Source organism: Micromonospora globbae, from assembly GCF_036184225.1.
Taxonomy (GTDB): Bacteria; Actinomycetota; Actinomycetes; order Mycobacteriales; family Micromonosporaceae; genus Micromonospora; species Micromonospora globbae.
This window is the reverse complement of the sequence record NZ_CP108084.1, coordinates 4,644,665-5,100,485: the sequence shown is the minus strand read 5'-3', so window position 1 is coordinate 5,100,485 and position 455,821 is coordinate 4,644,665. Positions and strand designations below refer to the sequence as shown.

Annotated in this window: 426 protein-coding genes, 4 tRNA genes, 16 pseudogenes and 1 riboswitch (2 of these 447 cut by a window edge); of the genes and pseudogenes, 273 read left to right on the top strand and 173 right to left on the bottom strand. The window is 72.8% G+C overall.

What is annotated here, in order from left to right:
* A protein-coding gene (locus OG994_RS22985) for a serine hydrolase (RefSeq protein WP_328850938.1) crosses the window boundary here: on the bottom strand, nt 1–424 show its beginning. The gene continues 515 nt to the left of window position 1, outside the view; only the first 424 of its 939 coding nucleotides appear in the window; it begins with the start codon at nt 422–424; the stop codon falls past the left edge of the window.
* Entirely contained in the window at nt 424–1,407 is a 984-nt protein-coding gene (locus OG994_RS22980; protein WP_120327985.1) for a hypothetical protein, read from the bottom strand. Before OG994_RS22980 ends, OG994_RS22985 begins: the two co-directional genes overlap by 1 nt.
* A gap of 369 nt (nt 1,408–1,776) precedes the next feature.
* Here OG994_RS22980 and paaA point away from each other — a divergent pair, with 369 nt between their 5' ends.
* From paaA to paaE, 5 genes are all read left to right on the top strand, one after another.
* Nucleotides 1,777–2,847: a 1,2-phenylacetyl-CoA epoxidase subunit PaaA gene (paaA, locus tag OG994_RS22975; RefSeq protein WP_328850937.1), complete on the top strand. Its 1,071-nt coding sequence runs from the start codon at nt 1,777–1,779 to the stop codon at nt 2,845–2,847.
* Nucleotides 2,844–3,128 (top strand): 1,2-phenylacetyl-CoA epoxidase subunit PaaB, encoded by a 285-nt coding sequence (gene paaB, locus OG994_RS22970; RefSeq protein WP_120327983.1) that lies wholly within the window; start codon nt 2,844–2,846, stop codon nt 3,126–3,128. Before paaA ends, paaB begins: the two co-directional genes overlap by 4 nt.
* Nucleotides 3,129–3,204: 76 nt before the next feature.
* A complete protein-coding gene (gene paaC, locus OG994_RS22965; RefSeq protein WP_120327982.1) occupies nt 3,205–3,930 on the top strand; it encodes a 1,2-phenylacetyl-CoA epoxidase subunit PaaC in 726 nt (241 codons plus the stop codon).
* Entirely contained in the window at nt 3,924–4,400 is a 477-nt protein-coding gene (gene paaD / locus OG994_RS22960) for a 1,2-phenylacetyl-CoA epoxidase subunit PaaD (RefSeq protein ID WP_120327981.1), read from the top strand. Before paaC ends, paaD begins: the two co-directional genes overlap by 7 nt.
* Nucleotides 4,397–5,506 (top strand): 1,2-phenylacetyl-CoA epoxidase subunit PaaE, encoded by a 1,110-nt coding sequence (gene paaE, locus OG994_RS22955; protein WP_328850936.1) that lies wholly within the window; start codon nt 4,397–4,399, stop codon nt 5,504–5,506. The genes paaD and paaE overlap by 4 nt, the downstream gene beginning before the upstream one ends.
* Before the next feature lie 125 nt (nt 5,507–5,631).
* Here the strand turns inward: paaE and OG994_RS22950 are convergent, their stop codons facing one another.
* Together OG994_RS22950 and OG994_RS22945 are read right to left on the bottom strand one after the other, a co-directional pair.
* Nucleotides 5,632–6,159, bottom strand: coding sequence for a hypothetical protein (locus tag OG994_RS22950; RefSeq protein WP_328850935.1), 528 nt, complete (start codon nt 6,157–6,159; stop codon nt 5,632–5,634).
* 43 nt (nt 6,160–6,202) lie between these two features.
* The gene (locus tag OG994_RS22945; RefSeq protein WP_328850934.1) at nt 6,203–6,598 is read right to left on the bottom strand and encodes a hypothetical protein; all 396 of its coding nucleotides are present in this window, start codon (nt 6,596–6,598) and stop codon (nt 6,203–6,205) included.
* Nucleotides 6,599–6,784: 186 nt separating this feature from the next.
* Between OG994_RS22945 and mqnC the strand changes: the two genes are divergently transcribed.
* From mqnC to OG994_RS22840, 21 genes are all read left to right on the top strand, one after another.
* On the top strand, nt 6,785–7,975 hold the full coding sequence (mqnC, locus tag OG994_RS22940; RefSeq protein ID WP_120327979.1) for a cyclic dehypoxanthinyl futalosine synthase: 1,191 nt from the start codon (nt 6,785–6,787) through the stop codon (nt 7,973–7,975).
* A gap of 244 nt (nt 7,976–8,219) precedes the next feature.
* The gene (locus OG994_RS22935; protein ID WP_328850933.1) at nt 8,220–9,518 is read left to right on the top strand and encodes a COG1361 family protein; all 1,299 of its coding nucleotides are present in this window, start codon (nt 8,220–8,222) and stop codon (nt 9,516–9,518) included.
* A gap of 104 nt (nt 9,519–9,622) precedes the next feature.
* On the top strand, nt 9,623–10,351 hold the full coding sequence (locus OG994_RS22930; protein ID WP_328850932.1) for a demethylmenaquinone methyltransferase: 729 nt from the start codon (nt 9,623–9,625) through the stop codon (nt 10,349–10,351).
* A gap of 182 nt (nt 10,352–10,533) precedes the next feature.
* Entirely contained in the window at nt 10,534–10,758 is a 225-nt protein-coding gene (locus OG994_RS22925) for a hypothetical protein (protein ID WP_120327976.1), read from the top strand.
* A gap of 139 nt (nt 10,759–10,897) precedes the next feature.
* On the top strand, nt 10,898–12,175 hold the full coding sequence (locus OG994_RS22920; RefSeq protein ID WP_328850931.1) for a geranylgeranyl reductase family protein: 1,278 nt from the start codon (nt 10,898–10,900) through the stop codon (nt 12,173–12,175).
* Between the two features lie 135 nt (nt 12,176–12,310).
* The gene (locus tag OG994_RS22915; protein ID WP_120327974.1) at nt 12,311–12,676 is read left to right on the top strand and encodes an NADH-quinone oxidoreductase subunit A; all 366 of its coding nucleotides are present in this window, start codon (nt 12,311–12,313) and stop codon (nt 12,674–12,676) included.
* Between the two features lie 14 nt (nt 12,677–12,690).
* Nucleotides 12,691–13,371 carry a NuoB/complex I 20 kDa subunit family protein gene (locus OG994_RS22910; RefSeq protein WP_328850930.1) on the top strand — a complete coding sequence of 227 codons (681 nt, stop codon included), beginning with the start codon at nt 12,691–12,693 and terminating at the stop codon, nt 13,369–13,371.
* Nucleotides 13,368–14,105, top strand: a complete 738-nt coding sequence (locus tag OG994_RS22905; RefSeq protein ID WP_120327972.1) for an NADH-quinone oxidoreductase subunit C — start codon at nt 13,368–13,370, stop codon at nt 14,103–14,105. Before OG994_RS22910 ends, OG994_RS22905 begins: the two co-directional genes overlap by 4 nt.
* 52 nt (nt 14,106–14,157) lie before the next feature.
* Nucleotides 14,158–15,486, top strand: coding sequence for an NADH-quinone oxidoreductase subunit D (locus tag OG994_RS22900; protein ID WP_120327971.1), 1,329 nt, complete (start codon nt 14,158–14,160; stop codon nt 15,484–15,486).
* A 52-nt stretch (nt 15,487–15,538) separates the two neighbouring features.
* On the top strand, nt 15,539–16,693 hold the full coding sequence (nuoE, locus tag OG994_RS22895) for an NADH-quinone oxidoreductase subunit NuoE (protein ID WP_328850929.1): 1,155 nt from the start codon (nt 15,539–15,541) through the stop codon (nt 16,691–16,693).
* On the top strand, nt 16,690–18,006 hold the full coding sequence (nuoF, locus tag OG994_RS22890) for an NADH-quinone oxidoreductase subunit NuoF (protein WP_120327969.1): 1,317 nt from the start codon (nt 16,690–16,692) through the stop codon (nt 18,004–18,006). Before nuoE ends, nuoF begins: the two co-directional genes overlap by 4 nt.
* Nucleotides 18,007–18,118: 112 nt before the next feature.
* Nucleotides 18,119–20,575, top strand: coding sequence for an NADH-quinone oxidoreductase subunit G (locus tag OG994_RS22885; protein WP_328850928.1), 2,457 nt, complete (start codon nt 18,119–18,121; stop codon nt 20,573–20,575).
* Nucleotides 20,572–21,924, top strand: a complete 1,353-nt coding sequence (gene nuoH / locus OG994_RS22880; protein ID WP_120327967.1) for an NADH-quinone oxidoreductase subunit NuoH — start codon at nt 20,572–20,574, stop codon at nt 21,922–21,924. Before OG994_RS22885 ends, nuoH begins: the two co-directional genes overlap by 4 nt.
* Before the next feature lies 1 nt (nt 21,925).
* On the top strand, nt 21,926–22,561 hold the full coding sequence (gene nuoI / locus OG994_RS22875; protein WP_120327966.1) for an NADH-quinone oxidoreductase subunit NuoI: 636 nt from the start codon (nt 21,926–21,928) through the stop codon (nt 22,559–22,561).
* 2 nt (nt 22,562–22,563) lie between these two features.
* On the top strand, nt 22,564–23,334 hold the full coding sequence (locus OG994_RS22870; protein ID WP_120327965.1) for an NADH-quinone oxidoreductase subunit J: 771 nt from the start codon (nt 22,564–22,566) through the stop codon (nt 23,332–23,334).
* The gene (gene nuoK / locus OG994_RS22865; RefSeq protein ID WP_120327964.1) at nt 23,331–23,630 is read left to right on the top strand and encodes an NADH-quinone oxidoreductase subunit NuoK; all 300 of its coding nucleotides are present in this window, start codon (nt 23,331–23,333) and stop codon (nt 23,628–23,630) included. Before OG994_RS22870 ends, nuoK begins: the two co-directional genes overlap by 4 nt.
* Before the next feature lie 11 nt (nt 23,631–23,641).
* The gene (gene nuoL, locus OG994_RS22860; RefSeq protein ID WP_120327963.1) at nt 23,642–25,600 is read left to right on the top strand and encodes an NADH-quinone oxidoreductase subunit L; all 1,959 of its coding nucleotides are present in this window, start codon (nt 23,642–23,644) and stop codon (nt 25,598–25,600) included.
* 64 nt (nt 25,601–25,664) lie between these two features.
* Nucleotides 25,665–27,197: an NADH-quinone oxidoreductase subunit M gene (locus tag OG994_RS22855; protein ID WP_120327962.1), complete on the top strand. Its 1,533-nt coding sequence runs from the start codon at nt 25,665–25,667 to the stop codon at nt 27,195–27,197.
* Nucleotides 27,194–28,747, top strand: coding sequence for an NADH-quinone oxidoreductase subunit NuoN (gene nuoN / locus OG994_RS22850; protein ID WP_328850927.1), 1,554 nt, complete (start codon nt 27,194–27,196; stop codon nt 28,745–28,747). Before OG994_RS22855 ends, nuoN begins: the two co-directional genes overlap by 4 nt.
* 139 nt (nt 28,748–28,886) lie before the next feature.
* Nucleotides 28,887–29,960, top strand: coding sequence for a polyprenyl synthetase family protein (locus OG994_RS22845; RefSeq protein WP_120327960.1), 1,074 nt, complete (start codon nt 28,887–28,889; stop codon nt 29,958–29,960).
* Nucleotides 29,961–30,052: 92 nt separating this feature from the next.
* Entirely contained in the window at nt 30,053–31,156 is a 1,104-nt protein-coding gene (locus OG994_RS22840; protein ID WP_328850926.1) for an IS30 family transposase, read from the top strand.
* A gap of 111 nt (nt 31,157–31,267) precedes the next feature.
* On the opposite strand, the gene OG994_RS22835 is transcribed toward OG994_RS22840, so the two are convergent.
* Nucleotides 31,268–32,455 (bottom strand): MFS transporter, encoded by a 1,188-nt coding sequence (locus tag OG994_RS22835; protein WP_328850925.1) that lies wholly within the window; start codon nt 32,453–32,455, stop codon nt 31,268–31,270.
* A 154-nt stretch (nt 32,456–32,609) separates the two neighbouring features.
* Here OG994_RS22835 and OG994_RS22830 point away from each other — a divergent pair, with 154 nt between their 5' ends.
* The gene (locus OG994_RS22830) at nt 32,610–33,392 is read left to right on the top strand and encodes an IclR family transcriptional regulator (RefSeq protein ID WP_120327958.1); all 783 of its coding nucleotides are present in this window, start codon (nt 32,610–32,612) and stop codon (nt 33,390–33,392) included.
* A gap of 79 nt (nt 33,393–33,471) precedes the next feature.
* Here the strand turns inward: OG994_RS22830 and OG994_RS22825 are convergent, their stop codons facing one another.
* Nucleotides 33,472–35,601, bottom strand: a complete 2,130-nt coding sequence (locus OG994_RS22825; RefSeq protein WP_120327957.1) for a PhoX family protein — start codon at nt 35,599–35,601, stop codon at nt 33,472–33,474.
* Nucleotides 35,602–35,841: 240 nt separating this feature from the next.
* Between OG994_RS22825 and OG994_RS22820 the strand changes: the two genes are divergently transcribed.
* Both OG994_RS22820 and OG994_RS22815 read left to right on the top strand, forming a co-directional pair.
* Nucleotides 35,842–36,357, top strand: a complete 516-nt coding sequence (locus OG994_RS22820) for a sigma-70 family RNA polymerase sigma factor (RefSeq protein ID WP_120328075.1) — start codon at nt 35,842–35,844, stop codon at nt 36,355–36,357.
* A complete protein-coding gene (locus OG994_RS22815) occupies nt 36,354–37,043 on the top strand; it encodes an anti-sigma factor family protein (RefSeq protein ID WP_328850922.1) in 690 nt (229 codons plus the stop codon). The genes OG994_RS22820 and OG994_RS22815 overlap by 4 nt, the downstream gene beginning before the upstream one ends.
* A gap of 55 nt (nt 37,044–37,098) precedes the next feature.
* On the opposite strand, the gene rarD is transcribed toward OG994_RS22815, so the two are convergent.
* From rarD to eccE, 4 genes are all read right to left on the bottom strand, one after another.
* On the bottom strand, nt 37,099–38,067 hold the full coding sequence (gene rarD, locus OG994_RS22810) for an EamA family transporter RarD (RefSeq protein ID WP_328850921.1): 969 nt from the start codon (nt 38,065–38,067) through the stop codon (nt 37,099–37,101).
* Nucleotides 38,064–38,561, bottom strand: coding sequence for a GNAT family N-acetyltransferase (locus OG994_RS22805; protein WP_328850920.1), 498 nt, complete (start codon nt 38,559–38,561; stop codon nt 38,064–38,066). The genes rarD and OG994_RS22805 overlap by 4 nt, the downstream gene beginning before the upstream one ends.
* Before the next feature lie 235 nt (nt 38,562–38,796).
* Nucleotides 38,797–39,183 carry a phage holin family protein gene (locus OG994_RS22800; protein ID WP_120327954.1) on the bottom strand — a complete coding sequence of 129 codons (387 nt, stop codon included), beginning with the start codon at nt 39,181–39,183 and terminating at the stop codon, nt 38,797–38,799.
* Nucleotides 39,184–39,316: 133 nt separating this feature from the next.
* Nucleotides 39,317–41,215 carry a type VII secretion protein EccE gene (gene eccE, locus OG994_RS22795; protein ID WP_328850919.1) on the bottom strand — a complete coding sequence of 633 codons (1,899 nt, stop codon included), beginning with the start codon at nt 41,213–41,215 and terminating at the stop codon, nt 39,317–39,319.
* A gap of 244 nt (nt 41,216–41,459) precedes the next feature.
* Here eccE and OG994_RS22790 point away from each other — a divergent pair, with 244 nt between their 5' ends.
* From OG994_RS22790 to OG994_RS22780, 3 genes are all read left to right on the top strand, one after another.
* Entirely contained in the window at nt 41,460–41,780 is a 321-nt protein-coding gene (locus tag OG994_RS22790; RefSeq protein WP_120327952.1) for a WXG100 family type VII secretion target, read from the top strand.
* Between the two features lie 24 nt (nt 41,781–41,804).
* Nucleotides 41,805–42,098 (top strand): WXG100 family type VII secretion target, encoded by a 294-nt coding sequence (locus OG994_RS22785; protein WP_120327951.1) that lies wholly within the window; start codon nt 41,805–41,807, stop codon nt 42,096–42,098.
* A gap of 69 nt (nt 42,099–42,167) precedes the next feature.
* Nucleotides 42,168–42,410 (top strand): hypothetical protein, encoded by a 243-nt coding sequence (locus OG994_RS22780; protein ID WP_328850918.1) that lies wholly within the window; start codon nt 42,168–42,170, stop codon nt 42,408–42,410.
* A 115-nt stretch (nt 42,411–42,525) separates the two neighbouring features.
* Here the strand turns inward: OG994_RS22780 and mycP (OG994_RS22775) are convergent, their stop codons facing one another.
* The gene (gene mycP, locus OG994_RS22775) at nt 42,526–43,755 is read right to left on the bottom strand and encodes a type VII secretion-associated serine protease mycosin (RefSeq protein ID WP_328850917.1); all 1,230 of its coding nucleotides are present in this window, start codon (nt 43,753–43,755) and stop codon (nt 42,526–42,528) included.
* 152 nt (nt 43,756–43,907) lie between these two features.
* On the opposite strand from mycP (OG994_RS22775), the gene OG994_RS22770 reads away from it, so the two are divergent.
* Both OG994_RS22770 and OG994_RS22765 read left to right on the top strand, forming a co-directional pair.
* Nucleotides 43,908–46,946 (top strand): SseB family protein, encoded by a 3,039-nt coding sequence (locus tag OG994_RS22770; RefSeq protein WP_328850916.1) that lies wholly within the window; start codon nt 43,908–43,910, stop codon nt 46,944–46,946.
* Nucleotides 46,943–47,308, top strand: coding sequence for a hypothetical protein (locus OG994_RS22765; RefSeq protein WP_120327949.1), 366 nt, complete (start codon nt 46,943–46,945; stop codon nt 47,306–47,308). The genes OG994_RS22770 and OG994_RS22765 overlap by 4 nt, the downstream gene beginning before the upstream one ends.
* Before the next feature lie 9 nt (nt 47,309–47,317).
* On the opposite strand, the gene OG994_RS22760 is transcribed toward OG994_RS22765, so the two are convergent.
* The 5 genes from OG994_RS22760 to acs all read right to left on the bottom strand — a co-directional run bounded on the left by OG994_RS22760 (nt 47,318) and on the right by acs (nt 58,937).
* Nucleotides 47,318–48,250: an alpha/beta fold hydrolase gene (locus OG994_RS22760; RefSeq protein ID WP_120327948.1), complete on the bottom strand. Its 933-nt coding sequence runs from the start codon at nt 48,248–48,250 to the stop codon at nt 47,318–47,320.
* Nucleotides 48,251–48,443: 193 nt separating this feature from the next.
* Nucleotides 48,444–50,849: an immune inhibitor A domain-containing protein gene (locus tag OG994_RS22755; protein WP_120327947.1), complete on the bottom strand. Its 2,406-nt coding sequence runs from the start codon at nt 50,847–50,849 to the stop codon at nt 48,444–48,446.
* A 323-nt stretch (nt 50,850–51,172) separates the two neighbouring features.
* Nucleotides 51,173–53,479 carry an immune inhibitor A domain-containing protein gene (locus tag OG994_RS22750; protein ID WP_328850915.1) on the bottom strand — a complete coding sequence of 769 codons (2,307 nt, stop codon included), beginning with the start codon at nt 53,477–53,479 and terminating at the stop codon, nt 51,173–51,175.
* Between the two features lie 410 nt (nt 53,480–53,889).
* On the bottom strand, nt 53,890–56,685 hold the full coding sequence (locus OG994_RS22745) for an immune inhibitor A domain-containing protein (RefSeq protein WP_120327945.1): 2,796 nt from the start codon (nt 56,683–56,685) through the stop codon (nt 53,890–53,892).
* A gap of 263 nt (nt 56,686–56,948) precedes the next feature.
* Nucleotides 56,949–58,937: an acetate--CoA ligase gene (acs, locus tag OG994_RS22740; RefSeq protein WP_328850914.1), complete on the bottom strand. Its 1,989-nt coding sequence runs from the start codon at nt 58,935–58,937 to the stop codon at nt 56,949–56,951.
* 246 nt (nt 58,938–59,183) lie between these two features.
* On the opposite strand from acs, the gene OG994_RS22735 reads away from it, so the two are divergent.
* The gene (locus OG994_RS22735) at nt 59,184–59,930 is read left to right on the top strand and encodes a Fic family protein (RefSeq protein ID WP_120327943.1); all 747 of its coding nucleotides are present in this window, start codon (nt 59,184–59,186) and stop codon (nt 59,928–59,930) included.
* A 199-nt stretch (nt 59,931–60,129) separates the two neighbouring features.
* Here the strand turns inward: OG994_RS22735 and OG994_RS22730 are convergent, their stop codons facing one another.
* A complete protein-coding gene (locus tag OG994_RS22730) occupies nt 60,130–60,939 on the bottom strand; it encodes an HAD family hydrolase (RefSeq protein ID WP_120327942.1) in 810 nt (269 codons plus the stop codon).
* A gap of 524 nt (nt 60,940–61,463) precedes the next feature.
* Nucleotides 61,464–62,444: a serine hydrolase domain-containing protein gene (locus tag OG994_RS22725; protein WP_328850913.1), complete on the bottom strand. Its 981-nt coding sequence runs from the start codon at nt 62,442–62,444 to the stop codon at nt 61,464–61,466.
* Between the two features lie 211 nt (nt 62,445–62,655).
* Here OG994_RS22725 and ssd point away from each other — a divergent pair, with 211 nt between their 5' ends.
* From ssd to OG994_RS22690, 7 genes and pseudogenes are all read left to right on the top strand, one after another.
* The gene (gene ssd, locus OG994_RS22720; RefSeq protein WP_328850912.1) at nt 62,656–63,756 is read left to right on the top strand and encodes a septum site-determining protein Ssd; all 1,101 of its coding nucleotides are present in this window, start codon (nt 62,656–62,658) and stop codon (nt 63,754–63,756) included.
* Nucleotides 63,753–64,949, top strand: coding sequence for a TadA family conjugal transfer-associated ATPase (locus OG994_RS22715; protein WP_328850911.1), 1,197 nt, complete (start codon nt 63,753–63,755; stop codon nt 64,947–64,949). Before ssd ends, OG994_RS22715 begins: the two co-directional genes overlap by 4 nt.
* 749 nt (nt 64,950–65,698) lie before the next feature.
* Nucleotides 65,699–66,508 (top strand): annotated as a pseudogene (locus tag OG994_RS22710) (type II secretion system F family protein); the annotation flags it as partial.
* 278 nt (nt 66,509–66,786) lie between these two features.
* Nucleotides 66,787–67,386 (top strand): type II secretion system F family protein, encoded by a 600-nt coding sequence (locus OG994_RS22705; protein WP_240032880.1) that lies wholly within the window; start codon nt 66,787–66,789, stop codon nt 67,384–67,386.
* A gap of 26 nt (nt 67,387–67,412) precedes the next feature.
* A complete protein-coding gene (locus tag OG994_RS22700) occupies nt 67,413–67,580 on the top strand; it encodes a DUF4244 domain-containing protein (protein WP_357452539.1) in 168 nt (55 codons plus the stop codon).
* On the top strand, nt 67,577–67,945 hold the full coding sequence (locus OG994_RS22695; RefSeq protein WP_328850910.1) for a TadE family type IV pilus minor pilin: 369 nt from the start codon (nt 67,577–67,579) through the stop codon (nt 67,943–67,945). The genes OG994_RS22700 and OG994_RS22695 overlap by 4 nt, the downstream gene beginning before the upstream one ends.
* A 155-nt stretch (nt 67,946–68,100) precedes the next feature.
* Entirely contained in the window at nt 68,101–68,478 is a 378-nt protein-coding gene (locus tag OG994_RS22690) for an Rv3654c family TadE-like protein (RefSeq protein ID WP_120327936.1), read from the top strand.
* Nucleotides 68,479–68,837: 359 nt separating this feature from the next.
* Here the strand turns inward: OG994_RS22690 and OG994_RS22685 are convergent, their stop codons facing one another.
* On the bottom strand, nt 68,838–69,416 hold the full coding sequence (locus tag OG994_RS22685; protein ID WP_328850909.1) for an LURP-one-related/scramblase family protein: 579 nt from the start codon (nt 69,414–69,416) through the stop codon (nt 68,838–68,840).
* Between the two features lie 212 nt (nt 69,417–69,628).
* Nucleotides 69,629–72,070: a DEAD/DEAH box helicase gene (locus tag OG994_RS22680; RefSeq protein ID WP_407942544.1), complete on the bottom strand. Its 2,442-nt coding sequence runs from the start codon at nt 72,068–72,070 to the stop codon at nt 69,629–69,631.
* 137 nt (nt 72,071–72,207) lie between these two features.
* Here OG994_RS22680 and OG994_RS22675 point away from each other — a divergent pair, with 137 nt between their 5' ends.
* The 6 genes from OG994_RS22675 (at nt 72,208) to topA (ending at nt 80,265) form a co-directional block, all read left to right on the top strand.
* Nucleotides 72,208–72,564, top strand: coding sequence for an STAS domain-containing protein (locus tag OG994_RS22675; RefSeq protein ID WP_120327934.1), 357 nt, complete (start codon nt 72,208–72,210; stop codon nt 72,562–72,564).
* On the top strand, nt 72,561–72,998 hold the full coding sequence (locus OG994_RS22670) for an ATP-binding protein (protein WP_120327933.1): 438 nt from the start codon (nt 72,561–72,563) through the stop codon (nt 72,996–72,998). The genes OG994_RS22675 and OG994_RS22670 overlap by 4 nt, the downstream gene beginning before the upstream one ends.
* A gap of 313 nt (nt 72,999–73,311) precedes the next feature.
* The gene (locus OG994_RS22665) at nt 73,312–75,672 is read left to right on the top strand and encodes a sodium-translocating pyrophosphatase (protein WP_120327932.1); all 2,361 of its coding nucleotides are present in this window, start codon (nt 73,312–73,314) and stop codon (nt 75,670–75,672) included.
* Nucleotides 75,673–75,774: 102 nt separating this feature from the next.
* Nucleotides 75,775–76,317 carry a hypothetical protein gene (locus OG994_RS22660; protein WP_120327931.1) on the top strand — a complete coding sequence of 181 codons (543 nt, stop codon included), beginning with the start codon at nt 75,775–75,777 and terminating at the stop codon, nt 76,315–76,317.
* The gene (locus tag OG994_RS22655; RefSeq protein WP_396843832.1) at nt 76,314–77,024 is read left to right on the top strand and encodes a hypothetical protein; all 711 of its coding nucleotides are present in this window, start codon (nt 76,314–76,316) and stop codon (nt 77,022–77,024) included. The genes OG994_RS22660 and OG994_RS22655 overlap by 4 nt, the downstream gene beginning before the upstream one ends.
* A 415-nt stretch (nt 77,025–77,439) precedes the next feature.
* Nucleotides 77,440–80,265, top strand: coding sequence for a type I DNA topoisomerase (gene topA / locus OG994_RS22650; protein WP_120327929.1), 2,826 nt, complete (start codon nt 77,440–77,442; stop codon nt 80,263–80,265).
* A 122-nt stretch (nt 80,266–80,387) separates the two neighbouring features.
* On the opposite strand, the gene OG994_RS22645 is transcribed toward topA, so the two are convergent.
* The 4 genes from OG994_RS22645 to OG994_RS22630 all read right to left on the bottom strand — a co-directional run bounded on the left by OG994_RS22645 (nt 80,388) and on the right by OG994_RS22630 (nt 85,062).
* Nucleotides 80,388–80,876 carry a GbsR/MarR family transcriptional regulator gene (locus OG994_RS22645; protein WP_120327928.1) on the bottom strand — a complete coding sequence of 163 codons (489 nt, stop codon included), beginning with the start codon at nt 80,874–80,876 and terminating at the stop codon, nt 80,388–80,390.
* A 121-nt stretch (nt 80,877–80,997) separates the two neighbouring features.
* On the bottom strand, nt 80,998–82,629 hold the full coding sequence (locus OG994_RS22640; RefSeq protein WP_328850907.1) for an ABC transporter permease: 1,632 nt from the start codon (nt 82,627–82,629) through the stop codon (nt 80,998–81,000).
* A complete protein-coding gene (locus OG994_RS22635; protein WP_328850906.1) occupies nt 82,626–83,522 on the bottom strand; it encodes an ABC transporter ATP-binding protein in 897 nt (298 codons plus the stop codon). The genes OG994_RS22640 and OG994_RS22635 overlap by 4 nt, the downstream gene beginning before the upstream one ends.
* 223 nt (nt 83,523–83,745) lie before the next feature.
* The gene (locus OG994_RS22630) at nt 83,746–85,062 is read right to left on the bottom strand and encodes a D-arabinono-1,4-lactone oxidase (protein WP_328850905.1); all 1,317 of its coding nucleotides are present in this window, start codon (nt 85,060–85,062) and stop codon (nt 83,746–83,748) included.
* A gap of 224 nt (nt 85,063–85,286) precedes the next feature.
* Here OG994_RS22630 and OG994_RS22625 point away from each other — a divergent pair, with 224 nt between their 5' ends.
* Nucleotides 85,287–85,862 carry a TetR family transcriptional regulator gene (locus OG994_RS22625; RefSeq protein ID WP_120327925.1) on the top strand — a complete coding sequence of 192 codons (576 nt, stop codon included), beginning with the start codon at nt 85,287–85,289 and terminating at the stop codon, nt 85,860–85,862.
* Between the two features lie 296 nt (nt 85,863–86,158).
* Here OG994_RS22625 and OG994_RS22620 read toward each other — a convergent pair whose 3' ends face one another.
* Nucleotides 86,159–87,367 carry an amino acid deaminase/aldolase gene (locus tag OG994_RS22620; RefSeq protein ID WP_328850904.1) on the bottom strand — a complete coding sequence of 403 codons (1,209 nt, stop codon included), beginning with the start codon at nt 87,365–87,367 and terminating at the stop codon, nt 86,159–86,161.
* A 402-nt stretch (nt 87,368–87,769) separates the two neighbouring features.
* Between OG994_RS22620 and tmk the strand changes: the two genes are divergently transcribed.
* The 6 genes and pseudogenes from tmk to OG994_RS22590 all read left to right on the top strand — a co-directional run bounded on the left by tmk (nt 87,770) and on the right by OG994_RS22590 (nt 93,837).
* Nucleotides 87,770–89,833, top strand: coding sequence for a dTMP kinase (gene tmk / locus OG994_RS22615; RefSeq protein WP_240032878.1), 2,064 nt, complete (start codon nt 87,770–87,772; stop codon nt 89,831–89,833).
* A gap of 65 nt (nt 89,834–89,898) precedes the next feature.
* A pseudogene (locus tag OG994_RS22610) lies at nt 89,899–91,089 on the top strand (DNA polymerase III subunit delta'); the annotation flags it as partial.
* Between the two features lie 152 nt (nt 91,090–91,241).
* On the top strand, nt 91,242–91,571 hold the full coding sequence (locus OG994_RS22605; protein WP_328850902.1) for a YbaB/EbfC family nucleoid-associated protein: 330 nt from the start codon (nt 91,242–91,244) through the stop codon (nt 91,569–91,571).
* A 1-nt stretch (nt 91,572) separates the two neighbouring features.
* Complete coding sequence (locus OG994_RS22600; RefSeq protein WP_328850901.1) at nt 91,573–91,878, top strand: hypothetical protein; 306 nt, start codon at nt 91,573–91,575, stop codon at nt 91,876–91,878.
* Nucleotides 91,878–92,564, top strand: a complete 687-nt coding sequence (locus OG994_RS22595; protein ID WP_328850900.1) for a hypothetical protein — start codon at nt 91,878–91,880, stop codon at nt 92,562–92,564. Before OG994_RS22600 ends, OG994_RS22595 begins: the two co-directional genes overlap by 1 nt.
* Nucleotides 92,565–92,997: 433 nt before the next feature.
* Nucleotides 92,998–93,837, top strand: coding sequence for a PSP1 domain-containing protein (locus tag OG994_RS22590; protein WP_328850899.1), 840 nt, complete (start codon nt 92,998–93,000; stop codon nt 93,835–93,837).
* A gap of 165 nt (nt 93,838–94,002) precedes the next feature.
* Here OG994_RS22590 and OG994_RS22585 read toward each other — a convergent pair whose 3' ends face one another.
* Nucleotides 94,003–95,745 carry a metallophosphoesterase family protein gene (locus OG994_RS22585; RefSeq protein ID WP_328850898.1) on the bottom strand — a complete coding sequence of 581 codons (1,743 nt, stop codon included), beginning with the start codon at nt 95,743–95,745 and terminating at the stop codon, nt 94,003–94,005.
* 145 nt (nt 95,746–95,890) lie between these two features.
* Between OG994_RS22585 and OG994_RS22580 the strand changes: the two genes are divergently transcribed.
* Nucleotides 95,891–95,964 (top strand) — tRNA-Thr (locus tag OG994_RS22580).
* 212 nt (nt 95,965–96,176) lie between these two features.
* Here OG994_RS22580 and OG994_RS22575 read toward each other — a convergent pair.
* Nucleotides 96,177–96,767 carry a hypothetical protein gene (locus OG994_RS22575; RefSeq protein WP_328850897.1) on the bottom strand — a complete coding sequence of 197 codons (591 nt, stop codon included), beginning with the start codon at nt 96,765–96,767 and terminating at the stop codon, nt 96,177–96,179.
* Nucleotides 96,768–97,140: 373 nt separating this feature from the next.
* Between OG994_RS22575 and OG994_RS22570 the strand changes: the two genes are divergently transcribed.
* Nucleotides 97,141–97,638 carry a pyridoxamine 5'-phosphate oxidase family protein gene (locus OG994_RS22570; protein WP_328850896.1) on the top strand — a complete coding sequence of 166 codons (498 nt, stop codon included), beginning with the start codon at nt 97,141–97,143 and terminating at the stop codon, nt 97,636–97,638.
* Nucleotides 97,639–97,737: 99 nt separating this feature from the next.
* Here OG994_RS22570 and OG994_RS22565 read toward each other — a convergent pair whose 3' ends face one another.
* The gene (locus OG994_RS22565) at nt 97,738–97,980 is read right to left on the bottom strand and encodes a hypothetical protein (RefSeq protein WP_328850895.1); all 243 of its coding nucleotides are present in this window, start codon (nt 97,978–97,980) and stop codon (nt 97,738–97,740) included.
* A 117-nt stretch (nt 97,981–98,097) separates the two neighbouring features.
* Here OG994_RS22565 and OG994_RS22560 point away from each other — a divergent pair, with 117 nt between their 5' ends.
* Complete coding sequence (locus tag OG994_RS22560; protein ID WP_328850894.1) at nt 98,098–98,799, top strand: hypothetical protein; 702 nt, start codon at nt 98,098–98,100, stop codon at nt 98,797–98,799.
* Nucleotides 98,800–98,869: 70 nt separating this feature from the next.
* Nucleotides 98,870–99,541 (top strand): GNAT family N-acetyltransferase, encoded by a 672-nt coding sequence (locus OG994_RS22555; RefSeq protein ID WP_328850893.1) that lies wholly within the window; start codon nt 98,870–98,872, stop codon nt 99,539–99,541.
* A gap of 76 nt (nt 99,542–99,617) precedes the next feature.
* On the opposite strand, the gene OG994_RS22550 is transcribed toward OG994_RS22555, so the two are convergent.
* The 3 genes from OG994_RS22550 to OG994_RS22540 all read right to left on the bottom strand — a co-directional run bounded on the left by OG994_RS22550 (nt 99,618) and on the right by OG994_RS22540 (nt 102,423).
* On the bottom strand, nt 99,618–100,826 hold the full coding sequence (locus OG994_RS22550) for an MFS transporter (protein WP_328853768.1): 1,209 nt from the start codon (nt 100,824–100,826) through the stop codon (nt 99,618–99,620).
* 112 nt (nt 100,827–100,938) lie between these two features.
* Nucleotides 100,939–101,664 (bottom strand): winged helix-turn-helix domain-containing protein, encoded by a 726-nt coding sequence (locus OG994_RS22545; RefSeq protein ID WP_328850892.1) that lies wholly within the window; start codon nt 101,662–101,664, stop codon nt 100,939–100,941.
* Nucleotides 101,665–101,805: 141 nt separating this feature from the next.
* On the bottom strand, nt 101,806–102,423 hold the full coding sequence (locus OG994_RS22540; RefSeq protein WP_328850891.1) for a pyridoxamine 5'-phosphate oxidase family protein: 618 nt from the start codon (nt 102,421–102,423) through the stop codon (nt 101,806–101,808).
* 180 nt (nt 102,424–102,603) lie between these two features.
* Between OG994_RS22540 and OG994_RS22535 the strand changes: the two genes are divergently transcribed.
* The 3 genes from OG994_RS22535 to OG994_RS22525 are packed head-to-tail and all read left to right on the top strand — an operon-like array spanning nt 102,604 to nt 104,797.
* Nucleotides 102,604–103,110, top strand: a complete 507-nt coding sequence (locus OG994_RS22535; protein ID WP_328850890.1) for a DUF2231 domain-containing protein — start codon at nt 102,604–102,606, stop codon at nt 103,108–103,110.
* A gap of 31 nt (nt 103,111–103,141) precedes the next feature.
* Nucleotides 103,142–103,684 carry an Hsp20/alpha crystallin family protein gene (locus OG994_RS22530; protein WP_120327906.1) on the top strand — a complete coding sequence of 181 codons (543 nt, stop codon included), beginning with the start codon at nt 103,142–103,144 and terminating at the stop codon, nt 103,682–103,684.
* Nucleotides 103,685–103,693: 9 nt separating this feature from the next.
* On the top strand, nt 103,694–104,797 hold the full coding sequence (locus OG994_RS22525; RefSeq protein ID WP_328850889.1) for a glycosyltransferase family 9 protein: 1,104 nt from the start codon (nt 103,694–103,696) through the stop codon (nt 104,795–104,797).
* A gap of 101 nt (nt 104,798–104,898) precedes the next feature.
* Here OG994_RS22525 and OG994_RS22520 read toward each other — a convergent pair whose 3' ends face one another.
* A complete protein-coding gene (locus OG994_RS22520) occupies nt 104,899–105,777 on the bottom strand; it encodes a glycosyltransferase (RefSeq protein ID WP_328850888.1) in 879 nt (292 codons plus the stop codon).
* Complete coding sequence (rfaE2, locus tag OG994_RS22515) at nt 105,774–107,723, bottom strand: D-glycero-beta-D-manno-heptose 1-phosphate adenylyltransferase (RefSeq protein ID WP_328850887.1); 1,950 nt, start codon at nt 107,721–107,723, stop codon at nt 105,774–105,776. Before rfaE2 ends, OG994_RS22520 begins: the two co-directional genes overlap by 4 nt.
* Nucleotides 107,724–107,902: 179 nt before the next feature.
* On the opposite strand from rfaE2, the gene OG994_RS22510 reads away from it, so the two are divergent.
* Nucleotides 107,903–108,451 carry a type 1 glutamine amidotransferase domain-containing protein gene (locus tag OG994_RS22510; protein WP_120327902.1) on the top strand — a complete coding sequence of 183 codons (549 nt, stop codon included), beginning with the start codon at nt 107,903–107,905 and terminating at the stop codon, nt 108,449–108,451.
* A 175-nt stretch (nt 108,452–108,626) separates the two neighbouring features.
* Nucleotides 108,627–110,303 (top strand): MDR family MFS transporter, encoded by a 1,677-nt coding sequence (locus OG994_RS22505; RefSeq protein ID WP_240032862.1) that lies wholly within the window; start codon nt 108,627–108,629, stop codon nt 110,301–110,303.
* 210 nt (nt 110,304–110,513) lie between these two features.
* Here the strand turns inward: OG994_RS22505 and OG994_RS22500 are convergent, their stop codons facing one another.
* Nucleotides 110,514–111,005, bottom strand: a complete 492-nt coding sequence (locus tag OG994_RS22500; RefSeq protein ID WP_120327901.1) for an NUDIX domain-containing protein — start codon at nt 111,003–111,005, stop codon at nt 110,514–110,516.
* Nucleotides 111,006–111,103: 98 nt separating this feature from the next.
* On the opposite strand from OG994_RS22500, the gene OG994_RS22495 reads away from it, so the two are divergent.
* Nucleotides 111,104–112,738, top strand: a complete 1,635-nt coding sequence (locus OG994_RS22495) for a fatty acid--CoA ligase (RefSeq protein ID WP_328853767.1) — start codon at nt 111,104–111,106, stop codon at nt 112,736–112,738.
* 199 nt (nt 112,739–112,937) lie between these two features.
* Here the strand turns inward: OG994_RS22495 and OG994_RS22490 are convergent, their stop codons facing one another.
* From OG994_RS22490 to OG994_RS22460, 7 genes are all read right to left on the bottom strand, one after another.
* Entirely contained in the window at nt 112,938–113,954 is a 1,017-nt protein-coding gene (locus OG994_RS22490; RefSeq protein WP_328850886.1) for an NADPH:quinone reductase, read from the bottom strand.
* Nucleotides 113,955–114,062: 108 nt separating this feature from the next.
* Nucleotides 114,063–115,199 carry a glutathione-independent formaldehyde dehydrogenase gene (locus tag OG994_RS22485; protein WP_328850885.1) on the bottom strand — a complete coding sequence of 379 codons (1,137 nt, stop codon included), beginning with the start codon at nt 115,197–115,199 and terminating at the stop codon, nt 114,063–114,065.
* A 41-nt stretch (nt 115,200–115,240) separates the two neighbouring features.
* Complete coding sequence (locus OG994_RS22480) at nt 115,241–115,894, bottom strand: HAD family hydrolase (protein WP_328850884.1); 654 nt, start codon at nt 115,892–115,894, stop codon at nt 115,241–115,243.
* A gap of 106 nt (nt 115,895–116,000) precedes the next feature.
* The gene (locus OG994_RS22475) at nt 116,001–116,825 is read right to left on the bottom strand and encodes an SCO6745 family protein (protein ID WP_328853766.1); all 825 of its coding nucleotides are present in this window, start codon (nt 116,823–116,825) and stop codon (nt 116,001–116,003) included.
* 182 nt (nt 116,826–117,007) lie between these two features.
* The gene (locus tag OG994_RS22470; RefSeq protein ID WP_120327896.1) at nt 117,008–117,652 is read right to left on the bottom strand and encodes an FKBP-type peptidyl-prolyl cis-trans isomerase; all 645 of its coding nucleotides are present in this window, start codon (nt 117,650–117,652) and stop codon (nt 117,008–117,010) included.
* Between the two features lie 127 nt (nt 117,653–117,779).
* Nucleotides 117,780–118,124 carry a thioredoxin family protein gene (locus OG994_RS22465; RefSeq protein WP_328850883.1) on the bottom strand — a complete coding sequence of 115 codons (345 nt, stop codon included), beginning with the start codon at nt 118,122–118,124 and terminating at the stop codon, nt 117,780–117,782.
* Nucleotides 118,097–118,486: a MerR family transcriptional regulator gene (locus OG994_RS22460; RefSeq protein ID WP_328850882.1), complete on the bottom strand. Its 390-nt coding sequence runs from the start codon at nt 118,484–118,486 to the stop codon at nt 118,097–118,099. The genes OG994_RS22465 and OG994_RS22460 overlap by 28 nt, the downstream gene beginning before the upstream one ends.
* A 120-nt stretch (nt 118,487–118,606) precedes the next feature.
* Here OG994_RS22460 and OG994_RS22455 point away from each other — a divergent pair, with 120 nt between their 5' ends.
* Nucleotides 118,607–118,999: a PPOX class F420-dependent oxidoreductase gene (locus OG994_RS22455; protein WP_120327893.1), complete on the top strand. Its 393-nt coding sequence runs from the start codon at nt 118,607–118,609 to the stop codon at nt 118,997–118,999.
* A 51-nt stretch (nt 119,000–119,050) separates the two neighbouring features.
* On the opposite strand, the gene ku is transcribed toward OG994_RS22455, so the two are convergent.
* Nucleotides 119,051–120,079 (bottom strand): non-homologous end joining protein Ku, encoded by a 1,029-nt coding sequence (ku, locus tag OG994_RS22450; protein WP_120327892.1) that lies wholly within the window; start codon nt 120,077–120,079, stop codon nt 119,051–119,053.
* A gap of 84 nt (nt 120,080–120,163) precedes the next feature.
* Here ku and ligD (OG994_RS22445) point away from each other — a divergent pair, with 84 nt between their 5' ends.
* The 6 genes from ligD (OG994_RS22445) (at nt 120,164) to OG994_RS22420 (ending at nt 125,139) form a co-directional block, all read left to right on the top strand.
* On the top strand, nt 120,164–121,105 hold the full coding sequence (gene ligD, locus OG994_RS22445; RefSeq protein WP_328850881.1) for a non-homologous end-joining DNA ligase: 942 nt from the start codon (nt 120,164–120,166) through the stop codon (nt 121,103–121,105).
* Nucleotides 121,095–122,009: a non-homologous end-joining DNA ligase gene (gene ligD / locus OG994_RS22440; RefSeq protein ID WP_328850880.1), complete on the top strand. Its 915-nt coding sequence runs from the start codon at nt 121,095–121,097 to the stop codon at nt 122,007–122,009. Before ligD (OG994_RS22445) ends, ligD (OG994_RS22440) begins: the two co-directional genes overlap by 11 nt.
* A gap of 71 nt (nt 122,010–122,080) precedes the next feature.
* Nucleotides 122,081–122,950 carry a GNAT family N-acetyltransferase gene (locus tag OG994_RS22435; protein ID WP_328850879.1) on the top strand — a complete coding sequence of 290 codons (870 nt, stop codon included), beginning with the start codon at nt 122,081–122,083 and terminating at the stop codon, nt 122,948–122,950.
* 100 nt (nt 122,951–123,050) lie between these two features.
* Nucleotides 123,051–123,362, top strand: coding sequence for a TetR-like C-terminal domain-containing protein (locus OG994_RS22430; RefSeq protein WP_328850878.1), 312 nt, complete (start codon nt 123,051–123,053; stop codon nt 123,360–123,362).
* Between the two features lie 61 nt (nt 123,363–123,423).
* Nucleotides 123,424–124,179, top strand: a complete 756-nt coding sequence (locus tag OG994_RS22425) for a TIGR03089 family protein (protein WP_120327887.1) — start codon at nt 123,424–123,426, stop codon at nt 124,177–124,179.
* Nucleotides 124,180–124,293: 114 nt separating this feature from the next.
* A complete protein-coding gene (locus tag OG994_RS22420; RefSeq protein ID WP_328850877.1) occupies nt 124,294–125,139 on the top strand; it encodes a patatin-like phospholipase family protein in 846 nt (281 codons plus the stop codon).
* A 75-nt stretch (nt 125,140–125,214) separates the two neighbouring features.
* On the opposite strand, the gene OG994_RS22415 is transcribed toward OG994_RS22420, so the two are convergent.
* Nucleotides 125,215–127,170, bottom strand: coding sequence for a hypothetical protein (locus OG994_RS22415; protein WP_328850876.1), 1,956 nt, complete (start codon nt 127,168–127,170; stop codon nt 125,215–125,217).
* A gap of 341 nt (nt 127,171–127,511) precedes the next feature.
* Here OG994_RS22415 and OG994_RS22410 point away from each other — a divergent pair, with 341 nt between their 5' ends.
* Nucleotides 127,512–128,474, top strand: a complete 963-nt coding sequence (locus tag OG994_RS22410; RefSeq protein ID WP_328850875.1) for a zinc metalloprotease — start codon at nt 127,512–127,514, stop codon at nt 128,472–128,474.
* 89 nt (nt 128,475–128,563) lie between these two features.
* On the opposite strand, the gene OG994_RS22405 is transcribed toward OG994_RS22410, so the two are convergent.
* Together OG994_RS22405 and OG994_RS22400 are read right to left on the bottom strand one after the other, a co-directional pair.
* Nucleotides 128,564–128,830 (bottom strand): hypothetical protein, encoded by a 267-nt coding sequence (locus OG994_RS22405; protein ID WP_120327882.1) that lies wholly within the window; start codon nt 128,828–128,830, stop codon nt 128,564–128,566.
* Complete coding sequence (locus tag OG994_RS22400) at nt 128,827–129,105, bottom strand: DivIVA domain-containing protein (protein WP_120327881.1); 279 nt, start codon at nt 129,103–129,105, stop codon at nt 128,827–128,829. The genes OG994_RS22405 and OG994_RS22400 overlap by 4 nt, the downstream gene beginning before the upstream one ends.
* A 368-nt stretch (nt 129,106–129,473) precedes the next feature.
* Between OG994_RS22400 and OG994_RS22395 the strand changes: the two genes are divergently transcribed.
* Together OG994_RS22395 and OG994_RS22390 are read left to right on the top strand one after the other, a co-directional pair.
* On the top strand, nt 129,474–129,683 hold the full coding sequence (locus tag OG994_RS22395) for a winged helix-turn-helix domain-containing protein (protein ID WP_328850874.1): 210 nt from the start codon (nt 129,474–129,476) through the stop codon (nt 129,681–129,683).
* A gap of 284 nt (nt 129,684–129,967) precedes the next feature.
* Nucleotides 129,968–130,423: a lamin tail domain-containing protein gene (locus tag OG994_RS22390; protein ID WP_328850873.1), complete on the top strand. Its 456-nt coding sequence runs from the start codon at nt 129,968–129,970 to the stop codon at nt 130,421–130,423.
* 88 nt (nt 130,424–130,511) lie between these two features.
* On the opposite strand, the gene OG994_RS22385 is transcribed toward OG994_RS22390, so the two are convergent.
* Nucleotides 130,512–132,191, bottom strand: a complete 1,680-nt coding sequence (locus OG994_RS22385) for a DNA repair helicase XPB (protein WP_328850872.1) — start codon at nt 132,189–132,191, stop codon at nt 130,512–130,514.
* Nucleotides 132,192–132,370: 179 nt separating this feature from the next.
* On the opposite strand from OG994_RS22385, the gene OG994_RS22380 reads away from it, so the two are divergent.
* Both OG994_RS22380 and OG994_RS22375 read left to right on the top strand, forming a co-directional pair.
* Complete coding sequence (locus OG994_RS22380) at nt 132,371–133,261, top strand: L,D-transpeptidase family protein (RefSeq protein WP_328850871.1); 891 nt, start codon at nt 132,371–132,373, stop codon at nt 133,259–133,261.
* Between the two features lie 87 nt (nt 133,262–133,348).
* Nucleotides 133,349–133,579: a hypothetical protein gene (locus OG994_RS22375; protein WP_120327877.1), complete on the top strand. Its 231-nt coding sequence runs from the start codon at nt 133,349–133,351 to the stop codon at nt 133,577–133,579.
* A gap of 112 nt (nt 133,580–133,691) precedes the next feature.
* On the opposite strand, the gene OG994_RS22370 is transcribed toward OG994_RS22375, so the two are convergent.
* Entirely contained in the window at nt 133,692–136,169 is a 2,478-nt protein-coding gene (locus OG994_RS22370) for a helicase-associated domain-containing protein (RefSeq protein ID WP_328850870.1), read from the bottom strand.
* A gap of 77 nt (nt 136,170–136,246) precedes the next feature.
* Between OG994_RS22370 and OG994_RS22365 the strand changes: the two genes are divergently transcribed.
* Together OG994_RS22365 and OG994_RS22360 are read left to right on the top strand one after the other, a co-directional pair.
* On the top strand, nt 136,247–136,870 hold the full coding sequence (locus OG994_RS22365) for an HAD family hydrolase (protein ID WP_120327875.1): 624 nt from the start codon (nt 136,247–136,249) through the stop codon (nt 136,868–136,870).
* 28 nt (nt 136,871–136,898) lie between these two features.
* Nucleotides 136,899–137,285: a cold-shock protein gene (locus OG994_RS22360; RefSeq protein WP_120327874.1), complete on the top strand. Its 387-nt coding sequence runs from the start codon at nt 136,899–136,901 to the stop codon at nt 137,283–137,285.
* On the opposite strand, the gene OG994_RS22355 is transcribed toward OG994_RS22360, so the two are convergent.
* Nucleotides 137,246–138,076 carry a 1,4-dihydroxy-6-naphthoate synthase gene (locus OG994_RS22355; RefSeq protein WP_120327873.1) on the bottom strand — a complete coding sequence of 277 codons (831 nt, stop codon included), beginning with the start codon at nt 138,074–138,076 and terminating at the stop codon, nt 137,246–137,248. The two genes, OG994_RS22360 and OG994_RS22355, sit on opposite strands and share 40 nt — an antisense overlap.
* Before the next feature lie 707 nt (nt 138,077–138,783).
* Here OG994_RS22355 and OG994_RS22350 point away from each other — a divergent pair.
* Nucleotides 138,784–139,623 carry a GNAT family N-acetyltransferase gene (locus tag OG994_RS22350; protein ID WP_328850869.1) on the top strand — a complete coding sequence of 280 codons (840 nt, stop codon included), beginning with the start codon at nt 138,784–138,786 and terminating at the stop codon, nt 139,621–139,623.
* Here the strand turns inward: OG994_RS22350 and OG994_RS22345 are convergent.
* Entirely contained in the window at nt 139,618–140,268 is a 651-nt protein-coding gene (locus OG994_RS22345; RefSeq protein WP_328850868.1) for a futalosine hydrolase, read from the bottom strand. The genes OG994_RS22350 and OG994_RS22345 overlap by 6 nt on opposite strands.
* The gene (locus OG994_RS22340) at nt 140,265–141,881 is read right to left on the bottom strand and encodes an MFS transporter (RefSeq protein ID WP_328850867.1); all 1,617 of its coding nucleotides are present in this window, start codon (nt 141,879–141,881) and stop codon (nt 140,265–140,267) included. Before OG994_RS22340 ends, OG994_RS22345 begins: the two co-directional genes overlap by 4 nt.
* Between OG994_RS22340 and OG994_RS22335 the strand changes: the two genes are divergently transcribed.
* Nucleotides 141,880–142,809, top strand: coding sequence for a DUF3027 domain-containing protein (locus OG994_RS22335; RefSeq protein WP_396843830.1), 930 nt, complete (start codon nt 141,880–141,882; stop codon nt 142,807–142,809). The genes OG994_RS22340 and OG994_RS22335 overlap by 2 nt on opposite strands.
* Nucleotides 142,810–142,815: 6 nt before the next feature.
* Here OG994_RS22335 and OG994_RS22330 read toward each other — a convergent pair whose 3' ends face one another.
* On the bottom strand, nt 142,816–143,022 hold the full coding sequence (locus OG994_RS22330) for a DUF2530 domain-containing protein (RefSeq protein WP_396843829.1): 207 nt from the start codon (nt 143,020–143,022) through the stop codon (nt 142,816–142,818).
* A gap of 133 nt (nt 143,023–143,155) precedes the next feature.
* Between OG994_RS22330 and OG994_RS22325 the strand changes: the two genes are divergently transcribed.
* The 5 genes from OG994_RS22325 to thpR all read left to right on the top strand — a co-directional run bounded on the left by OG994_RS22325 (nt 143,156) and on the right by thpR (nt 147,807).
* On the top strand, nt 143,156–144,628 hold the full coding sequence (locus OG994_RS22325; protein WP_120327868.1) for an NCS2 family permease: 1,473 nt from the start codon (nt 143,156–143,158) through the stop codon (nt 144,626–144,628).
* 116 nt (nt 144,629–144,744) lie between these two features.
* Nucleotides 144,745–145,194 (top strand): MarR family transcriptional regulator, encoded by a 450-nt coding sequence (locus tag OG994_RS22320; protein WP_192902105.1) that lies wholly within the window; start codon nt 144,745–144,747, stop codon nt 145,192–145,194.
* Nucleotides 145,195–145,268: 74 nt separating this feature from the next.
* Nucleotides 145,269–146,552 (top strand): MFS transporter, encoded by a 1,284-nt coding sequence (locus tag OG994_RS22315; protein ID WP_328850866.1) that lies wholly within the window; start codon nt 145,269–145,271, stop codon nt 146,550–146,552.
* Nucleotides 146,553–146,705: 153 nt separating this feature from the next.
* Complete coding sequence (locus tag OG994_RS22310; RefSeq protein ID WP_120327865.1) at nt 146,706–147,215, top strand: hypothetical protein; 510 nt, start codon at nt 146,706–146,708, stop codon at nt 147,213–147,215.
* A 13-nt stretch (nt 147,216–147,228) separates the two neighbouring features.
* On the top strand, nt 147,229–147,807 hold the full coding sequence (gene thpR, locus OG994_RS22305) for an RNA 2',3'-cyclic phosphodiesterase (protein WP_328850865.1): 579 nt from the start codon (nt 147,229–147,231) through the stop codon (nt 147,805–147,807).
* 104 nt (nt 147,808–147,911) lie between these two features.
* Here the strand turns inward: thpR and OG994_RS22300 are convergent, their stop codons facing one another.
* The 4 genes from OG994_RS22300 to OG994_RS22285 all read right to left on the bottom strand — a co-directional run bounded on the left by OG994_RS22300 (nt 147,912) and on the right by OG994_RS22285 (nt 152,849).
* Nucleotides 147,912–148,898 (bottom strand): aldo/keto reductase, encoded by a 987-nt coding sequence (locus tag OG994_RS22300; RefSeq protein ID WP_328850864.1) that lies wholly within the window; start codon nt 148,896–148,898, stop codon nt 147,912–147,914.
* A 210-nt stretch (nt 148,899–149,108) separates the two neighbouring features.
* Entirely contained in the window at nt 149,109–150,185 is a 1,077-nt protein-coding gene (sepH, locus tag OG994_RS22295; RefSeq protein ID WP_120327862.1) for a septation protein SepH, read from the bottom strand.
* A gap of 183 nt (nt 150,186–150,368) precedes the next feature.
* The gene (gene serC, locus OG994_RS22290; protein ID WP_120327861.1) at nt 150,369–151,496 is read right to left on the bottom strand and encodes a phosphoserine transaminase; all 1,128 of its coding nucleotides are present in this window, start codon (nt 151,494–151,496) and stop codon (nt 150,369–150,371) included.
* Between the two features lie 246 nt (nt 151,497–151,742).
* Entirely contained in the window at nt 151,743–152,849 is a 1,107-nt protein-coding gene (locus tag OG994_RS22285) for a citrate synthase 2 (RefSeq protein ID WP_120327860.1), read from the bottom strand.
* Nucleotides 152,850–153,131: 282 nt separating this feature from the next.
* Between OG994_RS22285 and pdxH the strand changes: the two genes are divergently transcribed.
* The 7 genes and pseudogenes from pdxH to OG994_RS22250 all read left to right on the top strand — a co-directional run bounded on the left by pdxH (nt 153,132) and on the right by OG994_RS22250 (nt 159,310).
* Entirely contained in the window at nt 153,132–153,761 is a 630-nt protein-coding gene (gene pdxH, locus OG994_RS22280; protein ID WP_120328064.1) for a pyridoxamine 5'-phosphate oxidase, read from the top strand.
* Nucleotides 153,758–155,035 (top strand): annotated as a pseudogene (locus OG994_RS22275) (MFS transporter); the annotation flags it as partial. The gene pdxH and the pseudogene OG994_RS22275, both read left to right, overlap by 4 nt.
* Before the next feature lie 159 nt (nt 155,036–155,194).
* Nucleotides 155,195–156,124, top strand: coding sequence for an aldose 1-epimerase family protein (locus OG994_RS22270; protein WP_328850863.1), 930 nt, complete (start codon nt 155,195–155,197; stop codon nt 156,122–156,124).
* A 17-nt stretch (nt 156,125–156,141) separates the two neighbouring features.
* Entirely contained in the window at nt 156,142–156,744 is a 603-nt protein-coding gene (locus OG994_RS22265; protein WP_120327857.1) for a nitroreductase family protein, read from the top strand.
* 188 nt (nt 156,745–156,932) lie between these two features.
* The gene (locus tag OG994_RS22260; protein ID WP_091593012.1) at nt 156,933–157,238 is read left to right on the top strand and encodes a type II toxin-antitoxin system VapB family antitoxin; all 306 of its coding nucleotides are present in this window, start codon (nt 156,933–156,935) and stop codon (nt 157,236–157,238) included.
* Between the two features lie 32 nt (nt 157,239–157,270).
* Nucleotides 157,271–158,440, top strand: coding sequence for an acyl-CoA dehydrogenase family protein (locus OG994_RS22255; RefSeq protein WP_328850862.1), 1,170 nt, complete (start codon nt 157,271–157,273; stop codon nt 158,438–158,440).
* A 114-nt stretch (nt 158,441–158,554) separates the two neighbouring features.
* Nucleotides 158,555–159,310, top strand: a complete 756-nt coding sequence (locus tag OG994_RS22250) for a DUF4230 domain-containing protein (protein WP_328850861.1) — start codon at nt 158,555–158,557, stop codon at nt 159,308–159,310.
* Between the two features lie 301 nt (nt 159,311–159,611).
* Here OG994_RS22250 and OG994_RS22245 read toward each other — a convergent pair whose 3' ends face one another.
* Nucleotides 159,612–159,818, bottom strand: a complete 207-nt coding sequence (locus OG994_RS22245) for a PspC domain-containing protein (protein ID WP_120327853.1) — start codon at nt 159,816–159,818, stop codon at nt 159,612–159,614.
* Between the two features lie 433 nt (nt 159,819–160,251).
* Here OG994_RS22245 and OG994_RS22240 point away from each other — a divergent pair, with 433 nt between their 5' ends.
* From OG994_RS22240 to OG994_RS22200, 9 genes are all read left to right on the top strand, one after another.
* On the top strand, nt 160,252–161,622 hold the full coding sequence (locus tag OG994_RS22240; RefSeq protein WP_328850860.1) for an L-serine ammonia-lyase: 1,371 nt from the start codon (nt 160,252–160,254) through the stop codon (nt 161,620–161,622).
* Between the two features lie 69 nt (nt 161,623–161,691).
* A complete protein-coding gene (locus OG994_RS22235; protein WP_328850859.1) occupies nt 161,692–162,519 on the top strand; it encodes an ABC transporter permease in 828 nt (275 codons plus the stop codon).
* Nucleotide 162,520: 1 nt separating this feature from the next.
* The gene (locus OG994_RS22230; protein WP_120327850.1) at nt 162,521–163,267 is read left to right on the top strand and encodes an ABC transporter ATP-binding protein; all 747 of its coding nucleotides are present in this window, start codon (nt 162,521–162,523) and stop codon (nt 163,265–163,267) included.
* On the top strand, nt 163,264–165,237 hold the full coding sequence (locus OG994_RS22225) for a DUF5941 domain-containing protein (protein ID WP_406106956.1): 1,974 nt from the start codon (nt 163,264–163,266) through the stop codon (nt 165,235–165,237). Before OG994_RS22230 ends, OG994_RS22225 begins: the two co-directional genes overlap by 4 nt.
* A 15-nt stretch (nt 165,238–165,252) precedes the next feature.
* Nucleotides 165,253–167,463, top strand: a complete 2,211-nt coding sequence (locus tag OG994_RS22220; protein ID WP_328850858.1) for a bifunctional glycosyltransferase/CDP-glycerol:glycerophosphate glycerophosphotransferase — start codon at nt 165,253–165,255, stop codon at nt 167,461–167,463.
* A 161-nt stretch (nt 167,464–167,624) separates the two neighbouring features.
* Nucleotides 167,625–168,923 carry an ABC transporter ATP-binding protein gene (locus OG994_RS22215; RefSeq protein WP_120327847.1) on the top strand — a complete coding sequence of 433 codons (1,299 nt, stop codon included), beginning with the start codon at nt 167,625–167,627 and terminating at the stop codon, nt 168,921–168,923.
* 62 nt (nt 168,924–168,985) lie between these two features.
* Nucleotides 168,986–169,450: a DUF4442 domain-containing protein gene (locus OG994_RS22210; RefSeq protein WP_120327846.1), complete on the top strand. Its 465-nt coding sequence runs from the start codon at nt 168,986–168,988 to the stop codon at nt 169,448–169,450.
* Nucleotides 169,451–169,534: 84 nt separating this feature from the next.
* Nucleotides 169,535–170,287, top strand: a complete 753-nt coding sequence (locus tag OG994_RS22205) for an HAD family hydrolase (protein WP_328850857.1) — start codon at nt 169,535–169,537, stop codon at nt 170,285–170,287.
* Nucleotides 170,284–172,656, top strand: a complete 2,373-nt coding sequence (locus OG994_RS22200) for a glycoside hydrolase family 65 protein (RefSeq protein WP_328850856.1) — start codon at nt 170,284–170,286, stop codon at nt 172,654–172,656. The genes OG994_RS22205 and OG994_RS22200 overlap by 4 nt, the downstream gene beginning before the upstream one ends.
* A 41-nt stretch (nt 172,657–172,697) precedes the next feature.
* Here the strand turns inward: OG994_RS22200 and OG994_RS22195 are convergent, their stop codons facing one another.
* Nucleotides 172,698–172,895 (bottom strand): hypothetical protein, encoded by a 198-nt coding sequence (locus tag OG994_RS22195; RefSeq protein WP_120327843.1) that lies wholly within the window; start codon nt 172,893–172,895, stop codon nt 172,698–172,700.
* Between the two features lie 168 nt (nt 172,896–173,063).
* Here OG994_RS22195 and OG994_RS22190 point away from each other — a divergent pair, with 168 nt between their 5' ends.
* Nucleotides 173,064–173,717, top strand: a complete 654-nt coding sequence (locus OG994_RS22190) for a dienelactone hydrolase family protein (RefSeq protein WP_328850855.1) — start codon at nt 173,064–173,066, stop codon at nt 173,715–173,717.
* A gap of 243 nt (nt 173,718–173,960) precedes the next feature.
* Complete coding sequence (locus OG994_RS22185) at nt 173,961–174,143, top strand: antitoxin (protein WP_328850854.1); 183 nt, start codon at nt 173,961–173,963, stop codon at nt 174,141–174,143.
* 48 nt (nt 174,144–174,191) lie between these two features.
* Here OG994_RS22185 and OG994_RS22180 read toward each other — a convergent pair whose 3' ends face one another.
* Both OG994_RS22180 and OG994_RS22175 read right to left on the bottom strand, forming a co-directional pair.
* Nucleotides 174,192–174,791 (bottom strand): hemerythrin domain-containing protein, encoded by a 600-nt coding sequence (locus OG994_RS22180; protein ID WP_328850853.1) that lies wholly within the window; start codon nt 174,789–174,791, stop codon nt 174,192–174,194.
* 98 nt (nt 174,792–174,889) lie between these two features.
* On the bottom strand, nt 174,890–175,777 hold the full coding sequence (locus OG994_RS22175; RefSeq protein ID WP_120327839.1) for an aminoglycoside phosphotransferase family protein: 888 nt from the start codon (nt 175,775–175,777) through the stop codon (nt 174,890–174,892).
* A gap of 127 nt (nt 175,778–175,904) precedes the next feature.
* On the opposite strand from OG994_RS22175, the gene OG994_RS22170 reads away from it, so the two are divergent.
* Nucleotides 175,905–177,248 carry an FUSC family protein gene (locus tag OG994_RS22170; RefSeq protein WP_328850852.1) on the top strand — a complete coding sequence of 448 codons (1,344 nt, stop codon included), beginning with the start codon at nt 175,905–175,907 and terminating at the stop codon, nt 177,246–177,248.
* A gap of 10 nt (nt 177,249–177,258) precedes the next feature.
* Here OG994_RS22170 and OG994_RS22165 read toward each other — a convergent pair whose 3' ends face one another.
* The 8 genes from OG994_RS22165 to eccB all read right to left on the bottom strand — a co-directional run bounded on the left by OG994_RS22165 (nt 177,259) and on the right by eccB (nt 184,144).
* Complete coding sequence (locus tag OG994_RS22165; protein WP_328850851.1) at nt 177,259–177,954, bottom strand: C39 family peptidase; 696 nt, start codon at nt 177,952–177,954, stop codon at nt 177,259–177,261.
* 301 nt (nt 177,955–178,255) lie between these two features.
* Nucleotides 178,256–178,639, bottom strand: coding sequence for a pyridoxamine 5'-phosphate oxidase family protein (locus OG994_RS22160; RefSeq protein WP_407942543.1), 384 nt, complete (start codon nt 178,637–178,639; stop codon nt 178,256–178,258).
* Nucleotides 178,640–178,732: 93 nt separating this feature from the next.
* Nucleotides 178,733–179,074 (bottom strand): YkvA family protein, encoded by a 342-nt coding sequence (locus tag OG994_RS22155; RefSeq protein ID WP_120327835.1) that lies wholly within the window; start codon nt 179,072–179,074, stop codon nt 178,733–178,735.
* 129 nt (nt 179,075–179,203) lie between these two features.
* Complete coding sequence (locus tag OG994_RS22150; RefSeq protein ID WP_240032861.1) at nt 179,204–180,007, bottom strand: hypothetical protein; 804 nt, start codon at nt 180,005–180,007, stop codon at nt 179,204–179,206.
* A 300-nt stretch (nt 180,008–180,307) separates the two neighbouring features.
* Nucleotides 180,308–180,679 carry a hypothetical protein gene (locus OG994_RS22145; protein ID WP_328850849.1) on the bottom strand — a complete coding sequence of 124 codons (372 nt, stop codon included), beginning with the start codon at nt 180,677–180,679 and terminating at the stop codon, nt 180,308–180,310.
* Nucleotides 180,680–180,851: 172 nt separating this feature from the next.
* A complete protein-coding gene (locus tag OG994_RS22140) occupies nt 180,852–182,099 on the bottom strand; it encodes a WXG100 family type VII secretion target (RefSeq protein ID WP_328850847.1) in 1,248 nt (415 codons plus the stop codon).
* Nucleotides 182,092–182,460, bottom strand: a complete 369-nt coding sequence (locus OG994_RS22135) for a hypothetical protein (protein ID WP_328850846.1) — start codon at nt 182,458–182,460, stop codon at nt 182,092–182,094. Before OG994_RS22135 ends, OG994_RS22140 begins: the two co-directional genes overlap by 8 nt.
* 103 nt (nt 182,461–182,563) lie before the next feature.
* A complete protein-coding gene (gene eccB, locus OG994_RS22130; RefSeq protein ID WP_328850845.1) occupies nt 182,564–184,144 on the bottom strand; it encodes a type VII secretion protein EccB in 1,581 nt (526 codons plus the stop codon).
* Between the two features lie 161 nt (nt 184,145–184,305).
* Here eccB and OG994_RS22125 point away from each other — a divergent pair, with 161 nt between their 5' ends.
* Entirely contained in the window at nt 184,306–185,493 is a 1,188-nt protein-coding gene (locus OG994_RS22125; RefSeq protein WP_120327830.1) for a type VII secretion protein EccE, read from the top strand.
* On the opposite strand, the gene eccD is transcribed toward OG994_RS22125, so the two are convergent.
* A complete protein-coding gene (eccD, locus tag OG994_RS22120; protein WP_328850844.1) occupies nt 185,477–186,874 on the bottom strand; it encodes a type VII secretion integral membrane protein EccD in 1,398 nt (465 codons plus the stop codon). The two genes, OG994_RS22125 and eccD, sit on opposite strands and share 17 nt — an antisense overlap.
* A 165-nt stretch (nt 186,875–187,039) precedes the next feature.
* On the opposite strand from eccD, the gene eccCa reads away from it, so the two are divergent.
* From eccCa to OG994_RS22105, 3 genes are all read left to right on the top strand, one after another.
* Nucleotides 187,040–190,999: a type VII secretion protein EccCa gene (eccCa, locus tag OG994_RS22115; protein WP_328850843.1), complete on the top strand. Its 3,960-nt coding sequence runs from the start codon at nt 187,040–187,042 to the stop codon at nt 190,997–190,999.
* Between the two features lie 231 nt (nt 191,000–191,230).
* Complete coding sequence (locus tag OG994_RS22110) at nt 191,231–191,539, top strand: WXG100 family type VII secretion target (RefSeq protein WP_328850842.1); 309 nt, start codon at nt 191,231–191,233, stop codon at nt 191,537–191,539.
* 28 nt (nt 191,540–191,567) lie between these two features.
* The gene (locus OG994_RS22105; protein WP_120327826.1) at nt 191,568–191,867 is read left to right on the top strand and encodes a WXG100 family type VII secretion target; all 300 of its coding nucleotides are present in this window, start codon (nt 191,568–191,570) and stop codon (nt 191,865–191,867) included.
* 361 nt (nt 191,868–192,228) lie between these two features.
* Here OG994_RS22105 and mycP (OG994_RS22100) read toward each other — a convergent pair whose 3' ends face one another.
* Nucleotides 192,229–193,476, bottom strand: a complete 1,248-nt coding sequence (gene mycP / locus OG994_RS22100) for a type VII secretion-associated serine protease mycosin (protein ID WP_240032859.1) — start codon at nt 193,474–193,476, stop codon at nt 192,229–192,231.
* A gap of 272 nt (nt 193,477–193,748) precedes the next feature.
* Nucleotides 193,749–194,066: pseudogene (locus tag OG994_RS22095) on the bottom strand (helix-turn-helix transcriptional regulator); the annotation flags it as partial.
* A gap of 283 nt (nt 194,067–194,349) precedes the next feature.
* Here OG994_RS22095 and OG994_RS22090 point away from each other — a divergent pair.
* Nucleotides 194,350–195,069, top strand: a complete 720-nt coding sequence (locus tag OG994_RS22090; RefSeq protein WP_192902104.1) for a carbonic anhydrase — start codon at nt 194,350–194,352, stop codon at nt 195,067–195,069.
* Between the two features lie 138 nt (nt 195,070–195,207).
* Here the strand turns inward: OG994_RS22090 and OG994_RS22085 are convergent, their stop codons facing one another.
* From OG994_RS22085 to OG994_RS22075, 3 genes are all read right to left on the bottom strand, one after another.
* On the bottom strand, nt 195,208–196,224 hold the full coding sequence (locus OG994_RS22085) for a coiled-coil domain-containing protein (protein ID WP_120327825.1): 1,017 nt from the start codon (nt 196,222–196,224) through the stop codon (nt 195,208–195,210).
* 4 nt (nt 196,225–196,228) lie between these two features.
* Nucleotides 196,229–196,359, bottom strand: a riboswitch (cyclic di-AMP (ydaO/yuaA leader).
* A 166-nt stretch (nt 196,360–196,525) separates the two neighbouring features.
* Complete coding sequence (locus OG994_RS22080; RefSeq protein ID WP_328850841.1) at nt 196,526–197,917, bottom strand: YibE/F family protein; 1,392 nt, start codon at nt 197,915–197,917, stop codon at nt 196,526–196,528.
* A 130-nt stretch (nt 197,918–198,047) separates the two neighbouring features.
* Nucleotides 198,048–198,344, bottom strand: coding sequence for a metal-sensitive transcriptional regulator (locus OG994_RS22075; protein WP_120327823.1), 297 nt, complete (start codon nt 198,342–198,344; stop codon nt 198,048–198,050).
* Between the two features lie 148 nt (nt 198,345–198,492).
* On the opposite strand from OG994_RS22075, the gene OG994_RS22070 reads away from it, so the two are divergent.
* The 6 genes from OG994_RS22070 to OG994_RS22045 all read left to right on the top strand — a co-directional run bounded on the left by OG994_RS22070 (nt 198,493) and on the right by OG994_RS22045 (nt 204,712).
* Nucleotides 198,493–198,702, top strand: coding sequence for a heavy-metal-associated domain-containing protein (locus tag OG994_RS22070; RefSeq protein ID WP_120327822.1), 210 nt, complete (start codon nt 198,493–198,495; stop codon nt 198,700–198,702).
* Nucleotides 198,703–198,733: 31 nt separating this feature from the next.
* The gene (locus OG994_RS22065; protein WP_328850840.1) at nt 198,734–199,714 is read left to right on the top strand and encodes a hypothetical protein; all 981 of its coding nucleotides are present in this window, start codon (nt 198,734–198,736) and stop codon (nt 199,712–199,714) included.
* 11 nt (nt 199,715–199,725) lie between these two features.
* The gene (locus OG994_RS22060; protein ID WP_328850839.1) at nt 199,726–201,990 is read left to right on the top strand and encodes a heavy metal translocating P-type ATPase; all 2,265 of its coding nucleotides are present in this window, start codon (nt 199,726–199,728) and stop codon (nt 201,988–201,990) included.
* Between the two features lie 230 nt (nt 201,991–202,220).
* The gene (locus OG994_RS22055; protein WP_328850838.1) at nt 202,221–202,394 is read left to right on the top strand and encodes a CsbD family protein; all 174 of its coding nucleotides are present in this window, start codon (nt 202,221–202,223) and stop codon (nt 202,392–202,394) included.
* A 145-nt stretch (nt 202,395–202,539) separates the two neighbouring features.
* Nucleotides 202,540–203,034, top strand: coding sequence for a hypothetical protein (locus tag OG994_RS22050; protein ID WP_120327818.1), 495 nt, complete (start codon nt 202,540–202,542; stop codon nt 203,032–203,034).
* 124 nt (nt 203,035–203,158) lie between these two features.
* Nucleotides 203,159–204,712 (top strand): alpha/beta hydrolase, encoded by a 1,554-nt coding sequence (locus tag OG994_RS22045; protein WP_328850837.1) that lies wholly within the window; start codon nt 203,159–203,161, stop codon nt 204,710–204,712.
* Between the two features lie 194 nt (nt 204,713–204,906).
* Here OG994_RS22045 and OG994_RS22040 read toward each other — a convergent pair whose 3' ends face one another.
* The 3 genes from OG994_RS22040 to OG994_RS22030 form a co-directional block, all read right to left on the bottom strand.
* Nucleotides 204,907–206,124 carry an RNA polymerase sigma factor gene (locus tag OG994_RS22040; RefSeq protein WP_328853763.1) on the bottom strand — a complete coding sequence of 406 codons (1,218 nt, stop codon included), beginning with the start codon at nt 206,122–206,124 and terminating at the stop codon, nt 204,907–204,909.
* A gap of 38 nt (nt 206,125–206,162) precedes the next feature.
* Nucleotides 206,163–206,519 carry a YciI family protein gene (locus OG994_RS22035; protein WP_328853762.1) on the bottom strand — a complete coding sequence of 119 codons (357 nt, stop codon included), beginning with the start codon at nt 206,517–206,519 and terminating at the stop codon, nt 206,163–206,165.
* 255 nt (nt 206,520–206,774) lie between these two features.
* Nucleotides 206,775–208,019: a DUF2786 domain-containing protein gene (locus tag OG994_RS22030; RefSeq protein WP_328850836.1), complete on the bottom strand. Its 1,245-nt coding sequence runs from the start codon at nt 208,017–208,019 to the stop codon at nt 206,775–206,777.
* Between the two features lie 156 nt (nt 208,020–208,175).
* Here OG994_RS22030 and OG994_RS22025 point away from each other — a divergent pair, with 156 nt between their 5' ends.
* The 3 genes from OG994_RS22025 to OG994_RS22015 are packed head-to-tail and all read left to right on the top strand — an operon-like array spanning nt 208,176 to nt 209,832.
* Nucleotides 208,176–208,619 (top strand): DUF2243 domain-containing protein, encoded by a 444-nt coding sequence (locus OG994_RS22025; RefSeq protein ID WP_120327814.1) that lies wholly within the window; start codon nt 208,176–208,178, stop codon nt 208,617–208,619.
* Between the two features lie 2 nt (nt 208,620–208,621).
* A complete protein-coding gene (locus OG994_RS22020) occupies nt 208,622–209,446 on the top strand; it encodes a cytochrome c oxidase assembly protein (RefSeq protein ID WP_328850835.1) in 825 nt (274 codons plus the stop codon).
* On the top strand, nt 209,443–209,832 hold the full coding sequence (locus OG994_RS22015) for a hypothetical protein (RefSeq protein WP_204985172.1): 390 nt from the start codon (nt 209,443–209,445) through the stop codon (nt 209,830–209,832). The genes OG994_RS22020 and OG994_RS22015 overlap by 4 nt, the downstream gene beginning before the upstream one ends.
* Nucleotides 209,833–209,905: 73 nt before the next feature.
* On the opposite strand, the gene OG994_RS22010 is transcribed toward OG994_RS22015, so the two are convergent.
* The gene (locus OG994_RS22010) at nt 209,906–210,589 is read right to left on the bottom strand and encodes a response regulator (protein ID WP_120327811.1); all 684 of its coding nucleotides are present in this window, start codon (nt 210,587–210,589) and stop codon (nt 209,906–209,908) included.
* On the bottom strand, nt 210,586–212,193 hold the full coding sequence (locus tag OG994_RS22005; protein ID WP_120327810.1) for a sensor histidine kinase: 1,608 nt from the start codon (nt 212,191–212,193) through the stop codon (nt 210,586–210,588). The genes OG994_RS22010 and OG994_RS22005 overlap by 4 nt, the downstream gene beginning before the upstream one ends.
* Before the next feature lie 104 nt (nt 212,194–212,297).
* On the opposite strand from OG994_RS22005, the gene OG994_RS22000 reads away from it, so the two are divergent.
* Complete coding sequence (locus OG994_RS22000; protein ID WP_120327809.1) at nt 212,298–213,692, top strand: cation:dicarboxylate symporter family transporter; 1,395 nt, start codon at nt 212,298–212,300, stop codon at nt 213,690–213,692.
* Nucleotides 213,693–213,884: 192 nt separating this feature from the next.
* Here the strand turns inward: OG994_RS22000 and OG994_RS21995 are convergent, their stop codons facing one another.
* Both OG994_RS21995 and OG994_RS21990 read right to left on the bottom strand, forming a co-directional pair.
* Nucleotides 213,885–215,036, bottom strand: coding sequence for a CaiB/BaiF CoA transferase family protein (locus tag OG994_RS21995; RefSeq protein WP_120327808.1), 1,152 nt, complete (start codon nt 215,034–215,036; stop codon nt 213,885–213,887).
* Nucleotides 215,026–216,174 carry an acyl-CoA dehydrogenase family protein gene (locus OG994_RS21990; protein WP_120327807.1) on the bottom strand — a complete coding sequence of 383 codons (1,149 nt, stop codon included), beginning with the start codon at nt 216,172–216,174 and terminating at the stop codon, nt 215,026–215,028. The genes OG994_RS21995 and OG994_RS21990 overlap by 11 nt, the downstream gene beginning before the upstream one ends.
* Before the next feature lie 158 nt (nt 216,175–216,332).
* On the opposite strand from OG994_RS21990, the gene OG994_RS21985 reads away from it, so the two are divergent.
* Both OG994_RS21985 and OG994_RS21980 read left to right on the top strand, forming a co-directional pair.
* Complete coding sequence (locus OG994_RS21985) at nt 216,333–217,289, top strand: ATP-binding cassette domain-containing protein (RefSeq protein WP_120327806.1); 957 nt, start codon at nt 216,333–216,335, stop codon at nt 217,287–217,289.
* The gene (locus tag OG994_RS21980) at nt 217,286–218,077 is read left to right on the top strand and encodes an ABC transporter permease (RefSeq protein WP_120327805.1); all 792 of its coding nucleotides are present in this window, start codon (nt 217,286–217,288) and stop codon (nt 218,075–218,077) included. The genes OG994_RS21985 and OG994_RS21980 overlap by 4 nt, the downstream gene beginning before the upstream one ends.
* Here the strand turns inward: OG994_RS21980 and OG994_RS21975 are convergent.
* Entirely contained in the window at nt 218,053–221,247 is a 3,195-nt protein-coding gene (locus tag OG994_RS21975) for an ATP-binding protein (RefSeq protein ID WP_328850833.1), read from the bottom strand. The genes OG994_RS21980 and OG994_RS21975 overlap by 25 nt on opposite strands.
* Before the next feature lie 386 nt (nt 221,248–221,633).
* Between OG994_RS21975 and kdpF the strand changes: the two genes are divergently transcribed.
* From kdpF to OG994_RS21940, 7 genes are all read left to right on the top strand, one after another.
* A complete protein-coding gene (kdpF, locus tag OG994_RS21970; protein WP_091344381.1) occupies nt 221,634–221,723 on the top strand; it encodes a K(+)-transporting ATPase subunit F in 90 nt (29 codons plus the stop codon).
* Nucleotides 221,723–223,378, top strand: a complete 1,656-nt coding sequence (gene kdpA, locus OG994_RS21965; RefSeq protein WP_328850832.1) for a potassium-transporting ATPase subunit KdpA — start codon at nt 221,723–221,725, stop codon at nt 223,376–223,378. Before kdpF ends, kdpA begins: the two co-directional genes overlap by 1 nt.
* A 21-nt stretch (nt 223,379–223,399) precedes the next feature.
* Nucleotides 223,400–225,592: a potassium-transporting ATPase subunit KdpB gene (gene kdpB / locus OG994_RS21960; protein WP_328850831.1), complete on the top strand. Its 2,193-nt coding sequence runs from the start codon at nt 223,400–223,402 to the stop codon at nt 225,590–225,592.
* Nucleotides 225,592–226,473 (top strand): potassium-transporting ATPase subunit C, encoded by an 882-nt coding sequence (locus OG994_RS21955; RefSeq protein ID WP_328850830.1) that lies wholly within the window; start codon nt 225,592–225,594, stop codon nt 226,471–226,473. The genes kdpB and OG994_RS21955 overlap by 1 nt, the downstream gene beginning before the upstream one ends.
* Before the next feature lie 79 nt (nt 226,474–226,552).
* Nucleotides 226,553–229,105 carry a sensor histidine kinase KdpD gene (locus OG994_RS21950; protein ID WP_328850829.1) on the top strand — a complete coding sequence of 851 codons (2,553 nt, stop codon included), beginning with the start codon at nt 226,553–226,555 and terminating at the stop codon, nt 229,103–229,105.
* On the top strand, nt 229,102–229,782 hold the full coding sequence (locus tag OG994_RS21945) for a response regulator (protein ID WP_120327797.1): 681 nt from the start codon (nt 229,102–229,104) through the stop codon (nt 229,780–229,782). Before OG994_RS21950 ends, OG994_RS21945 begins: the two co-directional genes overlap by 4 nt.
* Nucleotides 229,783–229,908: 126 nt before the next feature.
* Nucleotides 229,909–230,316 carry a four-helix bundle copper-binding protein gene (locus tag OG994_RS21940; protein WP_328850828.1) on the top strand — a complete coding sequence of 136 codons (408 nt, stop codon included), beginning with the start codon at nt 229,909–229,911 and terminating at the stop codon, nt 230,314–230,316.
* 57 nt (nt 230,317–230,373) lie between these two features.
* Here the strand turns inward: OG994_RS21940 and OG994_RS21935 are convergent, their stop codons facing one another.
* Nucleotides 230,374–230,544 (bottom strand): hypothetical protein, encoded by a 171-nt coding sequence (locus tag OG994_RS21935; RefSeq protein ID WP_328850827.1) that lies wholly within the window; start codon nt 230,542–230,544, stop codon nt 230,374–230,376.
* Between the two features lie 105 nt (nt 230,545–230,649).
* A complete protein-coding gene (locus tag OG994_RS21930) occupies nt 230,650–231,180 on the bottom strand; it encodes a DUF421 domain-containing protein (RefSeq protein ID WP_328850826.1) in 531 nt (176 codons plus the stop codon).
* A 149-nt stretch (nt 231,181–231,329) separates the two neighbouring features.
* Here OG994_RS21930 and OG994_RS21925 point away from each other — a divergent pair, with 149 nt between their 5' ends.
* From OG994_RS21925 to OG994_RS21915, 3 genes are read left to right on the top strand one after another with little or no spacing between them, the layout of a single operon-like run.
* Entirely contained in the window at nt 231,330–231,830 is a 501-nt protein-coding gene (locus tag OG994_RS21925; RefSeq protein WP_120327795.1) for an HPP family protein, read from the top strand.
* A gap of 17 nt (nt 231,831–231,847) precedes the next feature.
* The gene (locus OG994_RS21920) at nt 231,848–234,286 is read left to right on the top strand and encodes a molybdopterin oxidoreductase family protein (protein WP_328850825.1); all 2,439 of its coding nucleotides are present in this window, start codon (nt 231,848–231,850) and stop codon (nt 234,284–234,286) included.
* A gap of 2 nt (nt 234,287–234,288) precedes the next feature.
* Entirely contained in the window at nt 234,289–234,747 is a 459-nt protein-coding gene (locus OG994_RS21915) for a hypothetical protein (RefSeq protein ID WP_120327794.1), read from the top strand.
* Between the two features lie 18 nt (nt 234,748–234,765).
* On the opposite strand, the gene OG994_RS21910 is transcribed toward OG994_RS21915, so the two are convergent.
* Together OG994_RS21910 and OG994_RS21905 are read right to left on the bottom strand one after the other, a co-directional pair.
* A complete protein-coding gene (locus tag OG994_RS21910) occupies nt 234,766–235,719 on the bottom strand; it encodes a sensor histidine kinase (protein ID WP_328850823.1) in 954 nt (317 codons plus the stop codon).
* A gap of 127 nt (nt 235,720–235,846) precedes the next feature.
* Nucleotides 235,847–236,326, bottom strand: a complete 480-nt coding sequence (locus OG994_RS21905; protein ID WP_204985171.1) for a MarR family winged helix-turn-helix transcriptional regulator — start codon at nt 236,324–236,326, stop codon at nt 235,847–235,849.
* 134 nt (nt 236,327–236,460) lie between these two features.
* On the opposite strand from OG994_RS21905, the gene OG994_RS21900 reads away from it, so the two are divergent.
* The gene (locus OG994_RS21900) at nt 236,461–238,749 is read left to right on the top strand and encodes an LLM class flavin-dependent oxidoreductase (RefSeq protein WP_328850822.1); all 2,289 of its coding nucleotides are present in this window, start codon (nt 236,461–236,463) and stop codon (nt 238,747–238,749) included.
* On the top strand, nt 238,746–239,654 hold the full coding sequence (locus OG994_RS21895; protein WP_328850821.1) for an LLM class flavin-dependent oxidoreductase: 909 nt from the start codon (nt 238,746–238,748) through the stop codon (nt 239,652–239,654). Before OG994_RS21900 ends, OG994_RS21895 begins: the two co-directional genes overlap by 4 nt.
* Nucleotides 239,655–239,711: 57 nt before the next feature.
* Here the strand turns inward: OG994_RS21895 and OG994_RS21890 are convergent.
* The 4 genes and pseudogenes from OG994_RS21890 to OG994_RS21875 form a co-directional block, all read right to left on the bottom strand.
* A pseudogene (locus OG994_RS21890) lies at nt 239,712–240,973 on the bottom strand (RNA polymerase sigma factor).
* A gap of 12 nt (nt 240,974–240,985) precedes the next feature.
* Nucleotides 240,986–241,318: a YciI family protein gene (locus OG994_RS21885; protein WP_120327788.1), complete on the bottom strand. Its 333-nt coding sequence runs from the start codon at nt 241,316–241,318 to the stop codon at nt 240,986–240,988.
* Nucleotides 241,319–241,408: 90 nt separating this feature from the next.
* Nucleotides 241,409–244,531, bottom strand: a complete 3,123-nt coding sequence (gene ileS / locus OG994_RS21880; RefSeq protein WP_328850820.1) for an isoleucine--tRNA ligase — start codon at nt 244,529–244,531, stop codon at nt 241,409–241,411.
* Nucleotides 244,532–244,999: 468 nt separating this feature from the next.
* Nucleotides 245,000–246,031: an aldo/keto reductase gene (locus OG994_RS21875; RefSeq protein WP_328850819.1), complete on the bottom strand. Its 1,032-nt coding sequence runs from the start codon at nt 246,029–246,031 to the stop codon at nt 245,000–245,002.
* Between the two features lie 123 nt (nt 246,032–246,154).
* Here OG994_RS21875 and OG994_RS21870 point away from each other — a divergent pair, with 123 nt between their 5' ends.
* The 3 genes from OG994_RS21870 to OG994_RS21860 all read left to right on the top strand — a co-directional run bounded on the left by OG994_RS21870 (nt 246,155) and on the right by OG994_RS21860 (nt 248,438).
* Nucleotides 246,155–246,787 carry a TetR/AcrR family transcriptional regulator gene (locus tag OG994_RS21870; RefSeq protein ID WP_120327785.1) on the top strand — a complete coding sequence of 211 codons (633 nt, stop codon included), beginning with the start codon at nt 246,155–246,157 and terminating at the stop codon, nt 246,785–246,787.
* Nucleotides 246,788–246,962: 175 nt separating this feature from the next.
* The gene (locus tag OG994_RS21865; RefSeq protein WP_192902103.1) at nt 246,963–247,571 is read left to right on the top strand and encodes an ArsR/SmtB family transcription factor; all 609 of its coding nucleotides are present in this window, start codon (nt 246,963–246,965) and stop codon (nt 247,569–247,571) included.
* A 108-nt stretch (nt 247,572–247,679) separates the two neighbouring features.
* Nucleotides 247,680–248,438, top strand: coding sequence for an SRPBCC family protein (locus tag OG994_RS21860; RefSeq protein WP_120327784.1), 759 nt, complete (start codon nt 247,680–247,682; stop codon nt 248,436–248,438).
* 84 nt (nt 248,439–248,522) lie between these two features.
* On the opposite strand, the gene OG994_RS21855 is transcribed toward OG994_RS21860, so the two are convergent.
* Nucleotides 248,523–249,197 (bottom strand): response regulator transcription factor, encoded by a 675-nt coding sequence (locus tag OG994_RS21855; RefSeq protein WP_328850818.1) that lies wholly within the window; start codon nt 249,195–249,197, stop codon nt 248,523–248,525.
* A complete protein-coding gene (locus OG994_RS21850) occupies nt 249,188–250,477 on the bottom strand; it encodes a sensor histidine kinase (RefSeq protein WP_328850817.1) in 1,290 nt (429 codons plus the stop codon). Before OG994_RS21850 ends, OG994_RS21855 begins: the two co-directional genes overlap by 10 nt.
* A gap of 428 nt (nt 250,478–250,905) precedes the next feature.
* Between OG994_RS21850 and OG994_RS21845 the strand changes: the two genes are divergently transcribed.
* Nucleotides 250,906–252,120 (top strand): alpha/beta hydrolase, encoded by a 1,215-nt coding sequence (locus OG994_RS21845; protein ID WP_328850816.1) that lies wholly within the window; start codon nt 250,906–250,908, stop codon nt 252,118–252,120.
* Between the two features lie 150 nt (nt 252,121–252,270).
* Here OG994_RS21845 and OG994_RS21840 read toward each other — a convergent pair whose 3' ends face one another.
* The 3 genes from OG994_RS21840 to OG994_RS21830 all read right to left on the bottom strand — a co-directional run bounded on the left by OG994_RS21840 (nt 252,271) and on the right by OG994_RS21830 (nt 256,040).
* A complete protein-coding gene (locus tag OG994_RS21840) occupies nt 252,271–254,085 on the bottom strand; it encodes a glycoside hydrolase family 15 protein (RefSeq protein WP_328850815.1) in 1,815 nt (604 codons plus the stop codon).
* Nucleotides 254,086–254,172: 87 nt separating this feature from the next.
* Nucleotides 254,173–254,649 (bottom strand): hypothetical protein, encoded by a 477-nt coding sequence (locus OG994_RS21835; protein WP_328850814.1) that lies wholly within the window; start codon nt 254,647–254,649, stop codon nt 254,173–254,175.
* Nucleotides 254,650–255,158: 509 nt separating this feature from the next.
* On the bottom strand, nt 255,159–256,040 hold the full coding sequence (locus tag OG994_RS21830) for an AraC family transcriptional regulator (RefSeq protein WP_328850813.1): 882 nt from the start codon (nt 256,038–256,040) through the stop codon (nt 255,159–255,161).
* Between the two features lie 167 nt (nt 256,041–256,207).
* On the opposite strand from OG994_RS21830, the gene OG994_RS21825 reads away from it, so the two are divergent.
* The 5 genes and pseudogenes from OG994_RS21825 (at nt 256,208) to OG994_RS21805 (ending at nt 259,526) form a co-directional block, all read left to right on the top strand.
* On the top strand, nt 256,208–256,963 hold the full coding sequence (locus tag OG994_RS21825) for a class I SAM-dependent methyltransferase (RefSeq protein ID WP_328850812.1): 756 nt from the start codon (nt 256,208–256,210) through the stop codon (nt 256,961–256,963).
* 418 nt (nt 256,964–257,381) lie between these two features.
* Nucleotides 257,382–257,789, top strand: coding sequence for a hypothetical protein (locus OG994_RS21820; protein ID WP_328850811.1), 408 nt, complete (start codon nt 257,382–257,384; stop codon nt 257,787–257,789).
* Nucleotides 257,790–257,856: 67 nt separating this feature from the next.
* Nucleotides 257,857–258,101, top strand: a pseudogene (locus OG994_RS21815) (ISL3 family transposase); the annotation flags it as partial.
* Nucleotides 258,070–258,390, top strand: coding sequence for an NPCBM/NEW2 domain-containing protein (locus tag OG994_RS21810; protein WP_328850810.1), 321 nt, complete (start codon nt 258,070–258,072; stop codon nt 258,388–258,390). The pseudogene OG994_RS21815 and the gene OG994_RS21810, both read left to right, overlap by 32 nt.
* Nucleotides 258,391–258,839: 449 nt before the next feature.
* Nucleotides 258,840–259,526 (top strand): SDR family NAD(P)-dependent oxidoreductase, encoded by a 687-nt coding sequence (locus OG994_RS21805; RefSeq protein WP_328850809.1) that lies wholly within the window; start codon nt 258,840–258,842, stop codon nt 259,524–259,526.
* Between the two features lie 134 nt (nt 259,527–259,660).
* Here the strand turns inward: OG994_RS21805 and OG994_RS21800 are convergent, their stop codons facing one another.
* From OG994_RS21800 to OG994_RS21790, 3 genes are all read right to left on the bottom strand, one after another.
* Entirely contained in the window at nt 259,661–261,214 is a 1,554-nt protein-coding gene (locus OG994_RS21800; RefSeq protein WP_328850808.1) for a PQQ-dependent sugar dehydrogenase, read from the bottom strand.
* Nucleotides 261,215–261,579: 365 nt separating this feature from the next.
* On the bottom strand, nt 261,580–262,743 hold the full coding sequence (locus OG994_RS21795; protein WP_328850807.1) for an MFS transporter: 1,164 nt from the start codon (nt 262,741–262,743) through the stop codon (nt 261,580–261,582).
* A 61-nt stretch (nt 262,744–262,804) separates the two neighbouring features.
* Complete coding sequence (locus tag OG994_RS21790) at nt 262,805–263,263, bottom strand: RrF2 family transcriptional regulator (RefSeq protein WP_328850806.1); 459 nt, start codon at nt 263,261–263,263, stop codon at nt 262,805–262,807.
* A gap of 12 nt (nt 263,264–263,275) precedes the next feature.
* On the opposite strand from OG994_RS21790, the gene OG994_RS31610 reads away from it, so the two are divergent.
* The gene (locus tag OG994_RS31610; protein WP_407942542.1) at nt 263,276–263,590 is read left to right on the top strand and encodes a DUF2218 domain-containing protein; all 315 of its coding nucleotides are present in this window, start codon (nt 263,276–263,278) and stop codon (nt 263,588–263,590) included.
* A gap of 481 nt (nt 263,591–264,071) precedes the next feature.
* Here OG994_RS31610 and OG994_RS21785 read toward each other — a convergent pair whose 3' ends face one another.
* The 5 genes from OG994_RS21785 to OG994_RS21765 all read right to left on the bottom strand — a co-directional run bounded on the left by OG994_RS21785 (nt 264,072) and on the right by OG994_RS21765 (nt 268,620).
* Complete coding sequence (locus OG994_RS21785; protein WP_328850805.1) at nt 264,072–264,512, bottom strand: PIN-like domain-containing protein; 441 nt, start codon at nt 264,510–264,512, stop codon at nt 264,072–264,074.
* On the bottom strand, nt 264,509–265,180 hold the full coding sequence (locus OG994_RS21780; RefSeq protein ID WP_328850804.1) for a DUF433 domain-containing protein: 672 nt from the start codon (nt 265,178–265,180) through the stop codon (nt 264,509–264,511). Before OG994_RS21780 ends, OG994_RS21785 begins: the two co-directional genes overlap by 4 nt.
* 64 nt (nt 265,181–265,244) lie before the next feature.
* The gene (locus OG994_RS21775) at nt 265,245–265,835 is read right to left on the bottom strand and encodes a DEAD/DEAH box helicase (protein WP_328850803.1); all 591 of its coding nucleotides are present in this window, start codon (nt 265,833–265,835) and stop codon (nt 265,245–265,247) included.
* A gap of 32 nt (nt 265,836–265,867) precedes the next feature.
* On the bottom strand, nt 265,868–266,089 hold the full coding sequence (locus tag OG994_RS21770) for a DEAD/DEAH box helicase family protein (protein WP_328850802.1): 222 nt from the start codon (nt 266,087–266,089) through the stop codon (nt 265,868–265,870).
* 53 nt (nt 266,090–266,142) lie between these two features.
* Nucleotides 266,143–268,620, bottom strand: coding sequence for an ATP-dependent Clp protease ATP-binding subunit (locus OG994_RS21765; RefSeq protein WP_328850801.1), 2,478 nt, complete (start codon nt 268,618–268,620; stop codon nt 266,143–266,145).
* Nucleotides 268,621–269,463: 843 nt separating this feature from the next.
* Between OG994_RS21765 and OG994_RS21760 the strand changes: the two genes are divergently transcribed.
* From OG994_RS21760 to OG994_RS21755, 4 genes and pseudogenes are all read left to right on the top strand, one after another.
* The gene (locus OG994_RS21760) at nt 269,464–269,850 is read left to right on the top strand and encodes a VOC family protein (protein WP_328850800.1); all 387 of its coding nucleotides are present in this window, start codon (nt 269,464–269,466) and stop codon (nt 269,848–269,850) included.
* A gap of 116 nt (nt 269,851–269,966) precedes the next feature.
* On the top strand, nt 269,967–270,161 hold the full coding sequence (locus OG994_RS31605; RefSeq protein WP_363663039.1) for a transposase: 195 nt from the start codon (nt 269,967–269,969) through the stop codon (nt 270,159–270,161).
* Nucleotides 270,110–270,385: pseudogene (locus OG994_RS31600) on the top strand (transposase); the annotation flags it as partial. The gene OG994_RS31605 and the pseudogene OG994_RS31600, both read left to right, overlap by 52 nt.
* Nucleotides 270,386–270,483: 98 nt before the next feature.
* Entirely contained in the window at nt 270,484–270,612 is a 129-nt protein-coding gene (locus tag OG994_RS21755) for a hypothetical protein (RefSeq protein WP_328850799.1), read from the top strand.
* A gap of 303 nt (nt 270,613–270,915) precedes the next feature.
* Here the strand turns inward: OG994_RS21755 and OG994_RS21750 are convergent, their stop codons facing one another.
* A complete protein-coding gene (locus OG994_RS21750) occupies nt 270,916–271,158 on the bottom strand; it encodes a zinc ribbon domain-containing protein (protein ID WP_328850798.1) in 243 nt (80 codons plus the stop codon).
* On the bottom strand, nt 271,155–271,871 hold the full coding sequence (locus OG994_RS21745; protein WP_328850797.1) for a hypothetical protein: 717 nt from the start codon (nt 271,869–271,871) through the stop codon (nt 271,155–271,157). Before OG994_RS21745 ends, OG994_RS21750 begins: the two co-directional genes overlap by 4 nt.
* A 536-nt stretch (nt 271,872–272,407) precedes the next feature.
* On the opposite strand from OG994_RS21745, the gene OG994_RS21740 reads away from it, so the two are divergent.
* Nucleotides 272,408–273,067 (top strand): DUF1345 domain-containing protein, encoded by a 660-nt coding sequence (locus OG994_RS21740; RefSeq protein WP_328850796.1) that lies wholly within the window; start codon nt 272,408–272,410, stop codon nt 273,065–273,067.
* 472 nt (nt 273,068–273,539) lie between these two features.
* Nucleotides 273,540–274,649 carry a mechanosensitive ion channel family protein gene (locus OG994_RS21735; RefSeq protein WP_328850795.1) on the top strand — a complete coding sequence of 370 codons (1,110 nt, stop codon included), beginning with the start codon at nt 273,540–273,542 and terminating at the stop codon, nt 274,647–274,649.
* Here the strand turns inward: OG994_RS21735 and OG994_RS21730 are convergent.
* Nucleotides 274,646–274,821 (bottom strand): annotated as a pseudogene (locus tag OG994_RS21730) (IS5/IS1182 family transposase); the annotation flags it as partial. The gene OG994_RS21735 and the pseudogene OG994_RS21730 sit on opposite strands and share 4 nt — an antisense overlap.
* A 110-nt stretch (nt 274,822–274,931) precedes the next feature.
* Between OG994_RS21730 and OG994_RS21725 the strand changes: the two are divergent.
* Together OG994_RS21725 and OG994_RS21720 are read left to right on the top strand one after the other, a co-directional pair.
* Nucleotides 274,932–275,345 carry a DUF2267 domain-containing protein gene (locus OG994_RS21725; RefSeq protein WP_328850794.1) on the top strand — a complete coding sequence of 138 codons (414 nt, stop codon included), beginning with the start codon at nt 274,932–274,934 and terminating at the stop codon, nt 275,343–275,345.
* Between the two features lie 555 nt (nt 275,346–275,900).
* Nucleotides 275,901–277,331, top strand: coding sequence for a sugar porter family MFS transporter (locus tag OG994_RS21720; protein ID WP_328850793.1), 1,431 nt, complete (start codon nt 275,901–275,903; stop codon nt 277,329–277,331).
* A 257-nt stretch (nt 277,332–277,588) separates the two neighbouring features.
* On the opposite strand, the gene OG994_RS21715 is transcribed toward OG994_RS21720, so the two are convergent.
* On the bottom strand, nt 277,589–277,762 hold the full coding sequence (locus tag OG994_RS21715; RefSeq protein WP_328850792.1) for a hypothetical protein: 174 nt from the start codon (nt 277,760–277,762) through the stop codon (nt 277,589–277,591).
* A 75-nt stretch (nt 277,763–277,837) separates the two neighbouring features.
* Between OG994_RS21715 and OG994_RS21710 the strand changes: the two genes are divergently transcribed.
* The 3 genes from OG994_RS21710 to OG994_RS21700 all read left to right on the top strand — a co-directional run bounded on the left by OG994_RS21710 (nt 277,838) and on the right by OG994_RS21700 (nt 279,556).
* Complete coding sequence (locus OG994_RS21710; RefSeq protein WP_328850791.1) at nt 277,838–278,248, top strand: ATP-binding protein; 411 nt, start codon at nt 277,838–277,840, stop codon at nt 278,246–278,248.
* Nucleotides 278,245–278,574 (top strand): STAS domain-containing protein, encoded by a 330-nt coding sequence (locus OG994_RS21705; protein WP_328850790.1) that lies wholly within the window; start codon nt 278,245–278,247, stop codon nt 278,572–278,574. The genes OG994_RS21710 and OG994_RS21705 overlap by 4 nt, the downstream gene beginning before the upstream one ends.
* Before the next feature lie 67 nt (nt 278,575–278,641).
* Nucleotides 278,642–279,556, top strand: coding sequence for an IS5 family transposase (locus OG994_RS21700; RefSeq protein ID WP_328850789.1), 915 nt, complete (start codon nt 278,642–278,644; stop codon nt 279,554–279,556).
* A gap of 87 nt (nt 279,557–279,643) precedes the next feature.
* Here OG994_RS21700 and OG994_RS21695 read toward each other — a convergent pair whose 3' ends face one another.
* Entirely contained in the window at nt 279,644–280,534 is an 891-nt protein-coding gene (locus OG994_RS21695; RefSeq protein ID WP_328850788.1) for a hypothetical protein, read from the bottom strand.
* Between the two features lie 106 nt (nt 280,535–280,640).
* On the opposite strand from OG994_RS21695, the gene OG994_RS21690 reads away from it, so the two are divergent.
* The 14 genes and pseudogenes from OG994_RS21690 to OG994_RS21630 all read left to right on the top strand — a co-directional run bounded on the left by OG994_RS21690 (nt 280,641) and on the right by OG994_RS21630 (nt 291,467).
* A complete protein-coding gene (locus OG994_RS21690) occupies nt 280,641–280,790 on the top strand; it encodes a hypothetical protein (protein WP_328850787.1) in 150 nt (49 codons plus the stop codon).
* A 73-nt stretch (nt 280,791–280,863) separates the two neighbouring features.
* Complete coding sequence (locus OG994_RS21685; protein WP_328850786.1) at nt 280,864–281,271, top strand: DUF2267 domain-containing protein; 408 nt, start codon at nt 280,864–280,866, stop codon at nt 281,269–281,271.
* Between the two features lie 266 nt (nt 281,272–281,537).
* Entirely contained in the window at nt 281,538–282,614 is a 1,077-nt protein-coding gene (locus tag OG994_RS21680; RefSeq protein ID WP_328853761.1) for a glycosyltransferase family 4 protein, read from the top strand.
* Nucleotides 282,615–282,918: 304 nt separating this feature from the next.
* On the top strand, nt 282,919–283,086 hold the full coding sequence (locus OG994_RS21675) for a hypothetical protein (protein WP_328850785.1): 168 nt from the start codon (nt 282,919–282,921) through the stop codon (nt 283,084–283,086).
* A 212-nt stretch (nt 283,087–283,298) separates the two neighbouring features.
* Nucleotides 283,299–283,538 (top strand): hypothetical protein, encoded by a 240-nt coding sequence (locus tag OG994_RS21670; RefSeq protein ID WP_328850784.1) that lies wholly within the window; start codon nt 283,299–283,301, stop codon nt 283,536–283,538.
* A gap of 196 nt (nt 283,539–283,734) precedes the next feature.
* A pseudogene (locus tag OG994_RS21665) lies at nt 283,735–284,505 on the top strand (cytochrome c oxidase subunit I); the annotation flags it as partial.
* 440 nt (nt 284,506–284,945) lie between these two features.
* Nucleotides 284,946–285,047, top strand: a pseudogene (locus tag OG994_RS31595) (transposase); the annotation flags it as partial.
* Between the two features lie 153 nt (nt 285,048–285,200).
* Nucleotides 285,201–285,350 (top strand): hypothetical protein, encoded by a 150-nt coding sequence (locus tag OG994_RS21660; RefSeq protein WP_328850783.1) that lies wholly within the window; start codon nt 285,201–285,203, stop codon nt 285,348–285,350.
* Nucleotides 285,351–285,769: 419 nt separating this feature from the next.
* Nucleotides 285,770–286,780 (top strand): mechanosensitive ion channel family protein, encoded by a 1,011-nt coding sequence (locus tag OG994_RS21655; RefSeq protein WP_328850782.1) that lies wholly within the window; start codon nt 285,770–285,772, stop codon nt 286,778–286,780.
* A 93-nt stretch (nt 286,781–286,873) separates the two neighbouring features.
* Nucleotides 286,874–288,244, top strand: coding sequence for a cytochrome ubiquinol oxidase subunit I (locus tag OG994_RS21650; RefSeq protein ID WP_328850781.1), 1,371 nt, complete (start codon nt 286,874–286,876; stop codon nt 288,242–288,244).
* Entirely contained in the window at nt 288,241–289,260 is a 1,020-nt protein-coding gene (locus OG994_RS21645; protein WP_328850780.1) for a cytochrome d ubiquinol oxidase subunit II, read from the top strand. Before OG994_RS21650 ends, OG994_RS21645 begins: the two co-directional genes overlap by 4 nt.
* The gene (locus tag OG994_RS21640; protein WP_328850779.1) at nt 289,257–290,027 is read left to right on the top strand and encodes a hypothetical protein; all 771 of its coding nucleotides are present in this window, start codon (nt 289,257–289,259) and stop codon (nt 290,025–290,027) included. Before OG994_RS21645 ends, OG994_RS21640 begins: the two co-directional genes overlap by 4 nt.
* Before the next feature lie 16 nt (nt 290,028–290,043).
* Nucleotides 290,044–290,796 (top strand): hypothetical protein, encoded by a 753-nt coding sequence (locus OG994_RS21635; protein ID WP_328850778.1) that lies wholly within the window; start codon nt 290,044–290,046, stop codon nt 290,794–290,796.
* Nucleotides 290,781–291,467: a hypothetical protein gene (locus OG994_RS21630; protein ID WP_328850777.1), complete on the top strand. Its 687-nt coding sequence runs from the start codon at nt 290,781–290,783 to the stop codon at nt 291,465–291,467. The genes OG994_RS21635 and OG994_RS21630 overlap by 16 nt, the downstream gene beginning before the upstream one ends.
* 293 nt (nt 291,468–291,760) lie before the next feature.
* Here the strand turns inward: OG994_RS21630 and OG994_RS21625 are convergent, their stop codons facing one another.
* Nucleotides 291,761–294,040 (bottom strand): hypothetical protein, encoded by a 2,280-nt coding sequence (locus tag OG994_RS21625; RefSeq protein ID WP_328850776.1) that lies wholly within the window; start codon nt 294,038–294,040, stop codon nt 291,761–291,763.
* 47 nt (nt 294,041–294,087) lie between these two features.
* On the opposite strand from OG994_RS21625, the pseudogene OG994_RS21620 reads away from it, so the two are divergent.
* Nucleotides 294,088–294,675: pseudogene (locus tag OG994_RS21620) on the top strand (IS256 family transposase); the annotation flags it as partial.
* A 41-nt stretch (nt 294,676–294,716) separates the two neighbouring features.
* Here OG994_RS21620 and OG994_RS21615 read toward each other — a convergent pair.
* Nucleotides 294,717–294,839 (bottom strand): annotated as a pseudogene (locus OG994_RS21615) (transposase); the annotation flags it as partial.
* Between the two features lie 180 nt (nt 294,840–295,019).
* On the opposite strand from OG994_RS21615, the gene OG994_RS21610 reads away from it, so the two are divergent.
* A protein-coding gene (locus OG994_RS21610) for an IS5 family transposase (protein ID WP_328853657.1) occupies nt 295,020–295,813 on the top strand; the annotation gives its coding sequence in 2 pieces (ribosomal slippage) (nt 295,020–295,356 and nt 295,356–295,813; 795 coding nt in all).
* Between the two features lie 65 nt (nt 295,814–295,878).
* On the opposite strand, the gene OG994_RS21605 is transcribed toward OG994_RS21610, so the two are convergent.
* Nucleotides 295,879–296,427 (bottom strand): TlpA family protein disulfide reductase, encoded by a 549-nt coding sequence (locus OG994_RS21605; protein WP_328850775.1) that lies wholly within the window; start codon nt 296,425–296,427, stop codon nt 295,879–295,881.
* A gap of 744 nt (nt 296,428–297,171) precedes the next feature.
* Nucleotides 297,172–297,882, bottom strand: a pseudogene (locus tag OG994_RS21600) (IS256 family transposase); the annotation flags it as partial.
* A gap of 81 nt (nt 297,883–297,963) precedes the next feature.
* On the opposite strand from OG994_RS21600, the gene OG994_RS21595 reads away from it, so the two are divergent.
* Nucleotides 297,964–299,526: an ISL3 family transposase gene (locus OG994_RS21595; RefSeq protein ID WP_204985350.1), complete on the top strand. Its 1,563-nt coding sequence runs from the start codon at nt 297,964–297,966 to the stop codon at nt 299,524–299,526.
* A 25-nt stretch (nt 299,527–299,551) separates the two neighbouring features.
* Here OG994_RS21595 and OG994_RS21590 read toward each other — a convergent pair.
* Nucleotides 299,552–300,136, bottom strand: a pseudogene (locus tag OG994_RS21590) (transposase); the annotation flags it as partial.
* Between the two features lie 1,014 nt (nt 300,137–301,150).
* On the opposite strand from OG994_RS21590, the gene OG994_RS21585 reads away from it, so the two are divergent.
* The 3 genes from OG994_RS21585 (at nt 301,151) to OG994_RS21575 (ending at nt 302,270) form a co-directional block, all read left to right on the top strand.
* The gene (locus tag OG994_RS21585) at nt 301,151–301,642 is read left to right on the top strand and encodes a hypothetical protein (protein ID WP_328850774.1); all 492 of its coding nucleotides are present in this window, start codon (nt 301,151–301,153) and stop codon (nt 301,640–301,642) included.
* The gene (locus OG994_RS21580) at nt 301,540–301,968 is read left to right on the top strand and encodes a hypothetical protein (protein WP_328850773.1); all 429 of its coding nucleotides are present in this window, start codon (nt 301,540–301,542) and stop codon (nt 301,966–301,968) included. The genes OG994_RS21585 and OG994_RS21580 overlap by 103 nt, the downstream gene beginning before the upstream one ends.
* 83 nt (nt 301,969–302,051) lie before the next feature.
* Nucleotides 302,052–302,270 carry a hypothetical protein gene (locus OG994_RS21575; protein WP_147427355.1) on the top strand — a complete coding sequence of 73 codons (219 nt, stop codon included), beginning with the start codon at nt 302,052–302,054 and terminating at the stop codon, nt 302,268–302,270.
* 65 nt (nt 302,271–302,335) lie between these two features.
* Here the strand turns inward: OG994_RS21575 and OG994_RS21570 are convergent, their stop codons facing one another.
* On the bottom strand, nt 302,336–302,713 hold the full coding sequence (locus OG994_RS21570) for a DUF4192 family protein (RefSeq protein WP_328850772.1): 378 nt from the start codon (nt 302,711–302,713) through the stop codon (nt 302,336–302,338).
* A 122-nt stretch (nt 302,714–302,835) separates the two neighbouring features.
* Nucleotides 302,836–303,186, bottom strand: a pseudogene (locus OG994_RS21565) (monooxygenase); the annotation flags it as partial.
* Between the two features lie 9 nt (nt 303,187–303,195).
* Between OG994_RS21565 and OG994_RS21560 the strand changes: the two are divergent.
* The 3 genes from OG994_RS21560 (at nt 303,196) to OG994_RS21550 (ending at nt 307,444) form a co-directional block, all read left to right on the top strand.
* On the top strand, nt 303,196–305,703 hold the full coding sequence (locus OG994_RS21560; protein ID WP_328850771.1) for an RNaseH domain-containing protein: 2,508 nt from the start codon (nt 303,196–303,198) through the stop codon (nt 305,701–305,703).
* 263 nt (nt 305,704–305,966) lie between these two features.
* Nucleotides 305,967–306,392: a PadR family transcriptional regulator gene (locus OG994_RS21555; RefSeq protein WP_328850770.1), complete on the top strand. Its 426-nt coding sequence runs from the start codon at nt 305,967–305,969 to the stop codon at nt 306,390–306,392.
* A complete protein-coding gene (locus OG994_RS21550; RefSeq protein ID WP_328850769.1) occupies nt 306,389–307,444 on the top strand; it encodes a GlsB/YeaQ/YmgE family stress response membrane protein in 1,056 nt (351 codons plus the stop codon). Before OG994_RS21555 ends, OG994_RS21550 begins: the two co-directional genes overlap by 4 nt.
* Before the next feature lie 69 nt (nt 307,445–307,513).
* Here OG994_RS21550 and OG994_RS21545 read toward each other — a convergent pair whose 3' ends face one another.
* Entirely contained in the window at nt 307,514–308,113 is a 600-nt protein-coding gene (locus OG994_RS21545) for a hypothetical protein (protein WP_328850768.1), read from the bottom strand.
* Nucleotides 308,114–308,952: 839 nt separating this feature from the next.
* On the opposite strand from OG994_RS21545, the gene OG994_RS21540 reads away from it, so the two are divergent.
* Nucleotides 308,953–309,025: transfer RNA gene (locus OG994_RS21540), tRNA-Arg, on the top strand.
* Between the two features lie 186 nt (nt 309,026–309,211).
* On the opposite strand, the gene OG994_RS21535 is transcribed toward OG994_RS21540, so the two are convergent.
* From OG994_RS21535 to OG994_RS21525, 3 genes are all read right to left on the bottom strand, one after another.
* Nucleotides 309,212–309,604 (bottom strand): hypothetical protein, encoded by a 393-nt coding sequence (locus OG994_RS21535; RefSeq protein ID WP_328850767.1) that lies wholly within the window; start codon nt 309,602–309,604, stop codon nt 309,212–309,214.
* 67 nt (nt 309,605–309,671) lie between these two features.
* Nucleotides 309,672–310,064, bottom strand: coding sequence for a hypothetical protein (locus OG994_RS21530; RefSeq protein WP_328850766.1), 393 nt, complete (start codon nt 310,062–310,064; stop codon nt 309,672–309,674).
* A gap of 726 nt (nt 310,065–310,790) precedes the next feature.
* Nucleotides 310,791–312,053 carry an MFS transporter gene (locus OG994_RS21525; protein WP_328850764.1) on the bottom strand — a complete coding sequence of 421 codons (1,263 nt, stop codon included), beginning with the start codon at nt 312,051–312,053 and terminating at the stop codon, nt 310,791–310,793.
* A gap of 100 nt (nt 312,054–312,153) precedes the next feature.
* On the opposite strand from OG994_RS21525, the gene OG994_RS21520 reads away from it, so the two are divergent.
* Nucleotides 312,154–312,531 (top strand): ArsR/SmtB family transcription factor, encoded by a 378-nt coding sequence (locus OG994_RS21520; protein WP_328850763.1) that lies wholly within the window; start codon nt 312,154–312,156, stop codon nt 312,529–312,531.
* Between the two features lie 34 nt (nt 312,532–312,565).
* On the opposite strand, the gene OG994_RS21515 is transcribed toward OG994_RS21520, so the two are convergent.
* Entirely contained in the window at nt 312,566–313,093 is a 528-nt protein-coding gene (locus tag OG994_RS21515) for a hypothetical protein (RefSeq protein WP_328850762.1), read from the bottom strand.
* A 257-nt stretch (nt 313,094–313,350) separates the two neighbouring features.
* Between OG994_RS21515 and OG994_RS21510 the strand changes: the two genes are divergently transcribed.
* Together OG994_RS21510 and OG994_RS21505 are read left to right on the top strand one after the other, a co-directional pair.
* Nucleotides 313,351–313,674: a hypothetical protein gene (locus OG994_RS21510; RefSeq protein ID WP_328850761.1), complete on the top strand. Its 324-nt coding sequence runs from the start codon at nt 313,351–313,353 to the stop codon at nt 313,672–313,674.
* A 133-nt stretch (nt 313,675–313,807) separates the two neighbouring features.
* Nucleotides 313,808–314,695, top strand: a complete 888-nt coding sequence (locus OG994_RS21505) for an alpha/beta hydrolase (protein ID WP_328850760.1) — start codon at nt 313,808–313,810, stop codon at nt 314,693–314,695.
* Nucleotides 314,696–314,725: 30 nt separating this feature from the next.
* Here OG994_RS21505 and OG994_RS21500 read toward each other — a convergent pair whose 3' ends face one another.
* The gene (locus OG994_RS21500; RefSeq protein ID WP_328850759.1) at nt 314,726–315,076 is read right to left on the bottom strand and encodes a hypothetical protein; all 351 of its coding nucleotides are present in this window, start codon (nt 315,074–315,076) and stop codon (nt 314,726–314,728) included.
* Between the two features lie 139 nt (nt 315,077–315,215).
* Here OG994_RS21500 and OG994_RS21495 point away from each other — a divergent pair, with 139 nt between their 5' ends.
* Nucleotides 315,216–316,532 (top strand): low temperature requirement protein A, encoded by a 1,317-nt coding sequence (locus OG994_RS21495; protein ID WP_328850758.1) that lies wholly within the window; start codon nt 315,216–315,218, stop codon nt 316,530–316,532.
* Nucleotides 316,533–316,658: 126 nt separating this feature from the next.
* Here OG994_RS21495 and OG994_RS21490 read toward each other — a convergent pair whose 3' ends face one another.
* Nucleotides 316,659–317,507, bottom strand: coding sequence for an SDR family oxidoreductase (locus OG994_RS21490; protein WP_120327463.1), 849 nt, complete (start codon nt 317,505–317,507; stop codon nt 316,659–316,661).
* Between the two features lie 158 nt (nt 317,508–317,665).
* Between OG994_RS21490 and OG994_RS21485 the strand changes: the two genes are divergently transcribed.
* Together OG994_RS21485 and OG994_RS21480 are read left to right on the top strand one after the other, a co-directional pair.
* Complete coding sequence (locus OG994_RS21485; protein ID WP_328850757.1) at nt 317,666–317,989, top strand: winged helix-turn-helix transcriptional regulator; 324 nt, start codon at nt 317,666–317,668, stop codon at nt 317,987–317,989.
* 191 nt (nt 317,990–318,180) lie between these two features.
* Nucleotides 318,181–319,062 (top strand): trypsin-like serine protease, encoded by an 882-nt coding sequence (locus OG994_RS21480; protein WP_328850756.1) that lies wholly within the window; start codon nt 318,181–318,183, stop codon nt 319,060–319,062.
* 49 nt (nt 319,063–319,111) lie between these two features.
* On the opposite strand, the gene OG994_RS21475 is transcribed toward OG994_RS21480, so the two are convergent.
* Nucleotides 319,112–319,714, bottom strand: a complete 603-nt coding sequence (locus OG994_RS21475) for an ATP-dependent Clp protease proteolytic subunit (protein WP_120327465.1) — start codon at nt 319,712–319,714, stop codon at nt 319,112–319,114.
* A gap of 135 nt (nt 319,715–319,849) precedes the next feature.
* Nucleotides 319,850–320,332: a helix-turn-helix domain-containing protein gene (locus OG994_RS21470; protein ID WP_120327466.1), complete on the bottom strand. Its 483-nt coding sequence runs from the start codon at nt 320,330–320,332 to the stop codon at nt 319,850–319,852.
* Between the two features lie 44 nt (nt 320,333–320,376).
* Between OG994_RS21470 and OG994_RS21465 the strand changes: the two genes are divergently transcribed.
* Together OG994_RS21465 and OG994_RS21460 are read left to right on the top strand one after the other, a co-directional pair.
* Complete coding sequence (locus OG994_RS21465) at nt 320,377–320,532, top strand: hypothetical protein (protein WP_328850755.1); 156 nt, start codon at nt 320,377–320,379, stop codon at nt 320,530–320,532.
* Nucleotides 320,529–321,542 (top strand): potassium channel family protein, encoded by a 1,014-nt coding sequence (locus OG994_RS21460; RefSeq protein WP_120327467.1) that lies wholly within the window; start codon nt 320,529–320,531, stop codon nt 321,540–321,542. Before OG994_RS21465 ends, OG994_RS21460 begins: the two co-directional genes overlap by 4 nt.
* Before the next feature lie 25 nt (nt 321,543–321,567).
* On the opposite strand, the gene OG994_RS21455 is transcribed toward OG994_RS21460, so the two are convergent.
* Entirely contained in the window at nt 321,568–322,032 is a 465-nt protein-coding gene (locus OG994_RS21455) for a MarR family winged helix-turn-helix transcriptional regulator (RefSeq protein ID WP_120327468.1), read from the bottom strand.
* A gap of 89 nt (nt 322,033–322,121) precedes the next feature.
* On the opposite strand from OG994_RS21455, the gene OG994_RS21450 reads away from it, so the two are divergent.
* Complete coding sequence (locus OG994_RS21450; protein ID WP_328850754.1) at nt 322,122–322,769, top strand: FMN-dependent NADH-azoreductase; 648 nt, start codon at nt 322,122–322,124, stop codon at nt 322,767–322,769.
* Between the two features lie 63 nt (nt 322,770–322,832).
* Here OG994_RS21450 and OG994_RS21445 read toward each other — a convergent pair whose 3' ends face one another.
* The 3 genes from OG994_RS21445 to OG994_RS21435 all read right to left on the bottom strand — a co-directional run bounded on the left by OG994_RS21445 (nt 322,833) and on the right by OG994_RS21435 (nt 327,325).
* Nucleotides 322,833–323,867: a 2-oxoacid:ferredoxin oxidoreductase subunit beta gene (locus tag OG994_RS21445; protein ID WP_328850753.1), complete on the bottom strand. Its 1,035-nt coding sequence runs from the start codon at nt 323,865–323,867 to the stop codon at nt 322,833–322,835.
* Nucleotides 323,860–325,707, bottom strand: coding sequence for a 2-oxoacid:acceptor oxidoreductase subunit alpha (locus tag OG994_RS21440; protein WP_120327472.1), 1,848 nt, complete (start codon nt 325,705–325,707; stop codon nt 323,860–323,862). Before OG994_RS21440 ends, OG994_RS21445 begins: the two co-directional genes overlap by 8 nt.
* Before the next feature lie 211 nt (nt 325,708–325,918).
* Nucleotides 325,919–327,325, bottom strand: coding sequence for a hypothetical protein (locus tag OG994_RS21435; protein ID WP_328850752.1), 1,407 nt, complete (start codon nt 327,323–327,325; stop codon nt 325,919–325,921).
* Nucleotides 327,326–327,464: 139 nt separating this feature from the next.
* Here OG994_RS21435 and ndhC point away from each other — a divergent pair, with 139 nt between their 5' ends.
* A complete protein-coding gene (ndhC, locus tag OG994_RS21430) occupies nt 327,465–327,842 on the top strand; it encodes an NADH-quinone oxidoreductase subunit A (protein WP_120327474.1) in 378 nt (125 codons plus the stop codon).
* A gap of 13 nt (nt 327,843–327,855) precedes the next feature.
* On the opposite strand, the gene folP is transcribed toward ndhC, so the two are convergent.
* The gene (gene folP, locus OG994_RS21425; protein ID WP_120327475.1) at nt 327,856–328,725 is read right to left on the bottom strand and encodes a dihydropteroate synthase; all 870 of its coding nucleotides are present in this window, start codon (nt 328,723–328,725) and stop codon (nt 327,856–327,858) included.
* A 137-nt stretch (nt 328,726–328,862) separates the two neighbouring features.
* Between folP and OG994_RS21420 the strand changes: the two genes are divergently transcribed.
* Together OG994_RS21420 and OG994_RS21415 are read left to right on the top strand one after the other, a co-directional pair.
* Nucleotides 328,863–329,447 (top strand): DivIVA domain-containing protein, encoded by a 585-nt coding sequence (locus OG994_RS21420; protein WP_328850751.1) that lies wholly within the window; start codon nt 328,863–328,865, stop codon nt 329,445–329,447.
* Complete coding sequence (locus OG994_RS21415) at nt 329,444–329,941, top strand: SRPBCC family protein (RefSeq protein WP_120327477.1); 498 nt, start codon at nt 329,444–329,446, stop codon at nt 329,939–329,941. Before OG994_RS21420 ends, OG994_RS21415 begins: the two co-directional genes overlap by 4 nt.
* 67 nt (nt 329,942–330,008) lie before the next feature.
* Here the strand turns inward: OG994_RS21415 and OG994_RS21410 are convergent, their stop codons facing one another.
* On the bottom strand, nt 330,009–330,914 hold the full coding sequence (locus tag OG994_RS21410; RefSeq protein ID WP_328850750.1) for a sterol desaturase family protein: 906 nt from the start codon (nt 330,912–330,914) through the stop codon (nt 330,009–330,011).
* 123 nt (nt 330,915–331,037) lie between these two features.
* Here OG994_RS21410 and OG994_RS21405 point away from each other — a divergent pair, with 123 nt between their 5' ends.
* The gene (locus OG994_RS21405; protein WP_120327750.1) at nt 331,038–331,619 is read left to right on the top strand and encodes a DNA-3-methyladenine glycosylase I; all 582 of its coding nucleotides are present in this window, start codon (nt 331,038–331,040) and stop codon (nt 331,617–331,619) included.
* A 13-nt stretch (nt 331,620–331,632) separates the two neighbouring features.
* Nucleotides 331,633–332,253: a hypothetical protein gene (locus OG994_RS21400; protein WP_120327479.1), complete on the top strand. Its 621-nt coding sequence runs from the start codon at nt 331,633–331,635 to the stop codon at nt 332,251–332,253.
* Nucleotides 332,254–332,287: 34 nt separating this feature from the next.
* Here OG994_RS21400 and OG994_RS21395 read toward each other — a convergent pair whose 3' ends face one another.
* Together OG994_RS21395 and OG994_RS21390 are read right to left on the bottom strand one after the other, a co-directional pair.
* A complete protein-coding gene (locus OG994_RS21395) occupies nt 332,288–333,082 on the bottom strand; it encodes an enoyl-CoA hydratase/isomerase family protein (RefSeq protein ID WP_328850749.1) in 795 nt (264 codons plus the stop codon).
* Between the two features lie 4 nt (nt 333,083–333,086).
* The gene (locus OG994_RS21390) at nt 333,087–333,905 is read right to left on the bottom strand and encodes a PaaX family transcriptional regulator (protein ID WP_120327481.1); all 819 of its coding nucleotides are present in this window, start codon (nt 333,903–333,905) and stop codon (nt 333,087–333,089) included.
* Nucleotides 333,906–334,095: 190 nt separating this feature from the next.
* Here OG994_RS21390 and OG994_RS21385 point away from each other — a divergent pair, with 190 nt between their 5' ends.
* Together OG994_RS21385 and OG994_RS21380 are read left to right on the top strand one after the other, a co-directional pair.
* The gene (locus OG994_RS21385; protein ID WP_007455245.1) at nt 334,096–334,263 is read left to right on the top strand and encodes a DUF3117 domain-containing protein; all 168 of its coding nucleotides are present in this window, start codon (nt 334,096–334,098) and stop codon (nt 334,261–334,263) included.
* A 136-nt stretch (nt 334,264–334,399) separates the two neighbouring features.
* Nucleotides 334,400–335,866, top strand: a complete 1,467-nt coding sequence (locus OG994_RS21380) for a leucyl aminopeptidase family protein (protein WP_328850748.1) — start codon at nt 334,400–334,402, stop codon at nt 335,864–335,866.
* A 48-nt stretch (nt 335,867–335,914) separates the two neighbouring features.
* On the opposite strand, the gene OG994_RS21375 is transcribed toward OG994_RS21380, so the two are convergent.
* A complete protein-coding gene (locus OG994_RS21375; RefSeq protein ID WP_328850747.1) occupies nt 335,915–336,559 on the bottom strand; it encodes an O-methyltransferase in 645 nt (214 codons plus the stop codon).
* Nucleotides 336,560–336,813: 254 nt separating this feature from the next.
* Between OG994_RS21375 and OG994_RS21370 the strand changes: the two genes are divergently transcribed.
* Together OG994_RS21370 and OG994_RS21365 are read left to right on the top strand one after the other, a co-directional pair.
* Nucleotides 336,814–338,115, top strand: coding sequence for a S1C family serine protease (locus tag OG994_RS21370; RefSeq protein WP_192902097.1), 1,302 nt, complete (start codon nt 336,814–336,816; stop codon nt 338,113–338,115).
* A 77-nt stretch (nt 338,116–338,192) separates the two neighbouring features.
* Nucleotides 338,193–338,612, top strand: coding sequence for a Sec-independent protein translocase family protein (locus OG994_RS21365; RefSeq protein ID WP_120327484.1), 420 nt, complete (start codon nt 338,193–338,195; stop codon nt 338,610–338,612).
* Nucleotides 338,613–338,696: 84 nt separating this feature from the next.
* Here OG994_RS21365 and OG994_RS21360 read toward each other — a convergent pair whose 3' ends face one another.
* The 3 genes from OG994_RS21360 to OG994_RS21350 form a co-directional block, all read right to left on the bottom strand.
* Nucleotides 338,697–339,845 carry an Mrp/NBP35 family ATP-binding protein gene (locus OG994_RS21360; protein ID WP_120327485.1) on the bottom strand — a complete coding sequence of 383 codons (1,149 nt, stop codon included), beginning with the start codon at nt 339,843–339,845 and terminating at the stop codon, nt 338,697–338,699.
* A 195-nt stretch (nt 339,846–340,040) separates the two neighbouring features.
* Nucleotides 340,041–340,667 carry a DUF1003 domain-containing protein gene (locus OG994_RS21355; RefSeq protein WP_120327486.1) on the bottom strand — a complete coding sequence of 209 codons (627 nt, stop codon included), beginning with the start codon at nt 340,665–340,667 and terminating at the stop codon, nt 340,041–340,043.
* A complete protein-coding gene (locus tag OG994_RS21350) occupies nt 340,660–341,943 on the bottom strand; it encodes a magnesium transporter MgtE N-terminal domain-containing protein (protein WP_120327752.1) in 1,284 nt (427 codons plus the stop codon). Before OG994_RS21350 ends, OG994_RS21355 begins: the two co-directional genes overlap by 8 nt.
* A 33-nt stretch (nt 341,944–341,976) precedes the next feature.
* Between OG994_RS21350 and OG994_RS21345 the strand changes: the two genes are divergently transcribed.
* Together OG994_RS21345 and OG994_RS21340 are read left to right on the top strand one after the other, a co-directional pair.
* Nucleotides 341,977–342,846, top strand: coding sequence for a PhzF family phenazine biosynthesis protein (locus tag OG994_RS21345; protein WP_328850746.1), 870 nt, complete (start codon nt 341,977–341,979; stop codon nt 342,844–342,846).
* A gap of 51 nt (nt 342,847–342,897) precedes the next feature.
* The gene (locus OG994_RS21340) at nt 342,898–343,410 is read left to right on the top strand and encodes a hypothetical protein (protein ID WP_328850745.1); all 513 of its coding nucleotides are present in this window, start codon (nt 342,898–342,900) and stop codon (nt 343,408–343,410) included.
* A 44-nt stretch (nt 343,411–343,454) separates the two neighbouring features.
* Here the strand turns inward: OG994_RS21340 and OG994_RS21335 are convergent, their stop codons facing one another.
* A complete protein-coding gene (locus OG994_RS21335) occupies nt 343,455–344,168 on the bottom strand; it encodes an HAD family hydrolase (protein ID WP_328850744.1) in 714 nt (237 codons plus the stop codon).
* A 96-nt stretch (nt 344,169–344,264) separates the two neighbouring features.
* Between OG994_RS21335 and OG994_RS21330 the strand changes: the two genes are divergently transcribed.
* Both OG994_RS21330 and OG994_RS21325 read left to right on the top strand, forming a co-directional pair.
* Nucleotides 344,265–345,236, top strand: a complete 972-nt coding sequence (locus OG994_RS21330; RefSeq protein WP_396845501.1) for a DMT family transporter — start codon at nt 344,265–344,267, stop codon at nt 345,234–345,236.
* Nucleotides 345,237–345,330: 94 nt separating this feature from the next.
* Nucleotides 345,331–347,532: an APC family permease gene (locus tag OG994_RS21325; RefSeq protein WP_328850743.1), complete on the top strand. Its 2,202-nt coding sequence runs from the start codon at nt 345,331–345,333 to the stop codon at nt 347,530–347,532.
* Nucleotides 347,533–347,634: 102 nt separating this feature from the next.
* Here the strand turns inward: OG994_RS21325 and OG994_RS21320 are convergent, their stop codons facing one another.
* A complete protein-coding gene (locus OG994_RS21320; RefSeq protein WP_328850742.1) occupies nt 347,635–348,459 on the bottom strand; it encodes an SDR family NAD(P)-dependent oxidoreductase in 825 nt (274 codons plus the stop codon).
* 120 nt (nt 348,460–348,579) lie between these two features.
* Here OG994_RS21320 and OG994_RS21315 point away from each other — a divergent pair, with 120 nt between their 5' ends.
* Entirely contained in the window at nt 348,580–349,536 is a 957-nt protein-coding gene (locus OG994_RS21315; RefSeq protein WP_328850741.1) for an HpcH/HpaI aldolase/citrate lyase family protein, read from the top strand.
* A gap of 50 nt (nt 349,537–349,586) precedes the next feature.
* Here OG994_RS21315 and OG994_RS21310 read toward each other — a convergent pair whose 3' ends face one another.
* Complete coding sequence (locus OG994_RS21310; protein ID WP_120327494.1) at nt 349,587–350,111, bottom strand: DUF4190 domain-containing protein; 525 nt, start codon at nt 350,109–350,111, stop codon at nt 349,587–349,589.
* Nucleotides 350,112–350,229: 118 nt separating this feature from the next.
* Between OG994_RS21310 and OG994_RS21305 the strand changes: the two genes are divergently transcribed.
* A complete protein-coding gene (locus OG994_RS21305) occupies nt 350,230–351,135 on the top strand; it encodes an SDR family NAD(P)-dependent oxidoreductase (RefSeq protein ID WP_120327495.1) in 906 nt (301 codons plus the stop codon).
* 9 nt (nt 351,136–351,144) lie between these two features.
* On the opposite strand, the gene OG994_RS21300 is transcribed toward OG994_RS21305, so the two are convergent.
* Entirely contained in the window at nt 351,145–351,771 is a 627-nt protein-coding gene (locus OG994_RS21300; RefSeq protein WP_240032826.1) for a DUF4190 domain-containing protein, read from the bottom strand.
* A 171-nt stretch (nt 351,772–351,942) separates the two neighbouring features.
* On the opposite strand from OG994_RS21300, the gene OG994_RS21295 reads away from it, so the two are divergent.
* Nucleotides 351,943–353,139, top strand: coding sequence for an acyl-CoA dehydrogenase family protein (locus OG994_RS21295; RefSeq protein WP_120327496.1), 1,197 nt, complete (start codon nt 351,943–351,945; stop codon nt 353,137–353,139).
* Between the two features lie 43 nt (nt 353,140–353,182).
* On the opposite strand, the gene OG994_RS21290 is transcribed toward OG994_RS21295, so the two are convergent.
* The 3 genes from OG994_RS21290 to OG994_RS21280 all read right to left on the bottom strand — a co-directional run bounded on the left by OG994_RS21290 (nt 353,183) and on the right by OG994_RS21280 (nt 355,262).
* The gene (locus OG994_RS21290) at nt 353,183–353,698 is read right to left on the bottom strand and encodes a DinB family protein (RefSeq protein WP_328850740.1); all 516 of its coding nucleotides are present in this window, start codon (nt 353,696–353,698) and stop codon (nt 353,183–353,185) included.
* Nucleotides 353,699–353,740: 42 nt separating this feature from the next.
* Nucleotides 353,741–354,148, bottom strand: coding sequence for a CoA-binding protein (locus tag OG994_RS21285; RefSeq protein WP_120327498.1), 408 nt, complete (start codon nt 354,146–354,148; stop codon nt 353,741–353,743).
* A 70-nt stretch (nt 354,149–354,218) separates the two neighbouring features.
* Nucleotides 354,219–355,262: an Rv2578c family radical SAM protein gene (locus OG994_RS21280; RefSeq protein WP_328850739.1), complete on the bottom strand. Its 1,044-nt coding sequence runs from the start codon at nt 355,260–355,262 to the stop codon at nt 354,219–354,221.
* Nucleotides 355,263–355,364: 102 nt separating this feature from the next.
* On the opposite strand from OG994_RS21280, the gene OG994_RS21275 reads away from it, so the two are divergent.
* Nucleotides 355,365–355,745, top strand: a complete 381-nt coding sequence (locus OG994_RS21275) for a thiol-disulfide oxidoreductase DCC family protein (RefSeq protein ID WP_120327499.1) — start codon at nt 355,365–355,367, stop codon at nt 355,743–355,745.
* A gap of 13 nt (nt 355,746–355,758) precedes the next feature.
* Here OG994_RS21275 and OG994_RS21270 read toward each other — a convergent pair whose 3' ends face one another.
* The 6 genes from OG994_RS21270 to OG994_RS21245 all read right to left on the bottom strand — a co-directional run bounded on the left by OG994_RS21270 (nt 355,759) and on the right by OG994_RS21245 (nt 363,280).
* A complete protein-coding gene (locus OG994_RS21270; protein WP_328850738.1) occupies nt 355,759–356,442 on the bottom strand; it encodes a cellulose binding domain-containing protein in 684 nt (227 codons plus the stop codon).
* Nucleotides 356,443–356,547: 105 nt separating this feature from the next.
* Nucleotides 356,548–356,928 (bottom strand): DUF742 domain-containing protein, encoded by a 381-nt coding sequence (locus tag OG994_RS21265; RefSeq protein WP_328850737.1) that lies wholly within the window; start codon nt 356,926–356,928, stop codon nt 356,548–356,550.
* On the bottom strand, nt 356,906–357,352 hold the full coding sequence (locus OG994_RS21260) for a roadblock/LC7 domain-containing protein (RefSeq protein WP_120327502.1): 447 nt from the start codon (nt 357,350–357,352) through the stop codon (nt 356,906–356,908). The genes OG994_RS21265 and OG994_RS21260 overlap by 23 nt, the downstream gene beginning before the upstream one ends.
* Nucleotides 357,349–359,442, bottom strand: coding sequence for a sensor histidine kinase (locus OG994_RS21255; protein WP_328850736.1), 2,094 nt, complete (start codon nt 359,440–359,442; stop codon nt 357,349–357,351). Before OG994_RS21255 ends, OG994_RS21260 begins: the two co-directional genes overlap by 4 nt.
* On the bottom strand, nt 359,439–362,000 hold the full coding sequence (locus OG994_RS21250; RefSeq protein WP_328850735.1) for a helix-turn-helix transcriptional regulator: 2,562 nt from the start codon (nt 361,998–362,000) through the stop codon (nt 359,439–359,441). Before OG994_RS21250 ends, OG994_RS21255 begins: the two co-directional genes overlap by 4 nt.
* A 5-nt stretch (nt 362,001–362,005) precedes the next feature.
* Complete coding sequence (locus OG994_RS21245) at nt 362,006–363,280, bottom strand: Hsp70 family protein (RefSeq protein ID WP_328850734.1); 1,275 nt, start codon at nt 363,278–363,280, stop codon at nt 362,006–362,008.
* A gap of 288 nt (nt 363,281–363,568) precedes the next feature.
* Here OG994_RS21245 and OG994_RS21240 point away from each other — a divergent pair, with 288 nt between their 5' ends.
* The gene (locus tag OG994_RS21240) at nt 363,569–364,462 is read left to right on the top strand and encodes an IniB N-terminal domain-containing protein (protein WP_120327506.1); all 894 of its coding nucleotides are present in this window, start codon (nt 363,569–363,571) and stop codon (nt 364,460–364,462) included.
* A 109-nt stretch (nt 364,463–364,571) separates the two neighbouring features.
* A complete protein-coding gene (locus tag OG994_RS21235; RefSeq protein ID WP_120327507.1) occupies nt 364,572–366,428 on the top strand; it encodes a dynamin family protein in 1,857 nt (618 codons plus the stop codon).
* A gap of 1,190 nt (nt 366,429–367,618) precedes the next feature.
* Here the strand turns inward: OG994_RS21235 and OG994_RS21225 are convergent.
* The 3 genes from OG994_RS21225 to trxA all read right to left on the bottom strand — a co-directional run bounded on the left by OG994_RS21225 (nt 367,619) and on the right by trxA (nt 369,639).
* The gene (locus tag OG994_RS21225) at nt 367,619–368,713 is read right to left on the bottom strand and encodes an MFS transporter permease (protein ID WP_396844936.1); all 1,095 of its coding nucleotides are present in this window, start codon (nt 368,711–368,713) and stop codon (nt 367,619–367,621) included.
* Nucleotides 368,710–369,150, bottom strand: a complete 441-nt coding sequence (locus OG994_RS21220; protein WP_328850732.1) for a hypothetical protein — start codon at nt 369,148–369,150, stop codon at nt 368,710–368,712. The genes OG994_RS21225 and OG994_RS21220 overlap by 4 nt, the downstream gene beginning before the upstream one ends.
* 126 nt (nt 369,151–369,276) lie before the next feature.
* Entirely contained in the window at nt 369,277–369,639 is a 363-nt protein-coding gene (gene trxA, locus OG994_RS21215; RefSeq protein WP_120327510.1) for a thioredoxin, read from the bottom strand.
* 548 nt (nt 369,640–370,187) lie between these two features.
* Between trxA and OG994_RS21210 the strand changes: the two genes are divergently transcribed.
* The 11 genes from OG994_RS21210 to OG994_RS21160 all read left to right on the top strand — a co-directional run bounded on the left by OG994_RS21210 (nt 370,188) and on the right by OG994_RS21160 (nt 378,897).
* Nucleotides 370,188–370,703, top strand: a complete 516-nt coding sequence (locus tag OG994_RS21210) for a MaoC family dehydratase (RefSeq protein ID WP_120327511.1) — start codon at nt 370,188–370,190, stop codon at nt 370,701–370,703.
* A 103-nt stretch (nt 370,704–370,806) separates the two neighbouring features.
* On the top strand, nt 370,807–371,343 hold the full coding sequence (locus OG994_RS21205; RefSeq protein WP_328850731.1) for a hypothetical protein: 537 nt from the start codon (nt 370,807–370,809) through the stop codon (nt 371,341–371,343).
* Between the two features lie 50 nt (nt 371,344–371,393).
* On the top strand, nt 371,394–372,017 hold the full coding sequence (locus OG994_RS21200) for a TrmH family RNA methyltransferase (protein WP_120327756.1): 624 nt from the start codon (nt 371,394–371,396) through the stop codon (nt 372,015–372,017).
* Nucleotides 372,018–372,223: 206 nt separating this feature from the next.
* Nucleotides 372,224–372,922 (top strand): DUF6758 family protein, encoded by a 699-nt coding sequence (locus tag OG994_RS21195; RefSeq protein WP_328850730.1) that lies wholly within the window; start codon nt 372,224–372,226, stop codon nt 372,920–372,922.
* A 117-nt stretch (nt 372,923–373,039) separates the two neighbouring features.
* A complete protein-coding gene (locus tag OG994_RS21190; RefSeq protein ID WP_192902088.1) occupies nt 373,040–373,198 on the top strand; it encodes a hypothetical protein in 159 nt (52 codons plus the stop codon).
* A gap of 6 nt (nt 373,199–373,204) precedes the next feature.
* Nucleotides 373,205–374,074: a PH domain-containing protein gene (locus OG994_RS21185; protein ID WP_120327513.1), complete on the top strand. Its 870-nt coding sequence runs from the start codon at nt 373,205–373,207 to the stop codon at nt 374,072–374,074.
* A gap of 99 nt (nt 374,075–374,173) precedes the next feature.
* Nucleotides 374,174–375,010: a SigE family RNA polymerase sigma factor gene (locus OG994_RS21180; RefSeq protein ID WP_328850728.1), complete on the top strand. Its 837-nt coding sequence runs from the start codon at nt 374,174–374,176 to the stop codon at nt 375,008–375,010.
* On the top strand, nt 375,007–376,263 hold the full coding sequence (locus OG994_RS21175) for a hypothetical protein (RefSeq protein WP_240032828.1): 1,257 nt from the start codon (nt 375,007–375,009) through the stop codon (nt 376,261–376,263). The genes OG994_RS21180 and OG994_RS21175 overlap by 4 nt, the downstream gene beginning before the upstream one ends.
* A 150-nt stretch (nt 376,264–376,413) precedes the next feature.
* Nucleotides 376,414–377,286, top strand: coding sequence for a PHP domain-containing protein (locus OG994_RS21170; RefSeq protein ID WP_328850727.1), 873 nt, complete (start codon nt 376,414–376,416; stop codon nt 377,284–377,286).
* Nucleotides 377,287–377,326: 40 nt separating this feature from the next.
* Nucleotides 377,327–377,941, top strand: a complete 615-nt coding sequence (locus OG994_RS21165) for a MarC family protein (protein WP_120327516.1) — start codon at nt 377,327–377,329, stop codon at nt 377,939–377,941.
* Between the two features lie 140 nt (nt 377,942–378,081).
* On the top strand, nt 378,082–378,897 hold the full coding sequence (locus OG994_RS21160; protein ID WP_407942541.1) for a RecB family exonuclease: 816 nt from the start codon (nt 378,082–378,084) through the stop codon (nt 378,895–378,897).
* 6 nt (nt 378,898–378,903) lie between these two features.
* Here the strand turns inward: OG994_RS21160 and OG994_RS21155 are convergent, their stop codons facing one another.
* Both OG994_RS21155 and OG994_RS21150 read right to left on the bottom strand, forming a co-directional pair.
* Nucleotides 378,904–379,767, bottom strand: a complete 864-nt coding sequence (locus OG994_RS21155; protein ID WP_328850725.1) for an oxygenase MpaB family protein — start codon at nt 379,765–379,767, stop codon at nt 378,904–378,906.
* Between the two features lie 34 nt (nt 379,768–379,801).
* The gene (locus OG994_RS21150; RefSeq protein ID WP_328850724.1) at nt 379,802–380,230 is read right to left on the bottom strand and encodes a Fur family transcriptional regulator; all 429 of its coding nucleotides are present in this window, start codon (nt 380,228–380,230) and stop codon (nt 379,802–379,804) included.
* Nucleotides 380,231–380,531: 301 nt separating this feature from the next.
* Here OG994_RS21150 and OG994_RS21145 point away from each other — a divergent pair, with 301 nt between their 5' ends.
* On the top strand, nt 380,532–381,014 hold the full coding sequence (locus OG994_RS21145; RefSeq protein ID WP_120327758.1) for a DUF2231 domain-containing protein: 483 nt from the start codon (nt 380,532–380,534) through the stop codon (nt 381,012–381,014).
* Between the two features lie 54 nt (nt 381,015–381,068).
* Here the strand turns inward: OG994_RS21145 and OG994_RS21140 are convergent, their stop codons facing one another.
* Nucleotides 381,069–381,407, bottom strand: coding sequence for a hypothetical protein (locus tag OG994_RS21140; RefSeq protein ID WP_328850723.1), 339 nt, complete (start codon nt 381,405–381,407; stop codon nt 381,069–381,071).
* Nucleotides 381,408–381,604: 197 nt separating this feature from the next.
* Between OG994_RS21140 and OG994_RS21135 the strand changes: the two genes are divergently transcribed.
* Entirely contained in the window at nt 381,605–381,778 is a 174-nt protein-coding gene (locus OG994_RS21135; RefSeq protein ID WP_192902089.1) for a hypothetical protein, read from the top strand.
* A 231-nt stretch (nt 381,779–382,009) separates the two neighbouring features.
* On the opposite strand, the gene OG994_RS21130 is transcribed toward OG994_RS21135, so the two are convergent.
* Nucleotides 382,010–382,357, bottom strand: a complete 348-nt coding sequence (locus tag OG994_RS21130; RefSeq protein ID WP_328850722.1) for a hypothetical protein — start codon at nt 382,355–382,357, stop codon at nt 382,010–382,012.
* Between the two features lie 595 nt (nt 382,358–382,952).
* On the opposite strand from OG994_RS21130, the gene OG994_RS21125 reads away from it, so the two are divergent.
* Entirely contained in the window at nt 382,953–383,126 is a 174-nt protein-coding gene (locus OG994_RS21125; RefSeq protein ID WP_240032854.1) for a hypothetical protein, read from the top strand.
* 62 nt (nt 383,127–383,188) lie between these two features.
* Here OG994_RS21125 and OG994_RS21120 read toward each other — a convergent pair.
* Both OG994_RS21120 and OG994_RS21115 read right to left on the bottom strand, forming a co-directional pair.
* Nucleotides 383,189–383,347, bottom strand: a pseudogene (locus OG994_RS21120) (FmdB family zinc ribbon protein); the annotation flags it as partial.
* An 88-nt stretch (nt 383,348–383,435) separates the two neighbouring features.
* On the bottom strand, nt 383,436–384,068 hold the full coding sequence (locus tag OG994_RS21115; RefSeq protein WP_328850721.1) for a 5-formyltetrahydrofolate cyclo-ligase: 633 nt from the start codon (nt 384,066–384,068) through the stop codon (nt 383,436–383,438).
* Between the two features lie 85 nt (nt 384,069–384,153).
* Between OG994_RS21115 and OG994_RS21110 the strand changes: the two genes are divergently transcribed.
* The 12 genes from OG994_RS21110 to OG994_RS21055 all read left to right on the top strand — a co-directional run bounded on the left by OG994_RS21110 (nt 384,154) and on the right by OG994_RS21055 (nt 395,355).
* The gene (locus tag OG994_RS21110) at nt 384,154–386,580 is read left to right on the top strand and encodes a diguanylate cyclase (protein ID WP_328850720.1); all 2,427 of its coding nucleotides are present in this window, start codon (nt 384,154–384,156) and stop codon (nt 386,578–386,580) included.
* A 9-nt stretch (nt 386,581–386,589) separates the two neighbouring features.
* Complete coding sequence (locus tag OG994_RS21105; protein WP_120327525.1) at nt 386,590–387,546, top strand: UTP--glucose-1-phosphate uridylyltransferase; 957 nt, start codon at nt 386,590–386,592, stop codon at nt 387,544–387,546.
* Nucleotides 387,543–388,826, top strand: coding sequence for a molybdopterin molybdotransferase MoeA (locus OG994_RS21100; protein WP_328850719.1), 1,284 nt, complete (start codon nt 387,543–387,545; stop codon nt 388,824–388,826). The genes OG994_RS21105 and OG994_RS21100 overlap by 4 nt, the downstream gene beginning before the upstream one ends.
* 67 nt (nt 388,827–388,893) lie before the next feature.
* Nucleotides 388,894–389,544, top strand: a complete 651-nt coding sequence (locus tag OG994_RS21095) for a GNAT family N-acetyltransferase (RefSeq protein WP_120327527.1) — start codon at nt 388,894–388,896, stop codon at nt 389,542–389,544.
* Nucleotides 389,545–389,721: 177 nt separating this feature from the next.
* Nucleotides 389,722–390,513: a divisome protein SepX/GlpR gene (gene sepX / locus OG994_RS21090; RefSeq protein WP_328850718.1), complete on the top strand. Its 792-nt coding sequence runs from the start codon at nt 389,722–389,724 to the stop codon at nt 390,511–390,513.
* Between the two features lie 223 nt (nt 390,514–390,736).
* A tRNA-Ala gene (locus OG994_RS21085) sits at nt 390,737–390,810 on the top strand.
* Nucleotides 390,811–390,886: 76 nt separating this feature from the next.
* On the top strand, nt 390,887–391,621 hold the full coding sequence (locus OG994_RS21080) for a VOC family protein (RefSeq protein ID WP_328850717.1): 735 nt from the start codon (nt 390,887–390,889) through the stop codon (nt 391,619–391,621).
* A gap of 240 nt (nt 391,622–391,861) precedes the next feature.
* Nucleotides 391,862–392,269 (top strand): ribonuclease E inhibitor RraB, encoded by a 408-nt coding sequence (locus OG994_RS21075; RefSeq protein WP_120327530.1) that lies wholly within the window; start codon nt 391,862–391,864, stop codon nt 392,267–392,269.
* Between the two features lie 135 nt (nt 392,270–392,404).
* A complete protein-coding gene (locus OG994_RS21070) occupies nt 392,405–393,019 on the top strand; it encodes an RNA polymerase sigma factor (protein WP_328850716.1) in 615 nt (204 codons plus the stop codon).
* Nucleotides 393,012–393,998: a CU044_5270 family protein gene (locus OG994_RS21065; protein WP_328850715.1), complete on the top strand. Its 987-nt coding sequence runs from the start codon at nt 393,012–393,014 to the stop codon at nt 393,996–393,998. Before OG994_RS21070 ends, OG994_RS21065 begins: the two co-directional genes overlap by 8 nt.
* Before the next feature lie 138 nt (nt 393,999–394,136).
* A complete protein-coding gene (locus OG994_RS21060) occupies nt 394,137–394,673 on the top strand; it encodes an NUDIX hydrolase (protein WP_120327533.1) in 537 nt (178 codons plus the stop codon).
* A 58-nt stretch (nt 394,674–394,731) separates the two neighbouring features.
* Entirely contained in the window at nt 394,732–395,355 is a 624-nt protein-coding gene (locus OG994_RS21055) for a GNAT family N-acetyltransferase (RefSeq protein WP_120327534.1), read from the top strand.
* Between the two features lie 49 nt (nt 395,356–395,404).
* Here the strand turns inward: OG994_RS21055 and OG994_RS21050 are convergent, their stop codons facing one another.
* On the bottom strand, nt 395,405–396,898 hold the full coding sequence (locus tag OG994_RS21050) for a DUF4352 domain-containing protein (RefSeq protein ID WP_328850714.1): 1,494 nt from the start codon (nt 396,896–396,898) through the stop codon (nt 395,405–395,407).
* A gap of 119 nt (nt 396,899–397,017) precedes the next feature.
* Complete coding sequence (locus tag OG994_RS21045) at nt 397,018–397,674, bottom strand: 4'-phosphopantetheinyl transferase family protein (protein ID WP_328850713.1); 657 nt, start codon at nt 397,672–397,674, stop codon at nt 397,018–397,020.
* A gap of 279 nt (nt 397,675–397,953) precedes the next feature.
* On the opposite strand from OG994_RS21045, the gene OG994_RS21040 reads away from it, so the two are divergent.
* Complete coding sequence (locus tag OG994_RS21040; RefSeq protein WP_120327535.1) at nt 397,954–398,220, top strand: hypothetical protein; 267 nt, start codon at nt 397,954–397,956, stop codon at nt 398,218–398,220.
* Nucleotides 398,221–398,573: 353 nt separating this feature from the next.
* Here the strand turns inward: OG994_RS21040 and OG994_RS21035 are convergent, their stop codons facing one another.
* The gene (locus tag OG994_RS21035; RefSeq protein WP_328853760.1) at nt 398,574–400,223 is read right to left on the bottom strand and encodes a dolichyl-phosphate-mannose--protein mannosyltransferase; all 1,650 of its coding nucleotides are present in this window, start codon (nt 400,221–400,223) and stop codon (nt 398,574–398,576) included.
* 135 nt (nt 400,224–400,358) lie between these two features.
* On the opposite strand from OG994_RS21035, the gene rsmI reads away from it, so the two are divergent.
* Nucleotides 400,359–401,198, top strand: a complete 840-nt coding sequence (rsmI, locus tag OG994_RS21030; protein ID WP_396844988.1) for a 16S rRNA (cytidine(1402)-2'-O)-methyltransferase — start codon at nt 400,359–400,361, stop codon at nt 401,196–401,198.
* Between the two features lie 32 nt (nt 401,199–401,230).
* Here rsmI and OG994_RS21025 read toward each other — a convergent pair whose 3' ends face one another.
* Nucleotides 401,231–402,265 carry a hypothetical protein gene (locus OG994_RS21025; protein ID WP_407942540.1) on the bottom strand — a complete coding sequence of 345 codons (1,035 nt, stop codon included), beginning with the start codon at nt 402,263–402,265 and terminating at the stop codon, nt 401,231–401,233.
* A 149-nt stretch (nt 402,266–402,414) separates the two neighbouring features.
* On the opposite strand from OG994_RS21025, the gene metG reads away from it, so the two are divergent.
* A complete protein-coding gene (metG, locus tag OG994_RS21020; RefSeq protein WP_328850711.1) occupies nt 402,415–404,217 on the top strand; it encodes a methionine--tRNA ligase in 1,803 nt (600 codons plus the stop codon).
* Between the two features lie 139 nt (nt 404,218–404,356).
* Here metG and OG994_RS21015 read toward each other — a convergent pair whose 3' ends face one another.
* Entirely contained in the window at nt 404,357–405,208 is an 852-nt protein-coding gene (locus OG994_RS21015) for an alpha/beta fold hydrolase (RefSeq protein ID WP_328850710.1), read from the bottom strand.
* A 110-nt stretch (nt 405,209–405,318) separates the two neighbouring features.
* Entirely contained in the window at nt 405,319–406,536 is a 1,218-nt protein-coding gene (locus OG994_RS21010) for a hypothetical protein (RefSeq protein ID WP_328850709.1), read from the bottom strand.
* Nucleotides 406,537–406,623: 87 nt separating this feature from the next.
* Between OG994_RS21010 and OG994_RS21005 the strand changes: the two genes are divergently transcribed.
* The 6 genes from OG994_RS21005 (at nt 406,624) to OG994_RS20980 (ending at nt 412,714) form a co-directional block, all read left to right on the top strand.
* Nucleotides 406,624–407,532, top strand: coding sequence for a TatD family hydrolase (locus OG994_RS21005; RefSeq protein WP_328850708.1), 909 nt, complete (start codon nt 406,624–406,626; stop codon nt 407,530–407,532).
* Nucleotides 407,533–407,596: 64 nt separating this feature from the next.
* Nucleotides 407,597–408,466 carry a 16S rRNA (adenine(1518)-N(6)/adenine(1519)-N(6))-dimethyltransferase RsmA gene (rsmA, locus tag OG994_RS21000; RefSeq protein ID WP_328850707.1) on the top strand — a complete coding sequence of 290 codons (870 nt, stop codon included), beginning with the start codon at nt 407,597–407,599 and terminating at the stop codon, nt 408,464–408,466.
* Between the two features lie 77 nt (nt 408,467–408,543).
* Nucleotides 408,544–409,494: a 4-(cytidine 5'-diphospho)-2-C-methyl-D-erythritol kinase gene (locus OG994_RS20995; protein WP_328850706.1), complete on the top strand. Its 951-nt coding sequence runs from the start codon at nt 408,544–408,546 to the stop codon at nt 409,492–409,494.
* A 112-nt stretch (nt 409,495–409,606) separates the two neighbouring features.
* A complete protein-coding gene (locus OG994_RS20990) occupies nt 409,607–411,412 on the top strand; it encodes an ABC-F family ATP-binding cassette domain-containing protein (protein WP_328850705.1) in 1,806 nt (601 codons plus the stop codon).
* Nucleotides 411,413–411,528: 116 nt separating this feature from the next.
* Nucleotides 411,529–411,981 (top strand): DUF4383 domain-containing protein, encoded by a 453-nt coding sequence (locus tag OG994_RS20985; RefSeq protein ID WP_120327543.1) that lies wholly within the window; start codon nt 411,529–411,531, stop codon nt 411,979–411,981.
* Nucleotides 411,982–412,234: 253 nt separating this feature from the next.
* The gene (locus OG994_RS20980; protein ID WP_120327544.1) at nt 412,235–412,714 is read left to right on the top strand and encodes a DUF4383 domain-containing protein; all 480 of its coding nucleotides are present in this window, start codon (nt 412,235–412,237) and stop codon (nt 412,712–412,714) included.
* A gap of 43 nt (nt 412,715–412,757) precedes the next feature.
* Here OG994_RS20980 and OG994_RS20975 read toward each other — a convergent pair whose 3' ends face one another.
* Together OG994_RS20975 and OG994_RS20970 are read right to left on the bottom strand one after the other, a co-directional pair.
* Complete coding sequence (locus tag OG994_RS20975) at nt 412,758–413,438, bottom strand: TetR/AcrR family transcriptional regulator (protein WP_120327545.1); 681 nt, start codon at nt 413,436–413,438, stop codon at nt 412,758–412,760.
* A gap of 226 nt (nt 413,439–413,664) precedes the next feature.
* Nucleotides 413,665–414,627: an acyl-CoA desaturase gene (locus tag OG994_RS20970; RefSeq protein ID WP_120327546.1), complete on the bottom strand. Its 963-nt coding sequence runs from the start codon at nt 414,625–414,627 to the stop codon at nt 413,665–413,667.
* Nucleotides 414,628–414,758: 131 nt separating this feature from the next.
* On the opposite strand from OG994_RS20970, the gene OG994_RS20965 reads away from it, so the two are divergent.
* The 9 genes from OG994_RS20965 (at nt 414,759) to cysN (ending at nt 423,447) form a co-directional block, all read left to right on the top strand.
* Complete coding sequence (locus OG994_RS20965; protein WP_328850704.1) at nt 414,759–415,628, top strand: helix-turn-helix domain-containing protein; 870 nt, start codon at nt 414,759–414,761, stop codon at nt 415,626–415,628.
* Nucleotides 415,629–415,635: 7 nt separating this feature from the next.
* Nucleotides 415,636–415,707, top strand: a tRNA-Gln gene (locus OG994_RS20960).
* Between the two features lie 60 nt (nt 415,708–415,767).
* On the top strand, nt 415,768–417,342 hold the full coding sequence (gene glmU, locus OG994_RS20955) for a bifunctional UDP-N-acetylglucosamine diphosphorylase/glucosamine-1-phosphate N-acetyltransferase GlmU (protein WP_328850703.1): 1,575 nt from the start codon (nt 415,768–415,770) through the stop codon (nt 417,340–417,342).
* A 57-nt stretch (nt 417,343–417,399) separates the two neighbouring features.
* Complete coding sequence (locus tag OG994_RS20950) at nt 417,400–418,380, top strand: ribose-phosphate diphosphokinase (RefSeq protein ID WP_120327549.1); 981 nt, start codon at nt 417,400–417,402, stop codon at nt 418,378–418,380.
* A gap of 441 nt (nt 418,381–418,821) precedes the next feature.
* The gene (locus OG994_RS20945; protein ID WP_120327550.1) at nt 418,822–419,520 is read left to right on the top strand and encodes a 50S ribosomal protein L25/general stress protein Ctc; all 699 of its coding nucleotides are present in this window, start codon (nt 418,822–418,824) and stop codon (nt 419,518–419,520) included.
* A 95-nt stretch (nt 419,521–419,615) separates the two neighbouring features.
* Entirely contained in the window at nt 419,616–420,206 is a 591-nt protein-coding gene (gene pth, locus OG994_RS20940; RefSeq protein WP_328850702.1) for an aminoacyl-tRNA hydrolase, read from the top strand.
* A 116-nt stretch (nt 420,207–420,322) separates the two neighbouring features.
* Nucleotides 420,323–421,153, top strand: coding sequence for an inositol monophosphatase family protein (locus OG994_RS20935; protein ID WP_328850701.1), 831 nt, complete (start codon nt 420,323–420,325; stop codon nt 421,151–421,153).
* A 75-nt stretch (nt 421,154–421,228) separates the two neighbouring features.
* A complete protein-coding gene (gene cysD / locus OG994_RS20930) occupies nt 421,229–422,137 on the top strand; it encodes a sulfate adenylyltransferase subunit CysD (RefSeq protein WP_120327552.1) in 909 nt (302 codons plus the stop codon).
* Nucleotides 422,137–423,447 (top strand): sulfate adenylyltransferase subunit CysN, encoded by a 1,311-nt coding sequence (cysN, locus tag OG994_RS20925; RefSeq protein WP_120327553.1) that lies wholly within the window; start codon nt 422,137–422,139, stop codon nt 423,445–423,447. The genes cysD and cysN overlap by 1 nt, the downstream gene beginning before the upstream one ends.
* Nucleotides 423,448–423,474: 27 nt before the next feature.
* Here the strand turns inward: cysN and OG994_RS20920 are convergent, their stop codons facing one another.
* From OG994_RS20920 to galE, 3 genes are all read right to left on the bottom strand, one after another.
* The gene (locus OG994_RS20920) at nt 423,475–424,602 is read right to left on the bottom strand and encodes a tetratricopeptide repeat protein (protein WP_328850700.1); all 1,128 of its coding nucleotides are present in this window, start codon (nt 424,600–424,602) and stop codon (nt 423,475–423,477) included.
* Between the two features lie 107 nt (nt 424,603–424,709).
* Complete coding sequence (gene galK / locus OG994_RS20915; RefSeq protein WP_328850699.1) at nt 424,710–425,867, bottom strand: galactokinase; 1,158 nt, start codon at nt 425,865–425,867, stop codon at nt 424,710–424,712.
* Nucleotides 425,864–426,847 (bottom strand): UDP-glucose 4-epimerase GalE, encoded by a 984-nt coding sequence (gene galE, locus OG994_RS20910; protein WP_328850698.1) that lies wholly within the window; start codon nt 426,845–426,847, stop codon nt 425,864–425,866. The genes galK and galE overlap by 4 nt, the downstream gene beginning before the upstream one ends.
* 196 nt (nt 426,848–427,043) lie before the next feature.
* Between galE and OG994_RS20905 the strand changes: the two genes are divergently transcribed.
* The 6 genes from OG994_RS20905 (at nt 427,044) to OG994_RS20880 (ending at nt 431,746) form a co-directional block, all read left to right on the top strand.
* Complete coding sequence (locus tag OG994_RS20905; RefSeq protein ID WP_328850697.1) at nt 427,044–428,069, top strand: hemolysin family protein; 1,026 nt, start codon at nt 427,044–427,046, stop codon at nt 428,067–428,069.
* A gap of 77 nt (nt 428,070–428,146) precedes the next feature.
* Entirely contained in the window at nt 428,147–429,172 is a 1,026-nt protein-coding gene (gene trpS, locus OG994_RS20900; protein WP_120327558.1) for a tryptophan--tRNA ligase, read from the top strand.
* Nucleotides 429,173–429,229: 57 nt separating this feature from the next.
* Nucleotides 429,230–429,781: a 2'-5' RNA ligase family protein gene (locus OG994_RS20895; RefSeq protein ID WP_192902092.1), complete on the top strand. Its 552-nt coding sequence runs from the start codon at nt 429,230–429,232 to the stop codon at nt 429,779–429,781.
* Between the two features lie 70 nt (nt 429,782–429,851).
* Nucleotides 429,852–430,775, top strand: a complete 924-nt coding sequence (locus tag OG994_RS20890; protein ID WP_120327560.1) for a YihY/virulence factor BrkB family protein — start codon at nt 429,852–429,854, stop codon at nt 430,773–430,775.
* Nucleotides 430,772–431,161 carry a GntR family transcriptional regulator gene (locus OG994_RS20885; protein ID WP_240032831.1) on the top strand — a complete coding sequence of 130 codons (390 nt, stop codon included), beginning with the start codon at nt 430,772–430,774 and terminating at the stop codon, nt 431,159–431,161. Before OG994_RS20890 ends, OG994_RS20885 begins: the two co-directional genes overlap by 4 nt.
* 141 nt (nt 431,162–431,302) lie before the next feature.
* Nucleotides 431,303–431,746 carry a hypothetical protein gene (locus tag OG994_RS20880; RefSeq protein WP_120327561.1) on the top strand — a complete coding sequence of 148 codons (444 nt, stop codon included), beginning with the start codon at nt 431,303–431,305 and terminating at the stop codon, nt 431,744–431,746.
* A 146-nt stretch (nt 431,747–431,892) separates the two neighbouring features.
* On the opposite strand, the gene OG994_RS20875 is transcribed toward OG994_RS20880, so the two are convergent.
* Both OG994_RS20875 and OG994_RS20870 read right to left on the bottom strand, forming a co-directional pair.
* Complete coding sequence (locus OG994_RS20875) at nt 431,893–433,527, bottom strand: glycoside hydrolase family 13 protein (RefSeq protein ID WP_328850696.1); 1,635 nt, start codon at nt 433,525–433,527, stop codon at nt 431,893–431,895.
* Between the two features lie 225 nt (nt 433,528–433,752).
* Nucleotides 433,753–434,835 (bottom strand): LacI family DNA-binding transcriptional regulator, encoded by a 1,083-nt coding sequence (locus tag OG994_RS20870; RefSeq protein ID WP_240032832.1) that lies wholly within the window; start codon nt 434,833–434,835, stop codon nt 433,753–433,755.
* Between the two features lie 197 nt (nt 434,836–435,032).
* Between OG994_RS20870 and OG994_RS20865 the strand changes: the two genes are divergently transcribed.
* The 4 genes from OG994_RS20865 to OG994_RS20850 are packed head-to-tail and all read left to right on the top strand — an operon-like array spanning nt 435,033 to nt 440,657.
* Nucleotides 435,033–436,280 (top strand): sugar ABC transporter substrate-binding protein, encoded by a 1,248-nt coding sequence (locus OG994_RS20865; protein ID WP_328850695.1) that lies wholly within the window; start codon nt 435,033–435,035, stop codon nt 436,278–436,280.
* On the top strand, nt 436,280–437,917 hold the full coding sequence (locus tag OG994_RS20860; RefSeq protein WP_328850694.1) for an ABC transporter permease subunit: 1,638 nt from the start codon (nt 436,280–436,282) through the stop codon (nt 437,915–437,917). The genes OG994_RS20865 and OG994_RS20860 overlap by 1 nt, the downstream gene beginning before the upstream one ends.
* Nucleotides 437,914–438,837 carry a sugar ABC transporter permease gene (locus OG994_RS20855; protein WP_120327565.1) on the top strand — a complete coding sequence of 308 codons (924 nt, stop codon included), beginning with the start codon at nt 437,914–437,916 and terminating at the stop codon, nt 438,835–438,837. Before OG994_RS20860 ends, OG994_RS20855 begins: the two co-directional genes overlap by 4 nt.
* Nucleotides 438,838–438,845: 8 nt before the next feature.
* Nucleotides 438,846–440,657, top strand: coding sequence for a glycoside hydrolase family 13 protein (locus OG994_RS20850; RefSeq protein WP_328850693.1), 1,812 nt, complete (start codon nt 438,846–438,848; stop codon nt 440,655–440,657).
* A 25-nt stretch (nt 440,658–440,682) separates the two neighbouring features.
* On the opposite strand, the gene OG994_RS20845 is transcribed toward OG994_RS20850, so the two are convergent.
* Nucleotides 440,683–441,285 (bottom strand): TetR/AcrR family transcriptional regulator, encoded by a 603-nt coding sequence (locus OG994_RS20845; RefSeq protein WP_328850691.1) that lies wholly within the window; start codon nt 441,283–441,285, stop codon nt 440,683–440,685.
* 97 nt (nt 441,286–441,382) lie between these two features.
* On the opposite strand from OG994_RS20845, the gene OG994_RS20840 reads away from it, so the two are divergent.
* The 9 genes from OG994_RS20840 (at nt 441,383) to OG994_RS20800 (ending at nt 451,828) form a co-directional block, all read left to right on the top strand.
* A complete protein-coding gene (locus OG994_RS20840) occupies nt 441,383–442,390 on the top strand; it encodes a hypothetical protein (RefSeq protein ID WP_328850690.1) in 1,008 nt (335 codons plus the stop codon).
* Nucleotides 442,391–442,554: 164 nt separating this feature from the next.
* Entirely contained in the window at nt 442,555–442,896 is a 342-nt protein-coding gene (locus OG994_RS20835; RefSeq protein ID WP_328850689.1) for a hypothetical protein, read from the top strand.
* A gap of 274 nt (nt 442,897–443,170) precedes the next feature.
* On the top strand, nt 443,171–444,238 hold the full coding sequence (locus tag OG994_RS20830; protein ID WP_120327570.1) for a BMP family lipoprotein: 1,068 nt from the start codon (nt 443,171–443,173) through the stop codon (nt 444,236–444,238).
* A 191-nt stretch (nt 444,239–444,429) separates the two neighbouring features.
* Nucleotides 444,430–446,016, top strand: coding sequence for an ABC transporter ATP-binding protein (locus tag OG994_RS20825; protein ID WP_120327571.1), 1,587 nt, complete (start codon nt 444,430–444,432; stop codon nt 446,014–446,016).
* A 76-nt stretch (nt 446,017–446,092) separates the two neighbouring features.
* Complete coding sequence (locus OG994_RS20820) at nt 446,093–447,457, top strand: ABC transporter permease (protein WP_120327572.1); 1,365 nt, start codon at nt 446,093–446,095, stop codon at nt 447,455–447,457.
* A 3-nt stretch (nt 447,458–447,460) separates the two neighbouring features.
* The gene (locus OG994_RS20815) at nt 447,461–448,741 is read left to right on the top strand and encodes an ABC transporter permease (RefSeq protein WP_120327573.1); all 1,281 of its coding nucleotides are present in this window, start codon (nt 447,461–447,463) and stop codon (nt 448,739–448,741) included.
* A gap of 85 nt (nt 448,742–448,826) precedes the next feature.
* On the top strand, nt 448,827–449,531 hold the full coding sequence (locus OG994_RS20810; RefSeq protein WP_120327574.1) for a cytidine deaminase: 705 nt from the start codon (nt 448,827–448,829) through the stop codon (nt 449,529–449,531).
* A gap of 231 nt (nt 449,532–449,762) precedes the next feature.
* Nucleotides 449,763–451,043: a thymidine phosphorylase gene (locus OG994_RS20805; RefSeq protein WP_328850688.1), complete on the top strand. Its 1,281-nt coding sequence runs from the start codon at nt 449,763–449,765 to the stop codon at nt 451,041–451,043.
* A 104-nt stretch (nt 451,044–451,147) separates the two neighbouring features.
* Nucleotides 451,148–451,828 (top strand): DUF4272 domain-containing protein, encoded by a 681-nt coding sequence (locus OG994_RS20800; protein ID WP_120327576.1) that lies wholly within the window; start codon nt 451,148–451,150, stop codon nt 451,826–451,828.
* A 161-nt stretch (nt 451,829–451,989) separates the two neighbouring features.
* Here OG994_RS20800 and OG994_RS20795 read toward each other — a convergent pair whose 3' ends face one another.
* Both OG994_RS20795 and OG994_RS20790 read right to left on the bottom strand, forming a co-directional pair.
* Nucleotides 451,990–452,853 carry a putative RNA methyltransferase gene (locus tag OG994_RS20795; RefSeq protein ID WP_328850687.1) on the bottom strand — a complete coding sequence of 288 codons (864 nt, stop codon included), beginning with the start codon at nt 452,851–452,853 and terminating at the stop codon, nt 451,990–451,992.
* Between the two features lie 235 nt (nt 452,854–453,088).
* Complete coding sequence (locus OG994_RS20790; RefSeq protein WP_120327578.1) at nt 453,089–453,562, bottom strand: MarR family winged helix-turn-helix transcriptional regulator; 474 nt, start codon at nt 453,560–453,562, stop codon at nt 453,089–453,091.
* A gap of 115 nt (nt 453,563–453,677) precedes the next feature.
* On the opposite strand from OG994_RS20790, the gene OG994_RS20785 reads away from it, so the two are divergent.
* The 3 genes from OG994_RS20785 to OG994_RS20775 all read left to right on the top strand — a co-directional run.
* Nucleotides 453,678–454,247, top strand: coding sequence for an NADPH-dependent FMN reductase (locus tag OG994_RS20785; RefSeq protein WP_120327579.1), 570 nt, complete (start codon nt 453,678–453,680; stop codon nt 454,245–454,247).
* The gene (locus tag OG994_RS20780; protein ID WP_120327580.1) at nt 454,244–454,657 is read left to right on the top strand and encodes a PPOX class F420-dependent oxidoreductase; all 414 of its coding nucleotides are present in this window, start codon (nt 454,244–454,246) and stop codon (nt 454,655–454,657) included. Before OG994_RS20785 ends, OG994_RS20780 begins: the two co-directional genes overlap by 4 nt.
* Before the next feature lie 85 nt (nt 454,658–454,742).
* A protein-coding gene (locus tag OG994_RS20775) for an adenosine deaminase (protein WP_120327581.1) crosses the window boundary here: on the top strand, nt 454,743–455,821 show its 5' portion. The gene runs 7 nt beyond the window's last position; 1,079 of the gene's 1,086 nt are visible here — the first part of the coding sequence; its start codon is at nt 454,743–454,745; the stop codon falls past the right edge of the window.

Below are 455,821 nucleotides of genomic sequence, written 5' to 3'. Positions count from 1 at the left end.
GCGTCTGCCCCTTCTCGTCGGCGCGGCGCAGGTAGTCCGCCACGATCCACGACTTGATGAGGGACGCGGTCGTGCTGGTCTCGTCCATGGTGTCCGAACCGATGATCTCGCCGGTGCGGCGGTCCAGCACGGCCCAGCCGTACCAGCCCTCGATGTCGAGGTCGAGATCCCTGGCCTCGAACGGCAGCGGGGCGAGCGAGGGGCTGGGGCTCGGCTGCGCCGACGGGCGCGTGCTGCGGTCACCGGGGGTGCCGGTGGAGCGCGCGGACTGGCCGGTGGGCGAACCCCACCGTGCCGCGGCCTCCGACTGGAACGGGGAACCCGGCAGCAGGCGCAGCGAGACGAGCACCAGTCCGATCAGGATCACCGCGACGGCGATCAGCCGCAGCGGGGAGGCCTCGCCGCCCCGCCGGCCGCCGGCCATCAGAGCTTCCCGACCGGCTGCTGCGGCACCTTGAGCGCGGCGCCGGGCTGCGGGGTCACGAGCTGGCTGGCCACGCTCGCGCAGACCTTCGCGCCGTAGCTGAGGCCGCTCTTCTGCGGGTACCGCATCATCACGGCCAGGCTCCACTTGTCGGTGACCGCGAGGCAGTTGACGTGCCAGTTGCCGTCGTACATGAGGGGGGTCCAGCCGTTCTTGATGCTGACCGGGCCCTGCGCCTTGATCGACGCCGGCAGGCCGTCGACGATCCCCCACTTCCCGCCGCCGTACGTGGCGTGCTGGTCCGACACGCTGCCGCGGACCTTGCTCATCTCGGTGAGCACCCACTTGGTCCAGGTGGGGCCGGCCGCCCTGCCGTCGGCGATGCAGTCACCGAGCCGGACGGCGTCCCGGGGCGACATGCGGGTGAAGCTCCACCAGCCCTCGTACCCCGACACGTTGCCGCGCTTGGTGTCGGTGAGGCCGCAGATGCTGATGGCCCGCTTGATCACCGGGTTCGGCTGGCCGTTCGGGTACACCCTGTAGGAGCCGCCGGTCGCCGCCCACACCTTGTTGGCGGCGGTGTCGTCGCTGTCCCGGATCGCGCGGCTGGCCGCCTTCAGCAGCGCGTCCGACGGCTTCTTGTCGCCGAGTTCGCGCAGGTAGTCGCTGACGATCCAGGCCTTGATCATCGACTCCGTCGAACTGGTCGAGGCCATGTTCTTCGACCCGGAGATCTCGCCGGTCGTGCGGTCCATGAGGGCCCAGGAGAAGAATTCGCCCTTGAAGTTCACCGAGACCGGACCGGCGGCCAGGGTCGGCGGTGGGGGCGGGGTGGGCGCGGGCGCCGCCACGCTGGATCCGCCTCCGGCGCCGCCCTCTCCGCCGTCGTCGCCGGCGAGGCGGGCGTACGCGGCCGGAACGAGCAGGACGCCACCGAGGAGGACCGCGACGACGGCGAGCACCATGGTCACGCGGGAACGCATGAGTGGGTGAGCTCCAGATGTCAGGGCCGGGGGGACCGGCTGTGTTGCCGAAGGGACCGGCTGGCTCGCCCGGGCCGGGAGGGTGCGTGGCCCGTTGGGGACGGCGACTGTCGCAGCCGGCGGTGTGCCGCCGAAAGTCTACGTCCGGAAGTGCGATATGCCAGAGTCCGGCGCCTGGCAAGTTGCCATGAAGACGGGATATCGAACCGTTATGAGGCTTCTGGGGGCATTCATCTTTGTTTCGTGACGCACGTTATACGCCCACTCTTAAGCGTCCGTAAGGATCGGCCGCCGAGGGCGGGTGTCGGACGCCGGTTTCCCTGTTACACCCTCTGGTGTCATCAGCCGCAAGCTGTAACACTTGACCTCATGTATGGCAACGACTTCGGCCCCCCGGAGGAGGCACCCGGCGGCGGCCTGCTCGGTGAGGTCGAGGCGGCCGAAGCCGCCCTGCGGGAGGCGGCGGCCCGCCAGCGCCGCGGCGCACCCGCCTCCGACGACGACCTGGCGGGATACTTCGCCGAGGTCATCGAGGCCGATCAGAAGATCGAGCCACGGGACTGGATGCCGGAGAAGTACCGGAAGACGCTGATCCGGCAGATCGCCCAGCACGCCCACTCCGAGATCATCGGCATGCAGCCGGAGGGGAACTGGATCAGCCGGGCGCCCTCGCTCAAGCGCAAGGCGATCCTGCTCGCCAAGGTCCAGGACGAGGCCGGCCACGGGCTCTACCTCTACGCGGCCGCCGAGACGCTCGGCGTGAGCCGGGACGAACTGGTCGACCTGCTGCTGAACGGCCGGCAGAAGTACAGCTCGATCTTCAACTACCCCACGCTCACCTGGGCCGACGTCGGTGCCATCGGCTGGCTGGTCGACGGCGCGGCGATCGTCAACCAGGTGCCGCTGTGCCGCTGCTCCTACGGGCCGTACGCCCGGGCGATGATCCGCATCTGCAAGGAGGAGTCGTTCCACCAGCGGCAGGGCTACGAGATCCTGCACACGCTGTCGCACGGCACCCCGGCGCAGAAGGCGATGGCCCAGGACGCGGTGAACCGCTGGTGGTACCCGTCGCTGGCCATGTTCGGCCCGCCGGACGGCGAGTCGACGCACTCCGCGCAGTCGATGGCGTGGAAGATCAAGCGCTTCTCCAACGACGAACTGCGCCAGCGCTTCGTCGACATGTGCGTGCAGCAGGCCGAGGTCCTCGGGCTCACCATTCCCGACCCGGACCTGCGTTGGAACGAGGAGCGCCAGGCGTACGACTTCACCCAGCCCGACTACGACGAGCTGATGCGGGTGATCTCCGGGGACGGGCCTTGCAACCGGCAGCGGATGGCGCACCGCCGCCGGGCCCACGCCGAGGGCGCCTGGGTACGGGAGGCCGCGGCGGCGTACGCCGCGAAGCGCGCGGCGGAGAAGAAGGAGAAGGTGGCAGCGTGAGCGATCCGTCGCCTCTGTGGGAGGTCTTCGTGCGGGCGCGGCGCGGGTTGTCGCACACCCACGTCGGCAGCCTCCACGCCCCCGACGCGGAGCTGGCCCTGCGCAACGCCCGGGACCTCTACACCCGCCGGCAGGAGGGCGTGTCCATCTGGGTGGTGCCCGCCGGCGCGATCACCGCGTCCAGCCCGGACGAGAAGGACGCCTTCTTCGACCCCGCCGCCGACAAGGTCTACCGCCACCCCACCTTCTACGAGGTGCCGGACGGGGTGGCGCACCTGTGAGCGAGCGGAGCGAGCGAACCGGCCAGCTCGGCGACGGGGCGCTTCGCGCCGCCGGCGAGCGGAGCGAGGTGACGGCGTGAACGGCCCCTTCGAGTTCACCCTCCGGCTCGGCGACGACGCGCTCATCGCCGCGCAGCGGCTGGCCGAGTGGACCACCCGCGCGCCGGAGATGGAGGAGGACATCGCCCTGGCCAACATCGCCCTCGACCAGCTCGGCGCGGCCCGGCTGCTGCTCACGTACGCGGGCGAGCTGGAGGGCGCCGGCCGGGACGAGGACGCGCTGGCGTTCCTGCGCGACGACCGGGAGTTCCGCAACTGCCTCCTGGTCGAGCTGCCCAACGGGGACTTCGCCGTCACCATGGCGAAGCTGCTGTTCCTCTCCGCGTACCAGCTGCCCCTCTACACCGCGCTGGCCGGCGGCGCCGACGAGCGGCTGGTCGCCATCGGGGCGAAGGCGCGCAAGGAGTCGGCGTACCACCTGGACCACGCCTCGCTCTGGGTGCGGCGGCTCGGCGACGGCACCGAGGAGTCGCACCGGCGGATGCAGGCCGCCGTCGACGAGATCTGGCCGTACACGGCGGAGCTGTTCGCCCCCGACCCGGGCGCGCCGGTCGACCCGTCGACGCTGCGGCCGGAGTTCGAGCGGGTCGTCACCGAGGTGCTGGCCGAGGCGACGCTCACCCGGCCGGAGAGCGGCTGGGCGCCCGCCGGCGGGCGGGACGGCCTGCACACGGAGCACCTGTCGTACCTGCTCGCCGAGATGCAGGTGCTGCACCGGGCCCATCCGGGGGCGAGATGGTGACTGCGAGGGAGGCCGTGGCCGCGGTGGTGGACCCCGAGATCCGGGTGCTCACCATCGACGAGCTGGGCATCCTGCGGTCGGTCGAGGAGGATCCGGCGACCGGCCGGGTGGTGGTCACCATCACACCCACCTACACCGGGTGCCCGGCCATGGACGTGATCCGCGCCGACATCCGGAGGGCGCTCGCCGCGGCCGGCCATCCCGATGCGGAGGTCCGCACGGTCCACCACCCCGCCTGGAGCACCGACTGGATCTCCGACTCGGGTCGCGCCAAGCTGGCCGGCGCGGGCATCGCCCCGCCGGCGCCGGTACGCCCGCGCGGCGTCGTCCCGCTGACCCTCAGCGTGCGGTGCCCGCGCTGCGGCTCCCCGGAGACCGAGCAGCTCAGCCGCTTCGGCTCGACCGCCTGCAAGGCGCTCTGGCGGTGCCGTTCCTGCTCCGAACCCTTCGACCACCTGAAGGCGTTGTGACTGTCACCATCAAGCGGCCGGTCCGTCGCCGGCCGGTCTTCCACCCCCTGCCGGTCGCCGCCGTCGACCGGCTCACCGACGACGCCGTGGCGATCACGTTCGCCGTGCCCGAGGAACTGCGGGAGACCTACGCGTTCCGCGCCGGGCAGCACCTGACCGTACGGCGGGTCACCGAGGACGGCACGGACGTGCGCCGGTCGTACTCCATCTGCTCCACGCCGGACGAGCTGGCCCGCCACGGCCGGCTGCGGATCGGCGTACGGGAGGTGCCCGGCGGCGCCTTCTCCACCTTCGCCTGCGGGTCGCTGCGCGGCGGCGAGACCGTCGAGGTGCTGTCCCCGCTCGGGCACTTCACCACGGCGTTCGACCCCGGTCGGGCCCGCCACTACGGCGCGGTGGCCGCCGGCTCCGGCATCACCCCGGTGCTCGCGCTGGTCGCGACGGCGCTCGCCGTCGAGCCGGAGAGCACCGTCACCCTGGTGTACGGCAACCGGCGGGCGAACACCGTGATGTTCGCCGAGGAGCTGGCCGACCTGAAGGACCGGTATCCGACGCGGCTGCACCTGGTGCACGTGCTCTCCCGCGAGCAGGGCGAGTCGCCGCTGCTCTCCGGCCGGATCGACGCCGACCGGATGGGCCGGCTGCTGGACACCATCGTGCCCGGCGACCGGATCGAGGAGTGGTTCCTCTGCGGCCCGTACGGGATGGTCGTCGACGTCCAGGAGGTGCTCGCCGCGCGGAGTGTGCCGGACTCGGCGGTGCACACCGAGCTGTTCCACGTCGACGCCCCGCCCGAGCCGCCGCGCCGCCCCGCCGAGGAGGCCGGCGCCGGTACGGAGGTGACGATCATGCTCGACGGCCGGTCGTCGAGCCTCACGATGCGCCGCGACGAGCGGGTGCTCGACGCCGCCCTGAAGGTCCGCGGCGAGCTGCCGTACGCCTGCAAGGGCGGGGTGTGCTCGACCTGCAGGGCGAAGGTCGTGGAGGGCGAGGTCACGATGGCCCGCAACTACGCGCTGGAGCCGGACGAGGTGGCCGCCGGGTACGTCCTCACCTGCCAGTCCAGCCCCCTGACGGACAGGCTGGTCGTGGACTACGACGCGTGACGTCGAGAGCGTTGGCGCAGGTTGTGGGCCCTTGTCAGGGCAGGTAAGCTTCAGTCGTCAGGCGCAGTAGCGCCTGAAAGTGGACCCGGCAGCCTTCCGGACGGTGGGCGGGCCGGGTCTCGCGTTTACAGGCGGTATGAATCCGTGACCATCCGATGGACGGCTGCCCGCCAGCGGCCCCGCTTGGCCCAGCACCAAGCCAGTGCGTCGGGGATTGCGAGCAGGCATTCTTCGTGTGCCCGGAGATGATCGTACCGGAGGGTGCCGGATAGCCCCGCTCTCTGAACCTCGTCGAACAGTAGTCTGCGGTCCGCCCTGAGCGTCGATTCGTCTCGCTCGATCACCAACCGGGCAGCGTTGATCTTGGCGGCGTAGGAGACGAGTTCGATCAGGCACGCGTCCCGGGCGGCCTTCATGTTTGAACGGTCGCTCGCGTCGAGGATCACCGCCTGCACACCGATTCCGTTGATTGCGTCGACGATCTGGCGTCGCCTGTCGTCGCGTTCCTTGTGAAAGTGAATCCGGCGCTGGTTCGGCAGGACGAGCCCGCGAATCACCTTGCGGGCTGGCGCGAGATTCGGTGTGGGGACGACGGCGGCGGCGATGAGCAGCCCCCGCTCCTTGGTCTCGTCCACGAAGACGTGCGCACTCATCGTCCGCCTCCCTTCTTCTGCCGGGCCTCCTTGACCTTCTGAATCATGCGTTGGCGATCTCGCGGATGCGCCTCAAGCGCTCCTCGGGGCTGAGTGCCGCGAGATTGCCGGCACCGATACCGTCAAGGACCGCTCGCACGTCGCAGTCGTCGGGTTGAAGAACGGCATCGATCACGCGGGCTCGTGGGCCGCCATCGCGCTGGTAGATCCAAACCGTCTGCCACTGGCGTGGCTCGGTGTTCAACTCGGCGTTCAGCCGCTCCGGCGGGAAGAAGCCGAGCCCTGTCGCTCTCAGCGTTTCCGCGATTTCGGCCAGTACCCAGCGACCGAGCTTCTTGTACCCGAGTTCGTCGCGCAGTTCGCCGAGGGTCGCTTCCGTCAGCCCTCCGTCCTCGCGGCATCGAGCCGCAATGCTGAACGCCGTCTCGTTGTCGCCCATCCCCACTCCACCTGATGTAACCGATCCGTCGATATGATGATTGTGGATTCCCAACAACTTGTCAACGACATGGCGAAGGTTTAATTTCGGATCTTCAAATTGATCTGTGACATCGCCTTCGCGGTGCGTGTCACAGCCGAAGCGCCCGTCTCAGATCGACCCGGTCGGCGGGCGTAGGCTCGGGGCGTGACGGTGAGCCGGGAGATCGACGACATCCTGCAGCGCGGCGCGGACGGCGGGCGGATCACGCCCGAGGAGGCACTGCTCCTCTACACCGACGCGCCCTTCCACGCCCTCGGTGAGGCGGCCGACGCGGTGCGCCGGCGGCGCTACCCGGACAACATCGTCACGTACCTGATCGACCGCAACATCAACTACACGAACGTCTGCGTGACGGCGTGCAAGTTCTGCGCCTTCTACCGTGCCCCGAAGCACAAGGAGGGCTGGACCCACCCGACCGAGGAGATCCTGCGCCGCTGCGGCGAGGCGGTCGAGCTCGGCGCCACCCAGGTGATGCTCCAGGGCGGGCACCACCCGGACTACGGCGTGGAGTACTACGAGGAGCTGTTCTCGGCCGTCAAGCAGGCGTACCCGCAGCTCGCCATCCACTCCATCGGCCCGAGCGAGATCCTGCACATGGCCAAGGTCTCCGGGGTGAGCCTCGACGAGGCGATCGCCCGGATCAAGGCCGCCGGCCTGGACTCGATCGCCGGGGCGGGCGCCGAGATGCTGCCCGAGCGGCCGCGCAAGGCCATCGCCCCGCTGAAGGAGTCCGGCGAGCGGTGGCTGGAGGTCATGGAGCTGGCACACCGCCAGGGCCTGGAGTCGACCGCGACCATGATGATGGGCACCGGCGAGACCAACGCCGAGCGCATCGAGCACCTGCGGATGATCCGCGACGTGCAGGACCGCACCGGCGGCTTCCGGGCGTTCATCCCGTGGACGTACCAGCCGGAGAACAACCACCTCAAGGGGCGTACGCAGGCGACCACGGTGGAGTACCTGCGCCTGATCGCGGTGGCCCGGCTCTTCTTCGAGACGGTGCCGCACCTGCAGGCGTCCTGGCTGACGACCGGAAAGGACGTCGGGCAGCTCGCGCTCCACATGGGCGTCGACGACCTCGGGTCGATCATGCTGGAGGAGAACGTCATCTCGTCGGCCGGCGCCCGGCACCGGTCCAACCTGCACGAGCTGATCGGGATGATCCGGTCCGCGGACCGGATCCCCGCCCAGCGGGACACCCTCTACCACCGGCTGGCCGTCCACTGGACCCCGGAGGACGACCCGACCGACGACCGGGTGGTCTCGCACTTCTCTTCGATCGCCCTGCCGGGTGGTGGCGCCGGAAAGCCGTTGCCGCTGGTCCAGGTCAACTAGCCTGGCCGTACGACGCGACCGGCTCGCCGGGACGGGCGAGTCCTCCATCGGCCCATGAGGGCCGTTCACATAACGCAGGGCGATGCGGGCGGGATGGGTCACCATCCCGCCCGCACCGTCCATCCGGTCCCGTCCGAGTGGATGAATTCGCCTGGCCGCCGCTGGCGTCAAAGATCGACCTTCGATAACGTCCCACGGGTTCGTCACACCATTCCTCCTTCTCATCCCTAACCCCGGGGGACCGATGAGACTCATCCACCGTTCGGCGCTGGCACGCGCCGGCGCCGTGGCTCTGCTCGCCGCCGGCGGCCTGGCGACCGTGGCCGCGCCGGCGCACGCCGCCGACACGCCGGACCTCGCCGTCATTCCCATCAGCACCGAGCTGGCCAAGGGCGTCAAGGAAGCCAAGGCCAAGCCCTTCAAGTTCACCGTCCGGAACGTCGGCACCGTCGACGCGGAGAACGTCAGCTTCCGGGTGAAGACCACCGACCTCAAGCCGAAGCGGGTCGGCTTCGTGGTGCCCGACGGCTGCTTCGTCATCGACGCCGACATGTACCAGTGCAGCCTCGGAACCCTGCCGGCCGGCACCAGCGAGGACGTCGGGGTGCCGCTGTTCAGCACGGGCGGCAGGGGCGACGGCGGCGTGCTCATGGTCGGGGTCGCCACCACCACCCCGGAGCGCGACCTCGGCGACGAGATCGTCGAGGTGCCCGTCCACGTGGGCAAGCCCGGCTACGACCTGACGGCCTGGGTGCAGGACGTGCAGGCCAACGTCGTCGTCGACGGTGCGGTCGCCGACGAGCCCGACCTGAAGCCGGTCCCGCGCGGCGAGACCGTGCCGCTGGACTGGGCGGTCTACAACGACGGCAGCCGCAAGGCCACCGGCATCTTCTACGGCCTGACCCTGCCGGCCGGCGTGAGCTTCGTGCAGAAGCCGGAGGGCTGCCTCGAACAGGAGTTCCTCGGCAAGGCCCAGCTCTTCTGCGAGGACGCCGGGGCCGTGGTCAAGCCGGGCCAGTACTACACGGCGGACGTCCGGGTGAAGGTCGGCGAGGACGTCACCGAGCCGGTGCTCCACGAGGGCGACCTCTTCGCGTACGGCCTGGACGTGGCCGAGGGCGAGCCGCTGGAGGAGCCGCGGGTCGCGACGCAGCGGCAGCGGAAGACCTTCACCGAGGTCGACATGCTGGACAACCACACGACCTTCGAGGCGTTCGTGGACCTCACGGCGCAGCCGAGCCCGTCGGTCACCCCGACCGTCACCCCGACGGTCACGCCCACCGTCACCCCGACGGCGACGCCGACCCCCGGCACCACGACCACGCCGGGCGTCACGCCGAGCGCGACCGTGACCACGACGCCGGGCCCCGGCGGTGGGGGCGGCGGCGACGGTGGCGGCGGCCTGCCGGTGACCGGCGTGCAGGTCGGCCTGATCGGTGGCGTGGGCGCGGCCGTCGTGCTGGCCGGCGCCGTCCTGCTGCTGCTCTCGCGGCGCCGCCGGGTCGTGCTCGTGAACCCCGGCGACGAGGAGTCGACCGACTGAGCGGACACTCACCGACAGGGGCGGGGTGGTGCGTACCACCCCGCCCCTGCGTGTACGCGGACCCACCCGACGGTCACCGTGACGGTGGCTGGCAGAGTGGAGGGGTGAGTCGTACCCCCCAGGGCCAGCGCGCCAGCCTCGACAAGCAGCCGCACGAGGTCGCCGCGATGTTCGACGGCGTGGCGGCGCGCTACGACCTGACGAACACGATCCTCTCCTTCGGCCAGGACCGTTCGTGGCGGCGCGCCACCCGTGCCGCGCTCGGGCTGCGTCCCGGCGAGCGGGTGCTCGACGTGGGTGCCGGCACCGGGGTCTCCACGCAGGAGCTGGCCCAGTCCGGCGCGTACGCGGTCGGCGCGGACCTCTCGCTCGGCATGCTGTACGCCGGCAAGCGCACCCGCCCGAGCGTGCCGCTGCTGGCCGGGGACGCGCTGCGGCTGCCCTTCGCCGACGCCAGCTTCGACGCGGTGACCATCTCGTTCGCGCTGCGCAACGTCGCCGACACCGACGCCGCCCTGCGCGAGTTCGCCCGGGTCACCCGCCCCGGCGGCCGGCTGGTGGTGTGCGAGTTCAGCACCCCGGTCAACCCGGCGTTCCGCACCGTCTACCTGTCGTACCTCATGCGCTCGCTGCCGGCGGTGGCCCGCGCGGTCTCCAGCAACCCCGAGGCGTACGTGTACCTCGCCGAGTCGATCCGGGCCTGGCCCGACCAGGCGGCGCTCGCCGGGCGCATCGGCGCGGCCGGCTGGCGGAAGGTGGCCTGGCGCAACCTCACCGGCGGGATCGTCGCCCTGCACCGGGCCGTCCGCGACGAGGTGCCGGCGGGCCGCTGACCAGGTGCCGATGGCCGCCGGCCGAGGTGCCGGCAGCCCGGTGCCGGCGACCAGGTGCCGGCCGCCAGCGGGGGTGCCGGTAAGGCGTCATAGGGAGGCCCGGTCGGGGCGCACCCGAGCCGCGCCTTCCTCTTTTTCGTGAATATCCGATTTTCGTCCACTTTGCGCGTAAGCTCGCCCCCATGACGGGACCAGAGCCGGCGGACAGGGTGGACGCCACCGACGACGACGCCGCCGAACTCATCGCGCAACTGCGGGAGCTTGCCGGCGCGGACCCGGCCGACGTCCGTCAGGTGGTCGCCGAGGTGCTCGCCGCGCTCGACCGCGCCGCCGGCGGCGCCCTGCGCGAGCACCTGCCCGAGACGATCCGCGTCGACGCGGGGCTGGACGCGCCCAGCCGAGCGTGACACCGAGTGCGTTTTCGCGCATCTCAGGCGTCACATCGGCAACTTAGGCCCCCCTGATAAGACCCGGTTGAGACGTCGGTCATAGACTCCCAGCGTCTGGCTTGTGAAGCATTTCACGAGCACGCGGGAGGAGGCACGGATGACCGCGGTGGAGCATGACGCCGACGTGATCGTCGTCGGTGCCGGGCCCGGTGGGTCGGCGACCGCGTACCACCTCGCCCGCCACGGGGTGCGGGTGCTGCTGCTGGAGAAGACCGAGTTCCCGCGGGAGAAGGTCTGCGGCGACGGGCTGACCCCCCGCGCCGTACGCCAACTCGTGCGGATGGGCGTCGACACCTCGCCCGAGGCGGGCTGGCTGCACAACCGGGGCCTGCGGGTCATCGGGGGCGGCGTCCGGCTGGAGCTGGACTGGCCCGACCTCGCGAGCTTCCCCAACTACGGGCTGGTCCGCACCCGGATGGACTTCGACCAGCTGCTCGCCGAGCGGGCCGTCGCCGCGGGCGCCACGCTGCGCACCAGCGCGAACGTCACCGGCCCGGTGCTCGACGCGGACGGGCGGGTGGTCGGCGTGCAGGCCGAGGTCGGCCCGGAGAAGGCCCCCGCGACGTTCCACGCCCCGCTGGTCGTCGCGGCCGACGGTGTCTCCGGCCGCTTCCCCCTCGCGCTCGGGCTGGCCAAGCGGGAGGACCGGCCGATCGGCGTGGCCGTACGCCGCTACTACCGGTCCCCGGCCAAGCACGACGACAACTACCTCGAGTCCTGGCTGGAGCTGCGCAGCAAGGAGAGCGGGGACAACCTCCTGCCCGGGTACGGCTGGATCTTCGGCCTCGGCGACGGCCGGGTCAACGTCGGCCTCGGTGTGCTGAACTCGTCCTCCGCGTTCGGCAAGACCAACTACCGCCGGCTGCTCACCGACTGGCTCGCCAACACCCCGGCCGACTGGGGCATGACCGACGAGGCGAACGCCGACGGCCCGATCCTCGGTGCCGCGCTGCCGATGGGCTTCAACCGCGTCCCGCACTACACGCGGGGCGTGCTGCTGGTCGGCGACTCCGGCGGCATGGTGAACCCGTTCAACGGCGAGGGCATCGCGTACGCCATGGAGTCCGGCGAACTGGCCGCCGAGGTCGCCGTGCAGGCGCTCGCCCGGCCGGCGGGCGCCGACCGCGAGCGGGCGTTGCAGGTCTACCCGGCCGAGCTGAAGGCCCGGTTCGGGGGCTACTACCGGCTCGGCGGCATCTTCGTGAAGCTGATCGGCCGCCCCGAGATCATGCGGATGGCGACCAAGCACGGGATGCCGCACCCGACGCTGATGCGCTTCGTGCTCAAGCTGCTGGCGAACCTCACCGATCCGCGCGGCGGAGACGCGATGGACCGGGTCATCAACGCGATGACGAAGGTGGCGCCAGCGGTGTGAGGACGGCGGCCGTGACCTGCGAGGGAAGCGGACCGCGAAGGACGGACCCGCCCCCGGCCGAGGACGGTTCGGGGGACGTGAATAGTGTGATTCTCGTCAACCACGAGGGCAGGGAAGGACGAGCAGGAGAAGAAGATGTCGCTCTCGCCTTACGCACCCATCGTCGGGCTGTTCGCCCTCGCCGCGGCGTTCGCGCTGTTCTCCGTGGCCGCCGCCCGCTTCGCCGGTCCCCGGCGCTACAACAAGGCCAAACTCGAGGCGTACGAGTGCGGCATCGAGCCCAGCCCGCAGCCGGTGGGCGGCGGGCGGTTCCCGGTCAAGTTCTACCTGACGGCGATGCTGTTCATCGTCTTCGATATCGAGATCATCTTCCTCTACCCCTGGGCGGTCTCGTTCGACGCCCTGCCGATCTTCGGCTTCGTGGAGATGGTCCTGTTCATCGTCGCGGTCTTCGTCGCGTACGCCTATGTCTGGCGGCGCGGCGGCCTGGACTGGGACTGAGGAAGGAACGTCAGATGGGCATCGAGGAGAAGCTCCCCGCGGGCATCCTGCTCACCTCGGTGGAGAAGCTGGTCAACTGGTCCCGGAAGTCGTCCTTCTGGGGCGCCACGTTCGGCCTGGCCTGCTGCGCCATCGAGATGATGGCGGCCGGCGGCCCCCACTACGACATGGGCCGCTGGGGCATGGAGGTGTTCCGCGCCTCGCCCCGGCAGGCGGACCTGATGATCGTGGCCGGCCGGGTGAGCCAGAAGATGGCACCGGTCCTGCGCCAGATCTACGACCAGATGGCCGAGCCCCGCTGGGTGCTCTCGATGGGCGTCTGCGCCAGCAGCGGCGGCATGTTCAACAACTACGCGATCGTGCAGGGCGTCGACCACATCGTGCCGGTCGACATGTACCTGCCCGGCTGCCCGCCCCGGCCCGAGATGCTCATCGACGCGATCCTCAAGCTCCGCGAGAAGATCATGCACGAGCCGCTCGGCCCGAACGGGCGCAAGATGCTCGAGGCTCGCAAGGAGCGCGGCGACGTTCCGGTCGTCCCCTACGGCTCGATGCCGTCGTCGTACCGCAGTGACAAGGCCCGCCGCGCCGAGTGGACCAAGGCCGTCCGCGAGGGCCGCGAGGAGCAGCTGCGGATCGAGAACTGGATGAAGGCCCAGAACCATGTGCAGCAGTACGGGGGCGTGAGGAAGTGACCGCACCGCAGGACAAGCCGAACGACGGCGGTGTGCCGGTACCGGTGACCCCGGCCGGTGCCAGCAGCGGCGCGCCCGCCGAGCACCCGCCGTCGAGCCCCGCCGGCCGCGGCATGTTCGGCAACCAGGGCTCGGGCGACGTCTCCGGCTACGGAGGGCTCGTCCGCCAGCGCCGGCCGATCGAGGCGGCCTCGCGGCCGTTCGGCGGCTACTTCGACGAGGTGTACGACGCGCTCGAGGAGGCGTACCCGGGCTTCGCCGACGCCATCGAGAAGGTCGTGGTCGACCGCGGCGAGCTGACCCTGCACATCCGCCCGGAGCGGATCGCCGAGGTCTGCCAGGTGATGCGCGACGACCTGGCGCTGCGGTTCGAACTCTGCTCCTCGGTGTCCGGCGTGGACTACCTGGGGGCGGACGAGCGCCGCCTGCACGTCGTCTACCACCTCACCTCGATGACGTACCGCCGCCGGGTCCGGCTGGAGGCCGCGGTCCCCGTCGAGGACCCCCACCTGCCCAGCGTCACCGCGGTCTACCCGACCGCGGACTGGCAGGAGCGCGAGGCGTACGACATGTTCGGCATCGTCTTCGACGGCCACCCCAGCCTGACCCGGATCCTCATGCCGGACGACTGGGAGGGGCACCCGCAGCGCAAGGACTACCCGCTGGGCGGTGTGCCGGTCGAGTACAAGGGCGCCGAGATTCCACCGCCAGACCGCCGGAGGTCGTACCAGTGATCGGTGCGAGGAGTGAGCTTGCGAGCCCCGCAGTCCCGATCGGAGGGCTGAAATGACCACTTCCAACTACGCGACCGAGCGGGAGACCACCGAGGGCAAGGTCTTCACCGTCACCGGTGGGGACTGGGACACGGTCGTCTCCGGCACCGACCCGATCAACGACGAGCGGATCGTCGTCAACATGGGTCCGCAGCACCCGTCCACCCACGGCGTGCTGCGGCTGATCCTGGAGCTGGAGGGCGAGACGGTCCGCGAGGCCCGCTCGGTCATCGGCTACCTGCACACCGGTATCGAGAAGAACCTCGAGTACCGCACCTGGGTCCAGGGCAGCACGTTCGTGACCCGCATGGACTACCTGTCGCCGCTGTTCAACGAGACGGCGTACGCGCTCGCGGTGGAGAAGCTGCTCGGCATCAGCGACGACATCACCGAGCGGGCCAACACGATCCGGGTGCTCATGATGGAGCTCAACCGGATCTCCTCGCACCTGGTCTGGATCGCCACCACCGGCATGGAGCTCGGCGCGATCTCGATCATGCTGTACGGCTTCCGCGAGCGGGAGTACATCCTCGAGATCTTCGAGATCATCACGGGTCTGCGGATGAACCACGCGTACGTCCGCCCCGGCGGCGTGGCACAGGACGTGCCGGAGGACGCGATCATCAAGATCCGCGAGTTCCTCAAGCTGATGCCGAAGCGGCTCAAGGAGTACGAGGACCTCCTCTCCGGCCAGCCCATCTGGATCGAGCGGACGAAGAACGTCGCGGTGCTCGACGTGACCGGCTGCCTGGCGCTGGGCGTCACGGGCCCGGTCCTGCGCTCCGCCGGTCTCGCCTGGGACCTGCGCAAGACCATGCCGTACTGCGGTTACGAGACGTACGAGTTCGACGTCCCGACGCACACCGACGGCGACGTGTGGGGCCGCTACCAGGTCCGGCTCGCCGAGATCCGGGAGTCGCTGAAGATCGTCGAGCAGGCGGTGGACCGGCTGGCCAAGCCCGGCCCGGTGATGGTCGCCGACCGCAAGATCGCCTGGCCGGCGCAGCTCGCCATCGGCATCGACGGCATGGGCAACTCGCTCGAGCACGTCGCGAAGATCATGGGCCAGTCGATGGAGTCGCTCATCCACCACTTCAAGCTGGTCACCGAGGGCTTCCGGGTCCCGCCCGGCCAGGTGTACGTCGCCATCGAGTCGCCCCGCGGCGAGCTGGGCGTCCACGCGGTGTCCGACGGCGGCACCCGGCCGTACCGGGTGCACTACCGGGAACCGAGCTTCGTCAACCTCCAGGCCCTCCCGGCGATCTCCGAGGGCGGCCTGATCGCCGACGTGATCGCCGGCGGCGCCTCCCTGGACCCCGTGATGGGTGGTTGTGACCGGTGAGTGCGAGGAGTGAGCTTGCGAGCCCCGCAGTCGCGAACGGAAGGCGGCTCTGATGACTGTGTTCACTGAAGAGACGCGGGCGCGGGCGCGGGAGATCATCGCCCGGTACCCGGCGGACCGGTCCCGCTCGGCCCTGCTCCCGCTGCTGCACCTCGTGCAGGCCGAGGAGGGGTACGTCTCCCCGGCGGGCGTGGAGTTCTGCGCCGAGGTGCTGGGGCTGAACAAGGCCCAGGTCGGTGCCGTGGCCACCTTCTACACCATGTACAAGCGCCGGCCGACCGGTGACTACCTGGTCAGCGTCTGCACCAACACCATGTGCAACGTGCTGGGCGGCCAGGAGGTCTACGACACCCTCTCCGAGCACCTCGGCGTGGGCCACGACGAGACCACCGCCGACGGGAAGATCACCCTGGAGCACGCGGAGTGCCTGGCCGCCTGCGACTACGGCCCGGTCATGACCGTCAACTACGACTTCTTCGACAACGTCGACCCGCAGACGGCGGTCGGTGTGGTCGACGAGCTGCGCGCCGGTGGCCGGCCGATGCCGACCCGGGGCGCCCGACTCTGCACGCTCAAGGAGATGGCCGTCCAGCTCGCCGGTTTCGCCGACGAGCGGGAGGGCGCGGTGGCCGACGGCGGGCCGGGCGAGCCGAGCCTGCGCGGCCTGCGCCTGGCGCAGCAGCACGGCATCTCGGTGTCGGGCTTCGACCCGAACACGCCGATCCGCAGCAAGGCCGAGGCCGAGAAGGCCGCCGCCGAGGCGAAGGCGCGGGCGGAGGCCGAGAAGGCCAAGGCCGAGGCCGCCGCCCCGGCCGTCCAGGCCAAGGGCGGTGACGGCGCGTCGGCCCCGACCGGGGTCGAGACGGCGACGCCGGAGCAGGCCGCCGGCAGCACCACGCGGGACGTCAAGGCGCCCGACGACACCTCGCCGCAGGTGCGTACGGCCCAGACCCGGCAGCCCGACGCGGCCACGGCCGTGCCGGACGCCCCCGGCACCAAGGTCCCCTCGGACCCGGTGCCGCCGGCGCCCCGCGACGCGCAGGAGGCGGAGGCCGCCGGCGCGGCCGCCAACCCGCCGGCCGGTGACGCCAAGCCCGCCGGCGACGAGGCCGGGGCGCGGGAGCGCAACCTCAAGGAAGCGGAGGCCGGGAAGGGTGCCACGGGCACCGGCCCGGCCGTCGCGAGCGAGACGGGGGGCCAGAAGTGACCACTCCTCGGCCGGAGACGCTGGCGAAGCTCACGCCGGTGCTCACCAAGCGGTGGCTGTCGCCGGACGCCTGGCGGATCGGCACCTACGAGAAGCTGGACGGCTACGCGGCGCTGCGCAAGGCGCTCAAGGCCCACCCGGACGACCTGATCCAGCTGGTGAAGGACTCCGGGCTGCGCGGGCGTGGCGGCGCCGGCTTCCCCACCGGTCTCAAGTGGGGCTTCATCCCGCAGGGCGACGGGAAGCCGCACTACCTCGTCGTCAACGCCGACGAGGGCGAGCCGGGCACCTGCAAGGACCTGCCGCTGATGACGTACGACCCGCACTCGCTGGTCGAGGGCGTCATCATCGCCTCGTACGCGATCCGCGCCAACCGGGCGTACATCTACATCCGGGGCGAGGCCGTGCACGCGGCGCGGCGGCTGCGCAACGCCGTGCAGGAGGCGTACGCCAAGGGTTACCTCGGCCGCAACATCCTCGGCTCGGGCTTCGACCTCGAACTGGTGGTGCACTCGGGCGCCGGGGCGTACATCTGCGGCGAGGAGACGGCGCTGCTCGACTCGCTGGAGGGCTTCCGGGGCCAGCCCCGCCTCCGTCCGCCGTTCCCGGCGACCCACGGCCTGTACGCGAGCCCGACGGTGGTCAACAACGTCGGCACCATCGCGAGCGTGCCCTACATCGTGCTGGGCGGCGCCGAGTGGTGGAAGACCATGGGCACGGAGAAGTCCTCCGGGCCGATGATCTACTCGCTCTCCGGCCGGATCGTGAACCCAGGCCAGTACGAGTGCTCGATGGGCATCACCCTGCGCGAGCTGCTCGAACTGGCCGGCGGGATGCAGCCGGGGCACAACCTGAAGTTCTGGACGCCGGGCGGCTCGTCGACGCCGCTGCTCACGGCCGAGCACCTGGACGTGCCGCTCGACTTCGAGTCCGTGGCGGCGGCCGGCTCGATCCTCGGCACCACGGCCACCCAGATCTTCTCCGACCAGGACTGCCCGGTCTACGCGACGTACCGGTGGCTGGAGTTCTACCACCACGAGTCGTGCGGCAAGTGCACGCCGTGCCGTGAGGGCAACTACTGGATGGTCCGGGTGTACCGGCGGATCCTCTCCGGCCAGGGCACCTACGAGGACCTGGACACCCTGCTCGACACCTGCGACAACATCCTCGGGCGCTCGTTCTGCGGTCTGGGCGACGGCGCGACCAGCTCGGTGACCTCGTCGCTGCAGTACTTCAAGCAGGACTACCTCGACTACATCGAGGGCCGCACCGCTCCGAAGCTGTCGGAGAAGACCCTGGTAGGGGCCCACTGATGAGCGCGAGGAACGAGCTTGCGAGTCCCAGCCGCGAGCGCGAGGAGAGAGCGCAGCGAGCCTCGCAGTCGCGAGCAGACGCAGGCACAGTCGCGAGTGGAAGGCGACTCTGATGACCGACGTAGCCAAGAAGACCGACACGGTCACCCTCACCATCGACGGCGTCGAGGTCACCGCTCCGAAGGGGGCGCTGCTGATCCGGGTCGCCGAGCAGATGGGCATCGCGATCCCGCGGTTCTGCGACCACCCGCTGCTGGCGCCGGCCGGCGCGTGCCGGCAGTGCCTCGTCGAGGTGGAGGGACAGCGCAAGCCCGTCGCCTCCTGCACGCAGACGGTCGCCGACGGCATGGTGGTCCGCACCCAGCTCACCTCCCCGGTCGCCAAGAAGGCGCAGGAGGGTGTGATGGAGCTGCTGCTGCTCAACCACCCGCTCGACTGCCCGATGTGTGACAAGGGCGGCGAGTGCCCGCTGCAGAACCAGGCCATGTCGACCGGGCGCACCGACTCCCGGTTCCACGAGCACAAGCGGGAGTACCCGAAGCCGCTGCCGATCAGCACCCAGGTGCTGCTCGACCGGGAGCGCTGCGTGCTCTGCCAGCGGTGCACCCGGTTCTCCGAGGAGATCGCCGGCGACAAGTTCATCGACCTGATGAACCGGTCGTCCGCCGAGGAGATCAACATCTACCGGGACGACGCGTACGGCGCCGAGGGCGACACCGGCGACGTGCCGTTCAACTCCTACTTCTCCGGCAACACCGTGCAGATCTGCCCGGTCGGCGCGCTGACCGGCGCCCAGTACCGGTTCCGGGCCCGCCCGTTCGACCTGGTCTCCAGCCCGAGCGTGTGCGAGCACTGCTCGGCCGGCTGCGCCCAGCGCACCGACTGGCGGCGGGGCAAGGTGCTGCGCCGCCTTGCCGGCGACGACCCGACGGTGAACGAGGAGTGGAACTGCGACAAGGGGCGGTGGGGCTTCCAGTACACCCGCGCCTTCGACCGCCTCACCACGCCGCTGGTCCGCGACGAGCGCACCGGTGAGCTGCGGGAGGCGTCGTGGAGCGAGGCCCTCGCCGTGGCCGCCGAGGGGCTGCGCGCCGCCCGGGACGCCGGGCAGGGCACGGCGGTGCTCACCGGCGGCCGGCTGACCGTCGAGGACGCCTACGCGTACGCGAAGTTCGCGCGGGTCGCCCTGAACACCAACGACATCGACTTCCGCGCCCGGCCGGTCTCCCGCGAGGAGGCCGACTTCCTGGCCAGCTCGGTCGCCGGCGTCACCGACGTGACGTACGCCGACGTCGAGAAGGCGCCGGCCGTCGTGCTGGTCGGGCTGGAGCCGGAGGAGGAGTGCCCGGTCCTCTTCCTGCGGCTGCGCAAGGCGTACCTGAAGAAGACGCTGACGGTGTACGCGATCGCCCCGTTCGCCACCCGCGGCCTGGAGAAGCTCGGCGCCAAGCTCGCCCGGGTGGTGCCGGGCGAGGAGGCCAGCGTGCTCGCCGAGCACGCCACGGTCGCCGAGGCGCTGAGCGCCGAGGGCGCCATCCTCATCGTCGGCGAGCGGCTCGCCGAGGTGCCGGGTGGTCTGTCCGCCGCCGCCGACGTCGCACGGCGTACGGGCGCGAAGCTGGCCTGGGTGCCGCGGCGCGCCGGTGACCGCGGCGCCGTCGACGCCGGGTGCCTGCCGAACCTGCTCCCCGGCGGGCGGCTCGTCACCGAGCCGGCCGCCCGCGCCGAGCTGGGCGAGGCGTGGGACATCCCGGCCGGCGTGATCCCGAGCCAGGCCGGCCGCGACACCGACGGCATCATCACGGCCGCCGCCAACGGGCAGCTCGGCGCCCTGGTCGTGGCCGGCGTCGACCCGGCCGACCTGGCCGACCCGCGCCTCGCGGAGCAGGCCCTGGACACCGTGCCGTTCCTGGTCAGCCTGGAGCTCCGCAACAGCGCCGTGGCCCGGCGCGCCGACGTGGTGTTCCCGGTCGCACCGGTGGACGAGAAGGCCGGCAGCTTCGTGGACTGGGAGGGGCGCCTGCGCACCTTCGAGGCGGTGCTGCAGACCGGCGCGATGACCGACGCCCGGGTGCTCGACGCGCTCGCCGCCCAGCTCGACGTGCGGCTCGGCACCGGCGACGTGCCGAGCATCCGTCGGGAGCTGGGTTCGCTTCCGCCGACCCGGACGACCCGCCCCGCCGCCCCGGCCGTGGAGCCGGCCGCCGTGCCGCAGCCGGGCGCCGGCGAGGCGGTGCTCGCCACCTGGCACCAGCTCATCGACCTGGGCAGCCTGCTCGACGGCGACGAGCACCTCGCCGGCACCGCCCGCCCGCCGCTGGTCCGGCTGGGCAAGGGCACCGCCGAGGCGCTCGGCGTCGCGGACGGCGACGCGGTCACGGTCGGCACCGACCGGGGCGCGCTGACGCTGCCGGTCGCCATCACCGAGATGCCGGACGGCGTCGTCTGGCTGCCGACCAACTCGCCCGGCGCGACCGTCCGGCGCAGCCTCGGCGCGACCTCCGGCACGGTGGTGCGGATCTCGGCCGCCACGGCGGCCCCTGTCGTGAACGGAGGGGGCGTCCAGTGAGAGCGATCTACCTGGCCCAGGACCCGACCCTGGCCGACTTCGGCCGGGACCCGTGGTGGCTGGTCGTCGGCAAGGTGCTCTTCGCCTTCGTCTTCGCGGTGCTGGCCACCCTGCTCGGTGTGTGGTTCGAGCGGCGCGTGGTCGGCTTCATGCAGGTGCGGCCCGGCCCCAACCAGGTCGGCCCGCTCGGCCTGCTCCAGACGCTGGCCGACGGTCTGAAGATGGCCTTCAAGGAGGACATCCTGCCGCGGGCCGCCGACAAGGTCGTCTACTTCTTCGCGCCGACGATCTCGGTGATCTGCGCGGTCACCGCGCTGTCGGTGGTGCCGTTCGGCCCGATGGTGAGCATCTTCGGCCACTGGACGCCGCTGCAGGTCACCGACGTCTCGGTGGCGGTGCTCGTGCTGCTGGCCTGCTCCTCGATGGGCATCTACGGCATCGTGCTCGGCGGCTGGGCGTCCGGCTCCACGTACCCGCTCCTGGGCGGTCTGCGGTCCACCGCCCAGATGATCTCGTACGAGGTCGCGATGGGGCTCAGCATCGTGGCGGTCTTCATGACGGCCGGCACGATGAGCACCAGCGGGATCGTCGCCGCGCAGGGTGACGCCACCCGGGTCACCGTGTTCGGGACGGAGATCCCGGCGCCCGGCTGGTACGCGATCCTGCTGCTGCCGAGCTTCGTCATCTTCTTCATCGCCATCGTCGGCGAGACGAACCGGGCGCCGTTCGACCTGCCGGAGGCGGAGTCCGAGCTGGTGGCGGGCTTCATGACCGAGTACAGCTCGCTGAAGTTCGCGCTCTTCATGCTCTCCGAGTACGTGTCGATGGTGACCATGTCGGCGGTCACCGTGACGCTGTTCCTCGGTGGCTGGCGGGCGCCGTGGCCGATCACGCTCTGGGAGGGCGCGAACTCCGGCTGGTGGCCGATGCTGTGGTTCTTCGGCAAGGTCATCATGCTCGTCTTCGTGTTCGTCTGGCTGCGCGGCACGCTGCCCCGGCTGCGCTACGACCAGTTCATGCGCTTCGGCTGGAAGGTGCTGCTGCCGATCAACCTGGTCTGGATCCTCGTCCTCAGCGGCCTGCGGTCGATCGAGGACTGGGACACCCGCGGCAAGCTGATCGCCGTCGGGATCCCGGCCGGCCTGCTGCTGCTCGCCACGCTGTTCTGGCCGAGCCGCAAGCCGCAGCCGAGGCCGACCGTTCAGGAGCAGGTCAACAACCGTCCGCACGGCAGCTTCCCGCTGCCGCCGATGGACCTTCAGGTTCCACCGAGCCCGCGCACCAGGCGCGTGGTCGCCGAGCGGGAGCCGGCCAACACCGTTGCCGGCCCGGAGTCCAGGGAGGTGTGACGTGGGCGCGATCACCGGAACGTTCAAGGGCTTCGGGGTCACCTTCTCCCACATGTTCAGGAAGGTGGTCACCACCGACTACCCGTTCAAGCCGCCGGTCTCGGCGCCGCGCTACCACGGGCGGCACATCCTCAACCGGCACCCGGACGGCTTGGAGAAGTGCATCGGGTGCGAGCTGTGCGCCTGGGCCTGCCCGGCCGACGCGATCTACGTGGAGGGTGGCGACAACACCGAGGAGCAGCGCTTCTCGCCGGGTGAGCGGTACGCCAGCGTCTACCAGATCAACTACGCGCGGTGCATCTTCTGCGGGCTCTGCATCGAGGCCTGCCCGACCCGTTCGCTCACCATGAGCAACGAGTACGAGCTGGCCCGGGACAACCGGCAGGACCTGATCTTCACGAAGGAGCAGCTGCTCGCGCCGCTGCTGCCCGGCATGGAGCAGCCGCCGCACCCGATGCGGCTCGGCGACAGCGAGAAGGACTACTACGTCGGCGGGCTCACCAACCCGGGCACGTCGGCCGGTGCGGAGCGCGCGGCGAACAGCCCGGGCCGGTACCAGGTGGAGGAGCACCCCGGTGTGACCTTCCCGGGCGCCGAGCAGCACGCCCAGCGGGCCGCCGCCGGCAAGGGGGAGTGAACATGACCACGCAGACCGTGCTGGCCGCGGCGGGCGGGGTGTCGGGCGGCGAGGAGGTCACCTTCTGGATCCTCGCCCCGCTCGCGCTGATCGGCGCGATCGGGATGGTGGCCGCCCGCAACGCCGTGCACTCGGCGCTCTGGCTGGTGCTGACGATGCTCTGCCTGGGCGTGTTCTACGTCCTGCAGGCCGGGCCGTTCATCGGCATGGTGCAGATCATCGTCTACACCGGCGCGATCATGATGCTCTTCCTGTTCGTGCTGATGCTCGTCGGGCGGGACTCGTCGGACTCGCTGATCGAGACGCTGCGCGGGCAGCGGGCGGCCGCCGTGCTGCTCGGTCTCGGCTTCGCGGGGCTCGTCGGCGGCGGTGTCTACCGGGCGCTGGAGGGCACCACGGCGGTGGGCCTGACCCAGGCCAACGCCGACGGGAACGTGCAGGGCATCGCGCGCCTGCTCTTCACCAAGTACGTCTTCGCCTTCGAGCTCACCTCGGCGCTGCTGATCACGGCCGCGGTGGGTGCCATGGTGCTGGCGCACATCGAGCGGCGCAAGCAGGACAAGATGGACCAGATCGCCACCATGAAGGCCCGCTTCCGGCCCGGCAACTACCCCGGCCCCAAGCCCGGCCCGGGTGTCTTCGCCACCTCCAGCTCGGTGGCGACCCCGGCCCGGTTGCCGGACGGCCGGTTCACCGAGCGGAGCACGCCGGAGATCCTGCCGCTCCGCGAGCTGACCGCGCAGGAGGCCTCGCCGAAGGGTACGGACAAGTGACACCGGACTACTACCTCGTCCTCGCGGCGGTGCTCTTCACCATCGGCGCCGCCGGGGTGCTCATCCGCCGCAACGCGATCGTGCTGTTCATGTGCGTCGAGCTGATGCTCAACGCGGCCAACCTGGCGCTGGTCACCTTCAGCCGGATCAACGGTGACCTCAACGGCCAGATCATGGCGTTCTTCGTGATGGTGGTGGCCGCGGCCGAGGTCGTGGTCGGGCTCGCGATCATCATGGCGATCTTCCGGACCCGGCGCTCGGCGAGCGTCGACGACGCCAACCTGCTCAAGTACTAGAGGGGCCTGCGGTGGGAGAGATTCTGACGAACGCCCCGGCGGAGCCGGCGGGGGCCGTCACCTACGCGACGGCGGACGGTCTGCTCGGCAGCGTCTGGCTGCTGGTGGCGATCCCGCTGGTCAGCGCGGCGATCCTGCTGCTGCTCGGCCGGCGGGCCGACCGCTGGGGGCACTGGCTCGGCGTGGCCGCGATCGGGGCGTCGTTCGTCCTCGGCCTCGCCTCGTTCTTCCAGCTCCGCGGACTGGAGAACAAGTCGGTCGAGCTGAGCCTGTGGGACTTCATCGCGGTCGGCGGGCTCCGGGTGGACTTCGGCCTGCTCTTCGATCCGCTGTCCGCGGTCTTCGTCCTGCTGATCACCGGGGTGGGTTTCCTGATCCACCTCTACGCGGTCGAGTACATGGCGCACGACGCCGGTCGCCGGCGGTTCTTCGGGTACTTCAACCTGTTCGTCGCCGCCATGCTGCTGCTGGTGCTCGGCAACAACTACGTGATGCTGTACGTCGGCTGGGAGGGCGTCGGTCTCGCGTCGTACCTGCTCATCTCCTTCTGGTACGAGCGGCCGAGCGCGGCCACCGCCGGCAAGAAGGCGTTCCTGATGAACCGGGTCGGTGACGCCGGCCTCGCCATCGCGATCTTCATCATGTTCGCCACCCTCGGCACGACCCAGTACGACGAGGTCTTCTCCGGCGTCGGCGCACTGGCCGGCGGCACCGTACTGGTGCTCGGCCTGCTCCTGCTGCTCGGCGCGACCGGCAAGTCCGGCCAGTTCCCGCTCCAGGCGTGGCTGCCGGACGCCATGGAGGGCCCGACCCCGGTCTCCGCGCTCATCCACGCGGCGACCATGGTCACCGCCGGCGTCTACCTCATCGCCCGGTCCAACCCGATCTTCTCGGCCAACACGACCCTCCAGCTCGTGGTGGTCAGCGTCGGTGCGCTCACGCTGCTGATCGGCTGCATCATCGGCGCGGCCAAGGACGACATCAAGCGGGTGCTGGCCTGGTCGACGGTGAGCCAGATCGGCTACATGTTCCTCGGCGTCGGCCTCGGCGGCGGGGCGTACGCCCTGGCGATCGTGCACCTGCTGGCGCACGGCTTCTTCAAGGCCAACATGTTCCTCGGCGCCGGCTCCGTCATGCACGGCATGAAGGACCAGGTGGACATCCGCCGCTTCGGCGGGCTGTCGAAGCACATGAAGATCACCTGGATCACGTTCATGATGGGCTGGCTCGCCATCATCGGCATGTTCCCGTTCTCCGGCTACTTCTCGAAGGAGCCGATCATCGCGGCCGCGTTCGCGCGGGAGGACTGGACGGCCTGGCTCTTCGGCGGGGCGGCGCTGCTCGGCGCCGGGCTCACCGCGTTCTACATGACCCGGCTCTTCGTGCTCACCTTCCACGGGCCGGCGCGGTGGACCGAGGACATCGACCACCCGCACGAGTCGCCGAAGCTGATGACGATCCCGCTGATCCTGCTGGCGATCGGTTCGGTCGGGGCGGGCTTCCTGCTGTCCACCTCGGTGCCGGACTGGCTGACGGCGACCGCGGGGCTCGGCGGCGAGCACGGGGAGCACGAGTCGGTGCTGCCGCACGCCCTCATCACCACGCTGTCGCTCCTGGTGACCGTCCTCGGCGCGGGGCTCGCCTGGTTCCTGTTCCGCAACGGCACGGCCACGGCGCCGCAGCCGGCCGGTGTGGTGGTCACCGCCGCCCGCCGCAACCTCTACACCGACGCCTTCAACGAGGCGGTCTTCGAGAAGCCGGGCATCTTCCTCACCCGGGCCCTGGTCTACCTCGACAACCGGGGCATCGACGGGCTGGTCAACGGCCTCGCCGCGGGTGTGGGCGGCGGCTCCGGCCGGCTCCGGCGGCTGCAGACCGGCTTCGTCCGGTCGTACGCGACCTCGATCCTGACCGGCGCGCTGCTCGTGGTGGCGGCGTTCCTGGCCGTACAGGCGGGGTGGCTGGCGTGATCGACCTCTTCCCGGCCGCCCCCGCCGGCGGACCACGCAGTGACGACGGAGGTAAGGCCGCATAATGTCCAACTTCCCGTTCCTCTCGGTGCTGACCGTGGCGCCGCTGGTGGGCGCCCTCGTGGTGGCCCTCCTGCCGCGGCGCCGCCCGGAGCTGGCCAAGCAGGTGGCCTTCGTCTGGTCGCTGCTCGTGCTGGTGCTCTCGGTGCTGATGTGGATCACCTTCAAGGTCGGGGGTGACCGCTTCCAGTTCCGCGAGTCGTACCCGTGGATCCCGAACTGGGGCGTCCACTTCACCTTCGCGGCCGACGGCATCGCGCTGGTCATGCTGATGCTGATCGCGGTGCTGGTGCCGCTGGTGATCCTGGCGTCGTGGCACGACGCCGAGTCGTCGAAGCGCTCCGTGCCGATCTACTTCGCGCTGCTGCTCGTCCTCGAGTGCACGATGATCGGCGTCTTCGCGGCCGCCGACGTCTTCCTGTTCTACGTGTTCTTCGAGGTCATGCTGGTGCCGATGTACTTCCTCATCGGCAGCTACGGCGGCCACCAGCGCCAGTACGCGGCCGTGAAGTTCTTCCTCTACTCGCTGGTCGGCGGCCTGTTCATGCTCGCCGCGGTGATCGGCCTGTGGGTGGTCGGCGGGAAGACGTTCGACTGGCAGGCGCTGTCGCAGGTGGACATCTCCACCGGCACCGAGCGCTGGCTGTTCCTGGGCTTCTTCGTCGCGTTCGCGATCAAGGCGCCGTTCTTCCCGTTCCACACCTGGCTGCCGGACGCCGGTGGCGCGGCCCCGGCCGGCGCGGCGGCCCTGCTGGTCGGTGTGCTCGACAAGGTCGGCACGTTCGGCATCCTCCGCTACTGCCTGCCGCTCTTCCCGGACGCCGCCAAGTGGTTCGCCCCGTGGGCGCTCGCGCTCGCGCTGATCGGCATCATCTACGCGGCGCTCCTGGCCGTGGGACAGAACGACCTCAAGCGGCTGGTGTCCTACACCTCGATCGCGCACTTCGGCTTCATCGGGGTGGGCATCTTCGCCTTCACCACCCAGGCCGGCACGGGCGCGGTGCTGTACATGGTCAACCACGGTCTCGCGACCGGCCTGCTCTTCCTCGTGGTGGGCATGCTGATCGCGCGCCGCGGCTCGGCCCTCATCAGCGACTTCGGCGGCGCCGGCAAGCTGGTCCCGGTGCTGGCCGGCGTGCTCTTCTTCGCCGGTCTCGCCTCGCTCGCGCTGCCCGGCACGGCGCCGTTCATCTCCGAGTTCCTGGTGCTGATCGGCGCGTTCACCGTGAACAAGCCGGTCGCCGTGATCGCCACCCTGGGCATCATCCTGGCCGCCGCGTACGTCCTGTGGATGGTGCAGCGCACCACCCAGGGCACCCTCAACCCGGCGCTGACCGAGGTCGACGGGATGCGCCGTGACCTCAACCTGCGCGAGAAGGTCGTGGTCGCGCCACTGATCGCGCTGATCGTGCTGCTCGGCTTCTACCCGAAGCCGGTCACCGATGTGATCAACCCCGCCGTCCAGGCGACCATGGACGACATCGGCCGGACCGACCCCGCCCCGTCGGTGGGCACCGTCCAGGAGGCTTCAAAGTGACCGAACTGAAGCTGCCGTCGATCGACTACGCGGCGCTCGCCCCAATCCTGATCATGTTGGGTGCCGCGCTGGTCGGCATCCTGGTCGAGGCGTTCGTACCGCGGCACCGGCGGCACCTGGTGCAGCTGTCGCTGGCGCTGCTCGCGGTGCTCGCCGCGCTGACCATGGTGGTGCTCAACGCCGACGACCGGCTGCTCACCGCCGGCACGGCCATCGCCGTGGACGGGCCGACGCTGTTCCTCCAGGGCGGCATCCTCGTCCTCGCCGCCATGGCGCTGCTGCTGATCGGTGAGCGCGTCGTGGAGCGGGGCGGCGCGTTCGTGGCGCACGCGGCGATCACCGCCGAGTCCGTCGAGGACCGCCGGCAGGCCGAGAGCGCCAGCGGGGCCACCGAGGTGTACCCGCTCACCACGTTCGCCATCGGCGGCATGCTGATCTTCGTGGCGGCGAACGACCTGCTGACCATGTTCATCGCGCTCGAGGTCTTCTCGCTGCCGCTCTACCTGCTCTGCGCGCTGGCCCGCCGCCGGCGGCTGCTCAGCCAGGAGGCGGCGCTGAAGTACTTCATGCTCGGCGCGTACGCCTCCGCCTTCTTCCTGTTCGGTGTGGCCCTGATCTACGGCTTCACGGCCGGTACGCCGGGCCGTTCGGCCGGGGTCGACTTCGCCACGATCAACGCGGCGGTGAGCGACTCGCCGTCCAGCCGGGTGCTGCTCTTCGCCGGTATGGCGCTGCTCGCCATCGGCCTGCTGTTCAAGGCGGCCGCGGCGCCGTTCCACGTCTGGACGCCGGACGTGTACCAGGGTGCGCCCACCCCGGTCACCGGGTTCATGGCGGCCTGCACGAAGGTCGCCGCGTTCGGCGCCCTGCTCCGGGTCTTCCACGTCGCCTTCGCCGGCGCCAGTTGGGACTTCACGCCGGTGCTCGGCGTGGTGGCGGTGCTCACCATGCTGGTCGGCGCGGTGCTCGCGGTGACCCAGACCGACATCAAGCGGCTGCTGGCGTACTCGTCGATCGCCAACGCCGGCTACCTCCTGGTCGGGGTGCTCGCCCCGTCGAAGGACGGCCTCTCCGGCACGATGTTCTACCTCGTGGCGTACGGCTTCTCGGTGCTGGCCGCGTTCGCCGTGGTGACACTGGTCCGCGACGGCGACGGGGAGGCCACCCACCTGTCCCGCTGGGCCGGGCTGGGCCGGCGGTCGCCGTTCTACGCCAGCCTGTTCACGTTCATCCTGCTGGCGTTCGCCGGTATCCCGCTGACCAGCGGCTTCACGAGCAAGTTCGCGGTCTTCGGGCCGGCGCTGGCCGAGGGACGGGCGTGGCTGGTGGTCGCCGGTGTGCTGACCAGCATGGTGCTGGCCTTCCCGTACCTGCGGGTCGTGGTGATGATGTGGCTCTCCGAGCCGGGCGACTCCACCCCGACCGTCGCGGTGCCGGGCGGGCTCACCTCGGCCGCGCTCATGATCGGGGTGGTGGCCACCCTGGTCCTCGGCGTCGCCCCGGCCCCGCTGCTCGACCTCGCGACCGGCGCCGCCGAATTCGTCAGATGACGCTCGCCGTGACAGGGGGCCGGTACGCGGTGGCGTACCGGCCCCCGTCGTATGCGCCGGCTCCGACCCGGCCGTCGTGCCGGTCGCGGGCACGCATCCCCCGTCCGTGCTGCTCGAACGCGTGTGGCATGGTTGAGGCGTGGTGAATCCGGCAGGCGAGGGTACAGGTGCCACCGGCTCCGGCGGCCGTCGGAGCCGGCAGGGTGCGGGTCAGTTTGGGGCGCTCGGCCTCTATCTCGCCGATCCACGCCTCGAGGAGTCCGTGCTGTCCGTGCTGGACGACGTCGAGACGGAACTGCGCGCCAGCGTGGCGAGCGCCGACCCGTTCGTCACGGAGGCCGCCCGGCACCTCGTCGAGGCCGGCGGCAAGCGGTTCCGGCCCCTCCTGGTGGCCCTCGGCGCCCAGTTCGGTGACCCGACCGCGCCGCAGGTTGTCCCAGCCGCGGTCGTGATGGAGCTCACCCACCTGGCGACGCTCTACCACGACGACGTGATGGACGAGGCGGCCGTCCGCCGGGGCGCCCCCAGCGCCAACTCGCGGTGGACCAACTCGGTAGCGATCCTCGTGGGCGACTACCTCTTCGCCCGGGCCGCGGACATCGCCGCCGACCTCGGCACCGAGGCCGTACGCCTGCAGGCGCGCACGTTCTCCCGGCTGGTGCACGGTCAGATCGCCGAGACCGTCGGCCCGCGTCCCGGTGAGGACCCGGTGGCCCACTACCTGCAGGTGATCGCCGGGAAGACGGGCTCCCTGATCGCCACGTCGGCGCGCTTCGGCGGCATGTTCGGCGGTGCGACACCGGAGCACATCGAGGCGCTGGCCGGCTACGGCGAGACGGTCGGCGTCGCCTTCCAGCTCTCCGACGACCTGCTCGACATCGCCTCCGAGTCGGTCCAGTCGGGCAAGACGCCGGGCACGGACCTGCGCGAGGGCGTGCCCACGCTGCCGGTGCTGTACGCGCGGGCGGGCGACGACTCCGACGCCGCGTCCGTACGGCTGCGGGAGATCCTCGCCGCGGGCGCGGTCACCGACGACGACCTGCACGCCGAGGCGCTCGGCCTGCTGCGGGAGAGCCCGGCCCTGAAGCGGGCCCGCGAGACGGTTCGCAGCTACGCCGAGGACGCCCGGGCCAAGCTCGCGCCGCTGCCCGACAGCCCGGCCCGCCGGGCGCTCGAGTCCCTCTGCGACTTCGTGGCCGACCGCACCAGCTGACCACCGCCCGCCCCGGCGCGCCCGCCCCGGCAGGCTCACCCCGGTGATCATGAGGTTGACGGGGGATTCGGAGAGGTGGTTTCTAGGCTTCAGTGCAACTGATCTTGGTTGGGTTGGGGGTGCTGGTGGCGAGGCCGGGTGTGTTGACGTTCGGGCATCGGCAGGTGTTGGAGCATCTGTGGGGTTCAGGGCGGACGATTACGCAGATCGCGGGCGTGTTGGGGGTGCCGGTGTGCACGGTGTCGCGGGAGGTTGCCCGTTATCACAGTGCGCGGCATGGGACGAAGAACCCGCTCGGGCGGTCGTTGCCGCCGGGGCGGGCTCGGGCGTCGTATCGGTGGGGGTATCAGGCGCAGTGGGCGCAGCGGCGGGCGGACGCGGCCAGGCGTCGGCCGAAGACGTCGAAGCTCGGTGTGGGTGTGCGGCTGCGGCAGGTGGTGGCGGGGAAACTGGCTCGTAGGTGGTCTCCGAAGCAGATCGCCGCGTGGTTGCGGGCCACGTTCGCCGACCGGCCGGAGTTGCAGGTGTCCCACGAGACGATCTACCAGGCGATCTACGTGCAGTCGCGGGGGAACCTGCGGGTCGAGTTGACCCGGCAGGTGGCCCTGCGGTCGGGGCGTACCCAGCGGCGCCCGCAGTCACGTGCCGCGGGCGCGGCCGGCAGCCGACGGCCCTGGATCGGGGACCTGCACATCAGCGCCCGACCGGCCGAGGCCGCGGACCGGGCGGTGCCGGGGCACTGGGAAGGTGACCTGGTCATCGGCAAAGCCGGCGGCTCGGCGATCGTGACCCTGGTGGAACGGGCCACCCGGTATGTGATGCTCGGCGCCCTGCCCCACGGCCGCGACAGCGAAGCCGTCATCGGCGTCCTCACCGCCCTGGCCACCCGGATGCCGGCGCACCTACGCCGCTCGCTGGCCTGGGACCAAGGCGTGGAAATGGCCACCCACCCGGTGTTCACCGTCGCCACCGGCTGCCCGGTCTACTTCTGTGACCCGCACAGCCCCTGGCAACGCGGCACCAACGAAAACACCAACGGGCTGCTACGCCAGTACTTCCCCAAAGGCAGCTACGACTTCCGCACCATCGACCAGACCGGCCTGGACGAGATCGCCCACGAACTGAACACCCGACCCCGCCAAACGCTGGGCTGGGCCACCCCAGCCCAGCGACTAGCCGAACTCATCACGCCCTAACAATTGCACTCACCACTTGACGCCACCAGATCGTTCCGCCCGCCAACCTCATGATCGACGCGGGTCAGCGGGTCAGCGGGTCAGGGTCGCGCGGGTCGGGGGCGGGGCGGGTTAGGGATTGGGGCGGGTCAGGAGGCGGCTGCCGGTCAGCATGAGTGCGGCGGCCAGCAGCATCGACACCGCCGCGGTGCCCCACATGGCCGGGTAGCCGGCGCGGGCGGCGACCGCGCCGAGCCCGAGCGGGCCGAGGCAGCCGCCGGCGTACACCCCGGTCTGGGTGATCGACGTGGCGGCGGCCGGTGCCTGCGGGTGCAGCCGGACCACCGCGAAGTTCATGAGCCCCGGCCAGGCCCAGCCGAGGCCGAAGCCGAGCACGACGCCGGCCACCAGCGGCAGGGGGCCGGCCACGGCGAGCAGCCCGAGCCCGGCCGCGCCGACCAGCAGCATGCCGGCGATGACGGCCACGTGCCCGCCGGAGCGGCGGTCGGCGAGCCATCCGGAGCCGACCCGCGCCGCCACGCAGACGGCGCTGCCCAGCGTCAACGTCAGTCCGGCCAGCCCCGGTGCGAGGCCGCGTGCCGCGGCGGAGTCGACCACGAAGGTGCCCAGTGCGTTGGCGGCCCCCGCGGCCAGCGTGGCGGCCACGCCGACGACCACCAGGGCGCCGGTGCCCCGGCCGGCCCTCGTGCCGCCGGACCGCCGCGCCGCACCGGCCTCCCGGGCGGGCACGGCCAGCAGGGCGGTCAGCGCGGCCGCCGCCGCCGCGACGAACGCCCAGCGCCACCCGGCGGTGAGGGCGATGGTCGGTACGGCGGCACCCGCGAGCAGGGTGGAGACCGGGATGGCCGCCTGCTTGACACCGAACGAGAGCCCCTGCCGGTGCGGCGGGACGTGCCGGGCGAGGGCGGCGTTGCTGGCGAGCTGGCCGAGCGCGTTGGCGGTGCCGCTGACAGCGAGCAGGCCGAGCAGGACGGGGAAGGAGCGGGCCAGCGTGGCGATGGCCAGCAGGCAGACGGCCGAGAGCAGGATGCCGGCGCGGGCGACCACCGCCGGGCCGTACCGCTCGGCGAGAGCACCGGACGGCACCGAGGCGAGCGCGCCCACCCCGAAGTAGACGGACACGGCGAGGCCGAGGCCGGCGGGGGAGAAGTGCAGGTCGTCACCGAGTTGGACGGCGAGGCCCCCGACCAGGAAGACGGGCAGGACGCAGGCGATCGTGACGGCGATGGCGCTGGCGCTGGCGCGTACCGGTCGGGTGGGCGTCGGGTCGGCGAGGGGGGTGGCGGCGATCTCGGTCATCGTCAGGCAAACCTACGCCAGCCCTCGCGGGACCACGGATCGTGTCCGTCGGAGTACGGGGCGTCGATGAGGATCTGGCATCCTCGAACCGAACAGTCGTTCCGCAGGAGCGCGGAATTTCATATGGTGTAAGTCCCCGGCGGCGGAGGTGGTTGTGCGCGACCCCTTGGCGGAACCTTCGGATCTGATCCGCAGCGTCTCCCGCGCGCTACGAGTGCTCGAGTCGGTCGGTCGTGCCCCCAAGGGCCTGACCGTCAAGCAGATCGCCCGGCGGTGTGAGCTGACCGTCGCCACGACCTACCACCTTGTCCGGACCCTGGCGTACGAGGGCTACGTGATCCGGCGCGAGGACGGCACCTACATCGTGGGGTTGGAGGTCGCCGACCGGTACCGGGAACTCGTGGCCGCCTTCCGCGGGCCGCCCGCGGTCGGGGAGACGCTGCGCCGGGCCGCCACGGAGACCGGCTACAGCCACTACCTGGGACGGTTCGTCGGCGGGCAGGTGGCGATCACCGCGATGGCCGAGGGGCCGCGGTCACCGTACCTGGAGGACCTGGTCCCCGGCTTCGACGAGGGGGCGCACGCCACCGCGCTCGGCAAGGCGCTGCTCGCCACACTGACGGCCGAGCAGCGCTTCCGCTATCTGCGCGAGTACGGCATGCGGCCGTTCACCACCGCCACGCTCACCACCGCCGAGGCATTCGAGGCCGACCTGGCCGCCGGCGAGCGGCGCGGCATGCAGCTGGAGCTGGGGCAGTTCCGCCAGGGCGTGGCGTGCGCCGCCGTGCTCGTGAGTCCCGACAAGGACATGGAACGCCGCGCCGTGCTCGCGTGCGCGCTGCCGGCGAGCGAGATGATGACCTCCGCCCGGGTGGTCCGCGCCAAACTGCTCACCGCGGCCCGGGCGGTCGCCGACAGCATCGCCGCCGAGCACTGACCGGCGTACGCCACGGGGCCCTCTCCCCGGCTGGGAGAGGGCCCCGAGGGGCGGTCCGCTGCCGGACCGCCGGAGAAGGTCAGCTGCCCACCGGGCGGCCGTCGAGACGCCAGGTGACGACCACGCCGGGCTTGGCGAAGTCGCCGTCGGGCCAGGTGGAGGCGGGCTTCTCGACCGAGGCGCCGGTGATCTCACCCGGGTGCTGGACCGCCACGAAGACCGACCGGTTGTCCTCGGTGATGAACGGGCCGCAGGTCTCCGCACCGAGCGGCACCGTGAGGAACTGCTTCAGGTGACCCCGCTCCGGCCCTTCGAGGGCGGTGGCGAAGAGGCCGTCGTTGCTGCCCAACGCGTTGCCGTCGGTGGAGATCCAGAGGTTGCCGGTGGCGTCGAAGGCGACGTTGTCCGGGCAGGAGATCGGCGAGACCCTGGTCTTGTCGTACCCGGCGAAGTACGTCGACGGGTCGCTCGGGTCGCCGCAGACGATCGGCAGCGACCAGGCGAACGTCTCGGCGCTGTTGTCGCCCCGGTCCTCGACGAGTTCGAGGATCTGCCCGTGCTTGTTGGCGTTGCGCGGGTTGGCCTCGTCCGCCTTCGGGTTGCTGCCGACGCCCCGGTTGGTGTTGTTGGTGAGCGCCACGTACACCTTGCCGGTGAGCCTGCTCGGCTCGACGTCCTCGGGACGGTCCATCTTGGTCGCGCCGACCTTGTCGCCGGCGAGCCGGGTGAAGGTGAGCACGTCAGCGGCGGTCATCCCGTCGACGTACGAGCGGTTGCCGCTCACCAGCCTGATCCAGCGACCCCGGCCGTTGAACGCCCCGTCGGAGGGGAGCGTGCCGGAGCCGTCGATCTCCCCGGCGCTGTTGCCCTCCAGCTTCGCGACGTAGAGCGTGCCGGACTCCAGCAGCGTGAGGTTGTGCCGGCGGGCCACCGCCGAGTCGCCCGGCATGAACTTCTTGTCCGAGACGAACTTGTAGAGGTAGTCGAACCGCTCGTCGTCACCCATGTACGCCACCGCGTGACCGCTCTTCGCGATGATCACGTTGGCGCCCTCGTGCTTGAACCGGCCCAGCGCGGTGTGCTTGCGGGGGCGGCTCTCCGGGTCGAACGGGTCGATCTCGACGACCCACCCGAAGCGGTGCGCCTCGTTCGGGTGCCGGGCCAGGTCGAAGCGCTCGTCGGCGCGGTCCCACTTCCGGCTGCCGCTCGGGTAGCGGGTGGTGGTCGGGATCCCGTAGCGCTCCAGCTTCGGCTTGAGCTCGGCCGGCGCGCCGTCGCCGCCGACGAAGTACTGGTTGAAGTTCTCCTCGCCGGAGAGCACCGTGCCCCACGGGGTCACGCCGCCGGCGCAGTTGTTGAGCGTGCCGACGACCGTGCGGCCCTTGGGGTCGGCCGCCGTACGCAGCCAGGCCGAGCCCGCCGCCGGGCCGGTGAGGTCGAAGGTCGTGCCCAGCGCGGTGACCCGCCGGTTGTACGGCCGGCGGCCCTTGCCGACCGGGCGCCACTGCCCGGTCTCGTCGACGCGTTCCAACTCCACGACGGACATGCCGTGCGCGGCCATCGCCACGCGGATCTGCTCCACCGAGAGGTTGTCCAGGCCCGGGAAGCCGGGGAACATCAGGTCCTCGTTGGTGTACTCGTGGTTGACCACGAGCAGCGCCCGCCGGCCGTGCTTGTCGAGCGGCAGCACACCGACGAAGTCGTTGTTGTAGCCGAACTGCTTCGCCTGCGCCGCGGCGGTCTGCCGGTGGAGGTCGAACTCGGGCGCGCCGGGCACCACCTCGTCACCCCACTTGATGACGACGGCGTGGTCGTACCCGTTCGGCACCACGAGCGTGTCGAGCTTGTTCGGCGGGATCGGCGTGAAGGTCAGCGCGCCGTTGCCGACCCCACCGCCCGGGCGGCCGGCGCGGGCGGGGGCCGCCGTACCAGCGGTCGCCGCGCCGGCGGCCGCCGCGGGGGCCGCGCCGGCCAGCGCGCCGGCCGCCGCGCCGCCGAAGCCGAGCACCAGCGCGCCGACGGCGCCGGCCCGGACGACGCCGCGCCGGGAGACCTCGGCGTTCACGACGTCGCCGAAGTACGCGTTGTCCGATGTGTTCGGCACGGGGTGGTCGCAGGCGTTGCCACAGCGGTAGAGACAGGTCATGGCGTCACGGCTGCCGTGGCGGGTGCTGCCCAGCAGTGGGAGCAGCCGGGGGCGGTCAGTCATGGGGAGCCTCCTGACGAGGGGTCATGGTGGTGTGCGGGGCCCGACGTTGTGGGCGTACCGGCGGGACGCTAGGAGGGCGTGATGAGCGACCGTCGGCGTGAACGTGAACCGGGCGTGAACACCTCGCCGGGACGGCCGGTGGCGCAGCCGTGCTGACCTCGGACTGAACCGATCGCGGTGGCCGCGCGTATTCCCGGGCGAACGCACCGTCGGACTCGCGCCGGAAGCGAGGAGACCGCCATCAGCGACCACGACGCCGACCTGCTCCGCGCGCTGCACGACGAGCACGCGGAGGCGCTGTACGCCCACGCCCTGCGGCTGGTCAACGGCGACCGGCAGCGCGCCGAGGACCTGGTGCAGGAGACGCTGCTGCGCGCCTGGCGGCACCCCGAGTCGCTCGACCCGCGGCGTGGCTCCGTCCGCGCCTGGCTCTTCACCACGGCACGGAACCTGGCGATCGACGCGTGGCGGCGGCGGGCCACCCGCGTCGGTGAGGTCTACACCGACGAACTGCCCGAGCCGCCGGAGGTCGTGGACGAGGCCGAACGCGCCGTGGAGGCGTGGACCGTCGCCGAGGCGTTGAACCGGCTCAGCCCGACCCACCGTGAGGTGCTCGTCGAGTGCTTCTACCAGGGCCGGTCGGTGGCCGAGGCGGCCTCCCGGTTGGGCGTGCCGCCGGGCACGGTGAAGTCCCGGACGCACTACGCGCTGCGCTCACTACGGTTGGTCCTGGCGGAGATGGGGGTGACGGGATGACCCGGTGCGAGTTCGCGCACGACGACGGCGCGTACGTGCTGGGAGCGCTCGCCCCCGCCGAGCGGGCCGCGTACGAGCGGCACCTGGCCGGGTGCGCGGAGTGCCGCGAGGCGGTCGCCGAGATCGCCGTGCTGCCCGGGTTGCTCGGCCGGCTCGACCCGGCCGGGCTGGAGCAGTTCCTCGTGCCCACGTCGGGTCCGTCGCTGCCGGCGCTGCTCGACGAGGCCCGCGAACGGCGACGCCGCGAGCGGGCCGCCAACCGCCGGCGGTACGCGTTGACGGCGCTCGCCGCGGCGGGGCTGGCCCTGGTGGCGGGCGTCGGTGCGGCCGTCGTGGCGCCCCGGGAGACCGCCCCGCCCGCCGAGCAGGTGCGGATGGTTGCCATGCAGCCGGTGGCCGGCACCGTGCCGGTGCACGCCGAGGTGGGGTTGACCGGCACCGGTTGGGGCACCGAGGTGACCATGCACTGCGGGTACGAGCGTCGCGCCGGCTACGCCAGGGCGTACACCTTCCGGCTGGTGGCGCACGGCCCGGACGGCGCCACGGAGCAGGTCGGGTCCTGGCTGGCCGCGCCCGGCGACGACGTGCGGTTCACCGGCGTCACGCGGTTCACCGGTGCCGAACTGGTCCGCCTGGAGCTGCTGCGCGCCGACGGCACCCCGGTCCTGAGCTACGACGTCCGCTGAGCCCCCCGGCGCCACAACCCTCCGCGATCTTGCAGTTCCGGCCCCTGATACGGGGCTATTGCCCGGTTTGCCGGGGCAGGAAGTGCAAGATCGCGCGCGGGAGGGGGGCGGGCTCAGGGACCGCGGCTGCCAGCCGGGAGGCGGCGCGGGCCCGACGGGTCTGGCGCAGCGCGTCGACGGTGAAGACGATCAGCGCGAGCCAGACCAGCGCGAAACCGGCCAGGCGGGCCGGCGGCATCGGCTCGTGGAAGATCAGCACGCCGCAGCCGAGCTGGAGGATCGGGGCGAGGTACTGGAGCATGCCGAGGCCGGTCAGCGGCAACCGGTTGGCGGCACCCGCGAAGAGCAGCAGCGGAACGGCCGTGGCCGCGCCGGCCAGCACCAGCAGCGCGGTGTGCCCGGCGGAGACGTGCCCGAAGGCGGCGTCGCCGCTCGCGGCGAGCCAGCCGAGGTAGCCGAGCGCGGGGAGCGCCAGGACCGCCGACTCGACGAAGAGCCCCTCCGCCGCGGGCAGGCCGAGCCGCTTCTTCACGAGGCCGTAACCGCCGAAGCTGAGCGCGAGGGTGAGCGCGAGGTAGGGCACGTGCCCGTAGTCGACGGTCAGCACCGCCACGGCCAGGCCGCCGACGCCCAGCGCCACCCACTGCGCCGGGCGGAGCCGTTCACGCAGCACGGTCACGCCGAGCAGGACGACCACGAGCGGGTTGATGAAGTAGCCGAGCGCCGTCTCCACGACCCGGTCGGAGTTGACGCCGTAGATGTAGGTGCCCCAGTTCACGGCGATGAGGGCCGCCGCGGCGCCGATCCCCGCGAGGGCGCGGGGCCGCCGCGCGAGCGCCCGCAGGAAACCGATGTTGCGCTGGGCGGCGAGCAGCAGCGCCACGAAGGCCACCGACCACACGATGCGGTGGGCCAGGATCTCCAGCGGCCCGGCGGGTCGCAGCAGCTTGAGGTAGATCGGGAAGAAACCCCAGAGCAGGTACGCGCCGAAGCCGTAGAGGTATCCCAGACGCTGCGGTGTCACGCCTCCACCGTAAGGGGTGACCCGCCGTTTGACTCATGTCCGGTGACGGGCGTCACCTGACTGTCGCGCCCGTCGTACTCCATCCAGCGCTCCGGGTGCACCGGCGTGAAACCGACCTTCGCGTACACGCCGTGCGCGTCGTTCGTGGCCAGCACGATGCGCCGTACGCCCAGGTCGGCCAGGTGGTCCCGGACCGCACCGGCCAGCCAGGTGCCGAGGCCGCGCCCACGCTCGGCCCGGTCGACGTAGACGTCACACAGCCACGCGAACGTCGCCCGGTCGGTGACCACCCGGGCGACGGCGACCTGCCGGCCGTCACCGGGCCGGTAGACGCCGAACGGAATCGACCCGGCGAAGGCCCGCTCCACCGTGTCCCGGTCGCGCCCCATCGCCCAGTACGCGTCGGCGCTGAGCCACTGGTGTACCCGGGCCAGGTCGAGCCGGTCGGGATCGGTGCTGAGCAGGTAACCGTCGTCACGGGTCAGGGTGAACATCCCGAGACGGTAACCCCGCCGGCCGGTCACCGCGGGGGCCAATTCCCGCAGTCTGGTCGTCGCGGCGCGGAGCGCGCGTTCCGGCTCGCGCGGTCCGCCGTCGCCCATCGCTCCGCTGCCCCTCGGTCGGCGGGGGCCGGGTGGCGCTCGACCAGGCCGGGGTGTGGCGCTGTCCCTTCGGTTGCGGCGGGGTGTGCCGCTGTCACTCGGCCCGGGTGGAATGCGCTTGTGCCGGTCAGTCGCGGTCGAGGACGGCGCCGAGGATCCAGGTCACGACGCTGACGAGGAGCGCGCCGAGCACCGCCTCCGGCCAGAAGCCGTCCACGTGGAACGGCAGCCCGGCCTCGCCGGCGATCCAGCTCGTGAGCAGGAAGAGCAGGCCGTTGACGACCAGCGCGATGAGGCCGAGGGTCAACAGGTAGAAGCCGCAGCCGACGGTCTTGATGATCGGCTGGAGCACCGCGTTGACCACGCCGAAGATCGCCGCCACCAGGATCAGGGTGGTGACCGTCCCGGCGACGGAGTCCGCGTCCAGGGTGATGCCGGGAATGAGCAGGGTCGCCAACCAAAAGGCGAGCGCCGTGGTGGCCAGCCGGATCAGAAGGCCCTTCAGAAAACCCATGGCGGGGATCGTGCCATGCGGCGACCACCGGCGGAACCCGTGAAGATCCGTCGAGCGCGGTCGGTGGGCGGCCGACAACGCGCCGTGCGGCCGGCGGCCGGGCGATCGGTGGATGCATGGGCGGCGGCCGGCATCACGGCTGACAGCCCGGAGCGGGTGCGGCTTCCCCGGAAACCGGGAGGGTGGGCGCCAACGGGAACCGGCGGGACGGGTGACCGACGAGATGCGCCTCGACCGGGGTGAGCGAGAGCCGCGCCCACCGAAGCGCCCTACGGTTGACGACCGCCACCATGTCGTCCCGGATCCGGGTCAGCATCTGCGCCGAGTCGCCGAGCCCGAGCGCGGTGCCGGCCAGCGCGGCCTCGCCGGGGTGCAGGGGTTGCAGCACGGCCAGGTCGGCGCGGCCCAGGGCGTCCACGTCGGACGGAGTGAGCTCGTCGCGTACCACGAGCGTCGACCCCCACGGTCGTTCCGGTTCGGCGCCGGCCGGCACCGGGCCCGCGTCGAGCACCACGAGCAGCGGAGCCAGCGGGGTGCCCGCCCCGGTGGGGACCGGCCGGCCGGGTGGCAGCAGCGGGATGGCCCCGGTCGGCGTGCCGACGCCACGCACGAACGGCTCCCACACCCGTGGCCGCGCGGTCCGCACCACCACGCGGGCGCCGAGCGCCAGCGCCCGCAGCACCACGAGCTGCGCGACGCGTACGCCGCCGACCACCACCACCCGCGTGCCCTCGGGGCGGAACAGTCGGACGGTCAGCGCGGCGCCGTGCCGGTTGGTGCCGATCATCAGCCCGGCCGCGCCCAGCGTCAGGTCCAGTGCGTCCGGCGCCGGCCCGGAGCCGACCGGCGGCCCGCCCAGCGCCAGCGGCAGTGTGCCGGCCAACCCGTGCGCGTGCGCGCCGTCCCACCGGCGGGCGTGCCCGCCGAGCGCCGTGACGAGCCGGTCCAGCTCCTGCGCAGCGATCGACAGCGCGTGGCGAGACCCGGCCGCGAGGCGTACGGCAAGCGTCTCGCCGCCGGCCGCCGGGCCGGCGTGGAGCGACACGGTCGTGGCGGCGGCCGGCAGGGCCAGCAGCCGGGCCACGAGCCGCCCGGGCCGGTCGTCGGGCACGTCGGGCCACCGCTCCAGCCCGAAGGTGGCCTGGTGCAGCTCGCCGGTGCGCACGACCGTCCACTCCTCACGGACAGGTCCGCCCTCGTGATGGGCCAGTTCGGTGAGCAACCGCAGTGCGGAGGTGACGCCGAGCGGACGTGCGTCGAGCGGCCGCAGCCGCCGCACGATCCGGCGGACGGCACCCGCGAGGGCCTGGCGCAGCTCCTCCGGCGACCATCCGTCGACCCGCAACGCGCGCACCGCGAGGACGGCCCGCTCCCGGCCGGGCAACCGCCCGTCGGTCAACTGCCGGTAGGACGTGCCGGCCGCACCGCCCACGGCGGGTGCGGGCAGCGCCGTGACCACGAGCTGGATCCGGATCGGCGGCGCGTCCGCCGGGGCGGACGGCAGGAGCGCCGAGGGCGCCGGGAGCGGCCGGTGCCCGTCGCCGAGCAGGTCGCCCGAATCACCGAGTTCCAGCAGGGCCACGAGGCCCGTCGCGTCGTCCAGCACGGCGGCGGGCGCGCCGGCCAGCTCCGCGGGACGGACGGCGGCACCCGGGTCGACCAGGTCGAGCAGGGCGGCCGGTGGGGCCTGCGCGGGCAGGGCCCGGCGTCGGGTCAGGTAACCGAGCCCGGTCGTCGCCCACTCGAAGAGCCAGCGGCCCCGGACCGGCAGCCAGGCCAGCGCCAGCAGCAGCGCGGCTGCCGACGTGGCGCCCGCCAGCAGCCCGGGCCCCCGGCCGAGGGCGGCCACCGGCAGCGCCAGCGCCACCTGCGCGGCGGCGATCTGACCCGCCCGGACACGCGCGGACCGGCGGACCGCGATCCGCGGCGACGGCGTACGACCGGTGCGTTGGGCGGCCACCGGCGGACCGGAGACCGGGGCCGCATCGCGGCGCGCGGCGGGGCGGGAGTCGACGATGCCGCCCGCCGTCATCACGCCTCCCCGACGATCACCGACCGCTACGTTGCTGACGCACATCGTAGGGGAGGGCCCGCGTCCGCGTTGTCCACAGGGGATCGGAGTGGGGTAGCAGAACAGCAACCGGACGGCTACCGTCAGCCACGAGTTCCGCTGAGCCCCGCGCCCACCGTGCCCGACATCCCGGGCGCGAGCGGCGCGTCCCCGGAGCGGGCGCGCCGATGGCCAGCCACGACCGAGATGCGAGGTGAGGTCCGGAGTGTCGCAGACCCAGGCGGAAGCCGCGGTGATGCAGCAGACCGCCGCGAAGTTCGAGCAGGTGGACCAGTCCCTGCAGTCGATGCTCAGCAGCCTGATGGCCGAGCTGGAGGTGTTGCAGCAGGCCTGGCGTGGCGCCGGTGGGCGGTCGTTCGAGCAGGTGAAGCAGCAGTGGGCGCAGGACCAGGCGGCGTTGCAGCGGGCCCTGCGGGAGACCGCGGGCGCGATCCGCACGGCCGGGCGGCAGTACGACGCCTCCGACACCGAGGCGGCCGGCCGGGTCGCCGGCGCCAACCGCGGCGGCATCCAGCTGCCGCTCTGACCGATCCAGGGGAGGGATCCGCAGGTGGACAACGGCGTACTGGTCGTCAACTTCGCCGCGCTGCAACAGGCCAGCGCGGACATCCAGAAGGCACTCAACACGCTCGACTCGCAGCTCGGCCAACTGGAGCGCGACGCCGCGCCGCTGGTGGCCAGCTGGACGGGTGACGCCCGGCAGGCGTACGAGCAGCGGCAGGCACGGTGGCGCGCGGCCTCGCAGGACCTGCAGGCCATGTTGCGTGACATCAAGATCGCGGTCGACGAATCGGCCTCCGACTACCTCGACACCGAGAAGAGGAACGTCGGCCTGTTCCAGTGACGGCGACGCCGCCCGGCGCCGCACCGGAGCGGGGCGCCCGATCGGCACCCGCTCCGGCGGCACCGGCTGGTGCGGCGCCCGCTCGGTGGCGGCGCCGGCTGGTGCGGCGTCCGCTCGGTGGCGGTGCCGGCTGGTGCGGCGCCCGCTCGGTGGCAGCACCGGCTGGTGCGGCGCCTGCTCGGTGGCGGCGCCGGCTGGTGCGGCGCGCTCGGTGGCAGCACCGGCGCGTCGATGGTGGAGCCGGTCGTCTCCGGCCGGCTCCACCCCTGCGGGACCGGCATGCCGGATCACCCGGCCTGCCGGGCAGCGTGAGTCGCACGGCCGGTGCCGCCGTGGGCGTACTGCCCCACGGGAGCGGCGCTCAGGCCCGGCCGGCTGCCCCACGGGAGCGGCGCTCAGGCCGCCGGTTGCCCCACGGGAACGGCGTTCAGGCCGGGTCAGCCGGGCGCCAGCGCCGGCGCGTGCCGCGGGGCAGCACGAGGGCGAGCAGCACGACCGCGGCGGCCACCGCGCCGACGGCCGCCGCCACGACCAGCGCCCGGTCCCGGGCGGCTGCCCGGCGGGCCTGCTGGGCCCGCCGCGCCGGGTCGACCCGCTCGTCGGCCAACGCCGCCACCGGACGTGCGCGGACGGGCGCGCCGCCGGGAGTCTCCGTGACGGCCCGGTAGGGGTTGAGCACGCCGGCGCCGTACCCGCCGTCGGGTGCCGGATCGGTGGTCGCGACGATCCGCTCCGCCACCTGGGCGGCGGTCAGGTCGGGGTGGTACGCGCGCAGCAGGGCCGCGGTGGCGGCGACGAACGGCGCCGCGTAGCTGGTCCCCTCGGCGCGGCGGTGCCCGTGGCCGGGTGCCGCCATGAGCACCTCGCTGCCCGGGGCGACGAGATCGACGTACGGGCCGGTCTGCGAGAACGAGGCGCGCGACCCGTCCGGGGCGATGGCGCCGACGCCGAGCACCCCGTCGTACGCGGCCGGGTACGGCGTGGGGTCGCCCGCTTCGTGCAGGTTGCCAGCGGCGGCCACCACCACGACGTCGCGCGCGTGGGCGTACGCGACGGCGGACCGGACGGCCGGACTGTCCACGTAGAGCACGACGGAGAGGTTCAGCACGTCGGCACCGTGATCCACCGCCCACCGGATCGCCCGGGCGAACTCGGCGGCGCTGACCGTACGCCCCGACTCCCGTCCGTCCACCACCTGCTGCTCACTCACGCGTACCGGCAGGATCCGGGCGCCCGGCGCCAACCCGCGGAACGCGACGCCCGGCCGCGAGGTCGCGGCGATGATGCTCGCCACGCCCGTGCCGTGACCGGCGCAGTCCCGGGTGCCGTCGCCGCCCGCGTCGAGCAGGTCCGTGCCGTCGAGCACCCGGCCGTCGAGCTGCGGATGCTCCCGGTCCACCCCGGAGTCCACCACCGCCACGGTCACGCCGGTGCCCGTCGTCAGGGAGGCGAGCCGCTCGGGGGCGTACCGCTGCTGCGGCCACGGGAGGGCCGCGACGGGCCGGACGGCGGCCGGCGGAGTCGGGCAGCCGGGCGCCGCCCGGAGGGCCGCGACCGTCGGCGGAGCGGCCTGCCGGGCCGCTGCGGTGGCCGGTGCGCCGGTGATCAGGGTGGCCGTCAGAGCTGCCGCAGCGGGCCACACCAACGCCCGGGACATCGACCGCCTCCGTATCGTGTCGGCTCCGCGACGGGATGTTATCGCCTCTCGTGCGCGGCGGCGCACCGCCGACGGCCTGCCATTGTGATCTTGTTACTACCTTGTAGGTTGTAGGCGATGCCTGTGGCCTGTTCTCGGGAGGAGAGGTGGCCGTGACCGAATGGGAGCCGGCCACGGAGGTCGAGGCGGCGATGCGGGACGCGCTGCGCGCCCACGACCAGGAACGATACTTCCGGATCCTGGCCCGGACGGATCTCCTCCTCCCGGTGGCACAGCCGACGGCCGGTCAGGCGCCGACCGGATGGGGCACCTGGACCAGCGGCGGTCGCACGCACGTGCTCGCGTTCACCTCCGCCACCGCGTTGCGGGCGTGCCTCGGCGAGAGCGCCGGTGGTCACCGCCGCACCCCGTACGCGGATCTCGCCGCCGGATGGCCCAACCCGGAATGGTGGCTGGCCGTGAACCCCGGCCTGCCCATCGAGGGTTACCTGCCGGCCTGGTACGTCGCCCAGCTCTCCCGGGGCGACGTACGGCTGCCCGGTCGTACCCTCGGTGCCCGTGCCCGCCTGGAGCGGGTGGAGTCGCTGGCCCGGGCCCGGGCCGCGGCCACCGGTCGGGACACGTCCCCGTCGCCGGTCACGGGTCCGGGCGCCGCGCCGTCACCCGATGCCGGCGCCGTCGGCCTGCCGGGTCGGACGTCGTTCCGGGGTGCCGCGCCGACCGCCGGGCTGCCGCTCGTCGAGACGGCCGGGCCCGCGTCCCGGGTACCGTCCCCCGCACCCGCACCCGCGGCGCTCCCGCGCCGGTCGGGCGACGCGCCTCCGGCCGCCTGGCGGCCGTCCGGCGCCGATCCGGCCCCGACGACCGGTGGGGAGCGACCCACCCCGCCACCGCCGTTCCTCGCCCCCGGCGGCCGACCCGGCCCGGATCCGGGACGACCGCTTGCGACGCGGCCGGGCGCGGTCGAGGCGGCGGGCGGCAACGGCACGAGGGCGGGCGGCCCCGCCGAGCCGCCGCGCCGCTCCTTCTTCGAGCCCGCCTCCGGGCGGCGGTCGGCGTCCCGGGATCCGGCCGACCGGGCGGCGCCGCCGTCCCGGTTCGGCCGTAGCGACCAGCCGTTCCCTCGCCGTGGCCCGGTCGACGGGCCGAAGGACGCGGAGGCCACCCAGGCCTTCTTCACCCCGGCCCGGCAGCCGACGCCCGCTCCCCGGCCGTCCTCCGGCGGTGGGCGGGCGGGGGACAGTGCCGAGGCGACCCAGCCCCTGCGCTACCGGCGGCCCGACCCACAGGCCGACGAGCCCACGCGGGCCTTCGGCCTGTCCGTGCCGCCTCCGCCACCAGGCCGCCGCCCCGGCACCGACCTGGGCGGCGAGCCGACCCAGCCGCTGCCGCCGCGTCCCCGGGTGGAGCCCGATCCGGGCCCCGTCGAGGAACTGCCGCCATCCGCCGCGGAGCCGGTGTCCGGCCCACCGGCCCCCCGCCGCGGCTTCACGCCCATCGTCATCGAGGGCACGATCGTGGAGTCCCGGGATCTCGACCCGCCGGGAGCCGGCGGGCCGGGGACCGCCGCCTCCGCCGGCCCGTCGACGGCCGGCCCCGGTGGGCGTACGGAGGGCGCCGACCCGTGGACCGCCGCCCCCCGAGCCCGCTCCGGCGAGGCCGACTTCTGGTCACCGTCCCGCCCGACCTCCCCGGCCGGGGCCGGCACGACCGCAACGTCGGCGGGTGGTACGACCGCAACGTCGGCGGGTGGCGCAATGTGGACGGCCGGCGCGTCGGGCGACGTCTCCGCGACGCGTGCCGGCTTGCCCGGGTCCGAGGACGCGACGGTCAACCTGGGCGTGCCGGCGGGGAGCACCGCGACCACCACCACGAGTCCCGCTCGCGCCGGAAACGACGAGCGTCCGTCCCCCGTCCCCGCGCCGGGTGGTTCGGCCGCCGGAGCGGCCCGCGACACGTCGGTGGCCGAGTCCCGAGCCGCCACGACCGACGACTCCGCCACCTCGGCGTCCGGCCCGACGGCCGGCGGCCCGACCACGGGAACGTCCGCCGGCGCGGCGGGAACCCCGGACCCGGCCGCGGACGCCGGAACGTCGCACCCGGCCGCCGGCGGCGCACCGGGGACGTCGGACCCGGCCGCCGCCGGAACTCCGGGGACGAGCCCCACCGCGGGTACGAGCCCCACCGGTTCCGCCGCCCCCGACCGCGCCGGACAGCCGGCCGTCGAGTTCCAGCCGGCGAACGCCGTCGAGGAGGACCTGCTGGCCGCGGCGGGCGCCGGCAGCACGGACACCTTCCTCTCCACGCTGCTGCTGGCGCGGGTGCTGCTGCCGGTGGCCGCCGGGTCGGCCCCCGGCAGCCGTCCCGGCGACCCGGGCTTCGTGTGGCGTACGGAGGAACTGGACGGCGAGACCTTCGTGGTGGTCTACACCTCCGCGGAGCGGATGGCCGACCACGTCGACGGCGGGGTGGAGACCGTCCAGGTCAAGTTCGTGCAGCTCATCCGCCGCTGGCCGGACGAGGCGTGGTCGTTCGCCGTCAACCCGGGCACGCCGGTCGGCGCGAAGCTGCCCGGCGAGCAGATCATCGGCTTGGCCAACTGGGCCGCCGAGGTCGGCCTGGGTGACGACACGGAGTCCGAGGACGCGGCGGCCGTCACCGAACCGGTCGAGCGGCCCCGGTCGACGCCGAAGCCCGCCGACCCGTCCCGGCCGGTGCTCATGCAGAAGGCGGTGGCGCCCAGTCAGGTGGCGTACTACCTGGAGCGGGGCTACGACCGGGTCTCCGGTTTCGTGCACCGGGCCCCCGAGGTCGCCCACCTGAACACCCCGGCCAAGCTGTACGACGCGCTGGGGCTGGGCTACCCGGACTCGCCCTTCTCCCGGGACGCCGAGGAGATCTACGTGCTGCGCTGGCCGGCGTACCGCCCGAGCCTCTACCGCATCCCCTACGGCGGGCAGACCGAGGCCGCCATGCGGGCCATGGAGGGTTGGGTCATCGAGCGCCCGCCGTTCCGCGGCAACGGCTTCGCGCCCGGGGAGAGCAGCGACGTCGTGGCGGAGTTCAAGGTGGACAGCGCCCGCCTCCCGCACGGCGCCCAGCTCTGGCGCATCGGAGCGGACGGCACCGAGCGGGTCGTGGCCGTCCTCGACAGCGACGCGCTGCGCTGGCGGGAGGTGGAGGCGCAGTGATCCGCGACGGTTACGTGGCCCGCTGGCGTGGCCGGGAGTACCAGGCCAGCCCGGACGGGGACGACGTCCGCCTCTACCAGCCGGATCCGGGCGAGGGCTTCGAGGAGGTGCGCCCCGGCCGGTACGTGCGGGTGCTGCCGATGGCCGAGGTCGAGGATCTGGCGTACGTGCGGACCACCTGCACCTGGCAGGGGCAGCCGTTCATCGTGCTGGGCGAGCACGACGGCTGGCTGCGGGTGGAGTACACCGGTGGGCGGTGGCCGGTCGCCCAGGCCATGCGGCTCGAGGTCTTCGACTTCGGCGTCTACCAGGGCTGGGCGCCCGCCGCCGAGGTCACCGACCTGCGCGAACAGCGGATCTGAGCGCGGCGGTCAGGACTTCGTCCAGCGCAGGACCTCGCCGAGCACCACGTCGGGGGCCTCGACGTGGGGGAAGTGCCCCACCCCGTCGAGCAGACGCCACTCGTACGGCGCGATGACGTACCGGCCGGACCCCTGGGCGGTACGCGGCAGCGAGGCGACGTCGGCGGCGCCGTGCAGTTGCAGGGTCGGGGTCACGAGCGGCTTCTGCATGAGCTTCACGAAGCGGTAGCCGTGCAGGCGCAGCACCGACCGGAACGCCCAGCGGTAGCCCTCCAGCGCGCAGAAGGCGGCCTGGGGGATCCGCATGGCCTCCCGGCACCGCTCCGCGTACGCGGCGAAGCCGGCGCTGGCCACCCACTCCGGGCCGCCCCAGCGGCGCAGCAGTTCCTCGACGACCGCCCCGCCGTCGCGGGTCAGCACGTGCTCGTACCGGGGGAGCTGGAACTTCAGCGCCGGTGTGGACGCCGCGAACTGGCCGCGCGGGTCGGCGAAGATGGCGGCGCGCAGCCGCAGCGGGTGCGGCGCGCCGAGCACCACGAGCCGGCGTACGAGCTGTGGGTGGAACGAGGCGGCCGTCCAGGCGATCAGGCCGCCGGCCCCCGTGCCGACCAGGGTGGCGGAGCGCTCGCCGAGGGCGCGGATCAGGCCGGCGACGTCGGCCGCGAGGGTGTAACCGTCGTACCCTCGGGGCGGCTTGTCGCTGGCGCCGTACCCGCGCAGGTCCATGGCGACCGCCCGGAAGCCGGCGTCGGCCACGGCCGGAAGCAGGTCGTGCCACGCCCACCAGTGCTCGGGGAAGCCGTGCAGGAAGAGGACCATCGGCCCGGTGCCGGCCTCGACCACGTGGAACCGGCTGCCGTTGGCGCCGACGAACCGGTGTGTCCAGGGCCCTTCGGTGAGGACGCAGGACTCGTCGACGGGCCCGCCGTACTGGTCGGTCATGTGTCTCAGACTAGGGCCCCGACTCGATCAGCGGTCGGGGCCGTCCGGCCGAGGGGCGGTCGGGGCCGCCGACAGTCGGGGCTGTCCGGTAGCCGGGGCTGTCCGCTGGCGGGGCCCCGGCCAGCGGTTCCGCCGCCCGGAACGGCAACGGCGCCCGAGGGGAACCCCCGGGCGCCGTCGCCGTGTCACCGGATCAGGAGATGCGGATCTTCATCGAGGTGCCGTCCTGCTCCAGCACCCTGATCTTGACACCGACCGCGGGGAGCTTGACGCCGTGGTTCGGCAGCTCCTCGTAGAAGTACTTCTTGGTGTCGTCGAACAGCGGCTGGGCGTCCTGGCCCCGGATGTACTGCGGCTGGCTGTTCAGGTGCAGGGTGAACGAGTCGGCCTTCTTCAGGCTGAACGGCGCGTCGTACACCTGGACCCGGGCCCGCCACGGCTGACCGGTGAGGTTGTAGATCGGGCGCGGGTGCGCGTCGATGTACATGTTGCGGCCCTCACCGGGGTGCGCGGCCGTGTTGTTGTCCGGCCAGCGGGTGTTCCAGTACGAGATGAGCAGGCCTTCCTGGTACGCGTAGTGGTCCACCCAGTCCGGGCGGGTGTTCGTGTAACCGAAGAAGTACGGCCCGGTCTTCAGGTACTTGTCGTACGAGACGTACGACCGGTTGCCCGCGATGTAGTAGTTGTCGAACAGGCGGGTGTAGGTGGCACCCACGGCCTGCCAGCCCTGCAGGGTCCAGCCCGCGTCGGCGGTCTCGGCGCCGTCGGTGAACACGGTCTGGCCGTCGGCCGTCACCGTGATCGCGTCACCGAAGAAGCCACCCTCGGCCACGCCGCCGTCGGTGACGTAGTGCAGGCGGACCTGCGCCACCTTGCCGGCGATCGAGTCCAGCGGGATGTTGATGTCGGCCCAGGCGCCGTTGCTGCTGCCGTCGAGGGCCGGGCGGCCGGCGCCGTCGACGCCGATCGGCTGGCCGTTGACGGTGCCGTCGAGGTCGGTCCAGGTCTGGCCGCCGTCGGTGGACGCCTCGAAGTAGAGGTAGTCGTACCCCTCCTCGATGGCGTACTTGCCCTTGAGCGACAGGCTGGCCGTCGACTTCCCGGTCAGATCGAACGTCCTCGTCATGCTGTTGTTGAGGTCGTCGTCATTGCCGGAGAAGTACTGCTTCGACCCCTCGAACGGTTGGCCGTAGTTGAAGGTGTACTCCCGTTGGGGCAGCACCACCACCACGGCCTGCGCCTTCTTCGAGTTGTACTCCTGCGGGCCGAGGTCGAGCGTGCGCTTCTGCCCCGCCACGACGACCTCGTAGTCGAGCCAGCCGAGCTGGAGCTTGTTCCACGCACCCAGGTCGCCGCCGCGCTCGCCGATGCCGGCGTCGTTCTTGGCGCCGAGCCGGCTCTGGGCCATCAGGGTCCAGTGCTCGTTGTTGTTGTCCGCCGAGCCGTAGTCGTCCGGCAGGCCGAGGTCGTGGCCGTACTCGTGGTAGAAGACGCTGCGGCCGCCGTTCTCCGGCTGGATCGTGTAGTCGCGGACCCAGAGACCGGTGTTGCCGATCTGGGTGCCACCGATCGGGAAGTTCGGCGGGCCGACGGGCGAGCTGTTGAACGCCGACCAGCGGTGGCTCCAGATGGCGTCCTCACCCTGGTGCGGGTCGCCGTCGGCCTGGTCGCCGCCGGAGTGGACGATCTGGAAGTGGTCGATGTAGCCGTCCGGCTCGTTGAAGTCGCCGTCGCCGTCGTAGTCGAACCGGTCCCAGGTGTCGTACGACTTCAGGTCCGCGGCGATCTGCGCGTCGGTGCGGCCCTTCGCCTTCTGGTCGGCGTACCAGACGTTGATGGCGTCCCGGATCAGCGCCCACGTGTTCGAGCAGACGTTGTCCGAGCAGACCGCCGGGTCGCCGGTCGGGTCGTCGTCGGACTTCGGGTCGTCGGACCGACCGTAGCGGGCCTCGTTGTAGGGGACCTTCACCCAGTCGGTGACCATGCCGTCGACGCTGTAGCGGCCCGAGGACTGCGCCTCGTAGTACTGCTTCAGCGACTCGTCACCCGGGTTGGTGCCGAAGTACAGCTGCCGGAAGTGCTCCGGGCTGAAGTCCGGCTGCCACACCGTGGAGTTGTCCACCGCCCGGTTGGGCTGGGGGATCTGGTTGTGCAGCGGCCCGTCGAAGGTCGTCGGCCCGGCGATGTCCGGGTTCATGTCCTTGTCCGGGTAGGACGGGTGACGCTGGTTGCCGAACTCCGCCAGGATCACGAAGATCTTGTCGGTGCGCTCGCGCTTGAGCTCGACGTACTGGTCCTTCTTCTTCTTGCCGCTGGCGAACGTGCGGGCGTTGGTGCCCGTGCCGTTCGTCTCACCGACCTTGACGACCGTGCTGCCGTTCCGCTCGACCGGCTTGCTGCGGCCGCTCAGGACGTCGGAAAGGCCCTGCTGGCGCAGTTCGCGGCGCTTGTCCTCGAGCTTGTCGGGGAGTTCGTCCGAAACTGCCTGCGGTTCGGCGGTGGTTGGAGCTGCTGCCGGCAGATTGGGCTGGGGCGCCGCCGAGGCGGACGGGCCGAAGACGAGGCCTGTCGCCGTCAGTGAGAGCCCGAGCAGACCCACTGCGACTTTGCGCACGTGGTACCTCCGGTGATGAAGGAACCGGCCCTTCGGGGATATGGACCGGTGAAGATCGACCCCACGGGTGGGATCAATGGTGAACATAGACACTGGTGTGACTCGTGGGAAGATGCGCGGGTCGATTTGTTGCAGGATTTTGTTGGCGACGTCGCTCTGCGTCACATCCCGGAGGTGTCGGCGCGCAGCGTGAGCAGCGGATCCGTCCCAGGGCGCACGTGCACTGACAAATTTCGATCACTTTGGTCGAGGCGTACGAAAAGGGGCCGGTGGCGTCTCCGCCACCGGCCCCGGGATCTGCCGACGGATCAGTTCTTGATCCGCACGACCATCTCGTCGGTCGGGTTGGTGCCCTGCTTGACGATCTCGATTCGGGTGCCGCTGCCGGCCACCTTCACCGAGTTCCACGGGTTGCCGCCGGTCCAGTACTTGGCCGCCCCGTTGTCGCTGAACACCGGGTTCGGCGCGAGCTCCGGAACCGTGACCGCCACGCCGTTGAGGCGGAAGGTCTGGGCCGGCTTGGCGTACAGGCTGAACGTGGCGTCGTACGTGCTGCGCCGGTTCGTGATGGTGCCCTGGCCACCAACGTTGATCTTGTCCGGGCGGACGTCGACCGGAAGGTTGAAGCCGTAGCCCGGGTGCTGCGAGGTGTTGTTGTCGCCGTAGGCGTAGTTCACGTACCAGACCAGCATGCCGGGCTGGTTCGCGAACCGGTCCACGAAGTCCGGCCGGGTGTTGCCGTAGCCGAAGTTGTACCCACCGGTCCGCAGCGCGTCGTCGTACCCGAAGTAGGTCCGGTTCTCCGCGATGTAGAAGCGGGGGTACTCGTCGGTCACCGTGCCGCCCATCCGGGTGAAGCCCCGGGCGGTCCACTCGGCGGCCAGCGTCTCGGCGTCGTCGGTCCAGGCGACGGTGCCGTCGCGGACCAGCGAGATGTCGTCCAGGAACGGGCCGGCGAGGTGCACGCCGCCGTCGGTCTGGTAGCGGTAGCGGAACTGGACGACCTGACCGGCGTACGCGGAGAGGTCGTAGTTCAGGTCCACCCAGCTGCCGCTGGACGAGCCGTCCACACCGGTCTCACCGGCGTCGATGAGCGGGCTGCTCAGCGGCGCCCAGCTGGCGCCGTTGTCGGTCGACACCTCCGCGTAGAGGTAGTCGTAGTCCTCCTCGATGTCGTACCACGCCTTGGCGTTGATCGAGGCGGACGCGGCGCCGGTCAGGTCGAGCTGCCGGGTCAGCGTGTTGTTGAGGTCGTCGGCGCTGCCGCCCCACCACTCGTACGACCCGCCGTACGGCGTGTTGTAGCTGGTGCTCTGGGTCTGCGGGGGCAGGTTGACGACGACCGCCTGGGCCTTCGGCCCGTCGCTGTCGCCGGCCGGGCCGAGGGTCACCTGGGTGGTGCCCGAGCCGTACTCCACCGTCGAGTGGTTCAGCCAGCCGAGGAAGAGCTTCGACCAGGGGTCCATGTAGCCGGGGGTCGAGCCGATGTCGTCGACGCCGTGGCTCAGCCAGGAACCGGACGCCATCAGGCTCCAGAAGCCGACGCCGTTGTCGCCGCCGGCGGTGTCGTACAGGTCCGGCAGGCCGAGGTCGTGGCCGTACTCGTGGGCGAACACGCCCAGGCCGCCGTTCTCCGGCTCCGTGGTGTAGTCGCGGATCCAGAGCCCGGTGTCGCCGATCTGCACGCCGCCGGCCTTGTTGTACGACGGGCCGGCGGTGCCGGCCAGGTTCGGGAACGCGGCCCAGCGGTGCGACCAGATGGCGTCCTCGCCCTGGGTGCCGCCACCGGCCTCCTCGCCCTCACCGGCGTGCACGGCCTGGAAGTGGTCGATGTAGCCGTCGGGCTCGTTGAAGTCGCCGTCGCCGTCGAAGTCGTACCGGTCCCAGACGTCGAACTGCGCCAGGTACTCCTTGATCTGCGCGGAGGTCTTGCCCGCGGCGACCTGCGAGTCGTACCAGGCGGTGGCACTGTCCTTGATGAAGTTCCAGTAGCCGTCGCTCTCGGGGATGTTGTTCGAGCCGTACCGGGCCTCGTTGAACGGCACGGTGACCCAGTCGGTGACGTCGCCGCCGACGGTGTAGCGGCCGCCGGACTGCTTCAGGTAGAAGTCCCGCATCGACTCGTCGTCACCGTAGAACATGTCGACGTAGTGCTCGCGGTGGAAGTCGGGTCGCCACAGCGTGCTGTTGTCGTCGGTGGCGCTGCCGTCCCAGTCGCGGTCGGGCTCGGGGATCTGGTTGACCACGGGGCCGGGGGCGCCGCCGGTGCGCGGGTCGATCTGGTCGCCGAAGTTCACCAGCATCGTGAAGATCGGGTCCGTCTTCGGGGGCTGCTGGTACTCGACGAAGACGTCGTCCTTGACCTGGATGACCTTCGAGCCGTTGCGCGTCTGGAGCTTGGCCTTGCCGGAGAGCAGGTCGGCGATGGCCTGCTTCCGGATCTCCCGCTGCTGATCCGCCTTTGGATCGGGGAGGTTGTCCCTGCCGTGCTTGGCCTTGTCGGAACTGGGGGTCGGGCCCGCCGCCGGGGCGCCGGAGGCCGGCGTCGCCACGACTCCCGCCGCCAGCAGCGCGGCCGTGGCGGTGGCCAGGCCGGCTGTGACTCGTCTCCTCAAAGGGTCCCTCCTTTGTGGATCTGTTACATGACAGGGTGCTCGAACGCAGCGACTGTCATGAGAAGCGTCACTCACCCTTACAGAGGAGCAAGCGCTTGTCACGGGTCAATTGCCGGCGTCGGTTCGCCGTTTTGCCTACTTATGGACGGGAAATTCAGGGCAAAGCAACCGTAGCCCGGGGCAACGGTAAACGTTACGTTTAGGTCACGGACACGAAGCGTGACGATGGTTATGGGGTGCCCAAGAGTGGAGCGCTGGGGCTCGCGAAAACGTCACGCTGAACGCCGACCGAGGGCGCCGGGCGTACGAGACGGGTGACGTGATCCTACGGATCGCCGTCCCCCGCGCGACGGCGAGCGGCCCGCCCGGAGCACACGCTCCGGACGGGCCGCACGGGATTGGCCGGTCGGTCAGTTCCGCGCCGGGGTCACCTGGATCATGGCGTACGAGTTGTCCCTCGCCGCCTTCTTGACGGTGAGCGAGACGCCGAAGTTGACGCCCTGGTCACCCGGGTTGCCCGTGCCCAGCACGATGGCCCCGCCACCGAGCGTCACGCCGTAGAACTCCGGCGCCGGCGTGCCGTCCGGGTGGGTCACCCGGGTGGTGTACGGCGCGTTGTTCCGCGACGGCAGCACGACCGACGCGTCGACGTCACGGGCGTACGCCGCGCCGTCCCGGATCTCGATGCCCGGGTACCAGCCCTTGGCGTCCGTGAACGTCTTCACCGGCGCCTGCGGCCCGAACTTGGTGCAGTACTCGCTGTACGGCTCGCCCGCGGCCTCCAGGCACTCCTGGAAGGGGTAGGTCGGGTTCAGCGAGAACGCCGCGTTCGACGACTGCGGACGGCTCGGCAGGTTGTCCTGCACCGACGGGTCCTTCTCGGCCGCCGTGCCGCGACGACGCAGCGGGTCGAAGTGCGAGTCGACGATCAGCAGACCACCCTTCGCGCCGTAGCTCGGCAGAGCGGTGAGCTGCCCGGTGACCGCGTTCGAGTCGCCGAGCGTGGTGTCCCGGTACCAGACCAGCATGCCCGGGGCGTTGTACGCGATCCGGTCGACCTTCCACGCGTCGCGCGAGTAGACCGTGTCGTAGGCGTACTTCAGGCCCTTGTCGAAGCCGTCGAAGTTGCGCCACTCCGCCAGGTAGTAGTGGGCCTGGACCTCCGTGCCGCTGGTGATCCGCCAGCCCGTGCCGCTGGTGTCGACGAAGGTGCCGCCGGTCGCCGTCCAGCCGTTGGCGCCGCTCTCCACGTCGTCGCTCCACGTGGTGGCGCCGCCGCCGGTCACCGAGAAGTCGTCGGCGAACCAGCCCCGCTCGACGAACGCCTCGTCGGTCGCCTGACGCAGCCGCAGCTGGACGGTCGTCCCCGCGTACGGCGACAGGTCGACGTAGTCGTGGCGCCAGCCGTCGGTGGTGCCGGTCAGGCCGTACTTCTTGCCGCCGAAGTCGTGCATGCGGCCGTTCGGGTCCTGGTAGTTGTCATCGGTGCTGACCAGGTTGCCGGCCTCGTCGTACACCTTCAGCTCGGTCCAGGAGGTGCCGCCGTCCGTCGAGACCTCGACGAAGCCGTAGTCCCAGTCCTGCTCGATGACGTAGTTGTTCCACATCCAGAACTTCGCGTCCGCGGCCGCCGGCACGTCGACCGAACGGGTCAGCTTGACGTCGGCCCAGTCCTGGTCGTTGCCGCCGTGCCACATGTTGGACCCGCTGTGCGGCGTGGCCAGCGTGATGACCTTGTCCGGCAGGTCGACCTTGATGCCGTCCTCCGTGCCGCGCGGCGTACGCGAGGTCTGCCCGACCTTCACCGTGCGCGACTTCGAGCCGGGGGCGATGGTGAGCGGGTCGGCCCAGCCGAGGACCCACTTGTCCCACAGACCCATGTGGGTCGGCAGCGCCTGGAAGATCTCACCGGAGTGCGACCCGGACGCCATCAGGTCCCAGAAGTCCACGTCGGAGTCGGCCGCGCCGGACGTGTCGTAGAGGTCCGGCAGACCGAGGTCGTGGCCGAACTCGTGGGCGAACACACCGACGCCGGCGTCCTCCGGCTGGACGATGTAGTTCGACACCTGGAGGTTGGTGCCCGGGATGCGGTAGCCGCCCGTCACCGTCGAGGAGTGCGCCCAGACGGCGTACACGCCCTGCGCGCCACCGCCGCTCGACTTGCCCTTGCCGGCGTGCACCAGCACCAGGTGGTCGATCACGCCGTCCGGCTCGAAGACGTTGCCGTCACCGTCCCGGTCGCCCTGGTCCTCGATGTCGTAGTCGGCCCACGGGAAGTCCGGGTCCATGGCGGCCAGGGCGTCGATCGCGTCGGTGGCCAGCCGGCCCACGCCGGCCGGGTTCTCCGGGTGGCCGTTCATCGACTGCTCACGGCCGGCGACCCAGTTGCCGTTCTCGTCCTGGAAGCAGCGGTTCGCGGCGTACCAGGCCTCCGAGTGCGGCACGGTGATCCAGGGGCTGGCCTGCCCGTCGACCGTGTACGCGCCCTTGGACATCTCCAGGTACATGTTGTGCATCGTGCGACCGGAGATGTCGATGCCGGGCCGGCCGTCGGGGCCCCGCAGGTCCTTGCGCACCCGCTCGGTGATGCCCCGCTTCGTGTAGAGCATCTTGTCGTAGTGCTGCGGCGAGAAGTCCGGCACCCACATGGAGTTGTTGTCCTTGTGGGGCAGGCTCGCCGGGTTCGGGATGTTGTTGTGCTTCGGGCCGTTCTGCACGGTGCCCGGGACGCAGGTACGGTCCTCGAACACCGTCCTCGGCACCATGACGTTGGTGAAGTCGTCGTTGGCCTGGTCGTTGAACTCGACCAGCAGCGTCAGCAGCTTCGCCGTCTGGGTGGACGGGGCCCGCTTGATGTTCCGCGGGTTCTTCCCGGTCTTGATCGACTTGGCCTCGATCCGGGCGAGCTCCCGCGCGGCCAGCGGGTTGCCGCGGGCGTGCTTACGGTCGAACTCGCGAAGGTCGTCGAACTTCGGGACGTACACGCCGTCCTTGCCCTTGACCTCGCGGCCGGCCGTGTCCGGCTGCACCTCCGGTTCGGCGTAGTTGATGTAGTGCTCGTCGGCTCCGATCACCGCCAGGGGGGCGGCCGAGGTCGTCTCGGCCGCCGCGCTGCCCGCCACGGTCAGTGACGTGGCAGCGAGGGCGATGGCGGGTAGCGCGACGAGTAGGCGCCGGCGCGACCCGGACTGCGGTTGTCTGTTCATGCCGCTCCGTTTCTCGGGCATGGGAGGCAGGACTGCCGGCCGTCCCGTCGAAGTGACATCCGTCGAAACGACGCGGCCTGCGTGAACCTAAAGCACGAGGGGACCGCAGCGACAGGGGTCGAAGCCTGCCTGTGTCCGTTCAGCTTCTCGCGGTTCCCCCGACCGACCGATGTGACACCGCGTACCGGGTGTGGTTGCGGACCGTAAGACACGACGGAGGGTGGCGGCCCACCGGACCGCCACCCTCCACGGTGTACGACTCGTCAGTCCTCGTCGGACTTGCCGCCGCCCATGCCGGCGGAGATCAGCTCCATGACCGAGGAGTCCTGGAGGGTGGTGACGTCCCCCAGCGACCGGTGCTCGGCCACGTCCCGCAGCAGCCGGCGCATGATCTTGCCGGAGCGGGTCTTCGGCAGCTCGGGCACCAGCATGATCTGCCGCGGCTTGGCGATCGGGCCGAGCGTCTTCGCCACGTGGTTGCGCAGGTCGGCGATGAGCTGCTCGCCCGCCTCGCCGCCGGTCTCCGCGCTGCCGCGCGGGATGGCGAACGCCACGATGGCCTGCCCGGTGGTCGGGTCGGTGGCGCCGACCACCGCCGCCTCGGCCACCGACGGGTGGCTGACGAGGGCCGACTCGACCTCCGTGGTGGAGATGTTGTGCCCGGACACCAGCATCACGTCGTCCACCCGGCCGAGCAGCCAGATGTGCCCGTCGTCGTCCTTCTTCGCGCCGTCACCGGCGAAGTAGACCCAGTCGCCGCCGCTGTTGGCGCCCGCGCCGAACCGCGACCAGTACGTCTCGAGGAAGCGGTTGTCGTCTCCCCAGACCGTCCGCAGCATCGACGGCCACGGCTCCTTGAGCACCAGGTACCCGCCGCCGCCGTTCGGCACCGACGCGCCCTGGTCGTCCACCACGTCGGCGACGATCCCCGGCAGCGGCGTCATGGCGCTGCCCGGCTTCGCCTCGGTCACGCCCGGCAGCGGGGAGATCATGATGGCGCCCGTCTCGGTCTGCCACCAGGTGTCCACGACGGGCAGCTCACCCCGGCCGATGTGCTGGCGGTACCAGATCCACGCCTCCGGGTTGATCGGCTCCCCGACACTGCCGAGCAGCCGCAGCGAGGAGAGGTCGTACCCGGCCGGGATGTCCTCGCCCCACTTCATCATCGTGCGGATCAGCGTCGGCGCCGTGTAGAGGATCGTCACCTTGTACCTGTCGACGATCTCCCACAGCCGGCCCTTGTGCGGCGTGTCCGGGGTGCCCTCGTACATCACCTGGGTGGCGCCGTTGGAGAGCGGCCCGTACACGATGTAGGAGTGGCCGGTGACCCAGCCGATGTCCGCCGTGCACCAGTAGACGTCCGTCTCCGGCTTCAGGTCGAAGACCGCGTGCGTCGTGTACGACGTCTGCGTGAGGTAGCCGCCGGTCGTGTGCAGGATGCCCTTCGGCCGGGCGGTGGTGCCGCTGGTGTAGAGGATGAACAGCGGGTGCTCGGCGTCGAACGGCTGCGCGGTGTGCTCGGGCGAGGCCGTCTCGACCGTCTCGTGCCACCAGTGGTCCTTCTCCGACCAGGCGACGTCCTCCCCGGTGCGGCGGACCACCAGCACGTGCTCCACCGACGGGCACTTCGCCACCGCCTCGTCGACGGTCGGCTTCAGCGCCGACGGCTTGCCCCGCCGGAAGCCGCCGTCCGCGGTGATGACCACCTTCGCGGAGGCGTCCTGGATCCGGTTGGTCAGCGCGTCGGCCGAGAAGCCGCCGAAGACCACGCTGTGCGTGGCGCCGATCCGGGCGCACGCGAGCATCGCGACCGCGGCCTCCGGGATCATCGGCAGGTAGATGGCCACCCGGTCGCCGGCGGTGACGCCCAGGTCGGTCAGCGCGTTCGCCGCCTGGCAGGTCAGCCTGTGCAGATCCGCGTACGTGAACGTCCGCGTGTCGCCCGGCTCGCCCTCCCAGTGGATCGCCACCTTGTCACCGCGGCCGGCCTCCACGTGCCGGTCCAGGCAGTTGTACGCGACGTTGAGCTGGCCGCCGACGAACCACTTCGCGAACGGCGCGTTCGACCAGTCGAGCACCTGGTCCCACTGCTTCGCCCAGGTCAGCCGCCCGGCCTGCCGCTCCCAGAAGGCCAGCCGGTCGGCCGCCGCCTCGTCGTACGCGTCGGCCTTCACGTTGGCGTTCGCGGCGAGTTCGGCCGGTGGCGGGAACTGGCGCGTCTCGTTCAGCAAGTTGGCCAATGCCTCGCTCATCCGTACTCCTCGTCGCTCGGGTGACCTGCGTCTCGTCTGGGGGAGAGGTTAGTCCGGCCGCCCAACGGTGGCGACCGCCGGCCGCCCGCACCGCGCTCAACGGCCGCCGCGCCGCGCCCAGTTGCACGTGGGGCCCCTGTCGACCGATCGTCGACCCCTCGTCCTGACGCGCCTCGCCCGGTGGCCCGGGCGATATTCGCGGCCGGTTGGTCACTGGGCCGCAGGGCGGGTCGCTAGCGTGGCGGGGTGACCACCGATCCGCTCGCCCCGCTGCTCGACCTCGCCGACATCGCGCCCGCCGTACGCCAGGCGCGGGACCGGTTCGACGAGGCGCTGCGGCACCGCGCGCTGCGCCGGCACGGCGGCCAGGTCGCGGCCGAGGTCAGCCTCCGGTCCGCGGTGGCGAGCGCCGCGCTCGAGGGGTACGCGCACGAGCGCGAGGCGGTCCGGGCGGGCACCGTCACCGATCCGGTGCTCCAGGGCGCGCTGCGGGTGGCCGGGGCGCTGCCCGGGCTCGCCGAACTGTGGCCGAAGGCGCCCCGGCAGGTGCTGGCCCGGCTGCACGTGCTGGCCGCCCGTGACGTCGTACCCGAGCCGGAGCTGGGGCGGCCGGTGCCCGAGCCGGTGGTCGGCGCCCGCCTCGACGGCCTCGCCGCCCTCGTGGCCGGCGGCACGAAGGTCTCCCCGCTGGTGCTCGCGGCCGTCGTGCACGGGGAACTGCTGGCGCTCCGGCCGTTCGCCGGCCCGTCCGGCGTGGTGGCCCGCGGCGCGGCGCGGCTCGTGCTCCTGTCCACCGGCACCGACCCGCGCGGCCTGCTCGCCGTCGACGTCGGCCACCATGAGCGGGAACCGGAGTACGTCGGGTCGGCCGGCGCCTTCGCCACCGGCACACCGGACGGTCTCCGCTCCTGGCTGCGGCACTACATGACGGCCGTCGAGGTGGGCGCCGACCAGCTCACCCGCATCGGCGACGAGGTGCTCGCCGCCTCCTGACGCCGAGGCTCGCCCGCGGCTTCTGGTGCGGCGGGCGAGCGTCCGGCTGGCGGACGCGGTCCGGGACCGGCTGTCGCCGTGCGGCTGGCTGGCGCGGTCCGGGGCTGGCGCTGTCCGGCTGGCGGGGCGCGGTGCGGGGCTGGCGCTCTCCGGCTGGCCCCGGGGGCAGGACGGTGGGGTTCGCCCGCGGTCGCCCCGGTCAGGCCGTCGTGGTGGAGGCGGACCGGGTGCGGCGGTGTCGGCCGTACCAGGCGATGCCGATGGCCACCCCGACACCGACGCTGAGCGCGGCCGCCGCCATCGGCACGGCCGGGCGCTCGCGCAGCCGCCGGCCCAGCGGGATCGGGTGGCGGAACTCCAGCACCGGCCAGGCGTTCTCGGTGGCCAGCTTGCGGAGCTGACGGTCCGGGTTCACTGCGGTCGGGTGGCCGACGCACTCCAGGAGCGGGCGGTCGGTGTACGAGTCGGAGTAGGCGTACGAGTCGGCCAGGTCGTAGCCGCGCTCGGCGGCCAGCCGGGTGACCGCCTCGACCTTGCTCGGGCCCGCCGCGTAGAACTCGACCTCGCCGCTGTACCGGCCGTCCTCCACCGCCATCCGGGTCGCGATCACGTCGGTGACCCCGAGCAGTTCGCCGATCGGGCGCACCATCTCCTCGCCGGAGGCGGAGACGAGCACGACGTCCCGGCCCGCCGCCTGGTGCTCCTCGATGAGGGCGGCGGCCTCCGCGTACACGTACGGGTTGATCAGCTCGTGCAGCGTCTCCGCGACGATCTGGCGGACCTGCTCGACCTGCCAGCCCTTACAGAGCGTGGCCAGGTAGTCCCGTGTGCGGGCCATGGTCTGCTCGTCGGTGCCGCCCAGCCGGAACATCAGCTGCGCGTACGCCGACTTGACCACGTCACGGCGTGTGATCAGCCCGTCCCGGTAGAACGGGCGACCGAACGCCAGGGCGCTCGACTTCGCGATGACGGTCTTGTCCAGATCGAAAAAAGCGGCACCTTGGCCCACGGCGCGAAAGTCTAGCCGGATGGTCTATGGTCGGCGGGTGCCCGGGGTCCGTTGATCTCCAGATGGGTGGATCGACGCGGTCGGCTCCGCGCACAGTGATCGCGATCACACTCTGCGGAAACAAATTCGCAGGGAGTGGAGTGAACAGCACTCGACGTAACAGGTCCGCTCAGGCAGACTTGTGCGCACGACGAGTACTCATATCTCGGACAGCAGCAGGCCCTCGGCGGTTGCACCCCCCGTAACCGCTGAGTTGGTTCGGCTCGACCCCCCCGGAGCCGAACCTCCCGACGACCCCCGTCTCCCCCCGACGGGGGTCGTCCCTTTCCGCCCAGACCGCTCCGCCGCAGGTCACCGTAGCCCGGAACTCGTCGCGGTGCCCGCTCCTGGCGCGAGCAGCGGCCGGGGCTCTTCGTATAACGATTGAGCCTCGTTGACGGTCGCCCATGACCGCCACCATGATCGAGATACCGTCGGACGGCCGGACTCGGTGGGGGCACGGCCGGCCGCGTGTGAGCCCCGTCTCAGGCCGCGAAGCGGTCGATGGCTGTCGCGAGGTCGTCCCCGGTCAGGGGCCGTTGCAGTTCGCTGAGGATCCCTGCCGCGGCGGGAAGCGCGTGCTGCTGGTTGGTGAGGACGACGCTCACGTGGTCCGTGTCGGGGACGAGCAGCATCGCGGCCCGGTATCCCGGCAGGCGTCCGTTGAGGTACATCTGGCCCGAGGGGCCGAGCGCCCAGCCGAGGCCGTACGTCATGGGGTCGTCGGGCCTCGTGCGCGGCCGGCGGACCTCCTCGAGGAGGGCCTTGTCGCCGAGCAGTCCCTCCCCGAGCGTCAGGAGGTCGGAGACACACGACCACAAGCCTCCGCTGGGGCGGCGCGAGCGCGGGTAGTCGGCTGCTGGAAGCTCGGTCGGACCGTCCCATCCGGTGATCGGGTCACCCGGCGCGTCGAAACCCGTTCGGTCGAGGTTCCACGGTTCGAGCAGCGTCTTCTTCAGTGCCGTCTCGTACCGCGCGCCGTCGAGAGCCGCGAGGAGAGCGCCGGCCAGGAAGTAGTTGCCGTTGTAGTAGGACCAGCGGGCCCCGGGCTCCCGGTCGTTCCCGGCGCGCACCACGAGCCGGGCCGCCTCGTCGACCGCGTGGTCCCCACCCAGACCGGCCACGGCCGTCGCGTCCACGGACTCGCGCAGCCCCGAGACCTGCCCGAGGATCTGTTCGACGGTGAGACTCGCGTCGGCCCGCCAGTCGGGCGCGAGATGGGGAAGGAGTTCGACGGCGGGGGTGCTCAGTGGGACGCCGTGCCCCCGCAGTGCCAGCACGAGCGCGGCCGAGGTGAAGGTCTTCGTCAACGACGCGATCCGGAAGCACGAATCCGAGGTCGCCCGGACCGTCCCGCGAGTGGCCACACGTCGTGTCCCCGCGACGGACAGCCCCGCTACCACGGCCGGGACGCCGTGAAGATCAGCCCGCGTGTCGAGCACGTCCTGAAGACTCACGGCAGGCATCTTTCCAGCGCAGACCGCGGCGATCCACCTGGCGGGGCGCCGCCGCCGGGGGTCTCGCCGGTATCGCTGCCATAGCAGATCGACCGCCGCGGCGGGCGTTGTCCACAGCCGGCGGAGTTGTCCACAGATCATGTCGGCGGGACGGCCGGCGGCGTGCATCGCGAGCAGGGTCTGGCTCAGCACCTTCGAGCCCTGACCGCTGGAGGCCGCGATGCCACCCCGTACGTCTGCCCCGTCACCCGGCCGGCGACCGCTCGTCGTCACCGGCGACGGTGACCTCCTCGATGACCTGCTCCGGCTCGCCGCCGCCGGCGGCACCGAGGTGGAGCTCGCTTCCGACCCGGCGGCCGCCCGCACCCGCTGGCTGCCCGCGCCGCTCGTCCTGGTCGGCGTCGACCAGGCCCAACCCTGCCTGCGGGCACGGCTGCCGCACCGGCCCCGACTCGTGCTGGTCGGCCAGACCGGGCAGCTCGATCCCGGCTGGCAGATCGCCGAGCTGATCGGCGCCGAGCACGTGGCCATCCTGCCCGCGGCCGAGCCGTGGCTGGTCGACCGCTTCGCGGAGCACGGCACCGACCGCCCGGTGGCGGCCGCCCGGATCGTCGCCGTGATCGGCGGCCGGGGCGGCGCGGGGGCGAGCATCCTGGCCGGCGGGCTCGCGGTCACCGCGGCCCGTGCCCGGCTGCGCACCCTGCTCGTGGACGCCGACCCGCTCGGCGGCGGGCTCGACCTCGTCCTCGGCTGGGAGCAGATGGACGGTTTCCGCTGGCCGGCGCTCACGGGCGCCGACGGCCGGGTGGACGCACCCGCACTCGTCCGGTCCCTGCCCCGCGAGGGTGACCTCGTACTCCTCTCCTGGGACCGGGGCGACCTGCTCCCGCTCCCGGCCCCCGCGATGGCGGCCACCCTGGACGCCGCACGGCGGGGCCGGGACTTCGTGGCGGTCGACCTGCCCCGACAGCTCGACGACGCCGCCGTCGTCGCGCTCCAGGCCGCCGACCGGGCGTACGTGGTCGTGCCCGCGGAGCTGCGCGCCACCGCCGCGGCGGCGCGGGTGGCGGCGTCCGCGGCACCGCACTGCGCCGACCTCTCGGTCATCGTCCGCGGGCCGGCGCCCGGACGGCTCCGCGCGGACGAGGTGGCGCGTGCGCTGAATCTGCCGCTGGCCGGCACGCTCCGGCCGGAGCCGGCGATCACCCGGGGTCTCGAGCGGGGCGAGGCCCCCACGGCCACCGGTCGCGGTCCGCTGGCCACCCTGTGCCAGCGGATCGTCGCCGAGCTGACGGGCACGGCCACGGCGGGTGCGGCATGACCGGGCCGCGGGACGACGGTCTCTCCGCGCGGGTGCGGCAGCGGATCGCGGCCACGGCGGCACCGGTCACACCGGCCGCGATCGTCTCGGCCGTACGCGCCGAGTCCACCGCCGCGATCCTCGGCGACACCACCGTGCTCCGGATGGCCGACCAGGTCCGTGACGACCTGGTCGGCGCCGGCCCGCTCGCCCCCTTGCTGGCCGATCCGCGGGTGACGGACGTGCTGGTCAACGGCACGCGCGTCTGGGTCGACCGCGGCGAGGGCCTGCACCAGGTGGCGGTGCCGGTGGGGTCGGTCGACGACGTACGGCGGTTGGCGCAGCGGCTGACGGCGAGCGCCGGGCGGCGGCTCGACGACGCTTCCCCGTACGCCGACGCGCGGCTCGCCGACGGCACACGGCTGCACGCCGTGCTGCCGCCCGTGGCGACCGACGGACCGTACCTGTCGCTGCGGACGTTCCGCCAACGACCGTTCACGCTGGACGAACTGGTCCGGCAGGGCACGGTGCCCCGTCCGGTCGCATCCCTGCTCGCCGCCGTCGTGGCCGCCCGGCTCGCGTACCTGGTCACCGGCGGTACGGGGTCAGGCAAGACGACCCTGCTCAACACGCTGCTCGGCCTGGTGCCGGCGACCGAGCGCATCGTGCTCGTGGAGGACGCCGCCGAGCTGCAACCGACCCACCCGCACGTGGTGGGGCTCCAGGCGCGGACGGCCAACGTCGAGGGGTCGGGCGTGGTCGGGCTGTCGGACCTGGTCCGACAGGCGCTGCGGATGCGACCGGACCGCCTGGTCGTCGGGGAGTGCCGCGGCGGGGAGGTCGTGGACCTCCTCGCCGCGCTGAACACCGGCCACGACGGCGGCGCGGGGACCCTGCACGCGAACACGCCGTCCGACGTACCGGCGCGCCTGGAGGCGTTGGGGATGCTCGGCGGCCTGCCGCGCGCCGCGTTGCACGCCCAGGTGGCCGCCGCGCTCCAGGTGCTCCTGCAGGTACGCCGGAGCGACCGCGGCCGGGTGCTGGAATCGGTCTGTCTGCTGCTGCCCGAAGGGCCGGACCGGCTCGTGACCGTGGTGCCCGCCTGGACACGCGGGCCGGGGCCCGGCCCGGCGGCCCCGACGCTCGCCACCCTCCTGCGTGAGCGGGGCGTGCCGGTGCCACCGATCCTCCACGGATCGGCGGGTCCGGCATGAGCACCGTGGTGTGGTCCGCCGCGGCGGTGCTGCTCGCGGCGGCTGTGCTCGTCGCCGGGCCGCTGCGCGGCGCTCGGGCGCGACGCCGCGCGGTGGCGGGTGCGGCGGGTGGTGCCCGTCGGGCGGCCGAGGATCCCCTGGTCGGCTGGATCGCCGAGTTGGGGCGGACGCTCGACGGCCCGCGCGGTCCGCTGTCCGGGCGGGATGCCGGTGAGTCGCCCTTCGGCCGGGACGCCAGTGGGTCGTCGTCGGGCCGCGACATCGGTGCGCACTCGGGGCGCGGTCCCGGCGGGTCGTCGTCGGGCCGGGATGTCGGTGTGCCGTCGGGGAGGGATCGCGGCGGGTCGTTGTCCGGCCGGGACCGCGGCAGGCCGTCGGGCCGGGATCCCGATGCCTCGTCGTCGGGACGGGACGCCAACGCGGCGTTGATGTCCGGCCGGCACCGTGGTGGGGCTCCGGTGATCGGGGCACCGGCGGTGAGCGAGCGGACCGAGGTCCACTCGACACGAGTCACGACCGCGCCGGCCGGAGCGCCGCCGGCCCCGGGGAGCGCACTCCCGGCGCCGGCGGCCGCACCGCCGCTGGCAGCGCCTCCGGGTCGAGCGGTGTCCATCCCGGATCCCCGGGCGGCCGTCCCCGGCGGAGGCACCGGTTCCCGAGCCGCACACGTCACCCGGCCGGGGACGCCGTACCCGTCTCACCGCCGGCCGGGGCCCGGTCGTCCCTCCGGTGCGGCCCGACCACCGGGGCGCCGGGACAGTCGGGGTCCGGCGGGGCTGGGCGGTATGCCGTCGGCCGGTGCGGCCGTCGGCCGCCGATGGCCTCTCGCCGCGCCCCAGGCAGGAGCCCGCACCCGGTGGGCGAACCTCGTGGTCCGTGCACCGCGACGTGCCCTGATCCTCGCGGCTCTGGCCGGCGCCGGGGCGGGCGGCCTGCTCGCCGGGCCGGTCGCCGCCGTCGCTCTCGCGGCGTACGGCGCGATCGGCGTCCGCGCGGCGATCGGTTGGCAGACGACCCGGCGGGCCGAGCAGACCCGGCGGCAGCGGCTGGACGCCCTGTGCGGCCTCGCCGCTGATCTGCGCGCGGGGTTGCCGGCGACCATGCTGACCGACCTCATGACGTCCGCCGGACCGGCGCCCCTGAGAACGTCGGCCGGGGCGGACGCGCCACCGACGGGACCGGGCGGCGCGATGACCGAGCCGCAGGAGGACGGCACATCCGACCGGCTCGACCGGCTCGCGTCGGCCGCCGTACGCCTCGCCGACCGCACCGGCGCACCCCTCGCCGATCTCCTGGAGCGGATCGAGGCCGATGCCCGGTCGACCGACCGTGGGCTCGCCGCCGCGGCGGCCCAGGCGGCCGGCGCGCGAGCCACCGCCTGGCTGCTGGCCGCCCTGCCGCTGGGCGGCATCGGGCTCGGCTACGGCATCGGAGTGGACCCGGTGCAGGTGCTCCTGCACACCCCGGTCGGCGCGATGTGCACGGTGCTGGCGGTCGCCCTCCAAGCGGCAGGGCTGTTCTGGGCCGAACGGCTCGGTGCGCCGGGGCGGGCCGCCTGATGTCGCGGGCGACGCTGGCCGCGGGCTGTCTGGTGGCGGCGGCACTCGTGGTCGGCGCGACGGGGCGGCGCCCGCTGCGCCGCCTGCGCGCCCTGGGGGACGGCAGCGGGCGCGGCACGTCCCGTGGCGGGTTCGGTGGCGGCGGTCCGGGGCGATCCGGCGGTGCGGCATCCGCCGGTACCACGGCCGCTGCGGCCGGCCCGCTGTCCAGCGCGGCGGTCCCGGCGGGCGACGGCCACCCGTGGGGCGACGACGCCTCGGCCGGCCGGGGGACGTCCCTGTGGCGGCCGGACCGGATCCGACTCGCCGCGGCGCTGGGCGGGCTTGCGGTGGCCGTGATCGTGGGCGGCTGGCTCGGCCTGCTCGGCGCGGTGCCCGGTGCGGTGCTGCTCGATCGGCTGCTCCGGCGGATCGAGTCGCCCGCGGTCCGCGCCCGGCGGCTCCAGGAGGCGGCCGACCTGCCGCTCGCCGCCGACCTGCTGGCCGCGGCCATGCGGGCGGGCGCACCGGTGGACCGCTCGGTGCTGGCCGTCGCCGAGGCGCTCGACGGCCCGCTCGCCGTCCGGCTCGGGCGGGTCGGCCGCACGCTGCAACTCGGTGGCGGCCCGGAGGAGGCGTGGTCGGCGCTCGACGGCGTACCGGGGGCGGAGCGGCTGGCCTCGGCCGCGTACCGGTCGTCGAACAGCGGTGCCGCACTGGCCGGTGCGTTCACCAGGCTCGCCGACGACCTGCGGGCGGACCGGGCCACCGCGGCCGAGGCGTCGGCCCGCCGGGCTGGCGTCCTCATCGTCCTGCCGCTGGGGCTCTGCTTCCTGCCGGCCTTCATTCTCGCCGGCCTCGTGCCGGTGATCGTCGCCGTCCTCGGCGACGTGCTGTGACACCCATCGAGAAAGGGGTACGTGACGTGCGCAAACTGCTCGCCCGCCTGCACGGGGACGCCGGGATGAACACGGCCGAGTACGCCGTCGGCACGCTCGCGGCGGTCGCCTTCGCGGGCATTCTGCTGAAGGTGCTGACGTCCGGGAACGTCCAGTCCGCGCTGACCGCCGTCATCGACCGGGCGCTCAAGTGATCAGGCGCCGGCTGGCCGGCCGCGACCGCGGCTCGTTCACGGCCGAGCTGGCGGCCGGCCTGCCGGCGCTGCTGCTGCTCCTGCTCGCCGGACTGACCGCGGTCGACGCCGTCAGCACCCGGGCGACCTGCCTGCACGCGGCGCGGGAGGCGGCGTTGGCGGCCTCCCGGGGCGAGGACGGTCCGTCCGCCGGAGCCCGCGCCGCCCCGCCGGGCGCCGACGTCACCGTCGCTGTGGGCGGCGAGCGGGTGCAGGTGACGGTACGGGCGCCCGTCCGGGCGCTCGGCACCCGGCTTCCCCGGATCACCGTGGTGGCCACGGCGGTCGCCGCCGTCGAGCCCGGCGTCCCCGGCGAGCCGTCGTGAGCGGTCTGCGGTGCCGGCGAGCCGTCGTGAGCGGTCTGCGGTGCCGGCGCGTCGCCGTGGAGCCGGGTGACGTGGTCGGACACGGGCGCCGACCCTGGCGGTGGGCCGGTGTAATGCCGGGCGAGGTGGCCGCACGCAGGGGGCGCCACGAGCCCATGGCGTTGCGGTCGGCGCCGACCGTCCGGGACGGTCCCGACCGGGGCGGCGCCACCGTGTGCCTGCTCGCCGTCGGGTTGGTGTTCGTGGTGGTCGGGGTGTTCGGCGCGACGGTCGGCGCCGCCCGGATGGCGCGGCAGCAGGCGGCGGTGGCCGCGGACCTCGGGGCACTAGCCGGCGCGGCGAGGACGCTCGATGGTGAACCGGTCGCCTGCGCGACGGCGACCGACCTCGCGGCGCGCAACGGAGGGCGGCTGGTGGCGTGCCGGCTCGACGGGCTCGACGTGGTGGTCACCGCCGAGGTCGCGGTCAGCCCGCTCCCGGGCCTGACCCGTGTCGCGACGGCCACCGCCCGGGCGGGCCCGGTGCGCGGCTGACGGAGGGCCGGTCGCCAACGGTCCGCTGCCGCCGTCCGGCACCCTCGGAACGCCGGTTGTTCCGACCGGCCGTGGGTGCTGGTCGCCGCTTCGACCCACCGGGCCAGCACCGGCCATCCCGACCGGCCGGGCAGTACAGCCCATTCCGACCGGCCGGGCAGTACCGGCCGTTCTGACCCGCTGGGCGCTGCCGGCCAATCCTTCGCGCGGCGGGCGCACCGGCCGTCGGCACCGCCGGTGACCCCGGCGCGGCCGGTGAGCCGACGCCACCAGCCCGGCGCTGACCGAGGCCGGTTGCCCACGCAACGGGCGGACGCGGGCCGGGACGCCGGATCGTCGTCGGCGTCCCGGCCGGCGGCTCAGCGGGCCTGGAGGGCGTCCAGCGCCACGGCCATCGCGATGACGAGCCGGCGGTCGATCTGCGGGTGCTGGATCTCGACGACGTACCGGTCGCGCAGGCCCCACTTCTTCACCACCGAGAAGACGGGCTGGCCGCCCGCGGTGAAGTCGAAGTGGTACGGCAGCCAGGAGAGCGAGTCGACGAACCGCCGCAGCAACGCCACGGGCAGGCTGCGCTCCCGACCGGTGATCTGCGGCAGGCCGGCCTGCTCGACGTGCCAGGTGGAACGGAGCAGGGACTGGGCGAAGTCCTTGCGGAACAGGCCGATCGGGTTGCCGGCGGCGTCGGTCACGTCGTACGTGGCCCCGAGGTCGAGGACCTGACGGGCCCGGAAGCCGAGGACCGGCTGCTGCTTGGTGTCGTCGGTGTAGAGGGTCACCTGCTCCTTGAAGGCGAGGCGCTTCTGCTGCGCGAAGGCCAGCAGTTCACCCTCGGTGCCGTCGGGCGCCACCGCGTGGACCTCGTACTGGTTGACCATCAGCCGCACCCGCTGGCGGATGTGGAACCGCTGCTGGGCCTGCAACATGTCGAGCTGCATCGTGTTCTCCTCCGTAAACGTCGCCGGAGTGTTGCACATCACGCTCGTCCCCGCCTGCCCACCCGTTCACCCGATCCGCCCCCTTGTGGACGGCGATGACATCAAGCGCCCCGGGAGCGACGTGTTCGTACCAGGGCCTGCCGGTCCCGCGCAGACACCGGCGCCAGGAACACAGGGCGCCAGAGGGCAGCCCGCGCACGGGGCGCGGGCAGTCAGGACGGCAGGTTGGCCAGCACCACGTCCAGCACCCGGATCGCGTCCGCCTTCGACAGCGGGTTGTTGCCGTTGCCGCACTTCGGCGACTGCACGCAGGACGGGCAGCCGGCCTCGCACGCGCACTCGGCGATCGCGTCCCGGGTCGCCCGCAGCCAGGTGGCCGCCGTGCCGTACGCGCGCTCGGCGAAGCCCGCCCCGCCCGGGTGTCCGTCGTAGACGAACACGGTCGGCGCCTCGGTGTCCGGGTGCACGGCGGTGGAGAGCCCGCCGATGTCCCAGCGGTCGCAGGTGGCGATCAGCGGCAGCAGCCCGATCGCCGCGTGCTCGGCGGCGTGCAGCGCCCCCGGCACGTCGGCCGGCTCGACACCGGCCGCCGCCAGCGACTCCGGCGACAGGGTGAACCAGACGGCGACCGTGCGCAGTTCCCGGGCCGGCAGGTCCAGCGGGCGGGTGTCGATCACCTCGCCGGACGCGATCCGCCGCCGCTGGTAGGAGACCACCTGGCTCGTGACGTCCACCTCGCCGAGGAACATCCCGACCGGCCCGGCGTCGACGTACGAGCGCACCGACACCACGGAGACGTCGGTGACGTCCCGGGCGTGCGTGGTCCAGTCCGGCTCCTCGGCGTGCACCAGCGCGCACCCGTCGGCCAGGTCCAGCTCGTCGACCACGTACGACACACCCTGGTGCAGGTAGACGGCGCCGGGGTGGAGCAGGAAGTGCGACGAGCCACCGTCGACCGTGCCGAGCAGCCGGCCGGTGGACGCCTCCACCACGCACACCGGCGCGCCGCCCTCGCCCCGCAGGTCCACCTCGGGCCGTTCCCGGTGCCGCCAGTACCAGCCGGTGGGCCGTCGCCGCAGCGCGCCGGCCGCCACCAGGTCGTCGACGGCCTCCTTCGCCCCGTCGCCGAAGAGCGCCAGGTCGGCGGGGGTGAGCGGCGCCTCGGCCGCGGCGCACGCCAGTTGGGGCGCGAGGACGTACGGGTTGGCCGGGTCGAGCACGGTGGCCTCGACCGGCCGCCCGAAGACCGCCTCGGGATGGTGCACGAGGTAGGTGTCGAGCGGGTCGTCCCGGGCCACCAGGACGGCCAGCGCCTCCTGCCCGGAGCGGCCCGCCCGGCCGGCCTGCTGCCACAGCGAGGCCCGGGTGCCGGGGTAGCCGCAGATCAGCACCGCGTCCAGCCCCACCAGGTCGACGCCCAGCTCCAGTGCGTTGGTCGAGGCCAGCCCGAGCAGGTCCCCGTCCAGCAGCGCCCGTTCCAGTTCGCGCCGCTCCTCACGCAGGTAGCCGGCGCGGTAGGCGGCCACCCGGTCGCCGAGCCCGGGCACCGCCTCGTCCAGCGCGCGCCGGGCGTTCGCGGCCACCACCTCGGCGCCCTTGCGGGACCGGACGAACGCGAGCGTGCGTACGCCCGCGGCGACTGTGTCGGCGAGCAGGTCCGAGGTCTCCCGCAGCGCGGACCGGCGGACCGGCGCGAGGTCGGCGGTCTCGGCCGAGGTGTCGGCCGAGGGGAGCAGCGGCGGCTCCCACAGCGCGAAGGTGACACCACCCCGGGGGGAGGTGTCCTCGGTCACGGCGGCCACCGGCAGCCCGGTGAGCCGTCCGGCCGACGTGGCCGGGTCGCCCGAGGTGGCGGAGGCCAGCACGAAGACGGGTGTGTCGCGCGAGCCGGCGGGCGAGGAGGCGCGGCCCGCGGATCCGCTGAGTCTGCGGAGCCGGCGCAGCACGTGGGCGACGTGCGAGCCGAACACGCCCCGGTAGGTGTGGCACTCGTCGACCACCACGTACGCGAGCCGGCGCAGGAAGCCCGACCACTGGGCGTGCCCGGGCAGGATGCCGTGGTGCAGCATGTCCGGGTTGGTCAGCACGAACCGGGAGTGCCGACGGATCCACTCCCGCTCGGCGCGCGGGGTGTCCCCGTCGTAGCAGGCGGGGCGTACGCCCTCCAGCTCCAGCTCGGCGACGGCGCGCAACTGGTCGGCGGCGAGCGCCTTCGTGGGCGCCACGTAGAGCACGGTGGCCCGCGGGTCGGCGAGCAGGGTCGCGAGCGCGGGCAGCTGGTACGCGAGGGACTTGCCGGACGCGGTGCCGGTGGCCACCACCACGTGCTGGCCGTCGTACGCCAGGCTGGCCGCCTCGGCCTGGTGCCGCCACGGCGCGACCACCCCGCGCCGGGCGAACGCCGCGCGCAGCTCCTCGGGGACCCATTCCGGCCACGGCACCGGCAGCCCCGCCCGGGCGGGCACCCGCTCGACGTGGGTGACCGGGTCGGCGTCGGCGCGGGCGCGCAGCCGGGCCAGCAGGTCGGCGGGCGAGTGCCCGGGGCCGGCCGGCAGGTGGGCGGGAACGGCGCCGGCGGATACGGTGGCGGCGGACGACGGTTCCAGGTCGTGGCGCGGCGCCAGGCGCGCCGGTCCGGGGCCGTCGTAAGTCACGTACTGCACTCTCGCACTGGTGTTCGGAGATGAAAAGCCGGGGCCCGGGGTATGGGGGCTGCGCCGGTGACCACTGCGTCGTTCGGCGGTAGTGGTTAGATGCCGAGGAGAGTTTACGGCTCTTGCGAGGAGGACCGATGGAGCTGTCGCTGGCGACCCGCGCCGTGGGGGAGCACACGGTGCTCGAGGTCGGCGGTGAGGTGGACGTCTACACCGCACCCCGGTTGCGCGAGCGGCTCCTCGAACTGATCGACGGTGGCGCCCGGCACGTGGTGGTGGATCTCGGCCGGGTCGACTTCCTCGACTCGACCGGGCTCGGTGTGCTGGTCGGCGCGTTGAAGCGGCTGCGCTCGGCGGGCGGCTCGTTCGCCCTGGTCTGCGACAAGGAGCCACTGCTCAAGATCTTCCGGATCACCGCGCTCGACCAGGTGTTCCCGCTGCATCCCACGGTCGACGCGGCGGTCGGCGCGGACCCGGCCGGTGCCGGCGCGTGATGGCGACGGTCAAGCTCTCCTTCTCCCCGGCGCCGGTGCACGTGCGTACCGCGCGCCTGGTCGGCGTCGCGGTCGCTCGGCGGGCCGGGGTCCGCGAGGACCTGCTCGACGAGGTACGCCTGGCGATCGGCGAGGCGTGCACCCGGGCCGTCGCCCTGCACCGCCAGTACGGGTTGTCCGACCCGGTGCTCGTGGAGATGTCCGACGCGGGCCAGTACACCGTCCGGGTCGTCGACCGGGCCCCCGTCGAGGCGAGCGTCGGCCTCGCCGCCCTTCCCCCCGACGAGCTGGCCAACGAGTCGCTCACGGACGAGGCGCTCACCACCGGGGTGGGCTTCGCGCTCCTCGCCGGGTTCGTGGAGGACCTCCAGGTCCGCCCCGTCGACGAGGGCATCGGCACCGAGGTGCGGATGGTCTGGCCGGTCGGCCGCTGACTCCTGGATCCACACAGGCCGCGTTCCCGCTGGAACGCGGCCTTTTGGCATGGACCCGTTCCTATATCAGATTTTCCCTCATAACACAGCGACGAAGATCATCGAGGTGGGGTGCACCCTCGGTGTGACCTCGGACACTGCGGAGGGCTACAGTACCCGGGTTGTCAGCAAGTGATCCATCCCGCAGCCAGCGGGGACGGGTGTTCATCGCTGGTCCGCTGGGGTGGGCTCGGCGGGCGCTTGCGAGTCCGCATCCAGGCGCCGGCCGGTGCGTCTCCACCGGCCGGGGCGTGTTCGGTACAGGAGGACACAGATGTCCGAGACCTTGGCCGCCGAGGGCGGCGGGCTTTCCCTTACCGGAGCCAATGTCACGTACGTCGTCATCGCCGCGGTGATCGCGCTGGTGGCGCTCGTCTTCGCCGCCGCCCTGACCAGGGCGGTCCTGGCGGCCGGCAAGGGCACCACCAACATGCAGGAGATCTCCGGGGCCGTCCAGGAGGGCGCCTCGGCCTACCTGCTCCGGCAGTTCCGCACCCTGGCGATCTTCGTCGTCATCGCCGTGGTACTGCTCTTCCTGCTCCCGGTGCACGACACCGACGGCAGCGAGACCGCCGTGAAGATCGGCCGGTCGGCGTTCTTCGTGGTGGGCGCGCTGTTCAGCGCGTTCATCGGCGGCGCCGGCATGTGGCTGGCGACCCGGGCCAACCTGCGGGTGGCGGCCGCCGCCCGCGAGCGGGAGGGTGGCCGGGAGTCGGCCATGAAGATCGCCTTCCGTACGGGCGGCGTGGTCGGCTTCCTCACCGTCGGCCTCGGCCTCTTCGGCGCGGCGCTGGTCGTGCTGATGTTCCGCGGCGACGCCCCCACCGTGCTGGAGGGCTTCGGCTTCGGCGCCGCGCTGCTGGCCATGTTCATGCGGGTCGGCGGCGGCATCTTCACGAAGGCGGCCGACGTCGGCGCCGACCTGGTCGGCAAGGTCGAGCAGGGCATCCCCGAGGACGACCCCCGCAACGCCGCCACCATCGCCGACAACGTGGGCGACAACGTCGGTGACTGCGCCGGCATGGCGGCCGACCTCTTCGAGTCGTACGCCGTGACCCTGGTCGCCGCGCTGATCCTCGGCCGGGCCGCGTTCGGCGAGGAGGGCCTCGTCTTCCCGCTGATCGTCTCCGGCATCGGCGCGGTCATCGCGATCCTCGGCGTCTTCATCACCCGGCTGCGGGCCAGCGACCGTTCCGGCCTGACCGCCATCAACCGGGCCTTCTACGCCTCGGCGCTGGTCTCCGCGGTGCTGGTGGCCATCGCCACGTACGCGTACCTGCCGGCGAGCTTCGCCGAGCTGGAGGGCGGGCTGATGGGCGTCAGCGAGAACCCGCGCGTGGTGGCGATCGGCGCCGTGGTCATCGGCATCGTGCTGGCCGCCGCGATCCAGGCGCTGACCGGCTACTTCACCGAGACCAACCGGCGCCCGGTGCAGGACATCGGCAAGAGCTCGCAGACCGGTCCGGCCACGGTCATCCTCGCCGGCATCAGCGTCGGTCTCGAGTCGGCCGTCTACTCGGCGCTGCTGATCGGCGCCGGCGTGTTCGGCGCGTTCCTGCTGGGCGGCAGCTCCATCACGCTCTCGCTCTTCGCGGTCGCGCTGGCCGGCACGGGTCTGCTCACCACGGTCGGCGTGATCGTCGCCATGGACACGTTCGGCCCGATCTCCGACAACGCCCAGGGCGTGGCCGAGATGTCCGGCGACATCGACGAGCACGGCGCGCGCACGCTCACCGAGCTGGACGCGGTGGGCAACACCACCAAGGCGATCACCAAGGGCATCGCGATCGCCACGGCGGTCCTCGCCGCGACGGCGCTGTTCGGGTCGTACACCGACACGCTGCGCACGGCGTACGCGGACGCGGGCGTCGGCGACGTCGGCACCGAGATCCTGAACTCGCTCAACGTGGCCAACCCGCGGAACCTCGTCGGCCTGATCGTCGGCGCGGCGGTGGTCTTCCTCTTCTCCGGGCTGGCCATCAACGCGGTCTCCCGTTCGGCGGGCGCCGTGGTGATGGAGGTCCGGCGGCAGTTCCGCGAGCTGCCCGGCATCATGGACCGCACCCAGCGGCCCGAGTACGGCAAGGTCGTGGACATCTGCACCCGGGACGCGCAGCGCGAGCTGATGACCCCCGGCCTGCTGGCCATCATGGCGCCGATCGCGGTCGGCTTCGGCCTCGGCCCGGGCGCGCTCGCCGCGTACCTGGCCGGCGCGATCGGGGCCGGCACCCTGATGGCCGTGTTCCTCGCCAACTCCGGTGGCGCCTGGGACAACGCCAAGAAGCTGGTCGAGGACGGCGCGTACGGCGGCAAGGGCTCCGAGTCGCACGCCGCGACCGTCATCGGCGACACCGTCGGCGACCCGTTCAAGGACACCGCCGGCCCGGCGATCAACCCGCTGATCAAGGTGATGAACCTGGTCTCGCTGCTGATCGCGCCGGCCGTGGTGGCGTGGAGCGTGGGCACCGACAAGAACACCGGCCTGCGGGTCACCATCGCGGTGGTGGCCGCGCTGGTCGTCGTCGCGGCCGTGGTGTTCAGCAAGCGCAAGGGCGTGGCGATGTCCGACTCGGACGCCGGCGACGGCACCGGCTCGGGCAGCGCCGACCAGCGGCCGGAGACCGTTCCGGCCTGACCCGTACCGCACCGGGGCCCCGGCTGGCGTCCGTCGCCGGCCGGGGCCTCCGCGCAAACCTGAGCGGTGCCGGCGTCCGGTGAAGGTCGTACGCTGCAACGCATGCGTACGTGCCGGGCGACTGCCGTCGGAAAGCTCACGGTGGTCCTGGCCACGCTCACCCTGGTCGTCGCCGGCTGTGGCGGCGGGCCCAGTCCCCGTGCCTGGGCGGCCTCGGTCTGCTCGGCGCTCGCACCGTGGCGGTCGGAGATCAGCAGGCTGACCAGCAGCACCGACCAGCAGATGACCGCGCAGACCACTCCCGCGCAGGCCAAGGAGAACCTGGTGCGTCTCTTCGAGGGCGCCGAGCAGGCCAGCGAGACGGCCCGGCGCAAGGTCGAGGAGGCCGGAGTGCCGGAGACCGAGCACGGCGAGGAGATCTCGGCGGGTTTCCGCAGCACGCTGGCGAAGATGCGCGACGCGTACGGTCGCGCGGGCGACGCCATCGACGGGCTGGACACCGGCGAGCCCACCGAGTTCTACGACGGTGTCCGGGCCGCCGTGGAGGCGCTGAACAAGGAGTACGACGCCAGCGGGCTGGACACCAGCCGGCTCAACTCGGAGGAGCTGAAACGGGCCTTCGACGAGGTGCCGGAGTGCCACTGAACGGGCTCGACGGACCGTCGGGGGCGGACCCGCTCCCGGCGCTCTTCCCGGTGCCCGACACCGCCCCGCCGGACGTCGTGACGCGATCCGCCCGGGGACCGGCCGCCGCCGTCCGCGCGGAGGAGCCGGAGGAGGCCGGACGGCAACTCGTCTTCTTCGGCGCCGAGACGGCCGACCCGTCCGTGGCCGATCTCGCGGGGCTGCTCGCCGGCCCCGCCGAGGTGGTCCGCATGGGCGGCACGGCGCGGCTCTCGGTCGTGGTGGACGCCGCCTGGCGGGTGCACGTCCTCGTGTCCGAGCTGGGTCAGCGGGGGCTGTCGGCGACCTGGGAGCCCACCGACGACGAGCGGCACGCGGTGCGCACGTCGTACACCCGGACGTTGAAGCCCCTCGCGGTGGCCTGGCTGGACGGGGTGGCCAAGCGGCCGCCGGCCGGCTTCCACCTCACCGGCCGGCGGCTGCGGCTCTGGCTGGCCGCCGCTGGGGTCGCCGAGCCGCCCGGGTTCCTGCTGCGGCTCGGTGCCGCCGATCACCACTGCTGGGAGCCGGTCGGCCGGGCGCTGGCCGCGGTCGGCCTCGCCGGTGACCTCGTCGGACCGGACGCCGGCGGGCCGGCGTACCGGATCACCGGGCGCCGCCGGCTGCGCCGGCTCGCCGAGCTGGTGGGCGACCGCCCGGCCGCCGCGCCACCGCCGGCCTGGCCGTGACGCGCCCGGCCGCCGGCCTGGCCGTGACGCGCCCGGCGGACCGCCGGCCTGGCCGTGACGCGCCCGACCGGCGCGGCAGGCGGGCCCGACACCGACGGCTGCCCTGGCGGTGACCCGGGGAAACCTGCTGTCCGGTCGCGGACATCGGGCGGGACGATACCGGCGGAAAACGGGCAGTCGGGACCTCGGCCGAGGGTCCGCCATCATCACAGTGGCCCGCTCGGGGGCCTACCCACGGTGTACGGTGGCGCCGTCCGGCAGATCCACCCCTGCCGGGGCGGTTTGCCGCCCGCGAAACCCGAAACGCGGACGGCGCGTTACGTTGGACATCCGGGCCGCCGGGGTCCGGGCGGGTCGAACACGGCCGGAAACGGGTACCGAGCGGTCACGAGCAGGAGTGAGGTCAGGGAGAGACGTGCCGAGCAACGCGGGAACCACCCGTCTGGTCATCGTCGAGTCACCGGCGAAGGCCAAGACGATCTCGGGCTACCTGGGCCCGGGGTACGTCGTGGAGGCGAGCTTCGGCCACGTCCGGGACCTTCCGCGCAACGCCGCCGACGTACCGGCCAAGTACAAGGGTGAGCCGTGGGCGCGGCTCGGGGTGGACGTCGACAACGGCTTCCACGCCCTCTACGTGGTCTCTCCGGACCGGAAGCAGCAGATCAGCAAGCTGAGCAAGCTCGCCAAGGAGGTCGACGAGATCCTCCTGGCGACGGACGAGGACCGCGAGGGCGAGGCCATCGCCTGGCACCTCGTGGAGACGCTCAAGCCCAAGGTGCCGGTCAAGCGGATGGTCTTCCACGAGATCACCAAGCCGGCCATCCAGGCGGCCGTGGCCAACCCGCGCGAGATCGACCGCGACCTGGTCGACGCGCAGGAGGCACGGCGCATCCTCGACCGGCTGTACGGCTACGAGGTCTCCCCGGTGCTGTGGAAGAAGGTCATGCCGAAGCTCTCGGCGGGCCGGGTGCAGTCGGTGGCGACCCGGATCGTCGTCGAGCGGGAGCGCCAGCGGATGGCCTTCCGCACCGCCGAGTACTGGGACATCCTCGCCACGCTGGCCGTCCAGAACGCCGGCGAGGGCCCGCGTACCTTCAACGCCACCCTGATCGCCCTGAACGGCGACCGGATCGCCACCGGCAAGGACTTCGAGCCGACCACCGGCCGGGTGCGGCCCGGCGCCGGTGTGGTGCACCTGGACGAGAGCGGCGCCCGGGGGCTGGCCGCCCGCCTGGACGGCCGTCCCTTCACCGTCACGCGCGTCGAGGAGAAGCCCTACCGCCGTCGCCCGTACGCGCCGTTCATCACCTCCACGCTCCAGCAGGAGGCGGCCCGCAAGCTGCGGTTCTCGTCGCAGCAGACGATGCGCACGGCGCAGCGGCTCTACGAGAACGGCTACATCACCTACATGCGTACCGACTCGGTGAACCTGTCGGAGACCGCCATCGCGGCGGCCCGCCGGCAGATCGTCGAGCTGTACGGCGAGCGCAGCGTGCCGCCGGAGCCGCGCCGCTACACCGGCAAGGTGAAGAACGCGCAGGAGGCGCACGAGGCGATCCGCCCGGCGGGGGACAACTTCCGTACCCCCGGTGACGTGGCCAAGGAGCTGTCGGCCGAGGAGTTCAAGCTCTACGAGCTGATCTGGCGGCGCACCATCGCCTCGCAGATGACCGACGCGGTGGGCTCCAGCGTGTCGGTGCGCATCCGTGCGCTCTCCTCCACGGGCGAGGAGGTCGACTTCGGCGCCACCGGCAAGACGATCACCGACCCGGGCTTCCTGCGGGCGTACGTCGAGTCGAGCGACGACGAGAACGCCGAGGCCGAGGACGCCGAGCGGCGGCTGCCCACGCTCGTGAAGGACCAGCCGCTGACCGCCGAGGAGCTGGCCGCGCAGGGGCACCACACCCAGCCGCCGGCCCGCTACACCGAGGCGTCGCTGGTCAAGGCGCTGGAGGAGCTGGGCATCGGCCGCCCGTCGACGTACGCGTCGATCATGCAGACCATCCAGGACCGCGGCTACGTCTTCAAGCGCGGCCAGGCGATGATCCCGTCCTTCCTGGCGTTCGCCGTGATCGGGCTGATGGAGCGGCACTACCCGCGCCTCATCGACTACGACTTCACGGCCAGCATGGAGAACGAGCTGGACGAGATCGCCGGCGGCGACCACGCGGCCGTCGACTTCCTCACCTCCTTCTACTTCGGCAGCACGAACGGCACCGGCGACCAGGCCATCGCCCACGCCGGCGGCCTGAAGAAGCTGGTCACCGAGAACCTCAGCGAGATCGACGCGCGCAGCGTCAACTCGATCCCGCTCTTCACCGACGACGAGGGTCGGGAGGTGGTGGTCCGGGTCGGCCGGTACGGCCCGTACCTGGAACGGCGGGTACCGGGCGAGGAGGCCGCGCCCCCGGCCGAGGGCGAGGAGGGCGGCGCCCACGGCGACCGCGCGCCGATCCCCGAGGGCCTGGCGCCGGACGAGCTGACCCCGGAGAAGGTGCACGAGCTGTTCCTCGGCGGGGGCGGCGAGCGCAAGCTCGGCGACGACCCGGCCACGGGCGAGCCGATCCTGCTCAAGTCCGGCCGGTTCGGCCCGTACGTGTCCAGCGGCGAGCGGCGCTCCTCGCTGCTGCGCTCGCAGTCGCCCGACACGCTCACCCTCGACCAGGCGTTGCAGCTGCTCAGCCTGCCCCGCCTGATCGGCACCGATCCCGAGGGCAACGAGGTGGTCGCCAACAACGGCCGCTACGGCCCGTACGTCAAGCGCGGTGACGAGTTCCGCTCGCTGGACTCGGAAGAGAAGATGTTCACCGTCACGCTGGACGAGGCGCTGGCGCTGCTGGCCGCTCCGAAGACCCGCCAGCGGCGGGCCGCCGCGCCGCCGCTGCGGGAGCTGGGCGTCGACCCGCTGACGGAGAAGCCCCTGGTCATCAAGGACGGCCGCTTCGGCCCGTACGTCACCGACGGGGAGACCAACGCGTCGCTGCGGCGGGGCCAGACCCCGGAGGCGCTGACCATCGAGGAGGCCTCCGAGATGCTCGCCGAGAAGCGGGCCAAGGGTCCGGCGCCGCGCAAGAAGGCGGCGGCCAAGAAGGCGCCGGCCAAGAAGACCGCGGCGAAGTCGACGGCGGCGAAGAAGACCGCGGCGGCGACCAAGTCGACGGGGACGCGGAAGGCCACGACGGCCAAGGCCGCGCCTGCCAAGAAGGCGGCGCCCCGGAAGGCCACGACCGCTACCGAGTAGGACGCCACGGCGGGGCGCGCACCGCCCGGCACCGTCCAGGACGCGCTCCGCCGGGGCTGTCCGGGACGCGCACCGCCCGGCACGCGCTCCGCCCGGGGCTGTCCGGGACGCCCCCGGGGCGGTCAGCCGCCGTGCCGCTCCTGGCGCATCTTCTCCCAGCGGTCCGCGGCGGCGCTCATCTCCTCCTGGACGAAGAGGAAGAAGTCCCGCAGCTCGGCGAGGCGCGCGCCGGCCTGCGACGTCTCGTCGCCGACGGCCACCACGCCCTCGTGCACGACGTCGGCGAACCTCGTGTAGATCCCGCTGCGGATCATCGCGGTGTACGTGCGGGACTCGGCCGCCTTGTAGAGGTCCCGGCGGGAGCCGGGCGCGGGCTCGCGTACCGCCATGCCGACGTGGATCAGGTAGCGCACCGCGCCGGAGACGGCCGCCGGGCTGACCCCGAGGCGCTCGCTGATCTGCGCCGCGGTCATCCCGGTGTCCTCGGCGACCAGCAGCGCCGCGAGCACCCGGGAGGGCATCCTCGGTACGCCCATGTCGCTGAACGTGAGAGCGAAGTGCTCGATGAAGCGGCGTACGGCTTCCTCGTCGCGGTGACCTGGCGGCTGCATCGTCCTATCTTTCACCACGTTCTGAAGTCCCTGTAACGATCGCCCGGTGCGGCGTCCCACCGCCCGCCGACCCGACGGCGCGGCCGGCGAGCCGGCCGCGCCGCGGACAGGGGTGCTTGGATCATGACGCGAGGTTACGTCGGCGGAAGAGGGTCAGCCCCGTGGCGCCGAGTGCGAGCGCGAGGACGGACATCACCGCCATCGGGGCCAGCGTGGCGTCGGCCGGCACCGCCGGGACGTGACTGAACGGCGAGACGTCCCGGACCGCCTCGGGCACGCCGAGCAGCGACCCGTACGGGCCGAGGACGAAGCTGAGGACGAAGCCGGACCAGGCCAGCCCGACCGACAGCCGCGGCACGAGCCCGAAGAGCGCCACGGCGAGGCCGGCGAGGATCAGCACCGCCGGCAGCTGGAGGTACGCCGTGCCGGCCAGGTGCCGGACCTGGGCGGCGGGATCGCCCGCGCTCGCGCCGTACACCAGGCCGATCGAGACCGCCGCGAGCCCGAGCATGGCCACGGCGCCCGCCGTGGCGACCACGAGGTGCCCGCCCAACCAGGCCAGCCGGCCGGTCGCGGTGGCGAGCACCGCCTCGGCCCGCCCGCTCGACTCCTCGGCCCGGGCCCGCAGCAGCGTCTGGACCAGGTACCCGGCGACCAGCACACCGATGGTCGTCAGCATCGCGGCGAAGAACGTGTCCATCACCGCGTGCCCCCCGCCACCGGCGAGGTCGTCGAGCCTCCCCGTGACGTTCTCGTTCGTCGCCAGCTCGTCGGCGACGGCGTTGGCGATCGAGCCGACGAGCAGCCCGAACGCCGTGATCGTGACGGTCCAGCCGAGCACCGTGCCGCGTTGCAGCCGCCAGGCCAGTCCGAGCGGGCTGAGCAGCGCGGCGGACGCGCGGGCCGGTCCGGGGCGGTCCGCGAGCAGGCCCATGCCCACGTCCCGCCGCGCGGTCAGGGCGAAGGACGCGGCCGTCAGGACCGCGAAGAGCGCGACCGGGAGCACGAGGACCCACCACCGGTCGCCCGCGAAGGGCCGCATCTGCATCGTCCAGCCGATCGGGGAGAGCCAGGAGGGCCAGGCGCTGGTCATGGTGTAACCGTCCGGCTGGACCTCGCCGAAGACGTCGGCGAGGCCGCGGAGCAGGTAGGCGACGCCGACCACCGTGGCGGCGATCCCGTTGGCGGCCCGCGCTCCCTGGGTCAGCTGCGCCGCGACGGCCGCGATGGCGGCGAAGGCGATGCCGGCGGCACCGACCCCGGCACCGGCCGCGAAGGAACCGGCCGCTGGCAGGCCGTTGCCCGTGAAGGCGAGCCCGATCAGCGCGGCGAGCACGACGTTGGCGCCGACCACGACCGCCAGGGCGGCGCTCAGGTTCGCGTGCCGGCCGACGGCCGTCGCGCCGATCATCTCGGCGCGCCCGGTCTCCTCGTTCTGACGGGTGTGCCGGACGACGGCGAGGGTGCTCATGAAGCCCGCCATCAGGGCCAGGAACGCCAGGATCCCGAAGGCGGTCATCTGGCCGTCGCTGGTGCCGGTGGGCGCGGCCCGGAACATCAGCAGTCCGGGCGTCTCGACGGCCACGCGCAGGACGGCCAGGCGGTCGGCCTCGGTGGGGTACTGCGAGTCGGTCGCCGAGCCGGCGAACGCGCCGAGCGCGACGGTGCTCAGGATCCAGACCGGCAGCTGTACGCGGTCGCGCCGCAGCGCGAGGCGGGCGAGCCGGCCGGTGCCCGTGTAGGCGGTGCTCACCGGACACCCACCAGCTCGTCGCCGTAGTGGCGCAGGAAGAGTTCCTCCAGCGACGGCGGGGCGCTGGCGAGGGCGCGTACGTCGAAGCGGGTCAGGTACTCCAGCACCCGGTTCAGGTCGGCCGTGTCCACGGCGAACGTCGCGTGGGTGGTGGACACGACGGCGTCGTACACGCCGGGCAGCTCCGCCAGCCCGGTGATGGGACGCGCGGTGTCCACCGAGACCGAGGTGCGGGTCAGGTGCCGCAGCTCGGTGAGGGTGCCGCTCTCCACCGTCCGGCCCTGCCGGATGATGCTCACCCGGTCGCACAGCGCCTCCACCTCCGAGAAGATGTGGCTGGAGAGCAGGACCGTGCGGCCCTGGCTCTTCACCTCGCGTACGCACTCCTGGAAGGCCGCCTCCATGAGCGGGTCGAGCCCGGAGGTCGGCTCGTCGAGGATGTACAGCTCCACGTCGGAGGCGAAGGCGGCGACGATCGCGACCTTCTGCCGGTTCCCCTTGGAGTACGTGCGCGCCCGCTTCGAGGGATCGAGCTGGAACCGCTGGATCAGGTCGTCCCGGCGGCGCCGGTCCAGGCCGCCCCGGAGCGACCCGAACAGGTCGATCGCCTCACCGCCGGTCAGGTTCGGCCACAGGTTCACGTCGCCCGGCACGTACGCCAGGCGCCGGTGCAGGTCCACGGCGTCCCGCCAGGGGTGGCCGCCGAGCAGGCTGACCGACCCGGCGTCCGCCCGCAGCAACCCCAGCAGGACCCGGATGGTGGTGGACTTCCCGGAGCCGTTGGGGCCCAGGAAACCGTGCACCTCGCCGACGTCGACGTGCAGATCCAGTCCATCGAGTGCGCGAACCCTGCCGAAGGTCTTCACCAGCGCGGAGACGGAGATAGCAGTCATGCCCCGAACGCTACGCCGGTTTCACAAAATCGTGAAACGTCTGAAGCGTATAAAACGCGTTAAAAATCGGGGGAGAGACTCCGCCGCGCGAGCCGTCGCTGGGCTGATGATCGCGCTGGATGGGTGAAGTAGTGGCCTTCCGAGGATCGGGAGGCCACTACTTCCGTGTCGGGGTGTGATCGTGGCGACCGGATCTGCGTGGCCGGGCCGGCCGCGCGGACGGTCAGTCGCCGAGGACGCGGGTCAGGTGGGGGCTCGTGAAGACGCGGTCGGGGTCGAGGCGGTCGCGCACCGCCCGGAAGTCGGCCCAGCGGGGGTACGCGGGGGCGAGCGACGCCGCGTCGCGCCAGTGCAGTTTGCCCCAGTGCGGCCGACCGCCCAGGCCGGCGGCGACCCGTTCGAAGGCCGTGAAGTACGGCTCGTACGGCATGCCGACGTACTGGTGGATGGCCACGTACGCCGAGTCCCGGCCGTAGCCGTGCGACAACCAGATGTCGTCGGCGGCCGTGAAGCGGATCTCCACGGGGAAGAGCACCTTGAAGGGCAGCTCCGCCACGATCCGCTGGAGCGCGCCGAGCGCCTCGCCGAGCGCCTCGCGCGGCATCCCGTACTCCATCTCGACGAACCGGACGCGGCGCGGGGTGCAGAAGACCCGGTCGGAGCGGCCCGTGTACCGGCGCTCGGTGAGCGCCCGCGCCGAGATCGCGCTGATCGTCGGGGCGAGGGCCGGCACGGCGCGGCCGACCCGGCACGCCCCCGCGAAGACGGTGTTGGACAGGAACTCGTCGTCGAGCCAGCCGCGCCAGCGGGGCAGCGGCCGGTCGTCGGCGGCCACGCGGTCGTTGGTCTTGACCTGCACCCGTGTCGTGTAGGGGAACCAGTAGAACTCGACGTGGTCGTGCCCGGCGACCAGGTCCGGCAGTGCGGCCAGCACGTCGTCGAGCGGTGCCGGACGCTCGTGCGCGTGCAGCACGAACGCGTCCACGCAGCGCAACGTCACCTCGACGACGACACCGAGCGCCCCGAGGGACACCCGGGCGGCGGCGAGGACGTCGGGATGCTCCTCGGCCGAGCAGCGCAGCACCTCGCCGGTGCCGGTGACGAGGGTGAGCGCCTCCACGAAGGTGGCCAGGCAGCCGTACCCGGCGCCGGTGCCGTGGGTGCCCGTCGAGATGGCGCCCGCGACCGTCTGCGCGTCGATGTCGCCGAGGTTGGGCAGGGCGAGGCCGTGCCGCGCGAGCAGGTCGTTGAGCGCGCTCAGCGTCATCCCCGCGGGTACCGTGACGAGCCGGCGCTCCGTGTCGACCCGTACGCCGGTGTCCAGCGCCGCCAGCTCCATCCGCCGGTCGTCGGCGAGGGCGACCGGGGTGAAGGAGTGTCCGCTGCCGACCGCCCGGATCCGGCCACCGGCGGCCCGCGCGACCCGGACCGCCTCGACGACCTCGGCGGTGGTGCCGGGGCGCAGGATGGTGGAGGTGCCCCGCTGGTTACCGGCCCAGTTCGACCACGGGACGCTGGACGTTGCGGTGCCGCCGGCCATGCGCACTCCTCGACATGAATATGAACTGACTTCATATCAAGAACGTTGTCGCTGGTAAATACCGCGACTGAGTCCCATTCGTTAGACCGGTAGTCACTGAACAGTGACGTGCAGATATGTTCACCGTCGAAGGGGGGTGGCGCCGAGTGTCCACACCAGCCGCCACGACCGGGCCACTGCGCCGCGTACCGGTGCAGGGTCGAAGTGTCGCTCGGGTCCAGCGGATGCTGGACGCCTGCGCCGAACTCGTTGACGAAGTGGGGTACGAGGGGCTGACGACGACCCTGCTCGCCGAGCGGGCCGAGGTCGCCATCGGCTCGGTCTACCAGTTCTTCCCGGACAAGCGGGCGATCGTGCAGGCGCTGACGCTGCGCACGATGGAGTCCTACCTCCAGCGGCTCGACGAACGGTTCGCCTCGGACGACCTGACCCACTGGTGGGACGGCGTCGACGCGGCCATCGACGAGTACATCACGATGCACCGCACCGTCCCCGGATTCCGTACCCTGCACTTCGGCGACGTGGTCGACCTACACCTGCTCGATGAGCAGAGGGACAACAACGGGGTGATCGCGGACCAGCTGGCCCGCGTGCTCACCGAGCGCTTCGGGCTGACCGGTGTCCCCGAACTCCGTTTCCACCTGGAGGTCGCCGTGGAGACGGCCGACGCGCTCATCAAGCTGGCGTTCCGCCGGCAGCCCGAGGGTGACGAGCGGGTGCTGGCCGAGGCGAAGTCGCTCATCCGGGAGTACCTGCACCGCCAGGTGGACGCCACGACCGACGCCGGCCGAGCCGGCTGAACCAGTCGCCGCCGACCCAGGTGCGCGGGTGGCGGCGAGGCCCGGGGTGCGACCGGGCGAGGGCAGGGCCCGGGGTGCGACCGGGTGACGCAAGGTCCGGGGTGCGACCGGGCGACGACGTGACGAGGGGTCCGGGGTGCGACCGGGCCACGGTGTGAGGACGGGTCCGGGTGCGACCGGGCCACGGTACGGACGGACGGCCCCCGGGTGCGACGGGGTGACGGTGCGGACGACGGCCCGGGGTGCGACCGGGGTGACGCCGCCCTCGGGGGCCGCGTCCGGCCGGCACCGGGCGGTCAGAGGAAGGCGTGGCCTTCGCCCCGGTAGGTCGGCACGGTCGCCACGACCGTGTCCCCCTCGACCAGGTGCAGCTCGTTGACGTGCTCGCAGAGCTCGCCGGCCTTGGCGTGGCGGAACCACACCCGGTCACCGACCCGGAGGGTGGCCGCCGCCGGGCCGGCGAGCGGGGTCTGCACCTCGCCGGCGCCCTCGGCGCCGAGCAGCTTCAGCCCCGCCGGCAGGACCGGCCGGGGCAACCGGCTGGCCGCCGCCGGGCCGGAGGCGATCCAGCCGCCGCCGAGCACGGTGGCCAGGCCGGGCGCCGGCCGGCGGACGACCGCGCACGCGAAGTAGGCCGCCGGGGTGGGGCGCCAGGCGCGGTACGCGTCGAAGAGCGTCGGCCCGTACAGGCCCGATCCCGCGGTGACCTCGGTGACCGCGGGATCGGCGCTGGTCGCCGCCACGCTGCCGGTGCCGCCGCCGTTGACGAACTCCAGGTCGGCGTGCTCGCGTACGGCGGCCACCGCGGCGCTGCGCCGGCTCAGCAGTTCGCGGTACGAGCCACGCTGGGCGAGCCGGATGGCCGTTCCGACCACCGCCTGCCCCGGGGGCGCGTCGCCGAGGCCGGCGATCTGTGCCTCGTACGCCATGAGGCCGACCAGCCGGAAGCCGGCGCGCCCGGCCACGGTGGCGGCGAGCGCGCCGGCCGCGGCGGCGCTGTGCACCGGTGAGCGGCGCACCCCGACGTGCACCCGTCCGCCGAGGGGCCGCCAGGAGGCGTCCAGGTCGAGGCAGACCCGCAGCTCGGGGCGGCGGTCGGGGCCGCGTACGGCGTCGACGAGATCGAGTTGGTCGGTACCGTCGACCATCAGCGTGACGGCCGCCGCGAGTTCGGCGTCCGAGGTGAGCTCGGCGAGCGCGGCGCGGTGCGCCGTGGGGTAGGCCACCAGCACGTCGTCGGAGACCCCCGCCCGGACCAGCCAGATCGCCTCGGGCAGGGTGAATGCCATGACACCCCGCCAACCGGGCCGGCGCAACGCCCGGCCGATCAGCTCCCGGCTGCGGACCGACTTGCTGGCCAGCCGGACCGGCTTGCCGGAGGCGAGGCCCGCCAGCGCGAGCGCGTTGGCGTCGAAGGCCGTGAGGTCGACCACGGCGTAGGGCGGGTCGAGGTGTGCGGTCGCCCGGTCCAGGCGTCCGCGAAGTTCGTCACTGTCGATGGCCACGTGTGCACGCTAACTGTCGGGCGGTCAATGCGAAACACCCTCGCGTATGCCCGGCTGCGGCGGGTGGTCCCGGCGGCCTAGGCTCGGCGAGCAGGAGAATGTCCCGGTGGGGCCGCGGCCCACCGGGACTAGAGTGTTCCACCGGGGATGCCCAGCGATGGGCCGGCACGTGGAGGTACGGCCATCGAAAGCCAGAACAACGGCGAGTCGTCCGGCGTGTCGCCGTCCGGTAACCAGCCCGACGGTCCTGCCGGCCGTCCGGAGAGCGCCCCGATCGGCAGCGCCGCGGGGCAGATCGGCGGCGCGGCGAGCCAGTCGCCCCCCGCACCCCAGACCGACCGGTCCGGCATCGGCGCCATCCGCTCGGTGCTGCGCATCCGGCCGTTCCGCCGGCTCTGGATCGTGCTCGGGGCCGCCTCCTTCGGCGACTGGCTCGGCCTGCTCGCCACCTCCGTCTTCGCCGCGTCCCAGGTGCAGGGCAGCACCGCCAAGGGTGCCGCCTTCGGCCTCGTGATCGGCATCCGGCTGTTGCCGGCACTGGTGCTCGGGCCGATCGCCGGCGTCCTCGCCGACCGGTTCGACCGGCGCTGGACGATGGTCATCTGCGACCTGCTGCGGTTCGTGCTCTTCGCCTCGATCCCGCTCGTCGCGTTGCTCGGCCTCCGCGGCGGGCTGGTGGTCGGCTGGGCGACGATCGCCACGTTCCTGGTCGAGTCGATCACCCTGCTCTGGATACCGGCCAAGGAGGCCGCGGTCCCCAACCTCATCCCGCGCGCCCGGCTGGAGACGGCCAACCAGCTCACTCTCATCACCACGTACGGCCTGACGCCGGTGTTCGCGGCGCTCGCCATCGCGGTGCTCGACCGCAGCGTGCGGGCCGCGACCGGTGGCGAGGTCCCCGGCTGGGCGGAACCGGCCCAGTTGGCGCTCTGGTTCAACGCGTTCTCCCGCCTCGCCACGGCGGTCGTGGTGGCGTTCGGGATCAAGGAGATCAGCCAGGCGCGGGCGGCCCGGCACGAGCGCGCCGAACAGAGCATGACCCGGCAGTTCGTCGAGGGCTGGCGCTTCATCTCCCAGACCCCGCTCGTCCGGGGGCTGGTGCTCGGCATCTTCGGCGCCTTCGCCGGTGGCGGCATCGTGATCGGCACCGCCCGCTTCTTCGCCAACTCGCTCGGCGCCGGCGACGCCGCGTTCTTCCTGCTCTTCGCGGCCATCTTCATCGGGCTGGCGATCGGCATCGGGCTCGGCCCGATGATCGTCAAGGAGATGTCGCGGCGCCGCTGGTTCGGCATGAGCATCGTGCTCGCCAGCGCGGCGGTGATGACCCTCGCGTTCGCCATCCACCTGTCGATGGCCATCGTCGGGGCGATCCTGGTCGGCGCCGGTGCCGGGATGGCCTTCCTGGCCGGCACGACGCTGCTCGGCGGCGAGATCGCCGACGAGGTGCGCGGCCGGGTGTTCGCCGTGGTGCAGATCGGCACGCGGCTGGTGCTCCTCCTGGCGATCACGCTGAGCAGCGTGCTCGCCGGCGTCGGCGGCTCCCGCAAGCTGGAGATCGCCGACCTGGGCGTCTCGGTGTCGTCGACCCGCCTGCTGCTCCTCGCGGCGGGCGCGGCCGGCATCTTCGCGGGGATCAGCGCGTTCGGGCAGATGGACGACAAGAAGGGCGTGCCGGTCCTGGCCGACCTGTGGGGCTCGATCCGGGGCCGTCCGCTCATGCCGGCCGAGCCGTTCGTCTCCACCGGTCTCTTCGTGGTCTTCGAGGGTGGGGAGGGCGCCGGCAAGTCCACCCAGCTCGCGCTCCTCGCCGACCGGCTGCGCGGCCAGGGGCGGGACGTGGTGGTCACCCGCGAGCCGGGCGCCACCGCGGTGGGCGAGCGGATCCGGTCGCTGGTGCTCGGCACCTCCGACGGCGAGGCGCCGTCACCGCGGGCCGAGGCGCTGCTCTACGCCGCCGACCGGGCCCACCACGTGGCCACCGTGGTCCGCCCGGCGCTGGCGCGCGGCGGCGTGGTGATCAGCGACCGGTACGTCGACTCGTCCCTCGCCTACCAGGGCGCGGGGCGGACGCTCCCGGTCGACGAGGTCTCCTGGCTCTCGTCCTGGGCCACCGGCGGGCTCAAGCCCGACCTCGTGGTGCTGCTCGACATCGAGCCGCACGCCGGGCTGTCCCGGGTGGCGGCCCGCAGCGAGGAGGCCGACCGGCTGGAGGCCGAGTCGGTCGCCTTCCACGAGCGGGTCCGGTACGCGTTCCTCGACCTCGCCGCCGCCGACCCGAAGCGCTACCTGGTGCTCGACGCCGCGCGTCCGGTCGAGGAGATCGCCCGGCAGGTGGCGCGGCGGGTCGACGAGATGCTCGGCAACCCCGCCGGCATCGTGCACCCGCGCCCGGCCCAGGGGCCCGACACCTCGGTGCAGCCGGAGTTATCCGACGCGGAGCTGGTGACGATGGAGCAACGGACCTGATGCCCGACGTCTTCGCCGACCTGGTCGGTCAGGACGAGGCGGTCGCCACGCTGCGCCGGGCCGCCACCGCGGCGGCGGCCGTGCTGCGGCACGCCGCCGGCGAGCGGGCGCTCGCGCTCACCCCGGCCGCCCCGGACTCCGCCGAGTCCGCCGGTGGATCCGGCGACCCGGGCGCCGGGATGACCCACGCCTGGATCTTCACCGGGCCGCCCGGTTCCGGGCGGTCCGTGGCGGCGCGCGCCTTCGCCGCCGCCCTCCAGTGCGCGTACGGCACGGGCTGCGGCGAGTGCCCCGGCTGCCACACCACGATGGCCGGTACGCACGCGGACGTCCGGCTCGTGGTGCCGGAGGGGCTCTCCATCGGCGTCGACGAGATGCGGGCGCTGGTCCTGCGCGCCGCCAGCACCCCGTCCGGCGGGCGCTGGCAGGTGGTGGTGATCGAGGACGCGGACCGGCTCACCGAGGCCGCCGGCAACGCGCTGCTCAAGGCCATCGAGGAGCCCCCGCCGCGTACCGTCTTCCTGCTCTGCGCCCCGTCCACCCACCCGGACGACATCTCGGTGACGATCCGGTCGCGCTGCCGGGTCGTACCCCTGCGACAGCCCTCGGCCGACGCGGTGGCCGAGGTGCTGGTCCGCCGCGACGGCATCGCCCCCGACGTGGCGCAGTGGGCGGCGGCCGCCGCCCAGGGGCACGTGGGCCGGGCGCGACGGCTGGCGCGCGACCCGGAGGCGCGCAAGCGGCGGGACGCCGTGCTCGCCATCCCCCGCCGGCTCACCGGGGTGGGCGCCGCCTTCGACGCGGCGTCCGCGCTGATCGAGGCGGCCGAGGCGGAGGCCGAGGCCTCGGTGGCGGAGGCCGACGCGGCCGAGCGCGCGGCGCTGGAGACGGCGCTCGGCGCGGGCGGCACCGGCCGGGGCGCGGCGGGCGCCATCCGCGGCGCGGCCGGCCAGCTCAAGGACCTGGAGCGGCGGCAGAAGTCGCGGGCCACCCGCGCCCAGCGGGACGCACTGGACCGGGCGCTCGTCGACCTCGCCGGCTTCTACCGGGACGCGCTCACGATGGCCCTGCGGGCGCCCGTCGCGCCGGTGCACACCGACGCCGCCGCGCTGGCCGCCGCCGGGGCGCAGAAGTGGGACGCCGAGGGGGCCCTGCGCCGCCTGGAGGCGGTACTGGCCTGCCGCGCGGCCATCGAGGCGAACGTGAAGCCGCGCATCGCCGTGGAGGCGATGATGCTCGCCCTCTGGCGGGGCTGAGCCGCACCGCCCCCTCCACCCGACCTGGTCCCACGCGCCGGACCCGTCGTCCACAGGCATCGACAGCCTCGATTTCGATGCGGTACGGTCCGGGAATGCCGTGGTGACGGTGACGCCACGCTCAGTGAGGATCAGTCCGGGAGGAGTGGCCGATGCCACGGGGGGAGATCGACGAGGCCTGGATCGAGGAGGCCGTGCGGCGCTACCACCGCATCGAGTCGCTCCAGGCCGAGTTCGACCAGGCGGTGTCGACCGTGGAGGTCACCGTGCGCTCGCCCGACGGCCTCGTCGAGGTGGTCGTGACGGCCGCGGGCCGGATCACCGACGTCCGCTTCCTCGGCCGGCTGCACAACCGCAACCCCCGCGACGTCGCCGGTTCCGTGCGGGCCGCGGTCACCGCCGCGGCCGACGCCGCCGAGTGGGCCCGCGAGAAGCTGCACAACGAGACGTTCGCCGCCTACCGACCGCTCGCGGGAGCCTGAGATGGACGCCCTTCGCGCTCTCGCCGCCCGGCTCGACGAGGCGGCCGCCACGCTCACCACGCTCTCGCACACCGTCACCGCGAACGATCCGCCGCAGGCCGCCTTCGGCGCCGACGCGCCCGGCCGGCCGGGCGAGATCGGGCGCGCGCTGCACCGGCAGTGGACGGCCGCCACCGACAACCGGGCGCGGGAGGCGCGCGCGGTCGCCGGCCGGCTGGGCGCCGCCGCGGCGGCCGTCCGCGAGGCCGCCGAGCACTACGCCGACGCCGACCGCGGGGCCCGGCGACGCCTGGCCGGTGAGGCGTGATGGACGCGCTCGACCGGCTCGCCGAGCCCGGCCTCGACCTGCTGCGCCGGGTGGACACGCTGCTCGCCGCGGGCGCCCCGGAGGGGCACCGGGTCTGGCCGCTGCTGCGCCGCATGCAGGTGCTGCCCGGCGAGGCGGTGCGCCACTTCCTCGACCTGCGCCCCGGGCCGCTGTCCGGTGCCGGGCACGGGGTGCGCCGGCTGGTGCGGGGGTACGACGACGTGTCCGCCACGCTGACCGACCCGGTGCTGTGGTCCGGGCCGGCCGCCGAGGCGTACGCGCAGTCGCGCGCCGCGCTGCTGCGGCACCTCGACGAGGGGCCGGACAGCATGGTCGGCCGGCTGGAGTCAACCGCCGGCTACGCCGACGCGCTCGCCGACTGGATCGAGGGCAGCCGCCTCGCGCTGGCGCGGGCGCTCGCCGACGTGCTGCGATCGTCCGAGGCCGTCGCGGTGGTCGCCGCCACCTCCGTGCTGACCGGTGCGACGACGCGATCGGGGTCGGTCGGGCCGCGGGCCGTCGAGGCCGCCGACATCGGCGCCCGCGTGCTGGCGGTGCTGTCCGTGGCGTACGACGGTGCGGAGACGCTGCTGCGCCAGTGGGGCCCGAGTCTCGCCGAGTCGACGTGGCGTCCGCCGGTGGCCGGTCGGCCCCGCTACGACACGGTCACCCGCGTCGGGTGGTGAGCGGCGGGGGTTCCCGCCGCCGGGCACCTCGCGCTCCTCTCCGGAGGTCAGCTCGCCGTCCCGGTCCGCTCCCTGGCCGTCCCGGTCCGCTCCCCGGCCGCCGATCCACGTCGTGCCGGTGCTGGTGACGGTGCCGGTCCGGGACGGTCCGGGACGGTCCACGGCGTCGCGCGCGGACGCCCGGTCGAGCCGGGCGCCGGCGGCGACGCCGTGGCCTTTCCCTGCACCCCCCGCAGGTATGGTCTCCACTCAACGCCGCCGCAGGTCGTTTGTCGCCCGTGCCGGCCCGGATTCAACCGTCCGGGCGAGGCTCAACGGCACGTCGGTCCGGTCCGCGTATCGGTCGAGTCGACCGCCGTGGATGGCTGCACGGCGTAGTCGTCCGGCGACGCCCGGCGGGCCCGGAGTCCGTGTCCCGTCGTAGGGTGGGGGCATGGGCATGCTCTGCGCGGTCAGTTTCAACCGGTACGGGCGCCTCTACTACCTGGATCCGGGCGAGCTGCGTCCGCAGGTCGGCGACAAGGTGCTGGTGCCCACGGACGACGGGCCCGAGGTGGCCGAGTGCGTGTGGGCCGCGCAGTGGGTCGGAGAGGACACGGACGGCTTCCCGAAGCTCGCCGGCATGGCCGGCGAGGAGGACCTGCGCCGGGACGAGGCGCTGCGCCGCCGCAAGGCCGAGGCGAAGGTGGCCGCGAAGCGGCTGATCCGGGCCCACGGACTGCCGATGAAGGTCGTGGCGGTCGACCACGTGCTCGGCTCCGCCGACGGCAGCGGCGAGCGCACGACCGTCTACTTCACCGCGCCGCACCGGGTCGACTTCCGCTCGCTGGTCCGCGACCTCGGCGCCACCCTGCACTGCCGGGTCGAGCTGCGCCAGCTCTCGGCGCGCGACTCGGCGCGGGTGCAGGGCGGCATCGGCTCCTGCGGCCGGGACCTGTGCTGCGCCACGTTCCTCACCGACTTCGAGCCGGTGACCATCCGCATGGCCAAGGACCAGGACCTGCCGCTCAACCCGCTGCGCATCTCCGGGGCGTGCGGCCGGCTCATGTGCTGCCTCAAGTACGAACATCCCCTGTATCAAAAATTCCAGGAGTCCGCGCCGCCGGTCGGCACCCGCGTCACCACACCGCAGGGCGACGGCCGGGTGGTCGGCCACAGCGTTCCCCGGGACTCGGTCACCGTGCGGCTGGACGCGGACGGCTCCCGCTGCTCCTGCTCCCGCGCCTCCGTGTGCGCCCCCCGCCAAGCCCACGACCAGCACTACAGCCCCTGACCCGACCCCGCCCCGCCCCCGCCCCGCGCGCCCGTCCTGGCCGCCCTCTTCCGGCGCGTTGATCATGAGGTTATCGCCCTCCGCCTCGGCGTGTCGTGGCAACAACCTCATGATCAACGGGGACTGGGCCGGGCGGGGAGGCCGGGGCCGGGCGGGGGCCAGGGGTTAGGTCAGGGTGATCGGGGGTTCGGCCAGGCGGGGGGTCAGCGGGGTCTTCGGTATCAGCCAGGAGGCGGTCGCAGTCTGATCCGGGTTGACCTGCCAGTCGCGGGCCACCCGGTCCACGGCGACCGGGTAGATCGTCAGGCTTCCGTCCGGGTCGATCCGCATCCGCAGGAACGCCTTCGAGTCCTCGATGCCCTGCCCGGCGAACAGTTCGTTCAGGTTCACCCCGAACGTGCCGGCGATCAGCAGGTACGCCGCCACCAACTGGCTCGCCACCAGCCCGCTGATCGGGCCGTACACCACCGCGGCGGCGACCACGGGCAGCGGCCACGGCCAGTCGGAGAACGGCAGCTGCAACCAGAGCCACGTTCCCGCCGCGCCCAGCGCCACCTGGGCCAACCCGTGGGTGACGCCCAGGATCCAGTGCCGGGCGTGCCGTTTGCCGCCGGCGCTCGGCGGCTTGGCGAAGAACGCGGCCCCGAGCAGCGTCACCCCGAGCATCAGCACCAGCGGCACACTGAACAGCCGCTGCTCGCTGGTGCCGGCCCGGTTTGTCGCCACGCCCGCCATGGCGAGCATCAGCAGCGTGTGCAGGGTGCCCAGCAGGGTGGTGAAGCCCGGGTTGCGCAGCGGCAGCCGGGGGAGGATCCCCCAGCCGTAGCGCCGGCTGCGGGCCGCGTCGGGGTAGCGCGCCTTCAGGTCGTACGGGCGGGAGAGGCTGGCGCGCCGCGCGAGGGTGTCCTTCGGGGGCACCTGGATCCGCTCGGGGAGCTTGTGCGTCGGGTAGAGGTAGGCGCCGCCGCTGCCGCAGGTGATGAGCTGCCGGTCCGGGCCGGCGTACCGGGCGTAGTGGTGCAGGTCGCCCGAGATCAGCAGCCGGACCTGCGCGCCCGTGGGCGCGATGATCGTACGGATGAAGTAGTCGATCGAGTCGTACGCCGTGGGGTGGTCGACGGCCTTGACCCACGTCGGCGCCGGCACCGCCAGGATCACCCGGTGCTGCGGGCCGAGCTTGCCCGCGACCGTGTCGAAGTAGGCCAGCTGGGGGTCGTCCAGGTACGAGCCGGACTGGTCGTCCAGGCCGAGCAGCCACCAGTTCCCGGGCAGCTCCACGGCGAAGTAGGAGCGGGACTGGCCGGTGCCCCAACCGCCGAAGTGCCGGTCCCGGGAGCGGACGAAGAGCCGCAGGAAGGCGGTCAGGCCGTCGTACCAGTCGTGGTTGCCGGGGACCGCGAAGAGGGTGGGACGCTCGGGCGGGGTGGCCGGCAGGGCGGCCTGGTAGGGGCCCTTGCAGCGGTCCTCGTACGCCTCGAAGGCCGCCGACGGGTAGACCTGGTCGCCGCCCATCACGAGCGTCTGCGCGCGCGGGAGGCGGTGCCCGTCGACCTCCAGCTCCGGCTGGGCGAGCAGGTACGCGACCGAGTACGTGGCGTTGAAGCCGTCGCCGAGGTCGGCCACGTAGTCCAGCCACAGCCCACCGTCCGGCCCCACCTGCCGCTCGATGCGCGCCTCGAGGGAGTTCTGCAGCTCCCGCTTGTCGAGGTACGCCCCGAAGAGCATCGCGAGCAGCGTACGGATGCCGGTGCTGACGAGCAGGAACGGCGCGAGCCACGGCACCGGCTTGCGCGGGGTGAAACCCAGCTCCAGCGGGTCGGTGCTCCGGGGGCGGCGGGCCGCCCGCTCACCGGCCGGCTCGCCGGGTCGCGCGGAGACCGGGTCGGGGTGGGGACGATCATCGGTCACCGCCGCAGCGTAGTCCCGGCCCTGTCGTTCCTGCTGTCCGGCGAACGACGGCTTGGTGTGCCCTGTCCGGTTTGTCGGCGTCGACGAGGACCCGGGGTATCGGGTTCGGCGGCGACGGGCGCGTGCCGTACACTTGGGCGTCGTTGCCGCCTTAGCTCAGTCGGTCAGAGCGACGCACTCGTAATGCGTAGGTCGTGAGTTCGATTCTCACAGGCGGCTCGGTGAAGAAGCCCAGGTCACGGACCTGGGCTTCGCCGTTTTCGCTGTCGACCACGCCGCCGCCGGCCCGTCGAGTCCTTGAATGGTCCTTGCCCCGTGCGGCGGCCGCCTCGTCAACGCGGCCGGGCTGCGCCGGCCCGGACCTGGCCTGCTGGCGACCTCCGGTCGGATTCGGCCGGGCCGGCCCGGCCGCGCTGACGGACGGCCAGAACCTAGGCGGGACTCCGCCCCGTCGCCGCAGGCGAGGCGCTACACAGTGCACCGACGCTCTCGTACCAAGTGCCCAATTCAACCGGCATGGTGACCTCGGCGGTCACCTGGTCGGGGGTCTGCACCGAGAAGCGCATCGGCAGAGCATTCGGGCTCACCATGCGGCAATCAACCGTCAGCCGGACGTCTATCCCGCCTGTGCTGCCCGGGACCAGCAACAGTGACTGGTCGCTCTCGCGTACCAGTACGCCCGTCTCCTGCGCTCCGACGAAACGAACCATGACCGGTATGGAACCGGCGTTGACCACCGTCAGCTGGGCGTCGACCTCGGCGTTCCCGCCGCGTCCGGTGCCCCCGCTGGTGGGGCCGGCCATCGCGTCGACCGCGACCCTGGCCGGTTGTGCCTGTTGTGCACGGCGTTCCTGGAATGTGGCAACACCGGCACCGCCAAGCGCCGCACCGAGAGCGAAGGCGCCGACGAGGTACAGCGCCGTACGTTGTCTCGACGGCACGCGTTCACCCGGACTCTCGTCCGATCCGGCAGGATCCCCCTCTCTCTGATCCAGGTCGATGAACCCGTGCTCTGTTGCCATGCCAGGAGCATAGGGCCGACCTGTCCCACGCCGTCCTCGTCGCCGGTCCGCGTCTGGTCCGCAAGTGGCAACGGCATCGTCTACGGGCCCCGCTGGCGGCGTAGGACACCATCATCCGAGCGACCTCGACCCCGTCGACCGTGAACTCCGCCAACGGCTTGCGCCGCAGCTCCATGCAACGCCTGACGAGAGAGGTAGCGTCCGGGCCGGGGTCCGGCCAGACGTCCCGTTCAAGCTGCTCGATCGTCGTCACGAGCGGTCAGGGAAGTCCGCTGAACCTGCGTTGTGGATGTCGAGAACGCGCGAGCGGCTCCGTCCCCGGGGTACGAGCAGCCGAACCGGCCTCGACGACATCGACGAAGGAGCGACCGCCATGCAGCAGAACGAGATCACCGCGATCCTGAACCTCCCGATCAGCCAGGAGCTCCTGTCTCGCGACCTGCTCCGCATGGCGTACGTCGCCAAGGACGGCACCCCCCGCAACATCCCGATCGCCTTCACCTGGAACGGCTCGGAGATCGTCGTCTGCACCACGAAGAACGCCCCGAAGCTGCCCGCCCTGCGGCACAACCCCGAGGTCGCGCTGACGATCGACACCGAGGTGCACCCGCCGAAGATCCTGCTCATCCGCGGTCGAGCGGCGCTGGACGTGGTGGACGGCATCCCGGAGGAGTACCTGCAGATGAACGGCAGCTACGAGATGACCCCCGAGCAGCGCGTCGAGTGGGAGGCCGAGGTCCGCTCGCTCTACGACGGCATGGTCCGGATCGTCATCACTCCGACGTGGGTCAAACTCATCGACTTCGAGACGACCCTTCCCTCCGCGGTCGAGGAGCTGGTCCGGCAGCGGGCCGAGCGTCAGCGCGCCTGAACCGCACGTGGCGGGAGGACCGGCAGCCCTCCGGCCAACTCCATCCGCCTGCGTACGACCTCGCCGTCGTCGCTGACGAATCGTGCTGGCGTACCCGGGTCACGCGGTCCGGCGGACCGTTCCACGGACGACTCGGACGGCGATCCAGACGCCGCCGCCCAGGAGGCTCAGACCGAACAGGGCCACGACCAGCTCGTAGGCCCTGGAGGCGTCGTTGAGTGGCGGCCCGTTCGGCGACATCGGATCCCACGCGCTCCACACACCGCCGAGGAACAACACCCCGACGACTGCGAGGGCGAGCGCCACCAGCAGGGACGCTGCCCGCCCGATCCACGTCAGCATCGCAACAGTATCGCCGCGGAACCCGCTTCCGTGGGGTCGGACGAATCGATCGCGGCGGTTCCGGGTCGCCACCGGCATTGACGGCTGTTGGTATAGAGGGTGCGGGGAGGGGGCGCCATGACCGAGGAGATGCAGGACCGGGCCCTGACCGTCGTGCTGGCCGACGCGGCGGCGATCCGGAGCACCATCGAACGCAAGGCGAACCACAACCAGAATGTCATCGGCCTGCATCTGACGGTCGTCGCGGCGGTGGCCGGCTTCATCCTCGCGGAGAAGGCCGACCCCCGGCTCCTGCTCCTCCTGCCGCTCATCAGCGCGGCGTTGGGTCTCAACGTCGCCTCGCAGTACCGGGACATCCGCATCGCCGGTGAGTACATCGAGCAGGTCCTGAGCCCGGCCGTCGCCCGGTACACAGGGGACAGGACGCTGTTCGGCTGGGAGACGTTCTACTGGAAGCGGAAGTACGACGGGCACCTCTCCCAGGCCCTGGCGATGGGGCTGATCTTCCCCGGCGTGTCGACGGTGGCGTTGGCCGTCACCCTGCCGAGCGTGCGGAGCACGTCCGACGTGATCGCCTGGTCGATCGGGGCGGGGATGCTGGTGCTGCTCCTCGCCTCGTGGTCGTACCGGCTCCGGGAGATGGTGCGCGCCCGGCACGGACGCTTCCTGCGCCGGCGGGCAGCACCGGCACCCGCATCTGCCCCGGCGGCCGCGCCGGAAGCAGCGGCCGTGCCGGCACCGGCACCGGCAGCCGTGCCTACGACCGCCCAGGAAGCCGCCGCCGCACCCGCGCCGGCCCCGGGAACGGCCGGGACCTGAACGCGCGCCGTGCCCGGGCGGCAGCCCGAACTCGGATGCACGACCCGGGACGCGGGCGGGAGAATGTCCCGTGCTGATCGATCACTGGCCCCTCGTGGGACTGCGCGTCCGGACCGACCGTCTCGAGCTGCGGCTTCCCACCGACGACGAGCTCGCCGAACTGGCCGACCTGGCCGCGCGCGGCGTGCACCGGCCGGACGAACGCCCCTTCCTGACGCCGTGGACGGACCTGCCGCCCCGTGAGCTGGCCAGAGGGGTGGTGCAGCGGCACTGGCGGGACCGCGGGCTGTGGACCCCGTACCAGTGGACGCTGGAGCTGGCGGTGTTCGCGCACGGGCGGCCGGTGGGCGTACAGCAGATGCGGGCGCGTGACTTCGCGGTGCTCCGCGAGGTGAAGAGCGCGTCCTGGCTGGGCCTGGAACACCAGGGGCGCGGCGTGGGGAGCGAGATGCGGGCGGCCATGCTGCATCTGGCGTTCGCGGGCCTCGACGCCGAGCACGCCGTCACCGAGTCGTTCACCGACAACCCCGCCCCGTTGGCGGTGTCCCGCAAGCTGGGCTACCGGCCGGACGGGATCAGCAGGGACGTGCTGGACGGCCAGGTGCGGGTCTCGCAGCGGCTGCGCCTGACCCGGCGGGACTGGGTGACGTCCGACCGGCCCGCGGTCACGGTCGAGGGCCTCGACGACCGCTGCCGCGAGCTGTTCGGGCTGGGCGCCCCGGCCGTACCCCCGACGGCCTGACCCCCGGCAGCCCTACCTTCGGAAGCCAGACCCCGGCAGTCGACCCGCGCGGGCCGGGCCGGCGCCGCGCGGATGGTCAGGCGCCGGCCGCCTCCGGCAGCTCGCGCAGGCGCCGGACGGGCGAGAAGAACACCCAGAACACGCCGGCCAGCGCGCCGGCCGTCGCGATCCAGAGCGCTTCACGTACGCCGAGGGCGGCGCCCAGGCCGCCGCCGATCAGCGCGCCGATGGGGCGGATGCCGTAGTTGATGGTGCGTCGGACGCCGCTGGCTCGCGCCAGCAGACGCTCCGGGGTGAGCGCGGTCTGGACCGACCCGCTCACGATGTCGAGCATCATGACGCCGACGGCGCACAGGAACTCGGCGGCGAAGAGCATCCCGAGCACCACGGGGGTCGGCCCGTCGGCCAGCGGGACGAGCAGCAGCGGCGCCGGGAAGAGCACGAAGGAGAAGACCAACGTCGGCCCGATGCCGAACCGGCGGGTGACCCGACCGGTGACGGCGGCGCCGATGAGCCCGCCCACGGCGCCCGCGCCGAGCACGGTGCCGAGCAGACCGGGCGAGAGGTGCAGGTCCCGGGTGGCGTAGAGCACGAACAGCGCGGCGAACATGAAGTTGAACAGGTTGACCGTCGTGGTGCCGAGCAGGATCGACCGCATCATCGGCGTACGGGTGATGAAGCGCAGCCCCTCGCCGATGCCCAGGCCGCCGCCGCGGGCCGGCGCCGGCTCCGTGGGGCGGATCCGGGTCAGGAAGTACGCGGACACGAGGTAGCTCACCGCGTCGGCCACCAGGGCGATCGGGGCGGTGAGCAGCTGCACCAGGAAGCCGCCGATGCTCGGCCCGGCCACCAGCGACATGGCGCGGCTGCCGTTGATCAGCGTGTTCGCCTCGACGTACGCCCGCCGGTCCACGAGGGACACGAAGAGCGGCCCCCGGGCGACCTCGAACAGCACCGCGAGGGTGCCCATCGCGAACGCCACCGCGTAGAGCTGGGGCATGGTGAGCGCGTCGAGCACGTACGCGACCGGAAGGGTGCCGAGCAGCAGCGCCCGGCCCACGTCGGCGAGGATCATGATGCGCCGCTTGTGCGGGCGCCGGTCCACCCAGGCGCCGGCCACCAGCGAGAAGAGCAGGTTGGGTGTGAGCAGCGCGGCCGTGAGGTAGCCCATCTCGGCGGGCCCCGCGCCCGCGATGAGCACGGCGAGCAGCGGCAGCGCCAGGGTCGAGATCTCGTCCCCGAAGTACGACACGGTCTGCGCCGACCAGTACCGGCGGAAGCCCACCTCGCGCAGCAGCCGGGGGAGGCGGCCACGGCGCGGTGGCGTGGTGGGGGTTGTCCCGGTCGGGGAGGGTGCGACGGTCGCCGTGGGGGCGCCGACCGAAGGGCCGGGCAGGTCAGCGCTCATCAGCGTCACTGGCCGGGTCGGCGGAGGCCGCGCCGGCCCCGCCGGTAGGGCCGGCCCCGTCGGCAGGGCCGGCGTCGTCGGTAGGGCCGGTAGGGCCGGCCCCGTCGGCAGGGCCGGTCCCGGCAGCGCCGCTAGGGTCGGTCCCGGCAATCTCGGGCGGCAGCACGGCGAGGCGCATGATGCTGACCCGGCGGGCGCCGGCGGGCCGCCGGGAGGGGTCGGTCACGCGGTCGTCGTACTCGGAGAGCACGGCGTCGATCCGCTCCTTGAGCTCGGCCATCTCCTCCGGCGTCACGTAGACGGTCCAGTCGCCGAAGCCGGTGACGGCCCGCCAGACCGCCGGCTCCTCGGGGCGCCGGGCCACGTACTCCTCGGCCCGCCGGACGTAGAGCGCGAGCTGCGCGGCGCTCAGCTCGTCGGTGGCGGCCCGCACCTGCGGGTCGTCGGAGTCGTCGTCCCAGGAGGTGGTGAGCGCGGTGGCTCGCCAGGGCCGTTCCCGGGCGTCGGCGCCGGGCGCCCGCTCGGCGAGCCCGTACTTGGCGAGCTGCCGCAGGTGGAACGAGCAGCTCGGGACGCTCTCGCCGAGCAGTTCGGCGGCGCGGGTGGCCGTCATCGGCCCCTGGTTGCGGAGCAGCCCGATGAGGGCCATCCGCAGCGGGTGCGCGTACCCCCGCAGCGCCTTCGGGTCGGTGAGCTTGAACGCGGGCAGAGCCATACGCTAAAGCTATCTTTAGAAAGATGTCTTTAGCAACCGCCCCGCCCCCGCGATCTTGCACTTCCTGCCCGGTCAAACCCGCATAAAAGCCGCGTCTTGAGGGCCAAAAGTGCAAGATCGCGGGGGTGAAGGGGGGCAGGGTCAGGTGTAGAGCTTTGTCAGGTACGTCGGGCCGTAGTGGGACTCCAGGGCTTCGAGGCTCTCCTCGGGGGCCTCCAGCTCCTTCACGAGGCGCGCCCGGGAGGGCAGCACGTCCGGCTGCCAGGTCTCCGGCTTCCACAGCTCCGAGCGCAGGAACGCCTTCGCACAGTGGTAGAAGACCTGCTCGACCTCGACCACCACGGCGAGGATCGGCCGGTGACCCTTCACGACCATGTCGTCGAACCACGGCGCGTCCCGCACCAGGCGTGCCCGACCGTTGACGCGCAGCGTGTCGGTCCGCCCGGGAATCAGGAAGATCAGCCCGACGTGCGGGTTCTCCAGGATGTTCCGGTAGCCATCCGCCCGCCGGTTGCCGGGGCGCTCCGGCAGGGCGATCGTCCGGTCGTCGAGTACGAGCGCGAAGCCCGCCGGGTCGCCCTTGGGCGACACGTCGCAGCTGCCGTCCGCGCCCGACGTGGCCACCAGGCAGAACGGTGAGGCGGCCAACCACTGCCGGTCCCGCTCGTGCAGCCGCGTACGTTCCTTCGCGATCGCCCGCGGGACCGGCTCCCCCAACAGCTCGCGCAGTTCCTCCGGTGAGGTGATCTCCACGGTCACGTGATCCTCCTGGGCCTCGGCCTGGTCGCGCCGACGCCGCTGTCGGCCGTGGGTCGTGCCGCCGCCGCGCGGCGACCCGCTCCGCCAGCCTAGGCGAGCGCCGACAGGCGAGGTTTGCCCGGCGGGGCCCCGGGTACCGCCCCCAACACGACGCGCAGACCAGACCAGTGGAGGCCGGAGATGGAGAGCCGACTCAAGGTGCTGGGCCATCCCGTCCATCCGATGCTGGTGATGTTCCCGATCGGCCTGCTGGTCACCGCCGTCATCTTCGACGTGATCGACGCCCTCGGCGGGCCCGACTTCCTCGGCGAGGTCGCGTACTGGAACATCACCGTCGGCCTGATCGGTGGCCTGCTCGCGGCGATGGCGGGCGCGTTCGACCTGCTGGCCATCCCGACCGGCACCCGCGCCAAGCGGGTGGCGCTCAGCCACGCGGCGGCGAACCTGGCGGTGATCCTGCTCTTCGCCGCCATCTGGGTCGTACGCCTCAACGCCGAGTCCCGGGCGGCCGGTGGCGCGCTGATCGCCATCGAGGTGGTCGCGGTGGCCATCCTCGGGGTCAGCGCCTGGCTCGGCGGCGAACTGGTCGACCGGCTGGGCGTGGGCGTGGACGCCGAGGCCGGCCTGGACGCGCCCAGCTCGCTGCGGCCTCCCGCGGCCACGCAGCGGATCGGAGAGGCGCGATGAGCGGGAGCGGCGAGCGACGGGAGGCGGCGGCATGAGCGAACAGGGCGGCGGCGGGTTCGGACGCTGGCGCGGCCGGCAGCAGGGCTGGGACCCGATGGGGGAGCTCCAGTCCCTGCGTACGGAGCTGCGCCGGCTCGTCGGCGGCCGGTCCGGGCCGCCGGAGGTGGAGCTGTCGGAGACCGCGGACGGCTGGGAGGTCGTCGTCCGCCTGCCCGGCGTGGCGCCCGAGGAGGTGGCGGTCGAGCTGGACGACCGGGAACTCTGCGTACGGGCCCGCTCGGAGGCCGAGGTCAACGCCGACCAGGGCATCCCGGGCGGCTTCGAGACCCGGGGCTTCGAGTACCGGGTGGACCTGCCGTCGCGGGTGGACCCGGACGCCATCGACGCGGTGATGGACCACGGCCTGCTCCGCGTACGGCTGCCGCGCGCCGCCCGGCCCGCGCCGCGCACCATCACCGTGGGCCGCGCCGGCCCGCGACCCCTCGGCGGTCGTACGCCGACGCCGGGCGACCCGGCCGCCGACCGGGAGCTGCACCGCCCGGACACGGCGACCGGCGAGATCGACCGGCCGTAGCGGGACCGCGTGGTCGCCCCGTCCCTGCTCGGCCCGGCCGCCGAGCGCGTACCCGACGTCGAACGGATCGCCGTGCTGCGCGCCAACGCGCTCGGCGACTTCATCTTCGTGCTGCCGGCGCTGGACGCGCTGCGGGCCGCGTACCCCGAGGCGGAGATCGTGCTGCTCGGCGCGCCGTGGCACGCGAAGCTCTGGCGCGACCGGCCCGGCCCGGTCGACCGGGTGCTGGTGGTGCCGCCGGCGGACGGCATCCGCTACCCGGAGCCGGACGAGGAGCCGGCCGCGATGGACGACTTCCTGGCCACGGCCCGGACGAAACGCTTCGACCTGGCGTTGCAGCTGCACGGCGGCGGCGCGAACTCCAACCCGTTGGTCGCCGCACTCGGCGCCCGCGTGACGGCCGGGCTGCGGGCCGAGAACGCGCCGCCGCTGGACCGCTGGATCCGGTACGTCTACTACCAGCACGAGGTGATCCGCTACCTGGAGGTGGCGGCGCTGGTGGGCGCCCCGGCCACCACGATCGTGCCCACGCTCGCCGTCACCGCATCCGACCGGGCCGAGGCGGAGCGGGTGCTCGGCCCGGCGCGGCGGCCCCGGGTGGCGTTGCACCCCGGCGCGACGGACACGCGGCGGCGCTGGCCCGCCGAGCGGTTCGGGGAGGTCGCCCGCGAGCTGACCGGCGACGGGTACGAGGTGCTGGTCACCGGCACGTCCTCGGAGCGGGAGGTGGTGGACCGGGTGGTCGAGGCGGCCGGCGTGCCGCTGCGGCCCCAGGTCGGCACGCTCAGCCTCGGCGGGCTGGCCGGCTGCTACGCCGACTGCGCGCTGGTGATCTCCAACGACACCGGGCCGCTGCACCTGGCCGCGGCCGTCGGCGCCCCGACCGTCGGCATCTTCTGGGTCGGCAACTTCATCAACACCGCGAACCCGCTGCGCGGCCGGCACCGGCCAATCAGCTCGTGGACCGTGCACTGCCCGGTCTGCGGGGTGGACTGCACGCCCGGCATCTACCCGCACCGCCCCGGCGACGGCGAATGCCCGCACCGGGACTCGTTCGTCACCGACGTGCCGGTGGCCGAGGTGCTGGAAGCCGCCCGCGAGCTGTTGACCTGAGACTCCGACCGGGCCGCGTGGCTCAGGCCGTGCCGCGTGGCTCAGGCCGTGCCGCGTGGCTCAGGCCGCGCCGCCAGGCTGACGACCGCGCCGCGCCCGGCTCAGGCCGGCTGCGCGGCGTCCTCGTCGGCGAGCACGACCTCCCACGCCTCCACGTCCCGGTCGGTGACGGTGGTCGGCGACTCCAGGTGGTACGCCCCGCTGGGCAGCACCCCCGCGCCGCCGTGGCGCTCCAGCACGGCGAGCTGGGCGGCGACGTCCTCGCCCTGGTGCTTCTCCTGCACGCGGCGCCAGAAGTCGAAGCCGCCCGAGTCGACGAGCTTCTCCCGGTCGTAGAGGACACAGCCGCCGATCCAGGAGACCTTGTACGCCCGCCACGCGCCCGGTGGCAGCGCCAGCTTCTGCGTGACGTGCAGCAGGTTCGCCGCCGGATGGATCTGCGCGCGGTCCCATTCCGGGGTGCCCGGCCGGACCCGCTCGGGCACCGGTCGGCCCTGCCACTCCTCGTAGTGGACGTGGCTCTCCGGCCGGACGTCGTCGACGTACGACAGGCCGTGCACGGCGTTGCCCACGAACCCGCAGCCCAGCTCGGTCAGGGCCGTCACGAGCCGGTGCAGCGCACCGGGCTCCAGCCAGACGTCGTCGTCGAGGCAGAGCACGTACCGGGCCGCCGAGGTGGCGAGCAGGTACGCCCGGTGCTCGGCGAGCCCCCGGCGCGGCAACCGGCGGGTGAGCAGCACCGGATGCCCGCGGTGGCGCAGCGCCCGGACCATGGTGGCGGCGGCCGGGTGGGCGAACGCCGGTTCGCCGTCGGACTGGTCGCTGACCACCACCCCGAAACCGGGCACCCCCTCCTGGGCGGCGAGCCCGGAGAGGGTGACCGCCAGCTCGGCGGGCCGGTTGCGGGTGGGGATCAGCACGTCGACCAGCCGGTCGGCGCGGAAGCGCTCCGGGGTTCCCGGGTCCAGCGGCCGGTTCACGACGGCTTGCTGGAGAACGACGGGTCGGAGTCCCGCTCCTGGCCGTGCGCCCGGATCCGGTCGATGATCCGCGACGTGGAGCGGTCCGGCACGTACCCGAGGGTCCGGACCTGCCCGCCCAGCCGGCGCACCAGCGGCGCCTCCGGCACCATCTCCGGCGGGTAGTCGCCGCCCTTGACGTAGACGTCGGGGCGTACGGCCCGGATCAGCTCGGCCGGCGAGTCCTCCTCGAAGACCACCACGTGGTCCACGTAGGAGAGCGCGCCGAGCAGCGCGGCCCGGTCCTCCACCGGGTTCACCGGGCGGTCCGGTCCCTTGAGCCGGCGTACGCTCTCGTCCGAGTTGACCGCCACGATGAGCAGGTCGCCGAGGGTGCGGGCCTGCTCCAGGTACCGCACGTGACCCCGGTGCAGCACGTCGAAGCAGCCGTTGGTGAAGACCACCGCGCGTCCGGCGCGCCGGTGCTCGGCCACGATGGCGGCCAGCTCCGCCGCGTCGACGAGCACCGGATGCTCGCCGTCCCGGTGCGGCCGGTCCAGGGCCGCCAGCAGGTCCTCCCGCCGACAGACGCAGGTTCCGGTGTCCGAGACGGTGATGGTGGCGGTGAGCTGGGCCAGTTGGGCGGCCGTCGACAGCGGCGCGTCGGCCGCGAGGGCCAGCGTCATGGCGGCCAGGTACGCGTCCCCCGCACCGACCGCGTGGCTGGCCGGTACCGGTGTGCTGTGGCTGCGCCGGCGCTCGCCGTCGGCGCCGCCGACGACGGCGCCCTCGGTGTCGAGGGTCACGGCCACCACGTCCGCGCCGGTGTGGACGTGCAGCTCCGCCAGGCGCGACTCGGCCACCTTCGCCCGGTCGACGGCCTCGCCGTCGGCCGCGCTCACCGTCAGGCCGGTGGCGGCCACGCTCAGCCCGTCACCGGTCAGCGCCACCCGGTCGGGCGCCGCCTCGCCGGTCGGGCCGGTCCGGTCGAGCCGCGCCGCCGTGGCGCTGCCGTCGAGGCCTGCGGTCCCGTGGCCGTTCAGGCCGGCGGTCGCGTGGCCGTCGAGGCCGGTCGGGGTCGCGTGGCCGTCGGGGTTGGCGGTCGCGTGGTCGATCGGGTCGCCCGCCCGGTGCGTCGCTCCGGGGCCCTGCACGCTGTGGGCACGGGGAGCGCGGTCGCCGGGGGCGGCGCCCACGGACAGTTCGGACGGCCCGTCGGCCGGATCGCCGTCGGGATGGTCCAGGTGCAGGTCGGGGCCGGTCGTACGACGGGCGGAGCCGGACGCGCGGGCCAGCAGCCGGGTAGCCTCGGCGAAGCTCGGGGTCACCACGGTCGGGGCGAGGCCACGCCAGTCGGCGAGGTCGTGCGCGTCCAGGGCCACGGTCGCGTAGCGCTCGCGGTTGGCGACCAGCCACGCGCGTACCGGCTCGGGCAGCGCGCCGAGGCCGTAGTCGCAGACCACGAGCGTGGGCCGTTCGCCGCCGGCCGCGGCGCGCAACTCCTCCGTGGCGCAGTCCAGGGCGGTGAGCAGCCGCTGCACCCCGTCCGGGTCGAGCGGGTCGTCCGGTTCGCCGGAGTCCTCCCGGAGCAGGATCTGGTTGCCGGCGAGCATCCGCCGCTTCACCGGCGTGGGGCGCGCGGGCTGGTTGACCGTACGGTCCCACACGCCGGCGCGGTCCAGGCAGTCGTGGAGTTCGTCGCCGGCCACGTCGGCGCCGACCGGGGCCACCAGGACGGCCCGGCCGCCGAGGGCCGCGACGTTGACGGCGGTGTTCGCCGCGCCGCCCGCCGCGGAGATCCGCCGGCGGAGGGTGAGTACCGGTGCGGGCGCCTCCCGGCAGAGCCGGTCGGATTCCGCGAACCGCCACTCGTCGAGCATGGCGTCACCGATCACGAGGACCGGGCGGCCCTGCCAGCTCTCCACGACGCCGGCGAGCCGCCGCTGTTCCGCTGCTGCTCCTGCCATGCCTTCCGGGATCCCCCCGGCCCGATGGGTCAAACATGGCGGCCGTCCGGCCCCCGTCGGTCCGCTCGGTCCTCTCCGCTCGCCGGTCGCGCAGGTGGTCGGTGTCACGTCGGGGTGCGTTTCGCCCGGTCCGTCCCGGGCACGATCCAGACGTACCCCCGGAGAGGAGATGCATCGAGATGGCAACGACACTTCAGGGCAAGCGGATCGCCTTCCTCGCCGCCGACGGCGTGGAGGAGGTCGAGTACGTCCAGCCGCGCGAGGCGGTGGAGAAGGCCGGCGCCACGGCCGAGCTGGTCTCGCTCAAGCCGGGCACCATCCGGGCCTTCAACCACCTCGACCCCTCCAAGCCGTACGACGTCGACGTGACCGTCGCCGAGGCGGACGCCGGCCGGTACGACGGCCTGGTGCTGCCGGGCGGTGTGGCGAACCCCGACTTCCTGCGTACGGACCCGGACGCGGTCCGTTTCGTCCGGGCGTTCTTCGACGCCGGCAAGCCGGTCGGGGTGATCTGCCACGGTCCGTGGACGCTGGTCGAGGCGGACGTGGTGCGCGGGCGCCGGATCACCTCCTGGCCGAGCCTGCGCACCGACCTCGTGAACGCGGGCGCCACCTGGGTGGACGAGCCCTGCGTCACCGACAACGGTCTGGTGAGCAGCCGCAAGCCGGACGACCTCCCGGCCTTCTGCGCCAAGATCGTCGAAGAGTTCGCCGAAGGCCCCCACTGACCCACCCCCCCCGGCCCCCCGGCCCCCGCCCGACCCCGGTGATCATGAGGTTAGCGGCGAGTTCGATCTCCCAGAGCCCCGCCAACCTCATGATCACCGGGGAGGGCGAGGGCCGGGGTGCGAGGAGTTTGGGCGGGGCGAGCATGGCTGCCCGTGCGTGGGGGAAGAAGGGCGGGTGACCACGGAGACGCATGCCGCACCGGTACTGAACAGCCGGCAGATCCGCCTGCTCATGCTCGGCCTGATGACGGGCATGCTGCTGGCGGCACTGGACCAGACCATCGTCGGTACCGCCCTGCCGACCATCGTCGGCGAGCTGGGCGGCATCAACCACTACTCGTGGGTGGTGACGGCGTACCTGCTCGCCTCGACCGCGTCGACCCCGCTGTACGGCAAGATGGCCGACCTGTTCGGGCGGCGTCCGGTCTTCCTGTTCTCGATCGGCACGTTCCTGCTCGGGTCGTTGCTGGCCGGGCTGTCCCAGAACATGACCCAGCTGATCATCACGCGGGGCATCCAGGGTCTGGGCGCCGGTGGCCTCATGACGCTCGCGTTCACGATCATCTCGGACGTGGTGTCGCCGCGAGACCGCGGTCGCTACCAGGGTCTCTTCGGCGCGGTCTTCGGCATCTCGTCGGTGGCCGGCCCGCTGGTCGGTGGGTACTTCGCGGAGACCAACTGGCGGTGGATCTTCTACATCAACGTCCCGTTGGCGTTGCTGGCCATCGTGGTCTGCTACCACGTCATGCGGCTGGTGCCGTTCCAGCGCCGTAAGCACGCCATCGACTGGCTCGGCGCGGCGCTGCTGGTGGCCGGGGTGAGCAGCCTGCTGCTGGCGCTCAGCTGGGGCGGCAACGAGTTCGCCTGGGGGTCCGGCGTGATCCTCGGCCTCTTCGCGGCCGGCGCCGTGCTGGGTGTGCTGTTCCTGCTCCAGGAGGCCCGGGTCGCCGAGCCCATCCTGCCGCTGCGGCTGTTCCGCAACCGCACGTTCGCCCTGGCCAACGGCGCGGGGTTCGTGCTCGGTCTGGTGATGTTCGGGTCGATCATCTTCATCCCGCTCTACCTCCAGATCGTCAAGGGCGCCTCGCCCACCCAGAGCGGTCTGCTCATGCTGCCGATGATGGCCGGCATCATCGTGACCTCGGTCCTCACCGGCCGGGCGATGAGCCGGATCGGCCGGTACAAGTGGTTCCCGGTGATCGGCTCGGCCGTCCTGCTCGCCGGGATGCTGCTCTTCACCCAGTTGCACGTCGACAGCTCGCTCTGGACGGCGTTCGGGTTCATGGTGGTCATCGGCGTGGGGCTGGGCCTCTGCATGCAGTCGCTGATCCTCGCCGTGCAGAACGCCGTCTCGATGCGGGACCTGGGCGCCGGCACGTCCTCGGCGACGTTCTTCCGGTCGCTCGGCGGTTCGTTCGGGGTGGCCATCCTCGGCGCGGTGCTCTCCTCGCGCCTCGCCACCGAGCTGTCCAGCCGGCTGCCCGGCGCGATCGCCCAGCTCCCGCCGGCCGAGCAGGCGGCCGTCCGTGCCAGCGGCGGCGCGAACATCTCGATCAACGACCCGGCCACCATCCTGGCCCTGCCGGGCCCGGTCCGCGCGGCCATCCAGAGTTCGTTCGTGGAGGGCCTGCACATGGTCTTCCTGACCGCCGGGCTCATCGCCATCGCCGCGGTGCTGGTCACCCTCGCCATGCCGAACGCGCAGCTGCGGGGCACCGGACCGCAGGGTGCCACCGGCGGCGCGGACCCGCTGGGTGGCAAGGCGGCGGCCCCGGGCGGCAAGCCGCTCACGCGGGAGTCGAAGGACGAGGCCGCCGCCGAGATGGAGGCGAAGTCCCAGACGATGCTCTGACCGCGCCCGGGCCGGGCCGGCCTCGCCCGCCGGGACGGAGGCCGGCCGTACCCGGCCCGGGCGATCGGTCGGCCTCCGCCCCGGCCCGCCCGGGCGATCGGTCGGCCTCCGCCCCGGCCCGCCCGGGCGATCTGTCGGCCGCCCCCGGTTGAACGGCGGGGCGTGCCACAGCCGGCCGCTCAGCCACGCCCCGTCGCGCGGGCGGAGGGCTCACTTCAGGATGAGCCGGTTCGTCTGTTCGAAGACGTCGAGGTCGGCCAGGGTCTCGGGCACCGAGGGGGAGAGCGGCCCCGGGAACTGGTCGCGGTGGAAGAAGCCGGCGTCGGTGGTCTCGTCGGTCACCCGGGAAAGCGTCCCGTCCCACTCCTCGACCCGGAAGGCCGTCGTGAAGATCTGGTACGTGTGCCCGTACATGTTGGTGTGCGTGCGGTCCGGGCCGGTGTAGAGGGCGAAGGCGCTCACCCGCAGCGCCCGCAGCCCGGTCTCCTCGCGTACCTCGCGGACTGCGCAGTCGGCGATCGACTCGCCCAGCTCCATGGCGCCGGCGGGCATCGCCCACTGGCCGTTGTCCGACCGGCGGATCAGCAGGACGCGCCCCGCGTTGTCACGCACCACCGCGCGGGCACCGACGAACATCAGCGTCCGGTCCCCGGCCAGCGCGCGCAGTTGCCCCACGTACGAATCGGCCCAGGAGATGCTCACCCGGACAATCTACGAGGCACGGCCCGGGGCGACGGGGTTTCCGGGGTTCCCAAGGTGTGACCGGCGCCACTAGCTTGTCACCCATGCGGAGCACGATGATGGACGCCCCTCTCCAGGTCTCCCGGATCCTCGATCACGGCTCCACCGTGCACGGCACCGCCGAGGTGGTCACGTGGACCGGCGCGGAACCGCGCCGGATGTCGTACGCCGAGGTCGGCCGGGCCGCCGCGAGGCTGGCCCACGGGTTGCGCGCCGAGTGCGGCGTGACCGGCGACGAGCGGGTGGCCACGTTCATGTGGAACAACAACGAGCACCTGGTCGCGTACTTCGCGGTGCCCAGCATGGGCGCTGTGCTGCACACCCTGAACATCCGCCTCTTCCCGGACCAGGTCGCCTACATCGCCAACCACGCCGAGGACCGGGTGGTGCTGGTCGACACCACGCTGATCCCGCTGCTGGCGCGGGCGATCGGGGCGATGACGACGGTCCGGCACGTGGTGGTGGTCGGCGGTGGCGATCCCGCCCCGCTGGTGGACGCGGCCGGCGACCGGATCACCGTGCACCGTTGGGACGACCTGGTCGCGGGCCGGCCCGAGACGTACGACTGGCCGCAGGTGGACGAGCGGGACGCCGCCGCGCTCTGCTACACCTCGGGGACGACGGGCAACCCGAAGGGCGTCGCGTACTCGCACCGCTCGATCTACCTGCACTCCCTCCAGGTGTGCATGCCGGAGGGCTTCGGGCTCGGCCCCGGCGACCGGGAGTTGGCCATCGTGCCGATGTTCCACGCGATGTCCTGGGGGCTGCCGTACGCGGCCTTCATCTCCGGCGCCTCGCTGATCATGCCGGACCGCTTCCTCCAGGCCGCGCCGATCGCCGAGATGATCGCCGCCGAGCGGCCCACCCTGGCGGGCGCGGTGCCGACCATCTGGACCGACCTGCTGGCCTACCTGGACGGTCACGAGGTGGACACCTCCTCGCTGAAGGAGGTCATCGTGGGCGGCTCGGCCTGCCCGCCGGCGCTCATGCACGCGTTCGCCGAGCGGCACGGCATCGAGGTCATCCACGCCTGGGGGATGACGGAGATGTCGCCGCTGGGGTCGGTGTCCCGGCCGCCGGCCGGGCTGACGGCCGAGGAGGCGTGGCGTTACCGCTACACGCAGGGCCGGGTGCCGGCCGGTGTGGAGGCGCGCATCGTCGGGCCGGCGGGGGAGCCGCTGCCCGCCGACGGCACGTCCGTGGGGGAACTCGAGGTCCGCGGGCCGTGGGTGACCGCACGGTACGTGGGCGACGAGACGCCGGACGAGGATAAGTTCCGCGACGGCTGGCTGCGTACGGGCGACGTGGGGACGCTCTCACCGGACGGTTTCATCACGCTCACCGACCGGGCGAAGGACGTCATCAAGTCCGGCGGTGAGTGGATCTCGTCGGTGGAGCTGGAGAACGCCCTGATGGCGCACCCGGCCGTGCTGGAGGCCTGTGTGGTCGGTGTGCCGGACGAGCGCTGGGACGAGCGGCCGCTGGCGACGGTCGTGGTCCGCGAGGGCGCCTCGGTGACCGTCGAGGAGCTGCGGGACTTCCTGTCCGCCTCGGTGGCCCGCTGGCAGCTGCCGGAGCGGTGGGCCTTCATCGACGCGGTGCCGAAGACGAGCGTCGGCAAGTTCGACAAGAAGGTCGTCCGTTCGCGGTACGCGGAGGGAAAACTCACCGTGCGAGAGCTGACCGCCCCGTAACGTTTCCCCGCGGGCTGACGCCTGTACGGGTAGGAGAGCTCCTCCCGAGACCTACCTCCCCGAGGGCGGCCCCGGCGTTCGCACCGCGCCGGGGCCGCCCCTTCTCTGCGGGGCGACCCGCACGACCATTATTGCGAAAGTTGTTCGCCTCTGTCCCGATGACGGCGAAATCTCCTGGTGGGATCCGCTGCGCCCGGCGTCACCCTTCGCTCGTGGTGATCAGCACCTTGCCGACCACCCCGTTCTCCACCGCCTGGTGGGCGGCGGCGGTCGCGGTGAGCGGGTGGTGGTGCAGCGGCAGCCCCGCCTCCTCGCCCACCCGGACGGCGCCCTGGGCGACCGCCGCGGACACGTCCACGATGGCCTGCGCCTTGGCGGCCTTCGGCTCCGTGTAGACGAGCACGAACTGCCACCGGGCGTTCGGCATCATCGACGGCCGGACGGGGATCGTGACGTCGCTGCCGCCCTCGTCGGCGTAGACGCAGACCGCGCCACCGTTGTGCAGGATCTGCGCGTCGACGGCCGCGTTGGCGGCCGGGGCCACCTCGACGATCGTGTGCACCCCGTCGGGCGCGATCTTGCGGACCTCCTCGACCACGTCCTGTTCCCGGTAGTTGATGACGTAGGAGGCGCCCGCGGCCGCCGCGAGCTGCGCCTTCTCCGCACTGCTCACCGTGGCGACCACGCAGGCGTCCGCCCAGCGGGCGAGCTGGATCGCCGCGTTGCCGACGGCGCCCGCCCCGCCCTGGACCAGCACGGTGTGGTCGCTCAGCGCGCCGGCGTGCAGCCGCTCGGGCATGTACTCGCCGGCCGTGAGGCAGCGGTGCGCGGTGAGGAACGGAATGCCGAGGCAGGCGCCCAGGTCGAACGAGGCGCTGCCGAGGCTCACCGCGTGCCGCACCGGCACCACCGTGTACTCGGTTGCGGTGCCCCACGGCCGCTGCCAGGCGGCCTCCCACAGCCAGACCCGCTCGCCGATGAGGATCTGGTCGACGCCCTCGCCGACCGCCTCGATGACGCCGGCCCCGTCCTGCCCCGGGATCTGCCATCCCTCGGGCGGCATCGGCCAGAGCCGCCGCGCCTTCCAGTCGGTGGGGTTCACACCGGACACGGCCAGCCGGACCAGCACCTCGCCGGGCCCCGGCTCGGGCACCGGCCGCTCGACCAGCTGGAGCACGGACGGGTCACCGGTCCGCTCGTACACGATCGCCTTCATCGATGTCTCCTCCCGGTGTCCCCGTCCGCCCTACCCGGGCGCCCACCGATCATTCCGGCCGCCCCCACCGTACGACCCGGTCGGCGGCGGCTGGCGGCGGGAGTCCGCTCACGCGGCGGGCTTGAGCACGACCTTCGAGTAGCCCTCCTCGCGCCGGTCGAAGCGCTCGTACGCCTCCGGCGCCGCGTCCAGCGGCAGTTCCTTGCTGACCACGAAGCTCGGCGTCGCCCGCCCGGCCACGATGAGGTTCCGCAGGTGCTCGTTGTACGCCTTGACGTTGGCCTGCCCGGTGCCCATCCGCAGGCCCTTCTCGAAGAACTTCCCGACCTTGAACAGCAGCTCACCACGGCCCGAGTGCGGGTCCGGCGCGCCCGGGTCCTCCGCCAGGTACAGCCCGATCACGCCGATCGTGCCCGTCGCGCGCACCACGTCGACCAGTGTGTTCAGCACCAGCGCCGGCTGCTCCTCGCCGCTCGGCGCGGACGCCTGGTAGCCCACCGCGTCCACGCCCTTGTCGGTGCCGACCCCGTCCGTCCGCTCCCGGATCTGCTCCACCGGGTCGCCCTTGCTGAAGTCGACGGGGATCGCGCCGATGGACTCGGCCAGGCGGAGCCGGTCCGGCACCCGGTCCACCACGAAGACCTGGGCCGCCCCCATGATGATCGCGGAGTACGCCGCCATCAGGCCGACCGGCCCACCACCCATGACCGTGATGTTCTCGCCCGGGAGCAGCCCGGTCATCGCCACGCCGTGGTAGCCCGTGGGGAAGATGTCGGCGAGCATCGCGAAGTCGTTCTCGTGCTCCGTCCCGGGCGGCAGCTTCAGGCAGTTGAAGTCGGCGAACGGCACCCGCAGGTACTCCGCCTGCCCGCCCCGGTAGGGCCCCATCGACACGTAGCCGTAGGCGCCGCCCGCGAAGCCCGGGTTCACCGTGAGGCAGAAGCCGGTCTTGCCCTCCCGGCAGTTGCGGCAGAAGCCGCAGGCCACGTTGAACGGCATGGAGACCCGGTCGCCGGTACGCAGACTCACGACGCCCGGGCCGGTCTCGACGATGACGCCCATGTTCTCGTGGCCGAAGACGATGCCCGGCTCGGCGGCCGTGCGGCCCTCGTACATGTGCAGGTCCGAACCGCAGATCGCCGTGGTCGTGATCTTGACTATGACGTCGTTCGGGTGCTCGATGCGCGGGTCCTCGACCTCGGTCACCGTGACGTCGCGCGGCCCCTGGTACACCACTGCCCTCATGTCACCGACCGTAGGCCGGTCGGGACGCCCGGGGTGGCCGTTCAGCCGAGCCGCCCCACCACCTCGGGGGTCAGCTCGTCGATCGCCCCGAGGGTCACGGCGGCGAGCTGCGCGGCGTCCGGGTCCAGGGGGTACGCGCCGTGCGGCACCGCCACCACCCGCATCCCGGCGGCGGCCGCCGAGCGTACGCCGTTGGAGGAGTCCTCGACGGCGGCGCAGCGTGCCGGCTCGATCCCCAGCCGCTCCGCCACGGCGAGGTAGACGTCCGGCGCCGGCTTGCCGCGCGCCGTCTCCTCGGTGGAGAGCGTCGCGCGGAACACGTCGGTCAGGCCGGTCGCGGCCAGCGTCGCGGCGATCAGCCGGGTCGGTGACGAGCTGGCGAGCCCCAGCGGCCACCGCGCGGCCATCCGGCGCACCACCTGGTCGGCGTCGTCGATGAGGGGTACGCGGGCCGCGTACCGCCGGGTCATCTCGTCGACCACCTCGGTGGCCACCTGCTCGGCCGTGCGGTCGACGCCCAGCTCGTCGCTGAGGTAACGGGCCCACTCGCCGGTGCTCATCCCCATGAGCCGGCGCTGGCTGTCCGGCTGCCAGGTGCCGCCGTGCGTCGCCACGTACGCCCGCCGGACCTCCTCCCAGACCGGCTCGGAGTCCACGATCACGCCGTCCAGGTCGAAGATCACCGCATCCACCACGTGCCCATCCTGCCCGATGGGCGGCCGGTACGGCGGCAGGGCCGGAACGGCGGGCGGGCGCTCCGGCTCCTTCCCGCACCGCCCGCAGTCGTGCTCCGCGGCTTGCTCAGGCGGGCAGGGCGGGCAGGCCGATGGGGCTGTCGGGCGGGATGACCGTGTGGCAGGCGCGGGCGATCGGGTAGAGCAGGTCGCGCAGCCGGTCCGCACGGTCCGTGCCGAGCAGGCGCCAGGGGCGGGCCGCCGCGGTGTCCGTGGCGTCCTCGACGGCCTGGAAGCCGGCCCGCCCGCGCTCGGTGGGCTCCCCGTCCGGGGCGAGCCAGCCACGGACGGTCAGCCGCTCCCGCGCGGCCTTCCACTCCTCCTCGGTCCAGCCGCGGCCGAGCAGGTTGTGCGCCGGCATGTCCACCGCGACCCGCCAGGCCAGCGTCTCCACGGGGTCGAGGTCGGCGGCCACCAGCGCGGCGACGTGCCCGTCGCCCCGGTGCTCGCGCAGGGTGGTGGCGGCCTGCCACAGCCGGGCCAGCGGGTACTCGCCGGCGGGGAGCGCCGCGTTCGCCGCGCCCAGCACCCGACCGGCGGTCTCCACCGCGCCGGCGGCCTCGTCCAGCAGGTCGGCGGCCTCGACGAGGTGCGTCTCGGGCAGCTCGTAGGTCAGCTCGGCGAGGGCCTGCACCGCGCCGGTGAGCCGGGCGCGCAGCGCCTCCGCCGGGGTGGCCAGCCGCCAGACGGCCGGCAGCGCGCGGCTCACCATGGGCGGGGCGAAGCTGAAGAACGCCGCGGTCACCGGGGCGGCGTCGACGGCGCCGAGCGGGGCGGCGCGCCCGGCGAAGTAGCCGCGCCAGTAGCCGCGGAGCCCGGCCGCCTCGTAGGCGGCGCGGGCTCGCGGGTGGAAGTAGGTGACGGCGTGTACCGGTTCGAAGTGTGTCCACATCAGCCGGGCGGTCCGCCCAAGGCCGTCCAGCGCCGTCACGTGCACCTCCGCGTCGATTCCGGGACACCCCGGGCGCGGCGGCCCAGGGTGACCCGGAACCTACTGGACGTGCGTAACGAGCTGGAAGCCCTCTGTGGGCAACTGCATCGCCAAGCGGTGACGGACCGGGACGAACCGGTGGCTCACTGAGCGGCCAGCACGTCCACGACGAAGCGCAGCGGGCCGGCCGGCGCACCGCCCTGGGGGTTCTCGCCGTACGCCAGGTCGGCGGGGATGTCGATCTGCACGCGGCTGCCCACGGTGACGCCCACGAGGCCCTGGTCCCAGCCCTTGATGACCTGCCCGACGCCGATCGGGAAGCTGGCCGGCTCGCCACGCGACCACGACGAGTCGAACTCCTGGCCGTCCTTGTAGAGCACGCCCACGTAGTTCGTGGTGATCGTCTGGCCGGCCTTGACCGCCGGGCCGGTGCCCTTGATCAGCGGCGTCACGGTCAGCTTCTTCAGCTCGCCGGTGCCGGCGGTGACGGTCGGCTTGGTGCCGAGCGCCGGGTCGGCGCCCTCGGGCAGCTGCGGGCTGGGGGCGGCGGCGGGCTGGTCGGCCGGGGCACTCGCGGACGGGGTGGCGTCCGCCTGCGGAGCCGCGTCGTCGTCACCACCCTGACCGACGATCACGAAGACGGTGATCAGCACGGCGACCACGGCGAGGCCGGCCAGACCGCCGAGCCACGCCTGGCGGCGGCGCTTCGCCTCGGCCTCCTTCTGCGCGGCCAACTGGGCGGCCAACCGCCGCTCCGACTTAGCCCGGTTCTGGGTCCGCTCGCTCACTCGTCGACTCCCTGAAGAGGTGGGTGGCCGGCAGCGCGTGCCGGGGGGACAGCCGACGCACACGGTACCCGCCCGGACGCCCGATGTGGCCACCCCCGCAACGCCGCGATCGCGGAAACCGGCTACGTCACTCCCCGACGCAGCGGGCCAGCGCCTGCCGCAGATGGGCCTTCGGCCGGGCGCCGACGAGCGAGTCGACCAGCTCACCGTGCCGGAACACCAGGAGGGTCGGCAACGACAGCACCCGGTAGCGCCGGGTGACCTCCGGGTTCTCGTCGGAGTTGACGGTGACGATGGTGAGCCGGCCCGCGAACTCCTCGGCCAGCTCGGCGAGGCTGCGCGAGATGGCGTGGCAGGGCGGGCACCACTCCGTCCACACGTCGACCACCACGGGTCGGTCCGCGGCCAGCACGGTGCTCGCGAAGGTGCCGTCGGTGACGGCGGTCAGCGCGTGTGGCGCAACCTGAGACATGTTTCCTCCCGCTGGGCGATGGCGTGGGCGAGCTGCTCCCGCAGCTCCTGGCGGACGGCGTGCAGCCGCTCGATGCCGGCGTCGACCTCGGCGAGCTTCCGGCGCAGCACGGCGACCGAATCCGGGCAGACGTGCCCGGAGGTGTTGCCGGCGCGCAGGCAGGCCACGAACGGCCGGATGTCGTCGAGCCCGAACCCCACCGCGAGCAGTGACCGGATCTCGCGGACGACCCGCAGCTCCGCCTCGTCGTAGACCCGGTAGCCGCTGGCCGATCGGGCCGGCCGCACCAGCCCCTGCGTCTCGTAGTAGCGCAGGGCCCGGGTGGTCGTGCCGGCGCGCTCCGCAAGCTCGCCGATCAACATTGGAACCTCCCTCGCCGCCGGCGTCACGCCGAACGCTAGACCTTGCCGCCGACGTCAAGGCAAACACGGACCGGGCGGGGAACCGGGCACGGCGCCCGGACGTCCCGGTAGATTCCGGCCATGCAGATCCTCACCGACGAAGACCTCGCGCTGCTGCGCGAGCCGCAGCTCGCCCACGTGGCCACCATCGAGGAGGACGGCAGTCCGCACGTCACGCCCGTCTGGATCGACACCGACGGCGAGCACATCCTGTTCAACACCGTCGCCGGCCGGGTGAAGTACGAGAACCTGCGGCGCGACCCGCGGGTGTCGATCTCGGTTTCCGACCGGGCGGACGACTTCCGCACGCTGTGGGTGAAGGGCACCGCCGAACTGGTGACGGAGGGTGCCGACGCGCACATCGACCAGCTCGCGAAGAAGTACCTCGGCCAGGACACCTACCCGTTCCGGCGGCCCGGCGAGGTGCGGGTGATCGTCCGGGTCACGCCGACGCAGAAGCTCGGCCGGGGCTGAGCCGGCCCGGCGAGGCGACCGGCCACCACCGCGTACGCGAGGAGGCCGCCCTCAGGCGGTCTTGCGGGCGGCCTTCTTCGGCGCGGCCTTCTTCTCGGTGGTCTTCTTCTCGGCGGCCTTCTTCGGGGCGGCCTTCTTGGCCGCCGTCTTCTTGGGCGCGGCCTTCTTCTCGGCGGCCTTCTTCGCGGGCGCCTTCGCGGCCTTCTTCTCCGCGGTGGCCTTCTTCTCGGCCGCCTTCTTCTGCGCCGACCGGGCCGCGGAGATCGGGGTCGGCTCGGCGGCGCCCCCGCCCGCCGGCTCGCCGCGGGCCGCCCGGGCCCGCTCCACGGACGCCTTCAGCGCGGCCATGAGGTCGACGGCCGCGGGCGGGGCCTCCTCGACCTCCTCCGGCTGGACGACCTCACGGCCCTCGACCTTCGCGTCGATGACCTCCTGCAACGCGGCCCGGTAGTCGTCGGTGAACGCGTCCGGCTCGAAGTCGCCGGTCATCGAGTCGATCAGGGAACTGGCCATCGCCAGCTCGGGCGGGCGCACCTTGAGGTCCTCGTCGAGGAAGCCGAAGTCGGGTTTGCGCACCTCGTCGGGCCACAGCATGGTGTTGAGCAGCAGCACGCCCTCGCGTACGCGCAGCGTGGCGAGCTGTTCGCGCTGGCGCAGCGCCACCTTCACGATGGCCACCCGCTCGGAGTCGAGCAGCGCGTCGCGCAGCAGGACGTACGGCTTGGTGGCCGTGCCCTCCGGTTCGAGGAAGTAGGCCTTGTTGTAGAGGATCGGGTCGACCTGCTCGGCCGGTACGAACTCCAGCACGTCGATCGCGTGCGACGTGCTCAGCGGCAGCTCGGCGAAGTCCTCGTCGGTGAGGATCACCATCTCGCCGCCGCCGATGTCGTACCCCTTGGCGATGTCGTCGTAGCTCACCTCCTCGCCGCAGACCGAGCAGGTGCGCTTGTAGCGGATCCGTCCGCCGTCCTCCCGGTGCACCTGGTGGAAGCGGATGTCCTTCTCCTCGGTGGCCGAGTAGAGCTTGACCGCGATCGAGACCAGCCCGAACGAGACCGCTCCCTTCCAGATGGCCCGCATGTCGGCTCCTCTCCCCGGTACAGATCAGGATCGCAAAGGATCGAAGCGGGCGCGAGGACTTCCGCCGCGAACTACAGTCAGGAGGTGCCCGGCGCGCCTGTGAAGCCGATGCTCGCGACGACCGGGCAGCTCCCGGCGGGTGACGGCTGGGCGTACGAGTTCAAGTGGGACGGCGTGCGCGCGCTCGCCGACATCTCCGGCGGCCAGCAGCACCTGTACGCGCGGTCGGGCGTGGAGATCACCGCGGCGTACCCGGAACTCGCCACCCTCCGCGACCAGGTGGCCGACGCGCTGCTCGACGGGGAGGTGGTGCTCCTCGGCGAGACCGGGCAGCCCTCGTTCACGGCGCTCGCCGAGCGGATGCACGTGCGGGACCGGAACAAGGCCGCCCGGCTCGCGGCGGTCATCCCCGTCACGTACATGATCTTCGACCTGCTCCGCCTCGACGGCGACGACCTGACCGGCTGGCCGTACGAACGCCGGCGCGAGGCCCTCGACGGCCTCGGCCTGGGCGGCGCGCGGTGGGCCGTACCCCCGACCTTCGCCGACGGCCGGGCCACCTACGCGGCCGCCGGCGAGAACGGCCTGGAGGGGGTGATGGCCAAGCGGCTCGGGTCGGTCTACCGGCCCGGCGTGCGCTCCCCCGACTGGGTGAAGGTCAAGCTCGAGGTGACCGGCGACTTCGTGGTCGGCGGGTGGCGGCCGGGCGCGCGGAAGATCGGTGGGCTGCTGGTCGGGGTGCCCCGCCCCGACGGCCGGCTGACCTACCGGGGCCGGGTCGGCGGCGGGATCGGCGCGGCCATCGAGCGCCAGCTCCTCGCCGAGCTGGAGCCGCTGCGAGCGCCGGCCTCCCCGTTCGCCGGGGACGTGCCGCGCGAGGATGCCCGGGGCGCGATCTGGGTAACACCCCGGGTCGTGGTGGAGGTGAAGTACGGCCAGCGCACGCCGGACGGGCGGCTGCGGTTCCCCCGGGTGCTGCGGCTGCGACCGGACAAACCGCCCGAGGAGGTCGACGATGCCGGCTGACCGGTTCCGGGTGGACGTCGAGGGCCGCTCGCTGGAGCTGTCCAACCTGGACAAGGTGCTCTACCCGGCCGCCGGGTTCACCAAGGGCGAGGTGATCGACTACTACACCCGGATCGCCCCGGTGCTCCTGCCGCACCTGCGGGACCGGGCGCTGACCCGGATCCGCTACCCGAACGGCGTCGACGGGGGCTCGTTCTTCGAGAAGAACGCCCCGGCGGCCACGCCGGACTGGGTGCGTACGGAGAACCTGCCCGCGCCCGGGTCGAGCAAGGGGCGGGAGACGATCGACTACGTGGTGGCCGACGACCTGCCCACCCTCGTGTGGCTCGCCAACCTCGCGGCGCTGGAGCTGCACACGCCGCAGTGGAAGGTCGGCGAGCACCCCGACATGATGGTGGTCGACCTCGACCCGGGGGCCCCGGCCGCGCTGAGGCAGTGCTGCCAGGTGGCGCTGCTGATGCGGGACCGGCTGGCCGCCGACGGCATCGACAGCTACCCGAAGACGTCCGGCAAGAAGGGGATGCAGCTCTGCTGCCCGATCGCCGGCACCCAGTCCTCCGACGACGTCTCCGCGTACGCCAAGCGGATCGCGCAGGAGCTGGAGCGGGCCCACCCGAAGCTGATCGTGTCGAAGATGGCCAAGAACCTGCGGCCCGGCAAGGTCTTCATCGACTGGAGCCAGAACAACGCGGCGAAGACGACGGTCGCGCCGTACTCGCTGCGGGCCCAGTCGGTGCCGTCGGTGTCGACGCCGCTGACCTGGGACGAGGTGGAGGCGGGCGCGGCCGGGAAGCGGCCCGCCACGAAGCCGTACACGGCCGACGAGGTGCTCAGGCGGGTGGCGAAGTCCGGCGACCTGCTCGCCCCGATCCTCGACGGCGGTCCCGAGCTGCCCAACCCCTGAATCCGGTTGACACCGCCGCCGGTCGCGACGCCTACTGTGCGCCGGACCCGGCCCCCGGACGAAGGACGACGGTGGACACCATCGACACCCTCACCTGGAGCGCGTGCGGCGAGGACGACCTCCCGGCGCTCACCACGCTGGCCGAGGCGTGCCTCGCCGCCGACGGAGGGCTGCCGCTGTTCGCCACGCCGCGGCTGCTGCGGGCGCGGCTGCTCCAGAGCCGTACGCTCGCCGCCTGGCACGACGGCGTACCGGTGGCGGCCGTCGGCGTCGGGACCGACCGCCGGCCGGCCACCGCGACCGGCGTCGTGCACCCCGACTGGCGCGGGCGGGGCCTCGGCGGACGGCTGCTGGGCTGGGCCGGCGAGCAGGCCGGCGCCGCCGACCTGCTGGTGACCACCGAGACGTGGAGCCCGGCCGGGGAGGCGCTGCTCACCGGGCGCGGCTTCAACCGCACGTTCGTCGAGTGGGTGCTGCGGCACGACCTCGCCGCCCTCCCCGACGTGGCGACGCCCGCCGGCATCCGCACCGAGCCGGTGACCTGGGAGGCCGGGCCGGAGCTGTTCGCCACCTACCGGGCGTCCTTCGCCGACCGCCCGGGCTTCGAGGAGCGGGACGCCGGCGAGTGGCTGGGCGACCTGCGCGACGACGACGGGTACCGGCCGGACCTGTCGCTCATCGCGCGCGGCCCCGACGGCACGGCCGTCGGGTTCGTCAACGTCATCGACAACTGGATCGACCAGGTCGGCGTCGTCCCGGCGTGGCGGGGCCGGCGGCTCGGGGCGTACCTCGTGGCGGGCGCCCTCCGGTCGCTGGCCGCCGACGGGGTGCGGGACGCCTGGCTCTGCGTGAACGACGACAACCCCGCGGCCGCCCTGTACCGCCGGTTGGGCTTCGCCGACGCGGGCCGCCGCGCCCGCTACCTGCTGCGCCACCCCTGACGCCGTCGGCGACGGACCGCGTGACCACAGTCGACGGACTGCCGACCTGGCCCGGGAGCTGGCCAAGGCCCGCCTCCGCGCCGCCGACGAGCGGCAGGCGGTGGCCGGCGTCGCGGCGGCCTACTCGGCGTTCGCCGAGCGGCGGCCCGCGCTCTACGACGCGATGTTCACCCTCAACGTCGACCTGCGGTTCGCCAGTCAGGAGACCCCGGTCGACCTGGCCCGGGGGTTCGCCGAGCTGACCGAGACCCTGCGGCCGTTCGCCGGCGACGACGACCTGGAGACGTTCACCGAAACGTTCTGGGCCGGCCTGCACGGCCTCGTGACGCTCATGCGCAGTGGGCGGCTCCGGCGTGCGGAGCAGCAGCGGCGGTTGGCGCTCCTCGTGGACCTCGTCTGCCGCGCCCGGTGACTGCACACCGGCCGGCGCGCCGGTGACTATGGTGGGACGGACCGGCAGGGAGGAACGCCCGATGACCGCCAGCACCCCCGTGACCGTGGCGGCCCACGCGCCGCGCGAGGTCGACCGCGCGCTGTTCACCTACCTCGACGACGCGACCGGGGAGCGGGTCGACCTGACCGCGCACCAGCTCGGTGAGTGGGCGGCGCGCAGCGCCGGACTGCTGCGGGACGGCTGCCGGCTGGCCGCCGGCGACCGGGTCGCCGTGCTGTTGCCGCCACACTGGCGTACGGCCGCCGTGCTGCTGGGCGCCTGGTCGCTCGGCCTGGCGGTGTCGTTCCGGCCGCGGGCCACCGCCGGGCTGGCGGTGCTGGAGCCGGGTGGCGACATGCCGTACGACGCGGTGTTCGTGACCCCGGAACGCCTCGACGACTGGCTGGAGGACGTGCCGGACGGGACGCACCGCTACCTCGTCGGCACGAAGCCCGGGCCGCTGGCCGGCGTGCCGGTGGGCTGGTTGGACTGGTCCACCGAGGTGCTCCGGCACGGCGATGCCGTCCCCCACTACACGGCCATCCGCTCGTCCGACGCGGCGACCCCGGACGGCACCACGTACGGCGAGTGGGGCGGGCTCGCGCGGGAGATGGCCCAGATGTGGGACCTGCGCGCCGGTGACCGGCTGCTGGTCGACGCCGCCGAGCACGAGCAGCCGCTGAAGTGGCTGCTCGCCCCGCTCTCCGTCGGCGCGTCCGTGGTGGTGTGCGCGAACCTCGACCGGTCGACGCTCGACACCCGGATCGCCGCCGAGCAGGTCACCCGGGTGCTGTAGGCCGGGCAGGCCCGACGGGCGGGCCAGTGTGGACGGGGTGGACGGGCGGTCACGACGCGCAGGTCACACGATCGTGATCTTCCTGGACGCTCGTCACGGTGGAAGGCTGACGGCATGAGCAGCGCACTCGTGCTGGCCGGCGGCGGGGTGGCCGGCATCGCCTGGGAACTGGGCGTCCTGCGGGGAATCGCCGACGCGGATCCCGCGCTCGCCGAGCGCGTCATCGCCGCCGACCTGGTCGTGGGCACCTCCGCGGGCTCGTCCGTGGCCGCGCAGATCACCAGCGGCGTCCCGCTGGACGAGCTGTACGCGGCGCAGCTGCGCCCCGAGACCGCCGAGATCGAGGTCGACGTCGACACGGAGAAGCTGTTCGCCGAGTACGGCGCGGTGCTCGGCGGCGTGTCCGACCCGCAGGAGGCGCGCCGCCGGCTGGGCGCGCTCGCGTTGGCCGCGAAGACCGTGGAGCCGGCCGTACGGCTCGGCGCGATCGACGCCCGGCTTCCGGTGAAGGAGTGGCCGGGACGGGACGTACGCCTGCCGGCCGTCGATGCGGAGACCGGCGAGGTCGCGATCTTCACCCGCCGGTCCGGCGTGAGCCTGCGCGACGCGGTGGCCGCGAGCTGCGCGGTGCCCGGCATCTGGCCGCCCGTCGCGATCGGTGACCGCCGTTACGTCGACGGCGGGGTGCGGTCCATGACCAACGCCGACCTGGCCGCGGGCGCCGAACGGGTGTTCGTCATCCAGCCCGTCCTCGAGGGCACGCCGCAGCCGTGGGGCAGCCTCGACGACGAGATCGCCGCGCTCGCGCCGGCCAGGGTCCACGTGGTCAGCGCCGACCAGGCGTCCGTGGACGCGTTCGGCACCAACGCGCTGTCGCCCGCGACCCGGGCGCCGTCCGCCGAGGCGGGCCGGGCGGTCGGCAGGGCGCACGCGGACGCGGTCGCGGCCCTGTGGGGCTGACGGCTACCGCTCGCCGGCCCGGTCGACGCCCTCATGTGCGAGGGCTGATCGCCGCTTGGTCCGTGTGCACCGGGATTATCGCTCGCTGCGGCTGAGGGCGCGGCTGACGGCGGGTAGTACTGCGAGCACAAGGGCGTAACCGAGTACCTGTAAGCCAAAGGCGACCCCGAAATTGGTCCCGGTGAGGGTGACGTTCTCGCGGATGCCGAACGGCCCGGTGGGGACGGTGGCATCGAGGGCGAGGAGCAGGGCGTTGAGACGGGAATCGCCGGTGGGTGTTGTCGGGGCGACGTCGTGTAGGAGCGCTGCCCCGGTAGTGATCGCGGCCAGTAGCCAGCAGAAGGCCCGCCACGGCACGTACCCATAGCCGGACAGGGCATCGATGAGCCACCCTGGAGTGCGCCAAGCCGTCGCGACCACCGGACGTAGGAATCCCCTCACTCGAAGCATGTTCGGGGTGATCCGCCGACGGACGCGTTGCTTCGCCAGCAGAACCTTTCGGGCGTCCCGATCGTGACCGATGCTGCGATAGTAGGCCGCGAGTTGCTCGTACGGTTGGGGGTGGAAGCCGGCGGGATCGCGGTTCAGCCAGCCAATTCGTTGTTTTGCCGGCGGATCCGGGTCTGGATCCAGGTCGGTGTAGGTCAGTCCGGTCAGGCGCATGGGGGGCTGTTCCCGCTCATCCGTCGTGTCGAGGACGCCCAGGCGGGCAGCGGTCAGATCAATCCAGCCCTCCACGCGCCTCGGCAGTTCCACGTACGGACATTCCATGCGTTCCAGGTCCAGGGCGAGCTGACCGGGATTGACCAGGGTGGCGTCGTGGAAAGAGAGCCTTCCGGCTATTCGCGAGTGGATGAGCCCCACGCGCCCCTTGGCGGTGAAGCCAGATGTGCAGAACATCCCTTGACCAAGGGTCAGTTGATCCCCATTGAGAGCGACGCGGCCGGGGTTGGTCAGGGTGGCACCGCTCAGGTAGAGCGCCCCATCTACTTTTGCGCCTGGAAACCGTAATTCGCCGTTCGTCGTAAAGCCATCGGTGCAGAAGATGCCCTCGTTAACGGTGATCCGATCGGCGCTGAGAACGTGCCCCTCCGGGTTGGTCAGGGCGGCGCCGCTGAAGTCTAGGCTGCTGCCGATATGCGCGCCAACGAGCCGTATTTCCCCCGTCACGTTGAACCCGTCGCTGCAGCTCATGTCCTGGTCGACGGTCAGCCCGTCGGCATTCAGGGCGACGCCCTCGGGGCTGGCCAAAGTGGCGCCCGAGAAAGAGAGTTCGGCGTGGATGTGTGCGTTGAGTAGGCGCACCTGACCCGTTGCGGTGAACCCGTCCGTGCAGAACATGCCCTGGTCGACCCCGAGGCCGTCAGCGGCGAGGGCAATGCCCTCGGCGTTGTTCAGAGTCGCGCCGGAAAAATCGACCTGGCCACCGATCCGCGCGCCGACAAGCCGTACTTCGCCAGTGGCGCTGAATCCACCGCGGCAGAACAGATCTTGCTCGGCCGTCAGTCCGTCGGCGGCGAGCGCGATGCCGTTCGGATTGGAAAGGGTGGCTCCGTTGAAGGTGACCCGGCCGCCGATGCGCGCTCCGTTGATGCGCAGAAACCCGTGGCAGTGGCTCTGGTAGAAGGACACCGAGCCACCGGTCTGCCAGTCGGAGGCAACCAGCCCCGGCAAGCGCGACCGTTGGAATATTGCCGGTCCCGACGACGCGCCGCTGAAGTTCGGGGCACGATCAAGCCAGCAGCGATCGAGGATCAGTTCACAGTCGGTCTGGCCGTTGCTGATGTCGAGCTCGCCAACGATGCGGGCGCCGGCAAGTACGACACGCGCGACATACCCCGCATCCCTCTCCCGCGCCCCTAGGAGCAGGCGAGCGATGACCTCGCCGCGCACCTGCCGATCCTCCGACCAGGTATCGGGGTCGAAACCCTCAGTCGTAGGGTTGCCGCTCCCCAGATCCACCGCCCGGCCACGGGCGAAACTGTCCCACAGGCGGCGCTCCGCATCGTTGACCAAGTCCGATGACTGCATCCTGTCCTCCCCGCCAGGAAGTATGGAGGGTGGACGCGAGCCGGACTGCCCTATCCGGATCGTCCCAGTTGAGTCGTTGACGGCGCCAGCTCTCAAGCGCGCACCCGGGACCGTTCGTTCGCGGCGGATTCCCGAGGCCCGCCCGCCTCGGGGCGCCCAGGGCACCTAGTCAGTAGCGCTCCCGCGCCGCATGCTGTTACACCGGCAAGAGCCCTGCTCAGGGGGCCTGTTGTCGTGCCGCCGGACGTGTTCTCATACCGGGAAGACGACGCCATCGACATCTGGTCATGGCAACCCCGCGTCGATTCCGCACCGCTCTCCATTCCCTGAAAGGTGCACCGATGCACAGGAGACCGATCTTCCGACTGGCGGTCCTCACCGCCTCCGCCGCGACGTTCCTGGCGTCCGGTGGCGCCTACGGTGCGGTGGCCGCGGCCCCCGCGCCCGTCTCCCCGGGCGTCGCGGCCTGTGAGCCGGGCGCCGACGCGCACAGCGCGGCCCGCGTCGCCGAGGGCGCCACCGCGCAGGAGCCGGAGCTGTACTCCAAGAACGAGGCGAACGCGTACGGGGTCATCAAGGACTCACCGCGCCTGCCCAACGGCAGCGTCACCGTGCCCACGGTCTTCCACATGATCTCCGACCACCCGCTCACCGCGGCCGAGACGGCCCGGTGGAAGACGATGATCGCGGACCAGATGGAGGTGCTGAACGACTCGTTCGCCGGGCGTACCGCGCCGGACGCCTCCGACACGCCGTTCCGCTTCGAGCTGGTCGACACCACGTGGACGGTGAACAGCGACTGGTACACGGTCGTGCCCGGCAAGAACGAGCGGGACATGAAGAAGGCGCTGTACACCGGCGACGCCCGCACCCTGAACGTGTACGCGGCGAACATCGGCGGCGGGCTGCTCGGCTGGGCGTACTTCCCGAAGGGCTACAACAACGGCCGCGACTACATCGACGGCGTGGTGATGCTCGACGAGTCGATGCCGGGCGGCACGGCCGGCAAGTACTCCCTCGGTGACACGCTCACCCACGAGGTCGGCCACTGGCTGATGCTGGAGCACACCTTCGCGCACGGGTGCTCCGCGTCCGGTGACTTCGTCGCGGACACGCCGCGCGAGGCGCAACCGCAGTTCGACTGCCCGGTGGGGGCGGACACCTGCACCGCGCCCGGGCTGGACCCGATCCACAACTTCATGGACTACACGCAGGACTCGTGCATGAACATGTTCACGCCGGGCCAGGCGGACCGGATGAGCGACGCCTGGGTCGCCTTCCGGGCCGGCGGTGGCAAGAGCTGACCAAGGCTTGCGGGGTTGACGGGCCGCGGCACGGCGGCCCGTCAACCCTTCCTTGTGCCCGGCGGTCGGTACCGCCGTCGTGGACCCACTCAGGCCCGGTCGCGCCAGGGCGCGCGCCGCGAGCAGGGCGCGGTGTGGTCGACCGGCAGGGCACACCGCGCGCCGCCGGGCAGTGGGCGGTCGCAGAAGACCCAGTGGCGTACGCCCTGCTGGTCCTCGGCCGACACGGTGACCCCGCCCGGCTCGACCCGTACGCTGAGCCGGGCCAGCACCCGCGCGGCGGTCCGGGCGAAGATCCGCGCGCGGACCAGGTCGGGCGCGGCGACCGGCACGTGGATCACCCAACGGTCGCTCATCGGTAGCGGCGGTTCGCCGACTGGGCGCTCTGCCAGGCGCGCAGGGCGTTCTTGATGCGTACGTTCTCCTCCTGCACGGCGGCCAGCGCGGTCTGCGCGACGGTGAGTTCGTCGGCCACCTGGTGCAGGAAGGCGCGGATCTCGACCGGATCGAGGCCGCGCCGCCGGACGTTGAAGTGCCGCTCACGGATGTGCCAGGGCCGCAGGGGTGCCGGGACGCTTGTGAAGCGTGGTTCCTGGCGCCGGCCTGCCAGCCGACGGATCAGGTTGCGCACGGGTGACCGCCCTTCGTCCTTCACGTCATGTGGTGGGAGCGGCCTCCGCCGGTGGTGGCCGGCGGAGGCCGCTCCGCCCTGCCGCGACGGTGTGATGGTGCGGCGGCAGGGCCGCGCCGGGGGAGCGCGGAGGGTTGAGGTCTCGGCGGCGATGCGAGACCGGTACGAGAGGCGCCAACCGACCGCAGCGGCACCGCATCACCGAGAGCGACGGTATTGCCACCGAGTCACCTATGTCAAGCATGTCTCCGAGTCATCTACCCACTTATGTCACCGGTACTACGTGCGTTGCCTGTGCCGAGGCGGTTGATCGATACTGGGCGGGCCAACCGACTGCAAGGGGCCGTGACGTGCCTATTCCGCCCACAATGGACGAGCTGCTCGCCGATCTCATGAAGAAGATCAAGGATGGGACCTATCCGCCCGGCTCCCAGCTCCCGTCGGGGCGCGCACTGGCGGACCAGTACGACGTCTCCCAGTCCACGATCAGCCGTGCTGTGGCGAGGCTGCGAAAGGACGGCGTGCTGGTCGGCCGCCCGGGTCGCGGCGTGTTCGTCGCCGAGTCCAACAAGCGCTGACAGCGCGGCTCGGCGCCGGTCGGTCTGACCCTGACCCCAACCCTCGCCCGGTGGCTTGGCCAACCTGTACGTCGTCTCTTGTCCGATGGCGGCTCCGACGACCGGCAACCGGTCAAGCCGGACGGATGTGCGCGGATGTCCAGGTGGCCAGCGGTTCTCAGCCTACTCACGGTAGCGGGCCGGTGCGTCCCCGTGGCTACGATCGGGCCTGCATTCTCGCCTCAGGGCATCCGGCCGGCGCGACGGGTTCACGCCGGCCTCCACTGTGTGATCAGGGGGACCATGTGAAGAGAAGGCTGATCGGGTTCGTCTCCGCGCTCGCCGTCGCTGTCGGCGGGTCGCTGGCCGTCGCCGCCCCGGCGCAGGCCGCCCCGGCGGTCATGATCACCAAGGTCTACTACGACTCGCCGGGCAGCGACAGGGGATCCAACAGCAGCCTGAACGCCGAGTACGTCCGGCTGACCAACAAGCGCAGCACCACCCTCAATCTCAAGGGCTGGACGCTGCGTGACAAGACGGGCTACACCTACAAGTTCTCCACCAACTTCCGGCTCGCCGCCGGCAAGAGCGTCTACATCCACACGGGCAAGGGCAAGAACACCAGCGGACACCGCTACTGGGGACGCTCCTGGTACGTGTGGAACAACACCGGCGACAAGGCCTACCTGCGCAATCCGTCCGGCACCCTCATCGACAGCTGCACCTGGAAGAAGCGCGGGAAGGGCTACACCTTCTGCTGACACCCAGCAGGCGGACGCCGGCCCACGTCGGTGGGCCGGCGTTCGGCGTTCCCGAAGTCGTCCCGTCCGGCCACGGCGCCGGAGCCGGTCAGTCGAACGACGGCAGCGTCGGGCCGAGGACGTCGTCGGCGTCGACGATCGTGTACGCGTACCCCTGCTCGGCCAGGAAGCGCTGCCGGTGCGCGGCGTACTCGGTGTCGATCGTGTCCCGCGACACCACCGTGTAGAAGTGCGCCTGCCGGCCGTCCGCCTTCGGGCGTAGCACCCGCCCGAGCCGCTGCGCCTCCTCCTGGCGCGACCCGAACGTGCCCGACACCTGGATGGCCACGGCCGCCTCGGGCAGGTCGATGGAGAAGTTCCCGACCTTCGAGATGACCAGCGTGCGCACCTCGCCGGAGCGGAACGCGTCGAACAGCCGCTCCCGCTCCTTGTTCGTCGTGGAGCCCTGCACGATGGGCGCGTCCAGGTACTCGCCGAGCTGGTGCAGCTGGTCGATGTACCCGCCGATCACCAGCACCTGCTCGTCGGGGTGCCGGTCGACCAGCGCCTTGACCACCGGCGGCTTCGTCCGGGCGGTGGACGCCATCCGGTAGCGCTCCTCGGCCTCCGCCGTCGCGTACGCCATGCGCTCCGCGTCGGTCAGCGTCACGCGTACCTCGGTGCACTCGGCCGGCGCGATCCAGCCCTGCGCCTCGATGTCCTTCCACGGCGCGTCGTACCGCTTCGGGCCGATCAGGCTGAACACGTCGCCCTCGCGGCCGTCCTCCCGGACCAGCGTGGCGGTGAGGCCGAGCCGGCGGCGGGCCTGGAGGTCCGCGGTGAACCGGAAGATCGGCGCGGGCAGCAGGTGCACCTCGTCGTAGATGACCAGGCCCCAGTCGCGGGCCCCGAACAGGTCGAGGTGGGTGAACGCGCCGCCGCGCCGCGACGTGAGCACCTGGTACGTGGCGATGGTGACCGGGCGGATCTCCTTACGCTCGCCCGAGTACTCGCCGATCTCGTCCTCGGTGAGCGAGGTGCGGGCGACCAGCTCGCGCTTCCACTGCCGGCCCGCCACCGTGTTCGTCACGAGGATCAGGGTGGTGGCCTTCGCCTCGGCCATCGCCGCCGCGCCGACCAGCGTCTTGCCGGCGCCGCAGGGCAGCACCACCACGCCCGAGCCGCCGGCCCAGAACGCCTCGACGGCCTCCCGCTGGTACGACCGCAGCGTCCACGGCTTCCGGCCGTCCTTGCCGGCCTCGGCCAGCTCGATCGGGTGCGCCTCGCCGTCGACGTACCCGGCCAGGTCCTCGGCCGGCCAGCCGAGCTTCAGCAGCGCCTGCTTGAGCCGCCCCCGCTCGGACGGGTGCACGGCGATCGTGTCGTCGTCGATCTTCGCGCCGAGCATGCCGGCGAGCTTCTTGCTCTTGGCGACCTCGACCAGCACCACCCGGTCCAGTGCCCGCAGCACCAGGCCGTGCACCGGGTCGTTGACGAGCTGGAGCCGGCCGTACCGGTCCATCGTCTCGGCCACGTCGACCAGCAGCGCGTGCGGCACCGGGTAGCGGGAGTACTTGATGAGCGCGTCGACGACGCCCTCGGCGTCGTGGCCGGCAGCGCGGGCGTTCCACAGGCCGAGCGGGGTCAACCGGTAGGTGTGCACGTGCTCCGGGGAGCGTTCCAGCTCGGCGAACGGGGCGATGGCCATCCGGCACGCCTGCGCGTCGGGGTGGTCGATCTCCAGCAGCAGGGTCTTGTCCGACTGCACGATCAGTGGTCCACCGCTCACGCCAGCGTCCTCTCTCGGATGAGCCCGTCGAGTGCCCCGTCGGCGGCGGCTGACCCACCGCAGGCCGACCATCCAGTGTTGCACGCGGCCGAACGCCGGCAGAAAAATTGGGCATCGGGCGCAACCATGCCCGTACCCCCATGCGTCTAACAGCGAGACCGCTGCCCTCGGGAGGCCCCATGAGACATCTCCGGATCACCTCCCGGCTGGTCGCCCTGGCGGTGGTCACGCTGGTCGGCGCCGGTGCGTGTGCGTTCGATCCGCAAGCCGGCGGGAGTGGGGGCGGGGGAGCCGCCCCGGTCGGCGCTGCGGAGACGGTAACGGGGGCGAACGGTACGCCCGGGCCGGACCAGCGCGCCGCCACACCGAAGCCGAAGCCCACCACGCCGACGCCCGCGAAGCCGACGCCGAGCCGGGCGACGAAGCCGAAGCCGACGCGCACCGCGCCGACGCCCGACAGCACGAGCACCAAGCCGGCCGGCTGCCCGCAGGGCGAGCACCAGCGCGCCGTGGAGACGTACCTCGCGCAGCTCGGCGGCTTCGGCCGGGTGACCGTCGACGGCCGGCAGTCGGCCGCCGACTGCGCCGCCATCAAGAAGTTCCAGAAGCGGTACGACATCCGCCCGCCCCAGGGCCGCGCCGGGCCGACGACGTACGACGTGGCGAAGCGCCTCGCCACCACCGACACGAGCCGCTGCAAGGCCGGTTCCGGGCTGACGTTCTGCGTCGACCTGACCCGGCAGACCACCTGGGTGATGCGCAACGGCAAGGTGATCGTGAAGCCCACGGTGACCCGGACGGGGATGGCCGGCTACCGGACGCCCGCCGGCACCTTCCGGATCAACTACCGCAACATCAAGGAGTGGTCCGACCCGTACGAGGTCTGGCTGCCCTACTGGCAGCACTTCACCCAGGGCATGGGCTTCCACGAGACCACCACGTACCTGCACGACAAGTCGATCGGCTCGCACGGCTGCGTGAACCTGCTGCACGCCGACGCCGTCCGCTACTGGGAGCTGGGCAAGGTCGGCAGCAAGGTGGTGCTGGTCGGTCGGCGTCCCGGCACCTGAGGCGGCGTCGGGGTTTTCACCCCTGTCACTCGGGCGGCGCCGGTGCCAAGCTGGACATCCGGCGTCGCACCGGACGGGGAGGCGGTCATGACGGTCGACCGTGAGGTGATGGGCGAGGGCGACCGGGCCGACGAGGTGTCCACGGGGACCGTGGTCGCGTACCTGGTCGCCGCGGTGCTGCTGTTCGGCTGGTTCCTCTTCGGGTGGCTGGTGCTGCAACAGGGCTTCGTCAGCTCGCTCGGCGAGACGGCCGGCACCGCGTTCACGCTGCTGCTGGTCGTCTCGATCGTCGGCACCGTACGCCGCAGCCGCCGCTGACCCCACCCCTCCTCCGCGATCTTGCACTTCCTGCCCCGACATAGCGGATAAAAGCCGCAGAACGAGCGCGGAAAGTGCAAGATCGACGGGTGTCCCTGCGGGGCGTGCGGGGTCAGTCCGCCAGGACTGCTGCGGTGATGCGGTGCAGGGCGAAGGTGTGCAGCATCTCCGTCCGCTCGTCCTCGGCCCGCAGGTAGCCGGCCCCGATCGAGACCGGCTTGACGAGTCGGGACGCCGTCGCCCCGTGCGCGTCGACGTAACCGACCCAGACCAGCGCCCGGTCGCGTACCGCCTGCTGGAGCACCGCCAGAGCGTCCGCGTGGCCCTGCACCGGCGCCGGCCCGGTGGCGCCGCGCCCGCCGCCCCGGACCGCGGCCGGAGCCCGCCGTGCCGCCCGCGCCGCCGCGTCGCCCCGCCGGATCTGCTCGACGACCCCGAGCAGCCGGGGCATCGGCACCTTCGGCGCGGCCAGCGGGTCCAGCGTCCGGGTCGCCACCGACACCCGGGCCGGCGCCCGCCGGACCCTCGGCCGGGACAGCACGGCCGCGCCGCTCGCGTCCTCCGGCACCGGGGCGTACCCGGCGTCGCGCAGCGCCCCGAGCAGCCGCCCCACCTGGTACGGCGTGGCCAGCACCGTCGGCGCGAGCCGGCGCAGCGACAGCGACTCCAACCGCCGGTCGGCGAAGACCTCGGCGAGCAGCGCCTCGTCGTCGCTGCGCAGGTACGCCCCGGCCGACCCGGCCCGCAGGCCGCCGTGCTTGCGCGCCACGTCGTCCACGAGGTACGTGAGCGACTGCGGCACCGGGGTCCGGGACCGCCGCCGGAACAGCGCGTGCAGGTCGTCCGCCGTGTAGCCGGCGTCCAGCGCCCGGCGCACGCTCGCCGTGGTGACCCGGTGCACGCTCGCTCCGCCCGCCGACTCGGGCTCGGCCACCGCGTCCAGTTCGGCGGCGAGCGTCGGGTCGGGCGGGCCCGGCACCACCACCGTCAGGTCCGCCTGCACGAGGAAGTGGTCCACGGGGGCGGGCAGCAACGCGTCGAGGGCCCGCGCCGCCGTCGACGGCTCCTCGCTGTCGGCGTCGGCGTGCAGCCCGAGCGGGTCCTCCGGGTGGTCGTCCGCGTCGGTCACGTCGGCCAGCAGCAGCCGCCCGTACGAGGTGAGCGCACCCAGCCCGGTGACCCCGAGCTGGGCGGCCTCGGCGAGCACCTCCCGGTGCGCCGCCTCCCGGCCGCGACTGCGCCGCGGCGAGCGCCAGTCGAGCAGTTCCAGAACCTCGTCCGGGGTCGGCGCGGTCGCCGGCTCCAGGTCGGCGAGCACCCCGAGCACCGCGCGCCGGGCGGCGGGCGCCCCCGCGCGTTCCGCCTCGGGCGAGAGCACCGTGATGGGCCGGTCCCGGTCGTCACGCTGGCCGACCAGCCCCACCTGCCGGGTCATCGTGAGCCACGCCCGGGCCAGCTGTTCCCAGCGCTGGGCCAGCGAGGCGGACCGCCACACCTCGTAACCCGCGGTCGGCAGCACCTGCTGGTCGGCGCCGTACCGGCCGCTCGCGCTGGGCAGCTCCAGCTCGCCGAGGAGCCCGGCCGCGTACGCCACCTCGAGCAGCAGCGCCGCGGTCGGCTCGTCCAGACCGGCGGTCCGGGCCAGGCGACGCAGGTCGCGGACGCCGATGCCCCCGGAGCGGAGCACCGGCGCCGGTTCGGCGGTCAGCTGTTCGAGAAGCCCCTCGGTGTGCCGTACGACCTCCATGGTCTGCCCGGCCCCGGCCGAGTCGACCGCCTTGGGTTCGCGGGGCGCGGAGGCCACGGGCGGCGGGCTGGTCCGCAGCGGCCCGAGCGGCCCGCTGTCCCGGCGCAGCAGCAGCCCGATCTCGCGGGGCAGCTCGACGGTGCCCGTCGAGCCGGACCTCCCGGCCGAGATCGGCACGAGCAGCCGGTGCTCCACGAGCCAGCGCACCGGGGAACCGGTCGGCGCGCCGCCGTTGACCGGGTCGGGCGGCAGCGCGTCCTCCTCGCCGAGGGGCGGCGCCTGCAACGCGCCGGGCGGCACGCTGCCGACCGGCGGTCCGGCCGCCAGCCGGTCCAGGATCGCCCGGGCCGAGGGCGGCGCGGCGAGCAGCGTCCGCCGCAGTTTCGCCGGGTCCGCGCAGAGCGCGGCCGTGCGCGGGTCCAGCTCCGCGGCCGGCCGTCCCAGCCCCGCCGGGTACGGGGACACCTCGTCGACGCTCGCCACCACGGTGAGCGCGTTCTCCGGCCCGTACAGCAGGAAGAGCGCGCGCAGCCGGTCGACCGCGCCCCGGACGGTGGTCGGCGCGGGCGGTCGCGGACCGGCCGTCGCCATGGCGAGAACCGCCTCGGTGGAGGTCGTGCCGTCGGCCGGGTCCCGGGTGAGCCGGGCCGCGTCCAGGATCTGGAGGGTGAACTGGTCCAGCCCGTCCAGCGCCCGGGCCACCGACACGCGGGACTGCGCCCGGGTGGCGAGCGCGGAGACGTCGGCCGGCACGGGTACGACGAGGTCCGGCCGCAGCTGGAGGAGCGCGGCCAGGGACTCGTCGGGCAGCGACCGCAGGTGGTCGGCGAGTGAGGTGGTCATCGTCGTTCCACGCTAGCCCGGCGCGGGGTGGTCCCGCCCCTCGGACGTCGGGGTGGCCGGCCGGTACGTTCGTCCGCATGCCTCCACTGACCGTCGGCTTCGATCTCGACATGACCCTGGTCGACTCGCGTCCCGGCATCGCCGCCGCCTACCGGGCGCTGACCGCGCGTACCGGCGTCCCGGTGGACGTCGACGCCGTGGTGTCGCGGCTCGGGCCGCCGCTGCGCACGGAGATGGCCCACTGGTTCCCGCCGGAGCAGGTCGAGTCGGCGGTCACGCTGTACCGGGAGCTCTATCCGGCGTACGCCATCACCCCGACCGTCCCGCTGCCCGGCGCCCGGGAGGCGATCGCGGCGGTCCGGTCACGCGGCGGCCGGGTGCTCGTGGTCACCTCGAAGCTGGGCCGGCTGGCCCGCCTGCACCTGGATCACCTGGGGCTGGAGGTGGACGAGGTGGCCGGGGACCTGTTCGCCGAGGAGAAGGCGACCGCGCTGCGCGAGCACGGCGCCACCCACTACGTGGGGGACCACGTGGCCGACATGGTGGCCGCCGCGGCGGCCGGGGTGCCGGGGATCGCGGTCGCCACCGGCCCGTGTTCGGCGCAGGAGCTGCGGGCGGCCGGGGCGGACGTGGTGCTCGACGATCTCACCGGATTCCCGGGGGCGCTCGACCGCATGATCCAGCTAGCCTTGGAGCAGTAGACGTCTCTAGCGAAGCAGGGGATCACAGGTGCCTACGGGTCGAGTGAAGTGGTACGACGCGGCCAAGGGATACGGGTTCGTCACCAGTGACGAGGGTGGCGACGTGTTCCTGCCGAAGACCGCGCTGCCGGCGGGCGTCACCGACCTCAAGGGTGGCCAGCGGGTCGACTTCAGCGTGGTGGACAGCCGGCGGGGCGCCCAGGCCATGGGGGTGAAGCTGCTGGAGGCGCCGCCGTCGGTGGCCGAGCTGCGCCGCCGGCCGGCCGAGGAGCTGCACGGCCTCGTCGAGGACATGATCAAGGTGCTCGAGGCGAAGGTGCAGCCGGACCTGCGCCGCGGCCGTTTCCCCGACCGGCGTACCGCCCAGAAGATCGCTCAGCTGGTCCACGCGGTGGCGCGCGAGCTGGAGGTCTGAGGCACCAGGCCGGCGTCGGCGGCCCGGCCGAGCAGCGCGTCCACGGCGGCGAAGCCCGCCTCTCCCAGGTCGGCGGAGAACTCGTTGACGTAGAGCCCGATGTGCCGGTCCACCACGTCGGGCTCCATCTCCTGTGCGTGGGAGAGCACGTAGTCGCGGCTGGCGGCCGGGTCGGCCCAGGCCTGCCGGACCGACTCGCGGATCCACCCGGCGGCGGCCTCGGGGTCGACCGCGCCGCGCCGGGCCAGGATCGCGCCGAGCGGGATCGGCAGGCCGGTGTCGGCCTCCCACCATTCGCCGAGGTCGACCAGGGCGGTGAGGCCGTGCCGGTGGTAGGTGAACCGGGCCTCGTGGATGACCAGGCCGGCGTCGTACCGGCCGGCGGCCACGCCCGGCATGATCTCGTGGAACGGGACGACCTCGATGCGCGCCGGCGGGCGGTCGGCCGCCCAGAGCCGGAAGAGCAGGTACGCGGTGGTCCGGTCGCCGGGCACCGCGACCGTCGCGCCGGTCAGGTCGGTGCGGTCGCCGCGGGTGAGCAGCAGCGGACCGCAGCCGCGACCGAGCGCGCCACCGCAGGGCAGCAGGTGGTACTGGTCCAGCAGCCAGGGCAGCGCCGCGTAGCTCACCTTCACCAGGTCGAAGGCGCCGCGTTCGGCCGCCGTGTTGGTCACGTCCACGTCGGCGTACGTCACCTCGACCGGCGGTGCGCCGGGAACGCGGCCGTGCACGAGGGCGTGGAAGATGAACGTGTCGTTGGGGCAGGGCGAGATCGCCAGCGAGAGCGCCACGACCCCACCGTAGCCCCGCCCCCGTCGGGCCGATCCTGCCGGCCCCCGAAGGCTGTGACGTAGGCCGGTGCCCGCTGCGCGGTGGTGGTGCGGCGACCGCCCGGAGGCCCGCGGCAGGGTCGGCGGGACGCTGTCGAGCTGCCCCAGATATGGGGCAGCTCGAAGACGATGCAGCCAGTGCCGACGGAGAGCACCGCCGGAGAGCCGCCGGAGAGCCGCCAGAGAGCGCCGCCGGAGAGCCGCCGGGAGAGCTGACGGGAGAGCCGCCGGAGAGCGCCGCCGGAGAGCCGCCGGGAGAGCTGACGGGAGAGCCGCCGGAGAGCGCCGCCGGAGAGCGCCGCCGGAGAGCCGCCGGGAGAGCTGACGGGAGAGCGCCGCCGGAGCGCCGCCGGGAGATCTGACGGGGGAGCTGACGGGAGAGCGTCGCGGGGAGCGCCGCCGGGGGCCGTGGTGACCACCGATCGTCCCGGTCGGCGGGCCCTTGGTCGCCGCAGCTGTGGAAACGGCTGACTGTTCGGTTCGCTGCGCTCGATCCTCCGTGTGCGCCTGTTGATACCGCTTGGTCCGGAATGCGCTCAGTCTCAGATCTGGGGCAGCTCGACAGCGGCTGCGCCACCCAGCCGCCCCGGACGCGGTTGTCCACAGGGTTGTCCACAAGCGCGGGAGGGCTGTTGAAGCCCGGCGGCTCCTACGGGGACGATCGCGGGGTGACGGGCACCGAGCCGATCGACGTGGGGGCGGTGCTGCGCGCGTTGCGGCGACAGGCCGACCTCAGCCAGCGGGAGCTGGCTGAGCGGTCGGGCGTACCCAAGAGCACGCTGGCGAGGATCGAGAGCGGCCGTGGCGCCGAGCCGGGGTTCGCGACCGTGGAACGGTTGGTACGCGCGGCGGGTGGAGCGATGACGATCGGCGTCTCCGGCCCTCCAGGGCTCGGCCAGGTGCCGGCCACGCCGGACGACGAACGGCGGGACGAGGCCGGCCGGCGCTACCCGCCACACCTCGACCTGCGGGAGGTACGGAAGCTCACCGACTGGCCGGGCGCGTGGTGGGCGCACTGGTACACCCTGCCGCGCGAACGGTGGCCGCTACGGGTGCCGGCGGTGACGTACGACCTCGACCGCCGGCGTCGGGACGAACGTCGCTGGCGCGAACGGGTACGCCAGCAGGTACGGCTGCGGCGGGTCACCGGTGAGCTGCCGGAGGGCTCATGGCGGCTTCTCGCCGAGCTGCCCGACGGCGCACCGGTCGGTGAACTGCGCGCTCACGAGCGGAGCACGGACCTGCTGCTCGGAGAGAACCTTGGCGACCAGCGCGAGCTCATCCTCGACGGCGTGGTCGTGACCCCGGAACTTCGCCTGCTGGGTATCGGTCGGCGGCTGATCGGCCTGCTCACCGCGGAGATGGATCGCGCAGGGATCCACACCGTGCGGGCCGTGGCGGAGTTCGAGGAGATCCGGTTCCTGGCGGCGTGTGGCTTCACCGAGTCGGCGAGCCGGCCGGCGGCGCTGCGGCTCGACCGCACAGGGGCACACCCGCGCGCGTCATGACAGGGCGGGGGCGGCCTCGGTCAGGGCGGCGAGCGCCTCGCGCATCCGCCAGGCGCCCCTGTCGCGGGGACCGATGGGGTTGGAGACCGTACGCAGCTCGGCGAAGGGCAGCCCGGCCTGGGCGGCGGCCACGGCCACGCCGTACCCCTCCATGGCCTCGGCCACGGCGTCCGGGTAGCGGCGGCTGAGCGCCGCGGTGCTCGCCGCGGTGCCGGTCACCGTGTTGACGGTGAGCACCGGCCCGACCGTGGCCTCCGGCAGCGCCGCCCGGAGCGCGGCCAGCAGATCCGGGTCGGCGGGCACCGTGCTGCCGCCGCCCAGGAGCGCCGGCGGCATGCCGAGGGCGTCGATCGGGATGAAGCCGTCCGGGGACTCGGCGCCGAGGTCGGCGGCGATGCTCGCCGTGGCCAGCACGGTGCCGCCGACCGCGACCCGTTCGGCGAATCCGCCCGCCACGCCGGCACTGACCACGGCCCGGTACGGCCGGCCGGCCGCCTCGGCCAGCGCCAGCAGCCGCGCCGTGGCCGCACCCGCGACGGCCGGGCCCACCCCCACCGGGGCTACGGTCACCGCGGGATCGGTGAGGCCCGCCCGGATCGCGTCCGCCTCGGCGGGTACGGCGGTGACCACCAGCAGACCGCTCACGACACCGGCCCGCGCGGTCCCCGGCGGGACTCGTCGTCGCTCCCGCCCGCGCCGCCGACCGCCGACGAGGGACGGTAGATGTGGTAGCCGGGTGGGGCGAGCCCCGGCTCGTAGCCGGCCGTCTCACTGGGCGCCGGAGGGGGCGACGTCGGGCGGGGATCGTCGCCCTCCGGCCCGGCCCCGTCGGTGAGGTCGTCGGTCACCTCGTCGACCAGCTCGTCGTCGCCGAGCGGGCGGCCGGCGAGGCGCTCGCCGCGCAACCGGGCCGCCACGAGCACCCCGCGCACGGCGGCGAGCACGCCGACCCCGGCGGCGACCGCGATGCCGGTCAGGCCGTTGAACGGGACCAGCCCGAGGCCGCCCCCGGCCACGAACGCGAGCATCAGCACCGTCTCCGAGTGGGCGAAGGAGCTGGCCCGCAACCGCTCCGGGATGCGCTCCTGGATCGACGCGTCCACGGCCAGCTTGGCGACGCCGCTGAACAGCGCGGTGACCAGGCAGAGCAGGGCGACCATGGGCAGCGAGAACTTCACCACGGCGAGCACCGCCACGCCCGCCACGATGACCATGCTGCTGGACTGGATGGCGGCCGGACGGTGGATGCGCAGCCGGGTGCCGATGGCGGTGGCCAGGAAGGTCCCCACGGCCAGTGCCGCGCCGACCAGGCCGAGCGCCGCCTCGTCGGTGAGGTCCCGGCCGAACGCGACAGTCGTGAGATCGCCCTTCTTGATGGCGAAGGCCAGGAACAGCAGCAGGAAGCCGTAGAGCGCGCGCAGGGTGGCCGCCCCGATCAGGGAGGCGATCACCAGCCGGCCCGCCGGGCGTCCGCGGCCCAGCGGCCGGTCACCGGAGCGGCGGAGCAGCGCCCGCAGCGGGCGGGGCACCCGCTCCGGCGGCTCCGAGTCGGCCCTCGGTGGCAGCCGCAGCGCGATCACCATGCCGACCAGGAAGATCACGGACGCGACCCGCAGCGGCCACTGCGGCCCGAACCAGAACGCGGCCAGGCCGATCGGGGCGACCAGCGCGCCGGCCACCGTGCCGTAGACGCTCGCCCGTGCGCCCACCTGGGACAGGCCCAGCCCGTCGGGAAGCAACCTCGGCACGGCGGCCGAGCGCGCCACCCCGTACGCCCGGGAGAGCGCCAGCACCCCGAAGGCCGCCGGATAGAGCCCGAAGCCGTGGATGTAGTCGGAGATCAGCCAGGCGAGGAACGCCCGACCGAGCATCGTGGCGGCCAGCGCGTACCGGCGGCCGTGCCGGAAGTGGTCGAGCAGCGGCCCGACCACGGGCGCGAGCATGGCGAACGGCACCATGGTCACCAGCAGGTAGAGCGCCACCTTGCTGCGCGCCTCGCCGAGCGGCACGTTGAAGAAGATCGTCCCCGCCAGGCCGATGGCGATCAGCGTGTCCCCGGCGCAGGAGACCGCGTGCAGGTCGAAGAGGCGGACCATCCCGACCTCGCCACCCGCACCACGGGCCCGGACCCGGACGGCCCGCCGGGTCACCCACCGGCCGCTGCCGATCGAGCCACGCAGCAGCAGCCGGACGAAGCGGATGCCGGTGCCGACGGTCCGCCCGAGGACGGATCGCTCAGGGCGGGAGGACAGCGGCATGTGCACCATCCTCGCCCATCTGATCCTCCCGTGCCGCACCATGTGCGCAGAACGTGGTCGGGGAGTCCCTGTCGCAGGAGGCGTAGGCATGGGGAACAATGGTCGGGTGACCAGGCCCGCCTCCACCCGTGCCGCCCGTCTCGACCAGATCTGCGCCGCCGCGGTCGACGTGGCGCGCGCAGGCATCACCGAGGTGGACCCGTCCGACGTCGGCGATCACCTCCAGGCGGTGGCCGAGGGCGAGCGGCTGGTGACGCACTACTTCGAGTGCAAGCTGGCCGGCTACCGGGGCTGGCGCTGGGCCGTCACCGTCACCCGGGTGCCCCGCAGCCGCAACGTGACCATCTGCGAGACCGTCCTGCTGCCCGGCACCGACGCGCTCCTCGCCCCCGGCTGGCTGCCCTGGCAGGAGCGGCTCAAGCCGGGCGACCTGGGCCCCGGCGACCTGCTGCCCACCCCGCCCGACGACGAGCGCCTCGTCCCCGGCTACGTGCTCTCCGACGACCCGGCGGTCGAGGAGACCGCGTGGGAGCTGGGGCTGGGCCGGGCGCGGGTGCTGTCCCGGCAGGGGCGCGCCGAGGCCGCCCAGCGGTGGTACGACGGCGACCACGGCCCGTCCGCCCCGATCTCCACGTCGGCACCGGCCTCGGCCCGCTGCGGCACCTGCGGCTTCTACCTGCCGCTGGCCGGCTCCCTACGGCAGGCCTTCGGCGCCTGCGGCAACTTCTACGCCCCGGACGACGGTCGGGTGGTGAGCGCCGACCACGGCTGCGGCGCGCACTCGGAAACCCTCATCGAGGCGGCCGAGACGTCCGTCGACGAGATGCCCACCGTCTACGACGACAGCGCCGTGGAGACGATCGCCGTCAGCCGGGCGCCGGGGTCGGTCGAGGCGGCCGAGCCGTCGGAGCCGTACGGCCACCCCTGACGGGGGTCAGCGGCCGGCGGCGCGGCGGCGACGCCGGTTCGCGTCGTGCCGCATCATCACCGCGAGACCGGGGATCCCCCAGAGAAAACCGGCCAGGCAGATCCAGAGCCAGCTCTCGTGGTCGTGCTCGGTGAGCCAGTCGCGGAAGAAGACCAGCAGCACCAACCCGGCGACCGCCCAGCCGGCCATTCCGGCGAGGGCGAACGGCACCATCGGCGGATCGAGCGGCTCGGGCCGCGGCTGCTGCGGGGTCGGCACGCGGCAAGCGTACGCGATCAACTTTCCTGCCTGACCGCTGATCTGGGACGATGCGCGCGACGACCCGAAGATCACCTGCGAGGACCTGATGGCAGTAGCGCCGCCCGACAACGGCACACCACCCCACCCCCCGCGTAACGGATTCGACCGGTTCTTCGAGATCTCCGCCCGCGGCTCGACGCTGAGCCGCGAGGTACGCGGTGGTCTGGCGACCTTCTTCACGATGGCGTACATCGTGGTGCTCAACCCGCTCATCCTCGGCAGTGCCGTCGACGGCGACGGCAAGACCCTTCCGATCCCGGCGATCGCCGCGGCGACGGCGCTCGTCGCCGGTGTCATGACGATCCTCATGGGCGTGGTCGGCCGGTTCCCGCTGGCGCTCGCCGCCGGCCTCGGCGTGAACGCGCTGGTCGCGTACGAGATCGCACCGGAGATGACCTGGGCCGACGCGATGGGCCTCGTGGTGATCGAAGGTGTGATCATCGCGATCCTGGTGCTGACCGGTCTGCGTACCGCCGTGTTCCGCTCGGTGCCGACCCAGCTGAAGACGGCGATCGGCGTGGGCATCGGCCTCTTCCTGACGATCATCGGTCTGGTCGACGCCGGCTTCGTCCGGCGCATCCCGGACGTCGCGAACACGACCGTCCCGGTCGAACTGGGCATGGGCGGCAAGCTGGCCAGTTGGCCGCTGCTGGTCTTCGTGGTCGGGCTGCTGGTCACCCTGGTGCTGGTGGTCCGTCGGGTGCGGGGCGCGATCCTGATCGGGATCATCGGCTCGACCGTGCTGGCGATCATCGTCGAGGCGATCGCGAAGGTCGGGCCGTCGGTGGTCGACGGCAAGCCCAACCCGAGCGGCTGGTCGCTGAACGTCCCCGAGCTGCCGAAGACGGTGGTGGACGTGCCGGACCTGTCGCTGCTGGGCAACTTCAACGTGCTCGGCTCGTGGACCCGCGCCGGCTGGCTCGTCGTGCTGATGTTCGTCTTCACCCTGCTCGTGGCGGACTTCTTCGACACGATGGGCACGATGGTCGCGATCGGCCAGGAGGGCGACATGCTCGACGAGCGGGGCACCCCGCCGCGGGCGAAGGAGATCCTGCTGGTCGACTCGATCGCCGCGGCCGCGGGTGGTGCGGCGAGCACCTCCAGCAACACCGCGTACATCGAGAGCGCCGCCGGTGTGGCGGAGGGCGCCCGGACGGGTGTGGCCAACCTGGTCACCGGCGCGCTGTTCCTGCTGGCCATGTTCCTGACGCCGCTCGTGGTGGTGGTGCCGTTCGAGGCGGCCTCCATCGCGCTGGTCGTGGTCGGCTTCCTCATGATGACCGCCGTGCGGACGATCGACTGGTCCGACTACGAGATCGGCATCCCGGCGTTCCTCACGATCGTCCTCATGCCGTTCACCTACTCGATCTCCAACGGGATCGGGGCCGGCGTGATCACGTTCGTCCTGTTGAAGCTGGTCAAGGGGAAGGGCCGCGAGGTGCACCCGCTGCTGTACGCGGTGGCCGTGCTCTTCGTCGTCTACTTCCTGCGCGGGCCCGTCGAGTCCGTGGTGCTGTGACGCCCGCGCCCCGGGGCCGGTGGAACCGGACCTCCGGCCCCGGGGCGGGACGTAAGTCCCGTGAGCCTGGTCATATCTTACGTCCTTAGCCATGCTCATTAGTTATGCTAACTATCGTGACGGAGCGGACGGTGACTGCGAAACGCGTGCCACCGGCGCAGCTGGCTCCCCAGCTGCGTGATGCGATCACCCGACTCAACCGGCGGGTCCGGCAGGCCCGGCCCGTCGGCGACCTGACGGCCACCCAGCTCTCGGCGCTCACCAGCCTGCACCTCGCGGGCGCGCTGACGCCCCGGGAGCTGGCCGACGTCGAGCGGGTGCAGCCGCCGACGATGACCAGGATCGTCGCGAAGCTGGAGGAGCGCGGCCTCGTGCAGCGCACACCCCATCCGACCGACGGCCGCCAGGTCATCCTCGCGCCGACCGAGGGGGGACGGGCGGTGCTCGAACAGTTCGAGCGAGCCCGTAACGAATGGCTCGCCAACCGGCTGGCCGAACTCACCGAGGCCGACAGGGAGACGTTGCGGAGGGCCGCCGAGGTCCTCCAGCAGATCGCTCGCGCCTGAGCCACGCGCCCGCGCCACCGGGTCCGCGCCGTCCGTCGTCGATGACGCGTACGACTCGAGGAGGCGCACCTAGAGTGCAGGCCAGGTTGAGCACCATGTTCCAGTCCCTACAGGTCCGCAACTACCGGCTCTTCGCCACCGGGCAGCTCATCAAGCTGCTCGGCGTCTGGATGATGTACATCGCCCAGGACTGGCTCGTACTCGACCTCTCCGACAACTCCGCCACCGCGCTCGGCGTGGTGACCGCGCTCCAGTTCACGCCCGTACTGCTGCTCACCCTGATCTCCGGCCGGCTCGCCGACCGCTACGACAAGCGGATCCTGCTCTTCGCCGCGAACGCCCTGTGGACCGTGCTGGCGCTCGGCATGAGCCTGCTGGTCCTCACCGGCCTGGTCGAGATCTGGCACGTGTTCGCGTTCGCCCTCCTCCTCGGCGTCGCGAACGCGGTCGAGACGCCGGTCCGGCAGGCGTTCGTCTCCGAGCTGGTCGGCGTGTCGCTGCTGCCGAACGCGCTCTCGCTCAACGCGGCCGTGTTCAACTCCGCGCGGATCGTCGGCCCGGCCCTCGCCGGTCTGGCCATCGCGGCCTTCGACGTCGGCCCCGTCTTCCTCTTCACCGCGCTCAGCTCGATCGCCCCGCTCGTGAACGTGGTGCGGATGCGGACGTCCGAACTGCACCGGGAGGCGCTCCCGCCGCGCGACGAGCGGGCCGAGGCCCGGGTGGTCGACGGGCTGCGGTACGTGTGGAGGCGATCCGACCTGCTGCTCCCCATGGTGATCATGTCGGTGATCGGCATGTCGCTGTTCAACTTCCAGCTCACCCTGGCGGCGCTGGCCAAGACGGTGTTCAATACCGGCGCCGCCTCGTTCGGCCTGTTCAGCACCGCGCTTGCCGTCGGTGCGCTCGGCGGCGCGCTGTCCGGCACCGGGCGGCGTAGCCGGCCCTCGGTCTGGCTGGTGCTGGGCGCCGCCATCGCCTGCGCGACCTTCGGGACGCTGGTCGGCCTCGCCCCGACGTACTGGCTGGTCGTGGCGCTGCTGGTGCCGACCGGGTTCTTCATGGTCTTCTTCGCCCAGGCCGCCAACCAGCGGGTGCAGCTCGGCGTGGACGCCGCGTTCCGCGGGCGGGTCATGGCCCTGTGGGTGCTGGTGTTCCTCGGCACCAACCCGGTCGGCGCGCCCCTGATCGGCTGGGTCGCCGAGACGTTCGGCGCCGGCGCCGCCATCTGGATCGGCGGCCTGATCTCGCTGGCCACGGCGCTGCTCGCGCTGACCTGGCAGCTGCGCCGCTCCGGCGCCCGGATCCGGTTCCGCGTGCTGCCGATGCCGCGGTTCTATGTGACGCAGACCGAGAGCTGAGCAAGGAGGGGCCCCTGCTCAACGGATTCCGTCGAGCAGGGGGTCCCCTTTCCACGGGTCCACCTCCGATGGCCCGAGGCGTCCGGATGCGCGGATGGCGCGGATGCCGCTATTCCGGTGGCGGAGCCGGACGGGGCAGCTTAGCGTCGATGCGTGGGTGTCGGACGCGCGCTGCTGCTGGCCCTGGCGTTCCTCGCCGTGGCCAGCCTGCCTGCGGTCATCGCCCTGCTCTTCTGCGCCGACGAGATCATCGACCGCGTGGTCTGCGGCTACACCGAGTGGCGCGACCGCCGGCGCGAGCGTCGCGTCATCGCCCGCCTCGACAAGGCCATCGAGGCCGACGCGCTGACCCGCGACATCGACCTGTCCGAGTTCGACCGGGAGGGCCGCCGGCCGCTGGAACAGCTCGCCGCCGACCTGCGCCGGCTCGGGAGCCAACGACTCGACGGCGCGGGCCGGCCCATGGTGTGGCACGGCGCGGTCCTCCAGGCGTACGACGACCGGCTCCGGATGGCCTGCCGTGCCCTCGGCATCACTGAGCACCTCGGCGAGCTGGACGGCGTCGACCAGGAGATCGAGCGGGTGCGGGTCGAGGGGCTGCTGCACGCCGCCGGCCTGACCCTGCCGGCCGCCCGCACCGGGCGCCGCCAGCAGCACCGGTGAGGACGTCGACGGGTTGAGGCTCTTCGTCGCGGTCTACCCGCCGGCGGAGGCGGTCGCCCACCTGACCGCCCAGGTCGCCCGCCTGCGGGTCGGGGCGGCGTCCGCGGCCGGGACGAACGTCCGGCTCGCCGACCCGGCGCACGCCCACCTCACCCTCGCCTTCCTCGGCGACGTCGAGGCGGACCGGCTCATCGACGTGGAGAGCGCGCTCGGGCTCGCCGCCCAGTGGTTCCGCGACAGCCGGGAGGCGCCCCCGCGACTCCGGCTGGGCGGCGGCGGCCGGTTCGGGCAGGGCCGCTTCACGATCCTCTGGGTCGACGTGCGCGGTGAGGTGGACGCGCTCACCGTCCTGGCCCGCCTGATCCGCTCCCGGTTGCGGCACGCCCGCCTGCCGTACGACGAGAAGCCGTTCCGCCCGCACCTCACGGTCGCCCGGCCCGGTGACCGGGTGGACGGGGCCGACATCGACGCGGACCGGGCCACCCTGGACGGCTACCTCGGGCCGGAGTGGCCGGCGGCCGAGGTGGTGCTCACCCGCAGCCACCCCGGCCCCCGGCCCCGCTACGACCGGGTCGCCGCCTGGCCGCTGTAGCCCCGCACCTCTCCTGCGCGATCTTGCACTTCCTGCCCCGACAAAAGGTGCATAAGCCGTATATCGAGGGCGCAAAGTGCAAGATCGACGCCAGAAGGAGAGTGTTACCAGGCCCACGCCTCCGGGCCGGGGCCGCCGTTGCCGATCGGCGGGAACAGCTCGTCCAGCCGGGCGAGGGTGGCCTCGTCGAGGTGGACGTCGAGCGCGCCGAGGGACCGGTCCAGCTGCTCGGCCGTACGCGGGCCGATGATCGGCGCGGTCACACCCGGCCGGGTGAGCAGCCAGCCCAGCGCCACGTCGGCCGGGTCGTGGCCGAGGTCGGCGCAGAGCTTCTCGTACGCCTCGATGGTGGCCCGGTGCGTGGCCAGCGTGTCGGCCGAGCGGCCGTCCGTGCCCCGCTTCGCCGTGCCCTCGGCCATCTTGCGCAGCAGCCCCGCGAGCAGGCCGCCGTGCAGCGGCGACCAGGGGATGATGCCCAGCCCGTGGTGCTGCGCGGCGGGGATCACCTCCAGCTCGACGTGGCGGGTCAGGAGGTTGTAGATGCACTGCTCGGAGACGAGGCCGAGGAAGTTGCGCCGGGCGGCGGCCGCCTGCGCCACTGAGATGTGCCATCCGGCGAAGTTGGACGATCCGACGTAGAGCACCTTGCCCTGCGCGACGAGCGTCTCCATCGCCTGCCAGATCTCCTCCCACGGGGTCGTGCGGGAGATGTGGTGCATCTGGTAGAGGTCGATGGTGTCGGTCTGGAGGCGGCGCAGCGAGTCCTCGCAGGCCCGGATGATGTGCCGTGCGGAGAGGCCCTGCTCGTTGGGCCAGTCGCCCATCCGGCCGTAGACCTTCGTGGCCAGTACGACCTTCTCCCGCCGGCCCCCGCCCTGGGCGAACCAGCGGCCGATGATCTGCTCGGTGACCCCTTCGCCGGTCTTCCAGCCGTAGACGTTGGCCGTGTCGAAGAAGTTGATGCCGTGCTCCAGCGCGCGATCCATAATCGCGTAGCTGTCGGGCTCCGAGGTCTGCGGGCCGAAGTTCATCGTGCCGAGGCAGAGGCGGCTGACCGAGAGGCCGGTGCGGCCCAGATTCGTGTACTCCATGACCCGAGCCTGCCACCGTGACGCGGGCCGCGCCTCACGACGGGCGGGTGGAAACGCACACCCGCCCGTCGCGGCGCAGGTCGAGGACGTGGCAGGCCACCAGGCCGCGACGCGGGAGCCGGCCGCTGTGGGCGCAGCCGGCCACGAACACGACCGCGCGCGCCGCCGGTGCGTGACCTCAGGAGGACCCGCGGGCCGCTGGCGTACGGCTCAGGAGGACTCGCGGGCCGCCGGGCCGCTGCCGAAGAGGACGTCGTCCCAGCTCGGCAGGCGCTTGCGCGGCTTGCCCGAGGTGTCGGTGGCCTCGTTCCCGCCGGCTCCCGTGCCGGTGCGGCGCGGGCGGAGGACCGCCAGCGACGGCACGGCCGGCACCTCCTTGGGCGCGTCCGAGTCGTCGTCGAAGGCCGAACCCGGGCCGCCGCCGAGCAGCGCGGCCGCCCCGCCGGTGACCGCCCGCTGCCGGGGCGCGTCGGACCCCGCGAGCGCGGCCGGCGTACGCGGCTCCAGACCCCGGCCCGACGAACCGCCGAGCGGCCGGTCGAGCGAGGCCAGCAGGGCGTCCCGCCCGGCCCGGATCGGGTCGCGACCCGGGCGTGCGTGCTCGGCGGGCGTCGGCAGCCCGTGCCCGCCGCGGCTCGGCTCGCCCCGCGACGGCCCCGGCAGGGCGTGCCCGCCCCGCTCCGGCGCCGGCTCCTGGCCGAGGATCGGCGTGGGCCGCTCGGCGCACAGGTACTGCGCCATGTCGTCGTGCGGCGCGACGGCCTGCCGCGTCTTGTCGAGGACCCAGATCGCCTGCGCGGTGGCCTTCCCGGACGGCCAGGTGGCGATGATCCGCCAGGTGCCGTCGTCCCGCCGGTAGGCGTCCCAGGAGATCTTCTCGGTGTCGATGCCGTGCTGGGCCAGCCGGCCGTTGACCACCTCGGCCAGGGGAGTCGGCTTCTCGGCGCCCTTGAGCCGGGTGCGGCGCGCGTGCTGGGCGAGCATGGCCCGCTCCTGCAGCACCGGGCCGGCGTAGCGCAGCACGCGGTCGACCGGCACACCGGCGATACGGGCGACGTCCTCAGCGGACTCGCCGGAGCGGATGCGGGCCTGGATGTCCCGCGGCGACAGGGACGGCACCGGGTCGGCGGCGGCCGGTGCCACGGCGAGCGGCGGGCTGCCCGGATCGGCGTGCAACGCCGAGGTCACGCGCTCGTCGATCGGGAGCGCGAGCAGCCGCCCCACCTCGTCGGCGAGCACCAGCGCCTGGCCGTCCTCGGAAAGGGCGACGAAGCGTACTGGGCGCATATCGTTGCCTCCGTCCCGCTTCGTTGGCCGCACGCCACAGGCCAGCCACCCGGGCGTCTCGCACCACCGTACGCTCATCTGCCCGCGGGTGGGGGATGCGACACCCGCATGTCGCGGATGAGCAGCGGCGATGATCACCGTGGGTGGCCGCGGCGGTTGCCGCGGCCACCCAACGTCACGATGTCAGAGCCGCTCGACCACGTAGTCGATGGACGCGGTCAGCGCCTCGACGTCGGCCGGCTCGACGGCCGGGAAGAGCGCGACCCGCAGCTGGTTGCGGCCGAGCTTGCGGTAGGGCTCCGTGTCGACGATGCCGTTGGCGCGCAACACCTTGGCGATCGCCCCCGCGTCCACCCCGTCGACGAAGTCGATCGTGGCGACCACGTTGGACCGCAGCGCCGGGTCGGCCACGAACGGCGTGGCCACCGCCGAACGCTCGGCCCATCCGTACACGATGGAGGCGCTCTCGGCTGTCCGCTTCGCGGCCCAGGCCAGGCCGCCCTGGCCGTTCATCCAGTCGGTCTGCTCGGCGGCCAGGAAGATCGTCGCCAGCGCCGGCGTGTTGTACGTCTGCTCCAGCCGGGAGTTGTCGATGGCGGTGACCAGGTCCAGGAAGGCCGGGATGTACCGCCCGGACGCCTTGATCTCGGCGGCCCGCTCCAGCGCCGCCGGGGACATGAGGGCCAGCCACAGGCCACCGTCGGAGCCGAAGCACTTCTGCGGTGCGAAGTAGTAGACGTCCGTCTCGGCGACGTCCACGTCGAGGCCGCCGGCGCCCGAGGTGGCGTCCACCAGCAGCAGCGAGCCCTCGTCGGCGCCGGGGACCCGGGAGATCGGCACGGCCACGCCGGTGGAGGTCTCGTTGTGCGGGGTCGCGTACACGTCGACGCCCGCCTCGGCGACCAGGCTCGGCGCGGTGCCCGCGTCCGACTTGTGAATGGTCGGCTCACCGAGGAACGGCGCGTCCTTGACGGCCTTCGCGAACTTCGCGCCGAACTCGCCGAAGCTGGCGAACTGGGCCCGGTCGCGGATCAGGCCGAACGTGGCGACCTCCCAGAAGGCGGTGGTGCCGCCGTTGCCGAGCACCACCTCGTACCCCTCGGGGAGGGAGAAGAACTCGGCGATGCCGCGACGCAGCCGGGCGACCTGGTCGCGCACCGTCTTCTGGCGGTGGGAGGTGCCGAGGTACGTGGTGGCGACGTCGGCCAGGGCGGAGACCGCCGCCGGACGAACCTTGGACGGCCCGCAGCCGAACCGTCCGTCGGCGGGCTTGATCTCGTCGGGAATCCGGATGGTCGGTGCGTCAGCCACGGTTGTCTCGATCCTTCCGCGTGGGCGAGGGCTGGCCCTTCAGCGGGCGCGGAGCGACGGCGGCCGCGCGCGGGCGCGCGGGGGAGCCGGGTCCGAGCCCGGTCCGGCGGCGCTGCCGGCCTTCATCCTCCCATCCGGGCCGGGCCGGTCGACCGCTGGTCCCACACCGCGACGTGAGGGATGCGCCACACGGTGAAGGCCCCGACCGAGGGGTCGGGGCCTTCAGCGGGGGTCAGAGAGCGGGCGTCACACGCCGTGCGGGATGGCGTCCCAGCCCTCGACCTCCTGCGGCTTGCGGGGGCCGGGGCCGACGTAGCGGGCCGAGGGGCGTACGAGGCGCTGGAGCTTCTTCTGCTCCAGGATGTGCGCGCTCCAGCCACCCATCCGGGCGCAGGTGAACATCGAGGTGAACATGTGCGCCGGCACCTCGGCGAAGTCGAGCACCACGGCGGACCAGAACTCGACGTTGGTCGCCAGCACCCGGTCCGGCTTGCGGTTGTGCAGCTCGTCCAGGGCGGCCTTCTCCAGCGCCTCGGCCACCTCGAAGCGGGGCGCACCCAGCTCCTTGGCGGTCCGCCGGAGCACCCGGGCGCGCGGGTCCTCGGCCCGGTAGACGCGGTGCCCGAAGCCCATGAGCCGCTCGCCCCGGTCCAGCACGCCCTTGACGTAACCCTCGGCGTCGCCGCTGCGCTCGACCGCCTCCAGCATGTTCAGCACCCGGGACGGCGCGCCGCCGTGCAGGGGGCCGGAGAGCGCCCCGATGCCGGAGGAGATGCAGGCCGCGGCGTCCGCGCCGGTCGAGGCGACGATCCGGGCCGTGAAGGTGGAGGCGTTCAGGCCGTGCTCGGCGGCCGAGATGAAGTACGCGTCGACGGCCTTCACGTGCCGCGGGTCGGGCTCACCCCGCCAGCGCTTCATGAAGCGCTCCACGATCGTGGACGCCTTGTCGATCTCCTTCTGCGGCACGGCCGGCAGCCCCAGGCCCCGGGCGGACTGGGCGACGAAGGAGAGCGCCGTCACCGAGACCCGGGCGAGATCCTCGCGGGCCTGCTCGTCGGAGATGTCCAGCAGCTGGTTGAGCCCCCAGTACGGCGCGAGCATCGCGACCGCGGACTGCACGTCGACGCGGATGTCGCCGGAGTGCACCGGCACCGGGAACGGCTCCGCGGGCGGCAGACCGGGCCCGAAACGGCCGTCGACCAGCAGGGCCCACACGTTGCCGAACGAGACCTGGCCGATCAGATCCTCGATGTCCACACCGCGGTAGCGCAGCGCACCGCCTTCCCGGTCGGGTTCGGCGATCTCCGTCTCGAAGGCGACGACGCCTTCCAGTCCCGGTTTGAAGTCGGCCATGTCGCTCTCCTGGCTCTGGTCGGTGCGCCTGGTCGCGCTCAACGCGGCCCGGCCGGTCGAGCACCGTTGGCGACCCTCAGGGATGTGTTCGGAACATCTTGCCTGCTGGGTAACCGAGTCCGCGACCCGCAGCGACTGTGCCGCACGCGACATCCCCGCCCGAGCGCCGCGTCCGAGGCTGGGCAAGACTGGGGCGTACGGGCCGCCAGCCCTGCCCGGCGTGGCCGGCCCGGTGAGAAGGAGTGGAACGACGTGACGGGCGACACACCCGCCCCGGCCGCGATGCGTAACGAGTACGCCGCGGACCGGGGCCTTTCCGAGTCCGAGCTGGCCGGCGACTGGCACACCCAGTTCGCCCGCTGGTTCGCCGAGGCGGTGGCCTTCGGGCTGCCCGAGCCGAACGCCATGGTCGTCGGCACGGCCGACGCCGCCGGGCGGCCCAGCGGGCGGACGGTCCTGCTGAAGGGGTACGACCCGGACGGCTTTGTCTTCTTCACCAACCACACGTCGCGCAAGGGCGCCGAGGCGGCCGCCAACCCGTACGCCAGCCTGGTCTTCCCCTGGTTCCCGATGCAGCGGCAGGTCGTGGTCGCCGGCACCGTCGAGCCGGTGGACCGGGCGGAGACCGAGGCGTACTTCGCCACCCGGCCCCGCACGTCCCAGATCGGCGCGTGGGCGAGCCCGCAGTCGCAGGTGATCCCGGACCGGGCGGCGCTGGAGGAGCGCTACCGCGAGGCGGCGGAGCGGTTCGCCGACGCGGCGTCGATCCCCGCCCCGCCGCACTGGGGCGGGCTGCGCGTCCGTCCCGAGTCGGTGGAGTTCTGGCAGGGCCGGGCGGGCCGGTTGCACGACCGGCTGCGGTTCCGGCGTACCGGGGCCGGCGACTGGACCGTCGAACGGCTGGCGCCGTGACGGCGGCGCCGGAGGCCCGGCGGCGGGGACTGCGCCGCCTGGCGATCGACCTGCGTCCGCTGGGGGTGGCGGACTACCGGCGGATCTGGCTCGGCAACGGCGTGGCCATGTTCGGCTTCCAGTTCACCGCCGTCGCCGTGCCCGTCGAGATGTACGACCTCACCCGGGACTCGTTCTGGGTCGGCCTGCTCGGCGTCGCCGGGTTCGTGCCGCTGCTGATCTTCGGGCTCTGGGGCGGCGCGGTCGCCGACGCCCGGGACCGCCGCAAGGTGCTGCTGGGCGCGGGCGCGCTGCTCTGGGCGTCGACCCTCGGGCTGCTGGCCCAGTCGCTGTTCCAGGTGGGCAGTCCGGTGCTGCTCCTGCTCCTGGTGGCGGTGCAGTCCACGGCGTTCGCGATCACGTCGCCGGCCCGCAGCGCCATCCTGCCGCGGCTCGTGCCGGAGAAGCTGGTCCCGGCGGCCACCACGCTGAACTACACGACGTTCACGGCGGCGTCGGTGGTCGGTCCGCTCGCGGCCGGCATGATCTTCACCTGGTGGGGCACCGACGTCGGCCTGCCCGTCGCGTACGCGGTCGACGCACTGCTGTTCACCGTCTCGCTCTGGGCCACCCTGCGGCTGCCCGCGCTGCCGCCCGAGCCCGATCCGGGCGGCGGCGACACGCCGCGCAAGGCGGGCCTCGCCAGCGTGGTGGACGGGTTCCGCTACCTGGCCACCACGCCGGTCCTGCTGCTCTCGTTCGCCGTCGACCTCATCGCCATGATCCTGGCGATGCCGCGGGCGCTCTTCCCCGAGATCGCGCACGAGCGGTTCGGCGACGGCGGGGCGGTCGGCTGGCTGTACAGCGCCATCGCCATCGGCTCGATGCTCGGCGGGCTCACCTCCGGCTGGATCGGCCGGCTGCGCCGGCAGGGGCTCGGGCTCGTGGTCGCCGTGGTCGCGTGGGGCGTGGCCATCGCGGCGGCCGGGCTGGCCCACCAGCTCTGGCTGATGGTCCTGCTGCTCGGCGTGGCCGGCGCCGCCGACCTGGTCAGCGCCGTGCTGCGCCAGTCCATGCTGCTGGTGTACGCGCCGGACCGGATGCGGGGCCGGCTCCAGGGCGTGAACACCGTCGTGGTCGCGGGCGGGCCGCGCCTGGGCGACCTGCGGGCCGGTGCCATGGCGGCGGGGCTGGGCGGCGGTGTCGCCTGGGTGGCCGGTGGCGTCGCCTCGGCCGTGCTCGTGGTGGTGCTCGCCGTCGCGTTCCCGGCCCTGCTGCGCTACCGGGCGGCGACCGCCACCGGCACCGACGTGGCGACGGCCGCCGACGGCGGGCGGGCCAGCAGCGCGGCCGACGGCGAGGCGGCGAGCGGCGACCCGGCGGGCGCCACGTCGCGCGGCGGCGGGGCGGCGGCACCGGGCGGTGACCGCGAGTGACCGGTTAGGGTCGCCGACATGAGCACCCCTGATCACCGTTCCCCCTCGGGCGCCCAGTGGACCATCGCGGCCGACGGCCACGAGGCCGTCGTCGTCGAGGTGGGCGGCGGGCTGCGGACGTACCGGCACGACGGCGTGGACTACGTCGACGGGTACGCCGAGGACGAGCTGTGCCCCGGCTGCGCCGGGCAGGTGCTCGCGCCGTGGCCGAACCGGATCCGGGACGGGCGGTACACGCTCGGCGAGCGGACGCACCAGCTGCCGCTGACCGAGCCGGAGCGGCACGTGGCGATCCACGGGCTGGTCAACTGGGTGCCCTGGCGGCTGCTGGAGCGCTCGCCGGACGCGGTGACGGTCGGCTACGCGCTGCCGCCGCAGCCCGGCTACCCGTGGGAGCTGCACCTGCGCAGCCGGTGGAGTGTCGGGGCGGACGGTCTGCGCGCCGAGCACGAGGTGCGCAACGTCAGCACCGAGCCGGCCCCGTTCGGCTTCTCCGTGCACCCGTACCTGCAACTGCCCGGGGTCGCGGTCGACGACCTGTCGATGCGGCTGCCCGCCCGGACCCGGCTCCTCGTGGACGACCGGCTGCTGCCGATCGCGGCCACCGAGGTGGCCGGCACCGAGTACGACTGGACGAGCCCCCGCCGCATCGGTGACGCCGTCCTCGACCTCGCGTTCGGCGACGTCATCCGGGACGAGGACGGCGGATCGTCGGTGAGCCTCGCGGCTCCGGACGGCTCGGCCGGCGTGACCATCTGGGCCGATCGGGAGTTCGGTTGGTGGCAGGTCTTCTCGGGCGACACGCTCACCGGGGAGCGGCACCGCCGATCGGTGGCGATCGAGCCCATGACCTGCCCGCCCGACGCGTTCCGCTCCGGGCGCGACGTGATCATGTTGAAGCCGGGGGAGACCTGGCGGGGCGTCTGGGGCGTCCGCCCGGGCGCCTGACCGGCAGGGGGAGCCGCATGGAGTTCGCCGAGGTCGTCCGGCGCCGGCGGATGGTGCGCAACTACGACCCGGACCGGCCCGTCCCGCCCGAGGTCGTGGAGCGGCTGCTCGACCACGCGGTCCGCGCGCCCTCCGCCGGCTTCGCGCAGGGCTGGGGGTTCCTGGTGCTGGAGGAGCCGGCCGACCGGGAGCGGTTCTGGGCGGCCACCACGCCGGGCGGCGGCGGCCGGGAGCGCTGGCTGGCCGGGATGCGGCGGGCGCCGCTCATCGTCGTACCGCACGCGAACCGCTCGGTGTACCTGGAGCGGTACGCCGAGCCGGACAAGGGCTGGACGGACCGCTCCACGGAGCGCTGGCCGGTGCCCTACTGGTACGTGGACACCGGTTTCGCGGCCCTGCTGATGCTGCTCACCGCCGTGGACGAGGGACTCGGGGCGTGCTTCTTCGGCATTCCGCCCCAGCGGCTGGCGGCATACCGGGAGGCGTTCGGCGTACCGGAGGAGTTCGCGCCGATCGGTGCGGTCACGGTGGGTTACCGGGCACCGGACCATCGGTCACCGTCGCTGCGCCGGGGACGCCGACCGGTCGACGACGTGGTCCGGCGCGGACGGTGGAGTTGAGCGGCACGCCGGATTCGTCCCGTTGAAGATCGGGCGAGCGGTAGCGAAACTGACATCAGGGAGCAGAACGCGGTGTGCGACAGGCGGCTAGGCTGGCACGGTCATCGGTGCCGCGCCGTGCGGTGCCACGCCGCGACCCGGCACGGCGCCGTCGGTCGGCCCGGCCACGGGGAGGGGAGCGTGCCGTCGTGATCTTCAGAGCGGTCCGGGACGGGCGTCCCTACCCGGAGCACAACCTGACGCTCAAGCAGTGGGCGGAGATCCCGCCGCGGCCGCTGCGCCTGGACCAGTTGATCACCACCAAGCGCGAACTGGCGCTGGACAAGCTCCTCGCCGAGGACTCGACGTTCTACGGCGACCTGTTCCCGCACGTCGTGCAGTGGAACGGCGGCCTCTACCTGGAGGACGGCCTGCACCGGGCGCTGCGGGCGGCGCTCCAGCAGCGCAACCAGATCCACGCCCGGGTGCTCGTGCTCTCCGAGGCGGTGGAGTGACGGGCTCCTGAGCCTTCGTTAGGGTGGCTGCCATGAGCCCCACGGCCCCCCTCGACCTGCTCGACCTCGACTCCACGCTCGGCGAGGAGGAGCGGCAGATCCGCGCCGTCGTGCGCCAGCTCGTCGACGACCGGGTACGCCCGCACGTCGCCGACTGGTACGAGTCGGGTCGCGTGCCGGCCCGCGAGCTGGCCCGGGAGTTCGGCAAGCTCGGCCTGCTCGGCATGCACCTGACCGGCTACGGGTGCGCGGGCGCCTCGGCGGTCGCGTACGGGCTCGCGTGCCTGGAACTGGAGGCGGGCGACTCGGGCCTGCGGTCCCTGGTGTCGGTACAGGGCTCGCTGGCCATGTACGCCATCTGGCGGTACGGCAGCGAGGAGCAGAAGCAGCGCTGGCTGCCCGCGATGGCCGCCGGTGAGGCGATCGGCTGCTTCGGGCTGACCGAGCCCGACCACGGCTCCGACCCCGCGTCGATGGCCACCCGCGCGCGCCGCGACGGCGACGACTGGGTGCTCACCGGCGGCAAGATGTGGATCACCAACGCGCCGATCGCCGACGTCGGGGTGATCTGGGCCCGCACCGAGGACGGCGTGCGGGGCTTCGCCGTACCGATGGACACGCCCGGCGTGAGCGCCCGCGAGATCAGCCGCAAGATGTCCCTGCGGGCGTCGGTGACCGGGGAGATCGTCCTCGACGACGTCCGCCTGCCGACGGACGCGCTGCTGCCCGACGCCGTCGGGCTCCGGGCGCCGCTGAGCTGCCTCACCGAGGCGCGGTACGGCATCGTCTGGGGCGCGCTCGGCGCCGCCCGGGACTGCCTGGAGACGACCCTGGCGTACGCGGGCACCCGCACCCAGTTCGGCCGGCCGCTGGCCGGGTTCCAGCTCACCCAGGCCAAGCTCGCCGACATGGTGGTCGAACTCCAGAAGGGCCAGCTGCTGGCGTTGCACCTGGGGCGGCTCGCCGACGCGGGCGCGCTCCGCCCCGAGCAGGTCAGCGTCGGGAAGCTGAACAACGTGCGGGAGGCGCTGGCCATCGCCCGGCAGTGCCGCACGATCCTCGGCGCCAACGGCATCTCCGGCGAGTACCCGGTCATGCGGCACGCCAACAACCTGGAGAGCGTCCTCACGTACGAGGGCACCTCGGAGATCCACCAGCTGGTGATCGGGCAGAAGCTGACCGGGATCAACGCGTTCGCCTGACCGGTGCGGCGCTGACCTGCGGAAACAGCGGGTTGGCCCGCTCGGCGCGCGCGTGTCGTACGACGGTCGTACCGTCATTGCAGACGGCAGTGTCTGACGAGGACGGTGAGGGCCATGGCCCGCGACGCTGACAGCAACGAGCCCACCCGGGAGCTCACCGGTCACCCGACCGGCGACGCGATCACGGCCCGCTCCGACATCCCACCCGAGCCCACACCGGCGCCCGCCGCACGCCCCACGCGGGGCCTGCTGTGGGTGCTCGGCGCGGCGGCGCTCGCGGTGGTGGTGCTCCTCGGCGTGCAGACCAGCGGGCTCTGGCCGAGCTTCCGCAACCCGTTCGCCGAGGAGCGGACGGACCGCAGCCAGCCGACGCTGCTGAAGTCGATCCAGGATCTCAGCCGCTACGTGGCGGCCGAGGGCAACTACCAGGTGGTGGTCGACCTCCAGAAGGACCGCCAGTACGTGCCGGAGTTCCTGCTCAACGAGCGGACGCTGTTCGTCGGGGCGGGCAGCGTCGAGGCGTACGTGGACTTCGCGCGGATCTCCGACGGGGCGGTGGTCGAGTCGGCCGACGGCAAGTCGGTGGAGATCAAACTGCCGGCGCCGCAGCTCGGCGAAACCAACCTGGACCTGGAGAAGAGCTACGTCTTCGCGGAACGGCGTGGCCTGCTCAACCGGCTTTGCGAGGTGTTCGGCGGCGACCCCAACCGGCAGCAGGAGGTCTACCGCCTCGCGGAGGAGCGGATCACGGCGGCCGCCCGCGACAGCGGGCTCGGCGCCCGGGCCGAGGAGAACACGCGCAAGATGCTGGAGGGGCTGCTCGGCTCACTCGGCTACGAGCGGGTGACGGTCACCTACGTCACCCCCTGACCAGCGTGACGTGGAAGCGCCCGCCCCCACGGATCGGGGCGGGCGCTTCGGCGTCGTCGCGGGCGTGAGCGCGCCGCGCCGCCCGCCCTCGGTGCTCATGGTCGGGCGTGAGCGCGCCGCCCGCCCTCGGTGCTCATGGTCGGCGTGAGCGCGCCGCCCGCGTGCCCTCGCCGCCCATGATCGGGGCGTGAGCGCGCGCCGTGTACTCGGTGCTCACGATCGGGGCGAGGTCCCGCAGCCTGCCGTGTCCCGGGCGGGGCCGTCTCCGATGACGGGCCACCTCGTACGGCCGGCGCCGCCGTCAGCGGACGGTGGCCAGGTAGCGGTCCTCGTTGGGCATGAGGATCCAGAGGATCAGGTAGACGATCACCTGGGTGCCGGGCAGCAGCAGCGACAGCAGGAACAGCAGCCGGACCATGCCGGCCGACACGCCGAACCGCTGGGCGAGGCCGGCGCAGACACCGGCGAGCATGCGCCCCTGGCGGGGCCGGACCAGTTTGCGACTCATCGTCGTACTCCCACTCTGCGGCGTGCGCCGCGTCTGACATCCACGGTAGGAACGGGCGGCCACCTCGCCCTCAGTCCGCAGGACGATCGGCGACCCGCGTACCCGTAGGTGGTTACCCGGCAGGGCCGGGCGCGACGCGCCGCCGCGTGCGCCGCGCCCCCCTGCGGAGATCACGCGGGAACATGGATGTAGTGGCCTCGTCGACGGCCGGATGCCACTGCTTCCCGGAAGCAGCGCGATCATGGCCGGGGGCGGGGCGACCAGGCCCGGGCCGGGGGCGGGGCGGCGGCGGGGCGGGCGGACCGCCGGGCGGGGCGTGAGCTGGGCGGGTAGGCTCGCCGGTTGGGCGTCCACACCCCTGGTGCCCGCCAGGTCACGGCCACCATCGGGGCGCAACCCGCACGACGGGGGCGACGGCGAGGGAAGTGCATCCATGATCAGTGTCTTCGACCTCTTCAGCGTCGGCATCGGGCCGTCCAGCTCGCACACCGTCGGGCCGATGCGGGCCGCCCGCACGTTCGTGACCGGCCTCAAGGCCGACGGGCTCCTCACCGCCACCGCCCGCGTGCAGGCCGAGCTCTTCGGGTCGCTCGGCGCCACGGGGCACGGCCACGGCAGCGACCGCGCGGTGCTGCTCGGGCTGGCCGGGGAGGCGCCGGAGACCGTCGACACCGACAGCGTGGCGCCCCGCGTCGCCCGGATCCGCGCCGAGCGGCGGATCAGCCTCCTCGACGCGCACGAGATCGACTTCGACCCCGACCGTGACCTGGTGCTGCACCGCCGCCGCTCGCTGCCGTACCACCCGAACGGGATGACGTTCGTGGCGTACGACGACACCGGCGCGGAACTGCGGGCCCGCACCTACTACTCCGTGGGCGGCGGCTTCGTGGTGGACGAGGCGGCGGCCGGCGCGGACCGGATCGTCCCCGACACCACCCCGGTGCCGCACCCCTTCCTCACCGGCGCCGAACTGCTCGAGGTCACGGCCGCCACCGGCCTGTCGATCAGCGAGGTGATGCTCGCCAACGAGCGTTCCTGGCGTAGCGAGGCCGAGGTGCGCGCCGGCCTGCTGGAGATCTGGCGGGTGATGCGGGAGTGCGTCCAGCGGGGCTGCGAGCGGGACGGGGTGCTGCCCGGGGGCCTGAAGGTCCGCCGCCGAGCCGCGGAGCTGCGCCGGAGTCTGGAGGCGGAGGGCGACGCCGGCGACCCGCTGCGCGCCATGGACTGGGTGACCCTCTTCGCCCTGGCCGTCAACGAGGAGAACGCGGCGGGCGGCCGGGTGGTCACCGCGCCGACCAACGGCGCGGCCGGGATCATCCCCGCCGTCCTGCACTACTACACCCGGTTCGTGCCGGACGCCTCGGACGAGGGCGTGATCCGCTTCCTGCTGGCTGCCGGCGCCATCGGCGTGCTGTTCAAGGAGAACGCGTCGATCTCCGGCGCCGAGGTCGGGTGCCAGGGCGAGGTGGGGTCGGCCTGCTCGATGGCGGCCGCCGGCCTGGCCGAGGCGCTGGGCGGCACGCCCGCGCAGGTGGAGAACGCCGCCGAGATCGGCATGGAGCACAACCTGGGCCTGACGTGTGACCCGGTCGGTGGCCTCGTGCAGATCCCCTGCATCGAGCGGAACGCGGTGGCTAGCATCAAGGCGATCACGGCCGCCCGGCTCGCGCTGCGCGGTGACGGGGTGCACGCCGTCTCGCTGGACAAGGTCATCAAGACCATGCGGGAGACCGGCGCGGACATGAAGGTCAAGTACAAGGAGACGGCACGCGGCGGTCTGGCCGTCAACGTGATCGAGTGCTGAGCGCGCCCGACTCGGAGCTTTCGTTCACCGACTGCTAACCTGTCGTCCGTTTGAAGGCGGGAGGCGGCGGTGACCTCTGGCGTCGCGACGTTGTGGTCGCACCGCAACTCACTGCGCATCCTGGTCAGACGCGACCTCGCGGTGAAGTACCAGCAGTCCGTCCTCGGGTACGTCTGGTCGTTGATCGAGCCGCTCGGCATGGGCGCCATCTACTGGTTCGTCTTCGGCGTCCTCTACTCCCGTGACACGGGCCGCCACCTCGGCGAGGCGGCGGAGTCGTACCCGCTGTTCCTCATCACGGGGATCTTCGCCTGGATGTGGACGAGTTCGGCGCTGAGCGAGGCCACCAACGCGCTCACCGGCCAGTCCCGGCTGATCACCACGATGAACGTGCCCCGGCAGATCTTCCCGATCGGTCGGGTCACCGGCCGCTTCGCCGAGTACGCGGCCGGCCTGCCGATCCTCGCGGCCGTGGCGTTGGCCTACGCCCTGCACGGTCGCGTCCACCCGGGCTGGTCGCTGCTCGCCCTGCCGCTCGCCGTGGCCGTCCAGGGCGTCCTGCTGATCGGCCTCGCCCTGCTGCTGTCCGCGTTCAACGTGCTGATGCGCGACGTCGAGCGGGTGATGCGCCTGGTCATCCGGGTGCTCTTCTACGCCACGCCGATCATCTACCCGCTGAGTCTCGTACGGGATTCCGACCTGCCCGGCTGGCTGAAGATCGCATACGAGGTGAACCCGCTGGTCGGCATCTTCCAGCTGCACCACGCGATCTGGTACCCGGACGAGTTCCCCGACGCCCGGCTGCTCGCCACCACCGTCGCCGGGAGCGTGCTCGTGCTGGTCGTCGGGTGGTGGTCGTTCCGCCGGCTCGAACCCGCCGTGCTCAAGGAACTCTGAGATGGCCGACCCGATCATCGAGGCGGAGGGTCTGGGCATCCGGTTCGTCCGTAACCGGCGCCGCCAGCTGCGGCTGCGTGAGCTGTTCATCCACCGGGGCGGGCGCTCTGCGTCCTCGGGCCAGTTCTGGCCGCTGCGCGACGTGTCGTTCACCGTACGGCCGGGCGAGACGGTCGGCGTGATCGGCCGCAACGGCACCGGCAAGAGCACCCTGCTGCGCCTGATCGCCGGGGTGCTGATCCCCGACGAGGGGAGCATCCGCGTCCACGGCGACGTCGCGCCGCTGCTGGAGCTGTCCGCGGGCTTCTCCAACGACCTCACCGGACGAGAGAACCTGCACCTCGTCGGCGGCCTGCACGGGCTCTCGCCGGGCTACCTGAGGCGGCACTTCGACGACATCGTCTCGTTCGCCGGCGAGCAGGTGGAGCGGGCCATCGACACGTCGGTGCGCCACTACTCGTCCGGCATGAAGGTACGGCTCGGCTTCGCGATCATCTCTCACCTGCCGCACCCGATCCTGCTCATGGACGAGGTGACCGCGGTCGGGGACGCGGAGTTCCGAAAGAAGTGTTATGCGACGATCGACCGTCTGCTCGGGGAGGGGCGCACTCTGGTGCTGGTGTCACACAACCAAAAGGACCTGACCCGGTTCTGCCGCCGGGGGTTGTTCCTCGACGGGGGCCGGCTCCGCCTGGACGGCACCATCGCCGAGGCGCTCGACGCCTACCAGAGCGCGGTACCGCGGTGACGCTCGCGATCGTGCTCGCCGGCGACGCCGCCGCGAGCCTGACGACCCGTACCGGGGAGCCGCTCGCCGACCGGATCGCCGCGCAGTGCCGCCGGGCCGGAGCGGACGAGGTGCGGTTCGCCGCCGACCTCGACGAGCTGGCCGCGCTGGCCGGCGCCGCCCGGGGGCCGGTCCTGGTGACCGGCGCGGACCTGGTGGCGCACACGGCCGTGCTGCGCCACCTCGCCACCAGCCCGGTCGGGCCCACCGTCGCGCTGGTGCTCGCCGACCCGCCCGCCGGCGGCGCCACCCGGGTGCGGGAGGAGCGGGGGCAGGTGGTCGAGGCCGGTCCGGCCACCGACGGTCCGACCGGCTTCTTCGGCGGCGCGCTGCGCGTCGGCGTGGACGACCTGCCGGCGCTGGTCACCGCCGCCCGCGCCGTGCGGTCCGGCGCCGTCGCACCGGGGGCGCCGGCGGGCGTCGTGGACCGGCTCTTCGCGGCGCTCAGCGCGCTCGGCACGCTGGTGTTCGCCCACCGGGTACGCCTGCTCGTCGCCCGACGGGTGGGCGACGCGGCGGAGCTGTCCGCCGCCGAGGCGGCGGTGGCCGCCGTCGACGAGGACCGGGCCGAGCTGCGCCTGTCGGTGAAGGAGCGCGACGACTTCTTCACCACGTTCTTCGTGAGCACCTGGTCGCCGTACGTGGTGCGGGTCGCGGCCCGCCTGCGCCTCACCCCGACGGTCGTCACGATGATCTCGGTGGCGTTCGCGGTGGCCGCCGCGGTGCTGTTCGCCGTCGGCGGCCGGCCCGCGCTGGTCGCCGGGGCGGTCCTGCTCTACCTCGGGTTCGTGCTCGACTGCGTGGACGGCCAGCTCGCCCGCTACACCCGCAACTTCAGCGCCTGGGGCGGCTGGCTGGACACCATGGCCGACCGTGCGAAGGAGTACGTGGTCTACGCGGGCCTGGGCGTCGGCGCCACGCAGGCCGGCCACCGGTACGGCTGGGCGCTGGCGATCGCCGCGATGACCCTCCAGACGGTGCGGCACATGACCGACACCTGGTACGGCGTACTGCACGACGAGGCGGCCCGCCGGCCCCGTCCCGCCGCCACGGGCGGGGGCATCGGCGACCGGCTGAACGCCGCCTCGACCCGGGTGCAGGCCGACACCGGTTCCCTGTCGTACTGGCTGAAGCGGACCGTGGTCTTCCCCATCGGCGAGCGGTGGGCGCTGGTCGCGCTGACCGTGGCGCTGTTCAACCCGTGGGTGAGCCTGATCGCGGTGCTGGTGTGGGGCACGTTGGCGTTCGCGTACACGGGCGCGCTGCGGACGCTGCGGGCGCGCTGGATGCGCGTACCCGTGCTGGGCACGGTCGACGCGACCCTGCACCGCGACGACGGCGCGCTGGCCACCCGGCTGCCGGTGCTGCCGCGCGTGGCGCCGCTGGCCCTCGCGGTGGTCGCGGCCCTCGGCCCGGCGGTGCTGCTCGTGGCGGCGCTGGTCGCCGCGCGTTCCGGCGACGGGGCGGGCGACCTGGTGTGGCTCGTTCCGGCGGCGCTGCTGGTGCTGCTGGTCGGCGCCCTGGGGTCCGGCGCGACCCACGACGGGGGCCTGGACTGGCTGGTGCCGGCCGCGCTGCGGGCCGGCGAGTACCTGTTCGCCATCGCCGTGGGCGTGATCGGCGCCGTCCCGCCGTGGCTGATCTTCGGGTACGTCTTCGTGCTCACGGTCCACCACTACGACCTCACGGCGCGGCTGGAGAAGCGGCAGGCAGCGCCCCCGCTGCACCCGGCCACGTTCGGCTGGGACGGGCGTTCGGTGCTGCTGGCCCTGGCGGCAATCGCCGGGTTCGCGGGTATCGGGATGGCTACACTCGGTACGTACCTTCTCGTGGTTTTCGTGGCGAGCGTCGTCCTTGCCTGGGTCGTCCTGCCGGCCCGCGCGGCGCGGGCGTCGACGCTGCCGGTGCGGACGGGAGGCGTGCCGGGCTGACGGAGGGACGGCCGGATGACACTGGTGAGCTTCGTCGTTCCGGCCTACCGGGTGCAGGGCTACCTGCGGGAATGCCTGGACTCGATCCTCGACCAGCCCTTCACCGACCTGGAGGTCGTGGCCGTCGACGACTGCTCGCCCGACGACAGCGGCGAGATCATCGACGAGTACGCGGCGCGCGACCAGCGGGTCCGCGCGATCCGGTTGACGGAGAACGTCGGGCTCGGTCCGGCCCGCAACGTCGGGCTGGACCGGGCCGTCGGCGAGTACGTCTGGTTCGTCGACGGTGACGACTGGCTCGCGCCGGACTGCCTGCCGGCGGTCGCCGAGCGGCTGACCGGCACGAGGCCGGACGTGCTGATGGTCGACCACGTCCGGACGCACTGGAACAACGCCGCCACGCGCAGCGCCATGCGGGACGTGTTCCCCGAGCCGCCCGGCGAGGGGACGTTCCGGCTGCGGGACCGGCCGGAGACGTTGCGTCTGCTGCACACCGCCTGGAACCGCGTGGTCCGCCGGCAGTTCCTCGTCGAGCACGGGCTGCGTTTCGCCCCCGGCTGGTACGAGGACGTCTCGTTCAGCTATCCCGTGCTGATGGCGGCCGACCGGATCGGTGTGCTGGACCGGGTCTGCGTGAACTACCGGCAGCGCCGGGTCGGGGCGATCACCCGCACCCGCGGCGACCGGCACTTCGAGGTGTTCCCGCAGTGGCACCGGGTGTTCCACCTCATGGACCGGTGGGGTCCGGCGGTCGACGAGCTGCGTCCCGCGGTCTTCGAGCGGATGATCTGGCACTACCTCACCGTGCTCGGGAACGGCCAGCGGATCGCCCCGGAGCTGCGCCCCGCGTTCTTCGCGCAGATCACCGCCGACTACGCCCGCTGGTTGCCGCCCGCGGGCTACCCGACGCCGGACGGGGTGGAGGGGCTCAAGCACCGCCTGGTGGCGACCGGCCGCTGGCGTACGTTCAGCGCGTTGCGCGCCGCCAACCGGGCCCGGGACGCGGCGCGGCGCTCGGCGCGTACCGCCAAGCGGCGGGTGGCCCCGGTGGCGCGCCGCAACGCCCGCCGGGCCCGGGACGTGCTGCTGCGCGAGTACTACCGGGCGGAACTGCACCGGCCCGTCGACCCGACGCTCGCCGTCTACGCCGCGTACTGGTACCGCGGGTACGCCTGCAACCCGGCGGCCATCTACGAGGCGGCCCGCCGGCTCGCCCCGCAGGTCCGTGGCGTCTGGATCGTACGGCGGGACCGCGTGGGCACCCTCCCGCCCGGCGTGGAGTACGTCGTCGCCGGCACGGCGGCGTACTACCGGATGCTGGCGCGGGCCCGCTGGCTCGTGAACAACGTCAACTTCCCGGACTTCGTCCGCAAGCGACCCGGCACCGTGCACGTGCAGACCCACCACGGCACGCCCGTGAAGGTGATGGGGCTCGACCAGCAGCGGTACCCGATCGGCGCCGGCCGGATGGACTTCGCGGGCCTGCTGCGCCGGGTGGACCGCTGGGACTACAGCATCACCTCGAACAGCTTCTCCACCCAGATGTGGGACCGGGCCTACCCGGCCTCGTACACCACGTTGGAGGTCGGCTACCCGCGCAACGACCGGCTCGTCACGGCGACCCCCGAGGAGGTGCGGCGGCTGCGTGCCGACCTCGGCATCGACCCGACCGAGCAGGTGGTGCTGTACGCGCCGACGCACCGCGAGCACCTGCCGAACTACCGGCCGCCGTTCGACCCGGAGCGGTTCGTCGAGGCGCTCGGCCCGTCCGCCCGGCTGCTGATGCGCAGCCACTACTTCCACGACCGGGACCGCCGACCCCGCCGGGACGTGCGGTGGAGCCGGGTCACCGACGTGAGCGCGTACCAGCGGGTGGAGGACCTCTACCTGGTCGCGGACGTGCTGGTCACCGACTACTCCTCGGCGATGTTCGACTACGCCGTCCTGGACCGTCCCATCGTCGTCTACGCGCCCGACTGGGAGGCGTACCGCCTGGCGCGCGGTGTCTACTTCGACGTGACGGCGGAGCCGCCCGGCGCCGTGGCGATGACCTTCCCGGATCTGCTCGACCTGTTCCGCACGGGCGAGGTCTGGTCGGACGCGGCGACCAAGGCCCGACAGCAGTTCCGCGCCCGGTTCTGCGGACTGGACGACGGGCACGCGGCCGAACGCGTGGTGCGTCAGGTGTTCCTCGGCGAGTCGGCCGCGCCGCGTCAGGGCTGCTGAGCGCGGGGGCCGGCGCCGCCGCGCGGGGCCATCGCCGCCACTCGATGGGTCCGTAACAGGGCCGTCACGTTACGAACATGGCACGTTTACCCGATGTGCCGACCTCATGATCTTCGTCACAGTCATTCGGGTTCGCTGCGTGTTCGTGGGGGGAGGTGGCGGTGACCACCGTCGCGCTCAAGGATGTCACGAAGGTCTTCAAGGACGGCACCGTCGCCGTCGACAGCATCAACCTGGACGTCAACGACGGCGAGTTCATGGTGCTGCTCGGCCCGTCGGGCTGCGGGAAGTCGACCGTCCTGCGGATGATCGCGGGTCTGGAGGATCCGACCCAGGGCGCCGTCCTGCTCGACGGCGAGCTGGCCAACGACCTCTCGCCGCGGGACCGCAGGATCGCCATGGTCTTCCAGGACTTCGCCCTCTATCCACACATGACGGTCGGCGACAACATCGCCTTCCCGCTGCGGCTCGCCGGCGTCGAGCCGGGCCCGCGGGGCGAGCGGGTCAGCGACGTGGCCAGCGCCCTGGGTATCGGTGACGTGCTCTCCCGCCGGCCCAGCCAGCTCAGCGGCGGGCAGCGCCAGCGGGTGGCGATGGGTCGGGCCATCGTCCGCAGGCCGGGCCTGTTCCTCATGGACGAGCCGCTGTCCAACCTGGACAGCGGGCTCCGCGCCGAACTGCGCGCGGAGATCTCCGGTCTGACCCGCGAGCTGGGCGTCACCACCATCTACGTCACGCACGACCAGGCCGAAGCGCTCACCATGGCCGACCGGGTGGCGATCATGCGTCGCGGCGTCCTCCAGGACGTCGGCACGCCCACCCAGGTGTACGGCCGTCCGGCCACCCTCTACGTGGCCGCGTTCCTGGGCAGCCCGCGGATGAACCTGCTGGAGGCGTCGGTCTACGTCCACCTCGACCGCTACGTCACCCTCACGCTCGGCGAGCAGGCGCTCTACCTGCCGTGGAACGACATCCGCACCCGGGCGGTGGCGCACTACCACGGCGAGCGGATCGTGGTCGGGATGCGCGCCGAGGCGCTCACGCCCGTCGCCCCGGAGAGCCCCGGCGACGTGCTGCACGGACGGATCCGCTACCTCGAACACCACGGCCACGAATCGCTGGCGTTCCTCGACATCGGCGCGACGGCCGTCGTCGTGGACGAGATGGCCAGCCGGGGCGACCCGGGCGACGGCGGCCAGCGCGGCCTGCGCCGCCTGGGCCAGGTCATGCAGCGGCTGGCCGGCAGGCCGGGCGACGCGCCCGAGCCGGCGGTGGGCCGCGCGTCGACGAGCGTGCTCCCCGACCCGGGCCGGCACCACCGGCGCCCGGCGGAACTCGCGGTGCGGCTGGCGCCGTACCCGGCGGTCTCCGCAGGCCACCCGCTCTCCGTACGGGTGCGGATGGACGCGCTGCACTTCTTCGACGAACGGGGCGACCGCATCGACGTGGGGTGGCGCTGACCCCTCGACCGCGGGCCCCCGACGGCTTGCCCGAGCATGTTACCGGCGAGTAGCGTCTGGTCATGTCCATCGACTCACGCCAGGTGGCGGCCGGGATGCTCGAAGCCGTGCCGTTCGCCCGTACGCTCGGCTTCGAGTTCGTCGAGATCGCGCCGGAGGCCGACGGCGGGGTCCGGGCCGTCGTCCGGCTGCCCGACTCCCCGGCCACCCACAACCATGTCGGCGGCCCACACGCCGGCGCCATGTTCACGCTCGGCGAGACCGCCTCGGGTGCCGTGGTGCTGGCCGCCTTCGGGCAGGTGCTCGACCGTGCCGTGCCGCTGGCCGTCCGCGCCGACATCGCCTACCGCAAGCTGGCGCTCGGCCCGGTACGCGCCACCGCCCGCCTGGGCCGCCCGCCCGCCGAGGTGGTCGCGGAGCTGGAGTCGGGCCGGCGGCCCGAGTTCCCCGTCGAGGTCGAGATCAGCACGGACGACGGCACGCCGACGTCCGAGATGACGGTGATCTGGACGCTGCGCCCCCAGTGAGCCCTGAACGGTCGAAGCGGTCACGTCGGCGACGGGCGGCCGGAAACGCGTTTGTGGGCCCGATCGGGTGGATAGATTCGTAACGTGCTGGGCCTACCTGCTCACGTGACCGCCTGTCTCTTCGACCTCGATGGCGTGCTGACGCAGACCGCCCGGGTGCACAACGCCGCCTGGACCGAGACGTTCAACGCCTACCTCCGGCAACGGGCGGCGGCCACGGGTGAGCCGTACCGGCCGTTCGACCCGGGCCCCGACTACAACCGCTACGTCGACGGCCGGCCTCGCGCCGACGGCGTCCGGACCTTCCTGGCCTCGCGGGGCATCGTGCTCCCCGAGGGCTCGCCGGACGACCCGCCCGAGGCCGAGACCGTGAACGGGCTCGGCAACCGCAAGAACGTGCTGCTGCTGCACGAGCTGCGTACGCGCGGCGTGGACGTCTACCCCGGCTCGGTGACCTACGTGAAGGCCGCCGCGGCGGCCGGGCTGCACCGTGCCGTGGTCACGGCGAGCGCCAACGGCCGGGAGGTCGTCGCCGCCGCCGGCCTGGAGCCGCTCATCGAGGTCCGGGTGGACGGGCTCGTCGCCCGGGCCGAGGGCCTGCGCGGCAAGCCCCACCCGGACACGTTCCTCGCCGGGGCCCGGCTGCTCGGCGTCGAGCCGGCCCAGGCCGCCGTCTTCGAGGACGCGCTGGCCGGGGTGGAGGCCGGGCGCGCCGGCGGTTTCGGTTACGTGGTCGGTGTCGACCGGGTCGGCCAGGCGGACGCGCTGCGGGCGCACGGCGCCGACGTGGTGGTCCGGGACCTGGTCGAGCTTCTGGACGAAGGGCGCGCTGCATGATCAGGGAGAGGGCCTATCCGGTCGAGCCGTGGCACGTGCGGGAGATCCGGCTCGACATGGACGTGCTCGCGCAGTCCGAGTCCGTCTTCGCGCTCTCCAACGGCCACGTCGGCCTGCGCGGCAACCTGGACGAGGGGGAGCCGCACGGCCTGCCCGGCACGTACCTGAACTCGTTCTACGAGCTGCGGCCGCTGCCGTACGCCGAGGCGGGGTTCGGCTTCCCCGAGTCGGGCCAGACCATCGTCAACGTGACCAACGGCAAGCTGATCCGGCTGCTGGTCGACGACGAGCCGCTCGACGTCCGGTACGGCGAGCTGCTCTCCCACGAGCGGGTCCTCGACATGCGCGCCGGCACCCTGCACCGGGAGCTGCACTGGCGGTCGCCGGCCGGGCGCGAGGTCAAGGTGCGCAGCACCCGGCTGGTCTCGTTCACCCAGCGGGCGGCCGCCGCCATCAACTACGAGGTCGAGGCGGTGGACGGGCCGCTGCGGCTCATCGTCCAGTCGGAGCTGGTGGCCAACGAGTCGTTGCCGGCGCAGAGCCGCGACCCCCGGGTGGCGGCGGTCCTCGAATCGCCGTTGCTGGCCGAGGAGGAGCTGACCACCGACGACGGCGGGCTGCTCATCCACCGGACGAAGGTCTCGGGCCTTCGGGTCGCCGCCGCCATGGAGCACGAGGTGCAGGGGCCGGAACACGCGACCATCGAGTCCGAGGGGTACGAGGACTGGGTGCGCACCACCATCGGCTGCGTTCTCAAACCCGGTGAGACGCTGCGCGTGGTCAAGTACCTGACGTACGGCTGGTCCAGCCGGCGCTCGCTGCCGGCCCTGCGCGACCAGGTCGGGGCGGCGCTCGCCGCGGCCCGGCTCGACGGGTGGGAGGGGCTCTGCCGGGAGCAGCGGGCCTACCTCGACGAGTTCTGGGACGCCGCGGACGTGCTCGTCGAGGGCGACCCGGAGGTGCAGCAGGCGGTCCGGTTCGGTCTCTACCACGTGCTCCAGGCCGGCGCGCGGGCCGAACGGCGGCCGATCTCGGCAAAGGGCCTCACCGGTCCGGGCTACGACGGGCACGCGTTCTGGGACACGGAGATGTTCGTGCTGCCGGTGCTCACGTACACCCAGCCCAACGCCGTCCGCGACGCCCTGCACTGGCGGCACGCGACCCTCGAACAGGCGCGCGAACGGGCTCGGACGCTCAACCTCGAGGGCGCCGCCTTCCCGTGGCGCACCATCGAGGGACCTGAGTCGTCCGGCTACTGGCCGGCCGGCACCGCCGCGTTCCACATCGCCGCCGACATCGCCGACGCGCTGCGCCGGTACGTGCTCGTCACCGGGGACACCCAGCTGGAGCGGGAGATCGGCCTGGAACTGCTCGTGGAGACCGCCCGGCTGTGGCGCTCGCTCGGCCACCACGACCGCAACGGCGTGTTCCACATCGACGGGGTGACGGGGCCGGACGAGTACACCGCCGTGAAGAACGACAACATCTACACCAACCTCATGGCGCAGCGGAACCTGCTGGCCGCCGCCGACGCGGTGAACCGCTACCGGGACGAGGCGCTGCACCTCGGTGTCACCGACGAGGAGGCGGCGAGCTGGCGGGACGCGGCGGCGGACATGCACATCCCGTACGACGACGACATCGGCGTCCACCAGCAGGTCGAAGGCTTCACCCGCCTCCAGGAGTGGGACTTCCTGCACACGCCGGCGGAGAAGTACCCGCTGCTGCTGCACTACCCGTACTTCGACCTCTACCGCAAGCAGGTGATCAAGCAGGCGGACCTGGTGCTGGCGATGCACTGGCGCGGCGACGCGTTCACGCCGGACGAGAAGACGCGCAACTTCCTCTACTACGAGCGGCGCACCGTGCGGGACTCCTCGCTCTCCGCCTGCACCCAGGCGGTGCTCGCCGCCGAGGTGGGCCACCCCGAGCTGGCGCACACCTACCTGCGCGAGGCCGCCCTCATGGACCTGCACGACCTCAACGAGAACACCCGGGACGGCGTGCACATGGCCTCGCTCGCCGGCGCGTGGATCGCCCTGGTGGCCGGGTTCGGCGGCCTGCGCGACCACGACGGGACGCTCTCGTTCTCGCCCCGGCTCTCCAGCCGCTTGAGCCGTCTGGAGTTCTCCCTCCAGTGGCGCGGGCGGCGGCTGCGGGTCGACGTCCGGCCGCACCAGACGACGTACTCGCTGCGCCACGCCGACCCGGACGACGTGGTCGAACTACGCCATCACGGGGAGAAGATCCAGGTCAGCCGCGACCAGCCGGTGACCGTACCCGTGCCCCCGGCCGACCCCACGGGTCCGATGCCGGAGCAACCGCCCGGGCGGTCACCGCTGCTCCGGTTGCCCGAGGCGCAGTCGTGACGAACGGCCGGGGCCACCTGCCCCGGCCGTCCGCACCGGCGTCAGAAGCGTTCGCCCGTGGACGGGCGGCCGGCCGCGTCCCGGGGCGCGACGGCCCGGGGATCGTCGGCGGTACGCGCGTGCGCCGCCCGGTCCGCCCAGTCCTTGTTGCGTTCCGCGGCCTGGAGCCGGCGCTCCTCCTCGGACCTCTGCTGCTGCCGGGACGCCTGCTGCTGGGACGTCTGCCGCTGCTCGGCCATGGTGATCCTCGCGATCCGTCGGGGCGCGATCTCGCGCCGACACGGTCTGCGGTCGCCTGCCGCCTACCCGACCCGCCCGCAGGCAAACGCCCGTCCATGCGTGGCGCCGGCCGCTCCGGGTAAGTCGACGGCGCCGGCGCGTGCCGGCCGGTGGGTGGAGGTGACGGGATGGACGTACGAACCAGTGAGGTGACGATCCCGGTCGGGCAGGCCGAACTCCCGGCCGACCTGGTCCTACCCGCCGATCCGGCCGGGGTGGTGCTCTTCGCGCACGGCAGCGGCAGTTCCCGGCACAGCCCCCGGAACACGGCGGTGGCCCGGGCGCTCAACGACCGGTCCCTCGGCACCGTCCTGGTCGACCTGCTGACGCCGGCCGAGGACGCCGTCGACGCCCGGACCGCCGAACTCCGCTTCGACATCCGGTTGCTCGCCGAACGGCTCGCCGCGATCGTCGACTGGCTCACCACCGAGCCGGGGACCCGCGGACTACCCATCGGCCTCTTCGGGGCCAGCACCGGCGCCGCCGCGGCCCTGGTCAGCGCCGCGGCGCGGCCGGAGCAGGTCCGTGCGGTGGTCTCCCGCGGTGGCCGGCCCGACCTGGCGGGCCCCGCGCTCGACTCGGTGCAGGTGCCGACGCTGCTGCTCGTGGGCGGCCTGGACGATCAGGTGCTCGAACTCAACGAGCAGGCGCGGGCCGCCCTGCCCGGCCTCGTCGAGCTGGAGGTGGTGCCGGGCGCCACGCACCTCTTCGAGGAGCCCGGCACGCTCGAACGGGTCGCCGACGCGGCCGCCGACTGGTTCGCCACGCACCTCGCGCGCTGATCGCGGGCCCGGCCGCACCGTCGGCCGTGCCGGACGTGCGGTGGGTCGGCCCGACGGCCGTGCCCGCCCGGATGTCGTTCGCTGTCCGCGACCGGGTGTCGGCGCTGTCCGCCCTCGGCCGGGTCGGGCGCTGTCGGCCGGTCCCGGCGCGGGTGTCCGTCCCGGCGTCCGGGTGCCGGGCGGTGTTTGCGGTCCGGGCCGTCGGGAAGGCAACGAATCGACAACCGTAGCGAGGAGGACGTCGTGGGCAACTTCATGGACAAGGCCAAGGACTTCGCCAAGAAGCACGACCAGCAGATCGACCAGGGGCTGCGGAAGGCCGGCGAGATGGCCGACAAGCGCACCGGCGGCAAGTACAAGGACCGCATCGACAAGGCCGTCGACCAGGCTCAGACGCGTACCGGCGGCGGCGACCAGGTGCGGTGAGTGACCGACGCTCCCGGGTCCGCGCGACCCGGGAGCGTCGCACCAGCCTCACCGCGGGTGTTCGCGCAGTTCCGCCATCGAGGTGGTGCGTCCCGTCAGCGCGTCACGCATCCGGTCGACCAGCCCGGCGCCCGGTCCGAGCAGCTTGTTCGCCGGCGGGTGGTCCGGCGCGGCGGGGTGCGGCCGGGTCGGGGCGGCCTTCTTGGCGGTGGCGACCTTGCCGGCCAGCTCGACCAGCTCCTCCCGGGCCACGGCGGCCCGCAGCCGGGGGAACAGGTCGCCCTCCTCGTCCTGCACGTGGTGGCGGATCGTGCTCGTGAGATGGCCGAGGAGTTCGTCGAAGCGCGGATCGGACGGGTCGACACCCTCCAGGTCCTTCATGGTCCGTTCGGCGTCGGAGTGCTCGGAGATCTCGTGCTCGGCGACCTTGCGGCCGTCCGGCAACGCCTTGCGGGCGGCCGGGTAGACGTACATCTCCTCCGCCACCGCGTGCCGGACGAGCTCCGCGATCACCACGTCGGCCAGCTGGCGGCGGTGCTCCGGGGTGCCCTGCCGGCTCTCCAGCTCGACGAAGAGCGCCTCGATCTCGCGGTGGTCGGCCGTGAGGACGTCGACGACGTCCTGGTCGGCATACGACGGACTGGTCATGTCGTGGCCCCTTACCGGTTGCGGAACGGTCGGTGCCGGAGTGGGTACCCTCCCCCGGTCGGGCGAATCGTCGCCGGCCGGGGTATCCGACGGCTCCGTCACCCCGATGCGTCGAGGAGGGCGCCCAGGGTGCGTCGCGCCGTCGCGGCCATGACCGGGTTGGTGTCCACGTAGTAGGGGAGCGCGCCGATCGCCTGGACCAACGCCCAACCGCGCCCGCGCTCCCAGGTCGCGTCGTCGACGCCGAGCGCGCGCCGATAGGCGTCCCGGGCCGCAGGTCCCATCAGGTTCCAGGCCGGCATGAGGTCCACGGCCGGGTCGCCGAAGTTCACCGTGCCGAGGTCGATGACGGCGGCCAGCCGCCCGTCGCGGACGAGCAGGTTGCCCGGCATGAGGTCGGCGTGCACCCACACGTCCGCGCCGGTGTGCGCGGGGGCGTCCCGGCACCCGGCCCAGATCCTGCCGAGCCGGGCCGTGTCCACCAGATCGACGCTCCCCGCGAGGCACCGCTGGACGAACCCGTCCATGAGGTGCAGCGGCCCCCCGCGCCCCCGACCGGGCCAGACCGCCCCGGCCGTGTCCATGCCGTGCAGGGCGGTGACGAAACCGGCGAGATCGCGGGCGACGCGGACCGGGTCGCCGACCGCGGCGTCGTCCAGCGGTGTGCCGGGAATCCAGCGGTACGCCGTCCAGACGCCCGGATAGCCCGGTCCCGGCTCGCCCAGCGCCAGGGGCTCGGGAACCGGCAGCGGGACCTGCGGGGCGATCCGGCGGGCGACCTCCTGCTCGCGTACCAGCTCGTCCCGGTGCTCGGGGCTCGGCCGCAACGGGAATCGCAGCACGATCCCCTCGCCGAGCCGGAACAGCGCGTTCACCGTGCCGTGCGAGACGACCGGACGTACCGGGTGGTGCCGCCACCGGGGGAACTGCGCGGCGACGAGGGCGGCGACGACCCCGGATGTGACGTCGACCTGGTCGGGGTGCATCCTCACCCGCCGATCCTGGCGGCACCGGTGTCCCGGTGGCGACCGGTTTTCGGCGGGCGGGAGGCGTCCGGCCGGGTGACGGCGGGCGGCCCAGGAATCACCCGCTCGGGGTGGGGTAACCGCCGCTATGGTCGAGGACCGTCCGGACACCGATCACGCGCGGTCGCCGCTCGGCACGGCCGCCGAGCGGGGCGGTGAACACCTCGCGCAGGCTCGGCACCGCGGTGGCGAGGCGGGCAAGGTACGCCTGCGCCAGCTCGAGGTCACCGTCGTCATCGCGGCGCAGGCCGGGCTCGCGGCCGCACTCGCCGCCCTCGTCGCGCAGAAACTGCTCGGCCACGGGGCGCACGTCTTCGCGCCGGCGGCCGCCGTCGCCACCATCGCCACGGCGATCGGGCAGCGGGCCCGCCGTACCTTCGAACTGCTCGCCGGGGTGGGACTCGGCATCATGATCGGAGACCTACTGCGCCTCCTGCTCGGCAGCGGTCCCTGGCAGACGGGGCTCGTGGTGGGACTGGCCATCGCCACCGCACTGGTGGTCGCCGGCCGCGGCGGAGCGTTGGTCGGTCAGGCGGGCGGTACCGCCGTCCTGATCTCCACCCTGACACCCACGGAGCGGGGCCTGGAGCTGCCCCGGATCCTCGACGCCCTCATCGGCGGTGGCGCGGGTCTGCTGGTCGTCGCGCTGCTGCTGCCGGTCAACCCCATCCGGGTGCTGGACCGGGCCGCGATGCCCGTCTTCCTGACGGTCACCACCCAGCTCAAGGAGATCGCCGCCGCGCTGCGGCAGCGGGACGCGGACCGGGCCATCCGGGCCCTGGAGCAGGTACGCGGACTGGAACCGGACCTGGGCCGCCTGAACGAGGCACTCAGCGGCGCGGAGGAGGTGGTCACCCTGGCGCCGGCCCGCTGGCACCGCCGGGCGCAGTTCCACACGTACGCCCGGACCATCGAGCACCTGGAGCGGCTGGCGCTGGACGTGCGGGTCCTCGCCCGGCGTTCCGCGACCACCATCCAGTACCAGGAACCGATCCCGGAGGAACTGCCCGCGGCGATGGCGCGGCTCGGCGCGGCCGTCCACCAGATGCGCGAGGACTGCCGGGAGAGGGAGCGGCCCGAGCGGACCCGGAAGCTCATCCTGGAGGCGGCCGACCTCGCGGGCCGCGCGTGGGCGCAGGGGGTCCACTCCTACGGGGACTCCGTGATCACGGACCTCCGGTCGGGCGCCAGCGACCTGCTCCGGGCCATCGGTCACGAGCCGGAGGAAGCCAACCGGATGGTGCGTACGGCCGCCGGGGCCGGCCAACGGGCGATCCGCCCTCCGGCACGCCGCCGCCTGCACCGGGCCGCCCAGCAGAACTTCTCGACCCGTACCGAGCGGATGGCGCGCCGCGCCGCCCGGCGGGGTCGGCCCGGCCGGGCGAGGGACGAACAGGCCGGGCCCGCCCGAAAGGGGAGCCCGGCCCGGTGACGTTCGTGGATCAGGCGGAGTAGCCGCGCTCCGCGATCCAGTTGGCGACCTTGGCCAGCGGCATCCAGTACTCGCCGTTGCCCGGGTCCGCCGGGTCGGCGATCCGGATGGTGTCACCGCCGTCGCGGTAGCCCACCAGGGTCAGGTAGTGGCCGCCCTCGTACGAGTGCGGGTTGCCGTCGGTGTCCACGGCAGTGCCCTTGACGTTGGCGACCACCGGGCGGCCGGCGTCCAGGGCCTTCATCACGTCGGTACGCAGCCGCTCGACCTGGTCCGGCCGGGCCACCGGGTCGGGAATCTCGGTGGTGCGGTACCCGCCGCCGGTCAGCTCGTTGAGCACCCGGGTGGTGTCCAGCGCGGAGGGCGTACCGGCCTCGGTGGTGCCCAGCAGCCGGGCCACCTCGTCCTGGGAGATCGCCTTGCCCTGCGCGGAGAGCGCCATCCGGGTGGCGGCCGGCCCGCAGTAGAAGAAGTTGGGCTGGGCCTGGTAGTCGACGCCCACGAGGCGCTCGGCCCGGCGGTCGTGACCAACCTTGTCGGCCTTGCCCCCGTTGTTCGCCTTGTCGGACCTACCGGCCGGGGCGAACGTCGACGGGTTGGTGTGGACCGGAGCGGCGTGGGCCGCCACGGCGGGACCCAGCGCGCACCCACCGGCGACCAGCAGACCGGCGACGGACAGGCCGCTCTTGTGAATGATCGGATTCATGGGTCGGGCTCCAATCGGGGGGTATGACGCCTCCGGTCGGAGGCGCAGGCACCGGGACCGGCGCTCGGCTCAGCAGCACGCGACGCCCAGGGACGGGCGCCTGGGCTCACCCGGGACGTAACGGCCCTGCCCCGGCCGGCATTCCGGTTCGGCCACGGAGGGTGACCAGGACCGTCACGGCGGGTGGCGTCGCGGTCTCGTGCAACGGCGGCAGGAGCGGCGCCATTCCAGGCGCGGTGACGTGCCAGGGAGTGACGTGAGGCACCCGTGGCGCCCGGAACCGGTCAGGCGACGCGGAAGGTCACAGACTGCCCAGCAGGCGGGTGACGGCGATCTCCAGGACGACGCGCTGCGGATTGGGGCGGGGCGTCCGGTAACGCTCGGCGTACCGGCGCTCGGCCTCGGCCACGGCGGCCGCGTCCGCCCGTACGACCGCCCGGCCCTCGATGGTGAGCCACCGCCGGCCGTCGACGTGGCAGAGCGCCACGGGGGCGCCCTGCGGGCCGGCCGCCGCCACGTGGCGGGCCTTGCGGGAGGCGGCGGACGTGATGACGCGGGCCAGGCCGGCGTCGGCGTCCAGGGTCACCCCGACGGGCACCACGTGCGGGGTGCCGTCCGCACGCAGCGTGGTGAGCGTGGCGAGGTGCCGCTCCCGGAAGAACGCGACGACCCGCTCGTCACGCATGTCCAGATGATGCCCGACCGGCATGTCCCGTCCTCCGTATCCCGATGGTCCCCGGCCACCCGGCACGGGCCACGGCCGCCGAGCGCCCGGCGATCATCGCACCGGTCGGTGGGCGCGCCCGGGATCCGGCGGGGGGCCCGCCTGGCCGGGCAGCCGGCGGGTCGCCGCCCGGTGCTGGTGGACGAGCCGGGTCACGTAGATCAGCGCGCCGGCCAGGACTCCCATGTCGTCCAGGTAGATGGGGTCGGGCAGCAGGTCCACCGGGAAGATCGTGTAGATCAGCGCTCCGTAGAGGGCCACCTTGCCGCCCGCGCCGAGGGAGGTGAGCAGGCGGTGGGCGCGGACCAGCCGGATCGCGAGCAGCACGGCCCCGACCAACGTGGCGAGCGCCACGACGCCGACGATGACGATGACGATCCACGCTTCCCGGGACATGCGGTCACGCTAACCCAGCCGGACCATCCCGGCCCGCCACGCGGGTGGACGGACCGTGGCCCCGCCCCTCCGCCCGCCGCGAATGCCGACGGCGGCCACCCGATGCGCGGCCGCCGTCCGGACCGCCGATCAGTACGCGGGCACCGCCGCGCGGCCCCGCGCGACCACCGGGTTCTCCCGGGTCTGCCCCTCGGCCGAGGCCACGACCTCGTCGAGCGGCAGCACCGACTGCGAGTCCTCGACGCGCCGGCCCGTGGCCGCGAACGCCTCCTCCCGCAGGCTGCGGGCCGCCTCCGCGGCCACCTCGGCAGCCCGCCAGGCAGCCTGCTCCCGCTCCCGTGCGGCCTGGTGCCGGGCGAACAGGTTGTCCCGTACCGCCCGTCGCAGCACCAGCTCCTGCTCCACGGGGTGCAGCCGCGGGTCCCAGCCGTTGCGGTGCGCGAAGACGTCGCTGAGCTGCTCCACCGACAGCTCCCGCCGCCAGTACGCGTCCAGCGCCGCGCGGTGCAGGAAGCGCTCACGGTCGACGTACTCGGCCGGGGTGCGGGCCGTGCGGGGCAGCGGCATCGCGGCGGCGGCGCTCAGCCGGCGTACGTCCGCCTCGGCCGCCTCGTACGCCTGCCAGGCCGTCTCGACGGCCTCCTGCGCGGCCAACCACTCCTCCCGCCGGCGCTGCGCGGTCGTCGTGGCGCGTTCCGCGGCCACGGCAACCTCCTGGGCGTAGCGGGCCCGTTCCCGTTCCTCCTCGGCGGATTCGAGCGGGCTCGGCATCGCGGCGCTCCGGATCCGTGCGGCGGCGGCGTCGCTCGCGAGCCGGCCGGGCCGCAGCAGCAGGACGGCGACGGTGACGGCCACCACGGCGAGCAGGCTCAGCCAGATCACGGCGGCGCGCGGGACGTCGGGCAGGACGGCGGAGAGGACGGTCTGCATCATCTGCACCTCGTGGTCGTGTGTCGGGAGTGGACGATGTGACCCGCCGGTGGGCGGAGAGCCGGTGAGGAGGGCCGCGTCGGGCGCCGGCGACGACGTGCGGACCGGTGGGCGTCACACCCGCGCCGCGCCAGGACCGTGACGGGCCGGTCCGGGCGATTCCCGACGGGCGGTCGCACCGGCGTGCCGCGACGGATGGCCGCCGTCCGGAGGTCCGGGCAGGGCGGGGCGGTCGGGCGGGGACCGGTGCGGGCCGTCGTCGCCGGGAGCGGCGCTCAGCGGGCGGTCGTCGTGGCCCTCGGATCAGGCGGTCGGTGGCCCGCGGCGGCCGGGCGTGCGGCGGCCGGGCTCGGCGGCCGGCGTGGCGACCGCGGCCGGCAGCACGACGTCGGCGGCCGGAGCGACGGAGCTGTGCTCGTCCGTCGGCGGGTGGGCGGAGACGTCGGTGTCGGCCAGCTGATCCGCGGTCGGTGCGCTGTCGGGCGATCCCACGAGGGCCCGGCTGCTCACCGTGCTCGCCGGCGCGGCCACGGCGGCCGGCGTCGGGGCGGACGCGAGAGTGGCGGCGTTGAGGCCGACGGTGAGGGCCAGCGCCGCGACGGCCAGGCGCGTCAACTCGCGCAGCGAACGCAGCGTGGCCCGCCAGGCGGGGCGGGCGAACGCTACGGACAGCACGTCACCAACCTATCGCTCTTGGCGACCGGGCGCAGCGCGTACCGGGACGTGAGGAACGTGACCGTGCCCACGCCGGCGAATGTGGACGGACGCCGGCCCGCGCCGACGAGGGCCGGTACGGCGACGGCCCACCCGGAACTGGACCGGGTGGGCCGTCGGCGATGCGAAGGGGTCAGCCGCCGAGCACCGGGGGCGCCGCGTCCTTGCCGTCACCCCACACCATCTCGTCCTCGGTGAGCCAGGTCAGGCGCTCGTCGGACTCGTCCTCGTGCTGCTGGCCGCGGCCGCCGAGGACGCCCGGCCGGGTGGCCGCCGCGCCGCGGCCGGTGCCGTCGCCGCGCCGGCCGTCGAAGCTGCGTCCCACGCCGGTCGCCGAGCGGTTCTCCGGCCCGGCGGGGCCGCCGGCCGGCCGGCCCGTGGTCGTCGGCGCGGTGCTGCTGGAGCCGGCGAGCGCGGCCGTGCCGACCAGGCCGGCGCCCGGGGACATGCCGGTGGCGCCCAGCACGCCGGCACCGGCCGTCCCGGTGCCCGCACCGGCGAGGCCGACCCCGCCGGGGCCGCCGCCGCCGGGCATCAGCGTGCTGTTGGTGAGCGGACCGGCGCCGGCCAGCGACGTCCCGTACTCCGGCTCGCCGGAGCCCGGCCCGGTCACGGACGCGGGCGTGGGCGCGCCGCCGCCCACCGTGGTCAGGCCGCTGCCGCCCCCGTGGGTGCTGGTGGGCCCGCTGCTCACGTGCTCGGGAGTGCTGATCGAGGCGCGGCCGGTCTGCGGGTCGGCGGCGCCGAGGTGCGCCACGGTCGTCGGCGTGCCGACGTTCGGGCCGCTGCGCGGGGCCGGGCCGCTGCCGTCCACGGTGCCCGGGAGGTCCGGGTCCGGCGGCGGGGGCGCGACGACCCGCCCGTAGGCGGAGAGGTCGTACCCCTCGGCCAGGTCGGCCACGACCTTGATCATGCGCTGGTGCGCCTTCTGCTGCTCTTCCTTGTCCTGCTGGTGACCGAGCAGACCGCCGACCACGGCGCCCGGCACGCCGAACATGATGCCGCCCTTGACCGCCCCGGAAAGGGCCTGGTCGTGGTCGTCGGTCTCCTCCGGGCTCTCCGCGGACCGCTGCGCCGTGCGCAACTGGCCGGCCATCATGGTGAGCGCCTGCTTGACGTCCGCCATGCCCTCGCCCAGCGTGCCCGCGTAGTCGACGATGTACGTCAGCCGACGCTGGAACTCCTGCGCGGCCGAACCCGTCCAGGTGTGGGACAGCTTCTCCAGGTCGTCGCCGAGGTCGCGACCGAGGGCCTCGACGGTGCCCTTCAGCGACGACCAGTCCGCGGCGAGATCGTCGATCTGCCCCGGCTTGCCGGCCATCACGGCGTCGTAGAGCTCCTGGTGGCTCGCGCCCTCGTAGCGCTGGGTGTACTCAGACACGCGGCTTCTCCTCCGGATTGAGCGCCTCGTTGACTCCGTCGAGGGCGGCCCTGATGTCGTCCGCGGTGGCGGCGTTGCGGGCCTCGGCCGTCCGGTAGTTGGTCAGGATCGTGCTCGTCGCCTCCTGCGCGGCCTTCACCGCCCGCTGGAGACGACCGACCTGCTCCACATAGGACTGGTGGATCTCCGAGTAGCGCTGGGAGTTGCTGGTGGCGTGGGCGAACGTCCCCAACGCCGGAGGCTGGCACTGCATCTCCGTGTTGAGTTTCCGCAGCAGCGAGTCGGCCTGGGTCAGCCGATCGGCCAACCGCTTGTGGAAGTCCTCAAGGGACAGCAGATCGACTTCCGTGCGCCCGGTCATGGCAACATCCCCGTAGTGGTAATCGACAACCGTTGGCCAGCCTCAGGTTAGTGCACGCGGACGACACGGGCGACCCGCCCGTCGCCGTGTGCCGCCCCGGCGGTCAGTCCGCGTCCGCCGGCCCGCCGGAGGCGGGCGTACCGCCGCTCGGCGTGCCGGTGGGCGTAGTGCCGGCGCCCGGCGACGGCGACCCGTCCGTGTCCGGGTCGGTGGACGCCGAGGGGCTCGACGACGGGGCCTGGGCGGAGGGCTTCGCCGCTCCCCCGGCCGGCGTACCGGGCTCGTAGTACGTCCGGGCGTCGTCGCGTTCCAGCGTGGGGCCGGTGGGTATGAGGGCGAGCAGCGAGCCCGGCACGGCGAGCGGCGTGACACCGCCGTAGCCCAGCGCGGTGAGCGCGTCGCCCGAACGCGTGCCGAGCGGGTACCGGACGCCCTGCGCGCTGATCAGGTAGACCGTCGAGCCCGGCGCGCCGGCGCCGCTCTCGCCCGCACCCGGTGCGGCCTGGGCCACGACGCCCTTGCCGCCCGGGAGCAGCACGCGGTCCGCCGTGCGTACCGTGTCCCGGCTGGTCTGCTCCACCGGCAGCGACTCCGGCTCGCCGCCCGCGAGGTCCGCCGGCGGCCGGTCGAACACCTCCAGGGTGGTGACCGGCGGGCCCCCGCCCGCGCCCGCCCGGTAGGTCGCGCACACCACGGTCCGCCCCTCCTGCGTCGGGTAGAGCTCGGGCAGCGTCGCCGGCATGCCGGCCTCCTCCACCCGCTCGTCCGTGAGGTGCCGACCCGCCTGCTCCGGAGTGATGTCGATCACCTGGCCGCCCTGGCGCAGCAGCAGCTGTGTGGTGACCTCGCCGATCGAGGCCAGCCCGTCCCGCGTCAGCACGTAGTGCTGGCCGGCCGCCCGGTAGACCTGGCCGATCCGGCCCGGCCGGCCCCCCACCGACAGGCCGCTCGGCTGGTTCATGCCCGCCAGCTCCGGCTCGCGCAGGGCGGGACCGGCCGGCACCGCGTTGAGCAGTTGCGGTCCCACGGTGAGGGTGGGCGCGTTCGCCATCCGCAGCGCGGCCAGGCGGCTCTCGCCGGCGAGCTGCATCCGGAGGTCGTGGGTGAGCAGGTAGCGCTGGCCGTCGATGTTCGCGAGCACCGCCCGGTCACCCAGCGGCGTACCGCCGGGGAGCGGCCGGTCGATCACCAGGTGGGTGCTCGACCGGCGGGGGTCGGTCGGGTCCGGCACCTGGCACACCGACCAGGGCAGACCCGCCAGCGACTCGCGGTCCGGCAGGTCGTCCGGCGCGCCGACGATGCCGACCGTCCGCCCACGCGGCCGGTCCTCGATCGAGGCGCGCGACATCGTGCGGACCTCCGGGTCGGCCTCGTTCAGGATGAGCCGGGCGGACGCGTAGTTCAGCGTCGGGTGCAGCCGGCCCTCGTAGAAGACGTACGTCGCGCCGGTCTCCCGTTCGATGACCAGCGTGTTCTCCTCCAGCGGCGCGGTGTTGCCCGTCAACTGCCCGTATGCGCCGGCGCCGCCGAGCACCACGGCCGCGGCGATGACGCTGCCGAACACCGCCATGCCGAGCCGCCGCATCGGCAGGTTGCTGGTCTCCGGGTCGCCCGACAGCAGCGCGGAGACGATGCGGCGGGTGACGAAGCGGTACGCCTGCACCTGATCGCGGCGGGTCCGCATGACTTACCTCCGGAGGGGTGGGTCCGCGACGATCAGGTCCGGGTCGTGTCGCGGGCTTCCCTACGATAAGGGGCCGTCGACGGGTCATCGGGACCCGCGCCCGCGACCGGCAGCGTACCGAGGTGGCGGCAGACCGCACCGTGCAGGAGGGACAGTCAGCGATGACGCAGCTACAGGCGCCACCCGCGCGTACGGCCGCCGAACCGTCCGCCGTACCGGAACGGCCCGCCGCCGCTCCCGACCAGCGCCGCCGCGGGCGCGTCGGGCCGCTGGTGGTGGGCCAGCTGGTGGCGGTGGAACTCTGCGCGGTGGCCGTCTGGGCCGCGCTGAGCGGGCCGGCGTGGGTGCTCGGTGTCGTGACCGCCGTGGCGCTGGCCGTCCTGGTGGCGGTGTTCGCCCGGCGCGGCGGCCGCTGGTGGTACGAGGACGTCCTGCTGCGCCGCCGGCTGCGCGAGCGGCGGGAGCGGGCACGGGCCGCCCTGTCCGCCGGCGGCGGGAGCGACCCGCGGCTGGTGTCGCTCGCCCCGCAGCTGTCCGTCATCGAGCTGACCGACCGGGGCACCCGGCTCGGCATCGGCCAGGACGAGCACGGCTGGTTCGCCGCCGTGGCGCTGCACGGCCGTGCCGGCGCGCCGGCCGGCTCCGTGGAGTCCTCGGTGGTGGACCGGGCCCTGCGGGTCCTCAGCGAGTTCACCGCGCCCGTCACCCTCGCCCAGGTGGTCTCGCACACCCTGGTCTGGTACCCGGCGCCCGGCGCGCCGCCGGCCGCGCACCGGACCGTGTGGGTGGCGCTGCGGCTGTCCGTGCGGGACGCCCGTGCGGAGGCCGTCGCCCGCGGCGGTGGCCTGGCCGGCGTGCACCGCACCCTCACCGCCGGGATCGGGCGGCTGGGCAAGGCACTGAACGCCGCCGGCCTCCCGCACCGGGCGCTCAGCCGTGACGAGTTGCGCGCCGCGGTGGTCTCGGCGGCCGGCCTGGACCTCACGCCCGAGGCGCCGGTCGAGACGTGGACCGGGCTGCGCGGCGGCGGCTGGACCCACCGCTGCCTGGCCCTGCGGGTCCGGCCCGACGCGCCGCTCGGTCCCGTGGTCGACGCGGTGACGGCTACCTCGGCGCCCTCGCACACCGTGGCCGCCGTGGTGCTGCCCGGCCGGGCCCCGACCCCGCTGCTGCGGGTGGCCGCCATGGACGGTCACGTCGAGGCGCTGGTGAAGGTGGTCCGGGACGTGGCGCGGCGCTCCGGCGCCCCGGCCCGGCCGCTGGACGGCCAGCACGGGCCGGGCGTCTGGGCGGCCACCCCGGCCGGGGCGCTCGTCGACGGGACCGGGTCGGTCAGGGCCGCAGGTTGACGATCCAGCCGTAGAGGCCGAGGACCCAGACGGCCAACGGCACCAGCGCGATGATCAGCAGGATCTCGACGATGTCCAGCAGCCGGCCCCAGACCGGCGAGATGCGCTTGCCGGCCACCGTGAGGCCGTAGATCAGGCTGATCACGGCGGCCACCAGCAGGCCGCCGACGATCAGGCCGAGCCGCAGCGGCATCCCACCGTCGGCGAAGGTGGCCGCCGCGGTCAGGCCGAGGCCGACGGTGCCCGTGAACAGCACCGGCGTGCGCTGCGCGCGGCTGAGGAACGGCCGCGCCCGCAGCAGCGCCAGCAGGGCGAGCACGAGGCAGAGCAGCACGGCCGGGAGCCGCCCGTTGAGGGCGAGCACGACCTGCGCGCCGAGCACCACGAGCGACACCGTCCACAGCAGACCCGTGAGGAACTCGTCGGCCCGCTCGCTGAGCTGCAGAACCCGCCGCCCGTCGACCGACTCGTTGTCGGTCTTCAGGTCGTCCGGCCCGGTGGGGATGGAGGGCACGGGAAGCCGGGCCAGCCGGTAGGACGCCATCGGCAGCGCGGGCACGGTGCCGAACGCCACCGCGGCCAGCACCGCCGCCGCGGCCGCCGGGCCGATGCCGAACACGAGGCAGAGCACGGCGCCCAGACCGGTGGCCGCGCCGACCGCCGTGGCACCGAGGAACAGGGGCAGCCGGTCGCCGACGGCCAGCGCCGCCACCGCCGCGAAGATCACCACCGCCGTGGCGGCGAGCAGGACGTGCGGGCTCGCGAGTTCGGACAGCCGCCGGTCACCGGCCAGCAGCAGCAGACCACCGACGGCCGCGTACCCCAGACCGACCGTGGCCAGCACCGCGCCCGTCCGGCTGTCGCCCGCGGCGCGGGAGAGCACCGCGGCGCTCACGAGCAGCGCCACCGCGATCAGCAGGGCGGCCAGCGCACCGGGCAGCTGGGGCGGGCCGGCGAAGAGCGCGGCCACCGCGCCGGCGCCGAGCGCCGCCGCCGCGAAGAGCACGGCGAACGACCGGGTGGTACCCACCTGCCAGGCGCCGGCCCGCCGGTTGGTGGCCGTCGCGACCGCGTCCACCACGTCGTCGAAGACGACCTCGGGCGCGGCCGCCGCGCGCGGGTTGAAGTAGAGCACCTCGCCGTCGCGGATGCCGAGCTGGGCGACGGTGCGGCCGCCGTCCAACGGTTGCCCGCCGAGCCGCGCGAGGCTCCAGCCACCATGCCGTACGCCCTCGTCGGCGAGGTCCTCACCGGCGTAACGCAGCAGCGTCGGCAGCAGGTCGGCGAGGGGTACGTCGGACGGCAGCGCGAGATCCATGCGCGTGCGGGGAGCCACGATAGTGATCCGGCTGAGACCGCCGGTAGCCGTCTTCGTCGCCACTGTGGCCTCCTCGTGCTCTCCGTACGATCCCCGGCCCGGGCGTCGACCACGGGTCCGCGACGCCCACGGGAGATTACCTACGATGGCAGCCACGTACGATGCCCACCCGACGGGTCCGGCACGTCGCGGACCTTCGTCAGGGCCGCTTCTGGGGAGGAGACAGCCGTGAGCACGGTGGTGTTCCGCCGGCTCCCGCGTCAGCCGGGGCCGGCCCTGCCGCGGGGCGAGGTGCTGCTGGAGTCCCCACCGGAACTCCCCGAACCGACACCGCGCGGGCTCGGCCAGCTGCTGATGATCCTGCCCATGGTCTGCGGCGTCGGCGCGATGGCGTTCCTCTACGCCGGCCGCGGCGGCGGCATGATGACGTACGTCGCGGGTGGCCTCTTCGGTGTCTCCATGCTCGGCATGGCGATCGGCTCGCTGGCCAACGGCGGCACCGACAAGGCCGAGCTGAACGCGAACCGCCGCGACTACATGCGCTACCTGGCGCAGATGCGCAAGCGGACCCGGCGCGCCGCCGAGCAGCAGCGGGAGGCGATGGCGTGGCGGCACCCGGAGCCGGACGCGCTCTGGTCGATCGCGGCGTCGCGACGGTTGTGGGAGCGTCGGATCACCGACGACGACTTCGGCGACACGCGGATCGCCCTGGGCCCGCAGCGGCTGGCCGTGGAGATCGTTCCACCGGAGACCAAGCCGGTGGAGGACCTGGAGCCGATGAGCGCCATCGCGCTGCGCCGGTTCGTCCGCGCGCACTCCACGGTGCCCGACCTGCCCACGGCGCTGTCGGTGCGGTCGTTCAGCCGGGTGGCGCTGCGCGGCGACCGGGAGCCGGTGCTCGACCTGACCCGCGCCGCGCTGGGGCAGCTCGCCACGTTCCACGCACCGGACGACCTGGTCATCGTGGTGGTCGCGGCGCCGGACCGGCAGCCGGACTGGGACTGGGTGAAGTGGCTGCCGCACGCGCAGCACCCCGCGCGGACGGACGCCGCGGGCGCCCGGCGGCTGGTGTACGCGAGCCTCGCCGAGGCCGAGGAGGCGTTGGGCGAGACGCTGACCAGCCGGCCCCGCTTCGCGCCCGAGGCGAAGCCCCTGACGACGGCACCGCACGTCGTGGTGGTGCTCGACGGCGGCGAGGTGTCGCCCACCTGCCACCTGACCGGTCCGGGCCTGCTGGGCACCACGGTCTTCGACCTCTCCGGCGCCGTGCCCCGGGACGCGGGCCGCTGGCTGCTCTGCCTCGACACGGGCGACGGCAGTTCCCTCGAACTGATCCGGGGCACCTCCTCGACGCGGCTGGGCAGGCCGGACCGGCTGGGCGCGGCGGCGGCCGAGGGGCTCGCCCGGCAGATCGCGCCGTACCGGCTCTCGCAGCAGCAGGCCACCTCCGAGGAGCCGCTGGCCCGCAGCATGGAACTGCCCGACCTGCTCGGCGTGGGCGACGCCGCCGCCGTGGACGTGCAGCAGACGTGGCGGCCGCGGAGCCACCGCGAGCGGCTGCGCATCCCGCTCGGCGTGGGGCCGGACGGCAGCGTGGTCGAGCTGGACTTCAAGGAGTCCGCGCACGAGGGCATGGGCCCGCACGGCCTGGTGATCGGCGCGACCGGTTCGGGCAAGAGCGAGCTGCTGCGTACGGTGGTGGCCGCACTGGCGGTCACCCACTCCTCGGAGGAGCTGAACTTCGTCCTGGTCGACTTCAAGGGCGGCGCGACGTTCGCGTCCCTGGAGGCGCTGCCGCACACCAGCGCGGTGATCACCAACCTGGCCGACGAGCTGCCCCTGGTCGACCGTATGCGTGACGCCCTGGCCGGTGAGATGAACCGCCGGCAGGAGGTGCTGCGGGCTGCGGGCAACTACATCTCCCGCTTCGAGTACGAGAAGGCCCGGGCCGCCGGTGAGCCGCTCGAACCGATGCCCAGCCTGCTCATCATCTGTGACGAGTTCAGCGAGCTGCTCGCCGCGAAGCCCGACTTCATCGACCTCTTCGTGATGATCGGCCGGCTGGGCCGGTCGCTCGGCGTGCACCTGCTGCTGGCCAGCCAGCGGCTGGAGGAGGGCAAGCTGCGCGGCCTGGACACCCACCTGTCGTACCGGATCGGTCTGCGCACCTTCTCGGCCGTGGAGAGCCGGATCGTGCTCGGCGTGCCCGACGCGTACGAGCTGCCGAGCGCGCCCGGCCACGGCTACCTGAAGACGGACACCAGCACCATGCTGCGGTTCCGGGCCGCGTACGTCTCCGGGCCGTACCGGGCGCCGGGGCAGCAGAAGTCCCGCTCCCAGGCGCTGGTGCAGCGCCGGATCGTGCCGTACGGGGTGAACTTCGTCCCCGTGCAGACCCCGCAGGTGGCGGTCGAGACCCTGCCGGAGCCGGAGGAGCCGGCCGACGGCAAGGCCGTGGCGATGCTGGACGTGCTCATCGACCGGCTCAAGGGCCGGGGCCGCCCGGCGCACCAGGTCTGGTTGCCGCCGCTGGCCGACCCGCCCGGCCTGGCCGAGCTGCTGCCGCCGCTGGCCGTTCATCCCGAGTTCGGCCTCTGCGCGAACTGGCCCGGCCGGGGCCGGCTCGCCGTGCCCGTCGGCATCGTCGACCGCCCGTACGAGCAGCGCCGCGACCCGATGATGGTGGACCTGGCCGGCGCGGGCGGCAACGTCGTCATCGTGGGTGCGTCGCTGAGCGGCAAGAGCACCATGCTGCGCTCGATGCTCGCCTCGCTGGCGCTCACCCACACGCCGCGCGAGGTGCAGTTCTTCTGCCTGGACTTCGGCGGTGGCGCCCTGCGCAGCCTGGAGGCGCTGCCGCACATGTCCGGCGTGGCCGGGCGGCGTGACGTCGAGGCGGTCCGCCGTACGGTCGCCGAGGTGGTGGCCATCCTGGACGACCGGGAGGCCCGGTTCGCCCAGCACGGCATCGACTCGGTGGCCAGCTACCGCCGGCGCCGCGCGGCGGGCGAGTTCGCCGACGACCCGTTCGGTGACGTCTTCCTCGTGGTGGACGGCTGGAACACGCTGCGCCAGGAGTACGAGGAACTCGAGCAGACCATCACCAACCTGGCCAACCGCGGGCTGGGCTTCGGCGTCCACGTCGTGATCACCGCCGTCCGCTGGGCGGAGATCCGGATCAACATGCGGGACCTGCTCGGCACCAAGCTGGAGCTGCGCCTCGGTGACCCGTCGGAGTCGGAGATCGACCGGCGGACCGCGCAGAACGTGCCGGTGGGCTCCCCGGGCCGGGGTATGACCCGCGACAAGCTGCACTTCCTCGCGGCGATCTCGCGGATCGACGGCCGGCGGGACATCGACGACCTCACCGAGGCGTCGGCCGCGCTGGCCCGGCACGTGGCGGAGAACTGGCCCGGCCGCCCCGCGCCCAAGGTCCGGCTGCTGCCCCGCAAGCTTCCCGTGAGCGAGCTTCTCCGGATCGCCGACCGGTCGGTGCCCGGCCTCCCGATCGGGGTCAACGAGTCGGCGCTGGCGCCGGTCTACCTCGACCTGGTCAACGAGCCGCACCTGACCGTCTTCGGCGACTCCGAGTGCGGCAAGACCAACCTGCTCCGGCTGATCGCCCGCGGGATCGTGGAGCGGTACACGCCGGCCGAGGCCCGTCTGGTGATCGCCGACTACCGGCGCGGTCTGCTCGGCGCCGTGGAGGGGGACCACCTCCTCGACTACGCGCCGTCGAACCAGGTCTTCGCGCAGGGCCTGGCCTCCATCCGCAGCGCGCTGTCCAACCGGCTGCCCGGCCCGGACGTGACCACCGCCCAGCTGCGCGACCGCAGCTGGTGGAAGGGCCCGGACCTCTACATCCTGGTCGACGACTACGACCTGGTGGCCAGCGGCGGCAACAACCCGCTCAGCGCCCTGCACGAGCTGCTGCCGCAGGCGCGCGACATCGGGTTGCACCTCATCATCACCCGGCGGGTGGGTGGCGTCGCCCGCGCGCTCTACGAGCCGGTCCTGCAACGCCTGCGCGAGCTGGACTCGCCGGGTCTGCTGATGTCCGGCAACCGGGAGGAGGGCGCCGTCTTCGGCACGTTGCGGCCGAGCCCGCAGCCGCCGGGCCGGGGCACGCTCGTACGCCGGCGTGACGGCCAGCAGCTCATCCAGACCGCGTGGTCCGAGCCGACGTAGGGGAGATGATCCACTGTGGCGGGTCGCACACGCGCTGGTAGAAAGCACTTTGCGCCAGATGGTGAGAGGGGAATGGCGCAAACCCATTGATTTCCGTAGGACCGGGGCTGCGCGCGCTGGAGCCGGTCCGCTACGGTTCTCTCAGGAGTGTCCGTCGGTGGGGTGTTTCGCCTTGCCGCGGGGGAGGGCGCGGCAGATCCGCCGCCACAAGATGACGGAAGGGTGTGAAGCATGGCGTTCGAGGTCGAAGCTGCGACCCTACATACCGCCGCGAGTGACGTGCGGTCCACGCGCAGCGAGGTCGACGGCGAGCTGAAGAAGCTGTGGAACGTCGTGGACGATCTGGCCATGGCCTGGAAGGGCGCGGCGTCCACGGGCTTCCAGAACCTGATGACGCGCTGGAACGAGGACACGGCGAAGCTGTTGACGGCGATGGACAACATCGCCGACCTGCTCGACCAGTCGGGGACGACGCACCAGGTCAACGACGAAGAGCAGCAGCAGATGCTGGACAAGTTCCACTCTGCCCTCAACCCGTGACCCGAATCCAGGAGCAGAGGAGGAAGTCGTGACGATCAAGGTTGACTACGCGGTCCTCGAGAGCGCCAACCAGCAGATGCAGACGATCTCGCGGACGATCGACGAGAAGCTGGACACGCTCCGCCAGATGCTGAGCAAGCTCCAGTGGGAGGGCGAGGACCGGGTCGCGTACGAGCAGCACCAGGCCCAGTGGGACGCGGCGGTGCGCGACATCAACCGCATCCTCAACGAGATCGGTGGCGCGGTCGGCATCGCCCGCGAGAACTACGTCACCACCGAGATGAGCAACTCCAAGGTCTGGAGTGGCGGCGGCGGCCGCAGGCTCTGACCGACGGTCTGCACGGCTCCGGTCCGGCTCTGCCGGGCCGGAGCCGTCCGCGTTCACGGGCCGTTCAAGGGCCGCCGGGGCTGCCAGGGCCGTCGCCGCTGCTAGGACAGGGCGGACGCAGCGGCCGTACCGCAGGTCGTTGCCGCCGCCACGCGGGGCCGGCGAGCACGCCGGCCAGAGGGCGTACGGCGGGTCGTTGTGGCTGTTTCGCGGGGCTGCGAGCACGCCGGCCAGCGGGCGTACGGCGGGTCGTTGTGGCGCGTCACGCGCGGCTTGGGAGCACGCCGGCCAGCGGCGACCCGTACGGCAGGTCGCGTCCGCGGCCGTAACGGGGCCGGCAGGGCGACGCGTACCTGCGTCGTCAGCCGGCGGCGGAGGGCCCGGTCTCGGTGGGGCGCCGGCCCGGACGCCAGCCGCGGCTCCGGCCGCGGGCCAGGATCGGCCTCACCGTGAGCAGCACGGCGGCGAGCAGCGCCCCGACCGCCGCCACCCAGACGGCGACGACCCGCTGCCAGCCCAACGGATCCTCCGGCGCGGCGGGTGCCGGCATGGCCCCCACCGGCGGGTTCGTGCGGGTGCCGAGCAGCGCCGTCACCGCCCGATAGGGGTTCACCATGCCGTAGCCGACCTCGGCGTTGTGGCCCTCCGGCGGGTTGTCCGCCGTCTTGATCAGCCGGTCGGCCACCTGCTGAGGCGTGAGATCCGGGTGGGCGGCGCGGACGAGCGCGGCCACGCCGGAGACGTACGCGGCGGCGAAGCTGGTGCCGCCCTGCGGCTCGAGGACGTAGCCCGAGCCGCGCGGTGCCGGGCCCAGGATGTTGAGCCCGGGTGCGGCGATGTCGACGTAGTCGCCGCTCACGGAGCTGCCGACGTGCGCACCCTGCTCGTCCATGCCGGCGACGGCGATGACCCCCGGGTAGGCGGCCGGGTAGGCCAGATAGTCCTGCTGCTGCTCCTCCCGGTTACCGGAGGCGGCCACCACGACGACCCCCCGACTCAGGGCGTAGTCGACGGCGGAGGCGAGCTGCGGGCGGGGCAGGGTCACCAGGGACAGATTGATGACATCGGCGTCGTGGTCGACCGCCCAGCGGATCGCCTGGGCGATCTCACCCGGCAGCGCCTCGTCGTTCGGTGCGCGGCGCTCCGCCAACACCCGGATCGGCAGGATCCGGGCCTCCGGTGCGACACCGTTGAACGGAACCCCGGTGTCCGCCTTCCCGGCGATGATGCCGGCCACCATCGTGCCGTGCCCCACTAGGTCGCACTGGCCCTTGCTCGACGGGAGGCCGTTGAAGTCGGCGCCCTCGCGGACCTGCCCCTTCAGCAGCGGGTGGGTGGCCGATACGCCGGAGTCGATGACGGCGACGGTCACCCCGGCACCGCGGGTGAGGTGCCACACCGAGGACGGTTCGAGCCGCCGCAGCCCCCACGGTTCCGCGCTCGGCGCCGCCTCGCCGGCCGGGCCGCACGTCGGTGCCGCCACGGCGGGTGACGGCGGCACGACCGCGGTGCCGAGCAGGACACTGACCGCTCCACACAGGACGGCCCGAAGGCCGCGTCCGGTGTGACGCGGCACATCGCTCCCGTCCAGCCGCAAGCTCTCGCGCACGCGGTGAGACTACCGCCGCCGGAGGGACGGCGCGGTGACGGGAGCGCCGCAGCGGTGCGGGGGCGCGGTAGTGGTGCGGGGGCGCGGTCGGCTGCGGTGGTCCACGTTCAGGCCGTCGAGGTGTCGGCCGCATCGCCGGTGGCGGCGGAGGGGCCGGTGGGGCCGTCGGTGGTGGCGGCATCGCCGGTGACGGCGGAGGGGCCGGTGGGGTCGCCAGTCGCGGCGGAGCGGTCGGTGACCGACTCTCCGACATCGGTGTCGCCGTCGGGGCGGTCGGGCACGTCGGTGAAGAGGGCGAGCAGGGCACCCACCTGTTGGTCCGCCTCCGCCGGGTGCCGGAACCGCCCGGCCGGGTTGAGCGTGTACTCGTTGCGGCGACCCACCCGGGTCCGGCTCAGGTAACCGCCCGCCTCCAGGTCGGCGACGATCGCCTGCGCGGCCCGCTCGGTGACCCCGACCTCGTCGGCCAGGTCACGGAGGCGGGCGGTGGGGTTGCGGGCGATGGCGAGCAGCACGTGCCCGTGATTGGTGAGGAAGGTCCAGTTTCGGGGGCTCCCGTACCCGCTCCCGGTCGTCGCCATGGCCGTCATCGTAGGTGCCCCCACCTCCCGGCGCGTTGATCATGAAGTTGTTGTCAGCCGCATCGGCGTGTCGCGACAACAACCTCATGATCATCGGGGCGAAGGCGGGGCCGGAGCGGGGGCGGGGCCAGCGCGGGGGCGGGGGCGGGGGCTAGCCGTGGGGATGGGGGATGGGGGACACCTGAAATGCAAATCACGTATCCCTTGACGTGTCTTGAGGGCGGTGTGACCGTTGGACCGGAGTCGGGATCCGGGTGGGCGGATCGATCAGGTGGGGGATCGAGGTGCGGGGATGAGCGGAGCGGAATCGACCGTGGTGCAGCCGGACGCCCAGCGCGGGCCGGGCGGGCCGGAGACGGACCTGCCCCCGGCCATCGGTCCCGAGCAGGCGCTCGCCGAGCTGCTCGACGGCAACCGCCGCTTCGTCACCGGCGCCCCGCGCCACCCCAACCAGGACGCCGGCCGGCGAGCCGCCGTCGCCGAGCAGCAGCACCCGTTCGCGGTGATCGTCGGCTGCTCCGACTCACGCCTCGCCGCCGAGATCATCTTCGACCGGGGGCTCGGCGACCTGTTCGTGGTCCGGACGGCCGGACACACCACCGGGCCGGAGGTGCTCGGCAGCGTCGAGTACGCCGTCACCGTCCTGGGAACGCCGTTGGTGGTGGTGCTCGGCCACGACTCGTGCGGGGCCGTGCAGGCGGCGCGGGAGGCCGTCGCCACCGGCACGCCGCCCGCCGGTCACCTCGGTGCGGTGGTGGACGCCGTGGTGCCGAGCCTCCGCAGGGCCGCCGCCGACGGCGTGGACGACATCAACGGAATCGTCGACATCCACATCGCGCAGACCGTCGAGGCGCTGCTCGACAGCTCGCCCGTCCTGGCCGCCGAGGTCGTGGCCGGGCGGTGCGGGGTGGTGGGCATGTCGTACCGGCTCGCCGCCGGTGAGGTCCGCCAGGTCGCCGCCGCGCCCGCGGCGCTCGGCGGGGTCGGCCCGGCGGCCGGCGTACGCGGCTGAGGCGTCCCCGGCGACCGAAGGCCAGGCCGCCGAGCGCGGCGCCGCAGGAGGCCGTGCGCGCAGGGCCCGCAGAGCCACGGGAGACCGTACGCGAAAAGGGCCGCCCCGGTGCGGGGCGGCCCTTTCGGCGTGCCGTCGCTACAGCAGTGACATGTGGACGTGGTCGGTGTGGTTGGACGGCCCGCTGTACGACTTCCAGCCGGTCGCCGGGAACCAGATCTGCCGGTTCCAGATCACGTAGTAGATGCCGAGCCGGTCGGCGTTGCGGATCAGGAAGGCCGCCAGGTTGTTGCCGTACATCCGGGTGTCGTTGTTGTGCCACGGCGAGAAGCCGCTCTTCTGCAGCGACCAGTCGCAGGCCCGGCCCTTCGGGTGCTCCCAGGGCCCGCCGGGCCGGTAGCAGCCGACGAAGCGGTTGAAGCCGGCCCGCTTGACCTCCTTGTACGCGTGCAGCGTGCGCGGGGTGACGCACCCCGAGGTGGTGGGGTCGGGCTCGCTGCAGGACTCGGGCTTCCAGTCGCCGTCGGCGGTGCGCCCGGGGCCGATCCGGGCCACCGGCGAGGTGGCGGAGACCAGGCCGCCGGTGAAGCCCTTGCCGCCGACGAGGGCGAGGGCCTTCTCGGCCTCCCGCTTCTGCTTCGCCATGATGGCGGTCTGCTTCTGCTGCTCGCGGACCTCGGCGTCGATCGCGAGCTTGGCCAGCTCGGCGCGGCGCTTGATCTCGTTGATCTGGGCGAGCTTCTGGGCGTTCACCATGTTGAGCTCGTCGAGGCCGGTGGCCCGCTCGACGAAGGTGTTGGGGCTGTTGCTCGACAGGAGCATGGCGACCGCGCCGATCCGGCCCGTGCGGTACGACTGTGCCGCGATCTCGCTGACCTGCGGCGCCAGCGCCTGCAGCTCGGCCTCGGCCCGCTTGACCTCCAGGCTCAGCTCCAGCTGGCGCTTCTCGGACTTGGCCAGCTTGGCCTTGGCGGCGCTGTAGTTGCGGTTGGTCGTCTCGATGACCTCGTTGAGCAGGGGTGGATCGTCGTCCTCGTGGCCGGACGGCGTTGCCGGCTTGGGCGCGGCGGACACCGGGAGGGGCCCGGCGAGCACGGTCAGCGCGGCGAACACGGCCACCACGGGTGTCAACCAGCGGCGTAGGGGTGCCGTCACAGTCTTCCCTTCCGTCGACCGCCGACCGGGTTAGCTGACGGGTTCGGGGCGGAAGTGGCCCCTACCGCTGGCGCGGATTCACCCCACGTACCTGGGTTCCCGGCTCGCCGGATGGCGATTGGGCGGTGGCACCGCAGGCGCCGCTGCGCGCCTTCGGCGGTGACCGGCAGCGAGGTTACCCGAGAGCCCTCCTGGGGATCTACGTCCCGATGCCCGCTAAAAGCGTCATTTCGCCATAGCGCTGGGTAACGAGTGACCCAGTCGTCAGGCCTTCCAGCCCACTTGGTCACGTTGAGGAGTGTCACCATGCGCTGTCCGTGCTCCTGTCCGGGTCGGGCCAGCCGCGACGGCCGGCGGGGGATGCGGTCGGGTCGGAGCCGTCCGCGCCGAGGGCCCGCAGGACGTCCGCCCGGTCGTGCGCGGGACGCCGGGTGGCCGGGGTGGCGGGCGCGGGGTGTGCGTTCGCGGTGGGGTCCGGCGTGGTGTCCGTACCGCCGTCGGCGGCCGGCCTGCCGCGTCCGGCGGTCGTGACGACCGCGGCCAGCCCGGTGGTGAGCGGTACGGCGGCGATCAGGCCGAGCGTGGCCACCGCGCTGCGGACGATCTCCTGGGCCAGGAACTCGCTCGTGAGGATCTGGCTCACCGGACGCGAATCGGCGGTGAGCAGGAGCAGCAACGGCAGGGAGGCGCCGGCGTACGCGAGCACGATGGTGTTCACGGTGGACGCGATGTGCGCCCGGCCGACCCGCGTCGCGGCGCGGTAGAGCTGGAGCCGGGACAGCCCCGGGTTCGCGTGGGCCAGCTCCGTGACGGTGGCGGCCTGGGTGACCGTGACGTCGTCGAGCACGCCCAGCGAGCCGATGATGATGCCGGCCAGCAGCAGGCCGTGCAGGTCCACGTCGGCCTGGAACATCGACAGGGTCGTGGCGTCCTCGCTGCCGAAGCCGGTGAGGTGGGTGGCGGCGGTGGCCACCACGCCGAGCACGCCGGTGAGCACCAGGCTGCCCAGCGTGCCCAGCACCGCCACCGAGGTCTGCGCCGTGACGCCGTGCGTCAGGTAGAGCACCACGAACATGATCAGCGCGGCGCCGACCACCGCCACCAGCAGCGGCGGGCGGCCGGCGCTGATGCCGGGGAGCACGAACGTCAGCAGGATGGCGAAGCTCGCGGCCAGGCCGGCGAGCGCCGCGAGGCCCCGCCACCGGCCGAACACGACGATGGCGGCGGCGAAGACCAGCGCCAGCCAGATCAGCGGCATGCCGCGCTGGTGCTCGGCGATGTTCCAGGTCACCGAGGCCGGGTCGGCCGGATCGGTCAGCTCCACCAGGACGACCTCGTCGCCGGCCTCGACGACCGGCGCACCCGGCCCGTCGGGCATCGGCGTGACGACCTCCTGCCCGGCGGCCGGGCCGTCCTCCACCCGTACGCTCACCGTGCCGCACCGCTGCGGCCGGGCGCCGGGCGCCTCCTCCGGCGTCTCCGGCAGGGCCGGGCAGGCCTCGCTCACCACGCGGGTCACCGTGCCGTGGTAGCGGGCCGGGTCGCTGACGTCGGCCGGCGTCGGGGCGTCGCGGGGCCAGAGCAGCAGAGCGGCGACCAGGGTGCCGAGGACGAGGGGGACCACCGCCGCCACGAGGATCCGCCGCACCCGGCGCGGGGCGGGCGGTGCGGGACGGGAATGGTCGGCGCCCATACGAATCTCCCAACGAGTCCGGGGCGGGATACGTGCCGGCGGGACGATCGGTTCAGTACCGACGGCCCGGCGGGGCTGGGCCGTGAGGGTAACCGCCGGGCCGGACGGTCGCCGGGTGGGGGCCGGGGATTCAGCCGCGCTTCATGAGGCGACCGACGGCGGCCATCATCTCGGTGGCCATCTCGTCGGCGCGGCCCTCGGCCGCCCCCTCGTGCATGCAGTGCCGGGCGTGCCCGTCGAGCAGCCCCAGGGCGACCTTGTCGAGCGCGGCCTGGACGGCGGAGATCTGGGTGAGCACGTCGATGCAGTAGCGGTCGTCCTCGACCATCTTCTCGACGCCGCGCACCTGTCCCTCGATGCGGCGCAGCCGTGCGAGCAACTGGTCCTTGCTGGCGGTGTACCCGCGGGTCGGGGTCGGTGTGGTCATGTCGACAAGGATAGCGTACCCCTGGGGGGTATGCTACGGTGACCACGTGGCCGATACCCCCACGGGGTACCGGTGCACCGACAGGGGAGCAGTCTGTCCGGCAATTACCCCAGGGGGGTATATGCTGGGCAAGGGAAGGAGAGGTCCGATGGTCACCACGACGTACCAGGTGCAGGGCATGACGTGCGGGCACTGCGTGAGCGCGGTCAGCGCCGAGGTCGGCGCCATCCAGGGCGTCAGCGACGTCCGGGTCGACCTGGCGACCGGCCAGGTCACCGTCACCAGCGACAAGCCGCTGGACACCGCTTCCGTTCGCGCCGCCGTCGACGAGGCCGGATACGACCTCGTCGGCGAGTGACCGGCGCCCGACGCAGATCGAGGTACCTCAGATGAACACCGCGATGAAGCTGAGCGGCTTCGCCCTCGGCCTGGCGGCGGTGTTCGGCGCGGCGTACGGGGTCGGCCAGGTGGCCGGCCCCGTCACCCCCACCGCCGAATCCCGCCACGACGGCGCCGAGGAGGCCGGGCACGGCACCGGCGCCGACAGCGCGCACGGCACCGACAGCGAGCACGGCGCCGGGCACGGCACCGAGGGCCCGCACCTGCCGGCGGGCCTTCTCGTCTCCGACCGTGGTTACACCCTCACGCCGGTCGCCGCCCCGGCGGGCGAGTTCGCCTTCCGCGTCCTCGGGCCCGACGGACGGCCCGTCACGGCGTACGACGTGGCGCACGACAAGCGCATGCACCTGATCGTGGCGCGGCGCGACCTCTCCGGCTTCCGGCACGTGCACCCCGACCTCGGGTCGGACGGCACCTGGCGGGTCGCCTCGCCGCTCGACGGCCCCGGGGTGTGGCGGGCGTTCGCCGACTTCACCCCGACCGGTGGCGAACCCCTGACCCTCGGTGTCGACGTGACCGTGCCGGGCCCGCTCACCGCCCGGCCGCTGCCCGCCCCGGCGACCAGCACCACGGTCGACGGCTACACGGTCACGCTGGCCGGCGACCCGCAGCCGGGCCGGACGACGGAGTTGACCCTCACCGTCAGCCGGGACGGCGTGCCGGTCACCGACCTGGAGCCCTACCTCGGCGCGTACGGCCACCTGGTGGCGCTGCGCCAGGGCGACCTCGCGTACCTGCACGTGCACCCGGAGGGCGCGCCCGGCGACGGGCGGACCCCGCCCGGGCCGGCCGTCAGGTTCCTGGCCGAGGTGCCGTCCGCCGGCGCCTACCGGCTCTACCTCGACTTCAAGCACGGCGGGACGGTGCGCACCGCGGAGTTCACCGTGGTGGCCGGCACCGCGGCGGCGACCGCCGCACCCGCCCCGACCGGCACCGCCACGCACGGCGAACCCGGCCACGGGCACAACTGACAGGAGCCGTGATGACCACCACCAGCAGCAGCCCGCTGCCGACGGCGCCGAACCTCATCGAACTGTCCATCGGCGGGATGACCTGCGCCTCCTGCGCCGCCCGCATCGAGAAGAAGCTCAACCGGATGGACGGCGTCTCCGCGTCGGTCAACTACGCGACCGAGAAGGCCACCGTCCGGTACGCCGACGACGTCACCCCGGACGACCTGATCGCCACCGTCGAGAAGACCGGCTACACGGCGAAGCTGCCCCCGCCGCCCGCCTCGGCGGCCGAGCCGGCCGCCGAGGCGCCGGTCGACGAGCTGCGCGGGCTGCGGACGCGGCTGTGGGCGTCGGTGGCGCTGACCGTACCCGTGATCGTGCTGGCCATGGTGCCCGCCTGGCAGTTCGACTACTGGCAGTGGCTGTCCCTGACCCTGGCCGCTCCGGTGGTGGTCTGGGGTGGCCTGCCGTTCCACCGGGCCGCGCTCGTCAACCTGCGGCACGGCGCCGCGACCATGGACACCCTGGTCTCGGTCGGCACCCTCGCCGCGTTCGGCTGGTCACTCTGGGCGCTCTTCCTGGGCGACGCGGGGATGCCCGGGATGACGCACCCCTTCCGTTTCGACATCACCCGCTCCGACGGCGCCGGGAACATCTACCTGGAGGCCGCCGCGGGCGTGACCACGTTCATCCTCGCCGGCCGCTACTTCGAGGCCCGCTCGAAGCGGACGGCCGGAGCGGCGCTGCGCGCCCTGCTCGAACTCGGCGCCCGGGACGTCGCCGTGCTGCGCGGCGGGGCGGAGACCCGCATCCCGGTCGACCAGCTCGCCGTCGGGGACCGGTTCGTGGTCCGGCCGGGGGAGAAGATCGCCACCGACGGAGTGGTGGAGGAGGGCACGTCGGCGGTCGACGCGAGCATGCTGACCGGCGAGTCCGTACCGGTCGAGGTCGGCCCCGGCGACGCCGTCGTGGGCGCCACGGTCAACGCCGGCGGCCGGCTGGTCGTCTCGGCGACCCGGGTGGGCGCCGACACCCAGCTCGCCCAGATGGCGCGCCTGGTCGAGCAGGCCCAGAGCGGCAAGGCGGCCGTGCAGCGGCTCGCCGACCGGATCTCCGGCGTGTTCGTCCCGATCGTCATCGCCCTGGCCGTCGGCACGCTGGGCTGGTGGCTCGGCACCGGGGCCGGGCCGACCGCCGCGTTCACCGCGGCGGTGGCCGTGCTGATCATCGCCTGCCCGTGCGCGCTCGGCCTCGCCACGCCGACCGCGCTGCTGGTCGGCACCGGGCGCGGCGCCCAGCTCGGCATCCTGATCAAGGGGCCGGAGGTGCTGGAGAGCACCCGGAAGGTCGACACGGTGGTGCTGGACAAGACCGGCACCGTGACCACGGGCCGGATGACCCTCGTCGACGTACGGCCCGCCGAGGGCACGGACCCGGCCGACCTGCTCCGCCTGGCCGGCGCGCTCGAGGCGGCGTCCGAGCACCCGATCGCCCGGGCGGTCGCCACCGGCGCCGCCGAGGCCGGCACGCTTCCGCCGGTCACCGACTTCGCCAACGTCGAAGGGCTCGGCGTGACCGGCACCGTGGAGGGGCGCGCCGTGCTGGTCGGCCGGCTGCGGCTGCTGCGCGAGCGCGGGTTCGACGTACCCGCGGAGGTGGAGCGGGCCGTGACCGACGCGGAGGCCGCCGGGCGTACGGCTGTGCTGGCCGGCTGGGACGGCCGGGCGCGGGGCGTCCTCGCGGTGGCCGACGTGGTCAAGCCGACCAGTGCGCTCGCCGTGGCCCGGCTGCGCGAGCTCGGACTCCGCCCCGTCCTGCTGACCGGCGACAACGCCACCGTCGCCCGCGCGGTGGCCGCCGAGGTCGGCATCGACGAGGTGATCGCCGAGGTGCTCCCGGCCGACAAGGTGGACGTCGTCGCCCGCCTGCAGCGCGAGGGACGGACCGTCGCGATGGTCGGTGACGGCGTCAACGACGCGGCCGCGCTGGCCCAGGCCGACCTGGGCCTCGCCATGGGGACCGGCACCGACGTGGCCATCGAGGCGTCGGACCTCACCCTGGTCCGGGGCGACCTCACCGTGGCGGCGGACGCCATCCGGCTGGCCCGGCGCACGTTGAACACGATCCGGGGGAACCTGTTCTGGGCGTTCGGCTACAACGTGGCGGCCCTGCCGCTCGCGGCGGCCGGGCTGCTCAACCCTATGATCGCCGGGGCCACGATGGCCCTGTCCTCGGTCTTCGTGGTGGCCAACAGTCTCCGCCTCCGCCGGTTCCGCCCGCTGGACCCCAGCTGACCGCCGCCGCCCGCCCGCGCCACCGCCCGGCCCGCCCCGACCCGCCCCGGCCCGGCCCGGCTCACCGATGATCATGAGGTTGGCGGGGTGTTCGATCTCCGAAACCCCCGTCAACCTCATGATCGTCGCGGTCGGGGGGCGGTCGGTGGGGTGGGCGCGGTCGGTGGGGTGGGGTTGAGCGGGTGGGCGGCCGGGTAACCCGGTCGTAGCGACGTCAGGAAGGGGATCCCATGGGCATCGACGACAAGATCAACAATGCGGCGGAGGACGCGGCCGGCAAGGTCAAGGAGCACGCGGGCCGCGCCACCGACGACGAGCGGCTGGAGGCCGAGGGCCGCAACGACCAGACGGCCGCGAACCTCAAGCAGGCCGGCGAGAAGGTCAAGGACGCCTTCAAGAGCTGACACATCGGCGTACGCGCGCCGGGCCGGTGACCACCGGCCCGGCGCGCCGCCGTCCCGCCCCCGCGTGTCCCGGCCCACCGCGCGATCGTTTGGCAGGTCGGGGTGACGCGCGGACGGGGACGCCGACCACGGAACGGGAGACAGCATGTCCCAGCCCACGTCGATCGTCCGGTGGGCCGCCGCGGCGGCCGCGCTGGCGCTGCTCACCGGCTGCCAGACGTCCGGGACGGAGACGGGCGGACCCGCACCCACCACACCCGCCGCGCCCACGACCGGTGCCGCGTCGACGCCCACCACCAGCCCCTCACCGGTCACGGCGGCCAACACCGTCGAGGTGTGTCAGGCCGTCGACCGGCTCGTCATCGCCGCCAGCCGGAAGATCGCCGCGGACTCGACCGCGGCGACCGAGCGCGAGCTGACCGGCGAGCAGATCAGCGCCCAGCTCCGGCGGACCCTCGGCGACCTCGCCGACGACGTACGCGCACAGGCCCGCCGCGCGCAGGACCAGGAGGTCCGGGCGCTGCTCGGTGACACCGCGGACCGGATCGACGCGGGCGCCCGCGCCCAGCGCCCGGCCGCATGGCTGGACAGCACCTTCACGAGGATCCCGGCCACCCTCATGCGGGAGTGCCGCCCCTGAGGACGCGTCCCTGAGGTGGCCCCGTGACGCACGTCCGCCACCCCTGGGTGCCAACCCCCACTTCCCCCTCGACCGCGCCGGCGGCTCTGTGCACCATGGATCGACGCGGCTAGCTTCCCTCGGCATGTGGACACGCAGATTCGCCGGCTGGGCGGCGGTGGCCGCGACGGCCGTCGCGCTGGTCGGCCCCGCCGCGCCGGCGGCACAGGCGGCCGGACCGCACCGCGAGTGGACGATCTCCTGGCAGCCCTGTGCGGCGGACCCGACCGCCGAGTGCGGGACGCTGTCGTTGCCGGTCGACTGGGACGAGCCGGACGGTGAGCGGTTCACGCTGGCGCTGGCCCGGCGCGCCGCCACGGACCCGGCGGCCCGGGTCGGCTCGCTGGTGTTCGGTCCGGGAGGGCCGGGCGACAGCGGTGTGCAGCGAGTGCTGACCGGCATGCACCGCTTCAGCGACGACCTGCGGCGTCGCTTCGACATCGTCAGTTTCGACCCGCGCGGCGTCGGCGGCAGCAACCCCGTCCGGTGCGCCACCGACCTGCTCGCCGCACAGCCGCACGTGATCGCCGACCAGGCGCAGTTCGCGGCCACGATCGAGAACAACGCGCTGCTGCGGGCCGACTGCCGCGCCCGGACCGGCCCGCTCTTCGACCACGTCGACACCCGGAGCGCGGCGCGGGACCTGGACGCCGTCCGGGCCGCGCTGGGGGAATCCCGGCTGACCTTCCACGGCAGCTCGTACGGCACGCTGCTCGGGCTCCAGTACGCCGAGCTGTTCCCCCACCGGGTACGCGCCATGGTGCTGGAGAGCGTGGTCGACCACAGCCTCGGCACCCGGTCCTTCCTGGACACCCAGGCCGTCGCCGCCCAGGACTCGTTCGACGAGTTCGTGGCCTGGTGCGCGGCGGCCACCCGGTGCGCCCTGCACGGGCAGGACGTCCGTGAGGTCTGGGCGGGCCTGCGGGCCCGCGCCGAGCGCGGTGACCTCACCGACCCCGACCGGCCCGGAACGCGGCTGACGCCGTACCTGCTCAGCCGGCTCGCGCAACGGGCGCTCTACGGCCCGGACTGGCCCGGGCTCGCCGACGACATCGCCACCATGGCGACCGCCCCGGCCGCCGCCGTCGCCCCGGCCTCCCTGGCCGCCGCCGTCGTCCCGGCCTCCCCGGCCGCCGCCGTCGCCCCGGTGGCGTCCGCCGCGACGGCGGCTCACCCGGCGGCGCCCGTGACCGGTGCAGAGGACCAGGCCACCCCGTACCCCTTCGCGGTCTTCTGCCAGGACTGGTCGCTGCCGGTGCGCGACCACCGGGAGTACGCGAAGCACCTGCGCCGGCTCACCCGCCTCGCCCCCGACCTGCGGTATCCGCAGGCGGTCTTCGCGGTCTCGACCTGCCTGGGCACGCCGACGGTCGCGAACCCGCAGCACCGCCTGAAGGTACGCACCGACGTGCCGTTGCTGCTGGCCGCCACCCGGCACGACCCGGCCAGCGGCTACGAGTGGGCGACCAACGTCGCGCGGCAGCTCGGCCGGCACGGTGTGCTCGTGACGTACGAGGGTTCGGGACACGGCAGCTACACGACGAGCCCCTGCATGGAAGCGGTCGTGGACCGGTACCTCGTCGGCGGCGTGGCACCGGCCCGGGGCACCCGGTGCCCCGCGGTGGATCTCACCTCCTGAGCCGGTGCCGGCTCCCGGGCGTCCCCCGTCCGACGGCCGGGCGCCGGCACGTGCGGCGCCACCTCCGGCGCCGGACGCAGGCACGTCCGGCCCAGCCTGCGACGGCCCGGCGCCGGCAGGTGCGGCCGGCCGGCATCTCCGGCCGCCGGGCACGACCGGTCAGCGCCGCACGGCCACGTAGCTGGTCACCGTACTCATGGATCGGCCGCCGTCGCTTCGGCGGCGAGCCGGGCGGCCCGCAGTTCGAGGTAGCGCTGTTCGGGGAGGCTCGTGGTGGCCCGCGCCGCGGCCAGGTACGCCTTCCGCGCCGGCCCGGGCTCGCCGGCCAGCTCCAGCAGGTGGGCGCGGACGGCGTCGACCCGGTGGTGCCCGGCCGTACGCGCGTCCTCGGCGAGCGGTGCGAGCAGGGCGAGCCCCGCCCGGGGACCGTCCACCATGGCCACCGCGACCGCCTGGTTCAGGGTGACCATCGGGTTGGGCGCGATCCTCGCGAGCAGCCGGTAGAGCGCGAGGATCTGCGGCCAGTCGGTTTCGGCGGCCGAGGGCGCCTCCGCGTGGACCGCGGCGATCGCCGCCTGGAGCTGGTACGGGCCGGGCGCCGACCAGGTCAGCGATTCGGTGACGAGGGCGACGCCCTCCTCGATGGCGGCCGCGTCCCACAGGGTGCGGTCCTGCTCGGCCAGGGGCACCAGTTCCCCGCCCGGCCCGACCCGGGCGGCCCGGTGCGCGTCGGTGAGCAGCATGAGCGCGAGCAGTCCGCTCACCTCGCCCTCGTGGGGGAGGAGTGTGTGCAGCATCCGGGTCAACCGGATGGCCTCGCCGGTCAGTTCGGCGCGGTGCAGGTCGGGCCCGCTGGAGGCCGTGTACCCCTCGTTGAAGATCAGGTAGAGCACCTGGAGCACGGCGCCCAGCCGCTGGTCCCGCTCGGCCGGCGACGGCATGGTGAACCGCGCCCCCGTCGCCTCGATCCGCTGCTTGGCCCGCCGGATCCGCTGGCTCATCGTCGCCTCGGGGACCAGGTACGCCCGGGCGATCTGCGCCGTGCTGAGGCCACCCACGGCACGCAGGGTCAGCGCCACCTGCGCCGACCGGGCCAGCGCGGGGTGGCAGCACAGGAACAGCAGGCGCAGCGTGTCGTCGCCGACCGGGGGCTCCGCGTCCGCCGGGGGCGCCACCGCCGCCGGCTCGCGTACGGCCACCGCGACCTCGCGGTCCCGCCGGGCGCGCTCGCTGCGCCACTCGTCGGTGAGCCGCCGGGTGGCCACGGTGAGCAGCCATGCGCGGGGGTTGTCCGGCACCCCCTGCTCCGGCCACTGGAGGGCGGCGGCGAGCAGCGCCTCCTGGACCGCGTCCTCGCAGAGGTCGAACTGGCCGTGCCGGCGGACGAGCAGGCCGAGGACCTGCGGCGCCATGACGCGCAGCAGCTCCTCGACCTCGCGCGACCCGTCGCTCACATCTCCGTCCCGGCCTCGTCCATGATCGGCCGGACCTCCATGACGCCGCCGTAGCGCACGTCCGGCCAGCGCCGCGCGATCTCCACGGCCCGCTCCGGGGTGTCGCAGTCGACGGCCACGTACCCGGCGAACTGCTCCTTGCTCTCCATGAACGGCCCGTCGACGACCTCGGGGTGCCCACCGCCCAGCCGGATCGTCCTCGTCTGCGACGGGTCGGCCAGCGCCTGCCCGCCGATCAGCTCCCCGGACTCGGTGAGCTCCTTCATGATCTCGTCGACCTCGCCGAAGAGGGCGACGCGCTCCTGCTCGGACAGCTCCTCGACGAAACCGGGCCGGTTCCAGATCAACAGCATGTACTTCACGGTCTGCTCCTCGTGTCCTGGCCGCACCCGGTGGGGGCGGCTCACCCAGGGGTCGGAGCCGACGCCCCGTTCCCTACACCCGCCCGAAAGAAGATCCCAGAAATGTCGCGCCGACAGGGCGGTGCCACGGCCGCCTGGTGCCGGTTCCTCGTCGATCACGCGTTGTGGTGGGTGACAAAAGCCTTGACGGTGCTCATACCGGGCATCACAAGGGCATGATCCACGGGGTGGCGGCGGGTCGGTGGGTCAGCGGCGGCGGCGTCGGCCCTGGACCTGACGGGACGGCCGCCCGTCGAGGGACGCCCGGTCGGCGGCCGACGTGCCGGACGCCCAGCCCTCCGCGTCCCGGATGGTCAGCCGCTGCCGGGTGACCCCCGGGAAGAACACCTCCATCCGCTCCCGGACCGCGTCGCTCCGCGCGGCGAGCACCGGAAGCAGGCGCTCCCCGCCGGACTCCTCCGCGGCCTGCCGGTCCGCGGCTTCGGTGGCCGCGCGCAGCCGCTCCCCGATCCGCAGCGCGAACGCGTTCAGGAAGGACTCGTCGTAGCCGCGCGTCCGCCGCCCGCCGGTCGCCGCGCGGCGCTCGCCCCGGCCACGCAGCATCGCGGCGGTGGCCTGCACGAGCAGCGACGTGTAGAGCAACTCGACCGCTTCCAGGTCGGCCGGCCAGCCCAGCACGGTGGCGAAGCCGAGCTCCTCGGACCACACCGACTCGCAGCGGTTCGCCGCCGCCACCTCCTGCACCAGCAGCGCCTTCGCGCCGGCGTACGGGGCGTCGGTGCCGAGTCGCACGCCGCCGGGCAGGTCGTCGCGCGGCGCCCCGGCCGCCAGCAGCGCCTCGTCGAGGCTGTGCCGGGCGATCAGCTCCTGGGCCTTGCCGGTCAGCGCCTCGGCCTCGGCCGGGAACGTCGTCGACTCCGCCTTCGCCAGCAGCGCCCGCACCCGGTCGAGGATCCGGGAGCCGCTGCCACCGGCGCCGAGGCGGGCCGGCTGGGTGGTCGCCGTCGCCCCCGGTGGTGGACGCAGCACGGCGATCGGCGGCAGCCCCGCCACGAGCGCCAGCGCGTCGACCGCCTCCCGTAGCGCGGTCACCCGGTCCACGCCCTCCCGCCGCGCCCAGGCGGCGAGGTGCCGGTCGTCGTCCCACCACACCCGGGCGTCCAGGTCTCGCAACTGGTCGTCCCACCACGCCGGGACCGGCTCGGGCAGGTCACGTCGCTGCGCGGCCATCGCGTCCCGCAGCAGCCCGGCCGCCCGGGGGCCGAGGCGGCGCTGCGCGATGCGCGCCAGGTCGGCCGGCTGCCAGCCGCGCGGCCAGAGCTGACCCACGTCGCGGGCGAGGCGCCGCAGGAGCGCGGCGTCCACGTCCGCCGCGCCGTCCGCGGCGCCGGTGCCCACCACGAGCCGGTCCAGCTGCCGCTCCGCGAGGCGTACGTCGCTGCCGCGGGCCGCCGCGAGCGCGTCGGCGATCAACTCGTCGGCGTCCGGCACGGCGTGGTCCCTCCTCGGCGGCGGCCCGGTGCCGCCACCAGGATCATGCCCCGCCCGGCCGCCGGCGTCGGAGCGGGAGTCCGAACGTGCCCTCTGAGCATGTCCCGTCCCGTTCGGGGTAGTGCGGGACCGAACGCGAGGTGAGGCGGGTACGCGATGGACGATCGGCGGTCGACGGCGGCCGGTGCGGTGATCGGGGTCGCGGTGATGGCCGCCGTGGACGAGATCGTCTTCCACCAGGTGCTCGGCTGGCACCACTTCTACGACCGGTCCACCCCGTCGGTGGCGCTGCTCTCCGACGGGCTGCTGCACGCGGCCGAACTGCTGGCCCTGGTCGGCGGCTTCTTCTGGTTCGCCGACCTGCGCCGCCGGGGCGTGCTGGCCGCACGGTCCGCCTGGGGCGGGTTCCTGCTCGGTGCCGGCGCGTTCCAGCTCTTCGACGGGATCGTGGACCACAAGGTGCTGCGGCTGCACCAGATCCGGTACGGGGTGCACCTGCTGCCGTACGACGTGGTGTGGAACGTGGCGGGCGCCGTACTCCTGCTCGCCGGCGCGGCGCTCACCTGGCGGGCCTGGTCCCGGCCGGCCGGCACCCCGTGACCGTGGGCGCGGACCCGCTGCCACTGGCGGCCGTCGCCCTCCTGGCGTCCGCGTACCTCTTCGGGGTCTCCCGCGACCGGCGCGGCTGGCGCCGCCGGCGGACCGCGGCCTGGCTCGCCGGCTGCGCCCTGCTGGCGGTCGCCCTGGGCCCGCCGGCCCTGTTGCCGGCCGGTCCGAGCGGCCACATGGCCCAGCACCTGCTGCTCGGGATGCTGGCCCCCGTCGCGCTGGTGTTCGGCGCCCCGGTGACGCTGCTGCTGCGCGTCGCGCGCCCGCCGGTACGCCGCGCCGTGGGGCGCCTGCTGCGCTCCCGCCCGGTGCACCTGCTCGGCCATCCCGCCACGGCGGTGCTGCTCGGCACGGGCGGGCTCTACCTCGTCCTGCTCACCCCGCTGTACGCCGCGGCGGAGAGCCACCGGTGGCTGCACCACGGGCTGCACCTGCACTACCTGCTCGCCGGGTACCTGTTCGCCTGGTCGGTCGCCGGCCCCGACCCGGCGCCCCGGCGCCCCGGCCTGCCGGTACGCGCCGGCGCCCTGTTCGTCTCGGCGGCCGGGCACGCGGTGCTCGCCAAGTACCTCTACGCCCGCGCCGACACGCTCCCGCCGGGTCTCGGCGGGCGGGACGTCGCCGCGCTGCGCGAGGCCGCCCGCCTCATGTACTACGGCGGCGACCTCGCCGAACTGCTGCTCGCCACCGCGCTCTTCGTCGCCTGGTACCGCCGAAGGGCTCCGCGGGCCGGCGGCCGGGCCGGCACCCCGCCCCACACCCGGCCGATCGGCCGACTGGCCTCCCATGATCATGCCGGGGAATACTGGCGGGCGTGACCGCGCCGACCTCGCCGAACCGTCCGGGTGCCGCGTCCGCCCTGCGTTTCGTCACCGAACTGGTCGCCTGGGTGGCCACGCCGTGGGCGCTCGCGCCGCACTCGGTGGCGCTGGCGGTCGCCTCGGTCGTCGTCCTCGTCGGCCTGCCCACCGTCTTCGCGACACCCGGCGACAAGCCGCGGGTGATGGTGCCCGCTCCGGGCCCGGTCACCGTCGGTCTCGTGCTGCTCCAGCTCGTGGCGGCGGTGGTGTCGTCCTGGCTGGCCTGGCCGGCGCCGGTCGCGGCGGTGGTGACCGCCCTGGCCGGGCTGACCGTGGTGCTGGAGGTGCCGCGCTGGCGGTGGCTGCTTGGCCGGGACCGGACGGGTCAGCCGCGGCGGGCCTGACCCCGCCGTCGGTCGACCTCCGCGCCCCGGCCCGCTGTGGCCGCCACGGGCAGGCCGGCGGCGCGACCGGCCGTCAGGTGGGCCGGTACTCCACCTCGGGGCGTCCGGGCGTGCCGTAGCGCGGGTTCCGGGTCACCCGGCCGGTGTCGGCGAGGTGTTCCAGGTAGCGCCGGGCGGTGACGCGGGACATCCCGGTGTGTTCGGCGACCTCGGAGGCGGAGAGCCCGGGCCGGCGGCGCAGCACGTCCAGCACGGCGTCGAGGGTCGGCGCGACGAGCCCCTTCGGCAGTGTGCCCGGCGCGGTGCCGCGCAGGGTGGCGAGCATCCGGTCCACCTCGTGCTGGGCGGCGACCGCCCCGCCGGCCGAGGTCTGCCGCCGGTACTCGGCGTAGCGTTCGAGCTTGTCCCGGAACGCGGCGAACGTGAACGGCTTGAGCAGGTAGTGGGTCACGCCGAGGGCCACCGCGGCACGGACCATGGCGAGGTCGCGGGCCGAGGTGACGGCCAGCACGTCCGCGTCGTTGCCCGCCGCCCGCATCGCCCGGCACAGGTCCAGACCGGGCATGTCGGGCAGGTGCAGGTCGAGCAGCACCAGGTCGACGGCGTCGTCTCCGGTACGCCGCAGCGCCCGCAGCGCGTCCCGCGCGGTGCGCGCCACCCCGACCACCCGGAATCCGGTCACCCGTTCCGTGTACGCGCGGTGCGCCTCGGCGATCAGCTCCTCGTCCTCGACGACGAGCACCCGGACGTCGCTCACGCCGGCACCTCGCCGCGCTCGGCGCCGGACGGGGCCACGGGCAGCCGGACCCGGAACACCGTCCCGCCCTCGGGAGCCGCGTGCACCTCGTGCCGGCCGCCGTGCCGGGCGAGCACCTGGCCGACCAGGGCCAGGCCCAGCCCCCGGCCGCTGGCCTTGGTCGACCAGCCCCGGCGGAACGCGTCGGCGACCCGCTCGGGCGGCAGCCCGGCGCCGCTGTCGGTCACCTCGACCAGCACCTCGCCGTCGGCCTCGGCCACGTGGACGCGTACCCGTCGGGGCGGTTCCCCGGCGGCGACGGCCTCCAGCGCGTTGTCGACGAGGTTGCCCACGACGGTGAGCAGATCCCCCGCCGGCAGCGCGCCGACGTCGAGCCGGGAGGCCGGGTCGACGGTCAGCTCGACGCCGCGTTCGGCGGCCTGCGCCGACTTGCCGAGCAGCAGCGCGGCGAGCGCCGGTTCGGCGATGGCACCGACGACCTGGTCGGTGAGCTGCTGGGCGAGCGCCAGCTCCTCGGTGGCGAGCCGGACGGCCTCCTCGGTACGGCCCAGCTCGACCAGGGTGAGCACGGTGTGCAGCCGGTTCGCGGCCTCGTGCGCCTGGGACCGGAGCGCCTCGGTGAGCCCTCGCACCGAGTCCAGCTCACTCGTCAGGGCCCGCAGGTCGGTGTGGTCGCGCAGGGTGAGCACCGTGCCCATGGCCCGCCCGCCGCTGCCGGTGGGCCGCAGGTTGGCCACCAGGGCGCGGTCCGCCGTCAGGATCAGCTCGTCCCGAGCGGGCTGACCGGCCGTGATGAGGTCGGCCAGGGCGGCGGGGAGGTCGACCTCGGCCACCGGCCGGTCGACCAGCGGCGCGTCGGCGGACAGCCCCAGCAGGCGGCGGCCCTCGTCGTTGATCAACGCGATCCGCCGGTCCGGGCCGATCACCACGAGACCCTCGCCCACCGAGTGCAGGACCGCGTCGTAGTACTCGTACATCCGGGTCATCTGCTCCGGGCCGAGCCCGTGGGTCTGCCGCCGCAGCCGGCGGCTGAGCAGCCAGGAGCCGGCGGCGGCCAGGGCCAGCGCGGCGGCGGTGGCGGCGATGAGCACGGGCGACCTCGCGAGCAGTTCCCGGTTGATCGCCTCGGTGGTGATGCCGACCGACACCAACCCGATCACCGTGCCGTCGGCGGCGCGGACCGGGACCACGGCACGGACCGACTCGCCGAGCGTTCCCGTGTTGATGACGGTGAAGGGTCGCCCGGCCAGGGCCGGTGCGATCTCGCCGATGAACGGGCGGCCGATCTGGGCCGGGTCGGTGTGCGAGTAGCGGGTCCGGTCCGGGGCCATGACCACCACGAAGTCGGTCCGTGTGGCGAGCCGGATCGACTCCGCGTACGGCTGGAGGGTGGCGGACGGGTCGGCGGAACGCAACGCCACGGCCACCTCGGGTGACCGGGCCACGGTCTCGGCGACGGACAGCACCTCCTCGCGGGCGGCGTGCCGCGCGTCGGCACGGGCGACCAGCGCGACGCCCACGGTGGCCGCCGCCACCAGCAGCGTGACCACGACGACCTGGAGGGCGAACAGCTGCCCCGCGATGCTCCACTTCCGTCGGGTCATGTCTCCTCGTCGTGGCGGGCGTGCGGCACGGCCGGCGTACAGGTCCGGTGAACAGAATGAACGCAAGGCTGATTCCGGTTGAGACCTGCGCCACAGTCTCTGCCATGCAGACCCCCACCACCAGCACACCGGCTGCGCGGCCCCGGCGGGACCGCACCCACCTCCTCTATCTCGCGGTGATCGTCGCCGTCCTGGCGGGCATCGTCCTCGGCTTCGTGGCCCCCGACGCGGCGCAGGAACTCAAGCCCCTGGGCACCGGCTTCGTCGCGCTGATCAAGATGATGATCAGCCCGGTCATCTTCTGCACCATCGTGCTCGGCGTCGGCTCCGTACGGCAGGCCGCCAAGGTGGGCAAGGTCGGCGGACTGGCGCTGGGCTACTTCCTGGTCATGTCGACCGTCGCGCTGGCCATCGGCCTGGTGGTCGGCAACGTGATCCACCCCGGGAGCGGGCTCCAGCTGAGCAGCGAGCTGGCCGAGGCGGGCCAGAAGGCCGCGGGCGCCGAGAGCGAGGGGACGGTCGACTTCCTGCTCGGCATCATCCCGACCTCGCTGCTGTCGGCGCTCACCGGTGGCGAGGTGCTCCAGACCCTGCTGGTCGCCCTCCTGGTCGGGTTCGCGGTGCAGGGGATGGGCAGCCGGGGCGAGCCCGTGCTGCGGGCCGTCGGCATCGCCCAGCGCCTGGTCTTCAAGATCCTCACCATGGTCATGTGGCTGGCGCCCATCGGCGCCTTCGGCGCCATCGCCGCCGTGGTCGGCGCCACCGGGGTGGACGCGCTGAAGAGCCTCGCCCAGATCATGCTCGGCTTCTACGCCACCTGCCTGATCTTCGTACTGGTGGTGCTCGGCGCGCTGCTCTGGTTCGTGGCCCGGATCTCGATCTTCTCGCTGCTGCGGTACCTGGGTCGGGAGTTCCTGCTGATCGTGTCCACGTCGTCCTCGGAGTCCGCGCTGCCGCGGCTGATCGCCAAGATGGAGCACGTCGGGGTCAGCCGGCCGGTCGTCGGCATCACGGTGCCCACCGGGTACTCCTTCAACCTCGACGGCACCGCCATCTACCTGACGATGGCCTCGTTGTTCATCGCCGCCGCCATGGGCGACCCGCTCTCCGTGGGTGAGCAGGTCTCGCTGCTCGTCTTCATGATCATCGCGTCCAAGGGCGCCGCCGGCATCACCGGCGCCGGCCTCGCCACCCTCGCGGGCGGCCTCCAGTCGCACCGGCCGGACCTGGTCGACGGCGTCGGCCTCATCGTGGGCATCGACCGGTTCATGTCCGAGGCGCGCGCGCTCACCAACTTCGCCGGCAACGCGGTGGCCACCGTCCTCATCGGCCGCTGGACCGGCGAGTTCGACCGGGAACAGGCTCTCGCGGTCCTCTCCGGCGAACGGCCGTTCGACGAGGCCACCATGCTCGACGAGCACCACGACGGGCCCGATCCCGAGCCGGAACAGCCGGCGGGCGCGGAGCCGGCCGAGAAGGTCGGCACGGGCGGGCGCTGACCGGCGGCGGGGGCGCCAGCGCCCCCGCCGTCCGCTGCCGGCGGCACGGTCCCGGTGCCGCCGGCAGCACCGGCGTCCGTGCGGGCCGGTCAGGGCATGGACGACGCCGGCGGCGCCGGCGTGAGCACGGGCGGGCCGGTCGGCTCCCGACCACGGGCGACGCCGGCGGCGCCGGCGTCCGCACGGCCGCCGTCAGGGGCGGGCCGGCCAGCTCTCCAGCACGGACGACACGGGCAGCACGTCCCGGTCCGGATCGGGCGCGGGGCGCGGGGGCGGTGCCGGCGTACGGTCGAACCGGGGCGCCGGCGCCGGCTGGATCTGCCCGCCGACCTCGACGAACGTGCCCCGGGCGGCGTTGTGCGGGTGCCGGTGCGCCTCGGTGGGGGCGAGCACCGGCGCCACGCACGCGTCGAGGTCGGCGAAGACAGCGGTCCACTCGTCGCGCGTCCGGCTCCCGAACCGTTCGGCGAACCGGCGGCGCAACTCGTCCCAGCCGGCCGGGTCGTACTGGGGCGGCAGGTCGGGATCGTCGGCCAGCCCGAGGCCGGTGAGCAGGGCCGTGTAGAAGGCCGGTTCCAGCGCGCCGACCGCCATGAAACCGCCGTCGGCGGTGCGGTACGTGTCGTAGAACGGTGCGCCGCCGTCGAGGAGGTTCCGCCCCCGGGGCGCGGGCCAGAGGCCGCTGCCCATCATCCCGTGCAGGAACGCGGTGAGCAGCGCCGAACCGTCCACCATGGCGGCGTCCACCACCTGCCCGACACCGGAGCGTTCCCGCTCCAGCAACGCGGCCAGCACCCCGACGGCGAGCAGCATCCCGCCCCCGGCGAAGTCGCCGAGCAGGTTCAGCGGGGCGTGCGGGCGCTCCCCGGCGCGGCCCAGCGGCTCCAGCGCGCCGGCCACCGCGATGTAGTCGATGTCGTGACCGGCCCGTGCCGCCAGCGGCCCGTCCTGACCCCAGCCGGTCATCCGCGCGTACACGAGGCGCGGGTTGCGGGCCCGGCAGACCTCCGGCCCGAGGCCCAGCCGCTCGGCCACCCCCGGCCGGTACGCCTCGACCAGCACGTCCGCACGCTCCACGAGACGCAGCAGGTCGGCCACGCCCTCCGGCGACTTCAGGTCCAGCTGGGTGACCCGCCGGCCGCGCTGCAACGGCCCGCCCGCCGGGGCGGCCAGGCGCCCGGCGGCGGGGCCACCGGGCCGGTCCACCCGGAGCACGTCGGCGCCGAGGTCGGCGAGGACCATGCAGCCGAACGGCGCCGGCGCGAGGCTCGCCAGCTCCACCACGCGTACGCCCGCCAGCGGGCCCCCGGACCGTGGACGGGAGGTGCCCGCCTCAGAGGGCACGGGCGATCAGCTCCTTCATGATCTCGTTGGTCCCGCCGTAGATCTTCTGGGCGCGGGCGTCGGCGTACATGCGCGCGATGGGGTACTCGGTGGTGTAGCCGTAGCCGCCGAACAGTTGCAGGCAGCGGTCGACGACCTCGCACTGCCCCTCGGTGAGCCAGTACTTCGCCATGGCGGCCGTGGCCACGTCGAGGTCGCCGCGCGCGTGCCGGGCGACGCAGTCGTCCAGGAAGACCCGGCTGGCCCGGGCCCGGGTGGCGCACTCGGCGAGCACCATGCGGGTGTTCTGGTGCCCGAGCAGCGGCTTGCCGAACGCCGTCCGCTCCTTGGCGTACGCCACGGTCAGCTCGACGGCTCGCTCCATGGCGGCGACCGCGCCGATCCCGATCACCAGCCGCTCCTGCGGGAGCTGCTGCATGAGCTGCACGAAGCCGAGGCCCTCGGCGCCGCCCAGCAGGTTCGCCGCCGGCACCCGGAGCCCGTCGAAGAACAGCTCGGCGGTGTCGTTGGCGTGCAGACCGATCTTGGAGAGCAGCCGGCCCCGGCGGAAGCCCTCCGGCGCGTCGCCGACCTCGCAGACGAGCAGCGAGATCCCGGCGGCGCGCTGCTCCGGGTCGGTCTTCGCGGCCACGATGACCAGGTCGGCCAGCCCGCCGTTGGTGATGAACGTCTTCGCGCCGCTGATCACGTAGTCGTCGCCGTCGCGGACCGCACGGGTACGCATCGCCTGGAGGTCCGAGCCGCCGTCGGGCTCGGTCATCGCGATCGCGCCGACCAGCTCGCCACTGCACAGGCCGGGCAACCACCGGCGCTTCTGCTCCTCGGTGCCGTACGCCACCAGGTAGCCGGTCACGATGCCGCTGTGCACGGCCAGGCCGAGGCTGGTCTCCCCGGCGTACGCCTGTTCGTGGAGCAGCACCGCCTCGTGGGTGAAGTCGCCGCCCCCGCCGCCGTACTGCTCGGGGACGGAGAGGCCGAGTAGGCCCAGCTCGCCGGCGCGGCGGTAGTGCTCCCGGTCGGGGTGGCCCTGCGCGAGCAGCCGCTCGGTGTGCGGCAGCACCTCCTTCGTGAAGAAGGTGCGGGCCAGGTCGGCCAGGTCGTCGTGCTCCGGCTTGCGCCAGGGGTGGGGCGTCGGCATGGCCCCACCCTCGTGCCCGGTCACCGGCGTGTCAACAGCCCTCGATCAGCTCCGAAAGGGGCGGCGGAGCGTCGGGGTTTCGCCCCGGGAGCCCCGGGACGGGGGCCGTGAAACCGCGGTGAAACCGCCGTGATCCCGGCCGGCCGCACGCTTCTCCCATGACGACGACCTCACGACGGCCGGCGATCGCCGCGACCGGCCTCCGCAAGACGTACGGCGAACACGTCGTGCTCGACGGCATCGACCTCCATGTCGCCGAGGGGACCGTGTTCGCGCTGCTCGGCCCGAACGGGGCCGGCAAGACGACCACCGTCCACATCCTCTCCACGCTGATCCGGGCCGACGCCGGCGACGTGCGGGTGCTGGGTCACGACCTCACCCGGGAACCGGACCGGGTCCGCGCCGGCATCGGTGTGACGGGGCAGTTCTCGGCGGTCGACGGGCTGCTCACCGGCGCCGAGAACCTGAAGCTCATGGCCGACCTGCTCCATCTGGGCCGGGCGGCGGGCCGGCGGCGGACCGCCGACCTGCTGGAGCGCTTCGATCTCGTCGACGCGGCGGGCAAGCCGGCGGCCACCTACTCCGGCGGGATGCGCCGCCGGCTCGACCTGGCGATGACGCTCGTCGGCGAGCCACGGCTGATCTTCCTCGACGAGCCGACCACCGGCCTGGACCCGCGCAGCCGCCGGGCGATGTGGCAGATCATCCGCGACCTGGTGGCGGGCGGGGTGACCATCTTCCTCACGACCCAGTACCTGGAGGAGGCCGACCAGCTCGCCGACCGGATCGCCGTGCTGGACCACGGCCGGCTGGTCGCCGAGGGCACCGCCGAGGAGCTGAAGCGGAGGGTGCCCGGCGGGCACATCCGGCTGCGCTTCGCCGACGGCGACGCACTGGCGCTGGCCTCCCGCGTCCTCGGCGACGCACCACGCGACGAGGAGGCGCTCACCCTCCGGGTGCCCAGCGACGGCGGCGTCCGCTCGCTGCGCGCCCTGCTCGACCGGCTCGACGACGCGGCCGTGGAGGTCGAGTCGCTGAGCGTGCACACCCCCGACCTCGACGACGTCTTCCTCACCCTCACCGGCCACCCGACCCAGGAGAAGGTCAGCGCATGAGCACCATGGCCCACACCCTCAGCGACTCCGCGACCATGCTGCGGCGCAACCTGCGCCACATGCAGCGCTACCCGTCACTGACCCTGATGATCATCGGAATGCCGGTGGTCTTCCTGCTGCTCTTCGTCTACGTCTTCGGCGGCACCCTCGGCGCCGGGCTCGGCGGCACGTCCGGCGGCCGGGCCGAGTACGCCACGTACGTCACCCCCGGCATCCTCCTGATCACCATCGCCGGGGTGGCGCAGGGCACGGCCATCTCGGTGGCGATGGACATGACCGAGGGCATCGTGGCCCGCTTCCGCACCATGTCGATCGCCCGGGTGTCGGTGCTGACCGGTCACGTCGTCGGCAGCCTCATCCAGACCATGCTCGGTCTCGCGGCGGTCACCGGGATCGCCCTGCTGGTCGGCTTCCGCCCCACCGCGAATCCGGTCGAGTGGCTGGCGGCCACCGGGCTGCTCGCCGCCGTCACCTTCGCGATCACCTGGCTGTCGGTCGCCCTCGGCATGGTGAGCAAGAGCGTGGAGACCGCGAGCAACCTGCCCATGCCGCTGCTGCTGCTCCCGTTCCTCGGCAGCGGGTTCGTCCCCACCGACTCGATGCCCGCGGGACTGCGCTGGTTCGCCGAGTACCAGCCGTTCACGCCGGTGATGGAGACGCTGCGCGGCCTGCTCGTCGGCGGACCGATCGGCTCCAGCGCGACGCAGGCGCTCGCCTGGTGCGCCGCCATCTCGTTGCTCGGCTACCTCTGGGCACGCCGCCTCTACGACCGGGACGCCTCGCGGTGACCGCCGGCGCGGGCGGCCAGCACCGACAGCGCGGCCGCCCGCAGCTCGGCCGGATCGAGGGCGGCGTACGACGACACCGCGTCGGCGTACGCCGCCTTGTCCGCCTGCTCGGCCTCGTGCCGGGCCGTGACCGAGGACATCGTGGGCTGGAAGTCCTTGAGGAAGCGGAACCGCTCCGCCAGGGCGACCAACCGGGCGCCGGTGGCGGCGGCCACCGCGTCGCCGGTGCGCCGGGCCCGCTCGATGTCCACCATGGCGAGCGCCAGGAGGAGCGTGCCGCAGGTGGGCTGCTCCGCCACGAACGCGGGCGGGTTCACGGCCGGGTTCGCGAGCATCCGGCACAGGTGGCCGGCCAACTCGTCGGGCAACGCGGGAACGAGGTCGAGCCGGCCGCACCGCGCGTGCGCGACGACGGCGACCGCCTGGATCTGGAGGCCCCACGGGGTCGCACCGGACGTGTCCGCCTCGAACAGCGGATCGACGGACGCGGTGACCTGCGCGACCGCCTGCCGCCACAGGTCGAGTCCGCGGTCGGCCTCGCCGCGCCACAGCCGGACCTCCGCCCGGACGCCCAGCGCGAACGACGCCAGCCCGTACGCGTCGCCGAGGTCGTCCCGGGCCGCCAGGTCGAGCCAGCGCTCCGCGGCGTCGACGTCACCGGCCCCGAGGTTGGCGAGCGCGAGCGCCCAGCGGAGCTGGATCACGTCGGCCCACGGCCCCGTCTCCTCCAGCAGACCGAGCGCGACCGTGAGGTGGTGCCGGGCCTGCTTCCACTCCTCCTGCTGCGCGAGCAGTTCGCTGAGCCGGGTGTGGGCGAGGATCCGGAACCACGGGTTGACGCCCGTCCCGACGCCGTCGACCATGCGCCGGGCCGCGTCCAGCGCCTCCTCCGGGTCGCCGTCCCGCTCGTAGAGGTAGGTGCCGAGGCAGTGGGCGAGACAGGCCACGACCGGTTCCGGGCCGTCCTGGAGCGCGCGCAGCGCGGCGCGGTCCGCGCCGATCGCCGGGAGGGCGTCCAGCAGGATCGACAACGCCCCGGTCAACGTGGCCGCCGACGGCGGTGGCAGGCGGCGCAGCGTGACCAGCGGGCGGACGGGCCGGGCGCCCTGGAGCATCAACAGGTTCGCCGCGGAGAGGGCCGACGCGGTCCTGGTCACCTCGACGAACTCCGGCGTCGGCCGGTAGTGCGACAGCAGCGGCCCGGTCTCCTCGGCGAGGGTGAGCATCCGGGTGTAGGCGGCCTCCAGCGTCCACATGCTGGCCAGGACCGCGGCGGTGGCCGCCACGGTGGCGCCGTCGTCCCGGGCAAGTCCCATCCGGTACGCCTGCACGATGTTGTCCTGCTCGGCGCGGACCAGTTCGGCGGTGCGGAACGCCTCGGGGCCGAGCAGCGCCTCGTGGTGCTCCAGCCCGACACTCCGCGCCCAGGCCAGGAAGCGGCCGGTCACCACCTCGGTCTCCCCGGCCTCGTCCCGCCGGGCGGCGCTGAACTCGCGGACCGTCTCGAGCATCCGGAACCGTACGCCGGTCACGGTCTCGTCGACCTTCAGCAGGGACTGGTCGACGAGATGCTCCAGGACGGGCAGCGGGTCGCCGTCGACCACGAAGCGCGCCGCGTCGGCGGTGAAGCCGCCCGGGAAGACCGAGAGGGCCCGCATCGCCGTCCGGCCGGCCTCGTCGAGCAGGTTCCAGCTCCAGTCGACCACCGCGTGCAGGGTGTGGTGCCGCTGCGGCGCGTCCCGTGGCCCGCCGCGCAGCAGGGCGAACCGGTCGTCCAGCCGGCGGGCGATCTCCGCCACCGACATGGTCCGGACCCGGGCCGCCGCCAGTTCCACGGCGAGCGGCAGCCCGTCGAGGTGCCGGCAGAGCGAGGCCACGGTGTCGCCGTGCAGTTCGACGCCCGGCCGCGCCGCGCGGGCACGCTGCCCGAACAGCTCGACACTGGTCGACAGCGTCAGCTCCGGGAGCAGGTGGACCGCCTCCGAGGACAGGCCCAGGGGCGTACGGCTGGTGGTGAGCACCCGCACGTCGTGGGTCATCGCCACCAGCCCACCAACGAGGTCGGCGGCGCCCCGTACGACGTGCTCGCAGTTGTCCAGCACCAGCAGCGCGGGGCCGGTGCCGAGCGCCGCGGCGATGCCGGCCAGGAGGTCCCGCCCGCCGGGGTGGGCGGAGGCGCCGGTGGCGCGGGACTCTCCGACGCCGAGGGCGGCGGCCACCTCGGGAACCACGTCGTCGTCCGTCCGGACGCCGGCGAGCGGCACGAGGTGGACGACCCGTTGCTCGGCCCGCCGGGCCACGAGGTTCGCGAGCCGGGTCTTGCCCAGCCCGCCCGGCCCCACGATGGAGGTCACCCGCGAGGTGCGGAGCAGGTCGGTCACCGCCGCGATGTCGGCGTCCCGGCCGAGCAGCGGATTCGGCTCGTACGGCACGCCCTGCCGGACCGTGGGCGACTCGCCGCGCAGCAGGTCCCGCTGCACGGCCTGAAGTGCGGCGCCCGGGTCCGAGCCCAGCTCGTCGCGCAGCCTCCGGCGGTACGCCTCGTACCGGGCCAGCGCCGCCGACGGGCCGGCGGTGGCCGCCTCGGCGCGCAGCAGTTCGGCCAGCACCTCCTCGTCCCGTGGACGCTGGGCGGCCAGCGCGCCGAGCGGCCCGACCGCCTCGGCGTGCCGGCCGAGCCGGGCCAGCGCGAGCGCCCGGGCGCGCACCAACGCGCGGTACGTGGCCGCCCGTTCCGCCCGCAGCGCCGCGAGCGGGTCGACGGCCTCGGTCTCCTCGGGCGGCCCGGCCCAGTGCGCGAGCCCGGCCTCGGCGTGGGCGAGGGCCGCCGCGTGGTCGCCCGCGCGTGCCCGGTCGGCGCTCGCGGCGGCGAGGCCGCGTACGGCGGCGGCGTCCACCTGCTCCTCGGTCAGGGCGAGCCGGTAGCCGGTGGGCGTCCGCTCGATGACGTCCGCGCCGAGCTGTGCCCGGGCACGGGAGACCAGGACCTGTAACGCCTTGGCGGGGTTCTCCGGCAGCTCGTCGGGCCAGAGCCCGGCGATGAGGCGGCCGGTGCCGCAACCGGTGCGGAGGTCCGTGGCGAGCAGCGCGAGCAGCCCGCGGAGCCGGGAGCCGGTGATCTCCCGGCCCCGGTAGGAGACGCCCGCAAGCAGGATCAGCTCGGCGGTCACGCGACAAGGTTAGGCCCCCCGCCCCCCACCGCGTCGATCTTGCACTTCCGGCCCTCGTTTCGCGGCTTCTACCCGGAATGCCGGGGCAGAAACTGCAAGATCGCGGGAGGGGGTGGGGCGCGGGGGCGCGGGGCGCGGGGGTGGGGGGCGGGCGCGGGGGCGGGGGTGTGAAAGGGGCGTCAAAAAAGGGGGTCGTTTCGTCATGCTTCCGTTATGGGCCCTGTCGCCCCTGTGACCCCGGGGTTTTGATTGCCCGGCGCGACCGGAAGGCGGTCGCGGACGAACCTTTCCGTACGAGGAGTCAGCGTGTCTGACGTGGTGTTCGTGGTCCTGACGGTGGCGCTCTTCGCGGCGCTCGCCCTCGTGGTCCGGGCGGTGGAGAAGCTGTGAGCGCGGTCAATGCCGTCGGCCTGGTGCTGGCGATCGGCCTCGGGATCTTCCTGGTGGCCGCCCTGCTCTTTCCGGAGCGCTTCTGATGACCATGACAGCAGCCGGTGCGGTCTTCGTCCTGTCGCTGGTGGTGGCGCTGGTCGCCGTCCACAAGCCGTTCGGCGACCACATGTACCGGGTGGTCACCGGCACCCGGCACGCCCGCGTCGAACGCGGGATCTACAAGCTCGTCGGCGTCGACCCGGCCGCCGAGCAGAGCTGGGGCGTGTACGCCCGCGGCGTGCTGGCCTTCTCGGTCGTCTCGCTCCTGTTCCTCTACCTGCTCCAGCGGGTGCAGGACCGGCTCTGGCTCTCGCTGGGCTTCGACCCGGTGGTGCCGCACGGCGCCTGGAACACCGCCGTGTCGTTCGTGACGAACACGAACTGGCAGTCGTACTCGGGTGAGTCGACCATGGGCCACCTCGTCCAGATGGCCGGCCTCGCCGTGCAGAACTTCGTCTCCGCCGCCGTCGGCATCGCGGTCGCCGTCGCCCTGGTCCGTGGCTTCGCCCGGCACCGCACCGGGCACCTGGGCAACTTCTGGGTCGACCTGACCCGGATCACCCTGCGCGTCCTGCTGCCCGTCGCCGTGCTCGGCGCGTTCGCGCTGATGCTCGGCGGGGTCGTGCAGAACCTCTCGGGCGGCACCGACGTGACCACGCTGACCGGCGGCAGCCAGACGATCACCGGCGGGCCGGTGGCCAGCCAGGAGGTCGTCAAGCTGCTGGGCACGAACGGTGGCGGCTTCTACAACGCCAACAGCGCCCACCCGTTCGAGAACCCGACGTCGTGGACCAACTGGATCGAGCTGTTCCTGATCCTCGTGATCCCGTTCAGCCTGCCCCGGGTGTTCGGCCGGATGGTCGGGCAGAACCGGCAGGGGTACGCCATCGTCGCCGTGATGGCCATCCTCGCGCTGGCCAGCGTCACGCTGACCAACGTCTTCGAGCTGACCGGCCACGGCACCGTCCCGCAGGCGGTCGGCGCGGCGCTGGAGGGCAAGGAGGTCCGCTTCGACGTCTCGAACTCGGCGACCTTCGCCGCGGCGACCACGCTGACCTCCACCGGCGCGGTGAACTCGTTCCACGACTCGTACACCGCGCTCGGCGGCATGGTGCCGCTGCTCAACATGATGCTCGGCGAGGTGGCCCCGGGCGGCGTCGGCTCCGGCCTCTACGGCCTGCTGACCCTCGCCGTGATCACGGTCTTCGTGGCGGGGCTCATGGTCGGCCGGACGCCGGAGTACCTGGGGAAGAAGATCGGCGCCCGAGAGATCAAGTTCGCCTCGATGTACTTCCTCGTCACCCCGGCGCTGGTGCTGATCGGCACGGCGGCGGCCTTCGCCACCGGCAACGCCGCCACGGCGCTCAACGCCGGCCCGCACGGGCTCTCCGAGGTGCTCTACGCGTTCACGTCGGCCAGCAACAACAACGGGTCCGCGTTCGCCGGCATCACCGTGAACACCACCTGGTGGGACACCGCGCTCGGCCTGTGCATGCTGCTCGGCCGGTTCCTGCCGATCATCTTCGTGCTCGCCCTGGCCGGCTCGCTGGCCCGCCAGCAGCCGACGCCCGCCTCCGAGGGCACCCTGCCGACCCACCGGCCGCTGTTCGTCGGGATGGTCGTCGGCGTCACCGTCGTCCTCGTCGCGCTGACCTTCCTCCCCGCCCTCGCGCTCGGCCCGCTGGCCGAGGGGCTCTGATCTCCCATGAGGAACGAGAACATGTCCGTCACGTCCGTGACATCCGGGGCCGGCGAGTCGCCCACCCCCGGCACCCCCGCCACCCAGGGCGACCGGGTCGGCGGCGGCCTGCTCGACCCGGGGCAGCTGCTCCGGTCCCTGCCGGACGCGCTGCGCAAGCTCGACCCGCGCACGCTGTGGCGCAACCCTGTGATGCTGATCGTCGAGATCGGCGCCGCCTTCACGACCGTGCTCGCGGTGACGGACCCGTCCGTGTTCGGCTGGGCCATCACCGTCTGGCTCTGGCTGACGGTGGTCTTCGCCAACCTCGCCGAGGCCGTGGCGGAGGGCCGGGGCAAGGCGCAGGCCGCCACCCTGCGCCAGGCGAAGCGGGACACCATCGCCACGCGGCTGATCGGCTGGCGGCCGGGCGCCCCGGCGAACGCGTACCGGGACGAGGCGGTGCCCGCGCCGGAGCTGCGGCAGGGCGACATCGTCCTGGTCGAGGCCGGCGGCGTCATCCCCGGCGACGGGGACGTCGTCGAGGGCATCGCCAGCGTCGACGAGTCGGCCATCACCGGTGAGTCCGCCCCGGTGATCCGGGAGTCCGGCGGCGACCGCAGCGCGGTCACCGGCGGCACCAGGGTGCTGTCCGACCGGATCGTCGTGAAGATCACCCAGAAGCCGGGCGAGAGCTTCATCGACCGCATGATCGCCCTGGTCGAGGGCGCCAACCGGCAGAAGACACCGAACGAGATCGCGCTGAACATCCTGCTCGCCGCGCTCACGATCATCTTCCTGCTCGCGGTCGTCACCCTCCAGCCGCTGGCGATCTTCTCGAAGGGCTTCCAGGCCGCCGCGCCGGACACCGGCGCCATCACCGACGCCGGTGTCACCGGCGTGGTGCTGGTCTCCCTGCTCGTCTGCCTGATCCCCACCACCATCGGCGCGCTGCTGTCGGCCATCGGCATCGCCGGCATGGACCGCCTCGTGCAGCGCAACGTGCTGGCGGTGAGCGGTCGGGCGGTCGAGGCGGCGGGCGACGTGAACACCCTGCTGCTCGACAAGACCGGCACGATCACGCTCGGCAACCGGCAGGCCGCCGAGTTCCTGCCCGTCGAGGGGGTCGAGGCCGCGGAGGTCGCGGACGCCGCCCAGCTCTCCAGCCTGGCCGACGAGACGCCGGAGGGCCGCTCGGTGGTGGTGCTCGCCAAGAAGGCGTACGGGCTGCGTGAGCGCGAGCCCGGCGTCATGCCGCACGCCACGTTCGTGCCGTTCAGCGCGGAGACCCGGATGAGCGGTGTCGACCTCGGCGCGGAGAGCGTCGACGGCGGCGTACGCCGGATCCGCAAGGGCGCGGCGGCCGCCGTCATGAAGTGGGTACGCGACAACGGCGGCCACCCCACGGCGCAGGTCGGCGAGGTGGTCGACGCGATCAGCGGCACCGGCGGCACCCCGCTGGTGGTCGCCGAGCACCTCGACGGCCGGCCCGCCCGCGCGCTCGGCGTCATCCACCTCAAGGACGTCGTCAAGTCCGGCATGCGCGAGCGGTTCGACGAGATGCGCCGGATGGGCATCCGGACCGTCATGATCACCGGCGACAACCCGCGGACCGCGAAGGCCATCGCCGACGAGGCGGGAGTCGACGACTTCCTCGCCGAGGCCACGCCGGAGGACAAGCTCGCCCTCATCAGGAAGGAACAGGAGGGCGGCCGGCTGGTCGCCATGACCGGCGACGGCACCAACGACGCGCCGGCGCTCGCCCAGGCGGACGTCGGTGTCGCCATGAACACCGGCACGTCGGCCGCCAAGGAGGCCGGCAACATGGTCGACCTCGACTCGGACCCGACGAAGCTCATCGAGATCGTCGAGATCGGCAAGCAGTTGCTCATCACCCGGGGCGCGCTCACCACGTTCTCCATCGCCAACGACGTGGCGAAGTACTTCGCGATCATCCCGGCCATGTTCGCCGGCCTCTACCCGAGCCTGGACGCGCTGAACGTCATGCGCCTGGCCAGCCCGGAGTCGGCGATCCTGTCGGCGGTGATCTTCAACGCGGTCGTCATCGTCGCGCTGATCCCGCTCGCCCTGCGCGGCGTGCGGTACCGGCCGGCCAGCGCGTCGAAGCTGCTCAGCCGCAACCTTTGGCTCTACGGCCTGGGCGGCCTCGTCGTGCCGTTCGTCGGCATCAAGCTCATCGACCTGCTCGTCCAGTTCATCCCAGGGATCTCGTGATGCGCCTACCAACCTGGCTCGCCCAGCATCTCGCCGCACTGCGGGCCGTGCTCGTCCTCACCGTCGTGCTCGGCCTGGCCTACCCGCTCGCGATGGTCGCCGTCGGCCGGATCCCCGGCCTCGACGCCAGGGCGGACGGCTCTCTCGTCACCGTCGACGGGCGTACGGTCGGCAGCGGCCTGATCGGCCAGTCCTTCACCGACGGCGACGGCAACCCGATCGCCCGCTACTTCCAGAGCCGTCCGTCGGCGGCGGGGGACGGCTACGACCCCACCGCCACGTCGGCCAGCAACCTCGGGCCGGAGAGCGTGGTGGACACCGTCGCCACCGATCCCGGGGAGTCCACGCAGAGCCTGCTCACCCAGGTCTGCGCCCGGAGCCGGGCGGTCGGTGAGCTCGACGGTGTGGACGGCAGCCGGCCGTTCTGCACGCCGGACGGGGTCGGCGCCGTGCTCGCGGTGTTCCGCGCCGACGGGTTCACCGGCCCGGTCACCCGGGTGGTGAGCGTCAACCAGACGGCTCCGGCCACCCCGTTCCTCGCGACCTACGAGGGGGTGCCGGTGGAGCTGGCCCAGCCGGGCCACGACTACGTGGCCGAGGGTGGGATCGTCACCCCGATCCGGGGCGACGCGCCGGCCGACCCCGCGGTGCCCGCCGACGCCGTCACCGCCAGCGGCAGCGGCCTCGACCCGCACATCAGCCCGGCGTACGCCGAGTTGCAGGTGAACCGCGTCGCCCGCGAGCGCGGCGCGGACCCGGCCGCGGTCCGCCGGCTCGTCGAGGAGCACACGACCGGCCGGGCGCTCGGCTTCATGGGCGAGCCCGGGGTGAACGTGCTCGAACTCAACCTGGCCCTGGACCGGGAGTTCCCGGCCCGCTGATCTGTCGGGAAGGGGCCCCTTCGCCGCGTCCGGCGTGAAGAAGGGGCCCCTCCTTCCGCGCATCGGAGAGGATGTGCCCGTGGCAAGGGGAGAGCTCCGCATCTACCTCGGGGCCGCTCCGGGCGTCGGCAAGACGTACGCCATGCTGGAGGAGGCCCACCGGCGGGCCGAGCGGGGCACCGACGTGGTCATCGGGCTCGTCGAGACGCACGGCCGCAAGCACACGGCGGCCATGATCGGCGACCTGGAGCAGGTGCCCCGTCGCACCGTCGAGTACCGCGGCGCCGAGTTCACCGAGATGGACGTCGACGCCGTCCTCGCCCGCCGGCCGCAGGTCGCCGTCGTCGACGAGCTGGCGCACACCAACGTGCCCGGTTCCCGTAACGGCAAGCGCTGGCAGGACGTGCAGGAGCTGCTCGACGCCGGGATCGACGTGCTGTCGACCGTCAACATCCAGCACCTCGAGTCGGTCAACGACGTGGTCGCGCAGATCACCGGCACCGTCCAGCGGGAGACCGTCCCGGACGAGATCGTGCGGGCCGCCGAACAGGTCGAGCTGGTCGACATGACGCCGGAGGCGCTGCGCCGGCGGATGGCGCACGGCAACATCTACCGGCCCGACAAGATCGACGCCGCGCTGGGCAACTACTTCCGGGTCGGCAACCTCACGGCGCTGCGGGAGCTGGCGCTGCTCTGGCTGGCCGACAAGGTGGACGAGCAGCTCGGCCGCTACCGCGACCAGCAGGGCATCGCCGAGACCTGGGAGGCCCGCGAACGGGTGGTCGTGGCGCTGACCGGCGGCCCCGAGGGCGAGACGCTCATCCGCCGGGCCGCCCGGATCGCCGCCCGCAGCAAGGGCGCCGACCTGCTCGCCGTGCACGTGGCCCGCAGCGACGGGCTGGTCGGCGCCGACCCGGCGCAGCTCGCCCGGCAGCGGGTGCTGGTGGAAAGCCTCGGCGGGACGTACCACCAGGTCCTCGGCACCGACGTGCCGGCCGCGCTGCTCGACTTCGCCCGGGGCGTCAACGCCACCCAGCTGGTGCTCGGCGCCAGCCGCCGGGGCCGCCTCGCCCAACTGCTCTCCCGCGGCGTCGGGGTGACGACCATCGCGCAGTCCGGCGCCATCGACGTGCACCTCGTCACCCACACGGAGGCCGGCCGGGGACGCCGGACCGCCGGGGTGCCGGCGGCGCTGTCCGGCCGCCGGCGGCTGCTCGGCTTCGCCCTCGCGGCGCTCGGTATGCCGCTGCTGACCGTGCTGCTCACCGTGGTGCCCGACCTCACCCTGGCCAGCGACATCCTGCTCTTCCTCGCCGGCGTGGTCGCCGTGGCGCTGGTCGGCGGGCTCTGGCCGGCACTGGTCGCCGCGCTCGGCGGGTCGCTGCTGCTCAACTGGTACTTCACCCCGCCGTTCCACACCCTGACCATCGCCGAGCCGGACAATCTGCTCGCCCTGGCCGTCTTCGTCGGGGTGGCGCTCGCAGTGAGCTGGATCGTGGACGTGGCGGCGCGGCGCACCCGCGAGGCCGCCCGCGCCGCCGCGGACGCGCAGACCCTCGCCGCCGTGGCCGGCGGCGTGCTGCGCGGCGGGCGCCCGCTCACCGCGCTGCTGGACCAGCTGCGGGAGACGTTCGGGCTGCGCGCGGTGAGCGTCCTGGAGCTGGCCGAGGAGGCGGTGGGGCGCCCGGCCCGGGCCCACGAGGAGCGGGCCTGGTGCGTGGTGGCGAGCGTCGGCGACCAGCCGGCCACCACGCCGGACGGCGGGGAGACGGCGGTGCCGGTCGACGAGCGGATCACCGTCGTGCTCTCCGGCGCCCGGCTGGAGGCCGCCGACCGCCGACTCGTCGAGGCGTTCGCCGCCCAGGCCGCCGTGGCGCTGCGCCAGGAACGCCTCGCCGAGGAGGCGGCCACGGCCCGGCCGCTCGCCGAGGCCGACCGGATGCGCACGGCGCTGCTCGCCGCGGTCAGCCACGACCTGCGTACGCCGCTCGCCTCGGCCAAGGCGGCGGTGACGAGCCTGCGCAGCCCCGACATCGACTTCGACGAGGAGGACCGGGCGGAGCTGCTCGCCACCGCCGAGGAGTCGCTGGACCGGCTGGCCCGGCTGGTGGCCAACCTGCTCGACATGAGCCGGCTCCAGGCCGGAGCGCTCGGTGTCACGCCGGCCGTCATCGGGCTGGAGGACGCGGTGCCGCGCGCCCTGGACGAACTCGGGCCCCAGGCCGCCGGTGTCGCCACCGACATCGCCGCCGACCTGCCCGCCGCCACCGCCGACCCGGGACTGCTGGAACGGGTGCTCGTCAACGTCGTCGCCAACGCCCTGCGGTACAGCCCGCCCGGCCAGCCGCCGACGATCACCGCGAGCGCCCACGCCGGTCAGGTCGAGCTACGGGTCATCGACACCGGCCCGGGCATCCCGGAGGACCAGTGGGAGCACGTCTTCCTGCCCTTCCAGCGGCTCGGCGACCGGGACAACCAGACCGGCGTCGGGCTGGGGCTGGCGCTCTCCCGCGGGCTGGCCGAGGCGATGGGCGGCAGCCTCACCCCGGAGACCACGCCGGGTGGTGGACTGACCATGGTGCTGCGGCTGCCCGCCGCCACCCACGGCATGGTGGAGGGACCACAGGAATGACGCGCATCCTGGTCGTCGACGACGAGCCGCAGATCCTGCGTGCCCTGCGGATCAACCTGCGCGCCCGCCGGTACGACGTCGACGTGGCCGACAGCGGCGCGGCCGCGCTCAAGACCGCCGCCGGCCACCCGCCGGACCTGGTCATCCTCGACCTCGGCCTGCCGGACATGGACGGCGTGGACGTCATCCGTGGTCTGCGGGGCTGGACCAGCGCGCCGATCATCGTCCTGTCCGGGCGGGCCGGCAGCGAGGACAAGGTGGGCGCGCTGGACGCGGGGGCCGACGACTACGTGACCAAGCCGTTCGGGGTGGAGGAGCTGCTCGCCCGCATCCGGGCGGTCACCCGACGGCTCGGCCCCGGCGGCGACGCGAACGCCGCCCTGCGGGTCGGTCGGCACACCGTCAACCTCGCCGACCGGACGGTCACCCGCGACGACGGCGCCGAGGTCAAGCTGACGCCGATCCAGTGGTCGGTGCTGGAGAAGCTGCTGCGCCACCCCGGCAAGCTGGTCAGCCAGCGGCAGCTCCTGCACGAGGTGTGGGGGCCGGAGTACGAGAACGAGAGCAACTACCTGCGGCAGTACCTGGCCCAGCTGCGCCGCAAGCTGGAGGACGACCCCGCCCGTCCCCGGCACCTCATCACCGAACCGGGGATGGGCTACCGCTACCGTCCCTGACCCTCGTGCGGCCGGGGTGGGACGGCCACGTCGCCGTGGGGTGGGCCCCGGGGGCCGGTAGGCATGTCCGGGAGGTGTTCGGGTACGGCTGGCGGAGCCCTTGTCCACCACGATCGGAGGCAGTCAGTGGCCAGCGTGACGATGTCGATGCTCGAGGCGTACCCGAAGTCGATCAACCTGGACCGCGCGAAGCTGGCGGCGGTCATCGACACGCTCAACTCCTGCGCCCAGGCGTGCACCACCTGTGCGGACGCCTGCCTCAGCGAGGACATGGTGGCCGAGCTGGCGAGGTGCGTCCGCTCGAACCTTGACTGCGCGGACGTCTGCACGACCACCGCCCGGGTGCTGTCCCGGCACACCGGATACGACGCCAACGTGACCCGCAGCCTCCTGGAGGCGTGCGCCACCACCTGCCGTTCCTGCGGCGACGAGTGCGCCCGGCACGCCGACCGGCACGAGCACTGCCGGATCTGCGCCGACGCCTGCCGGGAGTGCGAGCGGGCCTGCCGGGATCTGCTGGCGACGATCAGCTGAGCGACGACCGCCGACCGCCTGCCGGCACAGCCGGGGCGGTCGGCGGGATGCCTGGGGTCAGCGGCGGGTCTGCTGCTTCGCGGCCTGCGGGTCCATGCCCTTGCCGACCTTCTTGAGGGCGTCCTTCAGCTGACTCTCCGTCATCTTGGAGTTGCCCTCGATGCCCGCGTTGTGGGCGCGCTGACGCAGATCGTGCAGTTGCTCCCGGCTGGTCATCTCAGCCTCCATCCGTGTGACTCGCACGAGGCGCGGCCTCGCGCCGGGCAGCACACGGTTTCCCGGTGCCGGTACGGGCAAACGGGCCGCCGGTCAGGGGACGCGCCGGCCCGCCGGTCAGGGGACGCCGCGGCGTCGGCTCTGCGAGCGGGGCTGGTCGTCGTCGCCGCTCGACGTGGTGACGCTCACCTGCCCGTCGGACTCCATCCGGGCCTCCCGGACCTTCGCGATGTCGTCGACGCCCTGTTCGCGTAGTTTCTGGCGCAGCTCCTCGTCCGTGATCAGCTCCCGCCGCATGTTCCGGTGCAACATGCGCCCGTCGCGGACCAGGACGAGCGAGCTGGGCCGGATCACCCGGGCGGCGGCCGGCCAGCGGTACGCGACGGCGTCGAGCAGGTACGACCAACCGATGATCACCGCGACGAGCAGCACCCCGTCGGTGATCGAGGTGTAGTTGCCCGACATGCCGTTCTGGGCGGCGTCGGCCAGCAGCACGATGACCAGCAGGTCCGTGACGCCGGTGGTGCCGCTCTCGCGCTTGAGGATGACCCGGAGCAGCCCGAAGAGGGTCAGGTACATCACGCTGCCCCGGACGACCGTCTCCAGCAGCGGCGTGCTCGGAACGAACACCTGCCCCCAGTCGATCACGGCGTTGGCTACCCGTCCGCGGCGGGGCCATTCCCCGCCCGGGCCGGGGTTCGACCCGTCTCTCCCGTTTGGGCCGCTTCACGCCGGGCAGGTGTGAGGATCGGACCGGTGGAGAAAGCCGGCTGAGCCCGCGAGGAGGTGGCACGGCGATGGCGAACGCGCGGGACGCCACCCACATCCTCGTGGGCGGCGCCGTCGCCGTCGTGGTGGCCGGCGCGGTCGCGATCGCCACCGGGCAGCCCTGGCTCTTCCCGAGCCTCGGCCCCGCCGTCATGCTGCACGTGGAGAAGCCGCGGGCGCCGCAGTCGTCACCGCGCAGCACCCTCATCGGGCACGTCGTGGCGCTGCTGGCCGGGTACGCCTTCCTGCTGGCCTGCGGTCTCGCCGATCACCCGTCCGCGCTGGAGGAGGGCGTCAGCGGGTGGCGGATCGTCGCTGCGGCCGGCTCGCTCGCGGTCACGGCCGTGGTGCTGTACCTGCTGCGGGCGTCGCACCCGCCGGCTGGCGCCACCACGTTGATCGTGAGCCTCGGACTGCTGCACACCCCGGTCCAACTGGTCGTGGCGGCCGCCTCGGTGCTGCTGGTGACGGTCGTGGACTGGGCGTACAACCGGGCGACGGGTCGGGCGATGCCCGTGTGGGCGGCCTGACGTGGAGGGAGTGGATCGTGGTTGACCGGATCGCCGACCCGTGGGGGGACCGCACTCCGTACGGGCCGGGGCAGGAGTGGCCGGTGCGGGTGGACACGTTCCTCGACGCCGGCCTGCGGGAGTCGGACGTCGACCGCTGGGTGCAGTCGGCGTCCATCCTGCACTCCAACGGGGACGCGCTCGACATCGCCGTGAAGGACGGCCGGATCGTCGGCGTACGGGGCCGGGCGGTGGACCGGGTCAACCGGGGCCGGGTCGATCCGAAGGACCTCTACGGCTGGCAGGCCAACCACAGCCCGGACCGGCTGACGCGGCCCCTCGTCCGCGAGGGCGGACGGCTGGTGGAGACCGACTGGGACACGGCCATGGGCCGGATCGTGGCCCGCTCGCAGGAGCTGCTGAAGGGCCCCGGCGGGTGGGGGCACTTCGGGTTCTACACCACGGGACAGCTGTTCCTGGAGGAGTACTACACGCTCGGCGTGATCGGCAAGGCGGGTATCGGCACCCCGCACATGGACGGCAACACCCGGCTCTGCACGGCCACGGCCGCGGCGGCGCTCAAGGCGACCTTCGGCGCCGACGGGCAGCCCGGCTCGTACACCGACATCGACCACTGCGACGCGATGGCGCTCTGGGGGCACAACGTCGCGGAGACCCAGACGGTGCTCTGGATGCGGATGCTCGACCGGCGGCGCGGCCCGAACCCGCCGGCCATGCTGGCGGTGGATCCCCGGGCCACGGCGGTCGCCCGCGAGGCGGACCTGCACCTGGCGATCCGCAACGGCACCAACATGGCGCTGATGAACGGCCTGCTGCGGGAGATCATCCGCAACGGCTGGTACGACGAGCAGTACGTGGCCGCGCACACCCTCGGCTTCGACGAGCTGTGCCGGACGGTCGACGCGTACCCGCCCGAGCGGGTGGCCGAGATCTGCGACGTGCCCGCCGCCGACGTCCGCCGGGCCGCCGAGCTGCTCGGCGGGTCGCAACGGCTGCTCTCCACCGTCCTCCAGGGCTTCTACCAGTCCAACCAGGCCACCGCGGCGTCCTGCCAGGTCAATAACCTGCACCTGATCCGCGGGATGATCGGCCGTCCGGGCGCGGGCATCTACCAGATGAACGGCCAGCCCACCGCGCAGAACACCCGGGAGACGGGCGCCGACGGGGACCTGCCCGGCCTGCGGAACTGGGAGAACCCCGAGCACATCGCCGAACTGGCCCGGCTGTGGAACGTGGAGCCGGAGATGATCCCGCACTGGGCGCCGCCGACGCACGCCATGCAGATATTCCGGTACGCCGAGCAGGGCTCGATCAAGCTGCTCTGGATCAGCGCCACCAACCCGGCCGTGTCCCTGCCGGACCTGTCCCGCATCCGGAACATCCTGCGCCGGCCGGAGCTGTTCGTCGTGGTGCAGGACCTGTTCCTGACCGAGACCGCCGAGTTGGCCGACGTGGTGCTGCCCGGCGCGACCTGGGGCGAGAAGACCGGCACCTTCACGAACGTGGACCGCACCGTCCACCTCAGTGAGAAGGCCGTCGACCCGCCCGGCGAGGCCCGCGCCGACCTGGACATCTTCCTCGACTACGCGCGGCGGATGGACTTCCGCGACCGCGACGGCCAGCCGCTGATCCGGTGGACGACCCCGGAGGAGGCGTTCGAGGCGTGGAAGGAGTGCTCGCGGGGGCGGCCCTGCGACTACACCGGCCTCAGCTACGAGAAGCTGCGCGGCGGCAGCGGCATCCAGTGGCCGTGCACCGAGGAGCGCCCCGACGGCACGGAACGGCTCTACACCGACGGCGTGTTCCCCACCGACCCGGAGGTGTGCGAGACCTACGGCCAGGACCTGGCCACGGGTGCCGAGTTCACGGCCGCCGAGTACCGGGCGAAGCAGCCGGGCGGGCGGGCGTTCCTGCACGCGGTCGACTACCAGCCCTCACCGGAGGTGCCCGACGCGGAACATCCGCTGCTGCTCACCACGGGTCGCACCGTCTACCAGTTCCACACGCGCACGAAGACCGGGCGGGCACCGCAACTGAACGCCGCCGCGCCGGACGTGTGGGTGGAACTCAACGCGGCCGACGCCGATCGCCTCGGCATCGCCGAGGGGGACCTGGTGGGGATCGCCTCGGCGCGCGGCGGGGTGCAGGCGCGGGCCCGGCTCAGCGGCATCCGCCCCGGCGTGGTCTTCCTGCCGTTCCACTACGGCTGGTTCGACCAGGACCCGGCCGACCGTACGCCGCGGGCGGCCAACGAGCTGACCATCACCGCCTGGGATCCCGTGTCCAAACAGCCGCTCTTCAAGGTCGCCGCGGTCGCCGTGGCCCGGCTCGGCGACGGGCGGGGCGTACCGTCCCCGGCGCCGACCGTCGGGGGCAGCGCGCCCGTGGTGGCCGGTGTCCCGGCCACGGTGGGTGGACCCGCCGCCGAGGCGACCAGCCGAGCGGGAGGGGAGTGACGATGCATCTCGCCCACTACCTCGGTCTGCTGCACCGGGCCCAGCTGAACCTCGCCGACGCGTTCCGGCAGGTCGGCGCGGCGCACGGCGAGGAGCCGGACGTCTTCCACCTGTGCGAGCAGCAGGCGAAGCGCTGCGACGGGTACGCCGAACAGCTGCGCCCCTTCGCCGAGCGGTACGCCGAGGAGGCGCCGGCCGAGCCGGACCGGCTGCACTCGGAGCTGTTCCGGGGCACCCGTACCGGCGGGATCGGGCTGCTCCGCGACCTCCAGGACCTCTACCTGATGGCGGCGGAGTGCGACATCTGCTGGACGATCGTCGGGCAGGCCGCGTACGGGGCCCGGGACCGGGAGCTGCTCGCCGTGGTCCGCCGCTGCGAGGGGGAGACCGCCATGCAGCTCAAGTGGCTGCGTACGCGGATGAAGCAGGCCGCACCGCAGGCGCTCGTGGTGGCCGAGTGACGGTCGTCCCGCCGCCGGTCAGTGCGGGTTGCCGGCGGTGAGGCGCAGCGTGAAGCCGGCGGCCCCCCGCTGCAGGCTCACGTGGTTGCAGGACTGGTAGGTGATCCAGAGGCCCAGGCCGCCGGTCACCCCGGTGCCGGCGGGGAGCAGCCCGGCGAACGGGTCCTTCGGGCCGTCACCGCAGTCGCTGACGGTGGCCACGATCCGGTCGGGGCCGGTCCAGAGGCGCAGCCGGACCGGGGGGCATCCGTGCCGCAGCGCGTTGCTGACGGTCTCGCTCACGGCGACGATCAGGTCGTCCACGTCGTCCCGCGGCAGCACGCCGCGGCCCACGGCCTCGACGGCGGCGCGGGCCTGCGCCGCCGTCGGGTCGGTGAGTTCCACCAGCGGCGGCGTCGCCTGGAGCGGGTCGGGCGGCGCGGCGCGCTCCTCGCGCAGGTAGACGGCGGGCTCGGTGTACGCGGGGCTGGGTGGGTGCCGGCCGTCCGGCGTGGCGAACCGCGGATGGGTGCGGGCGACCTCGTCGAGGACGTGCGGCGGGGTGGTGCGGTTGTCGTACGCGCACATGCTCCAGAGCGGGTAGTCGTCGTACGCGTGGTTGATCGCCGACTCGTACCGTGCCCACCAGTCCCAGGTGGCGCCGAACGCGACGGGGGGCAGTTCCCCGATGATCCGGATCTGGGCGGCCCCGGCGGCCGTCCGGTCGGCGAGCAACCGGCGGTAGGAGCGGATCGCGGCGGTCGGGCGGGCGTACATGCCGCTGCCGCTCAGGAACTCGACGCCGGAGCCGGCGGGCAGGGCGCGCCGGACGAGGTCGGCGGTGCGCTCGCCGAGCGCCACGAACGTCGGCTCACCCGCCTCGATCCCGCCGCGCAGGAACGGCACCACGACGGCGAGGAACTCCTCGTCCGAGTCGTAGCGGACCGCCTCGTGGAAGTAGCCCTGGTGCCCGGCGGCGGCGCCCGTCCTCATCCGGCCACCTCCACGGTGGGCCCGATCGGGTCGTCACGGACCGAGCAGACGTGGCCGTGCGGTGTCGAGGCGCGCACGTGCCGGGTCACGCCCTGTGCCTCATGCCGGCAGTCTAGGCACAACCGGGTCACGGCGCCTCGGCCGGGCAGTTCTGGTGCAGCCGAGCCAGCACGGCCGTTCCGGCCTCGTGCAGGGCGTCGAGTTGGGCGGGGGTGAGCGCGTCGAGGAAGAGTTCGCGCACCCGGGCGGCGTGGGCCGCGGTGGCGGCGCGGATGGCGGCGAGGCCGGCGTCGGTGAGTCGCACCGTCGCGGCGCGGCCGTCCTCCGGGCACTCGTCACGGGCGACCAGGCCGCGCTGCTCCATCCGGCGGATCTGGTGTGCGAGGCGGCTCTTCTCCCACTGGAGTTCCTGGCGCAGCGTACGGGCGCGCAGGGCGTGCTCCGGCGCCTCCTCCAGCGCGGCGAGCACCTCGAAGTCCGGTTCGGAGATGCCGGAATCCTGCTGGAGGGACTGGTTGAGGGCGAGCGCGAGCTGGTCGCGCATCCGGCGGAAGGTGCGCCAGACCTGCTGCTCGCGCTCGTCGAGCCGAGTTACCGATCCGCCCACACGGCCAGCGTAGTTCGGCTGGCACGACCGGGCCTGTCGGGAAGAATCCGGGTCCGGCGGGGATGACGAGGCTCACACGCGGGTGGGACGCCGCGGCCGTATTCTGGTTGACGTATCAACCTTTGGGGGAAGTCGTGACTGCTAACTACGGCCACCGGCTCGAGTTCGGCACACTCGTCACGCCCGTGGCCACGTCGCCCGCCACGCCGGTGGCGCTCGCGCGGCGCAGCGAGGAACTGGGGTACGACCTCGTGGCCTTCCGGGACGACCCGGACCAGCCGGCGCACCTCGACATCTGGACACTGCTGGCCTGGGTGGCCGGGCGGACCGAACGGATCCACCTCGCCGCGAGCGTGCGCAGCGTCCCGCTGCGCTCCCCGGCGGTGCTGGCCCGCTCCGCCGCCAGCCTGGACCTGCTCTCCGGCGGCCGGCTGGAGCTGGCCCTCGGCGTCGGCGACGCCCCGGAGGCCGTCGAGGCGATGGGCGGCCCCCGGCTCGACCCGCACCAGGCGGTCGAGTCCGTCGGCGAGGCCCTCGACGTCATCCGGGACATGCTGGACACCGACCGGCAGGACGCCCTCCGCTACTCCGGTGCCCACCACCGCCTCGCCGGCGCCGAGCGCGGTCCGCTGCCGGCGCACCACATCCCGTTCTGGCTCGACGGGGACGACGGCCGGTTGCTGCGGCTCGTCGGGACGAAGGCCGACGGGTGGCTCGCCACGCTCGACCGCACGGGACCGGACGGCCTCCGCGCCGGGAACAAGATCATCGACGAGGCGGCGCGGGAGGCGGGCCGCGACCCTGCCGAGATCCGGCGGCTCGTGACCATCTCCGGTGTCTTCGCCGACACCCGCCGGGGCTTCCTCGACGGGCCGCCGGCCGCGTGGGTCGAGGACCTGCTGCCGCTGGTCGTCGAGGACGGCGTCGGCACCCTCGTCGTCGCGACGGACGACACCGGGACGATGGAGAGGTTCGCCCGCGAGGTGGTTCCCGCACTGCGCGAGGCGGTCGACCGGGCCCTGCCCGCGCCGCTGCCGCGCACCGTGGGACGCAGCGCCGCCGTCCGCGCCAAGCGGCGTCCGGGCATCGCGTACGACGAGGTGCCGGCCTCGCTGGCCGACACCGCCGTGGAACCCGGTGACGTGGCGTACGCCCGGGTCCGGTCGAACTACCTGCGCGGCGGCGCGCCCGGGCTCGTCCTGCGCCCGCGTACCCCCGCCGAGGTGGCCGACGCGCTCGCGTTCGCCCGGGCGCACCGGCACCTGCCGTTGGGCGTCCGCAGCGGCGGGCACGGCATCAGCGGGCGCTCCACCAACGACGGCGGCATCGTGATCGACGTCGGCGCGCTGAACGAGATCGAGGTGCTCGATCGGGCCACCCGCCGGGTGCGGATCGGCCCCGGCGCGCGGTGGATGGACGTGGCCGCCGCGCTGCACCCGTACGGCTGGGCGCTCACCTCCGGTGACTACGGCGGCGTGGGCGTCGGCGGCCTCGCCACCGCCGGCGGCGTCGGCTGGATGGCGCGCAAGCACGGCCTGACCATCGACCACCTGCGGGCCGTCGAGATGGTCCTCGCCGACGGCACGCGGGTGCGGGCCAGCGAGACCGAGAACCCGGACCTGTTCTGGGCGGTACGCGGAGCCGGCGCGAACTTCGGCGTGGTGACCGCGTTCGAGTTCGAGGTCGACGAGGTGGGCCCGGTCGGCTGGGCGCAGTTCGCCCTCGACGCCAGCGACCCGGTGGGCCTGCTGACCCGGTGGGGGGCCGCGGTCGAGGCGGCGCCCCGCGACCTCACCAGCGCGATCATCATGGGCCCGCCCCGGATGGGCCAGCCGCGGGTGGCGCAGGTGATGGCGATGGTCGACTCCGACGACCCGGAGACGATCGTCCGGCAGCTCCAGCCGCTCGCCGACGTCGCGCCCGGCTACGACCAGCAGGTGGTGCTCACCTCGTACGCGTCGGTGATGGCCAACGCGACCGACGGCCCGCACCACGGTCAGGGCGAGCCCATCACCCGCTCGGGCTTCGTCGACCACATCACGCCCGACTTCGCCGAGGCCGCGGCCCGCCTGCTCGCCAGCGGGGTGGTCTACTTCTTCCACATCCGCTCGGTCGGCGGGGCGGTCAACGACGTGGCGCCCGACGCGATGGCCTGGAGCCACCGGGGGGCCAACTTCCACGTGACCGCGTTCGGGCGGCACCGCGGACGGCTGGACGCGCTCTGGGACGAGCTTCTCGGGACGCACCAGCGCGGCCTCTACCTCAGCTTCGAGACCGACCCGCGCCCGGAACGCCTGCGCGACGCGTTCCCGCCCGCCACGCTGGACCGGCTGCGCGCCCTGAAGTCGCGGTACGACCCGGACCGCCTGTTCCACGACAACTTCGCCATCACACCCGACACCGCATCGAGGACGACGCCATGACCGACTACGGGCACGACCTGCTGTTCGGCACGTTCACGACGCCCGCCGCGCAACCCGTGCGGCACGCCGTCGACCTGGCCGTGCTGGCCGACCGCGCCGGGCTGGACCTGGTCACCTTCCAGGACCACCCGTACCAGCCGCGGTTCCACGACACCTGGACCCTGCTGTCGTACGTGGCCGCGCGCACCGAACGGGTCCACCTCAGCGGCAACGTGCTCAACCTGCCGCTGCGGCAACCGGCCGTGCTCGCGCGCGCCGCGGCCAGCCTCGACCTGCTGAGCGGCGGCCGGTTCGAACTCGGCATCGGCGCGGGCGCGTTCTGGGAGGCCATCGAGGCGATGGGCGGCCGGCGGCTCGCCCCCGGCCAGGCGATCACCGCCCTGGACGAGGCGATCCGGGTGATCCGCGAGGTCTGGGCCGCCGACCGGCCCGGCGGCGTACGCGTCGACGGCGACTTCTACCGGGTCGAGGGCGCCAAGCGCGGGCCCGCCCCGGCCCACCACGTCAACGTGTGGATCGGCGCGTACAAGCCGCGGATGCTGCGCCTCACCGGTCGGGTGGGCGACGGGTGGCTGCCCAGCCTCCAGTACCTGCCCGGCGGGCCGGCCGACCTGACCGCCATGAACGCGCAGATCGACGAGGCCGCCACGGCGGCGGGTCGGGAGCCGGCGCGGATCCGGCGGCTGCTCAACGTCGCCGGCCGGTTCGCGCCGACCGGCCGGGCGCTGCTCGACGGGCCGCCGGAGCAGTGGGCGGAGGACCTCGCCGGGCTGGCCCTGGAGCACGGGGTGAGCGCGTTCATCCTGGCCACCGACGATCCCGCCGCCATCGAGGTCTTCGCCGCGGAGGTCGCCCCGGCGACCCGGGAACTGGTCGCCGAGGAGCGCGCCCGCACCGCCGCCTGAGCGGAAGGAGGGGACCCTTCCCGAAGGGATCCCCTCCTGGCCCAGGCCCGCCCGGGCTCAGCGCTCGGGCGGCGCGACGGCGGCCAGCCGCCGGCGCAGGTGTGACCGCTCCGGCTCGGTACCGGCCAGCTCCAGCGCCCGGCGGTAGGCGTCCGCCGCCTCCGCGTCCCGGCCGAGCCGGTGCAGCAGCTCGGCCCGGGCCGCCACCCACGGGTGGTACGCGCGCAGCCGCGGTTCGCCCGCCAGCTCGTCGAGCAGCGCGAGGCCGGCCGCGGGGCCGTCGCGCATGGCGACCGCCACGGCCCGGTTCAACGCCACGACGGGCGAGGGGTTCAGCGCGAGGAGGACGTCGTACAGCGCCACCACCTGCGGCCAGTCGGTGGACGCCGCGTCGGCGGCCTCGTCGTGCAGCGCGGCGATGGCGGCCTGCACCCCGTACGGGCCGGGTGGACCGCCGGTCAGCGCGGCGACCGCCAACGCCTCTCCCTCGGCGATCATGTCCCGGTCCCAGCGCCCGCGGTCCTGGGCGTCGAGGAGCACCAGCTCGCCGTCCGGACCGGTCCGGGCGTCCCGCCGGGCGTGCACCAGCAGCATGAGCGCGAGCAGGCCGGTCACCTCCCGCTCGGCGGGGAGCAGCCGGTGGAGGATCCGGCCCAGCCGGACGGCCTCCTCGGCGAGGTCGAGCCGCTGGAGCAGAGGACCGGAGCTGGCGGCGTACCCCTCCGTGAAGATCGAGTACACCGCCTGGAGCACTCCCGGCAGCCGCCCGGGCAGCTCGTGCGGTTCGGGCACCCGGAACGGGATCCGTGCCTCACGATCTTCTTCTTGGCCCGGACCAGCCGCTGGGCCATGGTCGCGTTCGGCACCAGGTACGCCCGTGCCACCTCCTGCGTGGTCAGGCCGGCGAGGTAGCGCAGGGTCAGCGCACCGCGGTCGGCGGACGGCAGCGCCGGGTGGGCACAGGTGAAGAACAGGCGCAGCCGCTCGTCCGGCAGGCCGCCGTCGGCCTCCTCCGGCACCGCGCCGCCGGTCCGCTCCGCCTCCGCCGCGAGCAGGGCCAGCCGGGCGGCGTACGCCTGGTCGCGCCGGAGCCGGTCCACGGCCTTGCGCCGGGCCGTGGTGAGCAACCACGCCCCGGGCCGGGCCGGTACGCCCTCGACCGGCCAGTGCACCAGGGCCGCCTCGACCGCCTCGGAGGCGACGTCCTCGGCGAGGTCGAGGTCGCCGAAGCGGTGCACCAGTGTGGCGAGCAGCCGGCCGCGCTCCTCGCGGAACACCGCCTCGACCGAGGCGCGCGTGCCGGCGGCTCGCTCGTCCATCCCGACCTCGCCTCAGAACTCGGCGACCGGCCGCACCTCGACGGTCCCGCCGTCACGGGCGCCGGGGCAGCGGGCGGCCCAGTCGAGGGCCACGTCGAGGTCCGGCACGTCGATGACGTAGTAGCCGCCGAGGACCTCGCGGGTCTCGGCGAACGGGCCGTCGGTGACGGTCCGCTCGCCGGAGTCGTCGACCCGGACCGTGGTGGCCGTCGTCAGGTCCGCCAGCGAGTGCCCGGTGACGAAGATGCCCGCCTCCTGGACCTCCTTGTCGTAGGCCATCCAGTCCTCCACCGTGCAGGCGTTCTGCGTGTCGGTGGAACCGTAGATGAGCAGCATGTACTTCATGTCCGACTCCTGTCGTCTCCGTTGCCGTACGACCTGACGACGAACGGCTCCGGCGCGAATCGACAGGCCCCGCGGATTTTTCTTCCGCGGTCAGGACCGGCGGATCCAGAAGGTCAGGCCCAGCGACTCCTCCGTGAACGGCCGCGGGTCGGCCCAGGTCGGCTCGCCCTCGGCGCAGTCGGTGGCCAGCACCTCCTCGGCGACGAGGTCGCGGTGCTCGCGCAGCGCCAGCGCGGTCTCCTCCCGGTCGGTGCGGTAGCGCAGCTCGATCCGGTCGGTCACCTCCAGGCCGCTGGACTTGCGCGCCTCCTGGATCTGCCGGATCGCGTCCCGCGCCACACCGGCGCGGCGCAGCTCCGGCGTGAGGTGCAGGTCCAGCGCCACCGTCGCGCCGGCCTCGCTGGCCACCGCCCAACCCTCCCGCGGGGTCTCCGTCACGACCACCTCGTCCGGGCCGAGCGTCACGGTCTCGTCGCCCACCTGGACGGTCGCCGAACCGGTGTCCCGCAACGAGTCGCGGAGGGCGGCGGCGTCGGCCGCGGCGATCGCCTTGGCCACCTGCTGCACCGTCTTGCCGAACCGCCGGCCGAGCGTACGGAAGTTGGCCTTCGCGGTGGTGTCGACGAGCGATCCGCCGGCCCCGCCCACCGGGTCGACCGCGCCGACGTTGAGCTCGGCGGCCACCTCGGCGAGCAGCTCCGGCGACAGCTCCTCGAAGCCGGGAGCCGAGGCCAGCGCCCGCGACAGCGGCTGGCGGACCTTCATGCCGGAGTCGGCCCGGGCCGCCCGGCCCAGCTCGACGAGCCGGCGGGCGAGCGCCATCTGCCGGGACAGCGCCGGGTCGATCAGCGACTCGTCGGCCACCGGGTACGGCGCCAGGTGCACCGACTGCGGCGCCTCCGGGTCGACGACCACGACCATGTCCTGCCAGACCCGCTCGGTGATGAACGGCGTGAGCGGCGCCAGCAGCAGGGTGACGGTGGTGAGCGCCTCGTGCAGGGTGGCGAGCGCCGCCGGGTCACCGCGCCAGAACCGCCGCCGGCTGCGCCGGACGTACCAGTTCGACATGTCGTCGATGAACGCGGCGAGCAGCCGGCCGGCCTGGTGCGTGTCGAACGCGGCCATCGCCGCGTCGACCTGCTGGACCAGGGTGTTCAGCTCGGAGAGCAGCCAGCGGTCCAGCACCGGCCGGTCGGCCGGCGCCGGGTCGGCCGCCGACGGGGTCCACCCGGCCGTACGGCCGTAGAGGGACTGGAAGGCGACGGTGTTCCAGTAGGTCAGAAGGATCTTGCGGACGACCTCCTGGAGCGCCGTGTGCCCGACCCGCCGGGCCGACCACGGGGAACCGACCGCGGCCATGAACCAGCGCACCGCGTCCGCGCCGTGCTGGTCCATCAGCGGGATGGGTTCGAGGATGTTGCCCAGGTGCTTGGACATCTTCCGGCCGTCCTCGGCGAGGATGTGGCCGAGGCAGACCACGTTCTCGTACGACGACCGGTCGAACACCAGCGTGCCGACCGCCATGAGGGTGTAGAACCAGCCGCGCGTCTGGTCGATGGCCTCGGAGATGAACTGGGCCGGGTAGCGCTTCTCGAACAGGTCGGCGTTGCGGTACGGGTACCCGAACTGGGCGAACGGCATGGAACCCGAGTCGTACCAGGCGTCGATGACCTCGGGCACGCGGCGGGCGGTCTCGCCGCAGTGGCAGGCGAGGGTGACCTCGTCGATGAACGGCCGGTGCGGGTCGAGGCCGGTCACGTCCGTCCCGGTCAGCTCGCTCAGCTCGGTCAACGAGCCGACGCAGGTCAGGTGGTCGTTCGGGCAGCGCCAGATGGGCAGGGGAGTGCCCCAGTAGCGCCGCCGGGACAGTGCCCAGTCGACGTTGTTGTTCAGCCAGTCGCCGTAGCGGCCGTACTTGACGGTGGCGGGGTGCCAGGTGGTGCGCTCGTTCTCGCGCAGCAGCGCGTCCCGGATGGCGGTGGTCCGCACGTACCAGGACGGCTGGGCGTAGTAGATGAGCGCCGTGTGGCAGCGCCAGCAGTGCGGGTAGGTGTGCTCGTACGGGACGTTCTTGAAGAGCAGCCCGCGTAGCTGGAGGTCCTCGATGAGGGGCCGGTCGGCCTCCTTGAAGAACTTCCCGCCCACCAGCGGGATCTCCGGGGAGAACCGCCCGTTCGACTGCACCGGGTTCACCATCGGCAGCCCGTACGTCCGGGCGGTCGCGAGGTCGTCCGCGCCGAACGCCGGCGCCTGGTGGACCAGGCCGGTGCCGCTGTCCGTCGTCACGTACGAGGCGAGGACCACGAAGTGCGCGTCGGGCACCTCAACGAGGTCGAACGGCGGCCGGTACGTCCAGCGCTCCAGCTCCTTGCCCTTGAACGACTCGCCGGTCAGCTCCCAGCCGTCGCCCAGCGCGTACGCCAGCAGCGGCTCGGCGACGACGAGCTGCTCGTTGCCGTCGCTCGCGACCACGTACCGCACGTCGGGGTGCACGGCCACGGCGACGTTCGAGGGCAGCGTCCACGGGGTCGTCGTCCAGACCAGGAGGGCGGCGCGGCCGGCCAGGGGCCCGGAGGTGAGCGGGAAGCGGACGAAGACGGACGGGTCGACGACCGTCTCGTACCCCTGGGCGAGCTCGTGGTCGGACAGGCCGGTCTCGTCGCGCGGGCACCACGGCGCGACCCGGAAGTCCTCCACCAGCAGACCCTTGTCGAAGATCTGCTTCAACGACCACCAGACGGACTCGATGTACTCCGGGTCCATGGTCCGGTAGGCGTCGTCCATGTCGACCCAGTAGCCCATGCGCTCGGTCAGCTCGGCGAACGCGTCGGTGTGCCGGGTCACCGACTCCCGGCACCGGGCGTTGAACTCGGCGATGCCGTACTTCTCGATGTCCTGCTTGCCGGAGAAGCCGAGTTCCCGCTCGACGGCGAGCTCCACGGGCAGGCCGTGGCAGTCCCAGCCGGCCTTACGGGCGACGTGGAACCCCTTCATCGTCTTGTAGCGCGGGAACACGTCCTTGAAGACGCGCGCCTCGATGTGGTGGGCGCCGGGCATGCCGTTGGCCGTGGGCGGGCCCTCGTAGAAGACCCACTCCGGCCGGCCCTCGGACTGCTCCAGGCTGCGCCTGAAGATGCTGTTGGCGTGCCAGAAGTGCAGGACCTGGTGATCGAGGTCGGGCAGATCGACCTGGGTCGGTACGCTGCGGTACATCGCTCCTCCGTCGGCGCGTGTGCTGAAGCTCCGCCGGAGGGACGAGGCCGTGGCCCCGCGGTACCACCCTCCTTGACCGGTGTGCCGGCCCTCTCGTTTCGGGTGTGGTCGGTTCTACTCGGCCTCGCGGCCTTTCTTCCGACGGCTCCGGGGTGATCTTCCCGCCGCGCACGCCTCCGGGCTTCCACCATCCCCGGATCGCTCCTGGCTGCGTGCGACGGTACTCGTCCCCATCTACGCCTTCCGGACGCATCTTATCCCAGCCGGAGCGCGGGCCACGACGGTGACGCCGGGTGCCCGGCGTTCGGGCCCGCGGCCGGCGCGGCGGCCTGCCGGCCTGCGCGGCCCGCGGCCTGTCGCCGTGCGCGGCCGGTGGCCTGTCGCCCCGCGCGGCCCGTGGCCTGTCGCCCGCGCTGCCCGCGGCCTGCCGGCCGGCCGTGGACCCCCGGGCCCACGGCCGGGCGGCGGTCAGGCGTTCGGGTTGCGCACCGGCGCGAACATCTCGTGGATCCAGTTCGGGTACGCCGGGGCCTGCCGGCTGACCGCGTCCAGCTCGGCCAGGTCCTGCTCGCTCAGGGTGAGCCCGCTGGCCGCGATGTTGTCGGTGAGCTGGTCGGTCGTGCGCGCGCCGACGATGACGCTGGTGACGGCCGGCTGGGCCAGCAGCCAGGCGATCGCGACCCGGGGGATGCTCACCCCGTGCCGGCCGGCGACGGTACGCAGCACGTCGAGCACCTCGTGACCGCGCTCGCGGTCCACGGGCGGGAAGTCCTGCCCGCCCTCGGCCGTGCGGCGGGAGGGGCCGGTGGAGGCCCCGTCGCGGCTGATCTTCCCGGTGAGGAAGCCGCCGGCGAGCGGGCTCCAGACGGTGACCGCGAGGTTCTCGGCCTGCGCCATCGGCAGCAGGTCGCGCTCGACGTCCCGGCCGACCAGCGAGTAGTACGCCTGGACCGAGACGAACCGGTTCAGGTTCCGCAGCGCCGAGACGCCGAGGGCCTTGCTGATCTGCCAGGCGGCGAGGTTGGCGCAGCCGATGTAGCGGACCTTGCCCTGGTGCACCGCGTCGTCGAGCGCGGCGAGGACCTCCTCGAAGGGGGTCACGGGGTCGATGTTGTGCAGCTGGTAGAGGTCGATGTGATCGGTGCCGAGCCGGCGGAGGCTGGCGTCCAGCGCCCGCGTCACGTGCAGCCGCGACCAGCCGACGTCGTTGGGGCCGGGGCCGGTCGGGGCGTACACCTTCGTGGCCAGCACGACGTCGTCCCGCCGGTGCCGTAGCGCGTGGCCGAGCAGTTCCTCGCTCTCCCCGTCGCTGTAGACGTCCGCCGTGTCGATGAAGTTGATCCCGGCCTCGAGCGCCGTGCCGACCATGCGGTCGGTGTCCTCGCGGCCCAGCGCGCCCAGGGTGGAGTAGACGGGGTGGTTCGTGCCGCCGAAGGTCATGGCGCCGAGCGAGAGCTCGGAGACCCAGACGCCGGTGGGGCCGAGGAGTCGGTACTTCACGCTGACAGCTCCCTGCGTGGTGCGCGGTCGGGCCGCGCGTCGGTCAAGGTGTCGGACACTCTGTCGGACACTGTGTCCGGGCAAGCGTACCCAGGCCCATCGCGAGCTGCCTAGGATCGGGATATGCCTTCGATCACGCGACGACGCTCCGGCGGCGCCGACCGACGTCTCACGGTCGAGGCGCGGATCCTCGCCACCGCCGAACGCCTACTGAGCGAGGGGGAGACCTTCACCGAACTGGGCGTGCAGCGCCTCGCCCGGGAGGCGGGCGTCGCCCGGTCGACCTTCTACACCCACTTCGCGGACAAGTCGCAGCTCCTCATGCGGCTCGCGGGCTCGTTCAGCGCCGAGTCCTTCGAGGTGGCGGCGGCGTGGGAGCCGGGCGGGCCGGACGCGTTCGAGGGGTTGGTCGAGACGTTCCGGCAGATCATCGCCGTCTACCGGCGGCACGCCGCGGTGCTCGCCGCGATCACCGAGGTCTCCGCGTACGACCCGATGATCCGCCGGTTCTGGCACGCCCGGGTCGACCAGTTCGCGGCCCGTACCGAAGAGTTGTTGATCGCCGAGCAGCGGGCGGGCCGTGCTCCCGCCGACCTCGACCCGGTCATCGCGAGCCGCCTGATCGTGGTCGGCGGCGAGCGGTTCGTGGCCGACCACGTGACCAGCGACGACGGCAGCGGCGACGAGACAGCCGCCCGTGAGCTGGCCGCCACCTGGTGGTACGGCGTCTATCGCCGCCCCACCCCCAAACCCTGACGCCCCCGCGCTCTCTCTCCCCGCCGAACCCCCCGCGATCTTGCACTTTGTGCCCTCGTTTTGCGGCATTTCGGGTTTTTTGTCGGGGCCGAAACTGCAAGATCGCGGGTGCTGATCTCGCACCGACGAGATTTTTTGTCTTGACAAGAGGATTTGTCGGTAGGAGAGTCATGGCATGTTCGACATCGCAGTGATCGAGGACCCGGCGGCGGCCGAGGCGTCGCTGGACCCGATGCGGGCCCGGCTCCTCGCCGAGCTCGCCGAGCCGGCCTCGGCGACGATGCTCGCCGCCCGGGTCGGCCTGCCCCGGCAGAAGGTCAACTACCACCTCCGCGCTCTCGAGCAGCACGGCCTCATCGAGCTGGTGGAGGAGCGGCGCAAGGGCAACGTCACCGAGCGGGTCATGCGCGCCACCGCGGCGTCGTACGTGATCTCGCCCGCGGCCCTGGCCGCCGTGCGGCCCGATCCGGCCCGAGCGCCCGACCGCCTGTCGGCGCGGTGGCTGCTCGCGGTCGCGGCCCGGCTCGTTCAGGACGTCGGCGCCCTCATCACCGGTGCCGAGCGGGCGAAGAAGCGACTGGCGACCTTCACCGTGGACGCGACGGTGAGGTTCGCGTCGGCGAGCGACCGGTCCGCGTTCGCCGAGGAGCTGGCCGCCACTGTCGCCTCCCTGGTCGGCCGCTACCACGACGAGAACGCACCCGGCGGCCGCGAGCACCGCGTCGTGATCGCCCTGCACCCCAGCGTCAATCCGGCGACCACCGACGCCCCCGAGGAGTCCTGACCGCCCCCGGCACGGACCGACGTCCCGCCGGGGCCTGCCCGCCGGCCGTCCGGACCGGCACGCACCTTCGACCCGCCACCGACACCCGCACACGAAAGGTTCACCACGATGGGACACCACTTCGAGCTTCAGAAGGACATCGAGCTGGCCGCCACCCCCGAGGAGGTGTGGGACGCGATCGCCACGGGGCCCGGCATCGACTCCTGGTTCATGGGCCGGAGCGAGGTGGAGCCGCGTGAGGGCGGCCGGACCCGCTTCACGATGGCCGGCCAGACCGAGGAGGCGACGGTCACGTCGTGGGAGCCGGGGAAGCGGTTCGCGTACCGCAGCGACCCCGGGCCGGACGGCACGTTCATGGCACTGGAGTACCTGATCGAGGGGCGTGACCAGGGCTCGACGGTGCTGCGTATGGTCCAGAGCGGCGTGCTCGGCGACAACTGGGAGACCGAGTACGAGGCCATGAAGGTCGGCTGGGACATGTACCTCGGCACGCTCGCCGCGTACGTCGCCCACTTCGCCGGCCGCTCCGGCGCACCGGTCGCGGCGTTCCGTCCGGGCGCCGGCACCCCCGACCAGGTCTGGGCCGCCGTGGCCGGTGCCTTCGGCATCTCCGGCCCGGTCGCCGAGGGGCAGCGCGCCCGGCTCACCGTCGACGGCCTGCCCCCGATCGACGGCGTGGTCGACCTCGCCGGCCTGCCCACCTACTTCGGGGTCCGCACCGACGACGCGCTCTACCGGTTCCTGCACTCCGGCACCGACCGGGGCAACGTCCTGGTGCTCGGCCACCACCTCTTCGCGGCCGACCAGGACCCGGCGCGTGCCGAGCAGGCGTGGCAGGCGTGGGTGGACAACCTCGCCATCGGCTGAGTGTCGAGACGTGGGCGGCCGTCTCCCTTCCGTGGGAGGCGGCCGCCCCGGTGGTCGCTGGTCGGGCCGGTCGCGCGACTCGGCCTACCGCGGCGGTCCGCCGGACGGTTGCGTACGCAGGTAGGTGAGCACCGCCAGCACCCGGCGGTTGGTGTCGTCGCTCGGCAGCAGGCCGAGCTTGGTGAGGATGTTGCCGACGTGCTTGCCGACGGCCGCCTCGGTGACGTGCAGCGCCGCGGCGATGGCCGCGTTCGACCGGCCCTCCGCGATCAGCGCGAGCACCTCCCGCTCCCGGGCGGAGAGCGCGGCGAGGGGGTCGCGCGGGCGGTGCAGCAGCCGGCGTACGACGTCGGGGTCGACGACGGTGCCGCCGCCGGCGACGGTACGCAGATGCCCGACGAACTCGGCCACGTCGGCCACCCGGTCCTTGAGCAGGTAGCCGACGCGGCGGCCGTCCCCGCTGTCGAGCAGGGCGGCGGCGTACTCGGCCTGCACGTGCTGGCTGAGCACCACGACCGCGAGGTCCGGCCGCTCGTCCCGCAACGCGACCGCCGCGCGCAGGCCGTCGTCGCGTCCGCCGGGGGGCATCCGGATGTCGGTCACCACGAGGTCGGGGCCGTGCGTACGGGCGGCGTCCATCAGTTCCGGCGCCGAGCCGACGGCGGCCAGCACCTGGAAACCGAACCGGTCCAGCAGGCCGACGAGCCCCTCCCGCAGGAGGACCTCGTCCTCGGCGAGCACGACCCGGGTCACCGGCATGGCAGCTCCACCCGGACGAGCGTAGGTCCGCCCGGCGGGCTCGCGAGCAGCAACCGGCCGCCGGCGGCGCCCACCCGGTCGGCGAGGCCGGTCAGCCCGGTGCCCCGCGCCGGGTCGGCGCCGCCCCGGCCGTCGTCGGAGACCTCCACCACCAGCCGGTCGCCGGCCCGCGCGAGCCGCACCTCGGCCCGGGTCGCCGCCGCGTGCCGGGTCACGTTGTTCAGGGCCTCCGAGACCGCGTACCAGGCGGTCGTCTCGACGGTCTCGGGCAGGGGCCGGTCGAGGTCGGCGTGCACGGTGACGGGGATGGTGGCCTCGCCGGCCAGTTCCCGGACCGCCCCGGCGAGGCCGAGGTCGGTGAGGCTCTGCGGGCGGATGCCGTGCACGATCTGCCGGAGCAGGACCATGAGTCCCTTCGCCTGCTCGTGCGCCACCGCGAGCGGCCGGGCCGCGGGGGAGTCCTCGGGCACGTCGAGGCGGGCCAGGCCCAGTTGCAGGGTCAGGCTGGTGAGCCGGGGCTGGGCGGCGTCGTGCAGGTCGCGTTCGATGCGGCGGCGCTCGGCCTCGTAGCTGTCGACCAGGCGGGCCCGCGACCGCGTGACCTCCCGCAGCGCCGCCGTGTCGCCCGCGGATCCCAGCAGCCTGCGCGCCATCGCGGCCTGGGCCGCGGCGACCACCCCGAGGCCGTACCAGAGCACCGGCAGCAGCAGGACGCCCACGATGGCGTACGGGGCGGCCTCGGCCGGCGTGTCGACGGTGGACCAGACCACGATGACCTGGTCGGCGTCCCCGGCCAGCCACGGGCTGGCGACCAGCATGAGGTCGACGAGCACGAGCAGGAGGTACACCCAGTACGCGAGCGGCACCACGCTGCCCAGCAGCGCCGCGTACGCCGCCTCCCGCCAGGCGTCCGCGCTCGTGTAGCGGGCGGCGAGGCCCGACCAGGGCCGGGCCGGCACCGGCCGCCCGTCGACGACGCCGAGCCGCCAGCGTTCCAGCGCCGCCACCGCGGCGCTCACCAGCGGGGCCAGGGCCACCACGATGAGCGTCCCCACGGCCAGGAAGAGCGCGAGGGGCAGCGAGACCGGGCGGTCGTGCTGGCGGACCGCGTTGACGGCCGCCAGTAGGGGCGCGCCGACCACGAGCAGACCGACGGAAAGCACGCCGGCGATCGGGACGGTGGTCAGCACGTACGCCAGTGCCCGCCACGGCCACCAGGAGAGCAGGTAGCCGCGGTGGCGCAGTGCCGCGGCCAGGTGTGGAGGCTGAGCCGATGTCATGCGGCGACGCTATCGACGGCGGCGGCGCCGACCCAGCCCGCTGCGTCCACCATCGGGGTATGGCCACCCCTACCTTCCCGGCCCGCTGACCCGGCCCGTCCACCCGGTCCGGGCCCTGTCCTCGGGGCCCGGGCTACGCCGGCACGAACTCTGCACGACAGCTTGCGGAAGTGCTGTTCACACGCCGGTCGCGGGGCCGGGCGTTGGCACCTTCCAAAGTCGGAGGTCGGCCCTACCTAGGTGAGCGCCGGCGCGGCGCGCGGTCGGATGTCACCGGTCGGCCGGGCTGCGAGGCTCATCGGCATGAGGAACGACACGCAACCGACCGGCACGACCTGGACGATCCCGGGGCACACGGGCCGCGCGGTCACCGTCGCCGCGGGAGCGGCCTGCGCGCTCCCGGCCGTCGACGATCCCCGGGAGGCTCCGTGCCGGTCGGTTATCTGATCACCGTGGTGTTGGTCGCGATCGGCACGCTGTTCGCGCTGCGGCCAGTGCCGTGGTCGCGCCCGCTCGGCCGCGTCAGCTACTTCGCCGGCGTCGCCGCCAACGAACTGCCGTTCGCGGCCTTCTTCTGGATGCTGCTGCTCCCGACGGCGCTGGCGTTCGCCGAGGGTGACATCGACTCGGCGGGTGGTTGGGCGATCGTGGCCCTGGCCGCCGTGACCGCGACCGGGCTCGCGGTCGTCGCCTGTCAGGCGCTGGGCGAGCGGGACAGGATCAGACGCGCCTTGGACGAAGGGCTGGGGGCGGGGTGGCGTGCCGCCGTGGACGCCGACCTCGCCGCGGGACTGCGGCGCCGCCTTCCGCTGGCCCGCATCCTGCTCCTGCCCGTCTTCCGGCGCCGCCTGGACGTCCGGCGCGTGGCCAACCGCGCCTACGGCGACGCGGGCCGGCGCAACCTGCTCGACCTCTACCACCACCGCGCGCGCCCGCACGGCGCGCCCGTCATGATCCACCTGCACGGCGGCGGCTACTCCGGCGGCCACAAGAACAGCCAGTCGCTGCCGCTGCTCCACCGGCTCGCCAGCCAGGGCTGGGTGTGCGTGAGCGCCAACTACCGGCTCCGGCCACAGGCCCAGCATCCGGACCACCTGATCGACCTCAAGAAGGTCATCGGCTGGGTGCGGAGGCACGCCCACGAGTACGGAGCCGACCCCACGACGTTGTTCGTCGCGGGCAGTTCGGCCGGCGGACACCTGGCGGCGCTGGCCGCACTCACCCAGAACGACCCCGCCTTCCAGCCGGGCTTCGCGGACGTCGACACGTCCGTGAGCGGCGCCATCTGCCTGAACGCCTGGTACGGCCCCTACTACGGCCAGGGGCCCGAGTCCTCGCCGGAACCGCACATCACCGCGGACGCACCGCCCTTCTTCCTGGCGCACGGCGACAAGGACACGCTGGTCCGCGTGGCGGACGCCCGGCATTTCGCCCGCCAGCTCCGCCGGACCTCGGCCGCCCCCGTCGTGTACGCCGAGCTGAAGGGCGGGCACCACGCCTTCGACCTGTTCCACTCGCTCCGCTTCGAGGCCGTCGTCGACGCCGTCGAGGCGTTCACCGCCTGGGTGAGATCACGGGACAGGAACGCCGCAACCAGTCCGCTCGGACGTCCGCCGACCCCGCCTCGCCGCGGAGCCCGGTGACGAGGCCACTCCAGCCCCCGGTCAGGGCTGCACGCCAACGCACAGCGGCTCGCCATCACGTCCCTGACCGGGACCGGGGTGACTCCTGGTCCGGAAGCCACGGGCTCCGAAAGCCACGGGCCCGGAGGCCACGGGCCCGGCGATCCGGGATCACGGGCGCGGGGCGTCTCGAATCGCGAGCGCGGCCTGGACGAGCGCGGCGTGGGTGAGCGTCTGCGGGAAGTTGCCGAGATGGGCGCCGGTCGCGGGGTCCAGCTCCTCGGCGTAGAGGCCGAGCGGGGTGGCGTACTCGACCATTTCCTGGAACAGCTCGACCGCCTCGCGGTGGCGCCCCGTGCGGGCCAGGGCCTGCACCAGCCAGAACGAGCACGGGAGGAAGGCGGCCTCGCTGCCGGGGAAGCCGTCACGTCCCGGCGGGTAGCGGTAGAGGAGCGGGCCGCCGGCCGAGAGCCTGTCGCGGATGGCGTCGATGGTGCCGTGTACCCGGGGCGAGTCGATGTCGTCCATGTCGAGCAGCGGCAGGACGAGCAGGGCCGCGTCGAGGTCCGCGGAGCCGTAGCTGCGGACGTAGCTGGCCTGTGTCGGGTCGAAGCCGCGCGTCCGGACCTCGGCGGCGATGGCATCCCGCGCCGCCTGCCAGCGTCGCCGTTGACGATCCCGCAGCGGGTGGGTCTCGGCGATGCGCAGGGCCCGGTCCAGGGCGAGCCAACCCATGAGCTTGGAGTGGACGTGGTGGGCGGGTTCGCGGACTTCCCAGATGCCGGCGTCGGGCTCCTGCCAGCAACGGGCCACCACGTCGGCGAAGCCGCGCACCGCCCGCCAGGTCTCGCTGTAGAGGCGGTGACCGGCCTGCGCGAACGCCCAGGCGGCGTCGATCACCCAGCCGTACCCGTCGAGCTGGTGCTGGCCGGCGGCACCGTTGCCGACTCGTACCGGGACGCTGTCGAGATAGCCGGGCCAGCCGGGCAGCTCCCGCTCGGCCGGTACGTGGCGGCCGTGCAGCGTGAGCAGCGCCGGCAGGCGGGGCCGCTGCAACCGGCTGGCATGCAGCAGCCACGCGAGGAAACCGCGGGCCTCGTCGGCCTTGCCGACGCTGAGGAAGGCACTGACGCTGATGCTGGCGTCGCGCGGCCACACGTACCGGTAGTCCCAGTTGCGTACCCCGCCCGGATCCTCGGGCAGTGACGTGGTGGGCGCCGCCACCGGGGATCGCGAGGGCGAGTAGGTCAGCAGCCGCGTGGTCAGCAGGCTTCGGACGACGTGCTCACGGAAGGGCAGCGATTCGTCGATCCCGGCGGACCACTCCCGCCAGCGCTCCTCGTCCTCGCCGAGCAATGCCCAGGCGGCTGCCGGCTCGACGTGGACCAGCGGTTCGCGGTCGGCCACGGCCAGCACCAGGGTGACCGGACGGCCCGGTGTGACCGTGATCGAGGTGGGTCGACCCGGCTCGATGGCCAGCTCGGGCGAGCTGCGCAGCGAGACCGCCAGCGACCCCCACTGGCACACCAGGGCCCAGCGTCGCTGATCGACCCGGGGACGCCGGTGCCGTACGCCGAGGCGTGGATCGAACTCGATGACGGCGGCGACGGGCGCCCCCTCGGCCGACAGCCGCCGCACGAGCAGGGTTCCGGGCAGCAGACGGCCGCTGACCTCGGCCACCATGCCCTCGGTGAGGCCGAGGCGGCCGTCGCCCACCGTCCAGGTCGTCTCCACGGTGGCGGTGTGCTGCCGGTAGCGGCGCTCGACGGCAAGTACCGGCCCGGCCGGGCCGACCCGGAACGTTCCCGCCTCCGACCCCCCGACCAGGCGGCCGAACAGGGGCTCGCCGTCGAAGCGGGGGACGCAGAGCCAGTCGATCCCGCCGTCAGCGGCCACCAGGGCGGCGGTGCGCGTGTCACCCAGCAGCCCGTAGTCCGCGATCCCCATGGAGGATCGCGGACGCGCCACCAGGGGCTCACCGGTCATGACATCGCCTCCGGACGATCGCGCGCCGTCGGCCTCGGCATCCGCGGTGCGCTGGCCAGCACGTCCTCGTCGGGCCGGGAGAGCGGGTCACGTGGCGTCGAGGAGCAGTCCGAGGACGGCCCCGTAGAGGATGTGGACGACCACGGCGACCGTGGGAGTCTGGACGCCGTAGTTGACGGCGAACAGGCCGGGCGGCTCCAGCACGGCGGTGCTGGCGGGGCCCGCGCGCGGTGAGGCCATGCGCGGGTGCACACCCGGAAGCAGCGGCAGGATCACCGTGAGCGCGATGCCCACGTGGACCGCACCGAGCAGCGCCCCGATCCACCACGTGGCGCGGTGTAGCAGGGCGAACGTGGCGGCGTACCCGAGGGCGAAGCCCTGACCGATGCCCAGGTGCATGAGGAACCCGACGATCCGGGCCCGGTCGGGATCCTCGGTGACGACGGTCCCGAGCACCAGGGGAAAGTCGAGCCGGGTGAGGCCGGCCAGTTGCGCGGCAACGAGCGCCGCGGTGAGCGCCGTGGTGGCGACCAGACCAAACAACGCCCATCCGGCCCAGTCCATCTCAGCAGTGGCGGACGCCGCGGGCGTTCCCGGTCGTCACGGCGAGCGTTCCCCGGGACGCGCCGCGGGCGTCGGCGACGCCGGGTCTCCCGCGACCTGCGTCAACCGCGGCGAGGCGGCGAGCTGCCGAACGGCGAGCCGTCGGCGGGCACGCCGAGATCCTCTCGGTCAACGGTCCACCCTCCGTTCACAGACACGTCGTGTGGAGCGCGCACCCGCCCGAGATCAACGCACCACTTCCACCCAGTTTGTCACCATAAGCCCATTGGATCGGCGGCGTCGGTGGCTGGCGAGATCCCGCGCCGGACGCCGCAAGGGCCATTCCGGCCGGCGCACCTCGGCATTGACACCCGCGGCCCAGGCGCGGTCCGTCGAGTCGGCGACCTCGCCCATTGGTTCCCTGGCTATGACGGGTTCATTGCCGCCTTGGGACGCACTCTCATCGGCATGGCGAGTCGCTTACCGGCCATGGCGAGCGTCTGGACTGCGCCATGTGCGGGTAGCCACTGTCATGGCCATGCTCGCTGGGTGCGGCGCCATCGCTGAGGGGTGATGCCGTAGCGGTCGCGGAAGCGGCGGACGAGATACGTGGCGTCGCGCAGGCCGGTTTGGGCGGCCACGGCGTCGAGCGGCAGGTCGGTCTCGCGCAGCATTCGCCGGACCTCGGTCATGCGCCGTTCGGTGATCCATTCAAGCAGGGGGCGGCCGGTGCGCCGGCGGAGCACGGTCGTGAGGTGCCCCGGGGTGTAGCCGAGCGTGCGAGCGACATCGGCGGCGGAGACCGGTTCGCGGAAGGTTGCCTCGATCTCGGCGAAGACCCGCTCGACGAGTGGGTCCGGCGTGGCCGGAGCGCTGGCTGCCAGTCGCGCGGCCGCGACCAGAAGCCGGGTGAGCAGCGCGGCGACGGCCTCGGGGGCGCCGAGACGGCCAGGGTCGGCGAGTTCCTCGGCCAGGTCCGCCAGCCACGCCGACCAGTTGGCCCGGTCGGGCTCGGCGATCCGCCCGTGCCCCGCGCTGGAGGCGAACAGGGCGAGGAGGGGATGGTGCGTCCAGACCAGTGGGGAGACCGATCTCAGGGCGGGAACGGCGTCCGGTGTGAACGCTACCGACCACGCGCGACCGCGGGTGAGCTCGGCCATGGTCGCGACGCCGATGACCTGCCCGGGCGATACCGCGTGGACCTCGCCGGCGCGCAGCGGTCGTTCGGCACCGTCGAGGGTGAACGAGCCCATGCCCTCCTCGACGTAGACCAGGACGAAGAAGTCGTGGGCATGCCGGTGGTCCGGCAGGGGGCCGGAGTGGGCGGCTTCGGTGTCGAAGCGGGTCACCGAGACAGGAGGGAGGCCGGGGCGCTGCCGGTAGCGGTAGACCGGCGTCCCGTCGGCCCGCACCGTGCGTAGCCTCGATCGGATGCCCGGCGAGTCACTGACCGAGGAATGTCCCATGGCTTCCAACTTAAATCCTGCTCGGTAACCGCAGAATATCCAAGAATTGACGGTGACGACACCGAGTCTGTCACGGGCCGCCGCGGCAGACCGACACCGCGCAGGAGGCACCCATGGCAGCTTCGAACCGCGTACGCATCCTCGACCGGCGGACTCCGGAGGACCGGGACCGTCCGTTCCTGCCGGGCGCGCGAAAGAGCTGGCTTCTCCCGTTCTACGACGCCCTCACCCGGGTGGCTGGTGTCCGGGCACTGCACGAACGCGCGGTCGAGCTCGCCGGAATCGAGCCCGGCCAGACGGTGGTTGACGTCGGTTGCGGCACGGGCAACCTCTCGTTCGCTGTGCTCGCGGCCCAGCCGAGCGCATGGGTGACCGGCCTCGACCCCGACGGAGACGCCCTGCGCAGGGCAGCGCGCAAGGCGCGACGCCGCAACGTCGCTCTCACCCTCGTCCAGGGCTACGCCGACCGGATCCCCGCTGAGGACGCCTCGCTCGACCACGTGGTCTCGTCGTTGGCCCTGCATCACGTCGATGACGACGGTCGGATCGCGTTCGCGCGCGACGTGCTGCGTGCTCTTCGGCCGGGAGGAAAGGTCACGATCGTCGATTTCGGCGGCCCAGCTTCCCACCTTGAGGACCCTGGACAACCAACGCACCGCCATGGTGGCAGCCTTGTCCACGTCCTCCGGCATCTGACCCGCCTCAGGCCTTCCCGGGTGGCGCACAGCCCGGTCGTGGCACGCAACCACGGCGATGGCATCGTCAACCTCCTGGCGGACGCCGGGTTCGGCGACGCCCGGGAGATCGCGCACGCCGACCACAGGTTCGGCCGGATCACCTTCGTGCAGGCGACTCGCCCCTTGAGTTGAGCCTGATGGGCTTGTCGACCGGCCCAACCACGCCACGCCACGGCAAGTCCCAGTGCCACGTGCCGGTACCGCTTCGGCGTCCGCCGCCCAGGCGTCTGCGAACACGCCCGGCCCGCCCAGGCGCACCCGATCCGGGAACTCTCAGCATGGGGGAACCTCGTCCAATTTCTTCCCGTCCCGGCGCCTGCTCGCCTGGACCGCGCCGTGGCGCTCGCGGTGATCGTGAGCGCCCCGACCCTGCCGGCCCAGCTGCGACAAAGCCGAAGTCCACTCCCGCCGTCGTCGCTGGCCCGGTTGACGAGGATCTCAAACGGTGATGGTGTCCCCGATTGCATCGGCTGACGCTCGAGGGTGGCTGGGCGGCGGCCTGTGCATGTGGTTAGTCATTCGCTTGGAGGTCGTGACAGTTGAGTAAGGTGTGGATCTTGGTGCCATCGGCAATGCGGCCTGGCAGCACTTCCCGGAAGCCCGCGAGGACATCAAGGAGCTTCTCTGTGACGAACTTCAGCGAGCAATCGACGAAGATGAAACGCCGAAGCCAGTAGACGACTACGAGTATGTGATCCACGCTATTGGTCCCACGATATTTCACAAGCTGGGCGTGGTCGACATAGACCAAGATCTGGTCGAGCGTTTCTGCCTATTCTGTCGCGATGTGCTCAAGTACTCCGGCCCGGACAGGTTGAGCGTGTCCTACACGTTCAACATGTACGTACTTGACTCGCTCAACTCCCGAAGCATCGTCGACGTTGTGCGTCGGACCGATCCCGAACTGGTTGAACTCGTGACTCGCCGATACCCCGGCCGGTGGGCTGAAAACGACTAACCTCGGGCCCTTCGGGGAGGGCGTCGATCGGTGTCAGCACTTGGGCGCCAGCCGGCCTGGTGTCTTCTGGCACCCTGTCCGCGTGACCGACGTGCCACCGGAGGTGGTCGTGCGCCGCTACCGGTGTACCGGCTGCGGGCACGTGTAGCGGCAAGACACCACCCTCGCTGCCGAGCCTCGGGCCAAGTTGTCGCGTCGTGGGCTGCGGCGGGTGGCCGAGGGCAAGCGGGTGCTGATTGACGACGTCGGCCGGTTCGACAACGTGTTGGCGTCGGTGTCGATGAGCATGTGTGGCGCCACACCCGTCGCGGGCCTGGGCACCCACGCGCCGGGCGTGATCGACTACTTCCTCGGCTCGCGATGCAGCCCGTTCACCGGGACCGTCGGGATCGACGCCGAGGTCGGTGACCGGGGCCAGGTCTGCTTCGAGGCTTGGAACGGTGAACGGCTCGCCGAGGCCGAGGCCACCGGCGCGGGCGACGGCGTACCGCTGGACGTCCCGGTCGACGGGGTGGATCTCATCGAACTCCGAACGGAACCGGTTGACGGCCAGGACTACGACCACGCCGACTGGGCGATCCCGGTGATCACCTGCACCTGAGCCGTCCACGGCTGACCACCGGCGCGGCGGCAGGCTCCCGACCCGAGAGCCTGCCGCCGCTCCGTGCGCCCGTGCCCGCGTACGCCGGCCCTCATCCCGCGCGCCCGGGCCGGAGGCGACTTCGATGCGACGGCGATCACTCTCCGTGTTGTCGACCGGCTTTCGGGAAGGCGCCATCGCCACGGCGGCAGGCGTGGACCGGAAGGGGTACGGCACCACGTGCCGCCGCCCGCAGACCCGCTCCCCTCCCGCCCCGCGAGCCCGGCGACACCGGCCCTTGGCCGTTCGTTCACCCACACGTCGACCCGCGGACGCCGGTTCGACGAAGGTGAGGCACGTCTCTCGAAAACCGGCCGGACGGCGTCCCGCGCGACCGCAGCGCCGCTCCTCGCCGCGCTACTGTCAGTAGCTGCTGATCAAGGTATGACCGGTGAGAGGAACAGGGCCGCATGAGCACGTCCATCGTCGTCGGAGGAAGTAGCGGGCTGGGGCGGGTGATCGCCCAGCATTTCGCGGACCGCGGTGACACGGTCGTCGTCACCAGCCGGGACAAGGCGCGCGCCGAGGTCGTGGCCGCCGAGATCGGTGGCGCCACCCGAGGTCTTGGCGTCGACCTCTCCCAGCCGGACACCATCGCCTCCGCGTTCGGCGACGTCACGGAGGTCGACCACCTGGTCATCACCGCCACCAGCCAGGTACCGAACAGTCTGGGCGAGTTCGATCTCGACGCGGCGGTCACCGCGCTGACCATCAAGCTGGTCGGCTACGCCGAGACGGTACGGGTCCTGCGCGACCGCTTCCGCCCGGGCGCCTCGGTGGTGCTCTTCGGCGGGGTGGCGAAGGACCGTCCCTACCCCGGATCCACCATGGTCACGACTCACAACGCGGGTCTCACCGGCCTGGTGAAGACCCTGGCCGTCGAGATCGCCCCGCACCGGGTCAACGTCGTGCACCCCGGCATCGTGGGCGACAGCCCGAAGTGGCGTGACGTGTCCGACCACCCGCACCTCGCCCGCACCCCGATCGGCCGGCTGGTGACGATGGCGGAGGTCGTCGACGCGACCGACTTCCTCCTGCGCAACAGCGGTGTCAACGCGCAGGAGTTGTTCATCGAGGGCGGGTTCCTGGCCCGCTGACCCCACCGCCGGGCGCCGGACCGCGACGGCGCCGCGGTCCGGCCCAGGGGACGGGCACCCGGCGACCCGCTAGGTGTCGGGCGGGCGGGTGACCCGCCCGCCCGACACGCGGACCGGCGGGTCACCCCGTCGGGTCAGCGCCGGTAGACCGTGTAGACCGTGCCGTTCGTGAGCGACAGGACGGACAGGTTGCCGTCGGGGTCGGTCTCGATGTCCGTGACGGTGCCGAAGTCCCGGCCGATCAGCAGGCTCTCGCTCTCCGTGATCTCGTGCTTGGCGAGGTTGTCCGCCACCCGGTCCGCCAGCCGCGGATCATCCACGGCGATCTTCCGACCGTTGCCGGTCAGGTTGAAGCGGAAGAGGTAGCCCCCTTCGAGAGCGCCCGTCGCGGCACCCATGAACAGGTCGCCCTCGAACTGCGGCCCGAGCTTCCGGCTGTCGAGGAAGCCCATCCCGCCGGGCGCGACCTCCCACTTCCAGCTGAACTCGGGATCGCTGTAGTGCGCCCCGGGGAGCATGTGGAGCCGGCGGAGCGCCTCGATCGGGCTGTCCGCGATGTTGGCGGGCGGCCAGCGCAGCTGCTGGAGATTCTGCCCGCCGAACGTCGTCTCGATCTCCTTGAACTGGCCGACCCGCCGCACCGGCCCCGCGATCTGGATCCAGCCGCCGTTCATGCCCGGTTCGAGCCGGTTGATCTCGCTGAAGCTGTCGTCGCCGTTCTCCTGCATCCACACGTAGCCGGTGTCGGGATCGACGGCCATGCCGAAGCCGTTGCGGTGGCCGTACGAGAAGATCTTCTGAACGGTGGCGCCGACCTCGCCGCCCATGGCCCTACCGGCGCGGAAGAAGGGGTTGTCGCGCGGCGTGCCGCCGTCGTCGTCGAGGCGCAGCACGACGCCGCTGAGGTGGGTGCTGTCGGGCTGCGGGCCGCCGAACTGGTCGTCGGGCACGGTCGGCCCCGGGCAGACGGCGGTGGGGCCGCAGGTCAGGTTCTGCAGGTGTCCGCGGCGGCCGAGGTCGCCGGTGAAGACGTACAGCTTCCTGTCCCGGCCGAAGGCGATCACCCCGCCGTTGTGGTTGCCGCGTGCGGGCTGGCCGGCGTCCTCCTGCGGGGCGCGGATGCGGATCAGGTTGCGGTCGAACGTGAGCGTGCTTCCGTTCCACTCGAACCGGTCGACCCGGTTGCCGAGCAGCGGAGTCTCGCCGATGGCCGTGGTGTCCGCGCCGGTCGTGCTCTCCGTCCAGTACAGGTAGACGCCGGGATCCGCCGGGAAGCGCGGGTGCAGGGCGATCCCGAGCAGACCCCGCTCGGAGGCGGAGTTGACGGCGAGGTCCAGCGCCGTGCCGGCGACGGTCCCGTCGACGACACGTTGGACCCGACCGGTCGTCTTCTCGATCACGAGCATGTCGTCGTCGCCGATGTGTGCCAGGCCGGTAGGGCTGACCAGCCCGGTGGCGGCCGTCCGGACCGCCAGCCTCCGGTCGAGCATCGTCGGGCCGTCCTCCTCGGCGCTGGCCGGGGTGGCGACCGTCAGGGGCAGTCCGGATGCGACCAGGGCCAGCACGGCGATGCCCGCCCGCGCCCGGCGGCGGGCACGCCTCGGTGCCGGGTCGGCCCCGGGTGATCCGCTCGGTACCACCGGGTTGCCGCGGCGTGGGACGACGGTGCGGGAATGTCCTTCGTTCATGCCAAGCTTCCTCCTTGCCGGGTGGCGACGTGTTTCGCGGGCGGCCGGTCGCGAGCCCGACTGCCGCCGCACGGCGGGTTCGGTGACCCTCCTTCGTCCAACTCCGGCCGAGGCCCGGTGCGTTACGGCCGGCAGAACCCGCCGGTGGCGACCGGTCTCACGAGCACCGGGCACCGGCAGGGCCCAAGACCGGCGACACCCACCGACACGCGGTCGGGGAGGGCGTCGACCTCAGGTCCCACTGGAATGCACGCGCTCCGTCTACATCCGGTTCACTCTCCGTCGTGGAATGTTCGTCGACGGAGGACGCCCCGCCGATGAACGGGAGCCGTCGTCGAGCTGTTGGTGTGATGTCGTCGCAGCTGTCACAGGACAACCTCCGCTCGCCGGGGCCTGAGCGACAGCACGAGGTTCCACATCAGGGCCGCCACGGCACCGGCGGCCGCGACCAGGCACATGTACGTGCTACCCGCCGTAAGGAGTGTTGCGCCCAGCGCGTTACCCGCGGCGATCCCGGCGTACAAGGCTGAGGCGTTGGTGCCGATGGTCACCGGTCCGTTCGTCGGCGCGGCGGCAAGTAGCCGATGCTGCTGGGGTGGGGTCTGCATCCAGCTCGCGGCACCCCAGACCGCGGCTGCGGCGACCACGGCGATCGCGGATGGACGAGCGGCCAGGGCGGCGAAGGACAGGGCCATCAGTACGTACGCGATTGCCAGGGTGCGGTTCGACCCGAGCTTGTCGGTCAGATTCCCGCTGGCCAACGATCCAGCGACCGCGCCGATGCCATAGGCCGTCAGGACTCCGACGAGCCATCCGCTGTTCCCGGTCGGCAGCAACCTGGCGACATAGGCGTACGGGACGTAAGCAGCTGCCATTCCCAGGGTGGTGAGGCCGAGAATGGCCACGATTCGCGGCTGCATCAGGGGTGCAAGGCGTTCGGCAACGCGCTGGCGTGCGCCGGCGGGCGGGTTCGGCGCCGTCCTGTGGATCAGCAGTCCCGCAGTAATGCCCAGCACTGCGACCCCGAGGAGGGCGGCCCGCCAGCTTGCAACGCTGGCCAGGGCACTGCCCACCGGGACGCCGACGGCGGTTGCGATCGTCAGGCCCGCGATTACCAAGGCCAACGCGCGGCCGCGGTGTTGCTCGCCAGCGACACGTGCGGCGAGAACGCCTGCGGCGGGCGTCACGATCGAGGCGGCCAGGGCCGCCAGCACCCGCCCGCCGAGAAACAGCGTGAACCCAGTGCTCACGGCGCACGCGATGTTCGCCACGGAAAGGACCGCCAAGGCAACAGTGATAACCAGACGCGGTCGGATCGTGCTGGTCAGCGCCGCGAGTACCGGCGCGGCGAGCGCGTACGCCACAGCGAAGACGGTCACGGACAGCCCTGCGGTGGCGATCGACACCCCCATGTCGTCCGCCAGCCTCGGCAGGAAGCCTGCGACAACCCAGGCGTCGGTTCCAACCGAGATCGTCGCGGCGAGAAGGGGCAGCAGTCGAGGCCACCACCGCAACACAATAATCGACATGCGATGTCCATAATTCTTCGATGATCGTGCGAGCGCGGGGCTCGCTGAGCCAACGGTGAGGTCAGGTCAGGGCAGCGATGGTGCGAGCGCGGACGCCCGGCCCGGTCTGGTCGGCGAGGTCGGCGATGCTCTGTGCCGCCAGGGCGGCGCGATAGGTCAGCTCAGCACGGTTCATGGCGTGCGCGATGGCGCACTGACCGGAGCGGGGGCCGAGTGTGCCGGATCGACCAGCTAGCCGAATCTCCTCGCAGTGGAAGGCCGGTTCGCGCCCTTCCACTGCTGCCACGACGTCCATGAGGGAGATCGATGCGCCGGAGCGCGCCAGCGTGAAACCGCCGGACTGGCCGCGAACCGCTTCCGCTAGCCCGTCGGCCACCAGTGCCCGCAGGGTCTTCTGCAGGTAGGCCGGCGGCAGGTCGAAGAACTCGGCGAGTTGCGCCGAGGTGACGGGGCGTCCATCCAGCCAGTGCATGACCAGACAGCAGTGGAGCGCCGCTTCGACCCCCTTGCCCATTCTCATAGTGGACACCGTATGTCCACTAAATGGGGGAGTCAATCGGGAGTGCCACGTCAACGGCTGATCCTGGTTGTGGAGGTGCTCAGTGGTTGGCACCGGTCGGGTCGAGGCTCATCAACACCAGGTAGAGCGGAAAGGCATCAGATGCTCTACTCGACCACACGCGTCGTCACCCACCGCCCTCACCGCTACATCAAGCAACTGGTCTCCCACATGGGGCGCAAGGTGCCCACCGCACTCGACGAGGACCGCGGCACGGGTTGCCTGAACCTGTGGTCTGTAACGTCGCGCGGCCATCGGGTCCTTCGGGTCGATGATCACCGAGGCTAAGCATGGACAGGCCGCGAGGAGGCGTCGGATGATGGAGCCCAAGATCATCGGATGAGCGGGGCGGAGGCTCTCCAGCAGGTGCCATCCCGGGTCAACCAGTTGCACCGCCCGCCAACCCGGGCCACGGGTCCCGGTCGTCGACGCGATCCGTGTGGTCGACGCTCGCCCGCATCGGGCCGATCAACCCAGGTCAACGCGGGCCAGTCCCTGCCACCCCGGGTCGACGCGCAGGTCGCTAGACTGGGCGCTCGCGCCCTCGTAGCTCAGGGGATAGAGCAACGGTTTCCTAACCCGACGCTCTATCTGTTTCCACAGGCAAATCACCAGCGGGTTCCTATTTGTTTTACAGTATTAGTGTGTCGCACGCAGGCGTTGCTGTGCTCGCTTGCTGAAGATCAGCAGCGCCGGACCTAAGTCCTGCTCAGGCGGCGCTTTGGGCAACGCCATTTGCTAACTGGGATCTAGCGAATTTCACGCCCAGTTAGATCAGCGGGATCTGCCTCATCGTGGTTCGGGTAGCTGCGTAGATGAAGGGCGGCGGCTCGGCGAGGCAGCGCTCGATATCGCGCCAGCGACTCATCATGACCTCCAACTGGCCGAAGACGCTGCCCGCGTCGGCGGCTGTGAGGGCGACCATCTTGGCCCGGTGCTCTCGTACGGCGGCGATCTCTAGTCGGTGCTCCTGGATGTGGCGATCTCGGGTGACGATCAGCCAGCCGCGGCCAGCGACCTGAGGGATCCATTCCGAGTCCTTCACCGCGGGCGAGGCGATCGGGCACGGCGGGCGTTGGCGCTTGTGGATGACCGTGCCGGGGTCGCCCGGAAAGGTGACGTCGGAGCGGAGACCGGCGAGGACACGAGCGAGCCCGAGAAGGTCGGCATCGATGTAGAACCGGACCTCGGCAGGCTTGATCCTGCTCACGCCGCGCGCTGAGAGTTCTCGTACGCCAACGCCCACCGCACGTCGGGCACGTCGAGCTGGTACGTCTCGGCGATCTCCTCGACGTCCAGCCCTGCCTCGTCCTGCTCCCAGAGCACCTCGGTGCTGATCCCCTTGATCGACGGCCGACCGAATCGGACATCCGGCAGGATCCGCACCGGCGACTGGGGATTGGAGTCCGGTCGCCAGCCGGCGGCGACGTCGCCGTCCCAGGTGACCCGCTCGACGAACGCCGCCGACGGAGGAGTGAGCAGCAACTGATTCCCGACCGCAGCCACCAGGCAGTATTCGGGGTCGAGACCGGCGTCGGCCTGGGCTTGCAGCACGAGTTTCTTGCCGGCGACGTAGGGTCGGCGGTCGGCGAGCGGGTAGGGCACCCCGAACCGCTCGCGGAGCAGGTCGATGAACGCCCGCAACTCGACCATCGGCACCCGGTGGGTACGGCGGTACTCCCGCAACAGCCCCGCCTCGACGAACTCGGCCCACGTCACCGAGCGGGCACCGCGCGGCTCCGTGCGCAGCACGGGTTTGTGTCTGCGCCCCTTACGCTCGTCGCCCTCCAGCCAGTAGTGCAGCGTCGACTGCGCCACCCGCAGAAGCCGGGCAGCCTCCGCCTCCGAGAAGACCTCACGCTCCAGGACGCTCACCACCCTGCCAGTCTCCCACGCGTCGACTTTCCGGGGGTCATGGCAGACGCCCGGGAGTGCGGTGCGTTCATATCCGGGTGAAGCCGAGTGTTCGGTATCCGGGCATGCGGCGTTGGAGTGAGGCGGCGAGGATGGGGGTGGTCGGGTCGTGGTAGTCGTGGACCTCGGCGAGGTCCATGCCGGGTGCGGCGCGGATGACGCGGCCGGCGCATTGGACGAGTGGGCCGTCGTAGGAGATCGGGCCGGCGAGGAAGAGGGTGTCGAGGGCGGGGGCATCGAAGCCTTCACCGATGAACGGTGTGGTGCCGATGACGAGCAGTCCGTCGCCGGCTTTGGCACCGTCGAGCCGGTCAACGATGATCCGGCGTTCGCTGGTGCTCATCGCGCCTTGAAGCACGAGCGGCTGGTGTTCGCGTGCGGCGAGCAGAGCGGTGAGAGCTTCGACCTGGGCGACCCGCCGGGTCAGGACGAGACAGTTGCGTCCACGGTTCAGGGCCGCGACGACGTCGTCGGCGATCCGGGTGTTGCGGGGCTCGTCGTGGGCCAGTCGCCGGTGCACCTCGGCGAGCGCGCCGGCCTCGTCCAGGTCGATGTCGCCGGGCTGGAATGTGGTCTCGTGGATGAACAGCGCTCGTCGGGGTCCGGCGTCGGTGTGCATCGCTGCTGCCAGGGTGCCTTGTTTCTCGTCGGTCAGGGTATGGCGGACGGGTCCGAGTTGCCAGGTGACGAGTTGGCCGAGGCCGTCGCGTCGGGTGGGGTGGCGGTGAGGCCGAGCCAGAACTGCGCGGCGATCCGTTTGACCGAGTGCTCGTACGAGGCGGCGTCGAGGTCATGGCATTCGTCGACGATGACGTGCCCGTACCCCTGGGCCAGGGTGGCGACATGCCCCTCCCAGTCAACGACCGGTGACATCTGGGGCACACCCTTCCCAGGTCCACTCCCGAACCGGCTCCTGAGGGTGGGCGTCACGCGCCGGCCGGCACGGCGGCGGGCCGAACCGAGAGGTCGAGTTCGCCGCCGACGACGTTGACCTCGATGGTGTCGCCCGGATTCGCCCCGTCCTCGAGCAGCAGGGTGGACAGCCGGTCTTCCAGCTCGCGCTGGATGCTGCGCCGCAGTGGCCGCGCCCCGTACTCGGGCTGGTAGCCCCGATTGGCCAGCCACTGCACGGCGTCCGGACTGACCTCAAGGTTGATGTCCTGTGCGTGCAACCGGCGGCGGGTACGGTCAAGCAACAGGCCGGTGATCTCGCGGAGTTGCTCCCGGTCCAGGCCGGTGAAGATGATGATCTCATCGATCCGGTTGAGGAACTCCGGCCGGAACCGCTGCCCCAGCAGCCCCATCAGTTCCTCGCGCAGGTCGCTGACCGGACGCCCTGCCGTCTGGGCGGCCAGAATGCGGTCCGCGCCGATGTTGCTCGTCATGATCAGGATGGTGTTGCTGAAGTCGACCGTGCGACCCTGCGAGTCGGTGAGGCGACCGTCGTCGAGCACCTGCAGCAGCGTGTTGAACACATCCGCGTGCGCCTTCTCCACCTCGTCGAAGAGCAGCACCGAGTACGGCCGGCGCCGGACCGCCTCGGTGAGCTGGCCGGCCTCCTCGTACCCTACGTAGCCCGGGGGCGCCCCGACCAGCCGGCTGACCGTGTGCCGCTCCTGGAACTCGCTCATGTCGAAGCGGATCATGCTGGACTCGTCGCCGAAGAGCGCCGCGGCGAGGGCCCGGGCCAGTTCGGTCTTGCCGACACCGGTGGGTCCGAGGAAGAGGAACGACCCGTCGGGTCGCTGGGGGTCACTCAGCCCGGAACGCGACCGGCGTACGGCGGCCGCCACGGCCCGTACGGCCTCGTGCTGGCCGACCACGCGCTCGTGCAGTTGCTCCTCGATGCGCCGCAGCCTCTGCTTCTCCACCTCCGTGAGCTGGGTGACGGGAACACCGGTACGGCGGCTGACCACCTCGGCGATGTCGCTCATGTGCACCTCGGGCACCGGTGGCGTGCCCTCCTGCGCCGCCGCCAGGTCCCGCTCGGCCGCACTGATCTCGGCTTTCAGCGCACCCGCGCGCTGGTAGTCCTCGTTCGCCACCGCGCTGTCCTTCTCCCGGCGCAACTGGGACAGCCGCTTCTCGATCTCCTTCTTGTCCGGAGCCGGGGTGCGGGAACGCAGCCGGACCCGCGCCCCCGCCTGGTCGAGCAGGTCGATCGCCTTGTCCGGCAGGAACCGGTCGGTGATGTAGCGGTGGGACAACTCGGCCGCGGCGTCCAGGGCTTCGTCCGTGTAGCGCACCTGATGGTGCGCCTCGTACCGGTCGCGTACGCCCTTGAGGATCGCGACGGTGTCCTCCACGCTCGGCTCCGACACCAGGATCGGCTGGAACCGGCGCTCCAGCGCCGCGTCCTTCTCGATGTAGCGACGGTACTCGTTCAGCGTCGTCGCGCCGACCACGTGCAGTTCGCCGCGGGCCAGGGCGGGCTTGAGCATGTTGCTGGCATCCATCGCCCCCTCGCCGCCGCCGCCCGCGCCGACAACGGCGTGCAGTTCGTCGATGAAGAGGATCAACCCGTCCTCGGCGGACGTCACCTCCTGGATCACGTTCTTCAGTCGCTCTTCGAACTCACCGCGGTACTTGGCGCCCGCCACCATCCCCGACAGGTCGAGGGCAACCACCCGCCGGTTGGCCAGGGTTTCGGGCACGTCGTCGTTGACGATGCGCTGCGCGATGCCCTCGACGATCGCCGTCTTGCCGACGCCCGGCTCGCCGGTGAGCACCGGATTGTTCTTCGTACGCCGAGAGAGCACCTCGATCGTGTCGTCGATCTCGTCGTCACGCCCGACGACCGGATCGAGCCGCCCCGCCCGGGCGTCCTCGGTGAGGTCCCGCCCGTACTGGTCCAAGGTGGGGGTGGTGCTAAGGCCGCGCCCGTCGGCGCCGCCCGCCGGCCGAGCGGGGCCGGTGACGGCCCCGCCGAGCGCGCGCAACGCCTGGCCCGCGGTCGTCTCCGGGTTCGCGGCGATGCCGAGCAGGATGTGTTCGGGGCCGATGTACGTCGCGCCGGACCGTCGCGACTCGCGGTGCGCGTCGAGTAGGGCGCGCTTCGCCGCTGGCGCGAGCGGAGGCGTGTCCTCGCGTGGCCTGCCTCTGGGGACGGCCGCCTCGATCTGGCGGGCCAGGCCGTCGGGGTCGGCGCCGCTCGCGTCGAGGATCCGGCGGGTGGGGTCGGACTGGGCGGCGGCCCACAGCAGGTGCTCGACGTTGAGGTACGGGCTGCCCCACGCCGCAGCCTGCTCGGCTGCCCGTTGCAGCAGTTGCCGCGATTCGGTGGAGAGCAGCCGGGACAGGTCCACGCGCTCCACCGGACGTCCCGCGAACGGGTCTCCACCGAAGAACCGACTGATCAGGTCGTCCAAGGAGCCGCCGGGGATGCGGAACGCGTCGAGCGACATCTCATACCTTCCTGTCGGTGGGTGGGTCCTCGGGCACAGGCCCACCTGAACGCTACGCACCTTTCGCCCGTCAAGGCGGCTTTTGTGGGTTTGTGGGGAGGTCAGGGTTTGTACTCGCTGCGGCCGCGGGGAAGCCACTGCGGGTGGTTGTCGCGGAGGTCGCAGCGGAGGTCCCAGGCGCGGGGGCCCGTCGGCGGCTGCGGCCTGCCCACCATCGGATCCGCGACCAGTCCCGAACTCCAGGAACTCCAAGGAACCTCGCCCCAGCCGCGCGCCATCGGAGCCCGGCCAAGGTCAAGGACCGCGCCTTGATCGGCAGACCGGGAGGCGCGGGACTCCCGGTACCCCCGGACCCTGCGGCCTACCCCCACGAGCGCTGCGTTGTTACCGGTGGACTTGACCCACCACCCGGCAGGCGTCCGAATAGGCCATCGGCGAGCGACCGAATTTCGCTCGGTGTTCCGACAGCACCACGCAATCCGCCGTCTTGCGCCCCCAGACATCTCCGCCGAACTCGGGCGTCGAAGACGTGATCGAAGGCAGCGGTGTACGTGCGGTCGCGGTCGCGGATGAGGAACGCTCCCCGCAGCACACCGGGCGGCACCCCGCCCCACCGCCGCTGTAACCGGCGTCCGGCCGTCGTGAGACGCCGTAGTCCGGGTGTTGGACTGGGTCAGCGCACCCAGGACACGGCTTGCTGCACGGCGCCGGCACGTAGCTAAGAGCGTGTTTGAGAAGGTTCGATGTGGCTCACTGTCGTTGACCCTAGCCTGCAGCTCTGGAAACCGAGCGGTGGATCTAGGGTGTGCATCGCGGAGGTTCATCGATCGGCTTGAAGGTGCCATGGCCCTGCAGATGAAGTTGAACGCGGTCACACTCGATTGCCCTGATCCGCTTGCTTTGGCGGCGTTCTATCAGCAGGCCACCGGCCTCGAACCCCATCCGAAGTCAGACGCGGAGTTTGCTGGCCTCAACTGTCAGGACGGGATGTTCATCGGCTTCCAACGAGTCGAGGACTACCGGGCACCGCACTGGCCAGATCAAACTTTTCCCCAGCAGATCCACCTCGACTTCGCGGTCGAGGACCTGGACGAGGCTGAGGCCAGGCTGCTGGAATTGGGCGCGGGCAAGCCGGCTAACCAGCCGGGAGAGGGTAGGTGGAGGGTCTTCACCGATCCGGCCGGCCATCCGTTCTGCCTGGTCAGGGCCAAAGCGAGCGAACTGCCCTGAGAGCGATCTTTGGTCTGATGTGCATGGCATGGCGTCGTGACATCCGTTGGTCTGCTTGGCAGTGTGGCGCGGATGTCTGCTCGTCCTGATTACCCCTCGGACCTGACCGACGCCCAGTGGCGCTGATCGAGCCGCTGCTGCCGGAGCCGAGCACCGATGGCCGGCGGGAAAAGCATCCGCGGCGGGAGATCGTGAACGCGATTCATTATGTCGTGCGGTCGGGTTGTCCGTGGCGGTACTTGCCCGCTGACCTGCCACCGTGGCAGACCGTGTACTGGTACTTCACACCCGGTGGGAGGACGCTGGCCTAACCGAGAAGCTCCTGACCGCGCTGAGGGTCAAGGCGCGGGTGCAGCAGGGTCGTGAACCGGAGCCGTCGGCGGAGATCATCGACTCGCAGAGCGTGAAGGGCGCTGGCACCGTCGGGCGGGACAGCCGAGGCTACGACGCGGGCAAGAAGGTGAACGGACGGAAGCGGTTGATCGTCACTGACACCCTGGGCATGTTGGTCACCGTGACCGTCCTCGCCGCGTCTCGTGGCAGGATCGCGACGGCGCCAAGCGGGCGCTGCTCGGCGCATACCTGGCCACCCCGATCCGGCACGTCTTCGCCGATCAAGGCTTCACCGGACGCTTGGTCGATTGGACCCGAGACAGCCTGCGTACCACCCTGGAGATCGTCCGCAAGCCGACCGAGCAGCGCGGCTTCGCCGTGCACCCCCGCCGGTGGGTGGTGGAACGCTCCCTAGTGCGGTTCCACTAACGTTCGCCGGGTGTCCGGTGGGTGTTGTGGATCCTCACCGTTGGGGTGAGCGACTCCCCACCGTCGGGTGGTGGGGCGGGCCTGCGCGGGCCAACTGATCCTCGCGCCGCCCGGGGTGGGCGGCGGGGGTCACGTCGTGACTGGCCGGCGCCGGGTAGGTGCAGGCCGGCTCGACGGTGCGTGACCACCCCTGGCAGCACGACGCTGGCTGGCGGGGTGATGGGTCCGCGGCCGGTAAAGGGGTGGCGATGGTGGCGGCCGCGACGAGGTCGCGGTGCCCGGTGAAGGTGCAGTGGGGGCAGGTCAGGGTCGCCCACGCGGTTTCGGGACCCGCCGGTGGCAGGTGGAGGAGGTGCCACGTTCGTCGACGAGTCGGACGGTGATGCCGGCGAGGGTGGCCTTGTCGGTGAGGACCTGCAGGAGTCGGCCGATCTGCCACTGTCGTAGCCGCAGGTTGTGCCGCCGCCCCGCAGCGATCTCGAGCACCCCGCGCGGGTCACCCACGTGCAGCACACCCACCCCCTGCTGTTGGGCCCAGGTGATCACGGTGTGGACGGCTTCGTGTTGGGCCTGGCGGACCCGCCGCCGATGCCGGCCCTCCACCAGCCGCGCACGACGCCGGCCGCCGTGAGCCCCGCTGGCCCAGCTTCGGGCCCCGACGGGCGACGGCGGGTCTTGGTGTCGGCCAGGTGCATGCGGTGCTCGGCGCGGATCGCCCGCCCCGACACCAACAGCGCTTTCCCATCGGGGCCGGCCACCGCGTACGGGTGGATGATCCCCACATCGACCCCGGCTACCCGGCCCGGATCCAGCTGCGCACCCGGCGGGTAGACCGCCACGGGGACTTCGGCGGTGACATCGAGGAACAGCCGACCACCCTCACACAGCAGCGTGATCGACCGGACCTGCTCTACCGGGTACGGCACCTCCCGCGACAGGCGCACCCACAACGGCGCACTGCCCTTCGCCGTCCGGATCCGCACCCGACGCCCCTCCAAGGCGAAGGTGCCGTGATACCAGCGCAGCGGCACCAGCCCCCGCCGACGTCGCGAAAACCGCGCCGACACGTCACCCGCCGCTCGGCGTTTCGCCGCCGCGAACCACGCATCGGAGAACCTACGCAGCACCGACCGGGCACCAGTCGTGTCCACCTCGCCGAACGTGCCAGGCCCGGAGACGGCCAACTCCCGACACAACCCCTGATAGCCGACCAGCGGCGCGTCGCCGCGGCGGCGCCGCCACGCGTTGACCTCCAACACGCACGCCCACACGTCACCCGCCGAACGCAGCAGGCTAAAACAGCGCCGCCACTGCCCCGCCGTCACCCGCACCCCACCCGGGCCGTGCGATACACGACCCGCGGCGCGGCAGCATCCCGACGACGAGGCACGAACCAAACCCAACACCACCCCTACGACACTTTCCCCAACCCGACCGCCCCGGCGAACGTAAGTGGCCACCGCACTAGCTTGGCTCACCGCCCATCGGCGGCTGGTCCGCGACTACGAACACCAACCGGCCGTCTCCGAAGCGCTCATCCGGTGGGCCGCCATCGCCGGCATGGCGCGCTGCATCACCCACGGCGAACCCGCTCGCCGACAAAACCGCCTCACCTTCAGCCGGACCTGATCACGCCATCTCAAACACGCTCTATATGCCAGGGCCTTTGGCGGATGAAGGTCGGCCAAGGCCCGAGCGTGGATCGTCGCCGACTCGCCACCCTCGATGCAGCCCGATCCGGTGATCGCTCGGGGGTTTCCCCTGCGCGACCCGGTCGAGGCGGGACGCTGAACGGGTGGAGCAACGATCGGGACGACCGGCGCTGGGACGCCTGTTGTCCGTCGGGCGTGCCCTGTGGTCGCTGGCGGTCGGTGTTGTTGCCGGGACGGCCACCGCGCTGGTTGGGGCGCCGGAGCTGACGCCGCTGGTGATCTGGACGATCGCGGCGGGCATGATCCTCGTGTGGGTGTGGCGGGCCTGCTGGTCGGCGAGCCCGGAGCGTACCGAGCAGCTTGCCGAGGCGGAACAGCACTCCCGTTCCACCGACTCGGCGATCCTGATCGCGTCCGTGATCAGCCTCGCCGCCGTGGCCGAGGCGCTCGTCCGCGCCTCGAACCAGCAGGACGCAGTGGCTGTCACGCTGGTGATCCTCAGCGTCGTCGCGGTGGTCCTGGCGTGGGCGCTGGTGAACACGGTCTTCGCGTTGAAGTACGCCCGGCTGTACTACCGCGACGACGGCAGTGGCATCGACTTCAAGCGGGAGGACCGACCGGCGTACGCCGACTTCGCGTACATCGCCTTCACGATAGGCATGTCCTTCGGCCCGGGCGAGAACGAACCGACGAATAACCACATGCGCCGCGTCGCGCTCGGGCACGCGCTGCTCTCGTACGCCTTCGGAACCGGCATCCTGGCCGTCGCCGTCAACCTGGTCACCAACCTTGGTCAGTCATGACCTCACTAAGCGTTAGAAGCACCCGCTGCTGGAGCGGTCCGCAAGGGCAAGATCGAGCCTCATCATCACCCACACGATGACGCTGGACGACGCCTGTGGCGGACGAAGGCGCTGGTCGCACCCGGGAGGGTCGATGGTGCCCGGGCAGATCGCCACTCAGGCCCGCCGGGACGCGCCACGTGACCGCGAGCGGAACGGATGGGAGTGCACGGTGACGATCGCCGCCGGCAGGGAAGTCGGTTGATGACCACGAGGATGGCCCCGGTGGTCGCGGTGGCCTTAGTTGTCACAGCAGGCCTGCTGGCCCGCGTGCTGGTCCAGCGTCGGGTAGGTGGTCGTCGCTACCGGTGGCTGCTCGTGCCGCTGTACCGCGCATCCCGGGTCCCCGCCGTCGCCGTGCTGCTCATCGCGGCGCTGTACGTGGGAAGTCGCGCGTATCCCGGCGTGGGACACGACAATCCGGCGCGTCGTCGTGGTGCTGTTGATTGCGAGCGCGGCGTGGCTGGTGCTGCGCGCCCTGCACGTCGCCGAAGGGGTCGCCTTCAGCCGGCTGCCGGGCCAGACGCGGGCCGACGGTCGGGTCCGACGCGCCCGCACCCAGATCCGACCGGTGCGGCGCCTCGCCTCGATCGCAGTGACGGTCGCGGCCATCGGCCTGATCCTCACCACCTTCCCGCCCCTGCGCACCATCGGGCTGTCCGTGCTCACCTCGGCGGGTGCTATCGGCGCGCTGCTCGGCCTGTCCGCGCGCACCGCGCTCGGCAACGCCTTCGCCGGCATACAGGTCGCCTTCGCCGATGGCCTCCAAGTGGGGGACGTCATCGTGATCGACGGGCAGTGGGGGCGCGTCGAGGAGGTGAAGCTGACGAACGTGGTCATCCGGCTCTGGGACGACCGGATGCTCATCCTGCCCACCCACCTGCTTCACCGAACCCTTCCAACCCGGCACGAGACGCGGGTGGTCGGCCAGGTCCGGATCCACGTCGATCACACCGCCGACCTGGACGACCTCCGTGCCGAGACGAGGCGGCTCGTCGAATCGTCACCGCTGTGGGATCGGCACCAGTGGGTGCTACAGATGGTGGACGCGACGCCCCAGACCGTCGTCGTCCAGATCCAGGCATCGGCGGCCGACGGTCCGAGTGCGTGGACCTCCGCTGCGACCTGCGCGAGATGCTCGTCCCAGGACGGAACCAGGTATACCTCCGCGAAGCGGTCAAGGCACTCGCCCCTGCGGAACAGCCCCCACCGCATCGACCCGGTGCGCTGCCGCGAGCCCCGGACCTCGTCCATCTCGCCCAGCAGGAGCAGATCATTCGTGAGCTTTTCGTTCAGCTCCTCAACTCCTCAGCGGCTCAGCTGCCGGCGCTGGCAAAGCGCGACCAGGCCGGGCAGCTTTCGGGCGGCGCCGACCGGGTCGACGACCTCGGCCTACTCGCCGGGCAGATTGCCCGTATGGCGGGATAGCCCTCGGCAACGTTCCTCAGGCGTTCTCGCACCTCAGCCACATCGACGCCGCCGGAGATCCCCACCGACCTGGATACGCGGGGCGTCAGGTTCCGCCGTTACTCAGAACTCCTAGCTCTTTGAGCGTTGGAGTCGTCGCCAGCAGATGATGGTGCAGGCGAGGGTGAGGAAGGCTTCGTGGATGTCGCCGCGGATCTCCCAGCGGATGCGGAGCCGGCGGAACCAGTGCGGCAGGGCGATGTTTGTTCGACGACCCAGCGTCGGGTGCCGAGGCCGGAGCCGTAGTCGCCCGATTGGGATGAGGCAGGGTCACCCACCGCTACAGGAGGATGTGAACAAGGCCCACCGAAGCGGCTCGTAACTGGTGCTTCGACGGCGCTCCGAGGGGAGGAACCAGGTGGAATACCAGGACTTCATCAATGCAGTGGCCACGCGGGCAAAGGTGTCGCCCGATCAGGCGGCAACAGTCACTCGCGCGACGTTGCAGGCATTGGCAGATCGGATCAGCGCCGGCCAGGCCGAGGATCTTGCTTATCAACTTCCCGACGGGCTTGACGACTGCCTGCGCAAACCGTTTAGACAGGACCACGTCGAGGCGTCACTCGGGTTCGACGATTTCATGCAGCGGGTGGCGGATCGCCCGGACGTCGACCCTGCGCTCGCGGATGCCGGGGTCGGTGCGGTACTCACCACGCTGCGTGAGGCTGTCACCCGCGACGAGTTCGAGAATGCGCTGGCCCAACTTCCGAAGGAGTTCCGGCAGGCCATCGAACCGGCCCCTGTCGGTGGCGGGCGGCGCTCCGGCTCGTAACACGCACAGTCGAGGTAGGAATGGGGTTCCGGCGACCGGCTGCCTGCTGAGCCGGCCGGCTGATCGGCGCGTTGGCCTGCCCGCCGCCTGGCGTGAGAGTACGCCGGCAGGAGGCGGGTGCCCATTCATTACAACCGGTCGTCCGCCGCGGGCAGTTGCGGCCGTGGCCTTACAGACAGATTCGGCGCCATCACCGCCGGCCGGGCGAACTCGTCCGCCGGTGCGCGCCGTCTCGCGAACCGAACCGGCACGGATCATCCGTACGGCTCGTGGTCCCGGCGTACCTCGCGCTACTCGTCCTGACGATCGGTTGCGAGGTGGTGCTCGTACTGCTGGTGCCGGTGCCTTGCGTGTCGCCCTCCGGGCTCTGGGTAGGCGTCCTCGGGCTGGTAGGACTCGTCGTGCGGGTCCGACACGTCCTCGCACTGCGGAGCGGCAGCCCTGCCACCATGTGTGGGAGGGGTGTCCAATGCACTCGGCGGCGGGGCAGCCGGTTTGTCGGACAGCCCCCGGAAATTAGGACAAATCCTACTCTATTGCGGCACGATGAACAGCATGGATCCGCCGAGTGTCACCCCCGACGAAGATACCTCGCACCCGCCAGCCAGAAGGCCAGGTGGGGCGGTTCTGATCGCTGCGGCCGCAGCCATCGGCGGCTTCCTCTTCGGCTACGACACCGCGGTGATCAATGGTGCCGTCGATGCGATCAAGGCGGAGTTTCACCTCTCGGCATTGGTGCTGGGCACCGCGGTATCCGCAGCGCTGCTCGGCGGTGCGATCGGTGCGTGGTTCGCCGGTCCGCTGGCTGATCGGATCGGTCGTGTACGGGTGATGCTGATCACGGCGCTCATGTTCGCGGTGAGCGCCGTCGGCTCGGGACTCGCCATAGGTCCCATCAGCTTGACCGCCTGGCGGGCCGTCGCTGGAATGGCCGTCGGCGCTGCCAGCGTCGTCGTCCCCGCCTACATCGCCGAGATCTCTCCTGCAGGCAAGAGGGGGCGATTGGGCTCCCTGCAACAACTGGCCATTGTGATAGGGATCTGCGCCGCCCTTCTGACGGACTACGCCTTGGCCACCTCGGCCGGTGGTGCCAGGAACGACGTGCCGTGGGGCGGGACGGCGTGGCGGTGGATGTTGGCCTCGGCCGCGTTTCCCGCGGCACTCTACGGCCTACTGGCGCTGCGGATCCCCGAGTCCCCGCGTTACCTGGTCCGACGCCACCGCGACGAGCAAGCACGTGAGGTGCTGCAGCGGTATGTCGGCGACGGCGAGCGCCTCGGGGAAATCAGACGGTCCCTCGCCGGCACCAAGCAGACCATCGAACTCGCTGACCTCCGTGGCCGTTCCGCTCGGGACCGACGCTTCGGACTGCTGCCGATCGTGTGGATCGGCATCGTTCTCGCAGCCTTGCAGCAGTTGGTCGGCATCAACGTGATCTTCTACTACTCCACCACCCTCTGGCGGGCCGTCGGCTTCACCGAGAACGATGCCCTCCTGACGAGCGTCATCACCAGCCTGATCAACCTCACCGGCACTTTCGTGGCGATCGCCCTCATCGACCGGGTCGGTCGCAAGCCGTTGCTGACGGTCGGCGCTGCCGGCATGGCGCTCACTCTGGCTACCCTCGTCTGGTGCTTCAGCCGCGCCACCGGCACCGGGGAGAACCTCACCCTTGCGCCCGGCGTGGATGTCGTCGCGCTCCTCGCGGCCAACCTCTACGTCCTGTCTTTCGCGGCGAGTTGGGGGCCGACGCTCTGGGTGTTGCTCGGCGAGATGTTCAACAACCAGATCCGCGTCACGGCGGTCGCGGTCGCCGGGGCAGCACAGTGGATCGCCAACTGGCTGGTCACTATCTCGTTCCCGAGCCTCGCCGACGTCAGCCTGCCCCTCACGTACGGCATATTCACCGCATTCGCGGCCCTCGCCCTCGTCTTCGTCCAGCGCTTTCTCCCCGAAACGAAGGGACGAGAACTGGAAGCGATGTAGTTTGGCCCAGCTCCGGATTCTTTCTCCAGAGGCTTCAGCTCCGCTGACTCATCCCTGCTCGCCCAGGTCGCTCACGACATGAACCCTGCCCGACGCGCCGTACGTCTGCCGTGACAGCGGCGGCGCGCGGTGGCGTCCCGCCGCCGAACGGCCCCAAGGCGCGACTTTCAGCGGCGGGTCACCGAGGTGCGGTTGGCACAGCATGAAGGTCGTTGATGGCTGTTCAGGTGCCCGCCCTGGGCTGAGCTGCCCGGGGATCAGTCCCCTACCCGGGCGAAGGTCACGCGGGCGCCGGCTGGCAGTCGGTACAGGTCGTTCAGCTCCAGCACGCCAGTAACCGCGCCGAACAGGTTGGCCTTGCGCAGCCGGGCTGTCCCTCGGCGAGATGGTGGCGGGAGCCCGCTGGCGTCGGTGCGCTTGCTGTCCTGCACCGCGATGGTCAGCCGGAACGTCCTGGAGTCCTACCGCAGCGCGTCGCTGGGCTACTGTCGGAATCGATCACCGAGGTGGCGGTGACGCGGCTTCGGCACGTCGTCGCCGCGGCCGCCGGCGCGGCCGGGCTCGCCGGCGACGCGTTGCAGGACTTCGTCTTGGCCGTGCATGAGCTGGTCACCAATGTCGTGCGCCACGGCGGTGGCAGCGGACGGCTCCGCCTGCTGCGCGACGCGGTATCCCTGTCCTGTCAGGTCATCGACTACGGCCCCGGGACAGAGGATGTTCCGATCGCCCTGCCGCGACCCCGAACCACGGGCCGCCGGGGCCTGTGGCTAGCGCAGCAGCTGACCGAGAGCATGGTCATAGACAGCGGGCCGGACGGGACGAGAGCCACCGTCACCGCCCGCCTCCCCGGCATACAGTCGAGCGGGAACGGATCAGGAGCGGCGTGGAACGGACGTGGCAGTCGGAGACGACTGTGAGCGACGGGACCGCCGTCGTGACACTGTTTGGCGAACTCGACATCGCCGCAGCCAACCCGCTAGGGCACGTCCTGCTGGGCGCGATCGCCCGCGCGCCCCGCGTCCAGGTCGACTTGGCGCGGGTCAGCTTCATCGACTCCACCGTGTTGAACGCGTTTGTCAACGCCCACGGCCGTGCCTCCGGCAGGGGCGTCAGCCTCGCCCTGGTCAATCCCACCGGCCATGTCCGGCGCGTGGTGTCGATGACCGGGATCCTGCCACTGCTCAGCACGCCCGACGCCGTCGTTCTAGGCAGTGTCTCGAAGTCGGGTGCGGCGTGTCGATGATCGATAGACGGCGAGGTCTCCGGTAGAGGGTTCATCGACCAAGAAGAACCTGAATACCGGAGACCTCGTGGCCACCATAGCGGTGACGAGGCGGCACGACCTGACCGACGTCCAGTGGCGGGTGTTGGAGTCGCTGCTGCCTGCGGGTAAGCGGCCGGGACGACCGTCGCAGTGGAGCAAGCGGCAACTCATTGACGGTATCCGGTGGCGGGTGCGTGTCGGTGCGCCGTGGCGGGACGTGCCGGCGTGTTACGGCTCCTGGCAGGCGATCTACGCGTTGTTCCGGCGCTGGCAGCGGGCCGGGGTCTGGCAGCAGATCGTCACCGGCTTGCAGGCTCGCGCGGACGCGGCCGGGTTGATCACGTGGGATGTGAGCGTTGATTCCACCATCGCTCGGGCCCATCAGCACGCCGCGGGCGCACGTCGGCGCCCGCAGGAGCAGATCGAGCCGCCCGGCGGAGTCCATGCCGAGCCAGGCGACCACGCCTTGGGCCGGTCCCGCGGCGGGTGGACCACCAAGCTGCACCTGGCCTGTGAGCAGGGCGGCAAACCGCTGTCGATGCTGTTGACCGCCGGACACCGCGGTGACAGTCCGCAGTTCGCCGCCGTGCTGGCCGGCATCCGCGTGCCCCGTCTCGGTGTCGGTCGTCCCCGCGTGCGACCCGAGCGAGTCATCGCCGACCGGGCCTACACCTCCCGCGCCAACCGGACCTACCTGCGCCGCCGTGGGATCCAAGCGTGCATACCGAGCAAGGCCGACCAGGACGCCCACCGGCGGGCCAAGGGCTCCGCCGGTGGGCGGCCACCAGCCTTCGACCCCGAGGTCTACCGGCAGCGACACGCCGTCGAGTGCGGCATCAACCGCCTCAAGCGCCACCGCGGGCTGGCCACCCGATACGAAAAGCTGGCCGTCCGCTACCAAGCGACCATCCACGTCACCGTGATCAACGAGTGGCTACACGCACTTCGAGACACTGCCTAGATCCGGTGCACCGACTTCTCCCGGTCGTTTTCATAAAACATCGGCAACCCGACGCTATTTAGCGTTTGGCACCACGGCGGACGTCGATCAGCTCTGCGACTGTTGCCCCTGCTGTCCTACCAGCCGCGCCGTGACTTGCCTCAGCGGTTGGCTGTTGTTGACGATCTTCTTCATCTGTTGCCACGCCGCTCGGGCCGGAGATCCGCCCCTCGCGCCACCCAGGCCCCCCGCACCGCCGCCAGCCGCCGCCCGCTGGTTCTGAGCCAGTTGCTGGGTGGTCTGCCCGAGTTGTTGACCAACCTGCTGGGTGGCCTGCTGCAGCGTCTGCGACAGCGGCCCATGGGGTCCCAGCGCCTCCTGCGCCGTCTGCCCGACGTGGTCGAGCGTCCGTGCTAGCGGCCCCTGCGGCCCGAGCACCTGCTGAGCTGTCTGCCCGACCTGGTTCACGGCGGTGTCCACCGTCTTCACCACCGACTCGATGATCTGAGGGTTGCGCTCGATGGTGCGCAGGGCGCTGTCGAGAATGCCGCGGAGCTCTTCGAGTCGAACCTCGAGCATCGCCTCGGCCTCAACGCCCTTGATGTCGATTTTCACCGTGCCGAGATGCGCCTGAACGCCCACGTCGAGCTGGAGCAGGCTACCCAGCCGGGCTCGCAGGGAGACGGAGGCGTCCAGGTTGTCGACCTCGACGTAGATCTGTTCGACCTTGACCTGCGGGATCTGGAGGACGACGTCTGGGTCTGACATCGTCTTGCTGCTGTGCCCGCCAGCCGGCTGGGGAAGGTCGTGCTCACCACGCTTGGTGGCGGCGGGGCGGTTGCCGGGCTCGGCACCCGTTGGCTCGCCGCCGCGACTGAAGTTCTGGCCCCGACCGGCGACCTCCGCGCCCTCCTCGGCGTCGCGCTGCCGATCGACCTGCTCGCGCTGTTCTGGGGGCGACTCCCGTGCGCCCGTGTCCCGGCTCTCCGGTTCGGCCATCCCGCACTCCTCGGGCCTCGCCTCGCATGCGGACCGGATGGAGCCCACCATCGCTGTGTGGCTCCGGCCCTCGGCCCACCCCCTCGGACCGGGTCGCGGTCTACCCGTGTCCCGACGCATCAAACGGCTTAGAGGTGCGGCCGAGGAGACGGCGGTCCTCCTGCTGTCCGTCTTCTACGCCATCACCAGCGCCGGCCTGTACCAGCTTTGGGTGACCCACCGGATCACCCACCGCCCTCCGCCACCCCGCGCCTGAGGGCGGGCGAATCGCCGTTTCACCCCGGCGGGCGCGGGTACACGCCGCAATCCGGTTCGAGAAGGGATCCGAGGTGAACTACACCGAGTTCATCCAGTCCGTGGCAGCGCGACCGAAGGTTCCGCCGGGGCAGGCGGAACCGATCACCCGCGCCACGCTCGAGACGTTGGCAGAACGGATCACTGGCGGCCAGGCAAGGGACCTCGCCTCCCAGCTCCCTGAGGAGCTACGAGGCCTGGTGCGTAGGCCCACCGAAGATCCGGAACGGTTCGGGCTCGCCGAGTTCTTCAAACGGGTGCAGTCACGGGCCGGGGTGGATCGCCAGGTGGCCACCGACGGAGCACAGGCCGTGTTGGATACCCTTCGTGAGTCGGCCAGCGCCAAGGAGTACGGGGACCTTGTCGACCAGTTGCCGCAGGAGTTCTGGCAGGTGACCGGGCCGGGGACGGGACGGCTCGAGCCCCGCCGGGTCGGCACCTAACTAGGGCGCGCGGACCCCAGAAAGCTCGGGCGGTAGCGGCGCCGGAAGAATCGGCGGATCATCGGCTTGGTGCTGTCCGGCTCGGCACCGTCCCCGTGTCAGTCAACCTGATCACCACATGCGCCCACTCGGAATGACCACGTTCCGGACGCGGCCTGCCTGCACAGCATCCCTGCATCGAGGAAGCCGACGTTATCTCATGTCGGCGACGGGAAACGACAGCACGACGCACATGGAACTCCACGCCAGTGGATCAACGGGAGGACATGGTGGGCACCAACCACCGGCTGGCCGACCGCTCGCAGCAGCGGCCGCTGCGGATCGCGATGGTGCTCCCGCCCTGGCTGTCGGTGCCCCCATCGGGCTACGGCGGGGTGGAGCACCTGGTGGCCGGTCTCGTGGATGCGCTGGTCGATCGGGGTCACCAGGTGACCGTGTTCGGGGCCGGGCCGCAGCATGGCACCGCCGCCTACTTCGTTTCGACGGTGCCGGAACTGCAGTACGAGCGGCTCGGCGAGACGTTGCCCGAGGTGGCCCACGTGGCCCGGGTCACCGGCCTGATCAGCGCCGACGACTTCGATGTCGTCCACGACCACACCACCATCGGACCGATCATCGCTGGCCGGCGCGCCGTGCCCACCGTGGCGACCGTGCACGGCAACCCGGTAGGCGAGTACGGCGAGGTACTCAGCTTCACCGACCAGGGCGTCGCCCTGGTCGCCATCTCGCACGCCCAGCGCCGACTGAACCCGCAGCTGCCCTGGGCCGGCACCGTGCACAACGCGATGGACCTCGCCGGCATCCCCCGCAAGACGGCGCCTGGCCGGGGGCCGGTGCTCTGGCTGGCCCGGTTCAGCCCGGACAAGGGACCGGACGTTGCCATCCGGGCGTGCCGGGCCGCCGGCCTGACGCTGATGCTGGTTGGCAAGTGCAATGAGCCGATCGAGCGCCGCTACTACGACGAGGTCATCCGGCCGCTGCTCGACGAGGACGTCACGGTGGTGTTCAACGCCGATCGGGAGGCGGTGCTGCAGATACTGGTCGACGCCCGCTGCCTCATCATGCCGATCCAGTGGGAGGAGCCCTTCGGCATGGTCATGTTGGAGGCCATGGCGACCGGCACCCCAGTGGTCGCGTTCAACCGCGGCGCCGTCCCGGAACTCCTCCGACCCGGCCTGACCGGGCTGGTCTGCGAGGCCGACGAGGAACTGCCGGCGGCGCTGCACGAGGCGAGCACCCTCGACCCGGCAGCGTGCGTCGCCCACGTGGAGGAGAACTTTTCCACGCAGCGGATGGCCCGCGGCTACGAGCAGATCTACCGACGCGCTGCCGTGAATGTCTAGGACTGCTTGAGCAAATCCCTCGAGCCGATCAACCGGATGAACTGGCAGCTCGATACGAGGTGGGAGTCGGCACGCTCAACATCGCACGAGTTGCTCTGGATGTCGTACCGGCCCGGCCCTGATCGCGCATCCGGCTGCGCGTTGCAGGCCGAGGCGCTGGACGCTCGGGGGTTGCTGGGGTGCCACTTGCCGTTCCGCACCCGCGGCCGGCGGCACGGCTCGATTCGGCGGCAGCGCATGGATCGTCGCCGCAGCGCCGACCCCGATGGCGGCCGCCGCGCTAACGCCCAGCGATCTCGCGGCGTTGCTGGACACCGCTGGCCGTCAACGGGGCGCCGCCGCGGAGGCGGACAAGCTGCACGGCATCGTCCGTAACGAGCAGATGCACCAACCAGCGGCCGCCGAGCAGGCCATGGGCGTGCACCTCCAAGGCCTGGTGCGGCAACTCGACGCGGTCTGTCAGACGCTGTAGCAGCTGGAGCAGCGCATCGACGAGGCGTCCATCGCCCATTCCGATGCGAAGGTCGTGACCAGCATCCCCAGTCTCGGTATACAGCTCGGCGCCCGTTTGACCCGTGCTGCACCCGGACGACCAGGCCAAGCAGGCGGAAGGCGGGACCGACCGGCCCCACGCCCTCGCGGAAGCGGTGCTGCCGCAACGGCGGCACGATCTCGGCCACCGCCATGTACGGCCGCTTCATCGACAAGTTCCCGATCGGGTCGTTCATCCGGTCCCTGAACATGAAATCCGGGCAGACCCACGTGCAACGCTACATGCGGCCATTGCTGGAACGGATCCGCAAGGGCGAGATCGATCCCAGCTGCATCATCACCCACACGCTACGGCTCGACGACACTCCGCACCGCTACGACATCTCGAAGAACAGGTATGAGGACTGCGCGAAGGTCATGCTCAAGCGTTGACCTTCTCTCCGCCTTCGCGGACCCAGATCCCCTCGCAACTGCCAGCGGAACAGGGGGCGTCCGGATGGCTTCCTGCCCGCTGCCGCCCCCACCCTCGCTTCACACGTTAGGGCGATTTCAACCAATATAGACTTCTTGCCGGCCTGTTGTTCCTACGCTCGGTGAGTCATCCGCCTCAGCCCACAGCGGGGTAACCATGCCCAAGCGGTCAACTACCGAACCTCGCCAGGACCGCCAGCCCGCGATCCTCGCCCCGGCGGAGTTCGGTGGCTATCCCGGCCCGCTTCGTCGGCCGGTGCCAGGCAACACGCTGCTACGGCTGCTCGCCACAACCGACGCCAAGCAGATCGGCCTGCTCTATCTGAGCACCTCGTTCTTCTTCTTCATCGCCGCAGGTATCGAGGCGCTGCTCATGCGCGCGGAACTGGCCCGGCCCGAGTTGCAGTTCCTGTCCCCAGAGCAGTACAACCAGTTGTTCACCTCACACGGCACGATCATGATGTTCCTCTTCGCCACCCCACTGGCGTTCGCCTTCGGGAACTACCTCGTGCCACTGCAGATCGGCGCACCGGACGTCTCGTTTCCCCGGCTCAACGCCCTCGCCTACTGGCTGTACCTGTTCGGCGGGCTGATCGTGCTCGGCTCGTTCGCCAGCCCGGGCGGCGCCGCGGACTTTGGCTGGACCGCCTACACCCCGCTCAGCCAGTCCCAACACACCCCCGGCGTCGGCGCGAACGCGTGGATCATCGGCCTAGTGCTCTCCGGCATCGGGACCATCCTCGGGTCGGTCAACCTGATCACCACGGTAATCACCCTGCGCGCGCCCGGGATGACGATGTGGCGGCTACCGCTGTTCACCTGGGCCATGTTCATCACCACGCTGATGGCGATCGTGGTGTTCCCCCTGCTGTCCGCCGCGCTTCTCGGCCTGCTGTCCGACCGACTCCTGAGCAGTCACGTCTACGACGCCAGCCAGCTATCGCAAGAAGTTCATCGAGGAACGCACTCGCGAGACTCAGCGGCTGACCAAGGTCCTCGAAGACGGCGGGATCAAGCTGGACTTGGTCGCGTCGCGCACGTTCGGCGTGTCTGGACGGGCCATGATCGAGGCTCTCATTGGCGGGGAACGCGACCCGCACGTGTTGGCCCAGCTGGCCAAGGGGACGCTCCGCCGCAAGATCCCCGACCTGACCATGGCGTTGGCCGGCGCTTCGTCGAACACCACGCCCTGCTGGCCCGCCTGCATCTCGACCACATCGACCATCTCAACATGATCGGACGGTTGGACCATCAGATCGAGCGGCTAATCGTCCCTTTCGCCCCTCAGGTGCAGCTACTGAAGGGCATCCCCGGCATCGGTGAACGGGCCGCGCAGGCCATCATCTCCGAGATCGGCGTGGATATGGGCTGGTTCCCAGCGCCGCGCACCTGGCCTCCTGGGCCGCGCTGTGTCCAGGCAACCACGAATCCGCAGGCAAACGCACCACCGGCAAGACCCGCAAGGGCAACATGGACCTCTGCAGCGTACTGGTCGAAGCCGCCTGGTCCGCGTTTCGAACCCGGACCTACCTCGGCGCCCGGTTCCGTCGCCTACACCGCCGCTTCGGCAAGAACGGAGCGAACAAGGCAGCCGTCGTCCTGGCCCACAACATCCTGGTCATCGTGTGGCACGTCCTAACCACCAACACCTCATACGTCGACCTCGGCGCGGACTACTACCTCCGCCGTGACGACCCTCAGACCCGCAAGAACCGCCGCCTTCACCAACTCCAAGACCTCGGCTACACCGTCGAACTCGCCCTCACAGCCTGAACCACAGCCGGTACAAGACCCATCGAGGCTGGGCCCCGATGCTGTCGCCTGCCCACCACGGTCAGTTTCGTCTGAGCGGCCGCGCCGGCCTGACCCTCTACACCGTCATCCGCGAGCTGCAACGACTCCTCCCGTCCTGGACCGGCGCCTGCATCACCTGCCACCAACCCGTGAAACCCCTACACCGGCAACAAACGCCACCTAACCTAACAAAGCACTCCTAGCGGGCGCGGCTTATCACGGTGACCTCCTCGCCACCCGAGCCCCGGGCGGCGGCGCCGCGTGCCGCGGCCGCCGGGGGACTTCGGCCGGTCGCGATGTACGCCCGGTGATCGGCCGTCTCGTGACACGCTGCCGTGGGGGACGACCCGGACGGGAGCGGAAGTAATGATCATCGGTACCGCGGTGAACGGCAGCTGATGGGCCGAGCGGTGGTCATGCTGGCCGCGGTGGTGGCGGCCGCGCTGGTGGACGTGCTCAGCGGCGTACTCGTCAACCGGATCGCCCGTGGTCGCTACGCATGGCTGCTGGCGCCGCTGCGCCAGGCCTGCCGCCGCCCGACGACCGCCGTTCTGCTACTCGCGGGCCTCTACGCCGCGCTGCCGGGAGGGCCGGGCCCGTGGCTGCGCGAGGGCCGCCACGCCATCCTGTTGTTGCTGATCGGCAGCGTCGCCTTGCTGGTGGTCAGGGCGCTGCACGTCGCCGAGAATGTGGCGTTCAGCCGGCTGCCGGCCGGGGGGGTGGCCGACCGTCGGATCCGCCGCACCCGCACCCAGATCCGGCCGGTGCGACGGTTGACCTCGACGGCGGTCACGATCGTCGCGATCGGTCTGATCATGACCACCTTCGAGCCGATACGCCTGTTCGGCATCTCGGTGCTCACCTCGGCCGGTGTGATCGGCGCCGTGATCGGCCTGTCCGCCCGGACCGCGCTGGGCAACGCCTTCGCTGGCATCCAGGTCGCCTTCGCGGACGGCCTCTACGTCGGTGACGTGCTCGTCATCGACGGCGAGTGGGGTCGCGTCGAGGAGGTGAAACTGACCAACGTCGTGATCCGGCTCTGGGACGACCGCCGGCTCATTCTGCCCACGACCTACTTCACCGAGCGCCCGTTCCAGAACTGGACGCGACACGAGACCCGGGTGGTCGGCAAGGTCCAGATCCACGTCGACCACACCGCCAACCTGGACGACCTGCGCGTCGAGGCGCAGCGCCTGATCGAGGCGTCGCCGCTGTGGGACCGGCACCAGTGGGTGCTCCAGATGGTCGATGCCAACCCGCAGACCGTCGTCATCCAGCTCCAGGCTTCCGCCGCCGACGGGCCGAGCGCCTGGGACCTCCGCTGCGACCTGCGCGAGGCGATGGTTCGCTACCTGCGGGAGAACCACCCGCAGTGGCTGCCCCGCACCCGCAGCGAGTACAAGCCCTGATTCCGCGCCCGGGATGCGGCATTCGCGTTGCCGACCAGCAGCCGGGCCGTTAGACCACCATGGGGCTGACACGCAACGAAGGTGGGGAACCCGATGCTGGTTGACCTGCTCGCCCAGGACGCCGCACCGGGAGACCTCATGGCGGCGCGGGTGCAGATGGCCCTGTCCCTGGGCTGGCACATCGTCATCGCCTCGTTCGGCGTCGGCATGCCGGCGGTCACCGTCTTCGCCGAGTGGCGCGGGCTGCGCACCGGGGACCCGACCTTCACCCGGCTGGCGCGCCGCTGGGCCAAGGCGATGGGCGTGCTGTTCGCGGTCGGCGCGGTGTCGGGGACCATCCTGTCGTTCGAGATGGGGCTGCTCTGGCCCGGCCTGATGGGCCGCTTCGGCGACGTGATCGGCCTGCCGTTCGCGATGGAGGGCATCGCGTTCTTCGTCGAGGCGATCTTCGTCGGGATCTACCTGTACGCCTGGGACCGGGTGCCACCCCGGGTGCACCTGCTCTCCGGACTGCCGGTCTGTGTCGCGGGCGTGGCGTCCGCGTTCTTCGTGGTGTCGGCGAACGCCTGGATGAACCAGCCCCGCGGCTTCGACCTGGTCTCCGGCGAGGTCACCGACGTCAGGCCGTGGGAGGCGATGTTCAACCCGGCGACGCCGCCGCAGACCGTGCACATGATCGTGGCAGCGTTCATGGTGACCGGCTTCGGCATCGCCAGCGTCTACGCGGTGGCCCTGCTGCGCGGCCGCCGGGACCGCTACCACCGGCTCGGCTTCGCCATCCCGTTCACCGTCGCCGCGGTGCTGTCCCCGGTGCAGGTGGTGGTCGGCGACTGGGCCGCGCACTTCGTCGGGGAGTACCAGCCCACCAAGCTCGCCGCGATGGAGGGGCTGGCCCGCACCCAGGCCGGCGCGCCGCTCTCGCTCGGCGGCGTCTACGTCGATGGCGAACTGCGGTATGCCGTCGAGGTCCCCAACGCCCTGTCCTTGCTGGCAAAGTGGGACCCGGACGCGGTCGTGATGGGCCTGGACCAGGTGCCCGACGATCAGGAGCCACCGGTGACGGTGGTCAAGTGGGCGTTCCAGCTGATGGTGGCCATCGGCTTCGGGCTGGTGGCGCTCTCCGCCTGGTGGGCGCTTGCGTGGTGGCGGCGTCGGGGTCCGCCGCGCTCGCCGTGGTTCCTGCGGGCCGCCGCCGTGTCCGGGGTCGCCGCCGCCGTCGCGGTCGAGGCCGGCTGGGTCGTCACCGAGGTGGGGCGGCAACCCTGGATCGTGTACGGGGTGCTGCGCACCGCCGAGGCGGTAAATCCGGCGCCGGGCCTGGCCACCGGCCTGGCCCTGGTCGCCGCCGTCTACGCGGTGCTCACCGTCTCCACCGTCGCGGTGCTGTGGCGGATGGCCCGGCACCGCGACGAGCCGGTCGCTCCGCAGGAGGGCGTACCCGAACCGGTGGACAGCGGCCGATGACCGTCGCTGACGTCCTGCTCGGGGCGCTGCTGGGCGGTCTGACGCTCTACACCCTGCTCGCCGGCGCGGACTTCGGCGCCGGGATCTGGGACCTCCTCGCCGGCGGGGCGCGCCGCGGCGCAGCCCGCCGGGAACTGATCGCGCACTCGATCGGCCCGGTGTGGGAGGCCAACCACGTCTGGCTGATCCTGGTGATCACCCTGTTCTGGACCACCTTTCCGCCCGCGTTCGCCGCGTTCGCCTCCACCCTTTACATCCCGCTGACCCTGGCCGCGCTGGGCATCATCGGTCGTGGCGCGGCCTTCGCCTTCCGCAAGGCCAGTCACACCCTCACCGAGCAACGCCTCTACGGCGCCACGTTCGCGCTCTCCTCGGTGGCCACCCCGTTCTTCCTCGGCTCCATCGTCGGCGCGGTCGCCTCCGGTCGCGTCCCACCCGGCATCGCCGAGGGTGACATCTGGCGCAGCTGGCTCAATCCCACCTCCATCTACGCCGGCCTGCTCGCGATCGGCGTGTGCGCGTACCTCGCCGCGGTCTACCTCATCCACGACGCGCGCCGCGCCGGTGCCGCCGACCTGGTGGCCCAGTTCCGCCGCCGCGCCCTGGTCACCGGCATGGTGGTGGGCGTCGGCGCGGCGGCCGGGCTGGCCGTCGTGGCCGCCGACGCGCCGGACCTTTTCGCCGATCTTCGGGGCCGGGCGCTCGCCCTGGTGCTGCTCTCGTTCGCCGCGGGGCTCGGGTCGCTGGTGCTGATCGCCGCCGGCCGCTACCGGGCGGTGCGGGTGACCGCGGCCCTCGCGGTCGCGGCGGTCCTCTGGGCCTGGGGCGCCGCCCAGTACCCAGACCTGCTGCCGCCCGACCTGACCGTCACCGAGGCGGCCGGTGATCCCACCGTGCTTGCCACGGTGCTCGCCGTCCTCGCGGTCGGAGCGCTGCTGCTGGCGCCCTCCCTGTTCTGGCTGTTCGGCATTTTCCAGCGCTCCAAGCCGGCCGCCGGCAACCCACCGCCCCGGTGACGCTCACCCGGGCGGGCAGTCTGTGGGCGGCGCTGGCGGCGGCGGTGGCGCTGGGAGCCCTGCACGTGCTCGCGCCGGCCATCCGCCGGAGACTGCCGGTGCCCACCCACGCGGCGACCTCCCTCGGTGGCGGCATCGCCGCCGCGTACGTGTTCCTCTACCTGCTGCCGCGCCTCGCGGAGGGCAACCAGGCGGTGGCCCACGTCCTGGAGGAGGAGGTCACGGCCACCCCGGCCCGCGGGTTCGTGCTGTTCCTCGTCGCGCTGGTCGGTTTCTTCACGTTCTACGCCCTGGAACGTGTCACTCACCGCTCGCAGCAGCGCCGGCAGGAGCCCACCCGGCTGGTCTTCGGGTTCCAGCTCGGCTTCTTCGCCCTGTACAGCGGCCTGATCACGTACACCCTGGCGACCAAGCTGGACGCGGGGCTCGGGCCGGCGGTGCTGTTCGCCGTCGCCATGGGGCTGCACGTGCTGGCCACCGACGGCGTCCTGGCCGAGCACTTCCCGGTCAGCCTCACCACCGGGTGGCGTCTCGTCCTGGTCGCCGGCGCCGCCGGCGGCTGGGTGACCGCGGTCGCCGTCCAGCCCACCGGCGTGCTGATGAACGTGCTCACCGCGTTCCTGGGTGGCGGGATCCTGCTCAACGTTTTCGTCGACGAACTGGCCCCCGAACGGCACTCCAGCCTCACCTGGTTCACCGTCGGCCTGGCCGCCTACTCCGGCCTGCTCGCCTTCGCGACCTTCACCACCGACGTCGGCGCTGCCTGAGGGCGATCATCGGCCGATGTCAGACGGCCAGTCGGTGGTGGTGGCCGGTTGTCAGCGGCTGACCGTCACGTCGACCGGTCCGGCCCAAGGGTGCCGTCGTTCAGTGGGGTGCAGCGGATGCCGCCCCTGCGGCGCAGACCTGGTGCCCGCCTTCGAGGACCACGACACCGTGGAGGGAGTGTTCATCGCCGACCGCGACCTCGACCGGTGGGAGTGGTCAAACACCCGCACCCTGCGGCGACTGATCACTGAACGTAACTTGGCCACCGTCGGCGCCTTCGTCCACCAGGTGCGTATGGGCAAGTCGCTCAAGACCAACCAGCCCACGCTGGAGAAGCTGTGCGGCCTGGTCATCGAATCCTTGTGGTACGCGGCGATCACGACGAAGATGTCCCACGCCACCGCCACGGTCACCGCGCTCGACTACGCCGCCGAGGCGGTCATGGGCAACGTGTATGACCCGACCGGCGTGGACGACCTCGCCAAGGACTGGACGCCGGGCGAGAGGTCGCGGTTCAGCCAGACGTTCAGCATCGCGGCCAAGCGGGGCCGCGAGGCGCAGCGACTCGCCGCCGATGGTGACCATCAGGCAGCCATCGATATCTGGCACGCGGTGTTCGGCGAGCCGTTCCCCGCCCCGACCGCCCAGCCCGCCGCGCAGGCGCTGGCCGCGCTGAGCGCGGGCAGCATCACCTCCACCGGCCGGGCCGTGACCTCGCAGCGCGGCGCCCAGACCAACCGGCCGGCGAGGTCATGGCGTACCCGGTAACGGCGGTCCTGCGGGACCCCGCCGCGGCAGCCGACCACCTCCTGCGCCACGCCGACGTGTTCGGCGTGGCGCAGGCCGCCGGCCACACCGCCGCGCTGGGCGCCGCCCGGCTTGAACTGACCCTGCTGCCACTTCCCGCCTTCGCCGCCGACGGCTATCCAGTCGAGCGAATCCGGCTGGTCATCCTGCCGCCCGGCCAGCGAGTGCATGCCTACCCCCGCAGTGGCAGCAGTCGTCTCTTCAAGCACCGCAACCCGCAGCTCGGGGATCTCTGCCTGCAGTACAACCGCGACGACCCTGCGCTGCGGTGGCTCGCCGAAGATGGGCTAGAACCCCTGGTCACCCTCGTGCACCGACACATGATCTTCGAGGAGGCGTGGCGGCGCAGTGGCGAATGGCCGTGCGAGGATGCCCCCCACGGCGACAACCGGCAGGCTCCACACCGGATCGCCACGATCGCGATGCGAAAGGAACTGGCCCGGTGGTCACGGACCTACTGCCTCGCCGACATCAACCCCCTGGTCGGACCCGCTTGCGCGATCGCCTGCAGCAGCCACCCATCACCAAGAGCGCCGAGATGCTGCTCGGCGACTTCGGCCCCCGCGGGATCAACGCCATCGTCGCGCGGATGGAGTGCGCGATCATCTACCGCTTCGGACTGCGCCGCCTGATGTGGCGCCGGTGGGTACTGCGCAGGCTCCGTCGTCGGGCCTGTCTGCCCGATACATCCCCGACCGCCACCGAATAGGTCGTTACTCCTTGCCCGGACAGTCGGCCGCTCGCCAATGGGGGCGACCGGAGGTGTCCAGCCCATCGGGAAACCACCTGCAGGCAGAAGTGTGTCTGTGATGGGTGTGCTCGTCATCGGGGTTCGTCATCGGGGGCTCCTGTCACGCCGCTGCTGGCGCATGAGATGGGGCAGCATGGTTGGCCGGCGCACGCGACGAGGTTTGGGGGCCGATTCTCAGGCGACCGTGACGCTGATCTGGGATTTGGTCCGGTGCCGGGTCACTCTCGACAGATGTTCCTCCTGCTTGAGCCGGGTGAGAACCTGGAAGTGATGGGAGTCGTTCGGAAAGGCCGGTGTTGCGCCAGAGGTGCTCAGATCGGCGTACCCGCGCCCGAGGTACGCGAGGACGGCGAGGATCTGGTCAGTCGAGATGGCGCTCCCGAGCTGATCGACCAGCGGGACCACCAGCTCCGCGTCGCAGGTCACCCGGGCGATCCGCTCCAACTGGGCGGGGCTCAGTGGCACCTGGGCCGTCGCGGCGAAGCGCCCGGCTGCTCGCAGCGCTTCGTGGTGATCGGTCGGTACGAATTCGTCCAGCCGGGACAAGACAGCCTGCCGGACCGTCGGGCTGATCCGGGTGCTGCTCAACAACCGGGCGGTCATGTCCTCGTCGAGCAGGGCGGGCGTGACGAAGTCGGCGAACTTCGCCGAGCAGTCGATGCCGTGCCGCAGGGTGTCCCAGTCGCCGCTGGCGAACGACTGGAACAGGTCGGCAGTGTCGTCGCAGATCTGGTGGTGGAGTAGCTCGCCGAGTAGGCGACCGTTCTCCGGCTCAATGCGGCTGGCAGCGATCGGCTCGGTCAGGTGGAGCGTGGCGACCAGAGCGGCACGGGTTTCGGCGGAGGGAATCGTCTCCCTGCTGCGAAGGATCGTCACGGCGACCTGGGTCGTCTGCTCGGCGAGCCGATCCGCCTCTCCGTCATGGTCTCTGATCGAACGCGCGTCGACGAGCAGCCCGGCCAGATCGACGTCGACCTCGCCGGCCTGCTCGATGTAAGCGGCGATATTCGTCAGCGCCGCCGGGAACCGTCGGGACCGGGCCAGGGCGGGCCAGACCACCTCAGGGACATCGGCGAGAGACTCGACCCAGCATCCCGGCGCGGCGGCACGGCAGAGTTGCTCTACCAGCCCGCTTTCCCAGCCAGCGATCTCCGTGACAATGTCCGCGAAGGTGCCGGGATCCGCGACCGTCATCGTGGTGGGCCTGTCGTTTTCGACTGCGGTGAGGTAGGCGGCGGGATTGGCGATGCAGTAGCCGTAAACGGTGAGATCGATCGCCCGGACGATGTCCAGGCTCAGGGCCGGCGGATCGTGCAGCGCGCTGCGCAGGTTCCCTGCGGTCAGGGTGTACAGGCTGTCGGCGACGACCAGGGCACGTGCGTTGTGATCAAGAACGGTCAGGTCGTCGATCACCACCCGAGCCTGTCGCAGCAGCGCGACCGCGTTGCGTGTCGACGGCTCATCAGCGGGCCGGGTCAGGCAGGCCAGGCGGGCGTAATTGTCCTGGAGGTAGGTCGTCACCTGCTCCTCGATCTGCCGATCGAGGTCCGGATTGGCGTGCGCGACTGCCTCGTCAACCAACTCCCGCCGGCGTTCCGGCTGCAGGTCCGGGACCTGCAGGATCCGGCTCAGGATCGGCGGCCACGTGGCGGACAGTCGCCGGACGGCCTCCGCCGTCTGCGCTCCGCCACTTAGGTAGGCCTGGAGGAAGGCCTGCTCGGCCGGGCCGTCGGTCTCGGCGAGGCGGTTGAGGACGGTCCGGGCGCCAGGCTGCTGATTTGCTAACAGGTGGTCCAGGATCTCGATGTTGTAGGCGCTGTTGAGGTCGAGGAAGTCTGCGTTGGTCTCCCGCAGGACGCCGACGATGTCGTCCGGTCCCTCGAAGGCGTAGTACGTGTCGGGGATGTTGGGCTGCACGTGCTGCACGATGAAGTTCATGGCGCGGATGGAGACGCGCTCGCCGTAGTACTGGGCCACGTAGAGGGCGAAGTTCTGGTCGATGAAGCCGCGGCGGATCAGGTCGCGGGCGACCTCGGAGCGGATCGTCTCCCCGAGGAGGGTCTCGAAGGTGGCCTCCCCGGTGTCCCGCGAGAGGGTGAAGGCGGGGTTCGCGGCGAGGTCGGCGAAGTCGGCCTTGCGCAGCGCCGCGATCTCGGTGATTGCTTCCTCACACTCGGCGTCTAACGCCTGACGTTCGCGGGAGTCCCAGTCGTTCAGGTCGAGTTCGTCCCGGAACAGCTCACGAATGTCGCCGATAGGGATGGGAACCGTCCAGACCGAGCCGTAGCGGGTGAACTTCGCCGTCGGTCCGTTCCCGTCAGCGATGAGCATCCGCCAGAAGCGGGCTGTCGCAGCCTCTGCAGGAGTGAAGGTTTCGGCGCCGATCGTGTAGCCCGAGAGAGAGTATTGAAGATTGTTGCCGGAACGCTGGATGACTTCGGCATGCCAGTTCAAACGCTCGGCGAGACGCTGCGACTTCTCCTGCAGTACGTCGGCAAGAGCTGCAGGTCCTCACCGAATTGAAGAACCGGGGCGTCGCCGACGCGTGCATGGTGGTCTGTGACGGGCTCAAAGGGCTGCCCGATGCCATCGGCGAGGTGTGGCCCGAAGCTGTCGTGCAAACCTGTGTGATCCATCTGCTGCGCGCCAGCTTCCGGTATGCCGGTCGGCAGCACTGGGATGCCATCGCCAAAGCCCTGCGCCCGGTCTACACCGCGCCCACCGAAGCCGCCGCCCGAGCTCGGTTCGCCGAGTTCGTCGAGGCCTGGGGCGACAGGTATCCGGCGATCGCCCGGTTGTGGGAGCAGGCGTGGGCGGAGTTCGTGCCGTTCCTGGCCTTCGACACCGAGATCCGCACCGTCGTCTGCAGCACGAATGCCATCGAGTCGGTCAACGCCCGCATCCGCCGGGCCGTGCGAGCCCGCGGTCACTTCCCCAACGAGGCCGCGGCGCTCAAGTGCGTCTACCTGGCGATCATGAGCCTCGACCCGACCGGGCAGGGCCGCCGGCGCTGGACCATGCGCTGGAAACCAGCCCTCAACGCCTTCGACATCGCCTTCGAAGGACGCCTGTCCGCAGGCCGAAAGTAGTCGTCAACAACCCGAGTTACACCGTTCGTTTGACAGACCCCGAACAGGATCCCGCACAACACCTTGCGATCATCCAGCGCCTTGCGCCCGGGGTAGCGGCGCCGACGGGGTGGTCGGGGTGGCAGCAAAGGTTCGATCTCGGCCCACAGTTCGTCCGAGCCGATCCACGGCGGCTGCTCACCCCTCCTCACGTTCAGACAGAACGATCCTCACGTCCAAGGACACGCCCAACATCATTTCGTTAGGAGCTCTTAGAGGTCCTAACAAAATGGTCTAGGGGCTTGTCCGGTGTAGACGATGATCTACAGTGTTCGGCCGTGAGGCGTGGTGAGCAGCCGCCGTGGATCGTGTCGGACGGGCTGTGGCAGCGCATCGAGCCGTTGCTGCCCAAGCCTGAGCGCAATCCTCGGCACCCGGGACGGAAGCGGATCCCGGATCGGCAGGTGCTGTGTGGGATCTTGTTCGTGCTGCACACCGGCATCCAGTGGGAGTTCCTGCCCCAGGAGTTGGGGTTCGGCTCCGGGATGACCTGCTGGCGGCGGTTGGAGGAGTGGAACCGGGCTGGGGTGTGGCAGCGGCTGCACGAGTTGCTGCTGGCAGAGCTCCAGGCGGCCGGGAAGCTGGACTGGTCCCGCGCCGTGATCGACTCCTCGCATGTACGGTCCGCTCGACGTGGCCCAAAAGTGGGCCGAGCCCGGTCGACCGCGCCCGCCCGGGCTCGAAGCACCACGTCCTGACCGAGGGCGCCGGCATCCCCCTGGCCGTGTCGTTGACCGGCGGCAACCGCCACGACGTCACCGAACTGCTCCCGCTGATCGACAAGATCCCGCCGGTCCGCGGGAGGCGTGGTCGGCCCCGCCGGCGCCCTGACCAGCTGTTCGGCGACCGCGCCTACGACCACGACAAGTACCGCAAGGCGGTAGGCGGCAAGGGCATCCGCCCGCGTATCGCCCGCCGCGGCCAGCCCCACGGCTCCGGACTCGGTGTGTTCCGGTGGGTGATCGAGCGGACGATCGCCTGGTACCACGGCATGCGACGGCTACGCATCCGGTGGGAACGCCGTGATGACATCCACGAAGCCTTCCTCACCCTCGCCACCTGCATCATCACGTACCGACACGTCGCCCGACTTTGTTAGGACCTCTTAATGGTGGCGCCATCCGCGTAATGCCGAGACTGAAATCGGGATTGTGTGTGGTTCTGTTACTTTACGTGCTTGATTACGGCTAGGAGCGCTTCGCGCCGGATCGGACCGTTGTGCACGCTCGCAACCCGCCCTGTCGAGTCGATCACCACAGTTGCGGGAATCGAGTTGGGCGCATCGCCGGAGAAACTCATGGCGACGCGACCCGCTGGGTCGAAAATGTTCTCGTAGGGGATTCCGTAGGCCGATACGAAGGCTTCAGCCTTCTCCGACGCATCCTGGACATTGACGCCGACGAACTCCACCCCTTGGTCATGCGATTCGTGCGCTACTTCGACCAAATCCGGTGTCTCCAGCCGACAGGGAGCGCACCATGAGGCCCAGAAGTTGAGCACGACGACCTTCCCTGTAAGATCATCGGGCCGAACCATCTGGCCACTCAATGTCTGGCCGGTGATGGCGGGGGCGTCCGACCTCGCGGCCGGCTCGTATACCCGGACTCCTTCTACATCGCTGCCTGGTCGCGGCGAGGCACCTGTGCACCCAAGGGATAGCAGCAGCGATGTCACGGTTGCGCAGGTCAACGCGCCCCTGGCTAACGACGCCATACTCGGTCCCTCTCTCGGCAGGCAAGCGCCTCCGCCACCCGCCATGGCGACATTGATCATCGGTCTTGTGCACGGTGCAATCAGAATAGCGATGCTCAGAGGCCCAGATCGGCCGAGATGGACTGGGCTTGATCTTCTTGACGGACGTCTGAGATCAATGGCGGTGGGTGGAGAGGATGTCAAGCAACCCGGAGAGCGCGGTGGAGGAAGCCGCTTCGGCGTAGGCGATCGTCCAAGGCGGAGTTCGAGGTTGAGATCATGGAGCCATGCCGGCGGGGACCGCATGATCGGGCAGGTATCCAAGGACTTCTCTCTGACCGGGACCGTGGTGCGGGACTGAGTGGAGGCAGGCCGAACGCGATGCTGGCACGCGCGTAACGACAGGCTGACCAGCGAAGAACGGGCCGAGCTGGCCCAGCTGCGACGGGAGAACCGCCGGCTGCGCGAGGACGTGGACTTGAAGCGGGCGACGGGCTTCTTCGTGAGGGAAACCCCGATGGATGTATTCCGTTCGCCAAGGGCGAGCAGGCCGGCCGGCGCAACGTCAAGTATGCGTGCGAGCTCTGCAATCGGTCTGCCTACTACCAGCACAAGGCGGCCAGTAGAGCCAGCGGGACCGCGTCGACCAGATCTTGACGGTGAAGATCATGCGGTTCGTGCGGTGTCGAAGGCACCGCGCGGCGCTGCGGATGCACGCCAGCTAGGGGTCTGTCAAACGAACGGTGTAACTCGGGTTGTTGACGACTACTTTCGGCCTGCGGACAGGCGTCCTTCGAAGGCGATGTCGAAGGCGTTGAGGGCTGGTTTCCAGCGCATGGTCCAGCGCCGGCGGCCCTGCCCGGTCGGGTCGAGGCTCATGATCGCCAGGTAGACGCACTTGAGCGCCGCGGCCTCGTTGGGGAAGTGACCGCGGGCTCGCACGGCCCGGCGGATGCGGGCGTTGACCGACTCGATGGCATTCGTGCTGCAGACGACGGTGCGGATCTCGGTGTCGAAGGCCAGGAACGGCACGAACTCCGCCCACGCCTGCTCCCACAACCGGGCGATCGCCGGATACCTGTCGCCCCAGGCCTCGACGAACTCGGCGAACCGAGCTCGGGCGGCGGCTTCGGTGGGCGCGGTGTAGACCGGGCGCAGGGCTTTGGCGATGGCATCCCAGTGCTGCCGACCGGCATACCGGAAGCTGGCGCGCAGCAGATGGATCACACAGGTTTGCACGACAGCTTCGGGCCACACCTCGCCGATGGCATCGGGCAGCCCTTTGAGCCCGTCACAGACCACCATGCACGCGTCGGCGACGCCCCGGTTCTTCAATTCGGTGAGGACCTGCAGCCAGAATTTGGCGCCTTCGCCGCCGTCGCCGGCCCACAGGCCCAGGATGTCCCGGGTGCCCTCGACCGTGACGGCCAGGGCCAGGTAGATGGGCCGGTTGGCGACCTTCCCATCGCGGATCTTGGCTCTGTCGCCGATCTTGTGATGTGGACGGTCGTGGCAAGTCGACGCGCCACCCACTGATCATGTTCGGCGTGTTCGCTTGTGGAGCAGTTGCTGCCTCACCTGTCCGACCTGCTGATCGACGGCGTTGAACAGCGCCACGAGGCAGTTGTGATCTCCGCCCGGGTCCGATCAGCGACGGCGCAGTGCGGTAGCTGCCGGCAGTCATCGAGTCGCGTTCATGGCCGTTACCTGCGGCGATTGCGCGACCTCACGGTTGCCGGGGTGGCTGTGCTGCTTCAGGTGCGGGTGCGGCGGTTCCGCTGCGGCAACCGCGGTTGCCCGGCGGTGACCTTCGTCGAGCAGGTCGACGGCTTGACCGCTCCGCATGCCCGTCTCACCCAGGGGCTGCGGGAACTGCTCACCCGGATCGGGCTTGCGTTGGCCGGGCGTGCCGGCGCACGGCTGGCTGCCGCCGTCGGAGTGAACGTGGGCCGTGACACCCTGTTGCGGCTGGTGAAAGGCCTGCCGGACCCGGCAGGGACCGCGGTGACGGTCCTGGGTGTCGACGACTTCGCGTTCCGGCGCGGACGCCACTACGGCACCATCCTGGTCGACATGGCCACCCGCCGCCCAGTCGAGGTCTTCGACGGTCGTGACGGTGACAGCCTCGCCGGCTGGCTCGCGCAGCACCCAGAGGTGGAGATCATCTGCCGCGACCGTGCCGGTGGCTATGGCGAAGGCGCCCGGCAGGGCGCCCCGCACGCGGTGCAGGTCGCCGACCGGTTCCACCTCTGGCAGAACCTGGGCCAAGCGGTGGAGAAGACAGTCAACGCCCATCGCGCCCAGCTCGCCCGGCCAGGACCTCCGCCTCCCGAGGACACGCCGCCGCAGTTGGTGCGGCCGCTACCGGAGAAGAAGATCGTGACCCGGCTGCGTGAGCACTACACCGCCGTGCAGGAACTGGCAGCGCAGGGCATGTCCAAGGCGGCGATCGGCCGCAAGCTGGGGCTGCACCAGGCCACGGTGCGCAAGTTCGTCAACGCCCGCAGCCTCGCCGACCTGACCGCCGTCACCGAGCAACGCTCACACCTGGTCGACCCGTTCACCGGCTACCTGCACCAGCGCTGGAACGACGGCGAACGCAACGCCACCCAACTGTTCCGCGAGATCCAGCAACAGGGCTACCCCGGCGGGGAACTCGCCGTTCAGCGCTACCTGCGCCGCTTCCGCACCGGCCGCGGTCACGCCCCGCACCCCGGTCCGAAACCACCCACCGTCCGCCAGGTCACTTCGTGGATCATGACCCATCCCGACCACCTCGATCCTCGCGACGCCGCCAAGCTGCGCGACCTGCGCCACCGCGACCGTGACCTGAACCGGCTGGTCAAACACGTGCGCGCGTTCGCGGTGATGATGACCGGCCGCCACGGCAACCGCCTCGACGAATGGATCGTCGCCGTCGAACACGACACCCTCGCGCCGCTGGCCGCGTTCGCCCGCAACATGCGCCGCGACCTCGACGCCATCCGCAACGGCCTGACCCTGCCGCACAGCTCCGGCGCCGTCGAAGGCACCATCAACCGCCTGAAAATGATCAAACGACAGATGTTCGGCCGCGCCGGCCTCGACCTACTCCGCAAACGCGTCCTACTCGCGCACTGAGACTTCACAAGATCGGCGACAGAACCCGGATCTTCACGTGCACCGCGTCGAGGAAGATCACTGGGTAGACCGCATCGAGGGGACGGTTCTGCCACTCGGTCATCCCGTCGATGACCTTGTCGGTGATCGTCGAGATGGTCTGCCGCGACACGTCGGCGCCGTAGACCTTGGCCAGGTGGGCCTGGATCTCCCCGGTGGTCAAGCCCTTGGCGGACAGGGAAATCACCATGTCGTCCACCCCGGACAACCGGCGCTGACGCTTGCGCACGATCTGCGGCGAGAAGCTCCCGTCGCGATCCCGTGGCACGTCGATCTCTACCGGGCCGACGTCGGTCAGCACAGTCTTGGCCCGCACACCGTTGCGGGAGTTCCCGCCGTTCTTGCCCGCCGGGTCGCCCTTGTCATAGCCCAGATGGTCGGTGATCTCACCCTCAAGCGCTGACTCCAGGACCCGCTTGGTGAGCTGCTGCAGCAGCCCGCCATCACCAGTCAACTGCAACCCGGCCGCCCGGGCCTGCTCCACCAACTGCGCGACCAGGCCTGCGTCGACACCGTCCGCCGGTAGTCCCGGCCCATTCTTCGCCACCGCGGAAGTATCCACGGCGGCCATCGATCCTTCAGACATCAGGTGCTGCTCCTTGATCAGGAGTTACACCGTTCGTCTTACAGTCCCCCCCCGCGCGACCCGCGCCGCTCCGCCGACAGGCCCGCGCGATGAGCAACACGCCACAACCGGCAGCCGTCCCGGTCGCGACGCCCACCGCCGAGAGCACCATGACCAGCAAGCAGCTACGCAGGCTGCGATGGGCGGTACGGGCCACCCTCCCCCTCGGCGTCGCCGCGTCGGTGGCGGCCAACGTCCTGCACGCCCGGCCGAACCACATCACCCAGCTCGTCGCCGTCTGGCCGCCCCTGGCGCTGCTGCCCACCGTCGAGCTGGTCTCCCGCGTCCTCCATGAGCTGGTGCCTGGGCGCGATCCGTGTCACCGCCGCCCTCATCGCCGTGTGTGTCCTACTGGCACTTGGTCGGTATCGCCGTATGTACAGCTCCCGGCCGCCGTGGACCTCTCACCTGGATTTCGGTCAGGGACATGTTGTCGGCGTCTGCGCGGCGACTCAGGAATATGCCTGACAGGAGTCTGCCGACAGCCGTCGGACCAAACAAGACAAGTTGCCCTCCATGCCGACTCGTCCTCGATCCGGCCATGATCCGTCGACAATCAGCGCTGTCCTTCGTGGCGATCCCGGCTCAGATGGAGACAGCCGGGCACATTGGGTCGCTACGAATGGTGTCGCCGCCATCTACGCTGAGGTAACTTTGCGTAGGGTCTACCCTTGCCCGCCTGTCGCAATCTGGGCGACATTTCGCCCAGCCCGAGCGTGCCAATATCAAGAGCCGCCGGATCATTGACGAAGGGGAATACCGACAGTAACACTGTCGCGACTACTGTACGTGAGGCGGTTGACAGTCTTTCGTCTATGCGTTGAGATCTTCCTCAACGGGGATTCAAACGGGGAGTATGGGCGTCAGGTGAACTCGCGGCGATTTCGCGCAGTCGTGGTGCCCGCAATTCATCTTTTCCGCGCGGCCCCCCATCTCGTCTACAGTAGGGAGACAGGGGAAGTGAAGTATCGCTCTATCAGCGTCCGGATGGCGATTGCCGTACTGGGCGCAATCGCCATTGCGTCGACCGGACACACCCCGGCCATGGCAAAGGATTGGAGAATTGCTGCCCAGGCTGAGATCGACGCGTACACCGACGCGCATCCGACGGACTACACGGGAATCGACAAGCTCCTGACGAAGTACGGCCTTCCCCCCATGCAGGTCCGCATCAACGGCATCGACCGGGACCTGACCTCCGCTGAGGCGGAGGCCGAACTGGCGGCACGGGAGGCGGCCAAGCCTCAGGCCACCTCGGCAGGGACGCTCGCAGCGGTCCCGACCGACGCCTTCAGCGTCGCGATGACTCTCAACTATGACCTGTACTTGAACCGGGTGGTGACCGGGTCGTGGAACTTCCGCGACAACTACGTCAACGGCAGCAACCCCGACGATGTTGCGACCGTTCAGTCGAACCTCGGGGCGGCTGCTTCCGGACTGGATCGCTGGTAAGGAAGGCGGCCGACTACGCCGGCGTCGACTACACCGGCCAGACCTACGTCGATGACGGCGGAGTCAACGGAAGCCCGATCTTCGGCATCCGTGACCGCACGAGCGGGTTCAAACTGCTGACTGACAACGGATACTTCAAGGTCACCTACAACAAGACGGGCGCCAGTAACTGCGGTTCGGCGAAGCTCGGTGCGCAGTTCCAGTTCGAGCACAATCAGGACGGCACTGCCGGCTTCAGTGCCAGCGCTGCCTGGGGCCTGTTCAGTATCAGCTACTCAGGCGCTCCTGCCAAGTTGAGAAAGTCGACCTCGGCGAGCTACCTGTAATGGCAATTTGACAAGTCTCGGGGGTCCGCGAGCTTTCGCCGGGCCCCCGAAACTTGTCTATGGGTCGATGATATGATTTCGGCATGTCCAACGCCAAGATCCGCTCCGGGTTGCTTCTTCTGCTCATCGCAGCCGCCGTCGCTCTCCTCACCATGCCCGTGCATCGACTGTGGGGAATTATCATGCTATTCGTCGTAGCAACGGCGGCGGGGTGCGTCTGTCTTGCTGTCGGCCTGTCGGAAGACCGTAAAACTGTTGCAACCGATTCCGTTAAGGCCCGCGAAGAATCGACACAGGCGTAGCTATCCTTCACTTATAGTGTGTGCACACCTTCGCCGATCTGGCGGCTAATGGTGCCGATATCGTCTTAGCGCGTCGCGGAATGGTAGCGGCCGTCGGTGACGCGCAGCGTGTCGACGATGGTGATGCCCGCGGCGTGCAGGGGTGGGGTGATCGCGTCGATGACCGGGGTGACGGTGGTGGCGGGTCCGTAGCCGATGAGGAGGGCGGTGGTGGCGTCGACGTTGCGCAGCAGGGCGAGGTGCTGCCGGGCCGCCCGGGGCGCCCAGTCGGGGATGGTGGCGGGCTCAGGGAGATCGGCGCGGGCGGCCACGATGATGCGGTGGCCGGTGAGGCCGACGGTGACGAGGCTGTCGGCGGGGTGGAAGCCGAGCAGGTAGGGCACGGCGGCGAGCAGGTCGCTGATCGAGGTCACCGGCAGCCGGGCCGGCTGGTTGTGCAGCATGGATGGCTCCTTCGTCGTAGGTGGCTCCGCGAGCGCCGGGTGTGGCGTGCGGGGTTGGCGGTCGGGGCCGGCGGCAGGTCACGCGTCCGCCGCCGGTGGATGGGTCAGGTCGAAGAGGTTGCTCAGTGGGGGTGATGGCCGAGGCCGAGGCGGGCGCCGATGGCGGGGCCCTGGTGGACGGCGGCGACCGCGGCGGGCAGGTGGCGGCGTTGCCAGCCGTGCAGGGCCGCGCCCAGGTCGGCGCCCCAGCGGTGGTGTTGGGTGAGTGCGGTGACGAGGCCGGCGGCCTGTTCGATGCCGTTGTTCGCGCCCCGCGCCGTATGTGGGCGCACGGGGGCGAGGGCGTCGCCGAGCAGCACCGCCCAGCCGCGCCCGGCGGGCCAGGCCATTCGGGTGGGTGGGTCGATGTCCATCACCGGCACGGCCATCCGCACGGTGGTGGCGTGCACGGTCGCGGCGTGGGCGGCGGGGAGTCACAGCCTGTGGACAACACCCGCGGGCACCCCGCCGGTCGTCGCCGCCGTCGCCGACCTCCTCGAGGAGTCCCGCGCCGAGAACCGGCACCGCGGCAGGTCTCCTACGCCAGCAAGCTGGCCGAACTGCTCGCCGCCGTCGAACCCGAGTTGGTCAGCCTCGGGGATCAGCTCACGTGGCACGGCGACCAGCTGGACGCCCCACGATGGGTTTGGGAAGCCGCCACCTGGGAGATCGCCGAACGGCTCTCCGGAAAGCCCTGGACCATCGACGGCACCGACGTCATCCTCCGCTACGACACCGACGGCAACGTGACGGTCTGGGACAGCGACCAGCTGTGGACCGGCCACTGGGACGAGCAAGAAGACGACCTGCACTACGCCACGCTGCGCATGCAACTGGCCATGAAGACACTGCCTTGGATGCGCCACCCCGTGCTGGTCGCCGACCCAGCCGTTTCCTGGTACAGCCGCTGGCTAAGCTCCGCCCGCACCGGCTGGCTCGCCCAGCACTCTCTCGACGACCCCCTGCTGTCGCTGGCGTTCGAGGGCCGCGGGTCCGGAACCCGCATCGAACGCACCAGCGACCTCGCGCTCACCGTCTGGTCCCGCCTGCGCGGCGAGGAACTCATCCGGCCCGAGGACCGCGACCTCACCGGCGTCCCCGGCAGGCTCCGCGCCCTGGTTCCGAAATCCGTACGCTTCCCCATCGGCCGAGGCGTCGGCATGTACACCATCCGGGAACTCAGCACCCGCATCGCGACTGCCCTGAAGGTCGAAAACATCACCGCCAGCAACATCGTCGGACACCGCTTCCCCAAGGCCGCCCGCCGACAGTTGACGCTGGGACGCGACAGCGACCTACTGCACGACGACGCCCTCCCCGCGATCATCGCAGCCTCCGGCTGCCAACGGCTGCGGATCCTCGTCCTCTACAGCGAGCAACACACCCGCGCCCGCCTGCAGCGGCTGCTGGCGTACCACCTCAACCGACCCGAACTTGCCGAGACCGGCATCCCCGAGGACCAGGCCGTCGCCGTCGGCCCCAACGTCGAGATCGTCTTCTGCCACGCCGCCCAACTGCTCGCCCATGGCGAGCACACCGAGCGGGCCGCTCTGCTCGCCAAGCTGCCCCATCTCGATGCGCCGGCCGGAACCCGCCTACTCGCCCTTTGCGAGACGGAATACGACGCCCGGAAATGGGCGGCGCAACGCAAGGCCTCCAGGAAGAAGGACAGCAAGGTTCAGGATCCCGACCTCACCGACGCCAAACCCGTGCTGAGCCGGCTGCTCGCCCAACACGAGATCCTCGTCCAATTCATCAAGACCAAGCAGGCCACATCCGCCCCCGACCCCGAGCCGGTCGAAACCGACCAACACGATCTCGAACCGGACGAAGGGAACGCAGAGGCGCCGCCCGAAGACGATGCACTGACCGCCCTGGGTAAGACGCTCCGCAAGGATCATGCGGGTCACGCCGCCGTCGCCGACCTGCTACGTGCCGGCGGCCTCGTCCACCCGCGCCTTAGCCAGGCGCTCGCGTACGGCCGGTTCGGAATCACCGAACCGATCGCCTTCGTCGGGCTCCACGTCCGTGAGCAGCGCGGGCAGAAACGCTTCGGCCCGAAGAGGATCAGCTGGTCGCTCGTGGCGTTTATCCCCGACGGTCAGCACTGGAACGTCAAGGCATACCAGGCCAAACGACACCCTCGCGGCGGTCCCTCCGGCTGGCAGGACTACTTCACCGCCAACACGGCCTTCCGATCACATTCCCTCCCCGAGGGCGGCCGGCAGGACCTCACCCTGGTAGACACTATCGACACCGCACTCGGGCAACTCCGAGCACACCTCGCTGCTGCAGTCGGCTACGTGCTCTTGGTCTCCGGGGACAGCAGCCGCTCACTGTGGCCGCTGCTAGCCAACAAGAACCTCGACCTGCAGCCGGACGCTGCGGGTCAGGTGAACGGCCGCCCTGCGCTGCCCGGCTACAGCCGCTCCTGCGGGCACCGGCCCCGGGCCGTGGTCCGCGTGACGTCCGGCTCGACCGATCTGCCGCGTCCCGTCGAGGTACATGGCTTTAAGACCGTGAAATCCAAGAACGGAGAGAAGGAACAAAAGCCGTACCTCGGCAAGACGACCGAGGCGCTGTACCAACTCGACGGCGCCCGCAACACCTGGATCCTGTCCAACATCCCCCGCCAGTTCAAGGGCGGACGCAGGTACAGCCGTGCCGGCGAAAGCAGCAGCCGGTGGACTGCGGACGTAGAAGCCGGAAGCCACACCTGGTACGCCCACACCTCTACCGAGATCGTCGTCCTCGGTTGCGACGAGAATCCAATCCGCTACGCCATCGCCGCCGCTCGGCTGTGCGACCACGCCGTGTCCTGGGACGGCAGAACCCAGTACCCCGCACCCGTGCACCTGGCCATCAAGATGGATAAAGACCACCCTGACTACCGGCGCACGATCGACCTCGAAGAGGAACGGGAACTCGACGAACTCAATGACGGGGAGTAGGTGCACTGCACCGCTGCTACCTCTGACGGTCGGCATCTGACGCCGCAAGCACACCATGGTCGGTTCGTCGGGTCGGGGCCGAACCGCGTGCACAGCACGCCATCGCGGATCAACGAGTTTCACGGTTCCGATTTCCGGAACCGCCATCGTGACTCCCCGCGCAGCTGCCGTACCGGGGCCATGTCCCGGGTTGACGAACCGCCTGTGCACGAATTCTCGGCGCTTTGCCGCCGGTATAGATCGGCCGCCGATATATTGGGGCTATGGCTAAACCCAAGCCGCTGCAGGAACCCACCTTCCTGATCCTCACCGCCCTCGCGCGGGAGCCCATGCACGGCTACGGCGTCATCAGCGACGTCGCGGCGCTGTCCGGCGGGCGCCTGGCGCTGCGGCCCGGCACCCTCTACGGCGCACTCGACCGGCTCACCGACGAGGGACTGGTCGAGCCGGACCGGGAAGAGATTGTCGAGGGACGACTCCGCCGCTACTACCGGCTCACCGATGCGGGCAGGTCGGTGCTCGCCGCCGAGACCGAACGGTTACGCCGAAACGTCGAGGCCGCCACCCAACGCCTGAAGGCCCGCCCGGCAGGCGCCCGCCCCACCGGCGGCATCCCGGCGCGCGGCTCCGCGGGCCGTCCGGGGCCGGCGGTCCGGCCCGTGCTCCGCCCGACCGGAGGTCCGGCATGAACCAGCCCGACCCGAGCCCAGGTCCGGCCGAGACCAGGTCGCCGTTGGAACGCCGCTACCGGCGGCTGCTTCGCGCCTACCCCCGTCGCTATCAGGTCGAGCGGGGAGAGGAGATCGTCGGAACGTACCTCGACCTGGTCGGCCCGGGGCCGCGCTGGCCCTCCCCGCATGATGCCCTCGACCTGCTTTGTGCCGGGCTCAGAGAACGACTGCGCGGATACGGAGCCCTCGGGCTGGCCGACGCCTTCCCACTCGCCGCGACCGCCGCGCTGAACACCCTGATCGCCTTCGCGGTGTTCCTGCTCCTCCAGGTCGAACTCGACGACCCCCGCATCACCGGACTCGACCCGGTCGGACCGTTCCAAACCCTCGGCGCCGTCGCCTGGCTCGCCTGGCTACTCGTCGGCCTCACCGCCACCACGCTGCCCGGGCCCTGGGCCCGCTACGCCGCAGCCGCCGGTCTCCTACTGACCATCGCCTTACCACCCGTGGCCGCCCTCATCGGGCAACCCCGGCCGCCACTGTTCGTGCTGATCCCCACCATCGCGCTCGGCCTGGCCACCCTCGCGCTACCCACCCACCCCAGCCGGGTCGGACGGAGTCTGCCGCCACTCGCAGTCGGCTTCGGAACAGCCGTGTCCGTGCCGTTCTCCGCTGCGGCGAACGGCGGCGATCCGTTCACCTCGTACCGCTCCACCCCGGAGATCCTGGCCATGGTCGGTGGGCTGATGTTCGCACTGGTCCTGATCGTCGGGCTCGGCCGCGCCCTGCGGGCCGACGACAGCGGCCTCTGGGCGGCCCTGCTGCTTGCCACCCCGGCCGGCCTGTTCGGAGCCAACCAGCTTACCCAGGCGGTCTGGGGCAGCCGCGGTGGCGCACCCACCCCGATGGCCTTCATCGCGGCGACCGCGGCGGTCCTCCTCACAGGAGCTGCGCTCCTGGCAGCAGCCGTCGCCGGCCAAGCCGCACGACACCGCGCCGTACGCCAACGAGCGCTTCCCAGTACCTGCCCAACGTGCGGACACCGACCGGACACGACAGCACGGACATGACCCCCGGAACCCCAATGCCTCCGGCGCCCGCAGCCGAGGCCCGCTACGTCTCCGGGACGGCGAGCGGTGTCAGTCGGAGGCTTCGTCTTCCGGCCACAGATGGATGGCCCGCTCGGCGGCTCTGAGGATCAGTTGGGCATCCAACTCGGCGCGAGATTCCGGGATGCCTCGTGCGGGCCATTCGCACACGAAGGAGACGGGGCCGGGCGGCGGCAGCGGCCACAGCCAGTAACGCATGTCGTAGCGCCGTCCGCCCCCGCCGCCACCGTCGGATAGCAGCACCGGGCCGGTTGGCTCGGAGTCCGGCGACGGGAACGAGGGCCGGCCGAGGTTGGTGGCGACATCGCCGTCCGCGAACTGCACGCCCAGCCGGAGGAACTCAGGTGGCAGCGGCTCATCGGGCAAGAACCCATGTCGGAGACCGAGGTCGAATAGGCGGCCACGTCGGTCCTCACGCCGCAATAGCGCTCTGAGAGTGAACTCGAAGCCGTTCGGGTACGCCATCAGTCCGGTGACGGCGACAGCGGCTCCCTCCGTGTGAGCCAGGATGAGCTCTTCGGCTACAACGCCGGCGAGTGCCGCCTCCGGCTTCGCCCACCTGGGCCGCGGCGGCGTCGGAGGCTCTGGCTCGGGTACAGGTGCGGGCGGCAGGCGATCAAAGAAGCCCATCCGCTCACCATGCCACTTTGCACACGCCTGAGGAACCTGCCTCGCCGGCCGTTAGCCCGAACTCTCTATTGAGAGCCCGTCGGCGCACGCCCCCGGTGATGAGTGAGAGCGGACAAACCGTCGGCGAGCTTCCATGGGACGGCCTCAAAGTCGCACCACCCACGTCCTGCGAGGAATCCCAACAGCAATAGACCGACGGTCAAGGATGTCCTTGGACGCGACCGTCGAGGGACGTTGCTCACGGCTGCTCCGTGGCTGCTCGAACGTCGACGAACTGACGCGGACGTATTGGGACCGGCCCGGATTTCCCTCCTTCTGGGCACGGCGTCGCGAAATCCAAGCCAGCTGATATGCGGCCGTACCTGCCGGGACCCTGCCGGATTGGCTCGGACGTGCCTGGACGCCATCGCACTCTCATCACTCTCCGCAAGATCATCTGAACTACGGATCAGATGCTTCGGGTGGCGAGTGGTTCGACGGCCGTGGCGACCGTGGCGACCGTGGTTGGAGCGACCGAGAGGCCGTTCACTTGGTTGGTGGCGCCGTTGAGGATTGTGTCCAGGGGCCGGGTTCTCGCGTCTCCCGCTGCATCACGCTCGGCAATCCTTCTGTTGCTGATCTTCGATGATGTGTGGGATGTGTGCTCTCCAGCAGGTGCCAACCCGGGTCAACCAGTGTCATCACCCGCCAACCCAGGCCAAGGGTTCCGGTCGTCGACGTGATTCGTGTGGTCGACGTGTGGTCATCGCCCGCCCCGTGCGGGCCGATCAACCCAGGTCAACGCAGGCCACTCCCTGCCATCCCGGATCAACGCGCAGGTCGCTAGACTGAGCCCTCGCGCCCTCGTAGCTCAGGGGATAGAGCAACGGTTTCCTAAACCGTGTGTCGCAGGTTCGAATCCTGCCGGGGGCACCTCGATACGCAGCCGAAACGCCATCTGAGCTGGTAATACGCGCACTGCTCAATTAGAACAGGTGTCCAGTCATAGGCCGTCGGAAGCTGCCGTTTGTCGTAGTCACGGAACAGACGTGGAATGACCTTGGAGCCATCTGCCCAGGCCAGTCGACACGACCGGGGCAAGATCCGGAACGGCGACCATCATACGGGCCATGCCACGCCGGTCAGAGCCTCAGCAATCCTGTCGTTGACGGTGGCCTCCGCGCCGTCGATGCACTTGGCATAGACCTTGAGCAGTACATCCACGGAGCGTCCGGCCCGGTCGGCTACCTCGGTTGCCGGTACACCAGCATTGAGCCACAGCGACACGGCAGCGTGCCGCAGGTCGTACGGCCGACCAGCGAGCGGAGAGTCAACCTGGCGCGGCGTCAGCGCCAGTCGACGGGCCTCATCCCAGACACGCGAGGACGTCGAGGCCGCAACGACGTTGCCCCGTTCACTCTGGAACAGGCGGCCGTCCTTGGCGACACCGAACCGCTCGATCTGTTCGCGCAGGATCGTCACGAGCGCGGGCGGGATCGGTACGCGGCTCATCCTCGGCTCGGTGCTTCAGCCCTCGGTCGTCATGAACCTGCCCGCTATCGGTCCACCGCTTGCCCGCTTATGGCCGACTCTTGGCCAGCGTCAGCCGACCCCATCCCTTCTCGGGAAGGTCGCAGTCCTGCTCTCGCAGCGCCAAAGCCTCTGCTGGACGGAGCGCGGCGAAGTACAGGCAGGCGAAGAACGCCACCAAGCGCTCACTACGTTTCGCCTTCCGTCCCCGCTGGCCGACGTAGGTGACAGCAATCAGGAGTTCCAGCTCCTGACGCTGATTTACTACTACCCGGCGATCGACGGCTTCAGCAATCTTCTTCCGTTGCGACCGCACGCGAAGCTCGTCGATGGGATTGAACTCCAACTCTTCCAGCTCGACTGCGTACTGAAGCGCGTTGTAGAACACTGACCGCTTCCGACGCACGGTCGTCGCGGAGGCCGGCTTGCCGTCGAGCTTCACCGCTAGGACGGCGAGCGCACTCCGCACGGTCCCCGACTGCCGGAAGATTAGGCAGCGGCAGGGAGGCGTAGCGCAGCCAGCGGACCACGTCAGCAATGTCCGGCGGCATGTCCAGGCCACGAGCCGGCGGCGGCAGTCAGAGCGCCTCCGGCGGGGGGCGCTCCGGCTCCAGGATGGCTGGGGCTCCGTCGGCGGGTCGCGATCCGTGGGTGGTTGCGGTAGGCCATCCCGCCTGCCCTTGACCAGGGCGAGCCGAGCAGACCACCGCCCGACCCGCCAGCGTCCGCACGGGCGTCAAGGCTCGCTTAACATGGCGCACCGGGCGGCGGACCGCTCCCCGAGGGCGGGTCGACGGCGACGGGATGGCAGCCCGGCGGCGTTAGCCATAGGCAATGCAGTCTGCAGTGTCGAGAACATTGGACCGCTGCAGTTCTTACGCGGACCAGGTGCGTCTGCTCGCCCTCGTCGGTGGCCGTCGTGGGGTTTCCCGTCTGGTTGTTCTGCCAGTTCCACCATGAATCAACGTCGAAATCTGCTTCTGGTTCGGGCGTGGTCGGGTCCGGCACGCAAATGCCGGTGTCGCCGGGGGCGGGCAGCACTTTGACAGACCCCTCGTATCCATCGAGCTGAGTAACTGTCAAGAGTTGTGGTTCGCTCGACCTTCGATGTTCTGGTCGGCATTGGTGACCAAGCGGCGTTGTCGAGATTTGGTGTGGCTCGTGACCATCAGGCTGGCTCCGTCGCCTGGCGCCGACTGGTGAGGACCACCAGGCCGCCGATGACCGCGAGGCCCATGAGGACAGCACCGAACACCGTGGCACCGCTGGTCAGGCCCACGGCGTCGCTGAGGTAACCGGCGGACACCGGCAGCAGCCCCGCCGGGACGTACCCGCCGACGTTGAGCGCGGCGTTGGCCTCCGCGAGGCGCTGGGGCGGGACGCTGGAGTTGAGCAGCGACAGGCCGCCGAGCTGGCCCATGCCCTGGCCTGCGCCGGCGAGCAGCGCGGAGACGATGAGGAGCGGCACCGACGAGGTGTGCACAGCGACGATCAGCGTAGTCATGCTCAGCGTGGTGCTGACCGCGCCAGCCGTGAGGATGGTGCGCCGGTCGAGGCGTTGCACGGCGAACTGCACTCCTGTGGCGGCGAGGAACATGACGAAGGCCATGACGCCGGCGACGATCCGGCTGGTGGTGCCGAGCAGGCCTGACAGGAGCGAGGGGCCGAGCGAGAGCACGAAGGAGGTGGCGGTGATGCCGGGCGCGAACACGGCGATGCCGAGGGCGAGTTGAGGGCCGTTGCCGCGCGGCACGCCGGGCACTCGCACCCAGGCGCCCTTCGCGGGCGCTGCGGGACGCCGGAGGGGCATGCGCAGCACGGCGAGCACTGCGGTGAGGAGCAGCACGGCCTCGACGACGAAGGCGGTGACGGTCGGCGCGGGCAGCGTCTCGGAGATCACCCCAGCCAGGAGTGGGCCGAGACCGGCACCGAAGACCATCGCGCAGGAGGCGAGTAGGGCGGCGATCCGCTTTCGCTCAGGACCAGCTACGTCGGTCACCGCGGCCATGCCGGCCGAGACGACGGCGCCGACGGCGATTCCGGTGAACAGCCGTGCCACGATCAGCGCGGCCACGGTGGTGGCGGTTGCGAAGATTAGACAGGCGGCCAGAGCGAGCAGCAGGGCGGGCAGCAGCACGGGCTTGCGCCCGATCCGGTCGGAGAGCACTCCGGACGCCAGGAGCGAGCCGATGAGCCCGAGGATGTAGAACGCGAACACCACGGTCAGGGTGCCCTTGGAGAAGCCGATGTCGCGCTGCCACAGCACGTACAACGGTGTTGCCGCGTTCGATAGGACGAAGACGGCCGTGACCGGCCAGGCGGCCAGCCATACCCACCCCAGCGGAGCGCCGGATCGTCCGCCGGGTTCCACGGTGCCACTTCGTTGCCTCCCGTCGATGGCCTGGATGGGCGCGTTCCGGGTCTCGGACATAGCTGTACCCTCCGCCTTCCTTTGCAGTACGACTTTAGTCGAACTTAGCATGTAGTACGATTAGAGTCGTACAATGGAGTCGGATCATGAGGAGCTGCCCATGTCTTCGACCGCGGGCACCCCACCCGCCATCAAGGTGCTCCCAGCCCCTCCCGGCCTACCCGAACCGCTGCCAGAGCCGACGGTCGAGGAGCTGCGCCTGGAGACCGTTCTCGGGGCGCTCAGCGACCCCTTGCGGCTGACGATCGTCCGCAAACTCCTCCTGGAGTCAGAGCAGTTCGACCACTCCTGCGGCTGGTTCGGCTTCGACCGGCCCAAGTCGTCGCTGACGCACCACTTCAAGGCGCTGCGAGAAGCGGGGGTCACGCGCCAGCGCCAGTACGGACTCGAACGCCGCAGTCACGTACGCGTCGACGACCTCAACGCTCGCTTCCCTGGCCTACTGGACCTGGTCGCGGCCTGGACCCCAGAGCCATGACGGAGGAGCCGGCTCCACCCATGCCGTCCGGGTGTCATTCCAGGAGTCCATCGTCGTCGGGCCACAGTTGAACGGCGCGCCGGGCGGCATCGAGGATCAACTGAGCATCGACGGTTGAGCGACATTCGGGAATGCCGAAGATCGGCCACTGGCAGACGAAGGTAACCGGCCCGGCCGGAGGTAGCGGCCAGATCCAGAAACCCATGTCGTACCGTCGGTCGCTCCCGCTACCGCTGTCAGGCAGCAGCACCGGGCCGGCAGGCAGGGCTACCTGCGGGAACGGAACTTGGGTCAGGTTCGTGGCGACCCGTCCATCGGGAAACTGCACCCCGAACCGAAGGAACTCATCCGGCAACGGCTCCTCGCGCAGGCGCCACAGCTCTCGCTGGAGCGTGGGGTCGAACGCCAGGCCGAACCGTTCACGGCGAACCACGGCGGCGAGAGTGCACTGGAACCCGGTAGGAAACGCCAGTAGGTCGGTAACCGCGACCGCGGCGTCGGGCGTGTGCGCCAACAGGAATTCCTGGGGCACGCGGGCGGGCAGTACGGCCTCAGGCTTCATCCAGGCCGGCCGAGGCGGTCGAGGTGGCACCGGCTGGGGCTCGGATTCGAGGGGAAGCTCATCGAAGAATCCCACAGGTGGATCCTGGCACGGCCCCCGGTCGGGCCACGCCCGTTGGTGCCTGCGGGCGGGAGTCGAGGGGCAACGGCGATCAGCTCTGGACCCGCGGTCCGGCGAGGAGGTACGGCGTGCAGAGGCTGCACCGCCAAGATGGAACGAGTGCCCCACTGTTCGCGGAGTGTGGGACGCTTCTGCGCGTGGAGCAGGCGAAGCCGATCGTCGTGCAGTTGTACTGCCGTTTCGAGATCGCGGTCGACGACTCGGACGTCGTGTTCGAGGCTGCCGAGCGGCGGCTGCGGAGTGCCGACATCGACTGGCCGAGCGAGCAGGACACCCTGGAAGAGGCGGTCGCCGAGTTGCGAACCGACCTGGCGCAGTCGGTTGCTAGCTTGGTCGATCCTGACCGGGTGTTGGCTGACGTGCCCGGTGCAGAGGTGCGGCGTGGGCGCTGGTGGGCGGAGATCGGAGCGCCGTCCGAGCGGTTCCAGCCCGGCTTCGGCTCACCGGCTGCGGAGACGTGATCGGGGAGAGAGCGTAGCGCCGTCGTGGGGAACTGACCGCGCAGCGACGGCGGTGGAGGCGGTCCGGTCACGGACGTGGCAGCCCCGGCGCCGATCAGCGACGGGACGCACCAGGTGGTCCTACGCTCGGCACGTGCCCACCGATCGGATAGCTGATCCCCAACTGGCCGCGCTGCTGCGGTCCGCGCGTGCCGAGCCCCGCACCGGCGTACCGGAGATCGCGGCGCTGCGGGAGGCGTCGCGTGCCCGGGCCGCGGCCCGCACACCCGGACCGGCGATGCCCACCGTCGACGGGGTGGTCGCCGGGGTGCCCGTGCGGACGTACCAGCCCGGCCTCCTCCCGGTCGTCGTCTACCTGCACGGAGGGGGCTTTGTGCTGGGGGATCTCGACACCCACGACGCCCAGGTGCGGCGGCTCGCGGCGGCCACGGCGACGACCGTCGTCGCCGTCGACTACCGGAGGGCCCCCGAGCATCCGTGGCCGGCGGCGGTGGACGACGCGGTCGACGTCATCGCGCGTGTCGCGGCCGACGGGACGCCGGTCGCGGTGGCGGGCGACTCCGCGGGGGGCCTCGTCGCCGCGTTGGCGGCGCTGCGGTTACGCGGCGAGGTGTCGCTGCTGGCGCAACTGCTGGTGTGTCCCAACGCCGACCCCACGCTCCGGATGCCCAGTGTCACCGAGAAGGGGCGCGGCTTCCTGCTCGACGTCGACGACCTGCGACGGTGGATGGGCATGTGGCTACCGGACCCGGCCGTGCGGGGTTCGGCCGCCGTGAGCCTGCTCGTCGCCGACCTCACCGGGATGCCGCCGGCGGTGGTGGTGACGGCGGAGCATGATCCGCTACGCGACGAGGGTGACGCCTACGCCGGCCGGCTCGTCGACGCGAGAGTGCCCGTCGTGCACCGGTGCGAGGCCGGGCTGGTGCACGACTTCCCGACCCTGCGGGACGTGTCACCGGCCGCCGCCGCGGCGGAGGACCGCTTCCTGGACGATGCCGCAGCGCTGCTCCGGGCCCGGTGAGCCGGTGGACCGCGCCACCGGCCGTCGAGGCTACTGCTCGCGGATGGCGAGTGCCCGTGCGGCCAGCGCGGCGAGTCCGGGCACGATCGCGGGAACGATCCCCATCAGTCCGGCGGCCAGGAGCACCCGCCGGGCCGTGACGTGTCGGCCGCGGGCGTACGCGAGCGTCGCCCACGCCGCGAGCGCGGCGACGGCCACCAGCCACACCAGCAGGAGGATGCCGAGGGGGTGGACGACGACCTCCTCCTGCACCTGGCCGGTCCCGCCGACCCGGTGCACGGTGGTCGACGTGGGCCGCGTACCGGCCGCCAGGAGCGCCGACACCCCGGAGACGGCGATGAGCGCCGTCGTCACGACGCGGCGCGGGACGCTGACCGGCATCGGCGCCTCCCTGGTCGGCGGATCGGCGGGGCCCGGCCTCACCAGTACACCAGGTCCCGGCACCTGAGAGCTGCGCCGCCGCCGCCCGCACTGGCGCGAATGCCGCCGGGACACCTCGCCGCGTTGCGAGAATCGGCCGGTGACGAGCAACGACGACGCGAGCGAAAGGGGACACCCGGCACCTCCGGGCACCCAGAAGGTCGCCGAGAGCACCTCGTCCACCACCTCGGAGCTGTTCTTCGACCTGGTGTTCGTCTTCGCGTTCGTCCAGGTCACCACGCTGGTGACCAACGAGTTCACCGTTCACGGGATCGTCAACGGGTTGCTCGTCCTCGCAATCCTGTGGTGGGCCTGGTCGATCTCCGTGTGGGTCGCCAACCGGGTACGCGCCGACTTCGGTCTCACGAGGGCCGCGGTGCTCGCCGTCACGGCGGTCCTGTTCCTTCTCGCGATCTCCACGCGGGAGGCGTTCGAGGACGAGCCGGGCGGTGTGAAGGGACCGCTCGTCTTCGCCACCTGCTACGTGGCCGTGCGGGTGTTCATGCTGGCCCTGCGGTGGTACGCCCTCCCGGAGATGACCGTCCAGGACCTCGTGGTCCTCACCCTGCCGTTGCTCGGCGGGGGCTCGCTCCTGTTCGGCGCCGCTCTCGTGCCGCATCGGGTGTTCGACATCGAGTGGCAGGCCAACCTCGCGCAGACCGCGTTCTGGGGGGCGGCCGTCATCGTCGACTTCGGGCTGGGGATGGCCCTGCCGGCGCGCCGGAGGGTGCTGTCCGCCCGCCACTGGGCCGAGCGGCACGGGCTCATCGTCCTCGTGGCCCTCGGGGAGTCGATCATCGCGATCGGACTGAGCAGCCTGGACGTCCCGATCTCGTGGTGGCTCCTCTGGGCGTCGGCACTCGGCCTCGTGGTCGCGGCGGCCCTCGAGTGGCTCTACTTCGACGTCGTGGCGCTGGCCGGTGAGCAGTCGTTGCGCCGGTGCCCACCCGTGCGGCGGGTGGACCTGGCCCGGGACGGCTACACGTACCTGCACCTGCCGATGATCGCCGGCATCATCCTCTACGCCGTCGGGCTGAAGGAGGTGATCACGGACGCCCACGGGGGGACGCGGGCCTGGACGGTGGATGGGCTCGAGCTGTACACGCTCTACGGCGGAGTCGTGCTCTTCCTGCTCACCCACATCGCCTTCCAGCTCCGGATCACGGAGATCCTCAGGACGATCATCTGGCCCCGACTGGCGGCGGTCGTGATCCTGGTCGCGCTGATCCCCTTCACCGACGGGGGCCATGCCCTGGCCGCGCTCGGACAGCTCGCCGTCTGCTGTGTCGGGCTCGTCGTGGTGGAGGTCATCGTCGCCAACGGCCAGCGCGAGCAGCTCCGCGAGGCGATCCTCATGCACCGCGCCACGGAGGAGTCCGGCATGGGGACCGGCTGGTCGCATCCGGCCGACATGTGACGGCCGGTGGGCCGGTCGCGGTCGCCGTCGCGCCCCACCGGGTTCCCCATCTGGGCGTCGCCGACCTGGGCCGTCTCGGGCGGTCCCGCCGCCCCGCCGAAGCACGCGCGGGGCGGCGGGGGGCCGTCAGAGCGCGGCGCGGATGGCGTCGGCCAGCGTGACCGGTTCGCGGCCGAGGAGCCGTGCGAGGTCGTCGCCCTCGGCGTACAGCTCGCCCTGGGCCATGCCGCGGTCGCCGTCGGCGAGGAGGGCCGCGTAGTCCCGGGGGACGCCCGCGCCGACCAGCACCTCGACGTACTTCTCCTCCGGGAGGTCGGTGTACGTCACCACACGTCCGGTCTGCCGGGACAGCTCGGCGGCGAACTCGTTCATCGTGAACGGCGCGCCGCCCAGCTCGTACGCCCGGCCGGCGTGCCCGTCGGTGGTGGCGACGACGGCGGCGGCCTCGGCGTAGTCGGCCCGGACCGCGGCGCTGACCTGGCCGTCGCCCGCCGCGCCGGCGATCCCGTGCTCGAGGTACGTGGGGATCTGCGGGAGGTAGTTCTCGATGTACCAGCTGTTGCGCAGGAAGACGTACGGCAGGCCGGAGGCGGCGATCTCCTCCTCGGTGGCGCGGTGCTCCCTGGCGAGGATCAGGCGGGAGGTGTCGGCCTTCACGATGCTCGTGTAGGCGACGAGTCCGACACCGGCCTCGCGGGCCGCGGCGACCACGTTGCGGGCCTGCTCGGCCCGCCGGCCGAGTTCGGTGCCGGACACGTAGAGGAGCTTCTCGCCGCCGGCGAACGCGCTGCGCAGCGACTCCGGCTCGTTGTAGTCGGCCCTCCGGACGGTCACGCCGCGCTGCGCGAGGTCGGCGAGCCGCGTGGTGTCCCGGCCGAGCGCCACGATCCCGTCGGCCGGTACGCCACGGCCGAGCAGTGATTCCACGATGAGCCGGCCGAGGTGGCCGGTGGCACCGGTGACGATGATCGACATGCGTGCTTCCTTTCGGTCGGTTGGATCATCCGCTGCAACCGGAATCCGGCCATGCCACTTCCCGTTGGAGAGTAGGCACCTTGAAGTGCGTAACGAACGCGTGGGAGAGTGACGACGTGGAACCGGATCCCTATGACCGCAGGTGCGGTAGCCGTCAGGTGCTCGACCGGATCGGCGACCGGTGGAGCGTCCTGGTGGTGCTCACCCTGGCCGACGGCACCAAGCGCTACGGCGACCTGGCTCGGCGCGTCGACGGGATCAGCCAGAAGATGCTCACCCAGACGCTGCGCGGGTTGGAGCGCGACGGCCTCGTCACGCGCGAGGTGCACGCCTCCGTGCCGCCGCGGGTCGACTACACGCTCACCGCCCTCGGTCGCAGCCTGCTCGACCTCGTATCCGGTCTCGAGGCGTGGGCGACGACGCACCTCGCCGAGGTGGAGGCCGCCCGGGACCGCTACGACACGCGCATGTCCGGCCACTGATGTAACGAGAATTGGCCCGAAGACGCTGCGTCGCGAGCGCGCGCGGACCATTCCCCACGGGCATAGGCTGCGCCGTATCGAGAATCGGCACGTCCTGGCATTCCCATGACTGGGCGTCGGACGCGAATGAGGGGGCGCGTCCGCCGCCGTCGGGGTGCCCGGCGGTGTCTGCTTCCCGGACGGAGGGTCTCTTGCGTCGTACCGCACTGCTCGCCAGCCTGGCCACCGCGGCGCTCGCCGCGGCCGTCGCCGGCGCCACCCCGGCCTCGGCCATCAGCACCTACAACTCCCAGCCCGCCCCGGACCGCACGGAGGTCGGCGCCCTGCTGGTCAAGTGGGACCGGGATGCCGACCCCACCACCCCGGACGTCGTCGACTGGTACTGCTCCGGCACCATGATCGACCGCGACGTGTTCCTCACCGCGGCGCACTGCACCACCGACTGGGCGCCCGGCGCCCGCTTCTACGTCTCGCTCGAGCAGGACGTCGAGGGCGCGCTCGCCGGGGCGCGGGAGGCGGGGCTCAGCCCGGAGCAGGTCGCCGCGGCGGTCGGCGTCGAGGGCACGGCCCACACCAATCCCGCCTACCCGGGCAACTCGGCCGACTCCCAGGACATCGCGGTGGTCACCTTCGACCCGGGTCAGGCCGCCGAGCTGGACCGGCGGTGGGACTTCACCCCGGCGAGGCTGCCGAGCGCCGGGCAACTCGACGCCCTCGGGAGCCGGACGCTCGACGCGTCCCGATGGGAGGTCGTGGGGTACGGCACCGAGGAGGCCCAGCGCGAGCCGGGCGGGCACGTCCACCCGGGCGGGGGCGTCCGGATGAAGGCGGAGGTGGGCTTCAACGCCCTCAACAGGACGTGGGTGCGGCTGGCGATGAACACCGGCCGCGGCTACGGCGGGGCCTGCTACGGCGACTCCGGCGGCCCGAACTTCGTGACCATCGGCGGCGAGCGGGTGCTGGCGGCCACCACCATCACCGGTGACACCCCCTGCTACGCCACGAACGTGGCCTACCGGATGGACACGCCCACCGCGCGCGGGTTCCTGGACGACTTCGTCGACCTGCCCTGAGCGAGTGACGACGGCGGCCGGCGGGACCATCGCCGGCCGCCGTCGCGTCTCATCCCGCCGACAACTCGTCGGCCCGCGTGATCACGTGGTCGATGAGCCCGTACTCGCGGGCCTGCTCGGCCGTGAACCAGCGGTCCCGGTCCCAGTCGCGCTGGATCTCTTCGAGCGTGCGCCCGCTGTGCTGGGCGATCAGCTCCTGCATGGTCCGCTTCACGTGCAGCATGTTCTGGGCCTGGATGGTGACGTCCGCCGCGGTGCCGCCCATCCCGCCCGACGGCTGGTGCATCATGATCCGCGAGTGCGGCAGCGCGTAGCGCTTGCCGGCCGTACCGGCGCAGAGCAGGAACTGCCCCATCGAGCCGGCGAAGCCCAGGGCCAGCGTCGCGACGTCGTTGCGGACGTACCGCATGGTGTCGTAGACGGCCATGCCCGCGCTCACCGAGCCGCCGGGCGAGTTGATGTAGAGGTAGATGTCCCGGTCGGGATCCTCGGCGGCGAGCAGCAGGATCTGCGCGCAGATCTGGTTCGCCGAGGCGTCGGTCACCTCTTCGCCGAGGAAGACGATCCGTTCCTTCAGCAGCCGCTCGAAGACCTGGTCACCGAAGGACGGCTGCCCGCCGTCCAGCATCCGCACCGGCTCGTACCCGATCATGAATCCGCCTTCCACCGTGCCGGCGGGCGGCGGGACCGCCCGGGGGACCGGCCCCTCCAGCGTGCGCGCGGAGGTGGCCGTGGCCCCAGCGGTTCTGCCGGCGGCAGATTCGCCACCGGCAGAACCGGGCGGGGGTCAGACAGCGGTCAGCGGGCGGCGGGCCCGCCGGCAGGTGAGCAGCCGGGCGGTACGCGGGCCGCGCCGCGCCGGCATCGGAGCGGGCAGGCCGACCCGCAGCGTCGGGCCGCCCGCACCCGGGCCGCGGTGCAGCATCGCCCGGGAGGTACGCGGCCCGACCCGCACGGCCGGCTCGGTCTGGGGACGGGGCGCCGGCAGCGGCGCCAGCACGGCGGCGCCGGAGCGGGGCGCGGCCGGCAGGCGCGGCTCGACCCGCCGCAGGTCGTCGCGCGCCTCTTCGAGCAGTTCGGAGAGGTGGATGCCGAGGGCCCGGCAGATGGCTGCCAGCACCTCGGACGAGGCCTCCTTGCGCCCTCGTTCCACCTCGGACAGGTAGGGCACGGACACCCCGGCGGCATCGGCCACCTCGCGCAGCGTGCGGCCCTGGCGCAGCCGCAGCCGCCGCAGCACCCCACCGATCACCCGTCGCAGCAACGACATACCGGCCTCGCCTCCACGCCTCGTCGTCCCGGGACACCCCCATCATGCCCGGTCGCACCGCCCGGGGCGGCCCCGGCGGGCCGGACCGCGTCCCGGTGCGCTTCCCGCCGGCCGTCCGCGAGGTCACCACCCGGCCGGCCGGACTCCGCCGCACCCGCTATGTTGTGGGCGTGCAGGCGACGGAGCAGGTACGACGGTGATCCATTTTCCCGCGCAGCGCCGGAGTCCGCTCAGCGCGCTCAGCCTGCGGCTCGCCGCCGCCATCGCGTTGGTCTTCGCCACCGTCGCGGCGGTCTACTTCGACCGCGACGGTTACCGCGACGTCAACGAGGACGGCCTGACCCTCCTCGACTGCTTCTACTACGCGGTGGTGACCCTCTCGACCACCGGCTACGGCGACATCACCCCGGTCAGCCAGAGCGCGCGGCTGGTGAACGTCGTCTACATCACCCCGGCCCGGGTGATCTTCCTGATCATCCTGGTCGGCACCACCCTCGAAGTTCTGACCGAGCAGTACCGGACCGGCCGGCGCCTGACGCGGTGGAGGAAGACCGTGAAGGACCACGTCATCATCTGCGGCTACGGCACCAAGGGCCGCAGCGCCGTCTCCGCGCTGCTGGAGAACGGCCTCGACAAGTCGCGCATCATCGTCGTCGAGCGCAACGGCGCCGCGCTGCGGCAGGCCACCGCGGCCGGGCTCGTGGCGATCGAGGGGTCGGCGACCCGCTCGGCCACGCTGAACGAGGCCCACGTGAAGAACGCCAAGGCCGTGATCATCGCGACCGACAGCGACGACGCGTCCGTCCTGGTGGCGCTGACGGTACGGCAGCTCACCGCCGGGCAGGTGCGGATCATCGCGGCCGCCCGGGAGGCGGAGAACGCTCCGCTGCTCAAGCAGAGCGGCGCGCACCACGTGATCGTCTCGTCGGCCACCGCGGGCCGCCTGCTCGGCCTCTCGACCTCCGCGCCGCCGCTGATCGACGTCGTCGAGGACCTGCTCACGCCGGGTCAGGGCATGGCGCTCGCCATGCGCTCGGCCGAGCGCCACGAGGTGGGACGCTCCCCGCGCGAACTGGACTCGCTGGTCATCGCGTTGGTGCGGCGCGGCAAGGTGGTCACGCTGGCCGACCAGGCCGGCGCCGTCATCGAGACCGGGGACATGCTCGTGCACGTCCGGGACGACCGGCCCCACTCCACGGCCGCGGTCTGACGTACGCGGCGTGCCGGGTGACGCCCTACTCCGGGGCGTCCTCGGTGCACATGATCCGCCACCCGCTGGTGGCGCGCTGGAGCAGGTCGTACAGCGCGTGCCGCTCGGCCGGGGCCAGCGCGCTGAGCACCTCCGACTCGGCGGCTTCGAGGGCGCACTCGGCCTCGCGGAGGCGGCTCTCGCCCGCGTCGGTGAGGAACACCATGTGCCGGCGCCGGTCCTCGTACGAGCGGCGCCGCTCCACGAGCTTCGCCGCCTCCAGGTCGTTGAGCAGCCCGACCACGTTGGTGCTGTCGATCTGAAGGGTGCTGGCGAGCGCCTGCTGGCTGATCCCGCCGGCGTCGCGTAGCACCGTGAGCGCCACGAGGTGCCGCGGGCGCAGCCCGAGTGGTGCCAGCACCGACTCCGACCGCAGACGCATCCGCCGGGCCAGGTGATCGAGCAACGGCCCCGTGCGGTGCTCGGACTGGACGGCGGGCTGGTCAGGCATGTGAGCCAGTTTACCCGCGACGCAAGGATAGGTCTGCTATAAATGGTTTGCTCAGCACAAACCATCTATGGCATGGCGAGGATTGATCCATGGCACATCTGTTGCACGTCGACTCCAGCATCCGCGGGGAGCACTCCATCAGCCGCCGGCTCACCGCCCGCGCCGCCGCGCGGTGGCGGGCCGCCCACCCGGACGGCACGGTGACGTACCGCGACCTCGGCAGGCAGCCGCTGCCTCACCTGGACGAGGACGGCGGCCTGGCGCGCATGGTGCCCGTCGAGCAGCACACCCCGGCGCAGCGCGCCTCCTGGAAGCTGACCGAGCGGCTGGTGGACGAGGTGAAGCGGGCCACGACCGTCCTGCTGGGCCTTCCGCTCTACAACTACGGCGTGCCGAGCAGTGTGAAGACCTGGGTGGACCACCTCATCGCCCCCGGCATCGCGTACGACCCGCAGACCGGCGCGGGCCTGCTGGGTGATCGCGAGTTCATCGTGCTCGCCAGCCGGGGCGGCGGCTACGGCCCGGGGACTCCCCGCGAGGGCTGGGACCACGCCGAGCCCTGGCTGCCGCACGGCATCAGCAGGACCGGCCTGCAGCCGCGCTTCATCGCCGCCGAGCTGACCCTCGCGCCGGTCACGCCGGCCATGGCCGAGCTGGTCCCGCTGCACGAGGAGAGCCTCGCGGCGGCCGAGCGTGCCATCGACGAACTCTGGGTGCCGGCCCGGGCGGCGGCCTGACCGGCCCGTAGGACGAGCGGGCGGGCCGTCCGGAGACGGCCCGCCCGCGTCACGTCGGTCGGATCAGAGGATCGTCCAGGTGTCCCCGCTGTTGAGCAGGCCCGCGAGCTGCTGCTCGGGCGTCTCGGTGACGTCCGCCCGGGCGGCGTCGAGCTGGGCGCGCACCACGCTGTCGTAGGAGGGCCGCTCGACCGAGCGGAACACGCCGATCGGGGTGTTGCGCAGGTCGAGACCGGGCAGCCGCGACAGCGCGAACGCGTACGCCGGGTCGGTGACCGTCGCGTCGTGCACGACGATGTCCTCCGGCCGGGTCGCCGCCGTCTCCCGCACCTCGAGGCCGAAGCCGCCGGGCGGGTGGACGACGCAGAACTGCCCGTCCTTGCCGAACGTGATCGGCTGCCCGTGTTCGAGCCGGATCAGGTGGTCGTCGCGGGTGGCCGGCTCCTTGAGCGGGTCGAACGCGCCGTCGTTGAAGATGTTGCAGTTCTGGTAGATCTCCACGAACGCCGAGCCGGAGTGCTCGGCGGCGGCGCGGAGCACCGACTGGAGGTGCTTGCGGTCGGAGTCGATCGTGCGGGCCACGAAGGTGGCCTCGGCCCCGAGCGCCAGCGAGATCGGGTTGAACGGCGCGTCGGCCGAGCCGACCGGGGTCGACTTCGTGACCTTCCCGAGCTCGGAGGTCGGCGAGTACTGGCCCTTGGTGAGCCCGTAGATCCGGTTGTTGAAGAGCAGGATCTTGAGGTTGACGTTCCGGCGCAGCGCGTGGATCAGGTGGTTGCCGCCGATGGAGAGGGCGTCACCGTCGCCGGTCACCACCCACACCGAGAGATCGGGCCGGGTGGCGGACAGGCCCGTGGCGATCGCCGGGGCGCGGCCGTGGATGGAGTGCATCCCGTACGTGTTCATGTAGTACGGGAAGCGGGAGGAGCAGCCGATCCCGGAGATGAACACGATCCGTTCGCGCGGGATGTTCAGCTCCGGCATGAAGCCCTGAACGGCCGCCAGGATCGCGTAGTCCCCGCAGCCGGGGCACCAGCGCACCTCCTGGTCGGACTTGAAGTCCTTGGCGGTGAGCTTGAGGGCGATGGGCTCAGACATTCTTGAGGACCTCTTCCAGCATCGTCTCCAGCTCCGCGGCCGTGAACGGCAGGCCGCGGACCTGGTTGTAGCCGATCGCGTCGACCAGGTACTTCGCGCGGATCACGTGCGCCAGCTGGCCGAGGTTCATCTCGGGGATGACCACCCGGTCGTACGAGCGCAGCACCGCGCCGAGGTTGGCCGGCATCGGGGCGAGGTGGCGCAGGTGCGCCTGGGCGACGGAGAGCCCGCGTTGGCGCAGGCCACGGCAGGCCGCGCCGATCGGCCCGTACGTCGAACCCCAGCCGAGCACCAGCACCCGGGCGTCACCGTCCGGATCGTCGACCTCGACGTCCGGCACCGGGATCGTCTCGATGCGGGCCGCGCGGGTGCGCACCATGAAGTCGTGGTTCGCCGGGTCGTACGAGATGTCGCCGGTCTTGTCGGCCTTCTCCAACCCGCCGATGCGGTGTTCGAGGCCGGGCGTGCCGGGGATCGCCCAGGGACGGGCCAGCGTCTCCGGATCGCGCAGGTACGGCAGGAACGTCGTGCCGTCCTCGCCGTTCGGGGAGGTGGCGAACTCGACCCGCAGGTCGGGCAGGGACTCCACGTCGGGCAGCAGCCACGGCTCGGACCCGTTGGCGACGTAGTTGTCGGACAGCAGGATCACCGGCGTGCGGTAGGTGAGCGCGATCCGGGCGGCCTCCAGGGCCGCGTAGAAGCAGTCGGCGGGCGACTTCGGCGCGACCACCGCGACCGGCGCCTCGCCATGGCGGCCGTACAGCGCCATGTTCAGGTCGGCCTGCTCGGTCTTCGTCGGCATGCCGGTCGAGGGGCCGGCCCGCTGCACGTCGACGATGACCAGCGGCAGTTCCAGCGCCACGGCGAGCGAGATCGTCTCGCCCTTGAGCGCCACGCCCGGGCCGCTCGTGGTGGTGACGCCGAGCGCGCCGCCGTACGAGGCGCCCAGCGCCGCGCCGACCGCGGCGATCTCGTCCTCGGCCTGCATGGTGAGCACGCCGAACCGCTTGTGCTTGCTCAGCTCGTGCAGGATGTCGGACGCCGGCGTGATCGGGTACGCGCCGAGGAACACCGGCAGGCCGGAGCGGACGCCGGCGGCCACCAGGCCGAGCGAGAGCGCCGCGTTGCCGGTGATGTTGCGGTAGGTGCCCGGCGGCATCTGCGCCGGCTTGACCTCGTAGCGGACGGCGAAGTCCTCGGTCGTCTCGCCGAAGTTCCATCCCGCCCGGAAGGCGGCCACGTTGGCGGCCACCAGCTCGGGCCGGGCCGCGAACTTGCGCTCCAGGAACCGCAGCGTCGACTCGTACGGCCGCGAGTACATCCAGGAGAGCAGGCCGAGGGCGAACATGTTCTTGGCCCGCTCGGCGTCCTTCTTGGACACGTCGAGGTCGGCGAGGGCGCCGATGGTCATCGAGGTGAGCGCGACCGGGTGCACCACGTAGCCGGCGAGCGTGTCGTCCTCGAGCGGGTTGACCGCGTAGCCGACCTTCGCCAGGTTGCGCTTGGTGAACTCGTCGGTGTTGACGATGATGTCCGCGCCGCGCGGCAGGTCGGCCAGGTTGGCCTTGAGCGCGGCGGGGTTCATGGCCACCAGCACGTTCGGCGCGTCGCCCGGCGTGAGGATGTCGTAGTCGGCGAAGTGCACCTGGAAGCTCGACACGCCGGGCAGGGTGCCGGCGGGGGCGCGGATCTCCGCGGGAAAGTTGGGCAGTGTGGAGATGTCGTTGCCGAGCTGGGCCGTCTCGGAGGTGAACCGGTCACCGGTCAGCTGCATGCCGTCGCCGGAGTCGCCGGCGAACCGGATGACCACCCGGTCCAGTTGACGGATCTGCTTGCTCACGCCTGCACCTCGCTTCGCTGCGCGCGGTGGCGGCCCGAGTTGACGGTGACCTCGCCCTGCCCGGCCACGTGACCTCCCTGACGCACCGCTCACCGCGCCGGCCGTGGCTGGCCCGGCCCGCATGTGGGTTTCTCACCTGAGAGCCTACGTCGGATGGACCCGTCACCTTCCCCGGAGGTTCGGCCAGTGGGACCGGATAGGGGGGTGAAATTCACCACTTAGTGGCGTTTCGCCCTGCCCGCCGGTAATCCAGATCACCGTCCGCCGATGCTTGCGGCTCGCCGGCGAGGCGTCGGCGCAGCGACAGGGTGGCCAACCCGAGCGCCAACGCCACGAGGAGCGCCGAGGCGACGACGAGCATGATCACCGTACGCCGCGTGGACCCGGCGTCGGGGACGTCCGGCAGGGCCGCCCCACCCACCAGCACACCCTGCGAGCCGGCCGGCACCGCGACCGCCACCGGGGTGGCGAGCGCCGCCGCCGCGGTGATCCGGAAACTCGTCCGCACCTGACGGGCCCGGCCGTTGCCGGGGTCGAGCCGGCCGACGACGGCGCCCGCCAGCGGCGCCTCGCGCTGGGCGGCCGGCGTCGCCTCGACCGGCAGGCGCAGGTCGGCGCGGTCTCCGGCGCGGACCACGCCCAGGTCGCACCGCGTACGGGCGGCGTCGAGCGGCGCGCAGCCCGCGGGCGGGGCCGGCACCGTGACACCGGCCGGCAGGAGCACGTCGATCCGGCCGGCGGCGTCGACCGTGCCGGTGTTGGCGAGCCGGACGATGAGGTCGCTCGCGGCGCCGCTGACGTCGAACGAGACCCCTCGGGCCTCGACCGTGATGCCGGGCGCCGGCGGGCCGGGCGGGAAGAGCACGGCGAAGCCCTCGTCGTCCCGCGCCGTCCCGCTCACCCCGGGCGCACTCGCGCTGACCGCCACCGAACCGCTCAGCGGCATCCGTCGCCAGGCGTCCCCGGAGACGCGGACCCGGATCAGTGTGCTGAACCGGTCGCCCGCGGCGACGCGCCACCCACCGCAGCGGTACGCGTGCCCGCCGGTGGCCGCGCAGCCCGCCGTCCCGGCGTCGGTCACCCCGGCGGGAAGCGTGTAGGAGAGGTGGACGCGGGCGTCCACGGAGCCGGTGTTGGCCACGGTGACGCGCAGCGTGGTGGCCGTGCCGGACGCGTTCCAGTACCCCTGGGGCAGGACCACGTCGCCCGTCGTGACCCGGACCCCGAGCGGCGACGGACCGGGGGCGGTCCCCGGCGCCGAGGGCCGGACCGGCGGCCGGCTGGAAGTGCCCGGGAGCGGGGTCGGGACGCCGGCGGTGGGCGTGGCCGTCGCCGGTGCGCTGCCGACGGGGGTGGGGGTGCCGCTCACCGGCGGCGGCGTCGTCTCCTCCGGCGGTTCGACGGTCGGCGGCGCCGTGGTCGGGTCCGCCCCGGGCCCGTCCGGCGGCGTCGTGGGCACCCCGCCTCCCGGGTCGGCCGGGTCGGTGGCCAGGGCGACCGGCTGACCGACGGCGCCCGCGGCGGCCCAGGCCGGCGTCACGGCGAGCGCGACGCCGAGCACCACGGCCGGCCCCCACGCCGGCAGGCGCCGCGGTCCTCGCCCCGGTGGCACGTCCACGCTGGTCGTCTCCCCCCTCCGGTGCCGACGGTCCGGGGTCCCATCGTCGATACTGTTGCCGTACGGAACTAGTCCCGATGGGAAACAAATTCGTAACGTGTGCGAAGCTGGGCGGCGGGCGGAACGGTAGGCTGCCGGCGTGACCGGTTACCTGGGCTCGTACGCGACGCTCGGGCTCCTGCTGCTCGTCAGCGTGCTCTTCTTCGTGGTGGCGTTCTCGGCCAACCGGGTGCTGCGCCCCGCCCGGCCCGCCGACCCGCCCGGCAAGCGGACGAGCTACGAGTGCGGTCTCGACCCGGTCGGCGCCGACTGGGCGCAGATGCAGATCCGCTACTACGTCTACGCCTACCTCTACGTGCTCTTCGCCGTCGAGGCGGTGTTCCTCTTCCCCTGGGCGGTGGTCTTCGACCGGCCCGGGTTCGGCCTCGTGACGGTCGTCGAGATGGCGATCTTCGTGGCCGTGCTCGCGCTCGGCATCCTCTACGCCTGGCGGCGCAACATCCTCCGCTGGACCTGACCCGGGCGGCGGCTCAGGCCAGACCGCGACGGGTCGCCGCCGGCGGGCGGTCGCCGCGGATCGACGCGACCATGTCGAGCACCCGCCGCGTCGGGCGCACCTGGTGGGCCCGGAACACCCGGGCGCCCAGCCAGGCGGAGACCGCGGTCGCCGCGAGCGTGCCCTCCAGCCGCTCGGTCACCGGCAGGTCCAGCGTCTCGCCGACGAAGTCCTTGTTGGAGAGCGCCACCAGCAACGGCCAGCCGGTGGCGGTCAGCTCGTCCAGCCGCCGGGTGATCTCCAGCGAGTGGCGGGTGTTCTTGCCGAAGTCGTGCGCCGGGTCGATCAGGATCCCGTCGGGCCGTACGCCCAGCCCCACCGCGCGCTCGGCGAGCCCGGTCACCGTGGCGACCACGTCGGCCACCACGTCGTCGAAGGCGGCCCGGTGCGGCCGGGTACGCGGCGCCAGACCGCCGGCGTGCGAGCAGACCAGCCCGGCGCCCGTCTCGGCGGCGACCCGGGCCAGCGCCGGATCGGCGCCGGACCAGGTGTCGTTGAGCAGGTCGGCGCCGGCCGCGACGGCCTCCACGGCGACCTCCGCCCGCCAGGTGTCGATGGAGATCACCACCTCGGGGAAGGCGGCCCGGACGGCGGCGATCGTGCCGACCGTCCGCCGGATCTCCTCGGCCACGTCCACCTCGGCGCCCGGGCCGGCCTTCACCCCGCCGATGTCGATGATCTCGGCGCCCTCGTCCACCGCCCGCTCCACCGCCCGCAGCGCGCTGTCCGCCGCGAACGTGGCACCCCGGTCGAAGAACGAGTCCGGCGTGCGGTTCACGATCGCCATCACCACCAGCTCACCGGGCGCGAACGTGCGCCCACCGAGCCGAAGCTCCCCGGCCATTGCCGCCTCCCTCACCCGTGTCCGCCGCCGGACGGTCCCGACGCTAGCCCGTCGGCCGCGACGGCATCCGCCCGGTCCGCTCCGCCGGGCATCGTGGCGGGGTCGCTCGCGCCCGGCCGGCATGCCACGATCTGTGCATGGGTCAGGTTCTGCTCGTGCTGGTCGTGGCGTTGACCGTGGCGGCGGTGGTGTTCGGGGTGGCGGTGCTGGTCACCGGCCGGGATCCGGGCCTCGTGCCGGCCGAGCCGGACGGGCGCGCCGTGCCGCTACCGGGCAACCGCCCGCTCCAGGAGTCGGACCTGGAGGCGGTGCGGTTCGACACCGCCCTGCGCGGGTACCGGATGGCGCAGGTCGATCAGGCGTTGCGTCGCGCCGCCTACGACATCGGCTACAAGTCCGAGCTGATCGGTGTGCTGGAAGCGGAGGTCGCCGCCTTGCGGGAGGGACGGACGGCGGACGCGGACGCCCTGCGGCGGGCCCGCGAGCAGGCGGCCGGCACGGCCGCAACCGGCACCGTGGCCGTCGGCGCGGCGGCCGCGACCGACGCCGTCACGGCCGGCACGGCGGCCGGGGGCGAATCTCCCGCCGGCACCGACCCGAGGGCCGACGGTACGGCGGTGGGCCGCGACGGCGGCACGGTGCTGCCCGACCCGGACGAGGCGGCGGACCGCGGCGACGGACCGGTCGGGCCCGGCACGGTGGTCCGCTCGGAGTCGGTGTGACCGCAGCGGACGGCGAGGGCGACCTGCCCGAGGCGGCCCAGCCGGGTGCCGGCGAGGTGACGGCCACCGTCATCGTGGACGCCCCGGCCGAGCGGGTCTTCGCGGCGCTGCTCGCCTGGGAACGGCAGTCCGACTGGATCCCGTTCACGCGGGTGCGGGTGGTCGAGGGTGACGGCCGGGAGGGCAGCCTCGTCGAGGCGGTGACCGTGCTCGGCCCCGCCGAGTTGCGCGACGAGATGCGCGTGGTCCGGGTCGACGAGCCCTACGAGATCAGGGTGGTGCACTGCGGGCGGCTGCTGCGCGGCCCCGGCGTGCTGCGCTGCACGCCGCTCGCGCGCGACCGCACCCAGGTCGTGTGGCACGAGTGGTTCCACGTGCCCGGGGGTGTGGCCGGCCGGGTCGCCTGGCCGCTGATCTGGCCCGGCTCGAAGGTGGGGCTGACCCAGGCGCTGCGACGGTTCGGCCGCCTGGTCGAGCAGGGCCGCCTTCCCTGACCGGGCGGTCCCCGGGCGAGGCGCGGCCGGCCGGCCGGTCCCGCTCGGCGGCGCGACTCGCGCCCGGTCAGGCCGGGGTGGCGCCGGCGCCCGGCGCGGCCGGCAGAGGCTCGCCGGGAGCGGCGGCGAGCGGCCCGTCGGGTGCCGCCGGTCGCCACCCGGGCGAGCGGAACAGGTGGCCGGCCCGCTGCCGCCAACCCGCCGCGGCCCGCAGGTCGCGGGCGATCGAGACGTACTCGTGGAAGGCCACCCGCAGCGGGTTGTACGTCTCGATGTTCTTGGTGAGGCCGTAGACGCAGCGCTCCCGCTCCGGGGCGAACGTGCCGAAGAGGCGGTCCCAGACGATCAGGATGCCGCCGAAGTTGCGGTCCAGGTAGCTGCCCTGGGAGGCGTGGTGGACGCGGTGGTGCGACGGGGTGTTGAACACGGCCTCGTACCAGCGCGGCAGCTTGTCGATGCGCTCGGTGTGGATCCAGAACTGGTAGAGCAGGTTGACCGAGCCGGCGAACGCCACCACGGCGGGGTGCACCCCGACCAGGACCAGCGGGACGTAGAAGACCCAGCCGGTCACGCTGGTCCACGGCTGGCGCAGCGCGGTGGAGAGGTTGAACCGCTGCGACGAGTGGTGCACCACGTGGGCGGCCCAGAGGATGCGGATCACGTGGTGGCCCCGGTGCGACCAGTAGTAGCAGAAGTCCTGGGCGAGCACGATCAGCGGCCAGGTCCACCACAGCTCGGCGAGCCGGAGCGGGGTGAGCGCGTAGAGCAGCGCGTACGCGGCCGCGATCGGCACCTTCCACAGCAGGTCGGTGAAGACGCTGCCCAGCCCCATGGCGAGGCTGGTGGCCGTGTCGGCCCCGCCGTAGCCGACCTCGTCGTCGTCGCGGTGCAGCAGGTAGGAGACGCGTTCCAGCACGATCAGCAGCAGGAAGGCCGGGATCGACCAGGCGATGACGTCGGGGAACTCCTTCATGGCCGCCTCCCGCGTGCCTCGTACCGGCGGTCGCCGAGCCCTACCGGTCGGTAACCAAGCACGATAGGCAGCCTTCGCGGGGGAGGCAATGGGGTGTCGGACGCCTGGCCTAGCGTGTGGGTCGTGAGTGACCTGGTGATCGGCGCCGACGGGCTGCCGCGCTGCGCCTGGGGGGCGAGCACCCCCGACTACGCCGTCTACCACGACACCGAGTGGGGCCAGCCGCTGCACGGCGACGACGCGCTCTACGAACGGATGACGCTGGAGGCGTTCCAGTCGGGGCTGTCCTGGCTGACCATCCTGCGCAAGCGCCCGGCCTTCCGGCTCGCCTTCGACGACTTCCGGATCCCGACGGTGGCCGCCTACGGCGAGGCGGACGTGACCCGGCTGCTGGCCGACGCCGGCATCGTGCGCAACCGCGCCAAGATCGAGGCCGCGATCGCCAACGCCCGGGCCGCCGCCGAGCTGCCCGAGGGGCTCTCCGCGCTGCTCTGGTCGTTCGCCCCGGCACGGCGGCCGGCCCGCCCGGCCTCGTTCGCCGAGGTACCGGCGATCACCCCCGAGTCGACAGCGATGGCCAAGGCGCTCAAGAAGCGCGGCTTCCGGTTCGTGGGGCCGACCACGGCGTACGCGCTCATGCAGGCCACCGGGATGGTCGACGATCACCTTGCCGGCTGCCACGTGGAGCCGACCGGGACGGCGTGATGGGATGGGAGGCATGACGACCGACACCGCGCACCGGGCGGACGGGACGAGCCGCGCGGCGGGCGCCGGCGCCTGGGCCGTGCTGCTGCCCGCCGGCCGCTACGACGCCGAACGGCTGGTGCACCACGACACGCTCGAGCTGACCGGCCTGGACGAGACCGTGCGCCCACGCCCCGGCGACGACGTGGCGGTGCTGATCGACGACCCCCTGCGGCTCGTGGCGCTCGGCCGTGTGGCCGCACCCACCGGCTCCCGTCCCGAGGACCCGGACGACCCCCAGAGCGACCGCGAGTCGGCGCTCGTGGTGAGGTACACCCGGCGGGTCTTCGACGAGCCGCTGCCGGTGGGCCCGCTCACCGTGGACGGGCCGGTCACCGCGCTGGACCCGGCCGTCCACCGGGCGCTGGCCGACCGCCTCGGCCCGCCGCCGCCGCGGCGCACCTGGCTGGTCAGCCTCGACCTGCCGATCGAGGCCGACTCGCCGGCCGAGGCGGTGCGGCTCTTCTGGGCGTACGTGCAGGAGCTGGGCCCCCGGGAGCTGCCCGCCTTCGTCTCGCCCTCCGGTGACGAGCTGGCCATGCAGGCGTTCGTGCTCGGCGCCGAGGCCAACCAGGATCCGGAGGAGGACGACTGATCCCGGAGCCGCCCTCCGGGGCGGGCCGTCGTGCTCAGCGTCCCTCGAAGACCGGCCGCTCCTTGGCGACGAAGGCCCGGGTGGCCGCCTGGTGATCGGCGGTGGCGCCGCAGATCGTCTGCGCCTGGGCCTCGGCCGCCAGCGCGTCGGCGAGGGTGCCCGCGTCGGCGATGGAGAGCTGCCGCTTGATCGCCCCGTACGCGACGGTGGGCCCGGCGGCGAGCCGCGTGGCGAGTTCCTGCGCGGCGGGCAGCACCTGCTCGTCGTCGTCCAGGAGCCGGGTCAGCAGCCCCAGCCGGTGCGCCTCCTCGGCCCGGACCGGCTCGGCGAGCATCAGCAGCTCGACCGCCTTGGCGTGGCCGACGAGGCGGGGCAGCGTCCACGAGGCGCCGGTGTCGGCGGCGAGCCCGACCTTCGCGAAGGCCATGAGGAAGCTGGTGCTCGGGCCGCCGATGCGGAAGTCGGCCAGGAAGGCCAGCGACGCGCCGGCTCCGGCGGCCATCCCGCGCACCGCCGCCACCACCGGCTTCGGCAGGTTGGCGAGCCGGGCCGCGATCGGGTTGTAGTGGGCCCGGACGGTGGAGAGCCGGTCGCCGCTGTCGGGTGAGTCGAGCGTCGCCACGTGTTCGCGCAGGTCCTGCCCGGCGCTGAACGACCCGCCCGCGCCGGCGAGCACCACGGCCCGGCAGCTCTTGTCGGTCTCCAGCTCGGCCAGGACGTCGCGCAGCGCCTCCTTCAGCGCGAGGTCGAGGGCGTTCATGGCCTTCGGCCGGTTCAGGGTGAGCGTCACGACGGCGTCGGTCCGGTCGACGAGCAGCGGCTCGGTCACGTGTCTAACGACCCTTCTGTCGGGCGATGCGGTTGCCGGCGTCGAGGCACTGCTCGACGTACCGGTCGGCGGCCGGCCGCAGCCGTGCCGCGTGCCGGTCGAAGAAACTGGCCGCGGCGGTGCCGGGCCAGCGCTCGGGGAGCAGCGCGGGGGGCAGCTGCGGATCCCGGAACAGGAAGGTACGCCACGCGTGCACCAGCCGGAACCGGGCGGCGTACGCCTCCTCGTCCCCGCTGCGGACGGTCACCCTGCTCAGCAGCGGCCGCTGCTCGGCGACGAAGCGCTCGTACGCCCGCCCGATCTCGCCCAGGTCCCAGGCGCGGCGTACCACGGCCATGGCGCCCGGGGTGCCGGCGGCGTGTGCCGCGGTGAACCGCTCGTACCGCACGCCCGCCTCGTTGAGCAGCACGTCCACGTCCTCACCGGGTCGGGTCGCCACCCAGGTGCACTCGTCGAGCGTGCCGTAGCCGAGGAAGGTCAGGTTGGCGGCGAGCCGCTGGCGTTCCCGCCGCGAGGCCGGCGCCTCCAGGATCAGGAGGTCGAACCGGCCGTCCCAGCCGACCCGGCCGGTCCGGTAGATCCGGGCGGCCGCCTCGTCGAGTCGCCGGGCGGCTTTCGGCGTGATCGCGTAGCCCGGCCCGGACGCCAGTTTGAGGGGGTCGAGCCACCCCTGCCGCACCATCCGGGAGACCGCCGTACGCACGGCCGGTGGCGCGATGCCGAGTGGCGCCAGTAGCTTGACCAGGGCCGCCACGGGTGCCCGGCCACCCCTCGCACGGAGGTAGTCGCCGTACAGGTCGAAGAGCGCCGACCGTGCCTGCATGACCGCACATTGTGACAGGCCTTCTCAAGATAAGCTAGATGCTGTTACATCAATGGTGCTTCGGTTTGGGTCCGGCGGTGTTCATCAGGGAAAATCGTTGGTCGACGCCCCCGCGACGGTTGCGGGTGGTCGTGACGAAGTGGCTGTGGGGCAACCCACCGACCCTGGTGTAGGTCTGAGGGGAGACAACATGGCGGCGATGAAGCCGCGGACGGGCGACGGTCCGCTGGAAGTCACCAAGGAGGGCCGGGGCATCGTCATGCGGGTCCCGCTGGAGGGCGGTGGCCGGCTCGTCGTCGAGATGACTCCCGACGAGGCCAACGCGCTCGGTGACGCGCTGAAGGCGGCCGCCGGCTGATCGGACGGAGTGGTCCGGGCGGCGTCCGCCGTCCGGGCGGCTCGTCATACCCTGAGCCACCGGCCCCGGCCGGTGGCTCAGGGCTTCACCGGCGCGGTCCTCGCGCCGCGATCTTCCTCTGGAGGTACGGTCCCGCGTGCTCGCCATCCGTCTGCTCGCCGAGCCCGACCGGCTCGACACACTCGTCCTGCCCGTCCGGCCGGTGGGCGGCGACGCCCCCGCCGCCGAGCCCGTCCCGACCGCCGCGACGCCTCCCGACGGCGTCGACGCGGAGGCGGCCGCGCTCGCTCCCGCCGCCCGGCTCACCGGCCGGGCCGGCGAGATCCGGTCCCACCTGCGCCCGGGGCGCACCCCGGCCGGGCTGATCCTCGTCGGGATCGGGGACGGCGACGAGGCGGGCTGGCGACGGGCCGGCGCGGCGATCGCGCGGGCCGCGGCGGACGAGGAGCACGTGACGGTCGCGTTGCCGGCCGACGCGTCCCCGGAGGCCGTCCGCGGTCTCTGCGAGGGGCTGCTGCTCGCCTCGTACCGGTACCGGCTCACCGACGCCGGTGAGACGCCCGCCCTGGCCTCCGCCGACCTCGTGGTCGCCGACCCGGACGACCATGCCACCGCGGTCGAGACGGCACGCACCACGGCGCGGATGACCCGGCTGGCCCGCGACCTCACCAACACGCCCTCGTCGGTGAAGAACCCGGAGTGGTTCGCCGGGCAGGTGGCCGAGGTCAGCGACGGCCTGGCGGACCTGAGCCTGCGCGTACGCGGGCCGGCCGAACTGGCGGCCGAGGGCTTCGGCGGCATCCTCGCCGTCGGCGGCGGATCGGCCAGCGGCCCCCGCCTCGTGGAACTGGACTGGCACCCGGCCGGCGCGCGTACCCACGTGGTGCTGGTCGGCAAGGGCATCACGTTCGACACCGGCGGCATCTCGATCAAGCCGGTCGCGTCGATGAAGCTGATGCGCAAGGACATGGGCGGGGCGGCGGCCGTGGTGGCCGCCACCGTCGGCGCGGCCGCGCTGCGGCTGCCCGTCCGCGTCACCACGCTGGCGCCGCTGGCCGAGAACATGCCCAGCGGCTCGGCGTTCCGCCCGGGGGACGTCGTGCGGCACTACGGCGGGACGACCAGCGAGACGACCAACTCCGACGCCGAGGGCCGGCTGGTGCTGGCCGACGCGATCAGCTACGCCGTCCAGGAGCTGAAGCCGGACCTGCTGGTCGACCTGGCCACGCTCACCGGCGCGAACGCGGTGGCGCTCGGCAAGCGCACCGCCGCCCTCTACACCGAGAGCGACCAGCTCGCCGCGGACCTGCTCGCGGCCGTGGAGGCGGCCGGCGAGTCGGCCTGGCGGATGCCGCTGCCCTCCGACTACGTCGAGTACCTCGGCAGCGAGATCGCCGACCTCTACAGCGCGCCGACGCAGGGCGCCGGGTCGGTGGTCGCCGCCCTCTACCTGCGCGAGTTCACGGGCGAGCTGCGCGACCGCTGGGTGCACGTCGACATGTCGGCGCCGTCGTGGGCCGACTCCGACGACGCCGAGCTGACCAGGGGCGCCACCGGCTGGGGCGTACGCTCGCTGCTGCGCTGGCTGGCCACGCTCGCGTGACCGGCCGGCGGCGCCCGCGCCCGGCGGGCCGGCGGCTCCCCGGGAGCGTCAGCACTTGACGGCGGCCAGCAACCCGTGACCGACCGGCAGCAGGGCGGGGATCCAGTGCTCCGACTCCCGGATCGCCTTGATCGTCTCCCGGACGGTCACGGTCTCCGCGTCCCGGGCCGCCGGGTCGCCGATCCGGCCGCCGGCCAGGGCGCCGTTGAGCACCAGCACGCCGCCGGGACGCAGCAGCCGCAGCGCCGCGTCGACGCAGGCGTGGAAGCCGGTGGCCTCGGCGTCGACGAAGACCAGGTCGTAGGCGCCGTCCGCGAGCCGGGGCAGCACGTCCAGCGCCCGGCCGGTGATGATCCGGGTACGGCCGGCGGCGAAACCCGCCTCGGCGAAGATGCGGCGGGCGATGCGCTGGTGCTCCACCTCCACGTCGATCGTGGTGAGCACCCCGTCGGTCCGCATCCCGCGCAGCAGCCACACGCCGCTGACCCCGGTGCCGGTGCCGATCTCCACGACGGCGCGGGCGTTGCCGGCGGCGGCGAGCAGCCGCAGCGCGGCGCCCGCACCGGGGGTGACCGCGTCGAGGCCCACCTCGCGGGCGAGACTGCGGGCGGTGCGCAGCACGAGATCCTCGGTGACGTACGACTCGGCGAACTGCACGGCCGGGCTCGTCGAACTGCCGGAACCGGCGAGCATGGCGATGGCGCACCTCCGGGCGGCGAGTGCGCGGGCCGTCGTCCGACGGGCCGCACGCGGTGCAGGGGGCGGGTTGGCGGCTATGAGCCTAGAGCGGGCCGTCCGCACGTGCAGCCGCGCGTCCCGCTCCCGCGATCACGAGGGCAACGGCTGACCCCGTGCCGGACATCCGTGCAATCCTGGAAGCGGTGTCCCGTCGGTAGCGACCTGGGTGTGCTTGTCGCGGTCGCGGAAGGCGGGGCCCGGGGGACGGACTGGGAGGCACCGACGTGACCGACGGCTGGGACTGGCGCCGGCCCGGTGATGCCCCGGCGGCACCGCCGGCGACCGGCGACCCGGGAAACCGCGGCCCCTCACCCTGGTGGTCGGACGCGCTGGCCGACCCGTGGCGCGACCCGGCCGCGCCGGCCGCGGTGGTCGTCCCCGCGCCGGCCAGCGGCGGCACGGACCCCGAGCCGGTCAGCGACCCGGACGCCCCCGGCCGTCCGCGGCTGCGCCAGCTGCTGCTCGTCCCACTGATCACCGCGCTGCTCGCGGGCGCCCTCGGTGGCGCGCTCGGCTACGGCCTGGCGGTCCGCGGGGGCGCCGGCGCCGGCACCGTGCTCGGCGCCGATCCGGGCGAGGCCCCGGCGCTCGCCCAGCGCCGGCCGGAGTCGTTCGCCGGGGTGGCCGAGCGGGTGCTGCCCAGCGTGGTCACGGTCCGGGTGAGCAGTCTCGGCGGCACGAGCGAGGGCTCCGGCTTCATCGCGAGCGCGGACGGGCACGTGATCACCAACGACCACGTGGTGGCCGGCGGGACCGGGCGGGCCTCGGTGATCTTCAACGACGGCACGTCGGCGCCCGCGAAGCTGGTGGGCCAGGACCCGGAGTCCGACATCGCGGTCATCAAGGTGGAGCGCAGCGGTCTGCGGCCGGTCGAGTTCGGCGACTCCGACGCGCTGGCCGTCGGTGACCCGGTGCTGGCGATCGGCTCCCCGCTCTCCCTGGCGAACACGGTCACGGCCGGCATCGTGAGCGCGCTGGACCGGACGATGCAGGCGGGCGAGCCCGGCGGGCCGGTCCGCTACTACGCGGCGATCCAGACCGACGCCGCGGTCAACCACGGCAACTCGGGCGGTCCGCTCGTCGACGCGGCGGGCCGGGTGGTCGGGGTGAACTCCACCATCAAGTCGCTCGTCTCCGACGGCCAGGAGGCCGGCAACATCGGCCTCGCCTTCGCCATCCCGATCAACCAGGCGAAGCGGGTGACCCAGGACATCATCGGCACCGGCAAGGCGCGGCGTACGGTGATCGGCGCCCAGGTCGGCGGGCCCAACGCGGCCGTTCCCGGTGGCGGCGTACGGCTCGCGTCCGTCGAGCCCTCCGGTCCGGCCGCCGAGGCGGGGCTGCGGGCCGGCGACGTGATCCTCCGGCTCAACGGCCGGCCGATGACCGAGCCGAGCGACCTGATCGCCCTCGTCCGCAAGTTCGCGCCCGGGTCGGTCGTCACCGTGGAGTACCGCCGGGGCTCGGCGAGACAGAACGCGTCGGTGACGCTCGCGGCGGACGCCAAGTGAACAGCGCGGTCACCCCCTCCCCGGTACGCGGCCGACGTGCGTAGTCTTGCTGCTGACGCCGAGAGGGGGCCCGCGGGATGCTCGACAACCTGAACTGGTGGGAGATCGGTGCGCTGCTTCTCCTGGCGCTGCTGATCTTCGGTGACCGGCTGCCGAACGTCATCAACGACGCTCTGCGGATGGTGCGCAACCTGCGGAACATGGCCCGCAACGCCACCAGCGACCTGAGCCGGGAACTGGGCACCGACATCCAGCTCGAGGATCTCCACCCGAAGGCGTTCATCCGCAAGCACCTCCTCAGCGAGGAGGACGAGCAGGCGATCCGCAAGCCGCTGCAGGGCGTCTACGACAACCTGCGCGCCGACGTGACCGGCGTGCACAACGAGCTGAAGGACGTCGCCGACGCGGCCGACCTGCGGTCGAACGGGCGCTCGTCCACCGCCACGAGCAGCGCGCCCGCCCCCTCGCCGCGGGTCAGCTACGACGACGCCACCTGATCTCCGGCCCGCCTGCCGGGCGGGGCGAACCCCGCCCGGGCGTGCGTCAGCGGCCGGGCGGCGCGTCAGCGGCCGAGCGGCGCGTCAGCGGCCGGCGGGCTTGAGGCCGAGCGGCTTGCCCAGCAGGGACTCCCGCCGGATGGCCAGCCGGTCGGCGACCGTGCGCAGCGCCGCCGCGGCGGGCGACTCCGGGTCGGCCAGCACGATGGGGTTGCCGGCGTCGCCGGCCTCGCGTACGCGGGTGTCCAGCGGGATCTGACCGAGCAGGGGCACCTGGGCGCCGATGGTCCGGGTCAGCGACTCGGCCACCGACTGGCCACCGCCGGAACCGAAGATCTCCATCCGGGAGCCGTCCGGCAGCTCCAGCCAGGACATGTTCTCGATCACACCGACCACGCGCTGGTGGGTCTGGAGCGCGATGGCGCCGGCCCGCTCGGCCACCTCGGCGGCGGCCGCCTGCGGGGTGGTCACCACGAGGATCTCCGAGTTGGGCAGCAGCTGGGACAGCGAGATGGCCACGTCGCCGGTGCCCGGAGGCAGGTCGAGCAGGAGCACGTCCAGCTCGCCCCAGTAGACGTCCGCGAGGAACTGCTGGAGCGCGCGGTGCAGCATCGGGCCGCGCCACACCACGGCGGCGTTGCCGGCGGTGAACATGCCGATCGAGATGACCTTCACGCCGTGCGCCTGCGGCGGCATGATCATGTCTTCGACCCGGGTCGGGCGGCCGTCCGCGCCGAGCATCCGCGGCACCGAGTGGCCGTAGATGTCCGCGTCGACCACGCCGACGCTGAGCCCCCGCGCGGCGAGCGCCGCGGCCAGGTTCACGGTCACGCTGGACTTGCCGACGCCACCCTTGCCGCTGGCCACCGCGTAGACGCGGGTGCGCGAGCCCGGCTGGGCGAACGGGATCACAGGCTCGGCGGCCGCCGTGCCGCCGCGCAGCTTCGCCTGCAGCGACTGGCGCTGCTCGGGGCTCATCACCCCGAACTCGATCTCCACGCCGGTCACGCCGGGGACGGCACCCACCGCGGCGGTGATGTCCGCCCGCAGCTTGTCGCGCAGGGGGCAGCCGGCGACGGTGAGCAGCAGTTCGACCCGTACCACGCCGTCCGGGCCGATCACGGCGGAGCGGACCATGTCCAGCTCGGTGATGGGCCGGCGGATCTCCGGGTCGTTGACCGTGGCCAGGGCGGCCTGGATCGCGTCCTCGACGGTGCTGGCGGGTGCTGACATGCCCGCAATGCTACGTCGGAGGCGATCCGCGACCGCGTCAGCGGGGGCCGGTGTGAGCGAGTCGATGGCCCCCGACGGCCACCGGACGGCGACCGGACGGGGGCTGGACGACCACCCGGCGAAGTGGGACGATCGAGACGAACGCCGCTCGCCTGGCCCCTTGAGGCGCGCGGCGTTCAAGTGTTCCCGGGCGGTTCAGCCCTCCGTGCGGCGCGGGGTCGCGGGCCGGCCGTCGCGCGCGAAGTCGCCGTCCACCTCGTCCCGAGGCTCGTCCAGCCCCTCCTGGTCCGCCGTCCCGGGCGTGGCCCTCTCCTGCTGCCGTCGTTCGAGCCGCTGCCGGCGCTGGCTCGCCTCGTCCAGCTCCTCCGCGAGCCGGGCCAGCTCGCCGCGGATGAAGTCCCGCGTCGCCATCTCGCCCATGGCGATACGCAGGGCGGCGATCTCCCGGGACAGGTACTCCGTGTCCGCCTTCTGCATGGTCGCCCGCCGGCGGTCCTCCTCCATCGCGAGGCGGTCCCGGTCGGCCTGCCGGTTCTGCGCCAGCAGGATCAGCGGTGCCGCGTAGCTGGCCTGCAGGGACAGCACGAGGGTGAGGAAGGTGAAGGTGTACGGGTCGAACCGCAGGCTGGGCGGGGCCAGGGTGTTCCAGCCGAACCAGATGCCGATCACCGCCGTCATGTAGACGATGAAGTTGGCGGTGCCCATGCTCCGGGCGATCCCCTCGGACCACCGGCCGAACGCCTCCGGGTCGAAACGGGGCAGCTTGACGGCGCGGGGCTCGCGCGGCTGGTCCAGCCGTTCCACCCGCCGCTGCTCAGCCATCCGTGCCGCCCGGCGCCTCGAAGCTCGTCGGGGCGGCGACCGCGTCCCGGTCCCGCCAGTCCCGCGGCAGCGAGTGGTCCAGCACGTCGTCGACGGTCACGGCACCCACGAGCCGGTTGTTCCGGTCGATGACCGGCATGGCGACCAGGTCGTACGTGGCCATCCGGCGGGTGATCTCCGGCAGCGGCGTGGTGGGCCGCAACGGGTCGATGTCGTTGACCACCACACCGCCGAGCAGGTCGGCCGGCGGCTCGCGGAGCAGCCGCTGGAAGTGCACCATGCCGAGGTAGCGCCCGGTGGGGGTGGTCATCGGCGCCCGGGTCACGAAGACCTGCGCGGCCACCGCGGGCGAGAGCTGGGGCTCGCGGATACGCGCCAGCGCCTCGGCCACGGTGGCGTCCGGCGGCAGGATGACCGGTTCGGAGGTCATGACGCTGCCGGCGGTGCCCGGGCTGTACTTGAGCAGCTGCCGTACCGGGTCGGCCTCGTCGGGCTGCATGAGGTCGAGCAGCACGTCCTGCTCGGGCGGCGGCAGCTCGCTGAGCAGGTCGGCGGCGTCGTCCGGGTCCATCTCCTCCAGCACGTCGGCGGCGCGCTCCCGGTCCAGCGCGGCGAGGATCTCCACCTGGTCGTGCTCGGGAAGCTCGCTGAGCACGTCGGCGAGCCGCTCGTCGTCGAGCGCCGCGGCGACCTCGTTGCGCCGGGCGTCGGGCAGGTCCTGGAGGGCGTTGGCGAGGTCGGCCGGGCGCATGTCCTCCAGCACGGCGAGCAGGTTGGCCGTGCCACGGGTGTCCGCGACGCCGCTCAGTCCGCGTACGCGTTCCCACTCGACCTGGTGCAGGTGGCCGCGGCGGGTGAGCCGGCCGGTCTGCTCGCGGACCGCGACCCGGGTGAGCGACCACTCGCCGCCCCGGCTGCACTCCATGGCCACGTCCACCACCGTCCCGGACTGGCCGCCCGGGTCGACCTGCACCCGCCGGTCCAGCAGCTCCTGGAGCACGAGCAGCTCGTTCGGGCGCTTCTCGAAGCGGCGCAGGTTGAGCGTGCCGGTGCCGAGCACCACGGCGTCCGCGTCGATGGAGGTGATCCGGTTGATGGAGAGGAAGATGCGCCGGCGCATCGGCATCTCGGCGACCAGCCCCACCACCTCCGGCGGTCGCTGGGTCGGCCGGAGCCGGGCCACCGCGTCGCGGACGCGACCCACCTGGTCACCGTTCGGATCGAAGACGGCGACTCCGGCGAGCCGGGCGATGTATACCCGGGTCGGGGTTGTCACGGCCACCAGCCTAAGCGCCTAGTGTTTATCAGCATGTCGACCTTGGCCTACGAGATCGTGGACGTCTTCACCGACCGCCCGTTCGCCGGCAACCCCCTGGCCGTGGTGTTCGGTGCCGAAACCCTGGCCACCGAGCAGATGCAGGCACTGGCGCTGGAGTTCAACCTCTCCGAGACGGTGTTCGTCCTGCCGCCCACCCAGGCCGGGGCGACCTACCGGGCCCGCATCTTCACCCCGGTGGAGGAGTTGCCGTTCGCCGGCCACCCGAGCGTCGGGGCTGCGGTCGTCGCGAGCCGGCGGGGCATGTTCGGCCCGGGCCAGGTCACCCAGGAGTGCCGGGCCGGCCTGCTGCCCATCGAGGTCACCGCGACCGGCGCGACGCTCACGGGGGCGGTGCCGACCCTGGGGCCCGAGCTGGACCCGGAGCCCCTGCTGGAGATCGTCGGGCTGGCGCCCACCGACCACGCCGGCCCGGCGCCCCGGGTGGCCGGTTGCGGGTTGGAGTTCCCGTACCTCCCGCTGCGCCCGGACGCCGTGGCGCGGGCCCGGGTGGACGCGGCGGCCGCGCAGCGGTACGGCGTGGATCATGTGAGCGTCTTCTCCTGGGACGCGGAGACCCAAACCGCGCACAGCCGGGTCTTCGTGCCCGGGCTCGGCGTGCCGGAGGACCCGGCGACCGGCTCGGCCGCGCTCGGTCTCGGCGTGTGGCTGGTGGCCAGCGGCCTGCTGCCCGCCGACGGCCGCGCCACCTACACCGTCCGGCAGGGCATCGAGATCAACCGCCCGTCCTCGCTGGCCTGCACGGTCACGGCGGCGAACGGCACGGCCGTGGGAGCCACGGTGGCGGGCCAGGTCGTGCCGGTGGCCCGGGGCGAGATCATGGTGCCCCCGTTCGTGGGCTGAGCACGTACGCCGACGCTGACGCGACCCGGGCCGGTGGGGGAGGATGCCCCTGTGACGGACGATGACGGGCGGCTCGGCACGCCCCTGGTCGACGAGGTGATCAAGAAGGCCGCGGTGGCCTGGGTGAGCGTCGCGGGCGGGCCCGCGCGGGCGCTCTGGTGCGCCACCCTGGAGGGTTCGCTGCTCGTGGTGAGCGGCCCGGGGGAGCAGACCGCGCCGGGGCTCGCGGACGCCGACGAGGCGCAGGTGACCATGCGCGGCGACCACGGCGGCCGGATCGTGACCTGGCCGGCCCGGGTGAGCCGGGTCCGGCCGGGCACCGAGGAGTGGGAGACCGTCGCGCCGCTGGTCGCGGCGAAGCGGCTGAACGCGCCCGGCCCGGCCACGAGGCTGGTGCGGCGTTGGGCGGACGACGGGTGCGCGCTCAACCGGCTGACGCCCGCCGGCGAGCCGGTCACCGGCGACGCCCTGCCCAGCGGCTCCCTGGCCGAGGCGCCCCGGGACACGCCGGCGGCCCGGCCGACCCGCCGACCGTTCCGTCTGCACCGGGTCCGCCGGCGCTGACCGGCGGCGGCCGCACGTGACGCCCCGGGCGGCGGACCCTCGCCTCAGGCCGGCAGCGGTCGGGCCACGGTGACCTCGGCGTCGACCAGGTCGAGCACCTCGCTCAGCGAACCGAGCACGGGGCCGTTCCAGCCGAGGTCGGCGTTGAAGACCATGTGCTCGGTGAGATCGGGTGCGGCCAGCCGGGCGGCGCTCATCCCGGCCCGCTCGGCGCCGGTCAGCTCCTGACTGCCGCCGTCGCCGACGTAGAGGCAGTCCTCCGGGGCGAGTCCGAGCCGCCGGCACGCCGTGAGGTACAGCGCCGGGTCCGGTTTGCAGCGCCCCACCTGCACCGAGAAGATCCGCACGTCGAGCAGTGGGGCGATGGCGAGGTCCGGCAGGAAGGCCGGCAGCTCGTGGGTGCAGTCGCTGATCACGCCGGTACGCAGTCCGCGATGGCGCAGCGTGGCCAGCGTCGACACGGCGTCGGGCCGCAGCCGGGTGTCCGCGCGTACGGCGCGGTGGCGGGAGGCGACGGCCGCGCGCACCGCCCCGTCCGGCGGGTCCACGCCCGCCTGCGCGCAGACCCAGCGCAGGGTCGCCTCGGCGTTGCCCAGCCGGCCGGTGGCGCGCTGGTAGAACGTGCGGTCGAGCACGGCGGTGAACGTGTCGCTGGGGCAGCCCAGCAGCCGGGCGGTGTCCCGATGGCCCGCGCCGCGTTGGACGGACCGGGTCAGCGTGCCGAAGAAGTCGAAGAGCACCGCCTGGAACCTGGGCATGGGAAAGCGCCTCCGGGCGTGAGGGGTTCGCCGGCGCGGACCGCGTGATCGTAACCGAACGCTGACCCTCCGTGGTGGCCCGGTGGCGTGTGAGGATTGCTCTCCGTGTCCCCACCTCCGCACCGCCCGGCGCTCGACCCGCTGACCACGGGAGCCGTCGCCCTCGCCGTGGTCGCCGTCTCGTCCTCCGCGCCGCTGATCGCCTTCGCGGCCGCACCCGCCCTGGCCGTCGCGTTCTGGCGCAACCTGCTCTCGGTCGCCCTGCTCGGCCCGTTCTCGGCGGCCCGGCGGCGCGGGGAGCTGCGGGCGCTCACGGTGGGTGCGGGCCGGCGCGAGGGCTGGTACTGCGTACTCTCCGGCGTCGCGCTGGCCGCCCACTTCGCCACCTGGATGCCGAGCGCCCAGCTCACCTCGGTCGCGGCGGCGACCGCCCTCGGGGCCACCCAGCCGGTCTGGCAGGGGCTGATCGCCCGTGCCCAGGGGCGGCGGCTGCCGGTGGCGGTCTGGGCCGGCATCGCCGTGGCGGTCTCCGGCGCGGTGCTCGCGACGGGCGCCGACTTCGCGGCGTCGGGCCGGGCCTTCGCCGGTGACCTGCTCGCCGTGGCGGGCGGCATGTTCGCGGCCGTCTACACCGCCTTCGGGGAGCGGGCCCGGGCGACCATCAGCACCACCACGTACACGACGATCTGCTACGGCGTCTGCGCGCTGGTCCTGCTGGTGGTCTGCCTGGCCGGCGGGGTGCGGCTCGCCGGCTTCGACGGCCGCACCTGGCTGGCCATCCTCGCCCTCGTGGCGGGCGCCCAGCTCCTCGGGCACTCGATGTTCAACTACGCGCTGCGCCGGATCTCCGCCACCACGGTGAGCGTGCTCGTCCTGCTGGAGGCCCCGGGCGCGGCCCTCATCGGCTGGGTGTGGCTCGGCCAGCTGCCCCGGCCGGCCGCCCTGCCCGGCCTGGCGCTGCTGCTCGCCGGGGTCGTCGTGGTGGTGCTCACCGGCGCGCGGGCCGGTCGCCGTACCGAGCCGGTGCCCGTCCCCGCCGACGCGGCCCCGCTGCCCGACGGGCGGTGAGGCACGGGCACTTTCGCCGAAGAGTCGCCATTCGGCCACCGAACGGGCCGCTTTCCGTGACAGTGCGGGAAGGGGTGCGTGAGGAAGGACGGGCATGCGGCGGCGGGGCGGCGGACGCGAGCAGGGCGAGGGACGGCCGGGAACGGTGGTCACGCCCTCGGCCGAGTTCCCGCCCCTCGACGAGCAGGAACTGGGTGCGCTGCGCCGCATCGGCGAGCAGTGGCGGGCCGGCGCCCACCCGCCCGGGCCGGAGCAGGTGCCGCTCGACCCCACGCTCGACCGGAACCACGCCGAGCCCGTACCGGGCCGCTTCGGCCGGCTCGCCCCGATCAGCATGTTCACCGCCGGCGAACCGGGCGAGCTGGTGGCGACCGAACCGGCGAACACCCCGCGTACGCGGACCGGCCGCGCGCTGACCCGCTCCCGGCGCGCCCTGCTCGGGCCGCCCCTGACCAGCGCCGCGGTGCTCTACGAGCGGATGCGCAAGCTCGTCGCCCTCCCGGTGCTCTCCTCCGACCTGCTCAGCTCGGTGGCGTACGGGCCGGAGGCGATGCTCGCGGTGCTGGTGCTCGCGGGCGGCGGCGCCCTCGGGCTGTCGCTGCCGCTCGCCGCCCTGCTGGCCGTGCTCATGGTGGCCGTGGGCCTGTCCTACCGGCAGACCGTGGTGGCCTACCCGCAGGGCGCCGGCTCGTACGTCGTGGCCACCGACAACCTCGGCGCCCGTCCGGGGCTCGCGGCCGCGGCCGGACTGCTGGTCGACTACGTGCTCACCGTGGCGGTGTCGGTGGCGGCCGGGGTCCACGCGGTCACCTCGGCGATGCCCGGACTGGCCCGGTTCGCCGTACCGCTCGGGGTGCTCACCATCGCGGTGCTGCTCGCCGGCAACCTCCGGGGCGTCCGCGCGGCCGGCAACCTGTTCGTCTGGCCCACGTACGCCTTCATCCTCGCGCTGCTCGCGGTGCTCCTGGTCGGCTACGCGCGGGCCGGCGCGCGGGGCTTCGAACCGGTGCCCGCGCCGGCCGTGCCCGCCGTCGAGGGGCTGGGGCTGCTGCTGGTGCTGCGCGCCTTCGCCTCCGGCGCGGTGTCGATGACCGGCATCGAGGCGGTGTCGAACGCGGTCCCGGCGTTCCGTCCGCCCGAGTGGCGCAACGCCCGCACCACGTTGAGCTGGATGGTCGGGATGCTCGTGGTGCTCTTCGTCGGGCTGACCGTGCTGATCCACCTCGACGGGCTCGCGCCGAAGCCGGAGGCCACGCTGCTGTCGCAGCTGGCCCGGGTCACGTTCCCCACCGGTCCCTGGTACGCGCTGGTGCAGGCGGCCACCGCCCTGATCCTGCTGCTGGCCGCCAACACCGCGTTCAACGGGTTCCCGCGGCTGCTGTTCTTCATGGCCCGGGCCGGGCACGCGCCGCGCCGGTTCCTGCACATGGGGGACCGTCTGGCGTTCACCGACGGACTCGTGGCGCTCGCCGTCGCCGCGGGGACGGTGTTCGTCGCGTTCGGAGGCCGGACCCAGGCGTTGATCCCCCTCTACGCGGTCGGGGTGTTCCTCGCGTTCACCCTCTCGCAGGTCGGCATGGTGGTGCACTGGCGGCGCGAGCGGTCCCGGGGCTGGCGCCGGCGGGTCGGGATCAACGCGCTCGGCGCCGTCCTCTCCGGCCTGGTGCTGGTCACCGCCGCGTTCACCAAGTTCACCGAGGGGGCGTGGGTGGTGGTGATCGCCGTGCCGCTGCTCGTCCTGCTCTCGCTGGCCATCCACCGTCACTACCGCAGGCTGGGCCGGTTGCTGGCCCTGCACCCCGCGCCGAACGGCCGCGGCCAGGTCCCCGCGCCGCTGCCCGGGGCGCCCGAGGAGGGCGCGCTGGCCGAGTCCCAGGAGCTTCCCCAACAGGTACGCCACCTCGTCGTGGTGCCGGTCGCCCGGCTGAACCGGGCGTCGCTGCGGGCGCTGGCGTACGCGGCCTCGCTGGGCCAGCCGACCCTCGCCGTGCACATCGCGCCCGAGGACACCGAGGCGGACCGGTTTCGCGAGCAGTGGGAGGCGTGGGGTGACCACGTGCGGCTGGAGACGATCGTGTCGCCGTACCGGGCGGTGATCGGGCCGCTCGCGCACTACCTGGAGGCGCTGCACGCCGCCCGGCCCGACGTGCTGCTCACCGTGGTGGTGCCCGAGGTGGTGGTCCGCCGCCACTGGCACGTGCCGCTGCACAGCCGGGCCGAGAAGCGGCTGCGGCGCGCCCTGCAGGCCCTGCCCGGCGTGGTGGTGACGAGCCTGCCCGTGCACCTCGCGGAGTAGGCGTCACCGGGCCGGGACGGCGGCCAGGCGGCACCGGTGGGGTTCGGTGGCCGATCGGGCCGGCGTCCGTCGGGGCGGCGGCCGGCGGACCGGCGCCCCGCCCTACTCGCCGATGCCGACGGCCTTGGCGCTCGCCGTCCAGAGGCGGGCGGCGAGCCGCGGGTCGGCCGCCTTGCGCAGCGGCCGGCGCAGCCGCCGGTCGTGGTAGTAGCCGCCGTCGACCAGCCGCGCCGGGTCGGAGTTGATCAGCCAGACCAGCGTCTCCGCGCCCTTCTCGGGGCTGCGGAACGGCAGCAGCCGCATGCCGACGGCCACGAGCCGGCTCTCGTTGCCGAACCGGGTCCGCACCACGCCGGGGTGGAAGCAGTGGGCGGGGACCTCCGGCCAGCGCCGCGCCGCCTCGGCGGTGAAGAGGATGTTGGCCTGCTTGCTGGTGCCGTACGCGGTCATCGCCCGGTAGCGGCGCAGCGGGCGGTTGAGGTCGTCCGGGTCGAGGATCCCGCTGCGGTGCGCGCCGGAGGCGGTCACCGCCATCCGCCCGATCCGGTCCCGCAGGAGGTTGCTGAGCAGGAACGGCGCCAGGTGGTTCGCCTGGATGGACAGCTCGAACCCGTCGACCGTGGTGATCGGCTGGAGCACGATCGCGCCGGCGTTGTTGACCAGCACGTCGATCCGGTCGTACGCGGCCCGCAGCTTCTCGGCGAGGCGGCGTACGTCGTCGAGGACGGCGAAGTCGGCGCGGAACAGCTCCGGCCGCTCACCGGCCGCCTCGCGGACGCGGTCCCCGGCGGCCTGGAGGCGGGCCGGGTCCCGGCCGACCAGTACCACCTGGTCACCCCGGCACGCCAGGTCGACGGCGGCCGCCAGGCCGATGCCCGAGCTGGCGCCCGTCACCACGACCAGGCGACGCCCAGTGAGATCTTCCACAGCTCCATTCACCCCGGTCATGGCGCGAGGTTACCGTGGCGTAACACCCTTTGGGATCGTTAAGTCTCAGTCTGATCGCTGGCGTCGGCGTGCCCGCCGGACGCTGGAAGGAGCGCATCCATGGCCGCTGTCGGTCGCCCCCGCCGGTCCTGCCTCGCGGTACCCGGTTCCAGCGTCAAGATGCTCGGCAAGGCCCAGGGCCTCCCCGCCGACCAGGTCTTCCTCGACCTCGAGGACGCCGTGGCGCCGCTGGCCAAGCCGGACGCCCGCAAGAACATCGTGGCCGCGCTCAACGAGGGCGACTGGGCCGGCAAGACCCGGGTCGTACGCGTCAACGACCTGACCACGCCGTGGACCTACCGGGACGTGATCGACGTGGTCGAGGGCGCGGGCGCCAACCTGGACTGCATCATGCTGCCGAAGGTGCAGAACGCCGCCCAGGTGCAGTGGCTGGACCTGACCCTCACCCAGTTGGAGAAGACGCTGGGTCTCGAGGTGGGCTGCATCGGCATCGAGGCCCAGATCGAGAACGCCGCCGGTCTGGTCAACGTGGACGAGATCGCCGCCGCCTCGCCCCGCGTGGAGACGATCATCTTCGGCCCGGCCGACTTCATGGCCTCGATCAACATGAAGTCGATGGTCGTCGGCGCCCTGATCCCGGACTACCCCGGCGACCCGTACCACTACATCCTGATGCGGATCCTCATGGCCGCCCGGATGCACGACAAGCAGGCCATCGACGGCCCGTTCCTGCAGATCCGGGACGTCGACGGGTTCCGTGAGGTGGCCCGGCGCTCGGCCGCGCTCGGGTTCGACGGCAAGTGGGTGCTGCACCCGGGCCAGATCGAGGCGGCGAACGAGGTCTACTCGCCGACGCAGGCCGACTACGACCACGCCGAGCTGATCCTCGACGCGTACGAGCACTACACCTCGGAGGCCGGCGGCAAGCTCGGCGCCGTGATGCTCGGCGACGAGATGATCGACGAGGCGTCCCGGAAGATGGCCCTCGTCGTCGCGGCCAAGGGGCGGGCCGCCGGGATGACGAGGACGTCCTCCTTCACCCCGCCCGCGCGGTGACCGCCGGTCGTGCCGTCCGGGACGCCCGGACGGCACGACCGTGGCCCGGCTCAGGTGGGCTGGTTCGCCGCGTAGATGATCGCGATGATGATGACGGCCGCGGCGAGCAGCGCGATGGCCGTCGAGATCCAGCCCATGACGATGCCGGCCGTGGCCATGCCCTCGCCGCTCTCGCCGCGCTCGCGGATCTGCCGCTTCGCGATGTGGCCGAGGATCGCGCCGACGACACCGATGATGCCGCCGATCCCGTAGCCGCAGAGGCCCATGATGCCGGTGATGCCGACGACCATCGCGGCGACCGCCATCCCATTGGTCGTCGGCGCGGGCGGGTAGCCGTAGCCCGGGTAGCCCGGGTAGCCCGGGTGACCGGACGGCGGGTACGGGGCCGCGGACGGGTACTTGCCGGCGGCGTACGGGTCGATCGGCGCGTACGGGTCGGCCGGGCCCGGCTGGCTGGGGACCGGCGGACCGCTCATCGGCAGCGTCGGGTCGGCCGGCGGGCTCGTCGGCTGACCCGGCTGCTGGCCGGACCACGCCGGATCGTTCCAGCCGCCGGAGGGTGGGGGATAGGTCATGCGCTCTTCTCTCCAGTGCGTGCGGGTGCCGTCAGGGTAGCCAGGCCACGACAAACCGATGACCCCGCGCCCGGGTGCCGCGTTGCCCGGACCGGCCGGAACGGGCAGGATCCCAGTCATGGCAATCGACGCGCGCGCCGCGGACCGCTCCGGCAGCCGACCGAGGCGGGACGCGACGCGTCCGGGCCTCGCGCGGCGCAGCCGTGCCGCCGCGCCGACCACTCTGGCCGGTCAGGACGACCCGGCCGCGCTTCCCGAGCCGGTCACCATGCGGCTCGACGGCCGGGTGGCGCTGGTCACCGGGGCGGGCAGCCCGGACGGCATCGGATACGCGACGGCCCGGCGCCTCGCCGACCTCGGCGCCCGGGTGGCCATCGTGTCCACCACCCGGCGCATCCACGAGCGCGCGAGCGAACTGGGCGTCACGGGCTTCGTCGCGGACCTCACCGACGAGTCCGAGGTGGGCGCGCTGGCCGACGCGGTCACCGAGCAGCTCGGCGACGTCGAGGTGCTGGTCAACAACGCGGGCCTCGCGAGCCGGGCCAGCCCGGAGGTGCTCCGCCCCGTCGCGCAGCTCAGCTACGACGAGTGGCGCGGGGAGATCGACCGGAACCTGACCACCGCGTTCCTGTGCAGCCGCGCGTTCATCGGCGGGATGGCCGAACGGGGCTGGGGGCGGATCGTCAACCTGGCGGCCACCGCGGGGCCGGTCAACGCCCTGCCCACCGAGGCGGCGTACGCGGCGGCGAAGGCGGGCGTCGTCGGGCTCACCCGGGCGCTCGCCATGGAGGCGATCGCCGACGGGGTGACCGTCAACGCGGTGGCGCCCGGCACCATCTACACGGCGGCGTCCACGATGGCCGAGATCAAGCAGGGCCTCGGCACGCCCGTGGGGCGGCCGGGCACACCCGACGAGGTGGCGGCGGCCATCGCGTTCCTCTGCTCGCCGGCCGCCTCGTACATCACCGGACAGATGCTCGTGGTCGACGGCGGCAACAGCGTCCGGGAGGCCCAGTTCCGCTGAGCGGCAGGGTCAGTAGGTGCCGCCCCCGTCGGCGTTGGCGAGGAGCACCACGGCGATCCAGCCGCAGCAGGCCAGCAGCCCCAGCGCCGTGAAGACGTAGCTGAGGATGAGCCCCCACGTGGCGAGCTGGTCGCCCTCCTCCCCGCTGGTGCGCAGCTGGCGCTTCGCCAGGTGGCCCAGGACGATGCCGGCCGGAGCGAACACGAACGCGAAGATCAGCGACAGGATGGCCAGCACGTTGGTGCGCACCGGCCCGGTTGGTGGCGGGCCGTACTGGCCGTAGGGCACCTGCGGGGCGTACGGCGGCTGGTGCCCCCACTGCGGGCCGGGCGGGTAGCCACCCGGCTGCCCGAACGGTGGCTGGTCCGGCGCCGGCGGGCGGGGCGGCTGGTCCGGCTCGGGCGGTGACGGCTCGGGCGGCGGGCCGAACGGAGACCGGTCCGGCGGCGGCGCGTACGGCGACCGTTCCGCCGGCGGCTCGTACGGCGACGGCGGTTGTTCCCCCGGCGGCTGGTACGGCGGCTGATCGCCGGGCGAGGCGTACGGCGACGGGGGCTGTTCGCCCGGCCTCTCGTACGGCGACGGAGGCTGCTCGCGACCGGACGGCTCCGACGGGTCGGACGGCGGGTTCGTCACGGTCTCCTCCTCCTGCCGGCGCCGGGGCTCTCTTGCCGGACGCTACCCGCAGCGGTGAACCTTTTCACAGCGGTTGTGTGGACTGGTCACCTTGGCGGCGCCGCCCGGGAGACCGATACTGACCGAGCGTTCAGTTACCCATGAGTAATGCGCCGATCCCCGGAGGCTGACATGGCTCGACTCGCCCAGACGCCCGGCCTGACCGATGTGCAGCGGTCGATCCTGGAGACCGTCCGGGAGTTCGCCGACAAGGAGATCATCCCGCACGCGCAGCGGCTGGAGCACGCCGACGAGTACCCGACCGACATCATCGACGGGATGCGCGAGATGGGGCTCTTCGGCCTCACCATCGCCGAGGAGTACGGCGGGCTCGGCGAGTCGCTGCTGACGTACGCCCTCGTGGTCGAGGAACTGTCCCGCGGCTGGATGTCGATCTCCGGCATCGTCAACACCCACTTCATCGTGGCGTACCTGATCTCGCAGCACGGCTCCGCCGAGCAGAAGAGCCGGCTCCTGCCGCGGATGGCCACCGGCGAGGTGCGGGGCGCGTTCTCCATGTCCGAACCGGAGTGCGGTTCCGACGTCGCCGCCATCAAGTCGAAGGCGGTCCGCGACGGCGACCACTTCGTGCTCGACGGCCAGAAGATGTGGCTCACCAACGGCGCCTACTCGTCGGTGGTGGCCACCCTCGTGAAGACCGACACCGGCGCCGACTCCGTCTACGGCAACATGAGCACGTTCCTGCTGGAGAAGGAGCCCGGCTTCGGCGAGACGGCGCCCGGCCTCACCATCCCCGGCCGGATCGACAAGATGGGCTACAAGGGCGTCGAGACCACCGAGATGGTGCTCGACGGGGTCCGCGTGCCCGCCACGGCAGTGCTCGGCGGCGAGGAGAGGGTCGGCCGGGGCTTCTACCAGATGATGGACGGCATCGAGGTGGGCCGGGTCAACGTGGCCGCCCGCGCCTGCGGCATCTCCATCCGCGCCTTCGAGCTCGCCGTCGCGTACGCCCAGCAGCGCCGCACCTTCGGCCAGCCCCTCGCGAAGCACCAGGCCGTCGCGTTCAAGCTCGCCGAGATGGGTACGAAGATCGAGGCCGCGCACGCCCTCATGGTCAACGCCGCCCGGCTGAAGGACGCCGGCCAGCGCAACGACGTCGAGGCCGGCATGGCCAAGCTGCTCGCCTCGGAGTACTGCGCCGAGGTGGTGCAGGAGGCGTTCCGCATCCACGGCGGTTACGGCTACTCGAAGGAGTACGAGATCGAGCGGCTGATGCGGGAGGCGCCGTTCCTGCTCATCGGCGAGGGCACCTCGGAGATCCAGAAGACGATCATCTCGCGGGGCCTGCTGAAGGAGTACAAGCTCTGAGTCGCGGGCGGACGGCGCCATCGCGGGCCGTGGCCGGGCCCCGTCACTGCCGCAGCAGCCGCAGCTGACCGATCTCGGCCACGTTCTTCATCAACTCCGCGTTGACCCAGCCGATCAGGTGCGTGACGGTCTGCCCGGCCTCCGGCGGCCAGGGGAACCCGACCGTGGCGTCCAGGTCGGCGTCGGTGAGGTCGTCGAGGGCGGCGAGCCACTGGGCGCGCAGGTCGCGCAACCACGCGATCGTCGCCTCGCCCGGCCCGGGCCAGCGCACGTCCTCCCGCCGCCGTGCGGGCCGTCCGCGCAGGTGGTCGAGGGCCACGGACCACCACCAGCCCATGTGCCAGGTGAGCCAGGCGATCGTGGGCACCGGGACCGGGTCGGGCTCCACGTCGGCCCAGTCGGGCGTCCACCCGCCGTCGGCATCCGGGCGCACCGTCCAGCAGACGGCCGCCGGTTCCCACCGGAAGTCCGCCGGTTCGAGCCGGGCCAGGTGGTAGTCGAACAGCGACCAGGTCAGGTCGAACTGCCAGCGCAGGAGGGTGACGGTCGGTACGGGCATCCGGCGATCATGCCGGACACGGACCGCCGGGTCGAGGCGGATTCAGCCCAACCGGGTCAGGCTGCCGACGGCGCGTTCCACGGCCAGGCAGCGGTCCTCGACGTAGTCGATGCCCGCCTCGGTGGCGATCCGCCGCGCCTCGGCCGACACGATGCCGAGCTGGAGCCACACGGCCGGAGCGCCGATGGCCACGGCCTGCCGGACCACGTCGACGGCGTCCTCGGCGGGCCGGAACACGTTCACCAGGTCGACGGGGTGCGGGATGTCGGCGAGGGACCGGTAGACCGGCTCACCGAACAGCTCGTCGGCGCTGGGGTTGACCGGGATGATCCGCCAGCCGTGCCGCTGCATCTGCAACGGCACACTGTGTGCCGGCTTGTTCGGGTCGCGGGAGGCACCCACGACGGCGATCACGGCGGAGTCGGCGAGGATCTGCTGAGCGCTGCGCACCCGGCGACTGTAGCTCCGGACGCGCGCCTCCGCCCGGGACGGGTCAGCGCGCGCCTGCGCCCGAAACCGGTCAGAGCAGGGTGAGCTGCTCGGCGGCCGGGGGCGGTGGCTCCGGAAGGCTCCGGTTCTCGCCCCGCTCGCCCCGGTGCAGGCCGTGCCGGCGGGCCGCGATCCGCACCCGGGCCGTCAGTTCCCGCTGGTACGCCTGTGGCGCGTAGGAGCCCGCCCGGTACAGCTCCCGGTAGCGGGGGACCAGGTGCGGGAACTCGCGACCCAGCCAGCGCGCGTACCACTCCCGGGCACCCGGTCGCAGATGCAGCGCCAACGGGGTCACGCTGGTCGCCCCGGCCGCCGCGATCGCGGCCACCGTGGCGTCGATCGACTCGTCGTCGTCGCTGAGCCCGGGGAGGATCGGCGCCATGAGCACGCCGACGGCGAAGCCCGCGTCGGTGAGCGCCCGTACGGCGTCCAACCGGCGCCGGGGGCTCGGCGTGCCCGGCTCGACGGCCCGCCAGAGCCGCTCGTCGACGAAGCCCACCGAGTAGGAGACACCGACCCGGGTGACCTCGGCGGCCTGCCGCAGCAGCGGAAGGTCCCGCAGGATCAGGGTGCCCTTGGTGAGGATCGAGAACGGGTTGGCGAAGTCCCGCAGCGCCGCGATGATCTGCGGCATGAGCTGGTAGCGCCCCTCGGCGCGCTGGTAGCAGTCGACGTTCGTGCCCATGGCGATGTGGGCGCCCCGCCACCGCGGCGCGGCCAGCTCGCGGCGGACCAGCTCGCCCGCGTTGACCTTGACGATCACCTTCCGGTCGAAGTCCGCCCCGGCGTCGAGGTCGAGGTAGGTGTGGGTCTTGCGGGCGAAGCAGTACACACACGCGTGGCTGCAACCCCGGTACGGGTTGATCGTCCACTCGAAGGGGACGCGCGAGGCGCCCGGCACCCGGTTGATGATCGACTTTGCCTGCACCTCGTAGAACGTCATTCCCGCGAAGCCGGGGGTGTCGAAGGTGCGGACGGTCGCGCCGGGCAGCGCCAGCGGCAGGGGTGGCGTCGCTGGCGCTGCCCGCTCGGGAGCCCTCTCGGCCGGGGGAGCGGCGAGGTTGTCCCAGCGCATGGCCATCATTCGAACACGCGTACGAGCGATGCGCAAGGCGGCTCGCCGTGTCGCCCGCCACCTCGCGGGCCCACCGTCGGCAGGCGGGTGGAGGATGGAGGCATGGAGAGGTCGACGTTCGTCTACGACGGGGACTGCGCGTTCTGCACCCGCTGCGCCGAGTTCATCGAGCGGCACATCCCCACCTCGGCGCGGGTGGTGCCGTGGCAGTTCGCCGACCTGGCCGCGTTGGGGCTCACCGAGGCCGAGTGCGAGCAGGCCGTGCAGTGGGTCGGCGTGGACGGCGTACGCGCCGCCGGGCCGGACGCCATCGCCCGCCTGCTCGGCGACAGCGGGGCGCTCTGGCGGGTGGCCGGCGCGGGGCTGCGCTTCCCGCCCGTGCGCGCCGTCGCCTGGCCCGCGTACCGCTGGGTGGCGCGCAACCGCCACCGGATGCCCGGCGGCACGGCGGCGTGCGCCGTGCCCGCGGCCCGGCGGAACTGACCCCCGGCGCGGGTCAGCCGGGCAGGCCCGTGCAGGCCACGCCGTCGATGGTGCAGGCGGTCGGCGTGGAACTGATCGGCGCGCCGGCCACCCGGAACGTCACCCGGACCGAGCCGCCGCCGGGCACCGGGCCGCTGCCGTCCGGCACGAAGGTCCAGGTGGCGCCGTCCTGGGTGGCGCGTGCTCCGGTCACCTCCGTGACCCGGAGGGATTCCCGGGGCAGCGTGACGACGAGCGTCCACGCCGGCACGCGCTCGGACCCTGGGTTGGTGATGGTGACCGCCGCACCGTAGCCGAGCAGGGCGCTCTCCTCGACGGCGAACGCGGCGCGCAGTGGCACGGGTGCCGCCGTCGACGGGCTTGCCGTGCTGGCCGACGGCGACGCGGCGCTGGTGGGGGCGCCGGTGCCGGTCGGGTGGCCGGGCGCCGGCCGGCTCGACCCGGCCGGGCGGGCCTCGGCGCCGGGCGTGCCGGGCTCGGGTGGCGTCGGCACGAGAGGGTCGGGCGGTGGGTCGAGGGCCATCGGCGCCAGGCGTTCCGGCGTCCGCAGCACGAGGACGACCGGAACGGCGGTGGCGACCAGCACCGCCAGCGAGGCGAGGACGGCGATCCGGGTGACCCGTGACGCCGGGCCGGTGAGCGTACGCCGGAGCGACCCGGCGAGCGCCACGATCCGGTCGAGCACGATGATCGCCACGGTCCGTCGTGGCGGTGGCGGTGATGCCGGCACTGCCTTCCTTCCCCCTTCAGACTCTCCGACCCGGCCGTCGCGGCGGTGGCGCCGTCCCGCCGGGTCGTCGGCTCACAGCGCGCGGAGCCCGGCGAGCAGTTCCTGGAGCAGTTCCTCGGACGGCAGTTCGGCGGGTGTCGGCGGCTCGTGCGTCTCGATGAGGTTGGCCGCCAGCAGGTCGCCGAGGAGCACGCGCACGGTGCCGACCGGCAGGTCCAGATCCGCGCCGATCTCCGCGACCGACAGCGGCTGCCGGCACATCTCGAGGATCGCCGTCTGCTCCGGGAAGAGGCGGCCGGCCGCGGGCGCCGGCCCCCGGGCGACGACCAGCGTGATCAGGTCGAACCGGCCCCGGTCGGGCGCCGCGCGTCCCCCGGTCATGGTGTACGGCCGGACCACCGGCCCGGCGTCGTCGTCGTACCACGCCTCGTCAGCGGCGCCCGTCGGCTGCACCGGTCTCCCCGCCCGTCGCCGTGGAGGCCGGCTCGAGGAACACCGGCAGGTGCCGCTCGGCCTGACCCACGAAGAGCGCCACCTCGTACGCCATGTCGCCGACCTCGGCCTCGGCGCCGATCCGGACCGTGAGGATGGCGCCGTTGCGGGTGGTGGCCACGAAGAGGAACGCCCGGGACATCTGGACGACGATCTGCCGCAGCGCCCCGCCGACGCAGACCCGGGTGGCGGCCGCGCCGAGGGCCTCCAGGCCGGCGACCAGGCTCGACAGTTGGTTGGCGAGGACGGTGTCGACGTCCCGGCTGGCGCCGAGCAACAGCCCGTCGGGCGAGAGCACGACCGCGAACTCGGCGCCGTGCACCCGGTCCACCAGGTCGTTCAGGGCGTCGGTCAGGCCGTCGGCGGTGACCACTGATTGCGTCATGGGCGTCCTCTCGCTGCTCTGGAGACCGGTATCTCGACCGTATCGGCGCCGGCCGTGCCCGATCCTGGCCATGCGGCCCCGGCGTGCCGGGCCCGCACCGGCAGGCCACCGGCGCTGGGCCGCGCCGGAGGGGTGGACCGGGGGCCGCCCGGCCCGGGCGCTGCGCCGTCGGGCCCGGTCGGTGTGACCAGGGCGGTCGGGAGCAGCACGACCGCCGACGTCCCGCCGCGGGGTCCGGGTTGCAACCGGACCCGGGCGCCGCAGCGGGCGGCGAGCAGGGCAGCAGCGTACAGCCCGTGGGGGCCGTTTGGGGGGCATGCCGTCGGCGGATCGGCCAGCATGCGATTGGCCGACTCGGCGGCGGCCGGGTGGAGCCCGGGCCCGTCGTCGCTGACCACGACCGCGCACCCGCCCGCGTGCTGCTCGCCGGCCACCCGTACGGCGGTGCCGGCGGGCGAGAACGCCAGCGCGTTCTCGATCAGCTCGGCGAGCAGGTGGATGACGTCCGTGACCGCCGGACCGGCGAGCGACCACGGCCAGTGCGGGGCGACGAGGACGCGCTGGTAGTCGGCGACCTCGGCGACCGCACCGCGCGCGACGTCGAGCATCGGCACCGACCGTCGCCACCGCCGGGCGGGCCGGGCGCCGGCGAGGGTCACGAGCTTCTCGACGTTGCGCCGCAGGCGGGTCGCGAGGTGGTCGAGCTGGAACAGCTCGGCGGTCTCCTCGGGGCTGTGCTCGCGTCGTTCCATGACGTCGAGCAGGGCCAGTTGCTCGCGCAGGAGCACCTGGTTGCGCTGGGTGAGACGCAGGAACAGGTCCCGCGTGGCCCGCGCGGCGTCGTACGCGTCGCCACCCGCCGGGGCGGAGCGGTGGGGAGCGCCGGGCGCGGGCGGTCCGGTGTGGACGCGGCCGGCGGGATCCGGCCCCGGCACGGCCCGCGGCCCGGCGCCGGTGGCCCGGTCCGGCGCGGCGGTGGTGGCCGGCCCCGGCCCGGTGACGACCCCCAGTTCGGCGGTGCGGTCGGCCGCGGTTGGCGCGAGCCGGCGGGTCGCCCCCGCGTCGGCGTCCGGTAGCCGGCGCAGCACGCGGACCCCGCCGAGGAGCAGCGCCAGCAGCGCGATCGGGCCCAGCCCCAGCACGGCGCCGGCGCGGACGACCACCAGCGCGGCGTCCGGCGCGGCCCGCTCGACACTGTGCCGGGCCGTCGATCGGACCAGGGCGTCCAGCGCCGCGAGAGCCGGCTCGGCCGTCGCCTCCCACTCGGCGGCCGTCGGCCCGTCGTCGCCGGCGCGCAGCAACCGGTCCTCCAGCGACCGCAGCGCGGTGAACAGGGGCTCCTGCGTGAGCCTCCGGTAGTCGTCCTGCTCGGCGGGGGGCAGCGCGGCGGCGGCCTCGCTGCCCGCGTACCGCCGGGTGCTGACCAGGTCGCTCAGGCGGCGCCGCTCGTCGGCGGTGGGCCGCCCGGCGGCGAGAGTGGCGGTGAGCAGGGTGTCCTCCCGGGCGAGCAGCTCCCGGGACCGGGCGAGCGCCACGACGGCACGCGTCTCGGCGGCGAGGGTGCTCTCGCGGGCGCTCCACTCCGGGCCGTACACCGCGAAGGCGGCGTCGATCAGCTGGTCGTACGCCGTGACGGCGTCGGCGCGTCCCGCGTCGGCGTCGGCGCGTAGGGCGGGGAGGCCGTCGAGCTGGAGGAGCAGGCCGGCGGCCCGGTCGCGGACCGCGCCGGCGGTGAGCAGCCGCAGGTCGGTGCCGGTCGCGGCGTCGCGCAGGGCGGCGATCGTACGGTCGGTGCCGTCCCGGGCCCCGCCCAGAGCGGCGCTCGCCGGGGCGACCCCCGCGACCGCCCCGGCGGTGAGGCGGCGTTCGGTCTGCAGGTCGAGGATCAGCCGGTCGGTGGGGTGGCCGAGGGTCTCCGCGAGGGCCCGGACGCGCAGCAGGTCGGTGGCGTCGCGCGCGGCGGCGTACGCGGCGTACGCCCAGAGCGCGAGCAGCACGACCACGGCCGCGGCGAGGAGGCGCCGGAGCCGGGGCACCTCCGCCCCGGCCGGCCCGCTCGCCGGGCCCGGGGTCGGACGGCCCCCGGTCACCGGGCCACCCGCTCGGGCCAGGGTCGGCCGGCCGCCGTGTCCGGCCGGTGGGCCACGATGGTCCGCAGCAGGGCGAGCAGCTCCGCCCGGTTCGCGCAGTTGAGCCGGGAACGCATCCGGGCCACGTGGTGCTCGACCGTCTTCGCCGAGATGAAGAGCCGGTCGCCGATCTCCCGGTAGGTGAGGCCGGCCAGCACCAGCTCGGCCACCTCCCGCTCGCGGTCGCTCAGGCGGTGTGCCGCCGGGGTGGTGAGGGCGTCGGCGACCGGGCCGTCACCGCCGCCCGGCCGCTGCCCCGCCCGGTTTCCGGCGGGCCGGCCCTGGAGCATCCGGGCGCAGTCGAGCAGCGCGGTCATCGCCCGGCGGTCGGAGGTGCGGATGGCGGCCTGCCCGGCGAGCCGGGCGCCGTCCCAGCAGAGTCCCGCGTCGTGCAGCCCGCGCGCGGCGGCCTCCACCCGGACCGGGTCGACCACCCCCCGCAGCACGTCGACCCAGCTCGCGGCGGCCGCGGCGACCACGGCGGCGTACCGGCTGTGCGGCGCCGCGGCGAGCAGGGCGGCCACGTGGTCGTCGGCGACCGCCGGTTCCTCGGTGAGGATCGCCGCGTGCAGGCCGCTCCAGTGCAGGGGCGCGCTCCACAGTGGCGGGTCGCCGAGCCGCGCCAGCAGCGACCGGGCCCGGTGCAGGTGGGGCGCCAGCCGGTCGAGGTCGCCCAGGCGGGCGCCGACGATGGCCAGCTCGCCGAGCGGGAGCAGCGTGAACAGGTCCACGGGATGCCGCACCACGGCCTCCAGCGCGTGTCCCCAGCCCCGCTGGAGAGCGCCGAGGTCGCTGTTGCGGCGGGCGATGCCGAGTTCCAGCGCGGTGGCGAAGAGCAGGTCGCGGGACTCCAGCGGCCGGCCCCGCCCGGTGACGGAGGCGAGCCGGTCGGCGGCGTCGGCCGTACGGCCGCGGACCATCAGGATCCACGCCTGGAGCAGCCGGTGCCGGCGGACCATCAGCGGGCCCCCGATGCCGCTGGCCAGGGCCCGGTCGAGCACCCGGTCGGCGATGTCGAGTTCGCCGCCGTGCACCGCGGTGAGGGCGGCCAGCGCGGCGGGGCTGTCCGGCAGCAGCACGGCCCGCCCGTCCGGTTCGAGCAGCGCCGTCGCCTGGACGAGCGTGGACAGCGCCGCGGTGGGTGCTCCCGTGATGCTGTCCCGTACGCCCTCGGCCATCAGCCGCGCCGCGCTGGCGTGCAGGGTGGGCGGGTCGTCACGGTCGTCCGCGTACGCGCCGGACGCGTCGCCGGGATGCCCGCCGGCCAGCGCGCCGACCGCGGCGAAGGCGGCCGCCGGGGCGGCGCCGGACCACCGGTACAGCTCCACGCTGCGGCCGACCTGGCCGCGATGGGCGAGTGCCGTCGCGGCGACCAGGGCCGCCTCGGCCCGTTCGGTGGGCGCCGCGGAGGCGAGCAGCCGGTCGGCGAGGCGGAGGGCGGCGTCGAGGTCACCGGCGAGGGCCGCGGCGACGGCCTGCCGGGCGGCGACCGGCCGACCGGCGGCAGCCGCGGCGGCGAAGAGCTCCGCGGCGAGGGCCGGCTCGCCGCCGATGGCCTCCTCGGCGGCCGCCTCCAGCGTCCCCGCCGGGCAGTCCGCGGCCACGCCGGCCGCGAGGATGGCGCGTACCAGCGGCAGCACGGGTCCGCCCCGGGCGAGTTGCACCTCGCTGAGCCGTTGCCAGACGGCGGTGCGTTCGGCGGCGGGGCTGAGCGCGGTCACCGCCCGGCGTACCAGCGGCGCGAGCCGCCCGTCCGCGCCGAGCAGGCCGGCGGCCCGGGTGGCCGCGACGAGCGTGTCCACCTCGGACGGTTCGCGACCGAGCAGCGCCGCCAGCAGGTCCAGGGGCAGGGGTACGCCGGCGGCCACCGCGAGCAGGAGCCGCCGGACGTCGGGGGCGAGGTCGTCGAGGTCCGGCCCGAATTCGAGGACGGCCTGCCGGGGCGGCTCGGCGGGAGCGGCGGCGTCCTGGCCGCGCAGGGCGCGGACCAGCCGCTCGACGTCGCGCGGCACCCCGGCCGTCTGGCCGTGCACGAAGTCCACGAGTTCGGCGCGGCGGCCCAGCTCGGGAACGGCGGCGAGGTAGGCGCCGGTCTGCTCGCGGGTGAACGGGGTGAGCAGGATCAGCTGCCCCTCCCGCCGCAGCGCGTCGGCCAGCTCGACGAGCGCGGCCGACCGCGGCCACGGCCGGTAGCCGACGGCGACCCGGTGGCGCCGCCCGGCGACCAGGTGCCGCAGCGTCCGGAGCCGGCGGTCGTCGAGCAGGTGCGCGTCGTCGACCAGCAGCACGGCGTCCGGGTCGGCGGCGTCGGGCAGCTCGGGGACGTCCTCCCGTACCGTCGTCCCGGCCCGCCGGTAGGCCCGCGCCAGCTCCCGGAGGTACGCGCTGCGCCCGTGACCGCCGGGTCCGGTGACCGCGAGCAGGAGCGGGCCGGACGGGTCGGCGGCGACGCCGTCGAGCAGGGCCTGCGGACCGCGGTCCAGCACCAGCCGGTGCCCGGCCGGAGCGGTCGTCGTCATCGTGGTCATCCTTCGCGTCCCCGGCTTCGGGTCAGGGCGAGGCGGGACGGCCTCGGCAGTTCCAGCGGGGTGATCCGGACCGGGGGACGGGGTGGCGGTTCACTGAGGACCGCCCGGTCGTGGTGGGGTCGCCGCTGCCGGGGAACCGCCGGCCCGGCCGGGGGACGGGCATCGCCCGCCGGGACGGGCCGTCGGGAAGGCTCGGGCGGCCGGGGCCGTGGTGAGACCACCTGGCAGGCGGCGAGTGCCGCACCGGTGGCGGCGGTCAGTTGCGGGTCGGGTTCCACCTCCACCGGCACGGGGACGGCGGCGGCGAGCAGTTCGGCCACGAGCGGGATCCGCGTGGAGCCGCCGGCCAGCAGGACGGCGTCGAGGTCCGCGGGGCGCAGCCCGGCGGCGTGCACGGCCCGCAGCAGCAGGTCCACGGTGGCCTGCACGGTGGGCCGGATCATCGCCTCGAACTCCGCCCGGGTGACCGGTACGCGGGCGGGCCCACCCGGCAGCGTGAGCAGCACGTCCGCCTCGGCGTCGACGGTCAGCTCGCGCTTGGCCCGCTCGCACTCGGGCAGCAGCGCGCGCAGGGTGGCGTAGGCGCCCCGCCGCCCCGCGGCGGCGAGGTCGCGGGCCAGTACGCCGCGCACGTGCGCGGCGAGCGCCTCGTCGAAGTCGGCGCCGCCCGTCCCGTCCAGCCCCTGCGGCAGGCCGACGGTGCCGAAGCAGCCGCGCGGGTCGCGCCGGACCAGGGCGGCCTCGAAGCTGTCGCCCCCGAGCGCGTAGACGGCGGCCGTGCTGCCCGCGAACCCCCGGGCCGCGTGGCTCTCGGCGACCGTGACGGTACGCGGCAGCAGCGTGACGGTGGTGAGCCCCAGCTCCCAGAGTGCGCTGTGCAGCAGCTCCCGGCGGTGCCGTCCCCATCCGGCGGGGTGGCTGAGCACCACCGCCTCGGCCGGCTCGCCCTCCCGGTCGAGGACCCGCTCGACGACCCAGGTCGCGAGGACGGCCGTGAGCAGCTGCGGCGGGCACGACTCCCCGGCGAGCAGCAGTGGCACGTCGTCGCCTACCCGCTGCACGAAGCCACGGGCGGTCCGGCTCCCGTCCTCGGTGTCGGGCTCGCCCACCACCAGCGTCCCGTCGGTGCCGAGGTGCAGCACGGACGGCACGGTCGCCGCGCCGGCGTCGAGCGGGACCACCTCGGGGCGGGTCCAACTGCCCCCGCGCCGCCGGGCCAGAGTGGCCGCGGTGGTGGTGTTCCCGATGTCTATCCCCAGGACGTACGGCATGTGCTTTCTTCCTTCGCCGCGAGCCGGCCGGCCGCGGGCCGCGGAATTCCCGCGGGGTGAACGACCCACCCCCGGCGAATCCCCGTGGGCTCCTACGTTCGTACCAGAGAACACTCCTGCGTCGGGACCCTAAATCTGGCCGGCACGGGTCCCCCAGTCCCCCTAACGGACGAGGGGGCGACGGCCCTAACCGCGCGGTGCGGATTGCGGGACGTTCCCCGATGACCGGGGGCGGCCGGGGCCCATAACGTCGCCGTCGACGACGACCGATCCGAGGAGAACCGGCACATGGACCAGACCCTGCACGACTTCGTGCTCAACCTGCTCACGGACCCCGACGCGCGGTCGGCGTTCGACCTCGACCCGGAGGGAGCCCTGCGGGCCGCGGGCCTCACCGACATCACCGCCGCGGACGTGCAGGACGTGGTGCCGCTGGTGGTCGACTACGCACCCGTGCAGGGGCTCGCGCCGGTCGCCCCGGTGGTCTCCGAGGTCGGGGCCGAGCCGCTCGTGACCGACGTGACCGACGTGGTCGGCCAGCTGCAGAGCGTGGCGCAGCAGCTCTCGGTCAGCAGCTCGTACTCCGGTGTGGACGTCAAGGCCGGCGTGCTCGGCGCCATCGCCGTGGACCCCACGGCCGTCGCGGTCGGGGCGACCGTGCTCCCGGGCATCGGGGTGGGCGTCGGGCCGGGCGGCCTCGGCACCGACCTGACCGGGGTGCACGACGTCGCGCACACGCTGGACGCCGACGTGGTGGGGGCCGTGGACTCCGTCGCCGACCCGGCGGTCGGGGACGTGGCCGGGACGGTGGGCAGCCCCACCACGGTGCTCGACGCGACCGACAACGGCCTGCTCGGCACCCCGGACGGCCTGCTCGGCGGGACGCTCTCCGGCACCACGGGCCAGGTGGACGGCCTCGTCGACTCGCTCGGCGTCGACGACACCCTGGGCGGCCTCGGCCTGCACGACGGCGGCACCGGAGTCGTCCCGCCGCTGGACGTCCCGGGGACGGTGGGTGGCGTGACGCACCAGGTAGACGGACTTCTCTCCGGAGTCACCGGCACGGTGGGCAGCGTGACCGGTGACGTGACCGACGGGGTGACCGGCGACGCCGGGGTCCACGGGGACGCCCCCTCGTCCCACGGCGGCGGACTGCTGGGCATCACCGACGGTCTGCTCTGACCGACACCCGGTCGGAGCAGGGAGGCCGGACCGCCGATGGGCGGTCCGGCTCTCTCCTTTTCCGCACCCTCTTGATAATTGAGCCGATATCAGCACACTTGGTGCGGTGATGGCGGGGATCTGGCTGGACGTGCTCGACGAGATCGCCCGCACGTGCCGCGACCACGGGCGCGGCGACCTGCTCCAGGCGGTCCGGCGCAAACGCGCCCAGCTGCTCGACCCGACCCTGCGCGTGCTCGTGGTGGGGGAACCCAACCAGGGCAAGAGCCAGCTCGTCAACGCGATCGTCAACGCCCCGGTCTGCCCGGTGGGCGACGGTCGCACCACCGTCCTGCCGACCGTGGTGCAGCACGCCGACGTCCCCTCGGTGGCGGTGGTCCAGGCTCCGCCGGCCACTCCGGGCCGCTCCGCCGGCGCCGCGCTTCCCGGGGCGGTCGAGCGCACGCCGGTGCCGGTGGACCGGATCGCGGACGGCGTGGCCGGCACGCTCGGCCGCCGTCCGGGCGGCGGACCGGCGTACGTCGAGATCGGACTTCCCCGCGCGCTGCTCGGCGCCGGACTGGTGCTGGTGGACACTCCCGGCAGCGACGAGGTGGGCGCGCCCGGCGCGGCCGCCTCCGTGGCCGCGCTGGCCCGGGCGGACGCGGTGCTGCTCGTCACCGACTCGACCCGGGAACTCTCGGTGGCCGAGCTGAACGTGCTGCTGCACGTCACCCGCTCGCACCCGAACGTGGCCGTCGTGCAGACCAAGATCGACCTGGTGTCGGACTGGCGCGCGGTGGCCGAGCGCAACCGTCGCCACCTGGCCGAGGCCGGCGTGCCGGCGGCGCTGATCCCGGTCTCAGCGGCACTCCGGCTGCGCGCCGCCGCCACCGACGACCGGACCCTCAACGCCGAGTCGGGCTTCCCCGCGTTGATCGCCCGGCTCCAGCGGGACCTGGCCGGCAAGTCCGACGTGCTGGCCCGCGCGGCCGTCGGGTTGACCGCCCGCACGGTGGTCGAGCAGCTCGCGGCGCCGCTGCGCGCGGAGCTGGAGAGCCAGCGGGTCGAGGAGCAGTCCGGGCCGATGGCCCGGCTGCACGCGGCGCAGCGGGAGGTCGAGGAGCTGCGCCGCTGTTCCGTCCGGTGGCAGAACACGCTCAACGACGAGATGGCCGACCTGCTGTCCGACCTGGAGTACGACCTCCGTGACCGGACGCGGCAGATCCTGCGCGAGGTCGACGAGGCGTTCGACTCGGCCGATCCGCTGGTGGCCTGGGACGCCTTCCAGGAGTGGCTGGCGCGCAGCCTCACCGAGGCGGCCGAGGCCAACCACGAGTGGCTGGTGCAGCGGTGCGACTTCGTGGCCCGCCGGGTGGCCGCCAACTTCGCCCGGTACGGGTACGACGTGCTGCCGCCCTGGTCGCTGACCGTGCCGGAGGACCTGGCGGACCGGCTGCCGGAGATGGAACGGCCGACGATCGACCGGTTCACCGCCAGCCAGAAGGTGATCACCGGTATGAAGGGCTCCTACGGCGGCCTGCTGATGTTCGGCCTGGCGCTGACGCTGGCCGGCATGCCGATGATCAACCCGGTGTCGATCGGCGCGGGCGCGCTCTTCGGCGGCAAGAGCATCCGCGACGAGAGCCGGCAGTTGCTGCGCCGCCGGCAGGCCACGGTGAAGACGGCGGTGCAGCGCCACGTCGACGACTTCTTCGTCCGCGTCGTGAAGGACTGCCGCGACGCCGCCCGACAGGTCCAGCGGATGCTGCGGGACCACTTCGCCGCGCTCACCGACGAGTTGCAGGAGGGGATCATCCAGTCGCTGCGGACGGCCAAGCAGGCGGCGGACAGCGACGCGGCCGCCCGCGACCAGCGCCAGCGCGAGATCAAGCTGAAGATGACCCGGCTCGCGGCCCTCTACGAGCAGGCCCAGCAACTCACCGCGGGCCGCCCCGCGGCCGTGCCGCTGGAGCCGCGCGCATGACCGTCGGCCTGCGCCTCGACGAGGCCGTGTGGGGGCTGCTGCACCGGGCGCTGGAGCTGTACCGGGACGACGCCCGGGCCACCGGGCACCTCCGGCACCAGCTCGCCCGGCTGGAGCAGCCGCTGCGCGTGGCCGTCGCCGGCCCGTGGCGCGCCGGTAAGTCGACGCTGCTCAACGCGCTGCTCGGCGAGGAGGTCGCGCCGGTCGTCGGCGCCGACGGCAGCGGCGTCTTCACCTGGTACGAGGACGGCCCGCAACCGCGGGCGACCGCGTACTCGGCGGGTCATCCGCCGCAGGAGCTGGCGATGGCGAAGTCCGCCACCGGGTTACGGGTGGACCTCGTCGGCTGGCGGACCGGCGAGCTGCGCGACATCGTGGTGCGCTGGCCGACCCGGGCGCTGCGCCAGGTGACGCTCGTCGACACGCCGGCGGTCGCCGGACCGGGCGAGCAGGGCCGGTCGCCGGTGATGGAGCGGGTGTTCCGGGACGCGGACGCGGTGCTCTACCTGACCCGGGACGGCCGTGGCAGCGACCTGCGGGCGCTGGAGTCGGGCCGGGAGAGCCTGGTCGGTCAGGCCGCCCCGGTGAACGCGATCATGGTGCTCTCCCGGACCGACGAGACCGGGGGCGGAAAGATCGACGCGCTGCTCACCGCCCGGCAGCTCGCCCGCCGCCAGTCCCGCGACCCGCTGGTCACCGCCACCTGCGTCACGGCGGTGGCGTGCAGCGGGCTCATCGGGCTGGCCGGACGGGTGCTCAGCGAGGCGGACCACGCGGCGCTCGCCCGGCTGGCCGCGGTGCCCCGACCGGAGCTGGAGGTCCACCTGCTCTCGGCCGACCGGTTCCTGCGCGGCGAGCTGCCCGTCGACGCGCAGGTACGCGCCGGGCTGCTGGACCGCCTCGGGCTGTTCGGCGTACGCCTGGCGACCACGCTGGTGCGCACCAGCTGCGACACCCGGGCGGCGCTGTCGGCCGAGCTGATCCGCCGCAGCGGCCTGACCGAGCTGCGCGAGTCGGTGAACCGGTTCTTCGTCGACCGGCGGGAGACCCTCAAGTCCCGCTCCGCGCTGGCCGCCGTGGAGGCGCTGCTGCGGGCCGACCCCAGCCCCGGTGCCGCCGAGCTGCTCGGCGCCGTCGAGCGGATCCTCGCCGGCGCGCACGAGTTCCGCGAGCTGCGGCTGCTCGCCGCGCTACGCGACACCCGGCTCGGGTTCGACGCCGACGTCGCCGCGGAGGCGCGGCGGCTGGTCGGCGGCGACGGGGTCGGCCTGGCCGCCCGGCTCGGCGTCGAGCACGACGCCAGTGCGCAGCGGCTCTGGGAGGTCGCCGCCGACGCCCAGTGGCGCTGGCGGGACCGGGCCGAGGACCCGCTCCTCCGGCTGGCCCAGCGGCGCGGGGCGCAGGTCGTCGTCCGCAGCTGTGAGGGGATGCTCGCCGAGCTGGCCGAGGGCGGCCGGTGATCCGCCCCGCCGGAGCCGGCGCAGCCAGTGGATCGGACGGACCCGCTCCAGCGGCAGGAAGCTCGTCATCGCCGCCAGGTGCGGGGCGAACGAGATGGTGATGGTCGCGAACGTCACCACGTGGAACGAGTAGAAGAAGCCGACCGTGGCGAGCCGCCAGCGTTCGGGCAGCAGGAAGACCAGCGGGCTCGCCAGCTCGAACGCGATGATCCCGAACTGCGCGACGATCAGCAGGTAGGGCACCTGCGCGATGAGGTCCGCCAGTTCGGTGCCGCGCCGGATGATCGCCCGGGCGAGCACCGAGCCGGTCAGCCAGTCCAGGCCGCCGAAGCGGAACTTCGCCCACGCCGCCAGGAAGTACGTGCAGACCACGGCGATCTGGGTGACCCGCAGGGCCCAGCCGCCCGCCTCGGTCCGGGTGTCGTCGCCGTGCCGGGCCCGCCCGGCGGTCGGCAGCACCGCGAGCGCGACGAGCAGGCCGAACCGGTCGTGGTCGACCTTGCCGTAGCTCATCGCGATGATCATCCACTCGAGGTAGAGCGCGAAGACCGACCAGCCGAGCAGCCGGGGAGCCCGTCCGGTGGCGGCCAGCAGCGCGAGCGCCAGCAGCGCCCAGAAGATCACCCCGACGAGCGCCGGGGTCGGTGTCGGCAGGGGCAGCAGCCGGCCGACGAGCAGCGGTTGGTAGAGCTCGCCCGGCACGCTGACCCGGGTGCGCACCCACGGGGTGAAGACCACCAGGTCGGCCGCGACGAAGAGGTAGATCAGGGTGCGGAAGGCCGCCACCCGCCCACGGGGCACCGGCTCGGTCAACCAGCGGATCACGCGGCTGCCCGCCAGCTCACCACGGTCTCGTCGGTGTACCGGCCGGTCGGGCGCCCGTCCTCGATGCCGAACCAGCGGATGACGATGCGGACCTCGACGATGCCGGGGGCGTCCGGGTGCCGCTCGGCGTACGCCTCGGCCACCTCGGCGAGGCGGTCGGGGTCGGCCACGTACCGGCTCTGCTGGCCCTCGATCTCGGCCCGGCGGATGCCGGTGGCCTCCTCACCGAGGCTCACCACGGCGCCGGTGTGGTCCACCCCCTCGACGCGGGTGTCCGGCGCGGGCGCGTTTGGCGGGTTCGAGGTCGCGTACATCCGGAACGGGCCGAACGGGAAGTCGTCGTCGCTGCCCCAGAGGGTGCCGGCGATCAGGACGGCGAGGCCGAGCGCCGTCGCGCCGACCCGGGCCGCGCGTCCCCGGCTGGTCAAGGTCTCCATCGGATCGTGACCATACGGGATGGAACGCCGGGCCCGGTTCCCTCCGACGGCCGACGTCCCCCGTCCGGTACGCCGACGGCCGGGCCCCGAGGGGCCCGGCCGTCCACCGTGCGTGTCTGTCGTCGGTCAGTGCTTGTGCTCGGCGAGCTGCCTGCGGACGTCCTCCATGTCCAGCGCCTCGACCTGCTCGATCAGGTTCTCCAGCGCGGACTCCGGGAGGGCGCCGGGCTGCGCGAAGACGATCACGCCGTCCCGGATCGCCATGATGGTCGGGATGGACCGGATGTCGAACTTGGCGCCCAGCTCCTGCTGCGCCTCGGTGTCGACCTTGCCGAAGACGATGTCCGGGTGCTTCTCGGACGAGCGCTCGTAGATCGGGGCGAACCGCTTGCACGGGCCACACCAGTCGGCCCAGAAGTCGACCAGGACGATGCCGTCCTTGCCGGTCACCTCGTCAAAGTTCGCCGTGGTCAGCTCGACCGTTGCCATTGCTCTCTCCGATCAGCGCGGATTACCTACGACCCCTAGAACCAGGCTTGACCGCAACGCATTCCCGTCGCGGCGTCGCCCAAACGCCTCAGCCGGAGTATGACGGCGACCGCCGGTCATCGACCCGTGTCTGTGCGGTGTGGGTGTGCGGAGCGCAAGTGCATGTCGCAGTTGCGTGACGGGACGTGATGGGAGCGTTTCCAAGGAGATCCACGTGATCGATCGTCACGGATTGGCAATTTGGGGATTGACAAGGGGTGACTGCGCGTGCAGAGATCGCCTGTGCGCCTACCTTCGACTACGGATAGTAGTGTTACGAAAGAATAAATGTGACCTGGCTCTCTGTTCCAGTCGGACGCGCGTACGGCAGAATCTTCCGCATCAGAGCGTGGGCGGCGGGTGCCGGGGAGGGCCCCGCCGCTCATTGCGTCTACGGCCGGGTGTGGCCGGTGTGACATTTCCGCCGGACCCCCGCCCTGCCCTTCGCCTTAGCAATCGATAAGGCATGCTGTGCCGAACTCCATCGCCGCCCGTCGAAGGGGACCAGGATGCAGTTCGGCCGTTACTACGAGGAGTTCGAGGTCGGGGCGGTCTACCGGCACTGGCCGGGCAAGACCGTCACCGAGTACGACGACCACCTGTTCTGCCTGCTCACCATGAACCACCACCCGCTGCACATGGACGCCCACTACGCGGAGTCGGCCACCCAGTTCAAGCGGAACGTCGTGGTCGGCAACTACATCTACTCGCTGCTGCTGGGCATGTCCGTCCCCGACGTCAGCGGCAAGGCGATCGCCAACCTGGAGGTCGAGTCCCTCCGGCACGTCGCACCCACCTTCCACGGCGACACGATCTACGGCGAGACGACGGTGCTGGACAAGCGGGAGTCCGCCTCGAAACCCGACCGGGGCGTCGTATCGGTGGAGACCCGCGGCTACAACCAGGACGGCACGCTGGTCTGCGTCTTCCGGCGCAAGGTGATGGTCCCCAAGCGGGAGTACGCGACCAGTGGCGTGCCCGAGGGCGTGGACCCGGAGCGGCCCAGCTTCCCCGAGCCGCGCTGACCGTCCCCCGGCCGCGGCGACTCGACGGCCCCTCCCCGACGTTCTCGACGGCCCCTTCCCGACGTTCTGGTGGGGAAGGGGCCCTTTTCGTGATCCGGGGCATATGCTGACGCCGGAGGTCCCCATGAGCCACTCCGTCGCCGGAGAGCCGCCCTCTGCCGGACGCCGCGCCACACCGCTGACCACCGCCGTCTACTCCGCCGCCGAGTGGGATCTGCTCACCGGCCTGCCCGGGCGGGTCATCGTGGCCGCCACCGCGCCCGGTCCCGGGCGGCCCCGTCGCGGCGTCGCCGAAGGGCTCGCCGGTCTGGAGGCGGTGGCCGCGGGTCGCTCCTTCGACAGCGACCTGGTCCGTGCGGTGGTCACCGCGATCTACGCCCGGCACGACGGGCAGCCGGTGCCCGCCGCGGACGGCACCGACCTGGTCGACCTGCTCGCCGCCTGCCGGGCGGTGGTCCGGTTGCTCGACCGCCGGGCCGACCCCGCCGACTCGGCGGCGTACCGCCAGTGGGTGCAGTCCGTCGCGGCCCGCGTGTGCCGGGCGGTGCCTCCTGGCGTGTTTCGGCCGACGGGCGAGCCCCTGTCGCCGGCCGACCGCCGCTTCCTCGACCGGATCGGCGACGCGCTGGGCCTGCGCTGAACCGGCCCGGGGTCCGGACGGCGCCGGGTGGGCCGTACGCTCTGGTGACCGTGACCGGTGACCAGCTCGACGTCGGCGTCGGCCCCTGGCCGGGCGAGCCGCCCGCCGACCCCCGATACGATCCCGAGCTGCTCGCCGCCGGGGACCGCCGCAACGTGGTCGACCGCTACCGCTACTGGCGCCGCGAGGCGATCGTCGACGACCTGGACCGCCGCCGGCACGACTTCCACGTGGCGATCGAGAACTGGCAGCACGACTTCAACATCGGCACGGTGGTCCGCAACGCCAACGCCTTCCTCGCCGCCGAGGTGCACATCGTCGGGCGGCGGCGGTGGAACCGGCGCGGCGCCATGGTGACCGACCGCTACCAGCACGTCCGGCACCACGAGACGATCGAGGAGTTCGTGGCGTGGGCGGCCGACCGGGACCTGCCGGTCGTGGGCATCGACAACCTGCCCGGCTCGCGTCCGCTGGAGACCGCCACGCTCCCGCGGCGGTGCGTGCTCCTGTTCGGGCAGGAGGGGCCGGGTCTCTCCGAGCCGGCGCGGGTGGCCTGCGCACACGTCTACTCCATCGCCCAGTACGGCTCCACCCGTTCGATCAACGCCGGCGTGGCCAGCGGCATCGCCATGCACACCTGGATACGGACGCACGCCGGTCCGCCTCCGGACTGACCGCGCCCGCTCCCGGCCGGCCCCCGGTCGGCGGCACGCCCGCTGGTCGCGGTCACCGACCGGGTCGACCGGCCGTGGTCGCGGGGAACACGCGTCCGCCACGCCCACGGTCGGGTGACCCCACCGCGTGTCGCCGTGCCTCGCCGCTTCGGCGGATCTGGCCGCTTCCGCTTGACGCCCCCGCACCGCGGGGTGACGGTGGAGAGGTGAGTGTCGCGGTGAGCTGTCCCCGATGCGGTGGGCCGGTCCGGCCACCCGACCTCATGCACTCCGAGTCACGGTGCGCCCGGTGCGGCCCGGTGGCGCCCCTGCACGTGCCGGAGCACATCGGACCGGAGATCGTGGCCAGTGTGGTCGACCGGATCGTGGGCGCCGCCGGTCCGTCCGGGCGCGCGGCCGCGCCGCTGTGGTGCCCGTGGCCGCTGCCGCCGGGCTGGACCATGACGGGGGTGGCGTACGCGGGGGACGACCGCACCGGCGTGCGCGCCACGGCGGTCGCCTGCGCCGGTCCCGCCCCGCTCGGCGGCGGCCCGGCCGACCTGGTCTTCGTCGCCGAGGAGCCGGGCGTCGGGCTGGGGACGCGGTTCGCCGGGTTGAGCGGGCCGGACCCGGGGCCGCAGCTCGCGGAGGCGTTGACCGATCCCGGACCCGGCCACCCGGGGCACGTCGGACAGGCCCGGATCCGGGCGGGCGGCCACCCGACTCCACTGTGGCTGGTGCACTCCCGGGCGGATCGAAGCGCGTACGCGGGCGAGGCTCGGGGAATGTGGCTGCATGCGATAGCCTGGCCGGCGAGCGCGGGGCATCTGCTCGCGGAGGACGTGGTGCTGCACGACCTGACCGAGTGGACTCCCCCCGAACTCGTGTACGGCGCACCGTCTCCGTACCTGCACGGGAGGGCTTGACAAGCCCGCCCGGAATGACGGAGAACGGACGCAGATATTCACTGTACGACACCGCACTGATACTCTGGGTGCCGCTGCGGTAATGGGACCCGGCGCCGCGCGAGAGGATGGCCCGCCATGGTCAAGAAGGTCCTCACCTGGGCCGGTATCGCATTCTTGATCTTCTTCGTCGCCTACCGGCCGAACTCCGCCGCGGACGTGTTCAAGTCCCTGGGCGGCGGGATCATGGACATCGCCGAGGGCTTCGGCGACTTCTTCACCAGCCTGGTGGCCTGATCGCCGATGGGTAGCCCCTCCGGTCCGCCCTTCGACCCCGACGACCCGGATCGGGAGCGTCGGGAACGCGACACGGAGCCGATTCCCCGGGTTCCCCCGGACGAGGGGCCCGGCTACGGCTCCGGCCCCGGGCTCTCCGACGGTCCGTCCTTTTCGGACGACGCCGGTTACGGCGACGGTCCCGGCTACGCCGGGGAGGGCCGCTCCGGTCGTGCCTGGATCCGCGACCCCGAGGCCGGCTACCCGCCCATCTCCGAGGAGGAGTTGGCCGGGCTGCGCGCCGACGCGGCCGGCAACACACCCCGCCGGGTCCTGCCACTCGAGGACGAGCCCAGCTCCCTGGTCGCCCGCTACCTGTTCCCCACGGAGCGTTACCGGGGCGAGTGGAAGCGCCACTGGATCCACCTCGCGACCCCGATCATCGTCGGGATCGCGGCCACGTTCGTGCTCGGCTACCTCTCCGGGTTCCTCGCCGGCCAGGACGTGGGCGCCCTCACCACGGTCGCGGTGCTGCTCTGGTTCGCCGTCATGGGCTGGGTGGCCTGGCGGGTCGCCGACTGGTGGTACGACAGGTTCATCCTGACCAACAAACGGGTGATGGTCGTCAACGGGATCATCACCCGCCGGGTGGCCATGATGCCGCTCGTCCGGGTCACCGACATGAAGTACGAGCAGACGCCGACCGGTCGCGCCCTGAACTACGGCACGTTCGTGCTGGAGTCCGCCGGCCAGGAGCAGGCGCTGCGCGAGATCAAGAATCTGCCCAACCCCAACGAGCTCTACCTGCGTGTGGTCGAGGAGATGTACGAGCCGCAGGCGGTCGAGGCCCGGTTGGGCAAGGAGGCGGACGAGGCCAAGGCCGACGACGGGGCCTGACACTTTCGCCCGAACATAGGATGAACTGCGTACCTTCCGGCCTCGACCCGGCCACCTCCGCCATGGCAGCCTGGACGGCCGAGGTTGTGGAGGTGTGCGGTGGCGAACAGGGATCCGCTGGAGGAGGAGTTCCGCGAGTTCGTCGCGGGCCGCTCCGCGGCCCTGCTGCGCACCGCGTACCTCCTCGCCGGTGACTGGGCCACCGCCGAGGACCTGCTCCAGACCACGTTGACGAAGACGTACCTCGCCTGGCGGCGGCTCGGCGGCATCGAGGCGGTCGAGCCGTACGCCCGGCGGGTCCTCGTGAACACGGCGACGAGCTGGTGGCGGCGGCGCTGGCACGGTGAGCGGCCCACGGAGGTGCTCCCGGAGCGGGCGGGCGCCGACGAACTCGAACGCCAGCTCGACCGGGACCTGCTGTGGCGGCACCTGAGCGCCCTGCCCACCCGGCAGCGTGCGGTCCTGGTCCTGCGCTTCTACGAGGACATGTCGGAGGCGCAGACCGCCGCGCTGCTCGGCATCTCGACGGGAACGGTGAAGAGCCAGACGGCGCGGGCCCTCACCACGCTGCGCCGCCGCATGGGCGCCGCGCTCGACCTGCCCCACGAGGGGACCGCTACGCCGGCGGGGACGGACCGGGCACTGCGTGCCGCCGTGCCGCGGGCCGCCGGGACGACGGTGCCCGCGTCGCGGGAGCCGACCGTGACGGCCGCCGGGACCGAGGCGCCGACGAGCCGTCCCGGCACCCGCGCGGGCGCCCGCCCCGCCGCCGGGATCCGCCGGGAGCGCGCCGGCACGGAAGCCCTGCGGCCCGCCGCGGCCCGCGCGCCCGAGCCGGCCGAGGGTCCGCCCTCCGCGCCACCGGACCGGGACGCCGTGCCCGCCACCGTGCTCCCCGGCACCCCCGCACCGGCCGTCGCCGGAGACCAGCGATGACCATGGCAGGACATGACAACCGGAACGGCGCCCCGGCGCGTCCATTCGACGTGACGCAGGACGAGCTGGAACGGGCGGTGCGGGAGACGTTCGCCCAGCGTGCCGCCGTGCCCCGGCCGCTCACCGCCGACCCGGCCGGCGTGGCGATCCGCCGCGCCCGGCGGATCCAGCGTCAGCGCACCCTGGCCGGGCTGGCCCTGGCCGCCGTCGCGACCGTGGGGGTCAGCACGGGCGTGGCGCAGCTCGGCGACGGGTCGCGTACGCAGCAACGGCCCACCGTCGTCCTCGGCGACCCGTCGAACCTGGCCCGCCCGGAGCCGCTGCCCTCGGGCACCGGGCCGGCCGTCGGCCCGTCGGTCGCGGGCACCGACCTGCTCGTCGGGAACACGATCATCGCCTCGAACGGCCGGCGGGTGACGCTGGCCGCGCTGGGCCCGGCGGAGCGGGTCCAGCGGCTCCCGGAGGACGACGGCTGGCTGGTCACGGGCGTGCCCACCGCCGCCGGCCGGACGCTCTGGGCGGTCAGCCCCGACGGAGCCGCGCAGGTGCTGCTGGCCGGCGCGGACGTGATCACGGTGGCGGCGGACGGCCGGCAGGTCGCCTGGCGCGACAACGAGGAGATCGTGGCCGCCGGTCTCGTGAGCCGCGAGCTCATCGCGCCGGTACGCACCCCCGCACCCGCCACCGCGGCGCCGGTGGGCTTCGTCGGCAACGCCGTGCTGGTCCGCCTCGACCGGGACCGGCCCGGCCACGTCCTGTGGCATCCGGCCGCCGGACCGGTCTCGGCCGGCCCGGACCGGAGGACCCTGGCCGTCTACGGCGCCCTGCCCGACGGCCGGCTCGTCGGTCAGGTGACCGGCAGCGGTCGTGCCGGCTGTCTCGCCCTTCTCGACCCGAGCAACGGGTTCGCCCCCACCGACAGCGCCTGCGGCGCGGCGGTCAGCGGTGACGGGCTCGGCGCCATCTCGCCGGACGGGCGGTGGCTGGTGGTGAACGGGCGGGCGGACGGCAGCGACGCCGCGCTGCTGGTCGACCTGTCCCGGTTCGGCGCCACCGTGCCGGTCCACCCCGCCGGGCCGCCCCTGACCGGGGCCGTGGCGTGGAGTTCGGCCGACGAGGCGGCGTACGTCGACGGATCGGGCCAGCTCGTGCGGCTCCGGGTCGAGCGGGTGGTGGCCGGGGAGCGGGCCACGCCGGAGCCGGTGCCCGGAACCGACGGGTCGAACCGGCCCGTGGTGGTGGTCCGCTCCTGACCGGAGCGGTCCGTGCGGGGCGGGGTCGCCGGCAGGGTGGCCCGCTCCTGATCCCCAACGGCCCCGCGTCGGGCAGGGTCGGCGGACCCGTGGGGCCGTCCCCTCGTGGTGGGTGACGGCTCCGGACTCCGTCCGGGTTAGCGTCGGACCATGACCTCCCGCACCGGGCCGCAGATCGACCTGCACGCCCACTCCACCGCGAGTGACGGCACCCTCAGCCCGGCCGAGCTGGTTCGGGCGGCCGCCGACGCGGGACTCGACGTCGTGGCGATCACGGACCACGACACCACCGCGGGCTGGGCCCCCGCGGTGGCCGCGCTGCCGCCGGGGCTGCGCCTGGTGCGTGGCGCCGAACTCTCCTGTCGCTGGTTCGGCGCGGACCCGCCGGTGCCGCTTCACCTCCTGGCGTACCTCTTCGACCCGGCCCATCCCGAACTCGTCGCCGAACTCGCCCGGGTGCGGGCGGCCCGGGAGGCGCGCGGGGAGCGGATCGTGGATCTGCTGCGGGCCGACGGCGTCGACATCAGCTGGTCGGAGATCCTCACGGCCGCGGGCGGCGGCACCGTGGGCCGGCCGCACATCGCACAGGCCCTGATCCGCGCCGGCCTCGTGGCCAGCACCAGCGAGGCGTTCGGGCCGGACTGGCTCGGCGAGCGCTACCGGCTGCCGAAGGAGGACATCGACGTATTCCACGCGGTCCGGCTCGTCCGCGCCGCGGGCGGCGTCCCGGTCTTCGCGCACCCTCGCGCCAGCCGGCGGGGCCGGGTCGTGCCCGACGAACTGATCGTCGAGCTGGCCGCGGCCGGCCTCGCCGGCCTGGAGGCCGACCACGAGGACCACTCGCCGGAGGAACGGCAGCACGTCCGCGCCCTCGCCGCCGACCTCGGTCTGCTGGTCACCGGCTCGTCCGACTTCCACGGCACGCACAAGACCGTCCGGCTCGGCGCGTTCACCACCCACCCCGAGGCGTACGAGCGGATCGTCGCCGAGGCGAGCGGAGTGACGGGGATCGCGTCGGGCTGATCCGCGGATCGCCCTCCGGCGCCGCCGCTACCTTGATCGGGTGGATGTGAAGCTTCTCGGTGAGGTCTTCGTGACCCTGCTGGTGATCACCGATCCGCCGGGCATGATGCCGATCTTCCTCGCGCTGACCGGGCCGCTGCCGGCGCGGGACCGCAACCGGGCCGCCTCGCAGGCCGTGGCGCTGGCGTTCGGCGTGATCGTGGTCTTCGCGGTGGCCGGCCAGACCCTCCTCGACTACCTGCACGTCGACCTGCCGGCGCTCCAGGCGGCCGGCGGTCTCCTCCTGGTGCTCGTGGCGCTCGAACTGCTCACCGGCAAGGGTGACGAGCCGAGCGGCCAGTCCACCACGAACGTCGCGCTGGTGCCGCTCGGTACGCCGCTGCTGGCCGGCCCCGGCGCGATCGTGGCGACCATGCTCTTCGTGCAACGGGCCGAGGGCGCGAGCGACTACGCCGCCATCGCCGCGGGCATCGTCGCCGTGATGATCGCCGTCTGGATCGTGCTCCGGTTCTCGGGTGTGATCGTCCGGGTCCTGCGGCCGGGCGGAATCGAGGTGCTCACGCGGATCGCGGGCCTGCTGCTGGCGGCCATCGCGGTGCAGCTCATCGCGGACGCGGTGGCGGCGTTCGTCCAGCACTACATCGCCGTCACCTGAGCGCGCCGGCCCGGCTGTCGTACGTGGATGGCAGGATTCCACCCGTGCGACGACCCTCCCCAGCCGGGCGACCCTCATCCGCCGGTGGCCGCGCCCCTCGACCTCGCGAGGGGCAGGCCGAGCAGCTCGGCTTCGAGGGCATGCCCGAACGCCTGTTCGTCTGCACCCCGAGCAAGCTCGGCACCTACGCCGACTGCCCCCGCCGCTACCGCTACTCCTACGTCGACCGCCCGGCCCCACCGAAGGGGCCGCCGTGGGCGCACAACTCGCTCGGCGCCAGCGTGCACACCGCGCTGCGCAACTGGTACGACCTGCCGCACGAGCGGCGCCGGCCGGAGGCGCTGGCCGTGCTGCTGCGCGGCACCTGGGTGCGCGAGGGCTACCGCGACGAGGAGCAGGAGCGGGCCGCCTACCGCCGGGCGCTGGGCTGGCTCGAGGCGTACGTGGAGACGCTGGAGCCGGAGGTCGACCCGCTCGGCGTCGAGCGGGTGGTGGCGGTCAAGACGGCGGTGCTCGCGTTCAACGGCCGGGCCGACCGCATCGACTCCCGTCCGGGCCCCGACGGCCCCGAGCTGGTCATCGTCGACTACAAGACGGGTCGCACGGGCCTCGACGCCGACGACGCGCGCGGCTCGCAGGCGCTGGCGCTCTACGCGTACGCGGCGGAGCGGACGTTCCGCCGGCCGTGCCGCCGGGTGGAGCTGCACCACCTGCCCACGGGCACGGTCGCCGCGCACGAGCACACCTCCGAGTCGCTGGCGCGGCAGGTCAGCCGCGCGGAGGAGACGGCCCGCGACATCATGGCCGCCGAGCGGGCGGTGGCCGCCGGCGCCGACCCCGACGAGGCATTCCCCACCACGCCGAGCCCCCGGTGCGGCTGGTGCGACTACCGGCGGACCTGCCCGGTCGGGGCGCAGACCCCGGGGAAGGAGCCGTGGGCGGCGGTCGAGAGCTGACCGCCGTCAGCCCGGGGTGCGGGTGACGTCCCGGCGGGCCGCCCGTTCCATCGCGGCCTGCTGGATCGGTCCCGCCCGCCACCGCTGCGGCAGCGCCGCGAGGGCGAGCCGGAGCCCGCGTACGGTCAGGTCCGCCGACAGGGCGGTGGTCGGCAGCCCGAGGCCCCCGTACATGCGGCGGGCCCAGGCGGGCAGGAGCCCCAGCGCGGTGGCGGCGACGCCGAAGTACGCCCAGCGGGGCGGCCCGAGCGTCAGCCCGAGCCGGACCGGCAGGCTCAGCTTCCACGGCAGCGGCGGCGCGGTGAGGAAGAGGGCGGTCTCGGCGGCCTCCCGGGTCATCCGCAGCTCCGGCCGGACGCTCGCGTAGTAGTCGGCCACCTCGGCGGCCGTGCCGGGAACGGTGGCCGGGTCGAGGCCGACGAGCGCGGCCGAGCGGCGCTGTTCGGTGTAGTAGCCGTCCACCTCGGCGGGCGTCAGGGGCAGGCCGGCCCGGCGGGCGGTGTCGAGGAACGACTCCACCTCGGCCACGTGCACCCACCGCAGCAGGTCCGGGTCGTCCACCCGGAACCGCTCGCCGGTTCGGGGGTCGACGGCGCTCATCCGCGCATGCAGGCGGCGGATCCGCTGGCCGGCCTCCTCGGCCTCGGCCGTCGTCCCGTAGACGGTGGTGGCGACGTAGGTGGCGGTGCGGACCAGCCGGCCCCAGGCGTCGGTGCGGTAGTCGCTGTTCTGCGCGACGCCGGCCATCGCCCGTGGGTGCAGCGCCTGGAGGTACAGGGAGCGGAGGCCGCCGACGATCAGGACCGGCTCGGCGTGCACCTTCCAGGTGACCGAACCGGGACCGAAGAGGCCGAGGTCGTCCGAGTCCACCGACCAAGCGTGCCACGCGCGCGGTGGCGCGGGGTCACTCGTCGACGCGACGGCGGGCCTGGCAGGCGGGGCAGAGACCCCAGAAGGTCACTTCCGCCTCGTCGACCTCGAAGCCGTGTGCGGTGCTCGGGTCCAGGCAGGGGGCCTCGCCCACCGTGCAGTCGATGTCGGCGATCTCGCCGCAGCCCCGGCAGACGACGTGGTGGTGGTTGTCGCCCACCCGCGCCTCGTACCGGGCGGGGCTGCCGGCCGGCTCGATGCGGCGCGATAGGCCGGCCCGGGAGAGGGCGCCGAGGACGTCGTACACGGCCTGCGTCGAGACGGAGTCGAGGCGTTCCCGCACCCGACGGGTGATCTCGTCGACCTCGAGGTGGCCGCCGGCGGACAGCACGTCCAGGACGGCGAGACGCGGTCGGGTGACCCGCAGGCCCCTCGACCGCAACAGCTCCTCCGGACTGGACATGCGCCAATGACAGCACGCGCGATCCGGGTCGACAACCGGGCCGCGGTGACGGTGGCCCCGGACACAGGGCCGACGGCCTCGCCGGTGGTGTCCGGAGCGCGACCGGCGGCCTCGCGGGTGGTCCCCGGCCACGCGGCCAACGGACTCGCCGATGGATCCCCGGAACCGGGGGTCGGCGGCTCGTCCGGGGCCCTGGTGAACCGGTTTCGGTGCGGCTGCGTGTAGCGGATCGAGAGCCGTGGCTGCGGCGGCTGTGCACGTAGGCTGGCAGCCCGCGACCGTGATCCTTCCGGAGGAGCCGATGTTCGAGCAGATCCTGGGCCTGCCGGTCCACGTCCTGACGGTCCACGCGGTCGTGGTGTTCGTGCCGCTGCTCGCGCTGCTCGCGGTTGCCTACGTGGCCGTGCCGCGGTGGCGTCGCCGGCTGGACTGGGCCGTGGCGATCCTCGCCGTGCTCGCCCCGGTCTCGGCGTTCGTCGCGGTCCAGTCGGGTGAGGCGCTGAACGACGCGCTCGTCGCGCGCGGTTTCCAGGGGCCGATCCTCGACCAGATCTTCGAGCACTCCCGCTACGGCGACATCCTGTTCCGCATCGTGCTGCCGCTCGGCATCGTGGCCATCCTGCTGCTGGTGGCGACCAGCGGCCACCGGCGGGTGCCGAAGCTGCCGGGGCTGGTCACGCCCGTGCTGTCGATCGCGGTCGTCGGGCTCTCGGTCGCGGCCCTGATCTACGTCTACCTGACCGGGCACTCCGGCGCCGAGACCGTCTGGGGCGGCACCCTCTGACGCCGGTTCACGGCGCTCCCTGACGCCGGCTCGCGGCGCGGTCCCGCGCTCTCCTCAGAAGAGGATCCGGGAGCAGAGCAGGCACACCACGATCACCAGCACCACTCCGGCCACGGCGCCGACCGAGTAGGTGAGCCGTCCCGCGCGTTGTTCCGCCGCGTCCAACGCGGCCATGTCCTGCGGGGGCAGGTGCCGTGGCGGGCCCGGTTGCACGTGTACGGGTGGACGCCAGCCCGTGGGCGGCGGCACGTTCGGCGGCGGCCCTGCGTACCCGCCGGGCGGCGTGCCCGGGGTGGTCGGAGGCGACGCCGACCGGTCCGGGAGCCCGTCGCCGCCGTCCGGAGGTCGCCGCCAGTAGTCGTCCGGGGAGCTGCCGCCGGTGGGGGTCGTCACGCCGTCCGACGCTACCAATGGCACCCCGGCCGGAACCGCGATGTGGCTGGCCTGGGCGCGGTGTCGCGAGGGTCGGGCGCGGCCGTACCGGGAAACCGGCGCGGCCGTGCGCGCGGAACCGGCGCGGCCCTACGGGCGGACCGGCGCGGCCGTGCGCGGGGACCGACGCGGGCGCGCCTGCGTTACCCTTGCGGCTCGTGAGCACCGAGGACCCGGGTTTCCGCGGCGACGACGACCGCACCGTCGACCTGAGCGACGAATTCGTGGTGCTGCCCGAGCAGACCAGCGACGACACCGACCGCGGCTGGGGCGAGGCCGTCGGCCGCAACGACGACTGGCTGCTGGCCGAACGCCCTCCGCACTGGGACTGACCCACCGCGCTCCGCACGGCATCCTGGCCCAGCCAGCCAGCCAGCCAGCCAGCCAGCCAGCCAGCCAGCCAGCCAGCCAGCCAGCCAGCCAGCCCGGTCCGCGAGCACCGCCAGATCGGTACCAGCCAGCCGGCGCGCGGCATTCGCAGCACTCGCCGCGGTCGGCCCCGACCTGGGGCCGCCACCGCCCGACGGCACCGTCACCACGCCGGGTGTTCCGGCTCGGCGGGCTCATTCGCGTACGACGACGGCGAACCGGCTGCCGTCCGGCTGGCCCACGACCCGCTGCGCCTGATCGGGGCGCAGAGCGAGGTAGACCGCGGCCGAGCCGTCCGTCGCGCCGGCACCGACGACATCGAGCACGAGCGCACGCCCCGCCAGCAGGCTCGTCTCGCCGGGCCGACCGCCCGCCGGGGCGACGAGCAGGTCGACCCGCAGGCCCGGGCGGAGCACGGCGAGCGCGGCCGGTTCGGCGAGGCGGACCGGTACGCCCACGGTGCCGGCGGGAAGCGGGGGCACGGCGTCCCGCTCCGCTCCCGGCGCGTCTTCCTGCCCGGCGTCGGCATCGGGGCTGGTCACCGGTTCGCCGCCGTCCGCGGATCCCCGGGACGGCTCACCCCAGGGAGGCGGGCCGGGGCCAGGCGACCCCGAGCCGGGCGACCCCGAGCCGGGCGACGCTGGGCCGGGTGATCCCGCACCAGGTGGGCCCGGAGGGACCGAGGCCGGGCCGGCTGAGCCCGACACGGGGGAGCCCGGCGCGAACGAGCCTGGTTGCGGCGAGCCCGGGCCGGCGGTCGGGCAGCCGGGCGGTGTGCGGAGCACGAGGGTGGCCAGAGCGAGCAGCGCGGCCACCACGGCGGTGCGGAGCAGCGCACTCCGGCGCGGCAGGCGCGGGCGGCGTACGGGGCGCAGTGAGCCCGACCTGCCCGCCATCCGTGCCCTCCCGCCCCGGTCGGGCGCCCCGCGTGGCGCCCGTTCGGCAGCAGGCTAGGCGCGGCCGACCCGACGACGGGTCCCGCGGGGCGCCGCCTGTGGACAACGAGAGGGCCTGTGGACAACCCGCGCGGCGGGTCCGGATCTGCTAGGGCGGGGCCGGTCGACGGCGGGACGACATGTCACCCCGTCGTGGCCGGCCCGTGGCGTTCCAGGTCGTGCCGCCCGAGGTCAGGACGCGGTGCCGCTGGCGGCCGGAGCCTTGGCGGAGGAGCCGTTCGACGAGGACGTGCCGTTCGACGCGGACGAGCTGGACGTGCCGGACGTGCTCGACGACGAGTCGGACTTCGCCGGCTTGCTGCTGCTGCCGTTCGACGACGTGTCGGAGCCGGAGGAGCGCGAGTCGGTGCGGTAGAAGCCCGACCCCTTGAACACGATGCCGACCGAGTTGAAGAGCTTGCGCAGCCGGCCGGCGCACTCCGGGCACTCGGTCAGCGGCGCGTCAGAGAAGGACTGCACAGCCTCGAGCTGGTGACCGCACGCGGTGCAGGCGTACTGGTACGTGGGCACGTTCTCCTCCGGATGTGGTCTCGGCCGGTTGGCACTCGACGTCTTCGAGTGCCAATGTTGCGTCATCCGCCCCGGGTTCGTCCAGCGGACGTGTGGCGCGCGACACCAGGCGGTGCCGGCCACGCGCGACACGGGAGGCGAGCCCACCCGCGCCTCACGCGGGCGGCGGGGCGGCGTCAAGCGTACGCAGGCCGCCGCCGGGCGTGACCACGGCGCGTACCGCCCGGTCGTGGGGCTCGGCCGGCACGGCCGGGACCAGTTCGCCGTCGTGGAGCGGCACCACGGTGAGGGCCGCGGACGGCACGCGGGCCAGCGCCCGGTCGTACGAGCCGCCGCCGCGGCCCAGTCGCAGTCCGCGCCGGTCGACGGCGAGGGCGGGCACCACCACCAGCGTGGCGTCGGCGATCGCGTCCACCCCGAGCCCTGGGCCGGTGGGCTCGCGCATGCCGCGCCCGGCCGGCGCCAGCGCGTCGTGCCCCGCGTAGGCGGCCCAGGCCAGGTCGAGATCGGGGCGGAGCACCGGCAGCAGCAACTCGCCCCCGGGCGGCAGCGCCGCGCGCAGTACCTCCGGCAGCTCCGGTCCGCCCGGCTCCGAGCCCACCGGGACGTACGCCGTCACGAGCGTCGGCCGCAGGCGGCGTACCAGCGCGACCAGCTCGGCCTGGACGCGGGCGGCGGCCTGCGCGCGGGCCTCCGGGGTCAGCTCCCGGCGACGCGCGAGCAGCGCGACGCGCATGTCCCGTTTAGCCACATGGGTCACTTCCGCTCCATCAGAAAAATCCGGCACGCAACACTCCTCACGCAACGCCACCCACTCCGTTGCTCTGTGTCAGCATCGCAACATCGGAGGAGCAACTTCCGGGGGGAACCGAGTGACGCTACGCGGGCGGTTGACGGCGGCCTTCCTCGCGGTGGTCCTCGGCCCCGTCCTGCTCGGCGCCCTCTTCGTCGCCTCGACCCTCGGCTCGGTCGACCGCAGCCGCTCCACCGAGCGCCTCGCCGTGGCGGCCGCCACTGTGCGTACCTCCCTCGACGCCCTCTGCCAGCAGCTTCGCGCCGCCGCCGACGCCGTGGCCCTGGCCGGCGGCGACCCGGCCGGGGCCGCCGGCCAGGTGGTGAGCCGGGGCCTCGCCACGGCGGTGGTGGTGAGCGACGTCGCGGGGCACGTCACCTACCGCACCCCGGACGCACCGCCCACACCCTGGCAGGAGTGCGCCGGGGCCACGACGACCGGCCCGGTCCGCGCGCTCGCCGTCCGGGTCGACCGGCGTGACCGCGCCGGCGCGGCGCTCGGCACGGTCGCCGCCGCGCATCCCGTCGACCCGGCCCTCGTGGCGCGGCTCGCCGCGGCCACCGGCGTGGCGGTCACGCTGCTCGACGACGGCACCGGGCCCGCGCGGGTCACCCACACGACCGAGGCCAGCGGCGTACGCGACGCCGTGCTGGCCGCCGCCGGACGGCTCGACGACGAGCAGGTCAGCGAGACGGCCGACGGCCGGTACGTGCGCCGCATCGGCCCGTCGCCCGAGCAGCCGCTGCCGCTGGTGCTCTCCGTGCCCAGCGAGCGGCCTCCGGGGCTGGACACCGTACTGGTCGGCGCGGTGATGCTGGCGGCGCTGCTCGCCGTGCTGGCCGCCTGGCGGCTGGCCCGGGTGACGACCCGGCCGCTGGTCGAGCTGGCCGCCGCCGTGGACCGGGTCGCGCACGGCGACCTGACGGCCCGCGTGCCGGTCCGCACCCGCGACGAGCTGGGCCGCCTGGCCGGCGCGTTCAACCGCATGACCCGGGAGACGGGCGCGTACGTGGCGGCGCTGACCAGCAGCCGCGACCAGCTGCGCGGTCACCTCGCCGTGCTCGGCGACACCCTGGCGAGCACGCACGACCTCCAACGCATCCTGCGGGTGATCCTCAACAGCGCGATCGCGGCCACCGGGGCGCGGGCCGGCGCCGTGCTCCTCGTCGAGCCGGGCGCGATGCTCGTCGCCCAGTGCAGTGAGGGCCTGGACGGGCGCTGCCCGGAAGGGGACGACCCGGCGACGTTGCGGGTGCCCCTCGGCAGCGGGGTGCTCGGCGCGGTCGCCGCCACCGGTGTGCCGCAGCGGGGCCGGGTGGAGCCGGACGACGTACCCCCGGGGGAGCCGCGCTGCCGGACGTACATCGCCGTGCCGTTCGCCGCCCCCGGGCCCGCGGCGTCCGCCCTTCCCGGCACGGCCGGACCGGCCGACGGGCCCACGGATCCGGGCGGGCCCGGGCCCGCCGGAGTGCCGGCTGCCCGGACGACGACCGACGACGCCCCGACCCTCGAACTGCCCGGCGGCGCCACGGGCGGGCCCGTCGGCCGGTCGGGGAGCGGAGCGGACGCGGTCGCGGCCATCGGGGTGCTCGCCCTCTACGACCGCCTCGGCGCGGACGAGTTCGACGACGACGACCTGGTCACGCTGCGCACGTTCGCGGGCCACGCGGCGGTGGCCGTGCAGAACGTCCGGGTGCACGAGGAGGCGCAGCGGCTGTCGCTCACCGACCCCCTGACCGGGCTGTGGAACTACCGGTACCTGCGCGAGTCGATCCGCCGGGAGGTCGAGCGGGCCAGCCGCTTCGGCCGGATGCTCAGCGTGCTCGCCCTCGACCTGGACCGGTTCAAGGACGTCAACGACACCTACGGGCACGCGGCCGGGGACACCGTGCTGGCCGAGTTCGCCCGCCGGGTACGCGGCGAGATCCGCGAGGTCGACCTGGCCTTCCGGCAGGGCGGCGAGGAGTTCGTCCTGCTGCTGCCCGAGACCGACGCCCGGGGCGCGGCGATCGTCGCCGAACGGCTCGGCGCGGCGATCCGGGACACGTCCATCCCGGTCGAGGTGCACGCCGGCTCGCCCGTGCCCGTCCGGGTGACGGTGTCCATCGGCATCGCCGTCTACCCCGACCACGCCGGCACCGGGCAGGAGGTGCTGGAGGCGGCCGACGACGCCCTGTACGCGGCGAAGGCGGCCGGCCGGGACACGTACCGGCTGAGCGCGCGCCGGACGGCGGGCGTCCGGGAACTTCCCGTGCCGGCCGGGGCCGTGAGCCCGGCGGACGGGCTTCCCCGGGCCGGCCGCGCCACGGCGCCCGGCCGCCCCGAGTCGCCGGGCGACGAGGAGTCCCCGGCCGGGGACGAGCAGCTCGGCTCGGCGCTCACCGGCCCGGACGCGAGCCGCGGTGGCCCGGGACCGGCCCGCTCCGGCGCCGGATCCGCCCGGCCCCCCGCCGGAGGCGGCGCGTCTTCCGGGCCACACCCGCCGCGGCAGAGCCGTGGCCGATAGTCTCGCGACATGTCGGTGCACTCAGCGAACTCCTCAGCGACGGCCGCCGCGACCGGCCGTTCCCGCGCGGTGAAGGCCGTGATCCCGGCCGCCGGTCTGGCCACCCGCTTCCTGCCGGCCACGAAGGCGGTGCCCAAGGAGCTGTTGCCGGTGGTCGACCGGCCGGTGCTGCAGTACATCGTCGAGGAGGCCACCCAGGCCGGCATCAACGACGTGCTGTTGATCACCGGACGGGGTAAGACCTCGATGGTGGACCACTTCGACCGCCGCCCCGACCTGGAGGCCCGGCTGGAGAACAAGCCGGAGATCCTGGCCGCGGTGCAGCGCCCCAGCGAGCTGGCCGACATCTACACCGTCCGGCAGCCCGAGCAGCTCGGCCTCGGCCACGCCGTGGGCTACGCCGAGTCGCACGTGGGCGATCAGCCCTTCGCCGTGCTGCTCGGCGACGAGTTCGTGAAGCTCGACCAGCCGCTGCTGCCGGCGATGCTCGAACTGCAGGCCCGCACGGGCGGCGTGGTGCTCGCCTTCTTCGAGGTCGACCCGGCCGACACCAAGCGGTACGGGATCGCCTCGGTGGAGCCGGCCGAGGCCGAGCTCACCGACATCGGCGAGGTCGTGAAGGTCACCGGCATGGTGGAGAAGCCGAAGCCGGAGGAGGCGCCGAGCAACCTCGCCGTGCTCGGCCGGTACGTGCTCCCGGCGACGATCTTCGACGCGATCCGCCGGACGAAGCCGGGCAGCGGCGGCGAGATCCAGCTGACCGACGCCATGGAGCTGCTGCGCAACGAGGGCACACCGGTGCACGCGATCGTCTACCGCGGCACCCGTTACGACACCGGGATGCCGCTGGGCTACCTCCAGACAGTCGTGCAGATCGCCGCCGAGCGCGAGGACTTCGGGGCCGAGTTCCGCAAGTGGCTCGCGGACTTCGTGAACTCCGACGCGTCGGGCGGTCCTAATACATGACCGCGACGGCCGACGCCGAGGCGGCCGCGAACGAGTTGACGCCGCTCGCCGACTACCTGGGCAGTGTGCTGCGCAGGTTACGCGCGCTGCCGCCGCTCGACCTCGACCTCACCCAGGCGTACGGCAACGTCCTCGCCGAGGACGTCGTCGCGCCGCACGCGTTCCCGGCCTTCGACCAGGCGGCCGTCGACGGGTACGCGGCGCGCTGGGAGGACATCTCCGGCGCGGGCCGGGCCGCCGGCGGGCGGGCGGTCCGGCTCAACGTCGTCGGTGACCTCGGCGCCGCGAGCTGGCGGCCGGTACGGCTCACCCCCGGCTCCTGCTTCTCGGTGGCCGCCGGCGCGCCGCTGCCGATCGCCGCCGACGTCGTGGTGCCGGTCGAGTGGACCGACCAGGGCATGGCCGCCGTCGAGATCTACCGCACCCCGAAGCGGGGGTACGGGGTACGCCGGGCCGGCGAGGAACTGCCCGCCGGAACGGTGCTCGCCTGCGCCGGCACGTACGTCAGCCCCGCGCTGGTCGCCGTCTTCGCGGCGACCGGCATCGGGCACGTCGTGGTGCGGCCCACGCCGCGGGTGGTCGTCGTGGCCACCGGCGACGAACTCGTCGACGTGGGACGGGGCAGCCAGCCCGGCCAGGTCGTGGACGCGAACTCGCACGCCCTGACGGCGGCGGCCGCGGAGGCCGGCGCGCTCGCGTACCGCGTCGGGATCTGCGACGACGACCCGGAGGCGCTGCGCGGGCTGCTGGAGGACCAGACGCTGCGCGCCGACCTCATCATCACGACCGGCGGCACCGGCACCGGCCCCGGCGACATGGTGCGCCGGATCCTCTCCCGCCGCGAGGGCGGCCGCGCCGGGCCGGTCACCTTCACCGACGTCGCGCTCTACCCGGGCACGGCGCTCGGCTTCGGCACCGTGGGCGCCGAGGAGGTGCCGGTCGTCTGCCTGCCCGGCGACCCGGGCGCGGCGCTGATCGGCTTCGAGGTGCTGGCCCGACCGGCGATCCAACTGCTCGCCGGCGCCGAGCCGGTGTTCCGGCCCAGCGTCCGGGCGCACCTGCTGGAGACCGTCTCGTCCCCGGGCGGGCTGCGCGAGTTCCGCCCCGCCCACGTCGCCGAGCGGCGCGGCGGCGGCTACACCGTCCAGCCACTCAGCGGCGGGCCGTTCACCCTCTCCGGGCTCGCCGAGGCCAACGGCCTGCTGGTGCTCGGCGAGCGGGTCACGACCGCCGCCGCGGGCTCCACCGTGGACGTCCTCCTGCTGGACCGCCGCCGGTGACCGCTCGGCGTGCCGGCGCGAGCGGTGCGGTCGCGGGCCGTGCCGCCGCGAGCGTAGGGTCCGCCCCGTGAGCCTCTTCCGAACCGGACGCGCGCCCGGTTGGCCGGCCGTCCTCGAGGACGGCCCGGTGGTGCTGCGACCGTACCGGCGCTCGGACGCCGCCGCCTGGTCCGAGGTGCGGCGCGCCAACCAGGCCTGGCTGGCGCCGTGGGAGTCGTCGGTGCCCGGTGACTGGTACGACCTGAACTCGCCGGCCGCGTTCCGCTGGGTCTACCGCGACCAGCGACGCTCCGCGAAGACGGGCGAGGGCATGCCGTTCGCCGTCTGTCTGCGTGAGGACGGCCAGGAGCGGCTCGTCGGGCACCTCAACGTGGGCAGCATCGTGCGGCGGGCGTTCTGCTCCGGGTACGTGGGTTACTGGGTGGACCGTCGGGTCGCCGGCCGGGGTGTCATCCCCACGGCGCTCGCGCTCGCCGTCGACCACGCCTTCGGCCCCGGCGGGCTGCACCGCATCGAGGTGAACATCCGGCCCGAGAACCGGCCGTCCCGCCGGGTCGTGGAGAAGCTCGGGTTCCGCGAGGAGTCGTACCACGTGCGCTACATGCACATCGACGGCGCCTGGCGCGACCACATCGGATACGCGATGACCAGCGAGGAGGTCGCCGCCGAAGGTGGGCTGCTGGCTCGCTGGCACCGCGTACGCGCCGCGGCCAGGTGACGCGTCCCGCGCACGGGATCGGCGCGGCGCGTCCCCATCACGCACCGTCGCCCGTAACCTCAAGTAACTGCAAGCTGTGGCAAGCGCTGCTCGCCCGTACGATCGTCGCGGCCGACACCGGTCGGCGAAAGATCCTGCGGCCGGGCTGCGGTTGCTCCGAATTCGGTGACGGGAGGGGTGAGGGTGCCGACCTCGGTGCTCCTCGCCGTCCTCGCCGCCGCCGGCCTGCTCGCCCTCGCTCCGGCGCTGGTTCGCCGGTACGACGCCACCGAGCGGCTGGTGGCGGAGCGGGCGCAGTCGACGGCGCGGGTGCTCCAGCGCCAGCGCCGCCGCCGTACTGTGCCGGGGCGGCGGCCGGTGCGCCCGCCGCGACACCTCGTCGTCACCCTCAGTGAAAACCCGAACACGAGCAGTCTCGACCGGCCCGTGTCGGCACCGCCCGCGCCGGCCCGCCGGTCCGCCCGGCTGCGCGCCGTGCCGCCCGCCCCGAACCGGGCCCGCCGCCGGCCGCCGCCGCGCCGCCACACCCCGGCCGTCTACCGGCGCCGCCGGGTGCTCGCCGCGTTGCTGCTGCTCAACGGCGTCGAGTTGATCGGCGTGATCGTGGTCGGCCCCGGGTTCTGGATCAGCTTCGCCGTCACCGGCACGCTGCTCGTGGCGTACGTCGTACACCTGCGGCAGCGGGCCATCGCCGACCAGCGCCGGCGGCGCGCGCGGGCCCGGGAGGCGGCCTGGCTGGCCGCCCGGCAGGCGGAGGTGCGGCGGGAACAGGCCCGGCGCGCGGCGGCCCGCCGGGAGGCGCAGCGCCGGCTCGCGGCCCAGCGCGAGGTGGTACGCCGGGCGGCCATGGGGCTCGACCGGCCCGCCGACCTGCCGCCCGCGGCGAACGGCGGCACGGTGTCCTACCGGCGTGCCGGTGGCCTGCGCGGCCGACCCTACGAGGCCGGCCGCAACACCCACACGGCCTAACCCCCCCGCGCCCCCGCGCCCGCCCCCCGTCCCCGCGATCTTGCACTTTCGGCCCCTCTTGTGCCCGCTTATGCCTGTTTTGTCGGGGCGGAAAGTGCAAGATCGGCGCAGGGGAGGTGTGGCGCGCGGGGGTGGATTCGCCCCCGCGCCGGTGGACCTGTTAGCCTTGTCGCCGGCCCGCCCGGTGTAAGCCGGGTGGGACCGACGCCGGTCCGCCGGCGGAGGGGCTGTGGCGCAGACCGGTAGCGCACCTCGTTCGCATCGAGGGGGTCAGGGGTTCAAATCCCCTCAGCTCCACCCAGCTCACAGGCCGTTTCCCGTGGTGGGAGGCGGCCTGATCTTGTAATGCCGGACCGCCGCTAGCATCGTCGGCATGGCGACGCGGCTCGTGCAGATCAACATGAAGGCTCGGGACGACTCCGCGTTGGGCGGTTTCTGGGCGGAGGCGCTCGGCTGGGGAGTCTCCAGCGAGGGGCCCGGCGTGACCAACCTCGAACCGGAGGGTTTCGCCTACCCCGACCCCGTCGCCGTCTGCATCGACCTCATCGCCTCACCGGAACCCAAGACGGTGAAGAACCGCGTGCACGTCGACCTCGCCACCACCTCGGCGGCCCATCAGGCGGAGGTGGTCGCGCGCCTGAAGGAACTCGGCGCAACCTCCGCCGACGTGGGCCAGGGCGACGTCCCGTGGACGGTCATGGCCGACCCGGAGGGCAACGAGTTCTGCGTGCTGGACCCGCGGCCGCTCTACCGGGACACCGGACCGATCGCCGCGGTCGTGGTCGACTGCGCGGATCCCCGCGCCATGGCCCGCTTCTGGGGCGAGGCCATGGACTGGACAGTGCACGAGGTGACCGACCACCGCGCGCTGCTGCGCTCCGCCAAGGGCGTCGGCCCGTATCTGCGGTTCGTTCGGACGCCGGACGTGAAGACCGTGTGGAACCGCGTCCATCTCGACGTGCGCCCGTACCCCGGTGACGACGTGGAGGCCGAGGCGGCCAGGCTGCGGACGCTCGGCGCCACGGCCATCGACCTGGGCGACGACGTCCGGTGGACGGTCATGGCCGACCCGGAGGGTAACGAGTTCTGCCTGCTCGCCCCCGCCTGACCCAGACCCTCGTCATCCGCTCACCCCGGCCACGAGCCCGGTCCCTGCGAACGCACCACGGCGGGCCAGGTCGCGGCGACGGTGACAGCGCCCGGGCCGGCGAGGGGGGATCAGCGCCCGACACGTCTGCGGACGCGCCCGCAAAGGCTCCCGTGTGGTTGGTGAGTTGAGCGGCCCGCGAGGGCAGCGTTCTGGCGACAGGCACGTGTACGGTCATGCGGCCCGCAGGAATACCAGTAGGTGGAGCAGCCGATGGGCTTGTTCAGCATGTTCACCCGCCGCCGCCGCGACGACGAGCCTGTCGACCTGGACGAGCGCTCACCGAGCCTGGGCGTGAGGTATCGGGATCTGCTGCTCATGAACGAGATCGCCAAGAGGGCAGCGGATCTGTCGCAGCCGCGACATGTCGTCTTCTATCTCGACGCCCCGTCTGAGGACATCGGGCGTCTCATCGCTGCGGAGGCGGGCACGCACGGGTTCGAGGCCGGGGTGCGTGAGCCTCTCCCGGAGTATCCGGGTAGCTGGACCGTGGTGTGCGAGACCCACACGGTGTTGACGCCGGAGTTCGTTCGCGACAGCGTCGACCTCTTCGAAGCCCTGGCCGAGCGCCATCACGCCGACTACGACGGCTGGGAAGCCGCCGTCTAGCCCACGCCAAGTGCCGTCACGTGCCGTCACGTGGCGACGTGACCACTCGTCGGTTCTGCGGCCACCGTGAACCCTCCGCGCGCCTTCCGCTGACAACACGGTGAACCCTTCCCGCGCCCGGACGAAAGGTCGCGTATGAACCACACAGGGCAAGGCAGGGCGGTCGTCGATGTGGAGGACGACGCGTCCGTCATCGGGAGGTCGGCCCGAGAGCCCGAACGTTTCGCCGTCATCTTCGATCGCCACGCTCCCCACATCCACCGGTACCTGGCTCGGCGCCTGGGTCGGGAAGCCGCCGACGATCTCGTGGCGGAGACGTTCCTCGCCGCGTTCCGGAAGCGGCAGCAGTACGACCTTCAGCGGCCCGACGCCAGGCCGTGGTTGTACGGGATCGCCACCAACCTCATCGGTCAGCACTGGCGTGACGAACTGCGCGAGTACCGCCTCCGGCAGGTCCTCGTCGCGGAACGTGACGAGGTGTCCCACGCGGACCGCGTCGCGGCCGACGTGACGGCCCGGGCCGTCCGTCCGCTGCTGACCTCGGCGCTGGCCGACCTGGCGCAGGGGGACCGGGACGTGCTGCTCCTGATCGCCTGGGAGGAGCTGACCTACGAGGAGGTGGCGGCGGCGCTGGAGATTCCGCTGGGCACCGTCCGTTCCCGCCTGAACCGGGCGCGCAGGAAGGTACGCGAGGCGCTGGGCCACGCCGATCCCACCACGACGTTCGAGGAGAGCCTGAGCAATGGATGACCTGCGACTGGTCCGCGAGTTGGGGCGGGACACTCCTCTCCTGGCATCTGACGAACTCGCGCCCGCCCGCGGGCGACTCCTCGCCGCGGTGGCCGCGGCGCCCACGGCCAATCCGATCGGTGCCAACCCGACCGGTGCCCAACCGACGGGTGCCGAGCCGACCGGCGTGAGGCCGACCGGCGCCGAGCGTCGGCGGCGGCCGGGGCGGCCGCGTCGCCCGGTGCGGCGGATCATGCTGGCCGGCTGGACGGCGATCGGTGTCGCGGCGGCTGCGGCCGCGGTGCTCGTCCTGGCACCCGACAAGATCGGCGGCCAGGTCCCGCCCGCCAACGCGGAGGCGGCCCAGGTCCTGCACAACGCGGCGGCCGCAGCGCTCGGGCTTCCGGACGTCGAGCCGCGCCCCGACCAGTTCGTCTACACGAAGAGCCGGTCCGGGGAATCGATGCGGGAGGCCTGGCTGTCGGTGGACGGCACCCGCGACGGGCTGATCCGGGAGATCCCCGCCGGCGAGGTCGAGGAGATCCCGGTGCCCGGCTGCCGTGACGGCCGGGCCGCCACCGTGAAGGGCGGCCGGGTGAACCCGCGCCAGACCGAGCCGTGCACGCCGGCACCCGCGTACCTGCCCGACCTGCCGACCGACGCCGACGCGATGCTGGACTACCTCAACCGGAGCTACAAGGGTGAGCCGGGCGATTCGAACGCCATGGGGAAGGACGTCCTGGCGCTCGTCGCCGAGAACTACCTTCGCCCCCGGTCGCGGGCCGCGCTGTTCCAGGCGGCGGCGGAACTCCCCGGGCTCGAGGTCGTCCGCGACGTGAAGGACGGTGCGGGGCGGCCCGGCATCGGGATCGCCTGGTCGTCTGAGGAGAAGTCCGCCGTGCTGGTCTTCGACGCGGACACCTACGCCTTCCTGGGCATGGCCGACACCCTGGCGACGCTGGAGGTGGCCGTCGTGGACGCGGTGGGCGAGCGGCCCTGAGCACGCTCGGGGGAGACGACGAACGAACACCCCGGCCGAGGGGCGTGCCGCGCGACGGCACGCCTCTCGGCCGTCCCATGCCGGCACCAGGCGGACGGTACTCCCGCATGTCGGCCCCCGCTGGTTGAATCTCTTTCCATGGACGACCGGACGCCACTCTCCGCCGACGAGCTGCTCGACATCGTCGACGAGCACGACCATGTGGTGGGGCAGGCGCGGCGCAGCGAGGCGTACGCCCGCCGGCTGCGCCACCGCTGCGCGTTCGTGCTGGCGCGGGACGCCGACGGGCGCATCTTCGTGCACCGCCGCACCGACCGGAAGCTCGTCTTCCCCTCGCTCTACGACATCTTCGTGGGCGGGGTCGTCGGCGCCGGCGAGTCGTACGACGAGGCGGCGCGCCGGGAGGCCGAGGAGGAGCTGGGCGTACGCGGGCTGCCCGCCCCCGTCCCGCTGTTCAAGTTCCTCTACGAGACGCCCGAGCACAGCTGGTGGTCCTTCCTCTACGAGGTGCGCTGCCCGACGGCGGTCGCGCCGCAGCCCGAGGAGGTCGCCTGGTACGCGTTCCTCACCGAGGACGAGTTGGCGCGGCGACTGCCCGAGTGGGAGTGGGTGCCGGACGGCCTGGAGGCGTACCACCGGTTCACGGCCTGGCGCGCGAGCGGCCAGGCGGGATAGCGCGGGCGGCGGTGTCGAGCGCCCGCGGGACAGGGGGCGCAGAGCAGGGGGAGGGGCCGTGCGACTGCCGGCGACAGACGACGGGACGGTCTCCGTCGTACCGGCCAACGAGGCCAGCTGGGACGACCTTCAGGCCGTGTTCGGGCCGCGGGGCGACGCGGCCCGCTGCCAGTGCCAGTGGTTCAAGTACCGGCGCAGCGACTGGCGGTCGGTCCCGGTCGAGGTACGCGCCGACCAGTTGCGCGAGCAGACCGCCTGCGGTGATCCCGAGGCGGGCCGGACCAGCGGCCTCGTGGCGTACCTCGACGGCGAGCCGGCCGGCTGGTGCGCCGTCGAACCGCGCATCGAGTACCCGCGGCTCCAGGGCGCGCGCATACCGTGGACCGGCCGGGACGAGGACCGCGCCGACCCCGCTGTCTGGGCCGTCACCTGCTTCGTGACGCGCGCCGGGTTCCGGCGCAGGGGCGTGAGCCGTGCGCTCGCACGTGCCGCCGTCGCCTTCGCCCGCGACCGGGGTGCCCGCGCCGTCGAGGGGTACCCGGTCGTCGTCGAGCCGGGCGTGGAGATGGCGTGCGGCGAGCTGTTCGTGGGGACCCGCACCGTCTTCGCCGACGCCGGCTTCAGCGAGGTCAGCCGACCCACGCCCCGCCGGGCCGTGATGCGGGTCGACCTCGCCACCTGAAGTCGTGTCGGGCAGCGGCCGGACCGGTCCCGGCCGCTGCCCGACACGACTACGGCCGCCAGGAGCCGGCGGGCCGGAACCGGTGCAGGTACTCCACCACGCCGTTCCTGTCCGCCACGTTGAACACCAGCGTGCCGGTGCGCTTGCCGCCGGCCGCCACGTCACCGGCCTCCATGGACTCCCCGCAGAACGAGGCGTACCCGGAGGCGGAGCTGATCTCCGCCCCGTCCGCCGCCACCCACCGGAAGTAGAGCGGGTTGACCGAGACGGTGCCCTTGGTGACCTCCACCGTCACGTCGGCGAGCAGGTACGTCCCCCGGTCCGGGGCCAGCCCGAACTCCTCGCAGGCCTTGCTCCGGGTGCTGACCTTCGTCACGGTGATCTCGACGGTCCCGTCGTCGTCGCTGATCACCAGCGTGTCACCGATCGCCATGTTCCGGGTCTCGCCGTCGGCGGTGGCGCGGGGGCCCGCCGTCGGGCCGCCGGGTAGCGCCGGTTCCCTGGTGGGCGTGTCGTCCAGGTCCCCCGTCGGCAGCGTGGTGGGGAGCGAGCTGACCGCCTCGTCCGCCTTCTGCGCGCCGACGATCAGCGCCACGGCGCCACCACCGCAGCAGAGCAGGGCCAGCACCGCCACCACGATGACGACGATCAGCACCGTCCGGTTCGACTTCTTCTGCGGGGGCGGATAACCCGCACCGGGCGGGTACGCGCCGGGCATCGGCGGGTACGGCGGCTGCGGCCCACCGGAAGGCGGGTACGGCGGCTGAGGCGCACCGGGGGTTGGGTACGGCGGCTGCGGCGTGCCGAGCTGGTACGGCGGCTGCGGCGCGCCGGGCGCGGGCGGGTACGGCCCGGGCGGCGCCGGCTGCTGGGGAACGCCCGACACCGGCGGCTGGGGCGCGCCCGACACCGGGGGCGCGGTGGGCGGGGCCCAGGGACTGACCGGGGCCGGCGGAGGGGCGACGGTGGGTTCGCCCGACGCGGGTGGCTGCGGAGCCGCCGAGACGGGAGGCTGCGGGGCTCCCGGCGGGGCCGACACGGGCGGCGCGGCGGGCTGCTGCGGGGAACCCCCGATCGGCGCCCACGGGTTGTGCGGCATCCGGGTCGTCGCGTCGCCCGGATCCCGCGGCGCCGGTGCCGCGGGCGGACCGCCCGCGCCCAGCGCGGGGCCGCCCGGCTGCGCAGGCCGGATCGGTGCCGTCGGGAACGCCTCGGTCGGCGGTTCGGGGATCGGCTGGGTGGGCGGCTCGGCCGTCGGCTGCGTCGGCGGCATCGGGAACGCCTGGGTGGGCGGCTCGGCCGTCGGCTGGTTCGGGGGCTCCGCGATCGGCTGCGTCGGCGGCTCCGCGATCGGCTGGGTGGGCGGCGTCGGGAACGCCTGGGTCGGCGGCTCGGCGATCGGCTGGGTCGGCGGCTCCGGCATCGCCTGGGCGGGCGGCTTCGGCATCGGTTCCGTCGGGGGTTCCGGCATCGCCTCGGTGGGGGGCTCCGGCTGCGGCTTGTCGGCGTCGTGCGGCCCGGTGGGCGGCTCGGGGTGGCTCACCGTACTCCTTGAATCGTGCCGTGTGGGGTTGGAATCCCGCCGACGCTACCGCGCCCGGGCGACGGCCCGGCGCGGCGACATGTCCAGGGCGGCGGCATTGCCGGCAGCGCCGCGGGCGGTCAGGGCAGGGGGAGCACCGCGGCGGTACGGACGAGGCCGTCGGACACGGTGAAACGGCCCCGTACCGTCCTCGGTGGACGCGGGACCGGCGCGGCGTCCACCCGGGCCGGTGCGATCCGGGCGGTGAAGGTGCCCTCGTCCGGGTCGATCTCCAGCCGGGCGTCGGTGAAGTCGAGCCACGTGCCGACCACCGGGTGCCAGACCTTGTAGACGGTCTCCTTGGCGCTGAACAGCACCGCCGGCCAGGAGACGCCGCCCGGCAGCCGGGCGAGGTGGTCGTCCTCCTCGGGCAGGCAGATCATCCGGCGTACGCCCGGGTTGAGCTCCTTGTGCTGCTCGGCGTCCATCCCGACGGCGCGGACGTCGGTGGCGCGGGCGGCGGCGGCCGCGCAGTACCCGCGCGTGTGCGTGATCGTGCCCACCACGCCAGCCGGCCAGACGGGCGCGCGGTCGGCGCGCGACGGCACCGCCTCCTCCGGCAGCCCGAGCGCGGTCATCGCCCGGCGGGCGCAGACCCGCCCCGCGGTGAAGTCCCGCCGCCGGCTCTCCACCGCCCGTTCACTGAGGCAGGCGAGTTCCTCGGCGAGCAGGCGGCCGGTCCAGTCGTCGGGCGTGGCCACGGCCACCGCGACCTCGGGCGGAAGCAGGTCACGCATCACGACCTCCACCACAGCCGTACGCCCCGACGTGGCGCCCGCCGCCGGGCAGGGCGACCTCGGCGGGCAGGCACGCCTGCGGGTGTCGAGGTGACCGCCGGCGGCACATGTGCCGTACGGTCAACTTTCTGACTGCCATGAATGGGCAAGGTACCGCAACGATGTAACGCAGGATTGTCCCGGAACGCGGGTGTGCGTGCCCAGAGTGGGCGCCGACCGCGTGCGGTCGATCCGGGCCGAGCTGCTTCGGCCCCTGTCAGGAACCGGAGAGGGAGTGCGATGACCGGTGGTGCCGAGCCGTCCGGCCAGGTGAGCGACGAACACGCACCGGAGATGCCGGGCTGGAGGTGCGGCTCCTGCGGCGAGGACTGGCCGTGCGCCACGAAGCGCAGCCGGTTGCTGACGGAGTACGGCGACCGGGCGACCCTCAGCGTCTATCTCGGATCCTGTCTCGCCGCCGCCAGCGAGGACCTGCGCACCGCGTCCGTGACGTCCCTTCAGGACCGCTTCATCGGCTGGCTCCCGCGAGGGCCGCGCACGACCTGACCGCGGCGCACCACCTGACGGCCGCGCACCACCTGACCGCCGCACGCACCGGCCGTGCACTCTCGCGCGCCGCCGTCGGCTTCGCGCGCCGCCGTCGGCTCCCGCCCGCCCGCGTCGGCTTCCCACCCGCCGCCGACTTCCGCGCACCCGCCGTCGGCCCTCCGGTGACCGTCGGTCAGCTGGCGAATCTGCCTCATGAACAGAAGGTGTCCGTCAGGAATCTGACCCAAGTCGACCCGTTGTGCGGGTGGTGCGCGGTGGTTAAGCTTCACCTGCGCGCCCCAATCGCCCGCTTCCCCCGTGGCAGGCGATCGGGGCGCGCTTTTTGTCCGCCCGAGCCCGGTTCCGCCGGGTCAGATCCAGCGGCCGCCCAGCCACATGCGGGCCGACCAGTCCGCGTACGGCATCACCGTGCCCACGAAGATCGGGTAGAAGTACGCGAAGCAGAGCGCGACCAGCAGCATGTAGGCGCCCACGACGACCCCGCCGACCAGCCGGCGGTCGTACCCCGGCTCGCCGGGCGCGGGTGACCGGACCGCGCCGGCGCCCACCCGGGCGGGCGAGATGATTGCGCCGAGCACGTAGACCACGGCGAGCACCAGGAACGGCAGCGCGGGCGCCGTGTAGAAGGAGAACATCGTCCGCCCGTCCAGGGCGAACCAGAACCAGGGCAGCAGGCCGGCGGCCACCATCAGCAGGATGGCCCCCGCCCGCCAGTCCCGGCGGGCGAGGCCGAGCCAGGCCACCGCCACCAGGGCCGGCAGGAACGACCACCACAGCAGCGGGGTGCCGAGCAGCAGGATCTCCGCGGCGCAGCTCGCCGCGCCGCACGGCCCGTCGCTCGACCAGTGGAAGGCCACCGGCCGCCCCAGCAGCAGCCACTGCCACGGCCAGGACTGGTACTTGTGGGGGTCGTCGAGCTGGGCGTGGAAGCCGTACGCCGCCTTGTGGTACTGGAAGAGGTTGATGAGCGGCCCGATCACCGGGGTGTCGCTGAGCGGGGCGCCCGGGTACTTGGAGGCGAGGCGGTAGTAGCCGTCGTCGGTGAGCAGCCAGCCGGACCAGGTGGCCAGGTAGGTGCCCACCATGAGCACCCCGGCCAGCGCGAGCCACGGCAGTTCCTCCACGAGCGCGTTCCGCCACGGCCGGCGTACTCCGGCCGACCGGCGGACGCCGGCCTCCCAGAACAGGACCAGCAGCACGAACGCGGGCAGGAAGTAGAGCCCGCTCCACTTGACGGCGCAGGCGCAGCCGAACAGCACACCGGCGGCGAGCCGCCACCACGGCCACTCCCGCCACCCGCCGGTCGGACGCCCGGCCCGGCCCGGCAGCGTGGGGTCCAGCCCGGCCTCCAGGGCGCGCGCCCAGCGGCGCCGGCGGGCGTCCCGGTCGAGCACGAGCGCGCCGAACGCGGCCAGCACGAAGAAGAGCAGGAAGATGTCGAGCAGCGCCGTGCGGGACAGCACCAGGTGGAAGCCGTCCAGCGCGAGCAGCAGCCCGGCCGCGCAGCCGAGCGTGGTGGACCGGAACAGCCGCCGGCCGACGCGGACGAGCAGCAGCACCGAGAGCGTCCCGACGACGGCCGCCGAGAAGCGCCAGCCGAACTCCGGCGCGGTCGTCACGAGGTGCCCGGGCACGGAGATCCCGCTCTCCGCGTCCTGGTAGCCGAACGCCCACTCGCCGAACCCGATGAGCCACTTGCCGAGCGGCGGGTGCACCACGTACGACGGGCCGCCGTCCTTGTAGTTCCACTCGACGCCGCGCGAGATGAGCCCGTACGCGTCCTTGGCGTAGTAGGTCTCGTCGAAGATCTTGCCGGCGGGGCCGGAGAGGCCGAGGAAGCGCAGGATGCCGGCGATGAGCACCACCACCCCGGTGGCCGGCCACGACCACCGGTCGAGCCGGGCGTCGACGGTGGCCAGCCGTGCCCGGACCACCGCCGGGATGCCGGCGTCGGAGGCGGGGGCGGCGGGCCGGGCGTCGGCCGTCGGCTCGAACTCCACGTGGACCGCTTTCGCGCTCTGTGCTGTCGACGCACTCGTCACCCGGCGATCGTAGGCTGCGGAGGTGGCCGGTGGCGCCCGTCGTCCCGGATACCATCACGCTGTCGATCAAGGAGCGGAAGATCCGTGGGTGATATGTCGGATGGCGGGCGTCTCGTCCTGCTCGGCGCGCCGCTCGGCAATCCGGGCGACGCCTCGGCACGGTTCCGGGAGATCCTCGCCGCCGCCGACGTGGTGGCCGCCGAGGACACCCGCCGCCTCACCCGGCTGGCCAGAGACCTCGGTGTCACCGTCCCGGGCCGGATCGTCTCGTACTTCGAGGGCAACGAGGAACGACGTACCCCGGAACTGGTGGAGGTGATCCAGGCCGGCTACGTGGTGGCGCTGGTCACCGACGGCGGCATGCCGAGCGTCTCCGACCCCGGCTACCGGCTGGTCCGGGCCGCTCTCGACGCCGGGGCGCCGGTCACCGCCGCGCCCGGGCCCAGCGCCGTGACCACGGCGCTCGCCCTCTCCGGGCTGCCCGTCGACCGGTTCTGCTTCGAGGGGTTCCTGCCCCGCTCGCCGGGTGCCCGGCGGTCCCGCCTGCGGGCGCTGGCCGGCGAGGAGCGCACCCTGGTGTTCTTCGAGGCGCCGCACCGGGTCGCGGGCGCCCTGGCCGACCTGGCGGACGCGTTCGGCGCCGACCGGCCGGCCGCGCTCTGCCGGGAGCTCACGAAGACGTACGAGGAGGTGCTGCGCCGGCCCCTCGGCGAACTGGCCCGCTGGGCCGCCGAGGGAGAGCCACGCGGCGAGATCACGCTCGTGGTGGCCGGCGCGCCGGCGACCGCACCGGAGCGCCCCGACGACGACACGCTGCGGGCCGCCGTGGCCGACCGGGAGGCGGCCGGCATGAGCCGCCGGGACGCGGTCACCGACGTCGCCACGGCGTACGGCCTGCGCCGCCGCGACGTCTACGACGTCGTCCACCGCTGACCCGCCCCCGCCCGACCGGTCTCCCCCGGGGTCTACCAGGCGGCGGTCAGGAAGCCCAGCAGGATCAGGACGGGGCCGGCGAACGCGGCGCCGACGGCCCAGCGCCGCGCCCGGGGCCCGGACAGCCGGGTCGCGCCGGTCCAGCGGGCGATCCCGGCGCCGCAGCCCACCACCGCCAGCAGTCCGAGCAGCCAGCGCAGGTGGTGGGCGGCGCCCGCGGTGTCGGCGTACGCGGTCGTGCCCCGCGGACCGGTCATCCGGGCGGGGAGCGCGCCGCCGGTGGTCGCCCGGTCGGCCGGTACGCCGCTGACCCGTACCCCGTGTGCGACGAAGAGCCCGCCGTCGGCCGTGAAGATGCCCCGGCAGCGCTGCGTCAACCCGCCCCCCGTGCAGTCGGTGAGCACCACCGTGCCCGCGGCGCGGTGGCCCAGCGCCACCCAGAGCGGACCGGCGCTCACCCACGCGAAGAACGTCGCGACGAGGCTCAGCGCCAGCAGCGCGGCGAGCCCGGGCAGCGGGTCGGGCGGGTACGCCGGTCGGCGGTCACGCCGCCGGGCGGCGCGGTCGGGCCGGACCCGCTCCGGCGGGAGGTCGTCCCGGATCGGCGTGCCGTCCCAGTGCACCTCCTCGATGGGCTTCCAGTCGGCGGGGTCCTCGTCGGCCGGCGCGCCCACCCGGGCCAGGCGGCGCCAGCGCTTCGGCTGCCGTACGGGCACCCGGCGGGGCAACGCGTCCACCGGCGCCCCGGTGGTCGGCTCCACCTCCACGGCGGGCTCGGCCCGGTCGCGAGCGCGCCCGGTGGCCGCGCGGCTCACCTGGTGCGGTGCCGCCGGGCCGTCCGGCCGCTGCGCCACCTGCCCGGCCCCGCCGGGGAGCGTGGCGTCCTGGCCGGCCCGGCCCGGCCGCGTGGCCTCCGGCTGCCCGGGGCGGCCGTCCGAGGGCGTGGACGGCTCGGGCAGGTGATCCGCCGGGTCGCCCTGCCGTGGGGGCGTGGGCCGCTCCCGCGTCGCCCGCCGGGGGCGCTCGTCCTGCCTCCGGGTTCCTCGTCTGCCAGCCACGACGTTCATTGCACACCCACGACCGGGCCGGGTCGGGCAGCTCAGGCCGTGTGTCGGCGACAAATCGGACCAACGGGGGAGCGGCTCGCGCCCGTCCGTCGACGCGCGGGCCCCATTGGTTCGCAGCCGCCCGGTGCGGGTCACTAGGCTTGCTGGTCATGAGTCACGTTCTCGCGGCGGTTGCCTGGCCGTACGCCAACGGCCCGCGCCACATCGGCCACGTATCCGGTTTCGGCGTTCCCTCCGACGTCTTCAGCCGGTACATGCGCATGGCCGGCCACGACGTGCTCATGGTCTCCGGCACGGACGAGCACGGCACGCCCATCCAGGTGCAGGCCGACGCGGAGGGCGTCACCCCGCGCGAGCTGGCCGACCGCTACAACCGGGTGATCGTCGAGGACCTGCACGGCCTCGGGCTGTCGTACGACCTGTTCACCCGCACCACCACGCGCAACCACTACGCGGTGGTGCAGGAGTTGTTCGAGGGGATGTACCGCAACGGCTACATCGTGCCGAAGACCACCATGGGGGCGATCTCCCCGTCGACCGGCCGGACGCTGCCCGACCGCTACATCGAGGGCACCTGCCCCATCTGCGGCTACGACAGCGCCCGCGGTGACCAGTGCGACAACTGCGGCAACCAGCTCGACCCGGTCGACCTCATCAACCCGAAGTCGAAGATCAACGGTGAGACGCCGGAGTTCGTCGAGACCGAGCACTTCTTCCTCGACCTGCCCGCCCTCGCCGACGTGCTGCGGCAGTGGCTCGACACCCGCGAGGGCTGGCGTCCCAACGTGCTGCGGTTCTCCCGCAACCTCCTCGACGACCTCCAGCCCCGCGCGATCACCCGGGACCTGGAGTGGGGTGTGCCGATCCCGCTCGAGGGCTGGCGCGACCGGCCCGACAAGCGGATCTACGTCTGGTTCGACGCCGTCATCGGCTACCTCTCCGCGTCGATCGAGTGGGCCCGCCGTTCCGGTGACCCGGAGGCGTGGCGCCGGTGGTGGTCCACCGACGGCGAGGGCAAGGACGCCCGGACGTACTACTTCATGGGCAAGGACAACATCGTCTTCCACTCGGTGATCTGGCCCGCGCTGCTCGCCGGCTACTCGGGCGAGGGGGCGCGCGACGGCGAGCCGGGCGAGCTGGGCCGCCTCAACCTGCCCACCGAGGTGGTCTCCAGCGAGTTCCTCACCATGGAGGGGCGGAAGTTCTCCTCGTCCCGCCGGATCGTCATCTACGTCCGCGACTTCCTGGAGCGCTACGACGCCGACGCGTTGCGCTACTTCATCGCGGTGGCCGGGCCGGAGAGCAACGACACCGACTTCACCTGGGCGGAGTTCCTGCGCCGCAACAACGACGAGCTGGTGGCCGGCTGGGGCAACCTCGTGAACCGGTCCATCTCGATGGCGGCGAAGAACTTCGGCGCGATCCCCCCGGTCGACCCGGCGGGCCTCACCGAGGCCGACGAGGCGCTGCTCGCCACCGCCCGGGCCGGTTTCGCCACCGTCGGGGACCTGATCGCGCGCCACCGGCAGAAGCAGGCCATCGGCGAGGCCATGAAGGTGGTCGCCGAGGCGAACAAGTACCTCTCCGAGCAGGCACCGTGGAAGCTCAAGGGCGAGGCCGACAAGCCCCGGATGGGCACCATCCTGCACGTCGCCCTCCAGGTGGTCAGCGACGCCAACACGCTGCTCACGCCGTTCCTGCCGCACTCGGCGCAGAAGGTGTACGAGCTGCTCGGCGGCACCGGCGTGCACGCGCCGATGCCGCGGATCGTCGAGGTGGAGGACCTCGACGGCGGGCCGTCGTACCCGGTGCTGACCGGTGACTACACGCAGGGCGCGCGCTGGGAGTCCGTACCCCTGGAGGTCGGCCGGCCGCTCGCGGCCCCGAAGCCGGTGTTCCGCAAGCTCGACCCGTCGATCGTCGACGAGGAGTTGGCCCGGCTCGGCGCCTGAGCGGCGGCGCGGATCCCGCCGCAGGCCCGTACACGGCGGTGCGGCCCGGGGCACCCCCGGGCCGCACCTCACCCGGCCGGCCCGCGGGCCGGCCGTGCCCGGTCCGCGCCCCGCACCAGGCGCGGACCACGTGTGGGCGTCAGGCGCGCGCCATGGTCGGCGCGCCGATGAACTCCATGATCGCCTGGTTGACCTCGTCGGCGTTCGTCCAGGGAATGCCGTGCGGGGCGCCCTTCAGCGTGATCAGCCGGCTGCCGGCGAGCATCGGCTGGAGACGCTGGCCGGTCTTCGCGTACGGCAGCACGTTGTCCTTGTCGCCCTGCACGATGAGCACCGGCACGTCGATCTGGGGCAGGTCACCCCGGAAGTCGGTGAGCCAGGCGTCCACGCTGTCGTGGGTGCCCTTCGCGGAGGCCCGCGCGCCGATGTCCCAGTGCGCCCGGTACGCCTCCTCGCTGACCAGCCGTCCCTTGTTCTCGTCCCAGTTGAAGAAGTTGTTGCAGAACTGGGTGAGGTAGGCGAAGCGGTCCTGGATGATCGCCTGCTTGAAGCCCTCGAAGAGGCTCTTCTCCACGCCCTCCGGGTTGTCCGCGGTCTGGAGCAGGAACGGCGCGAGCGGGGCCAGCAGGATGGCCCGGTTCACCCGCTGCGAGCCGTACGCGCCGAGGTAGCGGGTCACCTCGCCGGTGCCCATCGAGTGGCCGATGAGGATCACGTTGCGCAGGTCCAGCTCCGTCATCAGCACGTCGAGGTCGGCGGCGAAGGTGTCGTAGTCGTACCCCATCGTCGGCTGCGCGGAGTTGCCGAATCCCCGCCGGTCGTACGTGATGACCCGGTACCCGGCGTTCAGCAGCGGGATGGCCTGCTTCTCCCACGTCGCGCCGTTGAACGGGAAGCCGTGGATCATCACGACCGGCTGACCGGAGCCGTGATCCTCGTAGTACAGGTCGATGGGCGCGGAGTTCTCCGTCCCCACGGTGATGAAGGGCATGCTCTTCTCCTGAATCGGGCTCGGTTCTCTCCTCGCCCCGGCGCATTCCCGTCCGATGCGCCGATATGCCCCCGTCACGCCGCGTCACCCCGCCCGCCGGCGGGCTCCCGTCAGAGCGGGTAGCGGACGTCCACCACCCGGTCGTCGGTCACCTCCGCGCCGGGCGCCCACGTCTCGTACACGCCCCGGTCGTGGCACTGCGCCCCGGTGGCGGCCACGGTGTCCGGATCCGGCCGCCGCAGCCGCACCCGCAGCCAGCCCGCCTCCTCCCGCAGCACGACGCACGCCGCGCCCCGCCACTCCGCGAGCCGCAACCGCCGGGCCACCGTCTCCACCGGGTACCGGGCGGCCCGCGTCATGGCGAGCACCCGGAACCCGCCGGGCAGGTCGGCCACCGCCTCGTACTCGTTCCCGCCGTACGTGCCGACGAGGTGGGTGGAGCGGGCGACGTCCCCGGTCGGCACGTACTCCTGGTCGGGCGACAGCCCAGGGACCGCGGCGAGCAGGTGCCGCCACTGCGGCCCGACCATCCGCAGCCAGCCCCGCTGCTCGGCCTGGTAGGTGTAGAGCACCACCTCGACCCCCTCGGCCGGGTAGGCCACGAGGGTGGCGTTCGCCGGCATCGGCAGGTCGGCGAAGTCGCGGGTGACGAACTCCGGGACCAGGTGGGTGCTGGAGGGCACGAAGCCGGTGCCGAGCACGGGCGGGCCCGCCCGGTCCCGGGGCGCGAGCGCCGTGAGGCCGAGGTGCGCCTCGCCCGCCGGCACCTCGTAGTCGACCGGGTCGGCGGCCCGCCACCGCAGGGCGTACGCCACGTCCATGCCGTCGCGGCCGGTCTCCCCGTCCGTGCGCAGCACGGTCGTGGCCGCCGGCGTACGCAGGTGCGCCACGTCGTGTTCCCGGTAGCAGAAGCCGTGCGGCAACCAGCCCCGCACGTACCCGGCGAGCTGCCGCGCCGACAGTATCTTCACCATCCGGGTGCCCCGCCGGACCACCGCCGAGCCGCGCACCGCGGCGAGCACGGGGTCGCCGGCCGCGTCGGGCCGCTGGCTGAGCTGGTGCACGTACGCCCAGCCGCGCTCGCGGTGCACCGGCATCATGAGCGGCGCCTCCGGCTCCTCCGACGCCTCGGGGGCTCCGTGCACCGCGTCGATTTCCGTGACGTGCACAAAACGCCGCCACGGCAGGGCCGAGCCGGGCCGGGGCGACCACTCGAACCCGGCCACCTCGTCGGCGCTGAACAGCTCGTACGCGGCGCCCCGGACGATCTCCTCGGCCGGGTAGACGGCACCGCCGTACGCCACCCGCAGCCCGGTCCGGTCGCTCATCCGGCGACCGTAGAGTCGCTCCGGGTAGCCGAGGTGAACAGCAGGTGGCGGGCGGATGGCCCGGCACGGTGTGTGATCCTTTGGGTGATGACCGAGCCAACCGAACAGACGACCGACCGGACCGAGTCCCGCCGCGCCCGGGCCGCCCGCCGGGCGGGGGAGTTCCCGCCCGCGCCGGAGCCCCTGCCCCGCCCGGTGCTCGACAGCCACACCCACCTGGACATCACCGTCAGCGAGGCCGGCGTCCCCGGCGGCGGCACCGCCGACGACCCCGTCGCCGCGGCCGTCGAGGTCGCCACCCGGGTCGGCGTGGACCGCCTCGTGCAGGTGGGCGTGGACGTCCCGTCCTCCCGTTGGGGGGTGGAGGTCGCGGCACGCTACCCGGCGGTGGTCGCCACCGTGGCCCTGCACCCGAACGACGCCCCCCGCCTGCCCGACCTCGACGAGGCGCTGCGCGAGATCGAGGCGCTCGCCGCCCACGACCGGGTGCGCGGCATCGGCGAGACCGGCATGGACTTCTTCCGCACCGGCGACGAGGGCCGCGCCGCCCAGGAGGAGAGCTTCCGGGCGCACATCGCCATCGCCAAGCGGTACGGCAAGGCGCTGGTCATCCACGACCGCGACGCGCACGCCGACGTGCTGCGCGTCCTCGATGACGAGGGCGCGCCCGAGACGGTGGTGCTGCACTGCTTCTCCGGCGACGCCGAGTTCGCCACCGAGTGCGTACGCCGCGGCTACCTGCTGAGCTTCGCCGGAACGGTCACCTTCGCGAGCGCCAACGCGCTGCGCGAGGCCGCCGCCGTGACCCCGCTCGACCAGATCCTCGTCGAGACCGACGCCCCGTACCTCACGCCCACGCCGCACCGGGGCCGGCCCAACGCGTCGTACCTCATCCCGCTCACCGTGCGGTCGCTCGCCGCGACCACCGGCGCCGACCTCGACGACCTCTGCGCCGCCATCTCCGCGACGGGCGACCGGGTGTTCGGGCCGTGGTGACGCCGCCCCGGCGACGGCCGGGGTGCGCGCCGCTCGCGCCCGCTCCCCGCCTACGCTGCTGCCCATGACCGGTCTCCTCGGCCCGGCGGAGATCCGGGACCTCGCCGCCCGGCTGGGCGTCGCACCCACCAAGAAGCTCGGGCAGAACTTCGTGCACGACCCGAACACGGTGCGGCGGATCGTCACCACGGCCGGTCTCGCCCCCGACGACGTGGCGCTGGAGGTCGGCCCCGGGCTCGGCTCGCTCACCCTGGCCCTGCTCCCGGTCGCCGCCCACGTGCACGCCGTGGAGATCGACCCGGTGCTGGCCGGCGCGCTCCCCGAGACCGCGGCGCGGCACGCCGGCCCGGACGCCGCGCGCCTCACCGTGCACCACGCCGACGCGCTGCGCGTCACCGCCGCCGACCTGGCCGACCCGCCGCCCACCGCGCTGGTGGCGAACCTGCCGTACAACGTCGCCGTGCCCGTGGTGCTGCACCTGCTCGCCGAACTGCCCGGCCTGCGGCACGGCCTGGTCATGGTGCAGAAGGAGGTCGCCGACCGGCTGGTCGCCGGTCCCGGCTCCAAGGTGTACGGCGTCCCGTCGGTCAAGCTCGCCTGGTACGCCCGCGCCCGGGCCGCCGGCCGCGTACCCCCGAACGTCTTCTGGCCGGTGCCGAACGTCGACTCCGGCTTGGTCGCCTTCACCCGGCGGGAACCGCCCCGGCCCGACGTGGCCCGCGAGCAGGTGTTCGCGGTGGTCGACGCGGCGTTCGCCCAGCGGCGCAAGACCCTGCGCGCGGCCCTGGCCGGCTGGGCCGGCGGCGCCGACCGGGCCGCCGCCACGCTCACCGCCGCCGGCGTGGACCCCGGCGCGCGGGGAGAGTCGCTCACCGTCGAACAGTTCGCCGCCATCGCCGCGTCGGCTCCGGCCGTCCCCGCCGCCCCGAAGTAGGCTGAGGCCGTGCCCGCCGAGGAACTGATCGTGGAGAAGCCGTTGGACGCCCGCCCGCACGTGCGAGACACCGCACCGTGACCGAGGCCTGGCGACCGGACGGCGAGGACGGGCGGCGCGGAGCCGGCGGGCCGGTGAAGGTGCGCGTGCCGGCGAAGGTCAACCTGCACCTCGGGGTGGGCCCGCTGCGCCGCGACGGCTACCACGAGCTGAACACCGTCTACCACGCGATCTCCATCTACGACGAGCTGACCGCCCGCCCCGGCGACACCCTCACCCTCACGATGGAGGGTGAGGGCGCCGGCGAACTGGCCCTCGACGACTCCAACCTGGTGATCCGGGCCGCCCACGCGCTCGCCGGGTACGCCGGCGTGCTCCCGCACGCCCGGCTGCACCTGCGCAAGCAGATCCCGCTCGCCGGCGGGCTGGCCGGCGGCAGCGCCGACGCGGCCGCCACCCTCGTCGCCTGCGACGCGCTCTGGGGCACCCGGCTCTCCCGCGAGGAACTGGCCGGCATCGCCGCCGACCTCGGCTCGGACGTGCCGTTCCTCATCCACGGCGGCACGGCGCTGGGCACCGGCCGCGGCGAGGCAGTCAGCCCCGTCCTGGCCCGCCCCACCTCCTGGCACTGGGTGGTCGGCATCGCCGACGGCGGCCTCTCCACTCCCGCCGCCTACCGCGAGCTGGACCGGCTCCGCGAGGCCGGCACGGCCGGCCCGCCGCTGGGCAGCACGGACGCGCTGCTCGCCGCGCTGCGCCAGCGGGACCCGCGGGTGCTCGCCGCCGCGCTCGGCAACGACCTCCAGGACGCGGCGCTCGCCATGCGCCCGGCGCTCGCCGACACCCTCAAGGCGGGCGAGGCGGCCGGCGCGCTCGCCGGCATCGTCTCCGGCTCCGGGCCGACCTGCGTCTTCCTGGCCGCCGACGAGGCGCACGCCCGCGGCCTCGCGCGTGACCTGACGGCGGCCGGCGTGTGCCGCGAGGTCCGGGTGGCACACGGCCCGGTGGCCGGCGCGCGCATCGTCTGAACATCCCGGCCGGACCGTCGCCGGGCACCCCACCGGGCCTGTCCGCGTACCCTGGAAGGCCAGGCGTCCCGTGCCCGCCGGCACCGGACGCCTTGATCATGGAAGGTAGGTCGTGGCCAACATCGTCAACCTGGACCGGGTGTCCAAGGGCTACGGGGCGGCCGGGCAGCTGCTCACCGACGTCTCGCTCGGCCTCGACGACGCCGACCGCGTCGGCGTGGTCGGCCTCAACGGCGCCGGCAAGTCCACCCTGCTCCGCCTGCTCACCCGCACCGAGGCGCCGGACGACGGCCGCGTCACCCACCGCCGCGACCTGCGGGTCGCCTGGCTGCCGCAGAACCTCACGCTGTCCCCGGACGCCACCGTCCGGGACGTCGTCCTGGGCACCGAGTGGCTCGACGAGAGCATGGGCGCCGAGCACGAGTGGGCCGGCGACGCGGGCGTCCGGGCCATCCTCGACGGCCTCGGCATGCCGCACCTCGGCCTCGACCAGCCCGTCGGCCCCATGTCCGGCGGCGAACGCCGCCGGGTGGCGCTCGCCGCCCTGCTGGTGCGCGACTCCGACCTGCTGATCCTCGACGAGCCCACCAACCACCTCGACGTCGGCGGCGTCGACTGGCTGGCCCGGCACCTGCTCGGCCGCAAGGGCGCCGTCGTCGTCGTCACCCACGACCGCTGGTTCCTCGACGCCGTCTGCACCACCACCTGGGAGGTCGCCGACCAGACCGTCCGGTCCTACGAGGGCGGCTTCGCGGCCTGGACACTGGCCCGGGCCGAGCGGGAACGGGTCGCCGCCGCCACCGAGGCCCGCCGGCAGAACCTGCTCCGCAAGGAGATCGCCTGGCTGCGCCGGGGCGCGCCGGCCCGCACCTCCAAGCCGCGCTTCCGCATCGAGGCCGCCAACGCGCTCATCGCCGACGTCCCGCCGCCGCGCGACACCATGTCGCTGCAACGGCTCGCCACCGCCCGCCTCGGCAAGCAGGTGTACGACCTGGAGGGCGTCACCCTGCACGCCGGGCCGAAGGAGATCCTGCGCGACGTCACCTGGCAGGTCGGCCCCGGCGACCGGATCGCCATCCTCGGTGCGAACGGCGCCGGCAAGACGACGCTGCTGCGGATGCTCGCCGGTGTCACCCGCCCGCAGGCCGGCCGGTTCGTCACCGGCTCCACCGTGCGGCCGGCGTTCCTCTCCCAGGAACTGGCCGAGCTGCCCGGCCAACTGCGCGTGCTCGAGGCCGTCGAGGAGGTGGCCCGCCGGGTGCAGCTCGGCGACCGGGAGATCTCCGCCGCCCAGCTCGCCGAGATCTTCGGCTTCGACGACCGGCGGCTCTGGACGCCGGTCAGCGACCTCTCCGGCGGGGAGCGCCGCCGGTTGCAGATGCTCCGCCTGCTCGCCGGCGAGCCGAACGTCCTCCTCTTCGACGAGCCCACCAACGACCTCGACACCGACACCCTCGCGGCGCTGGAGGACCTGCTCGACTCCTGGCCGGGCACGCTGATCGTGGCCAGCCACGACCGCTACCTCATCGAGCGGGTCACCGACGTCGTGTACGGGCTGTTCGGCGACGGCCGTCTCGTGCACCTGCCCGGCGGGATCGACGAGTACCTCGCCCGCGCCGCCACCCAGCCCGGCTCCGCCGCCGCCGAAGCGGTGCCACCGACGACCCCGGAGACCCCGGCCCGCACCGGCCTCTCCGCGGCCGAGGTACGCCAGGCACGCAAGGAACTGACCCGGCTGGAGCGGCAGATCAGCAAACTCGAACAGCGCGAGGCCGGGCTTCTCGACCAGCTCGCCGAGCACGCCACCGACTACGCGAAGGTCGCCGAGCTGGACGGCCAGCTCAAGGACCTGCGGGCCGAACGGGAGCGCACCGAGGAGGCGTGGCTCGCCCTCGCCGAACAGCTGCCCGCCGACTGACGCCGTCGCCCACCACCGACCGGACGCGCAGGTGGGGCCCCCGTGTGCGGCGTCACACCCAGACGTAGGCGAGAATCATGGTCGACCCTCAACCGAACGGCCTTGGAGACTCAGACATGCACACCCCCGTCAACCACCCCGCGCGGCCGATCTACCGGGCGATCGGCGGGCTGGCCGGTCTGTACCTCGTGCTCTTCGGTGTGCTCGGCATCATCACGTGCGCGGGCAACGACGTCCTCGCCCAGGACGACACCCGGGTCCTCGGCCAGGGCACGAACCTCGGCTTCTCGCTGGTCAGCGTCCTGCTCGGGATCCTGGTGCTGGCCGGCACCCTGCTCGGGCGCAACATCGACGTGATGATCAACCAGTGGCTGTCGTACCTGCTGATGGCCGTCGGCCTCGCCGGGCTCGCCTTCCTCCGGACCGAGGCGAACATCTTCAACTTCAGCATCCCCACGGTCATCGTCATCATGGTCCTCGGCCTGGTCCTGCTGCTGGTCGGCATGTACGGCAAGGTCGGCACCGACGAGGAGCGGGACGCCTGGCAGAAGGCCCGCCTCGTGCTCTGATCCGTCACGCCCTCCGGTCACGCCTTACGTTTCGCCGGAGCCCGACCTGCTCCGGGCGGTCATGCCCGTTCCGCAGGTCGGGCTCCGGCGAAACCCGTCTGTGGCCCCGCTCGTGCCGCCGACCATCCCCGTCGCGCGCCGGCCCGCCGGTCCGACCGTCCCCGCCGGCCGGCTCGGCGGTTCGGCGGACAGTTGGCACCTCCGCGCGCGACAATCCTCCGGAACCGGTCATCACGGGCGGAGGAGAGGCTCCATGGCGCACTTCCCGGTGAACCATCCGGCGCGGCCGATCTACCGGGTCCTCTCCGGACTCATCGGGCTCTACATCCTCGTCTTCGGCGTCTGGGGCGTCGCACAGACCGCCGGTGAATCCCTGTTCGGCCGGGGCAGCCACTGGGTGCTCGGGCTCCGCACCAACCTCGCGTTCTCGATCGCGTCGGTGATCTTCGGCGCCTTCCTGCTGATCGGCGCGTCCCGCCGGACCAACCTCGGCCACTACATGAACCTGACCGCCGGCATCGTCTTCCTGGTCGTCAGCATCCTCATGATGGCCGTGCTGCAGACCGAGGCCAACATCCTGAACTTCTCGATGTCGACGGTGATCGTCTCGATGATCTTCGGCCTGGTGCTCCTCGGCACCGGGCTCTACGACAAGATCGGTACGCCGGAGCACGCCGACGAGGAGCGGAACCGGCGCAACCACCCCGTCTCCGAGGCGCACACCCGCCGCTGACCCGGCTCCGCACCGCCGGCGCGGCGGACGGCGGCCAGGACGGTCAGCGACCTCGGGACGTGATGAGCGTGGGCTTCGACTCCAGGTGCGACAGCCCGTTCCACGCCAGGTTCACCAGGTGCGCCGCCACCGTCTCCTTGCGCGGCTTGCGGACCTCCAGCCACCAGCGGCCGGTCAACGCCACCATGCCGACCAGCGCCTGCGCGTAGAGCTCGGCCAGCTTCGGGTCGTACCCACGGCTCTTGAACTCGGCGCCCAGGATGTGCTCGACCTGGTGCGCCACGTCGTTGAGGACGCTGCTGAAGTTGCCCGTCGCCGACATCAGCGGCGACTCCCGGACCAGCACCCGGAACCCGCTGGTCTCCTCCTCGATGTAGCTGAGCAGGGCCATCGCCGCCTGCTCCAGCAGCTCCCGCGGATGGCCGGCGGTGAGCGCCGTGGTGACCCGGTCCAGCAGCGCCCGGACCTCCCGGTCCACCACCACCGCGTACAGCCCCTCCTTGCCGCCGAAGTGCTCGTAGACCACCGGCTTGGAGACCTTCGCCCGGGCCGCCACCTCCTCGACGGACGTCGCGTCGAACCCGCGCTCGGCGAACAACTGTCGCCCGATCAGGATCAGCTGCTCCCGACGCTGGGCCGCCGACATGCGTACGCGGGACGACTTGCCAGCCGCCGCGGCGCTCGACCGTCGCCGGCCGCCGTCCTTGCCCGGGACATCCGCCATCTCGTCACCTCGCTGGCGCTCGGTGACGCCCTGCCGTGGGATGGTTCCTCCGCTGTGCCCGTTCACCTCGCCGCCTCACTGGCGTACGGCCGGAAGACGCTGTCGCGTCGTCCGACCGTACCCGCCTCGGGCCCGGCCCCCGTGTCTCCGTGCCGCGCGGCAAGCCCCCCACCTTGTTCGGTCATCCGGACATACTGCCAGGTAACCGGGGGGTGCATCGCCCGCATTACGGCGCCGCCGGTGACACCATCTTCGCCGCGATCCGCTCCGGCTTCGGCCAGCGGACGTCGTACGCCGCGCCGAGCTTCTCGAAGAACCAGATCACCCGGGCCGAGATGTCGACCTGGCCGCGCAGGACGCCGTGCCGCGCGCAGGTCGGGTCGGCGTGGTGCAGGTTGTGCCAGCTCTCGCCGAAGGACAGGATCGCCAGCGGCCAGAAGTTCGCGGCCCGGTCGCCGTTGCGCATGACGAAGGGGCGCTCGCCGTAGACGTGGCACACCGAGTTGATCGCCCAGGTGACGTGGTGCAGCAGGGCGACGCGGACCAGGCCACCCCAGAAGAACGCGGTGAGCGCGCCCTGCCACGACCAGGTCAGCAGGCCACCCATCACCGCGGGGCCGAGCAACGAGATCGCCACCATCAGCGGGAAGAGGCTGTCGACCCGGCGGATGTCCTTGTCGGCGAGGAGGTCGGGCGCGAAGCGCTCCCGGTTGGACATCTCCCGGTTGAACATCCAGCCGACGTGTGCGTGGAACATGCCCCGGGTCAGGCCCCAGACGCTCTCGCCGAAGCGCCACGGGGAGTGCGGGTCGCCCTCCAGGTCGGAGAAGGCGTGGTGGCGCCGGTGGTCGGCCACCCACTGGATGATCTCGCCCTGGACGGAGAGCGAGCCGGAGACCGCCAGCCCGACGCGCAGCCAGCGGCGCGCCTTGAACGAGCCGTGGGTGAAGTAGCGGTGGTACCCGACCGTCACACCGAGCCCGGAGATCACGTACCAGAACGCGGCGATTCCGACGTCGGTCCAGCTCAACCAGCCGCCCCAGGCCATGGGCACGGCGGCGATCAACGCCGCGAACGGGATCACCACGAACGCCCAGAGGGCGACGAGGATCCCGGGCGACTGGCTGCCCTGGGTCAGTGGCTTTGGTCCGGGTCCGGAGGCCTTCGGTTCGAGGAGAGCGGTCGACATGACACCTCACAGCAAGGGGAAGAGGACGATCTGAAAGCTACGCCTACGTCACCGTAACTTACGGAACCGTAGATCGCACGGGGAAGTTCACGAGTCGGGGTTCGTCGTACCCACGTCCTAGCGTTCGATGCATGACGGACCCACTCGCTTCCGAGGTGCGCCGGCTGCGCACCGTCGAGGGGCTTTCCGTCCGCGAGATCAGGGCGCGGACCGGGGTGGGCCGCAACCGGGTCTACGAGTTGCTGCGTGGAGTTCCGCCACCGGAGTGGACACGTCGTCCCAACGCCAGGGACGACCTGCGTCGCCGGGCGATCGAGCTCCGCGCGAGCGGCTGCTCGCTAGCCGAGATCGCCGCGTGCGTCGGGGTGGCGAAGTCGACGGCGTACCAGTGGGTACGGGACGTGCCGGCTTCGGTGGAGGACGACGCCGTCCGGCAGCGCCGGAAGGCGCACGCGAAGGCGATGTCGGAGGCGCGCTGGACCGCGCACCGGGCGGAGCGGGACGCCGCCCGGGCCAGACAGCACGCGGCGGCCGCCAGGGTGGTGGGCCCACTCGGCGAGCGGGATCTGCTGCTGCTCGGCGCGGCGATCTACTGGTGCGAGGGCGCGAAGTCGAAGCCGTGGCGCCGGGACGACCACGTCCAGTTCATCAACAGCGACCCTGGACTGCTGGCGCTGTTCCTGCGCTTCCTGGCGGCCTGCGGTGTCGACCCGTCGGTGCCGAGCTACCGGGTGAGCATCCACGAGAGCGCCGACGCCGAGGCCGCGACCAGCTGGTGGGCCGGGCGGCTCGGGCTGCCGGCCGACCGCTTCCGCCGGCCGACCCTGAAGAGACACAACCCGTCCACCGTCCGGCGCAACACCGGCACCGACTATCACGGATGTCTCGTGATCACGGTGCCGCGTAGTCGCGAGCTCTACTGGCGAATCGAAGGTATGATCGCCGAGCTGTTCGAAAGAGCGGCCGGCGCGGGCGTTGAAGAAACGGACCGCGATGCTTGACATTCAATGGGGTGTGGGGTAACGGCAACCCGCAGGCCTTTGGAGCCTTGAGCTCCTGGTTCGAATCCAGGCACCCCAGCTCAGGCAGCTTCAACCATTCGTCAAGGCCGTGCCAGTCCTCGGTCGACGTCTGGTTAGCATGGCCGCGACAGTGTCGCCGTCCCGACGGGAGCCACTCGTGTCCCAGCCCCACCTCCGCACCGTTGTCGTGCTCGCCGCCGGTGAGGGCAAGCGGATGAAGTCGGCGTTGCCGAAGGTCCTGCACCCGCTGCTCGGCCGTACCCTGCTCGGGCACGTCCTGAGCGCGGCGGCGCCGCTGGAAGCGGACCGCACCGTGGTGGTGGTCGGTCACGGTGCCGACCAGGTCCGCGCGCACCTCGCCGAGATCGCGCCGGACGCCATCCCGGTGCTCCAGGCCGAGCAGCTCGGCACCGGTCACGCGGTGCGGATCGCGTTGGAGGCCGTCCCGGACGCCACCGGCACGGTGGTCGTCATCAACGGGGACGTGCCCCTGCTCCGTCCCGAGACGGTGAGCGCCCTCGTGCACGCGCACGAGCAGGCCGGCGCCGCCGCGACGGTGCTCGCCGCCGAGGTGCCCGACCCCACCGGCCTGGGCCGGATCGTGCGGGCCGCCGACGGCCGCCTGGAGCAGATCGTCGAGGAGCGGGACGCCACGCCGGCGCAGCGGGCCATCCGGGAGATCAACGCGGGCAGCTACGCGTTCGACGTGGTCCGGCTGCGTGACGCGCTCGGCAAGCTGTCGACCGACAACGACCAGGGCGAGGAGTACCTCACCGACGTCTTCGGCCTGCTGAACTCCGCGGGCGAGCCGGTGGCGGTGCACGTCGCGCCGGACCATGTGGAGACGCTGGGCTGCAACGACCGGGTGGAGCTGGCGGCCCTGCGCCGGCTGCTGCGCGACCGGATCAACGAGGGGTGGATGCGCACCGGGGTGAGCCTGCTCGACCCCGAGACCACCTGGATCGACGTGACGGTCGCGCTGGACCGGGACGCGGTGGTCGACCAGAACACCCAGCTGCGCGGGGCCACGGTCGTGGGCTCCGGCGCCGTGGTGGGGCCGGACGTGACGCTCGTCGACACCGTGGTCGGCGAGGGCGCCACCGTGCTGCGCAGCCACGCGGTGGGCGCCGAGGTCGGTCCGGGGGCCAGCGTGGGCCCGTACGCGTACCTGCGGCCGGCCGCCCGGCTGGCCGGGAAGGCGAAGGTCGGCACGTTCGTCGAGGTGAAGAACTCCGAGGTCGGCCCGGGCGCCAAGGTGCCGCACCTGTCGTACGTGGGTGACGCGACGATCGGCGCGAAGGCCAACATCGGCGCGGCGACGATCTTCGTGAACTACGACGGGGTGAACAAGAACCGGACGGTCGTCGGCGAGGGCGCGTTCATCGGCTGCGACACGAGCCTGATCGCGCCGGTCGAGGTGGGCGCCGGGGCGTACGTGGCGGCGGGGAGCGCGATCACCCAGGACGTGCCGCCGGGTGCGCTGGGGGTGACCCGGGCGCCGCAGCGTGCCATCGAGGGCTGGGTGGCTCGCAAGCGCCCGGGCACGGTGTCCGCGGAGGCGGCCGAGCGGGCGCTGCGGGCCGCGGAGGGTGCGTCGTCGGGTGCCGCGGCGGCAAGCGAAGGTGAGGCAATCCACGGGGATGACCACGCACTGGGCGGGGAATCCCGTGGGGGAGATACTGCAACCGACTAGTCCCCGGCCCACCACCACCGTGCCGGGCAAAACCGACCAACGGGAGCAGACGGGCCCATGGGCAGCATCGTCGCCGAAAACCGCAAGAGCCTGATGCTCTTCACCGGACGTGGCTTTCCGGAGCTGGCCAAGGAGATCGGCGAGGTGCTCGGCGTCGCGCCGACGCCGGCCGACGCGTACGAGTTCGCCAACGGCGAGATCTTCGTACGGTACCGGGATTCCGTGCGTGGTTCGGACGCCTTCGTGGTGCAGTCCGTCACGCACGGCGTGAACACCTGGGTCATGGAGACCCTCATCATGATCGACGCGCTGAAGCGCGGCTCGGCCAAGCGGATCACGGTCGTCCTGCCGTTCTACCCGTACTCGCGGCAGGACAAGAAGCACCGCGGGCGGGAGCCCATCTCGGCGCGGCTGATCGCCGACCTGCTGAAGACGGCGGGCGCGAACCGCATCCTGACCGTGGACCTGCACACCGCGCAGATCCAGGGCTTCTTCGACGGCCCGGTGGACCACCTGTTCGCCATGGACGTGCTGGCCGAGTACGTGGAGCGCCAGTACGCGGGCCGGCCGCTCACGGTGGTCGCGCCGGACTCGGGCCGGGTGCGGGTCGCCGAGCGGTGGACGGACCGGCTGGGTGGCTGCCCGCTGGCGTTCATCCACAAGACGCGGGATCCGCTGAAGCCGAACCAGGTGGTGGCGAACCGCGTGGTCGGTGACGTGGAGGGCCGGGTGTGCCTCATCGTCGACGACATGATCGACACGGGTGGCACGATCTGCCGTGCGGCGGACATCCTGCGCGAGTCCGGCGCCGACGACGTGATCGTCGCGTCGACCCACGCGTTGCTCAGCGACCCGGCGACCGAGCGGTTGAAGAACAGCCCGATCAGCGAGGTCGTGGTCACGAACACGCTGCCGCTGCCTCCGGAGAAGCAGCTCGACAAGATCACCGTCCTGTCGATCGCGCCGCTGCTGGCCCGGGCGATCCGGGAGGTCTTCGACGACGGCTCGGTGACGACCCTGTTCGGTGGCCTGAGCTGACGGTCCGACCGGGATCCTGAGGGCGGTCCGGCGGCTCGGCACGGCCCGCCGTCGACGGGCCGCCACTCAAGGAGTCCGTCGGAGGCGGCGTCCTGCCGTCCGGCGGGCCATCGTCCGGGCCGTCCGGCGGGACGCCTCCGGGTGGTCCGGCGGCCTGCCGTTCGCGCTGCCCGGCGGGCCGTCCCGTCGCCCGGCGGTGGGCCCCCGGGGCCCGGGTGCGGGGAGGCGGGGACTGGCGGAGGGGCGGGAATCCGCTCGGGTAGACTGGTGCGGTTGCCACGGCGAGGGTGCCCGGCGGGCCGCTGAGGAAGCGCCGCACGGAAGCACCGTCATCGACGCGGTGCTCCGGGCAGTCGTTCATGACGCATGAGCCCCAGCGAGCCCCTCGCCCCAGCACCGCAAGACGACAAGCCGCCGCAGCGAAGCATCAGGAGTTTCCCCGTGTCCGAGGTAAAGATCAGCGCCGAGCCCCGCACCGAGTTCGGCAAGGGTGGTGCCCGTCGTACCCGCCGGGCCGGCAAGGTGCCCGCCGTGCTGTACGGCCACGGCGAGAAGCCGAAGCACATCGCGCTGCCGGCCCGCGAGTTCGCGGCCGCGATCCGCAAGGGTGGCGCGAACCAGCTCTTCGCCATCGAGGTGAGCGACGGCACCCAGGTGCTGGCGCTTCCGAAGGCGATCCAGCGTGACCCGATCAAGGACACCTTCGAGCACGTCGACCTGCTGCTCGTCCGCCGGGGCGAGAAGGTCACCGTCGAGGTCCCGGTCGAGCTGACCGGTGAGGCCGCGAAGGACACGCTGATCGTGCACGACCACGACACCCTCTCGGTGACCGCGGACGCCACCCGCGTGCCGGACCACCTGGAGGCGTCGATCGAGGGCGCCGAGGCGGGCGCCCAGGTCACCGCCGGCGACGTGAAGCTGCCGGCCGGTGTCGAGCTGGCCGCCGACCCGGAGCTGCCGGTCGCCACGGTGACCGCTGCGCCGACCGCCGAGCAGCTCGAGGCCACCCTGCCCGAGGTCGAGGAGGCCACCGAGGAGGCCGAGGCCGAGGTCGGCGAGGTCACCGAGTCGTCCGAGGGCGCCGACACCGCTCCGGCCGCCGAGGGCGAGGAGAACGCCGAGGCGCGTACCGAGGCCTGATTCGGCCGGTCCACGTGCGACAGGCGTCCCCGCGCGGTGGGGGCGCCTGTCGGCGTATCCGGGGTGTGTGAGACCGACAGCGGGAAGGGCGGGTCGTGACGGACGAGGCGGGGCCGTGGCTGGTGGTCGGCCTGGGCAACCCGGGCCGGGAGTACGCCGGTAACCGGCACAACGTCGGCTTCATGGTGGCGGACCTGCTCGCGCGGCGGGTGGGCGCGAAGTTCGGCCGGCACCGGCGGGCGGTGGCCGAGGTGGCCGAGGGCCGCCTGGGTCTCGGTGGGCCGCGGCTGGTGCTCGTGAAGCCGCTGACCTACATGAACCTCTCCGGCGGGCCGGTGGCGGCGCTGGGCCAGTTCTACAAGGTGCCGCCGGGGCGGGTGGTCGCGGTGCACGACGAGCTGGACATCGGCTACGGGCAGCTGCGGGTGAAGTGCGGCGGCGGCGAGGGCGGGCACAACGGGCTGCGCTCGATGACGAAGTCGCTGGGCACGAAGGAGTACGTGCGGGTCCGGTTCGGCATCGGCCGGCCGCCGGGGCGGCAGGACCCGGCCGACTTCGTCCTGTCGGACTTCAACGCGGCGGAGCGCAAGGAGCTGGAGTTCCTGGTCGACCGGGCGGCGGACGTGGTGGAGTCGGTCGTGCTCCGCGGTGTGGAGCCGACGCAGAACCTCTATCACGGCGGCTGACTGCGGTGGGCGTACCGGGCCGGTAGTCTGCGCCTTTCGGTGTGCGCGACCGGCGGCGCCGGGTCCCGGCGGGATGTCCCGGCGTCGTGGTCGGGCCCTGGCGACGGGAGCGGATCATGACGAGTCCTCCGATGGTCGACGGCGCGTTCGCCCGGTGGCTGGCGGCCCGTGCGGGCCAGGCGCTGCTGGGGCTGAGGGCGGAGCTGGGGTTCGGTGACCCGGCGGCGCTGAAGTCGGCGGGGGACAAGGTCGCGCACGAGCTGATCCGCACGGAGCTGGCGGCGTGGCGTCCGGGTGACGCGGTGCTCTCGGAGGAGGACGAGGGGGCGCGGCTGGCCTGGGCGGCCGAGGTGAACCCGGGGACGGTGTCCCGGTTGACGGCCGACCGGGTGTGGATCGTCGACCCGCTGGACGGCACGCGGGAGTTCGCCGAGGAGGGGCGCGCGGACTGGGCGGTGCACGTGGCGCTCTGGGCGCGCGACGCGCCGGGCCCGCACGGGCTGGTCGCCGGCGCGGTGGCGCTGCCCGCGCAGCAGCGGGTGCTCGCGACCGACTATCCGCCGGGGTACCCGCCGATGACGGTGGAGGCGGCGGCCGGCCGGGACCGGATCATCCGGTTGGCGGCGAGCCGGAGCCGGCCGCCGGTGTTCCTCACCGACCTGGCCGAGGACGTGGGCGCGCACCTGGTGCCGATGGGTTCGGCGGGCGCGAAGATCGCCGCGGTGGTGACCGGTGAGGTGGACGCGTACATCCACGCCGGCGGCCAGTACGAGTGGGACTCGGCGGCGCCGGTCGCTGTGGCGACGGCCACCGGGCTGCACGCTTCCCGGATCGATGGATCTGCGCTGAAATACAACGAGGCGGATCCACGCCTTCCCGACCTGCTGGTCTGTCGTCGGGATCTCGCCCCCCGGTTGCTTGCGGCGTTGCAGAGACATTCCGGGTAACCTCAACGCAAGTTCTTGACATCCCCGACCGGAAAAGTCTGGAAATCGGATGAGCGAGCGAATCGAGCCCGGGTCATGACCGCCCCCGCATACCAGGTCTCACACCTCGACGCGCTGGAGGCGGAGAGCATCTTCGTGATGCGCGAGGTGGTGGCCGAGATGGAGCGTCCGGTGCTGCTCTTCTCGGGCGGCAAGGACTCCATCGTGATGCTGCGGCTCGCCCAGAAGGCGTTCGCCCCGGCGAACATCCCCTTCCCGGTGATGCACGTGGACACCGGGCACAACTTCCCGGAGGTCATCGAGTACCGCGACCGGCGGGTGGCCGAGCTGGGGCTGCACCTGGTGGTGGCGAGCGTGCCGGAGGCGCTGGCCCGCGGGCTGGTCCGCGAGTCGCCGGACGGGACCCGCAACCGCATCCAGACGCCGGTGCTGCTGGAGGCCGTGGAGAAGCACCGCTTCGACGCGCTCTTCGGTGGTGCTCGCCGAGACGAGGAGAAGGCCCGGGCCAAGGAGCGGGTGTTCAGCTTCCGCGACGAGTTCGGCCAGTGGGATCCGAAGAACCAGCGGCCGGAGCTGTGGGCGCTCTACAACGGCCGGCACCACCCGGGTGAGTCGATCCGCGTCTTCCCGCTGTCCAACTGGACCGAGCTGGACGTCTGGCACTACATCGCGCGGGAGCGGATCGCGCTGCCGTCGATCTACTACGCGCACGAGCGTGCGGTGGTCGAGCGGGACGGGATGCTGTACGCGGTGAACGAGTTCATCCGCCCCCGGGCGGGCGAGGAGCAGTTCAAGGCGCGGGTGCGCTACCGCACGGTGGGCGACGCGTCCTGCACGGCCGCCGTGCGCTCCGACGCCGACACCGTGGAGAAGGTCATCGAGGAGGTGGCCGCGACCCGGATCACCGAGCGCGGCGCGACCCGCGGTGACGACCGGGTCAGCGAGGCCGCCATGGAGGACCGCAAGCGGGAGGGCTACTTCTGATGAGCGTCGAGACCGCCGCGGCCACCCCGGTCGGCGCCGGGCCGGAGGCCCGGCGCATGGACCTGCTGCGCTTCGCCACCGCCGGCAGCGTCGACGACGGCAAGTCGACGCTGATCGGCCGGCTGCTCTACGACACGAAGTCGCTGTTCACCGACCAGTTGGCCGCGGTGGAGGCGGTCAGCGCGGCGCGCGGCGACGAGTACACCAACCTGGCGCTGCTCACCGACGGCCTGCGGGCGGAGCGGGAGCAGGGCATCACCATCGACGTGGCGTACCGCTACTTCGCCACGCCGCGGCGGAAGTTCATCATCGCGGACACGCCGGGGCACATCCAGTACACGCGGAACATGGTCACCGGCGCGTCGACGGCCGACCTGGCGCTGATCCTCGTGGACGCCCGCAAGGGTCTCGTGGAGCAGTCCCGCCGCCACGCGTTCCTGTGCTCGCTGCTGCGGGTGCCGCACCTCGTGCTCTGCGTCAACAAGATGGACCTGGTCGACTTCTCCCAGGAGGTCTTCGAGCGGATCGCCGACGAGTTCACGGCGTTCGCCGCGAAGCTCGAGGTGCCCGACCTGGCCGTGGTGCCGGTCTCCGCGCTCAAGGGCGACAACATCGTGAGCCGGTCGCCGAACATGCCGTGGTACGAGGGCCCGGCGCTGCTGCACCACCTGGAGCGGGTGCACATCGCCAGCGACCGCAACCTGGTGGACGTGCGGTTCCCGGTGCAGTACGTGATCCGTCCGCAGTCGACGACGGTCACGGACTACCGGGGCTACGCGGGGCAGGTCGCCTCCGGGGTGCTCAAGCCGGGTGACGAGGTGATGGTGCTGCCCTCGGGTTTCACGAGCCGGATCGCCTCGGTGGAGACCGCCGACGGCCCGGTCGCCGAGGCGTTCCCGCCGATGTCGGTGACCGTGCGCCTGACCGACGAGATTGACATCTCCCGGGGCGACATGATCTGCCGGCCGAACAACGCGCCGGCGGTGGCCCAGGACATCGAGGCGATGGTCTGCTGGATGGACGAGACCCGGCCCCTGCAGGTCGGCGGCAAGTACGCGATCAAGCACACCACCCGTTCGGCGCGGGCGATCGTGCGCGGCCTGCACTACCGGCTCGACATCAACTCCCTGCACCGGGACGAGGCGGCGGGCGAGCTGCGGTTGAACGAGATCGGCCGGGTCCGGCTGCGGACGACGGTCCCGCTGCTCGCCGACGAGTACCGGCGCAACCGGACCACCGGCGGGTTCATCATCATCGACGAGAGCACCAACCGTACGGTGGGCGCCGGCATGATCGTCGAGGCCGGCTGAGTCCCCGCCGTGACCGGCGTCGCCGGGTCAGCTTCGCTGCTCGGAGGTGGTGATGGTGGCGCGGGCCGCCAGGCGGCTCCAGATCCGGTAGCCGAGCCAGCGGATGGCGGGGCCGGCCCGGCGGCTGAGCTGCCGCCAGAGGCGCAGGGCGAGGACGAGGCAGGCCGGCGCCAGCAGCAGGACGCCGAGGCCGCCGAGCACACTGTCGGTCGTCGGGGCGATCCCGTCGAGCAGCAGCCCGGCCAGGGCGGCCGCGGTGAACGCCAGGCAGACGACGACGGTCCGCGCGCCGAGCTGCCGGCGTAGCTGCCAGCGCACGGGCGACGGCTGCCGCCGCCAGGTCAGCAGCGACCATCCGGCCACGGCCGCCGGGACCAGCAGCGCGGTGGCGAGCCGTGCGGGTCGGGCCGCGTCCACCACCGCGAACAGGACCACGTGCGCCACGGCGGCCAGCGCCAGCACGTCGAACAACCGCCACCACAGGGCGGCGGCCACCACGGCGTGGCGTACGGCGGCCGACCCGTCCTGCGGGTCCGCGGCCAGCGCGTCGGTGAAGCCCCGCGCGGCCCGCCCGACGCGGTCCTGTGCGGCGTCGAACAGCGCGAGCTGGTGCAGGGCCGGCTCGTACGACGGGTCCAGCGCCAGCGCCTGCCGGCAGGCGGCCCGGGCGGCCCGGAGCCGACCCATGCGGGCGTGCACCCGGGCGTCGAGCAGGTGCACCCCGGGCACCTGCGGGGCGAGTTCGAGGGCGGTGTCGGCGTGCCGGCGGGCGACGACGACCCGGGTGGGGTTGCCGAGCGTGAGCAGCGCCTCGGCGAGCAGCGCGTGCGCCTCCCAGACGCCGGGCGCCCGTTCCAGGGCGGCCTGGGCGGCCGCGGCCGCGTACGCGGGCTGGCCGGCGGCGAGCAGGATCCGGCCCTTCTCCACGAGCAGGTGCTGGGGCGTGGCGGCGAGGGCGAGCGCCCGGTCGATGACCCGCAGCGCCTCGGCGAACTGGCCGAGCATGCGGTGGCAGCGGGCGAGGTGGTAGAGGACGCCGACGTGCTCGGGCTGCTCGGCCAGCACGCCCCGGAGCACTTCCACCGCCTCGGCGTGGCGCCCGACCTCGATGAGCGCCACCGCCCGCTGTTGGGCGGCCAACCCGGTGTCGGTCACCTCGTCCCCTTCCCGCTCGCCGGTCGCGGCGACACCCTACCGACCGTCGCGGGTGGACGCGTCACGCGGATTCCGTGCCGGCGGCGGCCCGGTCCCGCGGGTCGGCGTCAGTCGAGGCGGGTGGCGCCGCCGGCGGGAAGCACGGTCACGTGGCCGGGGGCGGGGAAGCCCTTCTCGGCGTACGCGGCCGTGACGGCGTCGGCGACGGCCTCGGCGGCGTCCGCCTCGACCAGCGCGAGCACGCACCCGCCGAAGCCGCCGCCGGTCATCCGGGCGCCGAGGGCGCCGGCGGCGAGCGCCGCCTCGACGGCGGTGTCGATCTCCGGCACGGTGATCTCGAAGTCGTCGCGCATGGAGACGTGCGACGCGGTGAGCAACGGCCCGATCTCGCGGACCCGGCCGGCGCGCAGCAGCGCCACCGTGTCGAGCACCCGCTGGTCCTCGGTGACCACGTGCCGGACCCGCCGCCGCGTCTCCGGGTCGTCGAGGCGGGCGAGCGCGGTGTCGAGCTGGTCGACGCCGACGTCGCGCAGGGCCGGCACGCCGAGCCGCGCGGCGCCGGCCTCGCAGGAGCGGCGGCGGGCGGCGTACTCGCCGTCGGCGTGCCGGTGCGGGGCGTGGCTGTCGACGACCAGCATGGCCAGGCCCGCGGCGTGCAGGTCGAACGGGATGTGTTCGACCTCCTCGGTGCGGCAGTCGAGGAAGAGCGCGTGCCCGTCGCGGCAGCGGATGGCCGCCGACTGGTCCATGATCCCGGTCGGCGCGCCGACGTAGACGTTCTCGGCGCGCTGGGCCAGGCGCGGCTGCCGCTCGGCGGGGAGGTCGAGGCCGCCCAGGTCGACAAGGGCGGTCAGCACGGCCGCCTCCAGGGCCGCCGACGACGACAGCCCCGCGCCGAGCGGCACGTCGGAGGCGATCGCCAGGCGGGCGCCGGGCACGTCGTGGCCGGCGTCGCGCAGCGCCCACACCACCCCGGCGACGTACGCGCCCCAGCCGGTGACCCGGCCCGGTTCGGCGACCTCGTCGGCGCCGAAGGTGACGGTCTCGTCGGATAACTCGGACCAGACCGTCCAGCGGGCGCCGTCCTGCCCGGCGGCGGCGGCCACGGTACGCAGGGGAAGCGCGAAGGGCAGGACGAAGCCGTCGTTGTAGTCGGTGTGCTCGCCGATCAGGTTGACCCGTCCGGGCGCCGCCCAGCGGCCGGCGGGCGGCTCACCGTAGCGGGTGCGGAAGCCGGCGGCGGCGCGCTCGGCGACGTCGGTCATGCCTGCTCCAGGATGTGGGTGCGGTAGAAGATCCAGGCGTCGCCGACCATGTCGTGCAGGGTCGGCTTCTGCGGCACCCAGCCGAGTTCCTCGCGGGCCAGGCGGGAGGAGGCCACCAGTTCGGCGGGGTCGCCCTCGCGGCGCGGGGCGAGTTCGACGGGCAGCGGGTGGCCGGTGACCTCGCGGACGACGTCGACGACCTGCCGGTTGGTGAACCCGTTGCCGTTGCCGAGGTTGTAGATCCGGTGCTGGCCGGGGGTGGCGGCGCCCAGGGCGAGCAGGTGGGCGCGGGCCAGGTCCGCCACGTGGATGTAGTCGCGGACGCAGGTGCCGTCGACGGTCGGGTAGTCGTCGCCGAAGAGCTGCAGCTTCTCCCGCCGGCCGGCGGCCACCTCCAGCGCGATGGGGATGAGGTGCGTCTCCGGGTCGTGCCGCTCGCCGAGCGCGACGGCGCCGTCGAGGTGGGCGCCGGCGACGTTGAAGTAGCGCAGCGAGACGGCCGCGAGGCCGTGCCCGATCGCCTCGGAGGTGAGCGCCATGTCGACGGCCAGCTTGGTCGCGCCGTACGTGTTGGTCGGCGCCGTCACGGCGGTCTCCGGGATCGGCAGTTCGGTGGGGTTGCCGTAGACGGCGGCGGTGGAGGAGAAGACGAGTCGGGGCACGCCGGCGGCGCGGACGGCGTCGAGGAGGGCGAGCGTGCCGACGGTGTTGGTGTGCCAGTAGAGTTCCGGCTTGACCATGGATTCGCCCGCGGCGATGAGGGCGGCGAAGTGCAGCACCCCGTCGAACCGGGCCTCGGGGGTGACGACCTGCGCCGCCTCGTGCACGGGCAGGTCCACGTGGGTGGCGTCGGGGGCCAGCGCGACCCGGTGGCCGGTGCGCAGGTCGTCGAGGACGACCACCTCGTGCCCGGCGTCGAGCAGCATCCGGGTCACGACACTGCCGATGTAGCCGGCGCCGCCGGTGACGAGCAGTTTCATCTCGTTCGCCTCCTGAGGTCGGCCCGGGTCGTGGCCGGTTCGTGCTCACCCTACGGGCGGGCCGGACGGCCCGGACTCCGCGGAAGTCGATTCCATCATAAACTCTCACGATCCAACAGAGTTGAACACGGCGGGCGGGTGACCGGCGTACGCCGTATGGCCGTGTGGAGACCGCGCGCTGTCTACCATCTCTGGCATGCGCGAAGCGGGCGGGCCCGAGCACCGGCGACGCGCGCGGCGACGACCCGGCCGCGAACCCGGGCCCGTCGCCCGGGCCGTGGCCGCGATGGTGGTGCGGGCCGCCGACGCGGCCACCCGGCGCGTGACGGACCTGCTCGGTGCCGGCCCGGCGGCCGGCCGGGAGCGCATCAGCGAGGCCGAGCTGCGCGACCTGGTGGCCGCCAACACGCTGCTCGACGCGGACGAGCGCCGGATCATCGACGAGGTCCTGGTGGCCGGGGCCCGGCTGATCCGCGAGGTGATGATGCCCCGCACCGAGGTCGTATTCCTCCCCGCCGGCCTCACCATCGCCGAGGCGGCCCGCCTGGTGCGGGTCGAGACGCACACCCGCTACCCGGTCACCGACGGCACCCACGACGACGTGGTCGGGTTCGTCCACCTGCGCGACGTGCTGCTGCGCCCCGAGGGCGACCCGTGCGCCACCGTCGGCGAGCTGACCCGGGAGGTGAAGCGGCTGCCCGGCAGCAAGCGGGTGCTCGCGGCGCTGACGGAGATGCGCCGGGAGGGGCACCACCTCGCGGTGGTCGTCGACGAGTACGGCGGCACGGCCGGCATCGTCACCCTCGAGGACCTCATCGAGGAACTCGTCGGTGAGATCCACGACGAGTACGACGGCACCCCCGACCCGGTGCACGCCGGGCTGCCCGCCGTGGTCGACGGCCGCCTCAACCTGGCCGACTTCACCGAGCGCACCGGCGTCACCCTGCCCACCGGCCCGTACGAGACGGTCGGCGGGTTCGTCATGGCGGCCCTGGGACGGCTGCCGGTCGCCGGTGACGAGGTGACGGTGGCGCCCGGCTCGGTCGACGACGGTGACGCCGAACCGGGCGACCCGCCCGGCGGCTGGCTGTTGCGGGTGCTCGCCCTGGAGGGGCGGCGGGTGGCCCGGCTCGCCGTCTCCGCCGTCCGCGTACCCGAGCAGCGGCGCGAGACCGCGGCGCCGGCGGTGACCCGCGAGGCCCGGCCCGCGAACCCGTCCTGACCGGCCGGTGACCGCGCCGGATGCGACCCGCCGGCCCGTCATGACGCCCGCCGCGGCGGGCTGACAGAATTGGCGGCATGCCCGACGTTCCCGCCCGTCCCCGCGTCTTCTCCGGCATCCAGCCGACGGCCGACTCGTTCCACCTCGGCAACTATCTGGGGGCGCTCCGGCACTGGGTGGCCCTGCAGGAGACCCACGAGACGTTCTACTGCGTCGTCGACCTGCACGCGATCACCGCCGGGCACGACCCGAAGACGCTCCGGCAGCGGTCGCGGATCGCCGCCGCCCAGCTCTTCGCGGTGGGCATCGACCCGGAGCAGAGCACCCTGTTCGTCCAGTCGCAGGTGCCGGAGCACTCGCAGCTGGCGTGGGTGCTGGGGTGCATCACCGGGTTCGGCGAGGCGAGCCGGATGACCCAGTTCAAGGACAAGTCGCAGAAGCAGGGCAGCGACCGCTCCAGCGTCGGCCTCTTCACGTACCCGATCCTCCAGGCCGCCGACATCCTGCTCTACCAGGCCGACGCGGTGCCGGTCGGTGAGGACCAGCGGCAGCACCTGGAACTCTCCCGCGACCTCGCGCAGCGGTTCAACACCCTGTTCGGGCGGACGTTCACCGTGCCGGCCCCGCACATCGTCAAGGACACCGCGAAGATCACCGACCTGCAGGAACCGACCGCGAAGATGTCCAAGTCGTCGTCCTCGCCGGCCGGCATCATCGACCTGCTGGAGGATCCGGCCCGCACGGCCAAGAAGATCCGCTCGGCGGTCACCGACACGGGCCGCGAGATCGTCTTCGACGCCGAGGGCAAGCCGGGCATCTCCAACCTGCTGACGATCTACTCGGCCCTCTCCGGACGCGACATCGACGACCTGGTCGCCGCGTACGCCGGCAAGGGCTACGGCGACCTGAAGAAGGACCTGGCCGAGGTGGTGGCCGACTTCGTCCGCCCGATCCAGGAGCGCACCCGCGGCTACCTGGACGACCCGGCCCAGCTCGACAAGCTGCTCGCCACCGGCGCGGAGAAGGCGCGTGCCGTGGCCGCTCCGACGCTGCGTGCCGTGTACGAGCGGATCGGCTTCTTCCCGCCGGTGCGCGGCGAGTAGCGCCGCGACCGCGGGACGGGTTGACGAAGGCCGGTGGCCGGAGAGGTGACGCGCAGCGTGGATCGCAGGGACGGGGCGCCGGGGGAGGGTGACCTCATCCAGATCGGGGTGGCGGTGGACATCCCCGAGCCGTGGGGCGGCCAGCTCACCCGGCGGCGGGCGGAGGCCGGCGACCCGCAGGCGGCGGACATCCCGGCGCACGTCACGCTGCTCGGGCCGACCGAGATCCCGGTGGCCGCCCTGCCGGCCGTGGAGCGGCACCTGGCCGGCGTCGCCGCCGCCCACCTGCCGTTCACCCTCCACCTGCGGGGCACCGGCACGTTCCGTCCGGTGACGCAGGTCGTGTTCGTGGCCGTGGCGGCCGGCATCAGCGAGTGTGAGCTGCTGGCCGCTGCGATCAGCGCCGCGCCGGAACTGCGCCGGGAGACCCGCTTCCCCTACCACCCGCACGTCACGGTGGCCCAGGACGTGCCGCCCGAGGCGCTGGACAAGGCGTACGAGGATCTGGCGGACTTCTCCGCCATGTTCGAGGTGGAGGCGTTCACCCTCTTCTCGCACAGCGGCCAGGCCCGGTGGCAGCCCCGCCGCGACTTCCGGCTGGGCGGCTGAGCGGACGCTGCGGCGGGCGCGCCCGTGACGGTTACCCCCGCGGCGGGCCGACATCGGCGAGGATGACGGCGTGAACGTGATCGGCCGGGTCGAGGCGGGCATCGGCCGCCGGGTGGACGCCGCCCGCCGCCGGTCGCCGGTCTTCGACCACGTGTGGCGGGCCGGTGCGCTCTACGCCCAGGTGCTCGGCGGCCGGCTGGCCGCGGCCATCGCCTACTACGGCTTCTTCGCGGTCTTCGCGCTCGCCCTGGTCGTCTACGCCATCTTCGGCGCGACCCTGGATGACAACAACGAGTTCAGCCTGGCCGCGGGCAGCTTCCTCCAGGACAACCTGCCCTTCCTCGACCCGGCGCAGATCGCCGACAGCAGCGGCACCGTCGGCGTGGTCGGCCTCATCATCCTCACCTTCACGGGGATCGGTTGGATCGAGGCCATCCGGTCCTCGCAGCGGTTGATGTACGGGTTCAACCAGCAGCCCGGCAACCTGGTGATCCGCCGGCTGGTCGACATCGGCGTGATGGTCATCGTGTTCGTGCTGCTCGGCCTCTCGGTGGCCGCCGTCGACGCGCTGGAGTCGGTGCTGCGCTTCCTGCTGCGCAGCACCGGGTCGCTCGGCCTCACCACGCTGAGCGCGATCCTCAGCGTGGTGGTCAACGCGGTCCTCGCGGCGCTGCTGCTGGTCGCCGTGCCGCGACTGCGGATGAGCCGGTCCCGGCTGCGCCCGGTGGTGTGGCTCGTCGCGATCGGCATCACGCTGCTCAACACGGTCGGCCGCTACTACGTCGTCCGCACCGAGCGGAACCCGGCGTACACGGTCGTGGCCGGCGCCGTGGGGCTGCTGCTCTACCTGTACCTGCTCAACCAGTTGCTGCTGTTCGGCGCGGCCCTCGCCGCGACCAGCCGCCGGGGGAGGGTGGTCGACCTGGCCGAGGGCCCGCCGCCGGCCGACCTCGACGAGGACACCGAGCCCGGCGTACCGGGTGGTGCCGGGTGAACGGGGAGGAGCCCGACGTGCTGATCTCGGTCGACCTGGACTCGCCCGTGCCTCCGTACGAGCAGGTGCGCGGGCAGCTCGCCGCCATGATCGGCGACGGGCGGCTCCCCGTCGGCACCCGCCTGCCCACGGTGCGGCAGCTCGCCGCCGACCTCAGCCTGGCACCGAACACGGTGGCTCGGGCGTACCGGGAACTGGAGGGGGCCGGGCTGCTGGAGACGCGGGGGCGCAACGGCACGTTCGTGGCGCCCGGCCGGGACGAGGCGATGGACCGGCTCCAGCGGGCGGCGGCCGAGTACGCGCTCCAGGCCCACCGGCTCGGCGTGCCGCCGGGCGCCGCGCTCGCGCTGGTCCGTGCGGCCCTCGACGCGTCCCGGCCCGGCTGACGGATCCCGCCCGGCTGAGGCGTCCCGGCCCGGCTGGTCTGACGCCCTTCGGCCCCGGCCGAGGCGGCCGCGGGCAGCGACGGTGACGGGGATCGGACGAATGTTCCGCGCGGGCACCACGTGACGGACCATGATGGGCCGGTGGGTGCACTTGTGACGTTGGACCTGCCGAGCGACTCGCCGATGCTCGGTCTCCCGTGGATCATCACGTTCGGCCCGTTGAGCGACGAGGACGAGTGGGAGCCGGTGGTCTGCGGCCCGTACGAGCGCCCCCACGCGCTCGCTCTGGCCGAGGCGGTGGTGGCCGAGGAGCAGCTCATGGCGGTGGTGGAACCCCTGCTGCCGGCGCTCTCCGCCGAGGAGGTCCGCAGCGAGATCGCCGCCGCCCAGATCGCCGCGGCCGACGAGGCGGCCCAGGTGGACCAGGCCGACCTCTACGGCGACTTCGAGGACACCATCGACGAGGAGCTGGACGCGGCGGCGGACGAGGCCGGCCGCGGCGAGCCGACCGCCCCGCCGACCGAGGCCGAGCTGCGGGCCGGCTTCCGCCGGATCGCCGAGATGCTGACCGCCAGGGGGGCGTGAAACGCGGCCGCACGGACGTCGGCGCCCCACGGGGCGGACCCCGCGAGGCGCCGACGCCACCTCGCCCCCCACCACAAGGGGTCGGTGCCCAGCCGCCCGCCGGCGCGGAGCACGACGGACGACCAGGTCGGTGTCGAGTTACCCGTTCAGCGGCGTTCGAACCAGGCGGCCGTGTCGACCGGCAGCCACCGGTCGCCGTCCTGCGCCGTGAGGGTCTCGCTGGAGACGAGCGGCTCGCCGTACCCGCCGACCCGGACGGGCGCGCCGCTGATGTTGACGACGCAGGTCAGCGTGACGTCGCCCGCGGCGCGGGAGAAGGCCAGCACCCCGGGCTCGGTCTCCTGCCACGTCACCTCGCCGGCGTCGGCGGCCAGCGCCGGATGCGCGCGCCGGATCCGCAGCGCGCGACGGTAGAGCTCCAGGGTCGATCCGGGCACGCTGGTCTGCGCGGCGACCGAGAGGGCAGCCCAGGTCGCGGGCGCCGGCAGCCAGCTCTCCGCGCAGCCCGCGGGCCCGAAGCCGTACGGGGGCGCGTCGCCGCTCCACGGGATCGGCACCCGGCAGCCGTCGCGGCTCTCGCCGGTGCGCCGGAACGCCGGGTCCTGGCGTACGTCGTCGGGCAGGTCGAGCACCTCGGGCAGGCCCAACTCCTCGCCCTGGTAGACGTACGCGCATCCGGGCAGGGCGAACATCAGCAGGGCGGCGGCCCGCGCCCGGCGGAGCCCGTCGGGCCCGTCGCCGTAGCGGGTGACGTGCCGCTGCTTGTCGTGGTTGGACAGCACCCACGTGGTCGGCGCGCCGACGATGGTCGCCTCGGCCAGGGCGGTGTCGATGACCTTGCGGAACGACTCGGCCGACCAGGTGGCGTCGAGGAAGTCGAAGCTGAACGCCTGGTGCAGCTCGTCCGGGCCGATGTAGCGGGCCAGCCGCTGCGGCGTCTCGGCCCACGCCTCGGCCACGGCCATGCGGCCGCCCGGGTAGCTGTCCAGGATGGGCCGCCAGGCGCGGTAGATGTCGTGGACCTCGTCCTGGTCGAAGTACGGGAGGCGGCCCTTGCCGAGCAGTTCCACCTGGCGGCGGCCGGTGGTCATCGTGCTGAACCCGACGTCGGGCAGCCCTTCGGCCTTGATCATCCCGTGCGCCACGTCGATGCGGAAGCCGTCGACGCCCCGGTCCAGCCAGAAGCGCAGGACGTCCTCGAACTCGGCGCGGACCTCGGGGTGCCGCCAGTTCAGGTCCGGCTGGCTCGGGTCGAACAGATGCAGGTACCACTGGCCGTCGGCCACCCGGGTCCACGCGGGCCCGCCGAAGATGCTCTCCCAGTCGTTCGGCGGCAGCTCGCCGCGCTCGCCCCGGCCGTCGGCGAACAGGTAGCGCGCGCGCTCGGCCGCGCCGGGGGCGGCGGCCAGGGCGGCCTGGAACCAGGGGTGCCGGTCGGAGGTGTGGTTGGGCACGAGGTCGACGATGATCCGCAGGCCGAGGGCGTGCGCGTCGGTGACCATGGCGTCGAAGTCGGCGAGGGTGCCGAAGATCGGGTCGACGTCCCGGTAGTCGGCGACGTCGTAGCCACCGTCCACCATCGGCGAGGTGTAGAAGGGGGTCAGCCAGAGCGCGTCGATCCCGAGGTCGCGCAGGTAGGGCAGACGCTGCCGGATGCCCTCCAGGTCACCGACGCCGTCTCCGTTGGCGTCGGCGAAGCTGCGGACGTAGATCTGGTAGACGACCGCGGAGCGCCACCAGTCGGGGTCGGCGGTCGGCGGCGTGGGGCGGCTGGCGGTCATGGTGCGTTCCCCGTTCTCGCGGTACGGCGGCGCCCGCCACGGCGCGGGCGGCAGGGCGTCTGAGCAGAATGCCGGCCGGGGGCTGAAAGAGTCAAGCATTCCTTGCGCAAGAATCGCGCAGTCCTGCCGCCCTCGGCGCGGCCCGCTGGGCGCCGAGCGCCGGGCCGCTGGGCCCCGCGCCGGTGCGGGCCCCGCTGGATGTCCGGCCTCGGTGCGGGCCGGGCCTCAGGCCGGTACCGCCACCGGGGGCGGGCTCGGCCGACGCCCACCGCCACCGGCCGGGCGGGCCGGAGCGGCGGGGGCCACCGCCGTGGAGCCGCGGACGACCAGCTCGGGGCGGAAGAGGTACTCCGAGTGCGGGGCGCCGTGCCCGTTGATCTCGTCGACGAGCGCCCGCACGGCGGCCACCGCCATGGCGGCGACGGGCTGCCGCATGGTGGTCAGCGGGGGATCGGTGAAGGCCATCAGCGGCGAGTCGTCGTAGCCGACCACGGACAGGTCGCCGGGGACCGACAGCCCGCGCTGCCGGGCCGCCCGGACGGCGCCGAGCGCCATGAGGTCCGAACCGCAGACGACACCGGTGACGCCACGGTCGAGCAGCCGCCCGGCGGCCGCCTCGCCGCCCTCGACCCCGAAGAGGGTCAGCTCGGCGAGATCGTCCAGTTCGGACTCCGGGAGCCCGGCCAGCCGGGTCATGGCCGTACGCCAGCCGGCGACCTTGCGCCGCACCGGGACGAACCGGTCGGGCCCGGTGATCAGGCCGATCCGGCGGTGCCCGAGCGCGACGAGGTGGGCCACGGCCAGTTCGGCGGCCTCACCGTCGTCGCAGGAGACGAAGGGGGCCGCCACGTCCGGCACGTACCCGTTGATCATCACGATCGGCAGCGGTCGGGCGATCAGCGCCCGGTAGCGGTCGTGGTTGGCGGCCGTGTCGGCGTGCAGGCCGGAGACGAAGACGATCCCGGAGACCTGCCGGTCCAGCAGCATCTCGACGTACTCGTCCTCGGTGACGCCTCCGGCGGTCTGCGTGCAGAGCACCGGGGTGAAGCCGCTCTGCGCCAGGGTGGACTCGATGACCTGGGCGAAGGCGGGGAAGATCGGGTTGTCCAGCTCCGGCACCACGAGGCCCACCAGGCCGGCGCTGCGCTTGCGCAGGCGCGCCGGGCGCTCGTAGCCGAGCACGTCGAGGGCGGTGAGGACGGCCTGCCGGGTCTCCGGGGCCACACCGGGGCGGTCGTTGAGCACCCGCGACACCGTGGCCTCGCTGACGTCGGCCTGTTGGGCGATGTCGGACAGTCGAGCGCGCATGGCGGCACTCTAGCTCACCGGCAAGTTCTTGCGAACGGCCCTGCAAGCCCTTCCATTCTCTGAAACCCCTTGCTAACGTCCCGGCAACACGCGACAGCAGCGGCGCCGTCTCCGTGCGCCGGTCAGCACGAACTTTGCAAGGTTTCCACTGGCGGGCGCCCTTCCCCCGGCCGGCCGCCACGACGACAGGAGTACCGATGCGCATCCGTACCGCGGGTGTGGTCGCCGTCTTCGCCCTGGCGCTGGCCGCCTCGGGCTGCGGCGGCGACAGCGACGAGCCGGCCACCAAGGAGTCCGCCAAGGCGGCCGGCGGCAAGCTGGTGATCTGGGCCGACGACAAGCGGACGGCGGCCCTCAAGCCGTTCGCCGAGAAGTTCGGCCAGGAGAACGGCGTCACCGTCGAGGTGCAGGCCGTCTCGAAGGACCTGCAGACCAACTTCGTCACCGCGTCGCAGCAGGGCAGCGGCCCGGACGTCGTCGTCGGCGCGCACGACTGGATCGGCAACATGGTGCAGAACGGCGCCATCGACCCGGTGCAGCTGACCGCCGACCAGAAGGGCGCCTTCAACGAGACCGCCGTCAAGGCGGTCACCTTCAACGGCCAGCTCTACGGCGTGCCGTACGCCATGGAGAACCTCGCGCTGATCCGCAACACCGCGCTGGCCCCCGAGGCGCCGAAGACCATCGAGGACCTGGTCGCCACCGGCAAGAAGCTCAAGGCGGAGAAGAAGGCCAGCGAGATCCTCTGCCTCCAGTCCGGCCAGAACGGCGACGCCTACCACATCTACCCGCTCTACACCTCGGCCGGCGGATACCTCTTCGGCACCGCAGCCAACGGTGACTACGACCCGACCGACCTGGGCGTGGGCAAGCCGGAGTCGATCGAGGCGTTCAAGAAGATCGGCGCGCTGGGCGAGAAGGGCGAGGGTGCGTTGAAGCGCTCCATCACCCCGGAGAACTCGATCGCCACCTTCACCGGCAAGAAGTGCGCCTTCCTCGTCTCCGGCCCGTGGGCCGTGGCCGACGTGAAGAAGGCCAACATCGCGTACGACATCACCCCGGTCCCCGGCTTCGCGGGCGGCAAGGAGGCGCAGCCCTTCGTCGGCGTCCAGGCGTTCTACGTGGCGTCGAAGGGCAAGAACAAGGCGCTCGCGCAGGAGTTCGTGGCCAACTACGTGACCAGGCCGGACCTCGCGGTGGCGCTCTACCAGGCCGAGCCCCGGCCGCCGGCGCTGACCGCCGCGCTCGACCAGGTCAAGGGCAGCGACCCGGACCTCGCGAAGTTCACCGAGGCCGGCAAGAACGGGCAGGTGCTCCCGGCGATCCCGGCCATGGCCGCGATCTGGGACCCGTTCGGCAAGGCGGAAGCCGCCGTCATCGGCGGCGCCGACCCGGCCAAGACGATCACCGCGGCCGGCAAGACCATCGCAGGCCAGATCAAGTAATGAGCACGTCGCCGTCCGGCCCGGGGCCCGCACCGCAGGCCCCGGGCCGGGAGCCGGTCGGCTCCCGACCCGAGAAGCGTCGTGCCGCGCGTGACCACGCGACGACGACCATGACCGGCCTCGCGGCCAAGGTGGTCCTGCTCGGCCTGGTGGCCGGGATCGCGATCTGGGCGGCCTTCCCGCTCGTCGAGGCGGAGAAGTGGGTGGGGCTCGCGCTGCTGGCGGCCACCACGGCCGGGCTGTTCTACCTCTACCTGACCCGCCGGCACGTGCCGGCCAAGTACCTGGTCCCGGGCACGCTGTTCCTCGTGGCCTTCCAGGTGTTCCCGGTCCTCTACACGGCGAGCACCGCCTTCACCAACTTCGGCGACGGGCACCGCGGCAGCAAGCAGGACGCCATCGTCGCCATCCAGACCGCCTCGGTGAAGCAGGTGCCGGGCTCCGCCGAGTACGCCCTCACCGTCGCCACGAAGGGCGACCCCGCCACCGGGCCGCTGGTCTTCCTGGTCACCGACCCGGCCACCGGCACCGTCTCGGTCGGCGACGCCGAGGGCCTGCGCCGGCTCGGACCCGACGAGGTCACCGTGGCGCCCGGCGGCAAGGTCACCGCCGCCGACGGCTACACCGTGCTGAACTTCGGCCAGGCCAGCGCGCGCAGCCGGGAGATCACCGAGCTGGTCGTGCCGACGGCCGGCGGCGCGCTGCGCTCCTCGGGCCTGTCCCGCGCCTACGAGGGCACGGCCGTGCGGGCGTACGACGCCGGCTGCGACTGCATCCGCGACAGCGAGACCGGCCGCACCTGGGCCGCCGACGAGTCGACGGGCTCCTTCGTGGCCGCCGACGGCGAGCGGCTGGCGCAGGGGTGGAAGGTCGGCGTCGGGCTCCGCAACTTCACGCGGGTGCTCACCGACGAGAACATCTCCGGGCCGTTCCTCGGCACGCTGATCTGGAACTTCGCCTTCGCCATCGGCTCCACGGGCGGAACGTTCATCCTGGGCACGCTCGTCGCGCTCGCGCTGCACTCGCCCCGGATGCGGGGCACCAACCTCTACCGGGTGCTGTTGATCCTCCCGTACGCCATGCCGTCGTTCGCCATGCTGCTGATCTGGCGGGACATGTTCAACACGGACTTCGGCCTCATCAACAACCTCTTCGGCCTGAGCGTGAACTGGTTCGGCCAGGAGTGGTCGGCCCGGGCCGCGGTGCTGCTCGTGCAGCTCTGGCTCGGCTACCCGTACATGTTCCTGGTGGCCACCGGCGCGCTCCAGGCCATCCCACGCGAGCTGACCGAGGCGAGTTCGGTGGACGGCGCCTCGCCGTGGCAGTCGTTCCGGTCGGTCACGATGCCGCTGCTGCTCATCGCGCTCTCCCCGCTGCTGATCTCGTCGTTCGCGTACAACTTCAACAACTTCAACGCCATCTACCTGACCACCGAGGGTGGGCCCTTCCCGGCCGACAACCCCACCAACGGCGCCACCGACCTGCTCATCACCTACACCTACCGGCTGGCGTTCGGCGGGCAGGGTGCCGAGTTCGGGTTCGCCGCGGCCATCTCGCTCTTCATCTTCACGATCGTCGCCGTGGTCTCGGCGGTCAGCTTCCGGCGCACCCGCAAGCAGGAGGAGGTGTACGCATGACCGCGCTCACCGGGTCTCCGGTCACCGACGCCGGCTCACCACCGGTCGGCCGCCGGCCGGCTCCGCGCGGGAACCGCTGGTTCGCGCGGGTGGGCTGGCGGCACCTGGTCGCCGTGCTCGCCGTCCTGTTCAGCCTCTTCCCGATCGCGTTCGTGCTCTCGGCCGCGCTCAATCCACTCGGGACGCTCTCGTCCACCGAGCTGGTGCCGACCGAGGGGGTGTCGTTCGGCAACGTCAGCGAGTTGTTCGCGCGGACCGAGTTCGCGCGGTGGTTCGTCAACTCGCTGCTCATCGCCGGCCTCGCCTCGCTCGCGTCGATCGCCCTGTCGGCGCTCGCGGCGTACGCCTTCTCCCGGATGCGGTTCCGCGGGCGCCGGGTCGGGCTGCTCTCGCTGCTGTTGATCCAGATGTTCCCGCAGTTCCTGGCGATCGTGGCGATCTTCCTGATCTTCACGACGGTCACCGACCTGTGGCCGGCCATCGGCTTCAACACGCCGTGGGGGCTCTTCCTCCTCTACATGGGCGGCGCGCTGGGCGTGAACACCTGGCTCATGAAGGGCTTCTTCGACACCCTGCCGCGGGAACTGGACGAGTCGGCCACGATGGACGGCGCCACGCACGCCCAGATCTTCTTCCGGATCATGCTGCCGCTCGTGGCGCCGATCCTCGCCGTGACCGGGCTGCTCGCCTTCATCGGCACGATCAACGAGTTCCTGATGGCGAACGTCTTCCTGACCGACACCGACTCGAAGACCCTCGCCGTCGGCATGTACGGCCTGTTGCAGGGCGACGAGCGGAACAACAACTTCGGGATCTTCGCGGTGGCCACGCTGCTCACCGCCATCCCCACCGTGCTCGTCTTCCAGTTCCTCCAGCGCTACATCGTCTCGGGCCTCACCGCCGGGGCCGTGAAGGGATAGCAGCACCCATGCCACTCCAGCCCCACCACGACGGCTCGGCCCGGTACGTCCCCGAGCAGGAACCCGCGCTCGGGGACACCGTCGACGTGTTCGTCCGGGTGCCCGCCGGGGCGGACGTGCGCGAGGTGCACGTGCGCACCACGGGCGACGGCGAGCCCGGGTTCACCGAGGCCGTCGTGGACCGGGTCGACGGCGACGAGGTCTGGTGGCGGGCACCCGTCGAGGTGCGCAATCCGGTGAGCAACTACCGGTTCCTGCTCACCGGCCGGCACGGGTACCGCTGGCTCACGGCCGCCGGGCTGGTCGACCACGACGTGCCGGACCACGGCGACTTCAAACTGGTCAGCCACGCCGCGCCGCCGGCCTGGGCCCGCGACGCGGTCATCTACCAGATCTTCCCGGACCGGTTCGCCCGCTCGGCCGCGGCCGACACCCGCCCGCTGCCCGACTGGGCGATCCCGTGCGACTGGGACACCCCGGTGATCGGGCGCGGCCCCGAGACGCCGTACCAGTTCTACGGCGGGGACCTGGACGGGATCACCGAGCGCCTGGACCACCTGGACCGGCTCGGGGTGAACACCGTCTACCTGACCCCGGTCTTCCCGGCCCGCTCCAACCACCGCTACGACGCGTCGGACTTCGACACCGTCGACCCGCTGCTCGGCGGGGACGCCGCGCTGGCCCGGCTCGCCGACGCGGTGCACGCCCGGGGCTGGCGGCTGCTCGGCGACATCACGAGCAACCACACCGGCGACGCGCACCGGTGGTTCACGGCGGCCGTCAGCGACGTGCGCGCGCCCGAGCGGGAGCTGTACTACTTCGACGAGCTGACCGGGGACTACGAGTCGTGGAAGGGGGTCAAGTCGCTGCCGAAGCTCAACTGGGGCAGCGCCGAGCTGCGGCGGCGGTTCGCCACGGCACCCGACTCGGTGCTGCGGCGCTGGCTACGGGAACCGTACGCGCTGGACGGTTGGCGGGTGGACGTCGCGAACATGACCGGCCGGCGGGGCGCCGACGCGTACACCCACGAGGTGGCGGCACTCCTGCGAACCGTGGTGGCGCAGACCCGGGCGGACGGCCTGCTGATGGCCGAGCACGGCCACGACCACACCGGTGACCTGGACCGGGACGGCTGGCACGGCACCATGAACTACGTCGGCTTCACCGACCCGCTCTGGTCCTGGCTGCGCCACGGCGACCACCCGCTGCCGAACTTCCTCGGCACGCCGGGCGGTGTCCGCCGGCGCGACGCCGGTGCGGTGCTCGCCACCATGAACGCGTTCCGCTCGCTGGTCTCGTGGCGCGCGTACACGCACTCGTGGCAGCTGCTCGGCTCGCACGACTCGGCGCGGATCCGCACCGTGGTCGGGGACGCGGCGCGGCAGGAGGTGGCCGCCGGCCTGCTCGCCACCCTGCCCGGCATCCCGATGATCTTCGCGGGGGACGAACTGGGCCTCACCGGGGACATGGGCGAGGCGTCCCGCACGCCGATGCCCTGGCACCGGCCGGAGAGCTGGGATCAGGGCACCTTCGCCGCGTACCGGGCCCTGGTCGCGCTGCGCCGGAACGAGCCCGCGCTGCGCCACGGCGGCCTGCGATGGGTGCACCACGACCCGGACACCCTGGTCTTCCTGCGGGAGTCGCCGGACGCCACGGTGCTGGTGCTGGCCCGCCGCGCGGCCGGCTCCCCGGTCCGGGTGGCCGGGCTTCCGGCCGGCGAGAACGTGTACGGCGGGGCGCCCGCGCTGCGTCCGGACGCCGAGGGAGTCGTGACGCTGCCCGGCGACGGCCCGACCTTCCAGGTGTGGCGCGCCCGCTGACCCGGCCGTGGGCCGCCCCGGGGTGTCACTGGCGCGGGGTGGCGTGGAGCAGGGCGCGGACCCCGGCGAGGTAGGTGGCGCGGTCGGGCGCGCCGGTCAGGATGCGCTGGGTGAACCAGCCCGGCACGAAACCGAACAGTGCCGCGGCGGTGGCGTCCGGGTCGGCGTCGGCCGGCAGCTCGCCGCTCGCCTGGGCGTGCCGGACCAGCATCCCGAAGGCGGTGCGGAAGCCGACGTACTTCTCCGCCACGAAGGCGGCGAGGGCCGGGTCGCGCTGCGCCTCGCCCCAGACCTGGATGGCGATGCGCAGGGCCCCGTCGTCGCCGAGCTGGGTCTCGACGTACGTGAGGATGCGGTCGAGCGCCTCGACCAGGGGGAGTGGCGGTTCCTGCGCGGCCAGTTCCTCGAGCACCCGGCTCGCGCCTCCGATGGCCTGCTCGGCGATCGCGTTGATGAGATCCGTCTTGCTGGGGAAGTAGCGGTAGACCGCGCCCACCGAGAGGCCGGCCTCGGCGATCACGTCCTGCATCGACGTGCGGTGGAACCCCTCCCGCAGGAAGCACCGGCGGGCGGCCTCGACGATCTGGCGGCGGCGGGCCGCGCGGTGCTCCTCGGTGACTCGTGGCACGCCGCACATCCTAAAGCGAACGTTCGTTCTTGACACCGCGACGGTGGGAGCGGAGCCTGATTTTAAGAGAACGAGCATTCGTTTTAGAGGAGTTGCCATGCCCGCGACATCCGTCCGCAGCCACCCGCCCGCACGGCTCGCCCTCCTGGTCGCCGTCCTGGCGGTGGTCGTGTTGGCGCTGCTCGTCCCCCTGTTCGCGGCCCCGGCGGCCAACCTGGCGCCGCGCGACCTGCCCGTCGCCGTGGCCGGACCCCCACCCGTCGCGGGCGAGCTGGCCGACCGGCTCGCCGCGGCCCACCCGGGCGCGTTCGAGGTCACCACCCTGGCCGACGCCGCGGCCGCCGACCGGGCGCTGCGCGACCGGCAGGTGTACGCGGCCTTCGTCGCCGGCCCGGACGGCGTCACGCTGCACACCGCCCCGGCGGCCAGCCCCACGGTGGCCGCCCTGCTCACCGAGGCCGCCGGGCAGCTCTCCGGCGGGCGGCCCGTGCCCGTCGTGGCGGTCGTGCCCGCCGACCCGGACGACCCCCGCGGCGCCGGGTTCGCCGCCGGCTTCCTGCCGTTCGCGATGGCCAGCCTGCTCGCCGGGGCGCTCCTGGTCCTGCTGGTGCGCGGACGCGTGGCCCGGGTGGTGGGGCTGCTCGCGTACGCGGTGCTCGCCGGGGCGGCCGGCGCCGCCGTGCTGCACGACTGGCTCGGGGTGATCGGCGGCGACCGGCTCGCCGAGGCGAGGGCGATCGGCCTCTTCGCGCTCGCCGCCGCGGCCACCGTGACCGGGCTCGGGGCGCTGCTCGGCCGGCCCGGCATCGGGCTCGGCGCACTGCTGGTGTTCCTCGTCGGCAACCCGCTGTCGGCCGTCTCCGCCGCCCCCGAGCTCCTGCCGCAGCCCTGGGGAGCCGTGGGGCAGTGGCTCCCGGTCGGCGCGGGCGGCACGCTGCTGCGCGCGACGGCGTTCTTCGACGGCGCCGGCGGCGGCACGGCGCTCGCGGTCCTGGCCGGCTATGCCGTGGTCGGCCTGCTCCTGACCCTGCTCGCCCGAGGCGCGGCGCCCTCGCCCGCAGCCGTCGAACCCGGCGAGGCGCGGCCGGCGGCCGTCGCCGCCTGACCTGCCGTCGCGCTCCCTGCTTCCGGGAAGTAGTGGCCTCCCCGGCGCGTCGAGGCCACTACTTCCCCGATGTCGTGTCGATCCCGCGTCGATCCCGTCGGCCGACGTGCCGCGCCCCGGGGGCCCCTACTACAAAGCGTCGTTGATAGGGGAGGATGGAGCGCGTGGAAGCTCTGAGGCTGATCCTTCTCTACGTCCATCTGATCGGGTTCGCGCTGCTGCTGGGTGGCTCCATCAGCCAGTACGTCAGCGGACGGCTGCGCATCAACGTGGCCATGCTCTGGGGTGCCGTGATCCAGTTGCTGACCGGCATCGGGCTCTCCGCCCCGCTTCGCGACGGCGACGAACCGTCCCCGGCGAAGCTCGGCACCAAACTGGTGATCGCCCTGCTGATCTTCGTAATGGTGTTCTTCTCCCGAAAGCGGGAAACCGTCAATCGTGGCCATTTCCTGGCAATCGTCGGGTTGACCCTGGTCAACGCCGCGGTGGCGGTCTTCTGGCGGTAACGTCGGCCGGAGAGGACGCTTCCGAACCGGACTTTCGCGACGCCGTGGCGCACGCCTACCGGCACGAAGAGTGATCTGCCCCACGGGACGGTTACGTAGGGGTAACAGGCGCTCAACAGTCGTGCACGATTGTCGGCCGGTGGGTGGGCGCGGGCGTACGCTCCCGTCCGTAACGTGGGACGCCGGCGGCGAGAGCGCAGGCCGGCTCAAGGGCAGCCACCGCACAAGGCGCGGTGTGCGATGGGAAGGAGACGTCTTGCGCTCGGTGCGTGGGATGCGGATCGCCTCGATCGTGGCGGCGGGTGGGCTCGTACTGAGCGCCGCCGCGTGTGGCGAGGCGCCGGATGAGAACAACGGCGCCGGTGACGGTGGCAGCAAGTTCAGCGCCTGCATGGTGACCGACGTCGGCGGCATCGACGACAAGTCGTTCAACACCTCCGCCTGGAAGGGCCTGGAGGAGGCCAAGGCCGCCAACAGCAACATCGACATCAAGTACGTGGCGTCGAAGGCCGAGGCCGACTACGAGCCGAACCTGACGCAGTACGTCAACCAGAAGTGCGACTTCATCCTGGCCGTCGGTGGCCTCATGGCCGACGCCACCAAGAAGATCGCCCAGGCGAACCCGAACCAGCAGTTCGGCATCGTCGACGCCAACCCCGGCGTGGACAACATCTACCCGATGCAGTTCGACACCGCCCAGGCGGCGTTCCAGGCCGGCTACCTGGCCGCCGGGATGACCAAGACCGGCAAGGTGGGCACCTACGGCGGCCTGCCGATCCCGCCGGTGACCATCTTCATGGACGGCTTCGTCGACGGCGTCGCGTACTACAACCAGACCAAGGGCAAGAACGTCCAGGCGCTGGGTTGGGACAAGGCGACCCAGAAGGGCTCCTTCACCAACGACTTCGCCAAGCAGGACGAGGGCAAGAAGGTCTCCGACGCGCTGGTCGCCCAGGGCGCGGACATCATCATGCCGGTCGCCGGCGGCTCCGGCCTCGGCACCACCTCGGCGGCGAAGGCCTCGGGTGGCAAGTACAGCGTCATCTGGGTCGACGTCGACGGCTGCGAGAGCACCCCGGACTGCTCGGCGATCCTGACCACCGTGGTCAAGAACATCCCGGACGCCGTCAAGGAGGCCGTGCTCAAGGCCGCCGGTGGCGAGAAGCTCCAGGCCACCCCGGGCTTCGTCGGCACCCTGGCGAACAACGGCGTCTCGATCGCCCCGTACCACGAGTTCGACAGCAAGGTCCCGGCCGAGCTGAAGGCCGAGGTCGAGAAGATCAAGGCGGACATCGCCGCCGGCACCATCACCGTCACCTCCAAGGCTCAGCCGACCAAGTGACGACCGCCCGGCCTCCCCGGTGAGATCATCGGGAGGCCGGCGGGCAGCACCGTACGATCGATCCGGCCGCTCTGGCCCGGCGGAGAACCCGCTGGGCCAGAGCGGCCGAGTCGCGCACCACGGCGACCGGCCCCCGTCCGGGCCGGGACGGCAGCTAGGCTGCACCATCGCTCGCACTCCAGGAGGTTGCGCTGAGACTCGAACTGCGCGGCATCACCAAGCGGTTCGGTGACCTGGTCGCCAACGACCACATCGACCTGACGGTGGAGCCTGGAGAGATCCACGCCCTGCTCGGCGAGAACGGCGCGGGCAAGTCGACCCTCATGAACGTGCTCTACGGGCTGTACCAGCCCGACGAGGGCGAGATCCTGGTCGACGGTGAGCCGCTGAAGCTGCGCGGGCCCTCCGACGCGATCGGGGCCGGGATCGGCATGGTGCACCAGCACTTCATGCTGGTGCCGGTCTTCACCGTCGCCGAGAACATCATGCTCGGCGCGGAGCAGGTGCGGGGCGGAATCGCCGGTTTCCTCGACCGGCGGCGGGCCCGCCGCGAGGTCACCGAGGTCTCGGAGCGGTACGGCCTGCGGATCGACCCCGACGCCGTCATCGAGGACCTCCCGGTCGGCATCCAGCAGCGGGTGGAGATCGTCAAGGCGCTCACCCGCGACGTCGACCTGCTCATCCTCGACGAGCCGACCGCGGTGCTCACCCCCCAGGAGACCGAGGAACTGCTCACCGTCATGCGGTCGCTCAAGGCCGCCGGCAAGTCGATCGTCTTCATCACCCACAAGCTCGGCGAGGTCAAGGCCATCGCCGACCGGATCACCGTGATCCGGCGCGGCAAGGTCGTGGGCACCGCCTCCCCCGAGGCCAGCCGGGACGAACTGGCCGCGCTGATGGTCGGACGCAGCGTCCGGCTCACCGTCGAGAAGGCCCCGGCCACGCCCGGCCGGCCGGTGCTCGAGGTCTCCGGCCTGGTCGTCGACGACGACCGGCAGGTCCGCGCGGTCGACGGGGTCGACCTGACCGTGCACGCCGGTGAGGTGCTCGGCGTGGCGGGCGTGCAGGGCAACGGCCAGACCGAGCTCATCGAGGCGATCATGGGCCTGCGGCCGGCGCTCGCCGGCTCGGTGACGCTCGACGGCGAGCGGATCGACGGCTGGTCGACCAAGAAGGTGCTCCGCGCCGGCGTGGGCTACGTGCCCGAGGACCGCAGCGTCGACGGGCTGGTCAAGGAGTTCAGCGTCGCGGAGAACCTCGTGCTGGACATGTACGACCGGCCTCCGTTCGGCGGTGGTCTCGCGCTCCGGCCGGACGCCATCGCGGAGTCGGCGAAGGAACGCATCGCGCAGTTCGACGTCCGGACCCCGTCGGCCGAGGCTCCGGTGGGCACGCTGTCCGGCGGCAACCAGCAGAAGGTGATCGTGGCCCGGGAACTCTCCCGGCCGCTCAAGCTCTTCATCGCCGCGCAGCCGACGCGCGGTGTCGACGTGGGGTCGATCGAGTTCATCCACGGCCGGGTCATCCACGAGCGGGACGTCGGCACCGCCGTCCTCGTGGTGTCCAGCGAGTTGGACGAGGTGATCGGGCTGGCCGACCGGATCGCCGTGATGTACCGCGGCCGGATCATCGGTGTCGTCGGCCCGGACACGCCCCGCGAGCAGATCGGCCTGCTGATGGCCGGCGTGAGCCCGGAGGTGGCGGCCGAGCAGGCGGGTGACGCGTCGGAGAGCGGCACGGCCTCCGCCGACGCCCCACGTAACGAGGACGAGGCATGAGCGAGCGCAGCGAGCGAATCATCGGGCACAGCGCGGTGGAGCCTCATGACGGCGCCGACCGGAGGGAGGTGCCGGCATGAGCGAGCGTCAAAGGTCGGGTTCCCCCGACAAGGACCCGGCGAGCGAAGCGCAGGCCGCGCAGGACTCGCTCGGCAACACCGAGCGGGCCGAGGACGCGACCACGCCGGAGGCGGCCCCGGCCACCGGTGGGACGGAGCCGAAGCCCACCCTCGGGCGGCTGTTCCTGGAGAACCTCTGGGCCGCGAACACCGTCACGGTCACCGTGCTGTCGCTGGTGCTGGCGATCGTGGTCGGCGCGATCCTGATGATCATCTCGGATCCGGACGTCCTCTCCACCTACTCCTACATCACGGCCCGGCCGTCGGACGCGCTCAACTCCAGTTGGACGCTGGTGAGCGAGGCGTACGCGAACCTCTTCAAGGGCGCGATCTTCGACCCCGAGGCGTTCTCCGGCTGGCTCGACGGGAGCAACGGCTGGCAGGCGGTCCTCGCGCCGATCAGCGAGACGCTCACGTACACCGCGCCGCTGGTCTTCACCGGCCTGTCGGTGGCGCTCGCCTTCCGTGGCGGCCTGTTCAACATCGGCGCGCAGGGCCAGGCCACCATCGGCGTGGTGCTGGCGGCGCTGGCCGGCTTCCTGCTGCCGCTCCCGCCCGGCCTGCACCTGCTCGTGGCGCTGCTCGCGGGCGCGCTCGGCGGCGCGATCTGGGGCTTCATCCCGGGCATCCTCAAGGCGCGGACCGGCGCCCACGAGGTGATCAACACGATCATGCTCAACTACATCGCCACGTACTTCCTCACGTGGTTGATCGTGCAGAACGGCGTGCAGGACCCGAACCGCACCGACGCCATCAGCCGGCCCGTGGACCCGTCGGCCCAGCTGCCGCGGCTGCTCGGCGACAACCTCCGGGTACACGCCGGCATCCTGCTCGCCGTGCTCGCCACGTGGGCCGTGGCGTGGCTGCTGAACCGCTCGACGCTCGGCTTCGAGCTGCGCGCGGTGGGCGCCAACCCGGACGCCGCCCGCACCGCCGGCATCAGCGTGACCCGCACGTACGTCCTGATCATGGTCTTCGCCGGGCTCCTGGCCGGCCTGGGCGGCTCCAACATGGTGCTCGGCTCGACCGCCAGCGCGCTCACGCCGCTCGTGGTGGCGCAGATCGGCTTCGACGGCATCCTCGTGGCGCTGCTCGGCCGGGTGAAGCCGTGGGGCGTGGCGCTCGCCGCGCTGCTCTTCGGCGCCCTCCAGGCCGGCGGCAACCGGATGCAGTCGTACTCGGGGATCTCGCTGGAGCTGGTCACCGTGCTCCAGGCGCTGATCGTCATCTTCATCGCCGCGCCGGCCCTGGTGAAGGCGATCTTCCAGCTCCGGGCCGCGCGGGCCGCCCGGTTGCAGACGAGCCTGGCGAAGGGCTGGTAACTCATGTCCACCATGGCTGTCCCCGACGTCGCGGTCGCCCCGGTCGACGAGGGCTTCTGGAACCGCAACCGCAAGGTCGGCCTCGTCCTGCTGGCGCTCGGCCTGATCGCCGCGGTGCTCTTCGGCGCGCTCGCCACCGACCAGCGGGCCCGGTTCACGCTCAGCGAGGACGCCGCCGGCGCGGCCCTGGAGATCAACGGCACGTTCGGCGCGATCCTCTTCGGGGTCGTCGCGCTCGCCGCCGGCGCGGCGTTGCTCGCCGGGCTGCCGAAGCGCTGGTTCCTCACGGTCCTCGGCGTCGGGCTCGTCGCCTTCGTGTTCTCGTTCCTCTGCTGGCAGGTCTCCGCGGCCCCGGCCGGGCAGAACTTCATGCCGCTCGTCAACATCATCCGCGGCACGTTCATCCTGGCCCTGCCGCTGATCTTCGGCGCGCTCGCCGGCGTGCTCTGCGAGCGGTCCGGTGTGGTCAACGTGGCCATCGAGGGGCAGCTGCTCATGGGCGCGTTCAGCGGCGCCCTCTTCGGCAGCATCTCCGGCAACGTCTGGGTGGGCCTGGTCGCTGCGGCCATCGGCGGCGCGTTCATCTCGCTGCTGCTGGCTATCTTCTCCATCCGATACCTGGTCGACCAGGTCGTCATGGGCATCGTGCTGAACCTGCTCGCCGTGGGCGTCACCGGCTTCCTCTACGAGCGGCTCATGCAGACCAACACCGAGCGGTACAACAGCGCTCCCCGGTTCAGCAACTGGGAGATCCCGCTGCTCAAGGACATCCCGGTGATCGGTCCGGCGCTGTTCCGCGGCAACATCTTCCTCTACCTCGGGCTGCTGCTGGTCCTGGTGATCCACATCGCGCTGTTCCGCACGCGGTGGGGCCTGCGTACGCGCTCGGTCGGTGAGCACCCGACCGCCGCCGACACGCTCGGCGTCCGGGTGCTCGGCCTGCGGTACCGCAACGTGCTGCTGGCCGGCGTGGTGGCCGGCATCGGCGGCGCCTCCTACACGCTGGCGCTCTACTCGTTCACGAAGAACATGATCGGTGGTAAGGGCTTCATCGCCCTGGCCGCGCTCATCTTCGGGCGGTGGAACCCCACCGGCGCGCTGCTCGCCGCGCTCTTCTTCGGCTTCGCCGACCAGCTCGCCACCTACCTGAGCACCATCAACAGCGTGATCCCCAGCCAGTTCCTCGCCATGCTGCCGTACCTGGCGACGATCCTGGCCGTGGCCGGGCTGGTCGGACGGGTGCGGGCGCCCGCCGCCGACGGCAAGCCGTACGTGAAGGGCTGACGGACCCCGGCGGACGCGCGACGCGCGCCCGCCGGGTCACGGGCCACGCGGCGGCCCGGCCTGCGGATACGGCAGAATCGGAGCCATGGAGATCGACTGGGAGCGGCTGCGTGCCGCCGCCACCGAGGTGATGCGGCACGCGTACGTGCCGTACTCGAAGTTCCCGGTCGGGGCGGCCGCCCTGGTCGACGACGGCCGGGTGGTGGTCGGCTGCAACGTCGAGAACGCCGCGTACGGGGTGGTGCTGTGCGCCGAGTGCGGGGTCGTCTCCTCGCTGCACGCCACCGGCGGTGGCCGGCTCGTGGCGCTCTCCTGCGTCGACGCGAACGGTGAGCCGCTCATGCCCTGCGGGCGGTGCCGGCAGCTGCTCTGGGAGCAGGGCGGCCCGGAGTGTCTCGTCGAGGCGAAGGGCGGGCCGCTGCGGATGGCCGAGCTGCTGCCGCACGCGTTCGACGTGGAGGACCTGGAGGCGGTCACCGGCGAGACGTCCGTGCCGGCGGTGCCGGAGCGCCTGGCGGCCCTGCGCGGGCGGGGCACCGTCTTCGTGCACCCGGACCTCTCCGCCGGCCAGCAGGTCTGGACGGCCTACTGGGAGCGGTCCGCCGGCGACGACGTGGGCGCCGAGACGGGCGTGCTCGAGGAGGGCCCGAGCTGGGACGACCCGGCGGACGCGATCACCTGGGGCCTGGCGCGCACGCCGCGCGTCGTCGTGGTGGACGCGTCCGGCACGATCTACTGGGCCGGCGAGGGGGAGCCGCCGACGGAGATCCCGGTGCGGTGGGGTGGCTGACACCGGGCTCGTGATCGACGGTTGCGCTCGGGGATCGGGCCGACCAGCACCGGCTCCGGGCGGTCAGGCTTGATCCCTCCGCCGGTGACGGCCGACCCGATCCCGGGTGGTCACCGGCCGCGTGTCCGTCACAGTGACAATCCTCCGCCGGTCCCGCGCGGTCGCCGTGGACCGTCGCCCACCACGACCGGGCGCGTGGGCCCGTCGCGCGACAACTGATAGGAACGTGAAGTGAGTGCTCTTACCGCCGTGGACGTCATCCGGACCAAGCGGGACGGGGGTGTGCTGTCGGACGCGCAGATCGACTGGGTGGTCGACGCGTACACCCGGGGTCTGGTCGCCGACGAGCAGATGTCGGCGCTGGCCATGGCGATCCTGCTGCGCGGCATGACCGGCCCCGAGATCGCCCGTTGGACGGCCGCGATGATCGCCAGCGGTGAGCGGCTCGACCTGTCGGCCGTCGAGCGGCCGACCGTGGACAAGCACTCGACCGGCGGCGTCGGCGACAAGATCACCCTGCCGCTCACTCCGCTCGTGGCCGCCTGCGGGGCCGCCGTGCCGCAGCTCAGCGGTCGCGGCCTCGGGCACACCGGCGGCACGCTCGACAAGCTCGAGTCGATCCCGGGCTGGCGGGCGGCGCTCACCAACGACGAGTTCATCGCCCAGCTCCGCGACGTCGGCGCGGTGATCTGCGCGGCGGGGGCGGGGCTCGCCCCGGCCGACCGCAAGCTGTACGCGCTGCGCGACGTGACCGGCACCGTCGAGGCCATCCCGCTGATCGCCAGCTCGATCATGAGCAAGAAGATCGCCGAGGGGACCGGCGCGCTGGTGCTCGACGTGAAGGTCGGCTCCGGCGCGTTCATGAAGTCCGTCGACCAGGCCCGCGAGCTGGCCCGCACGATGGTCGAGCTGGGCGGCGCGCACGGTGTGCGGACCGTCGCCCTGCTCACCGACATGTCCACCCCGCTGGGCGTCACCATCGGCAACGCCGTCGAGGTGACCGAGGCGGTCGAGGTGCTCGCCGGGGGCGGCCCGGCCGACGTGGTCGAGCTGACCCTGGCCCTGGCCCGGGAGATGCTCGACGCGGCCGGTCTCACCGACGTCGACCCGGAGGCGGCGCTGCGCGACGGCCGCGCCATGGACGTGTGGCGGGCGATGATCCGCGCCCAGGGCGGCGACCCAGACGCACCGATGCCGACCGCCCCGGAGGTCGAGGTCGTCCGCGCGACGGCCGACGGGTACGTCGAGGCGGTCGACGCGTACGCCATGGGTGTGGCCGCGTGGCGGCTCGGCGCGGGGCGGGCCCGCAAGGAGGACCCGGTCAGCGTCCCCGCCGGGGTGGTGCTGCACAAGCGTCCCGGTGACCCGGTGCGTGCCGGCGAGCCCCTCTACGAGCTGCGGGCCGAGCAGGCCGACCGGATCCCGGCCGCGCTGGCGGAGGCCGCCCGCGCGGTGACGGTCTCGCCGGACGCGCCGGTCCCGGCACCGTTGGTGATCGAGCGGATCGGCTGACCCCGACTCGGGCGGGCCGCCATGACCCGCGCCACCCGGGACGGCTATCCTGCCTGGCCAGGGGGGACCACCGGCGCTGAGCCGTCGCGAGCAAGGGAATCGCCGTGACCGTACCTGCCCCCGACCCCCGTGAGGTGCGTGAGGCGAGCCTGGACGAGCTGTCCCGGCTCGACCTGCCACTGCCGCCGCCGCAGTTCCCGCTGGTGTGGGAACCCGGCGACCAGATCGAGCTGCGTCCCACCGCCGAGATCGAGGCGCGGATCGCGGTGCTGCACCTGATCCTGGCCCGCTGCTTCGGGATGCCGCCGCAGGCGGCGATGAGCTGGCTGCTCACCTCGCACCTGGTCGAGATGGTCACCCCGCCGGAGTGGCAGTTCGTGACCGGCAGCAAGGGGGACCACCGCTCGTTCGTGCTGCACCACGACGCGCTCTTCGCGCTCGCCTGGGTCCTCGGCCTCACCAAGCAGCTCGATCCGACGCTGCCCGTGGACGAGCGGCTGGTCGAGCGGATGCCGGACATCGCCCGTGGGGAGACGTTCGCCCAGTGGCGGTCCCGGATCCTGGCCGCGCCGCAGCACCCCGCCGACGCGGCCGCCCTGCTCGACCTGCACTACTGCCTCGACTGGGCGTACCTGGAGCTGGAACGGCACGGCCGCGCCCGGCCCGGCCTGGTCGACGCGAACGCCATCGGCCAGCGCCGGTGGGCGCTGGAGTGGGCGGTGATCCTGCGCGGGCCGTACCACGACGATCCGCCGGGCTGGGAAGAGGTGGACCTCTCCACCTGAGCGCTGCTCGTCGCGCCTGAGACCGCGCCGCCGGCGGGCGCCGCGCTGCCCGCGCCCGCGCCGCCGGCGGGTGCCGCGCTGCCCGCGCCCGCGCCGCCGGCGGGTGCCGCGCTGCCCGCGCTCGTGCCGCCGGCGGACGCCTGCGCTGCCCGCGCCTGTCGTCAGCGCGGCGCCGGCCGCCACACGGCGAGCCGGACGGCCACCGTGACCCGGACCGGTTCGGCCAGCGCCGTGACGCGCCCGGCCAGCCCCGCCGGGTCGGTGTGCCAGGCGCTCGGGCCCATGCCGACCAGGGTGGCCACCTCCGGTCGGGTCAGCGCGAGTTCCCGCCGGTGCACGGTCTCGGTCGACCGGACGAAGTGCCCGCCGAGGCTGCCGGCCACCCGGTCCTCCTTGGCCGGGTCGACCCGCAGCAGCCCGAGGGAGCCGACCAGCTCGGCGAGATGGTCCTCGGCCGGTGTCACCACCAGCAGCGCCCCGCCGGAGCCCAGCACCCGGTGGAACTCCGCGCCGTTGCGCGGCGCGAAGACGTTCAGCAGCAGGGTGGCCGCCCCGTCGGCGAGCGGCAGCCGCTGCCAGGTGTCGGCCAGCGCCGCGGCCGCCCGCGGGTGCGCGCGGGCGGCGCGCCGCAGCGCCGGCTTGGAGACGTCCAGCGCCAGGCCGACGGCGTCCGGCAGCGCCGCCAGCACCGCCGCGAGGTGCCGGCCCGTGCCGGCTCCGGCGTCCACCACGAGGGGGTACGCGCCGGCGGCCGGCCCGACCTCGGCCACCGCCGCCTCGGCGAGGGCCGTCGAGATCAGGTCGTAGTGCCCGGCGGCCAGGAAGTCGGCCCGGGCGGCCACCATCTCGGCGGTGTCGCCCGGGTGCGGGGCGCGGCCGGCGAGCAGGTTCACGTACCCCTGCCGGGCCACGTCGAAGCTGTGCCGGCGCGGGCAGCGCAGCGCGCGGGCGGTGCCGGCGTACGCCTCGGCGAGCGGCTCGCCGCAGACCGGGCAGCGGAGCCGGTCGAGGATGCGGGCGTCCATGTCAGATGTCCCGGAGGGTCGGCACCGTGCGGGCCGGGCGGTGGTCGTCGTCGCGCAGCTGCACGCCGACCACGGTAGGCCCTGCCGGCGGCGGGTCGACCCGCACCCGTCCCTTCCGGCCTACGGGTCGAACCGTGCCGGTCCGGTCCGGGCCGGGGTCGAGCCGTCCCGATCCTGTCCTGGCCGGGGGTTGTCGATCGTGTCCGGCGCGGCGGGTCGACGCCGCCGCCGGGGGTCACGGCGACGGCCGGCCCGGTGCGGAGAGGTGGTCGACGACCCGGTGGCTGAACGCGGCCAGCGCGGCGAGTTCGTCCGGGGTGAGCAGGTCGATGAGGTGCTTGCGGACCGCCGCGACGTGGCCGGGGGCCGCCTCCTCGATGGCGCGGCGGCCCTCCGGGGTGAGCACGACGACGGCTCCCCGGCCGTCCGAGGGATGTTCCTCCCGCATGACCAGGCCGCGCTGCTGCATCCGGCTCAGGTGGTGGGAGAGCCGGCTGCGGGACCAGAGCATCCGGTCGGCCAGCTCGCTGACCCGCAGTCGCTGCTCGGGCGCCTCGGACAGGTCGGAGAGCACGTCGTAGTCGGGCTCGGAGAGCCCGGCGTCCCGCATCAGCTCGCGGGCCAGTTCGAGGTCGAGGAGCCGGCGCATCCGGCGGTAGCCGCGCCAGGCCCGGTCCTCGTGCGCGTCCAGCCAGCGGGGTTCGTCCATGGTGTGATCCTAGCCAGGTAGTTGACATATCACCAAGACGGTCTCTAGGGTCGATGACATGTCAACTACTTCGTCCGGGTCCCGGACGACCCACCCCGACAGGAGTGACCGCGCCATGCCGCGCCTGAACGTGATCGTCGCCAGCACCCGTCCCGGCCGCGTGGGACGCCGTATCGGTGACTGGTTCACCGAGGTCGCCACCCGCCACGGCGCCTTCGACGACGTACGCCTGGTCGACCTCGCCGAGGTCGCCCTGCCCTTCCACAACGAGCCGCACCACCCCTCCGAGGGGCGCTACGTGTACCGGCACACCCGCAGGTGGAGCGAGACGACCGCCGCGGCGGACGCCTTCGTCTTCGTGATGCCGGAGTACAACTACGGCTTCAACGCGCCGCTGAAGAACGCCATCGACTACCTCTACCGGGAGTGGCAGCACAAGCCGGTCGGCTTCGTGAGCTACGGGATGACCTCCGGCGGGCTGCGGGCCGTGCAGATGATCAAGCAGGTGGTGACCACGCTCAAGATGGTGCCGGTCAACGAGGCGGTGACCATCTTCCTGCGGCAGGCGCTGGACGAGTCCGGCGCGCTGATCCCGGACGCGGGTCGCGACGCCGCCGCCGACGTCATGCTCGACGAGATCGCGCGGCTCTCCGCCGCCCTCTCGACGCTGCGGGTGCCGGCGTGAACGCGCGGCTGTGGGAACTCTTCGGAGAGCGCGGGCGGGGCGTCCTCGTGACCCTGCGTCGGGACGGGCGGCCGCAGTTGTCCAACCTCGACTACCTGGCCGAGCCGGGGCTGATCCGCTGCTCCAGCACCGGCGACCGGGCGAAGGTCCGCAACCTGCGCCGCGATCCGCGGGCGAGCTTCCACGTCACGACCGCCGACGGCGGCGCGTACGCGGTGGCGGAGGGGACGGCGACCGTCACGCCACCGGCGGCAGCCGAGGACGACGAGACGGTCGAGGAACTGGTCGAGGTCTACCGGCGGATCCGCGGCGAGCACCCGGACTGGGCCGAGTACCGGGCGGCCATGGTCGCCGACGGCCGCGTGGTGCTCCGCATCGCGGTCGAGCGGGTGTACGGGTGGCGGCCGTGAGGGCGCCCGACCGCGGCGGGTGGTGGCCGTAACGCGCCCGGCCGGTCCCGGCGCGGTGCCGCCGGCGCCTGACTAGGGTCTGAGCATGGTCGCGACTATCCGGTACGAGGACATCGTCAAGGTTCCCAAGGCGCTGCTGCACGACCACCTCGACGGTGGCCTGCGTCCCGCGACGATCGTCCAGCTCGCCGAGGAGGTGGGCCACGAGCTGCCCACCACGGATCCCGACGAGCTGGGACGCTGGTTCGTGGCGGCGGCCGACTCCGGCTCGCTGGAGCGCTACCTCGAGACGTTCGCGCACACCGTCGCCGTCATGCAGACCGCGTCGGCGCTGCGCCGGGTGGCCGCGGAGTGCGCGCTCGACCTGGCCGCCGACGGGGTGGTCTACGCCGAGGTGCGCTTCGCTCCCGAACAGCACCTGGAGCGGGACCTCACCCTCGACGAGGTGGTCGAGGCGGTGCTCGCCGGTTTCGAGGAGGGCAGCGCCCAGGCGGCGGCGGCCGGCATGCCGATCCGGGTGGGCACGCTGCTCACCGCGATGCGGCACGCCGCCCGTTCGCAGGAGATCGCCGAGCTGGCCGTGCGGCACCGGGACGCCGGCGTGGTGGGCTTCGACATCGCCGGCGCGGAGGCCGGCTTCCCGCCCACCCGTCACCTGGACGCCTTCGAGTACCTCCAGCGGGAGAACTTCCACTTCACCATCCACGCGGGGGAGGCGTTCGGGCTGCCGTCGATCTGGCAGGCGATCCAGTGGTGCGGCGCGGACCGGCTCGGCCACGGGGTGCGGATCGTCGACGACATCAGCACCGAGGGGCCGAAGCCGGTGCTCGGCCGGCTGGCGGCGTACGTGCGCGACAAGCGGATCCCCCTGGAACTCTGCCCGTCGTCGAACGTGCAGACCGGCGCCGCGCCGTCGATCGCCGAACACCCGATCGGGCTGCTGCGCGACCTGCGCTTCCGGGTGACGGTGAACACCGACAACCGCCTGATGAGCGGCACCTCGATGTCGCGGGAGATGGCGCTGCTCGCCGACGCGTTCGGTTATGGCTGGGCCGAGCTGCGCTGGTTCACCATCAACGCGATGAAGAGTGCGTTCATCCCGTTCGACGAGCGGCTGCGGATCATCGACGAGGTGATCAAGCCGGGCTACGCCCCGCTCGTGGG

Coding starts and splice junctions, on each gene's coding strand:
- OG994_RS21015 (WP_328850710.1), bottom strand. CDS start 405,208: ATGCCCTTCATCACCGTGGGGACGGAGAACTCCGCGCCCATCGACCTG.
- OG994_RS21825 (WP_328850812.1), top strand. CDS start 256,208: ATGGCAGCTTCGAACCGCGTACGCATCCTCGACCGGCGGACTCCGGAG.
- OG994_RS21410 (WP_328850750.1), bottom strand. CDS start 330,914: ATGAAGGAGTTCCCCGACGTCATCGCCTGGTCGATCCCGGCCTTCCTG.
- OG994_RS31610 (WP_407942542.1), top strand. CDS start 263,276: ATGTCCACTAAATGGGGGAGTCAATCGGGAGTGCCACGTCAACGGCTG.
- OG994_RS22590 (WP_328850899.1), top strand. CDS start 92,998: ATGGGCATGCTCTGCGCGGTCAGTTTCAACCGGTACGGGCGCCTCTAC.
- OG994_RS22675 (WP_120327934.1), top strand. CDS start 72,208: ATGGAGCTGTCGCTGGCGACCCGCGCCGTGGGGGAGCACACGGTGCTC.
- OG994_RS20830 (WP_120327570.1), top strand. CDS start 443,171: ATGCGGATCGCCTCGATCGTGGCGGCGGGTGGGCTCGTACTGAGCGCC.
- paaD (WP_120327981.1), top strand. CDS start 3,924: ATGGTGACTGCGAGGGAGGCCGTGGCCGCGGTGGTGGACCCCGAGATC.
- OG994_RS21850 (WP_328850817.1), bottom strand. CDS start 250,477: ATGACATCGGCTCAGCCTCCACACCTGGCCGCGGCACTGCGCCACCGC.
- OG994_RS22340 (WP_328850867.1), bottom strand. CDS start 141,881: ATGCCGCTGTCCTCCCGCCCTGAGCGATCCGTCCTCGGGCGGACCGTC.
- OG994_RS20855 (WP_120327565.1), top strand. CDS start 437,914: ATGACCGCGCTCACCGGGTCTCCGGTCACCGACGCCGGCTCACCACCG.
- OG994_RS20975 (WP_120327545.1), bottom strand. CDS start 413,438: ATGGCGGATGTCCCGGGCAAGGACGGCGGCCGGCGACGGTCGAGCGCC.
- OG994_RS21185 (WP_120327513.1), top strand. CDS start 373,205: ATGGGTAGCCCCTCCGGTCCGCCCTTCGACCCCGACGACCCGGATCGG.
- OG994_RS22475 (WP_328853766.1), bottom strand. CDS start 116,825: ATGTGGACACACTTCGAACCGGTACACGCCGTCACCTACTTCCACCCG.
- OG994_RS22190 (WP_328850855.1), top strand. CDS start 173,064: ATGGACGTACGAACCAGTGAGGTGACGATCCCGGTCGGGCAGGCCGAA.
- OG994_RS21680 (WP_328853761.1), top strand. CDS start 281,538: ATGGTGGGCACCAACCACCGGCTGGCCGACCGCTCGCAGCAGCGGCCG.
- OG994_RS21250 (WP_328850735.1), bottom strand. CDS start 362,000: ATGACGACGACCGCTCCGGCCGGGCACCGGCTGGTGCTGGACCGCGGT.
- OG994_RS21765 (WP_328850801.1), bottom strand. CDS start 268,620: ATGTCGCTCGACGCGTTCCGCATCCCCGGCGGCTCCTTGGACGACCTG.
- OG994_RS22080 (WP_328850841.1), bottom strand. CDS start 197,917: ATGGGCGCCGACCATTCCCGTCCCGCACCGCCCGCCCCGCGCCGGGTG.
- OG994_RS20970 (WP_120327546.1), bottom strand. CDS start 414,627: ATGTCGACCGCTCTCCTCGAACCGAAGGCCTCCGGACCCGGACCAAAG.
- OG994_RS22510 (WP_120327902.1), top strand. CDS start 107,903: ATGGCAACGACACTTCAGGGCAAGCGGATCGCCTTCCTCGCCGCCGAC.
- OG994_RS21025 (WP_407942540.1), bottom strand. CDS start 402,265: ATGAACGTCGTGGCTGGCAGACGAGGAACCCGGAGGCAGGACGAGCGC.
- OG994_RS22220 (WP_328850858.1), top strand. CDS start 165,253: ATGACACTGGTGAGCTTCGTCGTTCCGGCCTACCGGGTGCAGGGCTAC.
- OG994_RS21515 (WP_328850762.1), bottom strand. CDS start 313,093: ATGAAGCCTGAGGCCGTACTGCCCGCCCGCGTGCCCCAGGAATTCCTG.
- OG994_RS22910 (WP_328850930.1), top strand. CDS start 12,691: ATGGGCATCGAGGAGAAGCTCCCCGCGGGCATCCTGCTCACCTCGGTG.
- OG994_RS20980 (WP_120327544.1), top strand. CDS start 412,235: ATGGCGCACTTCCCGGTGAACCATCCGGCGCGGCCGATCTACCGGGTC.
- OG994_RS22825 (WP_120327957.1), bottom strand. CDS start 35,601: ATGACTGACCGCCCCCGGCTGCTCCCACTGCTGGGCAGCACCCGCCAC.
- OG994_RS22230 (WP_120327850.1), top strand. CDS start 162,521: ATGGCCGACCCGATCATCGAGGCGGAGGGTCTGGGCATCCGGTTCGTC.
- OG994_RS22410 (WP_328850875.1), top strand. CDS start 127,512: ATGCACAGGAGACCGATCTTCCGACTGGCGGTCCTCACCGCCTCCGCC.
- OG994_RS22000 (WP_120327809.1), top strand. CDS start 212,298: ATGCAGACCCCCACCACCAGCACACCGGCTGCGCGGCCCCGGCGGGAC.
- OG994_RS22375 (WP_120327877.1), top strand. CDS start 133,349: ATGACGGTCGACCGTGAGGTGATGGGCGAGGGCGACCGGGCCGACGAG.
- OG994_RS22980 (WP_120327985.1), bottom strand. CDS start 1,407: ATGCGTTCCCGCGTGACCATGGTGCTCGCCGTCGTCGCGGTCCTCCTC.
- rfaE2 (WP_328850887.1), bottom strand. CDS start 107,723: ATGGCAGGAGCAGCAGCGGAACAGCGGCGGCTCGCCGGCGTCGTGGAG.
- OG994_RS22415 (WP_328850876.1), bottom strand. CDS start 127,170: ATGCAGTCATCGGACTTGGTCAACGATGCGGAGCGCCGCCTGTGGGAC.
- OG994_RS21645 (WP_328850780.1), top strand. CDS start 288,241: ATGACCGTCGCTGACGTCCTGCTCGGGGCGCTGCTGGGCGGTCTGACG.
- OG994_RS22495 (WP_328853767.1), top strand. CDS start 111,104: ATGGACGCCCCTCTCCAGGTCTCCCGGATCCTCGATCACGGCTCCACC.
- OG994_RS22950 (WP_328850935.1), bottom strand. CDS start 6,159: ATGAGTGCGCACGTCTTCGTGGACGAGACCAAGGAGCGGGGGCTGCTC.
- OG994_RS21650 (WP_328850781.1), top strand. CDS start 286,874: ATGCTGGTTGACCTGCTCGCCCAGGACGCCGCACCGGGAGACCTCATG.
- OG994_RS21345 (WP_328850746.1), top strand. CDS start 341,977: ATGTCGACCTTGGCCTACGAGATCGTGGACGTCTTCACCGACCGCCCG.
- OG994_RS22165 (WP_328850851.1), bottom strand. CDS start 177,954: ATGAATCCGATCATTCACAAGAGCGGCCTGTCCGTCGCCGGTCTGCTG.
- OG994_RS22245 (WP_120327853.1), bottom strand. CDS start 159,818: ATGAGTCGCAAACTGGTCCGGCCCCGCCAGGGGCGCATGCTCGCCGGT.
- OG994_RS22325 (WP_120327868.1), top strand. CDS start 143,156: ATGGCAGTAGCGCCGCCCGACAACGGCACACCACCCCACCCCCCGCGT.
- OG994_RS21990 (WP_120327807.1), bottom strand. CDS start 216,174: ATGCCGACGCCCCACCCCTGGCGCAAGCCGGAGCACGACGACCTGGCC.
- rsmA (WP_328850707.1), top strand. CDS start 407,597: ATGACCGGTCTCCTCGGCCCGGCGGAGATCCGGGACCTCGCCGCCCGG.
- OG994_RS21795 (WP_328850807.1), bottom strand. CDS start 262,743: ATGTCGATTATTGTGTTGCGGTGGTGGCCTCGACTGCTGCCCCTTCTC.
- OG994_RS21005 (WP_328850708.1), top strand. CDS start 406,624: ATGACCGAGCCAACCGAACAGACGACCGACCGGACCGAGTCCCGCCGC.
- OG994_RS22915 (WP_120327974.1), top strand. CDS start 12,311: ATGTCGCTCTCGCCTTACGCACCCATCGTCGGGCTGTTCGCCCTCGCC.
- OG994_RS22265 (WP_120327857.1), top strand. CDS start 156,142: ATGGAGTTCGCCGAGGTCGTCCGGCGCCGGCGGATGGTGCGCAACTAC.
- OG994_RS21980 (WP_120327805.1), top strand. CDS start 217,286: ATGAGCACCATGGCCCACACCCTCAGCGACTCCGCGACCATGCTGCGG.
- OG994_RS20860 (WP_328850694.1), top strand. CDS start 436,280: ATGAGCACGTCGCCGTCCGGCCCGGGGCCCGCACCGCAGGCCCCGGGC.
- OG994_RS20820 (WP_120327572.1), top strand. CDS start 446,093: ATGAGCGAGCGTCAAAGGTCGGGTTCCCCCGACAAGGACCCGGCGAGC.
- OG994_RS22070 (WP_120327822.1), top strand. CDS start 198,493: ATGGTCACCACGACGTACCAGGTGCAGGGCATGACGTGCGGGCACTGC.
- OG994_RS22370 (WP_328850870.1), bottom strand. CDS start 136,169: ATGACCACCTCACTCGCCGACCACCTGCGGTCGCTGCCCGACGAGTCC.
- OG994_RS22150 (WP_240032861.1), bottom strand. CDS start 180,007: ATGATGCAGACCGTCCTCTCCGCCGTCCTGCCCGACGTCCCGCGCGCC.
- OG994_RS22250 (WP_328850861.1), top strand. CDS start 158,555: ATGGCCCGCGACGCTGACAGCAACGAGCCCACCCGGGAGCTCACCGGT.
- OG994_RS22005 (WP_120327810.1), bottom strand. CDS start 212,193: ATGACCCGACGGAAGTGGAGCATCGCGGGGCAGCTGTTCGCCCTCCAG.
- OG994_RS22600 (WP_328850901.1), top strand. CDS start 91,573: ATGGACGCCCTTCGCGCTCTCGCCGCCCGGCTCGACGAGGCGGCCGCC.
- OG994_RS21420 (WP_328850751.1), top strand. CDS start 328,863: ATGGGTCAGGTTCTGCTCGTGCTGGTCGTGGCGTTGACCGTGGCGGCG.
- cysN (WP_120327553.1), top strand. CDS start 422,137: ATGAGCGTCGAGACCGCCGCGGCCACCCCGGTCGGCGCCGGGCCGGAG.
- OG994_RS21535 (WP_328850767.1), bottom strand. CDS start 309,604: ATGAGCCGCGTACCGATCCCGCCCGCGCTCGTGACGATCCTGCGCGAA.
- OG994_RS22365 (WP_120327875.1), top strand. CDS start 136,247: ATGCCTCCACTGACCGTCGGCTTCGATCTCGACATGACCCTGGTCGAC.
- OG994_RS21100 (WP_328850719.1), top strand. CDS start 387,543: ATGACCGCGACGGCCGACGCCGAGGCGGCCGCGAACGAGTTGACGCCG.
- OG994_RS21160 (WP_407942541.1), top strand. CDS start 378,082: ATGCCCGAACGCCTGTTCGTCTGCACCCCGAGCAAGCTCGGCACCTAC.
- OG994_RS22460 (WP_328850882.1), bottom strand. CDS start 118,486: ATGTTGATCGGCGAGCTTGCGGAGCGCGCCGGCACGACCACCCGGGCC.
- OG994_RS21555 (WP_328850770.1), top strand. CDS start 305,967: ATGGCTAAACCCAAGCCGCTGCAGGAACCCACCTTCCTGATCCTCACC.
- OG994_RS22065 (WP_328850840.1), top strand. CDS start 198,734: ATGAACACCGCGATGAAGCTGAGCGGCTTCGCCCTCGGCCTGGCGGCG.
- OG994_RS21985 (WP_120327806.1), top strand. CDS start 216,333: ATGACGACGACCTCACGACGGCCGGCGATCGCCGCGACCGGCCTCCGC.
- OG994_RS21220 (WP_328850732.1), bottom strand. CDS start 369,150: ATGGAGACCTTGACCAGCCGGGGACGCGCGGCCCGGGTCGGCGCGACG.
- OG994_RS22455 (WP_120327893.1), top strand. CDS start 118,607: ATGCAGATCCTCACCGACGAAGACCTCGCGCTGCTGCGCGAGCCGCAG.
- OG994_RS21475 (WP_120327465.1), bottom strand. CDS start 319,714: ATGATCGGGTACGAGCCGGTGCGGATGCTGGACGGCGGGCAGCCGTCC.
- OG994_RS21325 (WP_328850743.1), top strand. CDS start 345,331: ATGCGGCGGCGGGGCGGCGGACGCGAGCAGGGCGAGGGACGGCCGGGA.
- OG994_RS21190 (WP_192902088.1), top strand. CDS start 373,040: ATGGTCAAGAAGGTCCTCACCTGGGCCGGTATCGCATTCTTGATCTTC.
- OG994_RS20935 (WP_328850701.1), top strand. CDS start 420,323: ATGACGAGTCCTCCGATGGTCGACGGCGCGTTCGCCCGGTGGCTGGCG.
- OG994_RS22330 (WP_396843829.1), bottom strand. CDS start 143,022: ATGGTGCCGTTCGCCCTCGCCGGAATGGCCGGCTGGGCGGTCGCCGGG.
- OG994_RS20785 (WP_120327579.1), top strand. CDS start 453,678: ATGCCGCGCCTGAACGTGATCGTCGCCAGCACCCGTCCCGGCCGCGTG.
- OG994_RS21455 (WP_120327468.1), bottom strand. CDS start 322,032: ATGCCTGACCAGCCCGCCGTCCAGTCCGAGCACCGCACGGGGCCGTTG.
- paaA (WP_328850937.1), top strand. CDS start 1,777: ATGTATGGCAACGACTTCGGCCCCCCGGAGGAGGCACCCGGCGGCGGC.
- OG994_RS22195 (WP_120327843.1), bottom strand. CDS start 172,895: ATGGCCGAGCAGCGGCAGACGTCCCAGCAGCAGGCGTCCCGGCAGCAG.
- OG994_RS21010 (WP_328850709.1), bottom strand. CDS start 406,536: ATGAGCGACCGGACCGGGCTGCGGGTGGCGTACGGCGGTGCCGTCTAC.
- OG994_RS21150 (WP_328850724.1), bottom strand. CDS start 380,230: ATGTCCAGTCCGGAGGAGCTGTTGCGGTCGAGGGGCCTGCGGGTCACC.
- OG994_RS22535 (WP_328850890.1), top strand. CDS start 102,604: ATGGAGAGCCGACTCAAGGTGCTGGGCCATCCCGTCCATCCGATGCTG.
- OG994_RS21280 (WP_328850739.1), bottom strand. CDS start 355,262: ATGCGCTGGGACAACCTCGCCGCTCCCCCGGCCGAGAGGGCTCCCGAG.
- OG994_RS21910 (WP_328850823.1), bottom strand. CDS start 235,719: ATGAGGACGGGCGCCGCCGCCGGGCACCAGGGCTACTTCCACGAGGCG.
- OG994_RS22060 (WP_328850839.1), top strand. CDS start 199,726: ATGACCACCACCAGCAGCAGCCCGCTGCCGACGGCGCCGAACCTCATC.
- OG994_RS22885 (WP_328850928.1), top strand. CDS start 18,119: ATGACCGACGTAGCCAAGAAGACCGACACGGTCACCCTCACCATCGAC.
- OG994_RS21835 (WP_328850814.1), bottom strand. CDS start 254,649: ATGGACTGGGCCGGATGGGCGTTGTTTGGTCTGGTCGCCACCACGGCG.
- OG994_RS21770 (WP_328850802.1), bottom strand. CDS start 266,089: ATGTCACCGGTCGTTGACTGGGAGGGGCATGTCGCCACCCTGGCCCAG.
- OG994_RS21695 (WP_328850788.1), bottom strand. CDS start 280,534: ATGGCCGAACCGGAGAGCCGGGACACGGGCGCACGGGAGTCGCCCCCA.
- OG994_RS22635 (WP_328850906.1), bottom strand. CDS start 83,522: ATGACTGCTATCTCCGTCTCCGCGCTGGTGAAGACCTTCGGCAGGGTT.
- OG994_RS21170 (WP_328850727.1), top strand. CDS start 376,414: ATGACCTCCCGCACCGGGCCGCAGATCGACCTGCACGCCCACTCCACC.
- OG994_RS22040 (WP_328853763.1), bottom strand. CDS start 206,124: ATGGCGCCGCAGGTCCTCGGCCTGCTCGTCCGCCGGCACGGCCAGTTC.
- OG994_RS20795 (WP_328850687.1), bottom strand. CDS start 452,853: ATGGACGCCCGCATCCTCGACCGGCTCCGCTGCCCGGTCTGCGGCGAG.
- ssd (WP_328850912.1), top strand. CDS start 62,656: ATGCCACCCCGTACGTCTGCCCCGTCACCCGGCCGGCGACCGCTCGTC.
- OG994_RS21275 (WP_120327499.1), top strand. CDS start 355,365: ATGGAGAGGTCGACGTTCGTCTACGACGGGGACTGCGCGTTCTGCACC.
- OG994_RS22395 (WP_328850874.1), top strand. CDS start 129,474: ATGGACGAGCTGCTCGCCGATCTCATGAAGAAGATCAAGGATGGGACC.
- OG994_RS22255 (WP_328850862.1), top strand. CDS start 157,271: ATGAGCCCCACGGCCCCCCTCGACCTGCTCGACCTCGACTCCACGCTC.
- OG994_RS22625 (WP_120327925.1), top strand. CDS start 85,287: ATGCTGGACGCCTGCGCCGAACTCGTTGACGAAGTGGGGTACGAGGGG.
- glmU (WP_328850703.1), top strand. CDS start 415,768: ATGGCCGCGACAGTGTCGCCGTCCCGACGGGAGCCACTCGTGTCCCAG.
- OG994_RS21490 (WP_120327463.1), bottom strand. CDS start 317,507: ATGTCGATCATCGTCACCGGTGCCACCGGCCACCTCGGCCGGCTCATC.
- OG994_RS22800 (WP_120327954.1), bottom strand. CDS start 39,183: ATGGGTTTTCTGAAGGGCCTTCTGATCCGGCTGGCCACCACGGCGCTC.
- OG994_RS21070 (WP_328850716.1), top strand. CDS start 392,405: ATGAACCACACAGGGCAAGGCAGGGCGGTCGTCGATGTGGAGGACGAC.
- OG994_RS22300 (WP_328850864.1), bottom strand. CDS start 148,898: ATGGAGTACACGAATCTGGGCCGCACCGGCCTCTCGGTCAGCCGCCTC.
- OG994_RS22545 (WP_328850892.1), bottom strand. CDS start 101,664: ATGGCTCTGCCCGCGTTCAAGCTCACCGACCCGAAGGCGCTGCGGGGG.
- OG994_RS22660 (WP_120327931.1), top strand. CDS start 75,775: ATGCGTACGTGCCGGGCGACTGCCGTCGGAAAGCTCACGGTGGTCCTG.
- OG994_RS22200 (WP_328850856.1), top strand. CDS start 170,284: ATGATCAGGGAGAGGGCCTATCCGGTCGAGCCGTGGCACGTGCGGGAG.
- OG994_RS21385 (WP_007455245.1), top strand. CDS start 334,096: ATGGCGGCGATGAAGCCGCGGACGGGCGACGGTCCGCTGGAAGTCACC.
- OG994_RS22835 (WP_328850925.1), bottom strand. CDS start 32,455: ATGACCGAGATCGCCGCCACCCCCCTCGCCGACCCGACGCCCACCCGA.
- ku (WP_120327892.1), bottom strand. CDS start 120,079: ATGCGGGCCATCTGGAAGGGAGCGGTCTCGTTCGGGCTGGTCTCGATC.
- OG994_RS22380 (WP_328850871.1), top strand. CDS start 132,371: ATGAGACATCTCCGGATCACCTCCCGGCTGGTCGCCCTGGCGGTGGTC.
- OG994_RS21935 (WP_328850827.1), bottom strand. CDS start 230,544: ATGGAGGCTGAGATGACCAGCCGGGAGCAACTGCACGATCTGCGTCAG.
- OG994_RS22075 (WP_120327823.1), bottom strand. CDS start 198,344: ATGACCACACCGACCCCGACCCGCGGGTACACCGCCAGCAAGGACCAG.
- OG994_RS21445 (WP_328850753.1), bottom strand. CDS start 323,867: ATGTCTGAGCCCATCGCCCTCAAGCTCACCGCCAAGGACTTCAAGTCC.
- OG994_RS20865 (WP_328850695.1), top strand. CDS start 435,033: ATGCGCATCCGTACCGCGGGTGTGGTCGCCGTCTTCGCCCTGGCGCTG.
- OG994_RS21570 (WP_328850772.1), bottom strand. CDS start 302,713: ATGCTGCACAACCAGCCGGCCCGGCTGCCGGTGACCTCGATCAGCGAC.
- OG994_RS22945 (WP_328850934.1), bottom strand. CDS start 6,598: ATGGGCGACAACGAGACGGCGTTCAGCATTGCGGCTCGATGCCGCGAG.
- OG994_RS22240 (WP_328850860.1), top strand. CDS start 160,252: ATGATCAGTGTCTTCGACCTCTTCAGCGTCGGCATCGGGCCGTCCAGC.
- OG994_RS21235 (WP_120327507.1), top strand. CDS start 364,572: ATGGCGGGGATCTGGCTGGACGTGCTCGACGAGATCGCCCGCACGTGC.
- OG994_RS20790 (WP_120327578.1), bottom strand. CDS start 453,562: ATGGACGAACCCCGCTGGCTGGACGCGCACGAGGACCGGGCCTGGCGC.
- OG994_RS21295 (WP_120327496.1), top strand. CDS start 351,943: ATGGCTCGACTCGCCCAGACGCCCGGCCTGACCGATGTGCAGCGGTCG.
- OG994_RS22170 (WP_328850852.1), top strand. CDS start 175,905: ATGGTCGAGGACCGTCCGGACACCGATCACGCGCGGTCGCCGCTCGGC.
- OG994_RS21870 (WP_120327785.1), top strand. CDS start 246,155: ATGCCTTCGATCACGCGACGACGCTCCGGCGGCGCCGACCGACGTCTC.
- OG994_RS21670 (WP_328850784.1), top strand. CDS start 283,299: ATGTACGGCCGCTTCATCGACAAGTTCCCGATCGGGTCGTTCATCCGG.
- OG994_RS20950 (WP_120327549.1), top strand. CDS start 417,400: ATGGGCAGCATCGTCGCCGAAAACCGCAAGAGCCTGATGCTCTTCACC.
- OG994_RS22405 (WP_120327882.1), bottom strand. CDS start 128,830: ATGAGCGACCGTTGGGTGATCCACGTGCCGGTCGCCGCGCCCGACCTG.
- OG994_RS21400 (WP_120327479.1), top strand. CDS start 331,633: ATGACGACCGACACCGCGCACCGGGCGGACGGGACGAGCCGCGCGGCG.
- OG994_RS22745 (WP_120327945.1), bottom strand. CDS start 56,685: ATGAACAGACAACCGCAGTCCGGGTCGCGCCGGCGCCTACTCGTCGCG.
- OG994_RS22420 (WP_328850877.1), top strand. CDS start 124,294: ATGAGCAGCGCACTCGTGCTGGCCGGCGGCGGGGTGGCCGGCATCGCC.
- OG994_RS21105 (WP_120327525.1), top strand. CDS start 386,590: ATGTCGGTGCACTCAGCGAACTCCTCAGCGACGGCCGCCGCGACCGGC.
- OG994_RS21390 (WP_120327481.1), bottom strand. CDS start 333,905: ATGCAGGCACGGTCGGCGCTCTTCGACCTGTACGGCGACTACCTCCGT.
- OG994_RS22645 (WP_120327928.1), bottom strand. CDS start 80,876: ATGCAGCCGCCAGGTCACCGCGACGAGGAAGCCGTACGCCGCTTCATC.
- OG994_RS21175 (WP_240032828.1), top strand. CDS start 375,007: ATGACCATGGCAGGACATGACAACCGGAACGGCGCCCCGGCGCGTCCA.
- OG994_RS22565 (WP_328850895.1), bottom strand. CDS start 97,980: ATGCTGACGTGGATCGGGCGGGCAGCGTCCCTGCTGGTGGCGCTCGCC.
- OG994_RS21520 (WP_328850763.1), top strand. CDS start 312,154: ATGTCTTCGACCGCGGGCACCCCACCCGCCATCAAGGTGCTCCCAGCC.
- OG994_RS22595 (WP_328850900.1), top strand. CDS start 91,878: ATGGACGCGCTCGACCGGCTCGCCGAGCCCGGCCTCGACCTGCTGCGC.
- OG994_RS21720 (WP_328850793.1), top strand. CDS start 275,901: ATGGATCCGCCGAGTGTCACCCCCGACGAAGATACCTCGCACCCGCCA.
- OG994_RS20810 (WP_120327574.1), top strand. CDS start 448,827: ATGGAGATCGACTGGGAGCGGCTGCGTGCCGCCGCCACCGAGGTGATG.
- OG994_RS21365 (WP_120327484.1), top strand. CDS start 338,193: ATGCTCGACAACCTGAACTGGTGGGAGATCGGTGCGCTGCTTCTCCTG.
- OG994_RS21360 (WP_120327485.1), bottom strand. CDS start 339,845: ATGTCAGCACCCGCCAGCACCGTCGAGGACGCGATCCAGGCCGCCCTG.
- OG994_RS22125 (WP_120327830.1), top strand. CDS start 184,306: ATGACGCAGCTACAGGCGCCACCCGCGCGTACGGCCGCCGAACCGTCC.
- OG994_RS22180 (WP_328850853.1), bottom strand. CDS start 174,791: ATGACCAGTCCGTCGTATGCCGACCAGGACGTCGTCGACGTCCTCACG.
- OG994_RS22210 (WP_120327846.1), top strand. CDS start 168,986: ATGTCCATCGACTCACGCCAGGTGGCGGCCGGGATGCTCGAAGCCGTG.
- OG994_RS22465 (WP_328850883.1), bottom strand. CDS start 118,124: ATGTCTCAGGTTGCGCCACACGCGCTGACCGCCGTCACCGACGGCACC.
- OG994_RS22035 (WP_328853762.1), bottom strand. CDS start 206,519: ATGCTGTTGATCTGGAACCGGCCCGGTTTCGTCGAGGAGCTGTCCGAG.
- OG994_RS21800 (WP_328850808.1), bottom strand. CDS start 261,214: ATGAACGAAGGACATTCCCGCACCGTCGTCCCACGCCGCGGCAACCCG.
- rsmI (WP_396844988.1), top strand. CDS start 400,359: ATGTCGGATGGCGGGCGTCTCGTCCTGCTCGGCGCGCCGCTCGGCAAT.
- galE (WP_328850698.1), bottom strand. CDS start 426,847: ATGAAACTGCTCGTCACCGGCGGCGCCGGCTACATCGGCAGTGTCGTG.
- OG994_RS20850 (WP_328850693.1), top strand. CDS start 438,846: ATGCCACTCCAGCCCCACCACGACGGCTCGGCCCGGTACGTCCCCGAG.
- OG994_RS21915 (WP_120327794.1), top strand. CDS start 234,289: ATGCATCTCGCCCACTACCTCGGTCTGCTGCACCGGGCCCAGCTGAAC.
- OG994_RS22630 (WP_328850905.1), bottom strand. CDS start 85,062: ATGGCCGGCGGCACCGCAACGTCCAGCGTCCCGTGGTCGAACTGGGCC.
- eccE (WP_328850919.1), bottom strand. CDS start 41,215: ATGACGGCGGGCGGCATCGTCGACTCCCGCCCCGCCGCGCGCCGCGAT.
- OG994_RS21575 (WP_147427355.1), top strand. CDS start 302,052: ATGTCCAACGCCAAGATCCGCTCCGGGTTGCTTCTTCTGCTCATCGCA.
- OG994_RS21305 (WP_120327495.1), top strand. CDS start 350,230: ATGGCAATCGACGCGCGCGCCGCGGACCGCTCCGGCAGCCGACCGAGG.
- OG994_RS22160 (WP_407942543.1), bottom strand. CDS start 178,639: ATGCGTGACGAGCGGGTCGTCGCGTTCTTCCGGGAGCGGCACCTCGCC.
- OG994_RS21310 (WP_120327494.1), bottom strand. CDS start 350,111: ATGACCTATCCCCCACCCTCCGGCGGCTGGAACGATCCGGCGTGGTCC.
- OG994_RS22490 (WP_328850886.1), bottom strand. CDS start 113,954: ATGAAGGCGATCGTGTACGAGCGGACCGGTGACCCGTCCGTGCTCCAG.
- OG994_RS22025 (WP_120327814.1), top strand. CDS start 208,176: ATGGACGATCGGCGGTCGACGGCGGCCGGTGCGGTGATCGGGGTCGCG.
- OG994_RS22570 (WP_328850896.1), top strand. CDS start 97,141: ATGCAGCAGAACGAGATCACCGCGATCCTGAACCTCCCGATCAGCCAG.
- OG994_RS21290 (WP_328850740.1), bottom strand. CDS start 353,698: ATGCCCGTACCGACCGTCACCCTCCTGCGCTGGCAGTTCGACCTGACC.
- OG994_RS22760 (WP_120327948.1), bottom strand. CDS start 48,250: ATGACCGACCAGTACGGCGGGCCCGTCGACGAGTCCTGCGTCCTCACC.
- OG994_RS22175 (WP_120327839.1), bottom strand. CDS start 175,777: ATGCACCCCGACCAGGTCGACGTCACATCCGGGGTCGTCGCCGCCCTC.
- OG994_RS22270 (WP_328850863.1), top strand. CDS start 155,195: ATGAGCACCCCTGATCACCGTTCCCCCTCGGGCGCCCAGTGGACCATC.
- OG994_RS20985 (WP_120327543.1), top strand. CDS start 411,529: ATGCACACCCCCGTCAACCACCCCGCGCGGCCGATCTACCGGGCGATC.
- OG994_RS22900 (WP_120327971.1), top strand. CDS start 14,158: ATGACCACTTCCAACTACGCGACCGAGCGGGAGACCACCGAGGGCAAG.
- OG994_RS22135 (WP_328850846.1), bottom strand. CDS start 182,460: ATGACCGGGCGCACGGAAGTCGATCTGCTGTCCCTTGAGGACTTCCAC.
- OG994_RS21145 (WP_120327758.1), top strand. CDS start 380,532: ATGTTCGAGCAGATCCTGGGCCTGCCGGTCCACGTCCTGACGGTCCAC.
- OG994_RS21630 (WP_328850777.1), top strand. CDS start 290,781: ATGGCGTACCCGGTAACGGCGGTCCTGCGGGACCCCGCCGCGGCAGCC.
- OG994_RS22870 (WP_120327965.1), top strand. CDS start 22,564: ATGACCACGCAGACCGTGCTGGCCGCGGCGGGCGGGGTGTCGGGCGGC.
- OG994_RS21245 (WP_328850734.1), bottom strand. CDS start 363,280: ATGCCGTACGTCCTGGGGATAGACATCGGGAACACCACCACCGCGGCC.
- OG994_RS21240 (WP_120327506.1), top strand. CDS start 363,569: ATGGACCAGACCCTGCACGACTTCGTGCTCAACCTGCTCACGGACCCC.
- OG994_RS22815 (WP_328850922.1), top strand. CDS start 36,354: ATGACCCGGTGCGAGTTCGCGCACGACGACGGCGCGTACGTGCTGGGA.
- OG994_RS21080 (WP_328850717.1), top strand. CDS start 390,887: ATGGCGACGCGGCTCGTGCAGATCAACATGAAGGCTCGGGACGACTCC.
- folP (WP_120327475.1), bottom strand. CDS start 328,725: ATGGCCGGGGAGCTTCGGCTCGGTGGGCGCACGTTCGCGCCCGGTGAG.
- OG994_RS21775 (WP_328850803.1), bottom strand. CDS start 265,835: ATGCACACCGACGCCGGACCCCGACGAGCGCTGTTCATCCACGAGACC.
- OG994_RS20840 (WP_328850690.1), top strand. CDS start 441,383: ATGCCCGCGACATCCGTCCGCAGCCACCCGCCCGCACGGCTCGCCCTC.
- OG994_RS22335 (WP_396843830.1), top strand. CDS start 141,880: ATGTGCACCATCCTCGCCCATCTGATCCTCCCGTGCCGCACCATGTGC.
- OG994_RS22805 (WP_328850920.1), bottom strand. CDS start 38,561: ATGTTCACCCTGACCCGTGACGACGGTTACCTGCTCAGCACCGATCCC.
- OG994_RS22090 (WP_192902104.1), top strand. CDS start 194,350: ATGAGCGGAGCGGAATCGACCGTGGTGCAGCCGGACGCCCAGCGCGGG.
- OG994_RS22925 (WP_120327976.1), top strand. CDS start 10,534: ATGACGGGACCAGAGCCGGCGGACAGGGTGGACGCCACCGACGACGAC.
- OG994_RS22575 (WP_328850897.1), bottom strand. CDS start 96,767: ATGGCAACAGAGCACGGGTTCATCGACCTGGATCAGAGAGAGGGGGAT.
- metG (WP_328850711.1), top strand. CDS start 402,415: ATGAGTCACGTTCTCGCGGCGGTTGCCTGGCCGTACGCCAACGGCCCG.
- OG994_RS21315 (WP_328850741.1), top strand. CDS start 348,580: ATGGCCGCTGTCGGTCGCCCCCGCCGGTCCTGCCTCGCGGTACCCGGT.
- OG994_RS21635 (WP_328850778.1), top strand. CDS start 290,044: ATGTCAGACGGCCAGTCGGTGGTGGTGGCCGGTTGTCAGCGGCTGACC.
- OG994_RS22530 (WP_120327906.1), top strand. CDS start 103,142: ATGAGCGAACAGGGCGGCGGCGGGTTCGGACGCTGGCGCGGCCGGCAG.
- pdxH (WP_120328064.1), top strand. CDS start 153,132: ATGCGTAACGAGTACGCCGCGGACCGGGGCCTTTCCGAGTCCGAGCTG.
- mycP (WP_328850917.1), bottom strand. CDS start 43,755: ATGTCCCGGGCGTTGGTGTGGCCCGCTGCGGCAGCTCTGACGGCCACC.
- OG994_RS21205 (WP_328850731.1), top strand. CDS start 370,807: ATGCTGACGCCGGAGGTCCCCATGAGCCACTCCGTCGCCGGAGAGCCG.
- OG994_RS22685 (WP_328850909.1), bottom strand. CDS start 69,416: ATGCAGCTCGACATGTTGCAGGCCCAGCAGCGGTTCCACATCCGCCAG.
- OG994_RS21500 (WP_328850759.1), bottom strand. CDS start 315,076: ATGCCGGTCAGCGTCCCGCGCCGCGTCGTGACGACGGCGCTCATCGCC.
- OG994_RS22715 (WP_328850911.1), top strand. CDS start 63,753: ATGACCGGGCCGCGGGACGACGGTCTCTCCGCGCGGGTGCGGCAGCGG.
- OG994_RS21470 (WP_120327466.1), bottom strand. CDS start 320,332: ATGTCGTTGCTGCGACGGGTGATCGGTGGGGTGCTGCGGCGGCTGCGG.
- OG994_RS21550 (WP_328850769.1), top strand. CDS start 306,389: ATGAACCAGCCCGACCCGAGCCCAGGTCCGGCCGAGACCAGGTCGCCG.
- OG994_RS21065 (WP_328850715.1), top strand. CDS start 393,012: ATGGATGACCTGCGACTGGTCCGCGAGTTGGGGCGGGACACTCCTCTC.
- OG994_RS21525 (WP_328850764.1), bottom strand. CDS start 312,053: ATGTCCGAGACCCGGAACGCGCCCATCCAGGCCATCGACGGGAGGCAA.
- kdpB (WP_328850831.1), top strand. CDS start 223,400: ATGTCCGTCACGTCCGTGACATCCGGGGCCGGCGAGTCGCCCACCCCC.
- OG994_RS22920 (WP_328850931.1), top strand. CDS start 10,898: ATGACCGCGGTGGAGCATGACGCCGACGTGATCGTCGTCGGTGCCGGG.
- ileS (WP_328850820.1), bottom strand. CDS start 244,531: ATGTACCGCAGCGTACCGACCCAGGTCGATCTGCCCGACCTCGATCAC.
- OG994_RS21840 (WP_328850815.1), bottom strand. CDS start 254,085: ATGACCGGTGAGCCCCTGGTGGCGCGTCCGCGATCCTCCATGGGGATC.
- OG994_RS22285 (WP_120327860.1), bottom strand. CDS start 152,849: ATGGCCGACTTCAAACCGGGACTGGAAGGCGTCGTCGCCTTCGAGACG.
- OG994_RS20875 (WP_328850696.1), bottom strand. CDS start 433,527: ATGACCGCCAGCCGCCCCACGCCGCCGACCGCCGACCCCGACTGGTGG.
- OG994_RS21045 (WP_328850713.1), bottom strand. CDS start 397,674: ATGCGTGACCTGCTTCCGCCCGAGGTCGCGGTGGCCGTGGCCACGCCC.
- OG994_RS22045 (WP_328850837.1), top strand. CDS start 203,159: ATGTGGACACGCAGATTCGCCGGCTGGGCGGCGGTGGCCGCGACGGCC.
- kdpA (WP_328850832.1), top strand. CDS start 221,723: ATGACCATGACAGCAGCCGGTGCGGTCTTCGTCCTGTCGCTGGTGGTG.
- OG994_RS21945 (WP_120327797.1), top strand. CDS start 229,102: ATGACGCGCATCCTGGTCGTCGACGACGAGCCGCAGATCCTGCGTGCC.
- OG994_RS22605 (WP_328850902.1), top strand. CDS start 91,242: ATGCCACGGGGGGAGATCGACGAGGCCTGGATCGAGGAGGCCGTGCGG.
- OG994_RS20815 (WP_120327573.1), top strand. CDS start 447,461: ATGTCCACCATGGCTGTCCCCGACGTCGCGGTCGCCCCGGTCGACGAG.
- OG994_RS21355 (WP_120327486.1), bottom strand. CDS start 340,667: ATGGCTGAGCAGCGGCGGGTGGAACGGCTGGACCAGCCGCGCGAGCCC.
- OG994_RS21375 (WP_328850747.1), bottom strand. CDS start 336,559: ATGCTCGCCGGTTCCGGCAGTTCGACGAGCCCGGCCGTGCAGTTCGCC.
- nuoE (WP_328850929.1), top strand. CDS start 15,539: ATGACTGTGTTCACTGAAGAGACGCGGGCGCGGGCGCGGGAGATCATC.
- OG994_RS21885 (WP_120327788.1), bottom strand. CDS start 241,318: ATGAAGTACATGCTGCTCATCTACGGTTCCACCGACACGCAGAACGCC.
- OG994_RS22055 (WP_328850838.1), top strand. CDS start 202,221: ATGGGCATCGACGACAAGATCAACAATGCGGCGGAGGACGCGGCCGGC.
- OG994_RS21605 (WP_328850775.1), bottom strand. CDS start 296,427: ATGGCGTCGTTAGCCAGGGGCGCGTTGACCTGCGCAACCGTGACATCG.
- OG994_RS21955 (WP_328850830.1), top strand. CDS start 225,592: ATGCGCCTACCAACCTGGCTCGCCCAGCATCTCGCCGCACTGCGGGCC.
- OG994_RS21895 (WP_328850821.1), top strand. CDS start 238,746: ATGACCGACTACGGGCACGACCTGCTGTTCGGCACGTTCACGACGCCC.
- OG994_RS20965 (WP_328850704.1), top strand. CDS start 414,759: ATGACGGACCCACTCGCTTCCGAGGTGCGCCGGCTGCGCACCGTCGAG.
- OG994_RS21805 (WP_328850809.1), top strand. CDS start 258,840: ATGAGCACGTCCATCGTCGTCGGAGGAAGTAGCGGGCTGGGGCGGGTG.
- OG994_RS21655 (WP_328850782.1), top strand. CDS start 285,770: ATGGGCCGAGCGGTGGTCATGCTGGCCGCGGTGGTGGCGGCCGCGCTG.
- OG994_RS21260 (WP_120327502.1), bottom strand. CDS start 357,352: ATGACGCAATCAGTGGTCACCGCCGACGGCCTGACCGACGCCCTGAAC.
- trpS (WP_120327558.1), top strand. CDS start 428,147: ATGCCCGACGTTCCCGCCCGTCCCCGCGTCTTCTCCGGCATCCAGCCG.
- OG994_RS21060 (WP_120327533.1), top strand. CDS start 394,137: ATGGACGACCGGACGCCACTCTCCGCCGACGAGCTGCTCGACATCGTC.
- OG994_RS22665 (WP_120327932.1), top strand. CDS start 73,312: ATGTCCGAGACCTTGGCCGCCGAGGGCGGCGGGCTTTCCCTTACCGGA.
- galK (WP_328850699.1), bottom strand. CDS start 425,867: ATGACCGACGTCGCCGAGCGCGCCGCCGCCGGCTTCCGCACCCGCTAC.
- OG994_RS22690 (WP_120327936.1), top strand. CDS start 68,101: ATGGCGTTGCGGTCGGCGCCGACCGTCCGGGACGGTCCCGACCGGGGC.
- OG994_RS22155 (WP_120327835.1), bottom strand. CDS start 179,074: ATGTCCCGGGAAGCGTGGATCGTCATCGTCATCGTCGGCGTCGTGGCG.
- OG994_RS21855 (WP_328850818.1), bottom strand. CDS start 249,197: ATGCCGGTGACCCGGGTCGTGCTCGCCGAGGACGAGGTCCTCCTGCGG.
- OG994_RS22935 (WP_328850933.1), top strand. CDS start 8,220: ATGAGACTCATCCACCGTTCGGCGCTGGCACGCGCCGGCGCCGTGGCT.
- OG994_RS21465 (WP_328850755.1), top strand. CDS start 320,377: ATGCCCGGTCGCACCGCCCGGGGCGGCCCCGGCGGGCCGGACCGCGTC.
- OG994_RS21925 (WP_120327795.1), top strand. CDS start 231,330: ATGGCGAACGCGCGGGACGCCACCCACATCCTCGTGGGCGGCGCCGTC.
- acs (WP_328850914.1), bottom strand. CDS start 58,937: ATGAGCGAGGCATTGGCCAACTTGCTGAACGAGACGCGCCAGTTCCCG.
- OG994_RS22560 (WP_328850894.1), top strand. CDS start 98,098: ATGACCGAGGAGATGCAGGACCGGGCCCTGACCGTCGTGCTGGCCGAC.
- sepH (WP_120327862.1), bottom strand. CDS start 150,185: ATGCGCCCAGTACGCTTCGTCGCCCTTTCCGAGGACGGCCAGGCGCTG.
- OG994_RS21450 (WP_328850754.1), top strand. CDS start 322,122: ATGGCACATCTGTTGCACGTCGACTCCAGCATCCGCGGGGAGCACTCC.
- OG994_RS21760 (WP_328850800.1), top strand. CDS start 269,464: ATGGCCCTGCAGATGAAGTTGAACGCGGTCACACTCGATTGCCCTGAT.
- OG994_RS21545 (WP_328850768.1), bottom strand. CDS start 308,113: ATGGGCTTCTTTGATCGCCTGCCGCCCGCACCTGTACCCGAGCCAGAG.
- OG994_RS21040 (WP_120327535.1), top strand. CDS start 397,954: ATGACCGGTGGTGCCGAGCCGTCCGGCCAGGTGAGCGACGAACACGCA.
- OG994_RS22110 (WP_328850842.1), top strand. CDS start 191,231: ATGGCGTTCGAGGTCGAAGCTGCGACCCTACATACCGCCGCGAGTGAC.
- cysD (WP_120327552.1), top strand. CDS start 421,229: ATGACCGCCCCCGCATACCAGGTCTCACACCTCGACGCGCTGGAGGCG.
- eccB (WP_328850845.1), bottom strand. CDS start 184,144: ATGCGGACCCGCCGCGATCAGGTGCAGGCGTACCGCTTCGTCACCCGC.
- OG994_RS22050 (WP_120327818.1), top strand. CDS start 202,540: ATGTCCCAGCCCACGTCGATCGTCCGGTGGGCCGCCGCGGCGGCCGCG.
- OG994_RS22725 (WP_328850913.1), bottom strand. CDS start 62,444: ATGCCTGCCGTGAGTCTTCAGGACGTGCTCGACACGCGGGCTGATCTT.
- OG994_RS21810 (WP_328850810.1), top strand. CDS start 258,070: ATGAGCATGTGTGGCGCCACACCCGTCGCGGGCCTGGGCACCCACGCG.
- trxA (WP_120327510.1), bottom strand. CDS start 369,639: ATGGCAACGGTCGAGCTGACCACGGCGAACTTTGACGAGGTGACCGGC.
- OG994_RS21335 (WP_328850744.1), bottom strand. CDS start 344,168: ATGCCCAGGTTCCAGGCGGTGCTCTTCGACTTCTTCGGCACGCTGACC.
- OG994_RS21865 (WP_192902103.1), top strand. CDS start 246,963: ATGTTCGACATCGCAGTGATCGAGGACCCGGCGGCGGCCGAGGCGTCG.
- OG994_RS22425 (WP_120327887.1), top strand. CDS start 123,424: ATGACCGCCAGCACCCCCGTGACCGTGGCGGCCCACGCGCCGCGCGAG.
- OG994_RS20905 (WP_328850697.1), top strand. CDS start 427,044: ATGCGCGAAGCGGGCGGGCCCGAGCACCGGCGACGCGCGCGGCGACGA.
- OG994_RS21860 (WP_120327784.1), top strand. CDS start 247,680: ATGGGACACCACTTCGAGCTTCAGAAGGACATCGAGCTGGCCGCCACC.
- ligD (WP_328850880.1), top strand. CDS start 121,095: ATGCCGGCTGACCGGTTCCGGGTGGACGTCGAGGGCCGCTCGCTGGAG.
- OG994_RS22485 (WP_328850885.1), bottom strand. CDS start 115,199: ATGAGGGCAGTGGTGTACCAGGGGCCGCGCGACGTCACGGTGACCGAG.
- OG994_RS21210 (WP_120327511.1), top strand. CDS start 370,188: ATGCAGTTCGGCCGTTACTACGAGGAGTTCGAGGTCGGGGCGGTCTAC.
- OG994_RS22855 (WP_120327962.1), top strand. CDS start 25,665: ATGTCCAACTTCCCGTTCCTCTCGGTGCTGACCGTGGCGCCGCTGGTG.
- OG994_RS21790 (WP_328850806.1), bottom strand. CDS start 263,263: ATGAGAATGGGCAAGGGGGTCGAAGCGGCGCTCCACTGCTGTCTGGTC.
- OG994_RS20870 (WP_240032832.1), bottom strand. CDS start 434,835: ATGCGCGCTCGACTGTCCGACATCGCCCAACAGGCCGACGTCAGCGAG.